Source organism: Mycobacterium avium subsp. avium, assembly GCF_009741445.1.
Classification (GTDB): domain Bacteria; phylum Actinomycetota; class Actinomycetes; order Mycobacteriales; family Mycobacteriaceae; genus Mycobacterium; species Mycobacterium avium.
Genome location: NZ_CP046507.1, coordinates 1,305,162 through 1,766,534, shown reverse-complemented (window position 1 = coordinate 1,766,534; position 461,373 = coordinate 1,305,162). Strand labels below are relative to the sequence as shown.

Sequence of the window (461,373 nt, the reverse complement as noted above, 5' to 3'; positions counted from 1 at the left end):
CGGCCTGTTCGTTCGGGATTTTCTTCGACCACACCACCTTTCCGGTGTCATCGATCGCGCACGCATGATGAGTGGACTTACCGACGTCGATACCCACCCACACTCGGTCGGGTTCGGCCATACCGCTACTCCTGTCGTCGCAGTCCCCGCGGACAACCCCGCCAACAGGTCCTTAGAGCAGCGTCATCGAGTACGCGTCAGATCTCAATCAGTGGCCAGGACCGTCCAAAACGGCAGGGCGGCCATTCCTTTCAAGCAACAACCGTTGCAACAACACATTAGCCACACCCCACCGTCCTGGGCATCCAGGACATCCAATCCCAGACCCCTTCAACCCTAAGGAAGCCACCAATGAAGATCGTGCCCGCCAGCATCGAAGAACAGATCAACCGCGTGGATCGGCAGCGCAGCCTCTACATCGGGCTCGGCGCCGGCGCCGTGGCGGCGTGGAGCGTCTTTCGGCTGTTCTGGCTTCTCTACCTCGGGATGACATTCGGCTGGCTGTTCGGCGCGATGGTCTTCCAGGTGGTGTTGTGGGGGGTGATCGGCGTGGTCGCCGGGATTGCGGCAATCGGGTTCCTGAGCCGCTACACCAAGGGGTCGTAACCGACCAACCGGCGACGAGAGTCGGCGAATGTGCTTGCAGTTCACTAACTCTCGTCGCTGCGGCGACTGGTCTACAGCTGCGCCCAGACCGATTTCGTCTTCAGGTAGATCTCCAGGCCCTCTTTACCGAACTCGTGGCCCCAGCCGGACTGCTTGTATCCGCCGAAGGGCACGTCGTGGTCGAACACCAACTGGCAGTTCACCTGGACGCTGCCCGCCTGCAGCCGCTTGACGATCCGGTGGGCGCGGCCCAGGTTCTCCGTCCAGGCGGTGGCGGCCAGGCCGTAGGTGGTGTCGTTGGCCATCGCCACCGCCTCGTCCTCGTCGTCGAAGGGCAGGATGGCGACCACCGGACCGAAGATCTCCTGCTGGTAGAGCCGCATGCCGGGGTCCACGTTGGTGAGCACCGTGGGGTGCACGAAGTAACCCTTGCGGTCCAGCCGGTAGCCGCCGGTGACCACCTCGACGCCGTCGTTCTTACCTTTGTCGATGAAGCCCATCACGCGGTTCAGCTGCTTCTGGCTGATCAGCGGCCCGCTCACGCAGCCCTCCTCGCTGGGCGCGCCCAGCTTGAACGTGTTGGCCATCATCGCGATGCCCTCGACCACGCGGTCGTACACGCCGCGCTGCACGAAGATCCGCGACCCGCACACGCAGCCCTGCCCGGAGTGCACGAAGATGCCCAGCGACGCCATCAGGATGGCCTTGTCCAGGTCGGCGTCGTCAAAAATCAGCACCGGCGACTTGCCGCCGAGCTCGAGCGTGACCTTCTTCAGGTTGCCGGCCGACGCCCGCACGATCTCCTTGCCGACCTCGGTCGACCCGGTGAAGGCGACCTTTTCGACGTCGGGATGCGCGGTGATCGCCGCGCCCGCGGTGTGGCCGTAGCCGGTCAGCAGGTTGACCACACCCTCGGGAACCCCGGCCTCGTGCACCAGCCGGTCCAGCAGCAGCGCCGACAGCGGCGTCTCCTCGGCGGGCTTGACCAGCAGGCTGCATCCGGCGGCCAGCGCCGGCGCGAGTTTGGCGCTGGCGTTGAAGATCGGGCCGTTCCACGGGAAGATCAGCCCCACCACGCTGTAGGGCTCCTTGAGCGTGTAGGCGTGCATGTTGACGAACGTGTCGGTCGCGATGCCGTCGGTCTTCACGTCGTAGGCGGTGCCGTTGATCTTCGAACACCAGCCGGCGTAGTAGCGGAAGAACTCCGAACACGTCGACATCTGCAGCTGCGCCTGCAGCAACGGCATACCGGTGTTCAGCGAATCCAGCTGGGCGAACTCCTCGGCGTGTTCGTCGATCAAATCCCCGATCCGCCACAGGATCTTGGCCCGCTCCCGGCCCGGCAGCTGCGACCAGACGCCCGACTCGAAGGACGCCTTCGCCCGGGCGGCGGCTTCGTCGACCGCTTCGGCGCCGCAGTCGGTGAATTCGGTGATCTTCTCCTCCGTCGCGGGATCGATGACCGCGATGACGTCACCCGTTCCGGGGCGCTTGCGAATGTCGTCCAATACCGCCTGCACCGTCATCTGATCCCTTTCCTCTGGCGAGTCCTCTGGCGAGCCGTCGCGCCCAGCGCCCGCTGCGCTCGGTGCTGAGCACTTGCTTAGCATTGTGCGCGCTGCGTGGTCAAGCATCCGCCGGGGGTGGCCGGGCTCAGACGCCGACGAGCTCCGGGTGGAACTTGGCCGCCATCCGGCGCATGCCGTCGCGCCAGTCGACCGTGGTGCCGCCGATGAGCTCGTGCATCCGGTCGACGGTGGTCGGGTTGCCGCGCAGCGCGCGCTCGCTCGGCTCGAAGACCGGTTCCCTGCCCACCAGCGAGCCGAGGTAGCCGCACCACTCCTGCAGGCTGACGGTCTGGTCGCCGCACCAGTTGACGGTGGTCGCCGGAACCGACGCCACGTCGAGCAGCTTGGGGATGGTGGCGATGATGTCGTCCTCGTGAATGGGGTTGTAGCGGGCGGGTTCTCCGGGTGGCACCGGGATCGGGATGCCGCTCAGCATCATCTCCATGTGGTAGAACGGCCAGCCGCCGTTGTCGCCGTAGGGGACGTTGAGCCGGGCGATCGTGGTGGGCAGCCCGACGATGCGCGCCACCGACCGGGCGACCACCTCCCCGGCGATCTTGGAGATGGAATAGGTGGGAAACAGCGGCTTGTGGTTGTCGCCCAGGGCGGAGCGCTCGCTGCGCGGCTCGTCGCCGGGCGGGTCGTAGACCGCGGCCGACGAGCAATGCAGGAAGGCTTTGGCGTTGCGGCAGTGGGCCATCAGCACACCCACCGACTCGGCGTTGGCCGCCAGGTCCTTGTCCCAGCTTCCGCTCTTGGCCACCGCGAGGTTGAGGACGAAATCGAAATCGCTTGGCAGACCGGTGAAGTCGCCGGCGGCCAGATTCACCGTCTGGCACCGGATCCCGGCCTGCTCGAGCCTTTCTCGCGCGGCGGCATCGGTGAAGCGGGCGATGCCCCACACCTCGTTGTCGGCCGCCAGCGCCCGGGCGACGGGGGTGGCGATTTGACCGGTCGGGCCGGTGATCAGGATTTTCGAGCCACGCATCCGCTGATGGTAGCGGGACACGACGTCACCGCAGGGGCGAAAGGCGGGGACTCACAAGCCGGGCTGGTCCTCGATGATGCCCAGCCAGATCTGCGCGACGTCGATGGCCACCTTCTCGCTGATGAAGGCGTGCTGGGTTCCGGTGTAGATGTCGCGGAAGGCCCGCTCCAGCCGGCTGCCCTCGCGGATCGAGCTCGTGCCGGCGACCAGATGCGCCCACTCGGCACAGCCGCGGGCCGTGTCGGTGGCGTAGACGGCGGCCACCCGCATGTCGGCGCGCAGCGCCGGTGTCAGCTCCTGCCCGGCCGCCACCGCCGCCTCGGCGGTCGTGAACGCATCCAGCACCAACAGCCGGGCCGCGCGCCAGGCCGCGCGGTGATGCGCCAGCCCCTTCTGGAAGGTGGGGCGGCTGGCCAGCGACGCCATGTCGCTCATCCGGAACTTGGTCGCCGCCAGCTCCTGCACGTCGTCGAGCATGCTCTTGGCCACCCCCAGCGCCCACGACGCGTGCCCGGCGGCGGTGACGGGCATCAGCCCCATCCGGGTGGCCGGCGAGGCGCCGCGGAACGGCGCCCGGGTGAACAGCTCGAAGGTGCGGGCGGCGGGCACGAACACGTCCCGGGCGCTGTAGTCGTAGGAGCCGGTGCCCTTGAGGCCCTGCACGTACCAGCCGTCGTCGAAGCTGATCTGCTCGCGGGGAATGACGGCAACCCGCATCTCCGGGAAACCCTCACTGATCCAACGCATCTCGCCGTCGTCCATCGGCAGGAACCCGGCGGCGACGTACTGGGAGTGCCCGATCCCCGAGCCGAAGTTCCACGCCCCGCTCACCAGGTAACCGCCGTCGACGGCGGCGCCCTGCCCGTTGGGGAAGAACTGGCCGCCCATGGTGACGTGGTTGTCGTGCGCGGTGAACACCTCGGCGAAGCCGTCGTCGGGCAGATAGGCCGCCGCGGCGAACGACGACGGCAGGTTGGCGATGCCCACCCAGCCGAATGAGCCGTCCTGCCAAGCCATTTCGATCCACGTCTCGATCATCTCGGTGAACGACGGCTCCACCCCGCCGGCTTCGATCGTGTTGAACGCCGACATCAGCCCGCTCGCCCACATCGCGTCGACGATCGCCGGGGTCAGCGTGCGCATCCGCTCCGATTCGGCAGCTTGGTCTTGCACCAGGTCCCGCATCCCGCGGGCCAGGGCGACCACCCGGTCATCGGTGTCGGCGATCGATGTCATGTGGCCCTTCCCATCGTGGCCTCATCGCTGGGTGCGACGGCAGCAGCAGCCTTACGGTAAGCGTTGTGCGGTGGATAGTCGACGGAATGAATGTGATTGGCAGCCGCCCGGACGGTTGGTGGAAGGACCGCGACGGCGCCATGGTCGCATTGGTACAGCGCCTGGACCGCTGGGCGTCGGGCCGCGACGACGACGTCACCGTGGTCTTCGAGCGGCCACCGGCGGCCGTCGTCACCTCGTCGGTGATCGGCATCGCCCACGCACCCCGGGCGGCGGCGAATTCGGCCGACGACGAGATCGTCCGGCTGGTCACGGCCGACCCCGACCCGCCCGGCATCTGCGTGGTGACCTCCGACCGCTCCGACCGCACCCTGGCCGAACGGGTGCGGAATCTGGGCGCCCGCGTGCAGGGGTCGGACAGCTTCCGTGACCTGATCGAGCCGCGGCACCGATGAGTACCGACGCCCCAGTCCCCGCTGCCAACCGGGTCTGCCGCCTGGCACACATCGACATCCCGATCCTCGGCGCCCCGATGACCTACATCGCCGGCGCTCAGCTGGCGGCCGCGGTCTCCAACGCCGGCGCGCTGGGCATCATCGAGACCACGTCTGATCAGGGCCGGGCCGACCTGCGACGGGTGCGCGAGCTGACCGCCGGCGCGGTGGGCGCCAACATCGCGCTGCTGTTCAACCGTGACCCGGCGATGCTGGATTTGCTTGTCGCCAACGACATTCGGTTCGTCACCACCTCGGCCGGGGATCCGGCGCTGTTCACCGATCGGCTGCACGACGCGGGCATCACCGTGTTCCACGTGGTGGGCACGCTGGCGGCGGCAAAGAAGGCCGTCGACGCCGGGGTGGACGGCCTGGTGGTCGAGGGCGTCGAGGGCGGCGGATTCAAGAACCGGTTCGGCGCCTCCACCATGGTGCTGCTGCCGTTGGTGGCCGCCCACGTCGACGTCCCCATCGTGGCCGCCGGCGGGATCTGCGACGCCCGATCGATGGCGGCCGCGTTCGTGCTCGGCGCCGAAGCCGTGCAGATGGGCACCCGGCTGCTCGCCTCCGCGGACTCGCCGGTGCACGTCAACCTCAAGCAGGCGGTCGTCGCGGCCGACGAGACGGCGACCGTCCTGCTCCCCCTCGACGGCAAACGCATGATGCGCGTCATTCGCACGCCCGCCGCGGAGCGGCTGGAGGCCGCGGGCGCCGCCGGCGAGGGCGCCGCGGCGCTGCAACGCGTGCAGCGGCTCTACTTCGAGGGCGACCTGGACGCCAGCGTGGCCAACACCGGCCAGGTGGCCGGGCGTATCCGCGACCTCCCGCCGGCCGCCGACATCATCAAGCAGATGTGGAAAGGCTGCCGCGAGGTGCTGGCGGCCACCTCGGCGCGACTGGACTGGGCCGACGACGCCTAGGTAGCCGTGCCGCTAGCCCGCCGCGGCCAGCGCCGCGTCGTAGTTGGGCTCCTGGGCGATCTCGGGCACCAGCTCGGTGTAGGCGACGTTGCCGTCGGCGCCGACCACCACGATGGCCCGGGCCAGCAGCCCGGCCATCGGCCCGTCGGCGATGGTGACCCCGTAGTCGTCGCCGAAGCTGTCCCGGAAGGCCGACGCGGTCTTGACGTTCTCGATGCCCTCGGCGCCGCAGAATCGCGCCTGCGCGAACGGCAGGTCCTTGGACACGTTCAGCACGGTGGCGCCGGCGCCGGCGGCCCGCTCGTTGAAGGTGCGCACGCTGGTCGCGCACACCGGCGTGTCGATGGACGGAAAGATGTTGAGCACCAACGGCTTACCGCTGAATTGATCACTGGTGACCGGGCTCAGGTCGCCGCCCGTCAGGCTGAAGGCCGGGGCCTTGGAGCCGACGGAGGGCAGCTCGCCGACGGTGTTGATCGGGTTTCCACGCAACGTTATCTGTGCCATGGGGCACAGTCTGCCAAGCCCGCCGCGGCCGTCGTGGGGCAGGTCCCCGTGTCCTGATTCATGGGGTGCATGGCGTAGACGACGCGGCCCGGGTGCCCAACACTGAGTTCATGCCGGAGTTGGTGCCGCGCCAGGTGGTGATCGCCGGGTTTCCCGGAGTGCAGGCGCTCGATGTGGTGGGACCGCACGACGTCTTCTCCGGCGCATCGTTGTTGACCGGCGGCGGGTATCAGGTGGTGCTGGCCTCGGTCGACGGGCAGCCGGTCACGACGCCTGCCGGGCTGGGGTTCGTCGCCACCGCGCTGCCGGACCCGGGCCGACCGATCGACACCGTCGTGCTGCCCGGCGGTGCCGGCGTCGACGCCGCACGCGGCGATGCCGAGCTGATCGCCTGGATCAAGGCTGTCGCCGGGCGTGCCCGGCGGATGGTGACGGTGTGCACCGGCGCGTTCCTTGCGGCCGAGGCGGGACTGCTGGACGGGCACCGGGTGACCACCCACTGGGCCTTCGCCGATCGGTTGGCGAGCGAGTTCCCCGCCGTCGACGTCGACGCCGACCCGATCTTCGTCCGAAGCTCGGACACCTTGTGGACCGCGGCCGGGGTCACCGCGGGCATCGACCTGGCGCTGGCGCTGGTCGAGGACGACCACGGCACCGAGGTCGCACAGACGGTTGCCCGCTGGCTGGTGCTGTATCTGCGCCGGCCGGGCGGGCAGACGCAGTTCGCGGCGCCGGTGTGGATGCCGCGCGCCCGGCGGGACTCGATCCGCGAGGTGCAGGAGATCATCGAGGCCGAGCCCGGGCGCCCGCACACCGTCGACGAGCTGGCCCGCCGGGCGGCGATGAGCCCGCGCCATTTCACCCGGGTGTTCACCGCCGAAATCGGTGAGGCGCCCGGCCAGTACGTGGAACGCATTCGCACCGAGGCGGCGCGGCGTCAATTGCAGGAGACCGACGACACCGTCGTCACCATCGCCGCCCGGTGCGGTTTCGGCACCGCGGAAACGATGCGGCGCAATTTCATTCGCCGCGTTGGCATTTCACCCGACCAATACCGCAAGGCATTCGCGTGATGCCCCGGGCTTGATGGAGAAAGGACCACCCCGATGACTCAGATCGCGTTCCTGGCCTATCCGGGATTCACCGCGCTGGACATGATCGGCCCGTACGAGGTGCTGCGCAACCTGCCCGGCGCCGAGGTCCGGTTCGTCTGGCACGAAACCGGACCGATCACCGCCGATTCCGGTGTGCTGGTCATCGGTGCTACGCATTCGCTGGCCGAAACACCTTCTCCCGACGTGATTCTGGTGCCGGGCGGCCCGGGCACCGCGGTCCATGCCCGTGACGACGCGCTGCTCGACTGGCTGCGCGCGGCGCACCGCACCGCCACCTGGACGACGTCGGTGTGCACGGGTTCGCTGATCCTGGCGGCCGCGGGCCTGCTGGACGGGCGGCGCGCGACGTCGCACTGGCTGACCATCCCCGCGCTCAAGGCGTTCGGCGTCACCGCGGTGCCCGACGAACGCATCGTGCACGAGGACGGCATCGTCACCAGTGCCGGTGTGTCCGCCGGGCTCGACCTGGCGCTGTGGCTGGCGGCGCAGATCGGCGGCGACGGCCGCGCCAAGGCCATCCAGCTCGCCCTGGAGTACGACCCGCAGCCGCCGTTCGACTCGGGTCATTTGTCCAAGGCGTCGGCGAGCACGAAAGCCGCTGCGACGGCGCTGCTTTCGCGGGACAGCCTGTCCCCCACCTACCTCAAGGCCACCGCCCTGCTGGCCTGGGATCAGGCGCTGGACAGGGTCAGGTCCCGGCGGCGCAGGCGGCAACCGGATCTGTCGCCGGCCTGATCACGGGTTGGGCTGCAGGATCTCGCTGGAGGTGAGCCGGCCGCCGGCCTGCAACCAGGCCGCGATCACCCCGGGCGCATCACGGTTCGGGTTGTAGATGTCCTCCTCGCTGCTGAACAGCCCGTCGCCGGCGTAGACCAGCCGGGTCCAGTTGGGGAACCAGAACGGCTCGCCCTGCGGGTCGGTCGGGTGATCCAGCAGGTTCTTGATCATCACCACGACCGCGTCGTTGTCCTCGTCGTAGGCGGTCCAGCCGGACGGAAATCGCATGTGCGGAAACGGCGCCATCACCGCGACGATCCAGTCCCGCACCGCCTCACGGCCGCGGAAGACCCCGTAGTGATGCTCGGTGTAGACGACGTCCTCGGTGAACAGGTCCGCGAAGGGGCGCCAGTCGCCGGACGCGCTGCATCCTTCGACCACCCGCGTGTAATTGTCGACGGCGTTCTCGATTTCTGCCCTGGTGAATCGGCCCATAGCGGACACACTAGAACGTGTTCTCCCGTTTTTCGGGTCAGTTCATCGGGTCGGTCGTGGCGAATGGGGATGGCGAATGAGCGTGTTGGATCTGTTCGACCTGCGCGGCAGGCGGGCGCTGGTCACCGGGGCGTCCAGCGGGATCGGCAAGCAGGTGGCGCAGGCGTATCTGCAAGCCGGCGCTCGGGTGGCCATCGCGGCGCGCGACTTCGAGGCGCTGCAACGCACCGCGGACGAGCTCACCGCCGGCGGTACCGGCGGCGTGGTCGCGATCCGCTGCGACGTGACCCAACCCGATGAGGTGAGCGGCATGGTGGACCGGATGATCGCCGAACTCGGCGGCATCGACATCGCGGTCTGCAATGCCGGCATCATCTCGGTCTCCCCGATGCTCGAGATGCCGGCCGCGGAATTCCAGCGCATCCAGGACACCAACGTGACCGGGGTGTTTCTCACCGCCCAGGCGGCGGCCCGGGCGATGGTGCGGCAGGGCCGCGGCGGCGCCATCATCACCACCGCCTCGATGTCCGGGCACATCATCAACGTCCCGCAGCAGGTCGGCCACTACTGCGCCAGCAAGGCGGCCGTGATCCAGCTGACCAAGGCCATGGCCGTCGAATTCGCGCCGCACGACATCCGGGTCAACAGCGTCAGCCCCGGCTACATCCGCACCGAGCTCGTCGAACCGCTGCACGAATACCATCGGCAGTGGCAGCCCAAGATCCCGCTCGGCCGGATGGGCCGGCCGGACGAACTCGCCGGGATCTACCTTTATCTGGCCAGCGCGGCGTCCAGCTACATGACCGGTTCGGACATCGTCATCGACGGCGGATACAGCTGCCCGTAGCCCGGAACGAAAAGCGGTGGCGCACTCGGGTTTTCAACCCTCGATCTCCCCGGAGATCGCGCGCTCGATGTTCGCCCGGGTCGCCGGCGGCAACACCAGCAGACCCTCGAGTTCGTGACGGGCCACATCGTAGGCGCGCTGGCGTTCGTGCGCCGCCGCCGCGGGGTCCGCCGCCACCCGGAACAGGCTCTGCGCCCGGGCAATTCGTTGCTGGTCGGTGCGGGAGAAGTCGGTGCGGCGCCGGCGGGTCGCCTCGGCCTCGGCGGCGTTGAACGCCGTTACGTAGTCCTCGACCGCGGCCAGGTAGTGCGCGGCCGCGTCCGGATCGTCCAGGAGATCTTCGGCCTTGGCGGGTCGCAGGAAGTCGGCGCGCAGCTTGGCCTTGTGGAACGCGATGGTCAGCGGATCGCGCATGTCGGTCATCAGCGGGAAGTCCAGCAGCTTGGCGACGTCGAGTTCGTAGTCCAGCCACCGCTCGTCGGTGCGGCTGTGCTCGTCGAGGACCCGCCGGATCGAGCGCCACCGGGCCGCTTGATTGTCGGCGCCGGCGCGGGCCTCGGGCGGCCGGGCCCCGTCGACTTCCCGCGCCGGCTCGTCGGTGCGCCGCCGCTGCGCGCCGAACGCCCGCACCACGGCGACGGTCGCGCCGACCAGCGGCAGCACCAGGATCAACAGCTCGGCCACTCTGATCAGCAACCCCACCTGGCCAGGATGCCACCGGCGCCGGGCCGGTGCGGTGCCGTCGACCCGCCCGATTAGCGGGCGCCTAGGCTGCCGTCGAGGTATTGGGCGCGGCAGGCCCGCCGGGCCAGCTTGCCGCTGGTGGTCCGCGGGATGGCGCCGGCGGGCAGCAACCGCACGTCGGCGACGGCCAGCTCGTGTCGCTGCGCGACGGCGGCGCGGATGGCCTCGATCGCCGGCCGCGGATCCTGACGGCTGGTGCCCGCGGCGCGCTCGGCGACCACGACCAGCCGGCCCGCTTCGGGATCGTCCACGGCCGGCACCGAGAACGCCGTCACATAACCACGCCGAACCATCGGCGACGCCTCGGCGACGGTGGCCTCGATGTCCTGCGGATAGTGGTTGCGGCCATCGATGCGCACCAGGTCCGCGATCCGGCCCGTCACGTACAGCTCGCCGTCGAGATACACACCCAAATCGCCGGTGCGCAGCCAGCTGCCGTCGGGATCGGCCCCCGCGGCGTGGCTGCCGTCCGGCAGCCGCGACCGCAGCGTGGCGCCGAACACCCGCCGGGTCTCCTCCGGCATACCCCAGTAGCCGCGGCCAATGTTGTTGCCCTGCAACCAGATTTCGCCCACCTGGCCGTCCGGCAACTCGGCCCCGTCGGCGACGATCACCGCCCATTCACTCCGCGCCACCTGGCCACAGGACACCGCGGCGACGGCATCGGGGGCGTTGGCCGGCACCCGCACCGCATGCCCGGCGCCCAACTGCCGGCGGTCCAAATACACCGCCGTCGCCTCGGCCCGCGGCGCGATGGTCGCCACGAACAGCGTCGCCTCCGCGATGCCGTAGGACGGCTTGAACGCCGTCCGCGGCAACCCGTACGGAGCGAACGCCTTGTTGAACGTCCGGATCGCATCCATGCTGACCGGTTCGGAGCCGATGATCATCACCACGTTGCGCAGGTCGATGTCCTCGCCGCCGGGCAGCCCGCGCTGCGCGGCCCACTCGTAGGCGAAGTTGGGCGCCGCGGTGACGACGTTGCCGTGCCGCGACCCGTCGGACAGGGCCTTGATCCAGCGCTGCGGCCGGCGGACGAACGCCGCGGGTGACATCAGCGTGGAGTGGCCGCCGTACACCGCGGGGAAGCCGATCATCGACAACCCCATGTCGTGGTAGAGCGGTAACCAGCTGACGCCGTGGGTGTTTCGGTCCAGCAGGTCGATGGACAGGATCATCTGCACCAGGTTGGTGCCGACCGCGCGGTGGGTGATCTCCACGCCGACCGGTGGCCGGGTGGAGCCCGACGTGTACTGCAGATGCGAGACGTCGTCCATGCCGAGTTCGGTCGGCGCGAACGACTCGGCGGCCGAGTCGGGTATCTCGTCGATGGCGATCACCCGCGGCCGGTGCAGGTGCGGGTGGACGGCCAGGAACTGCTCGACCGCATCCCGCGCGACGGTGGTGGTGAGCAGGACGCTGGGCTGCGAATCGCGCAGCGCCGTGTCCAGCCGCTCGGTATGCCCGGACAGTTCCGGGGCGAACAACGGGACCGCGATGGTGCCCGCCTTGACCGCCGCGTAGAACCCGGCGACGTAGTCGATGCCCTGCGGCGCCAGCACCGCAACGCGCTCACCGCGACTGGCCACCTGCTGGATGCGCGCGCCGATGGCTTCCAGCCGGACACCGAACTGGCTCCAGGTCACCTCGTGCGCGGTGCCGTCGTCCGAACCGCTGTAGTCGAGGTAGCGATACGCGACGGTGTCCCCCACGTTGGCGATGTTGCGGTCGATGAGCGAAATCAGGTTGACGCCGGGCGGCAGTGCGACCCCGCCGTCGGCGTCCAGGCAGTCCTCGATCCGCAGCAGGCCGGGCACACCATCGTCGCGCCGAAGGGCGTCATCCATACCGTGCAGTCTAGGCACGCGATGCGGCCGGCCGGGGTCGGTGACGTTCGGGCAAACCGCAAGAGCGACGGCCGTATTCGCTCATTCCGGCGGTAGCGCGGTATCTTCGTGGACAGGTCTTCGTGGGCGAGCGATCCACCCGATCCGCCGGCCGCGCGGGTTGGGCGGTAGCCTACCGTCAGTGTCAGGGTGAGGTGCCGCAGGAGGTTGCGGTGGTTGGATCCTGATCACCTGGTGTCTGGCTCATAGCCTGCCTGCCGCCTTCGGGTTGGCGTTCATGCGTTTTGTCGGCACCGGGTGTGAAGGACCGGCCGGCGTGACTTGATAGGAGCGTGGTACCGCCCCCACTGAGGTTTGTCCGCCGACCGGCCCAACCGTCACCTCACAGTGAAGGAGGCAACCACCATGGTTGTTGTTGGAGCCGATGTCCACAAGCACACCCATACCTTTGTTGCTGTCGACGAGGTGGGGCGCAAGCTTGGCGAGAAGACCGTCAAAGCGCTGACGAGTGGCCACGCCGAGGCGGTGATGTGGGCGCGGGAGCGCTTTGGAGCCCAGGTGGTGTGGGCGATTGAGGACTGCCGGCATCTGTCGGCGCGGTTGGAACGTGATCTGCTCACGGCCGGCCAGCAGGTGGTGCGGGTACCACCGAAGTTGATGGCCCAGGCCCGGGCCAGTGCGCGCACGCGGGGCAAGTCTGATCCGATCGATGCGCTAGCGGTTGCGCGGGGATTCCTTCGAGAACCCGACCTGCCGGTAGCTTCCCATGACAAAGTGTCTCGCGAACTTAAGCTGCTGGTGGATCGGCGGGAAGTGCTTGTGGCACAACGGACTGCGATGATCAATCGGCTGCGTTGGCGAGTTCACGAACTTGATCCCGAACGTGCCCCCGGTCCGGCCTCATTGGATCGTGGCAAACACCGTCACCTGTTGGGCGCCTGGTTGGCGACCGTTCCCGGTCTGGTCGCCGAGCTGGCCCGCGATGAGCTCGCCGACATCACCCGGCTAACTGAAGCGATCAACGCACTGGCCAAGCGGATCGGTTCGCGAGTGCGCACGGTTGCCCCTGCGTTGTTGGCGATGCCCGGGTGCGCCGAGCTGACCGCAGCCAAGCTCGTCGGGGAAACCGCCGGAGTGACCCGATTCAAAAGCGAGGCCGCCTTCGCCCGGCATGCCGGCGTAGCGCCTGTCCCAGTGTGGTCGGGCAACACCGCCGGCCGGGTCCGAATGACCCGCTCGGGCAACCGACAACTCAACGCCGCCCTGCACCGCATCGCGATCACCCAGATCCGCCTCGAGGGCCTCGGACAGACCTATTACCGTCACCGGCTAGCAGCCGGTGACTCCAATCCCGAAGCCCTGCGCTGCCTCAAACGCCGCCTGGCCCGCATCATCTTCGGCCACCTCCACACCGACCATCAACACCGAACTCAGCCTTGCCAAACGGCAGCGGCTTGACATAGGAGAAACGCATGCCGGGCCGGAAGTTCTCCTTCGAAGTCACCCGCACCAGCAGCGCGCCCGCCGCGACCCTGTTCCGGCTCGTGGCGGACGGCGCGAATTGGTCACGGTGGGCAAAGCCGATCGTGCTGCATTCGAGCTGGGCCGGCCAGGGCGATCCCGCGCCGGGCGGGGTGGGGGCGATCCGCAAGGTCGGCCTGTGGCCGGTGCTGGTTCAGGAGGAGACCACGGAGTACGAGCCCGATCGCCGTCACGCCTACAAGCTGGTGGGGCCGCCCAGCCCGGCCAAGGACTACACCGGCGAGGTGGTCTTCACGCCGAATCCGGCCGGCGGCACCGACATCCGCTGGACCGGCTCGTTCACCGAGGGCGTGCGCGGGACGGGCCCGCTGATGCGGGCGGCCATGGGCGGCGCGGTGAAGTTTTTCGCGGGCCGGCTGGTGAAGGCCGCCGAGCGGGAAGCCGGCCAGGCGCGCTGACCCGGTCTCGTTCAGCCCCAAGCTAATTCGTGTACCGGCGGCTACTTGGACTCGACCTCGTCTTGATACTTCTTCGTCATGTGCGCGACGGCGTCCAACTGCGACTGCGCGAGGCTGTCGCGGGCCTGGCCGGCGCGCGCGGCCGCGTCCAGCGTCGGCTGCGCCTGGCCCTGGAAATGCGGCATCACTTCGGCGGCGAACAGTTCGGCGGAGCGCTTGGTCGCGGCCGGGTTGGCCCACTCGTGACCCATCTGCAGCATGCAGCCGAACCCGCCGGATTGATCCCAGCACCGCTGCACCTGTTCGCGCGCCCGCTCGGGCGTGCCGATCACGCCCGCCCCGTTCTCGTTGATGACGTCGATCATCTCGTCGAGCTGATCGCCCGGCATCGTCATCTGCGGGAAGGCGGCCACCTTCTGGAAGTACCGGAACCACGGCTCGATGCCGAACTTGACCTCTTCGCGGGCCTGCTTCTCGGTTTCGGCCAGATGAAACAAACCGACCAGGCTCCAATTCGTGCGGTCGACCTGGGTGCCGAAGGCCGCCGCCCGCTCCTCGACGATGCCCCAGTGGTAGGACAGCGCATTGAAACCCTCGACGGTCAGCGTCGCCCCGATGGACAGCAGCCCGATGCCGTGCTTGCCCGCCAGCCGGGCGCCGGTCGGCGACGCGACGGCGGCCACCGCCAGCGGGATGCCACCGTCGGAGTACGGGGCCAGCTGCAACTTGGCGTCGAACAATTGGTGGGTGGCCGTCTTGGCGCTGACCGTCTCCCCCGCCAACAGCCGGACCACGATGTCGAGATTGGTCTCCAGCAGCTCGCGGGTGTCGGTGGGAGTCAGCCCGATCATGGACGAGTCGCTGGGCAGCGAGCCCGGACCCACCCCGCCGACGATGCGGCCGTGCGTGAGGTGGTCCAGCAGCATCAGCCGGTCCGCCACCCACAGCGGGTTGTGATACGACAGCGAGATGACGCCGGTGCCGAACCGGATGCGCTTCGCGCGCTCGGCCGCGGCGGCGATGAAGATCTCCGGGGAGCTGATGATTTCGCTGCCCGCCGAGTGGTGTTCGCCCAGCCAGACCTCGTCGAAACCGAGGGCATCGAGATGCTCGATGAATTCCAGGTCGCGTTGCAGGGCCAGCGTCGGATTGGTGCCCGCACGGTGGAACGGGGCGATGAAGTAACCAAACCTGAGCTTGCCCATGGGGTTCCCCTTGCAGTCGAGTCCCCCGAACCATAGCCGTGCCCGACGCCGAGCCGGAAGAAAAACCCGAAAAGGTATCAGCCGGTGGGGCCAGATGAACATGGCCCCACCGGCTAGCGAAACAAGCGAGGGAGCTACAGAAAGCGCGGGGTCAACCGCGCCGACTCAACGGCGGTGGGCGATCACGGGTAGCCGCCGCAGACGTTGCCCACGCAACCGCCGCCGCCGCCCGGTCCGCCGCCGCCCCCGCCGACACCGGGGATGCTGCCGCCACCGCCGCCGGGGCCGCCGCCACCGGTCGGGCCACCGGGGATGCTGCCGCCACCGCCGCCGGGGCCGCCGCCACCGGTCGGGCCACCGGGGATGCTGCCGCCACCGCCGCCGGGGCCGCCGCCACCGGTCGGGCCGCCGGGCACGGTGCCACCGCCGCCGGGTGTGGTGGACGGCACGACGCTCGTCGACGGCGTCGTCGTCGGGGTGGTGGTGCTGGTGGTGCTCGGGCCGCCCTTATGGCCGCCGCCGCAGCCGACCGCCAGCACGAGCATGGCCGCGCCGCCGAACACGGCGATCGTCGTCCTCGGTCCAGATCTCATCGCAACCCCAATCTCGAAGGGGCGCCGCGCCGCGACGCCCTCTGTTTCTTACCCGGGGGCGCGGGCGTGCAAACTCCGGTCCGGGCCGGCGGCTAACCCTCTTTGGTGATCAGCTTGCGCAGCGCTACCCGGTCGGGCTGCAGCAGTTCGGCGATACGGGGCCGGTTCACCTCGGCGACGATGATCTCGCCGACCTCCTGGTACACCTCGCTGAAGATGCCGTGCGACTTCATCTTCGAGGTCTGGTACAGGTTGTCCTCGGTCGGAGTCACGTAGATCACCGCGTCGGCCTTGAAGCGGTGCACCAGCCACAGGTGGATCAACGTCATCAGCCGCTTCTGCCGGAGCTTTTCGGCGAAGGTGTTCTGGTCGCGCACCTGAAGGATGCTGCGGCCGTGCCGGTCCTTGATCGGGTCGACGACGACATTGGCCAGTTGCTCGTCGCCGTCGCCGTAGATGCCGAGTTCCAGCACGTCCGAACCCGCCCGGCGGGGCCGCAACTGCACGCGGAGCTTCTCGCCGAGGTGGTAGTTCTCGCTCCACATCGCCAGCCACTCCTCGAGCAGCTTCTTGGGCACCTCGGTCTGCACCAGATGCTGATGCTGGGTCGAGCCCTCGCCCATCGCCTTGGTGGTCGCGGTGCGGCCCGACGAGGCGGCCAGTGCGGCATCGCTGCGGGGCCCACCGACGAGCGTTTGCGGTGTGCGGTAAGGGGATTCGACCAGACGCATCTTGCGCTGCAAGCGGGCCAGCGCCAGCATGCCGTCCTGTTGCAGCGAGGTGGCGAACTCCTCGGCGGCCACGCCGTCGATCTGGTGTCCGCCGTAGGTGATGAAGTTGAAGACGAAGCCCATCTTGCCGAGTTCCTCGGGGAACTGCTTCATCTGCTCGTCGGTCATGCCGGTGGTGTCCCAGTTGAAGGACGGCGACAGGTTGTAGGCCAGCATCTGGTCGGGGAACTCGGCGTGGATGGCGTCGGCGAACTGCTTGGCGTCGGCCAGGTCGGCGGTCTTGGTCTCCATCCACAGGATGTCGGCGAACGGCGCGGCGGCCAGCGACTTGGCGATGGCGTACGGGATGCCGCCCCGGATCTGGTAGTAGCCCTCGGGGGTCTTGGCCAGCTCGCAGTCCCAGCCCGGGTCGAAGCCCAGCTCCTTCGCCTTGGCCTTGGCGGAGTAGAGCGAGGCGCGCGCCGCGAAGGCCCGCCACTCGTCGGCGCTCATGTCGGCCGGCTCGCCCTCGCTCGCGGCGAACTCCAGCACCTCGGCGACGGCCTCGCCGTAGGTCATCAGCCCGGCGTCGTCCTCCCAGGCCGCCACGAACCGCGACTCCACCTGGTCGAACAGGTCGTCGATGGACTGTTGCCCGTTCTCGCGCCAGGTGTTGACGGCGTCGGAGATCACGCCCTGGATGCCCTGGCGCTCGAGCCAGGCGGTGGCCTCGGCGTACTCCGCCTCCGGCAGCGCGTAGAGCAGGTGGCCGTTGAGGTCCTTGACACCCAGCTCGTAGAAGCGGCGCACCATCGCCAGGAAGCACGCCTTGTACGACGGGATGTCGAGGTTGGTGGCACCCAGCAGGAACGGCTGGTCGCGCTCGTCGGCGCGGCTGTCCAGCAGGTTGGCGGCCTCGGCGTCGGTGCGGGCGACGATGATCCCGGGCACCCGCATGATGTCGAGCTGGAAGCGCGCGGCGTTGAGCCGCTTGATCTGCTCGTCGGAGGGCACCAAGACCTTGCCGCCCTGGTGGCCGCACTTCTTGGTGCCGGGCCGCTGGTCCTCGATGTGGTAGCCGGGCACCCCGACCTCGACGAAACGGCGGATCAGGTTCCGCACGTGCGGGTCTCCCCCGTGGCCGGTGTCGGCGTCGGCGATGATGAACGGCCGGTAGTCGTACTCCTTGGTGGCGGCGCGCTGCTGTTCGCTCATCTGCAGCCGCAGGTACTGCTGGTTGCGGTCGGCGGTGAGCAGCGCGCGCACCAACACCGCGGCGTCGTCGGGCACCTGGCTCAGCGGGTAGCTGGCGAGGTCGGGCCCCGGGTCCTCGGTGGTGGAGCCCTTGGCCGAGGTGGCCCACCCGCCGAGGTAGATGCCCTCGATGCCCATCCGCTTCATGGTGACCGCCTGGCCGGGCGAGTACGGGCCGAAGGTGGTGATGCTCTTCTTCTGGGCGAACAGCTCGCGCAGCCGCTCGTAGAACGCGGCCGCCGCGTCGCGTGCCACGGTGTAGTCGGTGCGGATGGTGCCGCGCTGCTCGGCCACCTGCCGAGCGGTGTAGAGGCGCGTGATGCGGGCGAAGCGGGGGTCGTCGAAGTAGCGCTGCGTGGCGGCTACCTCGTCGTCGAACGATGGCCGGACTTGCGTCTCTTTGTCGATGATCGCCATGGTCTTACGCTCCTCTCGGCACGATTCCCCTGACCGCGAGTCTATCCCCGGAAAGGGCCGTTCAATCAGGAGTCGCAGGAGTTGAACCAAAACTGTTGCCGCATCCGGTACTTGCGGCCGTCGGTGCGGTCGGGTTCGACGGCGGGTCGGTCGTTGGCGTCAACCCTTGGGACACAACACTTTTCGCCACGCCTTTCGGCATTGAACGCGGGCGCCGTTCACCGGGTGGCCGCGCGGGCGCGCAACCAGTCGCGCTGACGACGGACGAACGCGGCGTCGACGACCCTGCCGTGCCCGGGCACGTAACGGGCCCCGGGCCCGCCGAGCGCCAGCAGCCGGTCCAGGGTGGCCGGCCAGGCCGTCACATCGGAGTCGGCGTCGATCGCGGGGTCGCCGGATTCCTCGACCAGATCACCGGTGAACACCACCGTGGGTTCGCCGTCGCGCGCCGCGGGCACGATCAGCGCCAGGTCCGACGCGGTATGGCCGGCGCCCAGGTGGGTGATCGTCACCGTGCGGTCCCCCAGGTCGATCCGGGCGTCGCGGATCCCGTGCTGCACGGGCCGCAGGGCCGCGATGGCGGCATCCACCTCGACGGCGTCGGCGCCATGGCGCAGCGCGTCGTCGCGGATTTGATCCGTCGCCGCCCCGAGATACTCGACCACCTCCGGCGCGCAGTAGACCTCGGCGCCGGTGAACAACGACGAACCTAGCACGTGGTCGAAGTGCTTGTGCGTCAAGGCAATATGGCTCACCGGCCGTCGGGCGAGCCGGTGGACGTCGGCGTCGATCGCGGCCGCTTCGGTCAGCGTGGTTCCGGTGTCGACGAGGAGGGTTCCGCTGCGGCCGCAGATCAGCCCGACGGTGACGTCGCAGAACGGGAGCCGGCAGCGATGCACACTGCCGGTCAGCCGTTCCCACGCGAAATGCACACCAGCAAGGTAGCCGCAGCAGGGCCGCCCGCGCCGGGTCCGCACCCCGCCGATGCGCCGGGTTCGCGCCCGGCCGATGTGTCGGAAAAAGTTTACATGTCGGAAATGTCCGACGTATCTTGGTGGTCGTGACCGGCGTCGATCGCGTCTTTCTCGCCCTGGCCAACCCGGTGCGCCGCGAACTGCTGCAGCTCCTCGCCCGCCATCCGCTCTCGGCTGGGGAACTCAGCGAACGGTTCGAGCTCAGCCGGCCCGCGGTCGCCGAGCACCTCAAGGTGTTGCGCGAGGCCGACCTGGTGGCCGACGAGCGGCGCGGCCGCCAGCGCATCTACCACCTGACCGCGGAGCCGCTGGCCGAGCTCGGCGAGTGGCTGCATCCATTCGAGAAGTTCTGGCGCACACGACTGCGCCGGCTCGCCGAGGTAGCAGAGGAGCTGGAATGACGGACACGTCCAGGTTCGCGACGATCCGGGTGGACCAATTCGTGGCGGCGCCACCGGCGAAGGTGTGGCGGATGCTGACCGAACCCGAGCTGATGAAACTGTGGTGGGCCGAGGGGCAGGTCGCCGCGGTGGTGGGACATCGATTCACGCTCGACATGCCTGGCTACGGCAAGCAGCCGTGCCAGGTGCTCGAGGTTGACCCGCCGCGCCGCTTCGTCTACACCTTCACCGCGGCCTGGACATTGACCTGGCGGCTGGAAGCCGAAGGCGAGGGAACCCGAGTCTTCTTGGAACACAGCGGATTTGACCTTGACGACGCCCGCATGGCCCGGGCCTTCGAACAGATGGGCCCGGGCTGGCGCGACACCGTGCTCCCCCGTCTCGCCCGGGTCGCCGTCGACTAGCTGCCGATGCCACGGGTTTCGGGCGGCACCGCACCGGCTATCTCCCGGGCATGGCTATCACCGATTCCCGCGAAGTCGTCATCGAAGCGACACCGGAGGAGATCCTGGACGTGCTGTTCGACCTCGAGTCGCTGACCGAGTGGTCGCCGGCACACCAGAAGGTCGAGGTGCTCGAGCGCGACGAGGAGAACCACCCCATCAGGTCCAGGCAGGTGGTCAAGCTCGTCGGCATCAGCGACGAACAGGAACTCGCGTACACCATTTACGACGACGGTGTGGGCTGGACGCTGGTCAGCTCCAAACAGCAACGCGCTCAACAGGGTCGCTACACCCTGACGCCCGAAGGCGACGCCACGCGCGTGCACTTCGAGCTCACCGTCGACCTGGTGATGCCGGTGCCGGGATTCCTCATCAAGAAGGGGTCCAAGAGCCTGATGGACACCGCCACCGAAGGCCTGCGCAAGCGGGTGGCGGAGGTCAAGAAGCGCGCGGCCTCATAACCGTTGCTCTTCGCTGTGGCCCGGCGCCATCGCCCGGCCGGGAAGGGATGCTTCCGCGGCGCCCACCGGCGCGTCAGACTGTGCGGTATGGAAGCGACGCTGGTGGACACCTCTCGCCGGATCGGCACGATCATCTGCGCGCTGGCGCTGCCGGCGGGCGCGGTCGGTTGCGGCGGCCACGGTCATGGCCCGACGACGACTCCGTCGACACCCAGGGTGACCACCCTGGGCCGCACGGCGCCGAACGCCCCGGCCGGCGGGCCGTTGACAATCACCAGCCCGGCATTCACCGACGGCGCCCCGATCCCGCCGCGGTACACCTGCAAGGGCGAGGGCATCGCACCGCCGCTGGCGTGGTCGGCGCCGACGGGTGCGGCCCTGGTCGTCGACGACCCCGACGCCCCGGCGGGGCCGTACGTGCACTGGGTGGTGACCGGCATCGCCCCGGGCTCCGGCAGCACGTCCGCGGGCCAAACGCCGCCCGGCACAACGACTTTGCCGAACACCGCCGGACAGGCCGGCTACCAGGGGCCGTGTCCGCCCGCCGGAACGGGCACCCACCACTACCGGTTCACCCTCTATCAGCTGCCCAACGACTATCAGCTGCCCGGTGGGCTGGCCGGTGCGCAGGCCGCGCAGGCCATTGCCGGCGCCGCGACCGCGCAGGCGCAGCTCACCGGGGTGTTCGGCGGCTGATCGGCTGGCGGCCCTTCAGGTCCCCAGCGGCGTTGTACTCGGGGTGAAGGTGATGCCGCGCCTGCCGCGGCATCAGGCGCCGGCGAGATAGCGACCGTCGATCGGAATGACAAGTCCTGGAACCCCTTCGGGCCGGGCCGGTCACGCTGCACGGGACCAGGCCTGTCTAGCTCTAGCGATCTAAATTTCAGATGGCTGATAGCTGAACTAGCTATTAGACATATGGATTTTGGGCGGCCATGGTTAGTAGCGAGCTTGAATTCCGATTCGCCGAGAGAGGACAGGGGTGAGGGATTGTGGCTGTATTTCGCGATTTGCGGGATTACATCCAAACGCTGACCGATAAGTTGGGCGGCGAGGAGGTCAAAACCATCCGCGGCGCGCATTGGGACCTCGAAATTGGTTGTCTGACCGAGCTTTTAGCCGAAAAAGAGGGGCCGGCGCTGCTCTTCGACAACATCGAGGGATACCCGAGCGGCTACCGGGTCTTCACCAACTTCATGGGGACTGTGCCACGCTGCGCGGTGGCGTTAGGGTTGCCCCCTTGGACCCCGGCCATGGATATCGTCAAAGCTTGGAAGGACCTGAGCAAGAGCATCGATCCCGTTGCGCCAGTGCTGCTTTCGACGGGATCGGTACTTGAAAACGTACTGGACGGCGATGACGTCGACCTGAACATATTTCCGACGCCACGCTGGCACGATGGTGACGGCGGGCGCTACATCGGAACGGCGTGCATGGTCATCACCAAAGATCCCGATACCGGTTGGGTCAACGTAGGCACCTATCGCGGGTGTGTGCAGGGCAAAGACAGGCTGTCGTTGTGGATGCTGGGCAATCGGCATGCACTTGCGATCGCGCAGAAGTACTGGCACCGCGGTCAAGCCTGCCCCATCGCTGTGGTGGTGGGCTGCGATCCCATCCTGACGACCGCCGCCGCGATCGCCGCACCCTCCGGGGTCTGCGAGTATGACGTGGCCGGAGGCCTACGAGGTAGCGGTGTCGAGGTACTGGCCGCGCCGGGTACTGGCCTTCCCGTTCCAGCGCACGCCGAGATTGTTCTCGAGGGCGAGATGCCCCCGGTGGAGGAGGAGTCGGTTCCCGAGGGGCCGTTCGGTGAATGGACGGGGTATTTCACCCATGCCGGCAATGAAACCGTGGTCCGAGTGCAACGCATCTTGCATCGCGATTCACCGATCATTTTGGGCGCGCCGCCGATGATTCCAACCGTCCCTGCGGGGGACCAAGCGGTTCCGCTGTATTCCGCCTCGGTGACCTGGGATCACCTTGAAGCCTCTGGGGTGCAAAACATCAAGGGCGTGTGGGCATATGCGCGCCAGTTGATGATGGTGATATCGATCGAGCAGACCGGCACCGGCGACGCCATGCATGCGTTGTTGGCGGCAGCGGGACGAAAGAGAACGGGCGGCATGGACCGCTACTTTGTCGTCGTCGACGAAGACATCGATATCACCGACATCAATCATGTGCTCTGGGCGCTGTTCACTCGCGTCGACCCGACCGAATCCATCCACATCCTGCGCACACCGACAACGGCGATCGATCCGCGACTGTCGCCTGCGAAACGCGATGCGGGTGACCTGTCGATGGGGATCGTGCTCATCGACGCGTGTAAGCCCTTCGCCTGGAAGGATTCTTACCCGCGAGCTAACCGGTTCGACGACAACTATCGGGCCGCGATTCGCGATCGCTGGCAGGCCGCGTTGCCGTTGTAGACACGATGACGACACAGACGGCCTTGATCAGACCAGTCAGGAGGTGACGATGATGGCGGGGATGCCGGAGGAGGTCGCTGCGCTTCTGCGCGGTTTCCCACGCATCGGCGCGCGCGAGCAGGCGTTTGCGTTCTTGACCGTTGACACTGGCGGGTTTCCACATGCGGCGTTGCTGTCGCGCTGCGAGCTCGAGCCTGGGCGGGACCCCCAAACACTGATGGCCGCCATAGCTAGCCGACAGACCCGCGCCAACTTGCGGCGTAGCGGCACCGCGGGGCTGCTCGCAATCAAGGGCACTAGTTGCCACCACCTCAAGCTGCGAGTGGTCGCCTCGCTCGTCGGTCGCGGAATACTCGGATGTGTGTTTGCCGTGACCGAACATAAGCGCGATGACATGGGAATACCCTTGCAGCCTACGCTATTTCGGACCTCGGCCGAGATCTCGGTGCTTGAGGACTGGCCGCGTAGTCGGGCCATGTTCGACCGTCTCGCAGCGCTGCGCAGCGCAGCGCGGGAGGTCCTATGAGCACGCAACCGATACGAATCATCGTAGGGGTCACCGGTGCCAGCGGCGCGCCGTTTGCCGTGCGGTTAATGCAGACGCTGCAGGGGATGGACGACGTGGAGACCCACTTGGTGATGAGCGGGTGGGCTCGGTCGAGTATTGGAATCGAAACATCCTATAGCGTTCAACAGGTTTCAGCGATGGCGGATGTCACCTACAAACTCGAAGAACAGGGCGCCGCGATCTCATCGGGTTCATTTCAGACCGCCGGAATGATTGTAGTGCCGTGCAGTATGCGGACGTTGGCAGCGATTCGCTACGGGCTGGCGGACAACCTGGTGTGCCGCGCCGCTGACGTTGTTCTTAAGGAGGGACGACGGTTAGTCCTAGTGCCCCGTGAGACACCATTGAATACAATCCATTTGGAGAACATGCTGGCACTCAGCCGGATGGGCGCGCGGATTGTGCCGCCGATGCCCGCCTTTTACAACCGGCCGGAATCGGTCGACGACATTGTTGACCACGTGGTGGTCCGTGTTCTCGATCAGTTCGGTATCAATGCCCCGCAGGCAAAGCGCTGGCAGGGAATGAAGTCGGCGAGGACCACCGGCTTCGGCAAGAACTCAGCGATCCTGGCGTAGCTCGGCCCGTCGCCGAAGTTTGGTTGTCGCCGTGGTGGCGTGTTCAACGAAGGCACGAGCCGCTGGGCTGGCGGCTTGCCCTTCTGGCCAGATGATGCCTAGGCGCCCGGGCGGATGATCGCTGACTGGCACTCCTATTACGTGATCGCTTTGCGCGAGGGCTGATTGAGGAACGAGACCCACGCCCAGCCCCTTCGCAACGAGCGCAACGAGTACGTCGGGATCGCCGGCTTCGAAGGCGATGTGGGCTTGAACGCCGGCCCGCCGCAGCGCGCGGTTGAGTTGCCAGCGCAGGCCTGATCCCTCCGGGAGCGTGATGAGCGGTCTATCCGCCACGTCGGCCAATGTGAGCTTCCGGCAAGGAGATAACGGATCGGACGGTAGAAAGATCGCGATCACCGGCTCCCGATGCAACTCGCGCACACGCACGCCGGCTACTGCCTCATCCGTCAGGCTGGTGAAAGCTACGTCTAAAGCGCCATTGGATATGCGGCGGTTGAGCATCGCTGCAGTGTCCTCAACCAGCGACAGGTCTACCCCCGGGTGCTCATGGTGAAACGATGCTAGAAGCTCGGGGAGGTCGATGCTGCGCGGTGAGATTGAGGTGATGGTGCCGATGGCAAGGCGACCATGTAGTAGACCGGTGAGTCCGTCGATCGAGGCGCGACCTGCGGCCAGCGCATCGAGTGCTGCGCGGGCGTATGGCAGAAGCGCGTTTCCAGCCGCGGTAAGCCGTACCGTGCGTGGCCGCCGTTCGAATAGCTGCTGCCCGATTTCGCGTTCGAGCGCCGTGATGTGTGCACTGACACCAGATTGCGCCAGATGTATCCGCTGTGCCGCGGCGGTGAAGGTGCCTTCCTCGGCGACCGCGATAAAGCACTCCAGCTGATGAAGATCCATGCTGACCGAAAATCTATTACAGAGCGTCGTCTCGTCGCGCAGGGCATCTTATAAGCCGAGTAGCCGCAATCGCGCTCCACTGCGGTCGCTCCGCGTCGAAATCGGTGATCGGTACCACCAAGGGTCACCTTTGCGAGGCGTAAAACGTCGGGATGGATGAGACGGCCTACGTACCGTCTCGACAGAAAACGCGTCAGAGAAAGTAAATTGCCATGAGCGTACAGACAGTCCGATTCCGCATCTCACCGGAACACATCGCACTGGTAACGCAGAAGATCGAAGCGATCTTTAGCGCATTGCGCGAGGCGGATCCCCCTCCTTCCATGCGGTATGTCGCGCTGCGCGATGACGTCGACCCGGTATTCACACTGATCCTCGAACTGCCCGAGGGTGCTGCCAACCCGTTGTTGTCGATTCCCGAAGCGCTGGCCTTCCGCGAGTCGCTAGCGGGATGGGCGCATGACGATGTTGCTCCTCGGCCCACCACCGTTGTCGGGAGATACTGCGCATGACCAAGGTGCTGTTCGCAGCCACGGTGTTATGCATCGTGGCTAACACATTGATCGCGATTGCCGACTACGTTCCCGCAGGCTTCGTGCTGAAGAACTCTGCTGAAGTTCACGTTCCTGCCGCCGCATTGCCCTACCTTGCGACATTGAAGTTAGCGGGCGCGGTGGGTCTCACCCTGGGGCTGGTCGCCCTGCCGCGGCTAGGCGTGGCAGCGGGAATCGGCCTGGTGTTGTTCTTCATTGGCGCGGTTGGTGCGCATGTCAGGGCCCGCGTGTTCCACAACATCGCGTTTCCAGGCGCATTTCTGCTTCTCGCACTCGCCGCGACCGGCTACCTCGTCCATCTTGCGAGCGGCGCATGAAATAACGCGTTGGACCCTGAGGGTGGGGGAACCTGCTGGTTCCCCCACTGACCTCGGAAACGGCGGGCAGTCGCTCGCTCTTGCTCTGAGGTCCACGGGCACGTAGAAACTCTTCAGCGAGAATCTGGTTGTACCGTTCCCCTTTTCCGTTATGACGCGGAATGTAGGGCTTGACTTTCTGGTGGCGCTCGAACGCGATGCGCACTACTAACCTTTTTCGCGTGCGCCACAATAGTTCGATACGGGCGAAGCGCCAACGGCGACGCACGCGGGCGCAGTCTCAGGAGGGCTTCGGCGTTTCGCCCCGCGCTTGGAGATTCGGTTCGAGTGAGCTAGATAGCTTGGTGCATAGTCGATTTCGTGCCGTCTGGACCTAACCTTCCGCCAACGTGACGTCCTACAACCCCCACTTCGGAGGGCCGATTGTCTAACCTACATACTAGTATGTATGCTGATCTCGACACCGCGATAGGGGTAGGGATGACTGTTGACGACGAAACGACCCAGGCCAACCGCAGCGCTGGTCCTCCGGGCGAAGCCGGCGCGGGTTCTGCCTCGATGCCACAGCGACTCGGACTGGCCGGCCTGTGCCTGGGCACCGCTCTGATCATCATGGAAGCCAACGTGCTCAACGTGGCCATTCCCTCGATCCGACAGGCCTTTCACGCCAGCCCAGCGCAGAGCTTGTGGATCATCGACGCCTACACCCTCGTGCTGGCCGCATTACTACTGTCGGCCGGTCGTTTAGGCGACCGCATCGGCGCACGGCGTTGCTATCTATTGGGTCTGGCAGTGTTCAGCATCGCCTCAGTGCTGTGCGCCCTCGCCGCATCGTCGGCCGAGCTGATTGCCGCACGCACCATTCAGGGAGTCGGTGCCGCCGTGCTGATCCCGGCCCCTCTCGGGCTGATCTCGGCAATGTTTAGCGATCTCACCGCGCGCACGAAGGCGGTCGCTGTGTGGGTCACAATCGGTGGGGTCGGTTTTGCGGCGGGACCCTTGATCGGCGGTCTGCTGGTCAGCACGTTCGGTTGGCGCTCGATCTTCCTTATCAACATTCCCGCCGCGGCGATCATTGCGGTCATGGTGCGCCTCACAGTCGCTGAAGCCTCTCGGTCCCCCTTGCCGTTTGACTATGTCGGGCAGGCCCTGGCAATTGTCGGTCTGTCGGCAGTCGTCTTCGCCTGCGTGGAATCGAGTGCCCTGGCGTGGATGTCGCCATTCGTGTTATTGCCTGCTGTGGCGGCCGCGCTGATCCTCGGGCTGTTTGTGATCGATCAACGCCATCGAGGCCGTGCCGGCGCCTGGGTGCTACTGCCGGTCGAGCTGTTGAATAACCCGCCGGTGAACGCCGGACTGATGTCAGGATTTGTTTACAACTTCACCCTGTACGGTCTGGTCCTCGTCTATAGCTATGTCTTCCAATCCGCCCGCGGCTACAGCCCCGTGCAGTCCGGTCTGGCCTTCGCGCCGTTGACTGTGGCAGCGCTGGTTACCTCGCTGCCCGCGGGACGCTTTGTCGCCGCGCACGGTGCGCGAAGAGGCATCATGATCGGAATGGCGCTGTCTGCCATCGGATTATGCGCACTGGCATTCGATGCCCAGCGGATGCCGTTCGTGGTCCTATCGATCGCCTTCGGCATCTTCGCGACCGGTCTCTCGTTTTCGGCGACCGGACAAACCATGGCGGTGATGGCCAACGCCAGCGACGAGTACAAAAACACGGCGTCCAGCATGCTCAACACCGCGCGCCAGACCGGCGGTGTCATCGGCGTGGCGGCGCTGGGTGCGATCACGTCGCGCGACCTGCTGGCCAGCGCGCCGGTGGCGTTGACCATCGCTGCCGCAGCATGTCTGGTCGCCGCTCTGGGAGGTGCAACGTTGATTGCGCGTCACGCCCGCACACATGATTCGGACCAACACTGATACCGGCATACATACCGCTAGGTATGCTTGCCTTATGGCGGACGAACAGGCCGATTCACGCGAGCGATTGATTAGTGGAACCCGAGAACTGCTGTGGGATCGCGGCTACGTTGGCACCAGTCCCACCGCGATCCTGCAGCAGTCCGGTGTTGGCCAAGGCAGCCTCTATCACCATTTTCGTGGCAAGCACGACCTGGTGCTGGCCGCCGAGCAGCAGGCCGCAGCCGATATGCAGCGCAGCATCAAAGAGGCGTTTGCGGGCAACAGATCCGCCCACGACAAAATCGCCGACTACCTTACTCGTCAACGAGAAGTGCTGCGCGGCTGCAGCGTCGGTCGCCTGACAGCAGATCCGGTGATTGTCGGCGACGATCAACTGCGTGCCCCTGTCGCACAGACCTTTGAGGTACTGCATACCTGTCTGACACGAACGATCCGAGAAGGGCAGCGGTCGGGTGAGATCTCGGTCGAGCTTGAGCCGCACAAAGTCGCGGCAGCGATTTCTGCAACCATCCAGGGCGGTTACGCCCTGGCTAGGGCAGCCAACTCGGTCGAACCCTTCAATCGCGCGATTACCGGCATCCTGCAACTGATAGAAGCCTCCACCGCCCACCGTCGACGCACAAACCCAGCGGCTCACGATGCCGTGCCAGCCCAACGACGCCGAACGTCCCGGTCAAAAAACCCAAGCAGTCACAAACCAGCCCGATAAGCGAACCGGTGGCACGGCCACGAGGACGAGCTGTCGGCGCGGCTGCCCGAATCGGTTGCGGCCTACCAGAATGCCGTTGCCGCAGGGGATTTCGACACCGCAGCGATCCTCATCGGCGAAGCGGTGGGGGTCATCCGAGAGGTTCGTCCCGCCGCGGAGATCGTCGCCGAGATGGTCGGTGCAGTACAGCGCATCCTGCACCGCCACGGCGCGCCCTAGACAGCACCTTCCACGAGACCTACCACGCCTACAACCCGGCGCTGCGGTTCCTGCTCGAGCGCCCCGTGCACGCGAAGATCTCCCGCGACAACCTCGAAACCTATCAGCGTGCGCTCGGCCATGCGGGGCGCGTGCGGCGCCTCGATTAGGCGCCTCGATTAGCCGGCCCCATTAGGCGCGTCGACTCGGCGGCCGCCGGCCGGCGGGCGATTTCACAGGGACATGAATTAGCTCGTCGGCCCCGGTACCCTCGACTCTATGCGTGCAGTAGCCATCGCGGCGAGGACGGCCGCCGCCAGTCTGATGGCGGCCGGCTGGGCCGCGTCGACGGTCGTTGCCGGCGCCGACCCGGACGAGACGCACGGACCGGCGCCCGGCCCCGCCGCGACACCGTCACCAGCGCCTTCGGCCTCCCCGTCCCCCGCCGCCTCCCCGTCACCGAGTGCCTCCCCCGCACCCGCGCCGGCGGCACCGAAGACCACCATCGACAAGGACGGCATCTACGCGGTGGGAACCGACATCGCGCCGGGCGTCTACAGTTCCGGCGGACCCGTCGGCAACGGCACCTGCTACTGGAAGCGGATGGGCAACCCGGACGGCGCCGTGATCGACAACGCGATGACCAAAAAGCCGCAGGTCGTCCAGATCGATCCGGGCGACAAATCGTTCAAGACGTCGGGTTGTCAGCCCTGGCAGCTGACCCCGGACGCGGTTCCGCCGCCCAGCGCCCCGCCCGCCGGGGTGCAGGGCACGCTCGGCATTCTCAACGGCCTGCTGGGGGGAGCCGGACAGCAGGCCCCGTCGGCCCCATCGGCGCCCGCCGCTCCGCCGTCCGGCGCGCAGCCGCCCGCGGCCGCACCGGCCCCGCAAGCCGCTCATCCCTGACCGGCCCGTCGCGACCCGGTGAGCCCCGCAATGGCCCGTAACCAGCAGATCGTCGTGATCGGGGCCGGCGTGAGCGGACTGACGTCGGCCATCTGTCTGGCCGAGGCGGGATGGCCGGTCCGCGTGTGGGCGGACACGATGCCGGCGGACACGACCTCGGCGGTGGCCGGCGCCGTCTGGGCACCGCCGCGGCCCGCCGAACGCGCGGCCGAGACGCTGCGCTGGACCGAGCACTCGTTGCGGGTGTTCACCGAACTCGCCCGCGACCCCGATTCGGGTGTGCAGCTGGCGCCGGCGCTGGCCGTCGGCGAGCTGACCGCCTCCGAGGCGATGTCGACGGCGGCCTCGCTGATCCCCGAGCTGCGCCCGGCCGACCCGGCCGACCTCCCGCCGGGCTATCGAACCGGATTTCACGCCACCGTGCCGATGATCGACATGCCGCACTATCTCGGCTATCTGACGCGGCGGCTGACGGCGGCCGGAAGCGAGATCGAGGAGCACCGGGTTGGCTCGCTGGACGAGGTCGCCGACCACGCCGACATCGTCGTCAACTGCGCGGGCCTGCGCGCGGGCGCGCTCACCGGAGACGACACCGTCCGGCCGCTGTTCGGTCAGCACGTCGTGCTCACCAATCCCGGTGTGCGCCGACTGTTTATGGAACTCAACGACGGCCCCGAGTGGACCTGCTACTTTCCGCACCCGCAGCGGGTGGTGTGCGGCGGCATCAGCATTGCCGGCCGCTGGGACACCACCGCGGACCCCGCCGTGACCGAACGGATTCTGCAGCGCTGCCGCCGAATCGAGCCACGACTGGGCGAAGCCGAGGTGATCGAGGTGATCACCGGGCTGCGGCCGGACCGTCCGTCGGTGCGCCTGCAGGCCGAACCGCTCCGACGGGCACGCTGCATCCACAATTACGGGCACAGCAGCAACGGCGTCACCCTGTCCTGGGGTTGCGCGCGTGACGTGCTGGCCCTGGTGGACGACGCTCGCTGACCTCAGCCGGCGGTGCGTCGAATCACAAGGGACAGTAGCCAACTCACTATCGACAACACGATGGCGGCCCAGATCGCGGTCCACCAGAAGTGGTCGATCTGCAGGCCCCAGTGGGTGGTGTGCTCGGTGATCCACGCGGTGATCCAGAGCATCAGGGCGTTGATCACGATATGGATCAGACCCAGCGTCAGGATGTAGAGCGGGATGGACAGGATCTGGACGATCGGCTTGATGAACGCGTTGACCAGACCGAAGATCACGGCGACGACGAAAATGATGCCGACCCGCTGCAGCTTCGTGTCACCGCCCACGAACGTCAGGCCGTGCACGAACAGGGTGACGATCCACAGCGCGAATCCGGTCAATGCCGCGCGAAGCACAAAAGGGCCCATGCCGCCATCCTGTCACCCGTCGCCCGCGTGGGCACCCCGATCAGGTCAGTTCAGGTTGTAGAAGCGTTGCGCGTTCAAGCCGCCGATCTTCTCCCGGGCTTCCTCGCTGATGTCGGCGCGGGTGCGCAGATGCTTGGTGCTCTCCGGCCATTCGCCGTCCCAGTGCGGGTAGTCGCTGGCGAACATGATGAAATCGGCGCCCAGCACGTCGATCACGCCGGGCAGGATCGGTTCCTCCGGCTCGCACGTCACAAAGATGTTGCCCGCCTTGAGGTATTCGTGCGGATCGCGGCGCCAGCCGCGCTCGACCCAGTCGCCGCGCTTCTCGTAGTGCTCGTGCAGGCGATCGATGAAGAACGGCACCCAGCCCGCGCCCGCCTCCAAGAAGGCGACCCGCAACTTCGGGTGCCGCTCGAAGACACCGCCGGACACCATCGCGGTCATCGCGGTCATCTGGTCGAACGGGAAGCTGATGCAGTGCACCTGAATGTAATTGGTGAAGCGGTCCACGCCGATCTTGGGCAGATGGATGCCGGGCGCGCCGTGCACGCCCAGCGGCATTCCGAGTTCGACGGCGGCGGCGTAGAACGGGTCGAGATCGGGGTGGTCGAGGTTGCGGCTCTGCAGCGCCGGCGGCACCAACGTTGCCACCAGCCCAAGGTCTTTGGCTTCCCTCATGACGTCGATCGCCAGTTGGCCGTGTTCGATCGGCGTGACCGCGACGCCGCGCAGCCGTCCGCCCGACTGGGCGCAGTAGTCGGCGATCCACCGGTTGTACAGCCGGGCGAACCCGGCGGCGAACTCGGGGTCGCGCAGGCTCGGTGCGCACAAGCCCAGGCTGGGATAGAGCACCATGGTGTCGATGTGATCGCGGTCGGCGTCGCCCAGCACGCCTTCGGCGGACCGGCAGTTGATGTCGGGGGCGTCGCTGATGCCGTGCTCGGGCGGACACCCGGCGCCCGGGCCGCGGTCCTCGGGGTAGTTGCGGCCCTCGATCATCAGGCCGAGCCGCCCGTGCCGGCCGGGCTTGACGTGCTCCGGCCACCGCTGGATCGCCTCGATCGCCAGCGAGGAATTCTCGGCGACGTGACCGTCGGCGTCGATGATCCGCATGTCTGGCGAACTTACTCCCGCGCCGCGCCCGGCGGAACGGGTCGCGCCGACGGCCCGGGTAGGCCACGATGCTGACGTGACCAAACCAAGTCCCGGCCGGAAGTTGACCGCCGACCAGCGTAATTCCTTCATCGCCGCGTTGTTGGGCTGGACGATGGACGCCTTCGACTACTTCATCGTCGTGCTCGTCTACGCCGACATCGCAAAGACGTTCCACCACAGCAAGGCCGAGGTCGCCTTCGTCACCACGGCCACGCTGATCATGCGGCCGGTCGGTGCCCTGTTGTTCGGGCTGTGGGCGGACCGGGTAGGACGGCGGCTGCCGTTGATGGTCGACGTGATGTTCTACTCCGTCGTCGGGTTCCTGTGCGCGTTCGCGCCCAACTTCACCGTGCTGGTGATTCTGCGGCTGCTGTACGGCATCGGCATGGGCGGCGAGTGGGGGCTGGGCGCCGCGCTGGCCATGGAGAAAGTGCCGGTCGAGCGGCGCGGGTTCTTCTCCGGACTGCTGCAGGAGGGCTACGCGTTCGGTTACCTGTTGGCCAGCGTCGCCTCGCTGGTGGTGATGGACTGGCTGGAGTTGTCGTGGCGCTGGCTGTTCGGTCTGAGCATCGTGCCCGCGCTGATCAGCCTGATCATCCGCTACCGGGTGGAAGAGTCCGAGGTGTGGGAGGCCGCGCAGGATCAGCTGCGGCTCACCAGCACCCGGATCCGCGACGTGCTGCGCAACGGCGCGATCATCCGCCGATTCGTCTACCTGGTCCTGCTGATGACGGCCTTCAACTGGATGAGCCACGGGACGCAGGACGTCTACCCGACGTTCCTGGGGGCGCACGCCAATCACGGCGCCGGTCTGTCCAGCACGACGGTCAAGTGGATCGTGGTGGTGTACAACGTCGGCGCCATCATCGGCGGACTCGTCTTCGGCACGCTGTCCCAGCGCTTCAGCCGCCGCTACACCGTGGTGTTCTGCGCCATGTTGGCGCTGCCGATCGTGCCGCTGTTCGCCTACTCGCGCACCGCGGCGATGCTGTGTCTGGGATCGTTTTTGATGCAGTTGTTCGTGCAGGGCGCCTGGGGCGTGATTCCCGCCCACCTCACCGAGATGTCGCCCGATGCGATCCGCGGCCTCTACCCCGGCGTGACCTATCAACTCGGAAACCTGTTGGCGGCGTTCAATTTACCGATTCAGGAGCGTCTCGCCGAGACCCATGGCTACCCGTTCGCGTTGGCGGCGACGATCGTGCCGGTGTTGATCACCGTCGCGGTGCTGACGCTGATCGGCAAGGACGCCACCGGCATACGCTTCGCGACCAGCGAAAGCGCTTTCCTGCCAACCGAAATGACGTGACGGCGCACCAACCGGCCCCGAGCGTCACGCCAGCGTGACGCCGGGCCGCCGCGGCCACACTGGCGTGACGCTCGGCCTCAGGCGTCGGTCAGCAGGCGCCGCAGCAGGTGCCGCAGCAGGTGCATCGCCACCGTCGTCGAGCGCTCGCGGATGTCCGACCGGTTGCCCGGAAGCCGCAGGGTGCGGGTGTCCGAGCGGGCCGTGGCACCGGGTGGGCCGACCTGCACGCTGAAGCACACCGTTCCCACCGGCTTCTCCTCGGTACCCCCGCCGGGGCCGGCGATGCCCGTGATCGCCACGGCGGTGTCGGCGGCAAAGCGTTGCCGCGCGCCCGCGGCCATCGCCTGAGCAACTGGTTCGGACACGGCGCCGTGCGCCTCGATCAACGCCGGGTCGACGCCGAGTAACTCGGCCTTCGCCTCGTTCGAGTAGGCGACCACACCGCCGGCCACGTAGTCCGACGATCCGGGCCGGTCGGTCAGTCGCGCCGCCAGCAACCCCGCGGTGCACGACTCCGCCGTCGCGATCCGGCGGCCGGCCAGCAGCCGCGCCACCAGATCGTCGACCCGGGAACCGTCCTCGGAGTACAGCTGGTCACCATGCTTGTCCCGCAGCAGCTTGGTCAGCTGCGCGTAGGCCGTCGCGGCGGTCGGCTCGTAGCGGGTGACCATTTCGATCTCGCCACGCCGCAGGCAGGTGGTGATCTCGAGTTGCCCGAACCCCGGGACGGCCGCCTCGGCCTCGCGCAGCGTTTCGGCAAGCCCGGACTCCGGCAGCCCGAAGATGCGCAGCATCTCCTGCCGATACACCGTCCGGCCGGCGATCGCCTGCTGCGCCGCCGGCGTCTGGATGGCCGTGTGCCACATCGGCTGCAGCTCCCGGGGCGGCCCAGGGAGCACGATCACCGCCGGCTTGCCGGGCACCACGACGCCGGGCGCGGTGCCGACCGGGTCGAGCACCTGCGCTCCGGCCGGAACCATCGCCTGCTTGCGGTTGGCGGCCCGCAGCGACTCGAATGTGCCGGGATCCAAGGCGGATTGGAACGCGGGGTTGCGCGCCATGAGCTTCTTGAGGATGTTCGCGATCTTCTCTTCGACCTCGGCGTCCAGCACCAGCTCGCGGCCGCAGAAACGCGCCACCACTTCGACCGTCATATCGTCGGCCGTGGGCCCCAGTCCGCCGCTGGTGACGATCAGATCCACGCCTTGGTCGGCGAGGAAGCGCAGCTGGGCTTCGATGTCGTGCGGGCGGTCGCCGCAGATGGTGATGTGCGCCAGCTCGACGCCGAGCTCCAAAAGCCGATCGGCGATCCAGGGGCCGTTGGCGTCCTGGACACGGCCGGTGAGGACCTCGGTTCCGGTGACAACGATGCCTGCGCGTGCGCTCACCGGCACGAGCCTACTGATGGGTGTGCCGACGCGGCCGAGCAGCCGTTTCGCGCGGCGGTGTCAGGCTAGCCGTCGGACAGGTAGCGCTCGACTGAGGCGACCTTGTGCGTCATCGCGTCGCTGACCCCGGCGCGCCAGTCGGCCTTGATCACCGTGCTGACCCGCGGCGCCCGGGCGGCCACCGCCTCCACCGCGCGCTGAACGACCGCCATGACCTCTTCCCACGTCTCGCCCTCGATCACGGTGAACATGGAGTCGGTCTTGTTGGGCAGACCGGAATCGCGAACCACCCGAACCGCTTCGGCGACGATCTCGCCGACACCCTCACCCACGCCCAGCGGGGTGACGGAGAACGCGACGAGCACGGACACCCGACCGAGCGTACCCAACGACGGGAGGTCTGGGTCGCCGCCAAGGGTCTGGGGGTGGTGGCCCGGTCTGGCACCATCGAAGCCCATGCGGGTGTTGGTGCAACGGGTCTCGTCGGCGGCGGTGACGGTCGAGGGCGCGGTGGTCGGCGCCATCCGGCCCGATGCCCAGGGTTTGTTGGCGTTCGTCGGCGTCACCCATTCCGACGACCGCGACAAGGCGCGAAGGCTCGCCGAAAAGCTCTGGAAGCTGCGGATTCTCGCCGATGAGCGATCCGCGTCCGACGTCGGTGCGCCGATTCTGGTGGTCAGTCAGTTCACCCTGTACGCCGACACCGCCAAGGGCCGCCGCCCGTCCTGGAATGCGGCCGCGCCCGCGGCGATCGCCGAGCCGCTGGTGACCGAGTTCGCGGCGGCCCTGCAGGGACTGGGCGCCGACGTGCAGACCGGGGTGTTCGGGGCGAACATGCAGGTCGAGCTGGTGAACGACGGTCCGGTCACCGTGCTTCTCGAGCTGTGAGCGCCCCGGCCGCGGGGTAGGTTTGACTGCTATGACCACACCGCAGTTCGGCTCCCAACGTTCCGACGATGACAACTGGGACATCGTGAGCAGCGTCGGATACACCGCGCTGCTCGTGGCGGGATGGCGCGCCCTGCACGCGGTGAGCCCGCGGCCGTTGGTGCGCGACGACTACGCGAAGACCTTCATCGCGGCGTCAGGGGATCCGTATTTGACTGGGGTGCTTGCCAATCCGGGGACGTCCGAGGACGAGCTGGCCTTCCCGCGCCTGTACGGCGTGCAGACCCGGTTCTTCGACGACTTCTTCGACGCCGCGGGCGCGGCGGGCATACGACAGGCGGTGATCATCGCCGCCGGACTGGATTCGCGGGCCTACCGTCTCGAATGGCCACCAGCGACAACGGTTTTCGAAGTCGATTTAGCCAAGGTCCTCGAGTTCAAGGCGCGGGTGCTCGGCGAGCAGGGCGCCGTGCCGAAGGCGCGCAGGGTCGAGGTCGCCGCCGACCTGCGCGCCGACTGGTCGCGGCCGCTGGAAGCGGCCGGGTTCGACGTGGAGAGCCCGAGCGCCTGGTCGGTGGAGGGGCTGCTGCCCTACCTGACCGACGAAGCCCAACACGCGCTGTTCACCCGAATCAGCGGGCTCAGCGCGCCGGGCAGCCGAATCGCCATCGGCGCGCTGGGGTCGCGCCTGGACCACGACCAGTTGCACGCCCTGGAGGAAAGTCACCCCGGGGTTGACGTGTCCGGGAATGTCGATTTCTCGGCGTTGACGTACGAACCGCAGTCCGACCCCGCAGAATGGCTGGCCGCGCACGGCTGGGTGGTCGACGCCGTCCGCAACACGCTTGATCTGCAAGCCGGTTACGGCATGACGCCGCCGGAGGTGGACGTCAAGATCGACGGCTTCATGCGGTCGCAGTACATCACCGCGGCCCGGTGAACACCGCTACGGTTTCAGCAGGATCTTGACGTCGTCGCCCGACCGCGACCCCGCGGTCGCGTACCCGGTGGCCGCCTCGTCCAAAGGCATTGTCGTGGTGAAGATTCCGTCGACGTCCAGCCGGCCCGACTGCAACAGCGGAATCAATTCCGGCCAGGTGCGCTGCACCGGCGCCGTGGTCATCCGCAGGGTGATGCTGCGAATCAGGCAGCCCAGCGCGTTGAGTGGGAACGGGTTCATGTCGTGCACGCCGACCACCGAGACCGTGCCCCCCGGCCGCACCGCGTTGAGCGCCTCGGTCAGGGAGGCGTCCGTGGCGACGGCGTCGATCACCGCGTCGGCGCCGCGGCCGCCGGTGGCCGCGAGGATCGCCTCGAGCGCCGGCGCCTTGAGGGGCGCCGCCCCCCACCGGGCGGCACGCGCCAGCCGGCCGTCAACCTGATCGACCGCGAAAACCGTTGCCGCGCCCTGGAACAGCGCGCTGCGCAGTGCGCACAAGCCGACCGCACCCAGCCCGATGACCGCCACCGTGCCACCGAAGGGAATGTCGGCCCGCTGCGCGGCGGCCCAGCCGGTGGCCAGATTGTCGGTGAGCAGCAGCGCCTGCTCGGTGCTGATGCCCTCGGGGATCTTCAGCAGCTGGAAGTCGGCCGCGGGCACCGCCAGCAGATCGGCCTGCGCGCCGCCGAGCACACCACCCCCGAAGATCTGGAAACCGGAGTGGCACAGCACCGGATCCCGGGTGGCGCAGCCAGCGCAGCTGCCGCAGCCGGCGACCGAGGACACCATGACCTGATCGCCGACCTTGACGTTGCGCACCTGCGGCCCGGCCTCCACCACGGTGCCGATCGCCTCGTGGCCCAGCGCAATCGGGTCCGGCATCGGGAAGTCGGCCTCGTAGAAGTGCAGGTCGGATCCGCAGATGCCGGCCGCGCTCACCTCGACGATCGCCCCGTCGGGCCCGGGAAGCACGGGATCGGGGCGGGTATCCACCCGGATGCTGCGGGGCCCGTCGACGACTACGGTGCGCATAGTGTCGTGCTCACTTTCCTTGTTGCTGTCCCTGTCGATTTCCTTGTGGCACAGCATTTTTCATCCGAACCACGAACTGCGACCAATCGGGCTCGCGCACCGCGGACCAGTACTCGTTGAGACGCCATGGGCTCACCGTGTGAATCTCGCCGTCGGCGTTCTTGAAATAGGAGTGCTTGACCGCCGGGTGCGACCACACCATCTTCTTGATCTGGGACTGGGTGCGCCGGTGCCAATCGATGGCGGCGTCGGGTTTCGGTTCGATGGAATGCACACCGGGCTCGCACAGCCGCGCCAGGCATTGGTCGATGTAGCGCATCTGCAGCTCGGACTGGAAGATCAGGCTGCCGCCGTGGGCGAGGTGAGTTCCCGGGCCGTAGATGATGAAGAAGTTCGGGAATTCCGGCACGGTGATGCCCAAGTAGGCATACGGCCGGCTCCCCCACATTTGGTGCAGGTCGACCCCGTTGCGGCCGGTCACCTTCAGGGGCCACAGCACATCGGTGTGCCGGAATCCGGTGGCGTACACGATGACATCGGCGTCGTACGCCGCGCCGTCGACGGTGACGATGCCGTGCGGCGTGATCTTGTCGATGGGCGTGCGCACCAGTTCGACGTTGTCGCGCTGCAGGGTGCGCAGCCAACTGCCGTTGTCCTGCAGGGTCCTTTTACCGCAGGCGGGATAGTCGGGCATCACCTTGGCCAGCAACTCCGAATCCTCGCCGACCTGGCTGGTGATCCATTGCGAGAACATCATGTGGGCGGCCGCGTTGACGTCGCTGACGGCGTGCTCCTGGTCGGCGTAGTTCGGGTCGGCCTCGGCCGCGTCCAGGCCCTTGTCGGAGCCGGGCCACAACACCAGGAAGCGATACCACCGGCCGTAGAACGGCAGATGGCGCATCGCCCAGCGCACTCCCTCGCCGACCTCGTCGTGATACATCGGGTTGGGGAACATCCACTGCGCGGTGCGCTGGAACACGGTGAGCCGCTTGACATCCGCGGCGATCGCCGGTGCGATCTGAAATCCGCTGGCGCCGGCGCCGACGAGAGCAACCCGCTTGCCCTTCAGCTCCACCGAGTGATCCCAGGCCGCCGAATGGAACGACGGGCCCCGGAAGGTCTGCGCGCCGTCGAAGGCCGGGATGTTGGGCCGGTTCAGCTGTCCCACCGCGGTGATGAGCGCCCGCGCCCGCATTGTTTCGGTGTGGCCGTCGGCCGAGCGCAGCGACACTGTCCAGGTGCCGTCGCCGTCGTCCCATTCGGCCGCGAGCACCTCGGTCTGCCAGCGCACCTGGCCGGCCAGGTCGTGTTGGTCGATGACCTTGGTGAAATAGGCCTGCAGCTCGTATTGCTCGGCGAAGAAATGGGTCCAGTCGTTGTTGGGTTCGAAGCTGTAGCAATAGAAATGGTTGGCCACGTCCACCCGGGCGCCGGGATAGCTGTTCTCCCACCATGTTCCGCCCGGGCCGGCGTTCTTCTCGACGATGGTGAACGGAATGTTGGCCTGCTTGAGGCGGACGCCGGCCAGGATGCCGGACTCGCCGCAGCCGACGACGAGCACCGGGAGCCCGGCCGCGCGTTCGGCCGGCAAGGCGGCGGGGCGGCGCGGGTCGACGCCGTCGAGGTCCAGCTCTTCGCAGATCAGCGGTAGGTAGTCGTCGGGCACGTGTTCGCAGGCGGCCCAGTCCATCATTTCCCGGATGAGCCCGGGGCTGAGCGGCTCGGGTTCGGGGCAACTGCGGTCGCGGTAGTCGGTGATGACCGAGAGCGCCTCGGCGCGGGCCCGAGCCTTGTCCTCCTCGGACATGAACCCCTGGACCTCGTTGAGGAAGATGCCCATCTGCTTGAAGTCGCGGATGAAGCGTGGGTCGCCGGTGATGTGGACGAGCGAGAGCAACAGCGTCGGGATGCTGACATCCTCGAGGGCGGCGGCGATCTCGGCCGTGGAGGTGGTGAACGGTTCGCCGGCGTAGCGGCTGCGCATCAAGCCGATGTCCTCTCGATGGTCGGATAGGTAATGGTCGGATAGGTGATGGTCTCGTAGCCCCAATTACGCTACGCATCGTTTCGTAATTGCAGCACTACGCTACCCGGTCGCTCGGCGCCGGATCAAGGGATCGGCGGCTGCGGGTCGTCGGGGGCGTCGGACGTGTCGTCGGCGGTGTCGTTATCGCTGTCCGCGACCAGCTTCTCGGGGTGATGGAAGGCGTTGGTCCGCGGCCGGCCGTGGTCGAGATGCGGTGGTGGGATCCATTCGGTCTCGCCTCGGCCGTTCTTGCGGGTGATCCAGCCCTGCTCGGCCAGCGGGTGATGGCCGCCGCAGGCGAAGGTCAGTTGGTCGATGTCGGTGCGGCCGCATTTGGCGTAACCGGTGACATGATGGACTTCGCAGTAATAGCCCGAAACGTCGCAGCCCGGGTGCGAACAGCCACGGTCCTTGGCGTACAAGACGATTCGTTGCCCCGGCGAGGCCAGGCGTTTCGTGTGGTACAGCGCCAGCGGTTTGCCGTTGTCGAAGACGGCGAGGTAGTGGTGGGCGTGGCGGGCCAGGCGGATCACATCGGACATCGGCAACAGGGTGCCGCCACCCGTGAGGCCCTGTCCGGCCGCGGACTCGAGGTCCCGGAGGGTGGTGGTGACGATGATCGATGCTGGTAACCCGTTGTGCTGGCCCAGCTTTCCGCTGGCGAGCACGGCCCGCAACGCGGCGTTGAGGCCGTCGTGGTTGCGCTGGGCCGCGCTGCGGCTGTCGCGCTGGATCGCCTCCTGGCCGGGCGGGCCGTCGACGACGGGTGCTGGATCGTCGGGGTTGCACATGCCCGGCGCGGCCAGTTTGGCCAGCACGGCCTCGATGGTCGCCCGGGCCTCGGGCGTCAACCAGCCGCGCAGTTGCGACATGCCGTCGGGTTGTTGGGCGCCCAGGGTCAGTCCGCGGTGACGCAACCGATCCTCGTCGTGGAACACGCCGTCGGGATTGAGGTAGCAGGCGATCCGGTCGGCCACCTTGCGCAGGCTTTCGGGGCGGTGCTCGCCGGCCCAGCGGGCCAGGTCGGCCTCGGCGGCGTCCCGGGTGGGAGCGTCCACCCAGCATGGCAACTGGTCGAAGAAGCGGCGGATGACCGCGACGTGCGAGGCGCCGATGCGCCCGTCCCGCTGGGCGGCGGCGGTGGCCGCATACCGTGGCGGCAACGGCTCGCCGGTCAGGGTGCGCCGGACGCCGAGATCTCGGGCGTCGTCGATGCGGCGGGCAGCCTCGGCGCGGGTGATGAGCAATCGGTCGGCCAGCAGGTGGGCGAGTTTGCCGCCGATCTCGGCCGGCGTGGCGTCCTGCTCGATCTGGTTGATCAGTTGGTGACCGGGAACTTGAAGTCGGCGCGTCTGGTGTTCGAGGACCTCGAGCAGCCGGATGCGTTCCGGGTTGGTCAGCGCATCGTAGGAATGCCGCTGGATGCGTGCGACCACGGCGCGCAGGACGTCATAGTCGTCCTGGATGTCCTCGCGGCCGATGATCGAACGCATGTGCGAATGGTAGCTCGACCGGCCGACAAGCCAGCCGATGGCGACGGGCCGTAGTACCAAAACGCAGGTCAGGACCCGCTGGCCACGTCAGTGCGCTCCGTACTAAACTAGAACACGTTTCAATTCCGCCACCGCCCAGGGAGTAGGCATGCACACCGCTATCTGCGATGAGCTTGGTATCGAGTTTCCGATCTTCGCGTTCACCCACTGCCGCGACGTCGTGGTGGCGGTGAGCAAGGCCGGCGGGTTCGGCGTGCTCGGCGCCGTCGGTTTCACCCCCGAGCAGCTGGAGATCGAGCTGAAGTGGATCGACGAGAACATCGGCGACCACCCGTACGGGGTCGACATCGTGATCCCGAACAAATACGAGGGCATGGACTCCCACCTGTCCGCCGAAGAGTTGGCCGAGACGCTGCGCAAGATGGTGCCCCAGGAGCACCTGGACTTCGGGAAGAAGATCCTAGCCGACCACGGTGTGCCGATCGAGGACAGCGACAGCGACAGCCTGCAGCTGCTCGGCTGGACGGAGGCGACGGCCACGCCCCAGGTGGAGGTGGCGCTCAAGCACCCCAAGGTCAAGATGATCGCCAACGCGCTCGGCACCCCGCCGGCCAACATGATCAAGCACATCCACGACGCCGGGCTCAAGGTGGCGGCGCTGTGCGGCTCCCCCTCGCAGGCGCGCAAGCACGCCGACGCCGGCGTGGACATCATCATCGCGCAGGGCGGCGAGGCCGGCGGGCACTGCGGCGAGGTGGGCTCGATCGTGCTGTGGCCGCAGGTGGTCAAGGAGGTCGCCCCGCTGCCGGTGCTGGCTGCCGGCGGCATCGGCAGCGGCCAGCAGATCGCCGCGGCCCTGGCATTGGGCGCGCAGGGCGCGTGGACCGGCTCGCAGTGGTTGATGGTCGAGGAGTCCTCGAACACCCCGGTCCAGCAGGCGGCCTACGCCAAGGCGGGCAGCCGCGACACCGTGCGCAGCCGTTCGTTCACGGGCAAGCCGGCCCGCATGCTGCGCAACGACTGGACCGAGGCCTGGGAGGCGCCGGGCAACCCCAAGCCGCTCGGGATGCCGTTGCAGTACATGGTTTCCGGCATGGCAGTGCGGGCCACCAACAAGTACCCGAACGAATCGGTCGACGTGGCGTTCAACCCGGTCGGTCAGGTGGTCGGGCAGTTCACCAAGGTGGAGAAGACGGCGACCGTCATCGAGCGCTGGGTGCAGGAGTACCTGGAAGCGACCAACCGGCTGGACGAGCTGAACGAGGCCGCGTCCGTCTGACCGACGGGCTAGACCTCGTCGACGTCGTCGACGTCGTGCCGGCCGGTGAAGACTTCCTTCGTCCGGTCCACCGCGTAGGTGCCGATGTCGATGGAGTTCTGCACGATGCCGCTGGCGCCGCCGGCGATGTCGCCGCGGATGATGTCGCTGGCGTGCTCGACGATGTCGGAGGCTTTCTCCACCGCGTTGGTCGCGATGTCCCGCGCCGCGTCGACCGCATCCTTGGGGTTGAAGGCCATCTCGAGTCTCCTTTTGTCACAGGACTTATCGCAGGGCCGTTGCCCTGACCCTAGACGGAACTCTAGACGGGTCGGGGGGCCATTTCTCGCCGGCGCCGGAGGGCCCGTCGGTAAGGGCAACGGGCCGACAGTGGGCCTAGTAGTGCACCAGGGAGCGCCAGTAGTCCTCGGGGATTTCGGCCCCGGAGCGCATTATCCGGGCCAGCCCGACGGCCATCGCGATGCCCAGCAGTCCCAGCCACAGCCCGGCCAGGGCGATGACACCCCACAGCACGGCGGTGACGACGGGCCAGGGCGAGAGCACGGCCAGCACCGGCGCGAAGAAGAACCCGGTGCCGATGTACCAGGCCGACCCGGCGCGATCCGAGGCCAGCACGAACCGCAGCCAGCGAGGCACCAGCGGTTTGCCGGACTCGGTGGTCCGACTGCGCTCACGGGGGGCCGGGCTCATGGCGGCGCGATCATCCGCTGGGCGGGAAGAACCCTGCCCCGGTGAACCATCCTTCCTGCCACCCGCGATCACCCAGGCACAGCATGGGCAGCCCGGCCTCCGATTGCGCGGCGGCCTGCGGACCGGGGCACTTCGCGCCGGCCTGCTGGACGCCGTACAGCGGGTAGGACATGACCCAGTATCCGGTGGTGGCCGCCGGGAACTGGTTGGGCGGCGGGAAGTGGCACGCCTCGGCCTGCCCGCTGGGCCCTCGACCGAAGATGAACCGCTCGTAGTTGTCGCACGGCGCGCCCAGGGACGCCTGATAATTCATGCCCGGCACGTCGCCGTCGTATCCGGCTGCCGCAACCGGCGCCACGCCGACCGCGATGCCCGCTACCGAAGCCGCAGTGAGCAGTTCCCGAATCATCTTCCACCCCGCCTGTGCTCGCCGGTGACCTGCACCAAAGCATATCCGCCGAACCCCGCGCCACAAGGGCCGATCGGCCGGATCCGCCCGGGACAGAGAACACGTTCCAATTCGCGCCCGGCGATCTTGCGCCAATGCTTCCCAACGGTGGCGTGGCAGTGGTTTCCTTGCACAAAGACGACTAGACCACTTCGTCCTCGAGGAGCGGGCCCATGGCAACCGTCGAGCCAACCACCAAGCCGGTCCCCAATCTGCCGCCTGGATTCGACTTCACCGATCCCGACATCTACGCCGAGCGGCTGCCGGTGGAAGAACTGGCCGAAATGCGTCGCGTCGCGCCGATCTGGTGGAACGAGCAGCCGATCGGCGCGGGCGGGTTCGACGACGGCGGCTTCTGGGTGGTGACCAAGCACAAGGATGTCAAGGAGGTCTCGCTGCGCAGCGACGTCTTCTCCAGCCTGCAGAAGACCGCCCTGCCCCGCTACAAGGACGGCACCGTCGCCGAGCAGGTCGAACGGGGCAAGTTCGTGCTGCTGAACATGGATGCGCCGCAACACACCCGGCTGCGCAAGATCATCTCCCGGGCCTTCACGCCGCGCGCGGTCGAGCGCCTGCGCGACGACCTGCGCGAGCGCGCTCGCCGCATCGTCGAGGCCGCGGCCGCCGAGGGTTCCGGCGACTTCGTCGAACAGGTGTCCTGCGAGCTGCCGCTGCAGGCCATCGCGGGTCTGATGGGTGTGCCGCAGGAGGACCGCAAGAAACTGTTCCACTGGTCCAACGAGATGGTCGGTGACCAGGACCCCGAGTTCGCGAGCAACGACGCCATCACCGCTTCCGTCGAGCTGATCATGTACGGCATGCAGATGGCCGCCGACCGGGCCAAGAACCCGGGCGAGGACCTGGTCACCAAGCTGGTTCAGGCCGACATCGACGGCCACAAGCTCTCCGACGACGAGTTCGGGTTCTTCGTCATCCTGCTGGCCGTGGCCGGCAACGAGACCACCCGCAATTCCATCACTCAAGGCATGATGGCCTTCACCGACTTCCCCGACCAGTGGGAGCTTTTCAAAAGGGAGCGGCCCGCCACCGCGGCCGACGAAATCGTGCGGTGGGCCACGCCGGTGACGTCGTTCCAGCGGACGGCGCTGCAAGACTACGAACTGTCCGGGGTGAAGATCAAAAAAGGTCAGCGCGTCGTAATGTTCTACCGCTCAGCCAATTTCGACGAGGACGTGTTCGACGACCCGTTCACCTTCAACATCCTGCGTGACCCCAACCCGCACGTCGGGTTCGGCGGCACCGGCGCACACTACTGCATCGGGGCCAACCTGGCGCGAATGACGATCGATCTGATGTTCAACGCGATCGCCGACGCCATGCCCGATCTCGAATCGATCGGCAAACCCGAACGCCTCCGGTCGGGCTGGCTCAACGGAATCAAGCACTGGCAGGTCGACTATCACACCAACGGGTCGTCGAAATGCCCTGTCGCGCATTAGGCAAAGGCCATCTAGGCTGGACCGATGCCAACACATCAAGCCGTCCAGATTCAATCCGCCGGCGCAGCGTTGGAACTGGTCGACACCGAAACCCGGCCGCCGGGCCGGGACGAGGTACGGCTGACGGTCGGTGCCTGCGGCATCTGCGGCACCGACGCCCACTTCGTCAACGGTGCATTCCCCGGCCTGTCGTGGCCGTTGACGCCGGGGCATGAAATCGCCGGCCGGATCGCCGAGTTGGGCGAGGGTGTCGAAGGGTTCGCGGTCGGCCAGCGGGTCGCGGTCGGCTGGTTCGGCGGGTGCTGCTACCGGTGCGACCCTTGCCGCGCAGGCCTTTTCATCCACTGCGTGAACGGGAAGGTACCCAGCTGGCACTATCCCGGCGGATACGCGGAATCGGTGACGGTCCCGACCAGCGCGCTGGCCCGCATCCCCGAGGAACTCACCGACGCCGAAGCCGCCCCGATGGGCTGCGCCGGGGTCACCACCTACAACGCTCTGCGGCACACCAAGGCGCTGCCCGGCGATCGGGTGGCGATCCTGGGGGTCGGCGGCCTGGGGCATCTCGGCGTGCAATTCGCCGCCGCAATGGGTTTCGAGACCATCGCGATCAACCGCGGTACCGGTAAAGCCGATGACGCCCGGAAACTCGGCGCCCATCACTACATCGACTCCACGGCCGAAGACCCCGCCGAAGCGCTGCGGGCGTTGGGCGGCGCGGCGGTGGTGCTGGCCACCGCCGGCAATTCGCAGGCCATGGCCGCCACGGTCGGCGGTCTTGCGCCGCAGGGCGAGCTGGTCACCATCGGCGTCACGCCCGAGCCGCTGCCGATCAGTCCCCTGCAGCTGATAACGCCGGGCCTCAGCATCGTCGGTTATCCCTCCGGCACCGCCAAGGACGTCGAGGACACCATGCAGTTCGCGGTCCTGTCCGGGGTGCGCGCCTGGATCGAGGAGCTGCCGTTGTCCCGGGCGGCCGACGGCTACGCCGCACTGGAAGGCGGGCGAGCGCATTACCGCACCGTTTTGACCATGTGACTTTGACGTGTGACTTTGACGTGTGACTTTGACACAGTCGATCCGTGGCATCCGACAACGCGTGGACCATCGGCCCTGCCGACGGTGAACTGCTGCTGCACACCGGTGTCACCGGTCGGGCGGCGCGCATGGGGCATCGCCTCACCATCGCGATGACCCGGTGGCGCGGCGGCGTCAGCTGGGCCGGCTCCCGGCCCGTGCGGGCCGAGCTGGCCGTCGAGGTGGACTCGGTCGAGGTGCTGCGCGGTGAGGGCGGCGTGAAGGGGCTGTCCACGGCCGAGAAAGCGCTGGTGCGGTCGAACGCTTTGAAGTCCTTGAACGCCAGTCGTTTTCCCGAGATTCGTTACACGTCTGACGTCATCGAGCACGCCGGCGACGGGTACCGGCTGACCGGCACGCTACAGATCCGGGGCGCTGCCCGAAACCATGTAATCAACCTGCGCACAGAGGATCTCGGCGAGGCCTGGCGGTTGTCGGTGGAAACGACCGTCCGGCAATCCGATTACGGCATCAAGCCCTTCTCGCTGCTGATGGGGTCGGTCCAGGTCGCCGACGACGTGTCACTGTCGTTCACCGCGGTGCACGCCAAGGATCGGGCGGAGGACCGGTGAGCCGCTGGGGGTGGAATCAGGGCTGCGGGTCCAGCGTGGGACGCGGCGCCGAATCGGCCGCCGGCTCACCGGTGTCACCGGGGATGTGTTCGAGCACCCGGGTCAGATACGGCTGCCGGTTGCCGGACTCCATTTGCCGGTCGTCGCCGATGCCGGGCTGTTCATCGGGAGCGGCCGGTTCGCCGGCGGGCGCGGGGGCCGGCCCGCTCGGCGGCTTGGTCTGCGGCTTGGTCTGCGGTACCGCCGGCAGCGGTGTGACGGCCTTGACCGCCTCGGCGACCTGCGGCGCGGGCGGATGGGTGGCGTGCTTGGCGGCCGCGGTCGCACTCGCCGGACCGACGTGAATGCCCACCGCGAGCGACACCGAGCCGACGAAGGAGATCGCCCCGGCGGTCAGCGCGGTCATGGCTCCGGCGTAGGACAACCGCCGGTGCCGGACGGGTGCCGGGGTCACCGGCTCGCTGCGGCGCGCCACGAGTTGTTCGTCGGTGAACTCGGTGCTGCGCGCCGCCGAGAGGGCCGCGCCCCGCGCGATCGTCACCTGGGCCATCGATTGCACGAAAACCGGTACCGGCAAAGCCTTTTCGAGTTGCCAGGACAAGCCGTCGATGTCGCTGTGGGCGCCGACGACGACGATGCCGCCCGGCTGCCAGCCGTCGCGCTCGAACATGCCGGTCAGCCAGCGGGTCAGGCCGTCGAAACCGCCGCGCACCTGCTTGGTGGCGGTTTGGGTCTGCCCGTCGTGGGAGTCGACCATGACGACCGTCGTCCAGTCGTGCTCGAGAACGCAGACGGCGGTCTGCTCGTACCCGATGACCGGGGCGATGGCCTGGGCCAGGGTCTCGACGGCTTGCAGGAACCGGACCGGCACCACGTTGTGCAAGCCCGCGTCGGTCAGCGCCTCGAGCACCAGCGCGGCCGGTACGGACGCCTCGTCGTTCCAGGTCACGCCGATGACACGCAGCCGCCGATCGCTGCCGGCCGCCGCCGCCTCGACCCGCAACACCTCGTCGACCACCTGCTCCGCGGCACTGGCGGCACGCACAGCGCCGCCCGAGTGCAACGCCAATTCCTGGTGATCCAGGATGGTGCCGTCCGCGCCATGTCCTTCAGCGAGAACCCACCCAACGGTGGTCGGTGTCACCGACAGGCCAAGTACCGTGTCCAAATCTGTGCCCCAATCGGTCCCGCGCTCCGCTCCCAGACACGCTGACGCGCACCATGAAACCGCTGGTACACGGGTTCGTGAGAGCCGGAACAGACGCGGGATAGCGTGGTCTTCATCGGCTTGCTCCGAGAGAGCCTACGCGGTCCGCGAAAGGCCGGCAGCGCCCGGTCAGCCGTCGGGAACAAACCGGTGTCCGAATCACCTGATAACCCACCGGAAAACGGGTCGCGTGGCAGGGCGGAGTGCATCGATTCCCCGATCGCGAAATGCACGCGAAAGGAAAGCGGCGACCGGTTGGCGCGCTCGCCAACACGCCGAAATCCGCGCCGACCCGGATGTTTTGCCGCACGCCGGTTGGACAACTGGTTGGACTGCTGGTTGGACCGGCGCCGACCGGGTATCCCCGCACCCGTCGCCGCCCGGCGCTGCGGGCGGCGAAATTGCGAGGTGAAAACCTGCGAGACGAAAAGAGATGCGAAACCGAGACTCGTTCGCGTCCCAATCGACATTTGACGGACTCACACGGTAAATTCCTGTGAGACCACGATCACATGCGACCACATCCGACAAGGGGCAGGTATGACAGATCTGAGCGAGAAGGTCCGGGCCTGGGGGCGCCGGCTTTTGGTCGGCGCAGCGGCGGCTGTAACCCTGCCGGGCCTGATCGGTCTTGCCGGCGGCGCGGCGACCGCGAATGCGTTTTCGCGTCCGGGCCTGCCCGTCGAGTACCTGCAGGTGCCCTCCGCCGGAATGGGCCGCGACATCAAGGTCCAGTTCCAGAGCGGCGGCAACGGCTCCCCCGCGGTGTATCTGCTGGACGGCCTGCGGGCTCAGGACGACTACAACGGCTGGGACATCAACACCCCGGCCTTCGAGTGGTACTACCAGTCCGGCCTGTCGGTGATCATGCCCGTCGGCGGACAGTCCAGCTTCTACGCGGACTGGTACCAGCCCGCGTGCGGCAAGGCCGGTTGCTCCACCTATAAGTGGGAGACCTTCCTGACCAGCGAGCTGCCGTCGTACCTGGCCTCCAACAAGGGTGTGAAGCGCACCGGCAGCGCCGCAGTCGGCATCTCGATGTCCGGATCCTCGGCGATGATCCTGGCCGTCAACCATCCCGACCAATTCATCTATGCCGGATCGCTCTCGGCCCTGCTCGACCCGTCCCAGGGCATGGGGCCGTCGCTGATCGGTCTGGCGATGGGTGACGCCGGCGGCTACAAGGCCGACGCCATGTGGGGCCCGTCCAGCGACCCGGCCTGGCAGCGCAACGACCCGAGCCTGCACATCCCCGAGCTGGTCGGCCACAACACCCGGCTGTGGGTGTACTGCGGTAACGGGACACCGTCGGAGCTGGGTGGCGCCAACATGCCCGCCGAGTTCCTGGAGAACTTCGTGCGCAGCAGCAACCTGAAGTTCCAGGACGCCTACAACGGCGCCGGCGGCCACAACGCCGTGTTCAACTTCAACGCCAACGGAACGCACAGCTGGGAGTACTGGGGAGCCCAGCTCAACGCCATGAAGCCCGACCTGCAGGGCACCCTGGGCGCGTCCCCGGGCGGCGGCGGATAACCCCTCGACCGCTCGCGGCCACTACTGCGCTCGACGATGACACCGTCGGGCGCAGTAGTGCTGTTGCGGCCCCGACCGGGCGCCGCTGCGCCAGAGGTCGGGCCGCCCGTGTGGTCGTGGCGGGCTGTCTGGTGACCGGGGCCCTCGCCGGGGCCTTCGCGGTGCCGGCGGCGAAGGCCCGAGCCGACACCGCCGATCCGCTGACCGAGCTGGTCGACACCGCCGTCCAGCGGCTGCAGCTCGCCGAGCCGGTGGCCGCCTACAAATGGAACAGCCACGGTGCCGTCGAAGACCCGGCACGCGTCGCCCAACAGCTGGCCCTACTCGGCGACCAGGCCGCCGCCGAGAACATCGACCGCGACTACGTCACCCGGGTTTTCGGCGACCAGATCCGCGCCACCGAGGCCATCGAATACAGCCGGTTCGCGAGCTGGAAGCTGAATCCGGGCGAGGCCCCGGCCGACGCGCCCGACCTGACGGCCTCGCGGGCGGCGATCGACGACCTCAGCCGGACCATGCTGACTGCGCTGGCGGCCGATTGGCCGCTGCTGCATTCGCCGGCATGCGCGGCGCTGCTGGCCGACGCGCGGCGCGCCGTCGTCGGCGACCGTAGGCTCGACACCCTTTACCAACGGGCCCTGACCTCGGCCACGCAGTCGTATTGCCAGCAATAATTTAATTTTTCCTCACCAATTTCTAACGCCTTGTTTTCGCCTGCCGAAATGGCGGTTTTCGCAGATAGAAGGCATATCTCGCGGCATTTTCGAATAGGTAACGCTTTGGCCACACGGGCCGAAATCCTGGACATGACAAATCTCTGCAAGCTTCTCGTCAAGTCCGTAGTGGTCGGCGGGTTCGTTGCAGCGTCGATGGCTTCGTCCACGGGTGTGGTGAGCGCCGAGCCCACGCCCAACTGGGACGCGATCGCTCAATGCGAATCCGGTGGCAACTGGCACGCCAACACCGGAAACGGCGAATACGGTGGACTGCAATTCAAACCGGCCACCTGGGCCCGCTACGGCGGCGTCGGCAACCCCGCGGCCGCCTCCCGCGAACAGCAGATCGCCGTGGCCAACCGGGTTTTCGCCGAAGAGGGCGTGGAGCCGTGGCCGAAGTGCGGCGCCCAGTCCGGCCTGCCGATCGGCTGGTACTCGCACCCCGCGCAGGGCATCAAGCAGATCATCAACGGCCTGATCCAGGCGGCGGTCCCGCGCTGATCAAACGCCGCCGCGGTCTATGAGCCGGCCGCAAGCTGTGTTTGGATCAGCCCATGGAAGGTTCGGCGACGGTGCACATGGCGGCGCCCGCGGCCAAGATCTGGGACCTCATCGCGGACGTGCGCAACATGGGGCGGTTCTCCCCCGAGGTGTTCGAGGCCGAGTGGCTGGGCGGCACGACCGGCCCGGCCCTCGGCGCGAAATTCCGCGGTCACGTCCGGCGCAACGAGATCGGACCGGTGTATTGGACGACGTGCAAGGTGACCGCCTGCGAACCGGGTCGCGAGTTCGGCTTCACCGTGCTGCTGGGTGACCGCGAGGTCAACAACTGGCACTACCGCTTGGCGCCCAGCGGCGGCGGCACCGACGTGACCGAGTCGTTTCGGCTCAATCCGGCGCCCTGGCTCCCGGTGTACTGGGTGTTCGGCGGCTTTCTGCGCAAGCGCCGCAACATCCGCGACATGACCAAGACGCTGAACAGGATCAAAGACGTGGTCGAGGCCGACGCGCCGTGAAATCGATCTTCATCACCGGCGCGGGCAGCGGCATGGGTCGCGAGGGCGCAAAGCTGTTCCACGCCAAGGGTTGGTGGGTCGGCGCCGTGGACCGCAACGACGACGGCCTGGCCACGCTGCAGCAGCAGCTGGGTGACGATCGGCTGTGGACCCGCGCCGTCGATGTGACGGACAAGGCGGCGCTGGACGGCGCCCTGGCCGATTTCTGCGCCGGCAACACCGGCGGCGGGCTCGACATGATGTGGAACAACGCCGGCATCGGGGAATCCGGCTGGTTCGAGGACGTGCCGTACGACGCCGCGATGCGCGTGGTCGACGTCAACTACAAGGCGGTACTGACCGGGGCGTACGGCGCGCTGCCCTACCTCAAGAAGTCGGCCGGCAGCCTGATGTTCTCCACGCCGTCGTCCTCGGCCACCTACGGGATGCCGCGGCTGGCCGTCTATTCGTCGACCAAGCACGCCGTCAAGGGGTTGACGGAGGCGCTGAGCGTGGAGTGGCAGCGGCACGGGGTGCGGGTGGCCGACGTGCTGCCCGGTCTGATCGACACCGCCATCCTCACCACCACGACCAACCATTCCAACGACGGCGCCGCGCCGATGACCGCCGAGGAGCTTCGCGCCACCGCGCCCAAGAAGGGCATGCTGCGGTTGATGCCGGCCAGCAGCGTGGCCGAGGTGGCGTGGCGGGCCTACCACCATCCGCGGCGGCTGCATTGGTACGTGCCCAGGAGCATTCGCCTGATCGACGTGTTCAAGGGTCTGAGTCCGGAATTCGTGCGGCGTAGCATCGTCAAGTCGTTGCCCGCGCTGATGCCGAAGCGGCAGTAAGGAGTTCGGCTGGTGCAAAAACGCTTGCCCACAGTCGTTTTGGTGCTGACGGCCGTTGTCGCCGGCATCGCCGGGTGCAGCGCGGCACAGACCGTGCCGCGCAAGGCCGCCCGGCTGACCATCGACGGCGCCACCCACACGACCCGCCCGCCGTCCTGCCGGCAGGACCAGATGTATCGGACCATCAACATCCCCGACCACGACGGTGGAGTCGAAGCGGTGGTGCTGCTCAGCGGTTACCGGGTGATGCCGCAGTGGGTGAAGATCCGCAACGTCGACGGCTTCACCGGCAGCTACTGGCAGGGCGGAGTGGGCGACGCGCACGTCGATCTCACCAACGACGCATACACCATCACCGGCAGCGCATACGGCATCAACAGCGCCAACCCCAACAAAGTGGTGACCACCGACTTCAAAATCGTTGCCGAGTGCTGATTCTCGTGTCGGCCGGGGCATACGCTGGTGACGACGGCTGAACGAGGGAGGGGCCGGTGAAGGAACGCTTGCACTGGTTCGCGATGCACGGCTTCATCCGCGGCGCCGCCGCGCAGGGCGCCCGCCGCGGTGACGTGCACGCCCGGTTGATCGCCGATCCGGCGGTGGCCGCCGATCCGGCGCGCTTCTACGACGAAGCTCGGGCCCGCGGCACGCTGGTGAAGGGTCGCGTCGCCTATCTGACGGCCGACCACGCGCTCGCCCACGAGCTGCTGCGCTCCGAGGACTTCCGGGTGCTGGTCTTCGGATCGAACCTGCCGGCGCCGTTGCGGTGGCTGGAGCGTCGCACCCGCGACGACCTGCTGCACCCGCTGCGCGCCCCGTCGTTGCTGGCCGTCGAGCCGCCCGAGCACACCCGCTACCGCAAGACCGTGTCGGCGGTGTTCACGCCCCGCGCGGTCGCCGCGCTGCGCGACCGGGTGGAGCGCACCGCGGCCGAGCTGTTGGACCAGCTGACCGGCGGGCCGGGCGTCGTCGACATCGTGGGACGGTACTGTTCGCAACTCCCGGTCGCGATCATCAGCGAGATCCTCGGCGTCCCCGAGCAGGACCGCAGCCGGGTGCTCGAATTCGGCGAACTGGCCGCCCCGAGCCTGGACATCGGATTGCCGTGGCGCCAATACCGCAGCGTGCAGCGTGGCATCGCCGGCTTCAGCTCCTGGCTGGCCGGGCATCTGCAGCAGCTGCGCAGCAACCCCAGCGACAATTTGATGAGCCAGCTGATCCAGACCGCCGAAAGCGGTTCGGCCGAAACCTATCTCGACGAGACCGAGCTTGCGGCGATCGCCGGGCTGGTGCTGGCCGCCGGCTTCGAGACCACGGTGAACCTGCTCGGCAACGGCATCCGCATGCTGCTGGACGCGCCGGAGCACCTCGACACGCTGCGCCGCCGGCCCGAGTTGTGGCCCAACGCCGTCGAGGAGATCCTGCGGCTGGAATCGCCGGTGCAGCTGACCGCGCGGATGGCGCTCGACGACGTCGAAGTGGCGGGCCGGCAGCTGCACCGCGGCGATCTGGTACTGGTGTATCTGGCGGCCGCCAATCGCGATCCGGCGGTATTCGGCGATCCGCACCGCTTCGACATCGAAAGGCCAAACGCCGGAAGGCATCTCGCGTTCTCCGGCGGACGGCATTTCTGCCTGGGCGCGGCCCTGGCCCGCGCCGAGGGCGAGGTAGGGCTGCGCACCTTTTTCGAGCGCTTCCCCGAGGCGCGTGCCGCGGGGGCGGGGAGCCGGCGCGAGACCCGGGTGCTGCGGGGGTGGTCGTCGCTGCCGGTGCGGCTGGGCCCGGCCCGCTCGCTGGCCGCCGCGGAAGCCGGCGGCCGCCCGGATGAGCCGACCGCCGGGTGAACCGGGCGGTTGACACCGCCGCGCCGACGGAGTTTCATTTGCCGCTATGACAGAGGTTTCTATGATCGCGGTGGAGGATGTCGTGCGCGGGCTGTGGCAGGCCCTGTCGCGGCGTGATTGGGATGCGGTCAAGACCTTCCTGTCCGACGACTGCCTGTATGTCGACATGCCCGTTCCGGCGTTGTCGGCCCGTGGCCCCGAGGACATCGTCAAGCGGCTCAAGATGGGGCTCGAGCAGTTGGCCGGCTACCAGAACCACCCCGGCGTGCTGGTGTCCAACGGCTCCGACGTGCTCTACGAGCACTCCGAGACATGGACGTTCGCCACCGGCGAGCAGGGCGTGCTGCGATTCGTCACCGTCCACAAGGTGATCGATGGCAAAGTGACCGTCTGGAAAGACTATTGGGACATGCAAAGCCTCGTCGCCTTCGCTCCCCCGAACCACTTCGAGGGCTTGGCAAATGGGGACACTAGCTGGGTCTTTGACGCTTCAGCATTGGTCTGACCGAGACGTCAGAGCGCCGAAAGGATCTGCGATCTCGACGGCGTCATCAGCTGGTCGAGCACCTTGCCCCGCTGCTCGGGCTTGAGGTCGGGCGCCAGCCCCTGGGTCACCTTGAGCAGGTCGACCTGGCGGTCCTTGCGCAGGTTCAACCAGGCGTAGTTGAATGCGCCGGCTTCGGCCCCGCCCCTCAGCCACTGCTGTTGCATGAACAATGTGGTGAAGAACTCCTTGCTGCGCCTGGGTTCGTTGTCGAAGAAGCCCGCGAAGGCGTCCTCGTAATGGGTTTCGGTCGAGTTGTGCCGGATGAACCGCGTCGTCCCCAGCGGTGTCGCGGCCGTGACGACCAGCTGCGGGCGACCGTGCAACGCAAACAGGCGGCCCCGCAACGGCTTTCGTTTCAGCCACTTCGCCACGTTGGCGCGTTCGTTCGACGGCCAATCCTTACACAGCGTGCTGGGTTCGAAAATCGCCGCCCACGCCAGGTTCCGGAAGTCCAGCACCGGCTGGGCGAGGATTTGGAAGTCGGCCAGCGGGCGCTTCGGCCTGAACGGCGACCTCAGCCGATGAAACTGGTAGTGCCAGGTGGCAATTCGCAGAATCCGCTCCAGGCCGGTGGCCACCAGCGAGATCTGGGCTCGCGGCATGTTCCAGTAACCGAGCAGCGTGAAGATCTCCATCTGATTCAGGATCGCTTTCAGCGCACGCTCGTACAGCGTCCAGTGATTCTCGTTGGCGCACCGATTCGCCCGGAATCCGAACTCGCGCGGCACCAGCCAGGCGAGCGCGGTCGCGGTGACCGCGGCCAGGGCGTCGGCCTGGTAGTCCACGTCCAGCAGCACCCGCGGGGCATGGCGGCTGAGCTCGGAGTGGTTGCCGCCGGACATCCCCTGGGAGTTGTGCAGCAGCTCGTGGATGAAGTAATTGTCGATCATCCAATCGGTGTCCTGGTTGTCGAGCCCCAGATTCGATTGCACCCGGGCCATGGCTTCCCGGGTCCGCCGGCTGATGCGATATACCGGCTGCCGCAGCGACGTGTCGATTTCCATCGACTGCTCGCGCGGGCCGGAGGCCGTCGGGTCGGTGTTCCGGTCGAACTTGAGGTTGCGCAGGTCCCCGTCGGAAACCAGCGCGGACAGGAATTTGATCGGCGCGAGCCGAAGCTTCTTGACCGAATCCTTCGTCAGCACCTTGCGCAGGGTTTCCAGGCGCCCTTCGATGCGGTCGTCGAAAGCCGATTGCGTGGCCGCCGCCGGTTGCGTGGTCGCTGCCGTTTGTATGGTCGCCAACATGGTCTGACCCCCAGCTCGGGCGTGGGACGGGCCGTCCGTGCGGTAGAACGTTACGCGCGCGCGGCCAGCGGCGACCGGTTTTGAGCGATTACGAGTGTGCCCGCGCGAATTGCCGGTGATCGCGACCAGTCCGGCCGTCGGCCGGGCGGGGCCGGACTGGTCGAGCGATCTCTTGCCGGGACTCGGGAAAATGGCCACCCCTCATTGGCCATTCCGGCGATGCCCCGGCGCAGACTGGGGCAGGGCGTGACTAGCTGGCCCGGGCGGGTGACGAGTCGGCCGGCGGCGCGACGGTGGCCGGGCCGGCGAGAACTGCGGTGACGGCCGCCGTGAAGAAGGCAGCACGGGACAACATCTGCCCAAACCTCCTTGCTTCCTCGTGAGTTGGGTGACGTTGCCCGATTCGTCGATGGCAGCCTAGCTGACGGCGTTGTCAATAACAGGCGGAATCGGGAAAATTCGCGCGCGGCGGCGCACGGCGCGGCCCCGGCCCATCGGGGCCCGGCGGGCTGTTACGGCGCCAGGCCGTAGAGGCGCGCGGCGTTCTCGCGGGCGATCAGATTAACCACCCGGATGGCGTCGGCGCGGCTCCAGTCACCGGCTTCCACGAACTCGCGCAGCACGCGGTGAATACCCCTGCGCCACAGCACCGCTCCCAAAAAATGCAGTTCGGCGGGACCGAATCCGTCGGAGGAATAGAGGATCTTGGAAAACGGCGCCAGCTCCAGCAGGCGCGCCAAGAACGCCGGCGACCGCGCCCCCAAGTGGTTCACGCTCAACCCGCCGTCGACGTAGACGTTGTTGAAGGCCTGCGCCAGGTAGCCGGCCTGCCGCTCGTAGGGATAGCAGTGCAGCAACACGATCGGCACATCTCCGCTGTGGTGCAGGAAGTCAAGCAGCAGCAGCGGATTGGCCTTGTGCAGATCGCAATCACGATCGCCGAACCCGACGTGCAATTGCAGCGGCTTGCCCAACCGCAGCGCCCGGTGCAGCCCGAACCGCAGCAGCACCCGATCGCGCAACCGGGTGCCGCCGAGCTCGCGCCACCGGGCCGCCGCCCGGGCGACCTCGGTCGCCGACGGCTCGCTCAGGTCTCCGTCGAACCCGCCCCGGTAGGCCAGGATCGATTTGGTGCCGACCGCGCCGGCCGCCCGCGCGGCCAGGATCTCGTCGAAGGCCGCCGCGTAGTCGCCCGGCGCTTGCGCCGCCTGCTCGGCGACCTCCTCGAGACGCACCAGCTCGGCCGCGGGGGCGGCCGCCAGCTCGGCCATCTCGGCGACACCGGCGACCACGCCGTGCCCGATTCCGGTGTCCACCAACCAGTTGCTGACCCCAGCGGCCGGCAGGAACAGCCGCGCCAGTTCGTGTTCGCTGAGTTGGCAACGGCGCTCCCAATAGGATTGCGGGTCGGCGTGTCTGGGCAGCCCCAGGATGGGAGCGCAGTGGGCGCGCACGGAAAACCCGAGCTGCGAGTCGAAACCCGAACCGGTGATCGGCTCGGTGTTGGCCTCGTTCAGCGCGTTCTCGAATCGTCGCCGCCCGCCGGTCGTCAGCCAGCAGCCGTGGACGTGCTGGTCGATCAGCGACACGGCGCCGATGTGTTCGGCCAGGGCATCGGTGTCGGAGACCATGGCGGCGTCGTCACAGGCTCCAGGCCATGCGGAACCGGTCCGCCAGTTGCGTGGGGTCCAGGTCGCCGTAGCGTTCCTGCTCCAGGCGGCGCACCGCCACCACCATGTCGACCACCGGGTCGCCCAGGATGTGCCGCATCAGCTCCGAATCATCAAGGGTCGCAATCGCTTCTGCGGCTGAATCGGTCAGCAGCACCACACCGTCGCGGTCACGATCGGCGTCGGACAGCGCCGCCGGGTCGACCGTGACCTCGGGAGGCAGCGCCGCCTGCGACTTGATACCGTCCAGGGCGAGCCCGAGGATGGCCGCCGACGCCAGGTAGGGGTTCGCCGACGGATCGACGATCTTCACCTCGACGTTCCCGCCGCGCGGGCTGCCGGGGCCGTCGACGATGAATCGCACTGCGGCTTCCCGGTTCTCGGTCCCCCAGCAGGCGTAGGCGCCGGCCCAATTGCCCGGGCGCATCCGCAGGCCGGAGACGATCGACCCGCACAGCACACCCTGCGCCTCGGGCAGCCCGCGGATCACGCCCGCCACCGCGTTCTCCCCCGCCGGGGTCATGCCCGCCGTGCCTGCGCCGCCGGAGAACAGCGGCCCTTCCGCCATGGACAGCGAAAAGTGTTGGTGGGCACCGGATCCCACATCACCGGCGAACGGTGCGGGTGACAGGCTGATGCGGAACCCGTGCCGGCGGGCCGCGCGGCCGATGATCAGCCGCATCAAGATCAGCTGGTCGGCGGCGGCCACCGGGGGTTGCGGCGCCAGCGAGAGCTCGAACTGGTTGGCGCCGTACTCGGGATGCAGCTGTTCGATCGCGATGCCGGCCCGGGTCGCCGAACCGATCACATCGCGGACGAACGCCTCGTGCTCCAGCACCCCGGCAAGGCCGTACTGCGCCCACAACGTCGACGGCAACCGCTGCCCGTCCGGGGCGACCAGAACGAATTCGACCTCATGCCCGATGGCCGCGTCGATGCCGGCGTCGGCGAGCGCGGCCTCGACCCGCTTCAGCGTTCCGCGGGCGCAGCTGGGTATGGGCGTGCCGTCCTGGGCGAAAAACGCGGCCGGCGCCCAGGCCAGGCCGTCGCCGACGATGCGCAACGCGGACAGGTCGATCCGAAGACGTTGGTCCCCCACCACGCCGACCTCGGCGGTGAAGGCGATGCCGGTTTGGTCGACGGCGAAGGCATGCCAGGACGGGCTGGCGCCCAGACCCGGATCGGCGAAGGTGTTCGTCCGCCGGATCGGAACCGTCTTGGCCAGGGTGAGCCCGGCGGGATTGACGACCGTCCCGATCACGGTGTCGACGCCCTCGGCCTCCAGCTGAGCGATCGCCGCGGCGGCAAGCGGTGTGCCGGTCATGGCAGTCATTGTGCAGGGTCGCGGGCGCGGCGCCCGCGATTTCAGTTCTGGCGGCCGACCAACTCGGTGACGAACCGATCGAGAAAGCCGTCCCACGGCGCCGTGCCCGCCGGCCGGATCACGAATTTCGTCAGCCCCGCATCGAGGTAGGCGTCGAGTTTGCGGTGCAGCTGATCCCATCCGCTCGCGATCAGTTCGTCGGGGTCCAGGTCGGGGCGGCGGCGCCGCACCGCCGTGATCGCCGGCGGCGGCAGTTCGCCGTCGGCGACGGCCAGCGAGATCCCGAAGTGGTCGGGTTCGATGTGCCGTCCGGCGGCCGCCGCGGCCCGCTCGATCGCCTCGCGCCCGGCCCGGGCCTCCGCCGGGGTGAGGAAGCTGCCCAGCCAGCCGTCGGCCAGCGCAAGGATCCGCCGAAACGCCGCGGGCGCCGAACCGCCCAGCCAAATATCCAGTGGCGGTGCGGGTTTGGGTGTGACCGCCGCACCGGTCACGCTGAAATACCGCCCGGTGAACGTCGCCGAATCCTCCACCAGCGCCGCGCGCAGCAGCCGCAGCGACTCGTCGAACACCGCCGCCCGCTCGCCGTCGGGAACCACGAACACCTCGCGTTCGGCCGGAATCGCCGAGCGCAGCCCGAACACCGGTAGGACCCGCTTGGGCGCGAGCGCCGCCAGCGACGCCAACTGCTTGGCCACCAGCACCGGGTGCCGCCCCGGCAGCACGGCGACCGACGTGCCCACCTTCAACCGGTGCGTCCGCGCCAGCGCAAACGCCATCCCGACCACCGGATCGACCGCTGGGGAGTACACCAGCTCGGAGAACCACAGCGAATCCACCCCGTTGGACTCGAGATGGTCGACGATGGCACCCAGCTCGGCGGGGGCGTTGTCGGCGCCCAGCCCGACGCCGAAGCGGATCTTCATCGGCGCCTCCCCCGTCGGCGTCGCACGCCGGGCTATCCGCGGCTGGGGATGGTCAGCTTGCAGGCCTGCCCGATGTCGAGGGTCCGCAGCACCCGGCCCATGCCGACCCACAGCGCGCAGGACAGGGCCAGATCGGCGAGCAACTCGTCGGAGAAGTGCTCGGCGCAGCGGCTCCAGAAGTCTTCGTCGTCGCGCAGACCGGTGTGATCGGTCGCGAAGCGGTCCGCGAATTCGGCTGCCAGCCGCTCCTGTTCGCTGTAGCCGGGCCAGGTGCGCCACTCATGGACGTGGTCGTACAGCTCCTCATCGACGCCCGCCGCCGGGCCGTCCTCGTCGCGGGTGTTGACGCACACGACGCACTCGTTGCGGTGGGCGATCACGGCGCGGGCCAGCTCCCGGGTGCGCAACGGCAACCGGTTCTTGGTGTAGACCGCCTGGCTGAACGCGCCCAGCGCGGCGCCGATGTCCGGAGATTTCACGAACCAGCCGGCCAGGTCGTCGTCAGCAAATGTTCCGATTCGGCTCATGGCGTGATGGTACGCCCGGGTTCGCCGGCCGCCGGCGACGAGTGCTCGGCCCGGCTAGCGGGCCGCCGCCGTGATCGCCGCGGTCGGCTGCTCGTCATGCCAATCACGTTGGGCGAGAACGCGATACGCGACGCGTTCCAGGGCGGCCTGCACCGCTTGGCGGTCCGGGCGCCCCTCGAAGCCGGGCGACCGCCCGAGTTTGTCGACTAGCCAGGCCAACAGCAGCGAATGCACGTAGCCGACCTGCTGGGCCCCGGCCGGGGTGAGCCACAGCCGGTCGCCGTCGCTGCCCGCGTAACCGGCGGTGACCAGGCGCGAGAAGGTCGGCTCGAGCACCTCGAACGGAATCCGCAGATACTCCGCCATGTCGGTGAGTCGCGCGGTCCCGTACATCTGGGTGTAGCGGTTGATGCGCAACACTCCCCACAACCCGGCGACGTCGAGCCGGCAATCGGGTCGCATCGCGATGCTGCGCAACCGCATCCCGGTCTCGCCGCGCAACATCCGGGCGATCGCGTTCTCCAGCATCTGGTCGGGTGTTTCGGTGGTCGGCATGCCGAATGCGTCACCGAGATCGACTGTGCTGTCGTGGATGTCGCGCAGCGGGATTTCGCGCAGGAACAGCGCCAGCACGAAACCCACCAGTGCGACCGGGGCCGCCCAGAAGAACACCTCGGTGAGCGATTCCGCATAGGCCGCCACGATGGGCGCGGCCACCTCATGAGGCTGGCGGTGTAGGGCGCCCGGCGAGCTGACCGCGCCGGGCGGCGCGCCGCTGGCCGCCAGCGCCGGACCGATCCGGCGGTTCAGGAAGTTCACGAATAACGAGCCGAATATCGCTGCGCCGAAGGAACTTCCGATGGTCCGAAAGAACGTCACCCCGGACGTGGCGACGCCGAGATCTTCGAAGTCCGACGTGTTCTGCACGATCAGGATCAGCACCTGCATGGACAGCCCGATGCCGGCGCCCAGGATGAACAGATACAGCGACTGGATCACCGCCGGGGTCGACGGCTGCATCCGCGACATCAGCAGGAAGGCCAACGCCATCAACGCGGTGCCGGCCACGGGGAACATCTTGTACCGGCCGGTGCGCCCGACGATGGTGCCGCTGCCGGTCGAGGTGAACAGCATGCCCACCACCATGGGCAGGGTGCGCAACCCCGACGTGGTGGCCGAGACCCCGTCGACGTATTGCATGTAGGTGGGCAGGAACGTCATCGCGCCCAACATGGCGAAACCCACCACGAAGGACAGCACGCAGCACACGGTGAACACCGGGCTGGCGAACAAGCGGACCGGCAGAATGGGCTCGGCGGCGCGGCGTTCCACCACCACGAAAACGCCGAGCGCCACCGCGGCGGCGGCGAACAGGCCGATGATCGTCGGCGAGCCCCACGGATAGCGGCTGCCGCCCCAGCTGGTGGCCAGCGTCAGGCCGGCGGCGCCCAGGCCGACGAAAACGATTCCGGCGTAGTCGATCACCGGTTTGGCCGACGCGGCCAGCGCGGGAATCGCCGCGGCGGCAACGAAAATGACGATCACCGAGACCGGCACGTTCACCCAGAACGCCCAGCGCCAGCTCAGGTAATCGGTGAAATAGCCGCCCAACAGCGGGCCGATGACCGTGGTGACGCCGAACACCGCCCCGAGGATGCCCTGGTACCGGCCCCGCTCCCGCAGCGGAACGACCTCACCGATCAGCGCGCTGGCGGTGACGGTGATCCCGCCGCCGCCGATGCCCTGCAGCGCACGCGCTCCCACCAACATGGCCATCGACTGGGCCAGTCCGCACAGGACCGAGCCGGCCACGAAGAACAGGACGGCGGCCTGGAAGACGCGCTTGCGGCCGTACAGATCGCCGAGCTTGCCCACCAGCGCGGTGACAATGGTCGAGGCGAGCAAATAGCTGGTCACGACCCAGGACTGATGGCCGGCATCGCCCAGGTTGGCGACGATGGTCGGCAGCGCGGTCGCCACGATGGTCTGGTCCAACGCCGCGAGCAGCATGCCGAGCACGATCGCGACGAAGATCAGGTTGCGCCGCTGCGGGCTGATCCGCTCGCCGCCGGATCCGGTATCGGCGCGGGCCGGTGCATTCACTGCTGCTCTCGGGGTCGTCATGGCTGCCTTCCGTCGCGTCGGCGTCGGCTATGAGTACCCAGCTGTCGGCGTGGACCTGTCAGCCCGCTGACCCCGAGGGCGCGCCGTGCCGCCCCGGCATCAGCTCGGTGGCCGCGACACGCACTGCGCCGAGTAGAGCTCCACGCCCAGCTTGTCCATCAACTCCAGCTGCGTCTCCAGGTAGTCGATGTGCTTTTCCTCGTCGGCGACGATCTGCTCGAAAAGCGTGGCGGTGGTGGAGTCCTGCTTCTCCCGGCACAGGATGATGGCCGGCTTGAGCCGGTCCATCACCTCGTATTCGATGGCTAGGTCGGCCTCGAACTGCTCGCGCAGCGTCTGGCCGATGCGCAGCGAGAACAGGCGCTGATAGTTCGGCAACCCGTCGAGCAGCAGGATGCGGTCGGTGATCGCCTCGGCGTGGCGCATCTCGTCGAAGGACTCGGCCCGGGTGTGCTCAGCTAACTCGGTGAACCCCCAGTTGTCCTGCATCTTGGAGTGCAGGAAGTACTGGTTGATCGCGGTGAGTTCGCTGGTCAGCTGCTCGTTGAGCAGACGCAAAACTTCCGGATCCCCTTGCATTTTCACTCCTACGGTGTGAGCGGCTGGCTGTTCGGCCGCGGTCGGTGCGCCGGGCTGGAGCGCACGAACCTGGGCTGTAGCAGTACTTTGCCACGGCCACAGCGAATCTTCCAGCAAGGTTTGGCTGCGCTCAGTGCGTGTTACGGGTGAGCTAGATCGCTTCTTGTTAGGTTAGACTCCACTAACTGACTTAGGTTAGACTCCATTAATATGCGGCGGGATATGCGGCAGCTGTGTCCGGTGGTTTCGCGTGGGCGATCGACGCCCCCGGCGGCCACCGGCCGAGGCGGCGCGGCGTCGCCCGTCCGAGCGTTCGACGAAGGGGATGCCTACGTGCGAGGGGTGCGCTGATGTACGTGTGCCTTTGTGTCGGGGCCACCAACCAGACCGTGTCCGAGGTCGTGGCGCGGGGCGCCACCACCTCCAAGGAGATCGCCGCGGCGTGCGGGGCCGGCGGCGACTGCGGCCGGTGCCGGCGCACGCTGCGGGCGATTCTGGCCGCTTCGGCGAAGCTGGAGACCGCCCCGTCGGTCTGAGGCCGCTCCCCCGCCTCAGCTGGGCCGCTTAGTGCTGTTTGCTTGGTGCCTGCCGCTCAGCGCTTGTTGAAGTCGGCCAGCGCGGCCGCGTTGGCCTGGGCGCCCATCAGCTCCGCGAAGTGCGCGTTCTCCCGCGCGGTGGCCGCCGCGATCTGCGGCCGGACCGGTTCCATCATCGTGTGCTTAACCGCCATCAAACTCGAAATCGGGCGGGAGGCAAGGATTTCCGCGTGATGACGGGCCTGCGGCAGCAGCTCGTCGGGCGCGCAGACCCGCCAGACCAGGCCCATCCGCAGCGCCTCGTCGGCGTCGACCCATTCCGAGGACATCAACAGCCAGGCGGCGTTCTGCCGGCCGACCAGTTGTGGCAGCAGGTAGGACGAGGCCGCCTCGGGGGCCACCCCCAGGCTGGTGAACGGGCACTTCAGCCGGGCCGTCGACGACATGAACGCCAGATCGGCGTAGCCCAGGATGGTGGCACCGATCCCCACGCCGACGCCGTTCACCGCGCAGATCAGCGGCTTGGGAAATGCGCTGAGCGCGTTGATGAGTCCGATGAAGCCATGCTTGCCCGGGGTGAAGTCCGGGTCGGTGATGCGGGCCTGCATCTCGGCCAGGTCGGTGCCGGCGCTGAACCCGCGTCCCGCCCCGGTCAGCAGCACGACCGCCACCTCGGGATCCTCGGCCGCGGCCAGCAACGCCTCGGCGGTGGCGTCGTAGAGGGCTTCGTTGAACGCGTTCAGCGCCTCCGGGCGGTTCAGCGTGAGGGTGCGTACCCGCTTGTCGTCGTCGATCTGCAGCGTCACGCCAGCAGCTTAGGTCAGCCGTTGCTGTAGACGCGGGTCGGGGCGATCAGCACGACGGCCCGCCGCTCCCGGGCCATCACCCGGTCGTACTCGTCCCAGTCGTCGTGACTGCCGCCGGCGGCGGTGAACACTTCGCGCAGCAGCATTCGCAACCGGTCGGCGTCGGTCAGCCACGGCTGGGCGTCGTCCGGGCCGACCAATTCCGCGCGGCCCTCGACGGTCGCCCACTGCCAGCCGTTGCGGAAGGTGACGGCCAGCTGCGGCCGGGCCCGCAGGTTGGCCAGTTTGACCTTGCCGTAGGTGGTAAAGCCCAGCACCGGTTGACCGTTCGCCGGGTGCGCCAACCGGCCGACGTTGACCAGCGAGGCCTGCACGGTCTGGTCGGCGCGGACGGTGGATATCACCGCCAGACCGTTTTCCGCGGCGGCCAGGGCGACGGCGTCGTCGAGTGTGGTCATCTCCGGTACCTCATTGCGCGAACGGTGTCTTGACGAGGTAGCGGCTGGTCGGCACCGTGTCGATGTTCTCGTTGGCGCCAAAAGCCGTGGTGCTGGCCACCATTCGGCCCAGCCGGTGCTGCAGGTCCTGTTCGTCGGCCGCCCCGAAGAACGCCTGCAGATCGATGATCGCCTCGGCGGGGAACAACTCCTCGACGATGCCGGCGATCTCCGGTGCGCCCGGGGTGAGGGTGCGCACCACCCAGTTCTGGGTGTAGCCGAACGTCGATTGGGTCTCGATGGCCACCGGGGTGTGGTCGCGCTGCCAGCGGGTCAGCCAGGTCTCCTGGTCCATGCCGGCCGGCCCGCGCAGTAACGCGATGTTGGCCAAACCCGGTGTGCGAGAGGCTGGTTCGGTTTGCGGCGCCGGCAGCGGCACCGACTCGGTCACCAGATAGGCGGCCAGCTGCTCGCACTCGGCGGCGAGCAGGCGCAGCGCGGCCGCCACTTGCTCGCCGTAGCACTGCTGGGTCCACATGCTGACCACCGCGGCCACCGGCGGGTCCAGCGTGGTCAACGTCATCAACGACCGGCGCACCGCATCGTCGCGGACATTGACCGCCAGCCCGGGCAGGCCCAACTCGAGCAGCGCATCGGCGACCGCGCCGCGCTGGCGGGCGCACCAGTCCTCCTCCGAATCGGCACGCATAAGCACGGCGATCACTTTTTCCATGAGCCGAAACCTACCCGCGCCGGGCCGCCGGCAGGGTTACTTCACCAGCCGTACCTGGTGCTGGCTGCTGATCAGCTCGCCGATCAGCCCGGCCAGCTCGCGGTAGGAGTCGTCGCGCCCGCTCGACGAGCGGAACACCAGGCCGATGCGCCGGCCCGGGCGCGGCGCGGCGAACTGGGCCAGGCCCAGCCGGCTGCGCGACGCCTCCACCGGGACCGCGCTCTGCGGGATGAGCGTCACCCCCAGGCCGCCGGTCACGCACTGCACCGCGGTGGCCAGCGAGGCGGCCCGGGTATTGGCCAGCTCCGCCCGCACACCCGCCTTGTGGCAGACGTCCAGCGCCTGGTCGCGCAGGCAGTGCCCCTCGTCCAGCAGCAGCAGCGGCAGGTCGGCCAGCGCCGTCGCCGGCACCCGGCGCTTGCCCGCCAGCGGGTGGCCCGGCGGAAGCGCGAGCACGAAATCCTCGTCGTAGATCGGGATCGCGGTGACGCCCGCCGTCTCGGCGGGCAGCGCGATCAGCGCCGCGTCGAGGGCGCCCTCGCGCAGCACCGCCAGCAGCCGTTCGGTCTGGTCCTCGGTGACCCGCAGGGTCAGGCCGGGCCGCCGTTCGGCGATTCCGGCCAGCACGGTCGGCAGCACGTAGGGCACCACCGTGGGGATCAGCCCCAGCCGCATGCCGGCCCGCAACGGGTCCGTCGAACCCGCCGCCGCCGCGGTGAAGGCGTCGGCCGCCTCGACCACGGCCTGGGCGTGCGGCAGCAGCTCGGCGCCCTGGGGTGTCAAGAAGACACGCCGGGTGGAGCGCTCCACCAACTGCGTGCCCAGCCCCGCCTCCAGCGCCGCCAACACCTGCGACAGCGTCGACTGGCTGACTCCCAAAGCCGTTGCGGCACCGCTGAATTGGCGCTTCTCGGCGACCGCGACGAAGGCGCGCAGGCCGGCGATCGTGGGCTGATAAGTCTTATCGGGCATACCTATAAGTGTAGTGGGAAATATCACCTTTACTTCATTGAGGGTACGCGGCACCATGGTGGACGAAAGCTAATTTTGAGTTGATCCAGATTAAGTAGATCCAGATAGGAGCGACATGCCTCTGCTGACCATCGGCGACCAGTTCCCCGCCTACGAGCTGACCGCGTTGATCGCGGGCGACCTGTCCAAGGTCGACGCCAAGCAGCCCGGTGACTACTTCACCACCATCACCAGCGAGGACCACGCCGGCAAGTGGCGCGTGGTGTTCTTCTGGCCCAAGGACTTCACCTTCGTCTGCCCCACCGAGATCGCCACCTTCGGCAAGCTCAACGACGAGTTCGAGGACCGCGACGCGCAGGTGCTCGGCGTCTCGATCGACAGCGAGTTCGTCCACTTCAACTGGCGCGCCCAGCATGAGGACCTGAAGAACCTGCCGTTCCCGATGCTCTCGGACATCAAGCGCGAACTGAGCCTGGCCACCGGTGTTCTCAATGCCGACGGCGTGGCCGACCGGGCCACCTTCATCGTCGACCCGAACAACGAGATCCAGTTCGTCTCGGTCACCGCGGGTTCGGTGGGCCGCAACGTCGAGGAAGTGCTGCGGGTGCTGGACGCGCTGCAGTCCGACGAGCTGTGCGCGTGCAACTGGCGCAAGGGTGACCCGACGCTGAACGCCACCGAACTGCTCAAGGCCTCTGCTTAATTCGGGCCCGGCTGGGTACAAGCCTGATCAGGAGGCGAGATGAGCGTCGAGAATCTCAAGGAAGCACTGCCGGAGTACGCCAAGGATCTCAAGCTGAACCTGGGCTCGATCACGCGCACCACCGAGCTCAACGAGGAGCAGCTCTGGGGCACGCTGTTGGCCAGCGCCGCGGCGACCCGAAACACGCAGGTGCTCACCGAGATTGGCGCCGAGGCGGCCGACACCCTGTCCGCCGAGGCGTACCACGCGGCGCTGGGCGCCGCATCGGTGATGGCGATGAACAACGTGTTCTACCGGGGCCGCGGCTTCTTGGACGGCAAGTACGACGACCTGCGTGCGGGATTGCGGATGAACATCATCGGCAATCCCGGCGTGGAGAAGGCGAACTTCGAGCTGTGGTGCTTCGCCGTTTCGGCCATCAACGGATGCCCGGACTGCGTGGCTTCGCACGAGCACACGCTGCGCGAGGCGGGCGTCAGCCGGGAGACCATCCAGGAGGCGCTCAAGGCCGCCGCGATCATTTCCGGTGTCGCCCAAGCGATCGTCGCCTCCCAGACGCTGGCGACCGCCGGCTGACCGTGCCGTCGTGGCCAGTGTCGTGACCGGACCCGACTGGGTCCAGCACGTCATCTGGTGGCAGGTCTATCCGCTGGGGTTCGTCGGCGCGTACCCGCTACCGCAGTCCAGCGAGCCGCCGCAACCGGAACAACACCGGTTGCGGCGGCTCGTCGACTGGTTCGACCACGCGATCGAACTCGGCGCCTCCGGCATCGCGCTGGGCCCGATCTTCGCCTCCCGGACCCATGGCTACGACACCACCGACCACTACCGCATCGATCCCCGGCTCGGCGACGACGCCGACTTCGACCACCTCATCGCGCAAGCGCACCGGCGCGGCCTGCGGGTGCTGCTCGACGGCGTGTTCAACCACGTCGGTGTGGATTTCCCGCGGTATCGCGCCGCCATCGACTCTGACGATCACGCCGCCGCCCGCTGGTTTCGCGGTAGTCGCGGGCGTTTTCACACCTTCGAGGGCCACGACGGCCTGATCACCCTCAACCACGACAATCCCGAGGTCGTCGACTACACCGTCGACGTCATGGCGCACTGGCTGGGACGCGGCGCCGACGGCTGGCGGCTGGACGCGGCTTACGCTGTGCCGGAATCGTTTTGGGCGGCCACCCTGCCCCGGGTGCGCGACCGCTACCCGCAGGCCTGGTTTGTCGGCGAATTGATCCACGGCGACTACGCCGCGGTGGTGCGGGCCGCCGGCTTCGACTCGGCCACCCAGTACGAGCTGTGGAAGGCGATCTGGAGCAGCCTCAACGACGGCAACTTCTATGAACTGGACTGGGCGCTGCAGCGGCACAACGCATTTCTGGGCCGGTTCTCGCCGCTGACCTTCATCGGCAACCACGACGTCACCCGGATCGCCAGCCAGCTGAACAACCCCGCGCACCTGGCGCACGCCCTGGTGCTGCTGCTGACGGTCGGCGGGGCGCCCAGCGTGTACGCCGGCGACGAGCTCGGCTTTCGCGGAATCAAGGAGGAACGGTTCGGCGGCGACGACGCGGTACGGCCCGAGTTCGACTCTCCCCCAATACCATTGGATGACTTCGGCACGAAGGTGTGGAGGCTGCACCAGTACCTGATCGGGCTGCGCCGCCGCCATCCCTGGCTGCACGCGGCCACCACCACCGCGCTGCTGCTGCAAAACCGGCACTACGTGTACGAGACCCGCAGCGGCGATGAGGCCCTGCTGATCGTGCTCAACATCGGCGATGAGCCGCTGCGGGTTTCGCTCGACGAGCTGGGCGGCCGGCGCGGGCGGGTGATCGGCGGCTCGGCGGCCCCACCGCCGGAGGTGCTCGACACGGTGGTCGTCGAGCCGCAGGGCTGGCGGATCCTGAGCCCGATCTAGGAGTCCGCCAGGCGGGCCAGCGTCACCGGGTCCTGCCGGCCGTCGTAGTACTTCTGCAGGACCGCCAGGAAGTCAGCGTTGTCGTCGGTCGCGTGCGCGAACAGCGTCATCGACGAGCACAGCTTCAGGTCGTCGGGCGAGCCGAAGATCTGCCCGACGGATCGGCCCTGCACCCGCTCGACCAGTCGGGCGCATTCGTGCAGACGCGGCCCGAGCAGCTCGTGGCGCAGGTAGGCGCGGGCCTCCGGCAGCGACGAGATGCCGTACCGGTCCGCCATCGCGCTGCCACCCAGGCCGCGCAGCTGCGGAAAGACGAACCACATCCAATGGCTGCGTTTTCGCCCAGCACGCAACTCGTCGACGACGTCGGCGTAGACCGGCTCCTGGGCGTCCACGAAGCGTTTGAGATCGAACGGGTCGGCGGCCGAGTCCATATGACTACGGTGGCACATGTGGGAGTCCAACGGCGAGTGCCCAGGGTGCGCGACCTCGCGCCACTGATGCAGTTCAAGCGGCCCGAGTTCAACGCGACCAAACGCCGCCTGCGATCCGCCCACACCATCGAGGACCTGCGCCGCATCGCCAAACGCCGCACCCCGAAGGCGGCCTTCGACTACACCGACGGCGCCGCCGAGGACGAGCTGTCCATCCAGCGCGCCCGACAAGCCTTCCGCGACATCGAGTTTCACCCGACGATCCTGCGTGACGTCAGCACCGTGACCGCGGGATGGGATGTGCTGGGCGGGCCGGTGGCGCTGCCGTTCGGGATCGCCCCGACCGGCTTCACCCGGCTGATGCACACCGAGGGCGAGATCGCCGGTGCGCGGGCGGCGGCGCGGGCGGGCATCCCGTTCTCGCTGTCCACCCTGGGCACCTGCGCGATCGAGGACCTGGCGGCCGCAGTTCCCCAGTCGCGCAAGTGGTTTCAGCTGTACATGTGGAAAGACCGGGAACGCTCGATGGCGCTGGTGCGCCGGGCCGCCGACGCAGGTTTCGACACCCTGCTGGCCACCGTCGACGTCCCGGTGTCCGGGGCGCGGCTGCGGGACAACCGCAACGGCATGACGATCCCGCCGACGCTGACGCTGCGCACCGTGCTGGACGCGGTGCCGCACCCGAAATGGTGGTTCGACCTGTTGACCACCGAGCCGCTGGCGTTCGCGTCGCTGGATCGCTGGCCCGGCACCGTCGCGCAGTATCTGAGCACCATGTTCGACCCCAGCCTCACCTTCGACGACCTGGAGTGGATCAAGGCGCGGTGGCCGGGAAAGCTGGTGGTGAAGGGGATTCAGACGCTGGACGATGCCCGCGCCGTCGTCGACCGCGGCGCCGACGGCATCGTGTTGTCGAATCATGGTGGGCGCCAACTGGATCGGGCCCCGGTGCCGTTCCACCTGCTGCCCACCGTGGCGCGCGAGCTGGGCAAGCACACCGAGATCCTGCTGGACACCGGGATCATGTCGGGCGCCGACATCGTCGCGGCGATCGCGCTGGGGGCCCGCTGCACCCTGGTCGGGAGGGCCTATCTGTACGGGCTGATGGCCGGGGGTGAGGCCGGCGTGACCCGGGCGATCGAGATCCTGGCCGAAGGCGTGATCCGGACGATGCGGCTGCTGGGCGTCACCTGTCTCGAGGAGCTGTCGCCGCGGCATGTGACGCCGCTGCGGCGGCTGGCGCCGCTGCCGCCCGTCGAGCCGCCAGTGACGCCGGCGTGACGCTCGCCGGCCGACGGTGCGCGGGCGTGACGCTCGTAGCGAAACCGTCCTCGGGAACAAACCGGCGCCGGGCTGGGTTAAGCGCATCAGACTCAACTTTTGGAGGATTTGATGGCTGAGGCCTACTCGGTGCCGGTGCTGTTCGTCACCGACACCATCGTGTTGCCCGGGATGGTGGTGCCGATCGCGCTGGACGACGCGGCCCGCGCGGCGATCGACGCCGCTCAGGCGAGCGAATCCGGTCAGCTGCTGATCGCCCCCCGGCTCGAGGACCGCTACCCGTCTCACGGCGTGATCGCCAAGATCGTGCAGGTCGGGCGCATCGCCGGGGGCGGCACCGCCGCGGTGGTGCGCGGCGAGCGCCGGGCCCAGATCGGGGCCGGCACGTCCGGGCCCGGCGCGGTGCTGTGGGTGCAGGCGACCCCGGTCCCCGACGCCGCGATCACCGACGAGATCAAGACGCTGGCCGCGGAGTACAAGAAGCTGCTGCTGGCCATGCTGCAACGCCGCGAGGCCTGGGAGATCATCGACTACGTCAACCGGCTGACCGACCCGTCGGCGCTGGCCGACACCTCCGGCTACGCGTCCTACCTGACCAGCGCGCAGAAGCGCCAGCTGCTGGAAACGGTCGATGTGGCCGAGCGGCTGCGGGTGCTGATCGACTGGACCAGCTCGCATCTGGCCGAGGTCGAGGTCAGCGACAAGATCGCCGAGGACGTGCGCGAGGGCATGGAGAAGACGCAGAAGGAATTCCTGCTGCGCCAGCAGCTGGCCGCGATCCGCAAGGAGCTGGGCGAGGGCGAACCGGACGGGTCCGATGAGTACCGGGCCCGCGTCGAGGCCGCCGACCTGCCCGAGAAGGTCCGCGAGGCCGCGCTGCGCGAGGTCGGCAAGCTGGAACGCGCCAGCGACCAGAGCCCGGAATCCGGCTGGATCCGCACCTGGCTGGACACCGTGCTGGAGCTGCCGTGGAACGTGCGCACCGACGACTCCACCGACCTGAAGGCGGCCCGGGACATCCTGGACGCCGACCACCACGGCCTCGACGACGTCAAGGACCGCATCGTCGAGTACCTGGCCGTGCGCACCCGCCGCGCCCAGCGTGGGCTGCAGGTGGTCGGCGGCCGCGGCTCGGGTGCGGTGATGGTGCTGGCCGGCCCGCCCGGCGTCGGCAAGACGTCGCTGGGCGAGAGCGTGGCGCGGGCGCTGGGCCGCAAGTTCGTGCGCGTCGCCCTGGGCGGGGTGCGCGACGAGGCCGAGATCCGTGGCCACCGGCGCACCTACGTGGGCGCGCTGCCGGGCCGAATCGTGCGTGCGATCGGCGAGGCGGGATCGATGAATCCCGTTGTGCTGCTGGACGAAATCGACAAGGTCGGCTCCGACTACCGGGGCGACCCGAGCGCGGCGCTGCTCGAGGTGCTCGACCCGGCGCAGAACCACACGTTCCGCGACCACTACCTGGATCTGGACCTCGACCTGTCCGACGTGGTGTTCCTGGCCACCGCCAACGTCGTCGAGAACATCCCGTCGGCCCTGCTGGACCGGATGGAGCTGGTGACCATCGACGGCTACACCGAGGACGACAAGGTCGCCATCGCCCGGGACTACCTGCTACCCCGGCAGCGGGAGCGGGCGGCGCTGACCGAGGACGAGGTGACGGTGACCGATGCGGCGCTGCGCAAGATCGCCGCCGACTACACCCGCGAGCCGGGCGTGCGACAGTTCGAACGGCTGCTGGCCAGGGCGCTGCGCAAGGTGACGACCAAGCTGGCAGAGCAGCCTGGGCCGGTCACCATCGACGAGCCCGATCTCGTCGACTACCTGGGCCGGCCCCGGTTCACGCCCGAGTCGGCCGAACGCACCGCGGTGCCCGGGGTGGCGACCGGCCTGGCCGTCACCGGCCTGGGCGGCGATGTGCTCTACATCGAGGCCGGGGCGACCGACGGGGAGCCGGGGTTGCAGCTGACCGGTCAGCTGGGTGACGTGATGAAGGAGTCGGCGCAGATCGCGCTGTCCTACGTGCGCTCCCACGCCGCCGCGCTCGGGGTCGACCCGAAGGCGCTGGACCGGCGCATCCACGTGCACGTGCCCGCCGGGGCGGTGCCCAAGGACGGCCCGTCGGCCGGTGTCACGATGGTGACCGCGCTGGTGTCGATGGCCACCGGGCGCCAGGTGCGCTCCGACGTCGGCATGACCGGCGAGGTCACGCTGAACGGTCGGGTGTTACCGATCGGCGGCGTGAAGCAAAAGCTGCTGGCGGCCCAACGTGCCGGGCTGTCAACGGTTTTCATCCCGGCGCGCAACGAGCCGGATCTCGATGACGTGCCTGCCGAGGTGCTCGAGGCGCTGACGGTCACGCCCATGACCGACGTGGCCGACATCGTCGCGCAGGCGCTGGAACCCGTCACCGCGCCGGCCGTCGCCGCGGCATGACCGCGCCTCCAGCGTCACGCCGGCGTGGCTCTCGGCGCCGAACGCCACGCTGGCGTGACGCCGGGTGTCGCGGTTGAATGACCGCGTGAGTCTCAAACGGCGAGTGGTACACCGAGTTCAACGCCTGCTGGTCAACCCGGTGGGCCGGCAATTGCCGATGACCATGCTCGAAACCACCGGACGCAAGAGCGGCAAGCCGCGGCGGACCGCGGTGGGAGGACGCGTGGTGGACAACCAGTTCTGGATGGTTTCCGAACACGGCGAACACTCCGACTATGTGCGCAACATCAAGGCCAATCCGGCCGTCCGCGTGCGGGTCGGCGGCCGCTGGCGCACCGGCACCGCGCACTTGTTGCCGGACGACGACCCCGTGCAGCGGAAGGGCAACCTGCCCCGCCTCAACAGCGCGATGGTGCGCCTGATGGGCAGTGACCTGCTGACCATCCGGGTGGACCTGGACTGACCTCGACGCCCGTGTCGGCGGCCGGCATTAAGGTCGTCGCATGCCCTACGACGAGGACCTGGCCAACCGGATCCGCGAGCTGCTCGGCGGTCAACCGGGCATCGAGGAGAAGCGCATGTTCGGCGGGCTGGCGTTTCTGCTCAACGGCAACATGTCGGTGGCGGCCAGCGGCCAGGGCGGGCTGCTGGTGCGGGTGCCGCCCGAGGACACCGACAAGCTCGTCGCGCGCGCCCATGTCGGCCCGGTGGTGATGGCCGGGCGGGAGACCCGTGGCTGGTTACGAGTCGACGCCGCCGGGGTGCGGACCAAACGCCAGCTTGCGGGTTGGGTCGCCCGCGGCGTCGGATACGCCGAAAGCCTGCCGCCCAAGTAGCGGCGCCGTTTGCCCGCGCACGCCGGGGGTACGCGAACCGGTATGAGCAACCGCGACCAGCGAGTGCGACGACTGCTCGACGTCGCCGGCCAGACGTACGCCGCGCAGGCGCGCATCAAGCTGAGCGACAAGCCGATGCCGCTGTTTCAGCTTCTGGTGCTGTGCATGCTGGCCAGCAAGCCGATCGACGCGGCCATCGCCGTGGGCGCGGCGGCCGAACTGTTCAAGGCGGGTCTGCGAACCCCCAAGGCCGTGCTGGATGCGGATCGGCAGACCATGATCGATGCGTTCGGGCGCGCCCACTACGTGCGTTACGACGAGAGCTCGGCCACCCGGCTCACCGACATGGCCGAGCGCGTGCGCGACGACTACTCCGGTGATCTGCGCGAACTGGCCGCTCGCAGCGAGCACGACACGGCGTCGGCGAAACGGATGCTGAAGAAATTCAAGGGCATCGGCGACACCGGCGCCGACATCTTTCTGCGCGAAGTCCAGGACGTGTGGACCTGGGTGCAGCCCTACTTCGATGACCGGGCCACCGGAGCCGCCAAGAAACTGGGGCTGCCCGCCGAGCCGGACAAGCTGGGAAGCCTTGCGCCGCAAGCCAATGCGCGGCTGGCCGCCGCCCTGGTGCGCGCGTCGCTGGACGACGACGTGCGCCGGCAGGTCAGCGGCTGACCGCCCCGTGACCGTGCGCATCGGTACCTCCGGGTGGTCGTATGACCACTGGGCGGATGTGCTGTACCCGCCGGGAACGCCGTCGGCGCGCCGGCTGTCCCGCTACATCGAGGTGTTCGACACCGTCGAGTTGAACGCCAGTTTCTACCGCTGGCCCAAGGATTCGACGTTCGCGGGGTGGCGCGAGCAGTTGCCGGACGGCTTCACCATGTCGGTCAAGGCGCACCGCGGACTCACCCACTACCGCCGGCTGGCCTCCCCCGAACCGTGGATCGAACGGTTCGAGCGGTGCTGGGAGTTGCTGGGCGATCGGCGCGGCGTGCTGCTGGTGCAGTTGCATCCCGAGCAGCAGCGCGACGACGCCCGCCTGGATTCCTTCTTGGAGCGCATGCCCGCGTCCATCCGCGTCGCCGTCGAACTGCGCCACCCGTCGTGGAACGACCCCGCGGTGTATGCGCTGCTGGAGCGCCGCCGTGCGGCGTACGTGGTGACGAGCGGCCTTGGACTGGCGTGCATCCCGCGTGCGACGACCGACCTGGTCTACATCCGGATGCACGGACCGGACCCAGCCGCCAACTATGCCGGCTCGTACTCCGACGAGGACTTGCGGTGCTGGGCCGAGCGGATCACCGCCTGGGACGGTGACGGAAAGGACGTGTGGATGTATTTCAACAACGACCTGGGCGGCCACGCGGTACGCAACGCGCTCGCGCTGCGCGAGCTGGTGGGTTGAGCGCCCGCGAGTAGGCTGAAACTTCGACAGAACGGAGCAACCCATCATGGCCAGCGCGACCGGCTTCGTCATCATCGGCGGCGGACTTGCGGCGGCAAAAGCCGTGGAAGCATTGCGGGACAACAACTTCGACGGGCGCATCATCGTGTTCGCCGACGAGGAGCACCTGCCCTACGAACGGCCGCCGCTGTCCAAGGAGTTTCTGGCCGGCAAGAAGTCACTGACCGACTTCACCGTGCAGAACTCGGACTGGTACCGGGACAACGACGTCGACCTGCGGCTCAACACCCGGGTGTGCGCGCTGGACGCCGCCGGCCACACCGTCGGGCTCGCCGACGGCACCACCGTGGCCTACGACAAGCTGCTGCTGGCCACCGGATCGGCCGCGCGGCGCCCGCCGATACCGGGATCGGATTGCGCCGGCGTGCATTACCTGCGCACGTATGAAGACGCGGTGGCGTTGAATTCCTTTCTGGGCGAAGGGAAGTCGCTGGCCGTGGTGGGTGCGGGGTGGATCGGGCTGGAAGTGGCCGCGGCCGCGCGCCAGCGCGGTGTCGAGGTCACGGTGGTGGAGGCGGCCCGACAACCCCTGACCGCGGCGCTGGGGGAAACCGTCGGCGAGGTGTTCGCCACGCTGCATCGCGAGCACGGCGTGGATCTGCGGCTCGAGACGCAGGTGCGAGAGATCACCCGGGCCGACGGCTCGGCGACCGGCCTGCGCACCACGGACGGGTCGGCGATCCCCGCGGACGCGGTGCTGGTGGCCGTCGGCGCCCGACCCAACATCGAACTCGCCGAGGCGGCCGGGCTGTCCCTGGCCGATGGTGGTGTGCTGGTCGACGCGTCGTTGCGCACCAGCGATCCCGACATCTACGCCGTCGGCGACATCGCCGCCGCCGAACATCCGCTGCTGCGCACCCGGATCCGCACCGAGCACTGGGCCAACGCGCTCAAACAGCCCGCGATCGCCGTGGCCGGGATGCTGGGCAGGCCGGGCGAATACGACGAACTGCCCTACTTCTTCACCGATCAGTACGACCTGGGCATGGAGTACGTCGGGCATGCTCCCCGGTTCGAGCGGGTGGTGTTCCGCGGCGACGTCGCAGCCCGCGAATTCGTCGCGTTCTGGCTCGACGCCGACGACCGGGTGCTGGCCGGGATGAACGTCAACATCTGGGATGTGCTCGACGACGTCAAGGCCCTGATCCGGTCCCGGGCGCCCATCGACGCCGACCGGCTCGGTGATCCCGGCGCACCGCTGGGCGAGCTGCTCGGTTGACGGGTCAGCCCGCGGGGCGCTGGGCCGGCGATCCCTCGGCGCAGTGCTGCGGCGGCGTCCACCGGCCGTCGATGACCTCGGGTGGGCATTGCACCTGCAACCGCTCCCGCTCGGTGCGGCGGCGCTTGATCCGCAGCCGGGCATCGCCGGGCATGGTCACCAGCTCGTTGCAGGTCAGGTAGTACACGTCGTCGACGGCGTCGATCAGATCCGCCTCCACCCGCAGAGATCCCAAGGCGCGCAACGTCATTCGGAGCTCGTGGGTGAACCGCATGGTGGCGTCGTGGGCCAGCTCCTTAGAGCCGCGGGCGTTGGCCGCCAGCCGCTCGGCCAGCGTCGCCGGCGCGGCGGGCTCGGCGGGCGCCGCGGCGGCAGCGGCGGCGGCGCTCAGCAGCATCGCCGGGTCGTCGGCGAACGTCTGGCTGGCCAGCTCGGCGTCCCCGGGCCCGCGGTGTCCAATCCGCGCCACCGCGGCGTCCACGGCGGCGGCGGTCTTCGGCGCCAGCGCGCGGATGCTGGCGAGGTTGCCGTCGGCGGCCAGCGCACACAACGGCGGGTCGGCCGCCAACATCGCCGCCAGCTCGGCGGTTTCGGCTGCCACTAGGCCGCTTTCGGTGATCATGCCGAGGCCGGGCGCACTCTGCCCGGCCTGGCTGCGCACCAGCGCCGCCGCCGTGATCCCGGTGTCGAGCAGCCACAGCGCGTTGAGGATCCAGCCCTGGTGGATGCGGTCGCGCAACAGCCGCAGCCGCACCTCCAGCGCGGCCTGCGGCAGCAATGCCAGTTGGGCGGCGTCCACCTGCTCGGCGACGGCGGCGGCGCAGTAGTCGCGGGTGTTCGCCCGCAAGTGCCGCAGCAGCGCCACCGACCGTCCCGCGGCCACCGCCTTGGCGATCGAGCCGAGCGCCCCGCCCGCCAACGCCGGCTCACCGAGCGGCAGCGGATCGCCGACCTGGGGCCGGCCCACCAGGGCGTCGCGGGCGACGGCGTCCTGGTCCCAGCCGGGCAGCTGGGTGGCGGCGACCATGTTGACCGACACCCCGACATAGGGCCGGTGGCCGAACACCGCGATGGCCCTGCTGTCCCATTCCTCGCCGACCGCGCCGCCCAGCGCGAGCACCCGGCCCAACACCCGGCTCGCGGTGCGCAGCCCGCTCAGTTGGACGTCGAGCGTGATCGGGGTGAGCGGTCCGGGCAGCGCATCGGTGAGCGCGGTGGCCGAAAACACCGGGAACCGCGGATCGATCCGGTCGTCGAATTCGCCTTCCACGCCTTCGGGCGCCGCGCTGTGCGCGCCGTTGCCCGCCCGCTGCGGCAGCACCTCGACGGGCAGCGCGAGCTGGGCGCCGTGATTGATCGCGCCCGCGGTGTCCAGCCGGCGCCCGACCAGCCCACGCGCGGTGTCGGCGACCGCGTCCAGCGCGTGCCAGCCGAACTCGAACAGCCAATCCTCTTGCGCGGCAGCAACATTGAGATCCGGAATCAGCTGCGACCAGCTGCGCACCCGGTGCAGCCGGGAACGGGGGTCGGTGGCGCGCAGCATCCGCCAGGCGGTGACCAGGTTGACGGTGTCCGGGCTGGCCAGGTCCACCACGCCGGTGCGGTCGGTGTCGAGGGCCGTCACCAAAAAGCGCATCAGGTCGTCGAGGTGCAGCACCCGCATCGGCTGCGCCGACACCTTGGTGCGCAGCACGGTGGCCACCGTGCGGCACACCATCCAGTCGAGCTGACGACCGACCGGCGGCGCGATCCGGACCACCACGCTGGGCCCCCAGCTCGAGGCCACCAGGTCCTCGGCCGGTCGATACAGCTCGGGCCGGCCGGCGGCCTGCGACACGAACAACAGCCGGGACCCGGCCCGGGCGGCGGCGTCGGTGACGCGCGCCAGCCCGTCCATGGCGGCGTTGCCGGGGGCGGTGGGGTCGATCGGGGCCAGGTGGATGACCGCGTCGGCCTCGTCGGTCAGCTCGCGCAACACCCGGTCGCGCAGCGGCGCGCAAACGAATTCGACGTTGCGGTCCAGGCAGGGGTGCGGCAGCTCAGCAATTCCGGTGACGGTGTGCCCGGCCGCGATCAGCTGCCCAGCGACCAGCCGCCCGAGTGCGCCGGTGGCGTCGGTAACCAGGATGTGCACCTGGGCTCACCTCCCCCAACCCTCAGCACTCAACAATAGCCAAATAGGCACTGGCTACGCGACCGTCGGTCCGGTAACGGTTCGATGACCGGCGGTGACGCCGGCGCCGGGGCCCGGGCCACTGCCCCGGGCTACTGCAGCGTCGCGCTGCCGTCGACGGCGACGGCGACCTTGGCGCCACCGATGTCCTCGCGCACGGTTGCCTGCGCGGCGGCGCGATCGGTGACGACGGCCAGGGCGCGCGACCCGTCCGGGGTGCGCACCGCCAGGAACGCCTTCTCCGGCTCACCCTCGCGGTCGTGGGGCGTCGTCCAGGCCTCAACGGTGCCGACGCCCTCCCACTCGACCGCCGCATCGGTCGTCGGCTCCCGGTCGACGGCCGATTGGGTGTCCTCCCAACGGAATTCGGCCGGCGGTTCGGTGCCGTAGACGCCGAAGCTGTGCTTGGTCAGGTAGCCGCCGTTGGCGGTGATCAAACCGCGCCGCCCGGGATTGGCCACCAGCAACTCGGCCATGGTGGCGATGGAGTGCATGACGTAGTTGCTCCACGGCCCGCCCGCAAACGTCAGCCCGCCGGTCACCGTGAGCGGTCGGGCGGGGTCGTCGAGGCCCAGCCCGAGTTCGGCCGCCGCCACCTGCACCGCGGAGGGAAAGCACGAGTACAGGTCCACGTTGTCGACGTCGTCGATGCCCAGCCCGGCCAGTTGCAGCGCCCGGGCGCCGGCGATCCGGATGGCCGCCGAGCGGTGCAGCTCGTGGCGTTCGGCGATGGACGCGGTGTCATGCGCATCCGTGCCCGCCAGCGGGTAGACCCACCGCTCGGGCGGGACCTTCAGCCGTCGCGCCTGCTCCACGGAGGTCAGTACGAGCGCCGCACCCTGGTCGACCATGTTGTTGGAGTTCATCAACTTGGTGTACGGCCAGCTGATCATCCGGTTGTGCGGCCCCGCCCGGCAGATGTCGTCGGCGCTGTGCGGGGTGCGGATCCAGGCGTGCGGGTTGTCCACCGCCACCGCGTTGAACCGCGCCCACAGCCGCCCGATGCGGGTGAGGTGGTCCTCGACCGACTCGCCGGTGGCCACCCGCAGCGCCTGCTCGAACAGGGGGTAGACGTAGGCCGGCCGGTCCAGGGAGATCCTGATCTCGGCCTCGCCGGCCATCGCCACGTCTTCGCCGCTGACCTCGGCCATCGGCACTGAGCGGTCCTGCTCGGTCCAGACCAGTTTGCCGCCCTTGGCCCGCAATCCCCGTCGGGTGCGCCAGGTTTCGGCGCCGGCCAGCAGCACCACGTTGGCGCGGCCCCGCTGGATGTCCAGGCATGCCTGGTTGACCAGCGATTGCGGCACGTTGCCGCCGACCGGGGTGTACAGCGTGCCGAAGTCGCGGGCGCCGATGCGCTGGCCGAGCAGCAGCCCGGGATCGCGATACTGCGCCGAGAGGATGTTGACCACCCGGATGGAATCCACCGCCTCGATCACCGCGGCGTCGGCGGCCCGCTCGACGGCGGCGGCCATCAGGTCGACGGGCTCGACGGAGCGGACCGCCGGGTCGATGTCGTCGCGGTGGTTGACCTGGCCGTAGCCGATCAGCACCGGGGTGCGGGGGTCGACGGTCATGCAACGAATTTAGCGTGGCTATGAATCCGGCCGGGCCGTCGGCCCCGGCGCCGGACCGGCCGGGTCGGCGGGCCCGAACAGCACCCGCTCGTCGATCAGCCGCCGAATGTCGGCGGTGTTCATGCCCAGCAGGTCGCGGCAGATCGCCACGGTGTCCTGGCCGGGCAGCGGCGCCGGGGCCTGGCGGGCCGGCGGGATGTGGCGAAACGGCGCCGGGCCGGTCTCGGCCGGCAGCGGGTTGTCGATCAGCGGATGCCGCATCGGGCGGTAGAGGTTGCGGGCGATCAGCTGCGGGTCCTCCAGGATCTCCGGCGGGCGGTTCATCGGGCCGGCCGGCACCGCGGCCGCCTGCAGCAGCTCGGCGGCCCGCACCGGGGTGCGGGTGCGGGTCCATGCCGAGACCAGCTCCACCAGCTCGCGGCGATGGGCCAGCCGCGCCTCCGCGGTGCCGAAGCGGGGGTCGTCCGCCCATTCGGCGTGGTCGAAAACCGAAGCGGCGCGCCGCCATTCGTCATCCGACCGGATCGAGATGACGCACCACTCGTCGTCCCCGGCGCAAGGGTAGACCGCGTGCAGGCCGGTGTCCGGGCGGATCTGGGCCACACCGGCGGCCAGCGCGGCCTGCGTGACATACAGCGTGTCGAGCTGGTTGACCACCACCTCGGCCTGCGAGATGTGCACGTGGGCTCCGGCGCCGGCCCGGTCGCGGTGGATCAGGGCGGCCAGCGCCGCGATCGCGGTGACCCGCCCTACCACGTGATCGGGGAAGATCGTCGTCGCGTCGTAGAACGCGTGCCGGCCGTCGTCGTCGTGTTCCCGCGCATCGTCGGACGTCCACAACCGGGTCACCCCGGTGGTGGCGCGCACCAGGGGGCCGTAGCCCATCCGGGTGCTCCACGGCCCGGTGTCGCCGAAGGCGCTGCTTTCGGCCAGCACGATCCGCGGGTTGATCGCGCGCAGCTGTTCGTAGGAAAAACCCAGTGCGGCAAGGGTTCCCGGTTTGAAGTTGGCGAACACCGCGTCGGCCTCGGCCACCAGCCGGGCGAAGATCGTCTTGCCCTGCGCGCTGCGCAGGTCCAGTCCCAGCGCCCGGTTGTTGCGGTGCGTCCAGGCGAACGACTCGCCCATGGCCTCGCCGGCGCGGGCCTGGCGCAGCCCGTCGGGGTAGTCCGCGCTCTCGACCTTGATGACGTCGGCGCCCAGGTCACCGAACAGCCGGCTCAGCTCGCCGCCGGCGACGATGATGCCCAGGTCCAGGATGCGCAGGCCGGCGAAGGGATGGTCGCCGAGCCGGCCCGCCGGCGACGGCACCACCGACGGGGCGCCGCGCCAGTACGGTTCGTCCTGGCCGGCGGCGGGCACCGGCGCGCGAAAGCCCGCGCGCCGGCCGTCGACGACGAAATATCCGCTCGGCACGGCGGTGTGCACGCCGGGGACGAGTTCGGCGTCGGTGATGGCGCCCACCGCCTGAAAGTGGTCGGATCCCAGGATCTGCGACGGCGTCAGCACCGCGGCGATCGGAACCCCGTGCGCCTGGCCGGCGGCCACCAGATCCTTCATGGTCTGCCCGGCGAACAGCTTCTGCAGCAGCTCGCTGATCTGCGGCCACACCGCGAACCGCGCGCCGATCACGTCGTACTTGGGATCCTGGAAGTCCTCCGGCTCCCCCAGCCAGCGGCGCAGCCCGTGCCATTGCCGCGGCGCCATCACGCACAGCCGGACGTAGCCGTCCTGGCACGGATAGATCGGGTAGGCATCCTGGTTCTTCGGCCGGCCCCGCCACCGCCCGCTGCGCCGGATGCCGGCGGCGGCCTGCCCGTGCGCGCCGAACGCCGGGTCGAGCGCCATCACGACGGCGTCGAACCACGAGAAGTCGATGTAATCGCCTGTGCCGCAACGTAATCGGTTGTAGTATGCAGCGAGTGCGGCCCATGCAGCCTGAACGGCCGCGGTTGCCGACGCGATGCCGTCCGGCGGCAACACCGGAGTGCCGGTGGTGGGGCCGGATCGCGACAGCGCTCCGCACATCGCATACAGCACCGGATCGGTGGCGCGCCACGACGAGCGCGGGCCGGTGGCGCCGAAATCGGTGATCGACAGCACCACCAGGTGCGGGTAGCGGGCGGCCAGCTCCTCGGCGGAGGTGCCGAACATGGCGCCGCGCTCGTCGACGCCGGTGTCCACGACGATGTCGGCGTCGGCGGCCAGGTCCAGGAAGCGGGCGCAGTCCTCGTCGTCGAACGGGTCCAGCACGGTGCTGCGCTTGTTGGCGTTGTGCACGGCGAACGGAATGCTGGCGCCGCGCAGCGTGGGCAGCGCGTCACGCCCCAGGCAGCCGCCCGGCGGCTCGACCTTGAGGACGTCGGCGCCGAGGTCGGCGAACAGCCGGGTGACCGCGTCGGCGACGCCGTTCGACAAGTCCAGGACGCGCACGGCGTCGAGCAACCGGTCGGCCATCTGCACACCGTACCCGCCTGGTCAGGCCGCCGCGCGGCGGGCGTTGAGCGCGCCATCGGGATACCGCGCCGGCCCAAAATACCGGGCGGGCAAGCTGTTTCGGCGCGCATCGGCCCTGCGCCGCTCGCCGCGGCGGGCGGTCGGCTATCGTCACAGGCCGATCCGCGACCTGTCGTCCGATGGAGGCATCCCCTTATGACCGCGCACCTGAGCTACGTCGAGGCCGTGGTGGTCGGCGCCTTCCAGGGCGTCACAGAGCTGTTCCCCGTCTCCAGCCTCGGCCACGCGGTGCTGGTGCCGGCGCTGGTCGGCGGGCGCTGGGCGCAGGACCTGAGCGTGTCGGCCCACCGATCGCCCTACCTGGCGTTCATCGTCGGCCTGCACGTGGCCACCGCGGCCGCGCTGCTGGTCTTCTTCTGGCGCGACTGGGTGCGCATCCTGGCCGGCTTCTTCTCCTCGCTGCGGCATCGCCGCATCCGCACCCACGACGAGCGGCTGGCCTGGCTGATCGTGGTGGGCACCATCCCGGTGGGGTTGGCCGGGCTGGCGCTGGAGCAGCTGTTCCGCACCACCCTCGGCAAGCCCGTCCCGGCGGCGGCCTTCCTGCTGCTCAACGGCGTCGCGCTGTATGCCGGTGAGGTGCTGCGCCGACGCGTCGCGCCGGTGGCGGATGAGCCCGCGGTGCCCGACGCGGAGCAGCAGCACGGCGACGAGGCCTCCGACAACCGCCTCGCCCAACTTCCGCTGCGCCGCGGCGTGCTGATCGGCGCTGCGCAGATCCTCGCCCTGCTGCCCGGCATCAGCCGCTCCGGCATCACCATCGTGGCCGGGTTGTGGCGCGGCCTGTCGCACGAGGACGCCGCCCGCTTCTCGTTCCTGCTGGCGACGCCGATCATCCTGGCCGCCGGGGTGTACAAGATCCCGGAGCTGTTCGGGCCGCTCGGCGCCGGGATCGGTGGGCAGGTGCTGGCCGGCAGCGTCGCCTCGTTCGTGTGCGCCTACCTGGCGGTGCGCTATCTCACCCGGTACTTCCAGACCCGCACGCTGACGCCGTTCGCGATCTATTGCGCCGTGGCCGGCGGCGCCAGCCTGGTGTGGCTCGCGCTGCGCTAACCGAGGGCCACCGACCGGCCGCTTGTTGCGCGGGCCGACGCCGAGTGCTGTGCTTAGCCCGTCGATGTTGACACCCGTCAAGAATCTGGAGGGCAGATGGCAGACACCGCTTCGATCGGGGTGAAGGTGCGGGACAAGGTCGTCGTCATCACCGGCGGGGCCCGCGGGATCGGGCTGGCCACCGCGACCGCGCTGCACAAGCTGGGCGCCAAGGTGGCCATCGGCGACATCGACGAGGTGCGGGTGAAGGAGTCCGGCGCCGCGCTGGACCTGGACGTCTACGGGAAGCTCGACGTCACCGACCCGCACTCGTTCTCCGATTTCCTCGACGAGGTCGAGCGCCAGCTCGGCCCGATCGACGTGCTGGTCAACAACGCCGGCATCATGCCGCTCGGCCGGGTCGTCGACGAGTCCGACGCCGTCACCCGACGGATCCTGGACATCAACGTCTACGGCGTGATCCTGGGCAGCAAGCTGGCGCTGGCGCGGATGATTCCGCGCGGGCGGGGACACGTCATCAACGTCGCCTCGCTGGCCGGCGAGACCTACCTGGCCGGGGCGGCCACCTACTGCGCCAGCAAGCACGCCGTCGTCGGCTTCACCGATGCCGCCCGCATCGAATACCGCCGGTCCGGGGTGAAGTTCTCGGTGGTCAAGCCGACGTTCGTGAACACCGAACTGATCGCGGGCACGTCGGGCGCCAAGGGCGTCAGAAACGCCGAACCGTCCGACATCGCCGACGCGATCGTCAAGCTGGTGGCCCACCCGCGGCCACGAGTGCGGGTCACCAGAACCGCGGGCGCGATCATCGCCTCGCAGAAGTTCATGCCGCGCGCGCTGTCGGAGGGCCTGAACCGGCTGCTCGGCGGCGAACACGTCTTCACCGACGCCGTCGACGTGGAAAAACGGCAGGCGTACGAGGCGCGGGCCCGCGGCGAACAGTAGCCGGGGACGAGCATTCTTCACCGAAGGCGCGCAGAATCGGCTCGGTGAGCCTAGAAACCTCAACCACCACGCCCGCCGGATCTCCGCTCTCCGACCGCGAACTGGACCTCATCGACAAGTATTGGCGCGCCGCCAACTACCTGTCGGTGGGGCAGATCTACCTGCTGGACAACCCGCTGCTCAAAGAGCCGCTGAGCGCCGAGCACGTCAAGCCGCGGCTGCTGGGGCACTGGGGCACCACGCCCGGGCTGAACCTCGTCTACGCGCACCTGAACCGGATCATCCGCAACCGCGACGCCGACGTCATCTACGTGACCGGACCGGGGCACGGCGGGCCGGGCCTGGTCGCCAACGCCTATCTGGAAGGCACCTACAGCGAGGTGTACACCGGCATCGAAGAGGACGCCGAGGGATTGCGAAAACTGTTCCGGCAGTTCTCTTTTCCCGGCGGCATTCCTAGCCACGTCGCGGCCCAGACGCCGGGATCGATCCACGAGGGCGGCGAGCTGGGCTACGCACTGGTGCACGCCTACGGCGCCGCCTTCGACAACCCGTACCTGGTGGTGGCCTGCGTCATCGGCGACGGCGAGGCGGAGACCGGGCCGCTGGCCGCCGGCTGGCACTCCAACAAATTCCTCAACCCCGTGACCGACGGCGCCGTGCTGCCCATCCTGGCGCTCAACGGCTACAAGATCGCCAACCCGACCGTGCTGGCCCGCATCCCGCACACCGAGCTGGAAGCGCTGTTGCGCGGCTACGGCTACCGGCCGATCACCGTCGCCGGTGACGATCCGACCGACGTGCACCGTCAGCTGGCCGCCGCCCTCGACGAGGCGTTCGACGGCATCGCCGCCATCCAGGGCGCGGCGCGCGGCGGCGGTGAGGTGCAGCGGCCGGTGTGGCCGATGATCGTGCTGCGCACCCCCAAGGGCTGGACCGGGCCGAAGGTGGTGGACGGCAAGAGGGTTGAGGGCACCTGGCGGTCGCACCAAGTGCCGCTCGCCGAGACGCACGACAACCCCGAACACCGCGCCCAGCTCGAGGAGTGGCTGCGCAGCTACGGTCCCGAGCAGCTGTTCGACGACGACGGGCGGCTGCGGGCCGAGCTGCGGGCGCTGGCGCCCACCGGTGATCGCCGGATGAGCGCCAACCCGCACGCCAACGGCGGGCTGCTGCTGCACGACCTCGACCTGCCCGACTTCCGCGACTACGCGGTGCCGGTGACCCGGCCGGGGTCGGTCACCCACGAGGCCACCCGGGTGCTGGGCACCTTCCTGCGCGACGTGATCGCCCGCAACAAAGACCGGTTCCGGATGATGGGGCCCGACGAGACGGCCTCCAACCGGCTCGACGCCGTCTACGGCGCCACCGAGAAGGTGTGGTTGTCGGCGACCGAGCCCGACGACGAGCACCTGGCGCCCGACGGCCGGGTGATGGAGGTGCTCTCCGAGCACCTGTGCCAGGGCTGGCTGGAGGGCTACCTGCTGACCGGGCGGCACGGCCTGTTCAACTGCTACGAGGCGTTCGTGCACATCGTCGACTCCATGCTGAACCAGCACGCGAAATGGCTTGCGACCAGCCGGGAATTGCCGTGGCGGCGGCCGATCGCGTCGCTGAACTACCTGCTGACGTCGCACGTGTGGCGCCAGGACCACAACGGCGCCTCGCATCAGGACCCCGGGTTCATCGACCTGGTCGCCAACAAGCGCGCCGAGCTGACCCGGGTGTACCTGCCGCCGGACGGCAACACGCTGCTGTCGGTGGCCGATCACTGCCTGCGCAGCCGCGATTACATCAACGTGATCGTCGCCGGCAAGCAGCCCGCGCTGGCCTACCTGGACATGGACGCCGCGATCGCGCACTGCACCCGCGGGCTGGGCATCTGGGACTGGGCCAGCACCGCCCGATCGATTGGCGCCGAACCCGATGTGGTGCTGGCCTGCGCGGGCGACATCCCGACGCTGGAGACGCTGGCCGCCGCCGACATCCTGCGCCGGGAGCTGCCCGACCTGGCGGTGCGGGTGGTCAACGTCGTCGACCTGATGCGGCTGCAGCCCGACTCCGAGCACCCGCACGGGCTGCCGGACCGCGAATTCGACGCGCTGTTCACCAGGGACCGGCCGGTCATCTTCGCCTACCACGGCTACCCCTGGCTGATCCACCGGCTCACCTATCGCCGCGCCAATCACGCGCAGCTGCACGTGCGCGGCTTCAAGGAACGCGGCACCACCACAACGCCTTTCGACATGGTGATGCTCAACGACCTGGACCGCTTCCACCTCGTCATCGACGTGCTCGACCGGGTGGAGGGGCTGGCCAGTCGCGCCGCGATGCTGCGCCAGCGCATGGTCGACGCCCGGCTCGCCGCGCGGATGTACACCCGCGAGCACGGCGAGGACGACCCGGCGATCGCCAATTGGACCTGGGAGCCGAGCGAGCGGAACTCACGTAGTGAGTGACGGGAGCGAGACGACCCATTGAACTTGGGAGCCGAGCGGCTGAGATTCGCGTGACGGCAATCGCATGCCCCCTCGCGCCGTTGGCCGCCGGTAAACTGGCCGGATGCGTGACGCCACCGCGACAGCCGACCTGCAGGCGTCCCAGCCCCCCGGGTTGCACCGGTTCCGGATCCATCTCGACATCGCCGTCGTCGTGGTGGTGCTGGTCCTGACCAACCTGGTCGCGCACTTCACCACGCCGTGGGCGAGCATCGGCACCGTCCCCGCCGCCGCCGTCGGGCTGGTCATCCTGATGCGCTATCGCGGGCTGGGCTGGACCGACCTCGGGCTGGGCCGTGACCATTGGAAATCCGGAGTGGGCTATGCGCTGGCCGCCGTGGCGGTGGTGGCCGCGGTGATCGCGATCGGGGTGCTGCTGCCGGCGACCCGGCCGATGTTCATGAACAACCGCTACGCCACCATCTCCGGGGCGATGATCGCCTCGATGGTTGTCATCCCGGTGCAGACCGTCATCCCCGAGGAGCTGGCCTTCCGCGGCGTGCTGCACGGCGCCCTCAACCGGGCCTGGGGCTTCCGCGGCGTCGCCCTGGCGGGTTCGCTGCTGTTCGGCCTGTGGCACGTTGCCACGTCGTTCGGCCTGACCAGCGGCAACGTCGGGTTCACCCGACTGTTCGGCGGCGGGATGGTGGGCATGATGGCCGGGGTGACCGGGGCGGTGCTGGCCACCGGGGCCGCCGGGTTCGTGTTCAGCTGGCTGCGCCGGCGCAGCGGCAGCCTGATCGCGCCCATCGCCCTGCACTGGTCACTGAACGGGCTCGGTGCGCTGGCGGCCGCGTTCGTCTGGCATCTGTCCACCTGAGGGCCGAGGCCGCTCAGACCAGCAGCACCGCCGCACCGGCGATGCGCCCGGCGCTCAGATCCGCCAGCGCCCGATCCGCTTGTCCGAGGGGATATTCCGGCGTGGTGACGCTGATGTGATGCGTGCCCGCGAAGTCGAGGAAGGCCCGCGCGTCGGCCCGGGTGTTGGAGGTGACCGAGCGCACCTGGCGCTCCTGGAACAGGTGGCGCTGGTAGTTCAGCGACGGGATGTCGGACAGGTGAATGCCGGCGATCGCCAGGGTGCCGCCGCGGTCCAGCGCCGCCAGCGCGGGCAGTACCAGATCGCCGACGGGGGCGAACAAGATGGCGGCGTCCAGCGGGACGGGCGGCGGGTCGGCGGCGCCCTGCGCGGAGGCGGCGCCGAGTTCGATCGCCAGCTCGCGGGCCCGCTCGCCGCGGGTCATCACGTGCACCTCGGCGCCCTGCGCCAGGGCGACCTGCGCGGTGATGTGCGCGCTGCCGCCGAAACCGTACAGGCCCAGCCGTCCGCCCGGCGGTAGCTGGGCGCGCAGCAGCGCCCGGTAGCCGATGATGCCGGCGCACAACAATGGGGCGAGCTCGCTGTCGCTGTAACCGCCGGGCAGTGGGTGCGCGAACGCCGCTGGCACGGTCGCGAATTCGGCGTACCCACCGTCGGCGTCCCAACCGGTGTAGCGGGACTCGGGGCACAGGTTCTCGTCGCCCCGCCGGCAGTATTTGCACACCCCGCAGGTGTGGCGCAGCCAGGCGATGCCCACCCGGTCCCCGACGCCGAACTCGTCGCCGGCCTCGGCGCCGACTTCGATGACCTCGCCGACCACCTCATGACCGGGCGTGACCCGGTCGCGGTGCACGGGTAGGTCGCCCTCGGTGACATGCAGATCGGTGCGGCACACGCCGCACGCACGCACCGCGACCAGCAGGTCGGACGGCCCGGGGCGCGGCACCTCGGTGGTCACTTCCTCGAGCGGATGAGTGTCCATCGGACCGGGCCGACGCACCCGCCAGGCGCGCATCGCCGTGGTGGTCACCGAAGAAGACATCACCCCATCATGCCGCTAACCACCACGGCCGCAACGGGTTAAGGCGATTACGTCCTGCGCACCATGCCGACGATCCAGAGCAGGATCACCGAACCGAGCAGCGCGGTGAAGAAGGTGAAGATGAGCCCGCCGCCCGCGGTGTTGACGAAGAAGCTCAGGATGAAGCCGCCGATCAGCGCGCCGACGATGCCGATCACGATGTCCATCCACGATGTCCATCAGGATGCCGGCGCCGCTACCCCGGACGATCTTGCTGGCCAGGGCACCGGCCAGGCCGCCGATGATGATGTAGCCGATGATGCCGACGCTGGTCAGCGTGGTGGAGCGGGCCAGGTATTCGGTGGCAGCAGTGACGTCCATGAGGATCTCCTCGCAATCGCTGGCAAAGCCCAGCTGTTTGCTGGGCCGTCACTTCGGTATACCCAGTTTGGGTCACGAATCGAGTGACGAATCGGCGACGGTTGATCAACCGGTTGCCGACGCGACGGCCCGGACTCGTCGGTCGCTCAGGCCGAGAGGGTCTGCTGCGGTGTCGGTGTGGGGGTGGGGCTAACCTCGACGGCCGGCGCCTGGCCCGGTGCCGGCGCGGGCGCGCCGGGTGCTGCCGGGGCCCCCGGGGCTGCTGGAGCCGGAGCCGCCGGTGCGGGCGCGCCAGGAGCCGCCGGGGCGCCCGGTGCCGGCGCGCCTGGAGCCCCTGGAGCCGGTGCCCCTGGTCCGCCCGGAGCCGCCGGCGGGGCGGGCGGCGGCGTCCACGCCTGGATCGACTCGGCGAGCGCCTTGGCCGCGACCTTGTCCACCGGGTCGTTCGAGGTGCCCAGCCAGACGACGAACCAGCGTTGCGCGTTGCCGCCGTTGGCCGAACCGATGACGCCGGTCCAGATCTGACCGTTCGGCTTGGACGCGTCGCTGAATTTCACCTCGTAGTACGACGCGCTGCCGGTGCTTCCGTTGGCGCCGTTGAGCGGGGTGCTGTCCTGGTTGATGCGGGTGCCGGGATAGGGCATGAAGAACTCGCCCATGTCCGAGCCCAGCCGCACCGCGGCCTTGGCGTTGTTGGCTTCCGCACTGGCGTAAAGCTTTTGGTCGAGACGGCCCATCACGATGCGGGTGTCGTTGGCAACCGGGGGCGGCTGGTCGGGCATCGGCGGCGGGCCGGTGACCTTGCTCAGCAGCGCCGAGCCGTAGTCGAGGTGAGACGCGTCGGACTCCACCCAGCCGGCGGGCAGCACGTAGCTGAACCCGCCGACGGCGTTGGGGATCCGCCCGGCGTTCGGGTCGGCCGGCGGGGGCGGCGGCGCGTTCGGGTCGACGGGCGGCGGTGGTGCCCCGTTCGGCGGCGCCGGTGGTGCCCCGTTCGGCGGTGCCCCCGCCGGTGGTGGGGCCGCGTTGGGATCATTCGGCGCCGGCGCGGCGGGCGCCGGTTGCCCGTTGGGCGCCGGGGCGGCGGGTGCCGGTTGCGCGTTGGGTGCCGGTTGCCCGTTGGGCGCCGGCGCGGCGGGCGGGGCGGTCGCCGTGCTCGGGGGGACCGGGGTCGGGACCTCGGGATCGGCATGCGAGGTCGCCGGCAACGCGATGGCGACGGCGCTGGCGCCGCTCACCGTGGTGATCGCCAGCGTCGTCCACAGTCCTTTGCGGCGTGTCGAGGTCGCTTCCACCTGATCCATGGCGACGAACCTACCGTGTTACCGCTGTGACGCAAGGAGCATTGCGGACTAATGCAGTGCGGTTTCACTGATGTTGGCAATGTGCAATCTGCGGAGCGCGGCCGCGCCGGGCGGGCACCGTTCAGCGTTCCGCCGCGGCCGTTGCCGGATACAGCACCACTTCATGGGCTTTGACCGAGAACCACACCCGGTCCCCCGGCGTCAACCGCAATTCCGAAGCGGCGTCCACGGTGATCTCGGCCGCCAGCCCCGGCGCGCCGTCGGGTTGCTGAGCGCCGCGCACCAACACCGCCGCCCCGCGGACGTCCATCTCGGCGACCGTCACCTCGACAGTGTTGCGGGGACTGCCGTGCGGCTGCTCGCGATAGACGGCCACCGCCGTCGGCGGGAAAACCGCGACGGCGCGCTGGCCGGACGCGAGCGGGCCGGCGGGCGCCGCCGGGGCGGCATACCAGCGGGCACCGGAGCGCGCGAGCAGGGCACCGTCGCCCTCGGCGGTCCCGTTGACCAGGTTCACCCCCGCGACCCGTGCCGCGAAATGACTGCGCGGCGCGGTCAAAACGTCAGCCACCGGGCCGATTTCGGCGATCCTGCCGGATTCGAGCACCAGCACCCGATCGGCCAACGTGAACACGTCCAGCAGGTCGTGGGTGACCAGCATCGCCGCGCAGCCGATGCGGGTGACGACCCTGCGCAGCACCGCCCGGATCGCCGCGGCCGCCGCGACGTCGAGACCGGCCAACGGCTCGTCGAGCAGCAACACGTCGGGTTCGGCGGCCAGCGCCCGCGCGATCGCGACCCGCTGCGCCTGCCCGCCGGAGAGTTGTCGCGGTTTTCGGTCCGCGAGCGGCTCGGCGTCCACCTCCCGCAGCCAGCGCAAGGCGGTGGCCTTCTCCGCCCGGCGGCCCCGGCGCCACATCGGCCGGCGACTGTGCGGCCCGAACGCGACGTTGGCGGCGACGCTCATATGCGGGAACAGCAAGGCGTCCTGCAGCAGCAGTCCGACCCGGCGGTCGTGCGTCGGCACGTCGATCCCGGCCGCGGTGTCGGTCAACACCCGGTCCCCCACCCGCACCAGCCCACGGTCGGGGCGCAACAGCCCGGCGATGACGTGTAGGGCCGTCGACTTGCCCGCGCCGTTGGGACCCAGCACCGCCAGCACCTCCCCGGCGGCCACCGAGAACTCCACCTCGAAGCGCCGTTGCGAGACGACCGCGCGCAGCTGCAATTCGCTCATGGCCGGCGGCTACCTGGCGTCGGTCCCGGTCAGCCGGCGAGCGCCCAGCCCGAGCACCACCACGGCCGCCACCGCCACCAACAGGATGGACAGCGCCACGGCCGCGTCGGCGTCGGTCACCCGCTGCAGGTAGATCTCCAGCGGCAGGGTGCGGGTGACGCCCTGCCGTGATCCGGCGAAGGTCAGCGTCGCGCCGAACTCACCCAGCGAGCGGGCGAACGCCAGCACCGCCCCGGACACGACACCGGGCAACAGCAGCGGCAGGGTGACGCGCCACCAGACCGTGGTGGGTCGCGCGCCCAGTGTCGCGGCCACCACCTCGAAATCGGCGCCCGCGGTGCGCGCCGCGCCCTCGAGCGAGATCACCAGAAACGGCAGCGACACGAAGGTCTGCGCCAGCACCACGGCGGTGGTGCTGAACGCAACGCTGATACCCGCGGCTTCCAGGTAGTGCCCCAGCAGCCCGAGCCGGCCGAACGCATACAACAACGCGATCCCGCCCACCACGGGCGGCAGCACCAACGGCAGCAGGATCAGGGGCCGCAGCGACCGGACCAGCCGCGTCCCGCCGCGGGCCAGCACCAGCGCCATCGGCACCCCCAGCGCCACGCACAGCGCGGTGCTGGCGGCGGCGGTCCTCAGGCTCAGCAGCAGCGCCGTGCGCGACGACGGGCTCGTGATCAGCGACCAGAAGTGCGGCCAGTCCACCTTGACCGCGATCGCCAACAACGGCAGCACCACGAACATGGTCCCGGCCGCCGCGGGAAGGTACACCCAGCGGGGCAGCGCCGTGCCGCGTCTGCTAATGCCTACCCCTTTGCCTTGTCTGCCTCGTTCGGCCCGCCGACGAATAGGTGGGGCCGCCGGTTATTCGCTGCACAGCATGTCAGGTACGGCCGAGACGGGCGAAAGAGGACCCCCGGCGGTCCGACGCGGACCGGCGCCTTATTAGCCGGACGCGAGCACCCCATTGGTCTCGTCTGCTGACGCATTTTCCCGCGCGGCGCGGCGAGCGCGATTTTCCCGGAGTGCTTGCTGTGCGGACTCCAGGGTGATCTTGCGCGGATCGACCCCTTCCCGCTTGAAGCCTTCGACGGCAATCGGCAAGTACAGGAACTTCAGCGGGACAACACGCTCGAGAATCGCGTACAGCCGTCGATACATCCGCATGAAGCGGCGCGCGATCTCCTCGTCCTCGGGGGTCCACTCCAAATTGAACAGCTCCTGCACGTGGGGCGGGAAACTGTTGACGACGACTTGCCGCCGACCCGCCACCCAGGGCCACACGAACTTCTTCATGACCGGAGGCCACCACCGCGGCGGCACGCGGCGCTCCATGAATTGCTCCAGCATGACCTGGGTCACCTGAGAGTTCACCAAATGATTGCGCTCGATGTTGTCCAGATAGCGCTCGAAATCGTCGTAGGTGGCCGGCTGGGGACTGTCGTCCACCCCCCACATGCTGTACCACTCCTTGGATTCCTCGAATATCTGCTCCTTCATCGCACGCGGCATGGCCCCGTCGAAATACAGCTGTTCAACCACCTTGAGCAACAGATGATAGAAAAAGGTGACATGCCCAAAATAGAAGGTGTCGGCGTTCAACGCATGAAAGGTGCCGTCCTGCAGGGTGCCCTTGATGGACTTGTGCATGTTCCGAGTCTTCAGGCCGTATTTCTTCGCATCCTCCGGCGCGTCGTACACCGTGCCATAGATGTACTCACGAGATCTCTGACGCCGTACCTTATATATCTTGGAGCGTGCACCGAACGAACTGTCACCGGTAAAAAGAACGGAACTCGACGTCGCTTTCGCCATCTGCGGCCACGCCCCGGCAATGGTGCCCACGACTCCACTGCCGAAAAAGATCACATCAAGCCGTCCCCAATACTTCCATGTCAGGGAACCAGGGGGAATTGGATGCTGAGAAAGGTCTTTCCGCGACAAGCTGTTGTCGCCGGTGAATTCCGTAACCCTGGCTTCGTCCGGAACGACCAGCTCCGGATCGAATGTTGTCTGCATGATTTTCTTGAGTGCCCTGATGCCACGGACCGCCATGCCGAACTCCCTTGCGTTGCCGATACCCGCTACTTGGTTAACCCAGCGGCGCAGGAAGTTTGACCGCGCGACAATGCGGTGATCGAAGGTCCTCCCCTGCCACGGTCAGGATGCTAGCGATTCGGCTAAGCCCGCGCGGTCGATTCGCGAGGTCGTCCGCAAATATGCAACGCGAAGAGGGATCGCGTGGGAAATATGAGGTGCCGCCGGCGGCGCGCAATCGCAGGAATTTCGGCTTTGCCCTTGGCGCCGTGCGCGGTCAGGGTTTGGCGAAGCCGGCCTGGGCCAGGATCTGCTGCCCGGGCGGGGAGGTCACCAGGTCGACGAAATTCCGCGCCTGGGTGGCAAGCGGCGCCTGCTTCAGCACACCGATCGGGTACACGTTCACCGCGCCGGCGGCCTCCGGGAAGTTCACCGTCGCCACCTTGCTCCCCGCGGTCCTGGCGTCGGTGACGTAGACCAGCGCGGCGTCGGCCTGGCCGCTGGTGACCTTGGTGAGGGCGTCGGTGACGCTGGGCTCCTCGCTGACGGGGTTGAGGTGCACGCCGGTGCTGTCCTCCACGCGGTGGGCCGCCGCCCCGCAGGGCACCGGCCGCTGGCAGGTCACCACGGTCAGCCCGGGCCTCGCCAGGTCGGCGAACGACCCGATCCGCTTCGGGTTGCCCGGCGCGGTGACGATGACCAGGGTGTTGGAGGCGAAGTTCGTCGGGTCGGCGGCGAGCAGGCCCGCCTTGGCGACGACGTCCATCTGCGCGGTGTCGGCCGAGGCGAACACGTCGGCCGTCGCTCCCTGGGTCAGCTGGGTGGCCAGCTCGGAGGAGCCGGCGAACTCGAATTCGATTCCGGTACCGGGGTTTTGGGCCTTGAACCGCTCGGCGATCTGGGTGAACGCCGGTCGCAGTGACGCGGCCGCGAACACCATCAGTTTGCCCGCGGTCGGCGGCGGCTGAGATTTGGAGCCACACCCGGTCATACCGGCAATCAGCACCACCGACAGCAACCCGGTCAGGATCCCGATCCGCCGCATGGAAGCACCCTAGCCCGCCGCTGATGCGGGCCGCGTGGCGGTGCTGCCTCCGCAACCAAGGCGCAAGACAGCGGTGCCCGGGCCGTCCCGAAATAGTTATCCAAATGTTCCGCGCGTCGCGGCGGTCGGAATTTCCCCGACTAGCTACCGTCCAGTAACATATCTGGAACTGATGCCATCACGCGCTGGGATCTCAGGCCGTTGACGGGGGCCGCGGTGTTGCTACCGCGCCGAACCGCCAGCGCCCGGGTTCCCGGTTGAGGACGAGGAGGTCATGGCGGTGGAGGTGCTGGTTACCGGCGGAGACACCGAGCTGGGACGCGCGGTGGCCGAGGGCTTCCGCGACGACGGCCACAAAGTGACCCTGGTGGGTGCGCGCAAGAGCGATCTGGAGATCGCCGCCAAGGAGCTCGAGGCCGAGGCGATCGTCTGCGACACCACCGACCCGGCCGCCCTGGAACAGGCCCGCCCGCTGTTCCCGCATCACCTGGACACCGTCGTCCACGTGCCGGCACCCAGCTGGGAGGCCGGCGATCCGCGCACCTACTCGATCGCCGACACGGCCAGCGCATGGCGCAATGCCCTTGACGCGACGGTGCTTTCGGCCGTGCTGACGGTTCAGACCGTGGGCGACCACCTGCGCTCGGGCGGCTCGATCATCAGCGTGGTGCCGGAAAACCCGCCCGCGGGCAGCGCCCAGGCCGCGGTCAAAGCGGCGTTGTCGAATTGGACGACGGGACAGGCAAGCGTGTTCGGCACCCGCGGCATCACCGTCAACGCGGTGGCCAGCGGCCGTGGCGCCCAGCCGGGCTACGACGGGCTCTCCCGCAGCCCCGCGCCGGTGGCCGCGGAGGTCGCGCGCCTGGCGCTGTTTTTGACCAGTCCGGCCGCACGGCACATCACCGGCCAGACCCTGCATGTGAGCCACGGCGCGCTGGCGCATTTCGCCTGAGGCGTAACGCCGCACCCTTCTCGCCGACCGGGCCGATCGTTACGGTGATGACCGTGGCTATCCGACTTGGTCTGCAGATTCCCAACTTCTCCTACGGCACCGGGGCCGAGCAGCTCTTCCCCACTGTCATTGCCCAGGCCCGCGAGGCCGAATCCGCGGGATTCGATTCGGTTTTCGTGATGGACCACTTCTACCAACTGCCGATGCTGGGGTCGCCCGATCAGCCGATGCTGGAGGCCTACACCGCCTTGGGGGCGCTGGCCACGGCCACCGAGCGGGTCCAGCTGGGCACCCTGGTCACCGGCAACACCTACCGCAACCCCACCCTGCTGGCCAAGATCATCACCACGCTGGACGTGGTGAGCCAGGGCCGCGCGATCCTGGGCATCGGCACCGGCTGGTTCCAGCTCGAGCACGACCAGTTGGGCTTCGAATTCGGCACCTTCACCGACCGGTTCAACCGGCTGGACGAGGCACTGGAGATCATCCTGCCGATGATCAGAGGCGAGCGGGCAACCTTCGAAGGCAAGTGGTACCGCGCCAGCGATGCGTTCGCGAATCCCCGCTACCGGGACCGCATTCCGCTGATGATCGGCGGCAGCGGCGAGAAGAAGACGATCCCGCTTGCCGCAAGGCATTTCGACCACCTCAACGTGATCGCCGGGTTCGACGAGCTGCCCCGCAAGCTGGACGCCGTGCGGCGGGCCTGCGAGCAGGTGGGCCGCGATCCCGCGACCCTGGAAACCAGCACTCTGACCACGGTGATGATCGACGACAACGCGAGCCTCGATCAGATCCCCGCCGAGATGACCCAGCGCATGGTGGTCGGCAACCCGGATTCGGTCGCCGACCAGATCAAGACCAAGGTGATCGACGCCGGAATCGACAGCGTGATCATCAACCTGCCCTTCTACACCCCCGGCATCGTCCAGGCCGCCGGCGAAGCGCTGCGCCCCCTCGTCGGCGCATAGGCGTTGAGGCCGGAGCACCCCCGAGTCGCGGATCCCTCGCGGCGCGGCGATACTTCCGTTAGCAGCGTTCACCTGCGCCACAACCGCGCAGCGCGGGAGTAAAGCCGGGAAGGCCATGACCAAACGAGCATCGGCGGCGGCGATCGCCGTCGGGGTGGCGTTCGCCCCGACGGCCGTCGCGCATGCCGACAACAACGGGATCGCGATGGCCATCTCCGATTCCACCGGGCACATCAGCATTGCCGACGGCGCCGCGAGCCAGGGCGCGGCGGAGAAGGCGGCGATGGACACCTGCCGCAAGAGCATCAGCGACTGCCGCCTGTTGGCCAGCGGCCAGGGTGGCTGCATGGCGCTGGTGCTGAACGCGTCGAAATCCAAATACTTCGGGGCCTGGGGGCCGACCCGGGAGGAGGCCGAGGCGGCGGCGCTGGCGCGGGTGCCCGGCGGAACGGTTCAAGAGGGCCACGACCATTGCGCGGGAGAAGGTTCGCCGCAATGACGGCGGGGTGATTCGTCGGCTGATAACTTCGCCACACCGTGCGCTGCCGACCTGGAGTGATACTGCTGGTGTGGTTGATTACACATGTTGTGAGTTAGGTTTCGGGGTATCCGCCTGACTAGCGTGGTGGCTGAGTGCAGTCGCGCGTCCAGAAGCCCCCGTCAGGAGCAGCGGAAACATGAGCCCCCATTCAGGAAGCACAGCTGGACCCGAGCGTCGGCATCAAGTCGTCATCATCGGGTCAGGGTTCGGCGGCCTGAACGCGGCGAAAAAGCTCAAGCACGCCAATGTCGACATCAAACTGATCGCCCGCACCACCCACCACCTCTTCCAGCCACTGCTGTACCAGGTGGCCACCGGCATCGTGTCCGAGGGCGACATCGCCCCACCCACCCGGGTGGTGCTGCGCCGGCAACGCAACGTGCAGGTGCTGCTCGGTGACGTCACCCACATCGACCTGGCCGGCAAGTTCGTCGTCTCCGACCTGCTCGGCCACACCTACGAAACTCCTTACGACACTTTGATTGTCGCCGCCGGCGCGGGCCAGTCGTATTTCGGCAACGACCATTTCGCCGAGTTCGCGCCGGGCATGAAGTCCATCGACGACGCGCTCGAGGTGCGCGGGCGGATCCTGAGCGCGTTCGAACAGGCCGAGCGGTCCCGCGATCCGGAACGACGGGCCAAGCTGCTGACCTTCACCGTGATCGGAGCGGGCCCCACCGGCGTCGAAATGGCCGGCCAGATCGCGGAATTGGCGACCTACACGCTCAAGGGCTCTTTCCGGCACATAGATCCGACCAAGGCGCGGGTGATCCTGCTCGACGCCGCGCCCGCCGTGCTGCCGCCGTTCGGCGACAAGCTGGGCAAGCGCGCCGCCGATCGGCTGGAGAAGATGGGGGTGGAGATCCAGCTGGGCGCGATGGTCACCGACGTCGACCGCAACGGCATCACCGTCAAGGACTCCGACGGCACCGTCCGACGCATCGAATCGGCCTGCAAGGTGTGGTCCGCCGGCGTATCGGCCAGCCCGCTGGGCCGCGACCTGGCCGAGCAGTCGACGGTCGAGCTCGATCGGGCCGGGCGGGTCAAGGTGCTGCCCGACCTGTCCATCCCCGGCCACCCCAACGTCTTCGTGATCGGCGACCTGGCCGCCGTCGAGGGCGTGCCCGGCGTGGCGCAGGGCGCCATCCAGGGCGCCAAGTACGTCGCCAACACGATCAAGGCCGAACTTGGCGGCGCCGATCCGGCCGAGCGGGAGCCGTTCCAGTACTTCGACAAGGGCTCGATGGCAACGGTGTCGCGCTTCTCGGCGGCCGCCAAGATCGGCCCCCTGGAATTCAGCGGCCTGTTCGCCTGGTTCGCGTGGCTGGTGCTGCACCTGGTGTATCTGGTCGGCTTCAAGACCAAGGTCAGCACCCTGCTGTCCTGGACGGTGACCTTCCTGAGCACCCGGCGCGGCCAGCTGACCATCACCGAGCAGCAGGCGTTCGCCCGCACCCGCCTCGAACAGCTGGCGGTGTTGGCCGCCGAGACCAAGCGGCCCGCGGCCCGGCGAGCCAGCTAGCCGCCCGGCCGTATCGGCCAAACCCGTTGCGGCACAACGGCCTTCAGTGAACCCGGGCGAAGGCGTTGCTCGCCAGCATGATTCGTGGGGTTTTCGGCGTGCGCCGATCAGGCATTGCGAACCTCGAGATTCTGCAGCCGCACCTGACCCCGGGCGACGACGCGGTCGTCGTCGTCGGTGATGGTGACCAACCACAGCTGCTGGCTGCGGCCCCGGTGGATGGGCTCGACCACGCCGTACACCGTGCCCGAGCCGATGGAACGCAAGAAGTCGGTGTTGTTGTTGACCCCCACCACATTCCCGCCGCCGCGGGTGGCCAGCCAGGTGTAGGCGGCCACACTGGCCATGCTTTCGATCATCGAGCAGTAGACGCCGCCGTGGACGAGTCCCATGGGCTGCAACAACTTCGGGGTGACTTCGAGCCGGGCGCGGGCGCCGTCGGGGCTGAGTTCGGTGAACTGCAGCCCGATCTCGCGGTCGAAGGGTGCGGAAAAGTCGGGCGGGATGATCGCTTCCTGCGGCTCTGACACGCTCCCGTGTCTACACCATCGCCCAGGCGGGCCGGCGCGGCGGGACGGCGATGTCGCCGATACCGGCCCCAGAAACGGCTGAGCCCCGTGCACAGGGCACGGGGCTCGCCGATCGAGTAGACCGGGGGTCACTGCAGCCCTCAGGACTCTCACGCGGTCCGTTATCGCTCGACGGGATTTAGAATAGGCAAGGCTGCCCTAACTTCGCAAGGGGTATTGTTCAACTTGTCCCGGAAAGTCCGGGAAAGTCCCGGAAAGTCCCGGGACGCACCGGAAAGCCCCGGAAAACCCCCCGGGATCCGGTGCGGGCCGGTGCGGGCGGGTGCCGCCCACGGTGCCGGCACAGGCATTTGTCAGCGTTCCGTACGACCGCCGGTAGTAAGCCGGAGTACGCTGGTTTCGACGCTCAGGAGATGGAACGAACTATGGCCAAACTGACACGGCTGGGGGATCTGGAACGGGCCGTCATGGACCACCTGTGGTCCACCCCCGAACCTCAGACCGTTCGCCAGGTCCATGAGGCGTTGTCGGCCCAGCGTGACCTCGCTTACACCACGATCATGACCGTGCTGCAACGGTTGGCCAAGAAGAACCTGGTCTCCCAGATCCGCGACGACCGGGCACACCGGTACGCCCCGGTGCACGGCCGCGACGAGCTGGTGGCCGGCCTGATGGTGGACGCGCTGGCCCAAGCCGAGGACTCCGGCAGCCGGCAGGCCGCCCTGGTGCACTTCGTCGAGCGCGTCGGCGCCGACGAGGCCGAGGCGCTGCGCCGCGCACTCGCCGAACTGGAAGCCAATCAACGCAATAACTCGGCATCTGCTGGCGCCGGCCCGGAGGGCTGAGGGACACTAACAGGGTGTCCGCCCTGGCCTTCACCATTCTCGCGGTGCTGCTAACCGGCCCGGTGCCGGCGATGCTGGCCCGCGCGCGCTGGCCGCTGCGCGCTCCCCGCGCCGCGATGGTGTTGTGGCAGGCCGTCGCGCTGGCCGCGGTCCTCTCGGCGTTCAGCGCCGGGATCGCCATCGCCACCCGGGTGCTGGTGCCCGGTCCCGACGGGCGGCCCACCACCAGCATCCTCGGCGCCGAGGGCCGCCTCGGGTGGCCGCTGTGGACGGCATACATCGGCGTCTTCGCGCTGACCGTGCTGGTCGGCGCCCGATTGATGGTCACGGTGGTGCGGGTGGCCATCGCCAATCGCCGCCGGCGGGCCCATCACCGGATGGTCGTCGATCTGGTCGGGATGGGCCACGGCGCCGCGCTGTCCCAGCCCTGCAGCCGCACCCGCGATCTGCGGGTGCTGGACGTCCCGCAACCCCTGGCCTACTGCCTGCCGGGAGTGCGCAGCCGGGTGGTGGTCAGCGAGGGCACCCTGAGCACCCTGGCCGACGCCGAGGTGTCCGCCATCCTCACCCACGAGCGGGCGCACCTGCGGGCCCGCCACGACCTGGTGCTCGAGGCATTCACCGCGGTGCACGCCGCGTTCCCCCGGCTGGTGCGCAGCGCCAACGCGCTGGGCGCGGTGCAGCTGCTGGTCGAGCTGCTCGCCGACGACGCCGCCGTGCGCGCCGCCGGCCGCGCTCCCCTGGCCCGGGCGCTGGTCGCCTGCGCATCCGGGCGGGCGCCATCGGGCGCGCTGGCCGCCGGCGGCCCCAGCACCGTGGTCCGGGTGCGCCGGCTCGGCGGGCGCGGCAACAGCCCCCTGCTCTCGGCGGCCGCCTACCTGGCCGCCGCGGCGGTGTTCGTGGTGCCCACCGTCGCCCTAGCGGTGCCGTGGCTGACCGAGCTGGAACGCCTGCTCAACCTCTGACGCCGCCGGGACCGGTCACCCGGTGATCGGGCGCTGTGCCACAGTGTCACCGAAAGCTTTTTGCCGAGACCCCAATTGAGAGGCGAAGACATGAGTTCGTCGGTTACCCCGTCGCGTCCCACCACCGGCACCGCCCAGATCGGCGTCACCGGGCTGGCCGTGATGGGTTCGAACATCGCCCGCAATTTCGCCAGGCACGGCTACACCGTGGCGCTGCACAACCGGTCGATCGCCAAAACCGACGCGCTGCTGAAAGAGCACGGCGACGAGGGCGAGTTCGTGCGCTGCGAAACCATCGCCGAATTCCTCGACGCGCTGGAAAAACCGCGCCGCGTGATCATGGTCAAGGCCGGCGACCCCACCGACGCGGTGATCAACGAGCTCGCCGACGCCATGGAGCCCGGCGACATCATCATCGACGGCGGCAACGCCCTCTACACCGACACCATCCGCCGGGAGCAGGCGATGCGCGAACGCGGCCTGCACTTCGTGGGCGCCGGCATCTCCGGCGGCGAGGAGGGCGCGCTCAACGGCCCGTCGATCATGCCCGGCGGCCCGGCCGAGTCCTACCGGTCGCTGGGCCCGCTGCTCGAGGAGATCTCCGCGCACGTCGACGGGGTGCCGTGCTGCACGCACATCGGCCCCGACGGGGCCGGGCACTTCGTCAAGATGGTGCACAACGGCATCGAGTACTCCGACATGCAGCTGATCGGTGAGGCCTACCAGCTGCTGCGCGACGCGCTGGGCAAGACCGCCGAGCAGATCGCCGACGTGTTCGACGAATGGAACTCCGGCGACCTGGACAGCTTCCTGGTCGAGATCACCGCGCAGGTGCTGCGCCAGACCGACGCCAAGACCGGAAAGCCGCTCGTCGACCTCATCCTCGACGAGGCCGAACAGAAGGGCACCGGCCGCTGGACGGTCAAATCGGCGCTGGACCTCGGCGTGCCGGTGACCGGCATCGCCGAGGCGGTGTTCGCCCGCGTGCTGTCGGGCTCGGTGGCCCAGCGCAGGGCCACCACCGGGCTGGCGTCGGGCCGACTCGGCGAAAAGCCAAGCGATGCAGCACAGTTCACCGAGGACATCCGCCAGGCTTTGTACGCGTCCAAGATCATCGCCTACGCGCAGGGCTTCAACCAGATCCAGGCCGGCAGCGCCGAATACGGCTGGGACATCACCCCCGGCGACCTGGCCACCATCTGGCGCGGCGGCTGCATCATCCGGGCCAAGTTCCTCAACCGGATCAAGGACGCCTTCGACGAGAACCCCGACCTGCCGACCCTGATCGTCGCGCCGTATTTCCGCAGCGCGATCGAGGCCGCCATCGACGGCTGGCGCCGGGTCGTGGTCACGGCCACCCGGTTGGGCATCCCGATCCCCGGCTTCTCCTCGGCGCTGTCCTACTACGACGCGCTGCGCACCGAGCGGCTGCCCGCCGCGCTCACCCAGGGTCTGCGGGACTTCTTCGGCGCGCACACCTACGGGCGCATCGACGAGGACCCCGACAAGCGCTTCCACACGCTGTGGAGCGCCGACCGCCGCGAAGTGCCGGCGTAACGGGGCCACACTGGAGGCCGTAAGGGGGCTGGACCTGCGATGAGGTTTCTCGACGGGCATCGACCCGGATACGACCTGACCTACAACGACGTCTTCATCATGCCGAACCGTTCGGAGGTGCCGTCGCGCTTCGACGTCGACCTGTCCACCGGCGACGGCTCGGGCACCACGATCCCTGTCGTGGTCGCCAACATGACCGCGGTGGCCGGGCGGCGGATGGCCGAGACGGTGGCCCGGCGCGGTGGCCTGGTGATCCTGCCGCAGGACCTGCCGATCACCGCGGTGCAGCAGACGGTGCAGTTCGTCAAGAGCCGCGACCTGGTGCTCGACACTCCGGTGCTGCTCGAGCCCGACGACTCGGTGTCCGACGCGATGGCGCTGATCCACAAGCGTGCGCACGGCGTGGCGGTGGTGGCCTTCGAGGGCCGCCCGCTGGGACTGGTGAGCGAATCGTCGTGCCTGGGCGTGGACCGCTTCACCCGGGTGCGCGACGTCGCGATGACCGACTTCGTGGTGGCCCCGGTGGGCACCGAGCCGCGCAAGATCTTCGACCTGCTCGAGCAGGCGCCCATCGGCGTCGCGGTCGTCACCAACGCCGACGGCACGCTGGCCGGCGTGCTGACCCGCACCGGAGCCGTGCGCGCCGGCCTGTACACCCCGGCCGTCGATGCGCAGGGCCGGTTGCGGGTGGGCGCGGCGATCGGCATCAACGGCGACGTGGGGGCCAAGGCGCGGTCACTGGTCGAGGCCGGAATCGACCTGCTGGTGATCGACACGGCGCACGGGCATCAGGTCAAGACGCTGGAGGCGATCCGGACCGTCGCCTCGCTCGAGCTGGGGGTGCCGCTGGTGGCGGGCAACGTGGTTTCGGCCGACAGCACCCGCGACCTGCTGGGCGCCGGGGCGAACATCGTCAAGGTGGGCGTGGGGCCGGGCGCGATGTGCACCACCCGGATGATGACCGGCGTGGGCCGCCCGCAGTTCTCCGCTGTTGTCGAATGTGCTTCGGCGGCAAGGGAACTGGGTGGACATGTATGGGCCGACGGCGGCATCCGGCACCCGCGTGACGTGGCGCTGGCGCTGGCCGCCGGGGCGTCGAACGTGATGATCGGATCGTGGTTCGCCGGCACCTACGAGTCGCCCGGCGACCTGATGCGCGACCGCGAGGACCAGCCCTACAAGGAGAGCTACGGCATGGCGTCCAAGCGGGCGGTGGTCGCCCGCAGCGGCGCGGAGACGGCCTTCGACCGGGCCCGCAAATCGCTGTTCGAGGAAGGCATTTCGACGTCGCGGATGGGTCTCGACCCGGCCCGCGGCGGCGTCGAGGATCTGATCGACCACATCACCTCGGGCGTGCGCAGCACCTGCACCTACGTCGGGGCCGCCACCCTGGCGCAGCTGTACGAACGGGTCGTGGTCGGGGTGCAGTCGACCGCGGGCTTCGCCGAGGGGCATCCGCTTCCGCTGGGCTGGTGACACGCCGGCGCGTGCGGCGCGACGCGCCGGGGGTCGGCTAGTAAGGCTAGCCTTGCCTAATGCGGCCTGCTAACCTACTGCGCCATGACCTCCTCCGCCTCCCCCGCTCCGACCGGGGCCACGCCCGCGGGCTCACCCGAAAACCACGTCAGCGCCGAGCTTCTCGGCATCCTGCGCGACGACCTCAACGTCGACGTGTCCCGGGTGACTCCGGACGCCCGGCTGGTCGACGACGTCGGGCTGGACTCGGTGGCGTTCGCGGTGGGCATGGTGGCCATCGAGGAACGGCTCGGGGTCACGCTGACCGAAGAGGAACTGCTGAGCTGCGAGACCGTCGGCGACCTGCAGGCCGCGATCGCCGCGGAACCCCGCGAAACCCGCGATGAGTGAGCTGGCCGCGGCGCTGACGGCCGCGATGCGCACCGGCGGCAGCGATCTGGTGGTCTTCGACCGCGAGTCGGCGGCCTGGCGCCGCCATCGGTGGCCGGAGGTGCACGGACTGGCCGAGGGCATCGCCGCGTGGCTGCTCGACCGGGACCGACCCGCCGCCCTGGGGCTGGTCGGCGAGCCGACCCTCGAGTTCGTCGCCGCCATCATGGGCGCCTGGCTGGCCGGCGCCGGCGTCTCGATCCTGCCCGGGCCGGTCCGCGGGGCCGAGGGTCGGCGTTGGGCCGACACCACGCTGACCCGCTTCGCCGGGATCGGCGTGCGCACCGTCCTGAGCCACCGCTCCCACCTGGACGCATTGCAAGCCCTGGACCCGTCCCGCCCGGACGAGATGGTCGTCGAAGACCTTGGCGTCGCGGCCAATACCGGCCGCCGCTGCCCCGACCCGCCGGCCCCGCACGCGAATCCGGCGATCCTGCAGGGCACCGCCGGGTCCACCGGCACGCCCAAAACCGCGGCGCTGTCCCCCGACGCGGTACTGGCCAACCTGCGCGGCCTCAACGCCCGGCTCGGGGTGACTCCCGCCGACGTCGGCTGCTCGTGGCTGCCGCTCTACCACGACATGGGGCTGTCCTTCCTGCTCGCGTCCGCGCTGGGCGGAATGTCGTTGTGGCTCGCGCCCACCTCGGCTTTCACCGCCTCGCCGTTTCGCTGGCTCGCGTGGTTGTCGGAGAGCCGGGCCACCATCACCGCGGCGCCGAACTTCGCCTACAACCTGGTCGGCAAATATGCCCGCCGGGTCTCCGGCGTCGACCTGGGCGCCCTGCGGGTGGCGATCAACGGCGGGGAGCCGGTCGACTGCGCCGGCTTCGAGCGCTTCGCAACCGCCATGGCCCCGTTCGGTTTCGACGCCGGTGCCGCCACCCCGTCCTACGGCCTGGCGGAGTCGACGTGTGCGGTCAGCGTGCCGGCGCCCGGCACCGGGCTGCGGTTCGCCGACGTCAGCGACGAGACCGGGACGCGCCGGCACGCGGTGCTGGGCGAGCCGATCCCCGGCACCGAGATCCGGATCTCGCCGCGCCACGACGCACCGGACGGCATCGGCGAGATCGAGATCCGGGGCGCGTCGATGATGGACGGCTACCTGGGTCACGCGCCGATCGACCACCAAAATTGGTTTCCCACCGGCGATCTCGGCTTCTTCTCCGACGGCGGGCTGGTGGTGTGCGGCCGGGCCAAGGAGCTGATCACCCTGGCCGGCCGCAACATCTTCCCGACCGAGATCGAGACGGTCGCCGCCCAGGTGCCCGGCGTGCGGGAAGGCGCCGTGGTGGCGCTGGGCACCGGCGAGAATTCCGCGCGCCCCGGCCTGATCATCGCCGCCGAATTCGCTGGCCGCGATCGGGCGGGCGCGCGCGCCGAGGTGATCCAGCGGGTCGCATCGGTGTGCGGCGTCGTTCCCTCCGATGTGATCTTCATGGCACCGGGGTCGCTGCCCCGAACCTCGTCGGGCAAACTACGCCGCCTGGACGTGCGGCGCTCATTGGAGGCGGTGGACTAAGTGACGACCCTGTCCGCGGCAACAACGGCCGACATCGACCACTACCGGACCGTTCTCGCCGGCGCCTTCGACGATCAGGTGCTGGAGTGGACGCGCGAAGCCGAAGCGCGGCAACGGTTTCCGCGCGAGCTGATCGAACACCTGGGCGCCCGCGGTGTGTTCAGCGAAAAGTGGTGCGGCGGAATGCTTCCCGACGTCGGCAAGCTCGTCGAACTTGCCCGAGCGCTCGGCCGGCTGTCGTCGGCGGGCATCGGGGTGGGGGTCAGCCTGCACGACTCGGCGATCGCCGTCCTGCGCCGGTTCGGCAAGTCGGACTACCTGCGCGACATCTGCGAGCGGGCAATCGCGGGGCAGGCCGTGCTGTGCATCGGGGCCTCCGAGGAGTCCGGCGGCTCCGATCTGCAGATCGTGCGCACCGAGATGTCTTCCCGCGACGGCGGTTTCGACGTCCGCGGGGTCAAGAAATTCGTCTCCCTGTCCCCCATCGCCGATCACATCATGGTGGTGGCGCGCAGCATCGACCACGACTCGGCCAGCACACACGGCAACGTCGCGCTGATCGCGGTCCCGACCTCCCAGGCCAGCGTTCAGCGACCCTATGCCAAGGTCGGCGCCGGACCGCTGGACACCGCCGCGGTGCACATCGACACCTGGGTACCCGCTGACGCGCTGGTCGCCCGGGCGGGCACCGGGCTGGCGGCCATCAGCTGGGGGCTGGCGCACGAGCGGATGTCGATCGCGGGGCAGATCGCCGCGTCGTGCCAGCGGGCCATCGGGATCACGTTGGCCCGCATGATGACTCGCCGGCAATTCGGCCGCACGCTGTTCGAGCACCAGGCGCTGCGGCTGCGGATGGCCGACCTGCAGGCCCGCGTCGACCTGCTGCAGCACGGGCTGAACGGCATCGCCGCACAGGGACGGCTGGACCTGCGCGCCGCAGCCGGCGTCAAGGTGACCGCGGCCCGGCTCGGCGAGGAGGTGATGTCGGAGTGCATGCACATCTTCGGCGGGGCAGGCTATCTGGTCGAGGAGACACCGCTCGGGCGGTGGTGGCGCGACATGAAGCTGGCCCGGGTCGGCGGCGGCACCGACGAGGTGTTGTGGGAGTTGGTCGCCGCCGGCATGGCGGCCGACCATGGCGGCTATCGGTCCGTGGTGGGGGCGTCCAGCGCGTAGAGCGCCATCCGCCGGTTCGTCGTGTCGTGTTCGCCGAGGAACCGGCAGCCGGCGTACTCGCACAGCCGGCGCGCGGTGGTGTTGCGGTGGTCGGGGTCGAACATCACCCGGCGGCACCGCGGCTCGGTCGCGAAGACGCTGGCCACGATCCGGGGCAGCAGCATCGGTCCCAGTCCCCGGTTCACCAGTTTCACGTCGGCGATGGCGGCGTGCAGTCCCAGATCGTAGGGCTCGGCGTCGTAGTAACGCGAGATGAGATCCTTTGCGCCCCAATACAGTTCAAGGTAGGCGAGATCCACACCGCGCATGCTTCCGATCAACGGCAGCGAGTAGCTGCCCTGAAGCTGGGCGCCCAGATGCCGCCGCCACCGCGGGGTCGGCCAGTCGTACTCCCAGGCCGCGGCCAAGTGCGGTCGGTTCATCCACTCGGCCACCATGTCGGCGTCGCCGAGCCGCGCCACGCGCAGGGCGAACGGCGGATCCAGGTGGGGCACGGGCGGACGGGGAATGCGCGCGACCGCGTCGGGGATGTCGGACCGCTCGCGCGGCAGGATCTGGACGGGCTGCTCGGCCGGGTCAGTCTGGGCTGGGTCAATCTGGGCTGGCGCGCTCTCGGCTGGGGCGTCGGACATAGTGCGCCGAGCCTACCCGAGTAAGGGTAGGCATACCGAAGTCGCCTCCGGGGTGTCGGTCGGAGCGTCAGGCGTCGGCGTGGCCCCGGTGGTCGGCGCCCCGGCGCCGGAGCGCGGGCTAGCATAAGGCAGCAAAGACGGGCGCGTCCGCGCCCTCCGCCACCGGGCAGCGAAAGGATCGACGTGCCGCAGGCACCCGCGCAAGCCACCGGCGTGCGGGCGCATGGCCCGTCCGACCAGCCGCCCGATGCGGAGCCTCCCCCGGCCACCGGGCCCTTCCCGTCCGGCGGGTGGCGTAGGTCATGAACGTCACCGTCACCGTGGTCAGCATTGTGGCGATCGCGGTGCTCATCTTCGGCAACGCCGTCTTCGTCGCCGCCGAATTCTCGCTCACCACGCTGGACCGCAGCACCGTGGAGGCCAACGCCCGCACCGGGGGACGCCGCGACCGCTGGATCCGCCGCGCCCATCACCGGCTGTCGTTTCAGCTGTCCGGCGCCCAGTTGGGCATCTCGGCCACCACGCTGGCGGCCGGCTACCTGACCGATCCGATGGTCGAGGACCTGCCGCATCCCTGGCTGGACGCGGTCGGCATCCCCGATCGGGTCGGCGACGCGATCATGGCGTTTCTGGCGTTGCTGATCGTGACCTCGGTGTCGATGGTGTTCGGCGAGCTGGTCCCCAAATACCTGGCGGTGGCGCGGCCGATGTCGACGGCCCGCGCCGTGGTGGCCGCGCAGCTGCTGTTCTCGGCGTTGCTGACCCCGGCGATCAGGCTGACCAACGGCGCGGCCAACTGGATCGTGCGCCGGCTGGGCGTGGAGCCCGCCGAGGAGCTGCGGTCGGCCCGCTCCCCCCAGGAGCTGCTGTCGCTGGTGCGCTCGTCGGCGCGCAGCGGCGCGCTGGACGCCGCGACCGCGGCCCTGGTGCGGCGCTCGCTGCAGTTCGGGACGCTCAGCGCCGAGGAGTTGATGACGCCGCGGTCCAAGATCGTGGCCCTGCAGACCGACGACACCGTGGCCGACCTGGTGACCGCGGCCGCCGAATCCGGGTTCTCCCGGTTCCCCATCGTCGACGGCGACCTGGACGAAACCGTCGGCATCGTGCACGTCAAGCAGGTGTTCGCGATCCCGCGGGCCGCCCGCGCGCACACACTGCTGACCACGGTGGCCCAGCCGGTGCCGGTGGTGCCCTCCACGCTGGACGGCGACGCGGTGATGGCCGAGATCCGGGCCAACAGCCTGCAGACCGCGCTGGTCGTCGACGAATACGGCGGCACCGCGGGCATGGTGACGGTCGAGGACCTGATCGAGGAGATCGTCGGCGACGTCCGCGACGAGCACGACGACGCCACCCCCGACGTGGTGCCGGCCGGCACCGGCTGGCGGGTATCGGGCCTGCTGCGCATCGACGAGGTGGCCGCGGCCACCGGCTTCCGGGCGCCCGAGGGCCCCTACGAGACGATCGGCGGGCTGGTGCTGCGCGAGATCGGTCACATCCCGGCGGCCGGTGAGACGGTGAAGCTGCCGGCCCTGGATCCCGACGGGTTGCTGGATCCGGTGCTGCGCTGGCAGGCGCGGGTGATCCGGATGGACGGTCGCCGCATCGACGTGCTGGAGCTGACCGAGATCGACGCGCACGCCGAAGCCCCGGGCGGGCGCCGATGAGCGACACCATGGGCGTGCTGCTGGCGTGCCTGCTGATCGGGGTGAACGCGTTCTTCGTCGGCGCGGAGTTCTCGCTCATCTCGGCGCGCCGCGACCGGCTGGAAGCGCTGGCCGAGCAGGGCCGCGCGGCCGCCGTCACGGTGATCCGGGCCTCCGAGCAGCTGCCGTCCATGCTGGCCGGCGCCCAGCTCGGCGTCACCGCCGCCTCGCTGCTGCTGGGCCGCATCGGCGAGTCGGCGGTGTCCAATCTGCTGCGAACGGTGTTGGGGCTGACCAGGATTCACCCCGCGCTGCTGCACAGCCTGTCGTTGGCGATCGCGCTGGCGATCGTGGTGACGCTGCACGTGCTGCTCGGGGAGATGGTGCCCAAGAACATCGCGCTGGCCGGCCCGGAGCGCACCGCGATGCTGCTGGTGCCGCCGTATCTGGCCTACGTGCGCGCTGCCCGGCCGTTCATCGCGTTCTACAACCGGTGCGCCAGCGTGATGGTCCGCGCGCTGGGCGTGGAGCCCAAGGAGGAGCTGGAGATCACCGTCTCCCCGGTCGAGCTGAGCGAGATGATCGCCGAGTCGGAGTCGGAGGGTTTGCTGGACCGCGAGGAACACACCCGGCTGACCCGGGCGCTGCAGCTGCGGCACCGGGTGGTGGGCGACGTGGCGGTGCCGCTGGCCCGGGTGCATGCGGTGCCGGTGGCCGCGCCCGGCTCGGGCCCGACGGTGGGAGCGGTCGAGCAGGCCCTGGCCCAGACCGGGTACTCCCGGTTCCCGGTGACCAACCCCACCGGCGATTTCATCGGCTACCTGCACATCAAGGACGTGCTGACGCTCGACGACGACCCGGCGACGGTGATCAACCTGGCGAAGGTGCGGCCGCTGCCCCGGCTGCCGCGGTCGCTGCCGCTGGCCGACGGCCTGTCCCGGATGCGGCGCAGCAACAGCCACCTGGCGCTGGTGACCGACCAGGGCGGCGCCGTGGTGGCCATGGTGGCGATGGAAGACCTGGTCGAGGACCTGGTCGGGACGATGCGCGAGGCCTAGCGGGACCGGCCCGACCGGCCGCGCCGCGCGGAGCCCGTATGATCTTTCACGACTACCAGTTAAGAAAGTGCTGGGGGCAGTGGATCGCTTGCGCGTACAGCGTCGTTGCTGGAGTGCGATCCCGGTGCCCGCCGCCGCGTCGATCTTGGGGCTGTCAGGGTGGCCTGACCTGCGCATGTCGGGTCAGGCAGCTCACGCTCGCCAGGATGTGCTCGGTAGGCTGATGACATTGCCAATCTGGGCCCGGTCTGGTGGTCCAGGGCGGCCCGTGACGGAGGAGAATCATGACTGATCGCGTGTCGGCGGGGAACCTGCGCGTCGCCCGAGTGCTTTACGACTTCGTGAACGACGAGGCCTTGCCCGGCACCGACATCGACCCGGACAGCTTCTGGGCGGGCGTCGACAAGGTGGTCACCGACCTCACCCCCAGGAACCAGGAGCTGCTGCGCCGCCGCGACGAGCTGCAGGCCCAGATCGACAAGTGGCACCGCCAGCGCGTCATCGAGCCGCTCGACATCGATGCCTACCGCGACTTCCTCATCGAAATCGGTTACCTGCTGCCCGAACCCGAGGACTTCACCATCACCACCTCCGGGGTGGACGACGAGATCACCACCACCGCGGGCCCGCAGCTGGTGGTGCCCGTGCTCAACGCCCGGTTCGCGCTGAACGCCGCCAACGCCCGGTGGGGTTCGCTGTACGACGCGCTGTACGGCACCGACGTGATCCCCGAAACCGACGGCGCCGAAAAGGGATCGAGCTACAACAAGGTTCGCGGCGACAAGGTGATCGCCTACGCCCGCAACTTCCTCGACCAGGCGGTGCCGTTGGAATCGGGTTCCTGGGCCGACGCGACCGGGTTGTCCGTCGAGGACGGCCGCCTGCAGGTGGCGACCGCCGACGGTTCCGTCGGCCTGGCCGAGCCGGAGAAGTTCGCCGGCTACACCGGGCAGCTCGGGTCGCCGGACTGGTCGGTGCTGCTGGTCAATCACGGCCTGCACATCGAGATCCTCATCGACCCGCAGTCACCGGTCGGCAAGACCGACCGCGCCGGCATCAAGGACGTGGTGCTGGAATCGGCCGTCACCACGATCATGGACTTCGAGGACTCGGTGGCCGCCGTCGACGCCGACGACAAGGTGCTCGGCTACCGCAACTGGCTCGGCCTGAACAAGGGCGACTTGTCCGAAGAGGTCAGCAAGGACGGCAAGACCTTCACCCGGGTGCTCAACGCCGACCGCACCTACACCACCCCCGACGGCCAGGGCGAGCTGACCCTGCCGGGCCGCAGCCTGCTGTTCGTCCGCAACGTCGGGCACCTGATGACCAACGACGCCATCGTGTGGAGCGACGGCGACGAGGAGAAAGAGGTGTTCGAGGGCATCATGGATGCGCTGTTCACCGGCCTGACGGCGATCCACGGGCTCAAGACCGGCGAGGCCAACGGGCCGCTGCAGAACAGCCGCGCCGGCTCCATCTACATCGTCAAGCCCAAGATGCACGGGCCCGACGAGGTCGCGTTCACCTGCGAGCTGTTCAGCCGGGTGGAGGACGTCCTGGGCCTGCCGCAGGGCACCCTCAAGATCGGCATCATGGACGAGGAACGGCGCACCACCGTCAACCTCAAGGCCTGCATCAAGGCCGCGGCCGACCGAGTGGTGTTCATCAACACCGGCTTTTTGGACCGCACCGGCGACGAGATCCACACCTCGATGGAGGCCGGGCCGATGATCCGCAAGGGTGCGATGAAGAACACCACCTGGATCAAGGCCTACGAGGACGCCAACGTCGACATCGGGCTGGCCGCCGGCTTCAAGGGCAAGGCCCAGATCGGCAAGGGCATGTGGGCGATGACCGAACTGATGGCCGACATGGTCGAGCAGAAGATCGGCCAGCCCAAGGCGGGCGCCACCACCGCGTGGGTGCCCTCGCCGACGGCGGCCACCCTGCACGCCATGCACTACCACTACGTCGACGTGGGAGCGGTGCAGGAGGAGCTCGCCGGCAAGAAGCGCACCACCATCGAACAGCTGCTCACCATCCCGCTGGCCAAGGAGCTGGCCTGGGCTCCCGAGGAGATCCGCGAGGAGGTGGACAACAACTGCCAGTCCATCCTCGGCTACGTGGTGCGCTGGGTCGCCCAGGGGGTCGGCTGCTCGAAGGTGCCCGACATCCACGACGTGGCGCTCATGGAAGACCGTGCCACACTGCGGATTTCGAGCCAGCTGCTGGCCAACTGGCTGCGCCACGGGGTGATCACCGAGGAGGACGTGCGGGCCAGCCTGGAGCGGATGGCGCCGCTGGTGGACGCCCAGAACGCCAAGGACGCCGCCTATCAGCCGATGGCGCCCAACTTCGACGACAGCCTGGCGTTCCTGGCCGCTCAGGATCTGATCCTGACCGGCACGCAGCAGCCCAACGGCTACACCGAGCCGATCCTGCACCGCCGCCGGCGCGAGGTTAAGGCCCGCGCCGCGCAGTCGAATTGAGCCTGCGCCCGAATCGCGCTCGGTCATGTCATAGTTCCGCTGATGACTAAAATCGGCGCCGGATTATCGCTGGATCGACGGAAAGGCCGCGGGCACCACGATGGGTAGGCACAGTGCGCCCGACCCCGACGACTTCCTCGACGAGCCATCGCCCGACCACCCGGTCGACGAGCGCGACGACGCCTACGCCTTCGACGCGCAAGGCGCGCCGGACGAGGGCTACTACCCGGACGAACGGCGCTACCCCGACGCGGACTTCGTCGCCGACGACGACTACGCGCCCGAGGAGTTCGCGCCCGGCGAGGATCTCGTCGACGAGGACCCCGACGACTACCCCGAGTTCCCGTCGCGCCGGCCGGCCCCGTCCGGTTCGCAGGAATCGCCGGCGTCGGCGCCGTCACTGCGCGCACGCCGGCTCGATTGGCGCGGCGGGCATCGCAGCGAGGGTGGTCGCCGCGGGGTCAGCATCGGCGTGATCGTGGCGCTGGTCGCCGTCGTCGTGGTGGTCGGGTCGGTGATCCTGTGGCGCTTCTTCGGTGACGCGCTGTCCAAGCGTTCGCACACCGCGGCCGGGCGCTGCGTCGGCGGCCAGGAGCAGGTCCCGGTCGTCGCCGACCCGTCGATCGCCGACGCCATCGGGCAATTCGCCGAGAGCTTCAACAAGTCGGCCGGCCCGATCGGCGATCACTGCATGGTGGTCAGCGTCAAGCCGGCCGGCTCCGACGCCGTGCTCAACGGCTTCATCGGCAAGTGGCCCGCGGAACTCGGTGGGCAACCGGCACTGTGGATTCCGGGCAGCTCGGTCTCCGCGGCGCGGCTGGCCGGCGCCACCGCCCAGAAGACCATCACCGAGAGCCATTCGCTGGCCAGCTCGCCGGTGGTGCTGGCCGTCCGCCCGGAACTGCTGCCGGCCCTGTCGGGTCAGAACTGGGCGGCACTGCCCGGGTTGCAGACCAACCCGAATGCGTTGGCGGGATTGAACTTACCCGCGTGGGGGTCGCTGCGGTTGGCGCTGCCGATGACCGGCAACGGGGATGCGGCGTTCCTGGCCGGCGAGGCGGTGGCGGCCGCGTCGGTGCCCCCGGGCGCGCCGGTGACGCAGGGCACCGGCGCGGTGCGCACGCTGCTGAGCGCGCAACCCAAGCTGGCCGACAACTCGCTGACCGAGGCGATGAACACGTTGCTCAAGCCCGGGGACCCGGCGAGCGCGCCGGTGCACGCGGTGGTCACCACCGAACAGCAGCTGTTCCAGCGCGGGCAATCGCTGCCGGATACCAAGGGCGCCTTGGCTTCCTGGCTGCCGCCGGGTGCCGCGGCGGTGGCCGACTACCCCACCGTGCTGCTCAGCGGGTCGTGGCTGACCCGCGAACAGGCCTCGGCCGCCAGCGAGTTCTCCCGGTTCATGCACAAGTCCGACCAGCTGGCCAAGCTGGCGAAGGCGGGCTTCCGCGTCAACGGGGTCAAACCGCCGAGCAGCCCGGTGACCACCTTCCCGGCGCTGCCGTCGACCCTGTCGGTCGGCGACGACGCGATGCGCGCGACGCTGGCCGAGGCGATGGCCAGCCCGTCGACCGGGCAGGCCACCACGATCATGCTCGACCAGTCGATGCCCGGCCAGGAAGGCGGGAAATCCCGGCTGGCCAATGTCATTGGAGCGCTTCAGGACAAGATCAAGGCGCTGCCGGCCAGCGCCGTGGTCGGCCTGTGGACGTTCGACGGTCACGAGGGACGCTCGGAGGTCACCAGCGGCCCGCTGGCCGACCCGGTCAACGGGCAGCCGCGTTCGGCGGCGCTGTCGGCCGCGCTGGACAAGCAGTACTCGTCGAGCGGCGGCGCGGTGTCGTTCACCACGCTGCGCATGATCTACCAGGACATGCAGTCCAATTATCATGCGGGGCAGACGAATTCGATTCTGGTCATCACCGCCGGCCCGCACACCGACCAGACCCTGGACGGGCCCGGGCTGCAGGACTTCATCCGCAAGAGCGCCGATCCGGCCAAGCCGATCGCGGTGAACATCATCGATTTCGGCGCCGACCCGGACCGCACCACCTGGGAGGCGGTCGCCCAGCTCAGCGGCGGCAGCTATCAGAACCTCGCGACGTCGGCCTCCCCGGACCTGGCGACCGCGGTCAACGCCTTCCTGAGCTGAGCGGCCGGGCGCCGTCCCCCATTGGCCGGTGATAGATCCGCGCCTTAGGGACTACCGCGCCCGCGGGGGCCGCGGGCGACCCGCCGCCGGGATCGCGCGCAATCATGGACAAATCGCGCCGAGCCTCTGTCGCACGGGCGCCGTCTGTGCCACACTCAGCGATAGAACAAAATTGGATTTCTATCAACGCTGACCCGGGCAGGCGCGACAGGCCGGCCGGGCCAACCGTCGCGGGCCACCACCCACCCACCCACTCAAGGAGAAGCGGTATGGCGACGACAAGCCGAATCAGCCGGCGCGGCAACGATTCCGCGGCGACGGCCCTGGCCGAACCCGATCAGCCGGACGCGCACCGGGCGTTGGCCGAGGACGTCCGGTGGTTCGCGGGCTCGCCGTTGGCGGCGGCCTTCGGCCGGCTGGCCCTCGACCAGGTGGCGCATCGGGAGATCGCGGCGGCGGTGGACCGCAGCGGGCGGTTCGCCGACAATTTCACCGACCGCGGCATCCGCAGCGCCGCGTTCACCGCCCTTGCGGCCTTCGGTGACAGCTCCGACGTCGAGGCGTCGCGGGCCGACCTCAAACGACTGCATCGCGACGTGCGCGGCACCGGCAAGGGGGCGTTCAGCGACACCCGCTACAGCGCCCTGGACCCCGAGTTGTGGACCTGGGTGGCGGTCAGCGGCCTCAACCTGCTGTATCAGGCTTACCTGCGGGTGTGCGGGCGCCGGCTGAGCACCGACGAGAAGGAAGTCGTGTATCAGACGCTGCGCCGCGAACTGCAATTCCTCGAGCTGCCCAGCAAGCAGGGCAAGCTGCCGGCCACCCTGGACGAGATGCTCGACTACTACGACACCGTCGCCGCAAAACACTTGGCGGACAACGAGTTTCTGCAATTCGCCAGCCGCAGCTTCGTGGCGCCACCGGTCCCGGGGCTGTTGCCTCGCCAGCTGCGGCCGGTGCTGCGACTGGTCTGGCCGGTGCTGACCTCGCTGGCCGCGCGGCCGGTGGTGGTGTGCTCGGCCGCGGTCGCCCACCCCACCATGCGCCGGCTGCTCGGGGTGCGCTGGGGCGCGCGGGAGCAGGCCGAGTTCGCCGTCTACGTCGCTGCGCTGCAGCTGGGCTGGCGATGGCTGCCGCGCCGGCTCACCCTGGAGCCCTTGGCGTACAACCGGTACCAGTACGAGCGGCTGCGCGACCGCTATCGTTCGGTGTTGCTGGATTCGTTCGCCGCGCCGGGCCGCGGTTAGATTCGGCAGGATGAGTCCCGATACCGCGTCGAGACCCCGATCGGCTGGAGGCCAGATGGTTGACCCCGCGATGCTGCTCGGCTTGCTGCCCGACGGCCTGGCCACCCTCGATCCGACCGCCCGCACCATCGTCACCGCGGCGCGCACCTGTTTCACCGAGCGCGGCTTCTCCAACACCACCATGCAGGACATCGCCGACGCGGCCGGCGTCGGCGTGGCCACCGTCTACCGCCGCTTCCGGCACAAGCGAAACCTGGTGCGCCTGACCATCATCGACGAATCCGTGCGGCTGAGCACCCTGATCTCCGACGTCGCGGGCCGCGCGGCGAGCGCCGAGGAAGGCATCGCCGAGGTGTTCGCCGCGTTCGTCCACGAAGCGTCGGCCCCCAAGCTGCTGACCCGCAGCATCCGGGAATCGCCCGCGGCCGGCGAGCTGTCCGCGTTCCTGACCGACGAGCATCTGATCGCCATCTCGCGCACCTACATCGCGAGTTGGTTGCGCCGCTGGCAGGAGCGCGGTGAACTGGCCGACGACCTCGACACCGAGGTGGTCGGTGAGATGATCGGGCGGCTGATCATCTCGCTCATCGAGACGCCCAAGTCCGTCATCCCGGTCTACAACCTCGCCGAGGCCCGCGATTTCGCCCGCCGGTACCTGGTGCCGCTGGTGCTGCCGGCCCCGGCGGCGCTACCCGGCTGATCGGGCAACGGGCACAAGACGAACGGGTCAGGCGAACGCCTCGACCGGCGGGCACGAGCACACCAGGTTGCGGTCGCCGTAGGCGCCGTCGATGCGTCGCACCGGCGGCCATACCTTGGGTCGGAAGTCCTTGCCCAGCGGATAGGCCGCCTGTTCGCGGCTGTACGGGTGGTCCCAGTCGGTGGTCACCAGGCACTCGGCGGTGTGCGGGGCGCCGCGCAGCGGATTGTCCTCCACCGGCCACTCCCCCGCACCCACCCGGTCGATCTCGCCGCGGATGGCGATCATGGCGTCGCAGAAGGCGTCCACCTCGGTGAGGGTTTCGCTCTCGGTGGGCTCCACCATCAGCGTGCCGGCCACCGGGAAGCTCATGGTGGGAGCGTGAAAACCGTAGTCCGCCAACCGTTTTGCGACATCGTCGACGGTCACGCCGGTGGCCTTGGTGATGGGACGCAGGTCCAGGATGCACTCGTGGGCCACCATGCCGTTCTCGCCGGTGTAGAGCACCGGAAAGTATTCGTCGAGCCGCCGGGCGATGTAGTTGGCCGAGGTGATCGCGGTCAGCGACGCCGCGCGCAGGCCGTCGGCGCCCATCATCCTGATGTAGGCCCAGCTGATCGGCAGGATCGACGCCGAGCCGTAGGGCGCCGAGGACACCGGATGCCCCTGCGGCAGCTCCGGGGCGTGCGGATGCCCGGGCAAGAACGGCGCCAGGTGCGAGCGCACCGCCACCGGCCCCACCCCCGGCCCGCCGCCGCCGTGCGGGATGCAGAACGTCTTGTGCAGGTTCAGGTGGCTGACGTCGCCGCCGAACTTGCCCGGCCGGGCCAACCCGACCAGCGCGTTGAGGTTGGCGCCGTCGATGTACACCTGGCCGCCCGCGTCGTGGACGGCCGCGCAGATCTCGGCGATGTCGTGCTCGTAGACGCCGTGCGTGGACGGGTAGGTGATCATCAGCGTCGACAGCCGGTCGCGGTGGTCGGTGACCTTCGCGCGCAGGTCGTCGAGGTCGACGTCGCCGTTGTCGTGGCAGCCCACGACCACCACCCGCATCCCGGCCAGGGCCGCCGACGCGGCATTCGTGCCGTGCGCGCTGGACGGGATGAGGCAGATGTCGCGGTGCGGTTCCCCGCGGCTGGCGTGGTAGTCGTGGATGGCCAGCAGGCCGGCGTACTCGCCCTGCGACCCGGCGTTGGGTTGCAGCGAGACGGCGTCGTAGCCGGTGATGGCCACCAGCCAGTTCTCCAGGTCGCCGATGAGCCGGCGCAGCCCCGGCGTGTCGGACGCCGGGGCGAAGGGGTGCTGACGGGCGAACTCCGGCCAGGTGATCGGCTCCATCTCGGCGGCGGCGTTGAGTTTCATGGTGCACGAGCCGAGCGGAATCATGCTGCGGTCCAACGCAATATCCTTGTCGGCCAGGGTGCGCAGGTAGCGCATCATCGCCGTCTCGGTGCGGTACTGGGTGAAGGCGGGATGGGTAAGGAATTCCGAAGTGCGGGTAGCGATTTCGCTGGCGACGGGCTCGGCGGGTGCGACGCCGAACGCCTCGAGCACCGCGGCGACGTGTTCGTCGGTGGTGGCCTCGTCGCAGGCCACCGAGACGTGGTCGTCGTCGACCCGCCACAGGTTGATGCCCCTGGCCTTGGCCGCGGCGATCACCTCGTGGGCCCGGCCCGGCACCCGCGCCAGCACGGTGTCGAAGTACCTGTCGTGCACCACCGCGGTGCCCAGCGCGGCGGCGATCGCCTCGGCGTGCCCGTGCACGCGGCGCGCGATCGCGGTCAGCCCCTCAGCGCCGTGGTAGCTGGCGTACATGGCGGCCATCACCGCCAGCAGCACCTGCGCGGTGCAGATGTTGCTGGTCGCCTTGTCGCGGCGGATGTGCTGCTCGCGGGTCTGCAGCGCCAACCGGTAGGCCGGCGAACCGTCGGCGTCCAGCGAGACACCGACCAGCCGGCCCGGCAGCTGCCGGGCGTGGTTGGCGTGCACGGCCAGGTATCCCGCGTGCGGGCCGCCGAATCCCATTGGCACACCGAATCTTTGGGTGGTGCCGAAGGCCACGTCGGCGCCGATCTCGCCGGGCGGGGTGATCAGGGTCAAGGCCAGCAGGTCGGCGCCGAGCGCCACCAGCGCGCCGCGCTCGTGCGCCTGCGCCACCAGGGCGGCCCAGTCGGTGATCGCGCCGCTGGCGCCGGGCAGCTGGGCGATGACGCCGAAGAAGTCGCCGTCGGGCAGTCCGTCGCGCAGGTCGGCGGTGACGATCTCGATACCCAGCGGCCGGGCCCGGGTGGCCACGATGGCCGCGGTCTGGGCGAACACGTCGACGTCCACCGCCAGCCGGTTGGACTTGCCGCGAGATGCGCGGTGCATCAGGGTCATCGCCTCGGCGGCCGCTGTGCCCTCGTCGAGCATCGAGGCGTTGGCGATCTCGAGGCCGGTCAAATCGGCCACCATGGTCTGGAAGTTCAGCAGCGCCTCCAGCCGGCCCTGGCTGATCTCCGGCTGATACGGCGTGTAGGCGGTGTACCAGGCGGGGTTCTCCAGGATGTTGCGCAGCAACACCGGCGGGGTCAGCGTGTCGTAGTAGCCCTGCCCGATCATGGACACGGCGACGGTGTTGGCCTCGGCCAGGCCGCGCAGCTCGGCCAGCGCCTCGGTTTCGCTGGCCGGCGGCGGCAGCCGGTCCAGGCCCGGCGCGATCCCGTCGGCCGAGAGCCGGTCGCGGATGCCGGCCGGAACGGCCTTGGCGGCCAGCTCGTCCAACGAGCCGACACCGATGACGTCGAGCATGGCCGCGACGGCCTGAGGGTCCGGGCCGATGTGCCGGGCGGCGAAAGTGGTGTGGTCGGGCACGGGAAACTCCTGACGAAGACGCTCGGGGCGAGGACGGCGGTGCTGCGGTGGTCCTCTCCCTCTGTCTTCACCCGTTCGCCGGGCGCCTGAGAGATTCGGCGGCCGATGCTGTCGCGGCCGCCTTTCCCCATCGGCGGGTGCGGGCCCGAAGGCCGGCACCGCTTTCCAGAGGCATCATGTTTCGTGCGGTCCGGGTGCCTGAGAGGTTGACGGAGAGGTGTTGCTCCTTCGGCGTCCGTGACTGGCCGTCACGGAACTCTCCCGCTCGAATGCGATGCGCCGCCCAGTTTACCCGCCCGCGCCGGCCGCCCACGCGCGCGGCGCCGGGCGTGATCAGCCGATCTTGCGGTCGCGGTGCTTGCGCCGGGACGCCAGCTCGTCCTCCGGCTCGGCGATCGACTCGCCGCCGTCGGCCCGCTCGCCGGGGAAGTCCGCGATGACGCCGGTCAGCTCGCGCATGGCGCCGGAGACCGCGATGCCGAACACGCCCTGCCCGCCCTGCAGCAGGTCGACGACCTCCTCGGCCGACGTGCACTCGTACACGGTGGTGCCGTCGGAGAACAGGGTGATGTTGGCCAGATCCTCCACCCCGCGCTGGCGCAGGTGGTCGACGGCCACCCGGATGTTGTGCAGCGAGATGCCGGTGTCGAGCAGCCGCTTGACGATCTTGAGCACGAGGATGTCTTTGAAGGAGTAGAGCCGCTGGCTGCCGGAGCCCGCCGCGCTGCGGATCGACGGCACCACCAGCGAGGTGCGGGCCCAGTAATCCAGCTGCCGGTAGGTGATGCCGGCGATCTGGCAGGCGCTCGGGCCGCGGTAGCCGACGAGTTCGTCGGGCACCGAGTCGTCGGGGAACAATCCGGGCTGGACCGGCGCGGCGGCCGCGGTGACGCTGCGCTCACCGGTGCCCGCATTCCCGTCCTCGGCCAAATTGAGCTGCTCTTGGCGTGGCTGCTCGCTCACGGTGGTTCCTTCCCGCGATCGCGCTCTCGTCGGTGGCTGCGTCTCCAAGGCTGCATCGCAGCCACGTCTGCTCAGGCCCGAGTGCTAGTGAGCTTACGCTTGTCGATAGCCGCCGCGCCTGAAGTCGTCCTCAAAGTATGGCCGTCGCGGGCCCAAGTGGGCGAGCTATCCGCCAGCGTGTCGACATCACGCCGCCAGTTGAGACGCATCCGTGATATCGCCCTCCAGGCTAATCCAGCCGCCGCGTCGTTCCCAAAGCGCTGGTCGCGGGCGCGCCGGATGTCTAGGTGGCCTTGAAATCGTCGGGCGAGACGCTGTCGAGGAATTCCTTGAACTTCTCCACCTCGTCCTCGCGGACGGCGGTGCCGCCCTCCTCGTCGCTCTCGTCCGGAATCAGCAGCCCGGCCTGGGCCAGCACCGCCTCCTCGACGTAGATGGGGACACCGACGCGCAGCGCGATCGCCACCGAATCCGAGGGGCGCGCCGACACCGTGATGTTGCGGTCGAACACCAGGTCGGCGTAGAAAGTCCCCTCCTGCAGATCGACGATCCGCACCTCTTTCAGCGAATGTCCAAGCGCGGCAATGACATCCCTGATCAAATCGTGCGTCAACGGGCGAGGCGGCTCAACGCCTTGCTGCTCGAGGGCGATCGCGGCAGCCTCTGACTGACCGATCCAGATCGGCAGGTAACGGTCACCGTTGGTTTCGCGCAGTAACAACACCGGCTGGTTTTGCGGCTGCTCTACGCGAATGCCGACAACACGAACTTCACCCATTTGTGTCTGCCCTCCGCATTAGTGGCGCCGGTTGAATTGGTACTCGCCAGCGACGGCGAGGTCAAAAATCCGCCCCACTGCCGAAACCAAGCTGTCGACCGAAGTCTAGTCCTCAGCGATCGAGAACGTCGCGAACGGCGGATTTGATCAACGACGTGTGCAACGTAATGGCCAGCGCCGCAACCTCACGCGCCAAGTCGTCGGCGCGATCGCGGGCGCCCGCCTTGCCGGCTTTGCCTACCGGCCCGGCGATTTGGGCGATCAGGTCCGACTGCCGGTCGGCTGCCGAGCGGAACGCGCGCAGATGCCGCGGCTCGACGCCGTAGTCCGACAGCGCCCGCGCGCACTGCAGGATGACGACGGCGTGCTCGTCGAAGAACCCGGCGGGCCCGGTGGTGATGATCCCGGCCTTGAGCAACGCCGTCAGCAGTTCGTCGTCGACGCCCGCGCGCCGCAGCAGCTCTTCGCGGCTGAGCCGGACGTGGGCCGGGGCCACCGCCGAGGTGTCCGAGCCGAGGCCCGCGTTGGCGCCGGCGTCGGTTCCGGCCACCGACACCAGCCGGGGGGCGGTGTAGGGGGTGTTGAAGGCCGGCAGCTCGCCGTCGGGTTGGGCGTCCAGCTGCGCCCGGATGACCTTGAGCGGCAGGTAGTGATCGCGCTGCGCCGTAAGGATGAAACGCAACCGCGCGCAGTCGTACGCGGTGAACCTTCGATACCCCGACGCGGCCCGTTGCGGCGTCACCAGCCCTTCGGCCTCCAAGAAGCGAATCTTGGAGATGGTGACATCGGGGAAGTCCGGCCTCAACAATTCCAGGACCGCCCCGATCGACATCCCGGCCAGCGCCGAGCTATCGGGTGCGCTCACTAGCCTGAAGATCCTCCGTCCTCACCTTGCTTGGGCCCGGTCAAAAACACCAAGCGGAACTTGCCGATCTGCACTTCGTCGCCGTTGGCCAGCACCGCGGAGTCCACGGGTTCCCGGTTGACGTAAGTGCCGTTGAGACTACCAACGTCGACCACGCTGAATTCGTTGTTTTCCAACCTGAATTCGGCATGCCGGCGGCTGACGGTGACGTCGTCGAGGAAAATGTCGCTGTCCGGGTGCCGGCCCGCCGAGGTGGTGGCCTGGTCGAGCAGAAACCGCGATCCGGCATTGGGTCCGCGCTTGACGACCAGCAACGCCGAGCCCGCCGGCAACCCCTCCACCCCGGAGACCGCGCTCTCGGTGCCCGCCTGGGCGGGCGCGTCCAGCTCGTTGAGGAAGTCGGCACGGAAGACGGAAGTCGTCTCTACCGTGACTTCGTCCCCGTTCTGGTCCTGACTTCCAGAGTCCATGTCCGTCACGCGCTGCTCCTCACTGGCCGCTGTGGCGTTGTCTGTCCGGGCCGCTCGGCCGGCCGTCGCACCGGGCTCGTCCGCCCGGTATGCCGATTACTGCCGTCTCGTAGTTTCAGTGTCTTACACGTGTCATTCAACGGTCTTCAATGGTCCTTCACGGATCGCTGCACGGATCCCTTCACCGATCGATGTGTCGACGGTACCGCGCACGTCGCCGCAATGCGCCCACCACCTGACGATCCGAAACGTTGATTTCCCCCGTGTGCCGGCCGCACCGCTCGCTTGGCCGGGCGGGCTGCAGGGACATTAGCAACCGTCATTCGGTCAGCGTTCCGCGGTAGGCCTCGGCGTCGAGCAGTGCGGTGATGGCCGACTCCAAGGCGGCGGCGTCGGACACCTGGACATCCAGCAACCAGCCGGCCCCGTACGGGTCGGAGTTGACCAGCTGCGGGCTGCCTTCCAGGTCGGTGTTGACCGCCGTCACCGTGCCCGACACCGGGGCGTAGAGGTCCGACACCGATTTCGTGGATTCGACCTCGCCGAAGGATTCCCCGGCGGTCAGCTGCGCGCCCACCTCGGGCAGCTGAACGAAAACGACGTCACCCAACGCCGACTGGGCGAAGTCGGTGATGCCCACCCGCACGGTGTCATCACCGCTTCGGCAAACCCATTCGTGTTCGGCGGTGTAGTGCAGGTCGGGCGGGATGTCGCTCACGGTGATCCTGTCTGTTCGGGAGTTGCTCACTTGACGGGCTGAGCGTATTGGTGCGGTTTTGGTTGCCGCAAGGTGGTCACGTCCACCCGGTCGGCCTGCTGGACGGACATCCGTCCGCCCACCCGCTTGACGGTGTCCTGGGCGCCACCGGGAATGTTCATGGCCGCGGCCAGGGTGGGCGGATCGCCAATCGCCAGAATCGAATACGACGGCGACAGCGTTTTCGAGTCGATGGTCAACGACCCCGGCGTACCCGCCACCCAGGTGTCCACACCCACCCGCACCGACTGGTGCGCGTCGTTGACTTCGAGCGCCTCGGCGCCGGCGGCGCGCAGCTCGTTGACCACGTCGAGCAGCGCCTCGGGGGACACTCCCGGCGCGGGGTCGTCGATCGTGACGGTGACACCGGGCCCGGTGGCGCCCACCGCGCCGACCAGGATGGACAGCGCCGCCAGCCGGGATTGCGCGGACTGGATGGCGGCCTGGTCGTTATTGCCGGACGCCTGAAGTGAATTCAGCGTGTTCTGCAGTTCGCTCACCTCGGCGCTGAGCGTGCCCTCGCGCTGCCGCAACGAGTCCAACAACACCAACAGGTCCGCGGGCCGCGCCGTCTCCAGCGAGTCCCCCGATTCGGTCTGGCGGACCTGGGTGACGATCGCGATGCCCAGCAGCAGACACAACAGCACGGCCAGGGTGCCGAAACCGAACCGGGAACGGCCCCCGCGCAGCATCCCGGACAACCCGGTGCGGCGCAGCGGCCCGATCGCCGGGCGGGGCTGCTTTCCCGGCAGTTCGTGGCGCCCGTGCGCCGCACCCTGATCCGGCGGGTCGGCCGGGCGATCCGGCGGGTCGTGACTCATGTTCACCTCATGCGCCGAACAGCCTGCGGCGCAGCGCCGCGGCGTTGCCGAAGATGCGGATACCCAGCACCACGATGATGGCCGTCGACAACTGGGTGCCCACCCCCAGCTGGTCGCCGACGTAGACGATCAGCGCGGCGACGAAGACGTTGAACACGAACGAGATCACGAACACCTTCGGATCGAAGATGCGTTCCAGATACGCACGCAGACCGCCGAACACCGCGTCCAGCGCCGCGACCACCGCGATCGGCAGGTAGGGCTGCACGACCTCGGGCACCGACGGATGGAACACCAGGCCCAGCACGATGCCGATCGCCAGTGCCGCGATACCGATCATGCGCGGCTTCCCGTGTCGCGCCGGAAGGGAAACCGGAATGGGAAGCTGTTCGGGATTCTTCTCACTGTGGCCCAATCTGCTTGGCGAACTTGACATCCCGGACCGATCCGGCAGGCAGCGTTAGTCCGTCGGCGACATCCACGGTAACCACCACGCCGTAGGAGATCTGCAGCAGCCTCAGCCGCTGCATCCCCGGGCTGGTGTCGAAGGCGTCGCGCAGCGCGTGCGGCGGCCCGATCGCCAGGATCGTGTAGGGGCTGCTGGTCGGGTTGTTGTCCACCAGGATCGCGCCGCCGGCCTGCCGGATGGTCACGGTCGGGCCGATCCGCACGCCGCCGACCGAGACGGCCTCGGCGCCGCCGGCCCACAACGAGTTGACCACCAGCTGCAGGTCGCGGTCCAAGATGATCTGCCTGCTGCCGCTGACCCGCTGCTTGGACACGTCCGAAAGGTTCGGGCCGGCGCCCGGATCGGTCACCGTGACCTTCAGGCCGGGGCCGATCACCGCCGTGCTGGCCGCCGCCAGGCCGAGCGCGTCGAGGCGTTTGAGCAGCCGCTGCCCCTCGGCGTCGTCGGCCAGGGCGTGCCGCTGCACGTCGTCGACCTTCGCCGACAGCTCGTTGCGCCGCTGCGCCAACTTCGCCGCCGAGCCTTCCGTGGCCCGCACATTGCCCAGCAGCAGCTGCTGCGCGCTGCGCACCCCGGGGGCCACCGAGCGGGCCTGGGCGACCGCGGCCGCGAAGACGGTGGCGATCAGCAGCGCCGCCAGCGCCTGCCACAGCCAGCCGGACACCCGCGGGCGCCGGTTGCGCGTTTCGTCGACGGCGCCGCGTTTGGCCGCCGCCGCGGCGTAGCCGGGATCGAGATGCTCGGAGAGCAGGGCGCGCAGCAGCGAGGGCACCGGAATCCGCTGCGGGCGCGCCGCCAGGTGCGCGCTGTGACCGGCGTTGGGGTCATAGCCGCCGAGCGCGCGGTCCACGTCAGCCATGGTCGACGACCTTCGCCATGGTCGACGGGCGCGACGCGCGGTCGACCTTGGGCATCCGGCGCACCACCAGCGTCATCTGCACCGCGTACTGCGCGAACGCCCACAGGTACGCGTACAGGCCCCAGATCAGGAAGGCCCAGCCGCAGGCGCCCACCACGCGGCTCCACAACGCGTCCCAGGTGCCCAACAGCACCAGCGGGAACCCGCACATCAACGCGAACGTCGCCGCCTTGCCGATGTAGGTCACCGGCAGTGCCGACAGGCCGCGGCTCCACAGCAGCGGCAGCGTGGCGGCCAACAGGCCGTCGCGGACGAGCAGGACGACGACGAACCACCACGGCACGATGCCGCTCAACGCCAGCACGACAGGCACGACCACCATGTAGAGGCGGTCCACCGCGGGGTCGAGCAGCACACCCAGCCGCGAGGACTGGTTGAGCAGCCGGGCGATTTTGCCGTCGGCCCAGTCCGAGGCGCCGCTGAACATCAGGATCGCCACCGCCCACCCATTGGCGTGGGCGACCAGCAACGCGTAGACGAACACGGGGACGAGCGCCAGGCGGACCGCGCTGAGCGCGTTGGGCACCGTCAGCACCCGGTTGGGTGGAAGCACCGGCTCCATGTGCCGTGACATTAGCCAAGCGCGGCGCTCCGTGCGCGGCTGGCCGCGCACCGGCTAGCGGAACACCCCGGGCAGGCTCAGGGTGGACAGCGTGTCGTCCGACAGCGGGTTGTCGTTGACCATGTACGTCCACGTCGACGTCGGCCGGGCCAGCTTCGACAGATCCAGGCCCGGCTCGTCCTCGAGCACGTTGGCGGTTTCGAACGTCTGCTGGGCCGCCTCGATCGCGTCGGCGGCCAGCGACGCGAACGCGTCGACCGCCAACCGGTGGAATTCGTCCAGCGGATTCTGCCGGCCCAGCGCCCGCAGGTGGATGCTCTCGCGGATGTCGGCCAGGTACGCCAGATGGTCGGCCCAGCCGCGGTCGAGGTGGTAGAGCATGATGTGCCGGCAGATGGTTTCCAGGCGTTCCTCGGGGATCTCCTCGGCCAGCTCCCGGTAGCGCTTCGGCGCCAGCTCGGCCAGCTCCTCACGCGCGGTTGCGGTGCGCAGCAACGTGTTACGGCGGTCCACGATGATCGCGCGCTGCTGGGCAATCAGCTGGTTGTAGCGCCAGGTGTTCGCGTGCACGTCCAGCATGCGGCCCTCGGCGACGCGCTGGGCGTGATCGAGCAGCCCGGCGGCCTTGGGGCTGACGATCCGGCCGTCGCCCGTTTCCGGGTCGGTTTCCATCGGCAGCTTGTTGCGGTCGAGGTTGGCCGCCACGACGTCGTCCTCCCAGCTGGAGAAGAACACCGACGACCCCGGGTCGCCCTGCCGGCCGGCGCGCCCGCGCAGCTGGTTGTCCAGCCGCTCGGTGTGGTGCCGGCCGGTGCCCACCACGTGCAGCCCGCCCAGCTCGGCGACCCGGTCGTGGTCGGCCTCGTCGGAGCCGCCGAGCCGGATGTCGGTGCCGCGCCCGGCCATCTGGGTGGACACCGTCACCACCCCGAACTTGCCGGCCTCGGCGATCACCTGGGCCTCCTCGGCGTCGTTCTTGGCGTTGAGCACCACCGCCGGCACGCCGCGGCGCAGCAGCCGCTCGTGCAGCTCCTCGGATTCGGCCACGTCGCGGGTGCCCACCAGCACCGGCTGCCCGGTTTCGTGGACCTCGATGATGTGCTCGACGATGGCGTCGTTCTTGGCGGCCGCCGTGATGTAGACGCGGTCGGCCTCGTCTTCGCGGATGTTGGGTTTGTTCGGCGGAATCGGCGACACACCGAGCTTGTAGAACTGGCGCAGCTGCTCACCGGCGGCCAGCGCGGTGCCGGTCATGCCGCACACCGTGGCGTACCGGTTGATCAACGCCTGCACGGTGATGGTGTCGAGCACCTCCCCGGTTTCGGTGGTCTCGATGCCCTCCTTGGCCTCGACGGCGGCCTGCAGGCCGTCCGGCCAGCGCTGCAGCTGCGCGATCCGCCCGCGCGAGGCGTTGATCAGGTGCACCGCGTCGTCGCGGACGATGTAGTGCACGTCGCGCTGCAACAGCACGTGCGCGTGCAGCGCGACGTTGACCTCGGTCAGGGTGGTGCCGACGTGCTCCTCGGAGTACAGGTCGATGCCGCCGAGCGCCTTCTCCACCTTGCGCGCGCCGACGTCGGTGAGATGCACGTTGCGGCTGTCGGCGTCGGTGTCGTAGTCGGTGCCGGCCTCCAGCTCGCCGACCAGCTTGATGATCTCCAGCCGCGGCGTCTCGCGGTGCGTCGTGCCGGCCAGCACCAGCGGCACCAGCGCCTCGTCGACCAGCACCGAGTCGGCCTCGTCGATCAGCGCCACGTCGGGGTTGGGCGAGACCAGGTCCGCGACGTCGGTCACCAGCTGATCGCGCAGCACGTCGAAGCCGATCTCGTTGACCGAGGCGTAGGTGACGTCGCAGCCGTAGGCGGCCCGGCGCTCCTCGCTGGACGACTCGGCGGTGATCCAGCCGACCGTGAGCCCCATCGCCTCGATCAGCGGGCCCATCCATTCCGCGTCGCGGCGGGCCAGGTAGTCGTTGATGGTCACCACGTGCACGTGCCGGCCGGCCAGCGCGTAGCCGGCCGCCGCGATCGCCCCGGCCAGGGTCTTGCCCTCGCCGGTGGCCATCTCGATCACGTCGCCGGCCAGCATGCGCAAGGCCCCAAGCAGCTGCACATCAAATGGGCGCAAGCCCGTTGCCCGCTCGGCGGCCTCCCGGGCGATGGCCAGGAACTGTGGGATGTCCTCGGACTCGGCGAGATCCTCCAGGTTGAGCAGCCCGGCGGCCTTGCGCAGCTGCTCGTCGGTCAGCCCGGCGGCCTCGTCGTCGTATTCCGACGAGTCGGTCACCAGGGTGAGCGAACGGCTGCGGTTCTTTTCCGTGCTGGCGCCGAGCAGGCGCCAGAATCGGCTGCTCAGCCGGCCGGGTTGAGCGCGGTTCGTCTTAGGCACAGGTCAACGGTACCGGTGGGGCGAGCCCGCGTGTTCGCACCCGACACGCCCGTCAGGCCAGGTTCGACCGCCGCGGGTAGGCGACCGTGGGGTCGGTGAGCACGTTGACGACGGCGGGCAGGCCGCTGGCGAAGGCGCGTTCCAGCGCCGGTCGCAGCTCGCCCGGCGCGGCGACCAACTCGCCGTGGCCGCCCAGCGCGCGCGCCACCTCGTCGTAGCGGGTGCCCGGGCGCAGCTCGGCCACCACCGAATAGCCGTACAGCTGCTCCATTGGATGCTTTTCCAGCGCCCAGATCCCGTTGTTGCCGATCACCGAGACCACCGGCACCCGGTGGCGGACCAGGGTGTCCCATTCCATGCCGCTGAAGCCGAACGCGCCGTCGCCCTGCAGCAGCACCACCTGGCGCTCCGGCCGGGCCAGCTTGGCGGCCAGCGCGTAGCCGGGTCCCGACCCCAGGCAGCCGAAGGGGCCGCTGTCCAGCCAGCAGCCCGGCCGGTAGCTGTCGATCACCCGCCCGGCGTAGGAGCCGAAGTCGCCAGCGTCGATGACGACGATGGCGTCGCGGTCCAGCATCGGCGCCAGCTCCGCGTACACCCGCATCGGATGCAGCGGGACGCGGTCGTCGGCCAGCTCGGCCTGCTCGGCGGCGCGCGCCGCCGTCTCGGCCGTGCGCAGTTCGTCGATCCAGTCCCGGTGGTCGCCCCCACCCGCGGTGGCCAACGCGGCCAGGATCGTCATCAGGTCGCCGTACAGCTGCGCCTCGACGGGCCGGGGATGCTTGCGCTCGGGCGCCACCCGGTCGGCCACGATCAGCCGGGTGTGCGGCCCGAACACCGCGCCGAAACCGAGCCGGAAATCCATGGGCACCCCGACGATCAGCGCGACATCGGCCTCCCCCAACGCTTTTCCGCGAACGCGGGAGAAGGCCAGCGGATGGTCGGCGGGCACCGCCCCGCGCGCCATCCCGTTCATCAGCACCGGGGTGGCCAGTTCCTCGGCCAGCCGCAGCAGGGCCGCTTCCCCGTGCCCCCACCAGACGTTGGTGCCCGCCATGATCACCGGCCGCTTCGCGCCGGACAGCAGGCCGGCGGCCCGGCCCAGCGCGGCGCCGTCGGGTTCGGGTTCGCGCGGCAGGTCGACGAGCGCCCCGGGGCGGCCGTCGTCCTCGGCCATGGAGAAGACGTGGTCCATCGGGAAGTCCACGAAGCCCACGCCGGACGGGGCACCGACGGCCGCGCGCAAGGCGTCGTCGACCAGCCGGCCGGCGTCGGCGGCCGATTGCGCGGTGGCGGCGAAACGGGCCAGCGGCGCCACGAACGGCACGTGGTCGATCTCCTGCAGCGAGCCCATGCCCCACCGCTGCGCCGGCGCTCGGCCCCCCAGCACCACCAGCGGCGAGGAGTTCTGTTGCGCGGCGGCCATCGCGCTCATCCCGTTGGTGACGCCGGGTCCGGCGGTCAGCGCGGCCACCCCGGGCAGCCGGGTCACCTTCGACCAGCCCTCGGCGGCGAACGTCGCGGTCTGTTCGTGCCGGGTGTCGATCAGCCGAATGCCTTCGTCGCGGCAGCCGTCGTAGATGGAGAACAGGTGGCCGCCGGACAGCGTGAAGACGGTGTCGACACCGCTGGCCCGCAGCCGGCGCGCGACCAGCCGGCCGGCGTGCAGGGTCGGTGCGGGGGTGGCGTCACTGGTCATCACCGCAGCCTATCCAGATCCGTCCGGTACCTTCGCCGAAGGATTTCAAGTTGAGGAGAGTCCGACCACCTCGACCGTAAGGAGACGCCGACGATGGGTGCCAAGCCGTTCAAGCCGTCGATCGACTGGTCGGCGGCGTTTGTCGATTCCTTGCGGTGGCTGGCCATAGCGTGGGTGATCAGCGCCGTCTGCCTGTTCGGGGTGCTGCTGGCGTTCCGGTTCCTCACGCCCTGGGGCCGGCAGTTCTGGCGGATCACCCGCGGTTACTTCGTCGGCGCCCACAGCGTGCGGGTGTGGCTGATGCTCGGCGTGCTGCTGCTGTCGGTGCTGCTGTCGGTGCGGCTGAGCGTGCTGCTCAGCTTCCAAAGCAATGACCTGTACACGGCGCTGCAGAAGGCGTTCGAAGGCATCGCGTCGGGCAATGACGCGGTCAAACATTCGGGGATACATGGCTTTTGGGTATCGCTCGGCATCTTCTGCCTGCTGGCGGCGCTGTGGGTGACCCGCTTCATGGCCGACGTCTATCTGACGCAGCGGTTCATCATCGCGTGGCGCATGTGGCTCACCGCGAACCTCACCGACGACTGGCTGGCGGGCCGGGCGTATTACCGGGACCTGTTCATCGACAACACGATCGACAACCCGGATCAGCGCATCCAGCAGGACATCGACATCTTCACCGCCAACGCCGGCGGGACGCCGAACGTCCCGTCCAACGGCACGGGCAGCACGTTGCTGTTCGGGGCCGTCAACGCGGTGGCCTCGGTCATCTCGTTCACCGCGATCCTGTGGAAGCTGTCCGGGGACCTGAACCTGTTCGGCTTGGTGTTGCCGCGCGCGATGTTCTGGACGGTGCTGGTGTACGTGTTCATCGCGACGGTCGTCGCGGTTTGGCTTGGGCGCCCGCTGATTTGGCTTAGCTTCAACAACGAGAAGTTGAACGCCGCCTTCCGTTATGCGCTGGTGCGGTTGCGGGACGCCGCGGAGGCGGTCGGGTTCTACCGCGGCGAGCGCGTCGAGCGGGCCCAGCTGTGGCAGCGTTTCACGCCGATCATCGCCAACTACCGCCGGTACGTGCGCCGGACCATCATCTTCAACGGCTGGAACTGGTCGGTGACGCAGATCATCGTTCCGCTGCCGCTGGCCATCCAGGCGCCGCGACTGTTCGCCGGCGAGATCGCTTTCGGCGATGTGACCCAGACGGCCACGGCGTTCAACAACATTCACGACTCGCTGTCGTTCTTCCGGAACAACTACGACGCCTTCGCCGCCTTCCGGGCCGCGATCATCCGTCTGCACGGCCTGGTGGACGCCAACAGCAAGGGCCGGGCGCTGCCCGCCATCCTCGTCAAACCCAGCGAAGAGACGGCGGTCGAGCTGCGCGGTATCGAGGTGCGCACCCCCGAGGGAGATCAGCTGGTCGACTCGCTGGACATCCAGCTCGACGAGGGCGACACGCTGGTGATCACCGGACGCTCGGGGGCCGGCAAGACGACGCTGCTGCGCAGCCTGGCCGAATTGTGGCCGTACGCCTCGGGAACCCTGTGCCGGCCCGACGGCGACAACGCGACGATGTTCCTGTCGCAGTTGCCCTACGTGCCGCTGGGCACGCTGCGCACCGTGGTGTGCTACCCGAATTCGCCGGATAGCATCGCCGATTCGCAGCTGCACGAGGTGCTCACCAAAGTGGCTCTGGCGCCGCTCATCTCCCGGCTGGACGAAGACCAGGACTGGGCCAAGGTGCTCTCCCCCGGCGAGCAGCAGCGCGTCGCGTTCGCGCGCGTCCTGCTCACCAGGCCCAAGGCGGTCTTCCTCGACGAGGCCACCTCGGCGCTGGACGAGGGGCTGGAATACGCGCTGTACCAATTGGTTCGGGCCGAGCTGCCGGGGTGCGTGATGGTCAGCGTGAGCCATCGGCCCACCGTCGAGCAGCACCACGACCAGCAGCTGCACCTGCTCGGCGGCGGCCCCTGGCAGCTGAGCCCGGTGGAAAAGGAGCCCGCGCGGGTTTGATGCGCGCCTATGCTTTCGCGGCGCGCCGCGCCGTGTGCGCTCCGGCGCCGGGTTTGATGCGCGCCTACGCTTTCGCGGCGCGCCGCGCCGCGTGCGCTCCGGCGCGGCGCCCGAAGAACGAACCCTCACCCAGCTGCGTCCCGCTGGCGTACCCCTTGCCGTCCTGAGCCAGGTTCGGCGCGCACGCGCCGGCGGCATACAACCCGGGCACCACCGAGCCGTCGGCCCGTTGCACCTCGCCGTCGACGCTCACCGCCAGGCCGCCGATGGTGAACCCCGAGTACATCGCCCGCCCGAGCGACAGGTCGAACACCGCCCACGGTCCATTGTCTTGTGCGGCAAGGTATTCCGGCTGCTTGTGGAAATCCGGGTCTTCGCCCGCGGTGGCGAACTTGTTGTAGCGCTCCAGCGTCGCGGCCAGGTTGCCGGCCGGAATGCCCAGCGCGGCTTCCATTTCCGCGATCGTCTCGTAGCCGTCGAGGAACCGGATCAGCGGCATCTCCGGCATCTCGGTGTGCGCCTCGTCCACGATCAGGTATGCGGTTTGCTCCGGCTGCTCCAACACGAAAGCCGAAGTGCGCGAATGATAGGAGTCCTCGGCGACGAAGCGCTTACCCTCCTTGTTGACGATGATCCCGGTCAGCAGCACCTCCGGCGGGTAGGCGGCCGCGGTGATGAACAGCTCGTCCATGTGCTTGGTCGCCCCGCCCGCCGACACCCCCATCCGGATGGCCAGCCCGTCGTCGTGCGGATTGCCCAGAATGTACGGCGCCACCAGGCCGTGGTGCTTGGTGCGCCGCGGCTGGCCCAACGCCGGCGTGTGCTCGGCCACCATCTGCGGATTCATCGCGAAGCCGCCGGCCGCGAGGATCACCGCGTCGGCCTTGACCGCGCCGGTCTCGGTGAAATGCTTCCAGGCCACACCGACCACGGCGCCGTCGTCGTCCACGATCAGGTTGGTCGCCCCGGTCTCGTAACGGATCTGCACGCCCAGCGCCTCGGCGCGTTTGACCAGCAGGTCGATCACCATCGCGGCCCCGCCGAGCTCCCCGGGCACCGGCACGGAATGCCCGCGCGGCGCCGGCTTGGCCTGCTCGCAGAACGGCCACACCTTCTCGTTGCCGGTGTAGCTCAGGCCCTCGGTGCCCGGCGGGACGACCACCTTGCCCGGGTAGTAGCTGCGTTCGAACTGAAAACCCAAGTCTTCCAACCAGTTGAAGTGTTCGACGCTGCCCTCGCAGTAGGCGCGGATCTTGTCCAGCTCGGGCTCCCGCGACACCGCCACCAGGTACTTGTACATCTCCTCGGCGGAGTCGTCGTGACCGGTCGCCTGCTGCACCGCGGTGCCACCGCCGAGGTAAAAGTGGCCCCCGGCAAGCGAAGTGGTGCCGCCGGCCGCGGCCGCGCGTTCCAGCACCAACACCCGCGCGCCATCGGCCGCCGCGCTGACCGCGGCGCAGCCGCCGGCAATGCCGAAGCCGATCACCACCACGTCGACGTCGTCGGACCACGACGTCACGTCATGGGCACTGACAGTTGCCGGTATCTCGGTGCTCATTGGCGCCATTCCTCCTCATCGCCGTGCCGCGTGTCCGCGCGGGCGCGGCTCACCGCTGCTGCTGTTTGATGTAGTCGTAGAACGCCCGCATCTCGGGCGCGATGTAGGCGAACTCCACGAACGGAACTCCCGCCTGCGGCGCCGAGACATAGGCGAAGTGGATTCCGCCGGGCATCACACCCTGCTGCACCACCGGGGCGCCCCGCTCGCCGGCCCGCGCCAGCGCTTCGGCCAACTGCTCGGGGCTGTCGGCCTCGACGCAGATGTGGTGCAACCCCGGCCCGCCATCGGACAGAAAGTCACTATAGATGTTCTCGCCACGTACCGGTTGGATCAGCTCCAATTGCATGTCGCCGAGATAGCTCAGCGAGATGCTCGCGACGAAATCGGCGGGCTTACCCCGGTAGCTGCAGGCATCCGCAGCAAAGTGCACGTCCGGTATCCGCACCCACTTGCGCACACCTAACAGGCCGGTGAGGGCCGTTTCGGTGGCATCCAGGTCGCCGGTGACCCAGGCGATCTGCGTCGGCGACTGCACGGGAAGCGTCATCGTCTCGCACAATAGTCGAGCCGCCGGGCGGCCAGAAAGGGCCCGAAAGAATTTGCCATGCCGATCCGGTCCGAACCGGGAAACCGCGGGTGAACACGTTCTAGTTCCGTGCTCCGCGGTCCGTGACCGGCCGTGGCCGGATCAGTGCCGGGTCAGCACGTCGACCAGCAGCCGCAGCTGGGCGTCGAAGACGGCTTCCACATCGGTTAGCGTGTCCGCCCCGTACTGTCCGAACACCTCGAGGCTGATCGCGCCCAGCACCCCCGCCCACAGCAAAAAGCACTTGGCGATCACCAGGTCATCGCCCGGGAAGCCGAATTCGTGCCGGATCCGTTCAAAGTCGGATGACATCGGTTGCGGCGCAGGGTCATTGGTCAGCCGGATATCGCCGGTGGTGATCCCCGCCGCCACGGCGTCGAACAACGCCGCGACCACCCGGGTGCCGGCGGCAACGGTGCGTTCGGGGGGCGCGTGGTACCCGGGAACCGGGCTGCCGTAGAGCAGGGCCCAGCATGCCGGGTGCTCGACGGCCCAGCGCCGGGTGGCGCGCGCGATGGCGATGACGTCGTCGCTCCACTGTTCGCCCGCGGCTTCGCGGGCCCGGTCCACGGTGTCGGCCAGGTCGGAATAGGCGTCCACCAGCAGCAGGGTCAGCAACTCGTCGCGGCTGGACACGTAGCGGTACACCGCCGAGGACACCATGCCCAGGTCGCGGGCGATGGCGCGGACCGACAGCCCGGCCGCGCCCCGGTCCACCAGTTGGCGGCGACCGAGTTCGATGATGCGCGCCTCGACCTGCTCCCGGGACTGCTGGCGTTTGCCCACCCGGTCAGTCTGACACAACCGAGAACACCGCTCTTGCTTTCCCGACCGCGGTGTGGCAGCGTGTTCGAAATGGAGAGCACCGCTCTCTAGCATTGCCCCGGGATTCGCTGAGAGGACGGCGCCCATGTCCACCCGATACGAAGAACCGAACCGGGCCGCCCGCGCGGCCAACGTGGTGGTCCGCTGGCTCGCCGACGCGGGTGTCAGCATCGCGGGCACCCGGGCGCTGCGGGTCCGCGGGCGCAAGACCGGGAAGCTGCGCGCGGTGGTGGTCAACCTGCTCACGGTGGACGGGACGGACTATCTGGTCTCGCCGCGCGGCGACACCCAGTGGGCCCGCAACGTGCGGGCCGCGTCCGTCGTCGAGCTGGGTCCGCGCTGGCGCCGGCGACGCATGCGGGTCAGCGAGGTCGACGACGCGGCCAAGCCGCAGCTGCTGCGGCGTTACCTCGACCGGTGGTACTGGCAGGTCAAGGACTACGTCGCCGGTTGACCCCGGACAGCAGCGACGAGCAGTTCCGCGCCGCGGCGCCCACCATTCCGATGTTCGCGCTGACGAAGGCGGACTGAACGGGCCTATCCGGCACTCAGCGCGCGTTGTCGCGCACCCCGAGGTCTTCGCGCACTTCCTCCGACGTCGCCTGCCACGACACCGCGGCCGGATACTCCCCCCACACGCTGTTGAAGATCCCGACGATCTGTCCCGGGCCGCCGCTGGGGGCCAGATACACCGGCCCGCCGGAGTCGCCGTTGTGGCTCTGCACCCCGTGCGACATGGTGAACCAGCCGTTGTTCACGCTCTCCACCGTGCCGCACGTCTCCCCGGTGATCACCCCGAAATGGCAGACCGGCTGCCCGGGCGTCAGCGCCAGCCCGGGGTCGGAGACGAGCGGCCGCCCGCCCGGCAGGATGTTGTTCGCGGTGACGCCGTTGTCCAGCACGATCGCCTCGTAGTCGTTGATCACCTGACTGGTCGACACCGTCGTTCCGCTGGGGGTGTTGTCCCGGAAGGCCGCCATCCGCCCGATCACCGTGCCGCCGCGGTCGGTCACCACTCCGCCGCCGCCCCGGCAGTGTCCGGCGGTGAACGCGATCTTCAGGCCGGGGTCGACGTAGCCCAGCGTGCAGACCCGGTTGTCCTGCCGTATCTCCATGCCCGGATACACCATGACGTCGGCTTTTGCCGCCGACGCCGGCAGCGTGCCGGCCAGCGCTGTGACAGTGATCGATGCGGCGAAGGCGCGTGTTGCCAGGCGATGCACCATGAACTCCGATCCATCGGGCCAACTACCGACGGGAGGTCGAGGTTACGGCGTAACCGTCCTCCACGCTCAGCTTTTCGCGCCGGCCAGCGCCGATGTTACAGAGAGGTCACGACCGGCGCGCCGGCCGCGGTTCGGCCGGCGCTGTGCGGCGCCCAGCCGGGCGGCCCGAACACGTAGCCCAACCGGTCCCGCAACCGGCTCGCCGACCGTCAGTCGCGGGCGATGGCGACGTATTCGCGGGTCTGCAGCTTCCAGACGTTGAAGGTGTCGACCTGCTTGGTCAGGCCGTAGTGCGGGCGGAACAGCTCGGCCTGGAAGGTGCCGAACAGCCGGTCCCACACGATGAGGATGCCGCCGTAGTTCTTGTCCAGGTACACCTTGTCCATGCCGTGGTGCACCCGGTGGTGCGACGGCGTGTTGAACACGAACTCGAACGGGCGGGGCAGCTTGTCGATCCGCTCGGTGTGGATCCAGAACTGGTAAATCAGGTTCAGCGAGAAGCTGAAGAACACCATCCACGGCGGAATCCCCAACAGCGGCAACGGAAGCCACATCAAGATCTCGCCGCTGTTGTTCCACTTCTGGCGCAGTGCGGTGGCGAAGTTGTAGTACTCGCTGGAGTGGTGGGCCTGGTGCGTCGCCCAGATCAGCCGCACCCGGTGCGCGATCCGGTGATAGGCGTAGTAGAGCAGGTCGACGCCGAGAATCGCGATCGCCCAGGTGTACCAGCGGGTCGCCGGAAGGTGCCACGGTGCCAGGTAGGCGTAGATCGCGGCGTAGCCGAACAGGGCCAGCGTCTTCCAGCCCGCGGTGGTGGCCACCGACACCAAGCCCATCGAAATGCTGGTCAGCGAGTCGCGGGTCTGGTGCGCCCCCGGGGCCGGACGGGCGGTGAGGTGTTCCAGCTTGCGGGCCGCGGTCCATTCGAGCGTCAGCAACAACAGGAAGAACGGAATGGCCACCAGCACCGGGTCGCGCAGCTGCGGCGGCAGCGCGGTCAGGTAGCCGGACAGGGCGCTCACACCGGTAAGCGTACGACGAACGCCGCGGCGCTCAGCGCCGATCGTCGGACGCCTGCGCCTCGTCGCCGGCGTACCACTGGACCGCCCGCACACCCGGTTGCAGGGACAGTTCGGCCACCAGCCGCTCCAGCCGGGCCGGGGCGTCGCCGTTCATCAGCAGGTGCGCGGTCAGGGTGAGCTCGTCGTCGGCGGGATGGCCGGTGTGGATGCCGCGCAGCGTGATGTCGTTGCCGCCGGCGTGCTGGACGATCTGGGCGCGGGCGTACTTCTCGTGTTTGGGCCGGCACACCACCTGCACCAGAAACGGCAGCAGGCTTTCGTCTTCGTCGGCGCTGCTGTCCCGGTCGATTAGCCGGCCGAGCGGGCGTCCCAGCAGATGAATCCCGATCACCGTGCCGGTGCCGATCGCGGCGAACACCAGATGTCCGGACGCGGCCAGCACGCCGATCGCCGCCGAACACCACAGGGTGGCGGCGGTGTTGAGGCCGCGGACGTTGACGCCTTCCCGCAGGATCACCCCACCGCCCAGGAACCCGATGCCGGAGACCACGTAGGACGCCACCCGGGTGGGGCTGGTGTCCGAGGTGGCGGCGGCGTAGAGGACGAACAGTGTGGCGCCCGCGGCGACCAGCGCGTTGGTGCGCAATCCCGCGCGACGGGCGCGCCATTGCCGTTCCAGCCCGATCAGGGCGCCGCAGCCCACGCCGACGCCCAGCCGGAGCAGGAAATCGACGGCGCTCAACGTCTCCACGACACTCTCCTTCCCGGGTGCAAGGCGGCGAAGAAGGGAGCTAACCAAATCCGGGTTAACCGCAAGTGGAGCCCAACCCAACCGCCGACGTCGGGAGCGATCCCCGGCGCGCGGCGAATCTCAGGCTAACCGCCTTTGGGCGCGAGATGGTGGGGGCAGTAGGCGTTCGAGGCGAGCGCCGCGAATTGGGCGGCGCCGTCCATCGTCATGCCGGGATTCTGGTCCTTGATGTCGGTGACGACCTGCAGCCCCGTTTCGCCCCGGCCCATCAACCCGCACACGGCCTTGGCGGACGCGATGACCTGGACCGGGCTGCTGTAGGTGATGCCGGACTGGTCGAGGCTGGCCAGGAACGCGGCGTCGTCGCCCTGCGGCTCGGCGCGCGCGGGCGCGGCGTATCCGAGTGCGGCGGCGCCGATTCCGAGCAGCGCGAGCACGCGTTTCATGCGCTTCCCGCCGGCCCGGCGTCGGGCAGGGTCACGGTCGGTTTGCCGCCGCTGGACACGTGCACCGCATGGATGCCGGGCTTTTTCGACAATCGGTCGAGCAGGTCGTCGAGTCCGGCCTTGTCGACGTTCCAGTGCTGCACGGCTTCCGGTTGCCGTTGCAGCTTGGCGATGACGTCGTCGAGTTTGACGGGTTCGGCGGGCTTCGCCGCGCGGACCCGGACGCCCCGGCCGCTGCCGACGTGCGGCGCCACGGCGCCGAGGGCGCCCCCGGTGACGCTTCCCAACGCCATCTGGCCGAGCAGGCCGGCCGGGATCCCGGCGGCCGGGGCCGCGGCCGCTGCAGTGGCCGGCGCCAGGCCGCTGGCCAACCGGATGGCCGGGGTCGCCGACGCCCAGGTCGGCGGCACCGACAGCCTGCCCACGCTGTTCGCCTCGCCGACGCCCACCGAGACGGCGCCGGTCAGACCGGCGCCGGCCGACCGCAGGCCCAGCCCGGCGCCCAACGCGGACTTCGGGATGTCCAGGCCCTCGACGGGGAGCTTGTAGAACATCTTGAACTCGGTCATGGCGAGGTTGATCGGGCTCATGCTGTCGTTGGCGACCGTGCTGAACCGGCCGATGTCGGCGAGGATCCCGAAGGTGTTCTGCCATGTCGTGCCCGCCAGCGGGGATCCCGTGAGGGTGTTGAGCACCTGGTCCCAGAAGTCCATGTATCCGCGCGACGCGTTGCCGAGCGCCTCGAGCAGCTGGCTGATGATGCCGGACGGCGGGGCTGTGGCGTCCGCGGCGGCGGTACCGGCCCCCAAGCCGGTGGCCTCGCCCAGCGCGGCCGCCTGCGCGGCGATTCCCGCGTCATTGGTGGTCTTGGGCGGCTCGGTGAAGGGCGCCAGGCGGGTGGCGGCCGCCGACGCGCTGGCATAACCGAACATCGCGGCGGCGTCCTGGGCCCACATCTGCCCGTACTCGGCCTCGGCGGCGGCGATCGCGGCCGAGTTTTGCCCGAAAACGTTGCTGGCCAACAACATCGTGAGCCGGGCGCGGTTGGTCGCGATCTCGGCGGGCGGAACAACCGCCGCGAACGCGCTCTCGTAAACGCTCGCGGCCGCCGTCGCCTGCTCGGCCGCCGTCCTGGCCTGCGCCGAGGCCGCCGACAGCCATGCGACGTAGGGCGCCGCCGCGGCGGCCATGGCGGCCGCCGACGGGCCGGCCCAGGCCTCGTCGGCCAGACCGTTGACGACGGCTGCGTACGACGACGCGGCGGACTGCAGTTCGGCCGCCAGCGCGTCCCACGCCGCGGCGGCCGTCAACATCGGTCCGGCCCCCGGACCCGTGTACAGCTGGGCGGAGGTGATTTCGGGTGGCTGCAGCGCGAAGTTCATTGGATCGACCCCGCTCGAGATGTCATGGTCTGCCCCGTCAATCCGCCGGCACCACGATGATCGTGGCGGTCGTCGCGGCACCGTCGGCGGCCGCAGCGGTCGCGGCGCCGGTGGTGCCGTTGCCGACGGTGCGCACCCCCGCGCCCGCCAGGGCACGTCCGGCCACACTCGCCGCGGCCATTTCGCCGAACACGGCCCCGCCCGACGCGGGCATCGCCGCGGCGGTTGCCGAGCTCGCGGCCGGCAGCACCGACGCGACCGTCCTCAGGACGGGGGCGGCGGTGGTCCAGCCCGGCGGCACCGACAGGGATCCGACCAGGGTCGAGCGGCCCATCGACCCGGCCACGCCGCCGGCGTCGGGGGCCACCGCCGAGACGTAGCCGCCCCGCAGCGGCGCCAGCGGCGACAGCCCACCCGCGATGGCTTTGCCGCCGCCCAGCAGTTCGGCGACGCCCGGCGCGTTTTGGGCCAGACCCAGCGCCTGCAGGGACAGCAGCCACCACCCGCCGGGCAGGATGATCGCCCCGATCGGGCTGTAGGCGCCGGTGACGGCGGCGAAAAAGGGCCGCAGCGCGGCCGTGATCGGATAGATGGCCTCGATGATCGACGCCGCCGGCGTCGCCGCCGCCGCCGAAGGGGTCGTCGCCAGGCCTTGCAGCATGGTGGGCGTCACGTCGATCAGGGTCGACAGCTGGGCCGGGAGGTCCGACGCGGCGCTCTGCGCGACTGCGGCGGATTGCCTTGCCGCCGCGGACGATTCGGTGGTCCGCGGCGGTTCGGTGAAGGGCGTCAGCTCGGCGGCTGCCGCCGACGCGGCGGCGTAGGCGTACATCGCCGCCGCATCCTGGGCCCACATCTCGGCGTACTCCGCCTCGGCCGCCGCGATGGCCGCGGTGTTCTGGCCCAGGATGTTGGTGGCGATCAGGGTCATCAGCAGGCTGCGGTTGGCGGCGATCACCGGCGGCGGCACCGTCGCCGCGAACGCGGTCTCGTAGGCCGCGGCGGCGAGCCTGGCCTGGGTCGCGACCTGCTCGGCCCGGCCGGCGGTTGTCGTCGCCCAGGCGATGAAGGGCGCGGCCGCGGCGCTCATCGACGTGGCCGCCGGCCCCAGCCAGGAGCCGACCGTCAGGCCGGCGATCGTCGACGTGTAGGCCGCCGCAAAGGAATACAGTTCGGCCCCCAGCGCATCCCATGCCGCGGCGGCGGCCAGCAGCGGCCCCGATCCCGCACCCCCGTACATCCGTCCTGAATTGACCTCTGGTGGCAGCGCCCCGAAGTCCACCCGTTGCCTCCCGTCCTGCTCTGGGCGCCAGGGTAGGAGCGGAGATGCGGGCGTCCCGCCAACGAGCCGCGGCTCAAATGGAATTCATCAGATCGGCAGTGAAGGATATGGATTTTCCATGGATTCACCCGCCGCACCCAGCCGTCGGTTGACCGCCGGCGTGCCCCGCCTGGCGCCGAGCGTGAAACTAGGCGCACGTTCGGCGGCGAGCGTGAAACTAGGCGCACGTTCGGCGGCGAGCGTGAAACTAACTTCACGCTCGCGCGGCGTTCACGCTCGCCGCGGCGCTCGCGCTAGCTTCGGTTAAGTTGCTGCGGGCAATAGTATTTCGCCGCGATCGCGAGGAACGACGTGGCGTGATCGTTGGTGAGTCCGGGGTTTTGGCTCTTGAGCTCGTCGAGCAGCTGCGGACCCGATTCGCCGTTGCCCATGGACACGCACACCGCTTGGGCGAACTTGATCGCGCCCTGCGGCGTCGCGTAACCGATGCCGGCGCTGCGCAGCGACGCGAGGAACCCGGCCTCGTCGACGCCCGGATCGGCCTGTGCCGGCGGGGCCAGCGCGATCGCCGCCGCGACGCCCACACCCAGCAGCAGCCTCATGACCCGGGATCGTCGCACGCCGCAACGACGGACCCGCCAACGGCAGAGTTGTTGGAGGGCAACCACATTCGCCCTTCTCGCGGCGCCGGTCAGGCCTTGGAGAGCTGGTGGGGGCAGTAGTATTTCGCGGACAGCAGGGCGAAGTTCGATGCCATCTCCATGTCCATTCCGGGATTGTGGGTTTTCACGTCGTGCACCACCTCGAGCCCCGGCTCGCCGTTGTTCAGGCACGAGCACACGGCGCGTCCGGCGGCGACGGCCGAGCCGGGACTGCTGAAGCTGAAGCCGGCTTGCTGCAGCGCGGCGACGAAACCCCCGTCGTCACCGTCGGGCACCGGTGGCGGATCGGCATGTGCCGGCGCGGCCAGCCCGATCGTGGCGCCGATCATGGCGGACGCACCCAGTGCCGCGAGCAGTCGTTTCATCACGTGTCACCCTCCTGAACTCTGATTGCCTTGCCGCTCAACCCAACTGGGCATCGGCCGGCAGGACCTTGGACTTGTCGCCCTTTTTCAGGTGCACCGCGTGGATCCCCGGTTTCTTGGCCAGCTGCTCCAGCAGCGCATCCAGGTTCTCCTGGTCCACGTTGTGGTGCTGCACGCTCTCCGGCTGCTCGGAGATCTGTGCGACAAGGCGTTTCAGCTGTTCCGGCGATTGCTTGTCTTTGAGGTCCTTGATCGCGGTCATCCGGTTGCGGACGCCGCCCCGCACCATGGTGGGCCCGCCGGAGCCGACCGCGCTGCCCAGCATCCCGGCCAGCCCCATCGAACTGAACAGGCTGCCCTCGCCCAGCGCGGCCGCAGGCACTGCCTCGGTCCCGGCGGCCGACAGCGCGGCGGCGACGGTCCGGATCGACGGCGTGGCCGTGGCCCAGCTGGGCGGGATGGACAGCTTGCCCACCAGGGTGCCGGCGTTGCCCATCCCGGCGACCGGGCTGATCGCGCTGTACAGCGTGCCGCGGCCGAAGCCCAGGGCGCCCAGCCCGGCCCCGAGCGCGTCCTTGGGCAACGCGCCGTAGCCGATCGGCGGGGCGAACTTCAGCCACTGCGACAACGGGAAGTTGACCAGCAACCCGACGTCGTTGAACTGGGTGGTCAGCCCCAGCGGCACCTTCACGGCGTTGTACATGCTGGTGTAGAAGCTGGCCCCGCCCGGGACGGTGTTGAACAGATTCGTCATGAAGGTCTGGTACAGATACGCCAGGTTCGCCGGGCCGGAGAACGGGCCGCTGTAGGGCAGCGTGGTGCTGGCCGCGCTGGCCGCGGTCTGGGCGACATTGGCGGCCGGGGTGCTCGCCGCCGACGACACCGCGGCGGCCTGCATCGGTTGGGCCGCCTCGTTTGTCGTCTTGGGCGCCGGGCCGAACTCCGTCAACTTGTTGGCGGCGGTCGCCGACGCCGCGAAGTAGGTGTCCATCGCGGTGGCGTCCTGCGCCCAGAACTCGCCGTACTGGGCTTCGTTCGCGGCGATGGCGGCGGTGTTCTGCCCGAAGATGTTCGTCGCCACCAATTGCGCCAGCAGGGCGCGGTTTTCGGCGATCACGGCGGGCGGGACGTGCGCGGCGAACGCGGCCTCGTAGGCGGTGGCCGCCGCGGTGGCCTGGGCCGCGGTTTCGGCGGCCTGCGCGGCGGTCTGCTGCATCCAGGCCACGTACGGCGCGGCCGCCGACGCCATGGCCAGCGACGACGGCCCCACCCAGGGCCCGGCCGTCAGGCCGGACAGCACCGACGAATACGACGCCGCGGCGGACTGCAATTCGGCGGCCAGGTTCTGCCACGCCGTCGCCGCGGCGACGAACGACCCCGCGCCCGGACCGCTGTACATCCGGCCCGAGTTGAACTCCGGCGGAAAGGCCCCATAGAACATCTCTGCTGCCCCCTACCTGGCCGCGCGACGGGAAAGCGATTGGCGGCCAATCGGTTTGGTCTCGATAATCATGGTGATCATTCCTCGATGCACGGGATCACGATGATGGTGGCGGCGGCCGGGTCGGCCTCGGCGGCCACCCCACCCAGGGAGCTGGCCGCCGAGGCAGCCCCGCCGACCGGGCGGGTGGCGGCCGCGGCGACGGCGCGACCGGCCAGGCTGGACAGGGCCATCTGGCTGAACACGCCCTCTTCGCCGGCCATCGCGGCGGGTGCCGCCGCCATGTTGCCGGGCAGCACCTGGGCGAGGGTCCGGATCGCCGGGGCGGCTTCCGTCCAGCCCTGCGGCACCGACATGCTGCCGACCAGGGCGGCCTTGCCCATCGACCCCGACACCTGCCCCGCCCCGACCGCGGAGCTGAGCATGGGCTTGACGGCGTTGCCGCCACTGGCCAGCGGTGCCAACGCCCCCGAAATCGCTTTCGGCCCGGCCAAATACGCGGCGGCACCCTGCCCGTTCTGGCCCCAGGCGTAGGCCTGGCCGAACGACAGGAACGGGCCGCCGGGGATGGTGGTCCATGACTGCGGCGAGTACACCCCGGTCACCACCGACCAGAACTCGTTCCAGTTGGTGATGAAGCTCGGCGTCGTCAGCTGGGTCGACGCGGCCGTCGTCGAGGCGGCATTGCCGGCCGCCTGGGCCGCCGGCTGCGCGGTCGCGCTCAGCTGGGACAGGTGGGCCGCGGTGTTGGAGCCGGGCTGCGCAGCGCTCTGGGCGACCGCGGCCGACTGCAGCGGCCCGGCCGACTCGTTGGTGGTGCGCGGGGGTTCGGTGAACGGTGTCAGCTGGGCGGCGCTGGCCGAGGACGCCGCATAGGCGTACATCGCGGCCGCATCCTGGGCCCACATCTCCATGTAGTGCGCCTCGGTGGCGGCGATTGCCGGGGTGTTCTGCCCCAGGATGTTGGTGGCCACCAGCGTGGCGAGCAGGGCCCGGTTGGCCGCGATCACCGGCGGCGGCACCGTGGCGGCGAAGGCTGTCTCATAGGCGGCGGCGGCGAGCTTGGCCTGGGCGCCGGCCTGCTCGGCCTGCGCGCCGGTGGCCTGCAGCCACGCCACATACGGTGCCGCCGCGGCCGCCATCGCGATGGACGAGGGCCCGGTCCACGGGCCGGTGGTCAGCGTCTCGACGGTCGAGCCGTACGACGCCCCGACGCTCTGCAACTCCGCGGCCAGCTCGTCCCACGCCGCCGCGGCGGCCAGCAGCGGGCCCGAACCCGCGCCGACATACATCCGCCCCGAGTTGTATTCCGGCGGATAGGCACCGAAATCCAGCATTTAGGACCTCCCCCACCCCGCGCCACGCCGAGCACCCCGCCCCTCGCCCCGCAGCGACGAATTCGCGACGCCGAGTGAATTCATCGAAAGCGCTTTCAAATACATGCGCGCATTCCGCGCGTTGAAGACAGCAAGCCCCTACTCTCCTAGCTGTGCACCGGCGTCACCCCGCCGGACGAAGGACCAGTCAGCCACGCTGCTAATGCACAGACAATGCTGCACAAAAGTTATTCAGCGGGCGTTCCCGTCAGGTAAACCCATGTAAAACATCGATGTCGCGGCCCGCCGTCGCGTGTGAGAACACGCGGACTGAAGGCCCAGCTCAGTGGCGCAAGTCACTCGATCAACGTGCTGTGGGCAGCATCCGACCACGGGCCGATCCCGGTGAACAATCGGTTATCGGTTCGACGGGAAATGCTCGCGATTCGGCGTCATCGCCGATTTATACAATTGGCCGGAAAGCCATCCTTATTGCGCCCGAAATGCGTAACCTTGTAAACCTCCCGTCTCGCTTATCTCAGCGACGGAGTTCTGGCATTGCGGTTGCCTCGCACACCCCTGAGCGACCCGGCATCACCGGGGTGTGTCGCGCATCTTCAGTCGATGCTCGTCACCATTTCGGTGAAATGCGATCGACCGAAAATCGAGCCGACAGCGCTGTCGGTGACGTCCGCGCTCGTGCGGCCGCACGAGCGCGGCGACGTCCTCTCATACGAGTATACGCGGCCAATCTGCCCTGGCACTGATTAGCTACTGACAGTTTCCTGTATGGCAATAACGACGTGGTCAGATCGATTTTCGGGCAGCGGGAACGCGTCGGTTCGGGTGTCTCGCGACATTGCCGGTGTGACGGAATTTACTGAATTGCCGTTGGAGAAAACCGGCGTCGTGTAGCGCCCTGCGGGCCGGGCCGGGGTGGCGGTACGTACCGCCCTAGCTATTGCTGTGCGGGTTCGTGCCGCCGTCGCTGATCGACAGCCGGTCGGGACAGTAGGCGCCGGCGGCGGCCTGAACGAACAGGGCCGCCTTTGCCGTACTGAATGCGGGGTTGAGCTCGTGGACATCCCGGATGATGTCCAGCTCCGTGGTGCCCGAGCCGGCCAGGTCGCACACCTTCTGGCCGGCCCTTATCGCGCGGGTGGGGTCGGGATAGGTGATGCCGGCCTTGTTGAGGGCGGCGAGGAACGCATCGTCATCGGAATCGGCGTGCGCCGGTATCGCCATGCCGACCAGGGCGGCCGCGCCGGCCAGCAGCGCTAGGGCTCTCATGTCGCGACCTCCCGTCCTCACCCGGCGGCCGGCGGGCGGCCGATGATGCGCGGGCGGAACCCGTACATCGGCTCGGAGAACTCGTCCTCATGCGCACCGGGGAGGCCCGCCAGCGGCACTCCCGGCATGCCCACTGCCCCAGCCTCTTCCATCACCATCGGGGTGGCCGAGCCGAAGCCGTGGTAGGCGCCCAGGCCGACCTGAGTCGTCGCCGCCAGCGGCGTGATGGCCGCTCCGGTTGCACCCCAGGTCGGCGGAACCGACAGGGCCCCAACCAGACTCGCCTGCCCCACCTCCGCCGCCGCTGCCGCACCGGGCGCGGCCGCCGACGCCAGGTTCGCCGTGCCGCCGAGCCCGGCCGCCAGCACGCCCAGTCCCGACGTGGTGGAGTCGACGGCGTTCAGCGAGTTGATGGAGTTCAAGTTGACCGCCGCGTCGACGAACGAGGTCGGGTTCAGCAGCCCGCTGGTGGTGAAGGCGTTGGAGAGGTTGGCGACCGAGGCGTTGTTGAGGAAGCTTCCCAACACATTCCCGTCGGATCCATCCAAAAAGTTCATCAGTCCCGCGAGCCCGGGCTGGCCGGGTCCGTTGGTGTTGGGCGCCAGGCCGAGCCAGGCGAGCAAGCCGCCGGAGGGATCCCCGCTGCCGGCGTCGTTGGCGGCTTGGGCGACCGTGTTGGCCTGGGCGGCAATGCCGTTGGCGGTGGTGTCCGGGCGCGGCGGGGTGAACGGCGTCAGCTGCTGGGTGGCCGCGTTCGAGGCGCTGGCATAGCCGGTCATGGCGGCGGCGTCCTGCGCCCACATGTCGCCGTATTGGGCCTCGTTGGCCGCGATCAATCCGGCGTTCTGCCCGAAGATGTTGCCGGCCACCAGGTTCGCCAGCTGGGTGCGGTTGGCCGCGACGACGGCCGGGGGCACGGTCGCGGCGAACGCGGCCTGGTAGGCGGCGGCGGCCGCGTTGGCTTGGGCCCCGGCCTGCTCGGCCTGCGTGGCGGTGCTGTGCAGCCACTCGAGATACGGCGTGACCGCCGCCGACATCTTCGCCGCGGACGGTCCGAACCAGCCTTCGCCGGTGAGCGTCGCGATCGCCGACTCGTAATCTGTTGCGGCGGAGCGTAATTCAGCAGAAAGGGCGTTCCAGGCGGCCGCGGCGGCCAGCATGGATTCCGAACCCGGGCCGGAATACATTCTCGCCGAGTTGACTTCCGGCGGCAGTCCCGCGTAGATCGACATGACATCTTCTCCCGAGTTCTCAGCCGGCGGCCGGCGGACGTGGCATGACGACGGGCCGGAAACCGTATTTGGGGATGGCGCGGCGAAGTCGCCTGCCGGTGCCGCCCACCGGCCCCGCGACGCCCCCGGGCCCGCCCGCCGCCGACGCCGCGTCGGTGAGACCGGTGACGCCGGTGGCGGGCACGGCGGCTTGACCGGGGTTGATCGTCGCGGCGTTGGCCCAGCCCTGCGGCACCGACAGCGACCCCACCAGCTGCGCGCGACCCATCCCGGCGGCTACCGGGGCCGATCCCCCCGTGCTGGCCGCCAGGTCGGCGGTCGCGGCGCCTTCGGCGTCGGCGGCGAAGTCCCCCAGCCCGCCCAGTGTGGTGGCGTGCTGCGCGGCCAGGACGCCCTGCACCGAGGAGATGATGAATTGCGGGTTGAACGGGCCGCCGGCGAGGGATCCGTTGACCACGGCGGTGCTGAAGAAGTTGCCGTTGGTGAAGGTTCCGAAGGCCGAGTTGTCCGAACCGCTCAACAGGCCGGCCAGCCCGGACGACGACACCGTCGACTGCACCGTTCCCGCCGGCGCCTGGGCGGCGTTGGTCACCGACGTAGCCTGGGCCGCAACACCTTCCGGGCTGGTGTTAGACCGTGGCGCCGTCATCGGTGTCAACCGTGTCGCCGCGGTCGAGGCGACGGCATACCCGTTCATCGCCGCGGCGTCCTGGGCCCACATCTGTCCGTACTCGGCCTCGGTGGCCGCGATGGCCGGGGTGTTCTGGCCGAAGACGTTGGTGGCCACCAACGTTGCCAGCTGCGCGCGGTTGGCCGCCACCACCGCCGGGGGCACCGTCATGGCGAATGCCGCCTCGTACGCGGTCGCCGCGGAGTTGGCCTGCGCGGCCGCCTCTTCGGCCCGGGTGGCGGTGTCGGTCAGCCAGGTCAGATACGGCGTGACCGCCGCGAGCATCGACATCGACGACGGACCGAACCAGTCGGCACTGGTCAGCTCCGAAATTACCGCGCCGTAAGAGGCCGCGGCGGAACGCATTTCGGCAGCCATGGTGTTCCACGCGGCGGCGGCCGACATCATCGGCGCCGATCCGGGTCCGGCGTAGATTCTGGCCGAATTGATCTCTGGCGGCAACGCCGCGAAGTCGATCACGGGTCCCCCCTTGAAGGTTCAGCGGGCCGCCGCCGCGTTCGCGGCCTCGGTGCCCGCGTACGATCCGGCGCTGGTCTGCAAGGTGGTCACGAACATCTCGTGGACCGCGGCCGCTTCGGCGCTGACCGCCTGAAAAGCCTGCCCGTGCTGGGCGAATCGCGCCGCGGCCAGCAGCGAGACCGGGTCGGCGGCGGCCGGGACGACGCCGGTCATCGGCGCGGAGTTGGCCCCGGTCTGGGCTGCCAGTGCGGTGCCGATCTGCTGCAAGCGGTCGGCGGCGGCATTCATGGCTTCCGGCTGTGCGGTGACATACATCATCGGAGTGCTCCTGTTCAGGCGCGAGCGAGCCCGAGGGCTCGGGAAGGTTCCGCGCGCGCGTCAGCGCCACCGATCGGCGCGCAGGCGCTCGGAGTAAAGTTGGCTATTTACAAGCCAATTCAGGCAAAAACGATGCCGAGGACGGATCGAAGCGACGTCGTCGTCGATCTGGAGTAAGGACTGTCATCGGGACTCAATCGCTCTCACCTCCTCAAGGCCGCGGCACGCGCGGGTGCCATAGGTTCGCACATGGGGAGGAGCGACCAGCCGAAATAGCCGGGCGCGGCACCCCTCTCGTCAGAGCTTCGGCACCACACGGCGTATCCGGCCGTCAAAAGCCGGAAGCCACTTGGGCTCAACCCTTAATCCGGGAGGAGCTGTCCTGACCCTGGGCGTCTTTCGACGTTCGAGGTCAGTGGCCTGTGTCCGTGCAGACGCCTCACCTAGCGAGGTGCTTGCATTGGCAATGGTGGCACTCGGGGGTCGGCGAGTCAAGCTGATCCACAACGCGATACCAACGGTTCACGCCCACGTCACCTCGGGGGAAGGCTAGGTGGTCTTCTTCTCTGCCACCGCCGCACTGAGGCCCTCGGCGAGGTCCTCGCGGGTCAGCTCCTTGAAACGCAGCAGCTGGCGCTCGCTGAACTCGGTCACGTCGCTGGCCAGCATGGCATCCAGGTCCTCGTCGTCCAGCCGGAAGCTGCGGTGATCGCGCGCCTTCTCCACCACGTTGCGCACGAAGCCGGCGTTGCCCAGCGTGTCGATGCCGCGGATGAGATCGCCGTCCTCCGAATAGCTTTCGTCGAGATAGAACTTGGTGTACGACGGCAGCAGCGCCTGCGCCGCTTCGTCGGTGATGACGTCCTCGTTCTCCTGGCCCATCAACCGGGTCAGCGCGACCAGTTCGTCCGGGGTGTAGCTGAAAAACTCGATCACGGTCGAAAAGCGCCGTCGCAGACCCTGATTCACCTCGAGCATCTTGTCCATGGCCTTGGCGTAGCCGGCGCCGAACACCACCAGCTCGTCGCGATGGTTCTCCATGTACAGCAGCAAGGTGTTGATGATCGCGTTCCCGTACGGGTCACCCTGCTGGTAGCCCTTCTCGTGCAGGGTGTGCATCTCGTCGAAGAACACCGCGCCGCCCAGGGCGCCCTCGAGCATCTCCTCGGTATTCTTCTCGGCGTCGGCCATGTATCGGCCCAACAGCTTGGTGCGGCTGGTCTCCACCACCAGCGGCTTGCGCAGCACCGTCAACCCGCACAGCTGCTTGGTGAAAGCCCTTGCCACCGAGGTCTTTCCGGTTCCCGGCGGGCCCAGCAGCAGGGTGTGGCGCGACGTCACCGGCACCGGGAGTCCCATCTTGGCGCGGGCCAGGTTCACCTTCGTCGTCGACTTGATCAGCTTGATCTCGCGCTTGGCCCGCTCCATGCCCAGCATGGCGTTGAGTTCGGCGTCGCCTTCGGCCAGGTACTTGGCCGCCTCCTCGGCGTGGCGGGCGGCTTCGGCCTCGGCGCGGGTGGGCGCGCTGTCGGGGTCCCACGGGTCGGTGCGGGCCTCGATCGTTTCCGGGTCGGTCAACACCAGCCGGTAGGTGGGGTTGTCCAGCGCTTCGCGGGCCGGGGTGAACTTGGGGTCGCGCGAATACACCCGCCGCAGCAGTTCGACGGCCTCGTCCTCGCGGCCCAGGTGCCGCAGGCACATGCCCTGGGTGTACAGGGCGATGTTGGCCGCGCCCGGCACCCGGTCGCCCTCGATGGCCTCCTGGCCGCGGCGCAGCGCCTCCTCGAACACCCCGAGCGAGGCCAGCGCCGTGGTGGCCATGGCCGCCCCGGCGGCCTTCAGCTCGGGCTGGCGCCAGCCCTTGCCCTCGGGGAACTGGTTGAGCACGTCCGGCCACCGGCCGGTGCGGAAGTACAGCACGCCGCGCACGTAGGAGAGCAGCTCTTCGTCCACCGGCTGGCGCGGTTCGACGCCGTCGATCAGTTTGGCCGCCTCGGCGTAGTGCTTCGCCTCGGCGAGCACCACGGCGTAGGCGCACGCTAGCGATTCCACGCTGGTGACGGCCAGCCGCAGGAACAGGCCGTCGGAAACCTCTGGGCGGAACTGCAATTCGGTGACGCCCAGGCGGCGGGTCTCCCAGCCGAACGTGCGGATGGAGGACCAGGCACCGGCCAGCACGTCGAGGCTCTGCTCCCCCGCCAGGATCCGCGCCAGCCAGGCGTCACACATGGTGGGATCCAGGTTGGTGGCGGTGGTGAACATCTGCGCCGCGACCTGTGGATTGTGGCTGGGCTGTAATCCGTTGACCGACACCCCCGATGCCAGCAGGCCGGCGACCATGGCGTTGCGGGCGCCCTCAGCGGTGGACTGCGGCCGCGTCATTGCGCCACGGGTACGCCCGCCGCGCTCTCCCGGGGTGCAGCGAGCGACAGCGACAGCTCGTCATCGTCGGCGCGCAGCGGACGGCTCGGCACCTCCAGCAGCGGCCGGGCGGTCGGGACGGGCAGGCTGGCCCGCACCGCGGCCAGCTGGCGCCCGGTGAGACGGTTCAGCCCCGACGAGATGTTCCGGCGCAGCCGCTTCTCGGTGTGGTAGCGCACCCACGCCGACACGTGCGGCCGGCCGGCGCGGGCGGTCAGCCGGATGGTCAGCACGGTGGCGAAGGTGTCGTCGTCCCACAGCTCCTCGAGCTTGTCGGTGGTGATGTCGGACGGCGACAGCCACAGGCTCGTCACGAACCCGTTGAAGTGCTTGAGGCGGCGCCACCCGGGGCGGCTCCAGGTCGGTTCCAGGTCGGCCAGCACCGCCCGGTCCACCTCGGCGATCTCCTCGGCGGTCAGCGGGCGGGCCGCGCAGGTCAGCCCGTCGAGATCCTGGGCCAGCCGTTCGGTGGCCGCCACCAGCGTCGAGGCCAGCGAATCGCGGGCCGCCACCGCTGCGACGTTGCGCTGCGGGTTCATCCGCAACACCAGCCAGGTCCGGCGAATGTAGGAGGCGGGTTCGTCGCCGACCACGTCCCACTCCTCGGGGCCGAAGTCGTCGAGCTTCGACAGCTCGGCGGACCTGGCGTCGGGACCGCCCCGCCGGACCTTGACCGACACGATGTCGATGTCGTCGAGGTGGATGTCGAATTGGCGCAGCCCCGAGGCGACGGCCGCCACCAGCAGGGTCGGGGACGCGGCGCGGTGCCGATGCCGCGACCCCGTCTCGTCGTCGCCGCCGTTGACGGCGATCACCGAGACGAGTTGGCCTTTGTACTCGCGCACCCCGACCTTGTCGCGGCCGAACCGGCGCTGGTGGTCCAGGGCCGGCGTGCAGCCCGCGGCCAGCGCGGAGCCGGGATCGGCGGACCAGTCCCACAGCCAGGTGGCCAGCCCCGACGCCACCGTGATGCCGTGGTAGGTCACCAGCGACAGCAGCGTCACCAGCACGGCCAGCCCGACGCCGACCCAGAACGCGATGCGATAGGTGCCCTGCCAGGATTCCGGGCAGTGGCTGGCCACCACCATGATCACGATGTCGACCAGAAACACCGTGGTCAGCCGGGGCCACGTCAAGGACAACCCCAATCTGCGCTGAGCCTTCATCTGTCTTGCTGCTCCGCCCCTATTGCTGCCTGCGCGATCGCTTCATCAGCATCGCCGTACCGAACACTGCGCCGCCGATCAGGAGCGCCCCGAACAATCCTCCGGCCGCCACCCATATTGGCACCATATCCCGGCGCGGGACCGGTTTCGGAATGGTCAGCGGCGCCGAGAGCTGCTGCGGCGGCTTGACCGGCCCGTCGGGCACGTCCCAGGTCAGCGCCGCGACCGGGTCGACGATCCCGTGACCGACCTGGTTGTCCACCCCGCGCGCGGGCGCCCGGGCGGTCCGCGTCAGCCGGTTGATCACCTGGTACGCCGACAGCTGCGGGTATTTGGCGCGAACCAGCGCCGCCACCCCGGACACGATCGCCGCGGAGAAGCTGGTGCCGGACGGGACCAGCAGGGTGTTGTCCGGCCCGTCGATGGCGTTGATCAGCCCGTCGTCGCGGGGTGAGAGTCCGACGACGTCGGTGCCGGGCGCGGCGATTCCCACCCACGGGCCGGCCACGCTGGTCGACGCCTGCCCCTGGTTGCCCTGGCTGAGCGGGTGGCCTTCGGTGTCGACCGCGCCGACCGTGAGCACGTAGTCGCTGAACCAGGACGGCGTCACGACGGTGGTGACGGAGTTCCAGTTGCGAGGATCGTTGGGCTGCAACGGATCATGCGGCGGGTTCTGTTTGCAGTCCTTCTTGCTGGTGTCCCCGGCCGCGGCGACGATGACGGCGTTCTTGTCGACCGCCGCGTAGCGCACCGCGGCGCCCAGCGCCCGCTGGTCGATGATGTTGCGGGCGCTCATGCAGGTCACGTCGGAGATGTTGATCACCGACGCGCCCATGTTGGCGGCGTGCACGATCGCGCGCGCCATCGTCTGCACGTTGTCGATCTTGGCCTGCGTCTGGGGATCCTCGTCGCCGGTGTAGGCGTCCTTGAGGCCGAACGCCTGGCTGGATTGCCGGATCGCGATGATGTCGACGTCCGGGGCCACCCCGCTGAACGCGTCGGGGCCCGGCTTGGGCGGCGCCGGCGGCGGCGGGTCGAGCGGGCGCGGGCCGCGCAAGTTGTCGACGTTGGTCACCCGGGCGGCGCCCGCGTGGCCCGGGATGGTCACCGTGCCGCCGCCGTGGTTGCCGGCCGGGGCCTGCCCGCCCTGCGGCGGCCCGGGCGGTGGTCCGGCCGGAGCGGGTCCTGCCGCCGGCGGCGGGGGCGGCGCCCCGAACGGTCCCGGTGGTGGCTGTTGCTGTTCCTGCGACGGCGGGGGCGGGACCATCGTCACGGTCTGCGGCAGCGGCGAGAGCGTCACCGTCTGCGGCGGCGGCGCTTTGGGCGGCGGCTCGGTGGTGGGGATGGTGACCGGTTTGCGCGGCGCCGCCGGCGGGACGCCCGCGCCGTCGGCCGACGCCGCCCCGATCATCGAGGCCACCAGGGTGCCGTGCGCGTCGCAGTCGGACAGGCCGTCGCCGGACATGATGTAGTCGCCGCCCGGGATCAGGTGCGGAAACCGCGGGTGCGGGGTGACGCCGGTGTCGATGACGGCCACCTTCTGGCCGGCCCCGCGACCGAACTGCCAGGCCTCCTGCAGGTTCAGCATGTCCATGTACTTGGGCTGCAACCGAAAATCGGTGCCCGGCAGCACGCCGACCTCGGTGCAGTACGAGTTCTGCTTCATCGGCGCGCCCGGACCGGGCGGTCCGTCCGGCGGCACCGCCGCGGGGTCGATCGTCGGCGGCGAAATCGCGGCGGCCGGCGGCAGTCCGGCCAGCGCGCCCGACGCGAGCAACAGGGCGGCCAGGGCCGCGGCGGACGCGCGGCCGCGCCACACGTTGGCCTCAGCGGTAGCGGATCGCTGCATAGACATTCATCAACCACAATGCCAGCGGGAAGATCGGCATCAGGCAGAGGTATTCGATCCATTCCACGAACTTGCGGAACAGCGGGCTGTAGACGGTGTTCGGCACCACGGCCGCCGACGTCAGGCCCGCCACCGGCACCAGCACCAGGATCGCGGCGCTGATCGAGACCGCGAGCGGCGACTGCAGCACCAGCGCGTAGCGCACCACCACCGCGCCGACGATCAGCACCGCCGTCCCGGCCAGGGTGATGGCCTGCCAGCGGTCGACGTAGGAGCGGCCGCGCAGCAGCAGGAAGCCCGCGCAGAAACCGGCCAGCAGCACCGGCAGCCAGCGTTGCCCGGTGCGCGGGTCCGACAGCGCGGTCAGCGAGACGACCATCAGCACGCCGAGCCCGATCAGCAGGCCCGACAGGAAGGAACGGGCACGCTCGGCCTGGGTCAGCACGTCGCGCACCGAGGCGGGACCCTCCAGCACCGGCGGGCCGCCGTCGGACCGCACCACGGTGGTGGGCAGGTCGGGCCGGGCCTCGAACACCCAGCGGCTGGTGGCCGACGGGAAGACGGGCAGCCGGATGCCGGCCAGCCGCCGCGAGATCGCCGGCGCGCTCTGGTAGATCAGCACCGACACCAGCACCACGCAGGTCAACAGCGTCACCGCGCCGGTCATCGCGACCATGCGGGCCAGGGCGGCCACCGCCGCGATGGCGCTGACGGTGACGATCGCGGTGTAGATCGCCAGCCGACGCCCGGTGAACCGCAACGCCAGCACCGCGGCAATGGTCAGCACGCCGAAGCCCAGTACGGCCTGGGGCGAGCCCACGCCCCCGGGTGGCGCGGCCGCGGCGGCGACCGACACCGGCGCCAGGCTGCTCAGCAGCAGGGTGTCGCCCACCCGCCGCTCCTGCTGGGTGGTGGCGCGCATGAGCAGCAGCACCGACACGCCGAGCATCAGCACGCCGATCACGCCGGCGTAAACGGTCGGCAACCAGGAGTTGTGGTGCCAGCGCCACCAGCCGAGCAGGCCGGACGCGGCGGTCACGCCGACGGCCACCATGGTGGCACCGACCTGCACGGCGACCACCGGGTCGATGGCGGCGAAGCGCTTGCTGAGGTTGGCCGCGACGGCGGTGGAGATGTGCTCGATGACCTGTGAGCGGTGTTCGGTGTCCGGGATGAACCGGATCCACAGCCGGTCGCCGTCGTAGACGTCCTGCTCGCTGAGCGACTGGGTGGCCCGCAGCGGCGAGCCGTCCACCAGGCACAGCGCCCAGCGGCCCCGGCCCGTGGCCTCCAGCGGGGTCTCGCCGAGCTCGCGCAGCCGACTGTTGACCACCTTGAGCAGCGGCTCGGTCATCACCGAGACCGGGGCGTTGGCGTCCAGCAGGACGCCGATCTGCACACCCGCGCCGGCCATCACGCCGACGACGACCGCCTGGGGCTGCGAGATGCCCTCTACGTCAGGCTGTGGTACTTCAACAACCGCAGTCATCGCCTTGCACTCCCTACCGTGATGAATGTGTGGGCCCACGCCGCCAATCGGGCGCGGGCCGGTTCCGGCCTCCTCGAGGCGTCGCGGACCCCCGCACAGTGCATTCCGATCAACTGGAATTCCATCTGCCTCGCCTTGCGATCAAGAGTTCTGGTGGACACCGGTTCAAAATTTGCTGATGTCTGAGAGAAGTATGCCGTGTCCGCAGCTCAACCGCATGTTGAGCGCAAGACATTGACGAAATCCGTATTTGGTGTGGGTCACACCCTGCTGTGGGTTTTCCACTCCCCGTAGGGAAGTGTGTCCAGCACGGTTTTGACGCCCACCTGGACCAGCTGCGGGGTGGCCGGGCAGATGGCCAGCCACGCCTCGCCGGAGCCCGCGGTCCGGGCTTGCTGGTAGAGCGCGATGCGGCCGCCGGAGCCGTCTTTGAGCGACAGCACCGAGGCGCTCGGGCCTTTGGCGTCGTCCTGGTACTGGCGGGCGTACACCGCGACCTCGGCGGCGGGATCGGACAGCGCCTGGCCCAGCGCGGCCACCGTGGCGGCGCTGATGCCCATCCGGCGCAGGTCGCCGCCGGAGAACACGTTGAAGCCGGACTCCTGCCACGACTTGGTCGCTTCCAGCATCTCCTCCAGCGGCACGTTGACCGCGTTGATGGCGGCGGGCTCGGCGTGGTGGATGGATTCCAGCGCGTCGATCACCAGGGACGCGATCGAGGCGCTGTCGGCGACGGCGACGTCGTCGACGGTGATCTCACCGCCCACCCGGACCGCCGACACCCAGTGCTGGCCGCGGCGGGCCAGCACCACCCGGAACTCGTTGTCCGGGATGTCGCGGGACCCGGGCGGCTGGTTCTGGTCGTCGATGACGCCGTAGGCCAGCTTGCCGCGGGACAGCAGCGCGATCACCTCGAGGTCGGGCGCCGCGAGCACCCGCATCCGCGCGGCGACCTGCTCGTTGACCTGGTCGCCCTCGACGATGCCCTGCTCGCGCATCACCGCCATCCCGGGATGGTCGTTGAGCCAGTCGTTGGAGTCGGTGGAGACGTACGGCCGGCACCGCAGCTCCGGCGCGACGTGCCGGATGTCCAGCAACGCCTGGAGCATCCAGAAACCGTCGACGTTGACCGTGATGTCGGTGCGGGTGCTCTGTTGGTCCATCAATTCCTCAATTGGTCGCTGACCGGCTCAAGCGTCAAATTGCACGATAACCGCAGGACGCGGCAGCACACCGACGGGTGGTGTGCTGCCGCGCCTGAAGTGAAGGCGTCAGGCCCAGCTGGACCCGACGGCGCTGTCGGTGCTGGCCATGTTGCTGCCCGCGGTCTGGACCTTCTGGCCGTGGGCGTTGGCCTGCTCGTAGATCACCTGGAAGTTGCGACCCAACTGGGTGATGAACTCCTGGCAGGCCACCGAACCGGCACCGCCCCAGAAGTCACCGGCAGCCAGCACATCACGAATGATGGCCTGGTGCTCGGCCTCCAGGGACGCGGCCTGGGCGCGGATGAGCGCACCGTGGGCGTCGACATCGCCGAACTGGTAGTTGATGCTCATAGCGATTGCTCCTTAAAAGTGTTGGACGGCAGCAGTTCTGGGCTAGCTGCTGAGGATCTGCTGCGAAGCCTGCTCTTGCTGCTCGTAGTTGTTGGCGTCGCGGATCAGCCCGTCACGCACCCCGTGCAGCATGTTGACGATGTTGCGGAAGGCCTGGTTGACCTGACCCATCGTGTCGTACGAGGTCGCCTGGGCCTGACCACTCCAGCCCGCACCGGCGATGTTCATCGACGACGCCCACATCTTGCGGGCCTCGTCCTCCACGGTCTGGGCGTGCACCTCGAAGCGGCCCGCCATCGCCCGCATTTCGTGCGGGTCGGTCATAAAACGTGTTGCCATCTCGGCTGTCTCCTTATTACGTGATTACTGGATGTGATTACGACGGTGGCCGGATCGATTACGTGTTAGGCAACCGCCGAGCCGAATATGTAGAAATGACCCCCCCTTCCCGTCAGCCGGCGGCCACCGGGTGTTGTCACGGTGCGACGGACGTCAAACCCGAACCGCGGCGTTTGAGTTGACGGTGTGCGCTGGGCGGCTGCGTTGGAACCCACGTCGGTGACGACCTGCCCCAAGCCCCGAACCGGCGATCCGGATCAGAGGGCCGCTGCGGCGTTGGCTGCTTCGGTTGCCGCGTAGGAACCGGAGCTGGTCGACAGGGTGTTGACGAACGCCTCGTGGATGGCGGCGGCCTGGGCGCTCACTGCCTGGTACATCTGCGCGTGCGCGGCGAACTGGGCTGCGGTCAGCGCCGAGACCTCGTCGGCAGCGGCGGGTACCACCCCCGTCGTTGGGGCTGCAGCGGCCGCGTTCTGGGCGCTCAAGGTCGACCCGATAGCCTGCAGGTTCCCGGCCGCCGCGGCCAGAGCCTCCGGCTGTGTGGTCACGAACGACATATTTTCCCTCCTAGTTGGATCCCCGACTCTGCGAGATTAGATGACAGCGAGCCGCGAAGTCGCCGCGGAAACGGCGTGTTTGCAATTGTTCACTTGGCGGTACGGCGAATTCACTTTTGGTAACGACACAGTAACAGCGCCTGACCTCGACCGCTGCCCTTCGCGCGACGGTCATGGCAAACGCTACCAGCCCCCGGTCGAAAACGTTGCTGGTAATTCGTCACACCGGCTGCGCGGCCACGTCGGCCGGCGTAAAAATCCGGCGGCCGATTAACTCGCGGCTCGAGTCGATGTGTGGGTGTTTCCCGCTGGCGTGTCGCTGGTACCTCCTTTCGCCCGTTTCGGACCGCTGAGTGCAGCGGTGCTCGGCCAATTCCGGATGACACTGGGTGTGGGTTATCCGGCGAAGGGTGGTCGGGCCATGACGGTGGGGCGGAAGCCGTATTTGGGTCCGGCGGCACCGTGGCCACCCGCCCCGGCACCCGCCAGGGGCATGCCGCCGAGCAGGTTGCCCGGTCCCCCGGCCGCCTCGGGCGCCGCGCTGATGCTGCTGACCGGAATGGCATGCCCCAACGCCGGTGTGGCCGGGGCACCCGACCAGGCCACCGGCACCGACAACTTGCCCCCGATCGAACCCGCACCGCCCAACGCCGCCACCGGATGCGCCGCGGCCGCACCACCACCGAGCATGCCGCCCAACCCCCCCAGGCCGGGCAACGCCTTGGCCGCCGCCGGAGCCGCCCCACCAATGGCCCCCACCGACTTGGCGATCTGGGTGAACGTGTTGGCCATACCAGTACTGAAGTACGGCAACCCCTCCGTGTTGTAGAACAGGCTGGCGAACGGGCTGTAGCCGTTGACGGCACTACCCAGGCTGGTCGGCAACGTCGTCTGGCCGGTGAGCAGGAACCAGATCTCCGAGAGCGGATCGGTGCTGGTGGTCGAGGCCGCCGTGGTGGCCGCCTTGGTCGCCGTGGTCGAACTCGACGCCGGCTGGGCCAGCGACTGCAACGCCTTGGTGGTGTTGGTCGAGGTGGAATTGGCCGTCGCAGTGCTGACCGCCGCACTCTGGGCAGCCTGCCCCGACGGATTGGTCACCTGCGGCGCCTTCTGAAACGGCGTCACCTTACTCGCCGACGCCGACTGCCCCGCATAGCTATACATCGCCGCCGCATCCTGGGCCCAATACTCCCCATACTGCGCCTCCAACTGCGCAATCAACGGCGTGTTCTGCCCCAACACATTCGTCGCCTGCAACTGCGAGACCTGCATCCGATTCGCCGCAATCAACGGCGGCGGCACCGACGCCGCCAACGCCGCCTCATACGCCGCCGCCGCCGCCCGCGCCTGGCTGGCCGCCTCCTCAGCCTGCGCCGCCGTCGTACTCATCCACCCCACATACGGCGCCACCGCCGACGCCATCGACGCCGACGCCGACCCCAACCACTCCTCACTGGCCAGCGCCGTGACCACCTTGTCATAACTCAACGCCGCCGCATTCAACTCCGCCGCCAACGAACTCCACGCCGACGCCGCAGCCACCAACGAACCCGACCCCGGACCCGAATAAATCCGCGCCGAATTGAACTCCGGCGGAAACGTTCCGTAATCCAACATCATTGACTCCTTAACCAGCCGCGGCCGCGTTGGCCGCTTCAGTCATCGCGTAGGACCCGGAGCTGGTGCTCAGGGTATGGACGAACACTTCGTGGACCGCCGCGGCGGCCAGCGCCTCGGGCGCTGTGGTGACGAATGACATTGAGGTTCCTGCCTTTCGATGCGGCCCGGCGCCCGTGCCGGAGTGGTGTGCGGGTGGACTCGGTCGTGTTGAGGTGGGCATGGGCGTCATCCGGCCGAGGGTGGGCGGGTCAGGACGCTGTAGCGGAAGCCGTATTTGTTGACATAGCCCGCGGCCGCGCCGCGCCGGCCCAGCGCCCCCACCGGCATGCCGCGCAACAACCCGTTGGCCGCACCCCCCGGGGCCCCGCCGGCCGCTGCCTGCACCGCGCTGCCCTCCTCGGAGACCGCCGGGCTGACCGCCGAGGTCAACGTCGCCCACTGCTGAGGCACCGACAACGCCCCCGCCCGGCCCGCGCCGGCCGAGACCGCGCTGACATGGCTCGCCCCGCCCACACTGCCCAGATTGCCCAACCCCAAGCTGGCGAACTGCGGCGTCGGATACCACGCACCCCCGGCACCCGCCGTGCTACCACCGGGACCGGACACCAGCTGCTGGGCCAGCTGCGACCAGAACGCCGTGATGCCGTTCGAGAAGTAACCCAGCCCGGAGGTCTGTTTGAGCATCACCGTGTAGAAGGTCGGACTCAGTCCGAGGTAGTTGTTGGTGGGGGTGGGCAGCCCGGACTGCTGCAGGTTCTGCAACGCACTGGTCAGCCAGGTGAACGGCCCGGTCTGCGAGGCACTGCTGCTCGAGGCCTGCGTCGCCGCCTGCGACGTGCCCGCCGACAACGCCTGCGGCGTGGCCAGCTGCGAGGACGTGTTGGCCGCGGTCTGCGCGGTGCTACCCGCGGGCTGGGCCATCGCCTGGCTCACCGCGGCGGCCTGGTCGGATTCGCCCTCGGGTGCGGTCGTATTCGGCGGTGCCGCAAAGGGACTCAACGTCGACGCAGTCTGCGACGCCGCCGCATACCCATACATCGCCGCAGCATCTTGAGCCCACATCTCCATGTACTGCGCCTCAGTGGCCGCGATCGCCGGCGTGTTCTGCCCAAAGAAATTCGTCGCCACCAACGTCGCCAACAACACCCGATTCGCCGCAATCACCGGCGGCGGCACCGTCATCGCAAACGCCGCCTCAAACGCCGCCGCCGCCGCCCGACCCTGACTAGCCGTCTCCTCAGCCTGGGCCGCCACCGCACTCAACCACCCCACATACGGAGTAATCGCCGACACCATCGACAACGACGCCGGACCCACCCACGGCCCACTGGTCAACTCCGCAATCACCGAGTGATAACCACTGGCCGCAATCCCCAACTCCGCGGCAACCTCATCCCACGCCGCCGCCGCAGCCATCAACGGCCCCGACCCCGGACCCGCATACATACGACCAGAATTGATTTCGGGCGGTAACGCTCCGAAGTCAAACACCGTGTCGTCCTCCTCAGTCGGCCGTGATCGCAGGCAATCTCGGCTGGCGCATGGGAATCAGTGGTGGCCGTGGTCACGGCTCTGTAAGCGACGCCACCGGTCGGTCGCTGCCCCCGGAACCAGCCCGTGGCAGGAGCGGTCCGCCCCCCATCGGTCGAGCCGGCCGGCGCATGCTGACCAAGTGGCTGCGTCCGCAAAGGTGGTGGGCCACCACGCTTCTGCGACGTCTGGTCAGGAACGACATGCACCTTCTGCCTCGGCCAATCCCGTCATCAGCAACCGAGCGACAGCCCGTTTGTGTGCCCGAACTGCCGCTCGGCACTGAGATTAGTTCGTTATGCGGCGAACTCCGACACGCAAAGGCATCTGTTCATCAATGGCCAGCCACTGTTCATTCCCGGTCGGCAGGAGTTCATGCGGGGCAACGGATTGTTCATTTTCCGTTTGCCTTCGACGGGTCTCGCGACCGGCGTTGTGGTCAGTCTTCTTCGAGAATCAGCGCCATTTCCGGGCAGGAGGCGACGCCGTCCCGGGTCGCTTGCTCGTCTTCGGGTTTGACCTCGTGCTCAGCCAGAATCGAGTAGCCGGACTCGTCGATGGGAAAAAGGTCCGGGTCGACGGCGTAGCACTGCGCGTGGCCCACACATTTGGACTGCTCCAGACGAACCCTCACGGGCCTTCCTCCTTTGGCGAGCTTCGGCGAGCTTTGGCGAGCCGATCGGGACTTTGCGAACGACTGACAATGCGCTTGGCGCTCCGATATCGGCGCCCGATATCGATGTCCGATATCAAGGTTAGTCGGCCGGTAAAGTGGCGAAGGTGTTTGGCCGACCCGGACCGGGTGCGCGAATGCCTCGAATTGGTTCGGGCAGGCGAATTCGTGTTGGGTTGCCGCGCAGGCAATATGGACATGCACCCCGACAGATGACCGGAGATCCGAGCGCATGAGCGAAGGCCAATACGGCACCTTCCACCTACCCCGGCTGGATTTTGCCACGTTGCCGATGAGCGTCGATCGCGGTCTGGGGTGGAAGACGTTGCGCGACGCCGGACCGGTGGTGTTCATGAACGGCCACTACTACCTCACCCGCCGGGAGGATGTGCTGGCGGCGCTGCGCAACCCGAAGGTGTTCTCGTCGACGGTGCTGCAACCTCCCGGACATCCGCTGCCAGTGCTGCCGTTGGCATTTGACCCGCCGCAGCACACCCGCTATCGCAAAATCCTGCAGCCGTACTTCAGCCCGCACGCGCTGGGCAAGTCCCGGCCGGTGCTGGAGCGCCATGCCGCAGAGATGATCGCCGCGCTGGCCGACCGTGGCGAGTGCGAAGTGATGGCGGATTTCGCGCACCTGTATCCGTTCCAGGTGTTCATGGACCTCTACGGCCTGCCGCTGCAGGATCGCGACCGCCTGCTCGACTGGAAAAACGCCGTCGTCGGCGAGAAGCCGTTCGTCACCGAGTCCGACGTCGAGAAGTCCGAGCAACTGCTGGCCTATCTCGCGGACGCGATCGCCCAGCGCCGGCAGCACCCCGGCACCGACATGCTGTCGCAGGTGATGACCGGCGAGGGCAACTTCACCGACATCGAATTGCTGGGAATGAGCCACCTGCTGATCCTGGCCGGGCTGGACACCGTGACCGCGGCGATCGGTTTTTCGCTGTTCGAGCTGGCGCGCCGGCCGCAGCTGCGCAAGGAACTTCGCGACAACCCAAAGCAGACAAGGGTTTTCATCGAAGAGATCGTCCGCTTGGAGCCGTCGGCGCCGGTGGCCCCGCGGATCACCACCGAATACGTCGAAGTGGGCGGCATGACGTTGCCGCCGGGCACCTCGGTGCGGTTGTGCATGGCCGCGGTCAACCGCGACGACAGCGACTCGATGTCCACCAATGAACTGAACATGGACGGAAAAGTGCACCGGCACTGGGGTTTCGGTGGCGGCCCGCATCGCTGCCTGGGATCGCACCTGGCCCGCATCGAGCTGACCGTGGTGGTCGCCGAGTGGCTCACCCAGATCCCGGATTTCGAGCTGCCCGACGGTTACGAGCCGGTGATCAATTACCCCTCAAAGAGTTTCGCGCTCAAGGAGTTGCCGCTGCACTGGGGCTGAAAGACCCGCCCCGGTGCAGCGGCACCGTCCCTGCTTGCCGAACTACTTGCGGAATTCGGTCGCGGCGACCTGAACGAACACGCCGGTGTCCTCGGCCATCAGCAGGCCACGGCCGCGGGGCAGCGGACCGCCCTTCATCTTGCCGCGGATGAATCCCTCGTCGGGGTCGGCGTCCATCACCAGCAGCGGCGCGTTGGCCTGGGCCAGCGCCCGCAGCATCGGGTCGCTGCCGGCCGACGACCACCCACCGAAGGTGCGAGTGACGATGACGTGCAGGCCGACGTCGGCGGCTCGGGTCACCCAGGGCGCGGCCTTGTGCAGCGGCGAGTCGAATCCCGCCGGCAGCTGTTGGATGTCGTCGACGATCAGGAAGATCTCCGGGCCGCTCCACCAGTTGCGCGACAGCAGCTCCTCGGCGGACAACCCCGGCGGCGGCTCGCGGCCGGCCAGCGCCGCGGCGAGTTCGCCCATCATGGCCTGCACACCGTCCAGGTTGTAGGCGAACTTCTCGACGTAGTCCGAGCCGAGCGTGGTCAGCAGCTGGCGGCGCGGGTCCACCAGCCATACCTGCGCCGACGGCTGGCCCGCGGGCGGCGTGGGCGCGCTGCTCGCTCCGGGCGCGTACAGCCGGCCGATTTCCTTCATGATGGTGGCCAGCGTCGTGGTGCGCCCACATTCGCGGCGGCCGGTCACCATCAGGTGCGCGTTCTCGTCGAAGTTGAGGTACACCGGCGACAGGTCCAATTCCGAGATGGCCCAAGCGATTCCGCCCGCACCGACGCCCTGGCGGGTGTCCTGGGCGGCCAGCTCGCGCAGCTGGTCCAGGCCGAACGTGGCCGGCAACCGGCGCACCGGCGGCGCCTGGCCGGTGGCGAGCCGGCTCACGGCTTCCACCACGCTGTCGGACTCGAACCGGTTGTCCGGCGTGCTGGCCAGCGCGGGCCGGGCCACCAGGGTGTGCAGACCCGACTGCGGGTCGGCGTCCAGGCGGACGTAGTTGACCGCCACCATGCCGCGACCCGGCTTGACCGGAACGTCCTTGGCGAACCGGGACCGCACCAGCTTTGCGTCCTCCACGGCGGCCAGCCGCAGCTCGACCCGGGAGCCGAAGCCGCTGCGCACCGGCGGCCGCAGCTCGGATTCGCGATCGGCGGTGACCACCACGTGCACCCCGAACGAGGGGCCCTGGTTGATGATCACGTTGACCTGCTCGATCAACACCTCGTTCTCTTCGGCCAGCGCCCGGTAGTTGTCGACCACCAGGTAGACGTCGCCGAACCCGTCGTTGGGGACCGGGCCGGGTTCGCCGCCGAACTTGCGCCGCCGGAACACCTCCATCGAGGGGATCCCGTACTCGAGGAAGCTGCGTTTGCGCTCCCGCACCAACGCGAGCAGTTCGGCCACCGTGCGGCGGACGCCGTACGGGTCGGTCGGACCGACCACCTCGCCGACATGGGGCAGCCGGGCCACCGTGGTCAGCGCGGTGCTGCTGTAGGCCAGGCAGTAGAACTGGACCTGCTCGGGGGTGTGGGTCAGCGCCGCCGAACAGATCAGCGTCTGCAGCGCGGTCGTCTTCCCCGAGCCGCCGGCGCCCAGGATCAGCACGTTGGCGCCGGGCCCCGACGTGTCGACCGTCCACGGCGGCTGGTCGTGCTTGAACGGGCGGTCGATGATGCCGATCGGGAACACCAGGTCCCGCGCGGTGCCGTAGTCCTGCTGCCAGGGGTGGCCGAGGAACCGGTTCACCAGCTCGTCGATGGCGATCGGCTGGTCCAGCGGCGGCTGCCAGAGCCGGTACGGCTGGAAGTCGATCTTGCGCAGCTGGTCGATGATCACCGTGCCGACCTTGGGCGTGCGGATGCCTTCCACGTCGTCGTCGTCCGGCCCCTCGATCTCGGGCATGTCGGCGCCGGCGGCCGGGATGGCCGGGACGGTGACGTCGGGTCCCCCGACGCTGACTTCCAGCGGGGTGAACGAGTTGGTGAACAGCTGCGGGCGGACGTAGTCGATGCTGTGCACCAGCGCCGGCGCCTCTTCCCCGTCGTCGCTGATGCCGCGGGGGAAGTAGTCGCGCCACAGGAATTCGGCCTGGAACCGGACGATGTCCTCCAGGCTGCGGCGGAAGTATCCCAGGCCGGCCTGGGCGGGCAGGTTGACCGCGTTCGGCACCCCGGCCGCCTGGGCGGCACCGGCGGTGCGCGCCTTGAGCACCAACCGGTAACCCATGTTCTCCATGAGCTTTTCGGCGCGGCTTTCGATGGTCTGCGAGGCCATCATCAGATGGATCCAGTAGGCGCGGCCCTGCCGGCCGATCGAGTCGAGCACGTCCACGGCGGTCGGCATGATGCGGAACCACTCGTAGAACTCGTCGATGACCACCACCAGCATCGGCAGCGGCGGCATGTCCTGGCCGCGGGCCCGCATCCGGGCCCGGACGGCGTTGTACTCCTTGGCGTCGTCGACGCCGGCGCTGTCGCAGATGGCCTTGCGCCGGGCGATCTCGCCCCACAGCGCGTCCAGGAAGCGTTCCATCAGCGCCTGGTCCTCTTCCAGGTCGGTGATGATCCGCGAGACGTGCGGCACCCCGGCGAACGGCTTAACCGCCGACCCACCCTTGAGGTCGGCCAGCACGAACTGCAGCTCCTCGGGCGGGTGGCTGAGCATCAGCGATTCGATCACCGTGCGCACCAGGGTCGACTTACCCGAACCGGTGGTTCCGGACATGACGCCGTGCGGGCCGTCGCCGCCCTCGTCCAGTGACTTCATGTCCAAGAACAGCAGCTCGCCGTTGTCGGAGCGCACCCCGAACGGGGCGCGCAGCCGCGACCGGCCCATGGTGTCGGTGCGGCCGCCCCACAGCGCATCGAAGTCGATGTTGCCGGGGTCTTCAATCCCGTAGTAGGACAAGATGTCTCGGGCGCCGATGTGCGCCACCCGCTGGCCGATCTCCTCGTAGGCCTCGGCGAGCCGCCAGCGGGCCAGCTTCTGCGCGAACTCCTCCGCCTCGGCGACGCTGAGGTGGTCGGTCAGGGCGAAGAACCACGGCTTCTCGTCGATCACCATCCAGGTGTCGCGGTCGCGGGGCAGCGCCTCGATGACGCCCTTGTCGTCGAACCGCAGCGTGCGCTCCGGGACGCTGCTCCACATGGACGAACCGGTCAGGTCGAAGAATGTCACCCCGTCGACACCTTCGGCGCTGATCACGTATTCCCATTGCGGGTCGACGGCGTCGGCGATGATCACGGTGTGCGGTGTCGGGGTCTGGGCCGACGAGCTGGCGTGCCGGGGCGTGAATGATCCACGGCCGGCGAACAATTCGGCCTGCTCGGCGGCGAACTCGCGCACCGAGCTGTACACCATGCGGGCGTTGCCCGCGGCGTCCTGGCGGCGCGGATCACCGAAGTGGGGCAGCCATTTCACCCAGTCCCACTCGTCGAGGTCGGAGCTGACCACGATCATCCGCACATGGTCGGGCCCGTGCGAGAAGGTCAGCTGGCAGATGATGGCCCGCATCAATTCCAGCACCTGCTCGCGGTCTCCGGCCAGCGAGTACCAGGGCTCGACCAGCAGCGAGATCATCTTGGGCAGGTTGTAGACGACGCTCTGGTAGCGGCCGAACTCCTGCAGCGCCTTACCGGTCACCGGCTCCAGCTCGATATCGGTGGGCATGTTCTGCGGCTCACCCCAGGTCACCTCGGGGCGGGTCATGCCGACGCCCACCCGGACCACGCCGAAGTTGAGGTCCTTGCCGTCGGGCTTGCGTTCCCACATCCGCGGCGACCCGACCGCGGCGGCCAGCGTGGTGGGCGCGGGGTGGAACCAGCGGTAGTTGGCGTCCATGCTGTCGGCCGACTCGTGCGCGGTCTCGCGCAGCATGTCCAGCATCAGCATGAACTGGGCGCGCATCGAGTCCAGCTTGGGCCGGCTCATCTGCTGCTGGCCGCCGAACCGGCCGCCGAACATCATCATCGCGACGCCGCCGATCATGAAGATCGGGAAGATGGCGCCGGCGCCTCCGAACACGTGCGAGCCGCTGGCGAAGGTCATGCCGACCATGCCGATCAGCAGGCCGACCACCAGGACGCCGACCACCACGAGCCACCACGGCTTGCCCTCCGGCGGCGGGATGCTCAGCGGGGTGGGTAGGACGATGTTCTCCGGCTTGATCACCGGGGGCTTTTCCGGTGTGGGCCGGGCAAATCCACGTTTCACTTGGGTACCGCCAACTCTGCAGGGGACATGTCCATCGGTAGCGTGTCGTGCTGCACCAGCGCATCCGCGCGCGACAGGGTCGGACCCTGCGGCAGCAGCCGCAGCGCCACCCACGGCGCCACGCTGGGTTTGGTCTTCAAGCCCAGCGCCTCTCGCACGTCGCGGGTGTCGTCGACCCCGAACCGGGCGCCGGCATCGGTGAGCCACCACAGCGATTCGGTCGTCTTGGCGCCGGGATCGTTCCCGGTGACCGCCACGAAGTTCGCATAGTCGGGCCCGAAGAAGACCTGATCGGCCTCGCGGCCCGTGGTGTCGGCCTTGACCAGCGACACCACCTTATTGACGTCCTTCTGCGCGACCGGGATGGTCGCGCCGGACACCACCTGGACCCGGGCCCGGTTCTCACCGGAGGTCTTCTGCCACCACCAGCACGTCGCCGGGTTCTCCCGGATGTCCATCACGTTCAGCGGCGCGTCCGGGTAGGAGGACAGGTCCAGCTTGTTGACCACCGGCATCTTCGCCAGGGCCGACGGTTCCACGGTCACCGGTTTGGTGTTGCCCGGCCCGGCGTTCTGCAGGATCTGGGCCACCAGCGGCGGAAGTGTCTGCACACCGTCGGCCAGCACCAGCGAATACTGTTGCGGCCCACTGATTTGCGGGGTGACCAGCACGGTGCCGATGGGTCCGGGCGCACCGGGGAAGGAGGCCGCACCACCGGCGTTCTGGATCTGCGGCACCGTCAGTTCGGGGCCCACCGGCAGCGCGTCGTACAGCGCGCGGCTCATCGGCTTGGCCATGCTGACCTGTTCGGGCGTCAGCCCCAGCGGCAGCAGCACCGAACGGTTGGTGGCATCGATCCGGGAACGGCGGCCGTCGCGGATCACCCAGGCGTCCCCGCCGTAGTTCAGCACCACCGCGTCGGACCCGGTCAGCACCTTGCGGTGATTGCTCAGGTCCGGGGCGCCGTCGATCACCGTCACCGTCACCCCGGACGGCGCGCCGGCGCCGGTCGAGTTGGACACGGTGTCGCAGACCAGCCACGACGAGGTGGACGGGCCGGTGGGATGGAAGTTGGACGGTGCGCCCGGGATACCCACCATCGGGCCGCGGGGCAGGCTGGCGATCTGGTTCGACTTGACCAGGTGCGGGTTGTCGGGACGGCCGGTGATCAGGCGCGCCGACGCCAGGTTCAGCGCCGGATACAGCCGGTCCCCGACCCGCACATACAGGGCGCCCGAGTCGCGGTCGGCGATGATCGGCGAGTCCCCGACCTGACCGGCCGGGCTGATGAACGACCACAGCAGCGCGCCCAGGCAGATCACGAGCGCCGCCGACACCGAGGCCACCACGGCGAGGTTCTGCCGCCTCCCCGGCTCGACCTCCATCCGCACCCGCCAGCGAGTCAGCGCCATCGCGGTCCGGCGGGCAAGGAACTGATAGCCGGTCACCTGCGTCCGCGTCGACAGCCCGAGGCCGTAACCCGACCCGCGCTGCCCGCGACTCTCTTCCGCCACTAATTCACCATCCGGTTTGCTAACACGCCTGGATATTGTCCATCTCGCGAATTACTTCCGACCACCCGTGACAACGGTAAGGCACCTGCACGGACCTCGCCACGCGGCGCCGAAGCGCACTCAGTTCCACATCTGTTCATGCACCCGAATCCGGTGCCGGTCACCGTGCCCGATCCACCGCCGCACCACCGGCCGACGGTGCGGTTGCGCTGGCGGTATTCCCTCCCCCACGGATCGGCCGACCGGATTCTCGTCAGTCTCCTCCACCGCATCGTAATGGGCCGCGGGCGTCTCGTCCTGTCGAACGACGACGGGCCCGCCCGCGGCCCGGCCGGGTGAACGGTCGGCGGCCGTTCAGCAAACACGACGCGAACGGGTGCCGCAGCCAGGTCGCCGGTGGACGAATCCGGGCAGCAAGATGGCGGTATGACAGAACTCGCGCCGTCGCTGATCGAACTCGCCCGCAGATACGGCATCGCGACGGATTACGAGGACTGGACCGGCCGCCGGGTGCGGGTGCCCGAGGCCACCCTCACGGCGGTGCTGGCCGCGCTCGGCGTGGCCGCCGGCACCGAGCAGGAACGCAACGACGCGCTGACCGCCAAGCTGCGCGCGTACTGGGCGCGCCGGTTGCCCGCGACCATCGTCGGGCGGACCGGTGAGCAGATCCGGTTCTGGGCGCACGTCACCCACGGCGACCCCGCCGAGGTGTGGGTGCGGCTGGAGGACGGCACCGTGCGCGACGGCGTCGAACAGGTCGACAACTTCACCCCGCCGTTCGACCTGGACGGCCGCTGGGTCGGCGAGGCGAGCTTCGTGCTGCCCACCGACCTGCCGCTCGGCTATCACCGGGTGTGGCTGCGCTCGGGCGGATCGGAGGCCAGCGCCGCGCTGATCGTCACGCCGGATTGGCTCGGCCTGCCGGAACGCCTGGGCGCCCGGCGCGCCTGGGGCCTGGCCGTTCAGCTCTACAGCGTGCGGTCCCGGCAGTCCTGGGGCGTCGGCGATCTCACCGATCTCACCGACCTCGCGGTGTGGTCGGCCTTCCGTCACGGCGCCGACTATCTGTTGGTCAATCCCCTGCAAGCGGCCGGGTTCTCCGGTCCCGCCAACCGGATGGAACCCTCGCCCTACCTGCCGACCTCGCGGCGCTTCGTCAATCCGATTTATCTTCACGTCGAGGCGATCCCGGAGTTCGCCGAACTGACCAAGCGCAGCCGGGTCCGGCGGCTGCGCGCGGACGTGCAAACCCACGCTGCCGGCCTGGACGCCGTCGACCGGGACAGCTCCTGGGCGGCCAAGCGCACGGCGCTGCAGTGGCTGCACCAACAGCCCCGCTCGGCGGGCCGGCAACTGTGTTACGCCGCCTTCCGCGACCGCGAGGGCCGGGCGCTCGACGACTTCGCCACCTGGTGCGCGCTGGCCGAGGAATACGGCCCGGACTGGCATTCCTGGCCCGAGACGCTCCAGCACCCGGACGCCCCCGGGGTCGCCGATTTCGTCGAAAAGCATTCGGAGGCAGTCGATTTCCATCGCTGGCTGCAGTGGCAGCTGGACGAGCAGCTGGCCGCCGCGCAGTCCCAGGCGATCCGGGCCGGGATGTCGCTGGGCATCATGCACGACCTGGCCGTCGGTGTGCATCCCAACGGCGCCGACGCCTGGGCGCTGCAGGATGTGATGGCGCTGGGGGTGACCGCCGGCGCGCCGCCGGACGAGTTCAACCAGCTCGGCCAGGACTGGTCGCAGCCGCCGTGGCGACCGGACCGGCTCGACGAGCACGAGTACCGACCCTTCCGCTCCCTGATCCGCGCGGTGCTGCGACATGCCGGCGGGGTGCGCATCGACCACATCATCGGGCTGTTCCGGCTGTGGTGGATCCCGCGCGGCAGCGCCCCGACCGAGGGCACCTACGTGCGCTACGACCACGAGGCCATGATCGGCATCGTCGCGCTGGAGGCGCATCGGGCCGGGGCGGTGGTGGTCGGCGAGGACCTGGGCACGGTCGAGCCGTGGGTGCGCGACTACCTGTTGTTGCGCGGCCTGCTGGGGACCTCGATCCTGTGGTTCGAGTTGGACCGCGACGGTAACGGCGGCCCGCTGCCGGCCGAGCGGTGGCGGGAGTACTGCCTGTCCTCGGTCACCACCCACGACCTGCCGCCGACCGCCGGCTATCTGGCCGCCGACCATGTCCGGCTGCGCGATTCGCTGGGCCTGCTGAGCCGGCCGGTGGCCGACGAGCTGGAGTCCGACCGCGCCGACCTGGCGGCGTGGATGGCCGAGCTGCGCCGGGTGGGGCTGCTCGCGGACGGCGAAACCGACTCGGAGCAAGTCATTTTGGCGCTCTACCGCTATCTGGGCCGGACGCCGTCGCGGCTGCTGGGTGTGGCGCTGACCGACGCCGTGGGCGACCGCCGCACCCAGAACCAGCCCGGCACCACCGACGAGTACCCCAACTGGCGCGTTCCGCTGACCGGTCCGGACGGGCGGCCGGTGCTGCTGGAAGACGTGTTCACCGATCGTCGGGCCGCCGCCCTGGCCGAGGCGGTGCGCGCCGCCATCGCGCCGTGACCGCCACCTGTTAGCTTCGGGTGCCATGAAGGTCTCAGTCGTGGCCCCGGTTGCCGACGGCGTCACCGCGGACCCGGACTGGATGGTGGCCTTCGCCCGTCACCTCGAGGCGTGCGGGTTCGAATCGATCGTGGCCGTCGAGCACACCGTCCTGCTCACCCGGTACGACAGCGTCTACCCCTACGACAGCTCCGGGCGCGTCGGGCTGGCGCCGGACTGCCCGATCCCCGACCCGCTGGATCTGCTGGCGTTCCTGGCCGGGCACACCACCCGCCTCGGCTTGGCGACGGGGGTGCTGGTGCTGCCCAACCACCATCCGGTGGTGCTGGCCAAGCGGGTCGGCACGCTCGACGCGCTGTCGGGCGGCAGGCTGCGGCTGTGCGTGGGGGTGGGCTGGCTGCAGGAAGAGCTGCGGGCCTGCGGCGCCGATTTCGACAACCGCGGCCGGCGGGCCGACGAGCAGCTGGCCGTGCTGTGGGCGTTGTGGGCGCACCGGCCCGACGGGGCGTCGTTCCACGGCGAATTCTTCACCTTCGGCAACGTCATGTGTTATCCGAAACCCGTTGCCGCCGAGCGTTTTCCGGTGCATATCGGCGGCCACAGCCGGGCGGCCGCGCGCCGGGCGGGCCGGTTCGGGGACGGCTTCCAGCCGCTCGGCGTCACCGGCACACGGCTGGCGTCGCTGATCGGGTTGATGCGTGACGAGGCGGTCGCGGCGGGCCGCGATCCCGCCGCCCTGGAAGTGTCTCTGGGCCATAGTGTTTCCAAGATCGACGCCGAGCGCGCGGCCCGCTTGGCCGACCAGGGCGCCGACCGGCTGGTGCTGGCCATGCCGCCGACCTCCGATATCGAGCAGGCCAAGGACATGTTGTCGGCGTGCGCGCAGCGGCTGTCGCTGCGCCCGGTGAGCGGGCCGTGACGCTTTCGGCCGACGACCGCGGCGCGCTCAGCGATCTGGTGCACCGCTACGCGGCAGGCGTCGACGATCGCCGATTCGATGCTGTCGCAAAGCTTTTCACCGTCGACGCCGAGCTGGTGGTGCCCGCGCCGCCGGCCGAGCTGCGGCCCGTGCACACCCATCGCGGCCGGGCGGCCATCGCCGCCGCCGTCGCGGCCGTCGCCACGGTGGCGCGCACCGAGCACGCCATCGTCGGCGAGGTATACGACGCGACGGCGCCCCCCGGCGCCGCGCGGGGCCGCATCGCGTGCGTCGCGCACCACTGGAGCGAGCGCGGTGACGAGCTGGTCGACGTGGTGTGGCACCTGCGCTACGACGACAGCTACCAGCCGACCGGTGACGGCTGGCGGATCAGCCGCCGGGCGCTGACGGTCACCGCGATCGAGACGCACCCGGCGCGCCGGCTGCTGCCGCACGACCCCGCCTAGCGCCGCCCGGCCGCGCGCGACCCTCCGAACCCCGCCGGAAGCACGCTGGCAGCAGATTATGCGCTGACTCACAGCTAGCACCGGGGTGACGCAGTTGCGGCGGCATGACCGGCTTTCGTCTGGCAGGTGCGGCTAACCTCGCCGGCGCCGGCGCGAATTTTGCGCGCCCCCGCGCCGCCCGCCGAACGCCGCGCCCGGCCGCCCCGCGAGCCGCCCGGTCCTTTCCCGATCCGATCCAATTTATCCAAGTGCGTTCGTGTATTTTCGGGCGCGTGACGAACACCGTTGATTCCGCGGGCACCGGCGGAGGGCGGGCGGCACCGGGCGGCTCCGCATCGGCACTGGCAGTGGGCACGCCGCTGACCTCCATTCCAGACTACCGCAACGAAATACACACCGCCGAAGACATCATCGACGTGGAGGCATACGGCGGCGGCTTCGATCTCACCCGGCGGGCGACCGCCCCCCAAGCTGCGGGTCGGCCGCGACCGGTGGTTCAACCTGTTGTGGTTGATCCCCATCGGCTTTGCCCTGCTGATCGCGGGGGTGGCGGTGGGCAAAGGCCTGCACAACATGCCGGCGGTGCAGTCGTTCATCCAGCGCTACCCGGGCACCGACAGCGCCGGTGTCCCGCCCGGCCTGCCGGCGTGGATCGGCTGGACGCATTTCTTCAACCTGTTCATGATGATGTTCATCATCAGGACCGGCATCCAGATCCTGTGCGACCATCCCCGGCTCTACTTCAGCCGCAACGCCACCCCCGGTAAGGACGAGTGGCTGCGGGTCGGGCCGCCGGTTCCCGACGACGAGCTGTGGACCGCCAACGCCGACACCGTCGCCCTGCCACCGCAATTCGGGCTTCCCGGGTTCCGCCACTCGATCGGGTTGGCCCGCTGGTGGCACCTCGGCGTCGACGTGTTGTGGTTGCTCAACGGGGCCGTCTTCTACGTGCTGTTGTTCGCCACCGGGCAGTGGCGCCACATCGTGCCGACCAGCTGGGACGTCTTCCCCAACGCCGCGTCGGTGGCCGTGCAGTACCTGTCGCTGGACTGGCCCACCGACAACGGCTGGGTGGCCTACAACGGCTTGCAGCTGCTGTCGTATTTCACGACGGTGTTCATCGCCGCCCCGGCCGCGTTGATCACCGGGCTGGGCATGTCACCGGCGCTGTCGCAGCGGGTGCACTGGCTGAGCAAGCGGCTGAGCATCCAGCACGCGCGGTCGCTGCATTTCCTGGTGCTGGTCTACTTCCTGTTCTTCATCCTGGTGCACGTCACCATGGTGCTGACCACCAGTGCGCTGCGAAACCTCAACCACATGTTCGCCGCCCGCGACGACAACAGCTGGATAGGTTTCGGCATCTTCTCCGCGGCCATGGTGCTGACCGCGATCGCGTGGGTTTGGGCCACTCCCTTCACCATTCGCCATCCGCGGGTGGTGCAGCGGGTCGGCTACGCGCTGGTCGGCCCGTTCCAGCGGATGCTCGAGCAGCTGGATCCCAAGCCGGGCGCCTTCACCGAAAAGGACATCTCGCCGCACCACTGGCGCAACGGCCGGCTGCCCGAGACGGTCGAGTACAAGGAGCTGGAGGCCAACGACTTCAAGGACTGGCGGCTCAAGGTCTACGGGCTGGTCGAGCACCCGATGGAGTTCTCGCTCGAGGACCTGATGGCGCTGCCCTACCACGAGCAGATCAGCCAGCACTTCTGCATTCAGGCCTGGTCGGGTGTCGCCAAATGGGGTGGCGTGCAGATGAAAACGATCATGGACATCGTCAAGCCGCTGCCCGAGGCCAAATGGGCGGTGTTCTACTCGATGGGTCTCGGCGCCACGGGCGGCATCTACTACAACGCCCACCACATCGGCCAGATGGACCATCACATGACGATGCTGGCCTACAAGATGAACGACCAGCAGCTGCCCTACATGCACGGCCGGCCGCTGCGGCTGCGCAATGAGCTGCAGCACGGCTTCAAATTGGTGAAGTGGATCAAGGGCATCGAGTTCGTCGCCGACTACCGCGACATCGGAAGCGGTTACGGCGGCTACAGCGAAGACCACAAGTATTTCGGGCGCCACCAAACGCTCTGAGGCGCTCCCGGCCGCACACGCGGGCCGCGCCGCCCGAAGTCGTTTGTCCGACCGGCTTTTTGGGTAGCACCCAAGAATCGGCGCGAGCCAAGCGACAGCAGAGGAGACGCCCATGAGGCACAGCCCTGTGCAGCATGACCGGACCGTCGGGCGAGGCCAACCGGTCCGGTACCCGTCGGCGCGGGATGCGGCGCCCACGTCGGGCCTCGCCGCGGTCGGGATCGCGGCGGTGGCGTTCGTGGTGTGCGTGGCCAACTTCGCGTTGGGGCATGCCGGGGCCGGGGTGACGGCGGCGATCGTGGCGATGCTCGCGTTCGGCGCCGGGCTGGCGTGGCTTGCCATGGACCGCAGGCGGATTCGCCAGGAACAGCGCGACTGGACGATCAGCCGCCCGGCGCGCTAGGCCCGCTCGGCTGCAGCGCCGCGAGGTTGTGCACCGACTTGTGCACGTCCGAGCGCAGCACCCGGGCGACCAGTCCCCCGATCGGGCCGCTGAGCACGCCGCCGTCGATGTCGGCGGTGAGGTGAAAGACCGATCCCGGGTGGTCGTCGGTGACGGTCATCGCCACGGTGAGCCGGATCCCGCCCCGGCCGCGGCCTTGCAGCTCAATCGATTTCGGTTGGTCGTAGCGGGTGACGGTCCAATGGATGACGTTGCGGAATCCCTTGACCTTGACGCACGAGGCGACGCGGGTGCCCTCGCCGATGGTGTCGGGGACCGGGCCGCGCCAGCCGGCGAAGATCGTCATCCACTCGCCGAACCGATCCAGGTCCGAGGCCAGTTTCCAGGCGGTTTCGGGCTCCAACTCCGACGACACCGACACATCTACTCGAGCCAACGTGATCCTCCGCTTCTCCCCGGGTTCCCGGCTGGATACCCGCAGCGCCGCGGAGCTATTCGTGGCCCCGGGCTCAGCCGGGCCAGGCCTGTTCCAGCTGCTGGGCCACGTCGATCACCTGGGCGGCCTGCGAGTGCGGGGCGTCGATCTCGTCGGCGACGTACTGGGCGATGAAGCGGCGGATCTCGCCGTCCACCCCGGCCAGGATGCGCAGCACCTCGCCGCGGATGGACTTTGACGAGACGTTGACGGTGATGTCCGACGGCCGCGGCTTGGCGACGTCGACGATCAGCAGCAGCGGTTCGGCCGCCCGCGCCGTCGCGCGCAGGGCGATGTCGCCGGAGACCACGAAGCGCTGCTTGTCCAGCCACAGGTCGACCAGCAGGTCGATCGACAGCGGGATGTGGATGACGAAGGTGATGGTGTCACCGAGGCGCCGGGTGACGTGCGGTTCGTGGATCTTGACGTTCGCGCTGACCTTGGCGATCTTGCCGGGCCCCTGGGCGATCGGCTCCATGGCGAACTCGCTGCCGGCGATGTCGGCGAACGCGGCGGCGACCCGTTCGGGGGTGACCGCAACCTCGAAGAATCTGCGGCCGAACTCTTCGTAGGTGACATAATCGTGGTTCGACATAGGCTTATACCGTCTCACGTCACCTGCCCGAACGGCCGCTGATCCGCTCGCGTCGCAGGAATTGCGCATCGGATCCCGACCGTGGCCCCGGCCCACCCGCACCGGACGGTGATGAGCTGCGCCGATCACGCGGTGCTGTGAAGCACACCACAGGCGGTGGCTTGGATTCGATGTGTCGGGCGGTGGCCTGGGAGGCTGGACGGTGCTCGACGGTGGAGGTGTTTTCGGTTCATGCCCCAAGACGTAACTGAGCCCCGCCCGGGTCCGGCCCGGGTGGCGGGGGTGCTCATCTGGCTGGGCGGCGGGGAAGCCGGCGAGCCCGGGGAACGCCACGAGCGGTCCGCGCACGCCGTGGCCGGCGCGGTGGTGCTGCTGGGTTCCGCGCTGGCCTGGCTGGTCGCCGGGCTGGCGGCGGCGGGCCGTTGGCCGCTGCCGGCGCTGGTGCCGGCGACGCTGGTCTTCGGCTTGCTGGTGGGCGCGATCGTCCGCGGCACCGCCGCGCCGGCCGCCGGCGGGAACCGTCCGGTGGCACGCGGCGCGGTCGCGGCGGCGGTCGGTGTCGTCGTCGGTGAACTCGCCGCCCTGGTCATCCTTTCCGGCCCCATCGACCAGCGTCTGGACGAACGGGCATCGCGCAACCGCGGATTCCGCCCCGGCCGTCGTCACGGCGTCGGCGACGCTGCGGCAGGCCGAGGAGGCGCGGGCGGCACTCGACGGCGCGGTGGCGCAGGCGCGCGACCGCCAGGACAGGGCGCTGGTCGTGGCCCGCTGCGAATATCACCCCACTCCGGGCTGTCCGCAGACCCGGATCACCGGTGTCCCCGGCCCGGGCCCCGAAACCAGCACGGCCAACGAGCTTCTCGCCGACGCCCAGCGCGAGCTGGACGAGGCGCTGGCGGCCCGCGACAGCCGCGCACCCGAATTGGACGCCGCGGTCTCGCGGGCCCAGCGGGCCGTGGCCGACGCCCGCCGCGCCGCGATGGCGGACGCCGGCCGGGGCCCGGGCGCGCGCTGGATCGCGATGAACGACGTCACCGCTGGCAACGCCGGAGCATTGACCTTGCGGCTGTTGACGATCGGGGGCTGCGTGCTGCTGTACCTGACGCCCCTGATCCTGGGGCTGTGGCGCGGGGAGACGAGTCACGATCGCCGCGCCGCGGCGCGCGCGCGGCGCGAGCGCGCCGAACTCGACGCCGACACCGCGATCGCGATCAAGCGGGCCGAGGTTCGCCGCGAAGCCGAAATCATGTGGGCCGAGCACCAATTGACGCAGGCGCGGCTGGCCATCGAGGCGCAGACCGAGATCGACCGGGAACACCAGCGCCGCCGCGTGTTGGACGCCGTCGCCGATCCGCCGCCGCCGCGGGCCTTTGAACCGACATCCGAACTCACATCCGAACTGACATCCGAGCCGGCCCGGGATGACGTCTATCTGCCGATCGCCGCCGAGGCCGAGGCGGCCAGCCGGGCCATCACCCAGGCGCCGCAACCGCGCGTGGAATGCGACCCCGGCCCGCAGCAGCTGCCCTCTTCCCCACCGCCGAACGACGCGGTCGAGCAGGATTGGAGCACGCCGTTGATCCCGTCGATCCCGGACGCGACCAAGGCCGCGGCCCGCTGGATTCGCCCATTGGTGCCGCCGCTGGTGGCGCGGATGATGGACACGACGACCCATCGGCTGACCCATCCGCTGCGCACCGCGCGCCAGGTGTTCGAAGGCGTCGTCGAGGAGACCGAAGAGATCACCTTCGCGCTGCGCCGCACCCGCAAGGTCACGGTCAATTCGCAGGCCACCCAGACCGCGTCAGCGGACCCGACCGAAGACACCGAAAGCCGCACCGAAAGCCGCACCGCCGGGCCGGATTTCGTCACCTCCACGCGGCAGCAACCGGGACCGCGGGCGCACCGGCGGATGACCGGCCGCGACGCGCGCTCGTCGTTGCCGCGCTCGTCGGCACCGGATGCGGGCAAGTTGTCGGTGCCCTCGGCCGCGGATGACCGCGCCGAATTGACCCAGCGGGACGGGCCGGCGGAACTGGAGCCGCCCGACGGCCCGCGCCAGCTGCCGCCTGCGCCTCCGCACTAGCCGCGCGCCAGCGCGCAATTCAGCGCAGCGATCAGCGGACCAGGTTGATGCCGAAGTCGGTCTCGGGTCCGGGCGGGGTGCCCGCACGCCGGCGCCGGCGTGCACCCCGCCTCCGGGTCGGCCAGCGCAATTCGAGCCCTAACGCCTGGGGACCCGCCGGGGTCTCGAGGTGGTTGGAGACGGCCGGGTTACCCCGCGAGAACTCGGCCGTCCCAACGTCTTGATGCCCGCTCAACAGGGCACTGCGGCGGACTCGAACAGCGGTCCCCATTCGCGCCGGGCCGCCGATTGCGCATCGACGAAGCTCGGTGTCTGCTGCCCGGCACCGGCCAGGTGCACCAGAGCCCATGCCATCGCGAACACCGGCACCTTGTGACGCAATGCCGCGCTGTGCAATTCGTCCAGGGCGGCCTCGGAGGGGCAACGGCGAAGGCCGATCAAAATGCCCCGCGCGGTGTCGAGGATGCGGCCGGAGTGCGGCCCACACGAAGTCTGGGTGGGGACCCAGTTCGATGTCATGACGTGGATACCTCCTGCGGCGCCCTACCGAATCCGCCGCCGGAGGCAGCGGGCGAGGAATTCCTGCGCTACGCATCGTCGCGGCCGCAAACCTCAAAAGCGCCCTGTGCCATGATTTGTCGATCGGTGGCGATCTGCCAGACCGCTACCGGGATTGATATGCGCCTGTGACCGTTTCGGGATCGGCTGCTCACCAAGCAATCCGCGACGCGTGGTATCGAATCAGGTTGCGGTGAAACGCAATCAGGCACGCATCGGCGATAGCTGTGCAACCCGATCCCGGGTCGTTACAGAATTGCCTTGAGCGCCTTGGCCTCGGCGATGTCGTCCCAATCGACATCGAGCTCCAGCAGGATCTCCTCGGTGTGCTGACCGTGTTCGGGCGCACGCGCCGGTGCCGGTGGTGTCTCGTCGAATTGCACTGGCGCGGCGACGATCCGGTACTTCTCACCGTGGTCGTCGACATTGGTCACCACGTACCCGTTGGGCTCGACCTGCGGATCGTTGAGGGTCTCCCGCGGTGTCGCGAGCGCGCCCCATACCCCCGGTTCGTCCGCCAGCACGGTTTGCCAGTGCGAAAGGTCGTGGCGGGCGAACGTGTTCGCCAGCAGCTCGGTCGCCGCGGCCGCATTGGCGATCAGGTTGCTCGACGGGACGAAACGCGCGTCGTCGGCCAGTTCGGCCAGGCCGATGCGCCGGCAGAAGCCCGCCCAGTACTTGTCCGGCTGCAGGAACACCAGCTGGATCCACCGGCCGTCTTTGGTTCGGTACCGGTTGACCAGCGGGTTGATGGCCAGGCCCGGCGGCGCCCCCGGGATGCCGTCGATGTCGAAGAAGTCGGCCGCCGAGATCGACGGTGCTATCGACCACATCGCCTGGGCCAGCAGCGAGGAGTCGACGATCGTCGGCTCACCGGTGCGTCCGCGATGGAACAGGGCGGCGCACACGCCGCCGGCGAGGGTGGCGCCGGCTTGCAGGTCACCGAAACCGGGGCCCTGTACGGCGGGTGTCTCGCTGCCGAACGGCGTCAGGGTGTATGCGACCCCGCCCCGCGCGAGGTAGGTGGCGGCGTCGAACCCGCCCCGATCCCGGTCCGGGCCCCGCACGCCCAGACCGGTGCCCCGGGCGACGATGATGCGCGGGTTGAAGGCACGAATGTCGGCGACGGTCAGCCGGGCCCGCTCCAGGGCGCCCGGCAGCCAATTGGTCAGGAACACGTCGGCGCTGGCCAGCAGCCGGCCGAACAGCTCACGGCCGGTCTCCGACTTGATGTCGATGGCGATGCTGCGCTTGCCCCGATTGCCCAATTCGAGGATGAAGTCGGCGTCGGGCCGCGCCGCCTCCCGGGTGAACCCGCCGACCACCAGCGCCCGCCCCGGGTCACCGGAGCTCACGCCTTCCACCTTGATGACGTCGGCGCCCCAGTCCGCCAGGGCCGCACCGGCGGAGGGGACGTAGGTCCAGGACGCCAATTCGACCACCCGCACGCCCCGCAGGACACCACCGTGTACGCCTGACATCGCCAATCCCCTCGGTCTCGGCCATTCCTTGCTATTTTAGATATTCTAGTTAGTCTTGGGCGTAGTGATAGCCCATCTGCAGGTCAGCGCAGTTTCTCCGGGAAGAGACGCGATGGAGCCGACTGTTGGTCTGAGTCCGGCGCCCGCTGCGGTGGCCGGGCGCCCCGTCACAGCGCGGCCTGGTGTCCGGCCGACCCGTCACCGCGACCGCGGGACGCCCGAATGGCATTGGGCCCCATTAGGAGTCGCGAGGTAACGGGCGATGGGCAGGGTGACGGGCAAGGTGGCGGTGATCAGCGGGGCCGCCCGCGGTCAGGGCCGGTCCCACGCCCGGATGCTGGCCGCCGAGGGCGCCGACATCATCGCGGTCGATCTGTGCGCGGACATCGAGACCAATGAGTATCCGCTGGCCCGTCCGGAGGATCTGGACGAGACGGCGCGGCTGGTCGAGAAGGAGGGGCAGCGCGCCATCACCGCGGTCGCCGACGTCCGCGATCGGGTGGTCCTGTCGGCGGCCATCGACGCCGGTGTCGCCGAGTTCGGGCATCTGGACATCGTGGTCGCCAACGCCGGCATCTGCCCGCTGACCGCCGGCCTGCCACCGCAGGCGTTCGCCGACGCCGTGGACGTCGACCTGGGTGGGGTGCTGAATCTGGTGCACGCCAGCCTCAAACACCTCCGGGCCGGCGCGTCGATCATCGTCATCGGTTCCAACGCGGCCTTCATGTCGTCGCTGAACACCTCCGGCGCCGGGAGCGGGATCGGCGGACCCGGCGGCGCCGGATACGCGTTCGCGAAACTGGCTGCCGCGCACTACGTCAACGACTTCGCCCTGGCGCTCGCCCCGTTCTCGATCCGGATGAACGCGGTGCATCCGACCAACGTCAACACCGACATGCTGCACAGCCCGCCGATGTACCGCGCCTTCCGGCCGGACCTGCCGGCCTCCACCCGCGAGGACGCCGAACCGGTGTTCCCGCTGGTGCAGGCGATGCCGGTGCCCTACGTCGAACCCGAGGACATCAGCGAGGCGGTGCTGTTCCTGGCCTCGGATGCGGCCCGCTACATCACCGGGCAGCAGTTGCGCGTCGACGCCGGCGGCTTCCTCAAGGTCAAACCCTGGTCGGGCGGGTAGCCGAATGACGCCGTCCGCCAAGCCTTCCCCCGACATCCAGCGTCGCCTCTACGCGCTGATGGTGTTGATGAAGACGGCCGACGACCGGCTGTCGCGGGGCATCGGCACCGGCGAGTTCCTCTGCGTCTACTGGCCGTCGCGGGGCCAGGAGGCGATCGCCGCCGCGATGGGGGTGACGCTACGGCCCGACGACCAGCTGGTGACCACCTATCGCGGCCTGCACGACCTGATCGGCAAGGGGGTCGGGCTCGAGGAGATCTACGGCGAGATGATGGGCCGCACCATCGGCGCCGGGCGGGGCAAGGGCGGCACCATGCACATCGCCAAACCCGAAGTCGGCGTGATGCTTTCGACCGGCATCGTGGGCGCCGGGCCACCGGTGGCGGTCGGGCTGGCGATGGCCGCCCGACGCAAGGGGCTCGATCGGGTCACGGTGGTCAGCTTCGGCGACGGCGCCACCAACACCGGGTCGTTCCACGAGGCGGCCAACATGGCCGCGCTGTGGGACCTGCCGATCGTGTTCGTGTGCCAGAACAATCGGTACGCCGAGATGACGCCGACCACCGACACCATGAAGCTCGAGCACGTCGCCGACCGGGCCGCGGGCTACGGCATGCCCGGGGTCCGGGTCGACGGCAACGACCCGCTCGCGGTGACGGCCGCGCTCGACGACGCGCTGCGGCGCGCCCGCGCCGGCAGCGGCCCCACGTTTCTGGAATGCGAGACGTTCCGCTTCCGCGGCCACTATTTCGCGGACCGGATGCCCTACATACCCGCCGATCAACTGCAAGCCGCGCTGGCGGCCGACCCCGTGCCCCGGTTCCGGCGGCGGCTCGCCGAGACGGGGGTGTGCGGCGAAGCGGAACTCGCCCGCATCGACGACGACGCGGCGGCCGCCGTGGAGGCGGCGCTGCGGACTGTGCTCGGCGCGGATTCGCCGGCGGCGGACGAACTCGACCGGGACGTGTACGCGGCGCCGATCCCCTTCCCGACCTGAGGACGCGTGCGATGGCCGACCAAGAGATGACGATGCGCGAGGCGCTCAACCTCGCGCTGGATCAGGCGCTCGCCGCCGACGAGCGAGTCTTCCTGCTGGGCGAGGACATTGCCGATCCCGGCGCTTCCGGACCGACCGCGGGTCTGTCGACGAAATACGGCCGCGACCGGGTGCTGGACACACCGATCTCGGAGGCGGCGATCGTGGGGGCGGCGATCGGCGCCGCCATCGACGGCCTGCTGCCGGTCGCCGAGATCATGATCATGGATTTCATCGGCATCGCCGCCGACCAGCTGATCAACAACGCCGCCAAGCTGAGGTTCATGACGGCCGGACGCACGTCGGCGCCGCTGACCGTACGCACCCAGGTGTATGCCGGATTATCCACCGGCGCAACGCATTCGCAGAGCCTGGAGGCATGGTTCATGCACATTCCGGGATTGAAGGTGATCGTGCCGGCCACCCCGCGCGACGGCAAGGGGTTGCTGAGCTCGGCGATCTTCGACCCCGACCCGTGCCTGTTCATCGAGACGATTCGGCTGCAGGGCAAGAAGGGCCGGGTCCCCGTCGACCCCGGCTTCCGCATTCCGCTGGGCCAGGCCGACATCAAGCGGCCCGGCGCCGACGTCAGCCTGATCGGTTACGGGCGCCCGGTGCACGACGCGCTGGCTGCCGCGGCGATGCTGGGCGACCAGGGCGTCAGCGCCGAGGTGGTCGACCTGCGCACCCTGGTACCGCTGGACGTCGACACCGTCGTGGCGTCCGTGCGGCGCACCCGCCGGGCCGTGATCGTGCACGACGCGGTGCAATTCGCCGGTCCCGGAGCCGAAGTCGCGGCGATCCTGCACTCGCGGCTGTTTTCGGAGCTGGCCGCGCCCGTCGAACGGGTCGCCGCCCGGTTCGTCCCCAATCCGGCCGCGGCCGCGCTGGAGGCGCAGGTGTACCCGTCCCCGGAGCGCATCGCGGCGGCGGCGCTGAAGACGTTGGGCAGGACGCTGACGGGGGCCACGGCGCACGGCTGACTTCATCATTCGCATTCCCCGGGTGTCGGTGGCGGTATCGGAGGCCGAGCTCACCGGGCTGCTGGTCGGCGCCGGTGAGCACGTCGAGGCGGGCACCCCGATCTACGTGATCGCCACCGAGAAGGTCGAGCAGGAGATCGAGGCGGGAGCATCCGGCACGGTGCGGTGGACCGGGCAGGTCGGGACCACCTACCAGATCGGCGCCGAAATCGGGGTCATCACTGGTTGAACCGACATGAACCAAGGTGAACCAACGTATACCAGGAAAGGTTGAACGCGTATGGATCTCAACGAGACCCGCGAGAGAATCATCTACCAGAAGGAAGGCCCGATCGCCCGCGTCACCCTGAACTGGCCGGAGAAGGCCAACGCCCAGGACCAGAAGCTGGCCGAAGAGGTCGACGCGGCGCTGGCCGACGCCGACCGCGACTACGACATCAAAGTGCTGATCATGAAGGCCAACGGCAAGGGCTTCTGCTCGGGTCACGCCATCGGCAACAACGCGGTCGACTACCCGGCGTTCGTCGAGGGCGCGAAGGTGATGGGCACCCCGTGGAAGCCGCAGACCGATCTGTTCGTCAAGCCGATCCTGAACCTGTGGGAGTTCTCCAAACCGACGATCGCCCAGGTGCACGGCTACTGCGTTGGCGGCGGCACCCATTACGGGCTGACCACCGACATCGTCACCGCCGCCGAGGACGCCTATTTCTCCTACCCGCCGCTGCAGGGCTTCGGCATGCCGTCGGGCGAATGTTCCATCGAGCCTTGGATTTTCATGAACTGGCGCCGCGCCGCCTACTACCTGTACCTGGCCGAGGTGATCGACGCCCGCAAGGCGCTCGAGGTGGGGCTGGTCAACGAGGTGGTGCCGCGCGACCAGCTCGACGAGCGGGTCGAGGCCATCGCCCGCCACATCGCTCAGGCGCCCATGACGACCCTGCTGGCGACCAAGGCGAACCTGAAACGGGCCTGGGAGTTGATGGGCATGCGGGTGCACTGGCAGAGCTCCAACGACCTCGTCGCGCTCGCCTCGATCAGCAAGGACGTCCAAGAGCTGATTCAGACCGTGTTCAAGGACAAGGTGCTGCCGTCCGAGCAGGCCCGCCGCCAGGCCGCCGCCGCTGCCCAGACCGACGGCGCCGCAACGACTTAGGCCGGCCGGGTGAACATCGCCGAGCACGCGCTCGCGGCCGCACAGTCGCCGGCCCTGATCACCGACGGCGGCACGATCTCGTACGGCGAACTGCACGACCGCAGCCGGCGGGTGGCCGCGGCGCTGCACGAGCTGGGGCTGCGCCGCGGCGACGGTGTGGCCGTGGTCTTGCCCAACCGGCCGGAGTTCCTCGAAATCACTTGGGGCTGCCAGCTTTCCGGCCTGTACTACACGCCGGTCAACACCCACTTCACCGCGGACGAGGTCGTTTACGTCATCGACGACTCGGATGCCAAGGCGGTGTTCGTCGACGCGTCGCTGCCCGGAATCGCCGCCCGGCTGCGCTCCGCCAACCCGGCGGTGCACATCGGGGTCGGGGGCAAGCTGCCCGGCTGGCGCGACTACGAGGGGGTACTCGGCGTCGCCGGCGATGCCCCACCGGTGTCGGACGGATCGGAGATGCTGTATTCGTCCGGCACCACCGGCCGGCCCAAGGCGGTCCGGCGGCCACTTCCCCAGGACGGCAACGGGTCCTGGGCGCAGTCGGTGCTGGAGCTGGCGCTGATCCACAAGTACGGCATGACGCAGCGCAGCGTCTACCTGTCCCCCGCACCGCTCTACCACGCCGCGGGCGTGAACTACACGATGGCCGTCAACCGGGTCGGTGCCGCGTCGATCATCATGAGGAAGTTCGACGCCGAGACGGTCTTGCGGCTGATCGAGACGCACCGGGTGACGCACGCCCAGTTCGTGCCGACGATGTTCGTGCGCATGCTCAAGCTTCCGGAAGCGGTGCGGGACCGCTACGACGTGTCGAGCCTGCGCTGCGTCATCCACGCCGCCGCACCCTGCCCGGTCGACGTCAAGCACCGGATGATGCGCTGGTTCGGCCCGATCATCCACGAATACTACGGCGGCACCGAGGGTTTCGCGGGCACCACCATCGGCCCGCAGGAATGGCTCGCCCACCCCGGTTCGGTCGGCATCCCGCTCGCACCGGTGCACGTGCTCGACGAGGACGGGCGGGAAGTCCCGGTCGGCCAGACCGGTGAGCTGTATTTCGAAGGCGGGCCCGACTTCGAGTACTTCAAGGACCCCGTCAAGACCGCGTCGGTGTACAACGAGCGCGGCTGGCGCTCGCTGGGCGACATGGGCCATCTCGATGAGGACGGCTACCTCTACCTCACCGACCGCTCGACGTTCACGATCGTGTCCGGCGGGGTCAACATCTATCCGCAGGAAGTCGAGAACCTGCTCGTGATGCACCCGAAACTTCTCGACGCGGCGGTATTCGGGGTTCCCAACGACGAATTCGGCGAGGAAGTCAAGGCCGTCGTGCAGCCCGCCGACGGCGTGCCGCCCGGACCCGACCTGGCCGCCGAGCTCATCGCATACTGCCGGGCCCACCTGGCCGGCTACAAGTGCCCGCGCACCGTCGAGTTCGACACCCTGCCCCGCGACCCGAACGGAAAGCTCTACAAGCGGCGTATCCGCGAACGTTACTGGCAGGGACGGGAATCCCGGATCGTGTGACCTGACGAGGATGGCGAGATGGCTGTAGAGACGAGCAAGCCGCACACCGGCGTGAACGCGACGCCGGTGCCGGTGCCGTGGGCGGTGCAGACCCCCGACCGGATCCCCAAGCAGCGCTACTACGACCCGGAGTTCTACGCGCTGGAGAAGGAGATGTTCTGGCCGCGGGTCTGGCAGATGGCGTGCCGGCTCGAGGAGATCCCCAAGCCCGGCGATTTCGTCGAATACGAGATTCTCGACGAGTCCGTCATCGTGGTGCGGCTGGACAGCCAGACCGTGCGCGCCTACCACAACGCCTGCCGGCATCGGGGCGTGAAACTGGTGGAAGGCAACGGGAATCGGCGCACCTTCGTGTGCCCGTTCCACGGATGGTGCTGGAGCCTGGACGGGCGCAACACGTTCGTGCTGCGGCCCGAGACCTTCGCGCAGGAGAATCTGGCGGCCGCCGACCTGCGACTGGTGTCGGTGCGCTGCGAACTGTGGGGCGGCTGCGCGTGGATCAACCTCGACGACGACGCGCCGGCGCTGCGCGACTGGATGGAGCCGTTCGCGTCGACCTACGACGCCTGGTGGGTCGAGTCGCTGCGGGTCGAGTGGTGGCAATCGTGCCGGCTGCCGGTGAACTGGAAACTGGCGACGGCGGCGTTCATGGAGGGCTACCACGTGCCGCAGACCCATCCTCAGCTGCTGCCGGGCGCCCAGACCGGCGAGCCTTCGGCCGCAGTACATCCCGTCGTCGCGAGCAGCCTGTACTTCATGCGCACGCTGGGCGAGGGCATGGCCGGCATGACGCACCAGAACGACATCCGCATCGCCGAGGGCCTGCAGACCATGCGGCTGCCGTCCGACCCGGCCGCCGCGATGGCGGCGTGGCGCAGCGCCCTCAACGACGCCGTCGTCGACTGGCATCGCGCCCGGGGCAGCGGCATGCCCGATCTCAACGAACTGGACCGCCGCGGGATCACCGATGCGATCGGATTCGCCTTCCCGCACCACTTCATCCTGCCGACCTACAGCAGCGCATCGTCGTATCGCATCCGGCCGCTGGGACCCGAGGAAACCCTGTTCGAGATCTGGTCGCTGACCCGGCTGCCCGGCGACGCCTCGGCCGGCAAACCGACACCGCCGGAACCGATGGCGCCCGACGACCCGCGCTGGCCGCCGATCCCCGCCCAGGACTTCTCCAACCTGCCGCGCCAGCAGAAAGGCCTGCACTCCAAGAGCTTCGAGTTCATGCGATTATCCGACCGGATCGAAGGCCTGATCTCCAACTTCGAGCGGGTCATCGACGGCTTCCTGGCCGGGCTGCGCTACGACGCGCTGCTGCCGGCCATCCACAAGACCAACACCACCATCGACGTGCCGGTCGTCGACCTCGGCTTCGGCGCCGTGGAGGCGCGATGAGCGTGACGTGGGACCGCTCGGTGGATATGCTCATCGCGGGCAGCGGCGGGGGCGGCATGGTGGCCGGGCTGGCCGCGCTGGACAGCGGGCTCGAGCCGCTGATCGTCGAGAAGCAGTCGCTGGTCGGCGGTTCGACGGGACTTTCGGGCGGCATCGTCTGGTTGCCGAACAACCCGTTGATGCGAGCCGAGGGCGTCGCCGACTCGCACCAGGACGGGCTGGCCTACCTGGCCGACGTGGTCGGCGACATCGGTGCGGCGTCCTCCCCCGAGCGACGTGAAATGTTCCTCACCGCGGGCCACGAAATGATCAATTTCCTCACCCGCAGGGGCGTCGCGCTGATCCGCTGCGCCGGCTGGAGCGACTACTACCCGAATCACAAGGGCGGCAACGCGTCCGGCCGCGCCGTCGAGGCCGTCCCGTTCGATGCCGCGAAGCTGGGCAGCTGGAGCGGGCGGGTGCAGCCGCCGCTGGCCCGCAACTACGGATACGTGGTGGTGACCAACGAATTGCGTTCGGTGCAGTACCTCAACCGCTCGGCGCGCACGTTCGCCGTGGCGGCCCGGGTGTTCGCCCGCACCGCGGCGGCGCGGATGCGGCGCCGGCAGCTGCTCACCAACGGCGCTTCGCTGATCGCGCACATGCTCAAGGCGCTGCTGGACCTCAGCGACGGGCAACCACCGTTGTGGACGGATGCCGCGCTGACCGAGCTCGTCGTCGAGGACGGCCGAGTGGTCGGCGCGTGCATCGTGCGCGACGGCCGGGCATGCGCCGTCGAGGCGCGCAAGCGAGTCTTGCTGGCGGCGGGCGGTTTCGGCCACAACAAGCAGATGCGCCGGCGCTACAGCGGTGACCAGCCCAATGAGGGGCAATGGTCGATCGCCAACGCCGGCGACACCGGTGAGGTGCTCGAAGCGGCGATGCGGCTGGGCGCCAAGACCGACCTGATGGACGAAGCCTGGTGGCTGCCTTCGGTTTTCATCGCCAACGGCGGGGCGGTCGCTGCCTCGCTCGGCTCGGGGCGGCAGCGGCCGGGCGCGATCTATGTCGACTCGACCGGGCGGAGGTTCTGCAACGAGTCGAACTCCTACGTCGAGGTCGGCAAGGCCATGTACGCCAACAAGGCAGTGCCGTGCTGGATGATCTTCGACGACGGTTACGTGCGCCGGTACGTCACGAGCGCGAACCCGCTGAAAACCCTGCGGCGCCACCAGCCGCTGCCGGCGGAGCTGATCGAGTCCGGCGCCGTCAAGCGTGCCGCGACCATCGCCGGGCTGGCCGGCGAAACCGACCTTCCCGCAGATGAACTCGCGCGCACCGTCGAACGCTTCAACCGGTTCGCGGCCAAGGGCCTGGACCCGGACTTCGGCCGCGGCCAGTCGGCCTACAACGACTGCCTGGGCGACCCGGGGTATCGGCCCAACGCCGCGATCGGACCGCTCGACACCGCGCCGTATTACGCCACCCGGGTGTTCCCCGCCGATGTGGGCACGTGCGGCGGCGTGATCACCAACGAGTACGCGCAGGTGCTCGACCAACACGACCGGGTGATCGAGGGCCTGTATGCCACCGGCAACACCACCGCGACCGTGATGGGCCGCACCTATCCGGGTGCGGGGGCGAGCATCGCCAACTCGATGGTGTTCGGGTACGTCGCCGCCCGGCACGCGGCCGGCCGCAGGATCGCCGGCACGCCTCCGCGCGCCATCGCCGGCGTGCCTCCGCGCCGAGTGTGCGACTAGTTTCACGCTCGGTCGCGAGCGTGAAACTAACTTCACGTTGGCGGAGAACCCTTTTCGTCCGGCTTGTCGACGAATTCGCGCGGCTTCATGCCCGACCGCATCAGCTCGGCCCGGCGCGCCTGCACGTCGGAGGCGGCGCCGACCATGTTGGTCAGGATGTGGCTGACCTGCAGGTGCACCCGCATGCCCATCAACTCCCACGCCCGCTTCACGTTGTTCTTGACCGCCATCAGTGTGGTCAACGGGATCTGGGCGATCTTGCGGGCCATCTCCTCGACGGTGTCCTCGAGGTCGTCGCGCGCCACCACCTTGTTGAGCAGCCCCCAGTCGAGGGCCTGTTGCGCGGAAAGCGTCGGCGCCAGCAGCAACCAGTCCATGGTGCGGTGCCAGTTCATCATCAGCCAGGGCTCGATCATGGTGTGCCCGCCGGGCTCGCCGAGGCTCTGGGCAAGGGGCATCTGGAAATACGCGTCCTCGGAGGCGACGCAGAAGTCGGTCAGCAAGCCGAGATAGATTCCACCGCCCATGCAGTAGCCGTGGATTTGGGAGATGGTCGGCTTGGGAAACTCCCACAGATACAGCGTCGGCCACAAGAACAGGTCGGCGGTGCCCTTGTAGAGGTCTTCGAAGGTCTCCCCGAAATCGGGATACGGATTTTCGTCCGGGCCCCACCGGGCCACGTGGCCGCCGCAGAATCCCTTGCCGTTGGCCTTGATGATGACGACCTTGATGTCCTTGTCCCGGTCGGCCTCGTGCAGGCAGTCGTCGACCTCGGTGACCAGCACCGCGTCCTTGGTGTTGGCCTTGTCGACCCGATTGAGCACGATCCGCGCGATCGGCGGTTCCCGCTCGTAGATGACCGCTTCCAGGACGCGCCGCTCCATCAGGCAGACATTACCGGAGACCGGCCCGGCCGAAATCGGCTTTGCGCTGCTCACCGTGCTCGGGCTGCGGCCGCTGTGCGGCCGTTTAGCGGTCCGGGGCGGCGATAGGCTAGGCTGGTCGCAACGTTGGCGTCACTGTCACGAGCACAGTCATGAACACTGACATGAACCGCCAACCCGTCGTGGAAAGTTTCTCATCCCACCGGTGCCGGCGCCGTAGACCGCGCCCGGCACCCGGATGATCCGTGCATCCCGCACTGGCTTGTCTCGCGGCGATCGATTTTGCCAGCCGGCAATCTCGCCACCTCGCGCCGGTCCGCGGGACGTCCTCGTCTCCCACCCGGTGCTGCCTGAAAGGCACCGAAAAGTGACCACCCCCAAGACTTTTGCCGATCTCGGCGTGCCCGCCCGGATCGTGGATGCGCTGACGGCGCGCGGCATCACGAGCCCGTTCCCCATCCAGGCCGAAACCCTGCCCGACACCCTTGCCGGGCGAGATGTGCTGGGCCGCGGGAAAACCGGCAGCGGCAAGACACTCGCCTTCTCGATTCCGCTCGTCGGCCGGCTGTCCACCGGAAACCGCCGTCCCGCCCGGCCAACGGGTTTGGTGCTGGCACCCACCCGGGAGCTGGCGACGCAGATCACCGCGACGCTCGAGCCGTTGGCGGCGGCGGCTGGCCTGCGGGTCAGCACGATCTTCGGCGGCGTCTCGCAACACCGCCAGGTCACCGCGCTGAAGGCCGGAGTGGACATCGTGGTGGCCTGCCCCGGCCGGCTCGAGGATCTGATGCGGCAGCGTTTGATCACCCTGGAGGCGGTGCGGGTCACCGTGATCGACGAGGCAGACCACATGGCCGATCTCGGCTTTCTGCCCGGCGTCACCCGGATTCTGGCCGCCACGCCCAATGATGGCCAGCGGCTGCTGTTTTCGGCGACGCTGGACAACGGGGTGGACAAGCTGGTCACCCGGTTCCTCCGCGACGCGGTGCTGCACTCCGTCGACGAGGCCAATTCGCCCGTGTCCGAGATGACCCATCATGTGTTCCACGTCGACAGCGCGCAGGCGAAGAAGGAGTTGGTGCACCGGCTCGCTTCGGGCACCGGGCGCCGAATCCTGTTCCTGCGCACCAAACATCAAGCGCGCAAGCTCGCCAGGCAACTCACCGAATCGGGGGTTCCCTCGGTCGACCTACACGGCAACCTGTCCCAGCCCGCGCGGGAGCGCAACCTGGCCATGTTCGCCGCCGGCAGCGCCCGGGTGCTGGTCGCGACGGACATCGCGGCGCGCGGCGTGCACGTCGACGAGGTCGAGCTCGTCGTGCACATCGACCCGCCCAGCGAGCACAAGTCCTATCTGCACCGGTCCGGGCGCACCGCGCGGGCCGGCAGCGCCGGCGACGTCGTCACGGTGGTGCTGCCCGAGCAGCGCGAACACACCCGGGCGCTGATGCGCAAGGCCGGTATCGACGTCGCACCCCAGCGGGTGACCGCCGGCTCGGAGGCGGTGCGCGCACTCGTCGGCCCGATCGCGCCCCCGAAGCCGCCCGCGGCCGCCGGTGTGCCGTCGCACCCGGCCGGGCCGCATCGGCCGGCTGCCGCGGGACAACGGCGCCGGCGCAGCGGCCGGTCGGCGAGGACGACCGCGGCCCACGCCGCCGTCCCGCACCGGCCCGCCGCACCGGCCCGGCGACCCGACCGTCGCCGCGCCAGCCGCGCCCAGGGCAGCGCGGGATAGGCTGCGGCTCAACGCCTCTCAACCATCGGCTCGGATTGTGAGGCCCGGGCCAGCAGCCACGCCTGGCCGTCCGCCTCTCCGGCGGCGATCGGCTGCAGATCGGCGAACGCGGCGGTCAGTTCGCCGGGCGCCGCGCGGAACGGGCCCGGGCCGGCTCCCACCTCGCTGAGCACGGCGATGGCCAGCAGCCCGCCCGGCGCCAGCCGTTCGACGATGGCCCGGTCGAGGCGGCGGTCGCGGAACTTGCAGCAGACGATGACGTCGGCGAGTGGCCCTACCGGCAGCCCGCGGTCGAGATCGGCGACGTCGAAGCGGCACCGCTCGCCCACCCCGGCGCGCCGGGCCAGGTCCCGCGCCTGGCCGATCGCCACCGGCGAGACGTCCAGGCCCAGCACGCGCAGCCCGCGCAACGCCAACCACACCGCCGCGGTCCCCTGCCCGCAGGCCAGGTCCAGCGCCCGCCCTGCAGCCGGGAACACGTCCGCGTGGCGCGCGAAAACACCGGGCGGCGCAACCGAACTCAGCGGCGGCGGGCCGTTCGCCGCGTACCGCTCGTCCCAGCGATGCCGGTCGGCTTCGCCCATCCGCATCTCCTCCGCCCAGCCACTCTAGGCCCGGCCGCCGTGTGCTGACCGGGCGGCACTCGCTGTCGGCGGCGGGCTCATTCCTACACTCGACGGGTGCCCGAAGATGCGTCATCGCCGGTCATCGCCGGCGGCGCCCCCACCGGACCGGCGCGTCGATCCGACCGCCGGCCCGGACAGACGATCCGCAAAGTGCTCGACGCCGGGTTGCAGGAGTTGCGGGAATCGTCCTACGCCGGCTTGACGATGCGCGCCGTCGCGACCCGCGCCGGGGTATCACCGGCCAGCGCCTACACCTACTTTCCGTCGAAGAGCGCCCTGGTGGCGGCGGTGTACCTGCGCTTTCTGCGCGACCTGCCGGTGCACACCGACGTCAACGAGACGGCCCAGCGCAGGGTCAGCGCGACGCTGCGGGACATGGCGGTGGTGGTCGCCGATGAGCCGGAGTTGACCGCCGCCTGCGGTGCGGCGCTGATGGCCGACGATCCGGCGGTCAAGCCGCTGCGGGAGCAGATCGGCGAGGAGGTGTCCCGGCGGATCGCGGCCGCGTTGGGGCCGGGCTGGCCGCGCGCCGTCAAGTCCACCCTGCAGATGACCTTCTCGGGTGCGCTGATGACCGCCCGGTTCGTCAGCTTCGCCGAGATCTCCGGACAGCTCGACGAGGCCGTCGACCTCATCCTGGGCGCCGCGCGGGCGTCATGAACACACGAAATCGACTGTGCTGCAGGCTGGTTCGCGCTAGCCGGTGCTGACCAGGGTGCGCGACGGCCGGCCGGCGCGAAGGAACTGACCGTATCGCTGCTTGCCCAGCTGCGGCGCGGCCCGACCGGAGCCGAACGCGAGCTTCCCGGCCACCAGCACCGCGGTGACCGTGTCGTCGTTGCGGTTCACCATCCGCGACAACCCGCCGTAGGACGCAACCGGATGCTCGGCATAGCGGTCGAGCGACTCGTCGAGCCTGGCGGGATCGATGACGACGATGTCGGCGCGGTCGCCCACGCGCAGGGTGCCGGCGTCGATGCCGTACCACCGCCCGAGTTCGCCGGTGAGCCGGTGCACGGCGTGCTCCATGGAGATGAAGGGCTTACCGGCTTTCTGGGCGTCGTGCGCGTGCCGCAGCAGCCGCAGCCCGGAGTTGTAGAACGCCATGTTGCGCAGATGCGCCCCGGCGTCGGAGAACCCCATCTGAACGGTGGGACTCTGGGCCATCTTCCGCAGCACCTCGGGACGATGGTTGGAGATCGTGGTGCGCCAGCGCAGCCGCTCGCCGTGCTCGACGACCAGGTCCAAGAACGCGTCGACCGGGTGCAGGCCGCCGCGCTCCAGGCCGACCTGCCCGAACGACTTGCCGACGACGGCCTGCTCTGGGCAGGCCACGATCTCGGCGTCGAAGAAGTCGCGGTGCCACACCCGGGGCCCGAATCTGCTGTCGTAGTCCTTGCGGAACCGGCGCCGGTACCCTTCGTCCCGCATCAGCCGATTGCGCTCGATCTCGGTCTGCAGGTGCAGGGCCGCGGCGCCGGAACCGAACTCCTCGAACACCACCAGCGAAATCCCGTCCGCGTACACCTCGAACGGCACCGGCAGGTGCTGCCAGCGGAAGTCGCCGCCAAGGGCATTGACGACCCGGGCGAGCCGGTCCATCACGTGGATCACGAACGGTATGGCCTTGATGTCGGCCGCCGACAGCAGGCTGGTCTTCAGCCGCGGCCGGCCGATCCCGAGGGACGTCATCAGCTGCGACAGCACCGACAGCGGATTCGTGATGTCCGGCCCCGACTGCAGGATCTTGTCGCGCCGCCGCAGGATCGCGTTCAGCCGGCGCAGCTCTCGCGGCGCGGCGTAGGTCGACGGCAGGGTGCGCGACCGGCACACCTCGCCGTCGAGCTTGTCGAACAACAGCTGCTGCGAGGACATCCCGACGAACCCCTCGTCGAGTGCCTCGTTGAGCATCGTCTCCATCCGGGCCAGTTCGGCCGCGGACGGCCGGACGTCCTTGCGGGTCGCCCGGTCCAGTCCCATGGTGGCGGCGCGCATGTCCGAATGCCCGATGAACGCCGCGACGTTCGGGCCCAGGTTGCGCCGTTCGAGTTCGGCCACGTACTCCTTGGGGTTGGTCCAGGACCGGGCCGCCTTTAGGTGCTCGATGACGTAGCGCCGCGGGATCGCCTCCACCCGGCCGAAGATGTCACCCGCGTCGACGTTGTCCAGGTAGACCGTCGACAGCGAGCACGAGCCCACCAGTACCGTGGTCACACCGTGCCGCAACGACTCGGAAAGCTCCGGCTCGCAAAGTATTTCGACGTCGTAGTGGGTGTGGATGTCGATGATGCCGGGGATCACCCACTGGCCGGAGGCGTCGATGACGGTCGCGCCGGCGGTGTCCAGCGGCCCCGCGGCGATCGTGACGACGCGGCCGTCGCGCACGCCGATGTCCCGCATTGCCGACGGTCCGCCCGTCCCGTCGAACCAGCGCCCGTTGGTGATCACGGTGTCGTAGCCCATCGGTCGGCCTTTCTGTCCAGCCGGCACGCCGGAAGAGATTCGCAGTGATCATACACAATGGGAATAGTGTCTTGCCGGGTTGCGGGCGCCCCGACGCGTGGGTTAGCCAGCGACGATCCGGCGGTGATGGAGGCTAAGATCCAGCTGTGGGGATCACCTGCTACGAGTTTGCCATCGGGTAATCATGCGCAGTCATGGCTGGGCGGGAAACACGCCGGCATCCGATGCGGAGGCGATCGAGCGCATCCTCGACGCCGCCGACCGGATCATCGCCGAACGCGGGTCGGCGTTGCGGATCGCCGACGTGGCGCGGGCACTGGGCGTGACCCGGCAGACGGTCTACCGCTACTTCCCGGGGACGCAGGCGTTGTTGGTGGCCTCGGCGATGCGGTCGGCCGACGGCTTCCTGGACCGGATGGCGGCCCATCTCGACGGCGTGACCGACCCGGTGGTGGCGATCACCGAGGGGATGGCGTTCGCCGTCGAGGAGCTGGCCTCCGACCACCAGGTCGAGTTCGTCCTCAACCAGCGCCACCGCGGCGGCCAGAAGGTGTCGATCATCTCCGACACCGCGTTGGCGTTCGGCCGATCCATGCTGCACCGTTACGACATCGACTGGGAGAGTTACGGTTTCGACGAAGCCGGGCTGGAAGAGCTGAACGAGTTCTCGTTGCGGGTGCTGCATTCCTTCCTCACCGACCCGGGCCGTCCGCCGCGCACCGGCGCGGATCTGCGGCGCTACCTGACCCGCTGGATCGGGCCGGCGATCGCCTACCCGCAGTTGCTCCGCGCGATGGACGCGCTGGGCGCCGCCGAGCCGCAGCAACGCCCCCGCCGGCGGGCGTCGAAAGCGTCCTGAGCACCCACGCCGGCATTCCAGGCCCAGGCCCCAAGGCCCCGGCGCGGTGACCATACATGTGCACCGACATGTCCGGCGCGGGTGCCCGCGAGGCCGGCCGGTGGTTGTCTTCGTCACAGCACGATCGCCCGGCGCGCGCCGGCGGCCGTGCTGTGGCAGGATCGCGATGTGAAGGCGCGTCTCCTCGCTGGCTTGAGTTGTGCTGTGCTGTCGCCGTTTTGGGCGCTGCTCCTCGGTCCGGCGCTCGTCGGCACGGCCGCGCCGGCAGCCGCGGATTCGTGCCCTGACGTCGAGGTGGTGTTTGCTCGCGGCACCTCCGAACCTCCCGGCGTCGGACGGATCGGCCAGAGCTTCGTCGACACGCTGCGGTCGCGCCTCGGCACGAAGTCCGTGGGCGTCTACCCGGTCAACTACCCCGCCACCACCGACTTCCCCACCGCCGCCGACGGCATCAGCGATGCCGGCGCCCACGTGCAGCAGATGGCCGCGAATTGCCCCCGGACCAAGATGGTGCTGGGCGGCTACTCCCAGGGCGCCGCGGTGATGGGCTTCGTCATCGAAAGTGCGGTGCCGGACGGGGTCCAGCTGGTGCAGTCGCTGCAGCCGATGCCGGCGGCCGTCGCCAACCACGTGGCGGCCGTTGCCCTGTTCGGCAAGCCGTCGGCGCAGTTCATGAGCATCATCAACGAGCCGCCGGTCACCATCGGGCCGCTGTATGCCGCCAAGACCATCGAATTGTGCGTGCCGGGCGACCCGATCTGTTCCGGGGCGGTGAACCCGGCCGCGCATCGGCAGTACGTCGAGGCGGGGATGGTCGATCAGGCGGTCGACTTCACCACCGACCGGGTGTAGGCCGCAATCGCCGGCGCGGTCGGATCCGGCGGGTCATGGCGTCGCCGCCGCGCCGATCATCGTGTGCACCTCCTCGATCGACCACGGCCCGGCCCGATGATGATCGCGGTAGCCTAGCAGGCGCGGTGTTTGACGGTCGAAGCTGCCCACGAAACCGCCTGCGGCGACAAGGATCTGGCCCGTCACGTCGCGCGCCAAGTCGCTGACGAGGTAACCGTAGACCGGCGCCACGAAGACGGGCGGGGCGCTGTCCAGCGAGGCCCGCCTGGTCATGTCGTCGAGCAGCCCGCGACGGTGCAGGTCCTCGATGTGTCGTTCGTAGTCGGCGCCGGTGGACAGCCGTGTCCGGGCGCCGGGACACACCACGTTGGCCCGGACGCCGTAGGCCTTCAATTCGGCGGCGATGGCCATGGTCAGAGCGTTGACGGCACCCTTGCCCGCCGGGTAGCCGGTCCCGCCGTAGTCGCCCAGGAACGCCACCGAGCTGGTGTTGACGATGGACCCGTGCCGCTGCTCGACCATGACCGGGGCGGCCGCCCGGCAGGTGTGGAAAGCGGTGCCCAGGTGGGCGCCGATGAGGTGGTCGAATTCGTCGGCGGTGATGTTCAGGATCGACGAGCCCGCGGGTTCGGCGATGCCGGCGCAGTTGATCAAGGCGTCCAGCCGCCCGAACGCGCCAATGCACTCGTCGACGAGGCTTCGGGCGATGCGCTCGTCGTCGGCGGCTCCCACCACCGCGGTGGCCCGCCCCCCGGCCGCGGTGATCGCCGCAACCGTCTCCCGCACGGCCTGCGGGTCGCGGCCGCTGACGACCACCCCGGCGCCCAGGCCGGCCAGCAGTTCGGCGACCGCGCGCCCGATGCCGCGGCTGCCGCCCGACACCACCGCGCCGCGCCCGGACAGTAACGCGGCGGCGCCGCTCACCGCGGCCACCGCCCAGCGCCGGCTTGCGGGCGAGGTAAAACCTTGCGCGCGAACGGTTTTCGCGATCGGATGCCGGCGAGCCGCCCGGCAGGGATGTCGAACATTAGCCGAACAGTACCCAGCCGTCGCGAAAATGAGAACCGGCGCTCCCGGCCAACCGGATGGTCGGGCACCTACGCTACCGCCGGGTGTGCGGCCGCGCCGAAATCCCGAACGGATACGCCCCGCGGACACCGGGGTGAAACGGGTCACCGCGGGCCGTCGGGACCCCACACCAGGCTGCGACGCTGTTTGCTCACGGCCAATCCGGACCACACGGAGCACTGGTGACGCGGCCGCCGGGCCATCCCCAAGCCTTGCTGGGCCAGCGCTGATACACGTCGGAAACTGTTAAGAAAAGCCCGCAATCTGCTGCCGTAAGCGATCGCCGGGTGCGGCGATGGGGCGTATAGTCGCCACTGAAGTCCGATATGGACGCGTCGCCGTTTAGCTAAAAGCGGCCCAGTCAGCCGCACGGCTACTGAGCTTGGTATGGCTCCGGCGATCCACGATCCGAGTCACCTTCCTGCTAGTCCGTGCGACGGGTAATCGACCGTCCGGCGGATAAGGATGCAGTGGAGGCGACCGTGCGCATCGCTGCGAGGTCCCGCTGCACGACTCGAGGAGTGAGTCAGCAATGGAAACTTGTTCCCGCGCAGTTGTTTACCCGATTCGTCGAGTGAAGAGGTGCGCCAGCCTATGACCAACGCAATCGCTCCGACACCTACAGCTGCCCGGCCCACCACCCAATCCGACGATTCGTACGAAGACGTCGTCGAGATGTTCCTGGAACTGCGCCGGATGCCCGCGGAATCGCACGAGTACCGCCGTCAGCGTGAGCGCATCGTGGCCCGATGCCTGCCCCTGGCCGATCACGTGGCCAGCCATTTCGCCCGCCGCGGCGAGGGTCTCGACGACTTGGTCCAGGTCGCGCGGCTGGGGCTGATGAACGCCGTCAACCGCTTCGATCCGGCGAAGGGTCCCAGCTTCATCGGGTTCGCCGTGCCCACCATGATGGGCGAGGTCCGCCGCTATTTCCGCGACTACAGCTGGGGGATGCGGGTGCCCCGGCGGCTGCGCGAGTTGCACGTGCAGATCAGCAGGACGACCGCCGACCTCGCCCAGCAGCTCGGCCGGGCGCCGAACGCCGGCGAGCTCTCGCAGGTGCTCGAGGTTCCGCGGGAAGAGATCGTCGAATGCCTGGTCGCCGGCGACGCCTATCGCCTCGACTCGTTGGATGCGCCGCAGGGTGCGGACAGTTCCGGGACGCCGCGCTCGGTGGCCGACTCGGTGGGCGACATCGACCCGCAGATCGAGCACATCACCAACCGGGAAGCGCTGCGGGTCCTGGTCGCCACCCTGCCGCACCGCGAACGCGAGGTGTTGCGGATGCGGTTCTTCGAATCCATGACGCAGAGCCAGATAGCCGAGCGGATCGGCGTCTCGCAGATGCAGGTCTCGCGCATCCTGGCAAACACCCTGCGCTGCCTGCGCGACCAACTCGAGTAAACCGTTCATACCAGGAGTGCTCCGCGGCATTCGCTGCCGCGGAGCACTGTACTGTGCGATGCGGAAGACGAACCCGACTGTGTCGCCGGGAAGGTCGCCAGGAAGCCTGGAAGGGAGCTCGATGCGATGAGGACTTCACGTGCGGTGATCGCGGGGGTGGCGGCGACGACGGCGCTGGCCGTGTCGGTCGCCGGGTGCGGCAGCAACAACAAGTCGCAGCCTTCGACGTCGAAGACCGGATCCGCCACCTCGTCGACCTCGGCCACCAGCCCCGCCGCGGCACCGCCCTCGTCGCCGGCGCCGGCGACGCCCAACGAGTACGCCAAGCTGCTCATCCAGGCGAGCGACATCAACGCGCCGGTCCCCTTCACCGGCGCTCCACCGACCGACAACCCCAACGGCCAGCCCGGCGTGTCCACCACCTTCAAAGACGAGGACGGCAGCCACGCCATCAAGATCACCATCGGCATCTACGACGACCCCGGCGCCGCGACCAACGCGTTGAACGCGGCGAAGGGCCAGCAGGGCGCCGTGGTCAAAGACCCCAGCACGCAGCCGTCCAACATCGGCAGCGGCGGCACGATGCTGATGGGTAACGCACCCGACCGCAGCAAGGGTGTGGTGGTACTGCTGTTCACCGAGGGCAAGGCGCTGGCGACGCTGGAGTTCGACGGTCCCACCGACACGCTGGCCCCGCCCGAATTCGCCAACGACGTCGGCCAGAAGCAGGACGCGGCCATCAAGAAGGGGCTGGGCGGCTAGCTAGCTAGCGGGCTGCGGAGGGGGCGCGACTTGAACGTCATCAACGGGATGCCGGCCCATGCGCTGCTGGTGCATTTCGTGCTGGTGCTGGTGCCGCTGACGGCGCTGCTGGACATCGTGTGCGGGCTCTGGCCGGCGGCGCGGCGCGGGCAACTGATGTTGCTGACGCTGATCCTGGCCGTGGTCACGATGGCGCTGACGCCGATCACCATCGACGCCGGCGGATGGCTGTACGACCAGCGGGCCAACCCCAGCCCCATCCTGCAGGAGCACGCCACCCTGGGCAGTGCGATGACCTACTTTTCCGCCGCCCTGCTGGCGGTCGCGATCGTGCTGGCACTGCTGGGCCTGATCGAACGCCGGTCGGACAAGCGGCGTCTGCTGACCCGCGGCGTCGTCGCGGTCCTGGCGCTGGGCATCGGCATCGCCTCGATGGTCCAGATCTACCGGGTGGGTGACGCTGGGGCCCAATCGGTTTGGGGCGGCGAGATAGCGCACCTGAAAAAGGCGCACCCAGGATAACGGTCCCCGGATCAGCCGGTCGGGGTGAGCAGAAACAGCCGAAATCGCCGCGCACCCGCGAGTTCTTGGGCCAGACCGTAATTCGGCCAGTGCGCCAGCGCGGCGGCCCAGGCCGCGTCGCGCTCTTGCCCACCGAGCAGCTGCACCGCCGCGACGAAACGATGCCCCCGACTGCGCACCGTGACCCGTTGTGCCGCTTTGAGATTCGCCGACCACGACGGGTGCCGCCGGCGTCCCCAGTTCGAACCGACCAACAACAGACCGTCACGAAAAGGGACGTACTGCACCGTCGCGCTTCGGGCGAGGCCGGTCTTGCGTCCCGAGACGGTGATCCGCACATTCGGCAGACCGGCGAGGTCGAGCACTCCCAGCCGCCCCTTCGTGGCGAACCGCAGCAGCGCCTCCACGCCCTCGACGATCGGCCGCCCGCGGCCCATCAGCAGGCGGTAGACCGCCCGGCTGCGGCCCAACCGCTGCAGCGAATTCATGCCACGACTGTATTCGCCGTGAGCCGCCTGCAGGCGTCAGCGCGATGAAATGCCGTCGACGCGCCCACCTTTGACCGAGGCAGCCCGGCCCCACCCGGGTCCGCCTGGCGTCGCCCGGGGTGCGACGCCTGCCCTCGCCCGCGGTGCGACGGTAAATAAATTGCTTGATTTAACACCACGGTGGGTGTTCACTGAGGCGATGACCGCCGAGCGCATCGCTCGTTCCGACAGATCGACGGGCACCCGAGAGGCCATCCTGTCGGCCGCCGAGGTGTTGTTCGCCGAGCGCGGGATGTACGCCGTGTCGAACCGGCAGATCAGCGAAGCCGCCGGGCAGGGCAACAACGCCGCCGCCTGCTACCACTTCGGCACCCGGGTCGATCTGCTCCGGGCCATCGAGGGCAAGCACCGCGAGCCGATCGAGAAGCTGCGCGCGCAGATGTTGGCCGCCGTCGGCGATTCCACCGAGCTGCGCGACTGGGTGGGCGCGCTGGTGCGCCCGCTGACCGACCACCTGTCCGCGCTGGGCACCCCCAGCTGGTATGCCCGGTTCGCCGCCCAGGCCATGGCCGATCCCAGCTACCGCCACGTGGTCACCAAGGACGCGCTGAGTTCGCCGTTGCTGGTGCGCACCCTCGACGGCATCAACCGCTGCCTTCCCGAGCTGCCCCGGCGGGTGCGGGCCGAGCGCACTGTCATGGTGCGCAACCTGCTCATGCACACCTGCGCCGAGCACGAGGGCGCGCTGGCCGAACACGGGCCGCGGTCCCGGTCGGCGTGGCCGGTCGCCGCGGAAGGGCTGATCGACGCCATCGTCGGGCTGTGGCGAGCGCCGGTGCACGTGGCGGCCGCGGCCGGTCCCACGGCGCAGACCACGGCACCGGCCACCGGACAGACCGATCACCGAGGAGCACCATGACGCAGCCGTCGACCGACGCCGACACCGACATTCCGGACTTCCCGATGACGCGGGCCCCGGGCTGCCCGTTCGCCCCGCCACCGAAGGTGTTGCAGCTCAACGCCGACAAGCAGCTGAGCAGGGTGCGGATCTGGGACGGCAGCACCCCGTGGCTGGTCCACGGCTACCAGGCGATCCGCGCGTTGTTCGCCGATGCGCGCACCAGTGTGGACGACCGCCTGCCCGGTTATCCGCACTGGAACGAGGGCATGCTCGCCACGGTGCACAAGCGGCCGCGTTCGGTGTTCACCTCCGACGCCGAGGAGCACACCAGGTTTCGCCGGATGCTGTCCAAACCGTTCACCTTCAAGCGGGTGGAGGCGCTGCGGCCGGCGGTGCAGAAAATCACCGATGACCACATCGACGCGCTGCTGAGGGGTCCGAACCCGGGCGACATCGTCAGCACCGTCTCGCTGCCGGTCCCCTCGCTGGTCATCAGCGAACTGCTGGGGGTGCCGTACGAGGACGCGGAGTTCTTCCAGACCCAAGCCCAGCGCGGCATGGGCCGGTACGCGACCGAGGAGGACACCGCTCAGGGCGCGGCCTCGTTGGCGAAGTATCTGGCCAACCTGGTCCGGGCCAAAATGCAAAGTCCCTCAGAAGATTTGGTGTCCGACCTGGCGGAGCGTGTCAACGCCGAAGAGATCAGCGTGCGCGAGGCCGCGCAGCTGGCCACCGGCGTGCTGATCACGGGCCATGAGACCACCGCGAACATGATCAGCCTCAGTGTGGCCGCGTTGCTCGAGCATCCCGACCAGCGTGCGCTGTTGTGCGACACCGACGACCCCAAGGTCATCGCCACCGCGGTCGAAGAGCTGATGCGCTACCTGAGCATCATCCAGACCGGGCAGCGGCGCATCGCCATCGAGGACATCGAGATCGGCGGTGAGACGATCCGGGCCGGCGAGGGCATCATCCTCGACGTCGCTCCCGCGAATTGGGATGCCCGCCAATTCCCCAACCCGGACCGGCTGGACCTGCGCCGCGAAGACGGGCCCCACGTCGGGTTCGGCTACGGTCGCCACCAATGCGTGGGTCAGCAGCTGGCCCGGATGGAACTGCAGATCGTCCTGCCCACGTTGCTACGCCGCGTCCCCACGCTGCGCCTCGCCGCGCCGCTTTACGAACTGCCGTTCAAACACGACGCACTGGCCTACGGCCTCTACGAGCTGCCCGTGACATGGTGAAGCCCAACCTGACCCTCGAAATCCCCGATCTGCGAGGCAAATTCGCCGTCGTGACGGGGGCCAACAGCGGCTTGGGGTTCGGGCTGGCCAAGCGGCTTGCGGCGGCGGGCGCCGAGGTGGTGCTGGCGGTCCGCGACCCGGCCAAGGGCGACCAGGCGGTCGCCGCGATCCGGCGGGAGGTCCCCCAGGCCAAGCTCACGATCCGCCAGCTGGACCTGTCGTCGCTGCGCAGCGTGGCCGCGCTGGGTGAACAGCTGACCGCCGAGGGGCGTCCGATCGACATCTTGATCAACAACGCCGGCGTGATGGCCCCGCCCCGGCGGCAGCAGACCAGCGACGGATTCGAATTACAGTTCGGCACAAACCATCTCGGGCACTTCGCGTTGACGGGACTCCTGCTGGCGCTGCTGCGCGCCGCGGACTCCGCCCGGGTGGTCACCGTCAGCAGTATCGCCGCCACCCAGCGCAAACTCGACTTCGCCGACGTGAACGCCGAACACGGCTACCAACCCATGTACAGCTACGGTGTGGCCAAACTGGCACAGCTGATGTTCGCCGTGGAGCTGGACTGGCGCAGCCGGCTCGGCGGTTGGGGTCTGATGTCCAACGCCGCGCACCCCGGACTGGCCAAGACCAACCTGCTCAGCGGCGCCTCCTACGGCAGCAGCGCGCCGACATTGCAGGCCCGGCTCACCCGGCTGACGTGGCGGCTGCTGCCGTTCATGTGGCTCGACATCGACGAGGCCGTCAAGCCGACGCTGTATGCCGCGGTGTCACCGGATGCGCAGGGCGCTCGCTACTATGGCCCGCGCGGGTTCTACGAAACCGCCAGGGGCGGCGTGACTTTCGCGCGCGTACCGCCGCTGGCGCGCAGCGAGCCCGAGATGGCGCGGTTGTGGCGGCTCTCCGAACAGCTCAGCGGCGTCGACTATCCCGGCTGAACCGCAGCAACGACCACGAAGGGACGATGGTGCTGATGCCGGGGCGAAAGCAATTCCTGGGGATTTCAGCGTGACGGCCTCAGCGCGCGGATCGGTGATCGACATCCCCGACGAGCCGGACTGGGCGCGGATGCGCGCCGAGACCGGGGCCCGGTTGCGCGGCGCAATGGCCGACCACGGCGTCGACGCGTTGATCCTGCTGATGAACGGCTACGTGGGATATGCGACGGGAGCCAGCTGGCCGTTGCTGGACGCGGGCCTGTCCCACGTGGAGCGCCCGGTCGCCGTCGTGCTCGCCGACGACGAGCATCCGCACCTGTTCATGCCGTTCCGCAGCGGCGCATCCGCGGAATCACCGGTACCCGACGACCACCTGCACGGACCCGCCTACCTCGAATTCGACCACGGCGTCCAGGATTTCGCGCGGACGCTGGCCGATCTCGTCCCGCCACGGGGGCGCATCGCCGTCGACGAACTCACCGGGGCGATGCGCCGGGCCGCGGTCACCCTGTTTCCGTCCGGCCCGCCGACGGATGCGGCGACGGTGCTCGGCGCCGCGCAACTGGTGAAGACCCGCGACGAGTTGTCGTGTCTGCGCCGGGCCGCCCGGATCACCGAAGAGGCCATTGTCGACGTGCAGCGGGCGCTGCGGCCGGGGGTACGGCAGATCGACCTTTCGCCCACCTTCGTCCGCCGCGCATTCGAACTGGGCGCCACCACCAACATGCTGGAGGCGATCTGGCAGGTGATGCCGAGTTCGCGGGAAGCCGGGGTATGGACGACGCATGGCGACCTGGCGCTTCCGCTGCTGCCCACCGAGCGGGAACTGGCCGCCGGCGATGTGTTGTGGACCGACATCAGCATCACCTACGCCGGATACTGTTCAGACTTCGGCCGGACCTGGGTGGTCGGCCGGGAGCCCACGCCGCGGCAACAGGACCAGTTCCACCGCTGGCGCGACATCCTGGACGCCGTGCTGGCGGTGACCAAAGCCGGTGTCACGTCGGGTGATCTGGCGCGTGCGGCGATCGCCGCGAACGGCGGGCGCAAACCGTGGCTGCCGCATTTCTATCTGGGCCACGGCATCGGCACCTATCCCGCCGAAGCCCCGATGATCGGCACGGATCTCGGTGAGGAGTTCGACGACAACTTCGTCTTTCCCCCGGGCATGGTTCTGGTGCTGGAACCCGTGGTGTGGGAGGACGGGACCGGAGGCTATCGCAGTGAGGAGATCGTGGTGATCACCGAGGACGGCTACCTGCCGATCACCGACTACCCCTATGCGCCCTATGGCGACTGAGGTTCTGCCCGATGCCCCGGCGCTGCGGTTGGCACGCCGGCAACGGGCGCTGGCGGCGATGGATGAGCACGGCCTCGACATGCTGGTGCTCGGCCGGCAGGCCAACATCCGCTACGTCACCGGCGCGCCGCAGCTCTGGATAGCCGGAACGCGACCGTTCGGCCCGATGTGCGTGCTTGTGCGCGCCACCGGCGACATCTATCTGAACAGCACCGACGACGAGGGTGTCCCGGAGGAGATCGACCACGATCACCTGTACGGCCTGGCCTGGAATCCGGTGACGCTGATCGACGTGCTCAGGAAGGTCGAGGGCGCCGAATCGGCGCGGCGGGTCGGAACCGACGCGCTCACACCGACTTTCGCCGCCTTGCTGCCCGAGGCCTTCCCCAATGCCGAACTCGTGGACGCCGAGCCGGCGATGCGTGCGGCGCGGCGCATCAAGACGCCCGACGAAATCACCGCGATGGGTGCGGCGCTGCGCGTCGCCGAGCACGGATTGGCTGCTGCGCTGGCCGAATTGGTGCCGGGCGCGGCGGAGCGGACGCTGGCCGGGGCCATGATGGAGGCGATGGCCGCGGGTGGGGTCAGCACACCGGCCACCCAGGATGCCGCCTGGGTGACGTCGCGGGAACGGCCGTGGCGGCGGGCCGGTTCGGGCGAGGTGCGCCCGGGTGACCTGGTGGCGTTCGCCGCCGGGGCGCTGGCCGACGGTTATGTGGCCGAGGTGGGCCGCACCTGGCCGGCCGGTGATACGGTCGGCGGTCAGGTTCGCGCGCTGTTCGGCCGGTCGAATGCGTTGTACGACAGGATGCTTGCCGCCTGCCGCCCCGGTGCGTCCACCGGCGATCTGCTCGCCGCCTATCGCGCTGTCGATGAGCCGGTACCGCCGATGCCGGTGGCGCACGGGCTGGGCCTCGGTTTCGATCCGCCGGTAGTGTCCGAAACACTGGCGGCCGCAGGAGAACGGGATCGCATGGAGGCCGGCATGGTGTTGGCCATCACCGGCTACGTGTGGCAGCGCGGGATCGGCGCGGTGTTCCGCCGCGACACCGTCCACATCACCGAGGGTGGTGTGCAGGTGTTGACGGCCAGCCCGACGTGGACTGGTCCACTCCCCTAAATCCCTTGTGTCACTTGGGTTTCTGTGGTCACATGGCGGCGATTCTTGTCGGTGCCCCTTCATACACTTCGAGGCATGGGCTGCAGCAGTCGTGAAGAGATCGTCAAGGTCTTCGATGCGCTGGATGCTGCGCTCGACCGCCTGGGCGAGTTGAGTTTTGACGCATTGACGACCCGCGAGTGTCTATCGTTGTTACAGCGCTGCGAGATGGTGCGCCGGCGCCTGCCGGTCCCCGAGCATCCGCTGATCAATCACGTTGCCCGGCAAGCCAGCCCGGCGGAGTTGGGTGGCCGGCTTTCGCATGCGATCGCCGAGGCGACGCTGATCAGCCGCGCCGAGGCCGCCCGGCGGGTGCACACCGCCGCTGATCTGGGCCCCCGCGTCGGGCTGACCGGCGAGCCGTTGCCTCCGGTGCTGGCCGCCACCGCCGCGCGGCAACGGGAGGGGTTGTTGGGTCTCGAGCAAGTGGCGGTGATCCGTAAGTTCTGCCACCAGTTGCCCGGTTGGATCGACCAGGCAACCCGGGAGCGCGCCGAAGCTGACCTCGCCAACCAGGGCACCCGGTATCGGCCCGAACACCTCGCCGCGTTGGCCGGCACGCTGGCCGATTGCCTCAACCCCGACGGCCTCTACCGCGACGAAGACCGCGCCCGCCGCCGCAGCCTCACCCTGGACAACCAACACGCCGACGGCATGTCCGAACTCCGCGGACTACTGACCCCCGAACTACGTGCCACCCTCGAAGCCGTGCTGGCCAAACTCGCCGCCCCCGGCATGTGCAACCCCCTCGACGAAAACCCGTGCGTGGAGGGCACTCCGAGTCAAGACGCCATCGACGGTGATGCCCGCTCGGCGGCCCAGCGCAACCACGATGGGCTGCTGGCCGGCCTGCGCGCCCTGCTGGCCTCAGGAAACCTCGGCCAACACAACGGGCTCCCGGCCTCCATCATCGTCACCACCACCCTGGCCGACCTCGAAACCGCCGCCGGGCGGGGCCTCACCGGCGGGGGGCACCCTGCTGCCCATGTCCGATGTGATCCGGCTATCCCGGCATGCCCACCACTACCTCGCGATCTTCGACCACGGCAAAGCCCTGGCCCTGTATCACACCAAACGCCTGGCCTCCCCCGCACAGCGCATCGTGTTATACGCCAAAGACCGCGGCTGCACCGTCCCCGGCTACTACAGCGAAGTGCACCACTGCACCGACTACGCCACCTGCCACACCACCAACATCAACGACCTGACCTTCGCCTGCGGACCCCACCACCGCCTCCTGCAACCCGGCGCCTGGACCACCCACAAAAACACACGCGGCGAAACCCAATGGATCCCACCACCCCACCTAGACCGAAACCAACCCCGCACCAACACCTTCCACCACCCCGAAAAACTCCTACGCGGGGAGAACGAGGACGAAGACGAGGACAGCGACGGCGATGACGACGCGGCAGCGTAGCGTCACTGCCGGGCGATCACGGAAGCTGCAGGGCCGTCGGCATTTTCACCCGCCACGGCGTACCGGGTGCCCCGCGGCGCACGCGACCACAACACGCCGTCGTGCGCGGTGACGCCCGCGGAGATCAGTGCCCGCTTGAGGATCTTGTTGGTGGCGGTGGTGGGCAGCCGGTCGTTGATGCGCACGTAGCGCGGCCACGCCTTGGGTGACAAGTCGGGCTGCGACGCAAGGAATCGCCCGAATTCTTCCGGGCTCAGCTGCGCCCCGGCGCGCAGCACCAGCGCGGCCATCACCTGGTCACCGACCCGCTCGTCGGGGACCGCGTAGACGGCGACCTGGCTGATGTCGGGCAACCGCGCCAGGATCCGTTCGATCGGCGCGGCCGCCAGGTTCTCCCCGTCCACCCGCATCCAATCCGCGGTCCGGCCGGCCAGATAGATCCACCCGTCGGCGTCGCGGTAGGCCAGATCGCCCGACCAGTACATGCCGTGCCGCATCCGCTCGGCCGTCGCCTCCGGATCGTTGTAGTAGCCGACGAACGGGCCGGCGCCCTGGGTGTTGACCAGCTCGCCGACCGCCTCCTCGAAGTTGGTCAGCGCGCCGTGCTCATCGAACTGCGCGACGGCGCATTCCTTCAGGGTGGTCGGGTTGTAGATGCTGACCCCGGGATACGGCCTGCCGATGGAGCCGGGCGGGGTGCCGTCTTCGCGCACCACGATCACCGCGAACTCGCTGGAGCCGAAGCTGTCCACCACCCGGCATCCGAAACGCCGTGCGAATTCAGCGATGTCGCGATCGGTCGCCTCGTTGCCGAAGGCCACCCGCAGCGTGTTGTCGGCGTCGTCGGGTCGCTCGGGAGTGGACAGGATCAGCGCCAGCGGCTTGCCGACATAGTTCAGATAGGTCACCCGGTAGCGGCGCACGTCGTCGAGGAACCGCGACGGCGAGAACTTGGCGGGAACCATCAACGCGCCGCTGCCGACCGCGACGGCCCACCCGGCGGCGACGCCGTTGGAATGAAACAGCGGCATCGCCAGATAGCAGACGTCGTCCGCGGTGACGTCGTATTGAAAGATGAGGCTGGCGCCGCACATGATCGCCATCCCATGCGCGAACCGCACCGCCTTGGGATTGCCGCTGGTGCCGGAGGTGAAGATCATCATGAACGGGTCGGCCGCCGTCACCTCGCGGTGCGGAATCAGCGGCGGCGCCGCGGCGACCGCATCGGCATAGGCCGGCGACCCGACCTCGAGAACCTGAATTCCGTTGAAGTCCAACCCGTCCAGCAACGGCAGGTGCTCGTCGTCGACAAGGAGGATCTGGCAGTCGGAGCGGTGGATGTCGGAGAGCAGCGCTGATCCCCGGCGGGTGGTGTTCAGCCCGCACAGGACGTAACCGCCGAGCCCCGCGGCGGCCATGGCGCGCAGCATCGCCGGTGAATTGCCCAGCGCCGCACCGACATGCAGCGGGCGGGCGGGGTCGGCGCGGGCGATCAGCGCCGACGCCTCGGCCTCGGCCTCGGCCAGGTGCTCGCGCCACGTCCAGGTCTTGTCTCCGTATGCGACCGCCGGGGTGTCGTCGTGTCGGCGCTGCCGCAACAGCTGCTGGACCGTCTCAATCATCGTGTCGTCAGCACCAGCCCGGCATAGCCGCGGTCGGCCACCTGCTCGCAGTGCCGCCGATACGTGCCGAACCCTCCGATGTAGGGCATGAACACTCGTTTCTTGCCTTCGATGTTGGCGCCCAGGTACCACGACGAGGCCGCCTTGGGGAACAGCGTCCGCTCGGCCACCTCGGCCACGTGCCGGGTCCACGCCACGGCCGCGTCCCGCCGCGGCTCGACCTCGGTCACCCCCAGTCGGCGCGCCGCACACAGCAAATCGATGACCCAGTCGACTTGGACTTCGGCATGCAGCACCATGTTGGCCAGCACCGAGGGGCTGCCGGGCCCGCTGATGCTGAACAGGTTCGGCAGGCCAGGCACCATCATGCCGAGAAAGGTCAGTGGCCCGTCGGCCCAGATGTCGCGCAGTCGGTCGCCGCGGGGCCCCGTGGGGTTGATGCGGGTCAACGCTCCGGTCAGCGCGTCGAAGCCGGTCGCGAAGATCAGCACATCGCAGGGATATGTCGTTGTGCTGGTTCGTATTCCGTCTGCGGTGATTGCTTCGATGGGCTCGCGGCGCAGGTTCACCAGCCGCACATTGTCGCGGTTGAAGGTGGCGTAGTAGCCGTCGTCGGTGCAGATCCGTTTGGTGCCGATCGGGTGATCCACTGGAATGAGGTCCGCCGCGACGTCGGGATCGGTGACGATTTCCCGGATCCGCTCCTCAGCGAACGTCCTGGCGATGTCGTTGGCGGCCGGATCGCTGGTTTGGTCGGGGAACGTCTTCGCGAACAGCACGCCACCCTCGCGCCACCGCTTCCACAGCGCTTCGGCCCGTTCGGCCGGGTCGGTGTCGACGGCGTTCTTGTGGTACGTGCCGTGCGGGGTGCCCGACGTTGCGTAGGCGGAGCGGCGGCGGCGCTCGGGATACTGCTCTTGAATCCGTTGCTGTTCCTCGGCCGAAAACGGCCGGTTGGGCATGGGAATGGTGTAGTTCGCGGATCGCTGAAAGACGACCAGGCTTTCGGCTTGCGCGGCGATGATGGGGGTCGCCTGGATTCCCGACGATCCGGTGCCGATCAGGCCGACCCGCTTGCCGCGCAGGTCGGGATCCTCGCGCGGCCAGGCGGCGGTGAAGTACACCTCGCCCGAGAAGTCCTGCGCCCCAGGGATATCGGGCCGGTTGACCGCCGACAGGCAGCCGGTGGCGCAGATCAGGAACCGTGCGGCAAAGGTCTGCCCGTTGCTGGTGCCGACGCGCCAGCGGCCGTGTTCGAACGCGGCGTCGACGACGTCCGCACCGAAGCGATAGTGGCGGCGCAGGTCGAAGCGGTCGGCGACGTGCCGCAGATAGGCGAGGATCTCCGGCTGTGCGGCGAAGCGTTCGGTCCACTGCCAGCTGCGCTGCAGCTCTTCGTCGAAAGAATAGGAGTAGTCCACACTTTCGACGTCGCAACGCGCACCCGGGTAGCGGTTCCAGTACCAGGTGCCGCCGACGTCCGGGGCCGCCTCGAGCGCGGTCACCGACAGGCCGGATGAGGCGGCACGGTGCACGGCGTAGAGCCCGCCGAATCCGGCGCCGATGACGAGGACATCGCTGACGTCGGTCATGCCGGGGCCTCTCCGTGCGCCGGATGCAACAACCCGTCGCCGGCCGGGGCGCCGCGCGGGCAGTAGATGCGGACGCGCAGGAATCCGGCGTTCAGCTGCTCCGGCATGGCCCGCACCATGCCGTCCAGCGGGTCGTCCATGTGCACCTCCGACCGCATCGTCGCGCTCATGCGGGCCGGTACTTCAACAGCGTGATCCCGTCCTGCAGATCGTAGAACACCGGGCTGACCCGCATCCCGATCCTGATGTCGCCGGGGTCGACGTCGACCAGCTCGGTGCTGAACTTCGGCCCGGCATCCCAGTGCACCACCGCGGGCAGCTGCGGCACCGCGTCGGCCCACGGCGGGCCGGTGGGCCGGCGTGCGACGGTGAACGTGTACAGCGTTGCGGCGCCGTCGATTTCCCGCCATTCCAGGTCGTCGGCCAGCGTTCCCGGTGACAGGGTGCGCGGATAGAACACGTAGCGCCGCAGCGACGGCGAGTACTGCACCAGGATCCGATGCTGCGCCAGGCCGTCCCAGAACGGCCGCGAGACGGGGGTGGGCTCGGGAATCGGGCGCGGTGTCATCGCTACTCCCCCTGCAGCAGCAGGGCGACCTGCTCGCTCATGATGCCGCCGTTGCCGGTCACGAAGGCGGTGTGGCAGCCGGGCACCTGGGCGTCGCCGGCCCGGCCCATGATCTGGCGGGCGCCGTCGACCACATGGTGCATGCCACCGGCCATGCCGGCCTGGCCGAAGGACAGTTGGCCGCCGGCGGTGTTCAGCGGGAAGTCGCCCCGATGGGTCAGGTCGTGTCCGCCGATCCATTGCATGCCTTGGCCTTTCGCACAGAATCCGGCGTCTTCCAGGCTCATCAGCACCGTGATCGTGTAGCAGTCGTAGATGGAGGCGACGTCCACATCCGGCCGGTCCAGCCCGGCCATCGCGAAGGCCCGTTCGGCGGCGCGCGCGATCGGGGTGGACAGCAGGTCCTCGGCGTACGTCGGTGTCTTGAAGGCGATGTGTTCGCCGAAGCCCTTGATCCACACCGGGCGGTGACGGCCGCGGCGGGCGAGGTCGGCGTTGGCGATCAACACCGCGGCTCCCCCGTGCACGCGCATCACCGTCTCCAGCATGTGGATGGGGTCGGCGATCATCGGGCTGTCCAGCACGTCGGCCGCCGTGATCGGGGTGCCGAAGAAGACGGCGCCGGGATGGGCACACGCGTTGGTGCGCTGGTCGACAGCGATCTTGGCGAGCGCGGCGGGGTCGTAGCCGAATTCCGCGGCGTACCGCTGGGCGATCTGCGCGTAGGGCGCGTTCTGGCCGACGTTGCCGTACGGGATCTCGAATTCGGCCTGCGGCGAGCCGTAGTTGTTGGATGACGCCCCATACCAATTGGGTTCGGGCGGGGGTCGGCGCGCGGAGTGCGGCACCGATGCGGACCCGGGGACCACGGCCAGCGCCGCCTCGCAGATGCCGAGTTCGACGGCAGCCGCGGCCCGCCACACCATGCCCGCGGAGCTGGCCCCGCCCAGATCGACGCGCTCACCGAAATCGCATGCCAGGCCCAGGTATTCGCACAGGGTGGCCGGTGCGAACATGGCCGACTCGGCGACGCCGTGGGTCAGCAGCCCGTTGACCCGGCCGGGGTCGACGCCGGCGTCCTCGATCACCAGCTTTGCCAGCAACGCGTACTGGTCGAGGGTGAACCGCGGCGGACCGGTCGGCCGTCGCTCGGCCGGCAGCTCCGCGATGCCGACGATCGCCGCTTCGCCGCGCAGCCCGGTCACGACCGGGCTTCCCGCCGCGGCAGCTGCACGGTGGCCGCGCCGGGCATCAGCACGGTGTCGTCGCGCCGGCCGGCGATGTCCAAATCGACCAGGCCGGAGCCGCTTTCGTCCAGCCGCTTGCCGGTGACCCGGCCGCCGAAACTGAGCGGTTCGCCCGGATAGGCGACCGCCCGGTTCTGCACCGAGAACGACACCAGTCGTCCGCGTCCGCCGATCCAGTCCCCCAGCGCGCGGGCCAGCAGCGCCGCCTGAAGCGGGCCGTGCACCAGCACATCGTCGTATCCCTCGGCGCGGGCCCACTCTTTGTCGTAGTGGATGCGGTGACCGTTGTAAGTGGCGGCGCTGAAGAAGAACATCTGGGTTTCGTCGACGGTGACGGTCAAGGTGGGGATGTGATCGCCCACGCTGACGTCGTCGTAGAACAGCTCGGTCATGGCGGCCTTTTCTCGGTCGGCTCTTGCTAGGGTCGGGCGATCATCGACGTCGACGCCTCGGCCAGCAGCTCGTCGTGCTGGTTGCGGTACACCGTGTGCCACGTGACGAGCACGAATCTGCCGGAGCGGCCCTGCTTTTCGACGATCGAGGCGATGGTGCGGACCATGTCGACCCGGTCGCGGTGATAGGCGGGCAGGTGGAAAGTGAAGCTTTCCCCGCCGGCCATCCGCTTGGGTGCGCGCGGAAACGCGAGGCTGCCCGAGACCGCGCCGGAGGATCCGTCGGGGCGCAGCGAGTCCAGCCGCGAGACGCCGAGGATCGCGTATTGCAAAAACAACGGCGGGCAGATGATGTCGCGAAAGCCGTTGGCGCGCGCGTAATCCGGGTCGAAATACAACGGGTTGTGGTCGCCGACCGCCGCGGCCCAGCGCTGCCAATCCCGTTGGTTCACTTCGCCGGTCGCCGACGCGGCGACCGTACCCACCCGCGCCGCCGACTCGGCGTCGACCAAGCTGTCCTCACTCACCGATCTCCTCCCAGGTTTGTTCGAGCCACGATGCGGCGACATCGGCGCCGCCGCCCAGCGTCGAACCGAGCCGGGCCCGTTCGCTCCACAGATGCAGGTCGGTCTCGGTGACATAGCCCATGCCGCCGTGCAGCTGGTGCGCGTCGAGCGTGATCAGCCGGGCGGCGGTGGCCGCATGCATGCGCGCGACGGCCGTCTCCCGGCTCGCGGTGCGGCCGCGTCCCAGCCAGAACACCGCCGCGTGCGCGGCCAAGCGCGCCGCCGTCAGCGCGATGTGCATGTTGGCGACCACGTGCTGGGCGGCCTGAAACGAGGCGATGGACCGGCCGAATTGGTGACGCAGCTTGGTGTAGTCGACGGTGCGGTCCAGCACGGCCTGCCCGACGCCGACCATGTCGAGCGAACCCAACGCCACCGCGGTGTTGGCCAGCCGGCGCAGGTCGGCCGGGGTGACGCCCGCGGCCACGGCGTCGAGCACCGCGTCGTCGCCGATCGCCACGTCGTCGAAGCGGACCGCGAAGGCCCGGTGCCCGCCGGCCATGTCCAGCGGCGCCAGGCTCACGCCCTCGGTGTGCGGGTCGACCAGGAACACCAGTGTCCGCCCGGCCGCGGCGGCCGATGCCACGACGAGGTCGGCGACGTCGGCGTCGGCGACGTAGTCGACGGTTCCGTTCACCCGCCACTGGGAGGCCGGTGCACCGGCCCGATCGGCGCGCAGCACCGGGGACACCAGCGCGGCGTCGCGGGCGCTCCACAGCGCGGTGGTGGCGCGCATGCTGCCCGACACCAGCGGCGGCAACCACCGGGCCTTGGCGTCCCGGGAGCCGAGCCGGTCGACGGCCAGGGCCGCCTGCACGCTGTTATGCACCGTCGTCGGGCACAGCGCCCGGCCGGCTTCGGTGTAGAAGACCGCCAGGTCGTCCAGCGAGCCGCCGGAGCCGCCGTACTCCTCGGCGATGGCCAGGCCGAAGACGCCCGCGCCGCTCAGCGCCTTCCACAACGCGGGGGTGCGGCGGTCGGTGTCCGGTTCGTTCAGCGCTCGCACCAGGTGCAGCGGGTTCTCGGCAGCCAGCAGCGCGCGCAGCGACGCCGCGAAGTCGCGCTGTTCGGCGGTGGGTGTCAGTTTCATCTGGGTGGTCGGGTCCGGGTCAGCGTCCGTAGCTCGGCATGGCGTGCCCGCGCTGGGCGATGATGTCGCGCAGCACCTCGTTGGTGCCCCCGCCGAAGCGCATCAGCGGGGCCGCCCGGTAGAGCCGCTCGAATTTGCCTGCCAGCGGGGCGTTTTCGCTGCGATGCGCCAGCAGCCCGTCCACTCCGAGCAGGTCGAGCGCCAGATCCGCGATGCGCTGACGCAGCTCGCTGGTGAAGATCTTTTCGACGCTGACCTCGACGGTCGGGATGACGCCGCTGTCCAGGATCGACGCCGCCTCGTAGCCCATCAGGGTGGCCACCGCCACGTCGGCTTCGGCCTGCGCCAGCCGGCGGCGCAGCCACGGGTCGTCGGCGGGCACCGTCCGGTCGCGGCGCGGCCGCCGCGCCAGCTCGTGCAGTTCCTCGACGGCGCGGCGCAGGTCACCCGCGTTGGTCAGGGCTCCCCGTTCGAGATCGAGCGCGCCGGTGATGTAGGTCCAGCCGTGGTTGACTTCGCCGATCAGATTGGTGACCGGCACCCGCACGTCATGGAAGTGCACCTCGTTGGTGCGGTAGCCCGACCACGCGTACAGCGGGCGGATGTCGATCCCGGGGCTGTCGATGGGGACGATGACGACCGAGATGCCGCGATGCCGGGTGCCGGTGGGATCGGTGCGCACACAGAGCCATTCGTGCGTCGCCCGCTGCGCCCCGCTGTTCCAGATCTTGGTGCCGTTGATCACCCACTCCTCGCCGTCACGCACGGCGCTGGTGCGCAGGTTGGCCAGGTCGGTTCCCGCGTCGGGCTCGGAATAGCCGACCGCACAGATCATTTCGCCCTTGGCGATCAGCGGCAGCCATTCGGTTTTGTTGCGTTCGGTGCCGTGCCGCATGATCATCGGCGCCACCGACGTCACGGTCAGGTCGGGGCCCGGCACGCCCCAGTATTCGAATTCGCTCATCAGCAGGTGCAGGTGCACGGCGCCCAGCCCCAGGCCGCCATACTCGCGGGGCCAGTTCAGCCCGAACCAGCCCTTGGCGCCGATCTTGCGCCGGAACCGGGCCACTTCGCCGTCGGGAAACTCGAGATCGTGTTGGGCGAGCTCGGCCCGCAACTCCTCGGTGACGTTGTCGCGCAGGAATTCGCGAATCTCGGCCAGCCAGGCGCGCTGCCCCGCGTCGAGTTCGAAATCCATTCCGGCGCCTGTGCCTTTCTGCGGGTGCCTTTCCGTCGGCCTCACACCGAGCCTTACACCGAGCAGCGCCAGCGTAACGCCACGGCGAGAATGCGCCCGGGATTTCGCCGTGGCGTTACGCCCGGCGTACCGCGAAGGGCCGGGAAGGGTCCCGAAGGATTGACGCCGCGCCTGTTAATGCGCTGTCAAGCTCCCGTTAAAACCCCTCGACATGCTCGCGGTTTCGGGCGGGGGCTGGGAGGATCTTCAGATCGGTTGGTCGGCGCGGACCAGACACCGCCGGGTCGAGGGACTCGAAGGACTCGAGGAGAAGTCATGCCCACCGTTGAGATGCGGCTCCGCGAAGACTTGCGCAACTACGCCGTCGAATTGCGGCAACTGGCTTACACCTTGCCGCTGGGCGTCGGCGAGCACGACCTGTTGCAGTTGTCCGACCGGATGCGCGCCGCGGCCGACCAGCTGGTGCGCAAGGGGGCGTAACCGCTCAGCCGCCTTTGAGGCGGATCTTCCAGCGCACGAACCCCAGGTAGACGGTGCTGATCAGGATCAGCATGCCCACGTCGAACCACCAGGTGCCCGGGGCGTGGCGCCAGTGCGAGTCCTTGGGTGTGAGCGGCCCGGGCACCAGCTTGGTCAGGTCGGCGGTGGACGCCGACGCGGCGAATCCCCAGCGCGCCGGGGTGGCCCAGGCCATCTGATCGAGCCCGACCCGCCCGGTCACCGGGATCATCCCGCCGGAGAACACCAGCTGCGACATCACCGCCACCACCAGCAGCGGCATGATCTGCTCGTTGGACTTGGCGACGGCCGACAGGGCCAGCCCCAGCATGGCGGAGGCGACGCAGGTCAGCGCGACGTCGGCGAACAGCTCCAGCGCGGGCTTGCCCAGGGCCACGGCGCCCTGGGTGGGCGCGCCCTTGCCGAGCACAGCGATCGTGGTGACGATCGCCGACTGGACGATCGCGAACACGGTGTAGACGCAGACCTTGGCCAACAGATACGCCGACGTGGACAGCCCGACCGCCTGCTCGCGCAGGAAGATGGCGCGCTCCCCGATGAGGTCGCGGATGGTCAGCGCGGTGCCCATGAAGACGGCGCCGACGTTCAGCAGCACCAGGATCTGGCCCGGCTCGTTGGGCGCGGCGCCCATCGGGTTGGGGATGCCGAAGCCGACGTCGCCGGGCACCGACATCGACAGCGAACCCATGATGAACGGCAGCAACGCCAGGAATACGAAGTAGCCGCGGTCGAAGACGATCAACCGCATCTGGCGGCGGGCGATCGTGGAGAACTGCCGGACCAGACTGGTGTGCGCGGGGTCGCCGAGTTCGGCGGGCTGCTCCGCCGGTGGCGGCGGCGGTTGCGGGCCGGTGCGGGCCAGGTAGCGCGCCCGGGAACCGTCCGGGTCGCCCGCGACGGTGCTGAAGATGTCGGCCCAGTTGGTGGTGCCCATGGCCGGGCCGATCTGGCCGGGTGGCCCGCAGAACGCCGTCTTCCCGCCGGGGGCGAGCAGCAGCACCTGGTCGCAGACGTCGAGGTAGGTCAGCGAGTGGGTGACCACCAGCACCACGCGGCCGGCGTCGGCGAGCTGGCGCAGCATGGTCATCACCTGCCGGTCCAGCGCCGGGTCCAGACCGGACGTCGGCTCGTCGAGGATCAGCAGCGACGGCCCGGTGAGCAGCTCCAGCGCCACCGACGCACGCTTGCGCTGACCGCCGGACAGCTTGTCCACCCGGGTGTGCAGATGCTGGGTCATCTCGAGTTCCTCGAGCACCCGGGCCACCACCTGGGCGCGGTCTTCCTTGGTGGTGTCGGGTGGCAACCGCAGTTCGGCGGCGTACATCAACGCCTGCTGCACGGTCAGCTGGCCGTGCACCACGTCGTCCTGCGGCACCATCCCGATCCGGCTGCGCAGCGACGCGTACTCGGCGTGCACGTTGTGTCCCTCGAACGCCACCGTGCCGGTGGTCGGGTGGGTGTATCCGGCGACCAGCCGCGCGAACGTGGACTTGCCCGCGCCGGACGGCCCGATGATCGCGGTCAGCGTGCCGGGCAGCGCGGTCAGCGAGATGTTGTCCAGCAGCGTCTTGTTGTTCTCGATCGTCCACGTCACGCCGCGCACGTCGAGGCCGCCGGTGCGGGTCGCGGCCGCGGTCTGATCGCGGCGGGCCAGGGTGCCGCCGTGGAAGACCAGGTCGATGTTGCCGATGGTGACGACGTCGCCGTCGCGCAGCACGGCCGAATCGACCCGGACGCCGTTGACGAAGGTGCCGTTGATGCTGCGGTTGTCGTGGATCTCGGTGCCGGCGGGCGTCGGGATCAGGGTGGCGTGGTGACGCGACGCCAGCACCTCGGGGATGACGATGTCGTTGTCGTTGGCGCGGCCGATCTTGACCGCGCCCGGCGTCGATTCCAGCCCCGCGCGGCCCGGCCGCAGGATCTTCATCATCGACGTGGCGAGGTTCGACGAGTCGCCGCCGATGCGCCCGGTCTGGGCGGGGGCGGGCTGCGCGGTGGTCGGCGGCGCGGCGTGCCCCGACGGCGCCCGGTAGATCTGCGGCGCGTGCTGCAGCCCGCTGGACGGATACCGGGTCGGTCCGCTGGGCGGATGGCTCGGCTGCGCGCCGGTGGGCGACTGCACCGGCTGGCGGAACGAGGACGACGCCGGCTGCTGTGGCTGGCTGATCCGCTGGGTGCCGGGCGGCTGGCCCTGCGCTGCGCCCGTCATCGGCCCGCTGGGCGTGCTGACGATCGGTATCGACGTGGTGAGCGGAGGTCGGCCGGCCGACCCCTGGTGGCGGCCGACCTCGAAGGACAGGGCCGGACCGTCCGGGTTGCCCATGTTGACCCGGGTTCCGTCGTTGATGTCGACCATCGGGACGCGACGGTTGTTCACGTACAGCCCGTTCAGGCTGCCATTGTCGATGGCGACCCATCGCCCCTGCTCGTAGCGCACGATCAGGTGGGTGCGGGAGATCAGTGGGTGTGCGACGCGCAGGTCGGCGCGAAGGTCACGCCCGATCACGACATCGTTGCCTGCCGCGAAGGTGCGCTCGGCTCCGTCGTAGCGCACGGTCAACGCAGGCGTGGCTGGTGGGCTCATCAGGACCAACTCTAACGGCAGCGGCGCCGGTTAGGCGCTATGCGTTTCCCGGCCCGGACGACGTCGAGAGGCTTTGGGCGGCTGCTTCGGGTTCCGCCGATTCCTTCGCCTGCGGCGGGGGACGCCCGGGCGACGAATCACGGTGCAGCGCAGCTACTTTCGTGCTCTTCAACCGGCCGCCGCGGTGCGCAGTCTGCGCACGTTCGAGAATCGGGTCCCGGCGGCGGTGACGTCCTTGACGAAATCGCCGAGGTACTTGATCGCGCGCCTGCCCTCGGGCAACACGTCGGCGGCCAGCGGGAAGTCGTGGATCTGTCCGTCCCAAAGATGGAGATCGCAGTGGATTCCGCTGGCTTCCAGGCGTTTCGCCATCAGCTCGGCGTCGGCGACCAACAACTCGTCCGAGCTGGCATGGATGGTGACCGGCGGCAGCGATGACAGGTCGGCGTCCACCGGCGAGGCGACCGTGGAATCGCCGTGGCCCTCCAGCACCTGGGCGTTGCTCAGATACTCGGCGAACCGCGAAAACGCCCGGCAGGTGAACATCGAGCATTTGCGGGCGTTGCGGTGCTTGAGTTTTCGGGCCGGGTCCGTGTCGGTGAAGGGTGACACGGTCGCGATGCCGGCCGGCTCCATGACCTCGTTCTGAATCGCCAGCAGGGTGGTCATGAACGCCAGGTATCCCCCGGCCGAGTCGCCGGCCACGACCACGCGGTCGCCGTCGAAGCCGCGGTCCTGCAGCCAGCGCAGTCCGTCGAGGCCGTCGTCGATGGCATCGGTGATCTGGTGCGCCGGCAGTTTGCGGTACGCCACGGCGAGCACGGCGGCGTCCGCCGCCTTCGACAAGCGGGTCACCATCGGGCGGTGGGTGTTGAGGCCGCAGGTCAAAAAGGCGCCGCCGTGCAGGTACAGAATCGCCCGCTCCCCCGATACCCCGGGTGCGCGCACCCATTCGGCGGCGCAGTGCTCGAGCCGCACGGGGTGCGTGGTGCCCGCCGATCCCAGCCGCGGCACCAATCCGGCGAAGCTGTCGACATATTCGAGGGGCCAGTGCAGATTCGGCGTCAGCGCCCATGCGCGCACCGCGTTCTTCACGATCAAGCGGCTGGCGAGCGACACCGCTACCGACTGCGGACTATGGCGATGATGCACCCGCCGGGTCGTTGCCACGCTGGGCAATACCCGACGGGGCGACATATGACTCGGATCGGCTGTACTCACCATCTGCATCAACCTCCTAAGTCGACACCGGGTACCCGTCACGGCGACGGGCTAACGGGAGAAGTACGTGCGGCGAATGTCGGGTTCATCACCGTTTGCCGCGGGCTGAGATGGGTATCACTGGCTTGTCTTCCGGCCTGGTTGTCTTCCGGCCTGGTTGTCGCCGTTCTCGGGCAATGGCCGAAGATATGAGCGATGACGCAGCCCAAACACTTTGATCCGCTGCTGAGCGACCGAGTGGCGGTGGTGACCGGTGGTGGCGGCGGTATCGGCGCGGCCACCGCGCGGCTTTTCGCCGAACACGGTGCGCATGTCGTCATCGCCGACATCGACGCCGAACTCGCCGACGAAACCGCCTCGGCGATCGCGGCGTCCGGCGGATCCGCGCATCCCATCACCGCCGACGTGCGAAACGCGGCCGAGGTCACCCACTTTGCGCGGACCGTGCTGGACCGCTATGGCCGGATCGATGTTTTGGTCAACAACGTGGGCCACTGGCTGCGCCACCCCGGGGGTTTCGCCGACACCGACCCGCAGCTGTGGGACGAGCTTTACCGGATCAACCTGCATCACGTTTTCCTTGTCACCCACGCGTTCCTGCCGACCATGATCGACCGGAATGCCGGTGCGATCGTGAACGTCTCGTCGGTGGAGGGGCTGCGCGGTTATCCCGAGGACCCGGTGTACGCGGCCTTCAAAGCCGCCGTCATCGGATTCACCCGCAGCCTCGCGGTCCAGGTGGGCAATCATGGGGTGCGGGTGAACGCGGTCGCTCCCGACGTCACGGAATCGCTGCAAGTGCCCTACTCGCAATGGCTTTCGGCCGAGGAGCAGAGCCAGTGGCCGCGCTGGGTTCCGGTCGGGCGGATGGGCCTGCCCGAGGATCAGGCCCGGGTGATCCTATTCTTGGTCTCCGACTGTTCGTCGTTCATCACCGGACACACCATCCCCACCGACGGCGGCACCATCGCGGCCGGCGGCTGGTTCCGCTCCTCACGCCGGGCCGGCCGGGAGTGGACGAATCGGCCCGCCGACCCCTGATCGACGTGCGGAGTGCCTGTGCGCCAATCACTTTGAGTTCTTGCCAGACGAGATGGCCCGGCCACAGGAGTGGCCGGGCCATCGACGGGTACGGTTACTGTTCGGCCTTCTGGCGAGCCTCGTTGATCTCGGCGGCCTTTCGGGCACTTTCGGCCTCGGCCTCCTTCTGGGCGGCCTCGCGCTGCGCCTCGGCCTTGTCCTGCTGGGCCTGACCCTCACGCATCAGGTCGTCGCGTCCGGCGACCGCGCCGGCCACTTCCTTGACCTTGCCCTTGACGCCCTCGACGACGCCCTCGATGGCCTCCTCGGGACCGCTCTTGTCCGACATGCGTCCTCCCTCCGTGTCGTACGTGTCGACCCCAGTTATTGCCAACCGGCGCCGTCGCAAAACGTCGGCGAGCAGTAGCCTGCACCACAGCTGCACCCCGATCCCGCCCGGTTTACCTCCAATTCACTTGCTGTGCAACAGAATTGAAGTCATCGCGTCGCGATCGAGCGCGCCGCCCCGCCTCACCGCACCGGGCACCGGCACGGGCGCTTAGGCTGTTCGGGATCGACAGCGAGGAGTCGCGACGATGGAGATGTGGGAGCTGGTCGCCCGCGAGCAGATCCGGGACACCCTGGCGCGCTACAACTGGTCCGGCGACGCGGGCCGGGTCGACAACCTCGCGGAGACCTTCTGCCGCGACGGGGTCCTCGAAATCCGGGGCTTCGAGCCGTTGCGCGGCCGAGCGGCGATCGCGGCCTTCCTGCGCGGTGTCACCGGCGGCATCGCCGTCGACGTCGGCGTCAAACCGATTGTGCGCCACAACGTCTCCAACGTGTTGTTCACCGAGCTGCGGCCCGGCGAGGCGCGGGTCCGGTCCTACTTCACCGTCGTCACCCACATCGGGCTGGACCATTGCGGCCGCTACCGCGACCTGCTGGTGCCCGACGGCGGGGGCTGGCTGATCCAACACCGCGCGGTGTCCACCGACTGGGCGGCGCCCGGCTCGGTCATGGCCCGGTAGCACCGGCCAGCCGGCGATTCCGGTCAATGCCGGGGCGAATGTTTGCCGAACGCCCCGCAACGGCTACAGACATCACGGCGCACCAGCGGATCGCGGCCACCCCGATGGCCCCATCCGCGCGACGGCTCCGGAATGACCGCCGGTCATGTGACCACAGGTCACGGCCGCGAAACACAAAGACAGGCAGACATGCAACGACTCAGCGGGCTAGACGCGTTCTTCTTGTACCTGGAATCACCGACGCAGCTGCTGAACATTTGCTGTGTGATGGAGCTGGACCCCGCCACGATGCCGGGCGGCTACACCTTCGAGCGGTTTAGGGCCGCGCTGTCGAGGCAGTTGGAAGCCGTGCCCGAATTCCGGCTCAAGCTGGCCGACACCCCACTCAACCTCGACCACCCGGTGTGGGTGGACGACGACCGGTTCGATCTGGGCCGGCACCTGCACCGCATCGCGCTGCCGTCACCCGGCGGACCGAAAGAACTGGCGGAGATCTGCGGCCACGTCGCCGGGCTGCCGCTCGATCGCGACCATCCGCTGTGGGAGATGTGGGTGGTCGAAGGCCGGCACGGCAACGACACGCTATCCGTCGTCCTCAAAGCCCATCACGCCGTGGTGGACGGCGTGGGCGGCGCCAACCTGCTCGCGCAGTTGTGCGGTACGGCGCCCGACGCGCCGCCGCCCGAGCCGGCCCCCCGCACCGGCACGGTGAACCGGCTGCAGATCGCCGCCGGCGGATTGATCGGGGCGGCGCTGCGGCCCTGGCGGCTGGCCAGGGTGCTGCCGGCAACCGCGCTGACGCTGGCCGAAACGGTGCTGCGCGCCCGCGGCGGGGGGCAGACCATGGCGGCTCCGTTCGCGGCGCCGGCAACGCCGTTCAACGGAACTTTCACCCGGCGCCGCAACGTCGCCCTGGCCGGCGTCGACCTCGAGGACGTCAAAGCGGTCAAGCGGCACTTCGGGGTGACGGTCAACGACGTGGTGACGGCGATCTGCGCGGGCGCGCTGCGCCAGTTCCTGGCCGACCGCGACGCACTGCCCGAGGTGCCGCTGGTGGCCAGCGTGCCGGTGTCGGTGCACGGCAAGTCCTCTCGACCCGGCCGCAACCAGACCACCTGGATGCTGTGCCGGCTGGAAACCCACATCGACGACCCGGTGCACCGGCTGACCACGATCGCGGAGAAGAACGCGGCGGCCAAGGAGCACGCCGCCGCGATGGGGCCGACCCTGCTGCAGGACTGGACGCAGGTGGCCGGGCAGACCGTGTTCGGCGTGGCGCGCAAACTGCTGCCCCGCATCCCGCTGCCGGACAAACCGCCGCACAATTTGGTGCTGTCCAACGTGGCCGGGCCACGACACCAGCTCTACTTCCTGGGCTGCCGGCTGGACGGCATGTACCCGCTGGGGCCGATCATCGCCGGCGCGGCGCTCAACATCACCGTGATGTCTCTGGGCGGGCGGCTCGGCGTCGGCATCCTCTCCTGTCCCGACCTGGTGCCCGACCTGTGGGATCTCGCCGACGCGTTTCCCGCCGCGCTCAAAGAGCTGACGAACTGCGTCCGGTCCGGCCGCGCCCGGACCTGAGCGCATCCGCGCCCGTTCAGCGGAACCGCGTCCGCCGTCGCCGGCACGGCATGGCAGGGTGATACCCGTGGCAGACACTCCTGGACGAACCGGCATCACCGAGCAAGACCTGCGTGAAATCAGCACGGAGAAGGGCGCTTTGCGCTACTACGACACCGGCGGCGACACCGGCGGCGACACCGGCGGCCCGGATTCGGCGGCCGTGCTGCTCTTCCTACACGGCTCCGGCCCCGGCGTCACCGGGTGGCGCAACTTCCGCGGGATACTGCCCGCCTTTGCGCCCCACTATCGCTGCCTGGTGCTGGAATTCCCCGGGTTCGGGGTCAGCGACGACTTCGGTGGCCACCCGATGGTCACCGCGTTCGGCACCGTCGCGCCGTTTCTCGACGCGCTGGGCGTCGAGAAGGTGCACATCATCGGGAACTCGATGGGCGGGGGCGTCGGCATCAACTTCGCCACCCACAATCCGGACCGCGTCGGGCGGCTGGTGACCATCGGCGGCATCGGCACCAACATCTTCAGTCCCAGCCCCAGCGAGGGCATCCGGCTGTTGCAGGAGTTCGTCGAAGACCCGACCCGGCAACGGCTGGTCGACTGGCTCAAATCGATGGTGTACAACCAGGCGCTGATCACCGAGCAGCTGATCGAGGAGCGCTGGGCGCTGGCCACCGATCCGGACACGCTGGCCGCGGCGCGGCGCATGTACGGCAAGGCGGCGTTCTCGGCCATGAATGCCGCGCTGAACGCATCCGATCGGCCGCTGCCGTGGGCCGTGATGCACAAGCTCACCGCGCCCACCCTGCTCACCTGGGGCCGCGACGACAGGGTGAGCCCGCCGGACATGGCACTGATCCCGATGCGCACCATCCCCAACGCGGAGCTGCACATCTTCCCCAACTCGGGGCACTGGGCGATGATCGAGGCCAAGGCGGCGTTCGAAAGCACCGTGCTGGCCTTCCTTTCGCGCGGCTGATTCGGTGCCAGGCAGGCACCCCGTACTCCGCAACGCCGGTCACGAATCCTCCTATCGCTGAGTGGCGCCCGCGTCGACCGGCAGGGTCACGGCGGTGATGTAACGCGCCTCGTCGGAGGCCAGGAACAGCGCGGCGTTGGCGACGTCGACCGGATCGACCCACGGCACCTGAAGCAGGTTCATCGCTCGCGCCGCTTCGGCGAACTCGGCTCGCGTCGGCGGCCGATCCAGGTCGGGCCGAAACGCGCTTCGTACGGTGTCGTTTTGGATCAACGGCGTGTCGACGTTGGTCGGGTGCACGCAGTTAACGCGCACCCGGTGCGGCGCGAGTTCGTGGGCCAGGCTCTGCATCAGGCCGACCACGCCGTGCTTGGCGGCGGTGTAGTGCGCGACGCCGACCAGACCACGCAGTCCCGCAATGGAATTCGTCAAGATCATCGAACCGGCGCCGCGTGCGATCAGATGCGGCGCGGCGGCGCGGCACGTGTGCCATACGCCGGTGAGGTTCACGTCGAGCATGGTGCGCCAGACGCTCTCGTTCATCTCGACCGTCATCGCGCGCGACGTGATGCCGGCGGTCGCGCAGACCACGTCCAACCCGCCGAACCGTCGCGCACCGCGCTCGGTGGCGGCCTGAACGCCATCGAGGTCACGAACGTCGACCAGTTCCGCGTGCATTCGCCCGCCCACCTCGCCGACCAGCGAGGCCGTGTGGTCGAGATCGTCGGGTGTGCTGGGCGGAACCATCACCGTGTCCACCGGTCCGCACAGGTCGAGGGCCACGATGTCGGCGCCCTCCTGCGCGAACCGCACGGCTTGGGCGCGCCCGATTCCCCGCGCCGCGCCCGTGATCAACGCGACCTTCCCCGCCAGCCGCCCCGCGGCACTGACTTGTGGCATCCGGCGATTCTGCCGGCGCGAGCGGCACCGGGGTCGGTGTGTGTCCGATGGCCGGGAGACGATCATGCCGGCGTACCGGTCACCGGGATATCCCGGCCGAGGGCGACCGCCGGGACCTAACGTAGGCATCCGTGACCAGTGGCAGTGACCGGCGCGCAACCCCGGACGTCGATGTGGTGGTCGTCGGCGCGGGCTTCGCCGGCCTGTACGCGCTGCACAAACTGCGATCGAACGGCCTGCGGGTCAGGGTGTTCGAGGCCGGGCCGGACGTCGGCGGAACCTGGTACTTCAACCGCTACCCCGGGGCCCGATGCGACGTCGAGAGCGTGGACTACTGCTACTCGTTCTCCGACGCGCTGCAGCGGGAGTGGGATTGGTCGGAGAAGTACGCCACCCAACCCGAGATTCTGGCCTACATCAATTGGGTCGCCGACCGGCTGGATCTGCGCCGCGACATCACCCTGAACGCCCGCGTGAATTCCGCCGTGCTCGACGAAGCGCAGTTGCGCTGGACGGTGACCACCGAGACGGGCGAGCGCGTCACCGCCCGGTTCTGCGTGATGGCCACCGGCCCGTTGTCGGCGGCGATGACTCCGCCGTTCCCCGGTTTGGATACCTTCGCCGGGCAGGTCTACCACACCGCGGCCTGGCCGCACGAACCGGTGGACTTCACCGGCAAGCGCGTCGCCGTCATTGGCACGGGATCCTCTGGCATCCAATCGATTCCGATCATCGCCGAGGCCGCATCGCAGCTGTACGTGTTCCAGCGCACCCCGAATTACAGTGTGCCGGCGGGTAACCGGCCGTTGAGTGACTCCGACCGTGCCGAGGTGAAGGCCCATTACGCGGAACGACGACGGATATCGTGGCGCAGCGGGGGCGGCTCGCCCCACGTCGCCCACCCGAAGTTGACGATGGAGGCAACCCCCGAGGAACGGCGTGAGGCATTCGAAAAGCGCTGGGAGCTCGGCGGAGTGCTGTTCTCCAAGACATTCGCCGACCAGATGATCGACCCGGTCGCCAACGAGGAGGCCCGCAAGTTCTACGAGGAGAAGGTGCGCGCGGTCATCGACGACCCGGTGCTGGCCGACCTGCTCATCCCGAATGACCATCCGATCGGCACCAAGCGAATCTGCACCGACAGCAACTACTTTCAGACCTTCAACCGCCCGAACGTGAAGCTGATCAGCGTCCGCAAGACGCCGATCATGTCCATCGATGCGACCGGCATTAACACCACCGACGCCCATTACGACCTCGACGCGATCGTGCTGGCGACCGGATTCGACGCGATGACCGGCGCGCTGGCCAAGATCGACATCGTGGGCCGCGACGGAAGGCGGCTGAGCGACGACTGGTCCGGCGGGCCCCGCACGTACCTGGGCCTCGGCGTCGACGGATTCCCCAACCTGTTCCTGGTTTCGGGTCCCGGCGCGCCCGCCGTGCTGGCCAACATGGTGTTGCATGCCGAGGCGAACGTGAACTGGATCGCCGACTGCATCGCATATCTCGACGCCCATGACTACACCGCTGTCGAGGCGACGACGGATGCGGTCGACGACTGGGGCGCCGAGTGCGCGCGCCGCGCCGACGCCACCCTGTTCACCAAAGCCGACTCGTGGTATTTGGGTGCCAACGTGCCCGGAAAGCCGCGCGTCTTCATGCTTTTCGTCGGCGGGTTCGGCGTCTATCTCGACATCTGCGCCGAGGTCGCCAATGCCGGCTACAAGGGGTTTTCCTTGGTCAAGGCCCGCTGATGTCGGGTCTGCGCGGACGAGTAGTGCTGGTTACCGGCGCCGGTCGCGGGATCGGTCGCAGCCATTGCCAGCGGTTCGCCGAGGAGGGCGCCGACGTGATCGCGGTGGATGTGCCCGCGGCGGCTCCCGACCTCGCGCAGACCGCCGCCGCGGTGCAACAGCGCGGCGTGCGCGCGGCGACCGCTCTGGCTGACGTCAGCGACTTCGCCGCGTTGGCGGCCGCGGTGGACGAGGCCGTCGGCCGACTCGGTCGCCTGGACGTGCTCGTCGGCAACGCGGGAATCCACCCGGCCGCCGCGCCCGCGTGGGAGATCACCCCGCAGAACTGGCAGCAGACGTTGGATGTCAACCTCACCGGCGTGTGGCACACCGTCAAGGCGGGCGTCCCCCACATGAGCCGGACCGCCCGAGGCGGATCGATCGTGATCATCAGCTCCACCAGTGGTATTCGCGGAACGCCCGGCGCCGCCCCGTACTCCGCGAGCAAGCACGCCGTCGTGGGGTTGGCGCGCACCCTCGCCAACGAGCTGGGACCGCAAGGCATCCGCGTCAACACCGTTCACCCCGGAGCGGTGGCGACCGCGATGGTGCTCAACGAGGCCACCTTCCGGCGGCTGCGGCCCGACCTGGACAACCCGACGGCAGACGACGCCGCCGAGGCGCTCAGCGCCCGGCACCTGCTGCCGGTTCCGTGGGTGGAGCCGGTCGACGTGAGCAATGCCGTGGTGTTTCTGGCCTCCGACCAGGCGCGCTACATCACCGGCACCCAGATCGTGGTCGACGCCGGATTGCTGGCCAAGGCTTAGGACCCAAGCCTTGCAACGACGACGCCTGCCGCGGCGCCCAATTTCGTCCGCTCATCGGGATTTCCTTTGGGACGGGCCACGACTGCGGTAGACCATTACTAAGCACCCACAGGTAAGGAATCTCAATGAGCGTGTCAAGCGGTGAGGACGCCCGGTGAGTGCGTCAGGCAGCTGCCACGGTTGGTTGCTGGGGTTGCCAGGTTCTGTTGTCGCGCAGCAGTGCCCACAGGACGTCGACGTGGCGGCGTGCCAGGGCAAGCAGGGCCTGGGTGTGGATATGGTTCTCGGATCGTTTGCGGTCGTAGAAAGCCCGCGAGGGACCTTCGATCTTGAGGCTGGACAGGGCGGCGAGGTAGAACACGCGGCGCAGGCGCCGGTTGTAGCGCTTGGGCCGATGCAGATTGCCGGTGATACGGCCGGAATCGCGTGGGACGGGTACCAATCCGGCGAACGATGCCAGTCGGCCGGGGTTGGTGAAGGCGGCCATGTTGCCGCCGGTGATTACGAGGAACTCAGCGCCCAGGTGTGGCCCCATGCCGGGCATCGACTCGATGATGGCGGCGCTGGGATGCTCACGAAATTTGTTGGTGATTTGCTTATCGATGTCCTTGATCTGCCGATCCAAGTCCAGCAGCCGTGCTGCGAGTTGCTTGATGAGCGCGGCGGTTCCGGCTTCGCCGGGAAGGGTGATTATCTGGCCTGCTGCCGCGGCGAGCGCCTTGTCGGCGATCGTGTCGATGTTGTTGGGCCATGCCCGGTTTTTCCGAAGGTGCTTGATCACGCCAGCTCTTTTTGCCGACCGGATTTCGCCCGGAGTGCACATAGCGGATACCAGGATCAACGGCGCGCGGGTGGAGTAGTCGAACGCAGCTTCCAGAGCAGGGAAGATGGCGGTGAGCATCGAGCGCAGCCGGTTCACGCCTCGCACCCAGTCAGCCATCAGATCCGACCGGTATGCGGTCAGCGACCGCAATTCGGCAACCAGGTCTTCGCCGGGTACGACCGGGGACAGATCTCGTCGGTGCCGAGCGGTTTCGGCGATTACCCGCGCGTCTTTGGCGTCGGTCTTGCCTTCGCCGCGGAACGCATGACTCATCGTGTTAACCGTGCGGCCCGGCACATACACCACCTCGGCTTTCGCGCTCAGCAGTACGGCGATCAGCAGCGCCGCCGGCGGCGAGGTCAAATCGATCGCCCACACCACGTGGTTAGCAATCCGGCCGCCCTGGGCGATCAGGTCTTCGATCGCGGCCTGTTCGTTCGGGATTTTCTTCGACCACACCACCTTTCCGGTGTCATCGATCGCGCACGCATGATGAGTGGACTTACCGACGTCGATACCCACCCACACTCGGTCGGGTTCGGCCATACCGCTACTCCTGTCGTCGCAGTCCCCGCGGACAACCCCGCCAACAGGTCCTTAGAGCAGCGTCATCGAGTACGCGTCAGATCTCAATCAGTGGCCAGGACCGTCCAAAACGGCAGGGCGGCCATTCCTTTCAAGCAACAACCGTTGCAACAACACATTAGCCACACCCCACCGTCCTGGGCATCCAGGACATCCAATCCCAGACCCCTTCAACCCTAAGGACAACAACATGAGTGAGCGGGTAATCGACCGGGTCATGGCCATGGCCGACCAGCTGCGCGACCAGGCCGCCGAAGCCGAACAACTCGGCCGGCTCACCGACGACACCGTCAAGCTGATGAAGGGCGCCGGCCTGATCCGGCTGCTGCAAACCAAGCAGTACCAGGGTTTCGAGGTCCACCCCCGCGAGTTCGCCGAGACCGTGATGGCCACCGCGGCGCTGGACCCGGCCGCCGGCTGGATCGTCGGCGTGGTGGGTGTGCACCCCTACCAGTTGGCCTACGCGGACCCGAAGGTCGCGGCCGAAGTCTGGGCCGACGACGTCGACACCTGGATGGCCTCGCCGTACGCGCCGCAGGGCGTGGCCAAGCCGGTCAACGGCGGGTACATCTTCAACGGGCGCTGGCAGTTCAGCTCGGGCACCGACCACTGCGACTGGATCATCCTGGGCGCCATGCTCGGTGACGAGCAGGGTGTGCCGTTGATGCCGCCGCAGATGCTGCACATGATCCTGCCCCGCAAGGACTACGAGATCGTCGAGGACTCGTGGAATGTGGTGGGGCTGCGCGGAACCGGCTCCAAGGACGTCATCGTCAAGGATGCGTTCGTGCCCAGCTACCGGACCATGGACGCGACCAAGGTGATGGACGGCACCGCCCAGCGCGAAGCCGGCATGACCGAGCCGCTGTATCTGATGCCGTGGTCGACGATGTTCCCGCTGGGCATCTCGGCGGCCACCATCGGCATCGCCGAGGGCGCGCTGGCCGCACACCTGGACTACCAGCGCTCCCGGGTGGGCGCCACCGGAACGGCGATCAAGGACGACCCCTACGTCATGTACGCCATCGGCGAGGCCGCGGCCGACATCAACGCCGCCCGCCAGGAACTGCTGGCCAACGCCGACCGGATCTACGACATCGTCGCCTCCGGCAAGGAGGTGTCCTTCGCCGACCGCGCGGCCGGCCGGCGCACCCAGGTCCGCGCGGTGTGGCGGGCGGTGTCGGCGGTCGACGAGATCTTCGCCCGCTCCGGCGGCAACGCGGCGCGAATGGACAAGCCGCTGCAACGGTATTGGCGCGACGTGCACGTCGGCCAGATGCACGCCATCCACGTCCCCGGGACCACCTATCACGCGTCGGCGCTGAGTTCGATCGGCATCGACCCGCCCGAAGGCCCGCTGCGAGCCTTGATCTGAGAGGTTTTCCATGTCTGACCTGAAAAGCCTTGGCTACATCACAGTTTCGACGGCCGACATCGAGCGCTGGCGCCATTTCGCGTTCGGTGTGCTGGGGTTCGCGGAGGGTAAAGGACCCGACGAGTCGGCCCTGTACCTGCGGATGGACGAACGCGCGGCCCGGATCATCGTCGTGCCCGGCGACGTTGACCGGGTGGTCACGGTCGGCTGGGAGGTGCGTGACCACCAGGCACTGCAGCGGGTCAAGGCCACGCTGGACGGCGCCGGGGTGGCCTTCAAGGAATTGTCGCTCCAAGAGGCCGACGCCCGCCGCGTCGAAGAGGTGATCACCTTCGAGGATCCGGCCGGCACGACGCTGGAGGTGTTCCACGGCGCGGTGCTCGACCACAGCCCGGTCATCACCCCGTTCGGCGCGAAGTTCGTGACGGGCGACCAGGGTCTGGGCCACGTGGTGGTGCCCGCCACCGACCCGAACGGTCTGTTCGACTTCTACACCGAGGTACTGGGATTCCGGTCTCGTGGCGCGTTCCGGGTGCCGCTGCCCGCGGAGTTCGGCCCGATCCGGGTGCGGTTCCTGGGCATCAACGCACGCCACCACAGCCTGGCGATCTGCCCGGCCGCCCAACAGCGCGACCCGGGGCTGGTCCACGTCATGGTGGAGGTGGACAGCCTCGACGCCGTCGGGCAGGCGCTTGACCGGGTCAATGCCGACGGCTTCACCGTCGCGTCCACCCTGGGACGGCACACCAACGACAAGATGGTGTCCTTCTACGTCCGCGCGCCCGGCGACTGGGACATCGAATTCGGCACCGACGGGATGCGGGTCGACGAAACCTATTACACCGCAGAGGAAATCACCGCCGACAGCTACTGGGGCCACGAGTGGATTCCGGAACCACCCGCGGCGATGCGCATGTGAATACCGACGTCACACCGATACCCGCGTCGTCGATCACCTCGTGGGACCACGAGGCCGACGTCGTCATCGCCGGCTACGGCGTGGCCGGTGCGGCCGCGGCGGTGGAAGCGGCCCGCGCCGGGGCCGACGTCCTGGTGCTGGAGCGCACCGGATCCTGGGGCGGCGCGGCGGCGATGGCCGGCGGTTTCATCTACCTGGGCGGCGGCACGCCCATCCAGAAGGCTTGTGGTTTCACCGATTCCGTCGACAACATGGCGGCGTTCCTCAACGTTGCGAGGGCCCGGGTGCCGACGCCGACCGGATCGCCGACTACTGCGCGGGCAGCCTCGCCCACTTCGAGTGGCTGGTCGGCTGCGGAGTGCCGTTCAAGGCGGAGTTCTTCGGCGAGCCCGGCTGGGAGCCGATGGGCGATCAGGGGTTGATGTACAGCGGCGGGGAGAACTCGTATCCGTTCAACACCATCGCCTCCCCCGCTCCGCGCGGGCACGTCCCGCAGATGCAGAACAAGAAGCAGGGCGAAGCCAGCGCCGGCTACATGTTGATGAAGCCGCTCGTCGAGAGCGCCACCGCCGCCGGCGCCCGCGCGCTCTACGACGTGCGGGTGCAGCGGCTGATCACCGAGTCCGACGGCCGGGTCGTCGGCATGCGCGCGCGAAGGTACGGCACCGAGATGAACATCCGGGCGCGTACCGGCGTGGTGCTGGCGACCGGCAGCTTCGCCTACAACGACTCCATGGTGGCCCGCTACGCGCCGCGCATCGCTGGACGCCCGGCCGCCTCGATCGAGCAGCACGACGGGCAGGCGATCCGGATGGCCCAGGCGCTGGGCGCCGACCTCGCGCACATGGACGCCACCGAGGTGGCGATCTTCATCGATCCCCAGCAGTTGGTGCGCGGCATCCTGGTCAACGGCCGCGGCCAGCGCTACGTCGCCGAGGACACCTACCCGGGCCGGATCGGGCAGCTCACCCTCTACCAGCAGGACAACACCGCCTACCTGATCATCGACGGCGACGCCCAGGACGAGGCGATGGCCTCGTGGTCGCCCAAGCTGATGCTGCGCCCGGCGACCTGGGTGGCCGACACGGTGGCCGACCTGGAACGCGACATGGCCCTGCCGCCCGGTTCGCTGCAGGACACCGTGGCCGCCTACAACGCGGGCGCCGCCCGCGGCGAGGATCCGCTGCTGCACAAGAAGCCCGAGTGGATCAGGCCGATCGGCTCCCCCGTCGGCGCGGTCGACCTGCGGGAAAGCACCGGCGGCTTCACCCTGGGCGGGCTGGCCACCACGCTGGACGCCGAGGTGCTGCACGTCAGCGGGCAGCCCATCCCGGGCCTCTTCGCGGCCGGCCGGTGCACCGCCGGGCTGGCCGCCTGGGGCTACGCCAGCGGCATCTCGCTCGGCGACGGCAGCTTCTACGGCCGCCGCGCCGGCGCCTCGGCCGCCGGTTGTCGCTTGCCGCGCGTGTAACGCCACGGCGGAGAAATCACCCCGGAACCCGCCGTGGCGTTACACGCGCGAATGTCGCCCCGGGGCGTGTCCTGTGTGACAACGAACACAGCGGTGTGGTAGGAAGATATTCCTAATAGGAATATGCCATCCAGGAGGACATATGCCCGCGCCCGCCGAAACCCCCACCGCGGTCATCGACCGCATCTCGCTGGTGCTGGACGCATTCGACGGGCCGGGACGCCTGACGCTGGCCCAGATCGTGCGCCGCACCGGCCTGCCGCGCTCGTCGGCGCACCGGATGCTGGAGCGGTTGGTCCAGTTGCGCTGGCTGCGCCGCAGCGGCCGTGACTACGAACTCGGCATGCGCCTCGTCGAGCTGGGCTCGCTGGCCGTGCACCAGGATCGTCTGGTGCGCGCAGCCACCCCCTTGTTGGTCGAATTGCACCGTGCCACCGGGCTTGTCGTGCACCTGGCGGTGCTGGACGGCCCCGACGTCGTTTATCTGGAGAAGGTCGGTGACCGGCTGAACAGTGTGATCCCGAGCCGGGTCGGGGGCCGTCAGCCGGCGCACTGTACGGCCGTCGGCAAGGCGATCCTGGCTTACCGCGACGAGGCGACCGACCTCGACCTGGGGGCTCGCCCGACCAAATACTCGATTTCCAGCGCCCCGCAACTGGCGGCCGAACTCGCCAAGGTCAGGGCGCACGGCGTCGCTTTCGAACGCGAAGAATCCTTGCTCGGGTTTGGCTGTGTCGCAGCTCCAATCGGCGGTCCCGGCGAAGCTGCCGCAGCCGTGTCGGTGTGCGGTCCGCTGCAGCGCATGGCGCTCGACCAGCGGCTGGCAGCGCCGGTACGGATGACCGCGATGGGCGTGTGGCGCAACGTGGAGGGAGGCCCGCAACGGGTCGCGCCGACCCTGCAGCGCCTGCGGCCGTTGCCGCCGATGCGGCCGCAGCATCCGGTGCCCAAGCCGCGCCCCGCCCTGCAGTACGCGTGAGCCTCGAGCCGCAGATCGCGGCGATCATCGAGCAATTGGACAGCGGGTTTCCACCCGTGCAGCAGATGAGCGGCGCCGAGGCCCGAGCGCTGATCCGATCCAGGCTGGTGCCGCCGGCCCAGCCCGAGCCCGTCGCCGAGGTGGCCGATCGGTTGGTCGAGGGTCCGGGCGGCCCCCTCCGCATACGCGTATACCGACCCGAAGCGGCGGCGCCGCTCCCCGCCCTCGTGTACGCCCACGGCGGTGGCTTCGTGTTCTGCGACCTTGACAGTCACGACGGCCTGTGCCGCAATCTTGCCAATCTTGTTCCCGCCGTTGTCGTTTCGGTCGACTACCGGTTGGCCCCGGAGAACGCGTGGCCGGCGGCCGCCGAAGACGTGTACGCGGCGACGTGCTGGGCCCGCGACCACGCCGACGCGCTCGGGGCCGACCCCGCACGACTGGTCGTGGGCGGCGACAGCGCGGGCGGCAACCTGGCCGCGGTGACCACGGTCATGTGTCGCGACCGCGGCGGCCCGGCGCCGGCGGCCCAACTGCTGATCTATCCGGTGATCGCGGCCGATTTCGACACCGAGTCGTACCGCCTCTTCGGCCAGGGCTACTACAACCCGGCGCCGGCGCTGCGGTGGTACTGGGATTGCTACGTGCCCTCGACCCGAGACCGCGCGCACCCCTACGCCACGCCGCTGAACGCCGACCTACGCGGACTCCCGCCCGCGGTCGTGGTGGTCGCCGGCCACGATCCGCTGCGCGACGAAGGATTGGCCTTCGGCGCCGCGCTCGAAGCGGCGGGCGTGCCGACCGTGCAATTGCGTTATGAGGGCGGCATCCACGGGTTCATGACGATGCCGATGCTCGACATCGCGCACCGGGCGCGCAACGAGGCGGCGGCCGCCCTGGCCGATCTGCTGCGGCGGTAACGCGACGGCTTCGACGGTTGACCGGAGGTTCCCGGTGGTCGGGAGCCGGCCCCGCTGCGTCCCCCGGGTGTCATACGGTCGGCTCATGGCCGACGGTGCAGTCTTCGTCATCGACCGGGTGGTGACCCGGCCCGGATGCGCCCGGCGATTCGTCGACACCTATCTGGCCGAGTACGCCCCCGGCGCGCGCGAACGCGGCATGACGCTGCACGACGTCCTGGTGAGTCCACCCATCTGGTTCGACGCATCCGAGGGCCAGGTGAACACCGTCACCATCACCTGGACACTGCCCAACGTCCGGGCGTGGTGGGAGATGACGTGGCAAGGCCGGCCCGATCCGGCCGTGGGCGAATGGTGGTCGCGGATCGGGGAATTGGTGGCCGAGCGGTCCCGGTCCTTCGCCGCGCGCGCCGCGGACGTCGACGTACTCTGCGATGTATAGCGTCACCCGGCTGATCGATATCGCCGAGCAGGACCGCGACCGGATGGCTGCCGCACTGCGTCGGGCGGCGTCCGACGCCGGCGCGCTGCACTGGGTGGCGGGGCCGACACTGCCCGGCTCCCGCAATGGGGGCGACCTCCTGGTGCACCTTCGCTTCGCCTCCAAACGCCAATGGGATTGCACGGCCGCATGTTTCGCGGCCATCCTGGACGACCCCGCCGTCGGCCGGGTGAACGGTACGACCTACTCCGGAACGCCCGTTCACGCCGGCCAAAATACCCGGCACCGTGTACCGGACGCTGCTGTTGGCGGTGTCGCCCGACACCGCCGAGGACACCGTCGCCCGGTTCGAGGCGGACCTGCGGCTGATGCCGCGATACGTGCGCACCATCACCGGCTGGCAGCTGAGCCGGGTGGAGGAGGCGACCGGAGCTTCGGCGTGGACCCATGTGTTCGAACAGCTCTTCACCGACGTGGACGGGTTGATGGGGCCCTACCTGATGCACCCGATCCATTGGGCGGTGGTGGACCGTTGGTTCGACCCGGAGTGTCCCGACGTCATCGTGCGCGACCGCGTCTGCCACAGCTTCTGCATCAGCACCGATCCGGTTCTGACCTAGACCCCCGCGGGAAGAATGTTCGGATTGGCATTTGCCGGGGGACGCAACGGCGGCAACAGGTTCGCGCCGTCCAGGCTGTGCACGGGTAGCTGCTGTGACCACGGATAATGCAGGCTGAACGCGACCAGCCCTGTTCGCTCCGCGGCGGGCAGATGGCACATCGCCAGCACGGTCTCGGCCAGATACTCCACCGGTTCGGTAGGGAAAGACTCCGGGATCAGTTGCGCGGCACCGGGTGTCCGGACCGCCGTCGACGGGCCGACGCAGTTCACGGCGATGTTGGCGTCGAGCAACTCGGCGGCCACTCCCTGGGTGAACCGGTGCAGGGCGGCTTTCATGGCCGCGTAGACCACGTCGCCGGAGGCCTTGTTGTACTCCCGGTACGGCCTGACCGGGGCCACGCCCGTGACCGATCCGATGTTGACGATCCACCCCGCCCCTTGCTTGCGCATATGCGGCACAGCGCATTTCGTCAGGACGAACGGGACGCGAAGGTAGTGCTCCACGGTGCGATCGAACGTTTCCAAACTCATGTCTTCGACCAACGAGTAGTCGGCGAAACCGGCGTTGTTGACCAGAATGTCGATGCGGCCCGTGCGGTCGAGGACCGCATCGACCAAACCGTCCCGCTGGTCGGCGTCTTCGAGGTCGGCCGCGATCCCGAACGCCGAACCACCGGCGGCTTCGATCAGTTCGATCGTTTCGCCGATGGTGCCGGGCAGCGCGGTGGCCGTACCGGCCCGCGTCGATGGGGACGACGAGTGCGAGCGTGCGGTCACCGCGACCGTGGCCCCTGCGGCGGCCAGGCGCTGCGCGACCGCGCGACCTATGCCGCGGCTGCTACCGGTGACCAACGCCGTTTTGCCGGACAGTAAGCGGCTCATCGCAACTCGAGATCTTCCTCGCTCGGCGCACGATGGTCGCGCCAGAAATCGACGAGCCGATAGGGGAACGCGGTCACGATCCGGCCTCCGCCCGAGCGGTAATAGGTGTGCGCCGAGGGCGTGTGGCACCACACGGTGCCCGCCATGAGGGCATCGATGTCCGCGACGTATTCCTCGTAGGCGCGCTGCGTCACCTCCACGGTGGTGGCCCGGCGCAGCGCCATCAACTGCAGGCATTCCATCACGTAGTGCACCATCACCTCGACCCCGAAGTTGTGCCCGGCCCCGTGACCCGGGCTGTAGTTGGGGGCCGAGGAGATGAACATGTTCGGGAACCCGGGCACCATTCCGCCCCGGTAGGCCCGGGGGGCGTCGCCCCACTCGTCGGTCAGCTTCTTGCCGTCGCGGCCCCGGATGTCCACGGTGGAAAGGAAATCCAGATAGTAACCGGTCGCGTAGATGATGACGTCGAGGTCGATTTGGCGGCCGTCGGCCGTGACGATTCCGGCCTGATTGACGCGGGCCGGTTCGCTGGCCTCGACGTCCACGTGCTCGCGGGCCAGCGCCGCGTAATAGCCGCCCGGATCGCGGATGATCCGTTTGCCGTAGGGCGCAAAGTCGGGGGTGACCTTGCGGGCCAGCTCGCTGCCCGCGCCGAACACGCGATCGATGTAATCCAGACACATGCGCAGCAACACGTCGTTGGCCGGCGAAACCGACAGGTGCTCGGCCGCCCATTGCGGGTCATGCAGGATTACCGGATAGTTGGTGTCCGCCGTCCCCCAATATGACTTGAGCCGAATCCAGTTGGCGTAGTACGGAAGTCGGGTGCCCAACCAGCGCTGATAGGCGGGGACGTCGTCGGATGCCCGTCGGCGCGGTGCGACCCAGTGCGGTTGGCGTTGGAAGACCGTCAGGTGCGCAACCTGGTCCACGCAGGCGTCGACGATCTGGACCGCGGTGCACCCGGCTCCGATGATCGCGACCCTCTTACCGGTGAGATCCAGCTCGAGGTCCCAGTGCGCGGAATGGATCGAAATCCCCGAGAACGTCTCGCGGCCGGCCAGTTCCGGCCACCGCGGCCGATTCAGGTAGCCGGCGGCCGGAATCACCACGTTCGCGTAACTGACGTCGCGGGTTCCGTCCGGGCCGACCGAATGGATCTGCCACTGCCGACGCCGCTCCTGCCACCACAACGCTTCCACCTCGGTGCCGAACCGGGTGTGCTTGCGCAGGTCGTTTTTGTCCGCCACCGATACCAGATAGGCCTGATACTCCGCACCCTGCGGGTAGTAGCTCGACCAGTCACCGTTGATGTCGCGGGACAGTGAGTAATACGCCGAGGGGGTGTCCACCCCGATGCCGGGGTACCTGGTGGTGTACCAGGTTCCGCCCACCTCGTCGTTGCGCTCGATGATCTGATACTCGATGCCGGCGTCCGCGCAGGCGAGCGCGGCGGTGATGCCGGCGATCCCGGCGCCGATGATGACCACCCGGAATCCCGCGGGAAGCTTTGCGGTGCGCGGAAGTACCGGTTGGGAAGGCTGGAAACCGCCCTGCTCGAGGAGCAGTCCGAGATACTCGGGGCCGACTTCTCCGCCCAGCGCGACGGGCGCCACACGAGCGAAGAGGTCGAGGTCGTCGGCGGGTACCGCGTCCGCTCGCCGCGGCGTCCTCAACGCCGTGACGATCTCGTCGACGAGCTGGGCGGCCGTCTCCGGGTCGGTGACGCCCGCCTGCTCCGGCGGGTCGGGCACATGGGTGATTTTCGGCGCGAACCGATCGGCGACGGCCGGGTCCCCGGTCAGCTGGGCGAGCACCGCGACGAGCACCCCGGGATCCGCCTGCCGCAGGTTGGCCCGCAGTTCGCCGACGTCGTAGGGGTCCGGACCCGCCGCTCTTGCGCTTTCAGTCGTGACGGGCATGCCAGTGCTCATGCCTACGAGTATCGAAGCGGTCCGCCGCCTTCAGCAGGCCCGTGCCTACTCAGCGGGACGCGGCCGACCCACGCGCGCACGGGCACCTACCGTAATCCAGAAAAATAGTCTCGCCGCGCAGGCTGATCACCAACTGAGCCCCGACGGTGTTCCACTGACCGGGCATCCGAGGTGCTAGCAACTGCACGCTCGGAGTTGACTGACGGGATGAGCGACGACATCACGCTGCCCGAATTACAGGAATTCATCGGGGCCTTCTGGTACCACTACGATGAGGCGCACTACGACGAGCTCGCGGCCAGCTACGCCGAGGATGTGCACTACCTGACCCGAAGCGATTCCGGTGCAAGCCCTTTCGAGGAGCTCATGTCACCGAAACTCAGCGGTCGCGACGCGGTAATGGAATGGCTGTCGGAGCACCGCAAGCAGAGTCCGTACCCATTGCGGCATCACGCCACCAACGTGCACCGCATCGGGTCCGACGGCGACATCACCCGGGCGCGGTTCTACCTCTTTGTCAACCAGATCGCCAACTTCGTGCCGTTCGCGGTGTCCAGCGCCGTCGTCAACGTCGGCGTTCGGCGCGGTGCCCACGGACTGGAGTTCAGCCAGATGGACGTAATTCTCGACACCACCAGCTCGGTGCTCCTGTCCGAACTGCACGCCGAAAGCGGTGTGGGCTCATAAGGATGGACGCTCGCAGCACCTTCGCGGGTGGAGTCGCGGTGATCACCGGCGCCGGGTCCGGCCTCGGCGCCGGCCTGGCCCGCTACGCCTGTGGGTTGGGCATGACGGTCGTGCTGGCCGACATCGACCGCGACGCCGTCGCGGCGTTGCGCGACGAGTTGGCCGCGGGAGGCGGCGCGGCGCACGACGCCGCCTGCGACGTCCGCGATCCCGCCGCCGTGCAGGACCTCGCCGACCGCGCCTATGACATCGGGCCGGTGCGCCTGCTGGTGAACAATGCGGGCATCGAACAGTTCGGCTATTTGTGGGACACACCGGTGGTCAACTGGCAGCGCGTCATGGACGTCAACGTCAGCGGCGTGTTCTACGGCGTACGCGCGTTTCTGCCGAAGATGATGGCCGCCGGACAGCAGGCGTGGGTGTGGAACATCGCATCGGTGGGTGCGGTGGTGGCGATGCCGTTGCAGGCGCCCTACATCGTGAGTAAGCACGCGGTGCTGTCGCTGACCGAATGCCTGCACCTCGAGGTGCAGGCCACCGGGCACGACGATCACGTTCACGTCCAGGCCGTGCTGCCGGGGCCGGTGCGCTCCAACATCTTCGAGTCGGCGGGCGGCGTCGACCCCGATGCAGCCACCGATGCGGCCGCGGCCGAAGCCCACCGCTCGGCCATGCTCGGCATCAAGGCCGCGTCCATGGATGCGCTGGAAGCCGCCGAGATGATCTTCAGGCAATCGACCGAGGGTCACTTCTACCTGCACACTCATCCGGAAAGCGTCGGCGCGGCGATGCGCGAACGGGCCAAAGTGCTTGCCGCGCAACAGGCCCCACGACTGCGGACCGAGACACGGTTCGACTCCGCGCCAGACTGACAAGACATGACTTCTCCCCCACTGGATCCCGACGCGACCGCCCGCATCGCCTCGTTCGGCGAGACCGCTCCGATGCGGCAACGGGGTCTGCCCGCGGTGCGCGCCGGGCTGGAGTCCGCACCGCGGCCGGCGACCATGCCCGAGATGGCCAGCGTCACCGAGGCGCTCGTGCCCAGCGCCGCCGGCGGCATCCCCGTCAGGATCTACCGGCCCACAACGGATTCCGGTGTGGCGGTGCTGGTGTATCTGCACGGCGGCGGACTGGTGATGGGATCCAACCGCTCATTCGAACCACTGGCCCGCGAGCTCGCCTCCGCGTCAGCGGCCACGGTCGTCGCCGTGGACTACCGGCTGGCCCCGGAGTCACCGCCGCCCGCCCAGTTCGACGACGCCTACGCCGCCACCGAATGGGTATCGCGGAAGGCCGGGGAATTAGGCGTCGATGCCGATCGGCTCGCGGTCATCGGCGACAGCGCCGGCGGCTCGCTGGCCGCGGCCGTCGCCCTGGCCGCGCGCGATCGCCGCGGACCGCCGATCTGCGCGCAGGTGCTGCTGTATCCCGGGTTGGACCGCGACATGTCCGTTGCCTCGATCGCGGCAATGCCCGACGCTCCGCTGCTCATTCGCGACGACATCGACTACATGCACGCGCTGGTCGACGGCGATGCCGGTCCTCCGACCGACCCGTATCTGGTCCCGGCGTATGCGGCCGACCTGTCGGGTCTGCCGCCGGCGATCGTGGTCACCGCGGGCTGCGACCCCATCCGGGACTGGGGCGAGCGCTACGCGGACCGCCTGCGTGACGCCGGCGTCCAGACCACCGTCACCCGATATCCCGGCATGTACCACGGCTTCCTGATGCGCTCCGATGCCACAGCACGCGGCCGGCTGGCCATCGCGGAGATCGGTGGGTTGCTGCGGGCCAAGTTTACTCATCCGCTCCGGTTTGACGTCCCGATCACCGGACAGCATTCCACCCCAACGCGGTAACGCTGCGCACAATCGACCGATCGTGACCGCAAAGGAGGCAGGTGATGCTCAGCGACGAGCGCCGGATGGAGCTTTCCGACGTACTGCGGCCGGTCGCGCCGCCCCGCGAAATCGACAATGTGTACACCGACGATCAGCGTGAGCGCCTATTGAATGTGGTGCACACGCGCGGTCCGTGGCGCCTCATCATCGCGCAGCACTTCGCGTCGGCCGACGAACTGATGGCGACGATGAGCGGTGCGTTTCCCGAGGGGTTCACGCCCTCGCTGGACCTGTTTCTCACGCCGACGTTCCGCGGCTACCTCGCCAACTATGGCACCGTGCTGTACCCGGAACTACACGACTGCTTCTACAACGCCGCCTTCCTTGAACATGCCAAGCGCTACTGGAACGCTGAGTACGCCAAGCCGGAGATGATGCTGTTCAACATCAATGGGCCTTGCGCCAACCGCGATCCCGGCCACTTGGATTCGCCGAGTTTTCGCGGCGTGCGCCACGAGAACGCACCCACCTGGCTGTGCAGCGTCATGGGCAAGTCGGGATTGTTCTCCGACTACCTGATCAAAATGGCCCAGGTGATCACGTGGTTCTGCCTGGACACCGGAAGTGGCTTCACCTACTGGCCCGACGGTCCGTTGAAAGCCCCGGCGCGAGTGCTGCCGCCGATCAACAACCGCGGCGTGGTGGTGCAAAACGAGATGATGGTTCACCGCGGCGAAGCCAACGGGCCACTGGAACAACAGATTCCGTCCGGTTTGGCGTTCGACACCGTGTTCACGGGTGACCCGTCCGATCGCAACCACTGGTTGCTCAAGAACGGCGAGGACGTGATCGCCCGCCACCACACTGACGAGTTGCGATTCCTGGTCCACTGGTCGGCCGAGGTTTTCTCCGACTATGACGAGCTCAAGAAAAATATGGAAGGCTCCGACGACATCACCATCGACCGCGCGATCGACATGATGCTGGACGACCTCCATGCCAAGGGCATCAAACTCGACGCCCCGAGCGCGCCACTGCATGACCCAGAATTCATCGCTGCCCTCAACGCCGCCTATGACGTGGGGGGTCCGACCAGCTATCCCGACCAAGCGCCGCTGAGCGCGTTTCAGCCGGCCTGATCACCGAGAGGCATTGCGTCATGGACCGTTTCGCAGGCCGCCGCGCAATCGTGACCGGGGCCGGCTCCGGGATCGGTGCGGCCACCGCAGCCCGGCTGCTCGACGAGGGCGCCACCATCGTGGCCTACGACATCTCCGCGGAGGGGTTGGCGCGCACGAGGGCCGCCGCCGACGACGCCGGCACCGGCAAACGCCTGACCACCGCCGTCCTGGATATCTCGGTCGAAGGGGATGTCATTGCCGCCGTCGATGCCGCGGTAGCCGACCTCGGCGGCCTTGAGGTGCTGGTGAATGTTGCGGCCATACAGACGTGTTCGCACACTCACCAGACCACGCTGGCCGACTGGAACAGGACGTTGGCCGTCAATCTGACCGGCACCTTCCTGATGACCCGCCAGGCGCTGCCGGCGCTGCTGGACTCCGGGCGCGGTGTGGTGGTGAACTTCACCTCCACCGCCGCATCGTTCGCACATCCCTACATGGCCGCGTATGCCGCCAGCAAGGGCGGCATCTTGAGCTTCACCCATTCGCTGGCGCTGGAGTACGCGAAGCAAGGGCTGCGCGCGGTCAACATCCAACCCGGCGGAGTCTCGACGGCACTGGCCAACAGCACGTTGGACAAAATGCCCGACGGGTATGACGTCGGCCTGTGGGCCAAGCAAACCCCGCTCCTGCACGGCAAAGACAGTGAAATACTGGGCGACCCGAGCGCAGTCGCCTCGGTGATCGCGATGGTGGCCTCCGACGACGGCGCGTTCATCACCGGGACGGAGATTCGCGTCGACGGCGGCGCACACGCCTGACACGACTGCCGACCGACGGATCGTGGTGCCTGACCGAGCGGGCCATGGGCGACCGCGCGTACGTCGGAGCGCTCGGCGTCTTTGAGGGTTGACCGGCGCTAGCGCACTAGCGCACCACGACGCTGCTCGGCGTCCGGGGCGAGCCGAGCATGTCCCGATGGGACGGTGGGCGGCGGCCGCCCTCGTCGGTGATGCCGTAGCGCTGCGCGAGTTCCGCCCCGATCAGCGTCTGCCCGCTGAGCTCCGCCAGACCCGGGTCGTCGAACAGCGCATCGATCACATAGCCTGTGAATTCCGGGGTTTCGGCATGCTCGGCGGTCGCGGCCAGCGCGGCCGGATCCGCACCGAAAGCGGCGCGCAGCTTTTCGGTCAGCAGGATGCCCATCCATATCGACACCGTCGCAACCCCGGTGCCCCGGAAGTCCACCGCCATGTCTGCGGCCATCTTGTCGGCTCCGGCCTTCTGCGCGCCGTACGCGGGACCGTGCATGTAGCACACCGACCCCGGCGACGACGTGAACGCAATCAGCCCGCGTCCGCCCGCAACCAACAGCGGCGCGGCGTACCAGGACGCCACATAAGACGACCGCAATCCCACATCGAGCACATCGGCCAAGTCGAGTGGCTTCTCCCAGAAGGGCTTTGGCCTGACCAAATTGTCGGAGATCGTCGCGGCGTTGTTGACCAGAAGGTCGAGCCGCCCGCTCTCCCGCCGCACACGGTCGAACAGGTCCGACACGGCCGCGTCGTCGCGGTGATCGACGCGGACGGGCACCACACCGGACGGGGTGTCGCCGATGGTGCGGCTCGTCGCGTACACCCGCCAGCCGCGATCTGCCAGCGCGGCCGAGATGCCGCGTCCCGCGCCGCGGCTCGCGCCGGTCACCACGGCCACCCGCCTCACACCACTCATGCGGTCAGACTACGTCAGCCGAGGGGGTCGACGATCGCCAATTCTCCTCTGGCGACGGCGGCCTGGATCGACTCCCGCAGCGCGGTACATCCCAGGAACGGCCCCCGGTGATGGCCGGCCAGGCATTCGGCGTCGCGGCGCTCGATGCAGCGAGCCGAAGCGTCGGCATCCCATTGCACGCTGGTTTGGTTCCAGCTGCTTTTGCGGGCCATGACCCGCGCTCCGCAGTCTTGGCACATCACCGGCGCCATGGGCATGTCGACGAGCCGAACATCCTCGCGCACAGGCATTTTCAGCACCTTCAGGTCCTGGCCGCCAAGTTGGCCTCGACCTCTTTCATCCATGCGGCGTAGGGTCGGGTGGTGTCCAGCTCGAATTCGAAGCGGTCGACCATGTCGAGTTGCACGTCGGCGACGTCGACGTAGAACTGCTGATACCAGCGGCGCAGCTGATACACCGGCCCGTCTTCCTCGACCAGCAGCGGGTTGTCGATGCGCGCCTTGTGCCGCCAGATCTCGACGTCCTGCTCGAAGCCGAGCTTGACGAAGTCGCCGAGCGCGATCGCGGTCTGCATGGCCAGGTCGTCGGGCAGCGCATCCGATTTCTTGACGATGATGCCGTATTGCAGCACAAAAGAATTCGCGTCGATCGGGTAGTGACAATTGATCAGCACCGTTTGGTGGTCGGCGTCCTCGTAGTGATAGGTCAGGTCGTCGATCATGAACGACGGTCCCCAATAGGAGGCCACCGAAGTGGTGCCGAGCATCCTCGCGCCCTCACCGCCGATATCGGGGCGCCCGGCGCTGTTCATGTATTGGGTGGCCACGTGGCCTTCGAAGATGTTCTTGAACTGCTTGGGAAGCGACCCGTGGATGTAGAAGAAGTGCGCCATGTCCACGACGTTGTCGATGATCTCGCGGCAATTGCTTTGCACGACAGTGCTATACCAATGCCAGTCGGTCCATTCGTCGCTGCCGGCACCCTCGATGCGCGGGATCGTTACCTCCGGCGGCGGCGGATTGCCCTCCGGGTCGTTCCACACGAACAACATGCCGTCCTGCTGCAGGGTGGTCCAGGCCCGGGTGCGGGCCAGTCGGGGCGTGCGCCGGCTGTAGGGCACCTGCTTGCACCGGCCGTCGCCGCCCCAGCGCCAATCGTGGAAGGGGCAGGCGATCTCGTTGCCCTTCACCTCACCCCTGGACAGGTCGCCGCCCATGTGCCGGCAATAGCCGTCGAGCACGTTGATGGCGCCGTCGCCGCCGCGGAAGACGACCAGTTTCTGCCCGAAGGCGTTGATCGGGTGCGGCTTGCCGTCACCGAAATCCCGGATCAGGCCCAGGCAATGCCAGCCGCGGGCAAACCGGGTCGGGACGGCCTGGGCCTCGATGAGCCGGATTTCGTCGGTGTCATGCATGCGCACGATTCAACGCAGCCGGACCCGCCCGTGGGGGTGTCTGTTCCACTCATCAGGACGGCTATTCCGGTATCACGGTGCCGCGACATACCGTTTTCGCTGTGACGACGCACAGCGCGACGATTCCTGCCGGACTTCCCGTGGCCGACACCGCCGTCGACCTGCTCGTCGTCGGCTCCGGCACCGGCATGGCCGCGGCGCTGGCCGCCCACGAACTGGGGTTGTCGGTGCTGATCGTGGAGAAATCATCGTACGTGGGCGGCTCCACCGCCCGCTCCGGCGGCGCGCTGTGGCTGCCGGCCAGCCCGGTGCTGGACGAGGCGAACGCCGGCGACACCGCGGAACGCGCCGGCACCTACCTGGATTCGGTGGTCGCGGGTTCGGCGCCGCCGCAGCGGTCGGCGGCGTTCGTCGCGCAGGTGTCCGCGACGGTGGAGATGCTGCGCCGGACCACGCCGCTGCGGCTGTTCTGGGCCCGCGATTACTCCGACTATCACCCGGAGGAGCCGGGCGGCAGTGCGGCCGGGCGCACCTGTGAATGCCGCCCCTTCGACACTTCGCTGCTCGGCGAGTACCGCACCCGGTTGGAGCCCGGCCTGATGGAGGTGACGGTTCCGATGCCGACGACGGGCGCCGATTACCGGTGGATGAACCTGGTGGCCCGGTTGCCGCGCAAGGGGATTCCCGTCTACGCCAAGCGCCTGGTGCAGGGCGTGGGCGGACGCATGCTGGGCCGGCGCTACGCGGCCGGCGGTCAGGGTTTGATGGCCGGGCTGTTCACCGGGGTGCTGCGCGCCGGGATCCCGATCTGGACCGGCACCACCCTGACGCGTCTGACGCGCCGGGGTGAGCGGGTGAGCGGGGCCGTCGTCGAGCACGGCGGGCGCGAGGTGACGATCAGCGCGCGCCGCGGCGTTGTGCTGGCCACCGGCGGCTTCGACCATCGGATGGAGATGCGGTGGAAGTTTCAGTCGGAATCGTTGGGCGCCGACCTGAGTCTAGGCGCCGCCGGCAACACCGGCGACGGGATCCGCGCCGGCCAGGAGATCGGCGCCGCGATCGACCTGATGGATCAGGCGTGGTGGTTCCCCGCGGTGGCGCCGCTGCCCGGCAAGGCGCCCGCGGTGATGCTCGCGGAACGCTCGCTGCCGGGCTGCCTGATCGTGGACCAGCACGGGCGCCGGTTCGTCAACGAGGCAACCGATTACATGTCGTTCGGGCAGCGGCTGCTCGAGTTGGAGCGGTCCGGCAGCCCGGTCGAGTCGATGTGGATCGTCTTCGATCAGCAGTACCGCAACAGTTATGTCTTTGGGGCCGAACTGTTTCCGCGGATGCGTATCCCGCAGGCGTGGTATGACGCCGGCATCGCCGTGCGGGCCGACAACCTCGCCGAGCTGGGCGCGGGCATCGGCGTGCCGGTGCCGGAGTTCGTCGAGACGATGACCCGGTTCAACCAAAACGCCGCCGCCGGAGAGGATCCCGACTTCGGCCGCGGCCGCAGCGCCTACGACCGCTACTACGGCGACCCGACGGTCAAGCCGAACCCCAACCTGCGGCCGTTGTTCGACGGACCGTTCTACGCGGTGCGGATGGTGCTGTCGGATCTGGGCACCTGCGGCGGGCTGAAGACCGACGAGCGCGCGCGGGTGCTGCGCGAGGACGGCGGGCCGATCGCCGGGCTGTACGCCATCGGCAACACCGCCGCCAATGCGTTCGGCACGACGTATCCGGGCGCCGGGGCGACGATCGCGCAGGGGCTGGTGTACGGCTACATCGCCGCCCAAGAGGCGGCGCGCCCGAGCGCCGTGGAGGGGTCGGCGCGCCCGAGCGCCTCGCAGCCCGACTAACCGTCGTCGTCGCCTTCGCTGTCTTCGTCTTCGTCCCCGTCGTCCTCGCCCCCGTCCTCACCCTGTAGGAGTTTTTCGGGGTGGTGGAAGGTGTTGGTGCGGGGTTGGGCGTGAACTTCCGAAATACCTTTTAAATGGCAAACGGTTAGGGCACTCGCCGGCTGCTAGCCACACACAGCGCCCGCAGCCCGTTGCATGGCCGACGGCTATAGCTTGTAGGCGGATCCACGCTCAGTGATGCGCATCGATCAGATCGGCAACCGCCTTCCGGGCATCCTCTGCGGATAGCGGACGAGCGGCGAACATCTCCGCGATCATCATCGCTACCGGTGTGGTCCACAGCAGCATGCCCAGGGCGACGGCGTGTTTGCCATCGGTCGCGGCATTTAACCGCGCCATCATGTTCGCCAGCGCCGCGCCCAGACGTTGCATGGGCTGGCCCTCAAGCGCGCCGCGCAACCGTTTGGTGGAGATGAGAATTTCAAGGCCTGCCATTGCTTTTGGATTGGCGAACGCTTCCCACGTCGCTCGCACCAGTTCTTCGGTGTCTGTGACGTGAGCCGGATCGGCTATCAGATCAAGTGCTGTGCAGAGCTTGTCAACCGCGTCTTCGATTACCGCAGTCAGCAGACCATCGCGGTCGCCGAAGTGATGTTGGATGACACCCCAACTGAGGCCGGCTCGTTCGATGATGTGCCGTGTACTAGCCGCGGAGAAGCCTTCCTCGCGAATGCACCGGACCGTCTCGTCGATGAGTAATTCGCGGGTCCGATCGCCGCGCTCCTGTCGCCCGTCACTGGGACGGCGTGGGGCGGTTCGTACTCGTTCAGTCATCGGCGCAATCCGCCCTGCCAGCGCGTTGCCACATGCACAGCACCTTAAGTCAGGGTTCTTGCCAGGAAAACATTGCATGTGCCATGCTTCGGACGTGCAGCTTCCCGGCCAGCGAACGGTAGGGCCATGACGGAGACGATTAACGCCGACGAACGCCAGAGGTCGCAGCAGAGGCGCGGACTTTCGTCACTGCAAAAGTCGCTGTTCGGAGTTCTGGCTTTCTTCTTCGCTATCCATGTCGTGTTCTGGTTCCTCGAATTTCACGGCGGGGTTTCGCATGTCGTCGCGTCCACCGGATTGGTAGTTGTCGTCGTTGGGTGTTTCTTGACGGCGCTTGCGCTGCCGTGGCTACCGGTGGCGGGCCGACGCGACTGGACGAAGGCGGAGCGACTGAGCGCGATGGTGATTGTGTGGGTGTTCATCGCTCTGATTCCACGGTTCATCTGGGAGCTGCCGTGGCTTCTGCTGTTCGACCAGATCAGGGCCGGCGTCCAGAAAGGCGCTCTGTGGACGTACATGTGGGCGCCCATCCTGCTCGGAGGCGACGCACGCTACTTGAACGGTGACCCGCTCATCGTTGTCCTTGAGTGGGTTGCCTTCTTCGTACATCATCTACACCTCGGGCACCACCGGTGTGCCCAAAGGCGTTGCGGTCAGCCACCACAACGTGACCCGGCTGTTCGACGCGCAGGCCGTCGGCGTCGAGTTGTCCGCCGATCAGGTGTGGACGCAGTTCCATTCGTACGCGTTCGACTACTCGGTGTGGGAGATCTGGGGCGCGCTGCTGCACGGCGGCCGGCTGGTGGTGGTGTCCGACGCGGTGGCCCGCTCACCGATGGACTTCCACGCCCTGCTGGTGGCCGAGAACGTCACCGTGTTGAGCCAAACCCCGTCGGCGGTGCGGATGCTCTCCCCGCAGGGCCTGGAATCCGCGGCGCTGGTGATCGGCGCCGAGCCCTGCCCACCCGAGCTGCTGGACCGCTGGGCGCCCGGGCGCACCATGGTCAACGTCTACGGCCCGACCGAAGCCACCATCTTCTCGACGGCCAGCACACCGCTGGCGGCCGGTTCGGGGGCGCCGCCGATCGGCTCGCCGGTGCCCGGGACGGCGCTGTTGGTGCTGGACGGCTGGCTGCGCCCGGTGCCGGCCGGCGTGGTCGGCGAGCTGTACGTGGCCGGCCGCGGCGTGGGCTACGGCTACCTGCGCCGGGCCGGGCTGACCGCGTCGCGGTTCGTGGCGTGTCCGTTCGGGGCGCCCGGGGCGCGGATGTATCGCACGGGCGATCTGGTGCGCTGGCGCGCCGACGGGCAGCTGGACTACCTGGGCCGCGCCGACGAGCAGGTCAAGATCCGCGGCTACCGCATCGAGGTCGGCGAGATCCGCTCCGCCCTGGCCGCGCTCGACGGCGTCGACGAGGCGGTCGTGATCGCCCGCGAGGACCGGCCCGGGGACAAGCGGCTGGTCGGCTACATCACCGGGGACGCCGACCCGGCCGAGGCCCGCGCCCGGCTGGCCGAGCGGCTGCCGGCCTACATGGTCCCCGTCGCGGTGGTGGTGCTGGACGCGCTGCCGATGACCGTCAACGGCAAACTCGACCTGCGCGCCCTGCCGGCGCCCGAATACGCCGCGGCCGGCTACCGGTCGCCGACCACCCCCGCCGAGGAGATCCTGGCCGGCATCTACGCCCACGTGCTCGGCGTGCAGCGGGTCGGGGTCGACGACTCCTTCTTCGACCTGGGCGGCGACAGCATCTCGGCGATGCGGGTGATCGCGGCCATCAACAGCGCCCTGGACGTCGGTGTCCCGGTGCGGGCCATCTTCGAGGCGCCCACGGTCGCCCAGCTGGCGCCGCGCATCGGTGAGGACGCCGGCCGGCTGGACCCGCTGACGGCGGGCGAACGTCCCGCGGTGGTGCCGCTGTCGTTCGCGCAGAGCCGGCTGTGGTTCCTCGACCAGCTGCAGGGGCCGTCCCCGGTGTACAACATGGCGGCCGCGCTGCGGATGCACGGCCGGCTCGATGACCGGGCGCTGGGCGCGGCGCTGGCCGACGTGGTGGCCCGGCACGAGAGCCTGCGCACGGTGTTCGCCGCGCCCGACGGAACGCCGCAACAGGTGGTGCTGCCGGCCGAGCGCGCCGACCTCGGCTGGCGGGTGGTGAACGCCCGCGACTGGTCGGCGAGCCGGCTGCGCGAGGCCATCGACGCCGCGGCCCGCGAAACCTTCGACCTGGCAACCCAAATCCCGTTGCGCGCAACACTTTTCCGCATCGGCGAGGACGAACACGTGCTGGTGGCCGTGGTGCATCACATCGCCGCCGACGGCTGGTCGTTGCGGCCGCTGGTGCGTGACCTGGGGGTGGCCTACGCCAGCCGGTGCGCCGGTCACGCCCCGGGCTGGGAGCCGCTGCCGGTGCAATACGTCGACTACACGCTGTGGCAGCGCGCCCAGTTCGGCGAGCTGGCCGACAGTGGCAGCCGCATCGCCGCCCAGCTGGCCTACTGGCAGCAGGCGCTGGCCGGCATGCCCGAGCGGCTGGCGCTGCCCACCGACCGGCCCTACCCGCAGCTCGCCGATCAGCGCGGCGCGGCCGTCGACGTGGACTGGCCGGCCGATCTGCAGCAGCAGGTCGCGGGGCTGGCCCGCGAGTACAACTCCACCAGCTTCATGGTGGTGCAGGCCGCGCTGGCGGTGCTGCTGGCCAAGCTCAGCGCCAGCACCGACGTCGCCGTCGGCTTCCCGATCGCCGGGCGGCGCGACCCGGCCCTCGACGACCTGGTCGGGTTCTTCGTGAACACCCTGGTACTGCGGGTCGACCTGTCCGGCGATCCCAGCTTCACCGAGCTGCTGGCCCGGGTCCGCACCCGCAGCCTGGAGGCCTTCGAGCACCAGGATGTGCCGTTCGAGGTGCTGGTGGAGCGGCTCAACCCGACCCGCAGCCTCACCCATCACCCGCTGGTGCAGGTGATGCTGGCCTGGCAGAACTTCGCCGGCCAGGACGCCGACCCCGGCGCCGGGCTGGCCCTGGGCGACGACGTGCGGGTCACCTCGATGCCGCTGGACACCCAGGTCGCCCGCATGGACCTGACGTTCTCGTTGGCCGAACGCTGGACCGAGGACGACGAGCCCGCCGGGATCGGCGGACGGGTGGAATTCCGCACCGACGTGTTCGACGCGGACACCATCGAGACGCTGATCCGGCGGCTGCAGCGGGTGCTGGAGGCGATGACCGCCGACCCGACACAATCCGTGTCGTCGGTGGACCTGCTGGACGCCGGCGAGCACGCGCACCTCGACCGCATCGGCAACCGGGCCGCGCTCAGCGGGCCGGCAGCCCAATTCCACTCCATCCCAACGGTTTTCGCCGAGCAGGCCGCCCGCACCCCGGACGCCGTCGCGCTGGTCTACGAAGACCGCTCATGGACCTACCGCGAGCTCGACGAGGCCGCCAACCGGTTGGCGCACCGGCTGGCCGGCTTCGGGGTGGGCGCCGGCGAGCGGGTGGCCCTGCTATTTTCCAGGTCGGCCGAGGCCATCGTCGCGATCCTGGCCGTGCTCAAGGCTGGCGCCGCCTACCTGCCGATCGACCCGGCGCTGCCGGACGAGCGGATCGGGTTCATGCTGGCCGACGCCGCGCCGATGGTCGCGATCAGCACCGCCGAGCTGGCACCGCGGCTGCACGGCCACCACGTCGTCGTCCTCGACGTGCACGACCCGGCCGTCGACACTCAGCCGTCGACCCCGCTGCCGCCGCCGGGTGCGGACGACATCGCCTACCTGATCTACACCTCGGGCACCACCGGTGTGCCCAAAGGCGTTGCGGTGAGCCACCGCAACGTGACGCAGCTGCTCACCGCCGATTCCGGGCTGCCGCGCGAGGGCGTGTGGTCGCAGTGGCATTCGCTGGCCTTCGACGTGTCGGTGTGGGAGATCTTCGGCGCCCTGCTGCACGGCGGCCGGCTGGTGGTGATCCCCGACTCGGTGGTGCGCTCGCCGGACGACTTCCACGCCCTGCTGGTCGACGAACAGGTCAGCGTGCTCAGCCAGACCCCGTCGGCCGCCGGCACCCTCTCACCCGAGGGCCTCGAATCGACCGCCCTGGTGGTCGCCGGCGAGGCGTGCCCGGCCGAGCTGGTCGACCGGTGGGCCCCGGGCCGGACGATGATCAACGCCTACGGCCCCACCGAGGCCACCGTCTACACCGCGATCAGCGCGCCGCTGCAGCCCGGGTCACCGGCCGGGGTGCCGATCGGCTTCCCGGTCCCCGGCACCGGCCTGTTCGTGCTCGACGAATCGCTGCGGCCGGTGCCGCCGGGCGTGGTGGGCGAGCTCTATGTCGCCGGCGCCGGGGTGGCCTGCGGCTACTGGCGGCGCGGCGGGCTGACCGCATCGCGGTTCGTGGCGTGTCCGTTCGGGCGGCCGGGGGCGCGGATGTATCGCACGGGCGATCTGGTGCGCTGGCGCGGCGACGGGCAGCTGGACTACCTGGGTCGGGCCGACGAGCAGGTCAAGGTCCGCGGCTACCGCATCGAACTCGGCGAGGTGCGCTCGGCGCTGGCCGCGCTGGACGGGGTGGACCAGGCCGCCGTCGTCGCCCGCGAGGACCGGCCGGGGGACAAGCGGCTGGTCGGCTACATCACCGGGGACGCCGACCCGGCCGAGGCCCGCGCCCGGCTGGGCGAGCGGCTGCCGGCCTACATGGTGCCGGCGGCCATCGTCGCGCTCGACGCAATCCCGTTGACGCCCAACGGAAAACTCGACACCCGCGCCCTGCCCGCACCCGAATACTCCGACGCCGGCCAATACCGCGCCCCCGAAACCCCCGTCGAGCAGACCCTGGCCGCCATCTACGCCCAGGTGCTGGGCGTGCAGCGGGTCGGGGTCGACGACTCCTTCTTCGACCTGGGCGGCGACAGCATCTCCTCGATGCAGGTGGTGACCCGGGCCAAGGCCGCCGGCCTGGCGGTGCGCACCCGCGACATCTTCACCGAGCAGACCGTGGCCCGGCTGGCCCGGGTGGCAGGCGTGGCCGACGAGGACGGCGGGCCGGCCGACGAGGGCACCGGCGAGGTGACGGCCACGCCGATCATCGAATGGTTGCGCGGCGTGAACGGCCCGGTCGATGAGTTCAACCAGACGATGGTGCTGCAGGCGCCCGCCGGCGTCACCGAGGCCGACGTGGTGGCGGTGCTGCAGGCCCTGCTGGACCGGCACGCCATGCTGCGGCTGCGCGTCGACACCGCGGCGGACACCGGCGAGTGGTCGCTGCAGGTGCCCGAGCCCGGGTCGGTGGACGCCGCGCAGCGGGTGCACACCGTGGACGAGCTGTCCGACGCGGCGATCATCGAGGCGCGGTCGCGGCTGAACCCGGCCGCCGGCGTGATGCTCAGCGCCCTGTGGGTGGGCTCCACCGGCCGGCTGGTGCTGATCATTCATCACCTGGCCGTCGACGGGGTGTCCTGGCGGGTGCTGCTGGAAGACCTCAACATCGCCTGGGGCCAGCATCACAACGGCCAGCCGATCGTGCTGCCCGCGGGCGGCACGTCATTCGCCCGGTGGGCGTCGCTGCTGGCCGAGCACGCCTCCTCGCCGGCGGTGGTCGAGCAGGCCGACGCCTGGCGGCGGGTCGCCGCGACGCCGCCCGCGCTCCCGCCGGTGCGCCCCGAGGCGGACACCTACCAGAGCGCCGAGAACCTGGCGGCCACGCTGGACACCGAAACCACCCGCACGCTGCTCGGCGAGGCGCCCGCGGCGTTCCACGCCGGGGTCAACGACATCCTGCTCATCGCGTTCGCGCTGGCCTGGGCCGAGTTCCTGGACAGCGCGGACGCCCCGATCGGCATCGACGTCGAGGGCCACGGCCGGCACGAGGAACTGGCCGCCGGCGTGGACCTGTCGCGCACCGTCGGCTGGTTCACCACCAAATACCCGGTCGCCCTGACCGTCGGCGCCCTGGAGTGGGAGCAGGTGACCTCCGGCGCGCCGGGGCTGGGCGCACTGGTCAAAGACGCCAAGGAGCAACTGCGCGCCCTGCCCGACCCGCTGAGCTACGGGCTGCTGCGCTACGTCAACACCGACGTCGACCTGGACGGCGCCGACCCGCCGATCGGGTTCAACTACCTGGGCCGGCTGGGCGGCGCGGCCGCCGAGCTCTCCGACGAGCTATGGCGGATCAGCCGCGACGGCTCCTCGGCGACCGCCACCAGCACCGCGGTGCCCATGCCGTTGATGCACACCGTGGACCTCAACGCCGGCACCATGGACACCGAGCACGGCCCGCAGCTACACGCCAACTGGACCTGGGCGCCCTCGGCGCTGAACCGCGACCAGGTGACCCGGTTGAGCCGGCTGTGGTTCGACGCCCTGGCCGGCATCTGCGCGCACGTGCGCGCCGGCGGCGGCGGACTGACCCCGTCCGACATCGCGCCCGCGCGGCTGACTCCGCCGCAGATCGACCAGCTCGAGCGCCAACACCGGATCGCCGACGTGCTGCCGCTGACCCCGCTGCAGCAGGGCCTGCTGTTCCACGCCAACACCACCCGCGGCGGCGACGACCATCTCTACGTGGTGCAGCTGGATCTGACATTGACCGGCCCGCTCGACCGGGACCGGCTGCGCGAGGCCATGCACACCGTGATCAGCCGGCACCCGCACCTGGGGGCCCGCTTCTGCGATCAGTTCGACGAGCCGGTTCAGGTCATCCCGGCGGATCCGACGATGGCGTGGCGGTACCTCGAGCTGCATGCCAACGGCAGCGAGTCCGACGCCCAGATCCGGCGGCTGTGCGCCGGCGAACGTGCCGCGGTCTACGACCTGGCCGAGGCGCCCGCGGTCCGGGCCGTGTTGATCCGCACCGGGCCCGACCGGCACCGGCTGGTGCTCACCATCCACCACATCGTGCTCGACGGCTGGTCGGTGCCGATCCTGCTCAACGAGACGTTCGCCTGCTACACCGGGCAGCGGCTGCCCGCGCCCGCGCCCTACCGCAGGTTCGTGACCTGGCTGGCCGAGCGCGACCTCGACGCCGCCCGCGCGGCGTGGGGCGAGGCGCTCGCCGGTTTCGACACCCCGACACTGGTCGGGCCGCCGCATTCGCTGGAGCCGGGCGCCCGAGGCGTCCAAGCGTTCGCGGTGTCCGCGGAGATCACCCGGGCGCTCGGCGAGCTGGCCCGCGCCCACCACACCACGGTCAGCACCGTGCTGCAGGCCGCGTGGGCGCAGCTGCTGCTGTGGCAGACCGGCCAGCACGACGTCGCGTTCGGCACCACCGTGTCGGGCCGGCCCGCCGAGGTGCCCGGCGCCGACTCGATGGTGGGCCTGATGATCAACACCGTCCCGGTGCGCGCCCGCATCTCCGCGGCCACCACCACGACCGATCTGCTCGCCCAGCTGCAACGCGGTCACGCCGACACGCTGGACCACCAGCACCTGGCATTGAGCGAGATTCACCGAATCGCCGGCCAGGACAAGCTGTTTGACACGCTGTTCGGCTACGAGAACTACCCGCTGGACACCTCGGCGCTGGCCGTCGACCACGAGCTGACCATCAGCGACGTCAACCTGTTCGAGCGCAACCACTACCCGCTGACCATGCAGGCCGCCCTGTCCGGCGACCGGCTGGGGCTGCGGGTGGAATACGACGCCGGCATCTTCGACGCGGCCACCATCGAGACGCTGAGCCGCCGGTTGGAGCGGGTGCTGATCGCGATGACCGCCGACCCGGCCCGGCCGCTGTCGTCGGTCGACCTGCTCGACCCGTCCGAGCGTCAGCGCTTGGACGACATCGGTAACCGGGCGGCACTGGCCGGGCCGCCGCCCGCGCCGCCGTCGATCCCGGTGTTGTTCGCCGCGCGGGCGGCGCAGACCCCGGATGCGGTGGCGATCAGCTGGGATGGCCTGTCGATGACGTACCGGGAACTCGACGAGGCCGCCAACCGGCTGGCGCACCTGCTGGCCGATCACGGTGCCGGCCCGGGACAGTCTGTGGCGCTGCTGTTTTCGCGGTCCGCCGAGGCGGTTGCGTCGATTCTGGCGGTGCTCAAGACCGGCGCGGCCTATCTGCCGATCGATGCGGCGGCGCCGGCCGCCCGGGTCAGGTTCATGCTCGCCGACTCCGCGGCGGTCGCCGCGGTCACCACCGCGGGTCTGCGGTCGCGGCTGGACGGCTGCGACGTGGCGGCCATCGACATCGAGGACCCCCGGATCCAGACCCGGCCGAGCACGCCGTTGCCGGTGGCCGCGGCCGACGGTGTCGCCTATGTCATCTACACGTCGGGTACGACGGGTGTGCCCAAAGGTGTTGCGGTCACGCATCGCAACGTGACGCAGTTGTTGGGGTCGCTGGATGCGGGACTGCCGTCGCCCGGCGTGTGGACGCAAAGCCACTCGTATGCGTTCGATGTGTCGGTGTGGGAGATCTTCGGCGCGCTGCTGCGGGGCGGGCGTCTGGTGGTGGTGCCCGAGGCGGTGACCCGCGCGCCCGAAGAGCTGCACGACGTGCTGGTCAATGAGCAGGTCTCGGTGTTGACGCAGACGCCGTCGGCGGTGGCGATGCTCTCGCCGCAGGGGTTGGAGTCGGTGTCGTTGGTGGTGGTGGGGGAGGCCTGCCCGGCTGAGGTGGTGGATCGCTGGTCGGGCGGGCGGGTGATGGTCAACGCCTACGGCCCGACGGAGACGACGATGTGCGTGGCCATTAGCGCGCCGCTGGCCCCGGGTATGGGGTCACCGCCGATCGGTGTGCCGGTGGACGGTGCTGCGTTGTTTGTGCTGGACGCGTGGTTGCGGCCGGTGCCGGCGGGGGTGGTCGGCGAGTTGTATGTTGCCGGCGCCGGGGTGGCCGCGGGGTATGTGGGCCGGTCGGGGCTGACGGCGTCGCGGTTTGTGGCGTGTCCGTTCGGGGCGCCCGGTGCGCGCATGTATCGCACCGGGGATCTGGTGTGTTGGCGTTCCGATGGGCAGTTGGACTATCGGGGTCGCGCCGACGAGCAGGTCAAGGTTCGCGGGTATCGGATCGAGCTCGGTGAGGTGCAGGCGGCGCTGGCCGGGCTGGATGATGTCGAGCAGGCGGTGGTGATCGCCCGTGAGGACCGGCCCGGCGGCAAGCGGCTGGTCGGCTACATCACCGGTACCGCCGACCCGGCCGAGGCGCGCACCGCGCTGGCCCAACGGCTGCCGGTGTACATGGTGCCGACCGCGGTGGTGGCGCTGGACGCCATCCCGTTGACGCCCAACGGAAAAATCGACACCCGCGCCCTACCCACACCCGAATACATGGGCAGCCGCTACCGGGCCCCGTCCAACGCGGTCGAGGAGACCGTGGCCGGCATCTACGCCCATGTGCTCGGCGTGGAGCGGGTCGGCGCCGACGACTCCTTCTTCGACCTCGGCGGCGACAGCATCTCGGCGATGCGGGTGATCACGGCGATCAACGCCAGCCTGGGCGTCGAGCTCGCGGTCCGCACCTTGTTCGAGGCGCCCACCGTCGCAAGCCTGAGCCGGCGGGCGCAGACGGATACCGCTCGCGGCGGACAAGCCGAAGAGATCGTGCCCGTCCAGACCCTGAAAGAGGGGACCGGCGCACCGCTGTTCTGCATCCATGCCGCCGGCGGGCTCAGTTGGTCATATCAGGTGCTCGGCAATCATCTGGATTGCCCGATCATCGGAATTCAACAAGCCGAACCGCAGCACGCCGCGCCGCGGTCGATTCGCGAGATGGCGCAAAGCTACGCCGACAGAATCCAGGAAACCTATCCCGACGGCCCCTACCATCTCGTCGGCTGGTCGTTCGGCGGCGTCGTCGCCCACGAACTCGCGATCGAGCTGCAGCGGCGCGGGTGCGCAATCGCGCGCGTTGTCCTCCTCGACGCTCAACCCGGTCTCGACGGCAGCGTCACCGCACCCGACGCTGCCCTGGCCGAGCAGCACATGATGGAAGAAGCCCTGCGGTCGCACCTGGCCGCCGCCGATCACGACCAACCGCACGCGCATCGGCAGTTCAATCAACTCGTCCGTGAAGCCGGAGCCGAAGGCATGTCTCGACACAAACGCCTTTTCGATGTGCTTTTCGGGAATGCCCGAAACAATATCGAGCGCAGCAAGATTCACGAGCCCGGTGTTTTCCTCGGCGATGTGACCATCTTCTCCGCGGCGCGTGATCACGAGGATCGCAGTGCGTTCCTCGCCGAGAATTGGCGTCCGTACGTTGCCGGCGACATCGTCATCCACGAGATCGACTGCACGCATGACGAGATCCTCAATGCCGATGTGGTGGATTCGTACGGGCAGCGCCTCGGGCAACTGCTGGGCGCGCAACGTCGCCGGGAACTGACCCCACCGCAACGATTCGGGGCGGACCCCGGCGACGACGAGCCGCCCGTCCGGTGATGAGCGATTTCACCGGCCCGTCGCGACGGTGCGATTCATTTCACACCGGCGTCGATCGCGGTGATCACCGCGCACGGATCGCGGCCGTAGCTGGGCCGTTGCAGCGCTTTTGGCGGAGGTCACGCGCGCTGGGAATCGGGCAACGGTAGGGTCGAAGAGGTGTGCGGAGTCACCGGGGAGGTACGACTCGACGGGCGGGCGCCCGATGTAGCCGCGGTCTCGGCGATGGCCGCCGTGCTGACACCACGCGGCCCCGACGCCGGCGGCGCCTGGTCGCAGGGCCGCGTCGCGCTGGGGCATCGTCGCCTCAAGATCATCGACCTGACCGAAGCCGGCGCCCAGCCGATGGTCGACTCCGAGCTGGGCCTGTCCATCGCTTGGAACGGCTGCATCTACAACTACAAGGAACTGCGCAGCGAGCTGTCCGGCTACGGCTACCGGTTCTTCTCGCACAGCGACACCGAGGTCCTGATCAAGGCCTACCACCGGTGGGGCGACGACTTCGTCAGCCATCTGTTCGGCATGTTCGCCTTCGCCATCGTCGAACGCGACAGCGGTCGGGTGCTGCTCGGCCGCGACCGCCTCGGCATCAAACCCCTCTACCTGACCGAGGACAGTCACCGGGTCCGGTTCGCCTCGACGCTGCCCGCGCTGCTGGCCGGCGGCGGCGTGGACACCCGCATCGACCCGGTCGCCCTGCACCACTACATGAGCTTCCACTCGGTGGTGCCCGCCCCGGCCACCATCCTGCGCGGGGTCCGCAAGGTGCCGCCCGCCTCGCTGGTCGCCATCGAACCCGACGGCAAACGCACCGTCACCACCTACTGGGCGCCCGATTTCACCCGGCACGCCGACCGCGCCGACTGGTCCGAACGCGACTGGGAGGACGCCGTGCTGTCCACCCTGCGACTGGCCGTCAAGCGCCGGCTGGTGGCCGACGTCCCGGTGGGCTGCCTGCTGTCCGGTGGTGTCGACTCCAGCCTGATCGTGGGTCTGCTCGCCGAAGCCGGCCAGCACGGGCTGTCCACCTTCTCCATCGGCTTCGAGTCGGCGGGCGGGGTGAAGGGCGACGAGTTCCAGTACTCCGACATCGTGGCCCAGCGCTTCGAGACCAACCACCACCAGATCCGCATCGACTCCGCCCGGATGCTGCCCGCGCTGGACGGCGCCATCGGCGCGATGAGCGAACCGATGGTCAGCCACGACTGCGTCGCCTTCTACCTGCTCAGCCAGGAAGTGGCCCGGCACGTCAAGGTGGTGCAGTCCGGGCAGGGCGCCGACGAGGTGTTCGCCGGCTACCACTGGTACCCGCCGATGGGCGATCCGGCCGCCGCCACCCTGGACGGGGCCGTCGCCCAGTACCGGCGGGCCTTCTTCGACCGAGACACCGCCGGCGTCGCGCAGCTGGTCGGACCCGGCATCCTCGCCCCGGGCGACCCCAGCCTGCGGTTCGTCACCGAACACTTCGCCCAGGCCGGCGCCGAGACCGGCATCGACCGCGCGTTGCGGCTCGACACCACGGTGATGCTGATCGACGACCCGGTGAAGCGGGTCGACAACATGACGATGGCCTGGGGGCTGGAGGGCCGGGTGCCCTTCCTCGACCACGAGCTGGTCGAGCTGGCCGCCACCTGCCCGCCGGAGTACAAGATCGCCCACGAAGGCAAGGGTGTGCTCAAACAGGCTGCGCGACGGGTCATTCCGTCCGAGGTGATCGACCGGCCCAAGGGCTACTTCCCGGTCCCGGCGCTGACCCACCTGGAAGGCCCCTACCTGGACATGGTCCGTGACGCGCTGTACGCGCCGACCGCCAAGGAACGCGGTCTGTTCAACACCGACGCGGTCGACGCGCTGCTGGCCAACCCCAACGGCAAGCTGACCCCGCTGCGCGGCAACGAGCTGTGGCAGATCGCCCTGCTCGAGCTGTGGCTGCAGCGGCACGGTGTGACGGGCCCGGTTGCATGACCATGACCGATCCGGCAGAGGATCACCCCTCCGAGGCGATCACCCTCGGGCTGCACGACGCGTCGCCGCCCGAGATGGTGGACGCGATGGCCAAGGACGTCGAGCTCGAATTGGGTTGGGGCCGACTGATTTTCGGGCAAACCTTCGCCAATTCCCAAGAGCTGGTCGAGGCGCTGCGGCGGGAAGGGCCCGGCCGGCGCGACATCTGCATCTACGCCCGCGAATCCCATGTCGTGGTCGCCGAGGCGCCCACCGAGCTCTTCATCGACCCCAGCCACACCTACCGGCTGCGGTTCACCGGTAAGGAGAAGAGCCTGGCGCCCACACCGCTGGGCGTCACGGTCCGCACGCTCAACGACCCGATCGACGCCGACGCGATGAACCGGGTGTACGTGCGCTGCGGCATGGTCCCGGCCGGGGTGGACGTGATCTGGGAGAACCATCAGCACGTGCCCGCGGTGAAATACCTGCTCGCGGTGCGCGACGAGGACGGCGCCGTGGTCGGCACCGTCACCGGCGTCGACCACGAGTTGCTGTTCAACGACCCCGAGCACGGGTCGAGCCTGTGGACGCTGGCCGTCGACCCGGCCGCCGGGCTGCCCGGGGTGGGCGGCGCCCTGACCCGGGCGCTGGCCGAGCACTTCCGCAGCGCCGGCCGCGCCTACATGGATCTGTCGGTGGCGCACGACAATGCCGCCGCCATCAGCCTGTACGAGAAGCTGGGCTTCCGCCGCGTGCCGGTGCTGGCCATCAAGCGCAAGAACGCGATCAACGAGCCGCTGTTCAGCCCGCCGCCGGAGACGGTCGACGACCTCAATCCCTACGCCCGGATCATCGCCGACGAGGCGCTGCGCCGCGGGATCTGGGTCGAGGTGCTCGACGCCGAGACCGGCGAGATGCGGCTAACCCACGGCGGCCGCAGCGTCATCACCCGGGAATCGCTGTCCGAGTACACCTCGGCGGTGGCCATGTGCCGGTGCGACGACAAGCGGTTGACCCGCCGCCTGGTCTCCGAGGCGGGCATCACCGTGCCGCGCGCCCGGCTGGCCACCTTCGACGAGGGCGACTTCGCGTTCCTCAAGGAGGTCGGCGAGGTCGTCGTCAAACCCACCCGCGGCGAGCAGGGCAAGGGCATCACGGTCGGGGTCACCGCCGAGAACGGGCCCGACGACCTGTCCGCCGCCCTGGCCCGGGCCCGGGCGCAATACCCGGACGTGCTGATCGAGCAGCGGGTGCCCGGCGACGACCTTCGGCTGGTGGTGATCGACGGCCGTGTCGTCGCCGCCGCGCTGCGGCTGCCGCCGGAGGTCATCGGCACCGGCGAGCACAGCGTGCGGGACCTGATCGCCGCCGAGAGCCGGCGCCGCTCGGCGGCCACCGGCGGCGAATCGCGCATCCCGCTCGACGAACTCACCGAGGCCACCGTCGCCGAAGCCGGCTGGAAGCTCGACGACGTGCTGCCCCAGGGCACCCGGCTGCGGGTGCGCCGGACCGCCAACCTGCATCAGGGCGGCACCATCCACGACGTCACCGCGCAGGTCAACAGCGAACTGTGCCGGGTCGCGGTGACCGCGGCCGAAGCGATCGGCATCCCGGTGACCGGCATCGACCTGCTGGTGCCGGACGTGACCGGCGCCGACTACGCCTTCATCGAAGCCAACGAGCGGCCCGGGCTGGCCAACCACGAACCGCAGCCCACCGCCGCGGCCTTCATCGACTTCCTGTTCCCCGGTCACCCCGGCCAGCCGCAGGCCTGGACTCCCGAGGAATCCCGCTTTGCCCGGGGCTGACGCATGAGCGCCGGCGCGCAGACCAACACCATCACCACACACGTGCCGGCGCGGCTGGACCGGCTGCCGTGGTCGCGGTTCCACTGGCGGGTGGTGATCGGCCTGGGCGGGGTGTGGGTGCTCGACGGGCTCGAGGTCACCATGGTGGGCAACGTCTCGGCGCGGCTGATGGAGCCGGGCAGCGGCATCGCGCTCAACCCGGCACAGATCGGCATGGCGGCCGCGATCTACATCGCCGGAGCATGTTCCGGTGCGCTGTTCTTCGGTCACCTGACCGACCGGTTCGGGCGGCGGAACCTGTTCATCCTCACCCTGGCCCTCTACCTGATCGCCACCGTGGCGACCGCGTTCGCGTTCGCCCCCTGGTATTTCTTCCTGACCCGGTTCTTCACCGGCGCCGGCATCGGCGGTGAATACGCCGCCATCAACTCGGCCATCGACGAGCTGATCCCGACGCGGGTGCGCGGCCGCGTCGACCTGGTGATCAACGGAACCTATTGGCTGGGTTCGGCGGCCGGCGCCGGCGGCGCCCTGATCCTGCTGGACACCTCGAACTTCGCGGCCGACCTCGGCTGGCGCCTGGCCTTCGGCATCGGCGCCATCCTCGGCATCTTCGTGCTGCTGGTCCGACGCAACGTCCCGGAAAGCCCGCGCTGGCTGTTCATCCACGGCCGCGAGGAGGAAGCCGAGCACATCGTCGGCGAGATCGAGGAGGCGGTCCAGCAGCAGACCGGCCGGCCCCTGCCCGAGCCGCAGGGCAAGGCGCTGCGCATCCGTCAGCGCACCGCGATCTCGTTCCGGGAGATCGCCGCGGTGGCCTTCAAGCTCTACCCGCGGCGCGCGGTGCTCGGCCTGGCGTTGTTCATCGGGCAGGCGTTCCTCTACAACGGCGTCACGTTCAACCTCGGCACCCTGCTCAGCCAGTTCTATGCGGTGCCCTCCGGCATGGTGCCGGTGTTCTTCGTGCTGTGGGCGTTGAGCAACTTCGCCGGGCCGCTGCTGCTGGGGCACCTGTTCGACACGGTGGGCCGCAAACAGATGATCACGCTGACCTACATCGGTTCCGCCGTCGTCGTGGTGGCGCTGGCGCTGGTGTTCCTCACCCAGGCCGGCGGGGTGTGGGCCTTCATCGGCGTGCTGATCGTGGCGTTCTTCCTGGCGTCGGCGGGCGCGAGCGCGGCGTACCTGACGGTCAGCGAGATCTTCCCGATGGAGACCCGGGCGCTGGCTATCGCGTTCTTCTACGCGATGGGCACGGCGATCGGCGGCATCACCGGCCCGCTGCTGTTCGGTCAGCTGATCGACTCGGGCCAGCGCGACCATGTGGTGTGGTCGTTCTTGATCGGGGCGGTGGTGATGGCGGCAGCCGGGCTGGTCGAGCTGTGGCTCGGCATCGCCGCCGAACAACGCCCGCTGGAGGACCTGGCCCTGCCGTTGACGGTGGACGACGCCGAAGACACTGAGCCCCAAGGGGATTCAGCGCCCGTCGACTGATCAGCCGGTGAGTTTGGTCAGCCAGCTGGGGTCCTGATAGTTCACCGCCACAGGCGATACGGCCCGAATTGCGAGCCCTCCCGCGAATCCGCGCTCGTGTCATGCATCGGCGACTCCTCGTCCGCCAGCCGTGCGCCGCAAACCGGCTGCCGGCGCCCGGGCAGTGGCGTGCAGGCATAAGGCCAAGGTCTCGGCGACCGCGGGGCACGGCGAATAGCGAAAGCCAGCTAATTCGGTGGGGCGCTCAACGCGGGTCGTCGTCGCCGATGGCGCGGTCGGTGAGCCCTTCCCGGGAAAGCGCCCGCACGAATCCGTAGGCCTGCATCCCGGACGGGCCGGGATTGTCCAGAATCCACTCGCTGATCTTGTCCAGCGCGTTGGCCAGGTCGTCGCGCTTGACCCGGATCAGGTAGGTCTTGCGGTCGTCACCGGGATCCTCGGTGGCCTCGGCGACGGCGACGGGATTCTTGAACGCATACGCGATGCCGTGCACGGCGTCGTGGTTGAGCGCCCATTGGATTTCGCTGGGGCGCAGCCGGTTCACCGCCAGGTTGCGGTAATCGCGGTCGTGGTCTGAACTGCTCACCTGGCCGGCGATCCTTTTCTGTGGGCACGGGTTGCGTGGGCGCTGGGCAGCGGTCAACTGAATCAACTGAAAGGTGATGTCGCGGGACGCGATTCGATCACGTTTCGAGCCGGGCATTTTCATCATAGGAAGAGGCGTGGCCGGCTGCATGCCGAGCGCGGCGGCTCAGCGGCGGTACCGCAGGAACAGATAGTCGTCGCAGACCAGTGCGTGCGCCAGATGCAGGCCGACCGGGGCGGTCAGCCGCGCCGGGTGCACCCGGTAGCCCAACGGTTGGCTGGCGGCCAGCTTGGGGGCCAGCGTCACGCACAATTCGGTGAGCGCGTCGGCCTCCACCAGCTCGTCGAGCAAGGTGGGGCCACCCTCGCACAGGATGCGATGCATGCCCTCCTCGCGCAGCATCGCGACGGCGCGGGCCACATCCACCGTCTCCTCGCCGGCTACCAGCACGTGCTGTGCGTCGAGGTCGGGCCGGGCCGCGGTGCGTGCGCAGGTCACCAGGATGGGCGGCTGCTCGGGATCGCTGAACAGCCGGGCGGGCAGCTCGCCGCTGCGGCTCACCACGGCGATCGGGGGCGGCGCGGCGCGCCCTTCGTGCAGCCGGCGGGCCCGCGCCGCGTCGGTCAGCCGCACCGGGCCGTAGTTCTCGGCCCGGGCGGTGCCGGCGCCGACCAGCACGACGTCGGCCAGACCGCGCAGGATGCGCAGCAGCCGTTGATCGGTGCCGCAGGACAGCGGGCCGGTGCGGCCGCCGAACGCGGCGGCGCCGTCGGCGCTGAAGATCATGTTGGCGCGCACCCCATCCGGGGGATCGGCATAAAAGGGCGCGAGCTCGATGATGCCGGGCACGGCGCTGATCCGGGGCGGCGAGTTCACCCTTACGCCTCGTGTCCCGGTTCCAGGTGGCGCACGTCGCCGAAGGACACCCAGCTTTCCAGCTGCCGCGGCGGGCTCCCGTCGACGGGGGCGAGCAGGTGCCCGACGTGATCGCCCAGCGAGAAACGATCCAGGATCTCGCCGGCGAACCATGCGGCGGCGTCGTCGAGGATGGGCAGCCGGTGCGGGCCGGGATGCCAGGAACAGCGGTCGAACTTGTCGACCTTGTCGCTGGTCTGGCTGCCGAACAGCTCAGCCACGTCCAGGTGGTCGTGGTCGAACACGTGCACGGCCAGGTGGGTGGCGTCGCGCGCGGTGCGGAAGGTGTGGTTGCGCCGCGACAGGCCGACCAGGAACCGGGGCGGGTGGATGCTGGCCTGGCTGGCGAACCCCACCAGGCAGCCGGCCGGGGTGCCGTCGGACTGGGTGGTGACGACGAACATGGGGTAGTTCAGCAGCGCCACCAGCTTTTCGAACGGGTCGGTTCGGGGATCGGCCATTTGCTCAGTCTTCCCCGTCGGCCCGTCGCGGAACCATCCCCAGCGCCCGGCAGTCGCACCGCGCCGCGGCCGGCCCGCGTGACGTATCGTTTGACAGCATGGCGACAGCCAGCCGAGCCGCCGTTGCGTCGCTGCCATCCGCCGCACCGGGCGGCGTCGCCCGGCAATTCCGTGCTGCGCCAAGCGAATCGAGCCACGTGTTGCCGCCGGCCACCGGCGGCCTTGGGCGGTGATGGTGGCGGTCACCCGGCGCGACTTCTGCAAATGGGGCGGCATCGCGGCGCTGGCCGCATGCGCTGGGCCGCCGGACGGTAAGGCCGATTACACGCTGCGGATCGCCACGGGGACAGTCGAATTGGCGCCCGGGCGGGTGGTGTCCACCCTCACCTACAACGGCCAGTTTCCCGGCCCGCTGCTGCGCTTCATGCAGGGTCGGCGCACCTGGGTGGACGTGTACAACGACACCGACGCCCCCGAGCAACTGCATTGGCACGGCCAGCACATCGGTGCCGACGTGGACGGCGCCGCCGAGGAGGGCACGCCGTACGTGCCCGCGCACGGCATGCGCAGGATTTCGTTCGTTCCCGGCCCGGCCGGCTTCCGCTTCTATCACACCCATGTGGTGCCGCGCGCCGATCTGTCCCGCGGCCAGTACAGCGGATTGGTCGGGCCGGTGCACATCGCGTCCAAGGACGATGACGCCGGTGCCTTCGACCAGGAAATCTTCTTGACGCTCAAGGAATTCGAGCCGTCGTTGAGCCGGGGCGGCGACATGGCCGTCGACTTCCTCGCCGGCGCGCAGGAGCCGGATCTGAGGGAGCGGGGCGAGTCGTCGATGGCGGCCTCGCGCGGCCGCGGCGAGCAACCCGGCTACGAGGTCGGCTACCGGGCCTTCGCGATCAATGGACGCATGCTGGGCCACGGCGATCCCATCCGGGTGCGCACCGGCCAGCTGGTGCTGCTGCACGTCCTCAACGCCAGCGCCACCGAAACCCGCAGTTTGGCCCTGCCCGGTCACGCCTTCACCGTCGTCGCGCTGGACGGCAACCCGGTGCCCAACCGGGCGCCGGTGCCGGTGCTGTGGCTCGGCGCGGGGGAACGCGTCTCGGCGCTGGTCAGCATGACCAATCCGGGCGTGTGGGTGCTGGGCGACCTGTCCGACGACGACCGCGAGCACGGGCTGGGCGTGGTCGTCGAATACGCCGGCCGCGCCGGGGAACCGCAATGGGTGCCCCCGCCGCCGTTCACCTGGGATTACCGGCTGTTCGCCGGCCCGCACCCGGCGCCGGTCGCGCCGCCCGATCACACCATCGACCTGCTGATCGAAAAGCGCAACGCCGCCGACAACGGTTTCAACGTCTGGACGGTCAACGGCACACCGTTTGCGATGGACAGCAACCAACCCGTGCTGGACGTCGAACGCGGCAGGCGTTACCGGCTGCGGTTGCGCAACGCCAGCGACGACCTGCACCCGATGCACCTGCACCGGCACACCTTCGAAATCACCCGGTTCGCCGGGACGCCCACCGCCGGCGTGCGCAAGGACGTCGCGATGCTCGGCGGCTACCAGAGCATGGAGATCGACTTCGTGGCCGACCAACCGGGCCTGTCGCTGCTGCACTGCCATCAACAGATCCACATGGATTACGGGCTGATGCTGCTGCTCAACGGCGTCTGATCGGCGAAACTCTTTGTGTACCAACGTCATAGCGTTGGGGGAGTGGCCGTTTCCCGCCCCAGCGGGTCGTTGCGGCGCACCCCGCCGTACATGCCCCACCGCACGATCAGGGGCATCACCACGCGTTGCACCGACCAGGACGGGAAGCGCACGGTATGACCGCTGGGCAAGAAGACTTCCAGCCCGTCGGGCTGGATCCCCACCAGCGAACCCCAGCGCCGCCTCGGCGCCCGGAAGCAGCGCAGCGGCCGGCCGGTGAACTCGGCGACGACGTTGCGCGCCACCAGCGCGTCGCCGCGGTTGCGCGCCGAGCTGCGCAGCGGATCGGTGGCCGCGACGTCGCCGACCGCGAACACTCCGGGGTGCCCGGGCACCCGCAACTGCGGGGTGACCCGGACAAAGCCGCGCTCGTCGAGCAGCTCGGCGGGCAGCCACCCGGTGTTGGGCCGCACCCTCCCGATCGCCCACAGCACGGCGTCGGCCGCGGCCGGCGGTTGCCCGGTGCTCCACTGCACGGGCCGGCTGGTGAGCTCGTCGCAGGCGAAGCCCTCGGGCAGCACGGCGCGATGTCCCGGGTGGACGCCGACCCCCAGCCGGGTCAGCCGGGCGTGCAGCCGCCGCCAGGCGCGGGGATGATGCCCGCGCAGGGCGGTCTCGCCCGGGAAGTACAGGTCGATCCGCTTGTCCTGCCAGGTCCTCGCCATGTTCAGGGCGCTGCTGACCGCGGCCGCGCCGCCGCCCACCACGATCACCGACCCGGCGGCGGCCAGCCGTTCGTGCGCGTCGCGCAGGTCCGCGCCGATCTCGGCGGCCGACTGCAGGGTGGGGCGTCGCCAGAAGCCGTTGCTGACCCCGGTGCAGATGACCAGCGCGTCGTACGGCTCGGCGACGGGTGCGCCGTCGTCGCCGCGCCCGAATACGGTGCGGGCGGCCAGGTCCACCCCGGTGAGCGTCGCCTGCACCGTGCGGACGCCGTCCAGGCGCCGGAACCGGTCGAACGGAATCCAGTAATCGCGGGCCCAGTCGTGCGGGCGGGACAGCCGGACCCCGAGTTCCTGGCCGCTCACCAGGGCGGGTTTGGCGGAGATCCCGACGACGTCGGCGTGCCGGGACAACCGGATCGCCGCCAGGACGCCGACGTCCCCGAGGCCGGCGACGACGACACGCTTGCGGTTCATGCGGTTATCCTGCCCTGCGTAGCTGGCCGCCGTTGACCGATCCGAGGAGGGAGGAGGCCACGCCAGTTGATCGTTTCGCGCCGATCCGTTCGTCCGCCGGCCGCGGCGCCGGCACCTCCCCGGGTGGGCGCCCTGCTGCGCGCCGCGGTGCGCGCCTCGGCTCCCCGTCCCGCCGCGGCGCGGCGCGCCGCCAAGGACTTCGAGAAGGATCTCCTTTCCGCGGTCCGCGCCGAGATCCGCTGGGCGTTCACCCCGCCGCGCACCTGGCTGATGGGTGTGGTGGCCAACGTGATCGCCGCCGCCGCCTGGCTGCTGGTGCAGCCGCTGACTCTGGGCCGCCATCACGACTGGGTGATCCTGGTGGGCACCTACTTCTCGTCGTGGGTGCTCGCCGATGTCACCACCACCAACTTCCTGGGCGCCGATCACTACCGCATCCTGCGCGGGTTGGCCGACGGGGTGCCGTTCGGGCGGATCCTGCTGGTCAAGAACCTGGCCCTGCTCACGATCGTCGGGCTGCCCACCCTGGCCGCCGCGATGGCGTTGACGCTGTGGCTGGAAACGCCTGCGCGGCTTGCCATTACGGTGCCCACCGTCGCGGTTCCGATCGTGTCGTGGCTAGGCGTCGGCAACCTGATCTCGGTGCTGCACCCGGTCAGCGTCGAGCCGCTGATGCGGCGCTGGCGCCAGCGCGCCGATCTGCGCCGCACCCGCAGCTGGCTGCTGGCCCTGGCGCTGCCGTATGCGCTGTATTACGTGGCCGACCCGATGAACGGTGTGGAGCACCGGGTGTTGTGGCAACAGCTGCCCGCGCTGATCTGGCCGGTGTTCGGGCGCGACACCAAGAGCGTGGTCCATTTGGCCATCGCCGTCAGCGTCTGGATCGTCGGCAGCCTCGCGGCCGTGTCCTGGGTGCGCCGGCGCGGACTGCAGATCCGCTGACCTAGGCCAGCTGGGGCTTGATCTCTTCGATGACCCACTGCGCGTAATCAAGGTATTCGTCCACGCCGCCGACGGCGGGCACGGGCACCGCGGTCACCGTCACGCCCTGCTCGGCCAGCCAGCCCAGCCGGTCGACGATCTGGCCCGCGCTCATGCCCGGCCGGTCCCTCACGTCGCGGCGGGCGACGTGTCCCTCGCCGACCCGGTTGGTGCCCAGCCCGTGCATCACCTCGAAAGGCCGGCCGTCGTAACAGGGTTGGGACTTGATGTAGTCGAGTTTTTCCGCGATCTGCTCGGGTGGTGTCAGAAACGGCCACCACCCGGAGCCGAACCTGGCCGCCCGGCGCAACGCGGCGTCGGCGTCACCGCCGATCCAGACCGGAAGGTGGGGTTTTTGAACGGGTTTCGGTTCGAAGGCGATGTCGGCGAACGACACATAGCGGCCGTCGAAGCGGGGTGTGTCGCTGGTCCACAGCTCGACGGTGGCGGCCAGATACTCGTCGGCGATGCGGCCGCGTTCCCCGAACGGCACGCCGAGCAGCTCGAATTCGCGGGCCAGCCATCCCACGCCGAAGGTGACCATCATCCGGCCGCCGCTCATCCAGTCCGCGGTGGCCAGCGCTTTGGCCAGCACGATGGGATGCTGCAGCGGCAGGATGGTGACGCAGGAGTTGACGGCCACCCGCTCGGTGGCCCCGGCGATGAACGCCTGCGCGGTGGTCGAGTGCAGATAATGCGACCCGGACAGCTCGACCTGGTCGACGGGGATGACGAGGTGTTCGGGCACCGCGATCATGTCGTAGCCCCACCGGTCGGCGCATTGCATCATGCGCCGCTGTTCGGGCCCGGTGACCGCCGCTTCCCAGGGCTGCGCAATCGCCTTGAGGCGCATCAGGTGCGGAACGGGAAAGGCGAATTTCACGGGCGTCCCAGCCAGCGGTCCATGACCCCCAATCTAGGGGCGGTGTTGTTAACCTGGCGACATGGCCTCCGAAACGGACCCTGCCAGCCAGAAGCCGGCGCTGGCCGCCACCAGCTGGGCGCTGCTGGGCATGATGTCCTACGAGGAGGAGGTCTCGGGCTACGACCTCAAGAAGTGGATCGACTGGAGTGTCGACCTGTACTACTGGAGCCCGTCCTACAGCCAGGTCTACACCGAGCTGAAGAAGCTGGAGGCGCTCGGGCTGGTGACGTCGCGCGTCGAACGCGACGAGGGCACCCGCAGCCGCCGGCTCTACAAGATCACCCCGGCCGGCATGGACGCTGTCACGCAGTGGACCAACCATGCACCCGTCGACCCGCCGGTGCTCAAACACAGTGTGCTGCTTCGGGTTACGTTCGGGCACCTGAGTAATCCCGGCCGGCTCAAGGAATTGCTGCAGGAGCACGTGGCCTACGCCGAGGCCCGGCATCGCAAGGCCATGGAGGACGCCGAGGGAGCCGAGGCGGAGCCCGCCTGGGCGTATTCAGTGCTCGCATTGCGCTGGGCGGCAAAGTATTACGCTGCCGAGCGGGAGTTCGCGCTGGAGATGATCAAGGAGATCGACGAGGCCGACGCCATCCTGCAGCGCGCCGCAAAAGGTGGGTACGGTAAGCCCCGGCCCACGCCGGGTTACTGGCGTGAGGTCGAGAAGCAGGTCCAGGCGAAGCGCGAGGCGGAGTAGTACTCGGCTTTCCGGATAACTAAAACGCATAGCGAAATTCCTTGTGTCACTTTGGTTTCTGTGGTCACATTGCGGGGTTTTCTGAGTTCCTAAGGGGAGTCAAGCTACTTCGGTGGGTTTTATGCTGGGGTGGACGGGCCGGTGAATTGGAGCGCGTAGCGACTCCTGTTGTTCCCGGCCCGTCCTGCCTTTTTGGCGCTGGGAGTAGCGCTTGGAGGCAGCGTTGATGCGAGTCTTCTTGTCGACGGTGTGGTGGGCGCGGACGATGCGGCGTCCTTCTTCGAAGGTGATGGGTCGTCCGTCGGTGTCGCGCAGCACGTAGTGCGCTCCGGCGCGCCAGCAGGTGGCGATGCGGGTGAGCAGGATGGTGGCAATGTGGCAGATCGCCGAATCGTGGTGGCGCTCGGTGCTCATCAGGCGTTTGTATTTCGCGGCCAGTTGCGGGTCGCTCTTGCGGGCTTGGTCAGCGGCGGCGAAGAGGGCTTCGCGCAGCAGCGGGTCACCGGCTTTGGTGAGTCCGTGGCGCTGTTCTGCTTGTCCGGACTGGTTGACCTTGGGGACGAGGCCGGAGTAGGCGCGGATGGCGGCTAGGGAGTGGAACCGGTGCGGGTCGCCGATGCGGCCGGCGATGACCGCACAGGTGACGGGCCCGACGCCGGGTGCTGAGGCGATGATGCCGCGCGGGTCGGCCTCGGCGTAGAGGTTGGCGGCGCGCTCGTCGAGGTCGTCGATCTGCTCGGTGAGCATCTGGGCTTGCTCGGCTTCGGTAGCGATGTCGGCGGCCAGTTCGGCGAAGTCGATGCGGGCATTAGCGCCAGATCCCCATAGCTGCAGCGATTCTTGGGCGGCGGTCAACAGCAGGGTGGCGTGTGGTTCGCGCCAGGCGCCGCGGGAGTGGCGGATCAGGAAGCGGGTCAGGCGGGCATGGCCGAGACGGATCAGGCTGTGCGGGTCGGCGTAGCGGGCCAGCAGTGCCAGCGCGGCCTTGCCATAGTTGGATCCCAGCGCGTCGTACCAGGCTGGACCGAGGAGCTCGAGCTGGGCGTCAAGGCGCTGGAAGACTGCGGTGCGGCGCTTGACGATCGAGGAGCGGATCTTGACCAGGCGCCGCAGCGGTTCGCCGGGCCCGTCGCCGCTGTGGTCACGCAGCCCCTCTGGATGCAGCAAGGGCAACCGGGCCAACAGCTTGGAGTCCAGATGGTCATTTTTGGTGTGCTTGGAGTAGTAGGCGCGCAGGTCTGCTGACTGGGTGGTGGGCACCATCGAGATCCGGGCGCCGTGATGACGAAACCAGGATGCCAGCGGAACCCATGCGTTGCGGGTGGGCTCCATCACCACCCGCACGGTGTCTTGCTCGCTGAGTCCGATTACTTTCCAGAGCTTTTCGAGGTCGGCGGGCCGGGTGAAGAACTTTCGTCCGGTCCACACATACGTCCCATCGGGACGGGCCAGCGATGCTTGATGAGCAGCCCGGCACGCCACGTCGATACCCAAAATCAGTTCCACGCACATCCTTTCGACGGATCCAGGTCAGTCCCCGGCTCCGACGGGCATGGCCCAGACATTCCGCAAGCAGAAGTCCGCTCCCGAGCGGCTCCAAGTTCCCGAACAGGGACACCGGTCGGCACCTGAGACGCGCCGCGGACGACCACTCAAAAATCAGGAATCACCAGGTGTTCCGGTCGGTGGCCTCGGCCGTCCGCGGACGCCCACTAAACCTAAATGTCGGTGGGCTCGCCTAGTTTGCGAGGTATGAGTAGTGATCGGGAGGCGGTGTCGGCGGCGTTCGACGCCATCGATGCCGCCTTGGACGATCTGCTCGACTGCGACTACGCCGCGTTGGCCACGCGCGAGAAGTTGGCGTTGCTGACCCGCTGCGAGGAACTGCGCCGGCGGCTGCCGGCGGTCGAGCATCCACTGATCAACGCGCTGGCCCGCGACGCCAGCCCGGCGGAGTTGGGTGGCCGGCTTTCGCACGCGATCGCCGAGGCCACCCTGATCAGCCGCGCCGAGGCCGCCCGGCGGGTACACACCGCCGCCGACCTGAGCCCCCGCGTCGGGCTGACCGGGGAACCGTTGCCGCCGCTGCTGGCGGCCACCGCCGCGCGGCAACGAGAGGGGTCGTTGGGTCCCGAGCAGGTGGCCGTGATCCGTAAGTTCTGCCACCAGCTGCCCGGCTGGATCGACCAGGCAACCCGCGAGCGCGCCGAAACCGACCTGGCCAGGGAAGGCACCCGGTATCGGCCCGAACACCTCGCCGCGTTGGCCGGCACGCTGGCCGATTGCCTCAACCCCGACGGCCTCTACCGCGACGAAGACCGCGCCCGCCGCCGCAGCCTCACCCTCGGCAACCAACACGCCGACGGCATGTCCGAACTCCGCGGACTACTGACCCCCGAACTACGTGCCACCCTCGAAGCCGTGCTGGCCAAACTCGCCGCCCCCGGCATGTGCAACCCCCTCGACGAAAACCCGTGCGTGGACGGCACGCCTACCGAGCAGGCCATCGACGGGGACACCCGCTCGGCGGCTCAACGCAACCACGATGGGCTGCTGGCCGGCCTGCGCGCCCTGCTGGCCTCAGGAAACCTCGGCCAACACAACGGGCTACCGGCCTCCATCATCGTCACCACCACCCTGGCCGACCTCGAAACCGCCGCCGGGCGGGGCCTCACCGGCGGCGGGACCCTGCTGCCCATGTCCGATGTGATCCGGCTATCCCGGCACGCCCACCACTACCTCGCGATCTTCGACCACGGCAAAGCCCTGGCCCTGTATCACACCAAACGCCTGGCCTCCCCCGCACAGCGCATCGTGTTATACGCCAAAGACCGCGGCTGCACCGCCCCCGGCTGCACCGTCCCCGGCTACTACAGCGAAGTGCACCACTGCACCGACTACGCCACCTGCCACACCACCAACATCAACGACCTGACCTTCGCCTGCGGACCCCACCACCGCCTGCTCCAACCCGGCGCCTGGACCACCCACAAAAACACACGCGGCGAAACCCAATGGCTCCCACCACCCCACCTAGACCGAAACCAACCCCGCACCAACACCTTCCACCACCCCGAAAAACTCCTACAGGGTGAGGACGACGACGACGGGCCGTAGCGGGCCTGCGCGCTTCCTTCGAGTCAGCTGTTCGGATCGCCGCTCAGTTGCTGCGCACCTCGGTCTTCGAACTTGAGTCCTGACCGATCATCGTGGTCGCGCATCGTCCTCCGCCCCACGTCCATCGCGGGCGATTCGCACCGTCAAGCAAGCTAAAACTTGACCGCAAGATCCTGCCGAGCCAACCTGTGCACGCCCCAGAAATAGGTGACAAATGGCATGGTGCACCACAACAGGTTCAGCACCACGAACTTGATCCACATCTCAACCGGACTGCTCATGCTTTGCAGATTGTTCGCAATCTCCACCCCAAAATAGACCGCTGGCAAAGTGACCTCCACGATCATCCCGCCCATAATGAAGGAGAGCTGAGTGCTGGTGAACCGCTTGCCATTCCGGAAAAACTGCACCATCGCGTAAGTCTCGAAGAGGCCGGCGCGACGTGGTCGGGGTCCGGCGCCGGCAGCGCGGTGTGCGGCTGGCGGGACAGCGCGCGGTCGCCGATGTCGACGACGGTCAGGTCGCGGCCGCGCAGCGGGCCGGCCAGCGCGGCGGTGGTGACCGCGGCGGTCGGCGCGGTGTCGTCGAGCATGAACTCGATGCGGGCCGCCGGCAGCGCGGGGTCGATCGGCAGGTAGGCCGCCCCGGTCTTGAGCACCGCCAGGATCGCCACGATCGCGTCGGCGGACCGCGGCAACAGCAGCGCCACCGCTTGCCCCGGGCCCACCCCGCGGCCGATCAGCAAGTGCGCCAACCGGTTCGACGCCTCGTCGAGCTCCCGGTAGGTCGTGGTGCGGCCCTCGAAGGTCACCGCCGGCGCTTGCGGGCTGCGCTGTGCCTGCGCGGTGAACAGCGCCGGGATCGACGTCCGGGTGGCGGGCCGGTCCAGGACCGCCCGGGCGCCCCAGTCGTGCAGCCGCTCGTGTTCGGCCGGGTCGAGCACGTCGATCGACGACAGCGGCCGTGCCGGGTCGGCGGTCATGGCGACCAGTACCCGCCGCATCCGCTCGATCACCGTCGCGATGTCCTCGTCGTCGAAAACCCGTGTGGCGTATTCGATTTGGAGGCGCAGCTGCGACCCGGGCTGGGCTTGCACGGTCAGCGGGTAGTGGGTGGATTCGCGGCTGGTGATGTCGGTGACGGCCAGCTCCTGGTCGCCGGACAGCGCGCCGGCGTCGATCGGGTAGTTCTCGTAGGCGAACAGCGTGTCGAAAAGCTTGTCCTGGCCGGTGATTCGGTGGATCTCGTTGAGGGCCAGGTGCTGGTGGTCGAGGGTGTGGTTGTAGGCGCCTTGCAGCTGGTGCAGCAGGTCGACAGTGCTGGTGGTCGCGGTGATGTTCGCCCGCACCGGCACGGTGTTGATCAGCAGGCCCACCATCGTGTCGGCGCCGGGCACCTCCGCGGGCCGGCCCGACACCGTGGTGCCGAAGACGACGTCGCGTTGCCCGGTGAGGGCGCACAGCAGGCGCGCGAACGCCGCCTGCAGCACGGTGTTGACGGTGGTGTGGCAGGACCGGGCCAGGTCGGTGACGGCCCGGGTCAGGTCGGCGGGCAGGGTGAACGTCTCGACCTGTTGCGGCCCGAGCTCGACCGGGTCCTGGGGCCCGACCAGGGTCGGGGTGTCGAAGCCGGCGAACACCTCGGCCCACGCCGCGCGGGCGGCGTCGAGGTCCCGTTCGGCCAGCCAGTCGACGAAGCCGCGGTAGGGCGCCGGCGCCGGAAGCCGCTGACCGTAGTAGGCGGCGAAGATCTCGCCCAACAGGATCGGCATCGACCAGCCGTCCAGCACGATGTGGTGGTTGGTCAGCAGCAGCCGGTGCCGGTCGGTCGCGGTGCGCACCAGCGCCACCCGGAAGGCCGGCGACTCGGTGAGACCGGCGCACACGGCGGCGCGCTCGTCGGCGCCCAGCTGGCGGATCTGCTCCTCGCCGTGCAGCTCGACGACCTGCCAGGCCGGTGCCGGGTCGGCCGGGATGATCTGGACCGCCTGGTCGTAGCGGTCGCAGAACCGGGCCACCAGGTTGGGGTGCCGGTGAACCACGGCGTGCACCGCGTCGCGCAGCCGCGCGGCGTCGAGCGGGCCGGCGATGGCGATGTCGAGCTGCCCGGCATAGAGGTCGTCGCTGCCCGACGCGGTATTGGCGTGGAACAGCAGACCCTGCTGCACCGGGGTCAGCGCCAGCACGTCGGCGATACGGTGTTGCCGCGCAAGCTGATCGAGCTGCTGCTGGGTGAGCCGGGCCGGCGCGATGTCGGACGGCGTCAGCCCGCCGCCGCCGGCGCGCACGTGCGCGCAGATGCCGGTCAGCGCCTGCGACCACAGCCGGCTCAGCCGGGCGACCTGCTGATCGTCGAGCGCCGAAGGCGCCCAGGTCCAGTTGGCGTGCAGCCGCGGGCCGGACGCGGAGTCGACGGTGACCGCGTTGAGCTCCAGGGTGTGCATCAGCGGCATGGGGATGGCGGCGGCCGCGCGGGTGGCCGTCCAGCCGTCCGGCTCGGGCCGCCACATGTCGGCGGTCAACTCGGTGGCCCCGCCCTGGCGGCCCAGGTAGTTGAACCCGATCGGCGGATCGTCCCCGTCCAGGTCCGCGCCGGGATTCAGGTAGCGCAGCAGCCCGTAGCTCAGCGGGTCGGGCAGCGAGCGGAGTTGTTCCTTGGCGGCCTTGAGGATGTCGCCCAGCCCCGGCGCGCCGGCGACGACCTGCGCCCAATCCAGGGCGCCGACGGTCAGGGCGACCGGGTATTTGGTGGTGAACCAGCCCACGGTGTGGGACAGGTCGATGTCGCGGCCCAGTTCCTCGTGCCGGCCGTGGCCCTCGACGTCGATGCCGATCGGCGTGCCGCGGGTGCCGCAAAACTCCGCGCACGCCAGCGCGAACGCGATCAGCAGGATGTCCTGCACGCCGGCGTGGAATGCCGCCGGCACCTCACCGAGCAGCATGGCGGTGGTCTCGTCGTCCAGCTCGGTCGAGAGGTGGCCGGCGGTGGCGAAGGTGTCCACGTCGGGACGCACCGCGGGCAGCGCCGGCGGGGTCGCCGCCACCGCCTGCCAGGCGCCGGCCCGGTCCGCCACGTCCGGGTGGTGGGCGTGCCCGGCCAGCCGTGACGCCCACCGCGCGAACGAGGTGCCCGCCGCGGGCAACGCCACCGGCTGCCCGCCGTGATGCTGCGCCCAGGCGATGTTCAAGTCCTGCAGCAGGATTCGCCATGAGACACCGTCGACGGCCAGGTGATGGATGATCACCACCAGCTGCCCGGTGGCGTTCGCCCACACCGCGCTGAGCATCACGCCGGCGGCGGGGTTCAGCCGCGACCGCGCCTCGATGACGGCCGCGTCGGACAGCTCGTCCACCGCATGCAGGCAGGCGCCGGCGTCCACCGACCCGGGCTCGGGCACCTGCAGCGACCACTCGCCGGTGGCGTCGTCGCGCTCGACGCGCAGCCGCAGCATGGCGTGCCGGTCCAGCAGGGCCTGCAACACCGTGACCACGTCGGCCTCGGTGACGCCGGCGGGCGCCCGCACCAGCATCGCCTGGTTGAACTGATCGACTTGGCCGCCGGCGCTTTCCACGTCCTGCAGCCAGCGGATGATCGGGGTGGCGGTGATCTCGCCGACACCCTCGTCGGCCGCGGCGTCGGCGTCGGCCACCTCGGCGACCCGGGCCAGCCGGGCGACCGTCTGCTCGACGAAGATGTCGCGGGTGCGCACCGCCAGGCCGGCGGCGCGGGCCCGGGTCACCACCTGCATCGAGGAGATGCTGTCGCCGCCCAGGTCGAAGAAGGAATCGTCGACCCCGACCCGCTGCACGCCCAGCACCTGGGCGTAGATGCCGGCCAGGATCTCCTCGACGGCGTTGTCGGGGGCGCGATACCGGTCGGCGTCGGAATATTCGGGTGCGGGCAGGGCGCGGGTGTCGAGTTTTCCGTTGGGCGTCAACGGGATTGCGTCGAGCGCGACGACGGCCGCCGGCACCATGTAGGCCGGCAGCCGCTCGCCCAGCGCGGCGCGCACCGCGGCCGGGTCGGCGTCCCCGGTGATGTAGCCGACCAGCCGCTTGTCCCCCGGCCGGTCCTCGCGGGCGACGACGACCGCCTGGTCGACACCGTCCACCCAGGCCAGGGCGGCGCGCACCTCGCCGAGTTCGATGCGGTAGCCGCGGACCTTGACCTGCTCGTCGACCCGGCCCAGATAGTCCAGTTGGCCGTCGCCGCGCCAGCGCACCAGATCGCCCGTGCGATACATCCGCGCCCCCGGCCGCCCGAACGGACACGCCACGAACCGCGACGCGGTCAGCCCGCCGCGCCGCCAATAGCCGCAGGCCACCCCGGCGCCGGCGACGTACAGCTCGCCCACCACACCCGGCGGCACCGGGCGCAGCCACTCGTCCAGCACGAACACCGCCCCGCCCGGCACCGGGGAGCCGATCGGCACACCACCCAGCGCTCCGGGCCGCAGCGGCGCGCTGATCGCCGCGTACACCGTGGCCTCGGTGGGGCCGTAGGCGTTGATCATCGTCCGCCCCGGCGCCCAGCGGTCGACCAGCTCGCTCGGGCAGGCCTCGCCTGCCACCACCAGGGTGACGTCCTCGAGGCCCTCGGGTGACAGGGCGCCGGCCGCCGACGGGGTCTGGCTGAGCACGCTGACCTGTTCGTCGACCAGCAGGGCGTGGAAGTCGTCCGGCGAGCGCACCACCGAGTCGGGGATCACCACCAGCCGGCCGCCGTGCAGCAGGGCGCCGAAGATCTCCCACACCGACACGTCGAAGGCCAGCGAATGCCACTGCGACCACACGCCCTCGCGCGGCAGCCCGGAATCGGCGGTGAGCAGCTGCGTCACGTTGCGGTGGCTCACCGCAACGCCTTTGGGCACACCGGTGGTGCCCGAGGTGTAGATCAGGTAGGCGATGTCGTCCGCACCCGGCGGCGGCAGCGCGCTTGAGGGCGCGGCCTCGATCGCGGGGTCGTGCACGTCGACGACTGGCACGTCGTGCTGGCCGTGCAGCCGCGGCGCCAGCTCGGCGGTGCTGATCGCGACCAGCGGCGCGGCGTCGGCCAGCATGAACCCGATCCGCTCGCCCGGCAGCGCCGGGTCGATCGGCAGGTAGGCGGCGCCGGCCTTGAGCACCCCCAGGATCGCGACGATCGCCTCGGCCGACCGCGAAAACAGCAGTGCCACGGTGTGTCCCGGGCCGGCCCCCCGCACGCGCAGCAGGTGCGCCACCCGGTTGGCGGCCTCGTCCAGCTCCCGGTAGGTCATCCGGCGGCCGCCGCAGACCAGCGCGACGGCGTCCGGGGTGCGGGCGGCCTGCTCGGCGAAAAGTGTTGGGAGGGAATCGAACCGGGGCGGAGGTCCGGTCAGCGCCGCCCGGTTGCCCAGGGTGTCGAGGCGGGCGTGCTCCCGCTCGTCGAGCAGGTCCACCGACGACACGGATTGTGTCGGGTCGGCGGTCATCGCCTCCAGCACCCGCCGCAGCCGCCCGATCAGCGTCTGGATGCTGTCCGGGTCGAACACGTCGGTGCGGAATTCCACTGTGCCGCCGATCCCGCCCGGTTCGCCGCTCTCGCTCCAGCGTTCGCCGACGGAGAAGGTCAGGTCCATCCGCGCGGTGTGGGTGTCCACCGGTATCGGCGTGATTTCGACATCGCCGAGGGACAGCCCCGCGGCCGGGCCGGTGTCCTGCCCGGCGAAGTTCTGCCAGGCCAGCATCACCTGCACCAGCGGGTGATGGGTGAGGCTGCGGGTCGGGTTGAGCCGCTCCACCAGCACCTCGAACGGCACATCCTGGTGTTCGAAGGCCTCCAGGCTGCGGGTGCGGACCCGGGCCAGCAGCTCGGTGAAGCTGGGATCGCCGGCCGCGTCCACCCGCAGTACCAGGGTGTTCACGAAGAACCCGACCAGGTCGTCCAGCGCCGGGTCGCGCCGCCCCGCGATCGGGAAGCCCACCGCCACATCGGGATTGGCGCCGAGCTTGGCCAGCAGCACGGTCAGGGCGGTCTGGATCACCATGAAGCTGGTGGCGTTGTGCCGGCGGGCCATGTCGCCGATTCGCTGCTGCAGCTCGGCCGGCCAGTCGATTTCCACCGTGGCGCCGCGCTGGTCGGCCACCAGCGGATAGGGCCGGTCGGTGGGCAGCGCCAGCCGCTCGGGCATGCCGGCCAGCGCGTCCTGCCAGTAGGCCAGCTGGGCGGCGATGCGGCTGCCGGGATCGTCGAGATCACCGAATTGCGCGCGCTGCCACAGCGTGTAGTCGACGTACTGCACCGGCAGCGGCGTCCAGTCGGGGCCGCGCCCGTCGCACCGCCGGGCATAGGCCGCACCGAGATCACGCACCAGCGGGGCGATGGACATGCCGTCGGCGGCGATGTGGTGCACCACGGCCACCAGCACGTGCCGGTCGTCGCGGAGACGGAAAAGCTCTGCGCGCAGCGGGATTTGGGCTGCAAGGTCGAAGGTGTAGCGGGCGGTGGCGCCGATCGCCTCGTCCAGTTGGTCTGCCGACCAGCCGCTGGCGTCGACGACCTCCCACCCGAAGTCGGCCCGCTCGGCGGGCAGCACCACCTGCTGGGGTCGCCCCTCGGGGGCGGCGAACAGGGTGCGCAGGCTCTCGTGCCGGGCCACCACGTCGCCCAGCGCCGCGCCCAGCGCCTCGGTGTCCAGTGGGCCGTCCAGCCGCAGCGCGGCCGCCATGTTGTAAACCGGTGAGGGGCCCTGCAATTGATCCAGGAACCACAGCCGGTTCTGCGCGAACGACAGCGGCACCACCGCGGGCCGCTCACCGGCCGTCAACGGCTCGAGTCCGCTGCCGCCCTCCCCGATCCGGGGCGCCAGCGCGGCGACCGTGGGCGCCTCGAACACGGTGCGCACCGGCAGGTCGGCGTTCAGTGCGGCGTTGACGGCCGCGATCAGGCGCATCGCCGAGATGCTGTCGCCGCCCAGGTCGAAGAAGGAGTCGTCGACCCCGACCCGCTGCACGCCCAGCACCTCGGCGTAGATGCCGGCCAGGATCTCCTCGGTCGGTGATTCGGGGGCGCGGTACTCGCCGGCGGCGTAGTCGGGGGCGGGCAGGGCGCGGGCGTCGAGTTTTCCGTTGGGGGTCAACGGGATTGCGTCGATTCCCAGCACGGCGGCGGGGACCATGTAGGCGGGCAGCCGCTCGCCCAGGCGCGCGCGGGCCTCGGCCGGGTCGGCGGTGCCGGTGATGTAGCCGACCAGCCGCTTGTCCCCGGGATTGTCCTCGCGGGCGACGACGACGGCCTGCTCAACCCCGTCCAGCGCCGACAGCGCCGCCTGGATCTCGCCCAGCTCGATGCGGTAGCCGCGGACCTTGACCTGCTCGTCGGCCCGGCCCAGGTAGTCCAGCTGCCCGTCGGCACGCCAGCGCACCAGGTCCCCGGTGCGATACATCCGCGCACCCGGCGCCCCGAACGGGCACGCGACGAAGCGGGCCGCGGTCAGGGACGGCCGCCCAAGATACCCTGCGGCCACACCGGATCCGGCGACGTAGAGTTCGCCCACCACGCCGGGCGGCACCGGCCGCAGCGATTCGTCGAGCACGAACAGCGCCGCCCCATCGACCGGCGACCCGATCGGCGGTATGCCGGATCCCGCGGTCAGCGGGGCGCTGATGCTCACGCACATGCTGGTTTCGGTCGGGCCGTAGCCGTTGACCATCACCCGTCCGGGCGCCCATTGGTCCACCACCTCGGGCGGGCAGGCCTCGCCGGCCAGCACCAGCGACACCGACTCCAACCCCTGCGGGGAGAGCATCGCCACCGCGGACGGGGTTTGGGTCAGCACGGTGACGTGCCGGGCGATCAGGGCGTCGTGCAGGTCGTGCGGCGAGCGGGTCACCGCCCCGGGCATCACCACCACGCGTCCGCCGCGCAGCAGCGCGCCGAAGATCTCCCACACCGACACGTCGAAGGCCAGCGAGTGACATTGCGACCACACCCCCGGCGACGGCAGGCCGGCGTCCAGCGAGCCGAGCAGCTGGGTCACGTTGTGGTGAGTGACCGCAACACCTTTGGGCGCACCGGTGGTGCCGGAGGTGTAGATCAGGTACGCGATGCCGTCCGGGTCGGGCAGCGGCAGCGCGGTGTCCGGCAGGGTGTCGATGCCCGGATCGTCGACGTCGACGACGGTCACGGGGCGGCCGGCGAGCCGCTGCGCCGGCTCGGTGGTGGTGACGGCGGCGATCGGTTCGGCGTCGCCGAGCATGAACTCGACGCGGGTCTGCGGGGCCGACGGGTCGATGGGCAGGTAGGCCGCCCCCGTCTTGAGCACCGCGAGGATGGCGGCGACCGCCTCGGCGGATCGCGAAAACAGCAGTGCCACAGTCTGTCCCGGGCCGGCGCCGGCCGCGGCCAGGCGATGCGCCAGCCGGTTGGACGCCTCGTCGAGCTGCCGGTAGGTCACCGACAGGTCGTCGCAGACCAGCGCCACCGTCTCCGACACCCGGGCCACCTGGGTGGCGAACAGTTCGGGCACCGACACCCGGCCCCTCGCCGGCCGGGTCAAAATCGCCGTGTTGCCAACCTCTTCCAGGTAGGCGCGCTCGGCATCGTCGAGCAGATCCACCGCGGACAGCGGCCGGCCCGGATCGCCCGTCATCGCCTCCAGCACCCGCCGCAGCCGTTCGATCAGCGTCTCGATGGTGGCCGCGTCGAACACGTCAATGCGGAATTCCACCCGCCCGCCGATGCCGGCGAATTCGCCGTCGGGGTTCCAGCGTTCGGCCAGCGAGAACACCAGGTCCATCCGGGCGGACTGGTCGTGCACCGGCACCGACGTCACGTCGAGGTCACCCAATGCCAAAGCGGCCGCGGGGTCGTCGTGCCCGGCGAAGTTCTGCCAGGCCAACATTACCTGCACCAGCGGGTGATGCGTCAGGCTGCGGGTCGGGTTGAGCCGCTCCACCAGCACCTCGAACGGAACGTCCTGATGCTCGAAGGCGGCCAGGCTGCGGGCCTGAACCCGGGCCAGCAGCTCGGCGAAGCTGGGGTCGCCGGTCAGGTCGATCCGCAGCACCAGCGTGTTGACGAAGAAGCCGACCAGCCGGTCGAGCGCGGGGTCGCGCCGCCCGGCGATCGGGAAGCCCACCGCCACATCGGAACTCGCGCCGATCTTAGACAGCAGCACCGCCAGGGCGGCCTGCACCACCATGAAGCTGGTGGCGTTGTGTTCACGCGCGACCCGGCGCACCTGCTGCTGCAGCTCGGCGGGCCAGTCGACCGCCACGCTGTCGCCGCGCTGGTCGGCCACCGCCGGGTAGGGCCGGTCGGTGGGCAGCGCCAGCCGCTCGGGCATGCCGGCCAGCGCGTCCTGCCAGTAGGTCAGCTGGGTGCCGATGCGGCTGTCGGGGTCGTCGAGATCACCGAACTGGGCGCGCTGCCACAGCGTGTAATCGCAGTACTGCACCGGCAAGTCGGCCCATCCCGGGGCATGCCCGGCGCACCGGCTGGCGTACGCCTGACTCAGGTCGACGCCCAGCGGCGTCAGCGACATGCCGTCGGCGGCGATGTGGTGGACCACGATCACCAGCACGTGCTCGTCCTCGGATACCGCGAAAAGCTTTGCGCGGATTGGTATTTCGGCGGCCAGGTCGAAGGTGTGGCGGGTGACGTCCTGGACGGCGTCATCCAGCCGGTCGGCCGGCCAATCGGTGGCATCGATGACGTCCCAACCGAATTCGGCGCGCTCGGCGGGCACCACCAGCTGGCGGGGCGTCCCCTGGTGCGACGGGAACACGGTGCGCAGGCTCTCGTGCCGGGCTACCACGTCGCCCAGCGCCGCGCCCAGCGCCCCGGCGTCGAGCCTACCGCGCAGCCGCAGCGCCGCGGCCATGTTGTACAGCGGTGAGGGGCCCTGGAATTGGTCGATGAACCACAACCGGTTCTGCGCGAAGGACAGCGGGACCACGTCCGGCCGCTCGGCGGCCACCAGGGGCGCCAGCCCGCCGGCGCTCTGCGCGATGCGCGGCGCCAGCTGGGCGATGGTGGGCGCCTCGAAGACGGTGCGCACCGGCAGGTCGGTGTCCAGCGCGGAGTTGATCGCGGTGATCAGCCGCATCGTGGTCAGCGAGTCGCCGCCCAGGTCGAAGAACGAGTCGTCGACGCCGACCCGCTGCACGCCGAGCACCTCGGCGTAGATGCCGGCCAGGATCTCCTCGGTCGGTGATTCGGGGGCGCGGTACCCGCCGGTGTGCCGGTAGTCGGGCGCGGGAAGGGCGCGGGTGTCGAGCTTGCCGTTGACGGTCATCGGCAGCGAATCCAGCACCACCACCGCGGCCGGGACCATGTAGGCGGGCAGCCGTTCGGCCAGCGCGGCGCGCGCCTTGGCCGGGGCCACCGACCCGGTGACGTAGCCGACCAGGCGCTTGTCCCCGGGATTGTCCTCGCGCGCGACGACGACGGCCTGCTCCACCCCGTCCAGCGCCGACAGCGCCGCCTGGATCTCGCCCAGCTCGATGCGGTAACCGCGGACCTTGACCTGCTCGTCGGCCCGGCCCAGATAGTCCAGCTGCCCGTCCGCGCGCCAGCGCACCAGGTCGCCGGTGCGATACATCCGGGTTCCGGGTTCGCCGAACGGGCAGGCCAGGAAGCGCGCGGCGGTCAATCCCGGTCGGCGCCAATAGCCGACGCCGACGCCGTCGCCGGCCAGGTACAGCTCGCCGACCACCCCGGGCGGCACCGGGCGCAGCCAATCGTCGAGCACGAAGAACGCCGCCCGGGTCACCGGGGCGCCGATCGGCGGGAAGCCCGACCCGGCCGTCAGTGGTGCGCTCTTGCAGGCCCACATGGTGGTTTCGGTGGGGCCGTAGACGTTGACCATGGTGCGGCCCGGCGCCCAGCGGTCCACCAGCTCGGGCGGGCAGGGTTCGGCGCCGATCACCAGCGCGGTGCCGTCCAGCCCGTCGGTGCGCAGCAGTCCGACGGCCGACGGGGTTTGGGTCAGGACGGTGACGTGTTCGCGAACGAGCAGGTCGTGGAACTCGTTCGGGGAGCGCGACACCGTTTCGGGCACCACCACCAGGCGGCCGCCATGCAGCAGCGCGCCCCAGATCTCCCACACCGAGAAGTCGAAGGCGTAGGAGTGGAACTGGGTCCACACCTGCCGCGGCGACAACTCGATGCCGATCCGCAGGTCGTCGAAGAGCTGGGCGACGTTGTATTGCGTCACCGCAACGCCTTTGGGCACACCGGTGGTGCCGGAGGTGTAGATGATGTGGGCGACGTCGTCGGGGTCGGGCACCGGTGGCGCCGTCGCGGGCTGGGTGGCGACGGCGGAGTCGGCGACGTCGATGACGGTGAGGTCGAAACCGTGCAGCCGCTCAGCCAGCGCGGCGGTGGTGACCGCGACGATCGGGGCGGCGTCGGTGAGCATGAACTCGACGCGGGCCGCCGGCAGCGCAGGGTCGATCGGCAGATAGGCCGCCCCCGACTTGAGCGCGGCCAGGATGGCCACGATCGCCTCGGCCGACCGGGGGAACAGCAGCGCCACCCGCTCACCCGGGCCGGCGCCGTGGTGAATCATGAAGTGCGCCAAGCGGTTAGCCGCTTCGTCGAGTTCGCGGTAGGTCACGGACCGGCCGTCGCAGGTCAGCGCGACCGCGTCGGGGGTGCGCGCCGCCTGCGCGGCGAACCGGGCGGGCACCGACACCGGGGTGGCCGGCCGGGCCAACACCGCGGTGTTGCCCCACTTTTCGAGCCGGGCGTGCTCGTTGGCGTCGAGCAGGTCGACCGCCGACAGGCGGCGCTGCGGATCGGCCGTGACCGCCGTCAGCAACCGCTGCAACCGCTCGATCAGGCCCTCGACGGTTCTGCCGTCGAACACGTCGGTGCGATATTCGGCGGTCACCGCGATGCCGGCGCGCTGACCCGACTCGGTGAAGCGTTCGGCCAGCGAGAAGGTCAGGTCCATGCGGGCGGTGTTGGTGTGCAACGGCATCGGGGTGACCTGCAGGTCGCCCAGGGCCAGCCCGGCGGCCGGGGCGGTGACCTCGCCGGGGAAGTTCTCCCAGCCGAGCAGCACCTGCACCAGCGGGTGGTGGGACATGCTGCGGGTCGGGTTGAGCCGCTCCACCAGCAACTCGAACGGCACGTCCTGGTGCTCGAACGCGGCCAGGCTGCGCCGGCGCACCTGGGCCAGCAGCTCGGCGAACGTCGGGTCGCCGCCCAGTTCGTTGAGGTCGACCCGCAGCACCAGCGTGTTGACGAAGAAACCGATCAGCTCGTCGAGCACGGGTTCGGGGCGGCCCGCGATCGGAAAGCCCACGGCCACATCGGAACTGGCGCTGACCTTGGCGAGCAGGGCGGCGAACGCGGCCTGGACCACCATGAAGCTGGTCGCGTTGTGCTCGCGGGCCACCCGGCGAAGCTGTTGCTGCAATTCGGCCGGCCAGTCCACCGCCAGCCGCGCGCCGCGGTGGTCGGCCACCGCCGGGTAGGGCCGATCGGTGGGCAGCTGCAGCCGCTCCGGCAGCCCGGCCAGCGCGTCGGCCCAGAACTCCAGCTGGGCGGCGATCCGGCTGCCCGGATCGTCCACGTCACCCAGATGCGCGCGCTGCCACAGCGTGTAGTCGGCGTACTGCACCGGCAACGGCGCCCAGTCGGGGTCTCGGCCGGCGCACCGGCTCGCATAGGCGACCCCGAGGTCCCGGGCGAACGGGGTGATCGACCAGCCGTCGGCGGCGATGTGGTGCACCGCGACGACCAGCACGTGCTCGTCGTCGCCGCGGGCGAAAAGCTCAGTGTGCAGCGGACTTTCGGCCGACAGGTCGAAGGTGTAGCGGGCCGCGGCCGACATCGCCTCGCGCAGCCGGTCTTCCGGCCAGCCGCGGGCCTCGACGACGTCGCAGGCGAAGCCGATCCGATCGGCAGGAATGACCACCTGCTGCGGGGTTCCGTCGGCGGTCGCGAAGACCGTGCGCAGGCTTTCGTGCCGGGCCACCACGTCGGCCAGCGCCGCGCGCAGCGCGTCGGCGTCCAGCCGCCCGGACAGCCGCAACGCCACGGTGATGTTGTACATCGGTGACGGGCCCTGGAACTGGTCGATGAACCACAGCCGGGTTTGGGCGAACGACAGCGGGATCACCGCCGGGCGCTCCCCCGCCACCAGCGGCTCGGGCCGGTCGGCCTCGCTGCCGACGCGCAGCGCCAACTCTGCGGCGGTGGGCGCCTCGAAAACGGTCCGCACCCCGAGATCGGTGTTCAGGCTGGCGTTGACGGCGGCGATCAGCCGCATCGCCGACAGGGAATCCCCGCCGAGATCGAAGAACGAGTCGTCGACGCCGACCCGCTCCAGCCCGAGCACCTGGCCGTAGATGCCGACCAGGATCTCCTCGACGGCGGTGGACGGGGCGCGGTAGCGGTCGGCGTCCTGGTCGTCCGGCGCCGGCAGGGCCTTGCGGTCGAGCTTGCCCGAGGTGGTCATCGGGAATTCGTCGAGCGCCACGATGTGCGTCGGCACCATGTATTCGGGCAGCCAGGCGTTCAGCCGCTCCCGCACCTGCGCGATCTTGGTGTTGGCGCGCGGGTCGTTGGCGTGCCGGGCGCGCTGTCGGGCCCCGGCGGGCGGCACGTAGAGATCCGTCAGCGGCTCGGCGGCCTGGTCGCCGTCCTGCACGAAAACCGCGCTGAGAGTGCCGGGTTGGGCGCCCCAGGTGACGGCGGCACGATAACCGGTGGCCTCACCGACGCGATGCAGTTCCTCGGCGACGGCGGCGGCGGTGTCGGATCCGGCCGCGGCGAGCGCGTCGGCGACGGGCAGCCCCGCGGCCAGCGCGGCTTCGACCCGGACGTCGTCGATCACCCCGGCCTGCGGAATGTCGGTGACGCGGACAACGGCGGGGCGCCGCGCCGCCAGTTGGTCGCGCAGTCCGGCGCAGTCGGTGCAGTCGGTCCACGACCAGGTGGGCGCGGCGGCCACCGACCGCACCGGCGCGGGCGCCTTGTGGATGACGACGTCGTAGCGGTAGCGGTTCAGCTCGTTGTCGGACAGTCCGCGCTTGAGCTGGATGTCGAGTCCGGCCGCCGCGGGACGGGAGTCGGCCCAGTTGGTGAAAAACTCAGGCGCCAAAAGCAATTCGGTTTCGCCGAGCATGGCGTGGCGGACGCGCTGGCGGATCTCGGCCGCATCGGCGCCGCCGCCGCGGGCCAGGGCGATGCCGGTTTGGAAGGCGCCCTGCAGGGCGTGGTTGCGGACGTCGCCGATGAACAGCGACCCGCCGGGGGCCAGCAGCTCCAGGGCGTTGTCGATGACGTCGGCGAGATACCCGGCGTTGGGGAAGTACTGGACGACCGAGTTGATGACGATGGTGTCGAAGCGGCCCGGCGGCAGCCCGTCGGTGACGTGGGCGGGCTGGGTCAGCAGCTCGACCCGGTCACGCCAGGGCAGCTGCAGCTGTTCCATCGATCGGGCCAGGTTGTCGATCGCCACCGCGGAGAAGTCGGTGGCGACATAGCGGTCGCACCGCGGGGCGATCTGCGACAACAGCAGCCCCGAGCCCGCGCCGATCTCCAGCACGCGTCGCGGCCGCAGCGACATGATGCGATCGACTGTGGCGGAACGCCATTCGGCCATCTCCTGCAGCGGGATCGGCTCGCCGGTGTAGCTGCTGTTCCAGCCGCGGAAGTCCTCGCCGAACGTCGCGGCGAGGTCGGCGCCGTACAGGTCGTCATAGAGGTGCTGCCACTGCGCGACGTCATCGCCGTCGTCGGTGTCGTGGCGGACGTCCGCGTCGCTCGGCCCGTGATCGAGTGTCACGTAGGCGACCAGTTGGGAGCCGGCGGCGCTGTCCTGCACGGTGACGGCCGCCTGGGTGACCTGCGGGCAGGCCAGCAGGGTGTTCTCGATTTCGCCCAACTCGATGCGTTGCCCGCGCAGCTTGATCTGATTGTCGGCGCGGCCGAGGTAGTCCAGCGTCCCCTCGGGCGTCCAGCGCACCAGGTCGCCGGTGCGGTACATGCGCTCACCCGGGCCGCCAAAGGGGTTGGCCACGAACCGTTCCGCGGTCAGGTCCACCCGGCCGAGATAGCCGTGGCCCAGCGCCGGCCCGCTCAGATACAGCTCGCCCACCACGCCGACCGGGACGGGCTTCAGCCAGCCGTCCAGCACCCGGGCGCACACGCCCGGGATCGGGGCGCCGATGCGCACCGGCTGGCCCGCCGTCAGCCGTGCGCAGGTGACCCAGATGGTGGTCTCGCTGGGGCCGTAGCCGTTGAACATCTGCCGGCCCGGCGCCCAGCCGTCGACCAGCTCGGGCAGGCAGGCCTCCCCGACGGCGACCAGGGTGTGCAGCCCGTCGAGCCGGCCACGGTCCAGCGTCGAGATCACGGTGGGGGTCAGGATGGCCGTGCCGACCCGCTGGTTGTGCAGCAACGCGGTCAGCGCCTCACCGGCGTACACCTGCGGCGGCGCCACGATCAGCGCCGCCCCGGATCCCGCGGCCAGCAACAATTCCCCGACGGATGCGTCGAAGGTCGGGGAGGCGACCATCAGCACCCGCGCGTCCGCGCCCAGGCCGAACAGCTCGCGCTGGGCCGCGGCCCAGCCCAGCAGGCCGGTGTGGCTGACCGCGACGCCCTTGGGGACACCGGTGGAACCCGACGTGAAGATCAGATACGCGGTGTCGTCGGCGCGCAGCGGGGAGCGCCGGTCGGCGTCGGTGATCGGCTCGGTGGAGTGGCCGGACAGGTCGAGACCGTCGATCCGCAGGATCGGCCGCGGCCCCGCGCCGGCGACTTCGTCGGTGCCGCAGGTCAATACGCACACCGCGTCCACCGTGTGCAGCACCGAGGCGACCCGCTCGACCGGGTGGTCCAGATTCACCGGCGCGTACACGCCGCCGGCCTTGGTCACCGCCCACCAGGCGACCACCAGCTCGGCGCACCGCTCGATCGCCACCCCGACCGCGCGCTCGGGGCCCACCCCGTGCTGGATCAGCTTGCGCGCCAGGCGTGTTGACCATTCGTCGAGTTCGCGGTAGGACAGCTCCCGCGCCCCGTCGACGATCGCCGGCGCGTCCGGGTCGGCGGCCACCGCCGCGGCCAGCAGCTGCGGGGCCACCCCGATCGGTGCGCTCACCCCGGCGCCGGACATCGTCGACAGCACCAGCTCCCGCTCGCCGCGATCGAGCAGGTCGAGCGACGACAGCCGTCGGGCCGGATCGGTGCTCATCGCGACCAGCACCCGCTGCAGTCGCTGCACCAGGGATTCGATGCTCGCCGTGTCGAACACGTCGGTGTCGAACTCGATGTGCAGGCCGAGTTCGGGGCCGGGCAGGGCTTCCACCGTCAGCGGGTAGTGGTTGTACTCGCGGTTGGTGAACTCGGCGATGGCCAGCCCGTCCGCGCCCAACGTCATGCCGCTGTCGATCGGGTAGTTCTCGTAGACGAAAAGGGTGTCGAAGAGTTGGTCGTGCCCGGTGACGCGGTGAATCTCGCTGAGCGCCAGGTGCTGGTGCTCGAGCGTGTCGTTGTGGCTGTTCTGCAGCTGCGCCAGCAGCTGCGCGGTGGTGGTGGTCGCGGTGATCTCGGCGCGCACCGGCACCGTGTTGATCAGCAGGCCCACCATCTGTTCGGCGTCGTCGACCTCGAGCTGGCCGACCCGCGAGCGCGGGGTGCCGAAGACGACGTCGTGCCGGCCGGTCAGCGAGGTCAGCACCACCGCCCAGGCCGCCTGCAGCACGGTGCTCAGCGTGGTGTGGCAGGAGCGTGCCAGCTCGCCCAGCGCCCGGGTGGTTTGCTCAGGGACACAAGACTTTTCGAAGCCGCGGCGGCCCTGCCCCAACCGGCCCTCCGGCGCGACCAGGGTGGGCGTGTCGAAACCGGACAGCACCTCGCCCCAGGCCCGGCGGGCGGCGTCGAGGTCGCGCTCGGCCAGCCAGGTGAGGAAGGCCCGGTAGGAGCCGGCGGCGGGCAGCCGCTGCCCGTAGTAGCCGGCGAAGATCTCGCGCAGCAGGATCGGCAGCGACCAGCCGTCGAGCAGGATGTGGTGGCTGGTCAGCACGAACCGGTGCCGGTCGCCTCCGGTGCGCACCAGCGCGGTGCGGAATACCGGCTGGCCGGCCAGATCGCCCACCGCGGCGCGTTCGGCGGCGCACAGCTGCTCGATCGGGTCGTCGGCATCGGCCGCGCCCGTGCGGTCGAGCTCGACGTAGCGCCACTCGACGGCGGGGTCGGCGGGGATGATCTGCACCGGTTCGTCGTACTGGTCGCAGAACAGGGCCGCCAGGTGGGGATGGCGGTGGACGACGGTGCGCACCGCCTCGCGCAGCCGGTCGGCGTCGAGGGGGCCGGTGAGGGTGAAATCCAGTTGCACCGCGTACATGTCGTCCATGCCGTCGTTGCCCTGCGCGGTGCTGGAGTGGAAGAGCAGTCCCTGCTGCAGCGGGGTCAGCGGCAGGATGTCGGCGATGCGGTGCCGGCTTTGCAGCTCGTCGATCTGCTGCTGGGTCAGCCGGGCCGGGGCGATGTCCGACGGGGTGAGACCGCCGCCGCCGGAGCGCACGTGCGCGCAGACACCGGCCAGCGCCTCGAACCACAGCCGGCTCACCCGGGTGATCTGCTCCGCGCCGAGAACCGAAGGCGCCCAAGTCCATTCGGCGTGCAGGTGCGGGCCGGCGCCGGTGTCGATGGTGCCGGCGTTGAGCTCGACGGCGTGCATCAGCGGCATGGGCACCGCCGCGGCGGCGCCGAGCACCGACATGTCGTGGCTGATCCGCCACCCGTCGGCCGCCGAATCAGACGCGGCGCCTTGGCGTCCCAGGTAGTTGAACGCGATCGACGGGTCGGCCCCGGCCAGGTCGACGTCGGTGTTGAGATAACGCAGCAGCCCGTAGGTCAGCGGTTCCGGCAGGGTGCGCAGCTGCTCCTTGGCCCGTTTGAGGACGGGGCCCAGCGCCGGGTCGCCGGCGGCCACCTGCGGCCAGCGCAACCCGGCGACGTCCAGCGACACCGGGTATTTGGTGGTGAACCAGCCGACGGTGCGGGACAGGTCGATGCCCGCGCCGAGTTCCTCGTGGCGGCCGTGGCCCTCCACGTCGATGCCGATCGGAGCGCCGGGCTCGCCCAGGAATTCCGTCCAAGCCAGGCCGAACGCGATCAGCAGGATGTCGTGGATGCCGGCGTGGAACGCCGCCGGCACCTCACCGAGCAGCATCGCGGTCGTCTCGGCGTCCAGCTCCACCGACAGGCGACCGGCGCTGGCGTAGGTGTCCACGTCGGGTCGCGGTGCCGGCAGCGCGGCCGGTGTGGAGGTGACCGTCTTCCAGCGGTCGAGCTGGCCTACTACCTCGGGGTCGCGTGCGTGCTCGTCGAGCAGTCGGGCCCACCGGGCGAACGACGTGCCCGCCGGCGCCAGCTCCACCGGCTGGCCGGCGCGGTGCAGCGCCCAGGCAATGTTGAGGTCCTCCAACAGGATCCACCACGACACTGCGTCCACGGCCAGGTGGTGGATGATCACCGCCAGCTGGCCGGTGGCCTCGACCCACAACGCGGCGAGCATCGTCCCGGCGGCCGGGTTCAGCCGGGCCCGGGCCGCCAGCAGCGCCTCGTCGGACAGCGCGTCCACCGACCGCAGGCAGTCGCGGGCTTGCACCGACCCGGCCTCGGGCACCTCGAACGACCAGCCGTCGGCGCCGTCGTCGGTGACCCGCAACCGCAGCATGGCGTGCCGATCTACCAACGCCTGCAACACGATTGCGACCTCGGTCTCGGTCACACCCGCGGGCGCTTGCACCAGGACGGTCTGGTTGAACTGGTCAGTGGCCCCGCCGGCCCGTTCGGCGGCCTGCAGCCACCGCATGATCGGGGTGGGCGGCACCGGGCCGACGCCCTCGTCGGCCACCTCGGCCGCCCCGTCGCCGGAGCCGACCACCCGGGCCAGCCGGGCGACGGTCTGCTCGACGAAAACGTCTCGAGGCCGGCACGTCAGCCCGGCGGCACGGGCGCGGGCCACCACCTGCAGCGACAATATGCTGTCGCCGCCGAGTTCGAAGAACGACTCGTCGACGCCGACCCGGTCGACACCGAGCACCTCGGCGTAGATGCCGGCCAGGATCTCCTCGGTGGGCGATTCGGGGGCGCGGTATTCACCGGTGCTGTATTCGGGTGTGGGTAGGGCGCGGGTGTCGAGTTTTCCGTTGGGCGTCAACGGGATGGCGTCCAGCGCCACCACCGCGGCCGGCACCATGTACACCGGCAGCCGTTGGGCCAGCGCGGTGCGCGCCTCGGCCGGGTCGGCGGTACCGGTGATGTAGCCGACCAGCCGCTTGCCGCCGGGCCGGTCCTCACGGGCGATCACCACCGCCTGCTCGACATCATCCAGCCCGGCCAGCGCCGCCTGCACCTCACCGAGCTCGATCCGATACCCGCGAACCTTGACCTGCTCGTCGGCGCGACCCCGATAGTCCAACTGCCCATCGGAACGCCAACACACCAGATCCCCGGTGCGATACATGCGCGCACCGGGCGCCCCGAACGGACACGCCACAAACCGCGACGCCGTCAGCCCCGACCGGCCCACATACCCCGCGGCCACCCCGGCGCCGCCGACATACAACTCGCCGACCACCCCCGCCGGCACCGGCCGCAACCACGCGTCCAGCACAAACAACGCAGCACCATCGACCGGCACACCGATCGGCGGTGACCCCATACCCGGGGCCAGCGGCGCGCTAATGGCCACGCACATCGTCGTCTCCGTCGGGCCGTAGGCGTTGACCATCACCCGCCCGCCCGACCAGCGATCCACCACCTCAGCCGGGCAGGCCTCCCCCACCACCACCAACGACACCGACTCCAACCCCTGCGGCGAGAGCATCGCCACCGCCGACGGCGTCTGCGTCAACACCGAGACCTGCTCATTGACCAGCACGTCGTGCAGCTCTTCGGGCGCGCGGGTCACCGCCTCGGGCACCACCACCAGACGCCCGCCCCGCAGCAGCGCGCCGAAGATCTCCCACACCGACACATCGAACGCATACGAGTGGCACTGCGACCAGACCCCGGCCGACGGCAAGCCCGCATCCAGCGACCCCAACAACTGCGTCACGTTGCGATGCGTGACCGCAACACCTTTGGGCACACCCGTCGTACCCGACGTGTAGATGACATAGGCGACACCGTCGGCCGCGGCCACCGGCAACGCGGTGGCGGGCCGGTCCTGGATACGGGGATCGTTGACGTCGATCACCGTCATGCCGTGGGCCTCGAGCCGGCCGGCCAGCTCCGCGGTGCTCAGCGCCGCAACGGGTTTGGCGTCGGCGAGCATGAACCCGATCCGGGTCTCCGGCGCGGCCGGGTCGATCGGCAGATAGGCCGCGCCGGTCTTGAGCACCGCCAGAATCGACGCAACCGCCTCGGCGGACCGCGAAAACAGCAGCGCCACAGACTGTCCCGGGCCCGCGCCCAGGCCGGCCAGCAAATGCGCCAACCTGTTCGACGCCTCATCCAGCTGCCGGTACGTCAGCGAACGGCCTTCGCCCACCAGCGCCACGTCCTGCGGCGCCCGGGCCACTTGTGTCGCGAAGAGCTCCGGCACCGACACCGCCGGGCCCGGCGTCCGGGTCAGGACCGCCGTGTTGCCGAGCGCTTCCAGCTGCGCGTGCTCGGGGTCGCGCAGCACGTCCAACGACGACAGCAGCCGGGCCGGGTCGGCGGCCATGGCCGCCAGGATGCGTTGCAATCGCTCCGCCAGGTCAGTCGCGTCGAAGTTCGCCAACGGCTGCCCGGTGCCGACCGTGCTCAGGAATTGCTGGTCACCGAATCCCAGGAAGAACAGCCCGAAGTGGCCCACCGGGCCGAAGCTGGTGTACGTCGCGGTGGCGGGCACGTCGGCCAGGCTGAGGGTGAGACGCGCCGGGACGAAGTTGACGACGACCCGGTTCGGCGCCTGCCTCGGCCCGCTGAAGTCGCCTTCCCCGTCCAGCGTGCGGGTGGGGAATTGCTGATGCCGCAACGCTTCTCGCGAGCGCTGATCGACATGCCGACAGAAGTCGGCGAACGTGGCGGTCGCCGGGGCGTGCAGCACCAGCGGCACCACCCCGGCCAGCATGCCGGGATGCGTCTTCGACTTGGGATCGACCCGCCGGCTGACCGGGAAGTCGAGCACCACCTCGTCGGAGCCGTCGGCGCACCATCCGCGCACCAACAACGCGCAGGCGGCGGCGAGCACCGATGACCGACGGACGCCCAACGCCTTGGACAACTCCTTGACGCTGCCGATCACCGACTCGTCCAACTGCACCGGCGGGGAGGGCGAATACGGGTCTCGCCCGTCGTCGGCCGGCCGCGGCGGATGGCCGGCCGTGCCGTCGCCGGGACGGTGCGCAAGCCAATAATCCTTGTCCTCAAGGAATTTCGCGGATGCCTCGTATTCCAGCTCGCCGCCGACCAGGTCCTGCAGCGAACCGAAGAAGGCGGGCGGAATCGGTTTGGCGGACGCAAGCGCCGTGTAGACCGCCGCGATCCGCCGGCCCACCAGCGCGATGCCCATCCCGTCGATGGCGATGTGATGGCAGGTGGTGAACCAGTAGTACTCGGCGGAACCGGTTCGGAACAAAGCGAATTTGATCATCGGACCGGTCAGCGGCATCGGGGTGCGCTGGATCGACGCCGCCATCTCGCGGACTTCCCGCTCCGGATCGGGCGAGCCGCTCAGGTCGTAGAAGGTCAGGTCGACGTCGGAGTATTCGACCGCCTTCTGGAAGACCTGGCCGTCGGCCTCGAAGAAGCTGGCGCGCAGGCTCTCGGCCTCGCCGACCACGTGTCGCATGGCCTGGTGCAGCAGCGCGGGGTCGATGGCGCCGTCGATGCGCACCAGCACGCCCAGCTGCCATGCCACATCGAAGTGGCCGGTCTGCTGCGCCAGCCAGATATCCAGCTGGCCTCGCGTCACCGGATATGCCCGGTCACCGCGTTTCACTAATTGACCCCCAGAGCTCGACCCCGCAACCCTTCATACCGACAGCCGTCGGCGCATCACAAACCGGCGCTCAGCGTGTCGCGCAGACTTTTCGCCCGGATATCGGGCCAGCTCTCTTCGATGTACTGCAGGCATGCGGTGCGGTCGGCTTCCCCGAAAACTACCCGCCAACCCGGGGGAATGTCGGCAAACGTTGGCCAAAGACTGTGTTGTTCTTCGTTATTGACCAAGACGAAAAATCGGCCGCCGTCGTCGTCGAACGGATTGAGCTGCATGGTGATGGACCCCCCTTTGCACCGAGACCTGATTCCAGATTTACCACCGTCGCACCGCGTGTGGCATGAACGCCGTTGCGGCGCATAAGGATTCAGTCCGTCGGGCCGGGCCGCCACGTCAACCAGCTCACCGGCTGGACACCGGCGAAGGTGAGCCTGGTCGCCAGGATCCGGCACCGTGACGCGGCGGCGCCGATTCCGGCCCTGCGTCGACACCCGCCGTTCGCCGGGCGGTGCATCCCCGTTGAACCGGCATTACGACTGTCGACGCCGCGATCCTTGGCCGGCGGATACCCAACCGATGCTGTGCAAAACATATGAATTCCGTTCCTACATAACCGATCCGCGGCGATTCTACTGTTCGACTCGTGTGCGGCACTGAGCAAAACGCCTTTTTGCCCGGCCGCTCCCGCCGCCACCGGCTTTTGCGGCCGGGTCGCCGGCGGTCGCCGACGCGGTTTGCCCGCGCTCAGATGCGCCACCTCGCCGGCCGCGGCGGCGGGGTTTGCCCGCCGGCGCCCGTCTCAGCCGGTCATCGGCCCGACACGCTGCGGGGCCGGCGAATTGGCGACCGCGCCTGCGGCATGAACGCGACCTTAACAGCCCTTTAAGCCGGCGCCGTCCGGTGGGCGCCGCATGCCGCCCGTCGCGCCGAATCCCTGCCGTACCATGGGAAAACGTACGGATGTTGCTGTGTCGCCGGCGAGATCATCGTTGCCCGGCGCCGGCGCGCCCGGTCGGTCGTAGCTGACGGGGCCGTGGGCGCAGCGGGAGCCCGCCTGGACCCGCCGATGTCCGCCGTGGCCGCCCGCCCCGGGAATCACACCGATTGTTTGTGATTGATCTCACGGACCTCGGACTCATCGGGCGTTCGCCGGCCGGTCACCGGCGCGCGTGGTCCAACCGCTTCACGGCGCCCCCGTGACCGACTGGGTCGTCGGCCCCGGATCCGGCGCCTCACCTGCCCGGGCGCCGATCGGAGGCGGTGTCTGAAACCGTTGCACGCAAGCACAATTCGTCGTTCACAGGCGGTGCATAGGTTCGCTTTGCTCGACCATCACCGCGGCACCCCGGCGCGCGAAGGCCGGCGTTTAGAGCCCGACACCCGCGGGTAGAGCTGCGCCCATGTGGGGGTCGGTGCTGGGCTTGGGGATGCTGGCTGCGCTCAATCCGGTTCGTCTGGGTCTGGCTCTGCTGATGATTTCGCGGCCGCGGCCCGGGCCGAGCCTGCTGGCGTATTGGATCGGCGGGCTGACCGTGTGCGTGCCCGAGCTGCTGATCCCGGTGCTGCTGCTGAACTTCACGCCGATGTTCGGCCATCCCTCGCACGCGTCCCCGTCCACGGGCTCGGCCCTGGGGAAGATTCAGATCGGCCTCGGCGTGGTGGGGCTGTCGATCGCCGCGGTGCTGACCGTGCGCTTCGCGGCCCGCCAGCGCGCCGCCGCGCCGCCGCCCGACGAGCGGGCCTCGGAACTGTCAGCGGCCCCGGGCGCCACCATCGCGATGCCGCGGCTGCTGACCCGGGCGCAGGACGTGTCCCCCGGCGACCGGTCGGTGCTGCGGCGGATGCTCGCGCGGATGCACAGCGCGTGGGAAAGCGGGGCGTCGTGGGTGGCCTGGGTGATCGGCGTCATCTCCGTGCCCGTCGACGGTGTGCTGTTCATCGTCGCGATCATCGCGGCCTCGGGAGCCTCCGTCACCGCGCAGGTCAGCGCGTCGGTGGCGTTCGTCGTGCTGATGTACGCCGTGGTGGAGGTCATCCTGGTCGGATACCTGGCCACGCCGGGGAAGACGCAGTCGCTGCTGCTGGTGCTGCACGACTGGGTGCGCACCTACCACCGGCAGATCCTGGTCGCGCTGTTCACCGTGGTCGGGGTGTCCCAACTGGCCCAGGGGCTGCACCTGGTCTGAGCGTTACGAAGCGCTCCGTGGCCGTGTCGCCCCGAACAGACCCCGAAAACCATTGTGGCGGTCTACTACGAAACGTAGTATTCGAGGTGGTTCCCCGGTGCACAAGGAGGTGCAGTGTGAGGTGGAGTGTCGCCCAGGTCGGTCTGCTGGTCATCTGCGTGGTCCACGTGATCCAGGCCGTGGTCGGTCTGGTCATGAATCCCAGTTTCGCCACCGGGCCGAACGCCCCGACCGTCCAGCTGCTCGGGATGGACTACAACGGCTGGCATGCGGTCGCCGGTCTGGCGCTGTTCGCTCCCGGCCTGGTGTTCGCCGCCCGCAAGTCCTGGTCCGTGCTCTATCTGCTGCTGGCCGCGATAGCCGGTGCGTTGCCGGGCATTTGGGCGTTCTTCTCCCACCAGGTCGCGTTCCTGTTCACCTTTCCCAACAACATCACCGACGCGGTCGTGCACTTGGTGACCGCCGCGGTGATGGTGGCGGTGGCGGCCGTTCAGGTCCGGATGGACGGTGGGCTGAGAAACTCACTGGCCGACCTGCGCAGAGCGCGGTAGCCGTCGGCCGGGTGGCCGGGACGTCGGCGTCACGATGAAAATGGACGGATGCCTTCCGAACCTGCGCCGCCCCCTCCCAAATCGGCGCCCGGCTGGTACCCCGATCCCGCGGTCGGCCATGGGCTGAAACGCTACTTCGACGGCACCAGCTGGACGGGCGAGTGGGCGTTCTTCACCGAGCAACGCAAGAACGGCACCTCCGGCAAGGCGGCCCTGGCCCTGGCGGCCCTGGGCGTCGTCGTCCTGCTGCTCATCTTCGCCAAGAGCTGGGCCTTCGACCCGGAGAAGGCCGCCCGCGCCACCGCGACTTCGGCCGCGACGGGATCCACCGAGCCGGCACCCCCGACGCCGGCCGGTCCCAAGAAGCCGGACGGCGTCACCTTCACCACCGCCGCGGCCCCCGACGGCGACGTGGTGGACGCCCGGTTCGCCATCCGCGACAACTACAGCGAAGAGATGATCAGGGACGGTGCGCGCTCGGACACCATTCAGATTCTCAAGTACGCCCACGCGACCTACCCGAACGCGTCCGCGGTGAATGTGCAGGGCACCTTCCCGATGACCGATCCGTACGGCAACACCTCGACGCAGGTCGCCATCGACCTGACATATTCGCGGGCCACGTTGAACAAGATCAACTTCGATGGGGTGCGGGCGAACACCATCTGGGAGATTCGCGATTCCGGGACTGTCCTCCCGGCCTTTCAGCCGTAGCCGGTTGGTCGGGCTGACAGGATTTGAACCTGCGACCACTTGACCCCCAGTCAAGTGCGCTACCAAACTGCGCCACAGCCCGCGCGCCGGCGGTTGCACCGGCAGCAGGTCGAAAGCCTACCGTAAAGGATTGGCCTGCCGGGCAAGCGACCTCCGGTCAGTCACCAGTGAAGGACGCCGGCACGCCCAGGCTCAGGCGCGGACCATGAGATGGCCCGCAGACACGCGAGCACCGGCGCTAGCGGATTTCGCACAACGCGATAGCTCCAGACACAGCCGACGCCACTCAGCGCCGCCGGGCCCCGCGCTTCTCCCGCACCCGCACGTTGATCCGGATCGGCGTCCCCTCGAACCCGAACGCCTCGCGCAGCCGCCGCTCCAGGAAACGCCGGTATCCGGCCTCGAGAAAGCCGGTGGTGAACAGCACGAAAGTCGGCGGCCGGGCGGCGGCCTGGGTGGCGAACAAGATGCGCGGCTGCTTACCGCCCCGCACCGGCGGCGGGGTGGCCGCCACCACCTCCTTCAGCCAGGAGTTCAGCGGGCCGGTGGCGATCCGGGTGTCCCACGACGCCAGGGCGGTCTCCATCGCCGGCACCAGCTTGGCCACCGCGCGACCGGTTTTCGCGGAGATGTTGACCCGCGGCGCCCACCGCAGCTGCACCAGCTCGCGGTCGATCTCGCGCTCCAGCAGCTCGCGGCGGTCCTCGTCGACCAGATCCCATTTGTTGAACGCCAACACCAGGGCCCGGCCGGCTTCGATCACCATGGACAGCACCCGCTGGTCCTGCTCGGTGAGCGGGGCCGACGCGTCGATCAGCACGATCACCACCTCGGCCGCGTCGATGGCCGAGTGCGTGCGCACCGACGCATAGAACTCGTGGCCGCTGGCCTGCCCCACCTTGCGCCGCAGACCCGCGGTGTCGACGAACCGCCACACCCGATCGCCCAGCTCGATCAGCGAGTCCACCGGGTCCACCGTCGTCCCGGCCACATCGTGCACCACCGAGCGCTGATCGCCGGCCAGCTTGTTCAGCAGCGAGCTCTTGCCCACGTTCGGCTTGCCCACCAGCGCCACCCGCCGCGGCCCGCCGGGCCTGGGCGCCACCTCGGACACCTCGGGCAGCGCGGCCAGCACCTCGTCGAGCAGGTCGGCCACCCCGCGCCCGTGCATCGCGCTGATCGGGTGCGGCTCGCCGAGGCCCAGCGACCACAGCATCGCCGCGTCGGCCTCGGCCTTGTCGCTGTCAACCTTGTTGGCGGCCAAGAAAACCGGCTTCCCCGACCGCAGCAGGATCCGGGCGGCGGCCTCGTCGGCGGTGGTGGCGCCGACGAGCGCGTCGACCACCAGGATCACCGCGTCGGCGGTGCGCATGGCCACCGACGCCTGTTCGGCGACCAGCTGCTGCAGCCCCTTGGCGTCGGGCTCCCATCCCCCGGTGTCCTGCACGACGAATCGGCGCCCGGTCCACAGCGCGTCGTAGGACACCCGGTCGCGGGTGACGCCCGGCACGTCCTGCACCACCGCCTCCCGGCGGCCCAGGATCCGGTTCACCAGCGTCGACTTGCCGACGTTGGGCCGCCCCACCACCGCCACCACCGGCGCGGGAGGCGCTTGCGCCGCCTCGTCGAGCTCGAATTCGACCGCTTCCCAGTCGCTTTCGTCGCTCCATGTTCCGTCGTGAGTCACCGCGCCACTTCGCTTCGCTGCCTGACCAGATCCCGCAGGTGGTCGATCACCTGCGCCTCGGTCATGTCACTGGTGTCGACCACCACCGCGTCGGGAGCCGCCCGCAACGGCGACACCCGCCGGGTGGAATCCAGATGGTCGCGCCGGCGGACCTCGGCGAGCACCGCCTCGTAGTCGTCGGCCAGCCCCCCCGCCACGTTCTGGTCGTTGCGCCGCCGGGCCCGGGTCTCGGCCGAGGCGGTCAGGAAGATCTTCACCGGCGCGTCGGGCAGCACCACGGTGCCGATGTCGCGGCCCTCGACGACGATACTGCCGGGGCCGGAAGCCATTTCGCGCTGCAAGCCGACCAGGCGGGTGCGCACGGCGGGAATCGACGACACCGCGGACACCGCCGCGGTGACCTTGTCGCCCCGGATCTCGGTGGAAACGTCTTCTCCGCCAAGGAAATAACGGTCACCGTCGGGGTGATAGTCCACCGACATCCGCACCGCCTGCGCGGCGCGCCCGACGGCGTCGGCGTCGGCCGGGTCGATGCCGGCGCGCAACACCGCCAGCGTCACCATCCGGTACATTCCGCCGGTGTCCAGATAGCGCGCACCCAGCGCGCGCGCCAATCCCTTTGAGACGGAGGACTTTCCGGTCCCCGCGGGGCCGTCGATGGCCACCACGACGTCGGCGCTCACAGCCCGACCGCCTGGTAGAGCCGGCCCACCTCGTCGCGTCCCAGCGCCCGAATGCTGCCCGGCCGCTGCTTGCCCAGGGAAATCGGCCCGATGTCGGTGCGCACCAACGACTCGACCGGGAAGCCCGCGGCCGCCAGCAGCCGGCGCACAATGCGATTCCGCCCCTCGTGCAACGTCACCCGCACCAGCGTCTTGCCCGGGGTGGCGTCCACCACCGCGAACTCGTCGACCCGCGCCATCCCGTCGTCCAGCTCGATGCCCGCGCGCAGCGTCTTGCCCAGCCCGCGCGGTATCGATCCGGTGACCGTCGCCAGATACGTCTTGGGCACCTCGTGGGAGGGATGCATCAACCGGTGCGCGAGTTCGCCGTCGTTGGTCAGCAGGATCAGCCCTTCGGTCTCGGCGTCCAACCGCCCGACGTGAAACAGGTTCTTGTTGCCGCGAACTCGGCGTTCGATCAGGTCGCCGATGCACGGCCGGCCGCGGTCGTCCGACATCGTCGAGTGCACCCCGCGCGGCTTGTTCAGCGCCAGATAGACCTGCGACTCGTCGAGGACCACCCGGGCCCCGTCGACTCGGATCACCGCGGCATCCGGGTCGACGCGGGTGCCCAGCTCGGTCACCACCTGCCCGTCCACCTCGACGCGGCCGTCGACGATCAACTTCTCGGCGGCCCGCCGCGACGCGATTCCGGCCTGCGACAACACCTTTTGCAGCCGGATGCCCTGAGCTTCGACCATCAATCCTGGTCCACGTCGAACGACAGCGCCGCATCGGAGGCCTGACCGCCGGAGAGTTTGACGAAACGTGGCTCGCTGTCCAGGGATTCGCTCAAGTCCTCGATCGTGTCGACGTCGGGAAGCAGCGGCGCGATGTCGGGCAGGTCGGCCAACGACGTCAGCCCCAGCCGCTCCAGGAACAGGTCGGTGGTGGCGAACGTGGTCGCGCCGGTGTCCTCGTCGACCCCGGCCTCGGTGATCAGGCCGCGGGCCAACAGCGTGCGCATCACGGCGTCCACGTTCACCCCGCGCACCGCGCTCACCCGCGCCCGGGTCACCGGCTGGCGGTAGGCGACGACGGCCAGCGTCTCCAGCGCGGCCCGGGTCAGCTTGGACCGCGCCCCGTCCAGCAGCAGCTTCTCCACATAGGGCGCGAACCGGGCCCGGGTGTACATCCGCCAGCCCTCGCTGGTTTTGCGCAAGTCGATGCCGCTGTCGCGGGCGGTGAGCTCGTCGGCCATCTCCTGCAGCTTGGTGGCGATCCGGTACACCGGCTGCTGGGTCGCGGCGGCCAGCGCCTCCGCGGTGACCGGGGTGTCCACCACCAGCAGCAGCGCCTCCAGCACCGACCCGAGTTCCCCGGACTCCATGGGGGCGGCCTCGGCGATCTCCGGGATGCCCGCCTCGAGCTCGGAGTCGAGATCGACGTCCGGCGCGTTCTCGCTCACAATTCGTCCCGCACCTCTACCAAGGTTTCACCGACCGGACGTTCCCCGGTCCACGAGATTTGGAGCACGCCAAGCGGCTCTGACTGCTCGAATGCTACCGCCCGGGACCGATACAGTTCGAGCAGCGCCAGGAACCGGCCCACCACCTCCATCGATCCCTCGCAGTCGGCGACCAGCTCGGAGAACGTCGCCCACTGCCCGCTGCCCCGCGCTTCCAGGATGGCCAGCAACTTGCGCGCCTGCTCGGGAACCGAGACCTTCACCTCGTGCAGGTGCCCCACCGACACCGTCGGAACGGGCCGCGGGCTGAACGCGACCGCCGCGATCTGGGCGAACCGTTCGGCGTCGACGCCCAGCGTCACCTCGGGCAGCAGTTGGGTGAACCGGTCCTCCAGCGACACCGCGCGCGGATAGCTGCGCAGGGCGCTGGCCTCCAGCTCGGCGAACATCTCGGCGACGTGCTTGAACGCCCGGTACTGCAGCAGCCGGGCGAACAGCAGGTCGCGCACCTCCAGCAGGGCGAGGTCTTCGTCGTCGTCCACCTGTCCGGCCGGCAGCAGCCGGGCGGCCTTCAGGTCGAGCAGGGTGGCGGCGACGACCAGGAACGCGGTGGTCTCCTCCAGCTCCAGCTTGGGGCCGATCTCGCGGGTGTAGGCGATGAAGTCGTCGGTGACCTGGTGCAGCGCCACCTCGGTCACGTCCAGGCGGTGCACGAAGATCAGCTGCAGCAGCAGATCGAACGGCCCCTCGAAATTGGTCAGGCGGACCTGAAAACCGGTCTGGGGTTGCGCCTCACCGTTTGCGGTCGCGTTCACGCGCCGAATCGGTCGATGAACTCGCGGGCCAGCGCGCGGTAGGCGATGGCCCCGGTGGAGCGCGGGGCCCAGGTGGTGATGGGCTCGCCGGCCACGCTGGTCTCCGGGAACCGGACGGTGCGGGTGATGACGGTGTCGAAGACCAGGTCGCCGAAGCGTTCGACGACGCGGGCCATCACCTCGCGCGCGTTGACGGTCCGCGGGTCGTACCGGGTGAGCAGGATCCCGCTGATTTCCAGCTTCGGGTTGAGCCGGTCGCGCACCTTGTCCACGGTGTCGGTGAGCAACGCCAGGCCGCGCAGCGAGAAGTACTCGCACTCGGTGGGGATCACCACACCGTCGGAGCAGGCCAGCCCGTTCACGGTGAGCAGGCCCAGCGACGGCTGGCAGTCGATCAGCACGTAGTCGTAACGGTCCAGCACCGGGTGCAGCGCCCGGCCCAGCGTCTGCTCGCGGCCGACCTCGTTGACCAGCTGGATCTCGGCCGCCGACAGGTCGATGTTGCTGGGCACCAGGTCCATGTGCTTGACCCGGGTCTGCAGCAGCACGTCGTCGATCGACACGCGCGGCTCGACCAGCACGTTGTGGATGGTCTTCTCCAGCTCGTAGTGCGGCACACCCAGGCCCGCTGACAGCGCGCCCTGCGGGTCCATGTCCACCAGCAGCACCCGGCGACCGTACTCGGCGAGCGCCGCACCCAGGTTGATGGTGGACGTGGTCTTCCCGACGCCGCCCTTCTGGTTGCACATGGCGACGACTTTGGCCGGGCCGTGCGAGGTGCGCGGCTGTGGCTCCGGGATCGCCCGCGGCGGCCGCCCGGTCAGGCCGAGCTCGACGCCGTTGTCCGGCCGCTCGGTCATGGCGGGGGTGTTCGGGAGGTGAACATCGTCGGAAAGTCTAACGGGTTCGTCGCGCGAAACCCGGCGACCCGCAGGCAATCAACCAGCCAATATGGGCGGAAATCGGTGGTAGGACGCACATTCCGACAGCCTATTCACTTCCGTCACACCAGCACCAGTTGGCGGGTGGGGACACCGGGCGAAAAAACCGCCGTCGCGGGCACCGGCACGGTCGCCGACGCGCCTATGGTGGCGGCTATGGACCTCAAGCGACGGATACCCCTGCTGCGGTGGTCGGTCTGGCGCATGGCGGCCGGGGTGCAGAACATCACCACCACCGGCCAGATCGGTGACGGACGGGAAGCGGCCGCCGTCGAGTACGTGCTGCGCAACGCGCGGGCCGGCGACATCGACGACGTGCTGGCCACCATCGACAGGTTCGCCTACCAGAAATCGATGCTGATAAATGTCGGCGACGAGAAGGGGCTGATCCTCGACGCCGCGGTGCGCCGCGCCGACCCGGACGTGGCGCTGGAGCTGGGCACCTACTGCGGCTACGGCGCGTTGCGGATCGCCCGGGCCGCCCCGGGCGCCCGGGTGTTCTCGGTCGAACTGGCCGAGGCCAACGCCGCCAACGCCCGCCGGATCTGGGCGCACGCCGGCGTCGCCGACCGGGTGACCTGCGTGGTGGGCACCATCGGCGACGGCGGGCGCACCCTGGACGTCCTGGCCAACGAGCACGGATTCGCTGCCGGCACACTGGATTTCGTGTTTCTCGATCACGACAAGGACGCCTACCTGGCCGACCTGAAGAGCATCATGGACCGGGGCTGGCTACATCCGGGCTCGATCGTGGTCGCCGACAACATCCGCTGGCCGGGCTCGCCGAAGTACCGCGAGTACATGCATGTCCAGCAGGGCAAGCGGTTCGACACCGTCGAGCACAAGACGCATGCCGAGTACCAGACCATGCTCTCCGACCTGATGCTGGAGTCCGAATACCTGGGCTGAGACGCGGCGCGCGGCGGCGAGATGGTCAGCGCGCCCGCGGGTGCGCCTCGGCCCACACCTCGCGCAGCGCGTGCACGGTGACCATGGTGTAGATCTGCGTCGTCGTGACCGAGGCGTGGCCGAGCAACTCCTGCACCACCCGCACGTCGGCGCCGCCCTCGAGCAGGTGGGTGGCGAACGAATGCCGCAGCATGTGCGGCGACACCCCCGAGGTGATCCCGGCGCGCTCGGCCGCGTCCTGCAGCACCTGCCAGGCGCTTTGCCGCGACAACCGGCCGCCGCGCACGTTGAGGAAGATGGCCGGCGTGCCGCGCCCGCGGCGCGCCAGCTCCGAGCGGCCGCGCACCAGATAGGCATCCAGCGCGGCCACGGCGGGACGCCCGATGGGCACCAACCGCTGCTTGCCGCCCTTGCCGCGCAGCAGCACCGACCGGGCCTGGGTGTCGACGTCGTCGACGTCGAGGCCGACGGCCTCGGAGATGCGCGCGCCGGTGGAGTACAGCAGTTCCAGCAACGCCCGGTTCCGCAGGGTCAGCGGGCCGTCGGCGGGGCTCTCGCCGCCCGCCGCCTCCAGCAGCGCCAGCACCTGGTCGATGGTCAGGCTCTTGGGCAGCCGGCGGCCCGGCGTCGGCGGGCGCACGGCGCGGGCGACGTCGAGTTCGGCCAACCCCTCGGCCGCCAGGAACCGGTGCAAGCCGCGCACCGCGATCAGCGCGCGGGCCGCCGACACCGCCGACAGCGCGGCGGCGCCGGTGTCGGGATCGCCGCGGCGCAGCGCCACCAGGAAATCGCTCACGTCGTCCTCGCCCACCTTGGCCAGGTCCGAAATCCCGCGGTCCGACAGGTGTTTGGTGTAGCGGCGCAGGTCGCGCCGATACGAGCTGAGCGTGTTCGCCGCGACGCCCCGCTCGATCGTGAGGTGGTCGAGGTAGCCCTGCAGTTGGGTCTCCAACGCCACCGTCGTCATCGCCCGGCCTTCCGCGCGGGAAACGCCGTGGGCCGGTCCTGCCACGGGCTGTCCACCGGACGCGGTCGCTCAAATCCCGTCGTGACGGCGTGGGCGGCCAAAATCCCTGCCACGGCAATGGCATTGACGATTTCACCGCTGAGCACCTTGCGGGCGGCGTCGGCCAGCGGATACCACTCCAGGGTCATGTCGGCTTCTTCGTCGTGCGCCTCGGGTCGGTCGACCCGGGTCAGGCCGGTGGCCAGATACACCCGCACCGACTCGTCGCTGAAGCCCGGCGTGGAGTTCAGATCGACGAGCACCGCCCAGGTCTCGGCCTTCAGCCCCGCCTCTTCCATCAACTCGCGCGCCGCGGTCAGATGCGCGGCCTCGCCGTGGACGTCGAGCAGCCCGGCGGGCAGCTCCCACAGCCGCCGGCCGAACGCGTGCCGGTATTGGTAGACCATCGGGATGTTGCCGTCGTCGTCCATTGCGACCACGGCGACCGCGCCGAAATGTTCGACGATCTCCCGGGTGACGACCTTGCCGCCCGGCATCCGGACCTGGTCGCGGCGTAGCGCGAAAATCTTTCCGGTGTACAGCGTTTCGGATGACGCCGTCTCGAAGACGTGTTCAGCCACGGGCCGCGGGCTCAGGTATGGGCCGCGCAGCGCTGTCCCGGTGCTGGATGCCGTTGGAGGACTGCTCGGGGATTTCCACCGGAAGCAGTTCTCCCGCTTTGTAATCCATGGCCGCCCCGACGAATGCGACGAACAACGGGTGCGGACGGGTGGGCCGGCTCTTCAGCTCCGGGTGGGCCTGGGTGCCCACGATGAACGGGTGCACGTCGGGCGGGTATTCGACGAACTCCACCAGATGGCCGTCGGGCGATGTTCCGGAGAACCTCAGGCCGCTTTCGGCGATCTTGTCGCGGTAGGCGTTGTTGACCTCGTAGCGGTGCCGGTGCCGCTCCGACACCTGCGTCGTCCCGTAGGCCCGGGCCACGATCGAATCCTCTTCCAGCACAGCGGGATAGGCGCCCAGTCGCATGGTGCCGCCCAGGTCGGCCGCGCCGGCGACGATGTCCACCTGGTCGGCCATCGTGGAGATGACGGGATCCGGTGTGTCCGGGTCGAATTCGGCCGAGTTGGCGCCGGCCAGGCCGGCCGCGCGGGCGGCCTCGATCACAATGCATTGCAGGCCCAGGCACAGCCCCAGCACCGGCAGCCCGCGGGTGCGGGCGTAGTGGATGGCCCCGATCTTGCCCTCGATGCCGCGGATGCCGAACCCGCCGGGGATCAGCACGCCGTGCACCTCCCCCAGCGCCGCCGCGGCACCGGACGCGCTCTCGCAGTCGTCGGAGGCCACCCACACCATCTCGACCTTGGCGTGGTGGAAGAACCCGCCGGCACGCAATGCCTCGGTGACCGACAGGTAGGCGTCGGAAAGCTCAACGTACTTGCCCACCAAGGCGATTCGCACCGTCTCGTGCGGCTCGTGCACCCGGCGCAGCAGGTCGTCCCATTCGGTCCAGTCGACATCGCGGAACGGCAGGTTGAGCCGGCGCACCACGTAGGCGTCGAGCTCCTCGCGGTGCAGCACCTTGGGAATGTCGTAGATGGACGGCGCGTCCGGGGTGGAGATGACGCCGTCGATGTCCACGTCGCACATCAGCGCGATCTTGTTCTTCAGCGCCTCGGGCACGTCGCGGTCGCAGCGCAAGATCAGCGCGTCGGGGGTGATACCGATGCTGCGCAGCGCGGCCACCGAGTGCTGGGTGGGTTTGGTCTTGAGCTCACCGGACGGTGCCAGGTAGGGCACCAGCGACACGTGCAGGAAGAAGACGTTCTCCCGGCCCAGGTCGTGGCGCACCTGCCGGGCCGCCTCCAGGAAGGGCTGCGACTCGATGTCGCCGACGGTGCCGCCGATTTCGGTGATGACGACGTCGGGGCGGTTGCCCTGCGCGTCCGGCTGGGCCATCGCCAGGATGCGGCCCTTGATCTCGTCGGCGATGTGCGGGATCACCTGGACGGTGTCGCCCAGGTATTCACCGCGCCGTTCCTTGGCGATGACGGTCGAATACACCTGTCCCGTAGTGACATTCGCCGAACCGGACAGATCGCGATCCAGGAACCGCTCGTAATGGCCGACGTCGAGGTCGGTTTCGGCGCCGTCCTCGGTGACGAAGACCTCGCCGTGCTGGAACGGGTTCATGGTGCCGGGGTCGACGTTGAGGTACGGATCGAGCTTTTGCATCGTCACGTACAACCCGCGCGCCGTCAGTAGCTGACCGAGGCTGCTGGCGGTCAATCCCTTGCCCAACGAGGATGCGACGCCCCCGCTGACGAAGAGGTGCTTGGTGGCGGTTTGCGGGTGCTTTCGCACAGGCGACCTCCGTGAAGACGGGCAGGGCGTCAAAATTGTTCTAGCGAATCACTAGCTGGGCCTGCCGACCCACGGAAACCCACCCTAACATCCACGGCGCCGCGCCGCGGGGAACACGCCCGCTACTGAGCGACCGTGATCGACGTGGCGCCGTGACCGGTGCCGTACTGCCCGGGGTGGCCGCCGTTCATCAGGTCGTGCAAGCCGAGGACGGCGGTGATGCGGCCCGGCGCGGCGTCGACGTTGTCGACGGTGCTGACCGCGGAGTTCATCCCGGCGTCGGCGCGGGTCACGGCGACGGCGGCGCTTCCGGTCGCCGATCCGTCGCGCCCGGCCAGCAACGTGGCCGAGCCGTGCGGGGCCAGCGCGGCCGAGAACCGGGCCACGCTGACGCCCTGGTTGCCGGCGTCCTGGGGTAGCGCTCCGCCGGTGACGACCAGCGCGGCGTTGGCCGCGCCCAGGTGGTCGCCGCCCTGGTAGGTGATGAAGCCGGTGTCGCGCAGCGCGGCCAGCACGGTGTTGCGCTGGGTCTCGGAAACCTCCGGCGGCGGCGGGCCGGCCGGGGTTGCGTTGGTCAACAACGCGATTCCCATCAGGTCGCCCGCCTGCGAGCCCTGGTCGACGAGCTTGGTGCTCAGCTGCTGGCCGGCGGGCAGCACCGAAGAGTTGACCACCGTCTGCAGCTTCTCCGCGGAATTGGCCTCGACGAATTCCTGGGTCAGCGCCACCGTCGTGGTCACCGTCCCGCCGGCCTGGCCGATGAACTTCGACACCGCGGCCACGTCGTCGTCCTTGGCGTCCGGGGTGCGAAACACCACCACCGACTTGCCGCCCAGCGCGTCGTGCAGCATCCGACCGGCCAGTTGGGTGTCGAAATTGTTTGCCGCGCTGAGCTTTTCGTTCAGCACATTCTTCTGGTCGTTGAGCCCGTTGATCTGGGTGTGCAGGTCGCGCTTCTCGTCACGCAGGCTGGACAGCAAGGTGTCGGACAGGAAGCCGGAGCCCAGTACCACTCCCACGGCCAGCGCCAGGAAGACGGCGGCCAGCGACAGGGCGTGTTGGCGTAGCGAGATCATCTAGGTGACCCACTTCTGCACCATCAGCGAGAAGTGGTTCCAGTAGTCGGTGACCCAGTGCAGCACCACACCGTCTGTCCGCGACACCCACAGCGCGACGATGACGGCGATCAGCATGGTCAGCGCCAGCAGCGCGATGGCGCCCGCCGAGATGTGGTTGCGGTACAGGGTGGCGACGGCCTTGGCGTCCACCACCTTCTCCCCCACCCGCAGCCGGGTCAGGAAGGTGGACGGGTTGCTGTGCGCGCGGGTGCGGTCGAAGAACGTCTCGATGTTGGCGGTGTGGCCCGCCGTCACCAGCAGGGCGGCGCCGTGGTGATCGGCCAGCAGCAGGGCCAGGTCGATGGCCGAGCCGGCGGCCGGGAACGTCATCGCCCCCACGCCCAGGTCCTGGATGCGTTCCAGCCCGGGGGCGTGCCCGTCGGCGTCGGCGGGCAGCACCACCTGGGCGCCGCACTTGAGCGCGTCGGCGCTGATCTGGTCGGGATCGCCGACGATGATCTGCGGCCGATACCCCGCCTTGCGCAACACATCCGCGCCGGTGCCGACCCCGATCAGCGCCGGCTGGTACTCCTTGATGAAGGGCTTGAGCGACTTGAGGTCCTCTTCGGCGCTGGGCTCGTCGGCGACGATCACCACGTGCCTGCGGCGCAGGTCGACGTCGATGTCGGGGATGCCGATGCCGTCGATCAGCAGCGGGCTCTCGCTCTTGATGAACTCGATGGTGTTGCCGGCGAACGCCTCGAGGTGGGCGGCCAGCCCGCTCTTGGCCTCGCGCATCAGGTCGGCGATGTCGTGCTCGGTGCGTTCGGTGCCGCGCACCAGCCGGCGGTCGCCGGCGTACACCCCGCCGTCGTACAGGCGGATCTTGGCGCCGTCTTTGACCTTCTTGAAGATGTCCGGCCCGGCCTCGTCGATCAGCGTCACCCCGTTGTTGACCAGCACCTCCGGCCCCAGGTTGGGGTAGCGGCCCGAGACCGACGGGGAGGCGTTGACTACGGCGGCGATGTCGGCTTCCACCAGGGCGTCGGCGGTGATGCGGTCCAGGTCCAGGACGTCGAGCACGACGATGTCGCCGGGGCAGACCCGGCGCAGCAGTCGGTCGATGTTCCGGTCGACGCGGGCGGTGCCGACGATTCCGGGCCGGTCGGTGTTTCGGGAAAGCAGGCCTGACATCTTCATGGGGGCGATTCTGTCGGTGAAGCGTCGGCGAGGTCGGGAGGCGCGCCGTAACATCAGCCTCACAAGTTATCTAGAGTCCCATTAGTCACAGGTGGGTGCCGAACCGGTCACGAACGTCGACTCGATGCGGGACATTGGGCCCGAGGACGTCAACAAGTCGACGCTCGCCGGGGAAAGGCGCCGGGGAGGTGCCGGAGAGGCGCCGGGGAGGCGCACCTTTTAGATCTCTTCCTTCTGGGCGGCGTCGAGCAGCTCGCGGGCGTGCGCGCGGCCGCTGTCGGACTCGCCGAGCCCGGCCAGCATCCGCGCCAGCTCGGCCACCCGCTCGTCGCCGGTGACCCGGCGCACCACGCTGGTCCCGCGCGGCCCGGCGCCGTGCACCACCAGGTGGACGTCGGCGTAGGCCGCGACCTGCGGCAGATGCGTGACGACGATGACCTGGTGGGTGCGGGCCAGCCGGGCCAGCCGCCGCCCGATCTGGACCGCTGCCCGACCGCCCACGCCGGCGTCCACCTCGTCGAACACCATGGTGGTGCCGACGGTCTCCTTGCGGGAGGCGGCCAGCACCACTTCGAGCGCCAGCATCACCCGGGACAGCTCGCCGCCGGAGGCGCTCTTGGCCAGCGGCAGCCGATCCATCCCGCGGTGTGCGGCGAAGCCGAACTCGACCTGGTCGATGCCGTCGGCGCCGGCCCGCACCCGCTCGCCCGACGGCAGCGTCAGCACCGCCGCATCGTCGGAGCCGGAGCCGGCGGGCACGACGTCGGTGCTCACGTCGATGCTGAACTGCGCGTCGGCCATCGCCAGCCCGGACAGCTCGGCGGTGACCTCCTTGGCCAGCCGCTTGGCGGCCTTGCGCCGGATGGTGCTGAGATCGGCTGCGGCCCCGGCCAATTCGCGGCCGAGCTCCTCGACGCGGGCGGCCAGCGCGCTCAGACCCTCCTCGGAGACGTCGAGTTGGGCGAGTCGCTCCCGCGACTCCCGCGCCCAGGCCAGCACGCCGTCGATGTCGGCGGCGTACTTGCGGGTGAGGCCGCGCAGCTCGGACTGCCGGGCCAGCTTGGCTTCCAGCGCGCTGGCGTCGACCGGTAGTTCCTCCAGGAAACCGGCCAGCTCGCCGGCGGCGTCGACCACCACGGTCAACACCTCGCCGATCTGGCCGGCCAGCGCCAGCAGCTTGGGATCGTCGGTGGATTCCAGTGCGGCCCTTGCCTTTCCGAGCGTGTCGACGGCGGACAGACCGGAGCCGTCGGCGTCGTCGGCGGACAGCGCCGCGCGGGCCGCGGCGGCGGCCTCGCGCAGGGTGTCCAGTTCCGAGAGCCGCATGATCTCGGCGACCAGGGCGTCGTCCTCGCCGGGTTGCGGGCCGACGGCGTCGATCTCGCCCAGCGCGAAGGTCAGCCGGTCGGCCTCCAGCGCGAGTTCGCGCATCCGGTTGCGGCGGTCGGCGAGGTCGCGTCGCGCCGACAGCCAGGCGTCGCGCAGTTTGGTGTAGCGCTCCAGCGCGGGGCCGGCCTTGGCGAACCGGTCCAGCGCGCCGCACTGCTCCTCGGGCCGCATCAGTCGCAACTGGTCGTTCTGCCCGTGCAGGGTCAGCAGTTCGGCGGTGAAGTCGCCCAGCGATTTGGCGGGCACGCTGCGCCCGCCCAGGTACGCGCGCGACGGCCCGTCGCGGTTGACCGAGCGCAGCGCGATCACGCTGCCGTCCTCGTCGCGTTCCGCCCCGGAGGCGTCCAGCATCTCGTCCAGCCTGACCACCAGGGCTTCGTCGAGATCCGTTGTGGTGAAACGGCCTTCGACGATCGCCCGGTTGGCGCCGGAGCGCACCCGGGTGGCGTCGGCGCGGGCCCCGCCCAGCAGGTGCAGGCCGGTGACCACCATGGTCTTGCCGGTGCCGGTCTCGCCGGTCAACACCGTCAGGCCGCGGTCGAACTCCCCGACCGCGGCGCTGATCGCCCCCAGTGACTCGATGCGGATTTCGGTCAGCATGGCAGTCGCAATCCCGTTCGCGCCGTCAGTTGCCGCGCCACCCGGTCACCGGAAGCCGGAACTTGCGCACCAGCCGGTCGGTGAACGGGGCGCTGTCCAGCCGGGCCCACTTCACCGCGGTGTCACACCGTTTGACCTCGATCCGGCTGCCGGCCGGTATCAGCATCTCGCGGCGACCGTCGCAGAACACCAGGGCGTCGTGGCCGTCGGCCTCGATCTCGATCGCGATGGTGGCGGCCGGGCTGGTGACCATGGGCCGACCGAACAGCGCGTGAGCGTTGTTGGGCACCACCAGGATTGCCTCCAGGTCGGGCCAGAGCACCGGGCCGCCCGCGGAGAACGCGTACGCGGTGGATCCGGTGGGCGTCGACACCAGCACGCCGTCGCAGCCGAAGGCCGACACCGGCCGGCCGTCGATCTCGACCACCACCCCGAGCACCCCGAGCCGCGGGCCTTTTTCCAGGCTGACTTCGTTGAGCGCCCAGCCGTGGTCGGACACCGTGCCCTGATGGCGCACCACGACGTCGAGCGTCATCCGGTTCTCCACCCGATAGTCGCGCGCCACAACGTGTTCCAGCACCTTGTCGATGGCCTCGGCTTCGGCCTCGGCCAGAAAACCGATCCGGCCGAGGTTGACGCCGAGCACCGGGATGTCGGCGTTGCGCGCCAATTCCGCGGCCCGCAGAAACGTGCCGTCGCCGCCGAGCACCAGCACCAGCTCGCAGCCGCGGGCGGCCAGCGGGTCGGCGTCGACCACCTCGATCTCGACGCCCATGGCCCGCATGTCGTCGGGCGCCAGGTGCAGCGGCCCCCGGTCGACCGCCTCGGCGGACAGCACGCGCAGCGCAATCCCGTTGTCGCCCAGCACCTTCTGCACCCGGCGTGCCGTCTCGGTTGCTTCTTCGCGGCCGGTGTGGACCACCATCAGGACGGTGCGCTCGGCCGGGGTCACTGCGGTCCGCTTTCCACCGCGCGCCGCACCGCGCGGCACAGCGCGTCGCCGGCCAGCGGGCGGTCGGTGCGGGCGCGCAGCCGCAGGAAGTATTCGACGTTTCCCGACGGTCCGGGCAGCGGGCTGGCGGTGACGTCGACGGGGTGCCAGCCCAGCTCGTCGGCGCGCCGGGCGACCGACAGCACGGCCTGCGCGCGCAATTCGGGGTCGTTCACCACACCCCCGGGCCCGACCTGGCCCTTCCCCACCTCAAACTGCGGCTTCACCATGGGAACGATATCCGCGTGCGGCGCGGCGCAGCCAGCCAGCGCCGGCAACACCGTGCACAGCGAGATGAACGACAGGTCCGCCACCACCAGGTCGGCCGGCCCGCCGATCGCCTCCGGTGTCAGGTCGCGCACGTTGGTCCGTTCCACCACGACCACCCGCGCATCGCTGCGCAGCGACCAGGCCAGCTGGCCGTAGCCCACGTCCACCGCGACCACCTCGGCCGCCCCGCGGTCCAGCAGCACCTCGGTGAACCCACCCGTCGACGCGCCGGCGTCCAGGCAGCGGCGGCCCGCCACCGCGATCTCGAAGGCGTCCAGGGCGCCCAGCAGTTTGTGCGCCCCGCGGGACACCCAGCCGCGTTCGCCGTCCGCGGCGACGGTCAGGGCGGCGGTGACGGCGACGGCGGTGCCCGGTTTGCGGGCCGGCATCCCGTCGATGCTCACCTTGCCGGCGCCGATCAGCTCCGCGGCCTGCTGGCGCGACCGGGCCAGGCCGCGCCGGACCAGCTCGGCGTCAACGCGGGCGCGTCGAGACATCCGCGCACTCAGCCCTTCTCCGCCGACTCCAGCGCAGCCAGCAGCACGTCGTGCGCCTCGGAGAGCCGGCGTGCGATCTCTTCGAGTTCGTCGAGCGAGGGGGCCTTGTCGGGGTCTTCGGTGTCCCCCGGCTGGGGCAGCCTGGCCAGCAAGGCGTCGATTTCAGCGCGAATCTGATCGGGATCGATACTCATCGCGTTACCACGCTAGTCACCCGCTAGTCGGTGCGCACCAAAGACCAGCGCGCCAACGCGGCGCGGGCCCGGTCGTCGCCGGCCCGGATGGGCAGCGTGCCGGCGTCCGGCAAGCCCCAGACCGCGCTGGCGACCGCGCGGACCACCGACAGCCCGTCGCCCGACCTGTCGTCGCGTCCGTCGCCGCTGACCGTGATGGCCGTGTCGCCGACCTCGACCCGCCAGCCCGGCTGCGGCGCCACCGCCAGCGCCGCGGCGTCCTGGTGCAGGGCGCGCAGGTCGTGGCCGACGTAGGTGGGGCGCCGGGCGGGCTTGGCGTACACCGCGTCTCGCGCCGAGTTGACCCCGGTGAGCACCAGCAGGCTGGGCAGCCCGGCGGCGTTGGCGCCCTCGATGTCGGTGTCGAGGCGGTCGCCGATCACCAGCGGCGCGCGGAAGTCGCCGCGGGCCGCCGCGTCGCGCAGCAGCGCCGGCGCCGGTTTGCCCGCGACCTGCGGGGTGGCGCCGGTGGCCGCGGCCACCGCGGCCACCAGGGATCCGTTGCCGGGCAGCAGTCCCCGCTCGGTGGGCAGGGTGAGGTCGATGTTGGCGGCCACCCACACCGCGCCGGCCCGGATGGCCAGCGCCGCCTCGGCGAGGTCCGGCCAGCCGATGGTCATGGACAGGCCCTGCACGACGGCGACGGGGCCGTCGTCGTAGCGGCGCACCGGGCGCAGCCCGACGGCCGCGATCTCGCCGGCCAGTGCCTCAGTGCCCACGATCAGCACCGGCGCGCCGGCCGGCAGCTGGCCGGCCAGCAGGTGGGCGGCGCTCTGGGCGCTGGTGGCCACGTCGTCGGCGGTGGCGGTGAAGCCGAGCTCGGTCAGGTGCGCGGCGACCTCGCCGGCGCTGCGGGATGCGTTGTTGGTGACGAACAACGCGCGCCCGGGCAGCCTCGCCAACGCCTGCACCGCGCCCTCGGTGGGCGAACGCCCGCGAAACGCCGTCCCGTCCAGGTCGATCAGCAGGCAATCATGTTGCTGCGCAAGGGTTTTCACGCCGGACACGTCAGGCGAGTTCACTGACCCGGTCTTCGGCGTCGGTGACGCCGTCAAGGTCGGCGGCCGCGGAATGCAGAAACCATTGCAGCGCCTCGTCGTTGCGGCCGAGCGCCAGCAGCGTGTCGGCGTAGGCGTAGAACAGCCGCGCCGCCGTGGAGCCGGTGCGGGTCGAATCCAGTTGCGGCGTGGACAAAATCGTCAGCGCCTGCTCCAGCTGGCCGAGGTCGGCGCGGGCCCCGGCGGCGACGATGCGCAACTCGTCGGCGTCGTCGCCGGACAGCTCGGCGGCCTCCGGCCCGCGGGCCAGCTCGATCGCGCGCTCCGGACGGCCGAGTCCGCGTTCGCAATCGGCGATCAGGGCCAGCAGCGCGGACTTGCTGCCCATCCGGCGGGCGGCGCGCAACTCCGCCAGCGCCTGGGCCCAATCGCCGCAGTGGTAGGCGGCGATGCCGACCGCCTCGCGGATGGCGGCGATCCGCGACGACCGGGCCCGCGCGGCCCGGGCGTGGCGCAACGCCGCCTCGGGGTCCTCGTCCAGCAGCTCGCCCGCGGCGACCAGGTGCCGCGCCACCGCGTCGGCGGTGGCGCGGTCCAGGGTGCTCAGCTCGCGGCGGATGTCGGGGGCCAGCTGCTTGGCCTCCACCCCCGGCGGTATCGGCGGCCCGTCGGCCGCCGCGCGGTCGGGCGGGGCACCCCGGCGCGCCGGGGTCTGCGGCTGGGCGGGGCGGGCACGACCCGGGCCGGACCACGACGCCGGTCGGCTCCGCCGTTCGCCGCGCTGCGGGTGCCTGTCGTCGACCACGCTGCCGAGAATACGGGCCGCCCCGCGCTCAGGATGCCAGCCGGTTACCGAGCAGCGGCGCGATCACCGCCGGGCAGTAGGTCGCGATCGCCACGATGGTGAACCTGCCCGCGGTCTCGTACGACATTCCGGCGCGCTGCGCCATGTCGGCGGCGACCGCGTCGAACGAGCCGCCGGGCTCAAAAAGCCTCGGGCACACCGACTGTCCCATCGCCATGGTGCTGGTCGGTTGAGTGTAGGCGATCCCGGCGTTGGTCAGCGCCGACAGGAACGCGTTGCCCAGCATGTCGGCGCGGATCGGCGCCGACAGCGTCCCGGCCAGCGCCGCCAGCCCGGCGAGCACCCCCACGGTCAGTCCGGTCAACCGCACCCGCCTCGCGAAAATCACCGTGACCACAGTGCTCGGCCACGGTCACGTCGACGACACGGTGAGGTAAAGATTGTGCACACGTACGCGTTTTGCGCGGCCGTCGGGCCGGCGGCGGTCTATAGCTTTTCCACCCCGGCGATGGTGCGCTTGCCGCGGCGCAGCACCAGCCATTTGCCGTGCAGGAAGTCGGACGGTTGCGGCGCCCAGTCCTCGCGGTCGATGCGCACGTTGTTGACCGAGACGCCGCCCTCGCCGAGGGTGCGCCGGGCGGCCTTGCGGCTCTCGGACAGGCCGCTGGCCACCAACAGGTCGACGATCCCGTCGGGCGCACCGGGTTTGAGCTCGGCGACCGACGTCTCGCGCAGCGCCGCCGCCAGCGTGGCCGCGTCGAGGCGCTCCAGCTCTCCCTGACCGAACAGCGCCCGGCTGGCGTGCTCGACCGCCTCGGTGGCCGCCTCGCCGTGCACCAGCACGGTCAGCTCGCGGGCCAGCCGCCGCTGCGCGGCGCGCTGCTGCGGGCGCTCGGCGGTGGCCCGCTCCAGCTCGCCCAGCTCGTCGGCGCTCAGGAAGGTGAACCAGCGCAGGTAGCGGATCACGTCGGCGTCGGCGGTGTTGAAGAAGTACTGGTACCACGCGTACGGGGTGGTCAGCGCGGGGTCCAGCCACAGGCTGCCGCCGCCGGTGGACTTGCCGAACTTGGTGCCGTCGGCGGCGGTCACCAGCGGCACCGTCAGCGCGTGCACCGTCGCGCCCAGCTTCTGCCGGACCAGCCGCACCCCGGCGATGATGTTGCCCCACTGGTCGGACCCGCCGATCTGCAGCACGCACCCGTAGCGCCGGTGCAACTCGACGTAGTCGTTGGCCTGCAACAGCATGTAGCTGAACTCGGTGTAGGAGATGCCGTCGCCCTCCAGCCGGCGCCGGACGGTGTCGCGGTCCAGCATGACGTTGACCGAGAAGTGCTTGCCGAGGTCGCGCAGGAACTCGATGGCCGACAGGCGGCGGGTCCAGTCCAGGTTGTTGACGACGACGGCGCCGGTGGCGGATTCGTCGAAGTCGACGAAGCGCTCCAGCTGGCCGCGGATCCGCTCGGTCCACTCGGCGACGGTGTCGGCCTCGTTGAGGGTGCGCTCGCCGACGTCGCGCGGGTCGCCGATCATGCCGGTGGCGCCGCCGGCCAGCACGATCGGGCGGTGGCCGGCGCGCTGGAACCGGCGCAGCGCCAGCAGCGGCACCAGGTGTCCGGCGTGCAGGCTCGGCGCGGTGGGGTCGAAGCCGGCGTACACGGTCATCGGCCGGGCTTCGGCGGCCAGCGCGTCGAGGTCGGTGGACTGCGCGATCAGGCCGCGCCAGCCCAGCTCGTCGAGGATCCCGGAAGACATCGCCGCCGACTTTAGTCGCTGGTCCCGGGGGCAGGCGCCCGCGGACTTCGCCGGTAGGCCGACACCTCCGGGCGCCCGGGCAGCCACAGCCGCCACGGCCGGTCGGCGGCCTGGCTGACCCCGACCCGCGGCCCGCACACCGCGGTCAGCGGCTCGTGCAGCCGCACGGTCACCGGCGAGTCCGGGTCGAAAAGGTCGATTCCGTTGTCCGCCATGGTGATTCCCATGGCGGCGCACAGGTTGCCCGGGCCGCGGGCCAGCGCCGCGGTGTGCACCAACTCGCCGCGGCGGCCGCGCGCGACGTCGGTGCCGTCCTCGAGGGCGGCGGCCCTCAGCAGCACGGCGGCGGCGGTCCCGTCGGGCCCGCAGGACACGTTGGCGCAGACGTGGATGCCGTGGCTGCGGTAGGTGTAGAGCCGCCCGGGCGGGCCGAACATGACGAAGTTGCGGGCCCGCAGCCCCTTGTAGGAGTGCGCCGCGGCGTCGGGCCAGGGCCCGTCGGGGACTCCCCCGTACGCCTCGACCTCGACGATGACCCCGCTCACGCCCCGTCCGGTCAGGGTGGCGCCCAGCAGCCGGCGGGCAGCCCCGACCGGGTCGACCAGCAGCTGCTCGGCAGCGTCGCGCAATCGTCGTCCCGCCTCGACCACGTCAGATCCCTTTCAGCAACCCAACGAACCTACCGGCAGCCCGAACATGGCAATATCCCGGTGTCCCGGGACCCCAAGGAGCCCACATGCACGGAATCGATCCGGCCGCCACGGCCTGGCTGCTGGCCAGCACCGCGCTGGTGTTGCTGATGACCCCCGGCCTGGCGATCTTCTACGGCGGCATGGTCCGCACCACCGGTGTGCTCAACATGATCATGATGAGCTTCATCTCCATCCCCCTGGTGACCGTGGCCTGGTTGCTGGTCGGCTACACGATGGCGTTCTCCCAGGACGGGATGAGCGGGCTGGTGGGCAATCTGCGGCACTTCGGGATGCTCGGCATCACTCCCGACACCACCCACGGCGCGGTCCCCGAATTGCTGTACGCCACTTTCCAATTGACGTTCGCGATCATCACCGCGGCGCTGGTCAGCGGCGCGATCGCCGACCGCGCCAAGTTCGCCGCCTGGATGGTTTTCGTCCCGGTGTGGACGGTTGCGGTGTATTCGGTTGTGGCGCACTGGGTCTGGGGGCCGGGCGGCTGGCTGGCCCGGCTGGGCGTGCTGGACTATGCGGGTGGGCTGGTGGTCGAGATCGTCTCCGGCAGCTCCGCGCTGGCCCTGGCGCTGGTGCTCGGGCCGCGGATCGGCTTCAAGAAGGACGCCATGCGGCCGCACAATCTGCCGCTGCTGTTCGTCGGCGTCGGGCTGCTGTGGTTCGGCTGGTTCGGGTTCAACGCCGGATCGGCGTTGGCGGCCAACGGAACCGCCGCGGCCATCTTCCTCAACACCCTGGTGGCCGGCTGCCTGGGCATGCTGGGCTGGCTGTCGGTCGAGCAGATCCGCGACGGGCGGCCCACCACGTTCGGCGCCGCCTCGGGCGTGGTGGCCGGGCTGGTCGCCATCACCCCGTCCTGCGGCACCGTCAACACGCTGGGGGCGACGGTGGTCGGGCTGGCGGCCGGCGTCGTGTGCTCGTTTGCGGTGGGCGCGAAACTGCGCTTCAACTATGACGATTCGCTCGACGTGGTCGGTGTGCACTTCGTCGGCGGGGTGGTCGGGGTGTCGCTGATCGGGCTGTTCGCCACGGCGGTCATGACGGCGGGCCCGCAGGGACTGTTCTACGGCGGCGGCGTGGCCCAGCTGGGCAAGCAGGCGCTGGCGATCGCGGTGGTGGCGCTCTACGCGTTCACCGTTTCGTTCCTGCTGGCCAAGGTCATCGACCGGGTGATGGGCTTCCGGGTCAGCGCCGAGGACGAGACCACCGGCGTCGACCTGACCCAGCACGCCGAGACCGCCTACGCCGAGGGCGTGCACGGTCATCTGCCGCAGCGCCGCCCGGGCCCCGGCGACCGGTTGAAGTAGCCCCGCGCGACGGTCGTCGGCGCCCGCATAACCCCGTCCGCAGTAGCACGTTTCGCGGGGCCTGGACCAAAGTCCTTGACAACCACGCCCGGTGGGACGAATATTCATCACATGATGAGTTCATCCGGTGATGAATTAATCGGCGGGGCCGAACCAGCGGTGCGCATCGAGCACCTGCGGGTGGTCCGCGGCAAACGCCCGGCCCTGCACGACTTCTCCGTGCAGATCGCCAAGGGCAGCATCACCGGGCTGCTCGGGCCGTCCGGTTGCGGCAAGACCACCCTGATCCGCTGCATCGTGGGCACCCAGATCCTCACCAAGGGCAGCGTCACGGTGCTCGGAAAACGCGCCGGCAGCGCCGAGCTGCGCCACCGGGTCGGCTACCTGCCGCAGGACCCGACCATCTACAACGACCTGCGGGTGGTGGACAACGTCCGCTACTTCGCGGCGCTGTACGGGTTCGACGGCCAGGCCGCCGACGCCGCCATCGATCGGGTGGGGCTGACCGATCATCGAATTGCCTTGTGCAGCAACCTTTCCGGTGGTCAGCGCACCCGGGTGTCGCTGGCCTGCGCGCTGGTGTGCCGGCCCGACCTGCTGGTGCTGGACGAACCCACCGTGGGCCTGGACCCGGTGCTGCGCGCCGACCTGTGGGATCAGTTCGCCGCGCTGGCCCGCGGCGGGACCACGCTGCCGGTGTCCAGCCATGTGATGGACGAGGCCGACCACTGCGGCAACCTGCTGCTGATGCGGGAAGGGCGGCTGGTCGCCCACACCACCCCGAACCGACTGCGAGAGGACACCGGATGCACGTCACTGGAGGACGCGTTTCTGTCCATCATCAAGCGCAGCACCATGCGCGAAGCCGGCTGACGCTGCGCGGATACACCGCGACCACGACGCGGATCCTGCGCCAGCTGGCCGGCGACCACCGCAGCGTGGCGATGATCCTGCTGGTGCCCGTGCTGGTGATCACCCTGATGTATTTCATGTTCGAGAACGCCCCGCACCGCCCGGGCGGGCCGACCCCGTTCAACAACGCCTGCCTGGTGCTGCTGGGCCTGTTCCCGCTGTTCGTGATGTTCATCATCACGGCGATCACCATGCAGCGGGAACGGGCGTCGGGAACGCTGGAGCGGATCCTGACCACCCCGCTGCGCCGGCTCGACCTGCTCATCGCCTACGGCACCGCGTTCTCCATAGCCGCTGCGGCGCAAGCGATCCTGGCGTGCATCGTGTCGTTCTGGTTGCTGGGCTTCGACACCGCGGGCAGCCCGGTGTGGGTGTTCGTGATCGCGATCGTCAACGCGGTGCTGGGTGTGGGGTTGGGGCTGTTGTGTAGCGCCTTCGCCCGCACCGAGTTTCAGGCCGTGCAGTTCATTCCGCTGGTGATGGTGCCGCAGCTGCTGCTGGCCGGCATCATCGTGCCGCGGGCGCTGATGCCACACTGGCTGCAATGGATCAGCAATGTGTTGCCGGCCAGCTACGCGCTGGAGGCCCTGCAACAGGTGGGGACGCACCCGGAGTTGACCTTCATCGCGGTGCGGGACATCGTCGTGGTGCTGGGCTTCGCCCTGGCGGCGCTGTGCCTGGCCGCGGCGACACTGCGGCGACGGACGCCCTAGCGTGACGGACGGCCCCGCGTGACGACCACCGGCACGCCGCGACGCCGCCGCGGCCGGCCGGCCGGGTCCTCCGGCAGCCGGGAGCGCATCCTGGCCAGTGCCCGGGAGTTGTTCGCCCGCAACGGTATTCGCAACACCTCGATCCGTGCGGTGGCCGCGGCGGCCGGGGTGGACTCGGCGCTGGTGCACCACTACTTCGGCACCAAGGAGAAGCTGTTCGCCGCGGCCGTGCAGATCCCCATCGACCCGATGCAGGTGATCGGCCCGCTGCGGGAGGTACCGGTCGACGACCTCGGCTACGCCCTGCCGTCGATGTTGTTGCCGCTGTGGGATTCCGAGGTCGGCGCGGCGTTCATCGCCACGCTGCGCTCGATCCTGGCCGGCGAGGAGATCAGCCTGTTCCGCACCTTCATCCAGGACGTGATCGGCGTCGAAGTCGGCCCCCGCGTGGACAACCCGGCGGGCAGCGGGGTGATCCGCATCCAGTTCGTGGCCTCGCAGCTGGTGGGTGTGGTGATGGCGCGCTACATCCTGGAACTGGAGCCGTTCGCGTCGCTGCCGCCCGAGCAGATCGCGGCGACCATCGCGCCGAACCTGCAGCGCTACCTCACCGGGGATCTGCCGGACGGCCTTGCGCCATGAGCCGGGCGTGCTCCTCGTCGTCGACGTCGCGGGCCTCGTCGATGAGCAACACCGGGATGCCGTCCTCGATGCGGTAGGCGCGCCGCAGCCGCGGGTTGTACAGCAGCTCCTGGCCCACCAGCACGAGCGGCCCCCGGTCGGCCGGGCACACCAGGATGTTCAGCAGCGCCTCGTCGATCATGACCGGCCGCCGCTCAGCTCGGCGCGCGCGGCGGGCGTCAGCCGGCGGTACTGCCCGGATTCGGCGTCGAAATACCAGACCTGGCGTCCCGCCTTCGGGATCCCGGCGGCCCGCAGCGCGCTGACGGTCGGGCGGTACGTCGCGCTGAGGTTCATTTCCGGCACCACGCACACGATGTCGGGGCCCAGACCGATCGGGATCTTGGCGCAGGCCTCGGTCAGGTCGGCCGCGGTGATGGAGGCGCCCGGCAGCAGCGTCACCGCCGACACCGCCACCTCGTGCCCGCCCACCGGCACGTTGTAGGTCACCGCCAGGTCGACGCCGTTGATGCACCCGAGCGCGTCGGTGACCGGCTCGGCGTAGACCACGCCGCGCGGGGTGTGCACCACCGACCCGCGCCGACCGGCCAGCCAGTAGTCGCCGTCGTCGTCGCGGTAGAACAGGTACTCGGTCGATATCCAGGTGTCGCCGGCGGCGAACACGCCGCGTTTGACCGAGGCGCTGGGGTCGATCGGGCCGTTGGAGGCGGCCAGCAGCACCCCCACCTGGTGGGGTTCGGCGATCTGCACGAAGCCCCGGTCGTTCTCCAGGATCAGGTCGTGTTCGGTGTCGTAGGCGCCCAGCTCGATGCGCCCGGCGCCGGGCAGCGGCCGGCCCTTGCTGCCCACCTTGGCGCCGGAGACGTTGGCCAGCACCGCCTGCCCGTCGGTGGTGGCGAAGAACTCGACGACGTGGGCCGGCGCGAACGCCTCGACCACGCGCCCCCACAGCCCGGTCGGCATGCCGGAGCCGATGAACAGCCGCACCGGGTGGTTGCCGTGCAACACGAACGCGGGATCGTCGACGATCTCGCGGAGCATGGCCCAGGTGTAGGACACCACGGTGACGCCGTACTGGCGCACCTCCTGCACGAAGCGGTCCCGGTCCAGGCCGCGCGACAGCGCGATGCGGGTGCCGCCGACCACCGCGCCGCCCAGGCTGACCAGCAGCGCCGACTCGTGGTGCAGCGGCGTCAGGCAGTACACGGTGTCGCGGCGGTCCAGCGCGGCCGTCGACGCGGTGCCGAACGCCGACACCGCCCAGCGGTAGTTGGTGATCTGCTTGGCCACCAGCTCGCCGCCGGCGGCGCTGAACGCGATGAACGCCAGATCCCGAGCCAGCCCCGGGTTGGGCCGGTACCAGCCGGGCAGCTCGACCGCGTCCGGGTCGATCTTCTCCATGTCGATGACGTACGGCTGCTCGGCGGAGTCCTCGGGCAGGTGCAGGTCCCGCGCCTCGCCGCCGCCGAGCACCAGCACCTGCCGCAGCAGCTGCCGGTCCGAGGCCAGCACCGACTCGAGGTTGGTGGGGTCGGTCAGGATCTCGGTGGCGCCCCCGAGCCGGACCGAGGCGGCCAGGTCGGCGTCGGGCCGCATCACCACCGCGATGGCGCCGAGCCGGGACAGCGCGGCGATGGCCACCAGCGCGCTGGGCCGCGTCTCCATCAGCACACCGACCCGGTCGCCCTGGCGCACCCCCACCTCGATCAGGCCACGCACGACGTTGTTGATGCGCCGGTTGACGGCCTCGTAGGTGTGCACCCGCCCGTCGAACAGCAGGAATTCGCCCTGCGGGGCGTCGTGGGCCTGCTCCTCGATGATGCGGCCCAGCGAGATCCGGGTGTGGTCGTTGATCTGGCCCAACCGGACCAGCCGGGGCAGGGTGCGGGCGGTCTCGACGGCCAGGGTGCGCACCGACTTGTTGGCGGTGACGACCGCGTTGGCCGCGCCGCGCACCAGCCCGATCGCCGCCTCAGAGGCCTCCCCCAGCTCGTGCGCGATTCGCGAGCTCAGGGCCACCCCGCTGTCGGTGTGCTCGGCCGGCTGGTCCGCCATCGGGTCGATGCCGGTCGGTTTGTCACCGCCGGTGGACAGCCATTTCACCCACGCGGCCACGGTCGGCCAGCTGTGCTGGGCGGCCTTGGAGCCGACCACCAGGCCGAAGTGGCCGGTGCGGATGGTGCATTCGTAGACCTCGGCGTCCGGAGCCGCGCGCCGGATGCCGCGCACCGAGGCCGGCTGCCCGATGTCGTCGACCTCGCCGACGAAGGCCAGCACCGGACAGGTGATGTCGGTGAGGGTGACCATCTGGCCGTTGACGGCGAACCCGCCGGTCATCATCCGGTTGTGGGCGATGAACTGCTTGAGCAGCTCGGAGATCGCGGGGCCGGACCAGGCGATCCATCCCTCGCGCTCGAGGAACCGGCGCTGCTGCTCGCGCGGCAGCAGCGCCTCCCGGTCGTGCAGCTGGCGCAGGAAGTCCACCCGCGCCTTGGCGGTTTTGAGCGGGTCGAGCATCTGAAAGCCCGTGCGCGCCATCCAGCTGGGGATGGCCAGCCGGCTGAACACGTGGTCGGCCATGAAGTTGGCCGCGGGCGCGGCGAAGTTGGCCGGGATGCCCATCGGCAGGGCGGCCAGGGTGTCCACCGGCGAACCGAACGTGACGATGCTGGCCAGGCTCTTCGACCGCCGGTAGGCGGCCACCTGGTAGCACCACATGCCGCCCTGCGAGTAGCCGACCAGGTGGATGTCGGCGCCGGTGACGTCCTTGACGGTGTCGATGGCCTGGCTGAGCGCGACGATGTGGTCGGTGAGGGTGCGGCGCATCCCGCCCTCCACCTTGTCCGGTTCGCCGAAGTCGATCACCCAGGGATCGAGCCCGTGCGCGTGCAGGATCCCCACCGCCCCCTCGTCGCGGGTGACGTCCCACATGTCGGCCGACATCATCATCGGGTGCACCATCAGCACCGGCGGGCCGACCGGCGGCTGGCCGGGCCGGCTGTCCGGCGGGAAGTAGCGCCGAAGCTTGTACATCGGCACGCTCTCGACGATCTGCGACGGCGACGCGACCGTGCCGGTTTCCAATCCCCCCAGTCGCAAGACCTCCAGCCCGTTCTGCGCCGTGGCGATCAGCCGCCCGACCGGTCGCGTGACCATCGACAAATTGAGATCCACCGCCGCTCCCTGAGTCTTGACAGCTTGCACATCATGGCACATCGGGCCAGCTAGAAGGGCGGTGGTCGGCCCGCATCGGCGACCCGGGCGAATCGCCTTCCGGCGGCGCGGTCGGCGACCGTGCGGTGCTGCGCGGAAAGCTCATCGTGGTGCCGGCGCGGTGGTTCGCCGTCCGGCAACCGGCACTCAGCCGTGGAAGCCGGGATCCTGGCCCCCGGGGTTGGGGCACCACATCAGGCCGCACTGGACGTTGCCCGGATTGTCGCCCGGCGGGTTGTCGCCGTCCCACGCGTTCGAGCTCTGCAGCGTCTGCTGACCGTTGAGCGCGATGCGCGGGACGTTGCCCCAGCCGTCGGGGACGACGTACCAGGTGTGGCACACGTTCATGTCCCAGACGTAGTTCAGGTGACCGCGCGAGGAGTTCGGGCCGCTCGGCCACTCCATGGACTGCCCTGGGCACCAGGTGAACGGGCCCTTGGTGGCGTGGGCGGCCCCGGCGCCCAGTCCCAGCCCGGCGGAGGCGACGCCACCGGACAGCAGCGCCCCGGCGATCATCGCGTTGACGATCCGAAATCCTGACATGGCCCCACGCCCTTTCCCGGACGGGATTACCGGTGCCGACCAGTATTCGTCGGCGCCGCATCCCCCGCATGGCTAATCGGCTAACTCGAATCAGTACAGACGGGCCGGGCTGCTACCGATCCCAACGACAACCGATGACACGGGCGGCCGGCGGGCCCCGTTTGCACCCCCGGGGAGGCGGGTACACAGCCGACGCGCTTCGGTCACGACGCGTCGTCGAGACCACCTCGGTTGAAACTCACAGCTGGGCGCTCACCAGTTCTCTGGGCGGCTTCCGCGGCCGTTACCGACGGTGCCGGGGCCGGAGGCTGCGTGCGGTCCATTCCGGCGGAGGCGAGGCGGCGTCATGACGACACCGGTTTTTCCCGGCCACCATCCCCACGGCATCACCCACGCGGCCGCGCGGTCATCGCGGCACACCGGCGGGTGACCGGCCGGCATCACGCGAGCGAGAAAGGAATCTCCATGAGCGTGTCAAGCGGTGAGGACGCCCGGTGAGTGCGTCAGGCAGCTGCCACGGTTGGTTGCTGGGGTTGCCAGGTTCTGTTGTCGCGCAGCAGTGCCCACAGGACGTCGACGTGGCGGCGTGCCAGGGCAAGCAGGGCCTGGGTGTGGATATGGTTCTCGGATCGTTTGCGGTCGTAGAAAGCCCGCGAGGGACCTTCGATCTTGAGGCTGGACAGGGCGGCGAGGTAGAACACGCGGCGCAGGCGCCGGTTGTAGCGCTTGGGCCGATGCAGATTGCCGGTGATACGGCCGGAATCGCGTGGGACGGGTACCAATCCGGCGAACGATGCCAGTCGGCCGGGGTTGGTGAAGGCGGCCATGTTGCCGCCGGTGATTACGAGGAACTCAGCGCCCAGGTGTGGCCCCATGCCGGGCATCGACTCGATGATGGCGGCGCTGGGATGCTCACGAAATTTGTTGGTGATTTGCTTATCGATGTCCTTGATCTGCCGATCCAAGTCCAGCAGCCGTGCTGCGAGTTGCTTGATGAGCGCGGCGGTTCCGGCTTCGCCGGGAAGGGTGATTATCTGGCCTGCTGCCGCGGCGAGCGCCTTGTCGGCGATCGTGTCGATGTTGTTGGGCCATGCCCGGTTTTTCCGAAGGTGCTTGATCACGCCAGCTCTTTTTGCCGACCGGATTTCGCCCGGAGTGCACATAGCGGATACCAGGATCAACGGCGCGCGGGTGGAGTAGTCGAACGCAGCTTCCAGAGCAGGGAAGATGGCGGTGAGCATCGAGCGCAGCCGGTTCACGCCTCGCACCCAGTCAGCCATCAGATCCGACCGGTATGCGGTCAGCGACCGCAATTCGGCAACCAGGTCTTCGCCGGGTACGACCGGGGACAGATCTCGTCGGTGCCGAGCGGTTTCGGCGATTACCCGCGCGTCTTTGGCGTCGGTCTTGCCTTCGCCGCGGAACGCATGACTCATCGTGTTAACCGTGCGGCCCGGCACATACACCACCTCGGCTTTCGCGCTCAGCAGTACGGCGATCAGCAGCGCCGCCGGCGGCGAGGTCAAATCGATCGCCCACACCACGTGGTTAGCAATCCGGCCGCCCTGGGCGATCAGGTCTTCGATCGCGGCCTGTTCGTTCGGGATTTTCTTCGACCACACCACCTTTCCGGTGTCATCGATCGCGCACGCATGATGAGTGGACTTACCGACGTCGATACCCACCCACACTCGGTCGGGTTCGGCCATACCGCTACTCCTGTCGTCGCAGTCCCCGCGGACAACCCCGCCAACAGGTCCTTAGAGCAGCGTCATCGAGTACGCGTCAGATCTCAATCAGTGGCCAGGACCGTCCAAAACGGCAGGGCGGCCATTCCTTTCAAGCAACAACCGTTGCAACAACACATTAGCCACACCCCACCGTCCTGGGCATCCAGGACATCCAATCCCAGACCCCTTCAACCCTAAGGGAGACACATGTTGTTGCTGGGCAACGGCGGACGGCGCAGGGCCGCCGGCGGCGACGGCCTCGGCGAGGTACAGCAGCTGGCCGAGCGGGCGCTCTACGACGTCGCGCACGGCCGGTTCGAACGCTCGCTGTCCGGGCTGACCGCGATGGCGGCGCTGGTCACGACGGCCGAGATCTACTTCGAGCACTACAAGGCCAGCTTCGGCAACAAATGGATGTGGAGCCCGATCGTGGTGACCCCGCCGGTCGTGGTGGCCGGGATCGGCGGGGTGTTCTCCCGGCGCTGGGCCAAGGTCTGGCTGCCCATCACCGCCGCCGTCTACACCGCCAACGGCCTGATGGGCGAATACCTGCACGCCCGCGGGGTGGCGCGCAAGCCGGGCGGTTGGAAGCACGCGTCCTACAACGTGCCGATGGGCCCGCCCATCGCCGCCCCCGGGTTGATGTGCATGGTCGGCGGGATGGGCTGCTGGCCTCGATCCTGCGCCGCGAACGGTTCCGGCGATAGGCAGCCGATGGCCGACACCTCTCGCCCCGACCACCTGCCCAACCTGCGCGACGACGGCAAGCCACCGCACCCGTCCTGGCTGCCCCGGCAGCGCCGCGGCACCACACCGCAGATGATCGGGCGCTACCCCGATTTCGACGTGCTCGAGACCGCCGGCCACTGGGACGAGGCCACCCGCAACGTGGTGCTGGCCCGGCTGGAACCGCCGGGGCCGCTGCGGTTTTTCGGCCCCGAGGAGGAGCCGTGCCTGCGCGCGTTCTGCGACACGGTGCTGGCCCAGGACGTCGAGCCGCGGGTGCCGGTCGCCGAGTCGGTCGACGCCAAGCTCGCCGACGGCCGCCTGGACGGCTACCAATACGCCGACATGCCCGACGACCGCGACACCTGGCGGCTTGTGCTGCGCGGGCTGGACGAGACCGCGTCGCGCCGATACGGCGCCGACTCGTTCGCCGCCGCCGAGCCGCCGACCCGGGAGGCGATCATCGAGGAATTCTCCCGGGGCGAGCTGCACGGCGGCAGCTGGGACAACCTGAACGTCAAGCGCGCATGGTCGGTGTGCATGCGAATGACGTTGTCCGGCTTCTATTCTCACCCGTGGGCGTGGAACGAGATCGGTTTCGGCGGCCCGGCCTACCCGCGCGGGTTCATGCGCCTCGGCGGTGCCTCCGGGCCGGCGGCCGCGCGGGAGCCGTACGAGACCCGCGGCGCCACCGACGAAGACCCGGTGCAGGTCGTGCAGAACGGCGAGCTGTGATGGGCGACTTCTGGCGCGGCCTGCTCAAGGGGGCCGTCGGACCCCGGGACAACGACTCCCGCTTCCTGCTCGACGTGCATTCGCGCGACCTGCCCGGCGAACGGACCATGCGCCGCTACGCCGACGACGACGAGGTCGACCTGATCGTGGTCGGCGCCGGCGCCGGCGGCTCGGTGCTGGCGCAGCGGCTGGCCCGGGCCGGCTGGCGGGTGGTGATCCTGGAAGCCGGCCCGTTCTGGCACCCCGACGAGGACTGGGTGTCCGACGAGGCCGGCTCCCATCCGCTGTACTGGACCCAGAAGCGCATCATCGGTGGCGCCGACCCGATCGAGTTGGGCAAGAACAACTCCGGGCGTGGGGTGGGCGGCTCCATGATCCACTACGCCGGCTACACCCCGCGGTTCCATCCCAGCGACTTCGCCACCTACACCCTGGACGGGGTGGGGGCCGACTGGCCGATCCGGTACGAGGACCTGCGCCACCACTACGAGCAGGTCGAACTGGAGCTGCCGGTGGCCGGGCAGAACTGGCCGTGGGGCGATCCGCATCGCTATTCCTTTGCCCCCCACCCTATTTCGGGTGCGGCCGCCAAACTGTGGGAGGGCGCGCTCAAGCTCGGCATCGAGATGCGGGTGGGGCCGGTGGGCATCGTCAACGGCACCTTCGGCAATCGCCCGCACTGCATCTATCGCGGCTACTGCCTGCAGGGCTGCAAGGTCAACGCCAAGGCCAGCCCGTACGTCACGCACCTGCCCGACGCGCTGGCGCACGACGTGGAGATCCGCGCCAACTGCATGGCCGCCCGCGTCGAACTCGACGGTAGCGGCGCCGCCCGCGGCGTGGTCTACTACGACGAGGCGGGCGGCACCGAACGGCTGCAGCGCGCCAAAGTGGTTGCCATCGCGGGGTATTCGATCGAAACGCCCCGCCTGCTGTTGAACTCGGTCAGCGACCGCTTCCCGAACGGCTTGGGCAACAACGACTACCAGGTCGGCCGTTATGTGATGGTCCAGGGCGCCACCCAGTCGGCGGGCCGGTGGTCGGAGGAGGTTCGGATGTACAAGGCGCCTCCGCCGGAGGTGACCTCCGAGCAGTTCTACGAGACCGACTCCTCGCGTGGGTTCGCCCGCGGCTTCTCCATCCAGACGGTGTCGCCGATGCCGATCGGCTGGGCCGAACATGTGCTGGCCGACGGGCACTGGGGCCGGGCGTTGCGGGAGTACATGCGCGACTACAACCACTGGGCGACCATCGGCGTGCTCAACGAGCTGTTGCCCCAGCCGGACAACCGGGTGACGCTGGCGGACGAGAAGGACGCCTACGGCATCCCGGTGGCCCGGTTCGACTACACGCTGTGCGACAACGACAAGGCCAACATGGCCTACTCCACCAACGTGATCGGCGACATCCTGCGCGCCGCCGACGCCCAGGATGTGCTCACCATCGAGCGGTTCGCCCACCTGATCGGCGGCGCCCGGATGGGTACCCGGCCGGACAACTCGGTGGTCGACTCCGATCACCGGGTGTGGGGCGTGCCGAACCTGTTTGTGGCCGACGGGTCGGTGTGCCCGACCCAGGGCTCGGCCAATCCCGCGCTGACCATCATGGCGTTGGCCTCCCGGCTGGCCGAGCGGTTGGCCGCCGGCAAGATCGACACCGCCGCCGGACGGAGGTCGAAGGCGGCGGCCCGTGGCTGAGCAGACCGTCGATGCCGGGACCGTCTTCGCGCCCCGGGTGCTGCGCGAGTACGCGCTGCTCGCCGACGGCGAACGGGGCGCGCTGATCGGCCCGCAGGGCGACGTGGCGTGGATGTGCGCGCCGCGCTGGGAATCCGACGCCCTGTTCTCCAATCTCGTTGGGGGCGGCGGGGTTTACGCGATCACCCCGACCGACGTGCGGCACGTGTGGGGCGGCTACTACGAGCCGGGCACGCTGATCTGGCGCAACCGCTGGATCACACGCGACGGCATCGTGGAATGCCGTGAGGCGCTGGCCTTTCCGGGCGACCCGGAGCGGGTGGTGCTGCTGCGGCGCCTGGTGGCCTGCCGCGGCACGGTGCGGGTACGGGTGCTGCTGGCCCCGGCTGCCGAGTTCGGAAAGCACGGCCCCGGCCGGCCCCGGCTCGACGACGACGGGGTGTGGAGCGGACGGTCGGGCCGGTTGCGCTGGCGCTGGCTGGCCGGCTGCGACGCCCGCCCAGTCGATTCGGCCGGCCACGGCGCCGGCGAACTGCTCGGCTGCGAGATCACCCTCGACGAGGGCGGCCGGCACGACCTGGTGCTGGAGCTGTCCGAACGCACCCTGCCCAAGCGGCTCCCCGACGCCGGCCTGGCCTGGGACGCCACCGCGGCCGCCTGGCAGCGCAGCGTGCCCGCGCTGAACTGCACCATCGCGCCCCGGGACGGCCGGCACGCGTATGCGGTGCTGCGCGGGCTGACCAGCTGCGGCGGCGGCATGGTCGCCGCGGCGACGCTCGGCCTGCCCGAACGCGCGCACACCAACCAGAACTACGACTACCGCTACGCCTGGATCCGCGACCAGGTGTACGCCGGCATGGCCGCCGCCGCGGTCGGCACCACCGAATTGCTGGACCGGGCAGTGGGATTCATCGGCGCCCGGCTGCTCGAGGACGGCGCCAACCTCAAACCCGCCTACACCGTCACCGGCGGCGCCGTGCCCGGCGAAGAGACCCTCGACCTGCCCGGCTACCCCGGCGGCACCGACAAGGTCGGCAACTGGGTCAACCAGCAGTTCCAGCTCGACGTGTTCGGCGAGGCGCTGCAGCTGCTGGCGGTGGCCGGGGCCGCCGACCGGCTCGACGCCGAGGGCTGGCGCGCCGCCCAGGCCGCCATCCGGGCCATCGAAAAGCGCTGGCGCGAACCGGATTACGGGGTTTGGGAGATCCAGGACGAGCGGTGGACACAGTCCCGGCTGGCCTGCGTGGCCGGGCTGCGCGCCGTCGCAAAGCTTGCCGGCGCCGGCCCGGAGCTGACCGCGTGCGCGTCGCTGGCCGACGCGATCCTGGCCGACACCGCATCGGAAAGCCTGCACCCGCACGGCTATTGGCAGCGCAGCCCGCGGCTGCCCGGCGTCGACGCCTCGCTGCTGTTGCCGCCGGTGCGCGGCGCGGTGCCCGCCGACGACCCCCGCACCCGGGCTACCCTGGACGCCGTGCGCCGCGACCTCACCGACGACGGTTTCGTCTACCGCTTCCGGCACGACGAGCGCGACCTGGGCGAGGCGGAGGGCGCGTTCCTGCTCTGCGGGTTCATGATGGCGTTGGCCGAACATCAACTGGGCCATACCCATTGCGCGATGCGCTGGTTCGAACGCAACCGGGCGGCGTGCGGGCCGCCGGGGCTGTTCTGCGAGGAATACGACGTGCGGCAACGCCAGCTGCGCGGCAACCTGCCGCAGGCGTTCGCGCACGCGCTGATGCTGGAATGCACCGCCACCCTCGCCAGGGACGCCGTCCACCATGACTGACACCGGACCGCAGCGAAAGGCAGTTCTGCGATGACACAGTCCACCCAGACGGTGGTGATCACCGGGGCCAGCGCCGGGATCGGGCGGGCCACCGCGAAGGAGTTCGGCCGGCGCGGCGCGAACGTCGCCCTGCTGGCCCGCGGCGCCGCCGGGCTGCAGGGCGCGGCCCGCGACGTGGAGGCCGGCGGCGGCAAGGCGCTGGCCCTGCCGACCGATGTTGCCGACCACGCGGCCGTCGTCGCCGCCGCCGACGAGACCGAGGCCGCCTTCGGCCCCATCGACGTGTGGGTCAACGTCGCCTTCACCTCGGTGTTCGCCCCGTTCAGCGAGATCAGCGCCGAGGAGTTCAAGCGGGTGACCGAGGTGACCTACCTCGGTTATGTGCACGGCACCATGGCGGCGCTGGCCAAGATGCGGCCCCGCGACCGCGGCACCATCGTGCAGGTCGGCTCCGCGCTCAGCCAGCGGTCGATCCCGCTGCAGTCGGCCTACTGCGGCGCCAAACACGCCGTCAACGGGTTCACCGAATCGGTGCGCTGCGAACTGCTGCACGAGGGCTCGCGGGTGCGGATCACCCTGGTGCAGATGCCCGCCGTCAACACCCCGCAGTTCTCCTGGGTGCTGTCCCGGCTGCCCCGTCATCCGCAACCGGTGCCGCCGATCTACCAGCCCGAGGTCGCCGCCCGCGGCGTGCTGTACGCCGCCGATCATCCAGGGCGCAAACAGTATTGGGTCGGGGATTCCACCATGGTGACGCTGCTCGCGCAGAAGTTCGCGGCGCCGTTGCTGGACCGCTACCTCGGCCGCACCGGGTACGACTCGCAGCAGACCGAGCAGCCCGTCGGCGGCGACCGGCCGCACAACCTCTGGCAGCCGCTGGATCAGGAGCCGGGCAGCGATCACGGCGCCCACGGCGAATTCGACGACACGTCGCACGCCCACAGCCCGCAGCTGTGGGCCTCCCAACATCCGGTAATCAGCGGCACCGGCGCGCTCGGCGCCGCCGGGCTGGGCGCCTGGCTGGCGGCGCGGGCCCGCCGGTGGACGCGATGACGCCCGACCCGGCCATCGACGAGGTGACCGCGCGGGTTTACCAAATCCCCACCGACGCACCGGAAGCCGACGGCACCCTGTCCTGGTCGTCGACCACGCTGGTGCTGGCCGAGGTGGCCGCCGGCGGGCGGCGCGGCATCGGCTACACCTACGCCGACGGCGCCTGCGCCGCGCTGATCACCGGGGCGCTCGCCGGCTCGGTCACCGGACACAGCGCGCTGGACGTCCCGGCGCGCTGGCAGGCGATGGTCCGCGCGATGCGCAACAACGGGCGGCCCGGCCTGGTGTCCTGCGCGATCTCCGCGGTGGACACCGCGCTGTGGGACCTCAAGGGAAAGCTGTTGGGCCTGCCGGTGTGCCGGCTGCTCGGCATGGCGCACGACTCGGTGCCGATCTACGGCAGCGGCGGTTTCACCAGCTACGACGACAACGCCACCCGCGCCCAGCTGGAACGCTGGGTGCACGAGTGGCGGATCCCGCGCGTCAAGATCAAGATCGGCGAGTCCTGGGGGTCGCACGAGCGCCGCGATCTCGATCGAATTGCCCTGGCCCGCACCGTGATCGGGCCCGACACCGAACTGTATGTGGACGCCAACGGCGGCTACCGGCGCAAGCAGGCGATCCGGATGGCCCACGCCATGGCCGGGCACGACGTCACCTGGTTCGAGGAGCCGGTCTCCTCCGACGACCTGGCCGGGCTGCGGGAGGTGCGCGACCAGGTGAGCGCCGACGTCACCGCCGGCGAGTACGGGTACGACCTGGCCTACTTTCACCGGATGCTCGCCGCCGACGCGGTCGACTGCCTGCAGATCGACGTCACCCGGTGCGGCGGCATCACCGACTGGCTGCGGGCGGCGGCCGTGGCGGCCGCCCACAACGTCGACGTCTCCGGTCACTGCGCGCCCAACCTGCACGCCCACGTCGCCACCGCCGTCGCCAGCCTGCGGCACCTGGAGTACTTCCACGACCACCACCGCATCGAGCAGATGTTCTTCGACGGCGCGCTGTCGCCGCAAGGCGGCGTGCTGCGGCCCGATCAACACCGGCCCGGATTCGGGCTGGAGTTCAAACACCGCGACGCCGACCGGTACCGGGTGCGCTGAGCGCCTCCCCAGCACGAGCAGGTATGGAAGCGCGCCAAACGGGGAATCGATATGTCAACTTCTCCCAGCGGTTGCATGGAAGGGATCTGGCGGCCATGACAGTGAATTCCAACGACGAAACCGTCCCGTGTGCGGAGCCGCTCGGCTCGGACGTCGTCGAGGGCGACGGCGACCTCAGCGCGGTCGAGCGGGTGCTGGGCCTGGGTGAGCCGCAGCGCGTCGGCAGGTTCCGGTTCTTCCTGGACGGCCACCGCTGGGAGTGGTCGGACGCGGTGGCGCGCATGCACGGCTACCGGCCCGGGCAGGTGCAGCCCAGCACGGAGCTGCTGCTGCAGCACAAGCACCCCGACGACCGCGAGCGGGTGGCGGCCGTGCTGGACCAGGTGATGCGGGGCAAGCCGTTCAGCAGCCGGCACCGCATCGTCGACACCGCCGGACGCACCCACTGGGTCGTCGTCGCGGGCGATCGGATGCTCGACGACTCCGGCGCGCTGGCCGGCACCTCCGGCTTCTACGTCGACGTCACCGACTCGCTGCACTCCGACATCACCAACGTGCTCTCGGCGGTGGCCGACTCCCGGGCCCGCATCGAGCAGGCCAAGGGGGTGCTGATGGCCGCCTATGGCATCTCCGCCGAGCGGGCGTTCGACATCCTGGTGTGGCGCTCGCAGGAAACCAACCTCAAGCTGCGCGACGTCGCCGGCCGGTTCCTGGACGCGGTGGCCAGCAAGGCGTCCCCGGGAATGCAGCGCCAGGTCGACCACGCCCTGCTGACCCTGGAATGACCGCGCAGGGCCGGATTGCGCGACTCCTCCTCCGGCCGTCACCGGCCGGCATCGTCGCCGCGCTAGGGTCGGGCCGGTGGCGCACCTACTGGGAGCTGAGGCCGTACACCTGGAATACCCGACACAGGTGGTCTTCGAGTCGATCACGCTCGGGGTCAACGACGGCGCCCGCATCGGCATCGTCGGGCGCAACGGCGACGGCAAATCGAGCCTGCTGCGGCTGCTGACCGGCGAACAACAACCCGACGCCGGCCGGGTCACCCGGCGCAGCAGGCTGCGGGTCGGCGCGCTCAGCCAGGCCGACACGTTGGACCCGGACCACAGCGTGGGCTGGACACTGGTCGGCGACGCGGCCGAACACCAGTGGGCCGGCGACCCGCGAGTGCGCGACGTAGTGGCCGGCCTGGTCTCCGACATCGATTGGCGGGCAAGCGTTTCCACGCTGTCGGGTGGTCAGCGCCGCCGGGTGCAGCTGGCCCGGTTGCTGATCGGCGAGTGGGACGTCATCGCGCTCGACGAGCCGACCAACCACCTGGACATCGAGGGCATCACCTGGCTGGCCGGGCATCTGCGGCAGCGGTGGGCCCGCAACACCGGCGGGCTGCTGCTGGTCACCCACGACCGCTGGTTCCTCGACGAGGTCGCCACCACCACCTGGGAGGTGCACGACGGGATCGTCGAACCGTTCGACGGCGGCTACGCGGCCTACGTCCTGCAACGCGTCGAGCGCGACCGGATGGCCGCGGCCGCCGAGGCCAAGCGGCAGAACCTGATGCGCAAGGAGCTGGCCTGGTTGCGCCGCGGCGCGCCGGCGCGCACCTCCAAGCCCAAGTTCCGGATCGAGGCGGCCAACCAGCTGATCGCCGACGTCCCGCCGCTGCGCAACAGCGTCGAGCTGGCCAAGCTGGCCACCGCCCGGCTCGGCAAGGACGTGGTGGACCTGCTCGACGTGTCGGTCTCCTTTGACGGGCGCCCGGTGCTGCGCGACGTCGAATGGCGGATCGCCCCCGGCGAGCGCACCGGCATCGTCGGGGCCAACGGCGCCGGCAAGTCGACCCTGCTGGGCTTGATCGACGGCACCGTGCGGCCCGACAGCGGGCGGGTCAAGCGCGGCAAGACCGTCCAGCTCGGCGTGCTCGACCAGCGGGGAGCGGAGCTGGCCGCGATCGCCGACGACCGGATCAGCGACGTGCTGGGCCGGCTGCGCGCCGGCTATCGGGTGGACGGCCGTGAGGTGACGCCGGCCCAACTGCTGGAGCGGCTCGGTTTCGGCCGGGGCCAGCTCGCGGCGCGGGTCGGCGACCTGTCTGGCGGCCAGCGGCGGCGGCTGCAGCTGATGCTGACGCTGCTGTCCGAGCCCAACGTGTTGCTGCTGGACGAGCCGACCAACGACGTCGACACCGATACGCTCGCCGCCATGGAGGATCTGCTCGACTCCTGGCCGGGCACGCTGATCGTCGTCTCGCACGACCGCTACCTGCTGGAGCGGGTCACCGATCAGCAGTACGCGGTGCTCGATGGCCGGTTGCGGCATCTGCCCGGCGGCATCGACGAGTATCTGCGGCTGGCCGCCCAGCGGCGCGACGCGGCACCGCCCGCCGGGCCGACTGCCGTTGCGCCGCAAGCGATGTCGGGCGCGCAGCGGCGCGCCGCGGAGAAGGAGCTGGCCGCGGCCGACCGCCGGCTGGCGCGGCTGGCCGAACAAATCAAGGACAAGCACGAGGAGCTCGCCGCGCACGACCAGTCCGATCACGTCGGCATCACCCGGCTCACCCGTGAGCTGCGCGCGCTGGAGGACGAGGTCGCCGCGGCCGAGAGCCGCTGGCTGGAACTGTCGGAGCTGCTCGAATGAGACCCGTGCGCTACCGGCCCGGTGAGGCATTGCTCGCGCTGTACCGGCGCCGGGGCCCGGTGATCGACGCCGGGGCGGGCCGGCGCGGCTACACCCTGCTGCTCGGGGCCGAGGCAAACAAGTTTGTGTTCGCCAACGCCGACGCCTTCAGCTGGCGGGCGACGTTCGAGAACCTGGCCCTGGTCGACGGGCCCACCGCGCTGATCGTCAGCGACGGCGACGACCACCGGCGCCGCCGCAGCGTGGTGGCGCCCGGGCTGCGGCACCGGCAGATCCAGGACTATGTGACCACCATGGTGTCGTGCATCGACCGGGTCATCGACGGCTGGCGGCCCGGGCAGCGGCTGGACGTCTACCAGCACTGCCGCGCGGCGGTGCGGCGCAGCACCGCCGAGAGTCTGTTCGGCCGGCGCTTGGCCGTGCACTCCGACGCCCTCGGCGAATACCTGCAGCCGCTGCTCGACCTGACCCACCAGCCGCCGCAACTGGTGGGCCTGCAGCGGCGGATCAACGCCCCGGCGTGGCGGCGGGCGATGGCCGCGCGACAGCGCATCAACAACCTTGTCGACACTCTGATCGCCGAGGCCCGCGCTGCGCCCAACCCGGACGGCCACATGTTGACCATGTTAGTCGACGGCCGCGGCGACGAGGGTTATACGTTGAGCGACAACGAGATTCGCGATGCCATCGTGTCGCTCGTCACGGCCGGCTACGAGACCACCAGCGGCGCGCTGGCCTGGGCGGTCTACCTGCTGCTGTCGCAGCCCGGCGCGTGGGCCGCGGCGGCCGGCGACGTGCGGCGGGTACTCGCCGGACGGCCGCCGGCCGCGGCCGACCTGAGCGGGTTGACCTACCTGAACGGCGTCGTTCACGAAACCCTGCGGCTGTACCCGCCCGGGGTGATCTCCGCGCGCCGGGTGATGCGCGATCTGCGCTTCGAGGGCAGGCGGATCCGATCGGGGCGGCTGTTGATCTTCAGCCCGTACGTCACCCACCGGCTTCCCGAAATATGGCCCGAGCCAAGGCGATTCGCACCCGAACGGTGGGACCCCGATGCTCCCGGGTATCGCCGGCCGGCGCCGCACGAGTTCATCCCGTTCAGCGCGGGGCTGCACCGCTGCGTGGGGGCCGCGATGGCCACCACCGAGATGACGGTGATGCTCGCGCGGCTGCTGGCCCGCACCCGGCTGCGGTTACCCGCTCAGCGCCTGCGCGCGGCCAATGTCGCCGCGCTGCGGCCCACGCCGGGCCTCACGGTCGAGGTGATCGACTCAGTGCCAGCGCAGTAGCACCAGCTCGGAACCGAAGCCGGGACCCACGGCCAGCATCAGCGCCGGGCTGCCGGCCGGGGGCGGCTTGGCGATGGTGTCGCGCAGGATGTGCAGCACCGACGCCGAGGACAGGTTGGCGACCTCGCCGAGCGAACGCCAGGTCAGTTCGTGCGCCTCCGCGGGCAGGTCGAGCGTCGCGGCGATCGCCGTGATGACCTTGGGGCCGGCCGGGTGGGTGATCCACGCGCCGACGTCGCCGGTGGTCAGGCCGTGGGCGGCGAGGAAGCCCGTCACGTCGTCGGCCAGGTGCTTCTCGACGACGGCCGGCAGTTCCGGGGACATCACCAGCTGCATTCCGGCCGAGCCGATGTTCCAACCCATGATGTGCAGCGTTTCGGGATAGAGCCGGCTGCGCGAGTCCAGGATGTCGGGGCCAGTGGCGCCGAGCCGCTCGGCGCGCCGGTCCCCCATGGCGACCACCGCGGCGGCGCCGTCCCCGAACATCGCCGTCCCGACCAGTCCCGACACCGTCGGCTTGACCGTCGGGAAGGTGAGCGAACACAGCTCGACCGACACCAGGGCGGCGACGCCGTCGGGAGCGCCACGCAGGTAATCGTGCAACCGGCCCACCCCCGCGGCCCCGGCCGCGCAGCCCAGCCCGAACAGCGGCACTCGGCGCACGTCGGGGCGCAGGCCCAGCCGCCCGGCGATCCGGGCGTCCAGCGACGGCACCGCCACCCCGGTGACCGTGGTGGTGGCGATCATGTCGATGTCCTGCGGCCGCAGGCCCGCCTCGTCGAGGGCGCCGAGTAATGCGTCGCAGCCGATTTGGACGGCCTTGTCGATGAAGATCTCGTTGACCTCGCCGAAATCGGTCAGCGAGTGGTACTGCTGCAGCGGCAGCACGAAGTGGCGGCTGTTGACCTTGGCGGCGGCGTGCAGGCGCCGGACGACCTCTTCGTGTTCCCGCAGCGCGGGGAACTTCACGATGTCGTCGGTGATTTCGCGTTGGCTGTAACGATGCGGCGGCACGGCGCCGAACACACCCGCGATGACGCTCATGCTTTACTCTCTTGATTGCCAACCGACTTGAATACGATTCCCGCTAAACCCCGAAGTTTATGCGTTCGGATGGGGTCGCGCAAAAGTTCGATGTATTGAACACATGTGTTATTGTGCCGATTTTCGGTGCGTGTAATCGGGTCGGCCAGCGGGGATTTCGTCATTCGGCCTCGTCGTCATCCGCCGAGTTCAGCGCCATCGCGATCAGCGCGTCGGGGCTTAACGAGTCGATATCCGCGTCGCTGATTTTCGGGTCGGTGGTCGCGGTTTCCGGGATGCCGGCGAGCAATAGGAGTTTGTCGAGCAATCCGGTCCGCCGCAGCTCGCGCAGCGGAATTCTGCGCAGCGCCGACCAGATTCTCTCGTCGTCGGATTCCGGGTCCTCGTCGTGCAGCAGTTGCCGGCGAAGATGATCGGCCAGCGCGGTCGGCGTCGGGTAGTCGAAGATCAGGGTGCGCGACAACGCCGTCCCGGTATGCGTGGTGAGGCGGTTGCGCAATTCGACCCCGATCAGTGAGTCGAACCCGAGATCGGCGAAGGCGCGGTGGGGGTCGATGGCGTCACCGTCGGGGTGCCCGAGCACCGCGGCCGCGTGCTCGCAGACCAATTCGCGCAGCACCCGTTGCTGTTCGTCGCGGGGCAGTGCGTGCAGGCGGTGCGCCAGCTCGGGGGCACGCGTGCCGCCCCCCACCGGTGCCGCTCCCGCCGGCGCGCCGGCCAACGATGCGCCGCCCAGCCAAAAGCGTTCGCGCGCAAAGGCATACGTCGGCAGCTCGACGCGACGGGCGGGCAGGCCGGCGAACACGCCCGCCCAGTCGAGGCGGTGGCCGCGGGTGAACAGGTGCCCGGCCGCGTGCAGCGCCGATTCGGTCTCGGGGCGGTCCTTGGGCAGGGTGGCGATCGCGGTGGCGCCCTCGGTGCTCAGCGATTGGTCCACCGCGGCCGTCAGCGCCGCGCCGGGGCCCAGTTCCAGGAAGGTTCCGGCGCCGGCCTGCTCGGCGGCGCGCACCCCCGCGAGGAATTGCACCGGCGCGCGCACGTGCTCGACCCAGTACTGTGGCGTGCCGTAGCCGGGGCCGGCGAGTTGTCCGGTCAGGTTGGACACCAAAGGGATTCGCGGGGGCCGCGGCTCGATACCGGCCGCCGCGGCGGCAAAGCCGCCCAGCATCGGCTCCATCAGGGCCGAGTGAAACGCATGCGAGACCGCCAACCGGTGCACCCGCGCGCCGGAGCCGGCCAACCGCTCCGCCACCGCCGCCACGGCTTCCTGCTCACCCGAGAGCACCACCGCGTCGGGGCCGTTGACCGCCGCGATGCTCACCCCACCACCCAGCAGCGGCCCCACCTGCGCCTCGCCCGCGGTCACCGCCACCATCACACCGCCGGCCGGCAGCGCCGCCATCAACGCACCCCGGGCCGCCACCAACCGCGCCGCATCCCGCAGCGACAACACCCCCGCCACACACGCCGCGGCGATCTCACCCACCGAATGCCCCATCACCACATCCGGTGTCACACCCAAGGATTCCCACAACGCCGCCAACGCCACCTCGAACACGAACAACGCCGGCTGGGCAAACTCCGTGCTCTGCAACAACTCCGGATCGGCGCCCCACATCACCTCACGCACCGGCAGCCGGGAATGCTCGTCCACCACCGCAACGGCCTCATCGAACGCCCGAGCGAACACCTCGAACCTCTCGTACAGCTGCCGGCCCATCCCCAGCGTCTGCGAGCCCTGACCGGGAAACACCAACACCGTCTTGCCCGTCGACCGGGCCCGCCCCACCACGGTGGCCGCATCCGGCCGCCCCGACGCCAGACCCGCCAAACCCGTTGCCAGCACGCCACGCTCGCGGCCCACCACCACCGCGCGATGCTCGAACACCGCCCGGGTGCTGACCAACGACCACCCCACGTCCAGTGGACTCGCCTGCGCGTCGGCGGTCACATGGTCCAGCAACCGGCGGGCCTGCCCGGCCAACGCCTCGGCCGAACGGGCCGAAACCACCCACGGCAGTGCGACGTCGCCCGGCGCGGACGCTGGAGTTGGATTCGGTTGCGCCGCATCCTGTTCCACGATGACGTGTGCGTTGGTGCCGCCCATCCCGAAGGACGAGACGCCGGCGCGGCGCGGCCCCTCGCGTTCCGGCCACGGCGCCAGCGCGGTATTGACGCGCAGGCCGAGACGGTTCAGGTCGATGTCGGGGTCGGGGCGCTCGAAGTGCAGGCTCGGCGGGATCGCGGCGTGTTCGATGGACAGGACCGCCTTGAGCAGGCCCGCGATCCCGGCGGCGCTGGCGGCGTGGCCGATGTTGGTCTTCACCGATCCCACCGACACCGGGTGGTGGGATCGTTCGGCGAAAATCCGGCCCAGCGCTTGGGTTTCGACGGCGTCGCCGACCCTGGTGCCGGTGCCGTGCGCTTCGACGTAGTCGATGTCGGCGCTGCCCAGTCCGGCCTCGGCCAGCGCGCGGCCGATCACGTCGGCCTCGGCTGCCGCCGATGGCAGGGTCTGGGCGGGCGCGCCGTGCCCGGCGTTGCCCACCGCGGTGGCGCGGATGACGGCGTGGATGCGGTCGCCGTCCCGCCGGGCCGCCGCCAACGGTTTGAGCAGCACCAGCCCGCCGCCCTCGCCGCGCACGTAGCCGTCGGCGCGCCGGTCGAAGGCATACGTGTGACCCGACACCGACACCGCGCCGAATTCGCGTTCCAGCAGGGCGATTTCGTCGGCCAGGTTGAGGTGGACGCCGCCCGCGATGGCCAGCGGCGCCTGCCCGCTGCGAACGCTCTCGCAGCCCAGGTGCACCGCGACCAGCGAGGACGACTGGCCGGAGTCGACGGTCATGCTGGCGCCGCGCAGCCCGAGCAGGTACGAGATCCGGTTGGCGATCATGCCCCGGCTGACGCCGGTGAAGGTGTGGTGGTCCACGTTGTCGGGGACGTCACGCAGCGTCAGCGCGGCGTAATCGTCGGTCATCGCACCCAGGTACACCGAAACCGCTTCTCCGCGTAGCGTTTCGGCGACGATGAAGGCGTCTTCGAGCAGTTCCCAGGCCAGCTCGAGGGCCAGGCGCTGCCGCGGGTCCATCGCGGCCGCCTCGCGCGGCGACAGGTTGAAGAAGTCGGCGTCGAATTCCGCGGCCTCCCCGGCGAATCGGGTAACTTCGCGCCCGTCGCGCAGCAGACGCCAGAAGGAGCCGGGGTCCGGCGCGCCGGGGAACCGGCACGCCATCCCGATGATCGCTACGTCGGTCGGGGGCACGGTCAGGGACCGGCTTCGTCGTCGAGGATCGCGAAGAGCTGGCTGTCGGTGGCGGTGGCGATGTCGTCGTCGAAGGCGTCCTCGGGGAATTCCGGGTGCCCGCTGGGCTGGGGCGGCGTCGACAGCAGGCTTTGCAGCCGGGTGACCAGCTGTGCCCGGTCCCCCGGGCTCAACCCCGGCTGGGTGAGCAGTGTCTGCAGTTCGCTCATGACCTCGTCGATGCGGGACGACCGATCGGGCGCCGCGGCGGTCTCGGCCGCCGCCGCGGGGGTCGGGCCGGCGCTGGTCAGCTGGCCGCCGAGGTGTTCGGCGAGCGCGGCCGGCGTGGGGTGGTCGAAGATCAGCGTGGGCGAAAGCGTAAGCCCGGTCGCGATTTTGAGCCGGTTGCGCAGCTCGACCGCGGTGAGCGAATCGAATCCGAGATCGCTGAAGGCATCGCCGGGGTCGACGTCGGCGGTGCTGTGTCCCAGCACCGCGGCCGCGTTGCCGCACACCAGCTCCACCAGTTCGGCCTGGCGCTGTTCGGGATTCATGCCGGCCAGCCGGGCTCGCAGGCCCGTCAGCGACACCATGTCGGTGTGCTCGAGCATCCGGCGGGCCGGGCGGCCGGCCAGCTCGCTCAGCAGCGGCGGCAGCGCTGCGCGGTGCTGGGCCAGCGCGGCCCGGTCCAGCCGGGTGCCGACCACCAGCGGCTGCTCCCCGAGCAGGGCGTCGTCCAGCAGGTCCAGCGCCTGCCGGGTGGACAGCGCGCTCAGCCCGGCCCGGCTCATCCTGGCCTTGTCACGCTCCTCGAGGTGGGCGGTCATCGCCGACGGCTCTTCCCACATCCCCCAGGCCACCGACAGGGCCGGCAGCCCGTGCGCGTGCCGGTGGATTGCCAGCGCGTCCAGGAAGCTGTTGGCCGCCGCGTAGTTCCCCTGCCCCGGCGCACCGACGATCCCGGCCATCGACGAAAACACCACGAACGCCGACAAATCCAGGTCCTTGGTCAGCTCGTGCAGGTTCCAGGCGCCGTCCACCTTGGCCCGCAGCACCGTGTCGATGCGCGCCGGGGTCAGCGAGGCGATCACCGCGTCGTCGAGCACCCCCGCGGCATGGAACACCGACCGCAACGGGTAGCGCGCCGGCACCTGAGCCAGCATCGCGGCCACCGCATCGCGGTCGCCGACGTCGCAGGACAGCACCGACACCGACGCGCCGGCGCCCCGCAATTCGGCGGCCAGCTCGGCCATTCCGGGTGCGGCTTCGCCGCGGCGGCCGACCAGCATCAGGTGCGGCACCCGGTGCCGGGCGACCAGGTGACGAGCCAGCGCCGCGCCCGCCATGCCGGTGGCGCCGGTGATCAGCGCGGTGCCGCCGGAGAGCCCGGCCGGCCCGTCCGGCATGGTCAGCACCACCTTGCCGATGTGCCGGGCCGCACTGACGAACCGGTAGGCGTCGGCCGCGCAGCGCGCGTCAAAAGCCTTGACGGGCAACGGCGTCAACGCCCCGGCGGCGAATAACTCCATCACTTCGGCCAGCATCGCCGCGATGCGGTCCGGGCCGGCCTCCATCAGGTCGAACGCCCGGTAGCGCACCCCGGGATGGGCCCGCGCGACGACGTCGGGATCCCGCAGGTCCGTCTTACCCATTTCGATGAACCGCCCGCCGGGGCCCAGCAGCCGCAACGACGCATCGTTGAACTCGCCGGCCAGCGAGTTGAGCACCACGTCCATGCCGCCGGGGGCGGCACCGAACTTCTGCTCGAAATCCAGGGTCCGGGAATCCGCGATGTGCGCATCGTCGAAACCCATGGCGCGCAACGTGTCCCACTTGCCGCGACTGGCCGTGGCGAACACCTCCGCACCCCAATGCCGGGCCAGCTGCACGGCGGCCATGCCCACCCCGCCGGTGGCGGCGTGCACCAGCACCCGCTGCCCGGCCCGCAGCCCGGCCAGCACCGACAGCCCGTAATACGCCGTCAGGAACACCACCGGGATGCCGGCGGCCTGAGCCATCGACCAGCCGGGCGGCACCCGGGTCACCAACCGGCGGTCGACGGCGGCTTCGGAGCCCACCAGCCCGAAGATGCCCATCACCGCATCACCGACGGCCACATCGGTGACACCGGCGCCGACCTCGGTCACGACCCCGGCGCCCTCGGCGCCCAACTGGGCCGCACCCGGATACATCCCCAACGCGACCAACACATCCCGGAAGTTCACCCCGGCCGCGGCCACCCGCACCCGCACCTGCCCGGGGGCCAACTCCGCGGCGGGGTGTTCCTGCACCGCCAGGTCTTCGAGCGTCCCGGCGTCGCCGGCGGCCAGCCGCCACACCGCCGGCGGCCCGGGCAGTTCCAGCAGCGCCCGCCGCCCGGCGGGTCTCAACCGGGCGCGGTAGGCCACGCCGTCGCGCACCACCAGTTGCGGTTCGCCGCAACCGATCACCGTGGCGAGGTCCAGCGAGCCGTCGGTGTCGACGAGCACCACCCGGCCCGGGTGCTCGGCCTGCGCCGAGCGCACCAATCCCCACACCGCCGCGCCGGCCAGATCCGCGACGTCCTCCCCCGGCAGACCCACCGCGCCGCGGGTCGACACCACCAGCACGCCGCCCGCCTCGCCGGTGAGCCGGGACTGCAGCACGCCCAGCGCCTCATGCGTGGCCGCATGGACCGCGGCCGGTCCGGCGCCATCGACAGCGGCGGGCTCCCAGACCGTGAGGCCTTCGCTGATTGGGTTGTCGGGCAACGAGTTCCGCGGCTCGATCACCGACCACGCCACGTTCAGCAGCTCACCGCTGCCGGAGCGGGCCGCCACGGCCGCGGCCAGCTGCTCCGCCGACACGGCGCGGGTCACCAGCTCCCGCACCGACAGCACGGGGACCCCCGACGCGTCGGCCAGTTCGACCGACACGGCGCCGGCGCCGGCCGGCGCCAACCTGACCCGGACCCGCGACGCGCCGGCCGCGTGCAGGCTCACGCCCTGCCAGGAGAACGGCAACACCGTCTCCAGCCGCTTGTCGGCCACCCCTAACGCGTGCAACGCCGCGTCCAGCAGCACCGGATGGATGCCGAAGCGGCCCGTCGAAACGCCGGCCTGCTCCGGCAATTCCACCTCGGCGAACGTCTCGGCCCCGCGCCGCCACACGGCCCGCAACCCCCGGAAGGCCGGGCCGTACCCGTAGCCCCGCCCCGCCAAGTCGTCGTAGCCGCCGGCCACGTCGACCGCCTCGGCATCCGCCGGCGGCCACACCGATAGCTCCGCCGCCGGGGCCGGCGCCGCTTCGCTCAGCACACCTTCGGCGTGCAGAGTCCACTCCGATTGCGCGACACGCGAATACACCGCAACCGACCGCGAGCCCGGCTGCCCGGCCGCGTCGGCCACCACCACCTGAAGCTGCACGGTGCCGCCCGCGGGCAGCGACAGCGGCGCCGACAGCGTCAGCTCCTCGACCACCCGGCAGCCGACCTCGTCGCCGGCGCGCAACGCCAGTTCCACGAAACCCGCGCCGGGGAACAGCACCGTGCCGGCCACCGCGTGGTCGGCCAGCCACGGCTGGGCGGCCGTCGAGAGCCGGCCGGTCAACACCACGCCACCGGAATCCGGCCGGTCCAGCACCGCGCCCAGCAGCGGGTGCTCGGCCTCGGCCAACCCCAGGCTGGCGATGTTCGCCGAGCCCACCGCGTCGCCGGACAGCCAAAACCGGCGCCGCGCAAAGGCATACGTCGGCAGGTCGACCCGGCGGGCGTGCAGGCCGGTGAACGCCGCGGACCATCGCACGTCGGCGCCGGCCGTGAACAGCCGCGCGGCCGCGGTCAGCAGCGAGTCGACTTCGGGGCGGCCCTTGGGCATGGTCACCACCGACATCGCCCGGTCGGACGTCAGCGATTGTTCGACCGCGGACGTCAGGGCCGCGCCCGGGCCGACTTCCAGGAACACGCCGGCACCCTGGGATTCGGCCAGCCGCACACCGTCGACGAACCGGACCGGCCGGCGGACGTGCTCGACCCAGTACTGTGGCGTGCCGTAGCCGGGGCCGGCGAGTTGTCCGGTCAGGTTGGACACCAAAGGGATTCGCGGGGGCCGCGGCTCGATACCGGCCGCCGCGGCGGCGAAACCGTCCAGCATCGGCTCCATCAGGGCCGAGTGAAACGCATGCGAGACCGCCAACCGGTGCACCCGCGCGCCGGAGCCGGCCAACCGCTCCGCCACCGCCGCCACGGCTTCCTGCTCACCCGAGAGCACCACCGCGTCGGGGCCGTTGACCGCCGCGATGCTCACCCCACCACCCAGCAGCGGCCCCACCTGCGCCTCGCCCGCGGTCACCGCCACCATCACACCGCCGGGCGGCAGCGCCGCCATCAACGCACCCCGGGCCGCCACCAACCGCGCCGCATCCCGCAGCGACAACACCCCCGCCACACACGCCGCGGCGATCTCACCCACCGAATGCCCCATCACCACATCCGGTGTCACACCCAAGGATTCCCACAACGCCGCCAACGCCACCTCGAACACGAACAACGCCGGCTGGGCAAACTCCGTGCTCTGCAACAACTCCGGATCGGCGCCCCACATCACCTCACGCACCGGCAGCCGGGAATGCTCGTCCACCACCGCGACAGCCTCATCGAACGCCCGAGCGAACACCTCGAACCTCTCGTACAGCTGCCGGCCCATCCCCAGCGTCTGCGAGCCCTGACCGGGAAACACCAACACCGTCTTGCCCGTCGACCGGGCCCGCCCCACCACGGTGGCCGCATCCGGCCGCCCCGACGCCAGACCCGCCAAACCCGTTGCCAGCACGCCACGCTCGCGGCCCACCACCACCGCGCGATGCTCGAACACCGCCCGGGTGCTGACCAACGACCACCCCACGTCCAGTGGACTCGCCTGCGCGTCGGCGGTCACATGGTCCAGCAACCGGCGGGCCTGCCCGGCCAACGCCTCGGCCGAACGGGCCGAAACCACCCACGGCACAACAGCATCGGGCATAACAGACGATGCGGGTGCGGCCTCGGTCTCGTCGGCCGCGGGGGCCTGCTCGACGATCACATGCGCGTTGGTGCCGCTGATCCCGAACGACGACACCCCGGCGCGGCGCGGCCCGCCGTGCTCCGGCCAGGGCCGCGGGTCGGTCAGCAGCGACACCGCCCCGGCCGACCAATCCACATGCGGCGACGGGACGTCCACGTGCAGCGTCTTGGGCATCACCCCGTGCCGGATCGCCTGCACCATCTTGATCACCCCGGCCACCCCGGCCGCCGCCGAGGTGTGACCGATGTTGGATTTGATCGAGCCCAGCCACAGCGGCCGGTCCGCCGGGCGGTCCTGGCCGTAGGTCGCCAAAAGCGCTTGGGCCTCAATGGGATCGCCGAGCACCGTGCCGGTGCCGTGGCCCTCGACCACGTCCACGTCCACGGCCGACAGGCCGGCGTTGGCCAGCGCCGCCCGGATCACCCGCTGCTGCGAAGGCCCGTTGGGGGCGGTCAGGCCGTTGGACGCGCCGTCCTGGTTGACCGCGCTGCCCCGCAGCACCGCCCACACCGGGTGTCCCAGCCGACGGGCGTCGGCCAACCGCTCCAGCACCAGCACACCGGCGCCTTCCGACCACGAAGTGCCGTCGGCCGCACCGGCATACACCTTGCAGCGGCCGTCGGGCGCCAGCGCCCGCTGCCGGCTGAACTCGACGAACGCCGCGGGCGTGGCCATCACGGTGACACCGCCGGCCAGCGCCAGGTCGCACTCGCCGGACCGCAGCGACTGCGCGGCCAGGTGCATGGCGACCAGCGACGACGAGCACGCGGTGTCCACCGACACCGCCGGCCCCTCCAGGCCCAGCACGTAGGACACTCGGCCCGAGGTCACGCTCAACGTCGAGCCGGTGAGGCCGTAGCCCTCCAGCTCGCCCTTCACCTCGCCGCCGTAGCCGGCGTGGATGACGCCGGCGAAAACCCCGGTCGCCGTGCCGCGCAACGCCGAGGGATCAATACCGGCCCGCTCCAAGGCTTCCCAGCAAATCTCCAGCATGATCCGTTGCTGGGGATCCATGGCCAGCGCCTCGCTGGGTCCGATGCCGAAGAACCCGGCGTCGAAGTCGCCCGCGTGCTGCAGAAAACTGCCCTGCCGGGTGTACATCTTGCCCTTGGCGTCCGGATCGGGGTCGTACAACCCCTCGACATCCCAGCCGCGGTCGACCGGAAAGTCCGACACCGTGTCGCGGCCCTCGATCACGAGGTCCCACAACGCTTCCGGCGAGTCCACACCGCCGGCGTAGCGGCACGCCATGCCCACCACCGCCACCGGTTCGGACAGCCGGCCTTCCAGCTCCGCGACCCGCCGCCGGGTCCGCCTGAGATCGGCCGTGAGGCGCTTCAGGTAGTCGAGGTGCTGCTCGGTGCCCGGCATCGGCGCTCCTTGCGGGGTGTCAGCGGCCGAGTTCTTCATCGAGGATCGCAAAGAGTTGGCTCTCGGTGGCGGCTTCCAGGTCTTCATCGAGCGGTGCGGAATCGGGCCCGTCACCGGCCGGAAGCGCGCCCAGCAGGCCGTGGATGCGGGCCCGCAGCACCGCCTTGTCGTCGGAATTCCAGTGGGGCGCGCCCAGCAGCGCCTGCAGCTCGCGGGTGATGTCGTTGAAGCGACCCATCAGGTCGGGCTGGTCGTCGCCGCCGGAGCCGGCCAGCCGGGAGTCGAGGTGCTCGGCCAGCACCACCGGTGTCGGATAGTCGAAGATCAGTGTTGGCGAAAGGGTAAGCCCGGTAGCGTTTTTCAGCCTGTTGCGCAGTTCGACCGCGGTCAGCGAGTCGAACCCGAGGTCCTGGAACGCCCGGCCGGCGTTGATGTCCGCCGGGTTGGGCACCCCGAGCACCATCGCCGCGTTGCCGCACACCAGGTCGACCAGCTCGCGCCGGCGCGCCTCGGGACTCAGGCCGTGCAGCCGCGCGGCAAGCCCGCTCATCGACGCGGTGACGTCCGCGTCGTCGATGACGCGGCGGGTGGGGCCGGCGGCCAGCTCGCGCAACAGCGGGGGCAGCGCGGCGATGTTCTCCGACAGCGCGGCACGGTCCAGCCGGGCCGCCACCAGCACCGGCGTCTCGACCAGCATGGCGGCGTCGAACGCCGCCAGCGCCTGTTCGGTGGACAACGGCGCCAGCCCGATCCGGCTCATCCGGGCCTTGTCCCGATCGCCGAGGTGGGCGGTCATCGCCGAGGCCTGTTCCCACAGCCCCCACGCCAGCGACAGGCCGGCGAGCCCGTCGGCGCGCCGGTGGGCGACCAGCCCGTCCAGGAAGCTGTTGGCCGCCGCGTAGTTGGCCTGACCGGGCGTGCCCACGATCCCGGCCATCGACGAAAACACCACGAACGCCGACAAATCCAGGTCCTTGGTCAGCTCGTGCAGGTTCCAGGCGCCGTCCACCTTGGCCCGCAGCACCGCATCCACCCGGTCCGGGGTCAGCGAGGACAGCAGCCCGTCGTCGAGGATCCCGGCGGCGTGCACGATCCCGCGCAGCGGATAGCCCGCGGGTAGCCCGGCCAGCATGGTGGCCACCGCGTCGCGATCGGCGACGTCACAGGCCAGCACCGACGCCGACGCGCCCGCCCGCTTCAGCTCGTCCACCAACTCGGCGGCTCCGGCGGCCTGCGCGCCGGTGCGGCTGACCAGCGCCACATGGCCCACCCGGTAGCGGTCGACGAGATGGCGGGCCAGCGCCGAACCGGCCATCCCGGTGCCGCCGGTGATCAGCACGGTGGACTGCGCCAGCCCGCCCCCGCACCCGCTGAGCACCTCGCCGGGCCCGGACGGCACGGTCAGTACCACCTTGCCGATGTGGCGGGCCTGGCTGACATACCGGTAGGCCGCCGACGCGCAGCGCACGTCGAATGTCTTGAGCGGCAACGGTGTCAGCACACCCGCTCGCAGCAGTCCCACGATTTCGGCCAGCATCGCCGCGGTGCGGTCGGGGCAGGCCTCCATCAGATCGAACGCCCGATAGCGCGCCCCGCGATACCGCTGCGCGACGACGTCCGGGTCACGCACGTCGGTCTTGCCCATCTCGATGAACCGCCCGCCGGGGGCCAGCAGCCGCAGCGACGCGTCGGTGAACTCGCCGGCCAGCGAGTTGAGCACGACGTCGACCCCGGCCCCGCCGGTGGCCGCGAGGAACTTCTGCTCGAAGTCCGGGCTCCGCGAATCGCCGATGTGGTCGTCGTCGAATCCCATCGCGCGCAAGGTGTCCCACTTGCCGCGGCTGGCGGTAGCGAAGACTTCGGCGCCGTAGTGGCGGGCCAGTTGCACCGCGGCCATGCCCACTCCGCCGGTGGCGGTGTGCACCAGCACCCGCTCGCCGGGCCGCAGCCCGGCCAGCACCGACAACCCGTAAAGCGCCGTCAGGAACACCACCGGCACGCCCGCCGCCGCCACCAGCGACAGACCCGGCGGCACGGCAGTCAGCAATCGCTGATCCACCACCGCTTCGGACCCGACCACCCCCAGCAGCCCCATCACCGGGTCACCGACGGCCAGGCCGGTCACCGCGGGCCCCACCTCCACGACCACGCCGGCGCCTTCGGCGCCCAGCCGGCCGCCGCCGGGATACATGCCCAGGGCCACCAGCACATCCCGGAAGTTGACCCCGACCGCGGCCACCGCGACCCGCACCTGCCCGTCCGCCAATTCCGTTCGCGGGCACCGGCTGACCACCAGGTCCCCCAGCGTGCCCTCGCCGCCGGCGTCCAACCGCCACGCCCCGGACGGCAGCCCGAGCGTCGCGCCGGCCCGCGCCGGCCGCAGCCGGGCCGCATGGGCCACACCCTGGCGAACCACCACTTGTGGCTCGCCGCAAGGGATTACCGCCCTGGCGTCCAGGGATCCGTCGGAGTCGATCAGCACCAGGCGGCCCGGATGCTCGGCCTGCGCCGACCGCACCAGGCCCCACACCGCCGCACCGGCCAGGTCCGAAACGTCCTCCCCGGCCAGGGCCACGGCCCCGTGGGTCTGCACGGCCAGCACCCCGGCGCCCTCACCGTCCAACCAGGATTGCAGCACCGCCAGCGTCTCGGTGACCGCCGCGTGCACCGACTTCACCACGTCGCCGCCGTGTTCGCCCGGCTCCCACAGCGTGACCTCGTCACCAAGATCGTTGCCGCCCAGTGCGATCGGCGACCAGATCACGTCGAGCAGCCCGGAGGGCTGCGCGGTGCCCATCGCCGCGCTCAGCTGCCCCGGCGAGACCGGGCGCATCGTCACCGACCGCACCGACAGCACCGGCAGGCCCGCGCCGTCGGCCAATTCCACCGACACCGCGCCGGCCCCGGCCGGGGCGATCCGGACCCGCGCCCGCGCCGCGCCCGAGGCGTGCAACGCCACCCCCTGCCAGGCGAACGGCAACACGGTCTGGTCCTTCTCGCCCGCCACACCGAGCGCGTGCAGCGCGGCGTCCAGCAACACCGGATGGACGCCGAAATCGTCACCGGCGGCGGCGTCGTCGGGCAGGGAGACCTCGGCGAAGATCTCGTCGCCGCGCTGCCACATCGCCCGCAAACCCCGGAAGGCCCGACCGTATTCGTAGCCCCGCTGCGCGAGCCGGGCGTACCCGCCGGTGACGTCGACCGCGGTCGCCCCGATCGGCGGCCAGATCGACAGGTCGCCGGCCGGTGTCACCGTCCCGGCCCGCAGCACACCCTCCGCGTGCAGCATCCACTCCGAATCCTGGTGTGCAGCAGCCGAATACACCGACAGCGGGCGGCGTCCCGCCTCGTCGGGCGCGCCGACCACCAGCTGCAGCCGCACACCACCGGACGCGGGCAGCGGCAACGGGGCCGACAACGTCAGCTCGTCGATCACGCCGCAGCCAACCTCGTCGCCGGCCCGGATGGCCAACTCGACGAACCCCGCCCCGGGAAACAACACCGTGTCGCCCACCGCATGATCGGCCAGCCACGCCTGCGCGGACGTCGACAGCCGGCCGGTCAGCACCACACCCCCGGAATCGGGCCGCGGCAGCACCGCGCCGAGCAGCCCGTGCTCGGCGCCGCGCAGCCCCAGGGCGGCGACGTCGGAGGATCCCGTCGACCCGCCGGGAAGCCAAAAGTGTTGCCGCACAAACCCGTACGTCGGCAGGTCGACGCGGCGGCCGCCCAGCCCGTCCAGCGTCGCGCACCAGTCCACGACCACGCCCGACACGAACGCCTGGCCGGCCGAGAGCCAGAACCGGTCCGGTGCGCCGTCGTCGCGGCCCAGCGACGGGATGACGCAGCCCTGACCGCCGTCGGGCATGGTTTCTTCGATGGCGGCCGTCAGCACCGGATGCGGGCTGCACTCGATGAACGCCCGATAGCCCGCTTCGGCGGCGCCGCGCACCGCCCGCTCGAATTGCACCGTCTGCCGGATGCTGCGGAACCAGTAGTCGCCGTCCAGCGCGGCGGTGTCCATCAGCTCGCCGGTGACCGTGGAGAAGAACGCCACCGCCGACGACCGCGGCGCGATACCGCGCAGCGCCTCGGCGAGCGAATCGCGAATTTCCTCCACCTGAACCGAATGCGAGGCGTAGTCCACGTCGATCCGGCGGGCACGGATGTCGTCGGCCGCGCACCGGTCCAGCAGTTCCGTCAGGGCATCCACCTCGCCGGACACCACCACCGCCGAAATCCCGTTGACAGTGGCGATATTCAATCGCTCACCCCAGGGGGCGATCAGCTGCTCGGCGCGCGAGCGTCCGCAGGCCAGCGAGACCATGCCGCCGCGGCCCGACAGCCGCACCAGCAGCCGGCTGCGCAGCGCCACCACCCGCGCGGCGTCCTGCAGCGACAGCGCCCCGGCCACACAGGCCGCCGCGATCTCGCCCTGGGAGTGACCGATCACGGCGTCGGGAACCACGCCCACCGAACGCCACAACTCGGCCAGCGACACCATCACCGCCCACAGCGCCGGCTGCACCACGTCCACCCGGTCCAGCCCGGGCGCGCCCGGTGCCCCGCGGATGACGTCGATCAGCGACCAGTCGACGTGCTCGGCCAGCGCCCGCGCGCACCGATGCATGTGTTCGGCGAATACCGTTGAGCGGTCCAGCAATTGAGCGCCCATGCCGGGCCATTGCGAGCCCTGGCCGGGGAACACGAACACCGTCTTGCCCACCGGCTGGGCCCGGCCGGTCACCACGCCCGCCCCCGGCTGCCCGCCCGCCAGGTCGGCCAGCCGGCGCAGCAGCTGCGCGCCGTCGGCGCCGACGATCACCGCCCGGTGCTCGAACCGCGACCGCGTCGACACCAGCGACCAGCCCACGTCCAGCACCCGCACGCCGGGATCGGCCTTCACCCGCGCCAGCAGCCGCGCCGCCTGGTTCGTCAACGCCTCGGCCGAGCGCGCCGAGAGCACCCACGGCACCACCACGTCACCCCCTTGGGGCGCAACGGTTTCCGGCTCATACTGCTCGACGATGACGTGCGCGTTGGTGCCGCTGATGCCGAACGACGAGACGCCCGCGCGGCGCGGCCGATCCCGCGCCGGCCAGGGCCGCGCCTCGGTGAGCAGCGACACCGCCCCGGCCGACCAATCCACCTGCGGCGTCGGCTCGTCCACGTGCAGGGTCTTGGGCATCACCCCGTGCCGAATCGCCTGGACCATCTTGATCACCCCGCCGGCGCCGGCCGCGGCCGAGGTGTGACCCATGTTGGATTTGATCGACCCCAACCACAGCGGTTCGTCGACCGGGCGGTCCTGGCCGTAGGTCGCCAACAGCGCTTGGGCCTCAATGGGATCGCCCAGCATGGTGCCCGTCCCATGCCCTTCGACCAGGTCCACGTCGGCCGCGCCGAGCCGGGCGTTGGCCAGCGCCGCCCGGATCACCCGCTGCTGCGACGGACCGTTGGGGGTGGCCAGGCCGTTGGACGCGCCGTCCTGGTTGACCGCGGAGCCGCGCAGCACCGCGAGCACCGAATGTCCCAGTCGCCGTGCATCGCTCAGCCGCTCCAGCACCAGCACCCCGACGCCTTCGGAGAAGCCGGTGCCGTCCGCGGCGCCCGCGTAGGCCTTGCAGCGGCCGTCGGCGGCCAGCGCCCGCTGCCGGCTGAACTCGATGAACATCGCCGGGGTGGCCATCACCGTCACCCCGCCGGCCAGCGCCAGGTCGCATTCGCCGGAGCGCAGCGACTGCGCCGCCAGGTGCAGCGCCACCAACGACGACGAACACGCGGTGTCGACCGACACCGCCGGGCCTTCCAGGCCCAGCGCGTAGGCCACCCGCCCCGAGGCCACGCTCAGCGTCGAGCCGCGCAGGCCGTATCGCTCCAGGTTTCCGGGCACCCGACCCTGGCCGCCGTAGGAGCCGTGGAATATCCCGGCGAACACCCCGGTCGCCGATCCGCGCAGCGTGGCGGGGTCAATTCCGGCCCGCTCCAACGCTTCCCAGCACACCTCGAGCAGCAGCCGCTGCTGGGGGTCCATCGCCAGCGCCTCACTGGGTGCGATCCCGAAGAACGCGGCATCGAAATCGCCCACGCCGGTGAGGAATCCGCCGCACCGGCAGTACGACTTGCCGACCGCGTCGGGATCGGCGTCGAACAGCCCGGCCAGGTCCCAGCCGCGATCGGCGGGAAACTCCGAGACGACGTCGCGGCCCTCGACCACCATCTCCCACAACGCCTCGGGGGAATCCACGCCGCCCGGGTAGCGGCAACCCATGCCCACCACGGCCACGGGTTCGGTCGCCGCGACCAGGTACCGGCGGTTCTCGCGCTTGAGCCGCTCGTTCTCCTTCAGCGACTGGCGCAGCGCCCGGACCAGTTCCTCGGTGTCGCCGCTCATCGGAGGCGGCCTCGGGTGTCACTCACAGCGATACTTCCGCATTCGTGCACGGGCGAGGGTCAGTGCCAACGCAACAACACCAGTTCGGAGCAGAAACCCGGACCCATCGCGAGCATCAGGCCGGGGCTGTCGCTCGGCGGCGGCTTGGCGAGGGTGTCGCGCAGCACGTGCAGCACCGACGCCGACGACAGGTTGCCGATCTCGCCGAGTGACCGCCAGGTCAGTTCCAGCGCCTCCGGCGGCAGGCCCAGGGCGGCGTTGATCGCCTCGATCACCTTGGGCCCGCCCGGATGGCTGACGAAGGCGCCGATGTCGTTGGTGGTCAGGCCGTGCGCCCCGAGGAATCCGGTGACGTCGTCCTCGATGTACTGCTCGACGACGGCCGCGACGTCCTTGGACAGCACCAGCTCGAATCCCGTCGCGCCCACGTCGTAGCCCATGGTGCGCAGCGAATCCGGATACAGGTGGCTGCGCGAATCCAGGACGCTGGGGCCGGCGGCGTCGAGCTGCTCGGCGCGCCGCTCGCCCACCGCCACCACGGCCCCGGCGCCGTCGGCGAACAGGGCGCTGCCGACCAGCCCGGCCAGCGACGGCTTGTAGCCGGGGTAGGTCAGCGAGCACAGCTCGACCGAGACCAGGGCGGCGACGGCGTCCGGTGCGCCGCGCAGGTAGTCGTGCATGCGGGCCACCCCGGCGGCGCCGGCCACGCAGCCGAGCCCGAACAGCGGCACCCGGCGCACGTCGTCGCGCAGACCGAGCCGCGCGGCGATCCGGGCGTCCACCGAGGGCACCGCCAGACCGGTGACCGTGGTGGTGATCAGCACGTCGAGGTCTTCGGGTTTCAGGCCGGCCTCGTCGAGTGCGCCGGACAGCGCCGCGCAGCCCAGGGTCACCGCGTGTTCGATGAAGATCCGGTTGGCCACGCCGAAGTCGGTCAGCGTGGGGTATTGCTCGAGCGGCAGCACCAGATGGCGGCTGCCGACCTTGGCGCTGGCATGCAGCTGCCGAACGATGTCCTCGTAGCCTTCGAATTCGGGGATGCTGACGAAGAAGTCGGTGAGCTCACGCTGCGGATAGCGGTGCGGCGGCAGCGCACCGAACACGCCGGCGATGACGCTCATTGCACCCACCCCTTGATCACGACCGGTCGGGCTGACAGGTTCAGCCGCATCGCTCGAGCGGGAAGTCTAGTCCGGTTGCAATTTACCGGCAGGTAAATCGAAGCCATCTCAGGCCGGGCCGCCGAGCCGCTCGCGCAGCCGCGCGGCGGTGGCCGCCACGGTGTCGATCTGCTCGGCGACCCGCGCCGGCGCGGTGCCGCCCCGCGCGTCCCGGGAGGACACCGAGCCCTCGATCGTCAAAACCTCCCGTACCTGCGGCGTCAGGGCCGGGCTGATGGCGGCCAGTTCGTCGTCGGTCAGCTCGTCGAGCCCGACCGCCCGCTGCTCGGCGGCGCGCACCGCGGCCCCGGCGGCCTCGTGCGCGGACCGGAACGGCACGCCCTGGCGCACCAGCCATTCGGCGATGTCGGTGGCCAGCGTGTAGCCGGCGGGGGCCAGCGCGGCCATCCGCTGCACGTCGAAGGTCAGGCTGCCGACCAGGCCGGCCATCGCGGGCAGCACCAGCTCCAGCTGGGCCACCGCGTCGAACACCGGTTCCTTGTCCTCCTGCAGGTCGCGGTTGTAGGCCAGCGGTTGGGCCTTCAGCGTGGCCAGCAGCCCGGCCAGGTTGCCGATCAGCCGCCCCGACTTGCCGCGGGCCAGCTCGGCGATGTCCGGGTTCTTCTTCTGCGGCATGATCGAGCTGCCGGTGGACCAGGCGTCGTGCAGCTTGACGTAGCCGAACTCCGTCGAGCTCCACAGGATGACGTCCTCGGCCAGCCGGGACAGGTCGACGCCGATCATGGCGAAGACGAACGCGGCCTCGGCGGCGAAGTCCCGGGACGCGGTGGCGTCGATCGAGTTGTCGGCGGCGCTGGCAAACCCCAGCTCCGCGGCGATCGCGTCCGGGTCCAGGCCCAGCGACGAGCCGGCCAGCGCCCCCGAGCCGTACGGGGACACCGCGGCGCGCTTGTCGAAGTCGACGATGCGGTCGACGTCGCGCAGCAGCGGGTGGGCGTGCGCGAGCAGATGGTGGGCCAGCAGCACCGGCTGCGCCGACTGCAGGTGCGTCTTGCCCGGCATGATGGCCTCGGGGTGGGCGGCGGCCTGGGCGACCAGCGCCCCCACCACGTCCAGCGCCCCGGCCGCGACGCGGCGCACGGCGTCGCGCAGCCACATCCGGAACAGGGTGGCCACCTGGTCGTTGCGCGACCGGCCGGCCCGCAGCCGCCCGCCCAGGTCGGGCCCGACGCGGTCGATCAGGCCGCGCTCCAGCGCCGCGTGCACGTCCTCGTCGGTGACCAGCGGGGTGAAGCTGCCGTCGGCCACGTCTTCCGCCAGGCTGTCCAGCCCGGCCAGCAGCCCGTCGCGCTGCTCCTCGGACAGCAGCCCGGCCCGGTACAGGATCACGGTGTGCGCCCGGGAGGCGACGATGTCGTAGGGGGCCAGCACCCAGTCGAAGTGGGTGGACTTGCTCAGGGCGGCCAGCGCGTCGGACGGGCCGTCGGCGAACCGCCCGCCCCACAGCGACCCCTCGCGGGTGCTCACGCGCGCCCCTCCGCGCGCCCTCTTGCGGGAAAGCTCACCGCTGGTCCCGGCGGGAGGCGATCTTCGACGACAGCCCGTGCACGTAGACGAAACCCTTCGCCGCCGACTGGTCGAAGCTGTCGCCCTCGTCGTAGGTGGCCAGGTTGAAGTCGTAGAGCGATTCGGCGCTGCGCCGGCCGTTGACCGCAATGTGGCCGCCGTGCAACACCATTCGGATCTCGCCGGTGACGTGCTCCTGGGTCTTGTCGACGAAGCTTTCCAGCGCAGCCTTCAGCGGCGAATACCACAACCCGTCGTACACCAGCTCGGCCCAGCGCTGATCGGTGTGCCGCTTGAACCGGCCCAGCTCCCGCTCCAGCGTGACGTGCTCGAGCTCGGTGTGCGCGGTGATGAGCACCATGGCGCCGGGCGCCTCGTAGATCTCGCGGCTCTTGATGCCCACCAGCCGGTCCTCCACGACGTCCAGGCGCCCCACCCCCTGGGCGCCGGCGCGGGCGTTGAGTTCCTCGATGGCGCCCAGCACCGACACCGGCTTGCCGTCGATGGACACCGGAACCCCGCGCTCGAACCCGACGATCACCTCGTCGGGGGTGCTCCAGTTCAGCGTGGGGTCCTCGGTGTAGGCGTAGACGTCCTTGGTGGGCGCGTTCCAAAGGTGTTCCAGGAAACCGGTTTCCACCGCGCGACCCCACACGTTCTGGTCGATGGAGAACGGCGAGCGTTTGGTCACGTTGATCGGGATGGCGTTCTCCTCGGCGAACGCGATCGCCTTCTCCCGCGTCCACGCGTAATCGCGCACCGGGGCCAGCACCTCGAGATCCGGTGCCAGCGAAGCGAATCCGACCTCGAAGCGGACCTGGTCGTTGCCCTTGCCGGTGCAGCCGTGCGCGACGATGCTGCCGCCGTGCTCGCGGGCCGCGGCCACCAGGTGCTTGACGATCAGCGGCCGGCTGATCGCCGACACCAGCGGGTAGCGGTCCATGTAGAGGGCGTTGTTGCGGATGGTGGGCAGGCAATAGCCCTCGGCGAATTCGTCGCGGGCGTCCACGACGACGGCCTCCACCGCGCCGCAGTCCAGGGCGCGCTGGCGGATGACCTCCATGTCTTCGCCGCCCTGGCCGAGGTCGATCGCCACCGCTACGACCTCACGGCCGGTCTCCTTGCCGATCCAGCTGATGGCCACCGAGGTGTCCAGACCGCCGGAATACGCCAGGATGACGCGTTCTGACATGAACCAATCTCCTTAAGTTGAACCGCTTTAGGTGAGTTTTTCCAATGTGTCGGCCAACTCCGCGCCCGTCATCGGATCGCGGGCGGCGACGAACACGGTGTCGTCGCCGGCGATGGTGCCGACGACGTACGGTAGCGCCGCCCGGTCGATGGCGCTGGCCAGGTAGTCGGCGGCGCCCGGCGGAGTGCGCAGCACCGCGAGGTTCGCGCTGGCGTCGGCCGAGACCAGCAGCTCGCTCAGCAACCGGGAAAGCCGTGCGGTGCCGCCCGATACGCCGCGCACCGGGCTGCCGTCCTCGGGGACCATGTAGACGCCGACCCCGCCGTCGGCGCCGCGCAGTTTGACCGCGCCCAGCTCCTCGAGGTCGCGCGACAGGGTGGCCTGGGTGACCTCGATGCCCTCGTCGGCCAGCAGCGCCGCCAGCTCGCTCTGGCTGCGCACCTGCGCCGACGACAGGATCGCCACGATGCGGGCCTGCCGGGCGGCCCGGGTGGTTTCGGTGGTGCTCTTCGAGCGGGTCATGACTGCCGCTCCAAAAGCCAGGTGAGCAGCGCCTTTTGCGCGTGCAACCGGTTTTCGGCCTCGTCCCAGACGACGCTGGACGGCCCGTCCATCACCTCGTCGGTGATCTCCTCGCCGCGGTGGGCCGGAAGGCAGTGCAGCACAATGGCTTCCGGATCCGCGAGGGACACCAGGTCGGCGTTGAGCTGATACGGCCAAAACGGTGTGCGGCGGTCCAGGCCGTCGTCCTCCTGCCCCATCGACGTCCAGGTGTCGGTGACCAGGACGTCGACACCGCGCGCGGCCGCCCGCGCGTCGGTGGTGAGAGTGACCGTGGCGCCGGTGCTTTCGGCGCGCCGCCGCGCCGCCGCCACGAATTCCGGTGCGGGGGTGAAGCCGTCCGGGGCGGCGATGGTGACGTGGATGCCGGCCGTGACCCCGCCCAGCATCAGCGAGTGGGCCATGTTGTTGGCGCCGTCACCGAGGTAGCACATCCGCAGGCCGCTCAGCGACCCCTTGTGCTCGGCGATGGCCTGTAGGTCGGCGAGCACCTGGCAGGGATGGAACTCGTCGGAGAGCGCGTTGATCACCGGCACGGTCGCGGCGCCGGCCATCGCCTCGAGGCGCTGCTGCTCGAACGTCCGCCACACGATGGCCTCGACGTAGCGGGACAGCACCCGGGCGGTGTCCTCCAGCGTCTCGTCGCGGCCCAGCTGGGTGCTGCGGGCGTCGACGACCACGGCGTGCCCGCCGAGCTGGGCGATGCCCACCTCGAACGAGAACCGGGTGCGGGTGGAGTTCTTGTCGAAGAGCACCGCGACCCCGCGCGGGCCCTCCAGCGGGCGCGCGCTGAACGGGTCCTTCTTCAGCTCGGCGGCCAGCGCCAAAACCTCGGCCTGCTCGGCCGGCGACAGGTCGTCGTCGCGCAGGAAATGCCGGGGGGTCATGCCGCGGCCCTGTCGAGAATGCCGGGCAGCGCGGCGATGAAGCCGTCGATCTGGGCCTCGGTGACGATCAGCGGCGGCGCCAGCCGGATGACGCCGGGGGCGGCGGCGTTCACCAGGAATCCGGCCTCGCGGGCGGCCGCCTCGGCGTCCTTGGCGCGCGGCGCGGTCAGCACCACCCCGCACAGCAGTCCGCGCCCGCGCACGTGGTCGACCAGCGGATGGCCGAGCCCCTCGATGCCCTGGTGCAGCGACTTGCCCAGCACCTCGGCGTGCCGGACCAGGTTCTCCGAAGCCAGCACCCGCAACACCGCGAGCGCCGCGGCCGCGCACACCGGGTTGCCGCCGAAGGTGCTGCCGTGCAGGCCCGGGGTCAGCAGGTCGGCGGCCGGACCGACGGCCAGGCAGGCGCCGATCGGCAGGCCGCCGCCGAGCCCCTTGGCCAGCGTCACCACGTCGGGGGTGATGCCGTCGTGCTGATGGGCGAAAAACGTTCCGGTGCGGCCCATTCCGGTCTGCACCTCGTCGAGCACCAGCAGCGCGCCGTGCCGTGCGGTGATGTCGCGGGCGGCGGCCAGGTATCCCTCGGGTGGGACGACGACGCCGCTCTCCCCCATGATCGGTTCCAAAAACACCGCGGCGGTGCCGTCGTCGACCGTGGCGGCCAGCGCCTCGGCGTCGCCGTAGGGCACGTGCGTGACGTCGCCGGGCAGCGGCGCGAACGGCGCCTGCTTGCTGGGCTGACCGGTCAGCGCGAGCGAACCCATGGTCCGGCCGTGGAAGGCCTCTTGTGCCGCAACGAGTTTGGTGCGGCCGGTGAGCCGCGACAGCTTGAACGCGACCTCGTTGGCCTCGGTTCCGGAGTTGCAGAAGAACACCCGCGTCGTGCACGCGGATTCGGTGCCGCCGGATTCGTGGCCGGCTGGTTCGTGGCCGGCGCCCAGCAGGGCCACCAGTTCCTCGGCCAGCGCCAGACTCGGTTCGGTGGCATACAGATTCGAGGTGTGGCCCAGCGTCGACAGCTGCTTCGTGACGGCCTCGATGATCGCGGGGTGGCGATGGCCCAGCACGTTGACCGCGATGCCGCCGAGCAGATCGAGGTAGGTGTTGCCGTCGACGTCGGTGACCACGGCGCCGTCGCCGCTGGCCAGCGCGACCGGCGGGGTGCCGTAGTTGTGCATCATCACGGCCTCCCAGCGCCGCCGCAGCGCGTCCGTGTTTGTCACCATCGCCGATCCCCCTTCCCGAGCGTCACGCTGGGGTGGTTCTCGGCGCCCAACGCCACGCTGGCGTGACGCTCGGCGGCTGGCAAGGCACCCTTCGTCACGAGCTCACCACCTTGGTGCCGGTGCCCGCGTCGGTGAAAAGCTCCACCAGCACACAGTGTTCGACCCGCCCGTCGATGACGTGCGCGCTGGGCACGCCCGCGGACACCGCCCGCAGACACGCCTCGACCTTGGGGATCATGCCCGCCTCCAGCGTGGGTAGCAGTTGGGACAGTGTGGCCGTGTCGATCTCGCTGACCAGCGAATCACGGTTGGGCCAGCTGGTGTACAGGCCCTCGACATCGGTGAGCATCAGCAGCTTCTCGGCGCCCAGGGCTTCGGCCAGCGCCGCCGCCGCGGTGTCGGCGTTGATGTTGTGCACCACCCCTTCGGCGTCCGGGGCCAGCGTCGACACCACCGGAATGCGCCGCGCCGCAATCAAATCCAGCACCGCAGCGGCGTTGACCCGCTCCACGTCGCCCACCAGGCCGATGTCGGTGGTCACGCCGTCCACGGTGACGCTGCGCCGCACGGCGGTGAACAGCTGGGCGTCCTCGCCGGTGATGCCGACCGCGTACGGGCCGTGCGCGTTGATCAGGTTGACCAGTTCGCGGCCGACCTGGCCGAACAGCACCATCCGCGCCACGTCGAGCACTTCCGGTGTGGTGACCCGGAATCCGCCCTTGAAGTCGCCAGGGATGCCTAGCCGGCGCAGCATCGCGGTGATCTGCGGCCCGCCGCCGTGCACGACGACGGGGTGGATGCCGCAGTTGCGCAGGAACGCCATGTCGGCGGCGAAGGCGCGCCGCAGGGTGTCGTCGGTCATGGCGTTGCCGCCGTACTTGACCACCACAATCTTGCCGTGCAGCTGCTTGAGCCAGGGCAGCGCTTCGGCCAGCACCTGCGCCTTGACCGCGGTGGGCAGCGCTTCGGTCGAGGGCGTCATGAGCTGTAGGCCGAATTCTCTTCGACGTAGCCGTGCGACAGGTCGGTGGTGCGGATGGTGGCCCGCCCGTCGCCGAGCCGCAGGTCGACGGTGATGTCGATGTCGGGCCCGGACAGGTCCACCTCCCGCGCGCCGGGTGTGCCGACGCCGTCGGCGAAGACCGCGGAACCGTTGAACGACACCGTCATCCGGTCGGGATCCAGCGCGATCGGCGCGATGCCGACGGCGGCGACCACCCGGCCCCAGTTGGGGTCGGAGCCGAACACCGCCGTCTTGACCAGGCTGTCGCGGGCGATGGTCCGGGCGGCGACGACGGCGTCGTCGTCACTGGCCGCGCCGGTGACGGTGACGTTGACACGTTTGGTGACGCCCTCGGCGTCGGCCTGCAGCTGAGCGCACAGGTCATCGCAGACCCGCAGCACCGCGTCGTCGAGATCGGCCTGCGCCGGCGTGATCGCGCTGGCTCCGGAGGCCAGCAGCAGCACCGTGTCGTTGGTCGAACACGCGCCGTCGATGTCGAGCCGGTCGAAGGTGGCGGCGGTGGCGCGGCGCAGCGCGGTGTCCAGCGCCACCGGGTCGACGGCCGCGTCGGTGGTGAGCACGCACAGCATGGTGGCCAGCGACGGCGCGATCATGCCCGCGCCCTTGGCCATCCCGCCGACGGTCCAGTTGCCGGGATGGTGCAGCGCAACCTGTTTGGGCACGGTGTCGGTGGTCATGATGGCCTGCGCGGCGTCGTCGCCGCCGGACAGGCCGCCAGCCATGTCCTGCACGATGGTGCGCACCCCGGCGAGCAGCTTGTCCATCGGCAGCCGGTCGCCGATCAGCCCGGTGGAGCACACCGCGACCTCGATGGCGCCGGTCTCGGTGCCCCAGTCCGACAGCGCGGCGGCGACGGCTTCGGCGGTGGCGTGGGCGTCCTGGAAGCCGCCCGGCCCGGTGCAGGCGTTGGCGCCGCCCGAGTTCAGGATGACGGCGCGCAACGCGCCGGTGGTCACCACCTGCTGGCTCCACAGCACCGGCGCGGCCTTGACCTTGTTGCGGGTGAACACGCCGGCGGCGCCGTAGTCGGGTCCCTCGTTGAAGACCAGGGCCAGGTCGCGCTTGCCCGACGCCTTGATCCCCGCGGCGATGCCGGCGGCCCGGAAGCCGGCCGGCGCGGTGACGCCCTGTTCGCGCAGCAGCCGCGCCGCGTTCACCGTCTCGGTCACGGCGCCACCCCGATCACCGAAAGTCCTTGTGTCTCCGGCCAACCCAGCGCCAGGTTCATCGACTGCACGGCCGCCCCGGCGGTTCCCTTGACCAGGTTGTCGATCGCGGCGATCGCCACCAGCACGCCCGCCGCCTCGTCCACCGCCACCGCGATGTGCGCCGCGTTGCTGCCGATCACCGCCCCGGTCCGCGGCAGCTGTCCCTCGGGCATCAGGTAGATGAAAGGCTCTGCGTCATAAGTCTTTTCGTATGCGGCCCGAAGCGCCGACAACGGCGCGGTGGTGCGGGCGGTGCAGGTGGCCAGGATGCCGCGCGAGGTCGGGATCAGCACCGGGGTGAACGACACCGTGACGTCGCGTCCGGACACGGCCGCCAGGCCCTGGGCGATCTCGGGGGTGTGCCGGTGCGCCCCGGCGATGTTGTAGGCCCGCGCCGACCCGATGACCTCCGAGCCCAGTAGGTCGGTCTTGGCGGCGCGACCGGCTCCGGAGGTGCCGCTGACGGCGACCACGGTGACGGCGGGCTCGATCAGGTCCTCGGCCATCGCGGGCAGCAGGGCCAGCAGCGCCGCGGTCGGGTAGCAGCCCGGCACCGCGATCCGGCGGGCGCCGCGCAGCCGCTCGCGCGCCCCGGGCAGCTCCGGGAGCCCGTAGGGCCAACTGCCGGCGTGCGGCGCGCCGTAGAACCGTTCCCAGGCGGCGGCGTCGGTCAGCCGGAAGTCCGCGCCGCAGTCGACGATCAGCGTGTCGGCGCCGAGCTGGTCGGCCAGCGCCGCCGAATGTCCGTGCGGCAACGCCAGAAACACCACGTCGTGGCCGGCCAGCACGGCGGCGTCGGTGGGCTCCAGCACGCGCTGGGCCAACGGCGTCAGGTGCGGGTGATGCTCGCCGAGCGGGCTGCCGGCGCTGGCCGCGGCGGTCACCGCGCCGATCGTCAGCCGCCCCTGGGCGTAAGCCGGGTGCCCGAGCAGCAGGCGTAGGATTTCACCGCCCGCATAGCCGCTGGCACCGGCTACCGCCACCCTCATCACGTCGGCCATTTCGACGATTCTGCATGGTTATGCAGTACTTTGCAAATCCATTCCATCTAGGTGCGCAGCTCGGCGCCGACCGCCTCGGCGGCCCGGCGCACCGCGGCGTCGCGGGCCGCGGTGGCGTCATCCTCGGTCAGGGTCCGGTCCGGCGCACGGAACCGCAGTGCGAAGGTCAGCGACTTGCGGTGCTCGCCGAGCTGCGGCCCGGTGAAAACATCGAACAACTGCAGGTCTTCCAGCAGGTCCCCGGCGCCCTCGCGGACGGCGTCGGCCACCGCCTGGGCCGGCACGTCGGCGGCCACCACCAGGCTGACGTCCTGAAACACCGCCGGGAACGGCGAGACGCGGGGGGCGGGCAGCGTCGCGACGAGGGGTATCGCGTCCAGGTCGAGTTCCAGCGCGCAGGTGCCCCTGGGCAGGCCGGCGCGTTCGACCACCGCCGGATGCAGCTGGCCGGCGTACCCCACCGGGGTGTCGCCGACGAGCACCTCGGCGCATCGGCCCGGATGCCACGGCAGCTGCTGCGCGGCGCGCAACCGCACGTCCACGCCGGCGGCCCGGGCGATGACGCGCACCGCCTCGAACGCGTCGGCGGCCTCGGCGCGACGGCCCGGCCCCCACGGGCCGCGTTGTTCGCGCAGGCCGGTCAGCACCGCGGCGACGTGCTGGGGTTGCCGCGGCAACGACGCGTCCAGGACCGCGATCTCGGCGTCGGTGGGCCGGCGGTCGACCGGAATGAACTGCACCGCACGGGTTTCCGCTGTCGGCTGCACCACCTGCGCCAGCGCGTAGAGGGAGACGTCGACCAGGCCGCGAGACACGTTGCGCACCAAGGCTTCCAGCAGTGCGGGCAGCAGCGTGGTGGCCAGATGCGGGCGGTCGGACTCCAGCGGGTTGAGTACCTGGGTGGTGACGCGCCGCGGGTCGTCGTCCGGCAGTCCCCACACGTCGAACACGCCCGCCGGCAGGAACGGGGTGGGCAGGATCTCGACGTAACCGGACTGGGCCAGCGACCGCCCGATGGCGCGGCGGCGGCGCTGCGCGGCGGACAGGCCGCGGCCGCCCGGCGCCGACGGCAGCACCGATCCGATCACCTCGAGGCCCTCCAGCCGCAGCACCTCCTCGACCAGGTCGGCCGGCTGCAGCAGGTCGGGCCGCCAGCTGGGCGGGACCACCGTCAACGTGCCGCCGTCGGCGGTGACCGCGGCGCCGATCTGGGCGAGCCGCTTGGCCGCGGTGCCCGGCGGGTAGGTGACCCCGGCGAGGCGGTCGGGCAGGTCGGCGGGCATCTGGATGGCCGGCGGTGACCAGCCGTCGCACGCCGGCTCGCCGCGCCAATCGGTCAACGCCTCCGACACCGTGCCGCCGGCGATGCCGGCGAGCAGCGCGGCGCACCGGTCCAGCGCGGCCACCGAGATCGCCGGATCCACCCCGCGCTCGTAGCGGCGGGCGGCTTCGCTGGGCAGGTGCAACCTGCGCTGGGTGCGCGACACCGCGGCCGGGTCCCACACCGCGGCCTCGAGCAGCACGTCGGTGGAATCGGCGCGCACCTCGGTGCTGGCCGCGCCCATCACGCCGCCGATCGCCGCGGTCGCCGCGTCGTCGACGATCAGGACGTCGACGGGTTCGAGCTTGCGCTCGATGTCGTCGAGGGTGACGACGGTCTCGCCGGGCCGGGCGAAGCGCACGCCGAGCCCGCCGCTGATCCGGTTGCGGTCGTGGGCGTGCATGGGGTGGCCGAGCTCGAGCATCACGTAGTTGGTCACATCGACCGCCGGCGAGGTGGCGCGGATGCCCGACAGCAACAGCCGGCGCTGCAGCCACCACGGCGATACCGCCGCCGGGTCGATGCCGGTGACCGGGCGCAGCGCGAACCGCCGCACCCCGGTGTCGGGCTGCACCGTCAGCGGCCAGGCCTCGCCGTCGACCGGCAGCGGCTTGACATCCGCGGGGTCGACGAATTCCAGGTCGTAGGCGCAGGCGATCTCGCGCGCCAGGCCGCGCAACGACATGCAGTAGCCGCGGTCGGGGGTGATCGCCAGGTGGAAGATCACGTCGTCGAGTCCCAGCACCGCGGCGCCGTCGGCGCCCGGTTCGGCGGTGCCCGGCGGCAGCACCAGGATCCCGGAATGGTCGGCGCCCAGGCCGAGTTCGGCCGCCGAGCAGATCATTCCGTCCGAATTGCGGCCGTAGGTTTTGCGCGCGGTGATGGCGAACCCGCCCGGCAGCGTGGTGCCGGGCAACGCCACCACCACCAGGTCCCCTGCTACGAAATTTGTTGCGCCGCAGACGATTTCACGGTCAACGTCGTCGCCGACGTCGACATGGCAGAACTGGATCGGCTTCTTGAAGCCGGTCAGCTCTTCGATGTCGGTGACCCGGCCGACGGTCAGCGGGCCGTCCACCGGCCCCAGCTCGATGACCTCTTCGACCTCGTGGCCGATGCGGATCAGGGTCTGTTCCAGCTCGGCGGGGGCGACGTCCCAGTCCGGCGCCCCGGCGGCCACGACCTCGCGCAACCAGCTGTACGGAACGCGCATCAGGCGCCCACCCCGAACGGCAGCGAGAACCGCATGTCGCCCTCGACCATGTCACGCATGTCCGGAATCCCGTTGCGGAACTGCAGGGTTCGCTCCAGGCCCATTCCGAATGCGAACCCGGAGTAGACGTCCGGGTCGATTCCGGCGGCCCGCAACACATTTGGATGCACCATTCCGCAGCCGCCCCACTCCACCCAGCCGGCGCCGCCCTTCTTGCCGACGAACCACACGTCCACCTCGGCGGAGGGTTCGGTGAACGGGAAGAAGTGCGGCCGGATCCGGGTCCGCGCCTGCGGGCCGAATTCGGCTCGCGCGAACGCGTCCAGCGTTCCGCGCAGGTGCGCCATGGACAGGCCGCGGTCCACGGCCAGGCCCTCGACCTGGTGGAAGACCGGGGTGTGGGTGGCATCGAGTTCGTCGGTGCGGAAGGTGCGCCCGATCGAGATGACGTAGACCGGCAGCTCGCGGGCGAGCAGCGTGCGCACCTGCACCGGCGAGGTGTGGGTGCGCAACAGCTGCCGGGAACCCTCCGGCGCGATGTAGAAGGTGTCCTGTTCGCTGCGCGCCGGGTGGTCGGCGGGGAAGTTGAGCGCGTCGAAGTTGAACTGCTCGGCTTCCACCTCGGGCCCCTCGGCCAGTTCCCAGCCCATCGCGATGAAGGTGTCGGCGATGTGTTCGGCCAGGATCGTGATGGGATGCCGGGCGCCGACCGGCTGCCGGGTCGACGGCAGGGTGACGTCGATGCGTTCGGCGACCAGCACCGCGGCGTCGCGTTCGGCGCGCAACTCGGCCAGGCGTTCGTCGTAGGCCTGCTGGGCCTGCGCGCGTGCGGCGTTGACCCGCTTGCCCGCGTCGGCGCGCTGGTCCTTGGGGACGCCGCCGAGCGCCTGGCGGGCCAGGGCCAGCGGCGCCCGGTCACCGAGGTGCTCGGTCTTTAGGCGCGCCAACGCGTCGAGGTCGCCGGCCCGGGCGAAGGCCTGCCGGGCGGCGCCGACCGCCTCGGCCAACGCTGTTTCCGACAGGTCCACGGGTTGATCACCCACGCGGCGACACTCTCCTTGCTGACGAGGCTCTACGGGCTGCCCGCATCGGCGCCGCGCTGGGTTCGATTCGCCCGGCTCCTCCTCGGTCGCTACGCGAACCGCATCGTCGCCGGGCTGGGCACGATGGTGATTCCGCGCGGCACGGGTCGAGTGCTGATCATAGTGATGCGCTGCGTGCCGCCGCGGCGACGGTCGTCAGCCGGCTACGGCCGGCTGCGGGCCGGTCAGCGGGTCGTCGCCGTCGAGCGGGGTGACCGCCAGGCCGCGGCCGGTGTACGCCTTGGCCGCCGCGTAGGCCACGGCGGCGCCCAGCAGACCGAACACCGGCGTGGCCGCCATGGTTCCCCAATGGTGGGCCAGCATCAAAAAGCCGAAGCCCGAGGACGCCGCCAGCATCAGGTAGCGCGCCGGCGTCCAGTGGATCGGCTGGCGGAACCGCGCCGACACCAGCACGCCCAGGATCACCGCGACGGTGTGACCGGCATCGGTGAAGTCGCCGCCGACGATCGCCGAGGCGATGCCCGCCGCCACCCACCAGCCGACCCAGGCGGCCCGCCAGCGCGCCGGGATCACCGCCGTCATCGCGCCCAGCACCGCCAGCGCGCCGTAGCTCATCCCCACGTCACTGGCCCGGGTGATCGACACGGGCAGCCAGCCGAACTCGACCGACGCTGCCAGCGCGGCGGCCACCAGCAGCGTCGCGCCGATGTGGCCGACCAGAAACGCCACCACCAGCCGGATGGTGCGCAGGTGCAGCTCCGCCAGCGCCAGCAGACAGGTCAGAAAGGGCAGCCAGAAGTAGAGCGGTCCGGCGTCGACGACCAGCGCGCTGCCCAGCAGCGTGCCCAGGTGGCCGTGCGACAGGTTGTGCAGGTTGGTGCTGGCGCGCTGCACGATGACGTCATGCGCCTGCGGGCCGAGCACCAAGATGGCGCAGCTGATGGCCAGCAGCAGCGCCGCATACCCCACGGTGAATTGGACCCGGGCCAGCCGGGACACGATGCCCCCAATCATTGGCACCCATTATGGCTGCGGTTTCGTCTCGTCCGTGTCATCGGAGGCTGACAACTCCTTAAGAGTCTTGAGGCGATATATCGCCAAGTCGGCGGGCATGCCGGCGGGCTTGGGTCCGAAAACCGGTTTGCGGGTGCGTTTGGCCTCGACGCCCAACGCGTCCAACTCGCTTTGCGGTATGTGGTCCAACGTGGAACTCGACACCATGATTCCACCCTTGGTGGCCCGTTCCATAACCCGTGCGGCGATGTTCACATCCACACCCAGCCAATCCGAGGCCAGCCGCTGCGGGCGGCCGGTGTGGATGCCGACCCGCATCCGCGGTGTGTAGCCGGCCACCTCGACCGATCTCAGCGCCTCCTTGGCGGCCAGCACGGCCCGCACGGCGACGGTCGGATCGCCGAACACGGCCATCAGCCCGTCGCCCATCCGCTTGACGATGTGCCCGCCGGCGTCCAGCAGCGGTGGTTCGACGGCGCGGGCCACCTGGCGCAGCAGCGCCAGGGCGGCGTCGTCGCCCGCCTGCAACGACCAGGTGGAGAACCCGACCAGGTCGGTGAAGACCAACGTCACCTCCGGATTGGCCGGACGACGCGAGATGCCCTCGGTCAGCGCCTGCCACACCTGCAGCACCCCGAGGCTGACCTCACGCGACACCGCGTCGCGGTCCCCCAGTAGCCGGTCGGCCGCGCGGGCCGCGGCGCGCGGGCCGCCGTCGCCGGCGGTGGACAGCGGATCGCCGAAGTCGGGGTCGCCCGGCAGCAACCGGCGCGCACGCCGGACCAGGGCCACCGCCCCGGGGCTGTGGTTTCGGTTGTGCAGCCACTGGGTCGCGTTGTGCACCGACAGTGCGGTGCGTCGCGAAGCCGACTGCGCCGCCGCGGATTCCTCGGGCTCGCCCGGATCCAGATCGCGACGCGCGAGTTCCACCTGGCCAGGTTATTTGCTTTCGTCGACGCCAGGCAACGACGGCCGCGTCGCATGTGTCGCAGCTCGCATTCGCACGGGGTGGGGCACGGGCGTCGATCACGGGAGCGGCACACCGGCGTGGAACCCCGATAACACTCCCCGGACACGGCACCGAAATCATAGACAACACGCGTTGTCAAAAGTTATCGTGAGCGCAACTGGCGCAGGAGGCCGCGATGACTGGCAGATCGACCACAGCCGCTGATCCGCTCGGACCAGATTCCCTGACCTGGAAGTACTTTGGCGATCTGCGCACCGGAATGATGGGCGTGTGGATCGGCGCCATCCAGAACATGTATCCCGAACTCGGCGCCGGCGTGCAAGAGCATTCGATCCTGCTGCGCGAGCCGCTGCAGCGGGTGGCCCGGTCGGTCTACCCGATCATGGGTGTGGTCTACGACGGCGACCGGGCGCCGCAGACCGGCCGGCAGATCACCAGCTACCACCACACCATCAAGGGGACCGACGCCTCGGGGCGCCGGTACCACGCGCTCAACCCGGACACCTTCTACTGGGCGCACGCCACGTTTTTCATGCTCATCATCAAGGTGGCCGAGTACTTCTGCGGCGGCCTGACCGAGGCCGAGAAGCGGCAGCTGTTCGACGAGCACGTGCAGTGGTACCGGATGTACGGGATGAGCATGCGCCCGGTGCCCAAGTCGTGGGAGGAATTCCAGGAGTACTGGGAGCGCACCGGCCGCGAGGTCCTCGAGATCAACCAGGCGACGCTGGACATCTTCCGGATGCGCATCCCCAAACCGAAGTTCGTGTTGATGCCGACCCCGCTGTGGGACCAGCTGTTCCGGCCGCTGGTGGCCGGCCAGCGCTGGATCGCGGCCGGGTTGTTCGAGCCCGCGGTGCGCGAGAAGGCCGGCATGCACTGGACGCCGGGCGACGAAGTGCTGTTGCGCCTGTTCGGCAAGATCGTCGAACTGGCCTTCCTGGCGGTGCCCGACGAGATCCGGCTGCACCCGCGGGCGCTGGCCGCCTACCGGCGCGAACAGGGACGGCTGCCCAGCGACGCGCCGCTGGTGGAGGCCCCGCCGTTCATGGCGCCGCCGCGGGACCGGCGCGGACTGCCGATGCACTACTTCCCGCCGCCACCCAGGTTGCCGTTCGACCCGGCCTTGCAGCCCGCGCGGGCGCTGATGGAACGCGCCGGATCGCTGGTGCACACCACGTTGTCGCTGGCCGGCCTGCGCGCCGGGCGAGGCCGGCCGAAACGACCGGTCAGGGCCGCATGAACAGCTCCAGCGCCCGCGCGCTCTGGTAGAGGCAGATCGCCGCGGCCGAGGCCACGTTCAGGCTCTCCGCGCCGCCGGCCATCGGGATGCGCACCCGGTGATCGGCCGCCGCCGCGACTTCGCTTGGCAGACCGTGTGATTCGGGGCCGAACAGCCAGGCCGTCGGCTTGGCCAGCAGTTCACCCGCCCGATCCAGGCGCACCTCGCCGTCCACGGTGGTGGCCAGCAGCTGCAGGCCGGCCTCGCGCACCGCGGCGACGGCCTCGCGCAGGTCCGGCGCGGCGACCACCGGGACGGAGAAGATGCTGCCGGCCGATGCGCGCAGGCATTTGCCGTTGTACGGGTCGACGCTGTGGCCGGCCAGCAGCACGCCGGCCGCGCCCATGGCGTCGGACAGCCGAATCAGGGTGCCGGCGTTGCCCGGCTCGCTGATCTGGACCGCGACCGCGATGAGCCGCGGCGACCCGGCCAGCACGTCGCGCAGGCCGGTGGCCGGCAGGTCGCACACCGCGACCAGCCCGGCCGGGGTGACGGTGTCGGAGAGCGCCTTGGCGGCGCGCTCGGTGATCAGATGGACCGGGCAGTCCAGCGCCGCCAGCAGCGGCGCATACCGCTGCTGCGCGGCTTCGGTGACGAAGACGTCGCGGACCAGGCCGCGGCCCGCGGCCGCCTCGACCAGGTTGGGGCCCTCGGCCAGGAACCGGGCGGCCCGGCGCCGGCCGACGTGGCGGTGCAGTTTGGCCGCCGCGGCGACCCTGCCCGAACGTTCGGTCAGCACCCTGCGGCGTCCCCGTCGTCGCCGGGTCGGTTAGGCCGCTTCTCCGGAGTCCGACGGGGCGTTGACGTCCTCGGGCAGCGCCGCCCGGGCGACGTCGACCAGCGCGGTGAAGGCGGCCGGGTCGGCGATCGCGATGTCGGCGAGGTTCTTGCGGTCCACCTCCACGCCGGCGGCCTTGAGGCCCTGGATCAGCCGGTTGTAGGTGATGTCGTTGGCGCGCGCCGCGGCGTTGATCCGCGAGATCCACAGCTTGCGGAACTCGCCCTTGCGCGCGCGACGGTCGCGGTAGGCGTAGTTCAGCGAATGCAGTTGCTGCTCTTTGGCTTTGCGGTAGAGCCGGGATCGCTGGCCGCGATAGCCCTTCGAGGCCTTCAGGATGCTGCGCCTCTTCTTGTGGGCGTTGACCGCCCGCTTCACGCGTGCCATGGGGTGTTCCTACTCTCGTTCAAACGTCATTCGGTCGGAGGTGCCGTGCCAGCTCACGGACGGGTCTGGCCGGCGCGGGGGTCAGCCGTTCAGCAGGCTGTTGACCCGCTTGGTGTCGTTGGCCGACACCGTGGTGCGGCCTTCCAGCCGCCGGGTGCGGGTGGTCGGCTTGTGTTCGAGCAGATGCCGGCGGTTGGTCTTCTGCCGGACGATCTTGCCGGTTCCGGTGCGCCGGAACCGCTTTGAAGCCCCGCTGTGGGTCTTGGCTTTGGGCATGTTTCCTCTGTTCGGTAAGGACTGTCGTGGTCGGGCGGTGGGTCAGCTCGACGAGGGTTCGGCGTCCGCGGCCGCATCGGAGTCCGATGCCGCGCCGCCGGGGCCCTCGGGATGCCGCGCCCTGGCGCGAGTCTTCGCGCCGCGATGCGGTGCCAGCACCATCGTCATGTTGCGGCCGTCCTGCTTGGCGGACGTCTCGACGAAACCGTATTCGGCGACGTCGGCGCCCAGCCGCTGCAGCAATCGGTAGCCCAGCTCGGGCCGCGACTGCTCACGTCCGCGGAACATGATGGTCACCTTCACCTTCGATCCCGCTTCCAGGAAGCGGATGACGTGACCCTTTTTGGTCTCGTAGTCGTGATCGTCGATCTTGGGTCGCAGCTTTTGTTCCTTGACGACGGTCTGCTGCTGGTTCCGGCGGGATTCGCGCGCCTTTTGCGCCGCTTCGTATTTGAACTTGCCGTAGTCCATGATCTTGCAGACCGGTGGTCTGGCGTTCGGGGCGACTTCGACAAGGTCGAGATCGGCGTCCGCGGCGACGCGCAGTGCGTCTTCGATGCGCACTATGCCTACCTGCTCTCCCCCTGGGCCGATCAACCGGACTTCAGGTACGCGGATGCGCTCGTTGACGCGGGTCTCAGTGCTGATGGGGCCTCCCTTGTTGGGCTTCTATATGTCCTGGCGAATATCCTGCGTGACGACCGGTGACCGGGTGGTCCGGGAAGCAGCGGCGGAGACACCACACCACTAGCAAAAAGGCCCTGCACAAGCAGGGCCCAATGCCGACCGATCCCGGCTGAGCGGTGCTCGAGCCGCCCGCGGTAGCCGCGGAACAGGCATTCGCGATGCCTGTGACCGGACCGCCGGACCTGGGAGAATCCGCTCAGGATCTCGTCGGCCCGCGGTGGGAGTGGGACTCCACTTACTGTTCCCGGCTTGCGCCGGGCTGGTCGCAGCCGTCAGTTTAGCAGTGTTGAGGAGGCTTTTAGCACTTCGGCCGCCCGACCGGGCCGGCGCGGGCGTCGATCCGGCCGGGAAAACACCGCGAAATTCGTGCCGGCCACTCTTAGCGCTTCGACAAGCTTTTCACGGATAGAGGGCATATCCTCGCGGTCTGTGACACTCGCATCTCCTGGTTCGAGGTCTGGTTCGGGTCCTCGTTCGGGGCCGCGGTTGGGGCCTGCAAACCGGTCGACCTCGCGGTATCGCTGGGTGCCGGCGGCCGCCGGGTGGACCGTGGGTGTGATCGCCACGGTGTCGCTGCTGGGCAGCGTGTCCCCGCTGATCCGGTACCTGATCAAGGTCCCGCGCGAGTTCATCAACGACTACCTGTTCAACTTCCCCGACACCAGCATCGCCTGGTCGTTCGTGCTGGCCCTGCTGGCGGCGGCGCTGACGGCACGCAAGCGGATCGCCTGGCTGCTGTTGCTGGGCAACATGATCCTGGCCGCCGCCCTCAACGTCGCCGACATCGCCGCCGGTGACAACACCGCGGCCGAGATCTTCGGCGAGAACCTGGGTTTCGCCGTCCACATCGTCGCGATCGTCCTGCTGGTGCTGGCGTATCGGGAGTTCTGGGCCAAGGTCCGCAAGGGCGCGTTGGTCAAGGCGGCCGCGGTGCTGGTCGCCGGGGACGTGGTGGGCATCCTGGTGTCGTGGGGCCTGGTCGAGTTGTTCCCCGGCACCCTGGCCCGCCAGGACCGGCTGCCCTACGTGGTCAACCGGGTGGTCGGCTTCGCGCTGGCCGACCCGGACCTGTTCACCGGCCGCCCGCACGTGTTCCTCAACGCGATCTTCGGGTTGTTCGGCGCGCTCGCGCTGATCATGGCGACCATCGTGCTCTTTCAATCCCAGCGCGCGGAGAACGCGCTGACCGGTGAGGACGAGTCGGCCATCCGCGGACTGCTGGAGTTGTACGGCAAGAACGACTCGCTGGGCTACTTCGCCACCCGCCGCGACAAGTCGGTGGTCTTCGCCCAGAGCGGACGCGCCGCCATCACCTACCGGGTCGAGATCGGGGTCTGTTTGGCCAGCGGCGACCCGATCGGCGATCCCCGCGCCTGGCCGCAGGCGGTCGACGCCTGGCTGGGCCTGTGCCAGACCTACGGCTGGGCGCCCGGCGTGATGGGCGCCAGCACGCAGGGGGCTCGGACCTATCGCGAGGCCGGCCTCAACGCGCTCGAGCTGGGTGACGAGGCCATCCTGCGCACCTCCGAGTTCAAGCTGTCCGGCCCGGACATGCGCGGCGTCCGCCAGGCGGTGACCCGGGCCCGCCGCGCCGGGTTGACGGTGCGGATCCGCCGGCACCGCGACATCTCCCCCGAGGCGATGGCCGACACCATCGCCCGCGCCGACGCCTGGCGTGACACCCAGACCGAGCGCGGCTTCTCCATGGCGCTGGGCCGACTCGGTGACCCGGCCGACGGGGACTGCCTGCTGGTGGAGGCCATCGACCGGGACGGCAGCGTGGTCGCGATGCTGTCGCTGGTCCCGTGGGGCACCACCGGTGTGTCGCTGGACTTGATGCGCCGGTCGCCGAGTTCACCCAACGGCACCATCGAGCTGATGGTCAGCGAGCTGGCGTTGAATGCTGAAAGCCTTGGTATCACCCGCATTTCGCTGAACTTCGCGATGTTTCGGTCGGCGTTCGAACAGGGCGCCCAGCTGGGCGCCGGCCCGGTCGCGCGGCTGTGGCGGGGGTTGCTGCTGTTCTTCTCCCGGTGGTGGCAGCTGGAGACCCTGTACCGCTCGAACATGAAGTACCAACCCGATTGGGTTCCGCGCTACGCCTGCTACGAGGATGCCCGGCTGATCCCCCGGGTCGGCGTCGCGTCGGTGATCGCCGAGGGCTTCCTGGTGTTGCCGTTCAGCCGGCGCGACAAGGTGCACACCGGCCACCACCCCGCCGTGCCGGCCCGGCTGGCGCAGTCGGGCCTGCTGCACCACGACGGCTCGGCACCGGACGTGAGCGGGCTGCGCCCGGAGCGCACCGACGCCGAGGAGGCGCGCTCGCGGCTGCCCGAGCAGGTTAGGGTGCGCCTGGCCAAGCTGAAGGTGTTGCAGCGCAACGGTGTTGACGCCTATCCGGTGGGCTGTCCGCCCAGCCACACCGTCGCGCAGGCGCTGGACGCCGACGACCAGCAGGACATCACCGTCGCCGGCCGGATCCTGCGGATCCGCGACTTCGGTGGGGTGCTGTTCGCCCAGCTGCGGGACTGGTCGGGGGAAATGCAAGTGCTGCTAGACAATTCGCGTCTGGAGCGGGGCCGCACGGCCGACTTCACCGCGGCCATCGATCTCGGCGACCTGGTCGAGGTGTCCGGTCAGATGGGGTTCTCCAAGAAAGGCACCCGGTCGCTGATCGTCACCGACTGGCGGATGATCGGTAAGTGCTTGCGGCCATTGCCCAATAAGTGGAAGGGGCTCACCGATCCGGAGGCCCGGGTGCGAACCCGCTACGTCGACCTGGCGGTCAACCCCGAGTCGCGGGAGTTGATCGCGGCGCGCAGCGAGGTGCTGCGCTCGGTCCGGCAGACCCTGTTCGCCAAGGGATTCATCGAGGTCGAGACCCCGATCCTGCAGCAGATCCACGGCGGCGCCACCGCCCGACCGTTCGTCACGCACATCAACACCTACGACATGGACCTGTTCCTGCGCATCGCGCCGGAGCTGTATCTGAAGCGGCTGTGCGTCGGCGGCGTGGAGCGCGTCTTCGAGTTGGGCCGGGCGTTCCGCAACGAGGGGGTCGACTTCAGCCACAACCCGGAATTCACCCTGCTGGAGGCCTACCAGGCGCACGCCGACTATCGGGTGTGGATCGACGGGTGCCGCGAGCTGATCCAGAACGCCGCCCAGGCCGCGCACGGCGAGCAGACCGTGCTGCGGCCCGGCGCCGACGGCCGGCTGCAACCGGTCGACATCTCCGGGATCTGGGCGGTCAAGACCGTGCACGACGCGGTGTCCGAGGCGCTCGGCGAGCAGGTCGACCCCGGCACGTCGCTGTCCACCCTGCGCAAACTGTCCGACGCGGCGCGCATCCCCTACCGCGCGCACTGGGACGCCGGCGCGGTGGTGCTCGAGCTCTACGAGCACCTGGTCGAGGACCCGACCGAGGAGCCGACGTTCTACGTCGACTTCCCCACCTCTGTGTCACCGCTGACCCGGCCGCACCGCAGCCGGCCCGGGGTCGCGGAGCGGTGGGACCTGGTGGCCTGGGGTGTCGAACTGGCCACCGCCTACAGCGAGCTGACCGATCCGGTGGAGCAGCGCCGCCGCCTGCAGGAGCAGTCGCTGTTAGCTGCCGGCGGGGATCCCGAGGCGATGGAACTCGACGAGGACTTCCTGCAGGCGATGGAGTACGCGATGCCGCCGACGGGCGGGCTGGGCATGGGCGTCGATCGCCTCGTCATGCTCATAACGGGCCGCAGCATCCGCGAAACCTTGCCGTTTCCGCTGGCCAAGCCGCATTAGCGGAGGCCATCCGACACTCGGCCAATCCGGGGCGAACATTCGGTGAATACGTTCCAGGCCGGTTAACAATAGATCACAATGACTCACGTGACAGACTCCCCGAACGGTGCACCCGCACAGTTCCTGGCGTTTAGCCACACCTCGCTGATGCATGGCTGGGTGCCGATGACGGTCCAGGTGCTGGCCGGTGTCGTGCTGACGTTGGCGGTCGGCTGGCGGTCGCGCCGCTGGCGGACGGTGTGGGTGCCGGTGGCCGCGCTGGCCGGCGCCGCCGTGGCCTACCTGACGCACTGGTACATCGTCGACCGCGGGCTGTCCGACGAGCCCGCCCCGGCGGCGCTGTGGCTCTGGGTCATGCTGACCGGGACTGCGGTGGCGGTGCTGGTGCTGGGCTGGCGAACCGCGCGCCGCTGGCGGCGCGGCGCCGCGGTGCTGGCTGTTCCGCTGTGCTTGCTCAGCGCGGCCCTGGTGCTCAACCTGTGGGTCGGCTACTTCCCCACCGTGCAGTCCGCGTGGAGTCAGCTGACGTCGGGCCCGCTGCCCGACCAGACCGACCAGGCCACCGTTACCGCCATGGCCGCCAGTCGAATCCGGCCGCCGCACGGCACCGTGGTGCCGGTGGCGATCCCGTCGGACGGCTCGCACTTCAAACACCGCGGCGAGCTGGTCTACCTGCCGCCCGAATGGTTCGCCACCACCCCGCCCCCGGCGTTGCCGACGGTGATGATGATCGGCGGTCAGTTCAACACCCCGGCGGACTGGACCCGGGCGGGCAACGCGGTCAAGACCATCGACGACTTCGCGGCCGCCCACCACGGCCAGGCGCCGGTGTTGGTGTTCGTGGACTCCGGCGGCGCCTTCAACAACGACACCGAGTGCGTCAACGGGGTCCGCGGCAACGCCGCCGACCACCTCACCAAAGATGTTGTGCCGTTCATGATCTCGGCGTTCGGGGTCAGCCCGCACCGGTCCAACTGGGGCGTCGCGGGATGGTCGATGGGCGGCACCTGCGCGGTGGATCTGACCGTCATGCACCCGGAGCTGTTCAGCGCGTTCGTCGACGTCGCCGGCGACTTCTTCCCCAATGCGGGCAACAAGGCGCAGACCATCGCCCGGCTGTTCGGCGGAAACGCCGACGCCTGGGCGGCATTCGATCCGACCACGGTGATCAACCGGCACGGACCGTACCGCGACGTGGCCGGCTGGTTCGCGATCTCCTCGGACGGCCCGCCCGCGCCCCGGCGTGACATCCAGCTCAGCGACAGCGGCGCCATCCGGCTCGCGGCACGCGAAGCCGCGGCTAACCCCGGCAACCAGACCGCCGCCGCCTATTCGCTGTGCGCGCTGGGCCGCGCCAACGGCATCGACTGCGCCGTGGTGCCGCAGCCCGGTCGGCACGACTGGCCGTTCGCGGACCGCGCGTTCGCGGCCGCGCTGCCCTGGCTGGCCGGGGCGTTGGGCACTCCCGGAATTCCGCGAACCCCGTTGCCCGCCACGTCGTCCCCGGCCGTCGGCGCTCCGCTGGTGGTCCCGGCCGAGCGGTCCAACACCGGCAAGCGATAGCGCCGGTGGCGTCGGAGAAACTTCCCGGCAGAATCGCGCGCCGATACGCGCATATCGTCGGTCGATACGACGATATCGTCGGACCGTGGAACCCACGCGAATGTTTCCGTACGAGCCTCCCCCTCCTCCACAACCGTCGCCCAAGGAACGGATTCGGGACGCGGCACTGAGTTGTTTTGCCGTGCGCGGCATCGCCGCCACGCCGCTGCGTGCGGTCGCCGAGGCCGCAGACGTGTCAATTGGGCTGGTGCAGCACCACTTCCGCACCAAGGCCGCGCTCACGGCCGCGGTCGATCAGTACGTGCTCCAGGTGTTGGACGAGGCATTGAAGCCGACCATGCTGCCCGAGCCTCCCGAGGACGGGCTCAACGAGGCCGGTCACCGGCTGACCACGCTGATGGCCGAACGCCCCGACGTCGTGATGTATCTCGGGCGCGCGCTCGCCGAGGGCGGTGCACTCGGGTCCGTCATCTTCGACGGGCTGCTGAGAATCTGTGCGACCCAGGGCGAACAATTCGTGGCGCAGGGCAACACCCAGCTCGACCTCGACCCGGATTGGGCGGCGATCAACATCCTCGTCCTGCGCGTCGGCGCCATAATTCTGCATCCGTACATCGAGCTCCACCTGGGCAAACCGTTCTTCACCGAGCAGCAGCTGCGGCGCTGGGACGCCTCGGTCACCAGCCTCATCCGGCACGGCATGTTCCTCGAGGACACTCAGCACCCGTACGGAGACGCGAACGCACGGTGAGCGATCGACAGTCGCCACACCGCAGTTGGCGCAGGCCGCTCACTACCCGACCGACGTCACATTTTCGGCCGGGCGTTTGCGTTTGAGCCGCTGGCCCACCGGCCAGGTGCTATACACGAAGCACCATGGATGCGCCCGCCGTGACCGCCTATGCCGCGCAACTTCTCGAGATCGGTGAGCCGAACGACGAGTTGACGTTACAGCGGCTGCGAGCCGAACCGTGCGTTGAGTTCATCGACCGCCTCGATGCACAGTTGGCCAACCTCGGCAGCCTTCGTCCCGCCCCGCCGCCTGAGCTTCTTACGGAGCCGGGCCGATGGGCTTACTACCCCTGGCGGCGCACGGCCGTGGCGGTCCTGGGCCCGCGCGGATACCGCGCGGTCCGGTTGGACCGCAACCGCCACAACATCACGCCGCAAGAGCAGGAAAAGCTTGGCGCGCTGAGTATCGGCGTGGCGGGACTGAGCGTCGGGCACGTGATCGCACACACCCTGGCCGCCCAGGGACTGGGTGGTCGCCTCCGCCTGGCCGACTTCGATCACATCGAACTTTCGAACCTGAATCGGGTGCCGGCAACGGTGTTCGACCTCGGCCTCAACAAGGCACGGGTGGCCGCGCGGAGAATCGCCGAGCTCGATCCCTATATCGACGTCGAAATATTCGACGCGGGACTCGCTCTGGACAACGTCGACGCATTCCTTGACGGGCTGGACATCGTCATCGAGGAGTGCGATTCGCTGGACATCAAGGCCGCCCTTCGGGAAGCCGCGCGCGTCCGCCGGATTCCGGTGTTGATGGCCACCAGCGATCGCGGGTTGGTCGACGTGGAACGCTTCGATCAAGAACCTGCGCGCCCGATCCTGCATGGCTTGATGGGCGATCTCGACATTGAGTTACTTCCCAGCATGACCAGCCGCGAAAAGGTGCGACACATCCTCGGTTACCTTGAAGCTGAACAATTATCGTCGCGCGGCGCGGCGTCGCTGATCGAGGTCGACCGCACGCTGTCGACCTGGCCGCAGTTGGCCTCGGATGTGGTACTGGGAGCGGCGGCGCTGGCCGAAGCCGTGCGTCGAATCGGACTCGGCGAGAAGCTGCACTCGGGCCGCACTCGCATCGATATCGGCTCGGCGTTCGATCACCTCGACGAGCCCCACGTAGCGCGGCACGGTCCCGTACTGGTGGACGATCACGACCCGCTGGAACTGCCCGGGATGACGGGGATCATCGCCGCCGCGGCGATTCGTGCACCGTCCGGCGGAAACGTACAGCCGTGGCATGTCCAAGCCGGACCCGCCGACGTCACCATCGACATTGCCCCCCAACACACTTCGACCATGGACGTCGGCTTCCGTGGCAGTGCGGTCGCGGTGGGCGCTGCCCTGCTCAACGCAAAAATCGCCGCGGCCGCCCACCACATTCTCGGACCGGTCAAACTCGAGGAGCAGGTCGATGGCTCACTGTTGCGCGCCACCCTGGAAATGGCCGACGGCACCGACCCCGGCCTGGCGCGGCTCTATCAACCGATGCTGCAACGCGAAACCAACCGGCACCATGGAAAGCCAGAAGCGATCGACCCCGCCCTCGTCGAGGCCCTCAGCACCGCAGCGCAACGGGAAGGCGCGCAACTGCGTCTGCTCACACAGAAAGACCAAATATGGCGTGCAGCAATACTTTTGGGTGAATCCGACCGCATTCGCTACCTGACACCGCAACTGCACCAAGAGATGATCTCCGAACTGCGCTGGCCCGGCGATGCCGATCCCGACACCGGTATCGATGTGCGCAGCCTCGAACTCGATGCGGGCGACTTGGCCATGCTGGATATTCTGCGACGCACGGACATCATGGCGCACCTCGCCGAGTGGAACGCGGGCAGCGCACTGGGCGACGACATCCGCAACCGGCTACTAGCCAGTTCTGCACTGGCCGCGATCACCGTGCCGGGCCAGGACCTCCGAGACTACGCACGTGGCGGAGCGGCCGTCGAACTGGTCTGGATCATCGCGCAGCGGGCGGGGCTCGCGGTGCAGCCGGTTTCGCCGGTATTCCTGTACGCCCACACCCGAACCGAGTTCGAGGAACTTTCGCTCCAGTTCGCTGATGAGCTAATGCAATTGGAACGCGATTTTCGCAGTTTGGTCGACATTCCAGCAGACGAGTCAGCCGTGCTCCTACTCCGGTTCACCGCGGGACCACCGACATCGGTGGCGAGCCGGCGAAGCATCGATCGAGCCCGGGTGCTCAGTTGAACCGTTGTATAAGGCACCGCTTTGGGATCCCAAGGCTGTCACGCACCCATCCCCGTGATGCGGCGCACAATGCCTGCCTTGCCCGTCGTAGGAGGCTACGGTAAGGGCAATGTCGGGCACCTTGGACCACCTGGTCACCGCTGCCGCCGCGGAACTGATGGCGGCCACCGCGGCAGACGCCGCCCAGATCAGCGAACGGGTGCTCGCCGACCTCGTCAGCCACTTCGGCGTTAATTTCGGGTTTCTGCGGCACAACGATCACAGCATCCGCGCGACAGTGCTCGTTGCTGAATGGCCCCCGCGCAACGTGGACCCCGACCCTCTCGGGGTGATCTATTTCGCCGACGCCGACTCTGTCTTCGCGCGGGTCGAGACGATGAAAGAACCCGATGTTCTACGTCCCGAACCGGCGAATGCCGACTATCAACGCAATATCGAAGACGGCACCGGAATCCCCGAGGTCTCCCTGGCCGCCGTTCCGCTGCTGTCCGGAGATGTCACCACCGGGACCCTGGGATTCGTCAAGTTCGGCGATCGCGAATGGCTATCCGAGGAACTCAATGCGTTACAGGCGATCGCGGCACTCTTTGCGCAGCTGCAAGCCCGTGTCGTCGCCGAAGAGCAAATTCACTACCTTGCCGAGCATGACGAACTTACCGGGTTGCTGAACCGCAGAGCGCTCATCGCGCACCTCGACAAGCGGCTGGCGCCGGGACAGCCCGGCCCGGTTCCAGTCGTGTTCCTCGCGATCGACCGCTTCAAAGTCATCAACGGCCGCCTCGGCCAAGACGCCGGCGACCGATTCATCGACGCCTTCGCCGCGCTACTCCGCGAAGCCACCGAAATACCGTCCGTCATCGCCCGTTTCGGGGGCGACGAGTTCGGCGTCGTGCCGGCTGCGCCGATGGATGTCGAAGCGGCCGAAAGTTTTGCGCACTCATTGCACGAGCGGCTTCACCATCCGATCGCAATCGACGATGAAATGCTCAGCCGCACCGTCAGTATCGGCGTCGCGGCCGGCATACCGGGGGACGAGAGCACGTCGGATTTGCTCCGCCGGGTGGACCAGGCCACCCGATCGGCCAAGGCCGCCGGCGGCAACAACGTCGCGACCTTCCGCCCGGAGATGTCGACAATAGACACGATCCGCAACGACATCGAGCTGTACCTGGAAGGGATGATCGACGGCGGCAGCGGTGCGCTGGTCTTGCACTACCTGCCGGAATTCGACATGCGTACCGGCGAGATCCTCGGCATCGAGGCGCTAACGCGTTGGCAACACCCCACTCTGGGCTTGTTGATGCCTGACTCGTTCATCCAGGTCGCTGAATCAATCAACCTGGGTGCCAAATTGGGCCGCCTGGTCATGCGGTCAGCGTGTGCGCAATTCGGACAGTGGCGGTCACGCGGCGTCGGACAGGGAACCGTGCTGCGAATCAACGTCTCGCCCGTCCAGCTGGTCACGGCCGGCATAGTTGACACCGTCGCGGCCACCCTCGACGAGTTCGGCCTCGATCCGAGCACCGTGTGCCTCGAGATCACCGAAAGCGTTGTGGTCCAAGACATCGACGCGACGCGTCAGACGTTGTTCGGGCTGAAGGACATCGGAGTGCAGATCGCCATCGATGACTTCGGCACCGGTTACAGTGTGCTGACATACCTCAAATCGCTGCCCGTCGACTCGCTCAAGATCGACAAGGGTTTCGTCCAGAGTCTCGATACCAATCCCGGTGACCTGGCAATCGTGCGTTCCACGCTGGCCCTCGCCGACGCGTTCGGGCTCGACGTTGTGGCCGAGGGTGTGGAAACGGTGGCAGCGGCCGAGACGCTGCTCAGCCTGGGCTGCCATCGCGCACAAGGCTTCCTGCTGTCACGCCCACTCGACAGCGCGGGTATGGAAGCGCTTCTGATCAAAGGCGCTATACCGATGAGGTTCTCGGACGGGGGCGCTCCCGAAAACCAGCACGTGGTCTAGCAGCAGGCCATCAGAAACCTATGCCGATAGGCGGCTGAGGATTTCGGTGTTCTCGGCGCACATCAACTTGAATTGCGCCGGATCGGCATGGGCGGCGAGGGTGCGGCGGTCCCACCACATCACCTTGGTTCGGTAGTTCTCGTTGGGATAGGCCGCCGCCGGCACCCGAGACGCCACCACACCGCCGGAGGACTGCCACTGCTCGAGCACGTGCGCCGCCGCGGTGGCCATGACGAACTGGGCACCGAGCAGCGTCATCGTCGGCAACGCGGTGCGGGCCAGCACGGTGGAAAGGGCCCGATTGCCGTATTCGCGGGAATTCGTCCATGCGCTTTTCACTTCCACGACGCCAAAGGGAATCCGGTTGGCAATCATGTAGCGCAGCAGCGGAAGCCCCGGGTTTCCTTTCCACTCCTGCAGGGCGTGCGAGTCCTCCGGTGTCCATGGCCATGAGAAAGTCCCCATCTGTGGCCAGTAGGAAGTCCCCACTGGTGGCCAGGTAGAAGTCCCCACTCCTTTGCGGGCTCGTCGTGTCTTTTCCGGGAGCTGAGGGCCTGGGCGGTGACGGTGATAGCGCCAACTGTCACTTGATCACCGCCCAGGGAGCTCTATTGAAGTCTGCAAGGGAGCGTATGAACATCATTTCGGCGTATCACCAGGTCGGGTCGTATCGCGGCGCGGCCGAGCTGTGCGGTACTACGCACAAGACGGTCAAGCGGGTCATCGAGCGGGCCGAGGCCGGTGGCGCGCCCCCGCGGGAACCACGGCCACGCAACCTCGACGCGTTCACCGATCTAGTCGCCACCCGAGTCGAGAAATCACACGGCAAGATGTCGGCGAAGCGGATGCTGCCGATCGCCCGAGCTGCCGGGTATCAGGGCTCGGCCCGTAACTTCCGCCGCCTGGTAGCCGAGCAGAAAGTATTGTGGCGCAACGCTAACCGGCATCAACGCCGTCCGGCGGTCTGGTCACCCGGTGACTATCTGGTGATGGATTGGGCCGAAGCTGCACCGGGGTTGATGGTGTTCTGCGCGGTGCTGGCCTATTCGCGGTGGCGGTTTGTGCGGTTCGCCGCCGACGAGAAAGCCTCGACCACGCTGGCGATGATCGCCGAAGCCCTCGAGGCGATCGGTGGGGTTCCGGCCAAGATCCTGGCCGACCGGATGGGCTGCCTCAAAGGTGGTGTCGTCGCCAATGTTGTTGTTCCAACACCGGATTATGTGCGATTCGCGTCCCACTATGGCTTCGTTCCGGACTTCTGCCACGGTGCGGATCCGCAATCGAAGGGCATCGTGGAGAACCTCTGTGGCTACGCTCAGGACGACCTTGCGGTGCCGCTGCTGACCGAAGCTGCGTTAGCCGGTGAGCAGGTCGACCTACGTGCCCTCAACGCCCAGGCGCAACTATGGTGCGCCGAGGTCAATGCCACGGTCCACTCGGAGATCTGCGCCGTGCCCAACGATCGCTTGGTTGACGAGCGCACCGTCTTGAGGGAGCTGCCCTCGCTGCGGCCGACGATCGGCTCGGGGTCGGTGCGCCGTAAGGTCGACGGCCTCTCGTGCATCCGTTACGGCTCAGCTCGTTACTCGGTGCCTCAGCGGCTCGTCGGTGCCACCGTGGCGGTGGTGGTCGATCATGGCGCCCTGATCCTGTTGGAACCTGCGACCGGTGTGATCGTGGCCGAGCACGAGCTCGTCAGCCCAGGTGAGGTGTCCATCCTCGATGAACACTACGACGGACCCAGACCCGCACCCTCGCGTGGTCCTCGCCCGAAAAACCCAAGCAGAGAAACGATTCTGCGCATTGGGAACCGAAGCGCAGCAGTTCCTCGTCGGTGCTGCTGCGATCGGCAACACCCGACTGAAATCCGAACTCGACATTCTGCTCGGCCTTGGCGCCGCCCACGGCGAACAGGCTTTGATTGACGCGCTGCGCCGGGCGGTTGCGTTTCGCCGGTTCCGCGCTGCCGACGTGCGCTCGATCCTGGCCGCCGGCGCCGGCACCCCACAACCCCGCCCCGCCGGCGACGCACTCGTGCTCGATCTGCCCACCGTCGAGACCCGCTCGTTGGAGGCCTACAAGATCAACACCACCGACGGGACGGCCTCATGACCACCGCTGCCAAGCCGGTGGCACCGTCCTCGGCGGCACCGCTGGCTGCTGACCTTGACGCGGCGCTGCGGCGGTTGAAGCTGGCCACGGTGCGCCGCAACGCCGCCGAGGTGTTGCAAGTCGCCAAGACGCAACGCTGGACACCGGAGGAGATCCTGCGGACGTTGGTTGAGGCCGAGATCGCTGCCCGCGATGCCTCCAACACCGCCAACCGTCTCAAGGCCGCAGCCTTCCCGGTCACCAAGACCCTCGACGGGTTCGACGTCACCGGATCGTCGATCACCGCAGCCACGTTCGACTACCTGTCGAGCCTGGAATGGATTCGGGCACAACAGAACCTGGCGGTCATTGGCCCACCTGGTACGGGCAAAAGTCACCTGCTCATCGGCTGCGGGCACGCTGCCGTCCACGCCGGATTCAAAGTCCGCTACTTCACCGCCGCCGACCTGATCGAGGTCCTCTACCGCGGCCTGGCCGACAACACCGTCGGCAAGATCATCGACACCCTGCTCCGCGCGGATCTGGTCATCTTGGACGAGATCGGCTTCGCCCCGCTCGACGACACCGGGACTCAACTGTTGTTCCGGCTCGTGGCTGCCGGCTACGAGCGCCGCTCCCTGGCCATCGCCTCGCATTGGCCCTTCGAACAATGGGGGCGATTCCTGCCCGAGCACACCACCGCCGCCAGCATCCTCGATCGGCTGCTGCACCACGCCAGCATCGTCGTCACCTCCGGCGAGTCCTACCGGATGCGCCACGCCGACCACAAGAAGGGAGCCGCCAAGAATTAGCCAACCACCCGCAGCGGAGTGGGGACTTCTGCTGGCCACCAGCGGGGACTTCTACTTGGCCATTGACATCCGGAGACCGCAACGGCCCCACCACCCGCGTCCCCCCGACGACCCGACCTTGGGGGTCAAGCGCGGCAAAGAACAGGGTCGTGTCGGCGCCATCCCTGATCCGCTCCAGGTCGAGCACCCAGTCCAGGCCGTGCTTGCGATAACTCTCGAGTGCGCCATCCAGATATTGATTCCACAATTCGGGCTCCGCTTCCGGCGTCGACGCGGTGACCCGACAACCCGTCGCCTGGTCGTACCAGCCGAATCCGGTCTCCGGCCACGGGCCGTCGTTAATCTCCCTTGCCGCGAGCTGAGCCGCTTCCATGTTTACCTCCACTCATTTGCCGTGCGATCCGAGCCATTTTTGACCGAGCCTTCGACACCAATTTGTTCGTTAATAAGACTCGTGACAAATAACCAAGGTGATTGTGGCACAAGCAGCTAATTACGTCCCTTCGGCTCGGGCAAGAAGTTGCACGGCGCGCTTGCTCAGCGGCGCATGGGATTTGGCGAATAGAACAGCTACTATTCAGTAACCGCGGTCGCGGCCGATTTATGGTTAACGCCGGTCCCGGCCAGAGCATGGAAAATGTGGCGTGCAGCGACGAATCTTCCCCAATCGTCTGTGCCGATGATTTGACGCCCAACGGTGACAACAGGCGTTGCCTATTTCGATCGCCGCCGCAGTAGCGTAACCGCATGCCCGACGAATCAGCTACGCCGGCCGACGCCGGCTACGACAACGCCGGCGTGCCCACCTTCGATTCCGTCCGAGACAAGATCGAGGCGCGCTACGCGACGGCGCAGGGCGCCGCCGACCTCGACGCGGAATCGCCCGAAGGCCGATCGGTCGCCGAGCAGTACGACGAGCGGAAACGCGCCGCCGCACGGCGGCTGGCCCAGATCCGCGAGTCCATGCGGCCGCAGCAGGATTGACTCAGGCGGTGGCCTTGCGGCGCCGGCTCGACCGGCGCGGGGCGCCGGCCGCCGCCCCGCCACGGCCGATCACCTCGGCGAGGAACTTGCCGGTGTAGCTCTCCGGCACCGCGGCGACGTCTTCCGGAGTGCCTTGCGCGACAACGGTTCCGCCCTCGGCCCCGCCCTCCGGGCCCATGTCGACGATCCAGTCCGAGGTCTTTATCACGTCCAGGTTGTGTTCGATGACGATCACCGTGTTGCCTTTGTCGACAAGGCCGTTGATGACCTTCAGCAGCTTGCGGATGTCGTCGAAATGCAGCCCCGTGGTGGGCTCGTCGAGGATGTAGATGGTGCGGCCGGTGGAGCGCTTCTGCAGTTCGGCGGCCAGTTTGACGCGCTGCGCCTCGCCGCCGGACAGGGTGGGCGCCGGCTGGCCGAGCCGCACATAACCGAGGCCGACGTCGACCAGGGTGCGCAGGTAGCGGTGGATGCCGGTGATCGGCTCGAAGAACTCCGCCGCCTCCTCGATGGACATGTCCAGCACCTCGGAGATGGTCTCGCCCTTGTAGTGCACCTCCAGGGTCTCCCGGTTGTAGCGGGCACCGTGGCACACCTCGCACGGCACGTACACGTCGGGCAGGAAGTTCATCTCGATCTTGATGGTGCCGTCGCCCGTGCACGCCTCGCACCGGCCGCCCTTGACGTTGAACGAGAACCGGCCCGGTTGATAGCCACGAACTTTGGCCTCGGTGGTGGCGGCGAACAGGGTGCGGATCTTGTCGAACACGCCGGTGTAGGTGGCCGGGTTGGACCGCGGTGTGCGCCCGATCGGCGACTGGTCCACCCGCACCAGCTTGTCCAGGTGGTCCAGCCCGGTGACCCGGGTGTGCCGGCCCGGCACCAGCCGGGCGCCGTTGAGCCGGTTGGCCAGCACCGTCGCCAGGATGTCGTTCACCAGAGTCGATTTGCCCGAGCCCGACACGCCCGTCACCGACGTCAGCACACCGAGCGGGAACGACACGTCGATGCCGCGCAGGTTGTGCTCGCGCGCCCCCACCACGGTGAGCTGGCGGCGGCGGTCGACCGGGCGCCGGATCGCCGGCATCTCGATGCTTTCCTTGCCGGACAGGTAGGCCCCGGTGATCGAGTCCTGGTTGGCCAGCAGCTCGGCATAGGTTCCGCTGTGCACGATCTGGCCGCCGTGCTCACCGGCCCGCGGGCCGATGTCCACGATCCAGTCGGCATGGGCGATGGTGTCCTCGTCGTGCTCCACGACGATCAGCGTGTTACCCAAATCCCTTAATCGCGTGAGGGTTTCGATAAGCCGGCGGTTGTCGCGCTGGTGCAGGCCGATGGACGGCTCGTCGAGCACATAGAGCACCCCCACCAGCCCGGACCCGATCTGGGTGGCCAGCCGGATGCGTTGCGCCTCACCGCCGGACAGGGTGGCCGCCGCGCGCGACAGCGACAGATATTCCAGCCCGACGTCGAGCAGGAACCCCAGCCGGGACTGGATCTCCTTGAGCACCTGCCCGGCGATCGCCTGCTCGCGGGGCCCCAGGGTGAGCGTGTTGAGGAACTCCGCGCAATCCGAGATGGACAGCTCGCACACCTCGGCGATGGATTTCTTCCCGTGCCGCCCCGCCGCCAGCGTGACGGCCAGGATCTCCGGCTTCAGCCGGGTGCCCTCGCAGACCGGGCAGGGCACGTCGCGCATGAAGCCCTCGTAGCGCTCCTTCATCTGCTCCGACTCGGTCTGGGCCATCTTGCGCTGCAGGAACGCCAGCACGCCCTCGAAATCGGCGTAGTACGAGCGGGTCCGGCCGTACCGGTTGCGGTAGCGCACATGCACCTGGTGGTCGGAACCCTCGAGAATCGCCTTGCGGGCCTTGGCCGGCAGCTTGCGCCAGGGGGTGTCGACGTCGAAGCCCAGCTCGTCGCCGAGCCCGGCCATCATCCGGGTGAAGTACTCCGCGGTGTGGCCCGTCGACCACGGCGCCACCGCCCCCTCGGCCAGGGTGCGCTCCGGGTCGGGCACCACCAGGTCCGGGTCGACCTCCTTGCGGATGCCCAGCCCGCTGCACTCGGGGCAGGCGCCGTAGGGCGAGTTGAACGAGAACGACCGCGGTTCCAGGTCGTCGACCGCCAGCGCGTGCCCGTTCGGGCAGGCCAGCTTCTCGGAGAACCGCTGCTCGCGGTTGTGCGCGTCGTGTTCGTGGTCGACGAATTCCAGCACCACGATGCCGTCGGCCAGGTTCAGCGCGGTCTCCACCGAGTCGGTGAGCCGCTGCTTGGCGGACGCCTTGACGGTGAGGCGGTCCACCACCACCTCGATGTCGTGCTTTTCCTGCTTCTTCAGCTTCGGCGGATCGGTCAGCGGATGCACCACGCCGTCCACCCGGACCCGGCTGTAGCCCTGGGCGTTGAGCTTCTCGAAGAGGTCGGCGAACTCGCCCTTGCGGGTGCGCACCACCGGGGCCAGCACCAAAAACCGGGTGCCCTCGGGCATCGCCAGCACCTGGTCGACGATTTGCTGGGGCGTCTGCCGGGCGATCCGCTCGCCGCACACCGGGCAGTGCGGGGTGCCCGCGCGGGCGTAGAGCAGCCGCAGGTAGTCGTAGACCTCGGTGATGGTGCCGACGGTCGAGCGCGGGTTGCGGTTGGTGGACTTCTGGTCGATGGACACCGCCGGCGACAGCCCCTCGATGAAGTCCACGTCCGGCTTGTCCATCTGCCCCAGGAACTGGCGGGCGTAGGCCGACAGCGACTCCACGTAGCGCCGCTGCCCCTCGGCGAAGATCGTGTCGAAGGCCAGCGACGATTTGCCCGATCCCGACAGCCCGGTGAACACGATCAGCGCATCCCGGGCCAGGTCGAGGTCGACGCCGCGCAGGTTGTGCTCGCGGGCGCCCTTGACGATCAGACGGTCAGCCACGCTGCCCTCTCTCAATGAATCCGCTCCGTACAGCCGGTGTGCGCACGGCGCATTCCATGCTAGGTGCCCATACCGACAAGCAACGTTTGACCAGTAACGTGGCCGCTATGACTGCCTCGGTTGTTCCCAGCGACAACTACACCGGACACGTCGATCCGGGCACCGCGGCCCGCCGGACCCTACCCGGCGCCACGATCATAAAGGCGTCGGTGGGCCCGATGGACAACAACGCATACCTGGTGACGTGTTCCGCGACCGGCGAAACACTGCTGATCGACGCCGCCAACGACGCCGACGTGCTGATCGGCCTGATCCGCGACTACGCCCCCAAGCTGTCGCTGATCGTGACCAGCCACCAGCACTTCGATCACTGGCAGGCGCTGGCCGACGTCGCCGCCGCCACCGGGGCGCCCACCGCCGCCAACGAGATCGACGCCGGCCCGCTGCCGGTCAAACCGGATCGTTTGCTGGCGGGCGGGGACACCGTGCGCATCGGCGAGCTGGCGTTCGACGTCATCCACCTGCGCGGGCACACTCCCGGCTCGATCGCGCTGGCCCTGGACGGGGCGGCGACCGGCGGGGTCACCCAGTTGTTCACCGGCGACTGCCTGTTCCCGGGCGGGGTGGGCAAGACGTGGCAGCCCGGCGACTTCGACCAGCTGATCGACGACGTCACCACCCGGGTGTTCGACGTGTACGACGACTCCACCGTCGTCTACCCCGGGCACGGCGACGACACCGTGTTGGGCAACGAACGCCCCCACCTCAGCGAATGGCGCGAGCGGGGCTGGTAACGGTCAACCGGTAGCGGTCATGAGGTGGTGTGCACGATCAGCACGTCGGTCTTGGCCCGCCGCGACACGTTGGCGGGCACCGAGCCCAGCAACCGTCCGGCGATGGTGCTCAGACCGACGTTGCCGACCACCAGCAGGTCCGCCTGCTCCTCCTCGGCGAGGTGCACGAGCGCATCCACCGGGGCCCCCACGATGGGGCGCTCGTCGACGTTCTTCGCTCCGGCCTGGTGGGCGCGCTCCTTGGCGTCGCGCAGAATCGCATAGATCGGGGCGGTGCCCGACACCTTGTAGCTTTCTTCCCGCAGGGCGTCGGCGGCCCGGGCGTCCTCATGCTGGGGCAAGTACGCCGAGGCCACGATCAGCTTGGCATCCGGTCCGGCGATCTGCGCCGCCCGCTCTACCGCACGCATCGACGAGTCCGAGCCATCGGTTCCTACCACGACAGTCCGATAGGCGCCCATTTACCCTCCCAGTGTCGGTTGGTCAGCCAACCCAAGACAGTATCGCGTTTGCTCGATGCTGAGGAGGTAGATCAGCGACACGGTGTGGCGCGGCGGGTTTGCCAATTTGGCGGGCCCGGCTGCGGCAATGGACAATTTCGCCGATGCCAAAACAATCCCATCCCCGAGGGCAGCGCGGAAAGCATTGCATTGCGCCGCTTTTCGCCGATTGCGGGGCCGACGGCGAATACCCCGGGCGGCTGTTTGTGAGCCGCCGCACCGGGCGCGCCCTAAAGTAACAAGCATCATGTCCATGCCCACCCTCGAGCCGACTTTCGAGTCGGGCGCCGGGGATATCGTCGCCGAACCTGCGCCTCGCCGTCCGCGGGGAAGGTTGCTCGATCCGTGGGCGATCGCGGTGCTCGCCACCGCGCTCAGCGCCGCCTGGGCGTGCCGGCCGTCGCTGTGGTTCGACGAGGGGGCGACGATCTCGGCCGCGGCCAGCCGGACATTGCCCGAGTTTTGGCGGCTGCTCGGACATATCGACGCCGTCCACGGGGCCTATTACCTGCTGATGCACGGCTGGTTCGCGCTGTTCCCGCCCACCGAGTTCTTCTCCCGGTTACCCAGCGCCCTGGCGGTCGGGGCCGCGGCCGCCGGTGTCACGGTGTTCACCAGGCAGTTCGCCCCCCGGCGGACAACGGTATGCGCGGGCGCCGTGTTCGCCCTGCTGCCCCGCATGACGTGGGCGGGCATGGAGGCGCGCCCGTACGCGTTCGTGGCCGCCGCCGCCGTCTGGCTGACCGTGTTGTTCGTCGCCGCCGTCCGGCGCGGCGCGCCCCGCCCGTGGATCGGGTACGCGCTGGCGTTGATGCTGGCGATCCTGCTCAACCTCAACATGGTGCTGATGGTGCCGGTGTACGGCGTGATGCTGCCGCTGCTCACGGCCCGCGGCGCGCGCAGGTCGGCGGCGCTGTGGTGGGCCGGCAGCTCGGCCGTCGCCGTCGGGGCGATGACGCCGTTCCTGCTGTTCGCGCACAACCAGGTCTGGCAGGTCAACTGGATCTACCCGGTGAGCTGGCATTACGCGTTCGACATCATCTTGCGCCAGTATTTCGACCACAGCGTCGCGCTGGCCGTGCTGAGCGCCGTGCTGATCGTGGCGGCGGCGGTGGCCCGGCTGGCCGGGGTGCCGGCGCCGCCGGGCGACCTGCGCCGGTTGTTGATCCTCTGCGCGGCCTGGATGGTGATTCCCACCGCGCTGGTGGTCGTTTACTCGGCCGTCGGCGAACCGATCTACTACCCGCGCTACCTGATCTTCACCGCGCCCGCGATGGCCATCGTGCTGGCCGTCTGCATCGTCACGCTGGCCCGCCGCCCCTGGTCCATCGCCGGCGCGGTGCTGCTGTGCGCCGTTGCCGCGCTGCCGAATTACCTGTTCGTGCAACGCTGGCCGTACGCCAAGGAGGGCTGGGACTACAGCCAGGTCGCCGACCTGATCGGCTCGCACGCCGCACCCGGCGACTGTCTGCTGGTGGACAACACCGTGCCGTGGCGGCCCGGCCCGATCCGCGCGCTGTTGGCCACCCGGCCCGCGGCGTTCCGGTCGCTGATCGACGTCGAACGCGGCGCATACGGCCCCAAGGTCGGGACGCTGTGGGACGGCCACGTCGCCATCTGGCTGACCACGGCCAAAATCAACAAATGCTCGACCATCTGGACGATCACCAATAAGGACAACTCGCTGCCCGACCATCAGTCCGGGCAATCGCTGCCACCGGGCAGCGCATTCGGGCAGGCCCCCGCATATCGATTCCCCGGCTATCTCGGCTTCCACATCGTCGAGCGGTGGCAATTCCACTACTCGCAGGTTGTCAAGTCCACCCGCTGACGACGACGGCCGCCGGCCGCGTGAAGTTCCGGATGCTGGGTAGCTTGACGGCATGCAGATCTGGCTGACCGGGGCGCCGCTGCTGGGCGGCAGCGTGCAGGGCGCGCGGCATGCCGTCGAACTGTTCGCCGCGTTCGGGTTGACGGCGCTCATCGGGCTGGAGCGCACCATCCAGGGCAAGAGCGCCGGTTTGCGGACGCAGACGATCGTGGGCACCTCCTCGGCGCTGATCATGTTGGTCAGCAAGTACGGCTTCAGCGACGTGCTGTCGGCGGGCAGCATCGTGCTGGACCCGTCTCGCGTTGCGGCCCAAGTGGTTTCGGGGATCGGATTCCTCGGTGCCGGCATCATCATCACCCGGCGCGGTGCGGTGCACGGTCTTACCACGGCGGCCGCGGTGTGGGAATCGGCGGCCATCGGTTTGGCCACCGGAGCGGGCCTGCTGCTGCTGGCGATCGCGGTCGTCGGGCTGCACTTCGTGAGCGCGCTGGCGTTCAATGCGGTGGAACGCCAACTCAATGCGCGGCTGCGCGGCACGGTCCGGTTGCGCATCATCTACGCCAACGGCCGCGGCGTGCTGCGCGAGCTGCTGCGTCTTTCCGGGCAGCGCGACTGGCAGCTCACCGAACTCGACGCCGACCCGCACGACATCGACGACGGCGAAGTCGCGGTGTCAATGACGTTGTCGGGAGCCAAGATCGCCGATGCGGCGCACGTCTTCGCCGAGGTGGACGGGGTCGCCGCGGTGCTGTCGGCCGATGATGCGACGGACTGAATTCAGCTGACGTTGCCGACCGGCTGCGCCTGGCGGGTGGCCCGGGTGGCGGCGTAAGAGACGGCCACCCCCGCCGCACTGAGCGCGGTGAAGACGGTGAACAGCAGGTGGGCGGCCATCTCGTCACCCCCGGTGGCGGTGTTGACGACGACGCCGGCCAACCCGGCGCCGATCGCGGCGGAGGTCAGCTGGACGGTGTTGATCGCCGCCGAAGCGGCGCCGCCCTCGGCCGGGTCGTTGACCGACGCCATGGCCCGCGCCGACAGATGCGGCCAGGCCATCCCGATGCCCGTGCCGGCGACCAGCAGCGCCACCGCCCACAGCGCGGCGGTCCAGGCCGACCCGTCGCCGTGCCGGGCCACCGCCCCCAGCGCCAGCCCGGACGCCGCCACGAGCGGCGCCACCATGACCACCCGTCCCACGGTGCGCGGGTTCTCCAGGGAGGCGCTGACGATCTCGCTGACCGTCCAGCCCAGCGCGAGCGCCGCTCCCAGGAAGCCGGCCGCGATCGGGGTGAGGTGGGCCAGCCGCTGACCGAACAGCGGCACATAGGTGTTCACCATCGCGGCGGCCATCAGCACGCCCATGGTCAGGTAGATCCACTTCAGCGGCCCCGGCGAGAACACGCTGGGCGGCAGGATGGCGGCGTGCATGCGCCAGTCGACGATCACGAACAGCCCGACCAGCATGATTCCGGCCGCCAGTAGCCCGAAGGTCGCCGCGGTGTTGTGCGGGATCTGCGCCACGCTGACCGCCAGCGCGGCGACACCGATGATCAGCAGCGACCACACCGGCACCTTCATCCGGGGTATGGCGGGGGCCGGGTCGACGCAGGCCAGCGCGACCGGCACCAGCAGCGCCATCAGCGCGGTCAGGACGGCCATCACCACGAAGGCCCAGCGCCAGATCCCGAGCTGCGCGAACAGCCCGCCCGTCGCGGGCCCGACCACGGTCGCGACGCCCCACATCGCCGACACCAGCGCCGAGCCGCGGGTCCACAACCAGCGTGGCAGCGCCGAGTTGATCACCGCGTAGCCCAGGCCGGCCAGCAAGCCGCCGGCCACCCCCTGCATGGCGCGCCCAGCAATCAAAACATGCATATCGGGTGCCGCACCGCAAACCAGGCTGGCGACGCCGAACACGGCCAGCCCCAGCAGATACGACGCCCGCGCGCCGACGCGCAGCAGCATCGGATTGACCATGGTGGCCGCGACCACCGAGCCGACCAGATACAGCGTCGTCACCCACGCGTAGAGCCGACTGCCGCCGATCTCGGCGATGGTGTTGGGCAACAAGCTGGTGGTCAGGAACTCATTCGTGGCGTAGAGCGCCACCCCGCCGGCGAGCAGGATCGAGGTCCTCAGATACCTGGCGCCCAGCAGCTCTCGCCAGCCGCCGGTGATGGTCGCCGCATCCGTCACCCCTCTACCGTATGGCGTGCCGCGGCGATGCGAGCTGGAGATCGGTTGCCAGCAAACTCATTTCAGGCCGGCGGCGTCCATCCCGCGCAGCTCCTTCTTCAGGTCGGCGATCTCGTCGCGGAACCGCGCGGCCAGCTCGAACTGCAGGTCGCGGGCCGCGGCCATCATCTGCGCGGTGAGGTCCTTGATCAGGTCGGCCAGCTCGGCGCGGGGCATGTTGGTGGTGTCGCGGCCCTCGACGATGCCGGCGCTGACGGCCCGGCCGGGCTCGCCCTGGGCGCGCCGCCCGCGGGACATGCTGCGCCCGGAGCCGATCTCGACGGTGTCGGTGTCGTCGGCCTCCCGGTAGACCTGGTCGAGGATGTCGGCGATCTTCTTGCGCAGCGGCTGCGGATCGATGCCGTGGGCCTCGTTGTAGGCGATCTGCTTGGCCCGGCGCCGCTCGGTCTCGTCGATGGCCTCCTTCATCGACTCGGTGATGGTGTCGGCGTACATGTGCACCTCGCCGGAGACGTTGCGGGCGGCGCGGCCGATGGTTTGAATCAGGCTGCGCGCGGACCGCAGGAAGCCTTCCTTGTCGGCGTCCAGGATCGCCACCAGCGACACCTCGGGCAGGTCGAGGCCCTCCCGCAGCAGGTTGATGCCGACCAGCACGTCGTACTCGCCCAGCCGCAGCTGGCGCAGCAGCTCCACCCGGCGCAACGTGTCGACCTCGGAGTGCAGGTAGCGCACCCGGATACCCATCTCCAGCAGGTAGTCGGTGAGGTCTTCGGCCATCTTCTTGGTCAGCGTCGTGACCAGCACCCGTTCGTCGGCCTCGGTGCGCTTGCGGATTTCGCCGATCAGGTCGTCGATCTGCCCCTTGGTCGGCTTGACCACCACCTTGGGATCGACCAGCCCGGTGGGGCGGATCACCTGCTCGACGAACTCGCCGCCGGTCTGGCTGAGTTCGTACGGGCCCGGGGTGGCCGACAGGTAGACCGTCTGGCCGATGCGGTCGGCGAACTCCTCCCAGGTGAGCGGGCGGTTGTCGCAGGCCGACGGCAGCCGGAACCCGTACTCGACCAGGTTGCGTTTGCGCGACATGTCGCCCTCGTACATGCCGCCGATCTGCGGGACGGTGACGTGGGACTCGTCGATGACCAGCAGGAAGTCTTCCGGGAAGTAGTCGAGCAGGGTGGCCGGCGGCGAGCCCGGGCCGCGGCCGTCGATGTGGCGCGAGTAGTTCTCGATGCCCGAGCAGAATCCGACCTGGCGCATCATCTCGATGTCGTAGTTGGTGCGCATCCGCAGCCGTTGGGCCTCCAGCAGCTTGCCCTGGCCCTCCAGTTCGGCCAGCCGCTCAGCCAGTTCCTGCTCGATCGTGGAGATGGCGTGGGCCATTCTTTCCGGGCCGGCCACGTAGTGGGTGGCCGGGAAGATCCGCAGCGAGTCGACTTGGCGGATCACGTCGCCGGTCAGCGGGTGCAGGTAGTACAACGCCTCGATCTCGTCGCCGAAGAACTCGATGCGCACGGCCAGCTCTTCGTAGGACGGGATGATCTCGACGGTGTCGCCGCGGACCCGGAACGAGCCGCGGGTGAAGGACAGGTCGTTGCGGGTGTATTGGACGTCGACCAGCAGCCGCAGCAGGGCGTCGCGGGGCACCTCGGTGCCGACCCGCAGCTCCACCGAGCGGTCCAGGTAGGACTGCGGCGTGCCCAGGCCGTAGATGCACGACACCGAGGCCACCACCACCACGTCGCGGCGCGACAGCAGGCTCGAGGTCGCCGAGTGCCTGAGGCGCTCGACGTCGTCGTTAATGGAGCTGTCCTTTTCGATGTAGGTGTCGGTCTGCGCGATGTACGCCTCGGGCTGGTAGTAGTCGTAGTACGACACGAAGTATTCAACCGCGTTGTGCGGCAACATCTCTCGCAGTTCGTTGGCCAGCTGGGCGGCCAGCGTCTTGTTGGGCGCCATCACCAGCGTGGGCCGTTGCAGCCGCTCGATGAGCCAGGCGGTGGTGGCCGACTTGCCGGTGCCGGTGGCCCCGAGCAGCACCACGTCGCGCTCCCCCGCCCTGATGCGGCGTTCGAGCTCGTCGATGGCGGCCGGCTGGTCACCGGCCGGCGCGTGCGGGCTGACCACCTCGAAGCGGCCGCCGGCCCGCACCAGCCCTTCGACGGCCTCCTCGGCCGGGCGGTACTCCGAATGCGCGACTACCGGATGTTCCGTGGCAAATGCCATGTCACCAGGGTAGAGGCGATCACCGACATTTAGGTTTAGTGGGCGTCCGCGGACGGCCGAGGCCACCGACCGGAACACCTGGTGATTCCTGATTTTTGAGTGGTCGTCCGCGGCGCGTCTCAGGTGCCGACCGGTGTCCCTGTTCGGGAACTTGGAGCCGCTCGGGAGCGGACTTCTGCTTGCGGAATGTCTGGGCCATGCCCGTCGGAGCCGGGGACTGACCTGGATCCGTCGAAAGGATGTGCGTGGAACTGATTTTGGGTATCGACGTGGCGTGCCGGGCTGCTCATCAAGCATCGCTGGCCCGTCCCGATGGGACGTATGTGTGGACCGGACGAAAGTTCTTCACCCGGCCCGCCGACCTCGAAAAGCTCTGGAAAGTAATCGGACTCAGCGAGCAAGACACCGTGCGGGTGGTGATGGAGCCCACCCGCAACGCATGGGTTCCGCTGGCATCCTGGTTTCGTCATCACGGCGCCCGGATCTCGATGGTGCCCACCACCCAGTCAGCAGACCTGCGCGCCTACTACTCCAAGCACACCAAAAATGACCATCTGGACTCCAAGCTGTTGGCCCGGTTGCCCTTGCTGCATCCAGAGGGGCTGCGTGACCACAGCGGCGACGGGCCCGGCGAACCGCTGCGGCGCCTGGTCAAGATCCGCTCCTCGATCGTCAAGCGCCGCACCGCAGTCTTCCAGCGCCTTGACGCCCAGCTCGAGCTCCTCGGTCCAGCCTGGTACGACGCGCTGGGATCCAACTATGGCAAGGCCGCGCTGGCACTGCTGGCCCGCTACGCCGACCCGCACAGCCTGATCCGTCTCGGCCATGCCCGCCTGACCCGCTTCCTGATCCGCCACTCCCGCGGCGCCTGGCGCGAACCACACGCCACCCTGCTGTTGACCGCCGCCCAAGAATCGCTGCAGCTATGGGGATCTGGCGCTAATGCCCGCATCGACTTCGCCGAACTGGCCGCCGACATCGCTACCGAAGCCGAGCAAGCCCAGATGCTCACCGAGCAGATCGACGACCTCGACGAGCGCGCCGCCAACCTCTACGCCGAGGCCGACCCGCGCGGCATCATCGCCTCAGCACCCGGCGTCGGGCCCGTCACCTGTGCGGTCATCGCCGGCCGCATCGGCGACCCGCACCGGTTCCACTCCCTAGCCGCCATCCGCGCCTACTCCGGCCTCGTCCCCAAGGTCAACCAGTCCGGACAAGCAGAACAGCGCCACGGACTCACCAAAGCCGGTGACCCGCTGCTGCGCGAAGCCCTCTTCGCCGCCGCTGACCAAGCCCGCAAGAGCGACCCGCAACTGGCCGCGAAATACAAACGCCTGATGAGCACCGAGCGCCACCACGATTCGGCGATCTGCCACATTGCCACCATCCTGCTCACCCGCATCGCCACCTGCTGGCGCGCCGGAGCGCACTACGTGCTGCGCGACACCGACGGACGACCCATCACCTTCGAAGAAGGACGCCGCATCGTCCGCGCCCACCACACCGTCGACAAGAAGACTCGCATCAACGCTGCCTCCAAGCGCTACTCCCAGCGCCAAAAAGGCAGGACGGGCCGGGAACAACAGGAGTCGCTACGCGCTCCAATTCACCGGCCCGTCCACCCCAGCATAAAACCCACCGAAGTAGCTTGACTCCCCTTAGGAACTCAAGTGCGGCGGGGCGGGTTCGCGAAGGTGGCTCACGCTGGTCGCGCGGTGACCGGATCGATCACGGTGGGTCGGCGTACAAGCGCGGTTCGTTGACCACCGGATGCGCTTGCTCTGGGCGGTGCTGCGCCAACGACGGTGCCGTCGGCGTGTAGCGATGCTCATCGTCGATGTCTGATGGGTGTTCTGGAAGGCCTGGGTGTCGATCGCCTCTCCAGCAGATCGTGTCGGTTTCCCCGGGCTGACGGGAAAAGTGCCCGGGCCAATTCTCCTCGAGATCTAGCAAGTAGTAGTACAGCACTGCCTCATCTACGTCCGGCCAGGGACTCGGGTCGAGGATCGATTCTCTGGTGTCGCGGACCAAGCCCCAACTGATGTCGGATGGCGGAGCCTGGTACACCAGGTACATCATCGGCCCTTCTGTCCATGCGTGCGACACCAGAAACGTGTAATGCCCTTCTGCCGCGTTGGCAAACTGGTTCTGGTTCACTATGTGTTGCAAGAGCTTTCGCAGAACGTCGGCTGCGAATGCGCGTTGCTCGTCCGTGTGTTCAGTTGATGGGCACATTGTTATTCACCCATGGCGGCGTCAAAGTCCACCCCGGACGGATCTCCACCACTCCACTTCCTCCCGGGAGGGGGAACATGGTGATCACCCCTTTCTGTCCCCCATCTGACACATCTGCGCGCCCAGAACGCGGATCGACGACGATCCTCATCGTCAGACTCTCGCCGGTGTCCTGGCAGCTCGCGATCCCCAGGGGACCTCTCGTGCAGTGAGCGCGATCGACCGAAACGTCATACCGAAGCGTACCGTCCGGCTGGCGCACGGGACGGCTGTGGGAAATCAGGTCTTTGAACACGTTGGGATTGACTATTCCGTGCTTCCAGTACGCCTTGTCCCACCCGAACCCCCTGTCCGTCTTAGCGTTGTAGTAGCCCCGCCGCAGCACGACATGGTTGCCGTCGAGATCGGTTGCCTCGGCCACCACCTCGTTGACTGGATAGGATCCGTTGGGCGGTGGATCTTCTTTGAAGGTGTGGTGGTCGACCGCTTGGAATTTCGGTTTGCGCTGAGGCGCATCGGAATCCGGGGTTTGCGGAAACGTGTCGCGGATTCCGGCCGTGGCCGCGGTGACTCTGCCGGCGACCTGCTGGTCCAGGGCGACCAATTCAGCGGCGCGCCGGCGTATGTCACCGGCGAAGGCTTGCGCCTGAGCCTGCCGGGCCGCTCGCTGCGCAGCCGAACCACCCGTCGAACGATCTGCGACCGACATGTCTTCGTACACATCGAAGCCCGACCGCATGGCGTCCTCGACGGCGTAGCGGACTCGCGAGCGGGCCGCGACCAACTCGGAGGCGCCGCTTCGGGCGACTCCGGCCGCTGCCCGCAGTTGGTCGGCGACCCCGCTGGTCTTCCCCGCGTCGTCGTGCGTCGCAGCGTGCAACGCGTCAGCCGCGCGGCCTCGCCAATCACATGCGCCTGCACCCGGTCGGCGAGCCTGGCCGTGAAGGCCGTGACGTCGGCATGAGCGACGTTGACCGCGGCCACGCTGGCCTGGCTCGGCAATCCCGAGGCCGTCGGCGCCGCTGGAACGTGCAATTCGCCCGCTGCCGTCGCCCAGCGACCAGCCATCGCTGCCAATCCAGCGGGGTCCACCCGCACTGCCTGCATAGGTGGGGATTTTATTGGGAATGCGACGCGGCGAAAGTCAGTCAGCGCCAGGCCCACCCGTGCCACATGCGTCACGTGCGTACCTGTCCGGAAGGACAACGTGTCTCCCAAACTCCCTAGCGCATCCGCTAGCGAGTTTGAAACTCACCTCATGGTGTCCGGAGACCCGGCACCCCGAGGCGCCAGAAGGTGAGGCGCCCGGAGACGGCACCCGGAGTCGAGGCGCCAAAAGACAACTACCCAGCGGGACGCGTCCACGTGCGGGTGACCGGATCGCACTGCAGCAGGTAGCCGTCACTGGAGGTGCTCATGGCGAACACCGAGGTGCCCGGCCGGTCACACGAGCTGCCGGCCGCGTGCACGCCCATGGTGATCGGCGCCTTGGCCCAGCTGCTGCCCTCGCAGACGATCTGCTCGTTGTTGGTCGGGTCGTAGGCGACCTTGCCGACATCGCTGCACAGCCCGCCCAGCACCGGCGGCGCCGGCGCGGCCGCGGTGGGCGAGGCGTTGATCACCGAAGCGGGATCGGCCACGGTCACTCCCGGCGGCACGTCGCCGACCCGGGTAGCCACCACCGGCACCCGCACCACCGCCCCCTGAGCGCCACACTCGTTGCTGAGCACCGTCTCGGTCTCGGTGCCGCGCAGCGTCCCGTCGCTCTGCGGCGCCAGCGACCAGGCGATCGTCTCCTGCTGAGTCGCCCCGGCGGGCCCGCCGGGCCGGGTGCAGCCCACCCGCTGCTGTTCGGGCGCCCCCTGCCAGTAACCGCCCACGAAGCGCAGCGTGTCCGTCTGGCCCCCGTCGGGACCGCCGGCCGTTTGATGGGTGGCGTCGTCCAACCGCGTCCCGGTGGCCGCACACCCGCTGCTGGTGCACGCCGACCGGAAGGCCCACCAGTTGGTACCGGCTCCGTCGTGGCGGATCCCGATGCCGTTGGTGGTGCGCTTGGTCTGGTCGTAGTCCAGCTTGTAGGTCCCGTTGAGCACCGGTCCGCCCGCGATGGGCGCGGCGACGGCGGCGGGCGGCGACGGTTTCGACGCGAGCGCGGGGTTGGCCGGCGGGGCGCCGGGCTGAAACGAGTAGAGCACCGACCAGGTCGCCGCGACGGCGACGAGCACCGCGCACACCAACGCGGCGGCCCACCGGGTTTGCGGCGAGAACCGGTGCGTCACGGCGGCGATGACACGGTCCGGCCCGCGCCGGCGGTGCGCCGGCGACGCGACGGTGCGCGACCGGGCATCAGGGCCGATCGCGGCGGCGCCGTCGCACTCCCGGCTGACGGCGGCGGCGAACGCGCGACACCGGTCGAACCTGTCCTCGGGCGCCTTGGCCAGGGCCTGGCAGAACACCTCGTCCAGCGCGGCCAGCTCGGGCCGGAAATCGCTGAGCCGGGGCGGGTCCTCGTGCAGATGCTGACCGATCACCGCGATCGGGTTGGAGTGCTGGAATGGCGGCGCACCGGTGAGCAGATGGAAAGCCGTTGCGGCCAAGGCATATTGGTCTGCCCGGCCGTCGATGGGCGAACCCGTCAGCTGCTCGGGCGCGGCATACGCCACCGTCCCCACCGCGACGTTGGTTTCGGTGATCCCGCTGATGTCGCCCAGATGCCGCGCAACCCCGAAGTCCGCCAACAAGATTCGCCGCTCCCCCGCTTCGGGATGGGTGAGCAGGATGTTGGCCGGCTTCACATCACGGTGCAGTAGGCCGCGGGCGTGCGCGTAGTCCAGCGCGCCCGCCACCGCCTGCACGATGGCCGACACCTCGTCCAACGGCATGCCGTCGGGGTAGCTCTCTTTGACCAGCCGCGAGGCGTCGGTGCCCTCGACGTAGTCCATCGAGATCCACAGGTGGCCGTTGAATTCACCGCGGTCGTGGACGCCGACGATGTGCGGATGCCACAGCGTCGCGGCCAGATCGGCCTCCCGGTTGAATCTTTCGCGAAACTCGGGATCGACCGTCACCGCCTCGGCGAGCACCTTGATCACGTCGCGGCGCGGCAGCCGGGGATGCAGAGCCAGGTACACCTCGGCCATACCGCCGGCGCCCAGCTGCCGCAAAATGGTGTACCCGGCGAACGACGCTCCGTTGCCTATCGTCAGTCGCGGCCCGCCGGGCTCGCTATGCCCTTGCGCCGCTGCGGGTTCCGGGTGTGGGCGGGAATCGACCGGCGGGATCCGGCGAAACAGCTGCCCGATGGGCATGCCGGGCAGCGACTGAAAGCCCGCGCGCAGCGCCGCGCGGGCCTGTCGCGGGTTGCTCAACAGTCGCCGCCCGGCCCTGATGCGCCGGGTAGTTCCCTTGTGCTCGTTCACGTCTGCCTCACCCCCTCGTCACCGGTCGCCTCCACTGTGATGCGGATCGCACCGCGGCTGGTCCGGACGCAGTCTGCGTGCTCCCCTCCCGTTCGAATAATGCCGCACGCCAGTGGGCGATTCGCCTCGGCAGGTTATGAAAGCGCTGTGAGTGACCGAACCGAAACAAAGGGAAGTCACAGCCGCTACTCATGGAGGCACTGTCGACGCGGGCCGATACTTGAGTGGTGACTCGACCCGCCCCGCCCATCCTGACAATTCGGCACGACGGGTCCCAACGATCCTTCGCGGCCGGCCACGAGGTGGTCGTCGGACGCCACGTGCAGGCCGATGTGCGCATCCCGGATCCGCGGATCTCGCGTGCGCATCTGATCCTGCGTTTCGAGCAGGGCCGCTGGCTGGCGATCGACAACGGCTCGCTCAACGGCACGTACCTCAACGGCTACCGGATGCCGGTCGTCGACATCCACGACGGCCAGAGCATCCACGTGGGAAACCCGCACGGCCCGCGGCTGACCTTCGCGCTGGGGCCGCAGCAGGGTCACGCGGGCCACCCGGGCCGGCCCCGGCCGAGTCATGACTCCGGGCCGCCGACCCTGACCTGGACCGCGATCACCGAGCAGACCAACCCGACGCGCCCGCCGCGGCGCCCGGTGCCGCCCCGCCGGCCGGCCCGACCGCCGAGCACACCGCCGGAGGAACGCACCGTCATCGTCCCCGGCTCGCCGGCCCGATCGCGCGTCGCCCCGGCGAGCGCTCCGGCCGGGCCACCGCGGACATCGCCCACGCCGGCAACGGAATTCACCGTGATCGACGCCAAGACGGCCGACGTGTCGAACCTGGCGACGCGGTTCGTGAAACTGCTGTCCCCGCGCGCCTCCTCGGCCGCGGGCACGGCTGGCGCCATGACGATCGGCCGTGCCGTCGACAACGACATCGTCGTCGCCGACGTCCTGGCGTCGCGCCACCACGCGACGCTGGTGCCCACGGCGCTGGGCACCGAGATCCGCGACAACAGCGTCAACGGAACCTTCGTCAACGGCACCCGGGTGGGTTCGGCGATCCTGTCCGACGACGACGTCGTCACCATCGGCAACGTCGACCTGGTGTTCCGCGACGGCACGCTGACCGAACGCGGCCAAACCGCAACGCGCAGCGGCGGTCTCGAGGTGCGCAACGTCACCTACGTCGTCGACGACGGCAAGCAGCTGCTCGACGACATCTCGCTGACCGCGCGGCCGGGAACGCTGACCGCGGTGATCGGCGGGTCGGGCGCCGGAAAGAGCACCCTGGCCCGGCTCATCGCCGGCTACACGACGCCGAGTTCGGGCTCGGTGACGTTCGAGGGGCACAACATTCACGGCGAGTACGCCTCCCTGCGCAGCCGGATCGGCATGGTGCCGCAGGACGACGTGGTGCATCGCCAGCTGACCGTCAACCAGGCGCTCGGCTACGCCGCCGAACTGCGGCTGCCGCCCGACACCGGCAAGGCCGACCGCGCCCGGGTGGTCGCCCAGGTCCTCGAGGAACTCGACCTGACCAAGCACGCCGACACCCGCGTCGACAAACTGTCCGGTGGGCAGCGCAAACGCGCCTCGGTGGCCCTCGAACTGCTGACCGGGCCGTCGCTGCTGATCCTCGACGAACCGACCTCGGGCCTGGATCCCGCGCTGGACCTTCAAGTCATGACGATGCTGCGCCAGTTGGCCGACGCCGGCCGGGTGGTGCTGGTGGTCACCCACTCGCTGTCCTACCTCGACGTGTGCGACCAGGTGCTGCTGATGGCTCCGGGCGGCAAGACGGCCTACTGCGGCGCCCCCGACCGAATCGGCCCGGCGATGGGAACTACCAACTGGGCCAAGATCTTCACTCAGGTCGGCGCCGATCCCGAGGAGGCCAACCGCCGCTTCCGGGAACAGCGCGAGGCCCAGCAACGGTCCCACAAATCCGACCGCGCCGACGAGCCCGAAGATCTGGGCGAGCCGGTGCATACCAGTCTGCGGCACCAGATTTCGACGATCGCGCGCCGGCAGGTCCGGCTGGTGGTGGCCGACCGCGCCTACTTCGTCTTCCTGGCGCTGCTGCCGTTCATCCTGGGTTCGCTGTCATTGACCGTGCCGGGCCACAACGGATTTCGCGTTCCGGCGCCCGCGGCCGGGACACCCGACGAGGCCGCGCAGATCCTGGCCCTGCTGCTGCCGGCCGCGGCATTCATGGGAACCGCGTTGACGATTCGCGATCTGGTCGGCGAACGCGCCATCTTCCAGCGCGAGCAGGCGGTGGGCCTGTCGACCACCGCCTACCTGCTCGCCAAGACCGCGGTGTTCTGCGGCTTCGCCGTGCTGCAGTCGGCGATCGTGACGGCGATCGTGGTGATCGGCAAGGGCGCCCCGACGCGGGGCGCGGTGCTGTTCGGCCATTCCACCGCCGGCGCCGTCGCCGAACTGTTCGCCACGGTCGCGGCGACGTGTGTCGCCTCGGCCGTTCTGGGCCTGGCCATCTCGTCGCTGGTCCGCTCCAGCGAGCAGATCATGCCGCTGTTCGTCGTCACCGTGATGGCGCAGCTGGTGCTGTGCGGCGGCATGGTGCCGGTGACCGGCCGGCTGGGCCTGAACCAGTTGTCGTGGGCGATGCCGGCGCGCTGGGGCTACGCCGCGGCGTCGGCCACGGTGGACCTGCGCCATCTGGTGCCCGATTCGCTGCTGTCGCAGGATCGGTTCTGGCTGCACACGCCGGGGACCTGGCTGCTCGACATGGGCATGCTGGCCGCGCTGGCGCTGTGTTACGCCGTCTTCGTGCGGTGGAAGATCCGGTTGCGCCGGTGAGGAATCGGTGAACGGCCGGTAGGGTGACATCATCCACCCTCCCAAGCATGAGACGTTCGACCTGCGGGCCCGCACCAACACCGATCCGAAGGGCATCGTGCGGACCGTCGACGAGTATGCGGTGCGGCCGTGGGGCCTGTACCTTGCCCGCCCCACCCCCGGCCGCGTCCAGTTCCATTACCTCGAGTCGTGGCTGCTACCGTCGTTGGGCTTGCGCGCCACGGTTTTTCACTTCAATCCAGGGCACGAACGCGATCACGACTACTACCTGGACGTGGGCGACTACCTGCCCGGGCCCACGGTGTGGCGTTCGGAGGACCACTACCTGGACATCGAGGTCCGCACCGGCATCCGCGCCGAGCTGACCGATGTCGACGAGTTGCTCGATGCCCTCCGGCACGGCCTGCTCACCCCGGAGGTCGCCGAACGGGCGATCCAACGCGCGGTGGCCGCCGTCGACGGGCTGGCCCGCAACGGCTATGACCTGACCCGATGGCTGAGCGAGATCGGCATGGAACTGACCTGGCGGGGACGCGCCGCGGCGCCGGGGCCGGCGCCGTGACCGACTTCGCCGCGCTGCCCGATTCCGTGCGTGCCGCGCTGCGCGACGAGCCCGTGCCCCAGTGGTGCTCGCCCACGCTGGCCACCCTCACCGAGCAGCGATTCTCCGACCCGCACTGGATCTTCGAGCGCAAGTTCGACGGCATGCGCTGCCTGGCCTTCCGCGACGGCGACCGGGTCCGGCTGCTGTCGCGAAACCGCAAGCCGCTCAACGGGACCTACCCGGAATTGGTCGAGGCGCTGGCCGCGCAGCGCGAGACGCGCTTCGTGCTGGACGGCGAGGTGGTGGCGTTCGAGGGCCGCCGCACCAGCTTCGCCCGGCTGCAGGGCCGGCTGGGCATCACCGACCCCGACGTGGCCCGGGCATCGTCGGTGCGTATCTACTACTACGTGTTCGACCTGCTGCATCTCGACGGCAAGTCGACCGTCGCGGTGCCGCTGATCTGGCGTAAGAGATTGCTGCGCAAGGCAATCGACTTCACCGATCCGCTGCGCTATGCACCGCACCGGGTCGGGGACGGGATGGCCGCGTACCGGGCGGCGTGCGGTCGTGGTGACGAGGGTGTGATCGCCAAGCGGGCCGAATCGGCCTATGACGGCCGCCGCTCGGAGAACTGGTTGAAGTTCAAATGCGTGCGCGACCAGGAATTCGTGGTCGGCGGCTACACCAGCCCCAAGGGCAAGCGGCTCGAGTTGGGCGCCCTGCTGCTGGGCTACTACCAGGGGGACCAGTTGCACTACGCCGGCAAGGTGGGCACCAGTTTCGACGAGGCGACGCTACACCGCTTGCACCAGCTGCTGTCCGGGATCGCCTGCGACACAACGCCATTCACCCGGGGTTTGGTGCCCGAGGCCGGCGCGCACTGGGTGCGCCCGGAGCTGGTGGTCCAGATCGGGTTCACCGAGTGGACCCGCGACGGAAAGCTACGTCACCCCCGCTATCTCGGCATCCGCACCGACAAGGATCCCACCGAGGTGATCCGGGAGACGCGCTGATGCCGGAACTGCCCGACGTGGAGGGATTCCGGCGGCAACTGGCCGACGCGTTGCCGGGGCGACGCGTCCGGCGGGTGAAGGTGCACGATCCCGGGATCCTGCGCAACACCACCGCGACGACGCTGGCCCGCCGGCTGACCGGGCGGCGGTTCGCCGGCCCGCGACGACACGGCAAGTGGCTGGTGCTTCCCACCGACGGCCCGACGCTGCTGATCCACAGCGGAATGACCGGCCGCCCCTACTATTGCGCCGACGGTGCCGCCGAGGACCGCCACCAGCGCCTCGTGGTGTCGCTGGACCAGGGCGAACTGCGCTACACCGATCTTCGTAAATTGCGGGGAGTCTGGCTGGCCGACGATCCCGACGATCTGGTGCCCATCACCGGCCGGCAAGGCCCCGACGCGCTGGGTCTTGGCCTGCTCGATTTCCGCGACGCGCTGACGGCGCGCTCGGCCCGGAGGCGGCAGCTCAAATCCGCGCTGATGGACCAGTCGGTGCTCGCCGGGCTGGGCAACCTGCTGGTCGACGAGATCTGCTGGCGGGCCCGGATCCGCCCCACCCGCGCGGTCGCAGACCTGGACGACGACGAGGTGAAGGCGCTGCACCGCGCGATGACGCAGGTGCTGCGCACCGCGGTGCGGCATGGCCGGGTGCCGGGCCTGCCGCGCTGGCTCACCGGCGCCCGCGACGCGCCCAACCCGCACTGCCCCCGCTGCGGCGCCCGCCTGGACCACGCCCGGGTGGGCGGCCGGACCACCCTGTGGTGCCCGCGCTGTCAGCCCGGGTAATCTCGGCGCATGAGCGCCAGCAACCACAGGTTGATGCCGATCGCCGCCCTGATCATCATCGCGGCCGGCTCCCAGCTAAGTCCGGCACCGGCACGGGCGGATCTGCACAACATCACCTACCGGGCCAGGATCGACGCCGTCACCACCGGCAGTCAGGCCACCTTCGTGACCAACGGCGGCCAGACCAACACCGCCGCGCTGAGTTCGATGCCCGGCAACGCCTTCGAGGCCGACACGGTGCTGCCCGACCCGCAGCAGGCCGGGATGCGCATCGTGCTGCACTTCCCCTACGCGGCGAACGTGCACTGCGAAATCGACGTGGACGACGACGTTTTCGTGCAGACCGATCAGATGGTCAGGCCGGCGCCGGGCAACACCGACCCCATGAACGGGGCCCTGCAGTGCGGCGCACCGCTGCCCTGAGGCCCCGCGGCTAGGGTTTCCAGCCCGTCGAGTCGGCCCAATCCCAGGCCCGCCGGTAGGCGTCGCGAAACCACGGCTCCTTGACGGCGACGTAGGCGTCGATGTCACCGTCGGCCCGCTGTTCGGCGCTGCGCTTGACGGCCAGATAGTCGGCCCGAGCATCGGGGTCGGCGGTCAACCAGTCCACGAACAGCAGGGCGAACTGCTGGCCGGGCCAGCCGTCCACCCGGATGTGCACGTTGGTGGGCCGGCCCGGGTCCGCCGAGGCGTGAATCCGCTTGTGCCACAAGGCCGGATCGTCGGTGTGATCGTAGCGCTCGACGGTGCTGCGGGCGTCGGGCTTGGCGACGTCGGCGGTGATGTGTTCGAGGCGAGGGTATCCGGCGGCCAGCAACGGTTCGACGAGTTCGTCGGCGGCGGCCAGGGATTCCACGGTGATCTGGATGTCGATGACGTCCTTGGCCGCGAAATCCGAATCCCCGGGCAACGCCGTGGAGCCGACGTGGTCGACGCGCAGCGCCCGATGGCCGGATGCGGTCTTGAGCCGGTTGACGATTCGCTGCGCCTGGGCCGGCCACTCGGGATCGGGCGGCACCAACCGCACCGGCGCCCGGGCGATCTGACGCGTGCTCAGGTTGTGGGCGAACGGCACGATGCGCTCGTTCCACACCTGCTGGGCCCGTTGCACCAACTCCGCCGGGCTGCCCGAGTTGTCCAGCCAGATGTCGGCGACGGCGCGGCGCTGCTCGTCGCTGGCCTGAGCGGCGATCCGGGCGCGGGCGTCGGCTTCGGCCATGCCGCGCTGCTCGACCAGCCGCCGCAGCCGCACCTCGACATCGGCGTACACGATGACGACGAGCGGGAACAGCGGCGCCATCCCGGATTCCACCAGCAGCGGAATGTCCTCGACCACAACGGAATCCGCGGGCACCGACGCGATTATCTCAGCGCGGCGCGCACCCACCAGCGGATGCACGATCCCGTTGAGCGTCTGACGAGCGGCGTCGTCGGCGAAAGCCTTGGCCGCCAACGCCGGCCGGTCCAGCGATCCGTCCGCGAGCAGGATGTCGCGTCCGAACGCCTCGACCAGCGCCGCCAGGCCCTCGGTACCGGGCCGGACCACCTCACGGGCGATGACGTCACCGTCGACGATGACCGCACCGCACTGCGCGAACGCGGAAGACAGCGCCGACTTGCCGGCGCCGATGCCGCCGGTCAACCCGATGCGCAGCATCAGCGAGCTGAATCAGGCGTTGCCGGCGAGCTTTTCCCGCAGCGCGGCCAGTTGGGCGTCGCTGGCCAGCGAACCGCCCGCCTTCTCCGCCGGTGCGCCGTTGCCGGGCGACTGCTCGCCGCCGGCGTGCCCGGCCGCCTCGGCCGCGGCGAACTTCTCCATCTGCGCGGTGTGCATCTTGTGCCGGCGCTCGGCCTCGGCGTAGCGGGCCTCCCACTCGGCGCGCTGCTTCTCGAATCCCTCGAGCCATTCGTTGGTTTCGGGGTCGAATCCCTCGGGGAAGATGTAGTTGCCCTGCTCGTCGTAGGAGTCGGCCATGCCGTACTTGGCGGGGTCGAACTCCTCGGTGTAGTCCTCGTTGGCCTGCTTGAGGCTCAACGAGATCCGGCGCCGCTCCAGGTCGATGTCGATGACCTTGACCATCGCGTCGTCGCCGACCGCGACCACCTGGTCGGGCACCTCGACGTGCCGCTCGGCCAGCTCCGAGATGTGCACCAGACCCTCGATGCCCTCCTCGACGCGCACGAACGCGCCGAACGGAACCAGCTTGGTGACCTTGCCGGGCACGATCTGGCCGATGGCGTGGGTGCGGGCGAAGTGGCGCCACGGGTCTTCCTGAGTTGCCTTGAGCGACAACGAAACCCGCTCGCGGTCCATGTCGACGTCGAGCACCTCGACGGTGACCTCGTCGCCCACCTGCACCACCTCGGACGGGTGGTCGATGTGCTTCCAGGAGAGCTCGGAGACGTGCACCAGGCCGTCCACGCCGCCCAGGTCGACGAACGCGCCGAAGTTGACGATGGAGGAGACCACACCCTTGCGGATGGCGCCCTTCTGCAGCTGGTTGAGGAACTCGCTGCGCACCTCGGACTGGGTCTGCTCCAGCCAGGCGCGGCGGCTCAGCACCACGTTGTTGCGGTTCTTGTCCAGCTCGATGATCTTGGCCTCGATCTCCTTGCCGATGTAGGGCTGCAGATCGCGGACCCGGCGCATCTCGACCAGCGAGGCGGGCAGGAAGCCGCGCAGGCCGATGTCGAGGATCAGGCCACCCTTGACCACCTCGATGACGGTGCCCTTGACGGCCTCGTCCTTCTCCTTGAGCGCCTCGATGGTGCCCCAGGCGCGCTCGTACTGAGCGCGCTTCTTGGACAGGATCAGGCGGCCCTCTTTGTCCTCCTTGGTGAGGACCAGGGCTTCCACCTCATCTCCCACGGAAACGACCTCGTTGGGGTCGACGTCGTGCTTGATGGAGAGCTCGCGGGCGGGGATGACCCCTTCGGTCTTGTAGCCGATGTCGAGGAGCACCTCGTCCCGGTCCACTTTGACGATCGTGCCCTCGACGATGTCGCCATCGTTGAAGTACTTGATCGTTTTGTCGATTGCGGCGAGAAAGTCCTCGCTGGAGCCAATGTCGTTGACGGCTACTTGGGGCGAGGTGACGGCGGGACTCGGCATGTTGTTGGGTTGCTCCGGACAGGTTTGGTCGTAGGGACAATTGGGATTTACCTGTCGAGGCTACTCGACTGTGCGCAAGCTGGCCAAACCCGGACCCGCCGCGTCACCCGGTCCGCTGCGCCACCCGGGTGGTGAAGGTGCCGTGATAGCTCATTGGGACGTGAAACGGCAGCCACGCCTCCGCGACCGGCCCGTCGGCCACGTGCGCCGCGTCCACCACCATCAACCTGCTGAGATGCCGCGATTCGTCATAGCCGACGGTGAGCAGCCACCCGTCGTCCTCGGCGGTGCCGCCGGGCCGCGGCACGAAGATCGGCTCCACCAACACCTGCCCGGGTGGGCAGTACGTTTGCGCCTCGCCGGTGCGGTGGTCGACGCGGGCTATCCCTTGTCCGGGGAACTTGGCCGGGTCCTGGACGGTCAGGTAGGAGACGTGGTGGCGCATGGTGCCGCGGCGGGGGTCGATCTGGGGGAATTCGCAGCCGAAATCGGCCAGTGGCTCGCGGGTCACCCGGCCCGACGCCGCGATCCGGAACCGGGTGAGCACCACGGCGTCCTCGATGGCTCCGTAGTCGTCGACCTGCGCGATGTCCGAGCGGATGTGCGCGGTGTAGTTCTTCATGCCGGCGTAGGTCTGCGGCGCGAACCGCGGCAGTTCGACGACGACGTCGTCGCCGTCGTCGTAGGCGTTGGTGAAATGCCAGTGATAGAACGGGTCGGTCTCGACCACCCGGACCGCCCCGCCGTCGCGTGGGGCGAGCACGAAATACGACGGCGCGTCCGGCTTGAAACATATGGATTCCCAATAAGATTGGCGGCCGGTCAACGCCCACGGGTTGATCCGCAGCGGGGACAGCACGAAGACGGCGTAGCGCGTGGTCAACGCCATGTCGTGCACCACGCCCATGCCCGGCAACGGCACCGCGTGCAGGTATCGCGTCACCCCGTCGGCGCCGGTCTCATACAGGCGCAGCCGCACCCGGGGCACCGCCTCGGCGGCCAGCTCCCGCAGCCGCCGCAGCCGCCGGGGACCGCGCAGCGCATGGCCGGGGTCGATGCGCGGGACGTACGGGTCGAAGCCGAAGTTGACCTTGGTGTTGGTCATCGGGTCGTAGCGGTAGTGCGCCGAATAGGCGCGCACCGGACCCCGCAGCGCCCCGCGCAGGTTGCACCGGCCGATGGTGTCCAGCGTGTCGAGGTCGAGTTCGTGCGGTGGCCCGCCCTCCCACAGCGCCAGCAGCTGGTTGCGGTTGACCATGACGCTGGTGTTGGCGGTGTTGGCCGGCAGCCGCAGCGCATTGGCCGGCGGGCCGCCGGGTCGCTGGTAGGCGAACCCGCGGTCGACCAGCCGCCCGGCCGCGGTCGACCTCAGGTAGTGGCGGGTGCGGACGAACCGGTTGCGGAACCGCACCCCGGACCCGTCGAGCACGAACGCGCTGACCATCCCGTCGGCGTCGAAAATGCTCTCGACTTGCGTCGATCCCACCGTCCAGCGGCCCGAACCGTTGCGGTACAGGGTGCCCACGAGGCCGTCGGGCAAGGTGCCGGTGATGTCGGTGACGTCGAGGTCGGTTTCGCCGACGATGTTTTCCCAGTAGCGCGACGGCGCTTGCACGTCTGCCAGAACCATAAAAGACAGTGTGTTTATTAATGGGGTCCGCTGTCAATGGTTCTGATGTCGTCGGCGTTGAACGGCAGCGCCGCGCCGCCGTCCCAGCACAGCGCGGTCAGGTGTTCGACGAGCTCGGCGCGGGGCATGGTGCCGGCGCGGCACCACCATTCGGCGGCCGACACCGCCGACCCGACGATGGCCCGCGACCACGGCGCGGCCGCCCGGCGGGCCTGCTCCGACCCCGAGGAGGTCGTGAGCATCTGTTCGACCGCCCCGGCCAGTTGTTCGAAGACGCTGGTGGACGGGTCGCCGGTCAGCGCCCGGTACAGGTTGGGCTCGGCCTGCATCCACGCGCTGATCACGTCGAAGAACAGCGCCATCCGCTGCCGTAGATCGGTGGAACCCGCTGCGCGCGTGGTGATTTCGCCGAGCAGCCGCTGCGCGGTGCGCCGGCTCAGCTCGGCCAGCAGCGCGTCCCGCCCGGGATACATGGCGTAGACCGCCGACCGGACGAAGCCCGCCTCACCGGCGATGTCGACCAGCCCGGCGGACGGCCCCTTGGCCCGGATGGCCCGCTCGGCGGCGTCGAGAAGCGCGGTGCGCCGCTCGTCGGGATCGACCCGGGAACCGGCCGGGCGACCGCGACGGCGTCTCGCCGCAGGCATGGGCGGTGGTCCTCAGTGCGCCGCAGCGTCCCAGCTGCGGCCGTAGCCCACGGACACCTCCAGCGGGACGTCGAGCGGGTAGGCGCCGCCCATCTTGTCGCGGGCCAGCGCTTCCAGCTGCTCCCGCTCGCCGGCCGCGACCTCGAAGAGCAGCTCGTCGTGCACCTGCAACAGGATCCGCGACTGCAGGCCCGCCTCCTTGATCGCCTTGTCGACCTCGATCATGGCCACCTTGATGATGTCGGCGGCGCTGCCCTGGATGGGCGCATTCAGCGCCGCCCGCTCGGCGGCTTCGCGCACCTGCCGGTTGCTGCTGTCGAGCTCGGGCAGGTACCGGCGGCGGCCCAGCACCGTCGAGGTGTAGCCGTCCTTGCGGGCCTGTTCGACGACGGCGTGCAGGTAGTCGCGCACCCCGCCGAACCGGGCGAAGTAGGCGTCCATCTGCTCCTTGGCCTCCTCGGTGGAGATCTTGAGCTGTTGCGACAGCCCGTAGGCGCTCAGCCCGTAGGCCAGCCCGTAGGACATGGCCTTGACCCGGCGGCGCAGCTCGCCGGTGACCTCCTCGATGGGCACCCCGAAGGCGCGGGAGGCCACGAACGAGTGCAGGTCCTCCCCCGTGTTGAAGGCTTCGATCAGCCCGGCGTCCTGGGACAGGTGGGCCATGATCCGCATCTCGATCTGGCTGTAGTCGGCGGTCATCAGCTCGGCATAACCGTCGCCGACCACGAACGCGTCGCGGGTCCGCCGGCCCGCCTCGGTGCGGATCGGAATGTTCTGCAGGTTCGGCTCGGTCGACGACAATCGGCCCGTCGCCGCGATGGTTTGGTTGAAGGTGGTGTGGATGCGCCCGTCGGAGGCCACCGAGTTCAGCAGCCCGTCGACGGTGACCTTGAGCCGGGTGGCGTCCCGGTGGGCCAAAAGGTGCTGTAGGAACGGGTGGCCGGTCTTGTCGAACAGCGACTGCAGGGCATCCGCGTCGGTGGTGTAGCCGGTCTTGGTGCGTTTGGTCTTCGGCATCTGAAGCTCGTCGAAGAGCACCGCCTGCAACTGTTTTGGCGAGCCGAGGTTGATCTGCTTGCCGATCACCGCGTACGCCGCCTCGGCCGCGTCGCGGATCTGGTGGGCGAAATCGCTCTGCAACTCGCTGAGCAAGTCCAAATCGACTGCGATACCGGCGTTTTCCATTCCGGCGAGCACCCGCTGCACCGGCAGCTCCATGCCGCTCAACAGCGAGGTCGAGTTGATGCGGGCCAGTTCCTCGTCGAGCGCGTCGGCCAGATCCAGCACCGCCACCGCCCGCAGGATCAGCGTCTGCACCGCCTGGTCGTCGGTGCCGTCGGTGTCATCCAGCAGCGAAAGCTGTTGCTGCTGAGGGTTTTCCGCGCGCAGCTCGCGGCGCAGATAGCGCAGCGCGAGATCGTCGAGGGAGAAGCTGCGCTGACCGGGCCGCACCAGGTAGGCGGCCAGCGCGGTGTCGGAGGTGACGCCGGCCAGCGTCCAGCCCCGCCCGGCCAGGTCGTGCATCGCCAGCTTGGCCTCGTGCAGCGCCTTGGGCGGACCGGGGTCGGCCAGCCAGGACGCCAGCGCGGCTTCGTCGTCGGGATCCAGCGCCGAGGTGTCGATGTAGCGGCCCTCGCCGTCGGCGGAGACGATGGCCAGCGCGGTGCAGTCGGCGTCGTAGGCCAGGTGGGTGCCGGCGACGGCCAGCCCGAAGCGCTTGCCGGAGCTGTGCTCGGCCAACCACACCGCCAGTTCGCCGGCTTCCAGCGCGCCGCCGCGCACGTCGAAACCCTCGTCGACCTCGGGCTCCACCGCGGCCAGGGTTTCGAACAGCCGGTCGCGCAGCACCCGGAACTCCAGGTCGTCGAAGAGCCGGTGGATCTGGTCGCGGTCCCAGGGCTGCAGCCGCAGCGTGTCGGGCGTCTGGGCCAGCGGCACGTCCTTGATCAGATCGGTCAGCTCGCGGTTGCGGATCACGCTGGCCAGGTGTTCGCGCAGCGCGTCGCCGACCTTGCCGCGTACCGAGTCGACGTTGTCGACCAGCGCCTGCAGCGACCCGTATTCGGCGATCCACTTGGAGGCGGTCTTCTCCCCCACACCGGGAATGCCGGGCAGGTTGTCGCTGGGGTCGCCGCGCAGGGCGGCGAAGTCGGGGTACTGCTGGGGGGTCAGCCCATATTTTTCGACGACCGCCTCGGGGGTGAAGCGGGTCAGCTCGCTGACGCCCTTGCGCGGGTAGAGCACCGTCACGTTGTCGCTGACCAACTGCAGCGAGTCGCGGTCGCCGGTGACCACCAGCACCCGGTAGCCCTCGTTCTCGGCCTGGGTGGCCAAGGTGGCGATCAAGTCGTCGGCCTCGAATCCCGGCTCGGCGAGCACCGTGATGCCCAGCGCCGCCAGGACTTCCTTGGTGATGTCGATCTGGCCGTGGAACTCGTCTGGGGTCGCCGAGCGGTTGGCCTTGTATTCCGGGTAGCGATCGGAGCGGAAGGTCTGCCGGGACACGTCGAAGGCCGCGGCGATGTGGGTCGGGGCCTCGTCGCGCAGCAGGTTGATCAGCATCGCGGTGAAGCCGTAGACCGCGTTGGTGGTCAGCCCGCCGCGGGTCTTGAAGTTCTCGGCGGGCAGCGCATAGAACGCCCGGAACGCCAGCGAGTTGCCGTCCAGCAGCATCAGTGTCGGCCGGTTTTGTTCCTCGCCGGCCCCGGCGGCGGTTTTGGTGGCGGTTTTCGTCGCGGCTTTCGTGGCGGGCACGGCTCTCACTTTAGGCACCCGCTACGACGAGTTCCGCCCCGCGACCGCGCCGCCGGCAGAACTGCAACACGTTTCAGTTTTGTGCTGCCGCTGGGTACGCTGACCCGGTGCCCGAAGTCATCCGACAACAACCGGCGGTCGAGGGATGGTTCGCCACCGACGAGGCCGGCGCCCCGCACCTGATCGGCAGCAAATGCCCCCAGTGCGGCACCTACGTCTTCCCGCCCCGGGAGAACAACTGCCCCAATCCGGGTTGCGACGGCGACGCGCTGGAATCGACTCCGCTGTCCAGGCGGGGAACGCTGTGGAGCTACACCGAGAACCGCTATGCCCCGCCCCCGCCCTACCCGTCCCCGGACCCGTTCGAGCCGTTCGCCGTCGCCGCCGTGGAGTTGGCGAAGGAGGGTCTGATCGTGCTGGGCAAGGTGGTCGAGGGCACGCTGGCCGCCGACTTGAAGGTCGGCATGGAGATGGAGCTGACCACGATGCCGCTGTACACCGACGACGACGGCGTGCAGCGCATGGTGCACGCGTGGAGGCGCGCATGACAACCCCGAGCACCCCGCCCGAACCGCTCTACATCCTCGGGGCGGGCATGCACCCCTGGGGCAAGTGGGGCAACGATTTCACCGAGTACGGCGTGGCGGCGGCGCGAGCGGCTCTGGCCGAAGCCGGCCTGGACTGGCGTCAGATCCAGTTGGTGGCCGGCGCCGACACCATCCGCAACGGCTACCCGGGATTCGTCGCGGGCGCGACGTTCGCCCAGAAGCTGGGATGGAACGGCGTGCCGGTCAGCTCCAGCTACGCCGCGTGCGCCAGCGGGTCGCAGGCGCTGCAGAGCGCCCGGGCACAAATCCTCGCGGGCTTCTGCGATGTGGCCCTGGTGATCGGCGCCGACACCACGCCCAAGGGCTTCTTCGCCCCGGTCGGCGGTGAGCGCAAGAACGATCCCGACTGGCAGCGGTTCCACCTGATCGGCGCCACCAACCCGGTCTACTTCGCGCTGCTGGCGCGGCGGCGGATGGACCTCTACGGCGCCACACTCGAGGACTTCGCCCAGGTGAAGGTGAAGAACTCGCGCCACGGCCTGCAGAACCCGAATGCCCGCTACCGCAAGGAGGTGTCCGTCGAGGACGTGCTGGCCAGCGCGGTGGTGGCCGACCCGCTGCGGCTGCTGGACATCTGCGCCACCTCCGACGGCGCGGCCGCGCTGGTCGTGGCCAGCGCGAAGTTCGCCCGCGAACACCTCGGCTCGCTGGCCGGTGTGCCGTCGGTGCGCGCGGTCAGCACGGTGACTCCGCGCTACCCGCAGCATCTGCCCGAATTACCGGATATCGCAACGGATTCCACGGCCGCGGTGCCCGCGCCGGATCGGGTGTTCAAGGACCAGATCATCGACGCGGCCTACGCCGAGGCCGGTGTCGCGCCCGAGGACCTGAGCCTGGCCGAGGTGTACGACCTGTCCACCGCGCTGGAGCTCGACTGGTACGAGCACCTGGGCCTGTGCCCCAAAGGTGAGGCCGAGGCGCTGCTGCGCAGCGGCGCCACCACCCTCGGCGGCCGGGTGCCGGTCAACCCGTCCGGCGGGCTGGCCTGTTTCGGCGAGGCCATTCCCGCGCAGGCGATCGCTCAGGTCTGCGAGCTGACCTGGCAACTGCGGGGTCAGGCCACCGGCCGGCAGGTGGAGAACGCCACGGTCGGCATCACCGCCAACCAGGGCCTGTTCGGCCACGGCTCGTCGGTGATCGTCGCGCGATAGGGAGTGCCGGCGGCGCGGGCTTCGAGTGTGAAGCCTGGGCGAGCCCCCTCGGCGTGTCGTCGCCAACGATGCACACTCAAAGCCAACGATTCACACTCGACGGCCTCCGGCTACTCCTTGGGCGTGCCGAGCGTCTCCAGCACCACCTCGGCCACCCGCTTCATCGTGGTCCGCCGGTCCATCGCGGCACGCTGGATCCACTTGAACGCCTCGGGTTCGGTCATGCCCTGCTCGGTCTGCAGCAGGCCCTTGGCCCGCTCCACCAGCTTGCGGGTCTCCAGCCGCTCGGACAGCGTGGCGACCTCGCGTTCCAGCTCGGCGATCTCGCTGAACCGGCTGACGGCCAATTCGATCGCCGGGATCAGGTCGCTGATGGTGAAGGGCTTGACCAGGTAGGCCATCGCCCCGGCGTCGCGGGCGCGCTCCACCAGATCGCGCTGACTGAACGCGGTCAGCACGACGATCGGCGCGATGCGCTTGCTGGCGATCTCGGAGGCCGCGTCGATCCCGTCGCGGCGCGGCATCTTGACGTCCATGATCACCAGGTCCGGGCGATGGCGCTCGGCCAGCTCGACGGCTTCCTGCCCGTCGCCGGCCTCCCCGACGATCTCGTATCCCTCCTCCCGGAGCATCTCGGCGAGATCCAGTCGAATGAGCGCTTCGTCTTCAGCGATCAGGACCCGGCGCGGCACAGCAGCGTCGGTGTCGGTCGTGGGGCCTGTCATGACGGACATTGTGTCGTGAACGCCTCAGACCAGCGAGCGCGGGGGCGGTGTGACGGGTGAGGACACCAAATCCTCTAAGGTGGTAGGCCGGTAAGCCCTCGTATCCCAACTGGCAGAGGAAACGGATTCAAAACCCGTACAGTGTGAGTTCGAATCTCACCGAGGGCACCACCGCTACCCGCCGCACGCCGCCGGTCCGCCGCGTCCCGAATTTGCATTCATCCGATCCCACGGTCTGCGAAATCGGCCAAATACCGACCATCGGTATGAAATATGCGCAATTTTTAAACCTGGCGCCACCAAAAGCTCGAATTTGTCGCATTCCGGCGAAATAGCTGAGGCGCGACAAATGAATTCATCAAATCCTTTCGCCGGGACCCTCGAAAACACCGGCCGGGCTCGCGCGCAGACCCCTCGACAGCGCGGTCGCAGCCCAGTGGTGGGCACCGATCGAGACGGGCGGCCGAGTCAGCCGCCGATAGAACCGGTGACGCAAACCTGGTTTGCCGCAGACACATTCAGCCCCGGCGTATCGTTGCCGATCGAATCGCCGGCCACCCGAAGCAGCCAACTCGGCTGACCGCACGCGGCGCTGCAGCCGCCCATCAGCACCGCGGTGAGAACAAGGATTAACGCAAAAACGAATCTTTTTAGACCCGCCATCAGGCACCCCTTGGTCGAGGCGAACGCACGTCCGACACAGCCGTCGAACATGTGTCAGATAACCCAAACGAATGACGCGCAAACCCGATTACAACCCGATAACGAAAGTCGTATCAGACTTGGGAAACTTACGGGGGCGAAAACGGCGATATTCGTCCGACAGTCGACAAGATTGCCTGCTCAGCGGTTAGGCTTGCTGCGTGGCGGCCAAGAGTTGTGGTGCCGCACCGCTATGGCCAAACGGCTCGTCGAAGCGCCCGGACTGTGTGGCCGCGGCGCGGGCCCAGTCGCGTGCCCGCAACCAGCACTACGCCGACAGCGCCGCGCGCCAGTCCCGGGTGCTTGCCATTGCCGCGTGGCTGGCCGTGCTGGTCTGCGCCGACTTCATCCTTCTGCAAGTGGTCACCGGGGCGTGGACCTGGCAGATCGTTTCGCTCAACGTCGTCGCCGCGTTGATTTTCGCGATCGTCCCGTGGCTGCACCGGTTCGGTGACCTGGTCGCCCCGCTGACCTTCCTCGGCGCGGCCTACGTCACCGTCTTCGTCAGCTGCTGGGACGTCGGCACGGCATCGGGCGGGCAGTACTTCTTCCTGGTGGGCGCCTGCCTGGTGCTGCTGGTGATGGGCATCGAACACACCGTGCTCGCGGCCGTCCTGGCCGCGATCGGTGCCGGGCTGGTGATCGCCGTCGAGTTCGCCTTTCCCCGCGACACCGGGCTGCAGCCGGCCTGGGCGCAGTCGATGTCCTTCGTGGTGACCATCGTCTCGGCCTGCATCATGGTCTTCGTCGCGGTGTGGTTCGCGCTGCGCGACACCCAGCGCGCCGAGGCGGTGATGGAGTCGGAGTACCAACGCTCAGAAGCGCTGCTGGCCAACATGTTGCCGGGCAGCATCGCCGAGCGGCTGAAGCACTCCGACGGCGACATCATCGCCGACAAATACGACGACGCCTCGGTGTTGTTCGCCGATATCGTCGGGTTCACCGAACGCGCCAGCGGCACCGCCCCGGCCGACCTGGTGCGGTTCCTGAACCGGCTCTACATCGCCTTCGACGAGTTGGTGGACAAACACGGCCTGGAGAAGATCAAGGTCAGCGGCGACTCCTACATGGTGGTCAGCGGCGTGCCGCGGGTCCGGCCGGACCACGCCGCCGCTCTCGCCGACTTCGCCCTCGACATGGTCAAAGTTGCTGCGGCACTGAAGGATCCGTACGGCCGACCGGTGCCGCTGCGGGTGGGGATGGCCTGTGGACCGGTGGTCGCGGGTGTGGTGGGCTCGCGCCGGTTCTTCTACGACGTGTGGGGCGACGCGGTCAACGTGGCGTCACGGATGGAATCCACCGACTCGGTGGGCCGCATCCAGGTACCCGAGACGATGTACGAGCGGCTCGCGCCCGAATTCGTGCTGCAGGAACGCGGCCGCATCGAGGTCAAGGGCAAGGGTGTGATGCGCACCTGGTATCTGATCGGCCGCAAGCCGGCCGAAGCGCCCACCGATCTGGTTGCCGAGCAACCGCACACCGCGCACGTCTGACCAAAGTCCCTGTACCACGGCCAGCGTTTGTGCCAGACTGCGGCCATGACTATGTCCCCTGGCTCCCCTGTTCCAAGCTTGCTGCCGCATCTGTGGAAATCCGCTCTGCTGTCGGGAATTCTGTCGCTTGCCCTCGGTGTCCTGGTGCTGGTGTGGCCGGGAATCTCCATCCTGGTCGCCGCAGTCGCCTTCGGCGTCTATCTGCTCATCACCGGTATCGCGCAGGTGGTATTCGCCTTCTCGCTGCATGTTTCGGCGGGAAGCCGGGTGCTGTTGTTCATCAGCGGCGCCGCCTCGCTGATTCTGGCGCTGCTGGCGTTCCGCCATTTCGGCCAGGGCTACGCAATTCTGCTGCTGGCCATCTGGATTGGTATCGGGTTCATCTTCCGCGGCGTGGCCACTACGATCTCGGCGGTCAGCGACCCGAACCTGCCGGGCCGGGGCTGGAACATCTTCCTCGGGGTGATCAGCCTGCTGGCCGGCATCGTCGTGCTGGCCTCGCCGTTCGAATCCATTGTCACGCTAGCGATTGTGGTGGGCGCGTGGTTCGTGGTCATCGGGGTGTTCGAGATCATCTCCTCGTTCGGCATCCGCAAGGCGTCCAAGACCCTCGCCGGCTGAGGCCGGCCGGTAGCGGAGGCCCGGGCCTATCTACTACACTCTGTCGTAGCCGTTGGTTCGGGCCTCCGCAGTTCGGGAGATGACGGATGAATGTCGTCGATATTTCGCGCTGGCAGTTCGGTATTGTCACCGTCTACCACTTCATCTTCGTGCCGCTCACCATCGGTTTGGCCCCGCTGCTGGCCATCATGCAGACGGCGTGGGTGGCCACCGGGAACACCGCCTGGTACCGGTTGACCAAATTCTTCGGCAAGCTGTTTCTGATCAACTTCGCCATCGGCGTGGCCACCGGGATCGTCCAGGAATTCCAGTTCGGCATGAACTGGAGCGAGTACTCGCGGTTCGTCGGTGACATCTTCGGTGCGCCACTGGCGATGGAGGGACTGTTCGCGTTCTTTTTCGAATCCACCTTCATCGGCCTGTGGATCTTCGGCTGGGGCCGACTGCCCAAGCTGATTCACTTGGCGTGCATCTGGATCGTGGCCATCGGCGTCAACGCGTCGGCCTTCTTCATCATCGCCGCGAACTCCTTCATGCAGCATCCGGTCGGCGCGCACTACAACCCGGCGACGCGGCGTGCCGAGTTGGACGACATCTTCGCGCTGCTGTCGAACAACACTGCGCAGGCGGCGTTTTCACACACCGTGACCGGAGCGTTGCTGACGGCGGGCACCTTCGTCGCCGCCGTCAGCGCCTGGTGGATGGTGCGCTCCCGCGCCGGCGGATCCACCACGCCGGCCGCGGAAACCGAGGCCCGCACCATGTTTCGTCCGGCGGCCATCCTGGGCTGCGGGGTCGTGTTACTGGCCACCGTCGCCCTGTTCTTCACCGGTGACCGCCAGGGCAAGCTGATGTTCGTCCAGCAGCCGATGAAGATGGCGTCGGCAGAATCGTTGTGCCACACCCAAACCGACCCCGACTTCTCGGTGCTGACCATCGGCACCCACAACAACTGCGGCAGCGTCACCGAAGTGATCAAGGTGCACTACGTGCTGCCGTGGCTGGCCGAGGGCCGGTTCAGCGGCGTGACGCTGCGCGGAGTGAACGAGCTGCAGCAGCAGTACCAGCAGCGCTTCGGCCCCGACGACTACCGGCCGAATCTGTTCGTCACCTATTGGTCGTTCCGGCTGATGATCGGATTCCTAGCGATCCCGGTGTTGTTCGCGTTGACCGTGCTGTGGGTGACCCGCCGCGGGCGCACACCGCGGCAACGCTGGATGTCGCGGTTCGCGCTGCTGACCATTCCCACCCCCTTCCTGGCCAACATCGCGGGGTGGGTATTCACCGAAATAGGGCGCCAGCCCTGGGTAGTGGTGCCCAACCCGACCGGCGACCAGGCGGTCCGGATGACGGTCCGCGAGGGCGTGTCCAACCATGTGCCCGGCATGGTGATCACGTCGCTGGCGACCTTCACCCTCGTCTACGCGGTGCTGGCGGTGGTCTGGTTCTTTCTGCTGAAGCGCTACACCGTCGAGGGTCCGTTGGAACACGACGCGGAACCCGCTCCGCCGCGGGCACCCAGCGATGACGAGGTGGCGCCGCTGTCCTTCGCCTACTGACGGGGCACACCTACCACGTAAGGAGCTGAACCGATGGGACTGCAAGAGGTGTGGTTCGGCATCATCGGGATGCTGTTCCTGGGTTTCTTCATCCTGGAGGGCTTCGACTTCGGCGTGGGCATGTTGATGGAACCGTTCGCCCGGGTCGGAATCGGTGAGCCAGAACCGTTGCGCCGCACCGCACTCAACACCATCGGCCCGGTGTGGGACGGCAACGAGGTGTGGTTGATCGTCGGCGGCGCGGCCATGTTCGCGGCCTTTCCCGGCTGGTACGCCACCGTATTCTCCACGCTGTACCTGCCACTGTTGGCGATCCTGTTCGGGATGATCCTGCGCGCCGTGGCGATCGAGTGGCGCGGCAAGATCGACGACACCAAGTGGCGCGGCTGGGCCGATTTCGGCATCGCCGCCGGGTCGTGGCTGCCGGCGGTGCTGTGGGGGGTGGCGTTCGCCGTCCTGGTCCGCGGGCTGCCGGTGGACGCCGACGGCCACATCCACCTCTCCGTCACCGACGTGCTCAACCCCTACACGCTGTTGGGTGGCCTGGCCACCGCCGGGCTGTTCCTGTTGTACGGGGCGGTGTTCGTGGCGTTGAAGACGTCCGGTGCGATCCGCGACGACGCCTACCGCTTCGCCGTCTGGCTTTCGCTTCCGGTGACGGGACTGGTTGCGGGCTTTGGGCTTTGGACCCAGCTCGGCTACGGCAAGGACTGGACCTGGCTGGTGCTCGCGGTGGCGGTGGTGGCGCAAGTGGCGGCGGTGCTGTTGGTGTGGCGGCGCGCGTCCGACGGCTGGGCGTTCACCTGCCTCGCGCTGGTGGTCGCCGCCGTGGTGATCCTGCTCTTCGGCGCGCTGTATCCGAACCTGGTGCCGTCCACACTGGACAGCCGGTGGAGCCTGACCATCTACAACGCGTCCTCGACGCATTACACCCTCAAGGTCATGACGTGGGTGACGGCGATCATGGCCCCGGTGACGGTGGTGTACCAGGCGTGGACGTATTGGGTGTTCCGGCAACGGCTTTCGGCCGACCGGATCCCGGCGCCCGTCGGGCTGACAAGGCGCCCGTCCTGAGCGGTGAACACGGCACCAGCCGGGCGCCGCTGGACCCGAGACTGTGGCGGTCCTCGAGGCCGGTGCGCCGCTACCTGGTGGCGGCGGTGGGCTGCGGGGTGCTGATCTCGGGCTGCGCGATCGGCTCGGCCGTTGTGCTGGCCGGCATCGTCGCGCGCGTCGTCGGCGATACCTCCGCCGGCGAGATGCGCTCCTGGCCGGCGCCGCTGTCAATCCTGTTGGCGCTGTGGGCCGTCCGGGCGGTGGCGCATTGGCTGCAGGCCCGGCTGGGGCAGCGGGGAGCCAGCGCGGTGATCGCCGACCTGTCCGGGCAGGTGCTCGCCGCGGTCACCGCCCGCCCGCCCGCCGAGCTGGCCGCGCAACGCGACGAAGCGGCGGTGGTGGTCACCCGCGGCCTGGACGGGCTGCGGCCCTACTTCACCGGATACCTGCCGACGCTGATGCTGGCCGCCATCCTGACCCCGGCCACCGTGGCGGTGATCGCGGCCTACGACGTGAAATCCACGGTGATCGTGGCGATCACGCTGCCACTGATCCCGATCTTCATGGTCCTGATCGGGCTGGCGACCCGTGACCGCTCCGCGGCGGCGCTGGCCGCGATGACCACCCTGCAGGCCCGGCTGCTCGACCTGATCGCCGGCATCCCCACCCTGCGCGCGCTGGGACGAAGCTCGGGTCCCGACCGGAGCATCGCCGAACTCGCTGCCGCGCACCGCCGCTCGGCGATGGCGACGCTGCGGATCGCCTTCCTGTCGGCGCTGGTGCTGGAATTGCTGGCCACGCTGGGGGTGGCGCTGATCGCCGTCGGCATCGGCCTGCGCCTGGTGTTCGGCGAGATGACACTGACCGCCGGTTTGACGGTGTTGCTGCTGGCGCCGGACGTGTACTGGCCGCTGCGCCGCATCGGTGTGGAATTCCATGCCGCTCAAGACGGAAGAACCGCCGCCGGCGCGGCGTTCGCCCTCATCGGCGAGCCGGGCGGGCCGAGCGCCGCGAAGGTTCGCACCCGCACCGTCACCGCCCGCGGCGCGCCGATCCGTCTGGAACACCTCAGCGTGGCGGCTCGCGACGGCCAGGCGCCCTGCGACCTGAGCGCGGTGATCGAACCTGGCGCGGTGACCGTGCTGACCGGGCGCAACGGCGCCGGCAAGAGCACCACGCTGCAGGCGATCGCCGGCATCACGGCGCCGTCGTCGGGCCGGGTCACCGTGCGCGGTGTCGACGTCGCCGACCTGGAGCCGCGCGGGTGGTGGGCGCAGTTGTCCTGGCTGCCGCAGCGCCCGGTGCTGGTGCCGGGCACCGTCGACGACAACCTGCGGCTGTTCGGCGAACTCGACGACATCGAAACCGCCTGTGCTATCGCGGGTTTCGACGCCGTGCTGGCCGAGCTGCCCGATGCGGGCGCCACCCCGCTGGGCCGCGGCGGAGTCGGCCTGTCCCTGGGGCAGCGGCAGCGGCTGGGCCTTGCCCGCGCGCTCGGATCGCGGGCCGCCGTGCTGCTGCTCGACGAGCCGACCGCGCACCTGGACGCGCGCACCGAAGAACGCGTGTTGCGGGCTGTCGTCGAACGGGCCCGCGCCGGCGCCACCGTCGTCGTGGTGGGGCACCGCGAGCCGGTCCTGGCCATCGGCGACCGGGTGGTCGCGGTGTCCGCCGACCGTGGAGCACGTTGTGCCGCGGCCTGATTCGTTCGCGTCCGCCTCTAGCCGCAGGCCGCTGCTGGCGGCCGCGGGCCTGCTGTCGCCCCGGCTGCCTCGCCTCGCCGCGGCGATCACGCTGGGGGTGCTGTCGCTGGGCAGCGCGCTGGCGTTGGCCGGGGTGTCCGCGTGGCTGATCACCCGCGCCTGGCAGATGCCGCCGGTGCTGGACCTGTCCGTCGCCGCGGTCGCGGTGCGGATGTTCGCGATCTCCCGCGGCGTGCTGCACTACTGCGAGCGACTGGTCACCCACGACACGGCCCTGCGGGCGGCCGGCGCCGCGCGGGTGGCGGTATACCAGCGGCTGACGCGCGGCGGCGCGGCGGCCGCCGTCCGGCTGCACAGCGGCGAGCTGGTGGCCCGGGTGGCCGCCGATGTCGACGAACTGGCCAACGTGCTGGTGCGCGCACTGGTGCCGATGGGTGTGGCGGCGGTGCTGGCGGTGGCGGCGACCGCGGTCGTCGCCGCGATCTCACCGGCGGCGGGCGGGGCATTGGCGATCTGCCTGCTGGTCGCCGGCTTCGTCGCGCCCCGCCTGGCGGGCCGGGCCGCCGCGACCCAGGAAGACATTGCGCGCCAACAGCATTCGCAGCGCGACAGCGCGGCGATGCTGGCGCTCGAACACGCCCCCGAGCTGCGCATCGCCGGTCTGCTGCCCGAGGTCATCGCCGAATCGCAACGCCGCCAACGGGCGTGGGGCGTCGCCCTGGACGCGGCGGGCAAGCCGGCCGCCGTGGCCGAGGCGATGCCCACCGCGGCCATCGGGGCCAGCGTGCTGGGCGCGGTGGTGGCCGCCATCGGCATGGCGCACGCCGTCGCGCCCACCACCCTGGCGGTCCTGATGTTGCTGCCGCTGTCCGCCTTCGAGGCGATGACGCCGCTGCCTGCCGCCGCCGTCCAGTTGACCCGGTCACGGATCGCCGCGCGCCGCCTGCTCGAGCTCACCGCGACCGAACCCCCGCGCCCGGCCGGCTCCGCACCCCGGCCGACGGGCCCGGGCCGGCTGACCGCCGACATCCATTCCGGTCACGACGGCGCGGCCCGCGCTTGCCGCGTGACGCTGGACCTGCCGCCGGGCGCGCGGCTGGCCGTCACCGGCGCCAGCGGCTGCGGAAAGACGACGCTGCTGATGACGCTGGCCGGTCTGCTGCCGCCGCTGCAGGGACAGGTGGTGCTGGACGGCGTCGCGTTGAGCGAGCTCGATGAATGCGAGTTAGCAAGGGCCATCGTCTTTTTCGCCGAGGACGCACATGTCTTCGCCACCACCGTCCGGGACAACCTGCTGGTGGCCCGCGGCGACTGCCCCGACGACGAACTGACCGACGCGCTGGGGGCGGTCGGGCTGGGCGACTGGCTGGCCGGGTTGCCCGACGGACTGTCCACGGTGTTGACCGGTGGCGCGCAGGCGATTTCGGCGGGCCAGCGGCGCAGGCTGTTGCTGGCCCGCGCGGTGATCTCCCCCGCCCGCATCGTGCTGCTCGACGAGCCCACCGAGCACCTCGACGCCGGCGACGCCGAGCGGCTGCTGCGCGACCTGCTGGCGCCGGATTCGCGGCTGCTGTCCCCGCCGCGCACCGTGGTGGTGGCCACCCATCACCTGCCGGAGAGAATCGGCTGTCGCGAACTTCACGTCGATCGGGGGCCGGCAGACGCCGGCTAGCGATGCCTACAGGTGCCGGCGGCGCGGCAGGAATTCCAGCGACAACAGCACGAACAGCAGCGGGACGATCTGGGTCATGGAGATCACCGCGTAGCGCCGCCCGTCCAACGCATGCCACTTGCGCACGTACCGGTACAGCGACTCCAGCGCGATCAACGGGTCGAGCACGTGGGTCAACCGGTAGAAGATGCGCCGGGTCCAGCCGCGGTTCTTGTCCTCGAAGATCTCCGGGAACGCGGCGAAGGCCAGCGATACCCGTTGCGCCCCACGGTCTTTGTCGACCATGACCATGTCGACGCTGAGCCGCTCGTCGAGTCCGTTGGGGGCGCCGCGGCGCCGCCACGGCACGTCGAGGGTGATGTCGCTGCCGCCGCCGGCGGTGGCGTAGCGGTGAAACGCCTGCACCTTGCCCGTCGCGTCCCTGGCGATGATCAACAGGATTCCGGGGAACCGCCCTTCCAGCACCCCGTCGAGGTTCATGTGGAAGCCGCGATCGGCGTGCGCCCCCTTGGACGACTCCCGCACCACCTCGGTCAGCTCGGCCAGCAGCTCGTCGCTGAGTTCCTGCTCGGCCACGATTTCGGTTGTGACGCCGCAGTTGTGGGTGCGTTTGACGGCCTGACGCAGGTTGCGGAACTTGCGGCCGACCATGTCGAAGCTGCTCACGTCGACGACCACGTCGCGCCCGATCGGTATGGGCCGCAACGTTTGTCCCAGGACCGCCGAGTCCTTCCACAACTCGAGGCGCCGCTCGCTGCAGCCCACCACGGCGATGCGCCATCCGTGGGCGTGGCAGGCGGCGGCGAAATCGGCGACCAGTTCCGGGAAGTGGGCCTCGTCGCCGATCGGGTCCCCGCTGACCACCGCGATCCCCAGCCGCGTCCGGTAGGCCAGCGCGGCGCTGCCGTCGGCGCTGAAGTGGTAGCTCTTGCCGGTCTGCATGGTGAACGGCGCCAGCGCATCGTCGCGGGTGGCGTTGATCAGCTCCCATATTCGCGGCAGGTCGGCGGGCCGCGGGTGCGAGGACGTCGGCCACATCAACACCATTCCCGAGCCGGCGATCAGCACGTCGCCCAGCAGGTCGAAGGACAACACGTGCAGCCCCAGCCCCGCCAGCACGAAAAAGGCGGCGACGGCGGCGTGCATCGTCGTCACCGGCCGGCCCAGGAAGATCCCGCGCGCGATCCAGGCCACGGCGACCAGGACGGTCAGCGACCAGGCCAGCCGATCGGCGTAGTGCCAACTCGGATTGCTGTGGTGGTGCACGAGGATCTGGATCAACCAGCACGCCGCGCAGAACAGTGCCAGGGCTCCGATCAGCCGGGCCGCCCGTGAATCGGCGGAAACCACAACGCGTTCCCCCGCGCGCGGTTTCGTTGCGACGTCCACCACCGGCCCGTTCACCCTCACCTCCCGATGCGCTGACAACAGCCGGGCGGCTGTGCGCCGCCTCTGCACCGAATACCCGGCACCGTCAAAATTACGCCCGATCCCGCTCGTATCGGCCGGTTTCGGGCCGATATCCTGCAGCTTTTGCGTAACGGTTTACCGGCGGGCGGAGGGAAAGTATTTCAGCACACCCTCCTGCACGACGGTGGCCAGCGGTTGCCCGGACCGGTCGAAGAAATGCCCGGTGCCCAGCCCGCGCGAATCCGCGGCCACCGGCGACGACGTGGAGTACAGCACCCAGTCGTTGAAGTCGACCTGACGGTGAAACCAGATGGAATGGTTGGCCGAGGCGGCGAAAATGCGGTCGAATCCCCAGGAAAGACCGTGCGTGGTGATGACGGAGTCCAGCACCGTGGTGTCCGAGGAGTACACCATGGTCGCGGTGTGCAGGACCGGGTCGTCGGGAAGCTTGCCCAGCGCCTTGACCCAGACCCGATTGTGGGGCAGCCTCTCCCCTTTCGTCCGCATCACCCACGCCGGGTCGTTGGTGTAGCGCCATTCGATCGGCTGCAGCGCGTTGACGAAGTGCGGCACGGTCTCTTCGTAGCCGCGCAGCAGTTCGCCGATCGTGGGTTGGGTCTCCGGGTCGGCCACCCGTGGCGGGTCGACGCCGTGCTCGAGTCCGCGGCCACCGGCCATGTAGGAGATCAGTGCCGAGCACAGCAGCGTGCCGTCCTGCACCGCGTCGACGCGGCGGTTGGCGAACCGCCGCTCGTCGCGCAGCCGGGTGACGCGGTATTCGATGTCCTTGCCGGTGTCGCCGCCGTTGATGAAATGCACCGAGAGCGCGCTGGGGGGCAGGTCGTCGCGAATCAGGCTGCGGCTGCTGGCCACAAACGACTGCGACATGAGCTGTCCGCCGAACGTTCGCATCGGATTCTTGCTGGGATGCGATCCGACGAACAGATCTTCGGCGACGCGCCGGAGGTCCAGCGTCGCCAGCAGCTCCTCGAAGTCGGCCGTGGTGTTCGGCTCCTGGGATTCAGCGCCGGCTGGCACGAGCTCTCCTCTGGTTCGATGCGCCCGCCCGTTTCTCAGGCCGCGCAGCGGCCCGTGTCGTCGCCGGGCGGGCTAGACGTCGTCCTCGCCGATCCGGTGCACGTGGATCAGGTTGGTTGACCCTACTGTGCCAGGTGGCGCACCGGCGACGATCACCACCAGGTCACCACGCCGGTACCGACCGAGTTCCAGCAGCGACTTGTCCACCTGGCGGATCATGCCGTCGGTGGAGGTCATCATCGGCACGATGAACGTCTCGGTACCCCAGGTCATGGCCAGCTGGCTGCGCACCTCCGGCCATGCCGTGAAGGCCAGCAGCGGCAGCGGGGTGTGCAACCGCGCCAGCCGCTTGACGGTGTCGCCGGACTGGGTGAACGCGACCAGCGCCTTGGCGTCCAGGCGTTCGCCGATGTCGCGGGCCGCATACGAGATCACCCCGCGTTTGGTGCGGGGCACGTGGGTGAGCGGCGGGGCGGCCGTGGAGTTGTCCTCGACCGCGCAGATGATGCGCGCCATGGTCCGCACGGCCGCCAGCGGGTACTTGCCCACCGAGGTCTCCCCGGACAGCATCACGGCGTCGGCGCCGTCCAGCACGGCGTTGGCGACGTCGGAGGCCTCGGCCCGGGTCGGCCGTGAGTTCTCGATCATCGAATCGAGCATCTGGGTTGCCACGATGACGGGTTTGGCGTTCTCCCGGGCCATCTGGATGGCCCGCTTCTGCACCAGCGGAACCTCTTCCAGGGGAAGTTCCACACCGAGGTCGCCGCGGGCCACCATGATGGCGTCGAAGGCCAGCACGATGGCTTCCAGGTTGTCGACGGCCTCCGGCTTTTCCAGTTTGGCGATCACGGGCACCCGCCGGCCGACGCGGTCCATCACCTCGTGCACCAGCTCGACGTCGGAGGGCGAACGCACGAAGGACAGCGCGACCAGGTCGACGCCCAGCTCGAGCGCGAAGGTGAGGTCCTCGATGTCCTTGTCGGACAAGGCCGGTGCGGAGACGTTCATGCCCGGCAGCGAGATGCCCTTGTTGTTGCTGACCGGGCCGCCCTCGACCACGGTGCAGATGACGTCGTCGCCCTCGATGCCGTCGACCACCAGGCCGACCTTGCCGTCGTCGACCAGGACCCGGTCCCCGACCGCGGCGTCCTGGGCCAGTTGTTTGTAGGTGGTCGACACCCGGTCGTGGCTGCCTTCGCAGTCGGCGACGGTGATGCGGACCGTTTCGCCGTCGGCCCAGTAGGTGGGCCCGGTGGCAAAGCGCCCCAGGCGGATCTTGGGGCCCTGCAGATCGGCGAGCACGCCGACGGCGCGGCCGGTGGCGTCGGAGGCCACCCGCACCCGTTCGTAGGCGGCTTTGTGGTCGGCGTAGTCGCCGTGGCTGAAGTTCAGTCGGGCGACGTCCATTCCGGCCTCGACCAGCGCCAAAATCAACTCGTCCGAATTGGTCGCCGGGCCAAGGGTGCAGACGATCTTCCCGCGTCTACTCACGCCGACCCAGCATAGTCGCGTGCCCGCGTCCCGGCCCGCACATAACGCACGGCGCGCAGTGTGCTGTTACCCACCGAGAACAGTCGGAAACAGGGGGAAGGCGGGCAGGTTACGCAGCACTGTCCACACCAGGGTGGCGACGACGACCGCCGGCACCGCCGCCGCGGGCAGCGATCGCCGGCCACGGGCGCGCCGAACCAGCAGGAACGCGGCCAGCGTCGGGACGGCGGCCAGCAGGAAGACGTTGTCGTGGACGGCGGCCCACAGCTCGCCGTGCAGCAGGTCGTGTGTCATACGCAGGCCGCCGCAGAACGGGCAATTCCAGCCGGTGAGCCATTTGAACGGACACGGCGGGTAGATCGACGCCGGATCGTGCGGGTCGGCCAGCCCGATGTAGCCGAGCGCTCCGCTGAGTGCCACGGCCATACCGGCCGCGACGTGGCGGCGATGACGGCCACCGCGCGCGAGCGGCTGGGATGGCATCACCTGCCCAGCATGCCAGATCGACGCCGGGTCGTTGCCTGCCGCTAGCGGCCCGAGAGCCGGTCGCGCAGTCGCGCACCCCAGCGCCGTTTCGTTTCCGGCTGCTGCGGGGCGGGTTCGGGTTCCTCGGCGACGGGTTGCTCGGGCGCTTCGCCGGATTCCTCTTCGGGCTCTTCGGTTTCCGGCTCTTCGGGCTCTTCGGTTTCCGACTCTTCGGGCTCTTCAGCTTCTGGCGCTTCAGGTTCCTCGGCTTCCGGCTCGCCCGCCTCTTCGGCCGCTTCCGTTTCTTCGGCTTCCGGCTCGCCCGCCTCTTCGGCCGCTTCCGTTTCTTCGGATTCCGGCTCTTCGGCCTCTTCGGCCGCTTCCGTTTCTTCGGATTCCGGCTTCTCGACGTCCGGCTCCGCCGATTCTTCGGGCCGCTGCGCCGTCGCGTCGGCTCCAGCGGCTTCGGCGCCGTCCGCCGGCGCCGCCACACCCTCGGTCGCCGCCTCGGTCGTCGCCGCCACCGTCGCCGGCTCGGGCTCGGCGGGTTCCTCCTCGACGTATTGGTTGCCGCGCAAGCTCTCCGGATCCTCGCGGCCCTTCGGCGCCGCCATCAGATACACCACGGCCCCGATGAACACGAACGTCGAGGTGAACGAATTGATCCGGATGCCGGCGATGTGGGTGGCGGTGTCGTCACGCAACAGCTCCACACAGAAGCGGCCCACGCAGTAGCCGGCCACATACAGCGCGAACAGCCGGCCGTGGCCCAGCGTCAGCCGTCGATCCGCGTACAGCAGGGCGACGAAAATCAAAAGATTCCACAGCAATTCGTACAGGAACGTCGGCTGCACCACCAGCGCGACCTGGCCCGTCGAGACGCCGTCCAGCGAATGCGGGTCGATGTATCCCGACGGGTCACGCCGGTAGAAGATCTCCAGGCCCCAGGGCAGGGTGGTTTCGCGGCCGTAGAGCTCCTGATTGAAGTAGTTGCCGAGCCGGCCGATGGCCTGCGCCAGAATGATGCCCGGCGCCAACGCGTCCGCGAACGCCGGCAGCGGAATGCCATGTCGCCGGCACCCGATCCAGGCGCCGACCGCGCCGAGCGCCACCGCGCCCCAAATGCCCAGGCCGCCGTCCCAGATCCGCACCGCCGCACCGAATCCGGCGCCGCCGGGGCCCCAGTAGGTTCGCCAGTCGGTGGCCAGGTGATAGAGCCGCCCGCCGACCAACCCGAACGGCACCGTCCACAACGCGATGTCATAGATGACGCCGCGTTCGCCGCCGCGCGCCTCCCAGCGGCGGTCACCGATCAGCAGCGCCGCCACGATCCCGGCGATGATGAACAACGCGTAGGCCCGAATCGGCACCGGGCCCAGATGCCAGACGCCCTGCGGCGGGCTGGGGAAATAGGCGAGCAGCTTGGTCACGAGGCGGCCGCCCTCTGCCGAACACCAGCGGCGAGTTCTTCAGTCAGCGCACGCAATGCGGTCAAACCTCCGTCCCCCAGCGCCGACACCAGCGCCGACCCGACGATGACACCGTCGGCGTAGCCGCCGATCTGGGCGGCTTGCTCGCGCGAGCGCACGCCGAGCCCGACCCCGACGGGTATGTCCGAGATCTCCCTGACCCTGCTCACCAACTCCGGCGCGGCATGCGACACCGCGTCGCGCGCCCCGGTGACGCCCATCGTCGAAGCCGCATAGACGAATCCGCGCGACGCCTCGACCGTCAGCGCCAACCGCTGCGGCGTCGACGACGGCGCCACCAGGAAAATCCGGTCCAGCCCGTGCCGCTCGGAGGCCGCCAGCCACTGCCCGGCTTCGTCGGGGATGAGGTCGGGCGTGATCAGGCCGTAGCCGCCGGCCGCGGCCAGGTCGCGGGCGAACGCGTCGACCCCGTAGCGCAGCACCGGGTTCCAGTAGGTCATCACCACCGCGCGCCCGCCCGCCGCGCTGATCGCCTCGACCGCGGCCAGTGTGTCGCGCACCCGCACGCCGCCGTGCAGCGCGGCCTCAGTGGCCCGGGCGATGGTCGGGCCGTCCATCCCCGGATCCGAGTACGGCACCCCGACTTCGACGATGTCGCAACCCGATTCGACCAGCGCCACCATCGCCTGCACCGAGGTCGGCACGTCCGGGTAACCGGTGGGCAGGTAGCCGATCAGCGCCGCCCGATCGTCGTCGCGGCACGCCTCGAAGATCGGCGACAGCCGGCTCGCCTGGCTCTGCTTGACGGTCATCGGTCGCTGGACCCCAACAGCCCGAACCACTTTGCCGCCGTCTCGACGTCCTTGTCCCCGCGCCCGGACAGGTTCACCACGATGATCGCGCCGCGGCCCAGCTCGGGCCCCAACTTCAGCGCACCCGCCACGGCGTGCGCGGACTCGATGGCCGGGATGATCCCCTCGGTGCGGCACAGCACCCGAAACGCGTCCATCGCCTCGGCGTCGGTGATCGGACGGTATTCGGCACGGCCGGTCTCGCGCAGATACGCATGTTCTGGACCGACTCCGGGATAGTCGAGACCCGCTGAGATGGAATGGGATTCGATGGTCTGCCCGTCTTCGTCCTGCAGCAGGTAGGAGAACGACCCCTGGAACGCCCCGGGCGAGCCGCCGCTGAAAGTCGCGGCGTGCCTTCCGGTTTCGACGCCGTCACCGGCCGCCTCGAATCCCACCAGCCGCACGCCGGGGTCGTCGATGAACGGATGGAAGATCCCGATGGCGTTGGAGCCGCCGCCGATGCAGGCCACCACCGCGTCGGGCAGCCGGCCCGCCTGCGCCTGGATCTGGGCGCGGGCCTCCAGCCCGATGATGCGCTGGAAATCGCGGACCATGGCCGGAAAGGGATGCGGCCCGGCCGCGGTGCCGAAGCAGTAGAACGTGTTGTCGGCGTTGGTGACCCAGTCCCGGAAGGCTTCGTTGATGGCGTCCTTGAGCGTTTTCGAACCGCTCTGCACCGAGACGACCGTCGCACCCAGCAGGCGCATCCGCGCCACGTTGAGCGCCTGGCGCTCGGTGTCCACCGCGCCCATGTAGATCACGCATTCCAGGCCCAGCAGGGCGCAGGCCGTGGCGGTGGCCACGCCGTGCTGGCCGGCCCCGGTCTCGGCGATCACCCGCTTCTTGCCCATCCGCTGGGCCAGCAACGCCTGACCGAGCACGTTGTTGATCTTGTGAGAACCGGTGTGGTTCAAGTCTTCTCGCTTGAGGAAGATCCGCGCGCCGGCCTGCTCGGACAGCCGCGGGGCCTCGTACAACGGCGACGGCCGCCCCGCGTAGTTCGCCTGCAGATAGTCCAGCGTGTCCAGGAAGTCCTGGTTGACGCGCTCCTTCTCGTAGGCGGTGGTGACCTCTTCGATGACGGCCATCAGCGCCTCCGCGACGTAACGGCCGCCGTACACGCCGAAATGCCCACCGGCGTCGGGTTCATGACGGGTGGGTTCGGCGATCGCTGCGCTCGGAAGCGGAAGGTCCGGACGGGTCCGGGGGGAGATGTCCACCGTCACCAGGGCTCTACGCGGGGATGGCTCATCGGGTTCAACGTTTCGGCGGGGCGGCTCTTCACTGACGTGAGCGGTTAGCGAGCCGGTTTCGGACAGGACGGATGGGTGCCCGCGGTAACCAGGTCGGCGACCGCGGCGCGCGGGTCACCGCTTTTCACCAGGCCCTCGCCCACCAGGACGGCGTCGGCGCCCGCGCCGGCATACGCCAGCAGGTCGCCGGTGCCGCGCACGCCGGACTCGGCGATCCGGATCACGTTGCTGGGCAAGCCGGGAGCGATGCGGGCGAAGCAATCCCGGTCCACCTCCAGCGTCGCCAGATCGCGGGCGTTGACGCCGATCACCTTGGCGCCGGCCCGCAGCGCCCGGTCGGCTTCTTCCTCGGTGTGCACCTCGACGAGCGCGGTCATGCCCAGCGATTCGGTGCGGTCCAGCATCGACACCAGCGCCGACTGCTCCAGCGCGGCCACGATGAGCAGCAGCATGTCGGCGCCGTGCGCACGCGCCTCGTGGATCTGATACGGCTGCACCACAAAGTCTTTGCGCAGCACCGGGATGGAGACCGCGGCCCGGACCGCGTCCAGGTCGTCGAGCGAGCCGTGAAAACGCCGCTCCTCGGTCAACACGCTGATGATGCGGGCGCCGCCGTCTTCGTAGGCGCGGGCCAGTTTGGCCGGATCGGCGATGGTCGCCAGGGAACCCGCCGACGGGCTGGCGCGCTTGACTTCGGCGATGACGCCGATTCCGGGCTCGCGCAACGCGGCCATCACGTCGAGTGGCGGTGGCGCGGCGGCCGCGGCGGCTTTGATCTCCGACAGGCTGATCAGGGCTTCGCGCGCGGCAACGTCGGCCCGGACTCCTTCGAGGATGGAGTCAAGCACGGTAGCCGGACTCATGCCTGTCGTTTCCCTTCGCCCTGTCGCCCGCCGTCATCCCACGGCCACTTCGTTGTTCCCCAGCCGATTGCGACGACGTCAATGAAGGGTAGCGGCCCGCGGCTCGCGTCCCGTCACCGACCCTCGGTGTCGGACCCGCTGGGTCGATCGGTCGGGTCGCGCCCCTCGTCAAGGGCGTCCCAGATCATCCGCTCCGACATTTCCGGCGTCTCCGGCTGCTCCAGCATCGCTCCGTCGGCCGCGTTACGTCGCGTAATCGAGCGGCGCGTCGCCGGTGTCGCGTACTTCAGTGCGCTCGACCGGGCGGACTTCGGGTCCGACGCGGAACGCATCAGCAGCACGGCGGCGATCAGCGTGAGCGCGGCGGCGGCCACCGTGATCCCGGCGCCCAGGTACCGCCGCTCGCTGCCGACCAGCGAGATCACCGACAGGTGCGCCAGCTCGGTGCCGCGCACCGCGACGTCGGGCAGCACCCATAGGCTGACGCCCAGGTAGCCGACCGCCAGGCTGGCCACCGCCAGCAGGCCGGCCAGCGCGCGCAGCAGCCACCCGCGCACCGCGATCGCGGCGACCGCGGCGGCCAGCAGCAGCAACGCCAGCGGCAGCAACGCCGTCGACCACGTCCCGCCGGACAGGGTCACCGCCTTGGGCGGCCCCAGCCCGTCGAACGAGCGGATCACCACCCACGGCAGGCGCGCGGCCACCCACAACCCCACGGCCGCGATCACCAGCAGCAGCTGGGCGATCCGGATCAACCAGCGGCCGTCCAGCCTCCGCGCGCGGGCCTCGGTCATCGCCGCGCGCCCGGTTCGGTCAGCGTCTCGGCGGCCGCGATCGCGCCGAGCACCGCGCGCGCCTTGTTGGTGGCCTCGGTGTATTCGTAGGGGCCGTTGGAGTCCGCCACCACCCCGCCACCCGATTGCACGTAGGCGGTGCCGCCGCGCATCAGCGCGGTGCGGATGGCGATGGCGAAGTCGGCGTTGCCGGCGAAGTCCAGGTAGCCGACCACGCCGCCGTAGAGGCCGCGGCGCGTCTTCTCCACCTCTTCGATCAGCTCCATCGCCCGGACCTTCGGCGCACCCGACAGGGTGCCGGCCGGGAAGCAGGCCGTCACCGCGTCCAGGGCGGTCCTGCCCTCGTCGAGCACGCCGGTCACCGTCGAGACCAGATGCATGACGTGGCTGTAGCGCTCGATGTGGCTGTAGTCGTCGACCCGGACGGTGCCCGGCGCGCACACCCGGCCCAGATCGTTGCGGCCCAGATCGACCAGCATCAGATGCTCGGCGCGTTCCTTCTCGTCGGCCAGCAGCTCCTTTTCCAGCAGCTGGTCCTCTTCGTCGGTCTGCCCGCGCCACCGGGTCCCGGCGATCGGGTGGGTGGTCGCGACGCCGTCGGCCACCGTGACCAGAGCCTCCGGGCTGGACCCGACGATCGAAAAGTCCGTTCCCCCAGCATCATTCGGTACATGCAGCAGATACATGTAGGGGCTGGGGTTGGTGACCCGCAACATCCGGTACACGTCGATCGGGTCGACGTCGGTGTCCATTTCGAACCGCTGCGAGGGCACCACCTGAAACGCCTCACCGGCGGCGATCTGCTCGACGAGGTAGTCGACGATCTTGCCGTACTCCTCGACGCTGCGCTGCGCGCGGTAGCGCGGCTCGGGCCGCTCGAAGGTGGCCACGGTGGAGGCCAGCGGCTGGCCCAGCGCCGCGGTCATCACGTCCAGCCGGGCGACGGCGTCGTCGTAGGCCTCGTCGACCCGTTCGTCGGTCCCGTTCCAGTTCACCGCGTTGGCGATCAGCGTGATGGTGCCCTCGTGGTGGTCGACGGCCACCAGATCGGTGGCCAGCAGCAGCAGCATGTCCGGCAGGCCCAGGTCGTCGACGGCCAGCTCGGGCAGCCGCTCCAGGCGCCGCACCAGGTCGTAGGCGAAGAAGCCGACCATGCCGCCCGACAACGGCGGCAGCCCGCTCAGCGGCCCGGTGGCCAGCAGGTCCAGGGTGGCGCGCAGCGCCTGCAGCGGATCGCCGCCGGTCGGTGCGTCCTGCGGCACCACCCCCAGCCAGCCGGCTTCCCCGTCGCGCACGGTCAGCGCCGACGGCGACCCGGCGCCGATGAACGACCACCGCGACCAGGACCGGCCGTGCTCGGCCGACTCCAGCAGGAAGGTGCCCGGGCGGTTGGCGGCGAGTTTGCGGTAGGCCGACAGCGGCGTCTCGCTGTCGGCCAGCACCTTGCGGGTCACCGGGACCACGCGGTGCTCGGCCGCCAGCTGGCGGAAATCCTCTCGTGAGGTCGTCGCGGCGAGGTGGGCGTGCACCGACCCATCCTCCCAGACGCGGCCCGGTGGCTCGGCCCGCCCGCGCCCGCTGGCTCGGCCCGCCCGCGGCCCGGTGGCCCGGCCCGTCCGCGGATGTAACGCCACGGCGAATTCGCGGCCCATTTTCCGCCGTGGCGTTACGACCGGCGGCGGCGCGCGTAGCGTGTCGCCCATGAAACCTGGTGACACCGTCGCGGACTTCGAACTGCCCGACCAGACGGGAACGCCGCGCAAGCTCAGCGACCTGCTCGCCGCGGGGCCCGTCGTCCTGTTCTTCTACCCGGCGGCGATGACGCCCGGGTGCACCAAGGAGGCGTGTCACTTCCGCGACCTGGCCGCCGAGTTCGCCGCCGTCGGCGCCAACCGGGTGGGCATCAGCGCCGACCCGGTGGACAAGCAGGCCAAGTTCGCCGAGCTGCAGAAGTTCGACTATCCGCTGCTGTCGGATACCGATGGCGCGGTGGCCGCCCAGTTCGGCGTCAAGCGTGGACTGCTGAGCAAGCTGCTGCCGGTCAAGCGCACCACGTTCGTCATCGACACCGACCGCACCGTGCTCGACGTGATCTCCAGCGAGTTCAACATGGACACCCACGCCGACAAGGCGCTGGCCACGCTGCGCGCCCGGGCCTGACCGTCACGGGCTGACCGCCAGGAAGACGTAGGCGGCCAGCAGCACCAGATGCACCTCGCCCTGCAGCCGGGTGGCCCGCCCGGGCACGACGGTCAGCACGCTGATCACCACGGTCAGGGCCAGCAATACCAGCTGGATGGCGCCCAGCCCGAGCACCAGCGGACCCTTCAGCCAGATCGAGGCCAGCGCGATCGCCGGGATGGTGAGCCCGATGCTGGCCATCGCCGAGCCGTAGGCCAGGTTCAGGCTGATCTGGATGCGGCCCTGGCGGGCGGCCCGCACGGCCGCCAGGGTCTCGGGCAGCAGCACCAGCGCCGCGATGATCACACCCACGAACGTCTGCGGGAAGCCCACCGCGGTGACCGCCCGCTCGACGGCCGGTGACTCCTCCTCGGCCAGCCCCACCACCGCCACCAGCGCACACAGCAGCAGCACCAGGCTGACCAGCGCCTCGCGGGTGCTGGGCGGATCCGCGTGGCTCTCGTCCTCGAACAGGCTCTTCTGCCCCTTCTGCGCGATCGGCAGGAAGAAGTCGCGGTGCCGCACCGTCTGCGTGAACACGAACAGCAGGTAGACCAGCAGCGAGGCGACCGCGGCGAAGGTGAGCTGGCCGGGCGAGAACTCCTTGCCCACCTGGGTGGTGGTGAACGCCGGCAGCACCAGGCTGAGCGTCGCCAGGGTGGTCAGCGTGGCCAGCGCGGCGCCGCTGCCCTCGGCGTTGAACAACGTGACGCCGTAGCGGCGCGACCCGAGCAGCAGCGACAGCCCGGCGATGCCGTTGGTGGTGATCATCAGCGCGGCGAACGCCGTGTCCCGGGCCAGGGTCGCCGTCTCGTTGCCGCCGGACGCCATCAGCTCGACGATCAGCGCCACTTCGATGATGGTCACCGCGGCCGCGAGCACCAGCGACCCGAACGGCTCGCCGATCCGGTGCGCGACCACCTCGGCGTGATGCACCGCGGCCACCACCGCGCCGATCAGGAACAGCGCGGCCAGCGCGACCAGCACCGGCCCCAGTCGCTCGCCCCAGATCAATGCCAGCACGACGACGGCGAGCACCGGCACCACCACGGTCCAGGACAACACGTTCCGGGACAACCATTTCGACATTGCGTGCCATTCTCGTCCAAGTGATGCGCCGACGCCCCCGGAAGTGACTCCCGACACGCTGGTCAGGCGCCGGGCTCGACCTGCCGCCGGCCTGACCCCGCCCTAGTCCTGCGGGTGCAGCAGCACGTCGGCGTCGAAGCAGCTGTGGTCGCCGGTGTGGCAGGCGCCGCCGACCTGATCGACGGTCAACAACACGGTGTCGCCGTCGCAGTCCAGCCGCACCGAGTGGACGTACTGGGTGTGCCCCGACGTCTCCCCCTTGACCCACTGCTGGCCGCGTGAGCGCGAATAATAGGTTGCCTCACGGGTTTCCAGCGTGCGGGCCAATGCCGCGTCGTCCATCCAGGCGACCATCAGCACGTCCCTGCTGCCGCGCTCCTGCACCACCGCCGTGACCAGGCCGTCGGCGTTGCGCTTCAGCCGAGCGGCGATCTGCGGGTCGAGCATCATCGCACCATCCTCACCGGTATGCCCGCCTCGGCCATGGCGGCCTTGACCTGTCCGATGGTCAGCTCCCGGAAGTGGAAAACGCTGGCCGCCAACACCGCGTCAGCCCCGGCCTCGATCGCGGGCGCGAAGTGTTCGGCCGCCCCGGCGCCGCCGCTGGCGATCACCGGCACGGTGACCGCGGACCGCACCGCCTGCAGCATCTCCAGGTCGAACCCGGCCTTGGTGCCGTCGGCGTCCATCGAGTTCAGCAGGATCTCCCCCACGCCCAAATCGGCTCCGCGGGAAGCCCATTCGACGGCATCGATGCCGGTGCCGCGCCGTCCGCCGTGGGTGGTGACCTCCCAGCCCGACGGGGTGGGCACCGCGCCCGGCGGCACCGTGCGGGCGTCCACGGACAGCACGATGCACTGGGAGCCGAACTGCCGCGCCATCTCCTCGAGCAGCTCGGGGCGCGCGATCGCGGCGGTGTTGACCGAGACCTTGTCGGCTCCGGCCCGCAGCAGCACGTCGACGTCGGCCACCGTGCGCACCCCGCCGCCGACGGTGAGCGGAATGAAGACCTGTTCGGCGGTGCGGCGCACCACGTCCAGCATGGTGGCGCGGCCCGACGACGACGCGGTCACGTCGAGGAAGGTGAGCTCGTCGGCGCCCTCGGCGTCGTAGACGGCGGCAAGTTCGACGGGATCGCCTGCGTCCCTGAGGTTTTCGAAGTTGACGCCCTTGACCACCCGCCCGTCGTCGACGTCCAGGCAGGGGATCACGCGTACCGCCAGGCCGCTGGAGTTCGGGCTCATCTCAGTAGTCCTCCGGTCGCCCGATATTGCCCAGGATGTCCAGGATCTCGGCGTGCGCGCCGGGTCCGGCGGCCAGCGCCGAATCCGAGGCCGGGGTCCACGGCCGCCCGGCCAGGTCGGTCACCACGCCGCCGGCGGCCCGCACCAGCGCCACCCCGGCGGCGTGGTCCCACACGTGTCCGCCGAAACTGACCGCCGCGCCCAATATCCCGTCGGCGACATAGGCCAGATCCAGGCCGGTGGAGCCGTGCATGCGCAACCGGGACGAGACCCGGCTGAGGTTTTCCAGCACCGCCATCCGGTAGCGCCCCGGGAACCGGCCGCGGGCGTCCGCGCTGAACGATCCGGCCCCGACCAGGGCGTCGGCCAGGTCGATGGAAGTCAGTGGCGGACGCGGGATTTCGTTCTTGCGCAGCGGGCCGCCGGTCACCGCGGTGTAGCGCTGGTCGAGGAACGGCAACCAGGTCAGCCCGGCCACCGGGTCGCCGTGGTGCAGCAGGGCCAGCAGGATCCCGGCCATCGGGGACCCGGCCGCGTAGTTGAACGTGCCGTCCACCGGGTCGAGCACCCACACCCATTCCGAGTCGACGGCCGAACCGCCGAACTCCTCGCCGTGCACCCCGATCCCGGTGGCGTCCACCAGCGCGGCGACCACCTGCCGCTCGATGGCGAGGTCGACGTCCGTGGCAAAGTCGTTGCCCTTCTTGCGGACCGCGGAGTCGGCGCGGTGACCGGCGAGGAAGGGCTTCGAGGCGTCGTCGAGGATCGCCGACGCCCGCGCCACCAACGCGTCCAGGTCCATGCGGCGTTACTCCGCGACCGCGGCCAGCGCCTGGGGCAGGGTGAATCGCCCGGCGTAGAGGGCCTTGCCGACGATGGCGCCCTCGACCCCGCGGCCGGTGAGCGTGGCTATGGCACGCAGGTCGTCCAGGCTGGACACCCCGCCGGAGGCGATCACCGGTGCGTCGGTGCGGTCGGCCACCGCGCCCAGCAGGTCCAGGTTCGGGCCGCCCAGCGTGCCGTCCTTGGTGACGTCGGTAACCACGTACCGCGAACAGCCTTGCCGCTCAAGGCGTTCCAGCACCTCCCACAGGTCGCCACCGTCGGTTTCCCAGCCGCGGCCGCGCAGCCGGTGCTGCCCGTCGATGGTCTGGACGTCCAGCCCGACGGCGACCTTGTCGCCGTGCTCGCCGATCGCCCGGGCGCACCACTGCGGGTTCTCCAGCGCCGCGGTGCCCAGGTTCACCCGGGCGCAGCCGGTGGCCAGCGCCGCGGCCAGCGAATCGTCGTCGCGAATCCCGCCGGACAGCTCCACCTGCACGTCCAGCTTGCCGACCACCTCGGCGAGCAGCTCGCGGTTGGACCCGCGTCCGAACGCCGCGTCTAGGTCCACCAGATGGATCCATTCCGCGCCGTCGCGCTGCCAGCCCAGCGCGGCGTCCAGCGCCGAGCCGTATTCGGTTTCACTGCCCGCCTTGCCCTGCACCAAACGCACGGCGCGGCCGTCGACCACGTCGACCGCGGGCAACAAGATCAACACATTCCCTCCTGAGCTGCTTTTCACAGGCGCTCAATCCAATTGCGCAGCACGGCCGCGCCGGCATCCCCGCTCTTCTCCGGGTGAAACTGCGTGGCCGACAGCGGGCCGTCCTCGACCGCGGCCAGAAACGGCCCCTCGTGGCGCGACCAGGTCAGCACCGCCTCGGGCGAACCCTCCCACTGTTGGGCGGCGTAGGAGTGCACGAAGTAGAACCGGGTGTCGGCGTCGAGGCCGCGGAACAGCACGCTGCCCGGCCCGGATTCGACCACGTTCCAGCCCATGTGCGGGATCACCGGCGCCTGCAGGCGTGTCACCGATCCCGGCCACTGCCCGCATCCGGAGGTCTCCACCGAGAATTCGACGCCGCGGGCGAACAGGATCTGCATCCCGACGCACACGCCCAGCACCGGACGCCCCGCCGCGACCCGCTCGGCGATGATGCGGTCCCCGCCGATCTTGCGCAGCCCGGTCATGCATGCCTCGTAAGCGCCGACGCCGGGCACCACCAGTCCGTCGGCGGCCGCGGCGGCGTCGGCGTCGGCGGTCACCTGCACCGAGGCGCCGACCCGCTCCAGCGCGCGCTGCGCCGACCGCAGGTTGCCCGAGCCGTAGTCGAGGACAACAACCGATTTACTTGTCACAGAACACCTTTGGTGGACGGCACGTCCGACACCCGCGGGTCGGGCTCGACGGCCTGACGCAGCGCACGGGCCACCGCCTTGTACTGCGCTTCGGTGATGTGGTGCGGGTCGCGCCCGTAGAGCACCCGCACGTGCAGCGCGATGCGGGCGTTCATCGCCAGCGACTCGAACACGTGCCGGTTGATGACGGTGTGGTAGGGCACCGAGCTGCCGGCGATCGTGGTGTGCTGCAGGTGATCCGGCTCGCCGCTGTGCACGCAGTAGGGCCGGCCGGACACGTCGACGGCAGCGTGGGCCAGCGTCTCGTCCATCGGGATGAAGGCGTCACCGAAGCGGCGGATGCCCCGCTTGTCGCCGAGCGCCTGGCCCAGCGCGGCGCCCAGCGCGATGGCGGTGTCCTCGATGGTGTGGTGTGCCTCGATCTCGACGTCGCCCGTGGTGCGCACGGTCAGATCGAAGCTGGCGTGGCTGCCCAGTGCGGTGAGCATGTGGTCGTAGAACGGCACACCGGTCTCCACGTCGACCCGGCCGGTGCCGTCCAAGTCGAGTTCGATGACGATGTCGGATTCCTTGGTGCGGCGCTCGATTCGCGCGCGACGGGCGGCTTGGACGGCGGTCATGGGGCTCCTAACACATGGTCGCGATCCGCTGCGCGCGGCTCGGCTGCGCTTGCGATCGCCCCTACGTTGACGGGGGCCAGCTCGGTGGCGGCGAGTTGGGCGCTGGCCCGCAGGAAGGCGTCGTTCTCCTCGGCCAGGCCGGTGGTGGCCCGCAGGAAGCCGGGGATGCCGACGTCGCGGATCAGCACGCCGGCATCCAGGTAGCGCTGCCAGCTGGCCGGCGCATCGGTGAACTCGCCGAACAGCACGAAGTTGGCGTCGCTGGGAATGACTCGAAAACCCATGCCGGTCAAGGCGGTTGACACGCGTTCGCGTTCGGCGATCAGCGCGGCGACGCTGCCCAGCGTGTCGTCGGCGTGCCGCAGCGCGGCCCGCGCGGCGGCCTGGGTCACCGACGACAGGTGGTAGGGCAACCGCACCAGCAGCATCGCCTCGATCACCGCCGGTGTGGCGATCAGGTAGCCGAGCCGGCCGCCGGCGAAGGCGAACGCCTTGCTCATGGTGCGGGTGACGACGAGCTTGGTCGGATACTCGCCCACCAGCTGCACCGCGCTGGGCTGTGACGAGAACTCGCCGTACGCCTCGTCCACGATCACGATGCCCGGCGCCGCGTCGAGCAGCCGGCGCAGGCCGGACAGCGAAACGCTCTGCCCGGACGGGTTGTTCGGGCTGGCGACGAACACCACGTCGGGCGTGCGCTCGGTCACGGCGGCCACCGCGGCGTCGACGTCCAGGCTGAAGTCGTCGGCGCGGGCGGCCTGCAGCCATTCGGTGCGGGTGCCGTCGGAGATGATGGGGTGCATCGAGTAGGACGGAACGAACCCGATGGCGCTGCGTCCGGGGCCGCCGAACGCCTGCAGCAGCTGCTGCAGGATCTCGTTGGAACCGTTTGCCGCCCAGAGGTTTTCGACTCCCAGTTGGACGCCGGTCTGGGCGGTGAGGTAGCGGGCCAGGTCGCTGCGCAGCTGCACCGCGTCCCGGTCGGGGTAGCGGTGCAGGTCCGCGGCGGCCCGCGCCACCGAGCGCACCACGTCGTCCACCAGCGCCCGGCTGGGCGGGTGCGGGTTCTCGTTGGTGTTCAGCCGCACCGGGACCGCCAATTGCGGTGCGCCGTAAGGCGATTTGCCGCGCAGGTCATCGCGCAGCGGCAGGTCGTCCAGCGTGGGTTGGGGGGTGGCCCGCTGGCCGGTCACCGCTCGAACCTCCGCCGTATCGCCTCGCCGTGCGCCGGCAGGTCTTCGGCCTGCGCCAGGGTGATCACGTGCCCGGACACGTCTTTCAGCGCCGCCTCGGTGTAGTCGACGACGTGGATGCCGCGCAAGAAGGTCTGCACCGACAGGCCGCTGGAATGGCGGGCGCTGCCCGCGGTGGGCAGGACGTGATTGGAGCCGGCGCAGTAGTCGCCCAGGCTGACCGGCGAGTATGGGCCGACGAAAACGGCTCCGGCCGCGCGGATCCGGCCGGCCACGGCCGCCGCGTCGGCGGTCTGGATCTCCAGGTGCTCGGCGGCGTAGGCGTTGACGACCGCGATCCCGGCGTCCAGGTCGTCGACCAGGATGATCGCCGACTGGTGTCCGCCCAGCGCGGCGGTCACCCGCTCGCGGTGCACGGTGGTCGGCAGCTGGGCGGCCAGTTCCGCGTCGGTGGCCGTGGCCAGCTCCTCGCTGGGGGTGACCAGCACGCTGCCGGCCATCTCGTCGTGCTCGGCCTGGCTGATCAGGTCGGCGGCCACGTGCGCGGGGTCGGCGGTGTGGTCGGCCAGGATCGCGATCTCGGTCGGCCCGGCCTCGGCGTCGATGCCGACCCGCGACCGGCACAGCCGCTTGGCGGCGGTGACGTAGATGTTGCCCGGCCCGGTGATCATGTCGACCGGCACCAGCTCGGCGTCTGCCCCCGGCGACGATGCGGATCGTGCGCGATCCGAGGAGAAGCCGGGCCATTCGGCCCCGGTATCGGTCCCGCCGTAGGCCAGCAACGCCACCGCCTGCGCGCCGCCCACCGCCCACACCTCGTCGACGCCCAGCAGCCGGGCCGCGGCAAGGATGGTCGGATGCGGCAGCCCGTCGAACTGGGCCTGCGGCGGGCTGGCCACCACCAGCGACGCGACGCCGGCGGCCTGGGCGGGCACCACGTTCATCACCACGCTGGACGGGTAGACGGCGTTGCCGCCGGGCACGTACAGGCCCACCCGCTCGACCGGCACCCAGCGCTCGGTCACCGTCGCGCCCGGTCCCAGCGTGGTGGTGACGTCGGTGCGGCGCTGGTCGGCGTGCACGGCGCGGGCGCGGTCGATCATCACCCGCAGGGCGTCGGCGACGGCCGCGTCCAGGTCGGCCAGGGCCTTGTCCAGCGCCGCCTCCGGCACCCGGACCGCCGCCGGGCGGACACCGTCGAAGGAGGCCCCGAACTCCAGCGCGGCGTCGGCGCCGCGCTCGGCCACCGCCTGCACGATGGGTCGCACCTTGGGCAGCACCGTCTCCACGTCGGCGCCGCCGCGCGGCAGCGCCGACCGCAATCGGGCAGCGGTCAGCTCGGCGCCCCGCAGGTCGATGCGGGCCATCGGTGACGCTGGGGTGGGACTCACGGTGTCCATTGTCCCAGAGGAACTCAAGTCGATATCCGGCCGGTACAGCGCCTGGATCGCGGCCGGTACAGTGCCCGTATCGAGGCCGGGATCGAGGCCCTACCCCGCGCCGACAGCACGAGCCGACCCCACGGAGCCGCCATGTCCGCCAAGGATCATCCCAACAACGCCCCGGGCGTCCCGATGGTCTTTCCAGTCTGGTTTGAGAACCTTCAGGTCAAGTACCTGAATTCGGCGATCAAGCCGCTCGCGCGTTTTCTTCCCGGGACCGCGACCATCAAGCATCGTGGCCGCACGTCCGGCAAGCAGTACGAGACCGTCATCACGCCCTATCGCAAGGGCAACACCCTGGCGATCGCGCTGGGCCACGGCAAGACGAACTGGGTCAAGAACGTGCTGGCCGCCGGCGAGGCGGACGTGGTGTTCGGCCGCGACCGCTCGGTGCACCTGATCAACCCGCGGATCCTGCCGGCCGGTTCCGACGGCGCAGGCCTGCCGTTCATGGCCCGCGTCCAGCTGCGCTGGATGGGGGTTTTCGTCGCCGACATCGCCTGAGCCGATCGGCGTCGAGTGTGCGCTGGCGGCGCCGACACGCCGAGAAGTCGCTACCTGGTGCTACACCGAACGCCCAGGATGCCCACTCGGGCGCCCAAGGCGCCCAACCCGCTACATGTCCAGGCCGATGTCGAGCACCCGCACCGAATGGGTCAGCGCGCCGACGGCCAGGTAATCCACCCCGGTCGCGGCGTAGTCGGCGGCGTTCTCCAGGCTGAGGCCGCCGGAGGACTCGAGCAGGACCGCGGGGGCGCGCGCGTCGCGCCGCTGCACGGCCATCTGCGTCTGCCACACCGGGAAGTTGTCCAGCAGCACCAGTTCGGGCTTTTCCGGCAGCACCTCGTCGAGCTGCTCAAGCGAGTCGACCTCCACCTCGCAGGGCAGCTCCGGCGCCGCGTCCCGCACCGCCCGCAGCGCGTCGACCACCGACCCGGCCGCCACCACGTGGTTGTCCTTGATCAGCGCGGCGTCGCCGAGACCGAGCCGGTGGTTGACGCCGCCGCCGACCCGGACCGCGTATTTCTGCAACGCCCGCAGGCCGGGCAGGGTCTTGCGGGTGTCGCGCACCTGGGCCTTGGTGCCTTGCACGGCGGCCACCCAGTGCGCCGTCGTGGTGGCGATCCCGGACAGGTGGCAGATCAGGTTCAGCATGGTGCGCTCCGCGGTCAGCAGACCGCGGGTTTCGGCCCGCACGGTCAGCAGCGACTGGCCCGGCTGCAGGTGGGCGCCGTCCTCGACGCGGTCGAGCACCTGGTAGCCGCGGGCGCCGAGCACCTCGTCCAGCACCAGCAGCGCGATGTCCACCCCGGCGATCACGCCGGGCTGCCGGGGCACCATCGACGCGGTGGCCACCGCCTCGGCGGGCACCGTCGCCAACGTGGTGACGTCGGGCCCGTAGCGCAGGTCCTCGACCAGGCCGCGCCGGATGATCTCGCGCGCCGCAGTGAGCTCGCAGTCCGAGATCATCGTCACACCACCGCCGCCAGCGCCTGCACCAGCACCGAGGTCTGGTCGTCGGCCAGTCGCAGCAGGTTGCTGCGCGCCTGCTCGGGCGCGGCCTGCGGATGCTCCTCGCGGTGGTGGCAGCCGCGGCTCTCGGTGCGGGCCAGGGCCGCGGCCGCGACCGCGCGGGCGGCGACGGCCAACGCCACGTCCTCGAAGTCGCGGCGGCCGCCGATGCTGCGGGCCGGCGCCTGCGACAGGGTGGCCGACAACCGGGTCAGCCCGGCCGCGTCGCGCACCACCGACGCGTCGCGGCTCATCGCGGCCTGCAGCTCCGCGCGCGGCGGCGCGGTGTGCGCGACGGGCTCGGGCGCCAGCGCGCGGGGGCGGCCGGCCTCCGCCGCATGCGCGGCCGCCGCCCTGCCGGCCCGGCCCCCGACCACCAGGCCTTCCAGCAGGCTGTTGGACGCCAGCCGGTTGGCGCCGTGCAGCCCGGTGCGGGCCACCTCGCCGGCGGCGAACAGGCCGGGCAGCTCGGTCCGGCCGTACACGTCGGTGACGACGCCGCCGCAGCTGTAGTGCGCCCCGGGCACCACCGGGATGGGTTGGCGCACCGGGTCGATGCCGGCGGCCCGGCAGGCCGCCGTCACGGTCGGGAACCGGTCGGCGAAGTCGAAGATGTGCCGCGCGTCCAGGTAGACGCAGGCGTCGCCGGTGGCTTTCAGCCGCGCGTCGATGGCGGCGGCGACCACGTCGCGCGGCGCCAGGTCGCCCATCGGGTGCACCCCGGCGGTCACCGAATCACCTTGGGAATCAATCAGTTTCGCTCCCTCGCCGCGGATGGCCTCGGTGACCAGCGGGCGCCGACCGCCGCCGGCGCCGGGGGCGAAGAGCATGGTGGGATGGAACTGGATGAACTCCAGGTCGCTGACCGCGACGCCGGCCCACAGGCCCAGCGCGATGCCGTCGCCGGTGGAGCCCTCCGGGTTGGTGGTCGCGCCGTAGAGGTGCCCGAGACCGCCGGAGGCCAGGATCACCGACGGCGCGCTGATGATCCCGTAGCCGTGCGGGTTGCCGACCAGCACGCCGGTGACGGCTTCGTCGCCCATGGAGCCGTCGTGCAGCACCCGCAGCGCCACGTGCCCGGTGCGGATGTCCAGCATCCGTGCGGCGTGGTCGAGCGCGCGCTGCACCTCGGCGCCGGTGGCGTCGCCGCCGGCGTGCACGATGCGGCGCCGGGAGTGCCCGCCCTCGCGGGTCAGCGCCCACTGGCCGGGGGCCGATTCGTCGAATCGCGCTCCGTCACCGACCAATTCGGAGACCGCCGCGTACCCGTCGGCCACGATCGAGTAGACCGCCTGCGGGTCGCACAGGCCCGCGCCCGCGACGACGGTGTCGGCGACATGGGCCTCGACCGAATCGTCGTTGTGCGGCAACACCACCGCGATGCCGCCCTGCGCGTAGTGGGTGGCGGTGGCCCCGCGCGCCTGGTCGGCCTTGCTCAGCACGACGACGCTGCGGCCGGCGCGGTGGGCGGCCAGCGCGGCGGCCAATCCGGCGACGCCGGTGCCGATCACGACGACGTCGGCGCTGTGTGTCCACTGGGGACGGGCGATCATTCGCCACCGCCCGGCTGGCCGATCTCGATCATGCGCTGCACGCTGCGCCGGCCGGCAGCCGCGATGCCGGGATCGACGTGCACCTCGTCGGCGCCCTCGACCAGGCAGCGCAGCAGAGCCGCCGGGGTGATCATCTTCATGTACCGGCAGGAGGCGCGGTCGTTGACGGCCTGGAAATCGACTTGCGGTGCGGCCCGGCGCAATTGGTAGAGCATGCCGACCTCGGTGGCCACCAGCACCTTGCGCGCGCTGGTGGTGTTCGCGGCGTCCAGCATGCCGCCGGTGGACAGGATCTTGACCCGGTCCGCGGGGAAGTCTCCCTCCCCCGCAAGGTACAAAGCCGAAGTGGCACAACCACATTCGGGATGGACGAACAGCTCGGCATCGGGGTTGGCGCGCGCCCGCTCACCCAGTTCGTCGCCGTTGATGCCGGCGTGCACGTGGCATTCGCCGGCCCACACGTGCAGGTTTTCCCGGCCCGTCATCCGGCGCACGTGCGCGCCCAGGAACTGGTCGGGGCAGAACAGCACCTCGCGGTCGGGGTCGATGGACGCCACCACGTCGACCGCATTGGACGAGGTGCAGCAGATGTCGGTGAGCGCCTTGACCGCCGCGGTGGTGTTGACGTAGGAGACGACGACCGCGCCGGGGTGTTCGTCCTTCCAGGCGCGCAGGTCCTCGGGCGTGATGGAGTCGGCCAGCGAGCAGCCGGCGCGCTGGTCGGGGATCAGCACCGTCTTGTCGGGGCTGAGGATCTTGGCGGTCTCGGCCATGAAGTGCACCCCGCAGAACACGATGATGTCCTCGGGTGCCTCGGCGGCGATCCGCGACAACGCCAGCGAGTCGCCCACGTGGTCGGCCACGTCTTGGATCTCGGGCAGCTGGTAGTTGTGCGCCAGGATGGTGGCGCCGCGCAACTTCGCCAGGCGGCGAACCTCGGCGGCCCACTGCGCATCGCCGTCCACACCGGTGTAACCGGTGGGCGAGTCGGTGATGTCGGCAACCATGTCTTCAGCGAGCGTGTCCATGCGATTGAGCACCGTCATGGCGGCTCCTTTCCGGCCAGGAGGTTTTCGACTTATAATCGAAAACATGGCCCATGGTAGCACCGCGCACGAAGTGCTCGCGGTCGTGTTCCAGGTTCGCGAAGCAAGCGAACCGGTTACGAAGGGGCGCCATCGGGCGAAACCGCAGCTGAACGTGCTGTTATGGCAGCGGGCCAAGGACCCGCAGCGCGGGGCGTGGTCGCTGCCGGGCGGGCGGCTGCGCAACGACGAGGACATGACCACCTCGGTGCGGCGCCAGCTGGCCGAGAAGGTCGACCTCAAGGAACTGGCGCACCTGGAACAGCTCGCGGTGTTCTCCGACCCGCACCGGGTGCCGGGCACCCGGATGATCGCGTCCACGTTCCTGGGCCTGGTGCCCTCCCCCGCCAGTCCGGAGCTGCCGCCGGACACCCGCTGGCACCCGGTGAACTGCCTGCCGCCGATGGCCTTCGACCACGGTCAGATGGTGGACAACGCACGGGCCCGGCTGATCGCCAAGCTCTCCTACACGAACATCGGATTCGCTTTGGCGCCAAGGGAATTCGCCCTGTCCACGCTGCGCGACATCTACGGCGCCGCGCTGGGCTATCAGGTCGACGCGACGAACCTGCAGCGGGTGCTGGCCCGGCGCGGGGTCATCACCGCGACCGGCACCATCGCCCAGTCCGGGCGCAGCGGCGGGCGTCCGGCCGCCCTGTACCGGTTCACCGACGCGGCGCTGCGGGTCACCGACGAATTCGCCGCACTCAGGCCGCCCGGCCTGCCAGGCTAGGCTGGCACAACAGCGTCGTCAGGCGACGCGGTGCTCGACCACACCGGTGGCGCAGGCGACCACGGCCGTAGTGTCGAGAAGTCGCTCACAATGCGGCGATTACGTTTTGGCCACCCGCTGTTCGTACGCGACAATGCCGGGTGGCCACGAAGGGAGCCTCAATGGCGGAGCTCGGCAACCTGGCAGGCACGCACGGCGCGGAATGGATCGCCCGGCCGCCGCACGAGGAACTGCAGCGCAAAGTGCGTCCGCTGCTGCCCTCCGACGACCCGTTCTACCAGCCGCCCCTGGGCTTCCAGCATGCCGAACCCGGCACGGTGCTGCGTTCGCGCGACGTCGAGCTGGCGTTCCTCGGCCTGATTTCCCAGCCGATCAAGGCCGTCCAGCTGCTCTACCGGACCATGGACATGAACGGCGAGCCGGAGGCGACCGTCACGACGGTGATCGTCCCGGCCGACGCCGTGCCGGGCCGGCCCTGCCCCCTGCTGTCCTACCAGTGCGCGATCGACGCCGTGTCGTCGCGCTGCTTCCCGTCCTACGCGCTGCGGCGTCGGGCCAAGGCCCTCGGGTCGATCGGCCAGTTCGAACTCTTCCTGATCACCGCCGCGGTCGCCGAGGGCTGGGCGGTCTCGGTGCCCGACCACGAGGGCCTGCGCGGCCTGTGGGGCGCGCCGTACGAACCGGGTTACCGGGTCCTGGACGGCATCCGGGCCGCCCTGGGCTCCGAACGTCTCGGGCTGTCTCCGTCCGCCCCGATCGGGCTGTGGGGCTATTCCGGCGGCGGGCTGGCCAGCGCCTGGGCCGCCGAGACGTGCGCCGAGTACGCGCCCGAAGTCAACGTGGTGGGCGCGGTGCTGGGCTCGCCCGTCGGCGACCTGGGCAACACCTTCCGCCGGCTCAACGGCAGCTTCCTGTCCGGGCTGCCGGCGCTGGTGGTGGCCGCGCTGGCGCACATCTATCCCGACCTGGACCGGGTGATCAAGGAGCACGCCAACGAGGAGGGGCGCGCCCTGCTGGACTCGCTGGAGAAGATGACGACCGTGGAGGCCGTCATCCGGATGGCCGGCAAGAACATGGGTGACTACCTCGACGCGCCGCTGGAGCAGATCCTGTCCACGCCGGAGGTCACCTACGTCTTCGACCACATCAGGCTGGGCGCCGCCGTCCCGACGCCGCCGGTGCTGATCGTGCAGGCCGTGCACGACTACCTGATCGACGTGCACGACATCGACGTGCTGGCCGACGCCTATTCCGCCGGCGGCGCGCAGGTCACCTACCACCGTGACGCCTTCAACGAGCACATGATGCTGCACCCGCTGTCGGCGCCGATGACGCTGCGCTGGCTGACCGATCGCTTCGAGGGCCGCCCGGTGACCGAGCACCTGATCCGGACCACCTGGCCGACGATGTTCAACCCGATGACCTACGTGGGCATGGCCCGGCTGCTCAAGATCGCCACTAAGGTGGTCACCGGCCGAAAGATTCACCGCCGCCCGCTGTGACGGCCGCTTCCGCGGCGCGCGCATCGGTCGGCGCGGTCGGCGGCAGCGCACCCAGGTCGTCGCGGGCGTCGGCGGCCGCCCGCACGGCGTACACCAGGGCGGCGATCCCGGCCGGCCACATCAGGCTGACCGCGATCTGCAGCGGACCGTCCGAGAAGAACACCGGCGGCGCCTGGATCACGTAGGCGACCGACGGGCTCTTGCCCAGCGGCACCGCGTCGAAGTCCAGGGCGCCGTAGCGCAGCCGCACCAGCCCGGCCCCCACCGCGGCGGCGACGAGGGCGGCCGTCACCATCGCGACCGACAGGGCCACCACCATGGCGGGCCCCCGGTGCCGGCGCGACTGCCAGGCCGCCACCGAGGCCACCACCGCCAACACGGTCAGCAGGCCCAGCAGCAGGGTGGGTGCGACGAAGAAGTGCTCGGACTCGTTGCCCAGGTAGTCGTGCACCCGCTCGCCGGAGCGGGTCAGCGCCACCACCGCGCGGATCGGCGGGGCGATCCACGCCCACAGCGCTCCGAGCGACGCGCCGACGACCGCCGACCGGGCCACCACGACCAGCAGCGCGCGCAGCTCGGCCCGGCCGGGCAGCCCGACGGCGGCGACGTCGCCGGTCGGCGCGGCATCGGGTTGCCCGCTCACCGCCGCGTCTCCAGCTCGGCGGAGTCGACCTGACCGTGCCTCGAGCAGCGCGCCCGCCAGCCGTCGGGGCGAACCTGGACCACCATCCGGCGCCCGCACGCCGCGCAGAACCGGGGAGGCTCCAGACCCAACTGGGCCGCCGTCGGCACCGCGGTGCCCCCTAGTTCCCCGGTGTAGACGTTGTAGACGCCGGCGCCGACGACTTCGCCCAGGGCGCCCAGATCACCAACCACAAGTTTCCAACCCTAGCCGCGCGGGCGACAAACCGGCGTGCGGGCCGGCTCAGAGGCTGGCATTGAGCCCCTTGAGGGGCATTTGCAGATCGTCCAGCAATTCCAGGTCGGATTCGGCCGGACGCCCCAGCGTGGTCAGGTAGTTGCCGACGATCACGGCGTTGATGCCGCCGAGGATGCCCTTCTTGGCGCCCAGGTCGCCGAGGGTGATCTCGCGGCCGCCGGCGAACCGCAGCATGGTGCGCGGCAACGCCAGCCGGAAGGCGGCCACCGACTTCAGCGCCTCGGTCGCCGGCATCACCTCCAGGTCGCCGAACGGGGTGCCCGGGCGCGGGTTGAGGAAGTTCAGCGGCACCTCGTCGGGACCGAGCTCGGCCAGTTCGGCGGCGAATTCCGCACGCTGCTCGAGGGTTTCGCCCATGCCGAGGATGCCGCCGCAGCAGACCTCCATGCCGGCGTCGCGCACCATCGACAACGTGTCCCAGCGCTCTTCCCAGGTGTGGGTGGTCACCACGTTGGGGAAGAACGACCGGGCCGTCTCCAGGTTGTGGTTATAGCGGTGCACGCCCATCTCGGCGAGCTGCTCCACCTGCTCGGCGGTCAGCATGCCCAGCGAGCAGGCGATGTTGATCTCGACCTCGTTGCGGATGGCCTCGATGCCGGCCGCGACCTGGGCCAGCAACCGCTCGTCGGGGCCGCGCACGGCGGCCACGATGCAGAACTCGGTGGCGCCGGACTTGGCGGTCTGCTTGGCCGCCTCGACCAGGCTGGGGATGTCGAGCCGGGCGCTGCGCACCGGGGACGCGAACAGCCCCGACTGCGAGCAGAAGTGGCAGTCCTCGGGGCAGCCGCCGGTCTTGAGGCTGATGATGCCCTCGACCTCGACCTCCGGGCCGCACCAGCGCATCCGCACCTCGTGGGCCAGCGCCAGCAGGTCGTCGAGCCGGTCGTCGGGCAGCCGCAGCACCTGCAGCACCTGGTCGCGGCTCAATCCCTGGCCGCCCTCCAGTACCTGGCGCCGCGCCACCGCCAGGATGTCCTCGTCGTTGCCGGTCTCGGCCGTCGGTCGCGTCGCCGCTTGCGTCACCAGGTACTCCCCTGCCTCTTGCGGGTGCCCGCGCGTGCGGGCACGTCT

369 protein-coding genes, 2 tRNA genes, 23 pseudogenes and 2 riboswitches (1 of these 396 cut by a window edge) are annotated in these 461,373 nt (G+C 69.5%); of the genes and pseudogenes, 176 read left to right on the top strand and 218 right to left on the bottom strand.

Annotated features, from left to right (window positions below):
• Positions 1 to 121: the beginning of an IS110-like element IS901 family transposase gene (locus tag MAA44156_RS08185; RefSeq protein WP_009974923.1), read on the bottom strand. Its footprint begins 1,085 nt before the window's first position; only the first 121 of its 1,206 coding nucleotides appear in the window; it begins with the start codon at positions 119 to 121; the stop codon falls past the left edge of the window.
• 230 nt (positions 122 to 351) lie between these two features.
• Between MAA44156_RS08185 and MAA44156_RS08180 the strand changes: the two genes are divergently transcribed.
• Positions 352 to 606, top strand: coding sequence for a hypothetical protein (locus MAA44156_RS08180; RefSeq protein WP_009976871.1), 255 nt, complete (start codon positions 352 to 354; stop codon positions 604 to 606).
• A gap of 71 nt (positions 607 to 677) precedes the next feature.
• On the opposite strand, the gene MAA44156_RS08175 is transcribed toward MAA44156_RS08180, so the two are convergent.
• The 3 genes from MAA44156_RS08175 to MAA44156_RS08165 all read right to left on the bottom strand — a co-directional run bounded on the left by MAA44156_RS08175 (position 678) and on the right by MAA44156_RS08165 (position 4,398).
• The gene (locus MAA44156_RS08175) at positions 678 to 2,132 is read right to left on the bottom strand and encodes an aldehyde dehydrogenase family protein (protein WP_009976873.1); all 1,455 of its coding nucleotides are present in this window, start codon (positions 2,130 to 2,132) and stop codon (positions 678 to 680) included.
• Between the two features lie 127 nt (positions 2,133 to 2,259).
• Positions 2,260 to 3,162 (bottom strand): NAD-dependent epimerase/dehydratase family protein, encoded by a 903-nt coding sequence (locus MAA44156_RS08170; protein ID WP_009976874.1) that lies wholly within the window; start codon positions 3,160 to 3,162, stop codon positions 2,260 to 2,262.
• A gap of 51 nt (positions 3,163 to 3,213) precedes the next feature.
• Entirely contained in the window at positions 3,214 to 4,398 is a 1,185-nt protein-coding gene (locus MAA44156_RS08165; protein WP_009976876.1) for an acyl-CoA dehydrogenase family protein, read from the bottom strand.
• 65 nt (positions 4,399 to 4,463) lie between these two features.
• On the opposite strand from MAA44156_RS08165, the gene MAA44156_RS08160 reads away from it, so the two are divergent.
• Together MAA44156_RS08160 and MAA44156_RS08155 are read left to right on the top strand one after the other, a co-directional pair.
• The gene (locus MAA44156_RS08160) at positions 4,464 to 4,853 is read left to right on the top strand and encodes an NYN domain-containing protein (protein ID WP_023880045.1); all 390 of its coding nucleotides are present in this window, start codon (positions 4,464 to 4,466) and stop codon (positions 4,851 to 4,853) included.
• Positions 4,850 to 5,812, top strand: coding sequence for an NAD(P)H-dependent flavin oxidoreductase (locus MAA44156_RS08155; RefSeq protein WP_003876634.1), 963 nt, complete (start codon positions 4,850 to 4,852; stop codon positions 5,810 to 5,812). Before MAA44156_RS08160 ends, MAA44156_RS08155 begins: the two co-directional genes overlap by 4 nt.
• 12 nt (positions 5,813 to 5,824) lie before the next feature.
• Here MAA44156_RS08155 and tpx read toward each other — a convergent pair whose 3' ends face one another.
• Positions 5,825 to 6,319, bottom strand: coding sequence for a thiol peroxidase (tpx, locus tag MAA44156_RS08150; RefSeq protein ID WP_009976879.1), 495 nt, complete (start codon positions 6,317 to 6,319; stop codon positions 5,825 to 5,827).
• Between the two features lie 122 nt (positions 6,320 to 6,441).
• Between tpx and MAA44156_RS08145 the strand changes: the two genes are divergently transcribed.
• Both MAA44156_RS08145 and MAA44156_RS08140 read left to right on the top strand, forming a co-directional pair.
• Positions 6,442 to 7,392 carry a GlxA family transcriptional regulator gene (locus MAA44156_RS08145; RefSeq protein WP_033713188.1) on the top strand — a complete coding sequence of 317 codons (951 nt, stop codon included), beginning with the start codon at positions 6,442 to 6,444 and terminating at the stop codon, positions 7,390 to 7,392.
• A gap of 33 nt (positions 7,393 to 7,425) precedes the next feature.
• Complete coding sequence (locus MAA44156_RS08140; protein ID WP_003876631.1) at positions 7,426 to 8,169, top strand: DJ-1/PfpI family protein; 744 nt, start codon at positions 7,426 to 7,428, stop codon at positions 8,167 to 8,169.
• Here the strand turns inward: MAA44156_RS08140 and MAA44156_RS08135 are convergent, their stop codons facing one another.
• The gene (locus MAA44156_RS08135) at positions 8,170 to 8,646 is read right to left on the bottom strand and encodes a nuclear transport factor 2 family protein (protein WP_009976881.1); all 477 of its coding nucleotides are present in this window, start codon (positions 8,644 to 8,646) and stop codon (positions 8,170 to 8,172) included.
• Between the two features lie 76 nt (positions 8,647 to 8,722).
• Here MAA44156_RS08135 and MAA44156_RS08130 point away from each other — a divergent pair, with 76 nt between their 5' ends.
• Positions 8,723 to 9,493 (top strand): SDR family oxidoreductase, encoded by a 771-nt coding sequence (locus MAA44156_RS08130; protein WP_009976882.1) that lies wholly within the window; start codon positions 8,723 to 8,725, stop codon positions 9,491 to 9,493.
• A gap of 33 nt (positions 9,494 to 9,526) precedes the next feature.
• Here MAA44156_RS08130 and MAA44156_RS08125 read toward each other — a convergent pair whose 3' ends face one another.
• Positions 9,527 to 10,195 (bottom strand): hypothetical protein, encoded by a 669-nt coding sequence (locus MAA44156_RS08125; protein ID WP_029248485.1) that lies wholly within the window; start codon positions 10,193 to 10,195, stop codon positions 9,527 to 9,529.
• 53 nt (positions 10,196 to 10,248) lie between these two features.
• Positions 10,249 to 12,084: a fatty acyl-AMP ligase gene (locus tag MAA44156_RS08120; RefSeq protein WP_029248486.1), complete on the bottom strand. Its 1,836-nt coding sequence runs from the start codon at positions 12,082 to 12,084 to the stop codon at positions 10,249 to 10,251.
• 387 nt (positions 12,085 to 12,471) lie between these two features.
• Between MAA44156_RS08120 and MAA44156_RS08115 the strand changes: the two genes are divergently transcribed.
• The gene (locus tag MAA44156_RS08115; RefSeq protein ID WP_023863965.1) at positions 12,472 to 13,542 is read left to right on the top strand and encodes an IS110 family RNA-guided transposase; all 1,071 of its coding nucleotides are present in this window, start codon (positions 12,472 to 12,474) and stop codon (positions 13,540 to 13,542) included.
• 14 nt (positions 13,543 to 13,556) lie between these two features.
• Positions 13,557 to 14,024 carry an SRPBCC family protein gene (locus tag MAA44156_RS08110; RefSeq protein WP_009976888.1) on the top strand — a complete coding sequence of 156 codons (468 nt, stop codon included), beginning with the start codon at positions 13,557 to 13,559 and terminating at the stop codon, positions 14,022 to 14,024.
• Positions 14,025 to 14,065: 41 nt separating this feature from the next.
• Here MAA44156_RS08110 and MAA44156_RS08105 read toward each other — a convergent pair whose 3' ends face one another.
• The 4 genes from MAA44156_RS08105 to MAA44156_RS08090 form a co-directional block, all read right to left on the bottom strand.
• On the bottom strand, positions 14,066 to 15,229 hold the full coding sequence (locus MAA44156_RS08105; protein ID WP_009976890.1) for an LLM class flavin-dependent oxidoreductase: 1,164 nt from the start codon (positions 15,227 to 15,229) through the stop codon (positions 14,066 to 14,068).
• Positions 15,230 to 15,411: 182 nt separating this feature from the next.
• Positions 15,412 to 15,822, bottom strand: a complete 411-nt coding sequence (locus MAA44156_RS08100; protein ID WP_033729738.1) for a hypothetical protein — start codon at positions 15,820 to 15,822, stop codon at positions 15,412 to 15,414.
• A 92-nt stretch (positions 15,823 to 15,914) separates the two neighbouring features.
• Complete coding sequence (gene aceA / locus MAA44156_RS08095; RefSeq protein ID WP_009976895.1) at positions 15,915 to 18,203, bottom strand: isocitrate lyase ICL2; 2,289 nt, start codon at positions 18,201 to 18,203, stop codon at positions 15,915 to 15,917.
• A gap of 218 nt (positions 18,204 to 18,421) precedes the next feature.
• Complete coding sequence (locus MAA44156_RS08090) at positions 18,422 to 19,135, bottom strand: MBL fold metallo-hydrolase (RefSeq protein ID WP_009976896.1); 714 nt, start codon at positions 19,133 to 19,135, stop codon at positions 18,422 to 18,424.
• A gap of 119 nt (positions 19,136 to 19,254) precedes the next feature.
• On the opposite strand from MAA44156_RS08090, the gene MAA44156_RS08085 reads away from it, so the two are divergent.
• The 7 genes from MAA44156_RS08085 to MAA44156_RS08055 all read left to right on the top strand — a co-directional run bounded on the left by MAA44156_RS08085 (position 19,255) and on the right by MAA44156_RS08055 (position 24,060).
• Positions 19,255 to 19,578: a metalloregulator ArsR/SmtB family transcription factor gene (locus MAA44156_RS08085; RefSeq protein WP_009976897.1), complete on the top strand. Its 324-nt coding sequence runs from the start codon at positions 19,255 to 19,257 to the stop codon at positions 19,576 to 19,578.
• A complete protein-coding gene (locus MAA44156_RS08080) occupies positions 19,575 to 19,982 on the top strand; it encodes an SRPBCC family protein (RefSeq protein WP_003876621.1) in 408 nt (135 codons plus the stop codon). Before MAA44156_RS08085 ends, MAA44156_RS08080 begins: the two co-directional genes overlap by 4 nt.
• 50 nt (positions 19,983 to 20,032) lie before the next feature.
• Positions 20,033 to 20,482, top strand: coding sequence for an SRPBCC family protein (locus MAA44156_RS08075; RefSeq protein WP_003876620.1), 450 nt, complete (start codon positions 20,033 to 20,035; stop codon positions 20,480 to 20,482).
• A gap of 87 nt (positions 20,483 to 20,569) precedes the next feature.
• Positions 20,570 to 21,178, top strand: a complete 609-nt coding sequence (locus MAA44156_RS08070; protein WP_009976900.1) for a YbhB/YbcL family Raf kinase inhibitor-like protein — start codon at positions 20,570 to 20,572, stop codon at positions 21,176 to 21,178.
• A 314-nt stretch (positions 21,179 to 21,492) separates the two neighbouring features.
• Positions 21,493 to 22,914 carry a UbiD family decarboxylase gene (locus MAA44156_RS08065; protein ID WP_009976902.1) on the top strand — a complete coding sequence of 474 codons (1,422 nt, stop codon included), beginning with the start codon at positions 21,493 to 21,495 and terminating at the stop codon, positions 22,912 to 22,914.
• A 43-nt stretch (positions 22,915 to 22,957) separates the two neighbouring features.
• On the top strand, positions 22,958 to 23,440 hold the full coding sequence (locus tag MAA44156_RS08060; RefSeq protein ID WP_009976903.1) for a hypothetical protein: 483 nt from the start codon (positions 22,958 to 22,960) through the stop codon (positions 23,438 to 23,440).
• The gene (locus MAA44156_RS08055) at positions 23,437 to 24,060 is read left to right on the top strand and encodes a non-oxidative hydroxyarylic acid decarboxylases subunit B (RefSeq protein ID WP_023880053.1); all 624 of its coding nucleotides are present in this window, start codon (positions 23,437 to 23,439) and stop codon (positions 24,058 to 24,060) included. Before MAA44156_RS08060 ends, MAA44156_RS08055 begins: the two co-directional genes overlap by 4 nt.
• On the opposite strand, the gene MAA44156_RS08050 is transcribed toward MAA44156_RS08055, so the two are convergent.
• The gene (locus MAA44156_RS08050) at positions 24,043 to 24,960 is read right to left on the bottom strand and encodes a LysR family transcriptional regulator (protein ID WP_009976905.1); all 918 of its coding nucleotides are present in this window, start codon (positions 24,958 to 24,960) and stop codon (positions 24,043 to 24,045) included. The two genes, MAA44156_RS08055 and MAA44156_RS08050, sit on opposite strands and share 18 nt — an antisense overlap.
• Positions 24,961 to 25,172: 212 nt before the next feature.
• Here MAA44156_RS08050 and MAA44156_RS08045 point away from each other — a divergent pair, with 212 nt between their 5' ends.
• Together MAA44156_RS08045 and MAA44156_RS08040 are read left to right on the top strand one after the other, a co-directional pair.
• Positions 25,173 to 25,472 (top strand): hypothetical protein, encoded by a 300-nt coding sequence (locus tag MAA44156_RS08045; RefSeq protein ID WP_080555744.1) that lies wholly within the window; start codon positions 25,173 to 25,175, stop codon positions 25,470 to 25,472.
• Positions 25,469 to 25,831: a DoxX family protein gene (locus MAA44156_RS08040; protein WP_009976906.1), complete on the top strand. Its 363-nt coding sequence runs from the start codon at positions 25,469 to 25,471 to the stop codon at positions 25,829 to 25,831. Before MAA44156_RS08045 ends, MAA44156_RS08040 begins: the two co-directional genes overlap by 4 nt.
• Before the next feature lie 58 nt (positions 25,832 to 25,889).
• Here MAA44156_RS08040 and MAA44156_RS23770 read toward each other — a convergent pair.
• Positions 25,890 to 26,018, bottom strand: a pseudogene (locus MAA44156_RS23770) (IS481 family transposase); the annotation flags it as partial.
• A 257-nt stretch (positions 26,019 to 26,275) separates the two neighbouring features.
• On the opposite strand from MAA44156_RS23770, the gene MAA44156_RS08035 reads away from it, so the two are divergent.
• Entirely contained in the window at positions 26,276 to 27,757 is a 1,482-nt protein-coding gene (locus tag MAA44156_RS08035; protein ID WP_029248488.1) for an MFS transporter, read from the top strand.
• A 34-nt stretch (positions 27,758 to 27,791) separates the two neighbouring features.
• Positions 27,792 to 28,469: a TetR/AcrR family transcriptional regulator gene (locus MAA44156_RS08030; RefSeq protein WP_009976908.1), complete on the top strand. Its 678-nt coding sequence runs from the start codon at positions 27,792 to 27,794 to the stop codon at positions 28,467 to 28,469.
• Here the strand turns inward: MAA44156_RS08030 and MAA44156_RS23280 are convergent.
• Positions 28,434 to 28,676, bottom strand: coding sequence for a hypothetical protein (locus tag MAA44156_RS23280; protein ID WP_162291306.1), 243 nt, complete (start codon positions 28,674 to 28,676; stop codon positions 28,434 to 28,436). The genes MAA44156_RS08030 and MAA44156_RS23280 overlap by 36 nt on opposite strands.
• Positions 28,677 to 28,693: 17 nt before the next feature.
• On the opposite strand from MAA44156_RS23280, the pseudogene MAA44156_RS23725 reads away from it, so the two are divergent.
• The 3 genes and pseudogenes from MAA44156_RS23725 to MAA44156_RS08015 all read left to right on the top strand — a co-directional run.
• Positions 28,694 to 28,837, top strand: a pseudogene (locus MAA44156_RS23725) (SRPBCC family protein); the annotation flags it as partial.
• A gap of 109 nt (positions 28,838 to 28,946) precedes the next feature.
• A complete protein-coding gene (locus MAA44156_RS23515; protein WP_162990979.1) occupies positions 28,947 to 29,573 on the top strand; it encodes an Rv1352/Rv1906c domain-containing protein in 627 nt (208 codons plus the stop codon).
• Positions 29,574 to 29,603: 30 nt separating this feature from the next.
• Positions 29,604 to 30,569: an FAD-dependent oxidoreductase gene (locus MAA44156_RS08015; RefSeq protein WP_009976911.1), complete on the top strand. Its 966-nt coding sequence runs from the start codon at positions 29,604 to 29,606 to the stop codon at positions 30,567 to 30,569.
• A gap of 2 nt (positions 30,570 to 30,571) precedes the next feature.
• On the opposite strand, the gene MAA44156_RS08010 is transcribed toward MAA44156_RS08015, so the two are convergent.
• Both MAA44156_RS08010 and MAA44156_RS08005 read right to left on the bottom strand, forming a co-directional pair.
• Entirely contained in the window at positions 30,572 to 30,961 is a 390-nt protein-coding gene (locus MAA44156_RS08010) for a phage holin family protein (RefSeq protein ID WP_003876608.1), read from the bottom strand.
• Positions 30,962 to 31,006: 45 nt separating this feature from the next.
• Positions 31,007 to 32,074 carry an amidohydrolase family protein gene (locus MAA44156_RS08005; protein ID WP_009976913.1) on the bottom strand — a complete coding sequence of 356 codons (1,068 nt, stop codon included), beginning with the start codon at positions 32,072 to 32,074 and terminating at the stop codon, positions 31,007 to 31,009.
• Between MAA44156_RS08005 and MAA44156_RS08000 the strand changes: the two genes are divergently transcribed.
• Complete coding sequence (locus MAA44156_RS08000; protein ID WP_023880057.1) at positions 32,073 to 33,425, top strand: sialate:H+ symport family MFS transporter; 1,353 nt, start codon at positions 32,073 to 32,075, stop codon at positions 33,423 to 33,425. The genes MAA44156_RS08005 and MAA44156_RS08000 overlap by 2 nt on opposite strands.
• Positions 33,426 to 33,502: 77 nt before the next feature.
• Here the strand turns inward: MAA44156_RS08000 and MAA44156_RS07995 are convergent, their stop codons facing one another.
• Together MAA44156_RS07995 and MAA44156_RS07990 are read right to left on the bottom strand one after the other, a co-directional pair.
• Positions 33,503 to 34,813, bottom strand: coding sequence for a competence/damage-inducible protein A (locus MAA44156_RS07995; RefSeq protein ID WP_457769278.1), 1,311 nt, complete (start codon positions 34,811 to 34,813; stop codon positions 33,503 to 33,505).
• Positions 34,814 to 34,878: 65 nt separating this feature from the next.
• Positions 34,879 to 35,184: an MTH1187 family thiamine-binding protein gene (locus tag MAA44156_RS07990; RefSeq protein WP_003876604.1), complete on the bottom strand. Its 306-nt coding sequence runs from the start codon at positions 35,182 to 35,184 to the stop codon at positions 34,879 to 34,881.
• Between the two features lie 85 nt (positions 35,185 to 35,269).
• Between MAA44156_RS07990 and dtd the strand changes: the two genes are divergently transcribed.
• A complete protein-coding gene (gene dtd / locus MAA44156_RS07985; RefSeq protein WP_009976920.1) occupies positions 35,270 to 35,701 on the top strand; it encodes a D-aminoacyl-tRNA deacylase in 432 nt (143 codons plus the stop codon).
• A 31-nt stretch (positions 35,702 to 35,732) separates the two neighbouring features.
• A pseudogene (locus MAA44156_RS07980) lies at positions 35,733 to 36,509 on the top strand (SAM-dependent methyltransferase); the annotation flags it as partial.
• Positions 36,510 to 36,515: 6 nt separating this feature from the next.
• Here MAA44156_RS07980 and MAA44156_RS07975 read toward each other — a convergent pair.
• The 3 genes and pseudogenes from MAA44156_RS07975 to MAA44156_RS07965 form a co-directional block, all read right to left on the bottom strand.
• Positions 36,516 to 37,673: pseudogene (locus MAA44156_RS07975) on the bottom strand (alcohol dehydrogenase catalytic domain-containing protein); the annotation flags it as partial.
• Between the two features lie 10 nt (positions 37,674 to 37,683).
• Positions 37,684 to 39,657 (bottom strand): flavin-containing monooxygenase, encoded by a 1,974-nt coding sequence (locus MAA44156_RS07970; protein ID WP_009976924.1) that lies wholly within the window; start codon positions 39,655 to 39,657, stop codon positions 37,684 to 37,686.
• Positions 39,658 to 39,782: 125 nt separating this feature from the next.
• Complete coding sequence (locus MAA44156_RS07965) at positions 39,783 to 41,192, bottom strand: HNH endonuclease signature motif containing protein (protein ID WP_009976926.1); 1,410 nt, start codon at positions 41,190 to 41,192, stop codon at positions 39,783 to 39,785.
• Between the two features lie 148 nt (positions 41,193 to 41,340).
• Between MAA44156_RS07965 and MAA44156_RS07960 the strand changes: the two genes are divergently transcribed.
• Positions 41,341 to 42,471 (top strand): nitronate monooxygenase, encoded by a 1,131-nt coding sequence (locus MAA44156_RS07960; protein ID WP_009976927.1) that lies wholly within the window; start codon positions 41,341 to 41,343, stop codon positions 42,469 to 42,471.
• A gap of 8 nt (positions 42,472 to 42,479) precedes the next feature.
• On the opposite strand, the gene MAA44156_RS07955 is transcribed toward MAA44156_RS07960, so the two are convergent.
• The 3 genes from MAA44156_RS07955 to MAA44156_RS07945 form a co-directional block, all read right to left on the bottom strand.
• The gene (locus MAA44156_RS07955) at positions 42,480 to 42,710 is read right to left on the bottom strand and encodes an Rv1893 family protein (RefSeq protein ID WP_003876583.1); all 231 of its coding nucleotides are present in this window, start codon (positions 42,708 to 42,710) and stop codon (positions 42,480 to 42,482) included.
• Between the two features lie 136 nt (positions 42,711 to 42,846).
• On the bottom strand, positions 42,847 to 43,161 hold the full coding sequence (locus tag MAA44156_RS07950; protein ID WP_009976928.1) for a hypothetical protein: 315 nt from the start codon (positions 43,159 to 43,161) through the stop codon (positions 42,847 to 42,849).
• 10 nt (positions 43,162 to 43,171) lie between these two features.
• Positions 43,172 to 43,570, bottom strand: a complete 399-nt coding sequence (locus MAA44156_RS07945) for a hypothetical protein (protein WP_003876581.1) — start codon at positions 43,568 to 43,570, stop codon at positions 43,172 to 43,174.
• Positions 43,571 to 43,782: 212 nt separating this feature from the next.
• On the opposite strand from MAA44156_RS07945, the gene MAA44156_RS07940 reads away from it, so the two are divergent.
• The 3 genes from MAA44156_RS07940 to MAA44156_RS07930 are packed head-to-tail and all read left to right on the top strand — an operon-like array spanning position 43,783 to position 46,718.
• Positions 43,783 to 45,069, top strand: a complete 1,287-nt coding sequence (locus MAA44156_RS07940) for a cytochrome P450 (RefSeq protein WP_009976929.1) — start codon at positions 43,783 to 43,785, stop codon at positions 45,067 to 45,069.
• A 24-nt stretch (positions 45,070 to 45,093) separates the two neighbouring features.
• Complete coding sequence (locus tag MAA44156_RS07935) at positions 45,094 to 46,107, top strand: alcohol dehydrogenase (protein ID WP_029248489.1); 1,014 nt, start codon at positions 45,094 to 45,096, stop codon at positions 46,105 to 46,107.
• A gap of 44 nt (positions 46,108 to 46,151) precedes the next feature.
• Positions 46,152 to 46,718 (top strand): YceI family protein, encoded by a 567-nt coding sequence (locus tag MAA44156_RS07930; RefSeq protein ID WP_009976932.1) that lies wholly within the window; start codon positions 46,152 to 46,154, stop codon positions 46,716 to 46,718.
• Positions 46,719 to 46,734: 16 nt separating this feature from the next.
• Here MAA44156_RS07930 and MAA44156_RS07925 read toward each other — a convergent pair whose 3' ends face one another.
• Complete coding sequence (locus MAA44156_RS07925) at positions 46,735 to 47,886, bottom strand: DUF7159 family protein (protein ID WP_019684555.1); 1,152 nt, start codon at positions 47,884 to 47,886, stop codon at positions 46,735 to 46,737.
• Between the two features lie 579 nt (positions 47,887 to 48,465).
• On the opposite strand from MAA44156_RS07925, the gene ag85B reads away from it, so the two are divergent.
• The 8 genes from ag85B to MAA44156_RS07885 all read left to right on the top strand — a co-directional run bounded on the left by ag85B (position 48,466) and on the right by MAA44156_RS07885 (position 54,369).
• Positions 48,466 to 49,458, top strand: a complete 993-nt coding sequence (gene ag85B / locus MAA44156_RS07920; protein WP_003876576.1) for a diacylglycerol acyltransferase/mycolyltransferase Ag85B — start codon at positions 48,466 to 48,468, stop codon at positions 49,456 to 49,458.
• A gap of 110 nt (positions 49,459 to 49,568) precedes the next feature.
• Positions 49,569 to 50,132, top strand: a complete 564-nt coding sequence (locus MAA44156_RS07915) for a chorismate mutase (RefSeq protein WP_009976935.1) — start codon at positions 49,569 to 49,571, stop codon at positions 50,130 to 50,132.
• A gap of 132 nt (positions 50,133 to 50,264) precedes the next feature.
• Positions 50,265 to 50,675, top strand: a complete 411-nt coding sequence (rpfC, locus tag MAA44156_RS07910; RefSeq protein WP_003876574.1) for a resuscitation-promoting factor RpfC — start codon at positions 50,265 to 50,267, stop codon at positions 50,673 to 50,675.
• Positions 50,676 to 50,710: 35 nt separating this feature from the next.
• On the top strand, positions 50,711 to 51,190 hold the full coding sequence (locus MAA44156_RS07905; protein WP_196770398.1) for an SRPBCC family protein: 480 nt from the start codon (positions 50,711 to 50,713) through the stop codon (positions 51,188 to 51,190).
• Positions 51,187 to 52,020: an SDR family oxidoreductase gene (locus MAA44156_RS07900; RefSeq protein WP_009976938.1), complete on the top strand. Its 834-nt coding sequence runs from the start codon at positions 51,187 to 51,189 to the stop codon at positions 52,018 to 52,020. Before MAA44156_RS07905 ends, MAA44156_RS07900 begins: the two co-directional genes overlap by 4 nt.
• A gap of 12 nt (positions 52,021 to 52,032) precedes the next feature.
• Positions 52,033 to 52,455, top strand: a complete 423-nt coding sequence (locus MAA44156_RS07895) for a lipoprotein LpqH (protein ID WP_003876571.1) — start codon at positions 52,033 to 52,035, stop codon at positions 52,453 to 52,455.
• A 56-nt stretch (positions 52,456 to 52,511) separates the two neighbouring features.
• Positions 52,512 to 53,864 (top strand): cytochrome P450, encoded by a 1,353-nt coding sequence (locus MAA44156_RS07890; protein WP_009976939.1) that lies wholly within the window; start codon positions 52,512 to 52,514, stop codon positions 53,862 to 53,864.
• Between the two features lie 61 nt (positions 53,865 to 53,925).
• Positions 53,926 to 54,369: a nuclear transport factor 2 family protein gene (locus MAA44156_RS07885; RefSeq protein ID WP_019731776.1), complete on the top strand. Its 444-nt coding sequence runs from the start codon at positions 53,926 to 53,928 to the stop codon at positions 54,367 to 54,369.
• Positions 54,370 to 54,377: 8 nt separating this feature from the next.
• On the opposite strand, the gene MAA44156_RS07880 is transcribed toward MAA44156_RS07885, so the two are convergent.
• The 7 genes from MAA44156_RS07880 to bfr form a co-directional block, all read right to left on the bottom strand.
• Positions 54,378 to 55,658: a hypothetical protein gene (locus MAA44156_RS07880; RefSeq protein ID WP_009976942.1), complete on the bottom strand. Its 1,281-nt coding sequence runs from the start codon at positions 55,656 to 55,658 to the stop codon at positions 54,378 to 54,380.
• Between the two features lie 512 nt (positions 55,659 to 56,170).
• The gene (locus MAA44156_RS07875; RefSeq protein ID WP_009976944.1) at positions 56,171 to 57,289 is read right to left on the bottom strand and encodes an amidohydrolase family protein; all 1,119 of its coding nucleotides are present in this window, start codon (positions 57,287 to 57,289) and stop codon (positions 56,171 to 56,173) included.
• A gap of 10 nt (positions 57,290 to 57,299) precedes the next feature.
• Complete coding sequence (locus MAA44156_RS07870) at positions 57,300 to 58,652, bottom strand: type I glutamate--ammonia ligase (protein ID WP_009976945.1); 1,353 nt, start codon at positions 58,650 to 58,652, stop codon at positions 57,300 to 57,302.
• Between the two features lie 41 nt (positions 58,653 to 58,693).
• Positions 58,694 to 59,575, bottom strand: a complete 882-nt coding sequence (locus MAA44156_RS07865; RefSeq protein ID WP_009976946.1) for a TIGR03854 family LLM class F420-dependent oxidoreductase — start codon at positions 59,573 to 59,575, stop codon at positions 58,694 to 58,696.
• Positions 59,576 to 59,607: 32 nt separating this feature from the next.
• Entirely contained in the window at positions 59,608 to 60,102 is a 495-nt protein-coding gene (locus MAA44156_RS07860) for a carboxymuconolactone decarboxylase family protein (RefSeq protein WP_003876563.1), read from the bottom strand.
• A gap of 54 nt (positions 60,103 to 60,156) precedes the next feature.
• The gene (locus MAA44156_RS07855; RefSeq protein ID WP_009976947.1) at positions 60,157 to 62,205 is read right to left on the bottom strand and encodes an MDR family MFS transporter; all 2,049 of its coding nucleotides are present in this window, start codon (positions 62,203 to 62,205) and stop codon (positions 60,157 to 60,159) included.
• Between the two features lie 120 nt (positions 62,206 to 62,325).
• Entirely contained in the window at positions 62,326 to 62,805 is a 480-nt protein-coding gene (gene bfr, locus MAA44156_RS07850) for a bacterioferritin (RefSeq protein ID WP_003876561.1), read from the bottom strand.
• Positions 62,806 to 63,155: 350 nt separating this feature from the next.
• Between bfr and MAA44156_RS07845 the strand changes: the two genes are divergently transcribed.
• Positions 63,156 to 63,341 carry a (2Fe-2S)-binding protein gene (locus MAA44156_RS07845; RefSeq protein WP_003876560.1) on the top strand — a complete coding sequence of 62 codons (186 nt, stop codon included), beginning with the start codon at positions 63,156 to 63,158 and terminating at the stop codon, positions 63,339 to 63,341.
• Between the two features lie 56 nt (positions 63,342 to 63,397).
• Here the strand turns inward: MAA44156_RS07845 and MAA44156_RS07840 are convergent, their stop codons facing one another.
• Genes MAA44156_RS07840 through MAA44156_RS07825 form a run of 4 tightly spaced genes read right to left on the bottom strand, consistent with a single transcriptional unit; the run spans position 63,398 to position 66,289 of the window.
• Positions 63,398 to 64,147 carry an enoyl-CoA hydratase/isomerase family protein gene (locus MAA44156_RS07840; RefSeq protein ID WP_003876559.1) on the bottom strand — a complete coding sequence of 250 codons (750 nt, stop codon included), beginning with the start codon at positions 64,145 to 64,147 and terminating at the stop codon, positions 63,398 to 63,400.
• A gap of 14 nt (positions 64,148 to 64,161) precedes the next feature.
• On the bottom strand, positions 64,162 to 64,605 hold the full coding sequence (locus MAA44156_RS07835) for a TIGR03618 family F420-dependent PPOX class oxidoreductase (protein ID WP_003876558.1): 444 nt from the start codon (positions 64,603 to 64,605) through the stop codon (positions 64,162 to 64,164).
• Positions 64,606 to 64,615: 10 nt separating this feature from the next.
• On the bottom strand, positions 64,616 to 65,317 hold the full coding sequence (locus tag MAA44156_RS07830; RefSeq protein ID WP_009976950.1) for an EthD domain-containing protein: 702 nt from the start codon (positions 65,315 to 65,317) through the stop codon (positions 64,616 to 64,618).
• A gap of 36 nt (positions 65,318 to 65,353) precedes the next feature.
• Positions 65,354 to 66,289: a hydrogen peroxide-inducible genes activator gene (locus tag MAA44156_RS07825; RefSeq protein WP_009976952.1), complete on the bottom strand. Its 936-nt coding sequence runs from the start codon at positions 66,287 to 66,289 to the stop codon at positions 65,354 to 65,356.
• A gap of 115 nt (positions 66,290 to 66,404) precedes the next feature.
• Between MAA44156_RS07825 and MAA44156_RS07820 the strand changes: the two genes are divergently transcribed.
• From MAA44156_RS07820 to MAA44156_RS07810, 3 genes are read left to right on the top strand one after another with little or no spacing between them, the layout of a single operon-like run.
• A complete protein-coding gene (locus tag MAA44156_RS07820) occupies positions 66,405 to 66,992 on the top strand; it encodes a peroxiredoxin (protein WP_009976955.1) in 588 nt (195 codons plus the stop codon).
• Positions 66,993 to 67,031: 39 nt separating this feature from the next.
• The gene (locus MAA44156_RS07815) at positions 67,032 to 67,568 is read left to right on the top strand and encodes an alkyl hydroperoxide reductase (RefSeq protein ID WP_003876554.1); all 537 of its coding nucleotides are present in this window, start codon (positions 67,032 to 67,034) and stop codon (positions 67,566 to 67,568) included.
• A gap of 10 nt (positions 67,569 to 67,578) precedes the next feature.
• Entirely contained in the window at positions 67,579 to 68,913 is a 1,335-nt protein-coding gene (locus MAA44156_RS07810; protein ID WP_009976958.1) for an alpha-amylase family protein, read from the top strand.
• Here the strand turns inward: MAA44156_RS07810 and MAA44156_RS07805 are convergent.
• Positions 68,910 to 69,347 carry a DUF1810 domain-containing protein gene (locus MAA44156_RS07805; RefSeq protein ID WP_009976960.1) on the bottom strand — a complete coding sequence of 146 codons (438 nt, stop codon included), beginning with the start codon at positions 69,345 to 69,347 and terminating at the stop codon, positions 68,910 to 68,912. The genes MAA44156_RS07810 and MAA44156_RS07805 overlap by 4 nt on opposite strands.
• A gap of 18 nt (positions 69,348 to 69,365) precedes the next feature.
• Here MAA44156_RS07805 and MAA44156_RS07800 point away from each other — a divergent pair, with 18 nt between their 5' ends.
• The 7 genes from MAA44156_RS07800 to MAA44156_RS07770 all read left to right on the top strand — a co-directional run bounded on the left by MAA44156_RS07800 (position 69,366) and on the right by MAA44156_RS07770 (position 76,587).
• On the top strand, positions 69,366 to 70,628 hold the full coding sequence (locus tag MAA44156_RS07800; protein ID WP_023880068.1) for an alpha-hydroxy acid oxidase: 1,263 nt from the start codon (positions 69,366 to 69,368) through the stop codon (positions 70,626 to 70,628).
• A gap of 111 nt (positions 70,629 to 70,739) precedes the next feature.
• Positions 70,740 to 73,061 (top strand): endopeptidase La, encoded by a 2,322-nt coding sequence (gene lon, locus MAA44156_RS07795; protein ID WP_205590189.1) that lies wholly within the window; start codon positions 70,740 to 70,742, stop codon positions 73,059 to 73,061.
• A gap of 85 nt (positions 73,062 to 73,146) precedes the next feature.
• Positions 73,147 to 73,524, top strand: a complete 378-nt coding sequence (locus MAA44156_RS07790; protein WP_033715540.1) for a nitroreductase family deazaflavin-dependent oxidoreductase — start codon at positions 73,147 to 73,149, stop codon at positions 73,522 to 73,524.
• A 40-nt stretch (positions 73,525 to 73,564) separates the two neighbouring features.
• On the top strand, positions 73,565 to 73,897 hold the full coding sequence (locus MAA44156_RS07785) for a TfoX/Sxy family protein (protein ID WP_009976968.1): 333 nt from the start codon (positions 73,565 to 73,567) through the stop codon (positions 73,895 to 73,897).
• Between the two features lie 42 nt (positions 73,898 to 73,939).
• The gene (locus MAA44156_RS07780) at positions 73,940 to 74,575 is read left to right on the top strand and encodes an HhH-GDP family DNA glycosylase (protein ID WP_009976969.1); all 636 of its coding nucleotides are present in this window, start codon (positions 73,940 to 73,942) and stop codon (positions 74,573 to 74,575) included.
• Between the two features lie 7 nt (positions 74,576 to 74,582).
• Complete coding sequence (locus MAA44156_RS07775; protein ID WP_009976970.1) at positions 74,583 to 75,308, top strand: DUF72 domain-containing protein; 726 nt, start codon at positions 74,583 to 74,585, stop codon at positions 75,306 to 75,308.
• A 46-nt stretch (positions 75,309 to 75,354) separates the two neighbouring features.
• Entirely contained in the window at positions 75,355 to 76,587 is a 1,233-nt protein-coding gene (locus tag MAA44156_RS07770; RefSeq protein ID WP_009976971.1) for an NAD(P)/FAD-dependent oxidoreductase, read from the top strand.
• A gap of 4 nt (positions 76,588 to 76,591) precedes the next feature.
• Here the strand turns inward: MAA44156_RS07770 and MAA44156_RS07765 are convergent, their stop codons facing one another.
• From MAA44156_RS07765 to MAA44156_RS07755, 3 genes are all read right to left on the bottom strand, one after another.
• Positions 76,592 to 78,721: an NAD-dependent epimerase/dehydratase family protein gene (locus tag MAA44156_RS07765; protein ID WP_121035627.1), complete on the bottom strand. Its 2,130-nt coding sequence runs from the start codon at positions 78,719 to 78,721 to the stop codon at positions 76,592 to 76,594.
• A 131-nt stretch (positions 78,722 to 78,852) separates the two neighbouring features.
• Positions 78,853 to 80,337 carry an acetyl-CoA acetyltransferase gene (locus MAA44156_RS07760; RefSeq protein WP_009976976.1) on the bottom strand — a complete coding sequence of 495 codons (1,485 nt, stop codon included), beginning with the start codon at positions 80,335 to 80,337 and terminating at the stop codon, positions 78,853 to 78,855.
• Positions 80,338 to 80,355: 18 nt separating this feature from the next.
• Positions 80,356 to 82,800, bottom strand: a complete 2,445-nt coding sequence (locus tag MAA44156_RS07755; RefSeq protein WP_009976977.1) for a CaiB/BaiF CoA-transferase family protein — start codon at positions 82,798 to 82,800, stop codon at positions 80,356 to 80,358.
• A gap of 189 nt (positions 82,801 to 82,989) precedes the next feature.
• On the opposite strand from MAA44156_RS07755, the gene MAA44156_RS07750 reads away from it, so the two are divergent.
• The 4 genes from MAA44156_RS07750 (at position 82,990) to MAA44156_RS07735 (ending at position 88,170) form a co-directional block, all read left to right on the top strand.
• On the top strand, positions 82,990 to 83,907 hold the full coding sequence (locus tag MAA44156_RS07750; RefSeq protein ID WP_009976979.1) for an undecaprenyl-diphosphate phosphatase: 918 nt from the start codon (positions 82,990 to 82,992) through the stop codon (positions 83,905 to 83,907).
• Positions 83,908 to 84,003: 96 nt separating this feature from the next.
• Positions 84,004 to 84,852, top strand: coding sequence for an SDR family oxidoreductase (locus MAA44156_RS07745; protein WP_023880074.1), 849 nt, complete (start codon positions 84,004 to 84,006; stop codon positions 84,850 to 84,852).
• A 44-nt stretch (positions 84,853 to 84,896) separates the two neighbouring features.
• Positions 84,897 to 87,311 carry a phosphoketolase family protein gene (locus MAA44156_RS07740; protein WP_009976983.1) on the top strand — a complete coding sequence of 805 codons (2,415 nt, stop codon included), beginning with the start codon at positions 84,897 to 84,899 and terminating at the stop codon, positions 87,309 to 87,311.
• Between the two features lie 103 nt (positions 87,312 to 87,414).
• Positions 87,415 to 88,170 carry a CPBP family intramembrane glutamic endopeptidase gene (locus tag MAA44156_RS07735; protein WP_009976984.1) on the top strand — a complete coding sequence of 252 codons (756 nt, stop codon included), beginning with the start codon at positions 87,415 to 87,417 and terminating at the stop codon, positions 88,168 to 88,170.
• 13 nt (positions 88,171 to 88,183) lie between these two features.
• On the opposite strand, the gene MAA44156_RS07730 is transcribed toward MAA44156_RS07735, so the two are convergent.
• From MAA44156_RS07730 to modA, 7 genes and pseudogenes are all read right to left on the bottom strand, one after another.
• A complete protein-coding gene (locus MAA44156_RS07730) occupies positions 88,184 to 89,212 on the bottom strand; it encodes a zinc-binding alcohol dehydrogenase family protein (protein WP_033716489.1) in 1,029 nt (342 codons plus the stop codon).
• A gap of 47 nt (positions 89,213 to 89,259) precedes the next feature.
• Positions 89,260 to 89,572, bottom strand: a pseudogene (locus tag MAA44156_RS07725) (GlsB/YeaQ/YmgE family stress response membrane protein).
• A 146-nt stretch (positions 89,573 to 89,718) separates the two neighbouring features.
• Complete coding sequence (locus MAA44156_RS07720) at positions 89,719 to 90,876, bottom strand: alanine and proline-rich secreted protein Apa (protein WP_011725101.1); 1,158 nt, start codon at positions 90,874 to 90,876, stop codon at positions 89,719 to 89,721.
• Positions 90,877 to 90,997: 121 nt separating this feature from the next.
• Positions 90,998 to 92,113: a sulfate/molybdate ABC transporter ATP-binding protein gene (locus MAA44156_RS07715; RefSeq protein ID WP_009976991.1), complete on the bottom strand. Its 1,116-nt coding sequence runs from the start codon at positions 92,111 to 92,113 to the stop codon at positions 90,998 to 91,000.
• Positions 92,114 to 92,122: 9 nt separating this feature from the next.
• Positions 92,123 to 92,860 carry an ABC transporter permease gene (locus MAA44156_RS07710; RefSeq protein WP_085988255.1) on the bottom strand — a complete coding sequence of 246 codons (738 nt, stop codon included), beginning with the start codon at positions 92,858 to 92,860 and terminating at the stop codon, positions 92,123 to 92,125.
• 201 nt (positions 92,861 to 93,061) lie between these two features.
• On the bottom strand, positions 93,062 to 94,171 hold the full coding sequence (locus MAA44156_RS07705) for an oxygenase MpaB family protein (RefSeq protein ID WP_003876531.1): 1,110 nt from the start codon (positions 94,169 to 94,171) through the stop codon (positions 93,062 to 93,064).
• Between the two features lie 259 nt (positions 94,172 to 94,430).
• Positions 94,431 to 95,198 (bottom strand): molybdate ABC transporter substrate-binding protein, encoded by a 768-nt coding sequence (gene modA / locus MAA44156_RS07700; protein WP_009976993.1) that lies wholly within the window; start codon positions 95,196 to 95,198, stop codon positions 94,431 to 94,433.
• A gap of 274 nt (positions 95,199 to 95,472) precedes the next feature.
• Between modA and MAA44156_RS07695 the strand changes: the two genes are divergently transcribed.
• The 4 genes from MAA44156_RS07695 (at position 95,473) to MAA44156_RS07680 (ending at position 99,184) form a co-directional block, all read left to right on the top strand.
• Complete coding sequence (locus MAA44156_RS07695; protein WP_009976994.1) at positions 95,473 to 96,150, top strand: SDR family oxidoreductase; 678 nt, start codon at positions 95,473 to 95,475, stop codon at positions 96,148 to 96,150.
• Between the two features lie 47 nt (positions 96,151 to 96,197).
• Positions 96,198 to 97,121 (top strand): LLM class F420-dependent oxidoreductase, encoded by a 924-nt coding sequence (locus tag MAA44156_RS07690; protein WP_023880082.1) that lies wholly within the window; start codon positions 96,198 to 96,200, stop codon positions 97,119 to 97,121.
• Between the two features lie 115 nt (positions 97,122 to 97,236).
• Complete coding sequence (locus MAA44156_RS07685; RefSeq protein WP_003876527.1) at positions 97,237 to 97,620, top strand: DUF4189 domain-containing protein; 384 nt, start codon at positions 97,237 to 97,239, stop codon at positions 97,618 to 97,620.
• Between the two features lie 178 nt (positions 97,621 to 97,798).
• Positions 97,799 to 99,184 (top strand): NAD(P)/FAD-dependent oxidoreductase, encoded by a 1,386-nt coding sequence (locus MAA44156_RS07680; protein ID WP_009976996.1) that lies wholly within the window; start codon positions 97,799 to 97,801, stop codon positions 99,182 to 99,184.
• Between the two features lie 107 nt (positions 99,185 to 99,291).
• Here MAA44156_RS07680 and MAA44156_RS07675 read toward each other — a convergent pair whose 3' ends face one another.
• Positions 99,292 to 99,714: a PaaI family thioesterase gene (locus MAA44156_RS07675; RefSeq protein ID WP_009976997.1), complete on the bottom strand. Its 423-nt coding sequence runs from the start codon at positions 99,712 to 99,714 to the stop codon at positions 99,292 to 99,294.
• Between the two features lie 425 nt (positions 99,715 to 100,139).
• On the opposite strand from MAA44156_RS07675, the gene MAA44156_RS07670 reads away from it, so the two are divergent.
• The 7 genes from MAA44156_RS07670 to mbtN all read left to right on the top strand — a co-directional run bounded on the left by MAA44156_RS07670 (position 100,140) and on the right by mbtN (position 107,681).
• Positions 100,140 to 100,559, top strand: a complete 420-nt coding sequence (locus tag MAA44156_RS07670) for a BlaI/MecI/CopY family transcriptional regulator (RefSeq protein WP_009976998.1) — start codon at positions 100,140 to 100,142, stop codon at positions 100,557 to 100,559.
• Positions 100,560 to 100,573: 14 nt separating this feature from the next.
• Positions 100,574 to 101,524 carry a M56 family metallopeptidase gene (locus MAA44156_RS07665; protein ID WP_156649244.1) on the top strand — a complete coding sequence of 317 codons (951 nt, stop codon included), beginning with the start codon at positions 100,574 to 100,576 and terminating at the stop codon, positions 101,522 to 101,524.
• Positions 101,525 to 101,614: 90 nt separating this feature from the next.
• Positions 101,615 to 103,081, top strand: a complete 1,467-nt coding sequence (gndA, locus tag MAA44156_RS07660; protein ID WP_009977004.1) for an NADP-dependent phosphogluconate dehydrogenase — start codon at positions 101,615 to 101,617, stop codon at positions 103,079 to 103,081.
• Positions 103,082 to 103,120: 39 nt separating this feature from the next.
• Positions 103,121 to 104,557: a GuaB1 family IMP dehydrogenase-related protein gene (locus MAA44156_RS07655; protein WP_009977005.1), complete on the top strand. Its 1,437-nt coding sequence runs from the start codon at positions 103,121 to 103,123 to the stop codon at positions 104,555 to 104,557.
• A gap of 84 nt (positions 104,558 to 104,641) precedes the next feature.
• Positions 104,642 to 104,947, top strand: a complete 306-nt coding sequence (locus tag MAA44156_RS07650; protein WP_009977006.1) for an acyl carrier protein — start codon at positions 104,642 to 104,644, stop codon at positions 104,945 to 104,947.
• Positions 104,940 to 106,505, top strand: a complete 1,566-nt coding sequence (mbtM, locus tag MAA44156_RS07645; protein WP_009977007.1) for a long-chain-fatty acid--ACP ligase MbtM — start codon at positions 104,940 to 104,942, stop codon at positions 106,503 to 106,505. Before MAA44156_RS07650 ends, mbtM begins: the two co-directional genes overlap by 8 nt.
• Positions 106,506 to 107,681: a mycobactin biosynthesis acyl-ACP dehydrogenase MbtN gene (mbtN, locus tag MAA44156_RS07640; RefSeq protein WP_009977008.1), complete on the top strand. Its 1,176-nt coding sequence runs from the start codon at positions 106,506 to 106,508 to the stop codon at positions 107,679 to 107,681.
• On the opposite strand, the gene MAA44156_RS07635 is transcribed toward mbtN, so the two are convergent.
• Entirely contained in the window at positions 107,648 to 108,313 is a 666-nt protein-coding gene (locus MAA44156_RS07635) for a GNAT family N-acetyltransferase (protein WP_003876518.1), read from the bottom strand. The genes mbtN and MAA44156_RS07635 overlap by 34 nt on opposite strands.
• A gap of 302 nt (positions 108,314 to 108,615) precedes the next feature.
• Here MAA44156_RS07635 and MAA44156_RS07630 point away from each other — a divergent pair, with 302 nt between their 5' ends.
• From MAA44156_RS07630 to MAA44156_RS07605, 6 genes are all read left to right on the top strand, one after another.
• Positions 108,616 to 109,980: a hemolysin family protein gene (locus MAA44156_RS07630; protein ID WP_003876517.1), complete on the top strand. Its 1,365-nt coding sequence runs from the start codon at positions 108,616 to 108,618 to the stop codon at positions 109,978 to 109,980.
• Positions 109,977 to 111,017 (top strand): hemolysin family protein, encoded by a 1,041-nt coding sequence (locus MAA44156_RS07625; protein WP_009977010.1) that lies wholly within the window; start codon positions 109,977 to 109,979, stop codon positions 111,015 to 111,017. Before MAA44156_RS07630 ends, MAA44156_RS07625 begins: the two co-directional genes overlap by 4 nt.
• 284 nt (positions 111,018 to 111,301) lie before the next feature.
• Positions 111,302 to 113,506 carry a malate synthase G gene (locus MAA44156_RS07620; protein ID WP_009977011.1) on the top strand — a complete coding sequence of 735 codons (2,205 nt, stop codon included), beginning with the start codon at positions 111,302 to 111,304 and terminating at the stop codon, positions 113,504 to 113,506.
• Between the two features lie 100 nt (positions 113,507 to 113,606).
• Positions 113,607 to 115,658: a substrate-binding domain-containing protein gene (locus MAA44156_RS07615; RefSeq protein ID WP_009977012.1), complete on the top strand. Its 2,052-nt coding sequence runs from the start codon at positions 113,607 to 113,609 to the stop codon at positions 115,656 to 115,658.
• 269 nt (positions 115,659 to 115,927) lie between these two features.
• Positions 115,928 to 116,905 (top strand): oxygenase MpaB family protein, encoded by a 978-nt coding sequence (locus MAA44156_RS07610; protein ID WP_009977014.1) that lies wholly within the window; start codon positions 115,928 to 115,930, stop codon positions 116,903 to 116,905.
• Between the two features lie 55 nt (positions 116,906 to 116,960).
• The gene (locus MAA44156_RS07605) at positions 116,961 to 117,605 is read left to right on the top strand and encodes a TetR/AcrR family transcriptional regulator (protein WP_009977016.1); all 645 of its coding nucleotides are present in this window, start codon (positions 116,961 to 116,963) and stop codon (positions 117,603 to 117,605) included.
• 27 nt (positions 117,606 to 117,632) lie between these two features.
• Here the strand turns inward: MAA44156_RS07605 and gcvP are convergent, their stop codons facing one another.
• The 12 genes from gcvP to MAA44156_RS07545 form a co-directional block, all read right to left on the bottom strand.
• Positions 117,633 to 120,458, bottom strand: a complete 2,826-nt coding sequence (gene gcvP / locus MAA44156_RS07600; protein ID WP_009977018.1) for an aminomethyl-transferring glycine dehydrogenase — start codon at positions 120,456 to 120,458, stop codon at positions 117,633 to 117,635.
• A gap of 176 nt (positions 120,459 to 120,634) precedes the next feature.
• Positions 120,635 to 120,732, bottom strand: a riboswitch (glycine riboswitch).
• 59 nt (positions 120,733 to 120,791) lie between these two features.
• Positions 120,792 to 121,421, bottom strand: a complete 630-nt coding sequence (locus tag MAA44156_RS07595) for a MerR family transcriptional regulator (protein WP_003876510.1) — start codon at positions 121,419 to 121,421, stop codon at positions 120,792 to 120,794.
• Positions 121,422 to 121,704: 283 nt separating this feature from the next.
• Positions 121,705 to 122,199, bottom strand: coding sequence for a bifunctional nuclease family protein (locus MAA44156_RS07590; protein WP_003876509.1), 495 nt, complete (start codon positions 122,197 to 122,199; stop codon positions 121,705 to 121,707).
• 112 nt (positions 122,200 to 122,311) lie between these two features.
• On the bottom strand, positions 122,312 to 123,064 hold the full coding sequence (gene ftsR / locus MAA44156_RS07585) for a transcriptional regulator FtsR (protein WP_009977019.1): 753 nt from the start codon (positions 123,062 to 123,064) through the stop codon (positions 122,312 to 122,314).
• Entirely contained in the window at positions 123,064 to 123,534 is a 471-nt protein-coding gene (gene garA / locus MAA44156_RS07580; RefSeq protein ID WP_009977020.1) for a glycogen accumulation regulator GarA, read from the bottom strand. Before garA ends, ftsR begins: the two co-directional genes overlap by 1 nt.
• Positions 123,535 to 123,853: 319 nt before the next feature.
• A complete protein-coding gene (gene gcvH, locus MAA44156_RS07575) occupies positions 123,854 to 124,252 on the bottom strand; it encodes a glycine cleavage system protein GcvH (protein ID WP_009977021.1) in 399 nt (132 codons plus the stop codon).
• A gap of 26 nt (positions 124,253 to 124,278) precedes the next feature.
• The gene (locus MAA44156_RS07570) at positions 124,279 to 125,112 is read right to left on the bottom strand and encodes a DUF881 domain-containing protein (RefSeq protein WP_009977022.1); all 834 of its coding nucleotides are present in this window, start codon (positions 125,110 to 125,112) and stop codon (positions 124,279 to 124,281) included.
• Positions 125,113 to 125,119: 7 nt separating this feature from the next.
• The gene (locus tag MAA44156_RS07565; protein WP_003876504.1) at positions 125,120 to 125,452 is read right to left on the bottom strand and encodes a small basic family protein; all 333 of its coding nucleotides are present in this window, start codon (positions 125,450 to 125,452) and stop codon (positions 125,120 to 125,122) included.
• Between the two features lie 61 nt (positions 125,453 to 125,513).
• The gene (locus MAA44156_RS07560) at positions 125,514 to 126,440 is read right to left on the bottom strand and encodes a DUF881 domain-containing protein (RefSeq protein ID WP_003876503.1); all 927 of its coding nucleotides are present in this window, start codon (positions 126,438 to 126,440) and stop codon (positions 125,514 to 125,516) included.
• Complete coding sequence (locus tag MAA44156_RS07555) at positions 126,433 to 127,062, bottom strand: CDP-alcohol phosphatidyltransferase family protein (protein ID WP_009977024.1); 630 nt, start codon at positions 127,060 to 127,062, stop codon at positions 126,433 to 126,435. Before MAA44156_RS07555 ends, MAA44156_RS07560 begins: the two co-directional genes overlap by 8 nt.
• Before the next feature lie 54 nt (positions 127,063 to 127,116).
• A complete protein-coding gene (gene secA2, locus MAA44156_RS07550) occupies positions 127,117 to 129,450 on the bottom strand; it encodes an accessory Sec system translocase SecA2 (protein WP_009977026.1) in 2,334 nt (777 codons plus the stop codon).
• 52 nt (positions 129,451 to 129,502) lie between these two features.
• Positions 129,503 to 131,146 (bottom strand): acetolactate synthase, encoded by a 1,644-nt coding sequence (locus MAA44156_RS07545; RefSeq protein WP_009977027.1) that lies wholly within the window; start codon positions 131,144 to 131,146, stop codon positions 129,503 to 129,505.
• Positions 131,147 to 131,239: 93 nt separating this feature from the next.
• On the opposite strand from MAA44156_RS07545, the gene bacA reads away from it, so the two are divergent.
• Positions 131,240 to 133,159, top strand: a complete 1,920-nt coding sequence (gene bacA, locus MAA44156_RS07540) for a vitamin B12 ABC transporter pemease/ATP-binding protein BacA (RefSeq protein ID WP_003876498.1) — start codon at positions 131,240 to 131,242, stop codon at positions 133,157 to 133,159.
• 64 nt (positions 133,160 to 133,223) lie between these two features.
• On the opposite strand, the gene MAA44156_RS07535 is transcribed toward bacA, so the two are convergent.
• The 3 genes from MAA44156_RS07535 to MAA44156_RS07525 all read right to left on the bottom strand — a co-directional run bounded on the left by MAA44156_RS07535 (position 133,224) and on the right by MAA44156_RS07525 (position 136,092).
• Positions 133,224 to 134,717 carry an FAD-binding protein gene (locus MAA44156_RS07535; protein ID WP_031351664.1) on the bottom strand — a complete coding sequence of 498 codons (1,494 nt, stop codon included), beginning with the start codon at positions 134,715 to 134,717 and terminating at the stop codon, positions 133,224 to 133,226.
• A 49-nt stretch (positions 134,718 to 134,766) separates the two neighbouring features.
• Positions 134,767 to 135,267, bottom strand: coding sequence for a VOC family protein (locus MAA44156_RS07530; RefSeq protein WP_009977032.1), 501 nt, complete (start codon positions 135,265 to 135,267; stop codon positions 134,767 to 134,769).
• Between the two features lie 141 nt (positions 135,268 to 135,408).
• Positions 135,409 to 136,092 (bottom strand): TetR/AcrR family transcriptional regulator, encoded by a 684-nt coding sequence (locus MAA44156_RS07525; RefSeq protein WP_205590188.1) that lies wholly within the window; start codon positions 136,090 to 136,092, stop codon positions 135,409 to 135,411.
• Between the two features lie 124 nt (positions 136,093 to 136,216).
• Here MAA44156_RS07525 and MAA44156_RS07520 point away from each other — a divergent pair.
• Positions 136,217 to 136,662: pseudogene (locus MAA44156_RS07520) on the top strand (nitroreductase/quinone reductase family protein).
• A gap of 17 nt (positions 136,663 to 136,679) precedes the next feature.
• Here the strand turns inward: MAA44156_RS07520 and MAA44156_RS07515 are convergent.
• The 26 genes and pseudogenes from MAA44156_RS07515 to MAA44156_RS07390 all read right to left on the bottom strand — a co-directional run bounded on the left by MAA44156_RS07515 (position 136,680) and on the right by MAA44156_RS07390 (position 163,175).
• Positions 136,680 to 137,357, bottom strand: a complete 678-nt coding sequence (locus tag MAA44156_RS07515) for an Rv1815 family serine proteinase (RefSeq protein ID WP_009977038.1) — start codon at positions 137,355 to 137,357, stop codon at positions 136,680 to 136,682.
• A gap of 95 nt (positions 137,358 to 137,452) precedes the next feature.
• A pseudogene (locus tag MAA44156_RS07510) lies at positions 137,453 to 138,379 on the bottom strand (sterol desaturase family protein).
• Between the two features lie 31 nt (positions 138,380 to 138,410).
• Positions 138,411 to 139,130, bottom strand: a complete 720-nt coding sequence (locus MAA44156_RS07505) for an MgtC/SapB family protein (RefSeq protein WP_003876491.1) — start codon at positions 139,128 to 139,130, stop codon at positions 138,411 to 138,413.
• A 125-nt stretch (positions 139,131 to 139,255) separates the two neighbouring features.
• A complete protein-coding gene (locus MAA44156_RS07500) occupies positions 139,256 to 139,576 on the bottom strand; it encodes a DUF732 domain-containing protein (RefSeq protein ID WP_009977039.1) in 321 nt (106 codons plus the stop codon).
• Entirely contained in the window at positions 139,573 to 140,958 is a 1,386-nt protein-coding gene (locus MAA44156_RS07495; RefSeq protein ID WP_121035622.1) for a PPE family protein, read from the bottom strand. Before MAA44156_RS07495 ends, MAA44156_RS07500 begins: the two co-directional genes overlap by 4 nt.
• A 37-nt stretch (positions 140,959 to 140,995) precedes the next feature.
• Positions 140,996 to 142,240 (bottom strand): PPE family protein, encoded by a 1,245-nt coding sequence (locus tag MAA44156_RS07490; protein WP_023884397.1) that lies wholly within the window; start codon positions 142,238 to 142,240, stop codon positions 140,996 to 140,998.
• A gap of 293 nt (positions 142,241 to 142,533) precedes the next feature.
• A complete protein-coding gene (locus tag MAA44156_RS07485) occupies positions 142,534 to 142,842 on the bottom strand; it encodes a DUF732 domain-containing protein (protein ID WP_003876487.1) in 309 nt (102 codons plus the stop codon).
• 89 nt (positions 142,843 to 142,931) lie between these two features.
• Positions 142,932 to 143,270 (bottom strand): DUF732 domain-containing protein, encoded by a 339-nt coding sequence (locus tag MAA44156_RS07480; RefSeq protein WP_010949249.1) that lies wholly within the window; start codon positions 143,268 to 143,270, stop codon positions 142,932 to 142,934.
• A 34-nt stretch (positions 143,271 to 143,304) separates the two neighbouring features.
• Complete coding sequence (locus MAA44156_RS07475; protein WP_009977043.1) at positions 143,305 to 144,708, bottom strand: PPE family protein; 1,404 nt, start codon at positions 144,706 to 144,708, stop codon at positions 143,305 to 143,307.
• A gap of 77 nt (positions 144,709 to 144,785) precedes the next feature.
• Complete coding sequence (locus MAA44156_RS07470) at positions 144,786 to 146,045, bottom strand: PPE family protein (protein ID WP_009977044.1); 1,260 nt, start codon at positions 146,043 to 146,045, stop codon at positions 144,786 to 144,788.
• Positions 146,046 to 146,978: 933 nt separating this feature from the next.
• Positions 146,979 to 147,314 (bottom strand): DUF732 domain-containing protein, encoded by a 336-nt coding sequence (locus tag MAA44156_RS07465; RefSeq protein WP_009977046.1) that lies wholly within the window; start codon positions 147,312 to 147,314, stop codon positions 146,979 to 146,981.
• Positions 147,315 to 147,331: 17 nt separating this feature from the next.
• Positions 147,332 to 148,546 carry a PPE family protein gene (locus tag MAA44156_RS07460; RefSeq protein WP_009977047.1) on the bottom strand — a complete coding sequence of 405 codons (1,215 nt, stop codon included), beginning with the start codon at positions 148,544 to 148,546 and terminating at the stop codon, positions 147,332 to 147,334.
• Between the two features lie 19 nt (positions 148,547 to 148,565).
• Positions 148,566 to 149,696, bottom strand: coding sequence for a PPE family protein (locus tag MAA44156_RS07455; protein ID WP_009977049.1), 1,131 nt, complete (start codon positions 149,694 to 149,696; stop codon positions 148,566 to 148,568).
• 18 nt (positions 149,697 to 149,714) lie between these two features.
• Entirely contained in the window at positions 149,715 to 150,014 is a 300-nt protein-coding gene (locus tag MAA44156_RS07450; protein ID WP_011725130.1) for a PE family protein, read from the bottom strand.
• A 282-nt stretch (positions 150,015 to 150,296) separates the two neighbouring features.
• Positions 150,297 to 150,472: riboswitch (M-box (ykoK) riboswitch) on the bottom strand.
• A gap of 91 nt (positions 150,473 to 150,563) precedes the next feature.
• Positions 150,564 to 152,396, bottom strand: a complete 1,833-nt coding sequence (gene eccA5, locus MAA44156_RS07445) for a type VII secretion system ESX-5 AAA family ATPase EccA5 (RefSeq protein WP_009977054.1) — start codon at positions 152,394 to 152,396, stop codon at positions 150,564 to 150,566.
• Positions 152,393 to 153,601: a type VII secretion protein EccE gene (gene eccE / locus MAA44156_RS07440; protein ID WP_023880096.1), complete on the bottom strand. Its 1,209-nt coding sequence runs from the start codon at positions 153,599 to 153,601 to the stop codon at positions 152,393 to 152,395. The genes eccA5 and eccE overlap by 4 nt, the downstream gene beginning before the upstream one ends.
• Before the next feature lie 19 nt (positions 153,602 to 153,620).
• A complete protein-coding gene (gene mycP5 / locus MAA44156_RS07435; protein ID WP_033726327.1) occupies positions 153,621 to 155,450 on the bottom strand; it encodes a type VII secretion system ESX-5 serine protease mycosin MycP5 in 1,830 nt (609 codons plus the stop codon).
• Complete coding sequence (eccD, locus tag MAA44156_RS07430; protein WP_023866051.1) at positions 155,428 to 156,939, bottom strand: type VII secretion integral membrane protein EccD; 1,512 nt, start codon at positions 156,937 to 156,939, stop codon at positions 155,428 to 155,430. The genes mycP5 and eccD overlap by 23 nt, the downstream gene beginning before the upstream one ends.
• A 260-nt stretch (positions 156,940 to 157,199) precedes the next feature.
• The gene (locus MAA44156_RS07425; protein WP_003877890.1) at positions 157,200 to 158,102 is read right to left on the bottom strand and encodes an ESX secretion-associated protein EspG; all 903 of its coding nucleotides are present in this window, start codon (positions 158,100 to 158,102) and stop codon (positions 157,200 to 157,202) included.
• 108 nt (positions 158,103 to 158,210) lie between these two features.
• Positions 158,211 to 158,495, bottom strand: coding sequence for a WXG100 family type VII secretion target (locus MAA44156_RS07420; protein WP_003874405.1), 285 nt, complete (start codon positions 158,493 to 158,495; stop codon positions 158,211 to 158,213).
• A 42-nt stretch (positions 158,496 to 158,537) separates the two neighbouring features.
• Positions 158,538 to 158,834: a WXG100 family type VII secretion target gene (locus tag MAA44156_RS07415; protein ID WP_003874404.1), complete on the bottom strand. Its 297-nt coding sequence runs from the start codon at positions 158,832 to 158,834 to the stop codon at positions 158,538 to 158,540.
• Positions 158,835 to 159,091: 257 nt separating this feature from the next.
• Positions 159,092 to 159,391, bottom strand: a complete 300-nt coding sequence (locus MAA44156_RS07410; protein WP_003876474.1) for a PE family protein — start codon at positions 159,389 to 159,391, stop codon at positions 159,092 to 159,094.
• A gap of 396 nt (positions 159,392 to 159,787) precedes the next feature.
• Positions 159,788 to 161,011, bottom strand: coding sequence for a PPE family protein (locus MAA44156_RS07405; protein ID WP_011725138.1), 1,224 nt, complete (start codon positions 161,009 to 161,011; stop codon positions 159,788 to 159,790).
• A gap of 7 nt (positions 161,012 to 161,018) precedes the next feature.
• Positions 161,019 to 161,114 (bottom strand): annotated as a pseudogene (locus MAA44156_RS07400) (PE domain-containing protein); the annotation flags it as partial.
• 122 nt (positions 161,115 to 161,236) lie between these two features.
• Positions 161,237 to 162,502: a PPE family protein gene (locus MAA44156_RS07395; protein ID WP_029248492.1), complete on the bottom strand. Its 1,266-nt coding sequence runs from the start codon at positions 162,500 to 162,502 to the stop codon at positions 161,237 to 161,239.
• Between the two features lie 478 nt (positions 162,503 to 162,980).
• Positions 162,981 to 163,175 (bottom strand): ferredoxin FdxE, encoded by a 195-nt coding sequence (locus MAA44156_RS07390; protein ID WP_003876470.1) that lies wholly within the window; start codon positions 163,173 to 163,175, stop codon positions 162,981 to 162,983.
• A gap of 271 nt (positions 163,176 to 163,446) precedes the next feature.
• On the opposite strand from MAA44156_RS07390, the gene MAA44156_RS07385 reads away from it, so the two are divergent.
• Positions 163,447 to 164,610, top strand: a complete 1,164-nt coding sequence (locus MAA44156_RS07385; RefSeq protein WP_003876469.1) for a cytochrome P450 — start codon at positions 163,447 to 163,449, stop codon at positions 164,608 to 164,610.
• A gap of 42 nt (positions 164,611 to 164,652) precedes the next feature.
• Here the strand turns inward: MAA44156_RS07385 and MAA44156_RS07380 are convergent, their stop codons facing one another.
• On the bottom strand, positions 164,653 to 168,822 hold the full coding sequence (locus tag MAA44156_RS07380; protein ID WP_009977069.1) for a type VII secretion protein EccC: 4,170 nt from the start codon (positions 168,820 to 168,822) through the stop codon (positions 164,653 to 164,655).
• The gene (gene eccB, locus MAA44156_RS07375; protein ID WP_003876467.1) at positions 168,819 to 170,336 is read right to left on the bottom strand and encodes a type VII secretion protein EccB; all 1,518 of its coding nucleotides are present in this window, start codon (positions 170,334 to 170,336) and stop codon (positions 168,819 to 168,821) included. Before eccB ends, MAA44156_RS07380 begins: the two co-directional genes overlap by 4 nt.
• Before the next feature lie 426 nt (positions 170,337 to 170,762).
• Between eccB and malQ the strand changes: the two genes are divergently transcribed.
• The 5 genes and pseudogenes from malQ to MAA44156_RS07350 all read left to right on the top strand — a co-directional run bounded on the left by malQ (position 170,763) and on the right by MAA44156_RS07350 (position 176,784).
• Positions 170,763 to 172,904, top strand: a complete 2,142-nt coding sequence (gene malQ, locus MAA44156_RS07370) for a 4-alpha-glucanotransferase (protein ID WP_009977071.1) — start codon at positions 170,763 to 170,765, stop codon at positions 172,902 to 172,904.
• A 25-nt stretch (positions 172,905 to 172,929) separates the two neighbouring features.
• On the top strand, positions 172,930 to 173,823 hold the full coding sequence (locus MAA44156_RS07365; RefSeq protein ID WP_009977072.1) for an LLM class F420-dependent oxidoreductase: 894 nt from the start codon (positions 172,930 to 172,932) through the stop codon (positions 173,821 to 173,823).
• Positions 173,820 to 174,290, top strand: a complete 471-nt coding sequence (locus tag MAA44156_RS07360; protein WP_031355237.1) for a nuclear transport factor 2 family protein — start codon at positions 173,820 to 173,822, stop codon at positions 174,288 to 174,290. Before MAA44156_RS07365 ends, MAA44156_RS07360 begins: the two co-directional genes overlap by 4 nt.
• 347 nt (positions 174,291 to 174,637) lie before the next feature.
• A pseudogene (locus MAA44156_RS07355) lies at positions 174,638 to 176,381 on the top strand (molybdopterin-dependent oxidoreductase).
• Between the two features lie 112 nt (positions 176,382 to 176,493).
• Positions 176,494 to 176,784 (top strand): hypothetical protein, encoded by a 291-nt coding sequence (locus tag MAA44156_RS07350; RefSeq protein ID WP_009977078.1) that lies wholly within the window; start codon positions 176,494 to 176,496, stop codon positions 176,782 to 176,784.
• On the opposite strand, the gene MAA44156_RS07345 is transcribed toward MAA44156_RS07350, so the two are convergent.
• On the bottom strand, positions 176,765 to 177,220 hold the full coding sequence (locus MAA44156_RS07345; protein WP_023861693.1) for a type II toxin-antitoxin system Rv0910 family toxin: 456 nt from the start codon (positions 177,218 to 177,220) through the stop codon (positions 176,765 to 176,767). The genes MAA44156_RS07350 and MAA44156_RS07345 overlap by 20 nt on opposite strands.
• A 73-nt stretch (positions 177,221 to 177,293) precedes the next feature.
• A complete protein-coding gene (locus MAA44156_RS07340; RefSeq protein WP_009977081.1) occupies positions 177,294 to 177,854 on the bottom strand; it encodes a hypothetical protein in 561 nt (186 codons plus the stop codon).
• A gap of 231 nt (positions 177,855 to 178,085) precedes the next feature.
• Between MAA44156_RS07340 and MAA44156_RS07335 the strand changes: the two are divergent.
• Positions 178,086 to 179,940: pseudogene (locus MAA44156_RS07335) on the top strand (DUF4407 domain-containing protein).
• A gap of 231 nt (positions 179,941 to 180,171) precedes the next feature.
• Here the strand turns inward: MAA44156_RS07335 and MAA44156_RS07330 are convergent.
• Positions 180,172 to 180,459 (bottom strand): ANTAR domain-containing protein, encoded by a 288-nt coding sequence (locus tag MAA44156_RS07330; protein ID WP_003876458.1) that lies wholly within the window; start codon positions 180,457 to 180,459, stop codon positions 180,172 to 180,174.
• A 287-nt stretch (positions 180,460 to 180,746) separates the two neighbouring features.
• The gene (locus MAA44156_RS07325; protein ID WP_031351666.1) at positions 180,747 to 181,979 is read right to left on the bottom strand and encodes a CaiB/BaiF CoA transferase family protein; all 1,233 of its coding nucleotides are present in this window, start codon (positions 181,977 to 181,979) and stop codon (positions 180,747 to 180,749) included.
• A gap of 262 nt (positions 181,980 to 182,241) precedes the next feature.
• Between MAA44156_RS07325 and MAA44156_RS07320 the strand changes: the two genes are divergently transcribed.
• Genes MAA44156_RS07320 through MAA44156_RS07285 form a run of 8 tightly spaced genes read left to right on the top strand, consistent with a single transcriptional unit; the run spans position 182,242 to position 190,965 of the window.
• Positions 182,242 to 183,114, top strand: a complete 873-nt coding sequence (locus tag MAA44156_RS07320) for a mycofactocin-coupled SDR family oxidoreductase (RefSeq protein ID WP_023880103.1) — start codon at positions 182,242 to 182,244, stop codon at positions 183,112 to 183,114.
• 4 nt (positions 183,115 to 183,118) lie between these two features.
• Positions 183,119 to 184,111 carry a thiamine pyrophosphate-dependent dehydrogenase E1 component subunit alpha gene (locus MAA44156_RS07315; RefSeq protein ID WP_009977088.1) on the top strand — a complete coding sequence of 331 codons (993 nt, stop codon included), beginning with the start codon at positions 183,119 to 183,121 and terminating at the stop codon, positions 184,109 to 184,111.
• An 11-nt stretch (positions 184,112 to 184,122) separates the two neighbouring features.
• On the top strand, positions 184,123 to 185,133 hold the full coding sequence (locus MAA44156_RS07310) for an alpha-ketoacid dehydrogenase subunit beta (RefSeq protein WP_009977089.1): 1,011 nt from the start codon (positions 184,123 to 184,125) through the stop codon (positions 185,131 to 185,133).
• Between the two features lie 4 nt (positions 185,134 to 185,137).
• Positions 185,138 to 185,362, top strand: a complete 225-nt coding sequence (locus MAA44156_RS07305; RefSeq protein WP_031351667.1) for a lipoyl domain-containing protein — start codon at positions 185,138 to 185,140, stop codon at positions 185,360 to 185,362.
• 51 nt (positions 185,363 to 185,413) lie between these two features.
• Positions 185,414 to 186,286 carry an enoyl-CoA hydratase-related protein gene (locus tag MAA44156_RS07300; RefSeq protein WP_023880104.1) on the top strand — a complete coding sequence of 291 codons (873 nt, stop codon included), beginning with the start codon at positions 185,414 to 185,416 and terminating at the stop codon, positions 186,284 to 186,286.
• 9 nt (positions 186,287 to 186,295) lie between these two features.
• Positions 186,296 to 187,819: an acyl-CoA synthetase gene (locus tag MAA44156_RS07295; protein WP_009977091.1), complete on the top strand. Its 1,524-nt coding sequence runs from the start codon at positions 186,296 to 186,298 to the stop codon at positions 187,817 to 187,819.
• An 18-nt stretch (positions 187,820 to 187,837) separates the two neighbouring features.
• Entirely contained in the window at positions 187,838 to 189,223 is a 1,386-nt protein-coding gene (locus MAA44156_RS07290) for an aromatic ring-hydroxylating oxygenase subunit alpha (RefSeq protein ID WP_023880105.1), read from the top strand.
• Positions 189,220 to 190,965, top strand: a complete 1,746-nt coding sequence (locus tag MAA44156_RS07285) for an FAD-binding protein (protein WP_009977093.1) — start codon at positions 189,220 to 189,222, stop codon at positions 190,963 to 190,965. Before MAA44156_RS07290 ends, MAA44156_RS07285 begins: the two co-directional genes overlap by 4 nt.
• 32 nt (positions 190,966 to 190,997) lie before the next feature.
• Here the strand turns inward: MAA44156_RS07285 and MAA44156_RS07280 are convergent, their stop codons facing one another.
• Positions 190,998 to 191,849 carry an enoyl-CoA hydratase-related protein gene (locus MAA44156_RS07280; protein WP_009977095.1) on the bottom strand — a complete coding sequence of 284 codons (852 nt, stop codon included), beginning with the start codon at positions 191,847 to 191,849 and terminating at the stop codon, positions 190,998 to 191,000.
• Between the two features lie 367 nt (positions 191,850 to 192,216).
• Here MAA44156_RS07280 and MAA44156_RS07275 point away from each other — a divergent pair, with 367 nt between their 5' ends.
• Entirely contained in the window at positions 192,217 to 193,584 is a 1,368-nt protein-coding gene (locus MAA44156_RS07275) for a DEAD/DEAH box helicase (RefSeq protein ID WP_065371167.1), read from the top strand.
• Between the two features lie 8 nt (positions 193,585 to 193,592).
• On the opposite strand, the gene MAA44156_RS07270 is transcribed toward MAA44156_RS07275, so the two are convergent.
• Positions 193,593 to 194,168: an SAM-dependent methyltransferase gene (locus MAA44156_RS07270; RefSeq protein ID WP_009977100.1), complete on the bottom strand. Its 576-nt coding sequence runs from the start codon at positions 194,166 to 194,168 to the stop codon at positions 193,593 to 193,595.
• A gap of 96 nt (positions 194,169 to 194,264) precedes the next feature.
• Between MAA44156_RS07270 and MAA44156_RS07265 the strand changes: the two genes are divergently transcribed.
• Complete coding sequence (locus tag MAA44156_RS07265) at positions 194,265 to 194,870, top strand: TetR/AcrR family transcriptional regulator (protein WP_009977103.1); 606 nt, start codon at positions 194,265 to 194,267, stop codon at positions 194,868 to 194,870.
• Positions 194,871 to 194,906: 36 nt separating this feature from the next.
• Here the strand turns inward: MAA44156_RS07265 and MAA44156_RS07260 are convergent, their stop codons facing one another.
• Positions 194,907 to 196,673 carry an N-acyl-D-amino-acid deacylase family protein gene (locus MAA44156_RS07260; RefSeq protein ID WP_009977105.1) on the bottom strand — a complete coding sequence of 589 codons (1,767 nt, stop codon included), beginning with the start codon at positions 196,671 to 196,673 and terminating at the stop codon, positions 194,907 to 194,909.
• Between the two features lie 184 nt (positions 196,674 to 196,857).
• Between MAA44156_RS07260 and MAA44156_RS07255 the strand changes: the two genes are divergently transcribed.
• Together MAA44156_RS07255 and MAA44156_RS07250 are read left to right on the top strand one after the other, a co-directional pair.
• A complete protein-coding gene (locus tag MAA44156_RS07255; RefSeq protein WP_009977106.1) occupies positions 196,858 to 197,532 on the top strand; it encodes a TetR/AcrR family transcriptional regulator in 675 nt (224 codons plus the stop codon).
• Between the two features lie 204 nt (positions 197,533 to 197,736).
• Complete coding sequence (locus MAA44156_RS07250; protein WP_009977107.1) at positions 197,737 to 198,384, top strand: cutinase family protein; 648 nt, start codon at positions 197,737 to 197,739, stop codon at positions 198,382 to 198,384.
• Positions 198,385 to 198,417: 33 nt separating this feature from the next.
• Here MAA44156_RS07250 and MAA44156_RS07245 read toward each other — a convergent pair whose 3' ends face one another.
• Entirely contained in the window at positions 198,418 to 199,317 is a 900-nt protein-coding gene (locus tag MAA44156_RS07245) for an SDR family NAD(P)-dependent oxidoreductase (RefSeq protein ID WP_009977108.1), read from the bottom strand.
• A gap of 729 nt (positions 199,318 to 200,046) precedes the next feature.
• Here MAA44156_RS07245 and MAA44156_RS07240 point away from each other — a divergent pair.
• From MAA44156_RS07240 to MAA44156_RS07230, 3 genes are all read left to right on the top strand, one after another.
• Entirely contained in the window at positions 200,047 to 200,856 is an 810-nt protein-coding gene (locus MAA44156_RS07240; protein WP_011725162.1) for an RNA polymerase sigma factor SigF, read from the top strand.
• A gap of 126 nt (positions 200,857 to 200,982) precedes the next feature.
• Positions 200,983 to 201,618, top strand: coding sequence for a hypothetical protein (locus MAA44156_RS07235; RefSeq protein ID WP_031351668.1), 636 nt, complete (start codon positions 200,983 to 200,985; stop codon positions 201,616 to 201,618).
• A 30-nt stretch (positions 201,619 to 201,648) separates the two neighbouring features.
• Positions 201,649 to 202,140 carry a DUF2231 domain-containing protein gene (locus MAA44156_RS07230; protein ID WP_019733501.1) on the top strand — a complete coding sequence of 164 codons (492 nt, stop codon included), beginning with the start codon at positions 201,649 to 201,651 and terminating at the stop codon, positions 202,138 to 202,140.
• An 11-nt stretch (positions 202,141 to 202,151) separates the two neighbouring features.
• On the opposite strand, the gene MAA44156_RS07225 is transcribed toward MAA44156_RS07230, so the two are convergent.
• Entirely contained in the window at positions 202,152 to 202,628 is a 477-nt protein-coding gene (locus MAA44156_RS07225; RefSeq protein ID WP_009977113.1) for a nitroreductase family deazaflavin-dependent oxidoreductase, read from the bottom strand.
• A 184-nt stretch (positions 202,629 to 202,812) separates the two neighbouring features.
• On the opposite strand from MAA44156_RS07225, the gene MAA44156_RS07220 reads away from it, so the two are divergent.
• From MAA44156_RS07220 to MAA44156_RS07195, 6 genes and pseudogenes are all read left to right on the top strand, one after another.
• Positions 202,813 to 203,547 carry a TetR/AcrR family transcriptional regulator gene (locus MAA44156_RS07220; RefSeq protein WP_009977115.1) on the top strand — a complete coding sequence of 245 codons (735 nt, stop codon included), beginning with the start codon at positions 202,813 to 202,815 and terminating at the stop codon, positions 203,545 to 203,547.
• The gene (locus tag MAA44156_RS07215) at positions 203,544 to 204,773 is read left to right on the top strand and encodes a cytochrome P450 (RefSeq protein WP_009977117.1); all 1,230 of its coding nucleotides are present in this window, start codon (positions 203,544 to 203,546) and stop codon (positions 204,771 to 204,773) included. The genes MAA44156_RS07220 and MAA44156_RS07215 overlap by 4 nt, the downstream gene beginning before the upstream one ends.
• Positions 204,767 to 205,714: an SDR family oxidoreductase gene (locus tag MAA44156_RS07210; RefSeq protein WP_009977118.1), complete on the top strand. Its 948-nt coding sequence runs from the start codon at positions 204,767 to 204,769 to the stop codon at positions 205,712 to 205,714. The genes MAA44156_RS07215 and MAA44156_RS07210 overlap by 7 nt, the downstream gene beginning before the upstream one ends.
• Before the next feature lie 70 nt (positions 205,715 to 205,784).
• Positions 205,785 to 207,014: a M24 family metallopeptidase gene (locus MAA44156_RS07205; protein ID WP_029248494.1), complete on the top strand. Its 1,230-nt coding sequence runs from the start codon at positions 205,785 to 205,787 to the stop codon at positions 207,012 to 207,014.
• Positions 207,004 to 208,134 carry a M24 family metallopeptidase gene (locus MAA44156_RS07200; RefSeq protein WP_009977120.1) on the top strand — a complete coding sequence of 377 codons (1,131 nt, stop codon included), beginning with the start codon at positions 207,004 to 207,006 and terminating at the stop codon, positions 208,132 to 208,134. The genes MAA44156_RS07205 and MAA44156_RS07200 overlap by 11 nt, the downstream gene beginning before the upstream one ends.
• A 75-nt stretch (positions 208,135 to 208,209) precedes the next feature.
• A pseudogene (locus MAA44156_RS07195) lies at positions 208,210 to 209,593 on the top strand (HNH endonuclease signature motif containing protein).
• Between the two features lie 2 nt (positions 209,594 to 209,595).
• Here the strand turns inward: MAA44156_RS07195 and fadD1 are convergent.
• The 9 genes from fadD1 to MAA44156_RS07155 are packed head-to-tail and all read right to left on the bottom strand — an operon-like array spanning position 209,596 to position 217,868.
• The gene (fadD1, locus tag MAA44156_RS07190; RefSeq protein ID WP_009977128.1) at positions 209,596 to 211,215 is read right to left on the bottom strand and encodes a fatty-acid--CoA ligase FadD1; all 1,620 of its coding nucleotides are present in this window, start codon (positions 211,213 to 211,215) and stop codon (positions 209,596 to 209,598) included.
• Positions 211,212 to 212,807 carry a flavin-containing monooxygenase gene (locus MAA44156_RS07185; RefSeq protein WP_009977129.1) on the bottom strand — a complete coding sequence of 532 codons (1,596 nt, stop codon included), beginning with the start codon at positions 212,805 to 212,807 and terminating at the stop codon, positions 211,212 to 211,214. The genes fadD1 and MAA44156_RS07185 overlap by 4 nt, the downstream gene beginning before the upstream one ends.
• The gene (locus tag MAA44156_RS23275) at positions 212,804 to 212,977 is read right to left on the bottom strand and encodes a hypothetical protein (protein WP_009977132.1); all 174 of its coding nucleotides are present in this window, start codon (positions 212,975 to 212,977) and stop codon (positions 212,804 to 212,806) included. The genes MAA44156_RS07185 and MAA44156_RS23275 overlap by 4 nt, the downstream gene beginning before the upstream one ends.
• Positions 212,974 to 213,375 (bottom strand): Zn-ribbon domain-containing OB-fold protein, encoded by a 402-nt coding sequence (locus MAA44156_RS07180; RefSeq protein WP_003876412.1) that lies wholly within the window; start codon positions 213,373 to 213,375, stop codon positions 212,974 to 212,976. The genes MAA44156_RS23275 and MAA44156_RS07180 overlap by 4 nt, the downstream gene beginning before the upstream one ends.
• A gap of 2 nt (positions 213,376 to 213,377) precedes the next feature.
• Positions 213,378 to 214,580, bottom strand: a complete 1,203-nt coding sequence (locus tag MAA44156_RS07175; protein WP_009977133.1) for a thiolase family protein — start codon at positions 214,578 to 214,580, stop codon at positions 213,378 to 213,380.
• Positions 214,577 to 215,014, bottom strand: a complete 438-nt coding sequence (locus MAA44156_RS07170) for a MaoC/PaaZ C-terminal domain-containing protein (RefSeq protein ID WP_009977135.1) — start codon at positions 215,012 to 215,014, stop codon at positions 214,577 to 214,579. The genes MAA44156_RS07175 and MAA44156_RS07170 overlap by 4 nt, the downstream gene beginning before the upstream one ends.
• A gap of 26 nt (positions 215,015 to 215,040) precedes the next feature.
• Entirely contained in the window at positions 215,041 to 215,541 is a 501-nt protein-coding gene (locus tag MAA44156_RS07165; RefSeq protein WP_009977136.1) for a MaoC family dehydratase, read from the bottom strand.
• Positions 215,534 to 216,670, bottom strand: a complete 1,137-nt coding sequence (locus MAA44156_RS07160) for an acyl-CoA dehydrogenase family protein (RefSeq protein ID WP_009977137.1) — start codon at positions 216,668 to 216,670, stop codon at positions 215,534 to 215,536. The genes MAA44156_RS07165 and MAA44156_RS07160 overlap by 8 nt, the downstream gene beginning before the upstream one ends.
• Before the next feature lie 19 nt (positions 216,671 to 216,689).
• Complete coding sequence (locus MAA44156_RS07155; protein ID WP_009977138.1) at positions 216,690 to 217,868, bottom strand: acyl-CoA dehydrogenase family protein; 1,179 nt, start codon at positions 217,866 to 217,868, stop codon at positions 216,690 to 216,692.
• A 315-nt stretch (positions 217,869 to 218,183) separates the two neighbouring features.
• Between MAA44156_RS07155 and MAA44156_RS23270 the strand changes: the two genes are divergently transcribed.
• A complete protein-coding gene (locus tag MAA44156_RS23270; RefSeq protein WP_003876406.1) occupies positions 218,184 to 218,348 on the top strand; it encodes a hypothetical protein in 165 nt (54 codons plus the stop codon).
• Between the two features lie 4 nt (positions 218,349 to 218,352).
• On the opposite strand, the gene MAA44156_RS07150 is transcribed toward MAA44156_RS23270, so the two are convergent.
• On the bottom strand, positions 218,353 to 220,971 hold the full coding sequence (locus tag MAA44156_RS07150; RefSeq protein WP_009977140.1) for an FHA domain-containing protein: 2,619 nt from the start codon (positions 220,969 to 220,971) through the stop codon (positions 218,353 to 218,355).
• A 168-nt stretch (positions 220,972 to 221,139) separates the two neighbouring features.
• On the bottom strand, positions 221,140 to 222,195 hold the full coding sequence (locus tag MAA44156_RS07145; protein ID WP_015632660.1) for an alpha/beta hydrolase: 1,056 nt from the start codon (positions 222,193 to 222,195) through the stop codon (positions 221,140 to 221,142).
• Between the two features lie 192 nt (positions 222,196 to 222,387).
• Here MAA44156_RS07145 and MAA44156_RS07140 point away from each other — a divergent pair, with 192 nt between their 5' ends.
• Entirely contained in the window at positions 222,388 to 223,233 is an 846-nt protein-coding gene (locus MAA44156_RS07140; RefSeq protein WP_009977143.1) for an SDR family NAD(P)-dependent oxidoreductase, read from the top strand.
• A 94-nt stretch (positions 223,234 to 223,327) separates the two neighbouring features.
• Here the strand turns inward: MAA44156_RS07140 and mbp1 are convergent, their stop codons facing one another.
• Positions 223,328 to 223,561 carry a microaggregate-binding protein 1 gene (mbp1, locus tag MAA44156_RS07135; RefSeq protein WP_003876401.1) on the bottom strand — a complete coding sequence of 78 codons (234 nt, stop codon included), beginning with the start codon at positions 223,559 to 223,561 and terminating at the stop codon, positions 223,328 to 223,330.
• A gap of 247 nt (positions 223,562 to 223,808) precedes the next feature.
• On the opposite strand from mbp1, the gene MAA44156_RS07130 reads away from it, so the two are divergent.
• From MAA44156_RS07130 to MAA44156_RS07120, 3 genes are all read left to right on the top strand, one after another.
• Entirely contained in the window at positions 223,809 to 224,243 is a 435-nt protein-coding gene (locus tag MAA44156_RS07130; RefSeq protein ID WP_009977145.1) for a nuclear transport factor 2 family protein, read from the top strand.
• 189 nt (positions 224,244 to 224,432) lie between these two features.
• Positions 224,433 to 225,827 (top strand): WS/DGAT/MGAT family O-acyltransferase, encoded by a 1,395-nt coding sequence (locus MAA44156_RS07125; RefSeq protein WP_009977147.1) that lies wholly within the window; start codon positions 224,433 to 224,435, stop codon positions 225,825 to 225,827.
• A gap of 67 nt (positions 225,828 to 225,894) precedes the next feature.
• A complete protein-coding gene (locus MAA44156_RS07120) occupies positions 225,895 to 226,800 on the top strand; it encodes an alpha/beta fold hydrolase (protein ID WP_023880116.1) in 906 nt (301 codons plus the stop codon).
• 51 nt (positions 226,801 to 226,851) lie between these two features.
• Here MAA44156_RS07120 and MAA44156_RS07115 read toward each other — a convergent pair whose 3' ends face one another.
• Entirely contained in the window at positions 226,852 to 227,700 is an 849-nt protein-coding gene (locus tag MAA44156_RS07115; protein ID WP_009977149.1) for a mycofactocin-coupled SDR family oxidoreductase, read from the bottom strand.
• A gap of 131 nt (positions 227,701 to 227,831) precedes the next feature.
• Here MAA44156_RS07115 and MAA44156_RS07110 point away from each other — a divergent pair, with 131 nt between their 5' ends.
• Both MAA44156_RS07110 and MAA44156_RS07105 read left to right on the top strand, forming a co-directional pair.
• Positions 227,832 to 229,457: a flavin-containing monooxygenase gene (locus MAA44156_RS07110; RefSeq protein WP_023863910.1), complete on the top strand. Its 1,626-nt coding sequence runs from the start codon at positions 227,832 to 227,834 to the stop codon at positions 229,455 to 229,457.
• On the top strand, positions 229,457 to 230,263 hold the full coding sequence (locus tag MAA44156_RS07105; protein WP_011725204.1) for a mycofactocin-coupled SDR family oxidoreductase: 807 nt from the start codon (positions 229,457 to 229,459) through the stop codon (positions 230,261 to 230,263). Before MAA44156_RS07110 ends, MAA44156_RS07105 begins: the two co-directional genes overlap by 1 nt.
• Before the next feature lie 163 nt (positions 230,264 to 230,426).
• Here the strand turns inward: MAA44156_RS07105 and MAA44156_RS07100 are convergent, their stop codons facing one another.
• A complete protein-coding gene (locus MAA44156_RS07100; protein ID WP_009974923.1) occupies positions 230,427 to 231,632 on the bottom strand; it encodes an IS110-like element IS901 family transposase in 1,206 nt (401 codons plus the stop codon).
• A 229-nt stretch (positions 231,633 to 231,861) separates the two neighbouring features.
• On the opposite strand from MAA44156_RS07100, the gene MAA44156_RS07095 reads away from it, so the two are divergent.
• From MAA44156_RS07095 to MAA44156_RS07065, 7 genes and pseudogenes are all read left to right on the top strand, one after another.
• Entirely contained in the window at positions 231,862 to 233,046 is a 1,185-nt protein-coding gene (locus MAA44156_RS07095; protein ID WP_009977154.1) for an acyl-CoA dehydrogenase family protein, read from the top strand.
• A gap of 10 nt (positions 233,047 to 233,056) precedes the next feature.
• Complete coding sequence (gene bphC / locus MAA44156_RS07090) at positions 233,057 to 233,965, top strand: biphenyl-2,3-diol 1,2-dioxygenase (protein ID WP_009977156.1); 909 nt, start codon at positions 233,057 to 233,059, stop codon at positions 233,963 to 233,965.
• Positions 233,929 to 235,436: pseudogene (locus MAA44156_RS07085) on the top strand (FAD-dependent oxidoreductase). The gene bphC and the pseudogene MAA44156_RS07085 overlap by 37 nt, the downstream one beginning before the upstream one ends.
• A 142-nt stretch (positions 235,437 to 235,578) precedes the next feature.
• A complete protein-coding gene (locus MAA44156_RS07080) occupies positions 235,579 to 236,415 on the top strand; it encodes an IclR family transcriptional regulator (protein WP_009977157.1) in 837 nt (278 codons plus the stop codon).
• Entirely contained in the window at positions 236,412 to 237,335 is a 924-nt protein-coding gene (locus MAA44156_RS07075) for a LipP1 family hormone-sensitive lipase (RefSeq protein ID WP_009977158.1), read from the top strand. Before MAA44156_RS07080 ends, MAA44156_RS07075 begins: the two co-directional genes overlap by 4 nt.
• A gap of 85 nt (positions 237,336 to 237,420) precedes the next feature.
• On the top strand, positions 237,421 to 237,777 hold the full coding sequence (locus tag MAA44156_RS07070) for a hypothetical protein (protein WP_009977159.1): 357 nt from the start codon (positions 237,421 to 237,423) through the stop codon (positions 237,775 to 237,777).
• Positions 237,770 to 238,397 (top strand): annotated as a pseudogene (locus tag MAA44156_RS07065) (Dabb family protein). Before MAA44156_RS07070 ends, MAA44156_RS07065 begins: the two are co-directional and overlap by 8 nt.
• Here MAA44156_RS07065 and MAA44156_RS07060 read toward each other — a convergent pair.
• Both MAA44156_RS07060 and MAA44156_RS07055 read right to left on the bottom strand, forming a co-directional pair.
• Entirely contained in the window at positions 238,394 to 239,281 is an 888-nt protein-coding gene (locus tag MAA44156_RS07060; protein WP_009977161.1) for an SDR family oxidoreductase, read from the bottom strand. The pseudogene MAA44156_RS07065 and the gene MAA44156_RS07060 sit on opposite strands and share 4 nt — an antisense overlap.
• Entirely contained in the window at positions 239,278 to 241,218 is a 1,941-nt protein-coding gene (locus MAA44156_RS07055; RefSeq protein ID WP_009977162.1) for a flavin-containing monooxygenase, read from the bottom strand. The genes MAA44156_RS07060 and MAA44156_RS07055 overlap by 4 nt, the downstream gene beginning before the upstream one ends.
• A 207-nt stretch (positions 241,219 to 241,425) precedes the next feature.
• On the opposite strand from MAA44156_RS07055, the gene MAA44156_RS07050 reads away from it, so the two are divergent.
• From MAA44156_RS07050 to MAA44156_RS07030, 5 genes are read left to right on the top strand one after another with little or no spacing between them, the layout of a single operon-like run.
• Positions 241,426 to 241,905: a nuclear transport factor 2 family protein gene (locus tag MAA44156_RS07050; protein WP_009977164.1), complete on the top strand. Its 480-nt coding sequence runs from the start codon at positions 241,426 to 241,428 to the stop codon at positions 241,903 to 241,905.
• Between the two features lie 2 nt (positions 241,906 to 241,907).
• Positions 241,908 to 242,777, top strand: a complete 870-nt coding sequence (locus MAA44156_RS07045) for an SDR family NAD(P)-dependent oxidoreductase (RefSeq protein WP_009977166.1) — start codon at positions 241,908 to 241,910, stop codon at positions 242,775 to 242,777.
• Between the two features lie 6 nt (positions 242,778 to 242,783).
• On the top strand, positions 242,784 to 243,767 hold the full coding sequence (locus MAA44156_RS07040; RefSeq protein ID WP_009977167.1) for an alpha/beta hydrolase: 984 nt from the start codon (positions 242,784 to 242,786) through the stop codon (positions 243,765 to 243,767).
• A gap of 44 nt (positions 243,768 to 243,811) precedes the next feature.
• Positions 243,812 to 244,888, top strand: coding sequence for a hypothetical protein (locus tag MAA44156_RS07035; protein WP_009977168.1), 1,077 nt, complete (start codon positions 243,812 to 243,814; stop codon positions 244,886 to 244,888).
• Between the two features lie 20 nt (positions 244,889 to 244,908).
• Positions 244,909 to 245,691: an SDR family NAD(P)-dependent oxidoreductase gene (locus MAA44156_RS07030; protein WP_009977170.1), complete on the top strand. Its 783-nt coding sequence runs from the start codon at positions 244,909 to 244,911 to the stop codon at positions 245,689 to 245,691.
• Positions 245,692 to 245,797: 106 nt separating this feature from the next.
• Here MAA44156_RS07030 and MAA44156_RS07025 read toward each other — a convergent pair whose 3' ends face one another.
• From MAA44156_RS07025 to MAA44156_RS07015, 3 genes are read right to left on the bottom strand one after another with little or no spacing between them, the layout of a single operon-like run.
• Positions 245,798 to 246,604 carry an SDR family NAD(P)-dependent oxidoreductase gene (locus tag MAA44156_RS07025; protein WP_031351670.1) on the bottom strand — a complete coding sequence of 269 codons (807 nt, stop codon included), beginning with the start codon at positions 246,602 to 246,604 and terminating at the stop codon, positions 245,798 to 245,800.
• 14 nt (positions 246,605 to 246,618) lie between these two features.
• The gene (locus MAA44156_RS07020) at positions 246,619 to 246,903 is read right to left on the bottom strand and encodes a hypothetical protein (protein ID WP_024637064.1); all 285 of its coding nucleotides are present in this window, start codon (positions 246,901 to 246,903) and stop codon (positions 246,619 to 246,621) included.
• 2 nt (positions 246,904 to 246,905) lie between these two features.
• The gene (locus tag MAA44156_RS07015; RefSeq protein ID WP_009977174.1) at positions 246,906 to 248,018 is read right to left on the bottom strand and encodes a 3-ketosteroid-9-alpha-monooxygenase, oxygenase component; all 1,113 of its coding nucleotides are present in this window, start codon (positions 248,016 to 248,018) and stop codon (positions 246,906 to 246,908) included.
• Between the two features lie 101 nt (positions 248,019 to 248,119).
• Between MAA44156_RS07015 and MAA44156_RS07010 the strand changes: the two genes are divergently transcribed.
• Positions 248,120 to 249,865 (top strand): 3-ketosteroid-delta-1-dehydrogenase, encoded by a 1,746-nt coding sequence (locus MAA44156_RS07010; RefSeq protein WP_023880118.1) that lies wholly within the window; start codon positions 248,120 to 248,122, stop codon positions 249,863 to 249,865.
• Positions 249,866 to 250,096: 231 nt separating this feature from the next.
• Here MAA44156_RS07010 and MAA44156_RS07005 read toward each other — a convergent pair whose 3' ends face one another.
• Complete coding sequence (locus tag MAA44156_RS07005; RefSeq protein WP_080516360.1) at positions 250,097 to 250,699, bottom strand: TetR/AcrR family transcriptional regulator; 603 nt, start codon at positions 250,697 to 250,699, stop codon at positions 250,097 to 250,099.
• 126 nt (positions 250,700 to 250,825) lie between these two features.
• Between MAA44156_RS07005 and MAA44156_RS23510 the strand changes: the two are divergent.
• The 5 genes and pseudogenes from MAA44156_RS23510 to MAA44156_RS06985 form a co-directional block, all read left to right on the top strand.
• Positions 250,826 to 251,305 (top strand): annotated as a pseudogene (locus MAA44156_RS23510) (hypothetical protein); the annotation flags it as partial.
• Positions 251,301 to 261,080, top strand: a pseudogene (locus tag MAA44156_RS07000) (amino acid adenylation domain-containing protein); the annotation flags it as partial. The pseudogenes MAA44156_RS23510 and MAA44156_RS07000, both read left to right, overlap by 5 nt.
• A gap of 159 nt (positions 261,081 to 261,239) precedes the next feature.
• Positions 261,240 to 263,045, top strand: a complete 1,806-nt coding sequence (locus MAA44156_RS06995; protein ID WP_009977201.1) for an N-acetylglutaminylglutamine amidotransferase — start codon at positions 261,240 to 261,242, stop codon at positions 263,043 to 263,045.
• A complete protein-coding gene (gene ngg, locus MAA44156_RS06990; protein ID WP_009977198.1) occupies positions 263,042 to 264,835 on the top strand; it encodes an N-acetylglutaminylglutamine synthetase in 1,794 nt (597 codons plus the stop codon). The genes MAA44156_RS06995 and ngg overlap by 4 nt, the downstream gene beginning before the upstream one ends.
• Before the next feature lie 3 nt (positions 264,836 to 264,838).
• On the top strand, positions 264,839 to 266,329 hold the full coding sequence (locus MAA44156_RS06985; protein WP_009977195.1) for an MFS transporter: 1,491 nt from the start codon (positions 264,839 to 264,841) through the stop codon (positions 266,327 to 266,329).
• A gap of 244 nt (positions 266,330 to 266,573) precedes the next feature.
• On the opposite strand, the gene MAA44156_RS06980 is transcribed toward MAA44156_RS06985, so the two are convergent.
• From MAA44156_RS06980 to MAA44156_RS06970, 3 genes are all read right to left on the bottom strand, one after another.
• Positions 266,574 to 266,915: a hypothetical protein gene (locus MAA44156_RS06980; protein ID WP_050427677.1), complete on the bottom strand. Its 342-nt coding sequence runs from the start codon at positions 266,913 to 266,915 to the stop codon at positions 266,574 to 266,576.
• 165 nt (positions 266,916 to 267,080) lie between these two features.
• Positions 267,081 to 267,791, bottom strand: coding sequence for a pyrimidine reductase family protein (locus MAA44156_RS06975; protein WP_065371170.1), 711 nt, complete (start codon positions 267,789 to 267,791; stop codon positions 267,081 to 267,083).
• 2 nt (positions 267,792 to 267,793) lie between these two features.
• Positions 267,794 to 268,291 (bottom strand): flavin reductase family protein, encoded by a 498-nt coding sequence (locus MAA44156_RS06970; protein WP_009977188.1) that lies wholly within the window; start codon positions 268,289 to 268,291, stop codon positions 267,794 to 267,796.
• 229 nt (positions 268,292 to 268,520) lie between these two features.
• On the opposite strand from MAA44156_RS06970, the gene MAA44156_RS06965 reads away from it, so the two are divergent.
• A complete protein-coding gene (locus MAA44156_RS06965) occupies positions 268,521 to 269,969 on the top strand; it encodes a multicopper oxidase family protein (protein WP_029248496.1) in 1,449 nt (482 codons plus the stop codon).
• 26 nt (positions 269,970 to 269,995) lie between these two features.
• On the opposite strand, the gene MAA44156_RS06960 is transcribed toward MAA44156_RS06965, so the two are convergent.
• Complete coding sequence (locus MAA44156_RS06960; RefSeq protein WP_009977186.1) at positions 269,996 to 271,147, bottom strand: NAD(P)/FAD-dependent oxidoreductase; 1,152 nt, start codon at positions 271,145 to 271,147, stop codon at positions 269,996 to 269,998.
• A gap of 66 nt (positions 271,148 to 271,213) precedes the next feature.
• Here MAA44156_RS06960 and MAA44156_RS06955 point away from each other — a divergent pair, with 66 nt between their 5' ends.
• Positions 271,214 to 272,089, top strand: coding sequence for a hypothetical protein (locus MAA44156_RS06955; protein ID WP_023884417.1), 876 nt, complete (start codon positions 271,214 to 271,216; stop codon positions 272,087 to 272,089).
• Between the two features lies 1 nt (position 272,090).
• Here MAA44156_RS06955 and MAA44156_RS06950 read toward each other — a convergent pair whose 3' ends face one another.
• On the bottom strand, positions 272,091 to 273,011 hold the full coding sequence (locus tag MAA44156_RS06950) for a TIGR03619 family F420-dependent LLM class oxidoreductase (protein ID WP_009977184.1): 921 nt from the start codon (positions 273,009 to 273,011) through the stop codon (positions 272,091 to 272,093).
• Positions 273,012 to 273,072: 61 nt separating this feature from the next.
• On the opposite strand from MAA44156_RS06950, the gene MAA44156_RS06945 reads away from it, so the two are divergent.
• Positions 273,073 to 273,753 carry a PadR family transcriptional regulator gene (locus MAA44156_RS06945; RefSeq protein WP_009977182.1) on the top strand — a complete coding sequence of 227 codons (681 nt, stop codon included), beginning with the start codon at positions 273,073 to 273,075 and terminating at the stop codon, positions 273,751 to 273,753.
• Positions 273,754 to 273,852: 99 nt separating this feature from the next.
• Here MAA44156_RS06945 and MAA44156_RS06940 read toward each other — a convergent pair whose 3' ends face one another.
• Complete coding sequence (locus MAA44156_RS06940; RefSeq protein WP_080555769.1) at positions 273,853 to 275,265, bottom strand: IS110 family RNA-guided transposase; 1,413 nt, start codon at positions 275,263 to 275,265, stop codon at positions 273,853 to 273,855.
• A 240-nt stretch (positions 275,266 to 275,505) separates the two neighbouring features.
• On the opposite strand from MAA44156_RS06940, the gene MAA44156_RS06935 reads away from it, so the two are divergent.
• On the top strand, positions 275,506 to 276,870 hold the full coding sequence (locus MAA44156_RS06935) for an HNH endonuclease signature motif containing protein (RefSeq protein WP_121035618.1): 1,365 nt from the start codon (positions 275,506 to 275,508) through the stop codon (positions 276,868 to 276,870).
• A gap of 152 nt (positions 276,871 to 277,022) precedes the next feature.
• Here MAA44156_RS06935 and MAA44156_RS06930 read toward each other — a convergent pair.
• From MAA44156_RS06930 to MAA44156_RS06920, 3 genes and pseudogenes are all read right to left on the bottom strand, one after another.
• A pseudogene (locus MAA44156_RS06930) lies at positions 277,023 to 277,304 on the bottom strand (hypothetical protein); the annotation flags it as partial.
• 2 nt (positions 277,305 to 277,306) lie between these two features.
• A pseudogene (locus MAA44156_RS06925) lies at positions 277,307 to 298,795 on the bottom strand (non-ribosomal peptide synthase/polyketide synthase); the annotation flags it as partial.
• 56 nt (positions 298,796 to 298,851) lie between these two features.
• Positions 298,852 to 299,070: an MbtH family protein gene (locus MAA44156_RS06920; protein ID WP_003877808.1), complete on the bottom strand. Its 219-nt coding sequence runs from the start codon at positions 299,068 to 299,070 to the stop codon at positions 298,852 to 298,854.
• Between the two features lie 1,125 nt (positions 299,071 to 300,195).
• Here MAA44156_RS06920 and MAA44156_RS06915 point away from each other — a divergent pair.
• From MAA44156_RS06915 to MAA44156_RS06905, 3 genes are all read left to right on the top strand, one after another.
• Positions 300,196 to 300,981, top strand: a complete 786-nt coding sequence (locus tag MAA44156_RS06915; protein ID WP_023861733.1) for a GAP family protein — start codon at positions 300,196 to 300,198, stop codon at positions 300,979 to 300,981.
• A 116-nt stretch (positions 300,982 to 301,097) separates the two neighbouring features.
• Complete coding sequence (locus MAA44156_RS06910) at positions 301,098 to 301,532, top strand: DUF4383 domain-containing protein (RefSeq protein WP_003877806.1); 435 nt, start codon at positions 301,098 to 301,100, stop codon at positions 301,530 to 301,532.
• Positions 301,533 to 301,580: 48 nt separating this feature from the next.
• Positions 301,581 to 302,246 carry a DUF2510 domain-containing protein gene (locus MAA44156_RS06905; RefSeq protein WP_003876330.1) on the top strand — a complete coding sequence of 222 codons (666 nt, stop codon included), beginning with the start codon at positions 301,581 to 301,583 and terminating at the stop codon, positions 302,244 to 302,246.
• Positions 302,247 to 302,251: 5 nt separating this feature from the next.
• On the opposite strand, the gene MAA44156_RS06900 is transcribed toward MAA44156_RS06905, so the two are convergent.
• The 7 genes from MAA44156_RS06900 to MAA44156_RS06870 all read right to left on the bottom strand — a co-directional run bounded on the left by MAA44156_RS06900 (position 302,252) and on the right by MAA44156_RS06870 (position 307,738).
• A tRNA-Pro gene (locus tag MAA44156_RS06900) sits at positions 302,252 to 302,328 on the bottom strand.
• 204 nt (positions 302,329 to 302,532) lie between these two features.
• Complete coding sequence (gene der / locus MAA44156_RS06895) at positions 302,533 to 303,933, bottom strand: ribosome biogenesis GTPase Der (RefSeq protein ID WP_009977234.1); 1,401 nt, start codon at positions 303,931 to 303,933, stop codon at positions 302,533 to 302,535.
• Complete coding sequence (gene cmk, locus MAA44156_RS06890; RefSeq protein WP_009977235.1) at positions 303,930 to 304,616, bottom strand: (d)CMP kinase; 687 nt, start codon at positions 304,614 to 304,616, stop codon at positions 303,930 to 303,932. Before cmk ends, der begins: the two co-directional genes overlap by 4 nt.
• On the bottom strand, positions 304,613 to 305,356 hold the full coding sequence (locus tag MAA44156_RS06885; RefSeq protein WP_009977236.1) for a pseudouridine synthase: 744 nt from the start codon (positions 305,354 to 305,356) through the stop codon (positions 304,613 to 304,615). Before MAA44156_RS06885 ends, cmk begins: the two co-directional genes overlap by 4 nt.
• Positions 305,356 to 305,985, bottom strand: a complete 630-nt coding sequence (gene scpB, locus MAA44156_RS06880; protein WP_224112162.1) for an SMC-Scp complex subunit ScpB — start codon at positions 305,983 to 305,985, stop codon at positions 305,356 to 305,358. The genes MAA44156_RS06885 and scpB overlap by 1 nt, the downstream gene beginning before the upstream one ends.
• 74 nt (positions 305,986 to 306,059) lie before the next feature.
• On the bottom strand, positions 306,060 to 306,878 hold the full coding sequence (locus MAA44156_RS06875; RefSeq protein WP_009977239.1) for a segregation/condensation protein A: 819 nt from the start codon (positions 306,876 to 306,878) through the stop codon (positions 306,060 to 306,062).
• Complete coding sequence (locus tag MAA44156_RS06870; protein ID WP_009977240.1) at positions 306,875 to 307,738, bottom strand: ParA family protein; 864 nt, start codon at positions 307,736 to 307,738, stop codon at positions 306,875 to 306,877. Before MAA44156_RS06870 ends, MAA44156_RS06875 begins: the two co-directional genes overlap by 4 nt.
• A gap of 237 nt (positions 307,739 to 307,975) precedes the next feature.
• On the opposite strand from MAA44156_RS06870, the gene MAA44156_RS06865 reads away from it, so the two are divergent.
• Positions 307,976 to 308,728: an O-methyltransferase gene (locus MAA44156_RS06865; RefSeq protein WP_011725231.1), complete on the top strand. Its 753-nt coding sequence runs from the start codon at positions 307,976 to 307,978 to the stop codon at positions 308,726 to 308,728.
• Positions 308,729 to 308,753: 25 nt separating this feature from the next.
• On the opposite strand, the gene xerD is transcribed toward MAA44156_RS06865, so the two are convergent.
• The 14 genes from xerD to MAA44156_RS06795 all read right to left on the bottom strand — a co-directional run bounded on the left by xerD (position 308,754) and on the right by MAA44156_RS06795 (position 322,481).
• Entirely contained in the window at positions 308,754 to 309,695 is a 942-nt protein-coding gene (gene xerD, locus MAA44156_RS06860; protein WP_009977243.1) for a site-specific tyrosine recombinase XerD, read from the bottom strand.
• Positions 309,692 to 310,315 carry an NUDIX domain-containing protein gene (locus MAA44156_RS06855; RefSeq protein ID WP_003876321.1) on the bottom strand — a complete coding sequence of 208 codons (624 nt, stop codon included), beginning with the start codon at positions 310,313 to 310,315 and terminating at the stop codon, positions 309,692 to 309,694. Before MAA44156_RS06855 ends, xerD begins: the two co-directional genes overlap by 4 nt.
• Entirely contained in the window at positions 310,308 to 312,059 is a 1,752-nt protein-coding gene (gene pyrG, locus MAA44156_RS06850) for a CTP synthase (RefSeq protein ID WP_009977245.1), read from the bottom strand. Before pyrG ends, MAA44156_RS06855 begins: the two co-directional genes overlap by 8 nt.
• A 122-nt stretch (positions 312,060 to 312,181) precedes the next feature.
• The gene (locus MAA44156_RS06845) at positions 312,182 to 313,135 is read right to left on the bottom strand and encodes a copper transporter (protein ID WP_009977247.1); all 954 of its coding nucleotides are present in this window, start codon (positions 313,133 to 313,135) and stop codon (positions 312,182 to 312,184) included.
• The gene (steA, locus tag MAA44156_RS06840) at positions 313,136 to 314,317 is read right to left on the bottom strand and encodes a putative cytokinetic ring protein SteA (protein WP_009977248.1); all 1,182 of its coding nucleotides are present in this window, start codon (positions 314,315 to 314,317) and stop codon (positions 313,136 to 313,138) included.
• 219 nt (positions 314,318 to 314,536) lie between these two features.
• Positions 314,537 to 316,306 carry a DNA repair protein RecN gene (gene recN / locus MAA44156_RS06835; RefSeq protein ID WP_009977250.1) on the bottom strand — a complete coding sequence of 590 codons (1,770 nt, stop codon included), beginning with the start codon at positions 316,304 to 316,306 and terminating at the stop codon, positions 314,537 to 314,539.
• Positions 316,307 to 316,331: 25 nt separating this feature from the next.
• The gene (locus tag MAA44156_RS06830) at positions 316,332 to 317,258 is read right to left on the bottom strand and encodes an NAD kinase (RefSeq protein ID WP_003876316.1); all 927 of its coding nucleotides are present in this window, start codon (positions 317,256 to 317,258) and stop codon (positions 316,332 to 316,334) included.
• Positions 317,255 to 318,064, bottom strand: coding sequence for a TlyA family RNA methyltransferase (locus tag MAA44156_RS06825; protein ID WP_003876315.1), 810 nt, complete (start codon positions 318,062 to 318,064; stop codon positions 317,255 to 317,257). The genes MAA44156_RS06830 and MAA44156_RS06825 overlap by 4 nt, the downstream gene beginning before the upstream one ends.
• Before the next feature lie 8 nt (positions 318,065 to 318,072).
• The gene (locus MAA44156_RS06820) at positions 318,073 to 318,258 is read right to left on the bottom strand and encodes a hypothetical protein (protein WP_003876314.1); all 186 of its coding nucleotides are present in this window, start codon (positions 318,256 to 318,258) and stop codon (positions 318,073 to 318,075) included.
• A 23-nt stretch (positions 318,259 to 318,281) separates the two neighbouring features.
• Positions 318,282 to 319,295: an HAD-IIA family hydrolase gene (locus MAA44156_RS06815; protein ID WP_029248498.1), complete on the bottom strand. Its 1,014-nt coding sequence runs from the start codon at positions 319,293 to 319,295 to the stop codon at positions 318,282 to 318,284.
• 10 nt (positions 319,296 to 319,305) lie between these two features.
• Positions 319,306 to 320,100 (bottom strand): tetratricopeptide repeat protein, encoded by a 795-nt coding sequence (locus MAA44156_RS06810; protein WP_121035616.1) that lies wholly within the window; start codon positions 320,098 to 320,100, stop codon positions 319,306 to 319,308.
• Positions 320,101 to 320,128: 28 nt separating this feature from the next.
• Complete coding sequence (locus MAA44156_RS06805; protein ID WP_009977258.1) at positions 320,129 to 320,497, bottom strand: DUF732 domain-containing protein; 369 nt, start codon at positions 320,495 to 320,497, stop codon at positions 320,129 to 320,131.
• 89 nt (positions 320,498 to 320,586) lie between these two features.
• Complete coding sequence (gene tyrS, locus MAA44156_RS06800; RefSeq protein ID WP_009977259.1) at positions 320,587 to 321,852, bottom strand: tyrosine--tRNA ligase; 1,266 nt, start codon at positions 321,850 to 321,852, stop codon at positions 320,587 to 320,589.
• Positions 321,853 to 321,863: 11 nt separating this feature from the next.
• Positions 321,864 to 322,481 carry a DNA-3-methyladenine glycosylase gene (locus tag MAA44156_RS06795; RefSeq protein WP_009977260.1) on the bottom strand — a complete coding sequence of 206 codons (618 nt, stop codon included), beginning with the start codon at positions 322,479 to 322,481 and terminating at the stop codon, positions 321,864 to 321,866.
• 107 nt (positions 322,482 to 322,588) lie between these two features.
• On the opposite strand from MAA44156_RS06795, the gene MAA44156_RS06790 reads away from it, so the two are divergent.
• From MAA44156_RS06790 to MAA44156_RS06775, 4 genes are all read left to right on the top strand, one after another.
• Entirely contained in the window at positions 322,589 to 323,866 is a 1,278-nt protein-coding gene (locus tag MAA44156_RS06790) for an ammonium transporter (RefSeq protein WP_009977261.1), read from the top strand.
• 111 nt (positions 323,867 to 323,977) lie between these two features.
• Positions 323,978 to 324,739: an ABC transporter ATP-binding protein gene (locus MAA44156_RS06785; RefSeq protein WP_023880135.1), complete on the top strand. Its 762-nt coding sequence runs from the start codon at positions 323,978 to 323,980 to the stop codon at positions 324,737 to 324,739.
• Positions 324,673 to 325,491 carry an ABC transporter permease gene (locus MAA44156_RS06780; RefSeq protein WP_196244547.1) on the top strand — a complete coding sequence of 273 codons (819 nt, stop codon included), beginning with the start codon at positions 324,673 to 324,675 and terminating at the stop codon, positions 325,489 to 325,491. The genes MAA44156_RS06785 and MAA44156_RS06780 overlap by 67 nt, the downstream gene beginning before the upstream one ends.
• An 18-nt stretch (positions 325,492 to 325,509) precedes the next feature.
• A complete protein-coding gene (locus tag MAA44156_RS06775) occupies positions 325,510 to 326,133 on the top strand; it encodes a TetR/AcrR family transcriptional regulator (protein WP_003876305.1) in 624 nt (207 codons plus the stop codon).
• On the opposite strand, the gene MAA44156_RS06770 is transcribed toward MAA44156_RS06775, so the two are convergent.
• The 4 genes from MAA44156_RS06770 to MAA44156_RS06755 form a co-directional block, all read right to left on the bottom strand.
• Positions 326,099 to 326,314 carry a Trm112 family protein gene (locus MAA44156_RS06770; protein WP_009977265.1) on the bottom strand — a complete coding sequence of 72 codons (216 nt, stop codon included), beginning with the start codon at positions 326,312 to 326,314 and terminating at the stop codon, positions 326,099 to 326,101. The two genes, MAA44156_RS06775 and MAA44156_RS06770, sit on opposite strands and share 35 nt — an antisense overlap.
• Positions 326,311 to 329,349, bottom strand: a complete 3,039-nt coding sequence (locus MAA44156_RS06765) for an acyl-CoA synthetase (RefSeq protein ID WP_085988256.1) — start codon at positions 329,347 to 329,349, stop codon at positions 326,311 to 326,313. Before MAA44156_RS06765 ends, MAA44156_RS06770 begins: the two co-directional genes overlap by 4 nt.
• Before the next feature lie 144 nt (positions 329,350 to 329,493).
• Positions 329,494 to 329,862: a hypothetical protein gene (locus MAA44156_RS06760; protein ID WP_009977269.1), complete on the bottom strand. Its 369-nt coding sequence runs from the start codon at positions 329,860 to 329,862 to the stop codon at positions 329,494 to 329,496.
• A gap of 530 nt (positions 329,863 to 330,392) precedes the next feature.
• A complete protein-coding gene (locus tag MAA44156_RS06755) occupies positions 330,393 to 331,598 on the bottom strand; it encodes an IS110-like element IS901 family transposase (protein ID WP_009974923.1) in 1,206 nt (401 codons plus the stop codon).
• Between the two features lie 228 nt (positions 331,599 to 331,826).
• Here MAA44156_RS06755 and MAA44156_RS06750 point away from each other — a divergent pair.
• The 9 genes and pseudogenes from MAA44156_RS06750 (at position 331,827) to MAA44156_RS06710 (ending at position 342,648) form a co-directional block, all read left to right on the top strand.
• A pseudogene (locus MAA44156_RS06750) lies at positions 331,827 to 332,326 on the top strand (hypothetical protein).
• Positions 332,327 to 332,333: 7 nt separating this feature from the next.
• A complete protein-coding gene (locus MAA44156_RS06745; protein WP_023880140.1) occupies positions 332,334 to 333,080 on the top strand; it encodes a gluconate 2-dehydrogenase subunit 3 family protein in 747 nt (248 codons plus the stop codon).
• A complete protein-coding gene (locus MAA44156_RS06740; protein WP_009977272.1) occupies positions 333,080 to 334,777 on the top strand; it encodes a GMC family oxidoreductase in 1,698 nt (565 codons plus the stop codon). The genes MAA44156_RS06745 and MAA44156_RS06740 overlap by 1 nt, the downstream gene beginning before the upstream one ends.
• Entirely contained in the window at positions 334,770 to 336,566 is a 1,797-nt protein-coding gene (locus MAA44156_RS06735) for a glycoside hydrolase family 15 protein (RefSeq protein ID WP_009977273.1), read from the top strand. The genes MAA44156_RS06740 and MAA44156_RS06735 overlap by 8 nt, the downstream gene beginning before the upstream one ends.
• 30 nt (positions 336,567 to 336,596) lie before the next feature.
• Positions 336,597 to 337,619 carry an SDR family oxidoreductase gene (locus MAA44156_RS06730; RefSeq protein WP_009977275.1) on the top strand — a complete coding sequence of 341 codons (1,023 nt, stop codon included), beginning with the start codon at positions 336,597 to 336,599 and terminating at the stop codon, positions 337,617 to 337,619.
• Entirely contained in the window at positions 337,616 to 338,722 is a 1,107-nt protein-coding gene (locus MAA44156_RS06725) for an enolase C-terminal domain-like protein (RefSeq protein ID WP_033716509.1), read from the top strand. The genes MAA44156_RS06730 and MAA44156_RS06725 overlap by 4 nt, the downstream gene beginning before the upstream one ends.
• A gap of 95 nt (positions 338,723 to 338,817) precedes the next feature.
• Entirely contained in the window at positions 338,818 to 339,507 is a 690-nt protein-coding gene (locus MAA44156_RS06720) for a PAS and ANTAR domain-containing protein (protein ID WP_011725256.1), read from the top strand.
• 76 nt (positions 339,508 to 339,583) lie between these two features.
• Positions 339,584 to 341,359 (top strand): ABC-F family ATP-binding cassette domain-containing protein, encoded by a 1,776-nt coding sequence (locus tag MAA44156_RS06715; RefSeq protein ID WP_029248501.1) that lies wholly within the window; start codon positions 339,584 to 339,586, stop codon positions 341,357 to 341,359.
• Positions 341,360 to 341,364: 5 nt separating this feature from the next.
• Positions 341,365 to 342,648 (top strand): cytochrome P450, encoded by a 1,284-nt coding sequence (locus tag MAA44156_RS06710; protein ID WP_009977280.1) that lies wholly within the window; start codon positions 341,365 to 341,367, stop codon positions 342,646 to 342,648.
• Here the strand turns inward: MAA44156_RS06710 and MAA44156_RS06705 are convergent.
• From MAA44156_RS06705 to MAA44156_RS06625, 17 genes and pseudogenes are all read right to left on the bottom strand, one after another.
• Positions 342,631 to 343,692 carry a type III polyketide synthase gene (locus tag MAA44156_RS06705; protein WP_009977281.1) on the bottom strand — a complete coding sequence of 354 codons (1,062 nt, stop codon included), beginning with the start codon at positions 343,690 to 343,692 and terminating at the stop codon, positions 342,631 to 342,633. The genes MAA44156_RS06710 and MAA44156_RS06705 overlap by 18 nt on opposite strands.
• A 160-nt stretch (positions 343,693 to 343,852) precedes the next feature.
• Positions 343,853 to 346,957 carry a type I polyketide synthase gene (locus tag MAA44156_RS06700; protein ID WP_121035614.1) on the bottom strand — a complete coding sequence of 1,035 codons (3,105 nt, stop codon included), beginning with the start codon at positions 346,955 to 346,957 and terminating at the stop codon, positions 343,853 to 343,855.
• A 2-nt stretch (positions 346,958 to 346,959) separates the two neighbouring features.
• Positions 346,960 to 353,346 (bottom strand): SDR family NAD(P)-dependent oxidoreductase, encoded by a 6,387-nt coding sequence (locus tag MAA44156_RS06695; RefSeq protein WP_409231153.1) that lies wholly within the window; start codon positions 353,344 to 353,346, stop codon positions 346,960 to 346,962.
• Positions 353,347 to 353,365: 19 nt separating this feature from the next.
• Positions 353,366 to 359,740, bottom strand: coding sequence for a type I polyketide synthase (locus tag MAA44156_RS06690; protein ID WP_009977296.1), 6,375 nt, complete (start codon positions 359,738 to 359,740; stop codon positions 353,366 to 353,368).
• Positions 359,741 to 359,799: 59 nt separating this feature from the next.
• A complete protein-coding gene (locus MAA44156_RS06685; RefSeq protein WP_003876283.1) occupies positions 359,800 to 360,861 on the bottom strand; it encodes a type III polyketide synthase in 1,062 nt (353 codons plus the stop codon).
• 108 nt (positions 360,862 to 360,969) lie between these two features.
• Positions 360,970 to 362,388, bottom strand: coding sequence for an argininosuccinate lyase (argH, locus tag MAA44156_RS06680; protein ID WP_003876282.1), 1,419 nt, complete (start codon positions 362,386 to 362,388; stop codon positions 360,970 to 360,972).
• A 34-nt stretch (positions 362,389 to 362,422) separates the two neighbouring features.
• Positions 362,423 to 363,619, bottom strand: a complete 1,197-nt coding sequence (locus tag MAA44156_RS06675) for an argininosuccinate synthase (protein WP_009977300.1) — start codon at positions 363,617 to 363,619, stop codon at positions 362,423 to 362,425.
• Positions 363,620 to 363,646: 27 nt separating this feature from the next.
• The gene (locus tag MAA44156_RS06670) at positions 363,647 to 364,141 is read right to left on the bottom strand and encodes an arginine repressor (RefSeq protein ID WP_003876280.1); all 495 of its coding nucleotides are present in this window, start codon (positions 364,139 to 364,141) and stop codon (positions 363,647 to 363,649) included.
• Positions 364,138 to 365,067: an ornithine carbamoyltransferase gene (gene argF, locus MAA44156_RS06665; RefSeq protein WP_003876279.1), complete on the bottom strand. Its 930-nt coding sequence runs from the start codon at positions 365,065 to 365,067 to the stop codon at positions 364,138 to 364,140. Before argF ends, MAA44156_RS06670 begins: the two co-directional genes overlap by 4 nt.
• Positions 365,064 to 366,293: an acetylornithine transaminase gene (locus tag MAA44156_RS06660; protein WP_009977301.1), complete on the bottom strand. Its 1,230-nt coding sequence runs from the start codon at positions 366,291 to 366,293 to the stop codon at positions 365,064 to 365,066. The genes argF and MAA44156_RS06660 overlap by 4 nt, the downstream gene beginning before the upstream one ends.
• A gap of 94 nt (positions 366,294 to 366,387) precedes the next feature.
• Positions 366,388 to 367,275: an acetylglutamate kinase gene (gene argB, locus MAA44156_RS06655; protein WP_009977302.1), complete on the bottom strand. Its 888-nt coding sequence runs from the start codon at positions 367,273 to 367,275 to the stop codon at positions 366,388 to 366,390.
• Positions 367,272 to 368,486 carry a bifunctional glutamate N-acetyltransferase/amino-acid acetyltransferase ArgJ gene (argJ, locus tag MAA44156_RS06650; protein ID WP_009977303.1) on the bottom strand — a complete coding sequence of 405 codons (1,215 nt, stop codon included), beginning with the start codon at positions 368,484 to 368,486 and terminating at the stop codon, positions 367,272 to 367,274. The genes argB and argJ overlap by 4 nt, the downstream gene beginning before the upstream one ends.
• Positions 368,483 to 369,542, bottom strand: a pseudogene (gene argC / locus MAA44156_RS06645) (N-acetyl-gamma-glutamyl-phosphate reductase). Before argC ends, argJ begins: the two are co-directional and overlap by 4 nt.
• A gap of 31 nt (positions 369,543 to 369,573) precedes the next feature.
• Entirely contained in the window at positions 369,574 to 372,060 is a 2,487-nt protein-coding gene (gene pheT, locus MAA44156_RS06640; protein ID WP_121035610.1) for a phenylalanine--tRNA ligase subunit beta, read from the bottom strand.
• Positions 372,060 to 373,103 carry a phenylalanine--tRNA ligase subunit alpha gene (gene pheS, locus MAA44156_RS06635; RefSeq protein ID WP_009977305.1) on the bottom strand — a complete coding sequence of 348 codons (1,044 nt, stop codon included), beginning with the start codon at positions 373,101 to 373,103 and terminating at the stop codon, positions 372,060 to 372,062. The genes pheT and pheS overlap by 1 nt, the downstream gene beginning before the upstream one ends.
• Before the next feature lie 195 nt (positions 373,104 to 373,298).
• Positions 373,299 to 374,117: a rhomboid-like protein gene (locus MAA44156_RS06630; protein WP_009977306.1), complete on the bottom strand. Its 819-nt coding sequence runs from the start codon at positions 374,115 to 374,117 to the stop codon at positions 373,299 to 373,301.
• A 9-nt stretch (positions 374,118 to 374,126) separates the two neighbouring features.
• Positions 374,127 to 375,047 carry an adenylate/guanylate cyclase domain-containing protein gene (locus MAA44156_RS06625; protein ID WP_003876271.1) on the bottom strand — a complete coding sequence of 307 codons (921 nt, stop codon included), beginning with the start codon at positions 375,045 to 375,047 and terminating at the stop codon, positions 374,127 to 374,129.
• A gap of 215 nt (positions 375,048 to 375,262) precedes the next feature.
• On the opposite strand from MAA44156_RS06625, the gene MAA44156_RS06620 reads away from it, so the two are divergent.
• On the top strand, positions 375,263 to 376,330 hold the full coding sequence (locus MAA44156_RS06620; protein WP_009977310.1) for an oxygenase MpaB family protein: 1,068 nt from the start codon (positions 375,263 to 375,265) through the stop codon (positions 376,328 to 376,330).
• On the opposite strand, the gene MAA44156_RS06615 is transcribed toward MAA44156_RS06620, so the two are convergent.
• The 4 genes from MAA44156_RS06615 to infC all read right to left on the bottom strand — a co-directional run bounded on the left by MAA44156_RS06615 (position 376,317) and on the right by infC (position 378,458).
• Positions 376,317 to 377,108, bottom strand: coding sequence for a TrmH family RNA methyltransferase (locus MAA44156_RS06615; RefSeq protein WP_009977312.1), 792 nt, complete (start codon positions 377,106 to 377,108; stop codon positions 376,317 to 376,319). The genes MAA44156_RS06620 and MAA44156_RS06615 overlap by 14 nt on opposite strands.
• 30 nt (positions 377,109 to 377,138) lie before the next feature.
• A complete protein-coding gene (gene rplT / locus MAA44156_RS06610) occupies positions 377,139 to 377,534 on the bottom strand; it encodes a 50S ribosomal protein L20 (RefSeq protein WP_003876268.1) in 396 nt (131 codons plus the stop codon).
• An 81-nt stretch (positions 377,535 to 377,615) separates the two neighbouring features.
• A complete protein-coding gene (gene rpmI, locus MAA44156_RS06605) occupies positions 377,616 to 377,810 on the bottom strand; it encodes a 50S ribosomal protein L35 (RefSeq protein WP_003876267.1) in 195 nt (64 codons plus the stop codon).
• A gap of 42 nt (positions 377,811 to 377,852) precedes the next feature.
• Positions 377,853 to 378,458 carry a translation initiation factor IF-3 gene (gene infC, locus MAA44156_RS06600; RefSeq protein ID WP_075362228.1) on the bottom strand — a complete coding sequence of 202 codons (606 nt, stop codon included), beginning with the start codon at positions 378,456 to 378,458 and terminating at the stop codon, positions 377,853 to 377,855.
• 453 nt (positions 378,459 to 378,911) lie between these two features.
• Here infC and lysX point away from each other — a divergent pair, with 453 nt between their 5' ends.
• From lysX to MAA44156_RS06575, 5 genes are all read left to right on the top strand, one after another.
• Entirely contained in the window at positions 378,912 to 382,280 is a 3,369-nt protein-coding gene (gene lysX, locus MAA44156_RS06595) for a bifunctional lysylphosphatidylglycerol synthetase/lysine--tRNA ligase LysX (protein WP_409231161.1), read from the top strand.
• A 78-nt stretch (positions 382,281 to 382,358) separates the two neighbouring features.
• A complete protein-coding gene (locus MAA44156_RS06590) occupies positions 382,359 to 383,843 on the top strand; it encodes an alpha/beta hydrolase (protein ID WP_023861755.1) in 1,485 nt (494 codons plus the stop codon).
• 85 nt (positions 383,844 to 383,928) lie between these two features.
• Entirely contained in the window at positions 383,929 to 384,594 is a 666-nt protein-coding gene (locus MAA44156_RS06585) for a TetR/AcrR family transcriptional regulator (protein WP_024637283.1), read from the top strand.
• Positions 384,595 to 384,719: 125 nt separating this feature from the next.
• Entirely contained in the window at positions 384,720 to 386,846 is a 2,127-nt protein-coding gene (locus MAA44156_RS06580) for an Rv1355c family protein (RefSeq protein ID WP_023880156.1), read from the top strand.
• 109 nt (positions 386,847 to 386,955) lie between these two features.
• A complete protein-coding gene (locus tag MAA44156_RS06575) occupies positions 386,956 to 388,821 on the top strand; it encodes a putative bifunctional diguanylate cyclase/phosphodiesterase (protein ID WP_009977321.1) in 1,866 nt (621 codons plus the stop codon).
• 18 nt (positions 388,822 to 388,839) lie between these two features.
• On the opposite strand, the pseudogene MAA44156_RS06570 reads toward MAA44156_RS06575, so the two are convergent.
• Positions 388,840 to 389,262 (bottom strand): annotated as a pseudogene (locus MAA44156_RS06570) (hypothetical protein); the annotation flags it as partial.
• Positions 389,263 to 389,432: 170 nt separating this feature from the next.
• On the opposite strand from MAA44156_RS06570, the pseudogene istA reads away from it, so the two are divergent.
• Together istA and istB are read left to right on the top strand one after the other, a co-directional pair.
• Positions 389,433 to 390,933: pseudogene (gene istA, locus MAA44156_RS06565) on the top strand (IS21-like element ISMav1 family transposase).
• Positions 390,930 to 391,724, top strand: a complete 795-nt coding sequence (gene istB / locus MAA44156_RS06560; RefSeq protein WP_009979999.1) for an IS21-like element IS1612/ISMav1 family helper ATPase IstB — start codon at positions 390,930 to 390,932, stop codon at positions 391,722 to 391,724. Before istA ends, istB begins: the two are co-directional and overlap by 4 nt.
• 67 nt (positions 391,725 to 391,791) lie before the next feature.
• Here the strand turns inward: istB and MAA44156_RS06555 are convergent.
• Positions 391,792 to 392,097 (bottom strand): annotated as a pseudogene (locus tag MAA44156_RS06555) (hypothetical protein); the annotation flags it as partial.
• A 374-nt stretch (positions 392,098 to 392,471) separates the two neighbouring features.
• Between MAA44156_RS06555 and MAA44156_RS06550 the strand changes: the two are divergent.
• Complete coding sequence (locus tag MAA44156_RS06550; RefSeq protein WP_009977332.1) at positions 392,472 to 392,708, top strand: hypothetical protein; 237 nt, start codon at positions 392,472 to 392,474, stop codon at positions 392,706 to 392,708.
• A gap of 1 nt (position 392,709) precedes the next feature.
• On the opposite strand, the gene uvrA is transcribed toward MAA44156_RS06550, so the two are convergent.
• The gene (gene uvrA, locus MAA44156_RS06545) at positions 392,710 to 395,625 is read right to left on the bottom strand and encodes an excinuclease ABC subunit UvrA (protein WP_009977334.1); all 2,916 of its coding nucleotides are present in this window, start codon (positions 395,623 to 395,625) and stop codon (positions 392,710 to 392,712) included.
• 107 nt (positions 395,626 to 395,732) lie between these two features.
• Between uvrA and MAA44156_RS06540 the strand changes: the two genes are divergently transcribed.
• Entirely contained in the window at positions 395,733 to 396,419 is a 687-nt protein-coding gene (locus tag MAA44156_RS06540; protein WP_009977335.1) for an MBL fold metallo-hydrolase, read from the top strand.
• A gap of 17 nt (positions 396,420 to 396,436) precedes the next feature.
• Here the strand turns inward: MAA44156_RS06540 and MAA44156_RS06535 are convergent, their stop codons facing one another.
• Positions 396,437 to 396,880, bottom strand: a complete 444-nt coding sequence (locus MAA44156_RS06535) for a universal stress protein (RefSeq protein ID WP_009977337.1) — start codon at positions 396,878 to 396,880, stop codon at positions 396,437 to 396,439.
• Positions 396,881 to 397,166: 286 nt separating this feature from the next.
• Here MAA44156_RS06535 and MAA44156_RS06530 point away from each other — a divergent pair, with 286 nt between their 5' ends.
• Both MAA44156_RS06530 and MAA44156_RS06525 read left to right on the top strand, forming a co-directional pair.
• Positions 397,167 to 398,750: a mannosyltransferase gene (locus MAA44156_RS06530; RefSeq protein ID WP_033716515.1), complete on the top strand. Its 1,584-nt coding sequence runs from the start codon at positions 397,167 to 397,169 to the stop codon at positions 398,748 to 398,750.
• Positions 398,751 to 398,802: 52 nt separating this feature from the next.
• Positions 398,803 to 399,525, top strand: a complete 723-nt coding sequence (locus MAA44156_RS06525) for an MgtC/SapB family protein (protein ID WP_003876250.1) — start codon at positions 398,803 to 398,805, stop codon at positions 399,523 to 399,525.
• Positions 399,526 to 399,527: 2 nt separating this feature from the next.
• On the opposite strand, the gene MAA44156_RS06520 is transcribed toward MAA44156_RS06525, so the two are convergent.
• Together MAA44156_RS06520 and uvrB are read right to left on the bottom strand one after the other, a co-directional pair.
• Positions 399,528 to 400,946: an MFS transporter gene (locus MAA44156_RS06520; protein ID WP_009977340.1), complete on the bottom strand. Its 1,419-nt coding sequence runs from the start codon at positions 400,944 to 400,946 to the stop codon at positions 399,528 to 399,530.
• Between the two features lie 57 nt (positions 400,947 to 401,003).
• Positions 401,004 to 403,172 (bottom strand): excinuclease ABC subunit UvrB, encoded by a 2,169-nt coding sequence (gene uvrB / locus MAA44156_RS06515; protein ID WP_003876248.1) that lies wholly within the window; start codon positions 403,170 to 403,172, stop codon positions 401,004 to 401,006.
• A 239-nt stretch (positions 403,173 to 403,411) separates the two neighbouring features.
• Here uvrB and MAA44156_RS06510 point away from each other — a divergent pair, with 239 nt between their 5' ends.
• Entirely contained in the window at positions 403,412 to 404,824 is a 1,413-nt protein-coding gene (locus tag MAA44156_RS06510; protein ID WP_080555769.1) for an IS110 family RNA-guided transposase, read from the top strand.
• 76 nt (positions 404,825 to 404,900) lie between these two features.
• On the opposite strand, the gene MAA44156_RS06505 is transcribed toward MAA44156_RS06510, so the two are convergent.
• The 3 genes from MAA44156_RS06505 to MAA44156_RS06490 all read right to left on the bottom strand — a co-directional run bounded on the left by MAA44156_RS06505 (position 404,901) and on the right by MAA44156_RS06490 (position 408,826).
• Positions 404,901 to 405,329 carry a hypothetical protein gene (locus MAA44156_RS06505; RefSeq protein WP_224119133.1) on the bottom strand — a complete coding sequence of 143 codons (429 nt, stop codon included), beginning with the start codon at positions 405,327 to 405,329 and terminating at the stop codon, positions 404,901 to 404,903.
• A gap of 61 nt (positions 405,330 to 405,390) precedes the next feature.
• Entirely contained in the window at positions 405,391 to 406,146 is a 756-nt protein-coding gene (locus MAA44156_RS06500; protein WP_371304201.1) for a hypothetical protein, read from the bottom strand.
• Positions 406,147 to 406,750: 604 nt separating this feature from the next.
• Complete coding sequence (locus MAA44156_RS06490) at positions 406,751 to 408,826, bottom strand: serine/threonine-protein kinase (protein WP_023880164.1); 2,076 nt, start codon at positions 408,824 to 408,826, stop codon at positions 406,751 to 406,753.
• A gap of 224 nt (positions 408,827 to 409,050) precedes the next feature.
• Between MAA44156_RS06490 and MAA44156_RS06485 the strand changes: the two genes are divergently transcribed.
• The 5 genes from MAA44156_RS06485 to MAA44156_RS06465 all read left to right on the top strand — a co-directional run bounded on the left by MAA44156_RS06485 (position 409,051) and on the right by MAA44156_RS06465 (position 414,419).
• Entirely contained in the window at positions 409,051 to 411,651 is a 2,601-nt protein-coding gene (locus MAA44156_RS06485) for an ATP-binding cassette domain-containing protein (protein WP_205590186.1), read from the top strand.
• 97 nt (positions 411,652 to 411,748) lie between these two features.
• A complete protein-coding gene (locus tag MAA44156_RS06480; RefSeq protein WP_009977345.1) occupies positions 411,749 to 412,213 on the top strand; it encodes a ribonuclease FAU-1 family protein in 465 nt (154 codons plus the stop codon).
• Complete coding sequence (ligD, locus tag MAA44156_RS06475) at positions 412,210 to 413,208, top strand: non-homologous end-joining DNA ligase (RefSeq protein ID WP_009977347.1); 999 nt, start codon at positions 412,210 to 412,212, stop codon at positions 413,206 to 413,208. Before MAA44156_RS06480 ends, ligD begins: the two co-directional genes overlap by 4 nt.
• On the top strand, positions 413,208 to 413,996 hold the full coding sequence (locus MAA44156_RS06470; protein ID WP_009977348.1) for an Fpg/Nei family DNA glycosylase: 789 nt from the start codon (positions 413,208 to 413,210) through the stop codon (positions 413,994 to 413,996). The genes ligD and MAA44156_RS06470 overlap by 1 nt, the downstream gene beginning before the upstream one ends.
• Before the next feature lie 9 nt (positions 413,997 to 414,005).
• Entirely contained in the window at positions 414,006 to 414,419 is a 414-nt protein-coding gene (locus tag MAA44156_RS06465; protein ID WP_003876239.1) for a hypothetical protein, read from the top strand.
• Positions 414,420 to 414,429: 10 nt separating this feature from the next.
• Here MAA44156_RS06465 and coaE read toward each other — a convergent pair whose 3' ends face one another.
• From coaE to polA, 5 genes are all read right to left on the bottom strand, one after another.
• The gene (gene coaE / locus MAA44156_RS06460) at positions 414,430 to 415,653 is read right to left on the bottom strand and encodes a dephospho-CoA kinase (protein ID WP_009977350.1); all 1,224 of its coding nucleotides are present in this window, start codon (positions 415,651 to 415,653) and stop codon (positions 414,430 to 414,432) included.
• 12 nt (positions 415,654 to 415,665) lie between these two features.
• Positions 415,666 to 417,108, bottom strand: coding sequence for a 30S ribosomal protein S1 (gene rpsA / locus MAA44156_RS06455; protein ID WP_003876237.1), 1,443 nt, complete (start codon positions 417,106 to 417,108; stop codon positions 415,666 to 415,668).
• A gap of 103 nt (positions 417,109 to 417,211) precedes the next feature.
• Entirely contained in the window at positions 417,212 to 418,738 is a 1,527-nt protein-coding gene (locus MAA44156_RS06450; RefSeq protein ID WP_009977351.1) for a carotenoid oxygenase family protein, read from the bottom strand.
• A 17-nt stretch (positions 418,739 to 418,755) separates the two neighbouring features.
• Entirely contained in the window at positions 418,756 to 419,385 is a 630-nt protein-coding gene (locus MAA44156_RS06445; protein ID WP_009977352.1) for a TetR family transcriptional regulator, read from the bottom strand.
• Positions 419,386 to 419,397: 12 nt separating this feature from the next.
• Entirely contained in the window at positions 419,398 to 422,058 is a 2,661-nt protein-coding gene (gene polA / locus MAA44156_RS06440) for a DNA polymerase I (RefSeq protein ID WP_162990992.1), read from the bottom strand.
• A gap of 188 nt (positions 422,059 to 422,246) precedes the next feature.
• Between polA and MAA44156_RS06435 the strand changes: the two genes are divergently transcribed.
• Both MAA44156_RS06435 and MAA44156_RS06430 read left to right on the top strand, forming a co-directional pair.
• Positions 422,247 to 422,687 (top strand): Zn-ribbon domain-containing OB-fold protein, encoded by a 441-nt coding sequence (locus MAA44156_RS06435; protein ID WP_003876233.1) that lies wholly within the window; start codon positions 422,247 to 422,249, stop codon positions 422,685 to 422,687.
• Positions 422,684 to 423,898, top strand: coding sequence for a lipid-transfer protein (locus MAA44156_RS06430; protein ID WP_003876232.1), 1,215 nt, complete (start codon positions 422,684 to 422,686; stop codon positions 423,896 to 423,898). Before MAA44156_RS06435 ends, MAA44156_RS06430 begins: the two co-directional genes overlap by 4 nt.
• A gap of 110 nt (positions 423,899 to 424,008) precedes the next feature.
• On the opposite strand, the gene MAA44156_RS06425 is transcribed toward MAA44156_RS06430, so the two are convergent.
• Positions 424,009 to 424,623, bottom strand: a complete 615-nt coding sequence (locus MAA44156_RS06425) for an ANTAR domain-containing response regulator (RefSeq protein WP_009977356.1) — start codon at positions 424,621 to 424,623, stop codon at positions 424,009 to 424,011.
• Between the two features lie 94 nt (positions 424,624 to 424,717).
• On the opposite strand from MAA44156_RS06425, the gene MAA44156_RS06420 reads away from it, so the two are divergent.
• Positions 424,718 to 424,794 (top strand) — tRNA-Leu (locus MAA44156_RS06420).
• A 297-nt stretch (positions 424,795 to 425,091) separates the two neighbouring features.
• Here MAA44156_RS06420 and MAA44156_RS06415 read toward each other — a convergent pair.
• Positions 425,092 to 425,337: a hypothetical protein gene (locus MAA44156_RS06415; RefSeq protein ID WP_080555747.1), complete on the bottom strand. Its 246-nt coding sequence runs from the start codon at positions 425,335 to 425,337 to the stop codon at positions 425,092 to 425,094.
• A gap of 149 nt (positions 425,338 to 425,486) precedes the next feature.
• Between MAA44156_RS06415 and MAA44156_RS06410 the strand changes: the two genes are divergently transcribed.
• From MAA44156_RS06410 to cydC, 6 genes and pseudogenes are all read left to right on the top strand, one after another.
• On the top strand, positions 425,487 to 426,818 hold the full coding sequence (locus MAA44156_RS06410) for an adenylate/guanylate cyclase domain-containing protein (RefSeq protein ID WP_003876230.1): 1,332 nt from the start codon (positions 425,487 to 425,489) through the stop codon (positions 426,816 to 426,818).
• A gap of 27 nt (positions 426,819 to 426,845) precedes the next feature.
• Positions 426,846 to 427,439 (top strand): HdeD family acid-resistance protein, encoded by a 594-nt coding sequence (locus MAA44156_RS06405; RefSeq protein WP_010949157.1) that lies wholly within the window; start codon positions 426,846 to 426,848, stop codon positions 427,437 to 427,439.
• Positions 427,440 to 427,525: 86 nt separating this feature from the next.
• A complete protein-coding gene (locus tag MAA44156_RS06400) occupies positions 427,526 to 428,998 on the top strand; it encodes a cytochrome ubiquinol oxidase subunit I (protein WP_009977359.1) in 1,473 nt (490 codons plus the stop codon).
• Positions 428,999 to 429,031: 33 nt separating this feature from the next.
• A complete protein-coding gene (cydB, locus tag MAA44156_RS06395; RefSeq protein WP_009977361.1) occupies positions 429,032 to 430,072 on the top strand; it encodes a cytochrome d ubiquinol oxidase subunit II in 1,041 nt (346 codons plus the stop codon).
• Between the two features lie 86 nt (positions 430,073 to 430,158).
• Entirely contained in the window at positions 430,159 to 431,757 is a 1,599-nt protein-coding gene (gene cydD, locus MAA44156_RS06390) for a thiol reductant ABC exporter subunit CydD (RefSeq protein WP_029248505.1), read from the top strand.
• A pseudogene (gene cydC, locus MAA44156_RS06385) lies at positions 431,744 to 433,523 on the top strand (thiol reductant ABC exporter subunit CydC). The gene cydD and the pseudogene cydC overlap by 14 nt, the downstream one beginning before the upstream one ends.
• Here cydC and MAA44156_RS06380 read toward each other — a convergent pair.
• From MAA44156_RS06380 to MAA44156_RS06335, 10 genes are all read right to left on the bottom strand, one after another.
• Positions 433,436 to 434,833 carry a bifunctional lysylphosphatidylglycerol flippase/synthetase MprF gene (locus tag MAA44156_RS06380; protein WP_009977365.1) on the bottom strand — a complete coding sequence of 466 codons (1,398 nt, stop codon included), beginning with the start codon at positions 434,831 to 434,833 and terminating at the stop codon, positions 433,436 to 433,438. The pseudogene cydC and the gene MAA44156_RS06380 sit on opposite strands and share 88 nt — an antisense overlap.
• A gap of 141 nt (positions 434,834 to 434,974) precedes the next feature.
• The gene (locus MAA44156_RS06375; protein ID WP_009977366.1) at positions 434,975 to 435,877 is read right to left on the bottom strand and encodes an acyl-CoA thioesterase II; all 903 of its coding nucleotides are present in this window, start codon (positions 435,875 to 435,877) and stop codon (positions 434,975 to 434,977) included.
• A 72-nt stretch (positions 435,878 to 435,949) separates the two neighbouring features.
• Complete coding sequence (pyk, locus tag MAA44156_RS06370) at positions 435,950 to 437,368, bottom strand: pyruvate kinase (RefSeq protein WP_003877740.1); 1,419 nt, start codon at positions 437,366 to 437,368, stop codon at positions 435,950 to 435,952.
• A gap of 66 nt (positions 437,369 to 437,434) precedes the next feature.
• Positions 437,435 to 437,788 carry a DUF2752 domain-containing protein gene (locus MAA44156_RS06365; RefSeq protein ID WP_029248507.1) on the bottom strand — a complete coding sequence of 118 codons (354 nt, stop codon included), beginning with the start codon at positions 437,786 to 437,788 and terminating at the stop codon, positions 437,435 to 437,437.
• Positions 437,789 to 437,895: 107 nt separating this feature from the next.
• Complete coding sequence (locus MAA44156_RS06360; RefSeq protein WP_023880175.1) at positions 437,896 to 439,263, bottom strand: prolipoprotein diacylglyceryl transferase; 1,368 nt, start codon at positions 439,261 to 439,263, stop codon at positions 437,896 to 437,898.
• Positions 439,260 to 440,075 carry a tryptophan synthase subunit alpha gene (gene trpA, locus MAA44156_RS06355; RefSeq protein WP_003876219.1) on the bottom strand — a complete coding sequence of 272 codons (816 nt, stop codon included), beginning with the start codon at positions 440,073 to 440,075 and terminating at the stop codon, positions 439,260 to 439,262. The genes MAA44156_RS06360 and trpA overlap by 4 nt, the downstream gene beginning before the upstream one ends.
• Positions 440,072 to 441,343 carry a tryptophan synthase subunit beta gene (trpB, locus tag MAA44156_RS06350; RefSeq protein WP_011725306.1) on the bottom strand — a complete coding sequence of 424 codons (1,272 nt, stop codon included), beginning with the start codon at positions 441,341 to 441,343 and terminating at the stop codon, positions 440,072 to 440,074. Before trpB ends, trpA begins: the two co-directional genes overlap by 4 nt.
• Before the next feature lie 71 nt (positions 441,344 to 441,414).
• Positions 441,415 to 442,233 carry an indole-3-glycerol phosphate synthase TrpC gene (gene trpC / locus MAA44156_RS06345; RefSeq protein ID WP_003877736.1) on the bottom strand — a complete coding sequence of 273 codons (819 nt, stop codon included), beginning with the start codon at positions 442,231 to 442,233 and terminating at the stop codon, positions 441,415 to 441,417.
• A gap of 113 nt (positions 442,234 to 442,346) precedes the next feature.
• Positions 442,347 to 443,027, bottom strand: coding sequence for a TIGR02234 family membrane protein (locus MAA44156_RS06340; protein WP_009977372.1), 681 nt, complete (start codon positions 443,025 to 443,027; stop codon positions 442,347 to 442,349).
• A complete protein-coding gene (locus tag MAA44156_RS06335; RefSeq protein ID WP_009977374.1) occupies positions 443,024 to 444,556 on the bottom strand; it encodes an anthranilate synthase component I in 1,533 nt (510 codons plus the stop codon). The genes MAA44156_RS06340 and MAA44156_RS06335 overlap by 4 nt, the downstream gene beginning before the upstream one ends.
• A gap of 172 nt (positions 444,557 to 444,728) precedes the next feature.
• Here MAA44156_RS06335 and MAA44156_RS06330 point away from each other — a divergent pair, with 172 nt between their 5' ends.
• Positions 444,729 to 445,187, top strand: coding sequence for a peroxiredoxin (locus MAA44156_RS06330; RefSeq protein WP_009977375.1), 459 nt, complete (start codon positions 444,729 to 444,731; stop codon positions 445,185 to 445,187).
• 3 nt (positions 445,188 to 445,190) lie between these two features.
• Here MAA44156_RS06330 and MAA44156_RS06325 read toward each other — a convergent pair whose 3' ends face one another.
• The 9 genes from MAA44156_RS06325 to hisD all read right to left on the bottom strand — a co-directional run bounded on the left by MAA44156_RS06325 (position 445,191) and on the right by hisD (position 452,935).
• Positions 445,191 to 446,297, bottom strand: a complete 1,107-nt coding sequence (locus MAA44156_RS06325) for a calcium:cation antiporter (protein ID WP_003877734.1) — start codon at positions 446,295 to 446,297, stop codon at positions 445,191 to 445,193.
• A gap of 102 nt (positions 446,298 to 446,399) precedes the next feature.
• On the bottom strand, positions 446,400 to 446,747 hold the full coding sequence (gene hisI, locus MAA44156_RS06320; protein WP_011725309.1) for a phosphoribosyl-AMP cyclohydrolase: 348 nt from the start codon (positions 446,745 to 446,747) through the stop codon (positions 446,400 to 446,402).
• Positions 446,744 to 447,541, bottom strand: a complete 798-nt coding sequence (hisF, locus tag MAA44156_RS06315; RefSeq protein WP_009977378.1) for an imidazole glycerol phosphate synthase subunit HisF — start codon at positions 447,539 to 447,541, stop codon at positions 446,744 to 446,746. The genes hisI and hisF overlap by 4 nt, the downstream gene beginning before the upstream one ends.
• Position 447,542: 1 nt before the next feature.
• Positions 447,543 to 448,343 carry an inositol monophosphatase family protein gene (locus tag MAA44156_RS06310; RefSeq protein ID WP_009977379.1) on the bottom strand — a complete coding sequence of 267 codons (801 nt, stop codon included), beginning with the start codon at positions 448,341 to 448,343 and terminating at the stop codon, positions 447,543 to 447,545.
• Between the two features lie 6 nt (positions 448,344 to 448,349).
• Positions 448,350 to 449,081: a bifunctional 1-(5-phosphoribosyl)-5-((5-phosphoribosylamino)methylideneamino)imidazole-4-carboxamide isomerase/phosphoribosylanthranilate isomerase PriA gene (gene priA, locus MAA44156_RS06305; protein ID WP_009977380.1), complete on the bottom strand. Its 732-nt coding sequence runs from the start codon at positions 449,079 to 449,081 to the stop codon at positions 448,350 to 448,352.
• A 20-nt stretch (positions 449,082 to 449,101) separates the two neighbouring features.
• On the bottom strand, positions 449,102 to 449,722 hold the full coding sequence (gene hisH, locus MAA44156_RS06300) for an imidazole glycerol phosphate synthase subunit HisH (protein ID WP_009977381.1): 621 nt from the start codon (positions 449,720 to 449,722) through the stop codon (positions 449,102 to 449,104).
• The gene (gene hisB / locus MAA44156_RS06295) at positions 449,719 to 450,342 is read right to left on the bottom strand and encodes an imidazoleglycerol-phosphate dehydratase HisB (RefSeq protein ID WP_009977382.1); all 624 of its coding nucleotides are present in this window, start codon (positions 450,340 to 450,342) and stop codon (positions 449,719 to 449,721) included. The genes hisH and hisB overlap by 4 nt, the downstream gene beginning before the upstream one ends.
• A complete protein-coding gene (locus tag MAA44156_RS06290; RefSeq protein ID WP_009977383.1) occupies positions 450,339 to 451,535 on the bottom strand; it encodes a histidinol-phosphate transaminase in 1,197 nt (398 codons plus the stop codon). Before MAA44156_RS06290 ends, hisB begins: the two co-directional genes overlap by 4 nt.
• Positions 451,532 to 452,935: a histidinol dehydrogenase gene (gene hisD / locus MAA44156_RS06285; RefSeq protein WP_029248509.1), complete on the bottom strand. Its 1,404-nt coding sequence runs from the start codon at positions 452,933 to 452,935 to the stop codon at positions 451,532 to 451,534. The genes MAA44156_RS06290 and hisD overlap by 4 nt, the downstream gene beginning before the upstream one ends.
• A 132-nt stretch (positions 452,936 to 453,067) precedes the next feature.
• On the opposite strand from hisD, the gene MAA44156_RS06280 reads away from it, so the two are divergent.
• Complete coding sequence (locus MAA44156_RS06280) at positions 453,068 to 453,481, top strand: nitroreductase family deazaflavin-dependent oxidoreductase (RefSeq protein WP_009977387.1); 414 nt, start codon at positions 453,068 to 453,070, stop codon at positions 453,479 to 453,481.
• Positions 453,482 to 453,592: 111 nt separating this feature from the next.
• On the opposite strand, the gene nadC is transcribed toward MAA44156_RS06280, so the two are convergent.
• Genes nadC through nadA form a run of 3 tightly spaced genes read right to left on the bottom strand, consistent with a single transcriptional unit; the run spans position 453,593 to position 457,088 of the window.
• Positions 453,593 to 454,447, bottom strand: a complete 855-nt coding sequence (nadC, locus tag MAA44156_RS06275; protein ID WP_003876203.1) for a carboxylating nicotinate-nucleotide diphosphorylase — start codon at positions 454,445 to 454,447, stop codon at positions 453,593 to 453,595.
• Positions 454,448 to 454,449: 2 nt separating this feature from the next.
• The gene (locus tag MAA44156_RS06270) at positions 454,450 to 456,042 is read right to left on the bottom strand and encodes an L-aspartate oxidase (protein ID WP_065371079.1); all 1,593 of its coding nucleotides are present in this window, start codon (positions 456,040 to 456,042) and stop codon (positions 454,450 to 454,452) included.
• Complete coding sequence (gene nadA, locus MAA44156_RS06265; RefSeq protein WP_009977393.1) at positions 456,039 to 457,088, bottom strand: quinolinate synthase NadA; 1,050 nt, start codon at positions 457,086 to 457,088, stop codon at positions 456,039 to 456,041. The genes MAA44156_RS06270 and nadA overlap by 4 nt, the downstream gene beginning before the upstream one ends.
• Positions 457,089 to 457,134: 46 nt before the next feature.
• Between nadA and MAA44156_RS06260 the strand changes: the two genes are divergently transcribed.
• Together MAA44156_RS06260 and MAA44156_RS06255 are read left to right on the top strand one after the other, a co-directional pair.
• Positions 457,135 to 457,860, top strand: a complete 726-nt coding sequence (locus MAA44156_RS06260; RefSeq protein WP_009977395.1) for an NUDIX hydrolase — start codon at positions 457,135 to 457,137, stop codon at positions 457,858 to 457,860.
• 161 nt (positions 457,861 to 458,021) lie between these two features.
• Positions 458,022 to 459,362, top strand: coding sequence for a lipase family protein (locus tag MAA44156_RS06255; protein ID WP_009977397.1), 1,341 nt, complete (start codon positions 458,022 to 458,024; stop codon positions 459,360 to 459,362).
• Here MAA44156_RS06255 and MAA44156_RS06250 read toward each other — a convergent pair.
• The 3 genes from MAA44156_RS06250 to bioB are packed head-to-tail and all read right to left on the bottom strand — an operon-like array spanning position 459,328 to position 461,325.
• On the bottom strand, positions 459,328 to 460,005 hold the full coding sequence (locus MAA44156_RS06250; RefSeq protein ID WP_009977398.1) for a DUF2567 domain-containing protein: 678 nt from the start codon (positions 460,003 to 460,005) through the stop codon (positions 459,328 to 459,330). The genes MAA44156_RS06255 and MAA44156_RS06250 overlap by 35 nt on opposite strands.
• Complete coding sequence (bsaP, locus tag MAA44156_RS06245) at positions 460,002 to 460,238, bottom strand: biotin synthase auxiliary protein BsaP (protein ID WP_009977400.1); 237 nt, start codon at positions 460,236 to 460,238, stop codon at positions 460,002 to 460,004. The genes MAA44156_RS06250 and bsaP overlap by 4 nt, the downstream gene beginning before the upstream one ends.
• A gap of 49 nt (positions 460,239 to 460,287) precedes the next feature.
• Positions 460,288 to 461,325 (bottom strand): biotin synthase BioB, encoded by a 1,038-nt coding sequence (bioB, locus tag MAA44156_RS06240; protein WP_009977401.1) that lies wholly within the window; start codon positions 461,323 to 461,325, stop codon positions 460,288 to 460,290.
• Positions 461,326 to 461,373: the final 48 nt, after the last annotated feature.

Bases quoted from the DNA above. Each gene is read 5' to 3' on its own strand.
- MAA44156_RS08180 (WP_009976871.1), top strand. From the start codon at position 352: ATGAAGATCGTGCCCGCCAGCATCGAAGAACAGATCAACCGCGTGGAT.
- MAA44156_RS08175 (WP_009976873.1), bottom strand. From the start codon at position 2,132: ATGACGGTGCAGGCGGTATTGGACGACATTCGCAAGCGCCCCGGAACG.
- MAA44156_RS08170 (WP_009976874.1), bottom strand. From the start codon at position 3,162: ATGCGTGGCTCGAAAATCCTGATCACCGGCCCGACCGGTCAAATCGCC.
- MAA44156_RS08165 (WP_009976876.1), bottom strand. From the start codon at position 4,398: ATGACATCGATCGCCGACACCGATGACCGGGTGGTCGCCCTGGCCCGC.
- MAA44156_RS08155 (WP_003876634.1), top strand. From the start codon at position 4,850: ATGAGTACCGACGCCCCAGTCCCCGCTGCCAACCGGGTCTGCCGCCTG.
- tpx (WP_009976879.1), bottom strand. From the start codon at position 6,319: ATGGCACAGATAACGTTGCGTGGAAACCCGATCAACACCGTCGGCGAG.
- MAA44156_RS08140 (WP_003876631.1), top strand. From the start codon at position 7,426: ATGACTCAGATCGCGTTCCTGGCCTATCCGGGATTCACCGCGCTGGAC.
- MAA44156_RS08135 (WP_009976881.1), bottom strand. From the start codon at position 8,646: ATGGGCCGATTCACCAGGGCAGAAATCGAGAACGCCGTCGACAATTAC.
- MAA44156_RS08130 (WP_009976882.1), top strand. From the start codon at position 8,723: ATGAGCGTGTTGGATCTGTTCGACCTGCGCGGCAGGCGGGCGCTGGTC.
- MAA44156_RS08120 (WP_029248486.1), bottom strand. From the start codon at position 12,084: ATGGATGACGCCCTTCGGCGCGACGATGGTGTGCCCGGCCTGCTGCGG.
- MAA44156_RS08110 (WP_009976888.1), top strand. From the start codon at position 13,557: ATGCCGGGCCGGAAGTTCTCCTTCGAAGTCACCCGCACCAGCAGCGCG.
- MAA44156_RS08105 (WP_009976890.1), bottom strand. From the start codon at position 15,229: ATGGGCAAGCTCAGGTTTGGTTACTTCATCGCCCCGTTCCACCGTGCG.
- MAA44156_RS08100 (WP_033729738.1), bottom strand. From the start codon at position 15,822: ATGAGATCTGGACCGAGGACGACGATCGCCGTGTTCGGCGGCGCGGCC.
- aceA (WP_009976895.1), bottom strand. From the start codon at position 18,203: ATGGCGATCATCGACAAAGAGACGCAAGTCCGGCCATCGTTCGACGAC.
- MAA44156_RS08080 (WP_003876621.1), top strand. From the start codon at position 19,575: ATGACGGACACGTCCAGGTTCGCGACGATCCGGGTGGACCAATTCGTG.
- MAA44156_RS08075 (WP_003876620.1), top strand. From the start codon at position 20,033: ATGGCTATCACCGATTCCCGCGAAGTCGTCATCGAAGCGACACCGGAG.
- MAA44156_RS08070 (WP_009976900.1), top strand. From the start codon at position 20,570: ATGGAAGCGACGCTGGTGGACACCTCTCGCCGGATCGGCACGATCATC.
- MAA44156_RS08055 (WP_023880053.1), top strand. From the start codon at position 23,437: ATGAGCACGCAACCGATACGAATCATCGTAGGGGTCACCGGTGCCAGC.
- MAA44156_RS08050 (WP_009976905.1), bottom strand. From the start codon at position 24,960: ATGGATCTTCATCAGCTGGAGTGCTTTATCGCGGTCGCCGAGGAAGGC.
- MAA44156_RS08045 (WP_080555744.1), top strand. From the start codon at position 25,173: ATGAGCGTACAGACAGTCCGATTCCGCATCTCACCGGAACACATCGCA.
- MAA44156_RS08040 (WP_009976906.1), top strand. From the start codon at position 25,469: ATGACCAAGGTGCTGTTCGCAGCCACGGTGTTATGCATCGTGGCTAAC.
- MAA44156_RS08035 (WP_029248488.1), top strand. From the start codon at position 26,276: ATGTATGCTGATCTCGACACCGCGATAGGGGTAGGGATGACTGTTGAC.
- MAA44156_RS08030 (WP_009976908.1), top strand. From the start codon at position 27,792: ATGGCGGACGAACAGGCCGATTCACGCGAGCGATTGATTAGTGGAACC.
- MAA44156_RS23515 (WP_162990979.1), top strand. From the start codon at position 28,947: ATGCGTGCAGTAGCCATCGCGGCGAGGACGGCCGCCGCCAGTCTGATG.
- MAA44156_RS08015 (WP_009976911.1), top strand. From the start codon at position 29,604: ATGGCCCGTAACCAGCAGATCGTCGTGATCGGGGCCGGCGTGAGCGGA.
- MAA44156_RS08010 (WP_003876608.1), bottom strand. From the start codon at position 30,961: ATGGGCCCTTTTGTGCTTCGCGCGGCATTGACCGGATTCGCGCTGTGG.
- MAA44156_RS08000 (WP_023880057.1), top strand. From the start codon at position 32,073: ATGTCTGGCGAACTTACTCCCGCGCCGCGCCCGGCGGAACGGGTCGCG.
- MAA44156_RS08005 (WP_009976913.1), bottom strand. From the start codon at position 32,074: ATGCGGATCATCGACGCCGACGGTCACGTCGCCGAGAATTCCTCGCTG.
- dtd (WP_009976920.1), top strand. From the start codon at position 35,270: ATGCGGGTGTTGGTGCAACGGGTCTCGTCGGCGGCGGTGACGGTCGAG.
- MAA44156_RS07970 (WP_009976924.1), bottom strand. From the start codon at position 39,657: ATGCGCAGCCGCTACGCCGGCGAACCGTTCACCACCTCCACGGCCGAG.
- MAA44156_RS07965 (WP_009976926.1), bottom strand. From the start codon at position 41,192: ATGCGTTCGATCATCGGCCGCGAGGACATCCAGGACGACTATGACGTC.
- MAA44156_RS07960 (WP_009976927.1), top strand. From the start codon at position 41,341: ATGCACACCGCTATCTGCGATGAGCTTGGTATCGAGTTTCCGATCTTC.
- MAA44156_RS07955 (WP_003876583.1), bottom strand. From the start codon at position 42,710: ATGGCCTTCAACCCCAAGGATGCGGTCGACGCGGCGCGGGACATCGCG.
- MAA44156_RS07950 (WP_009976928.1), bottom strand. From the start codon at position 43,161: ATGAGCCCGGCCCCCCGTGAGCGCAGTCGGACCACCGAGTCCGGCAAA.
- MAA44156_RS07945 (WP_003876581.1), bottom strand. From the start codon at position 43,570: ATGATTCGGGAACTGCTCACTGCGGCTTCGGTAGCGGGCATCGCGGTC.
- MAA44156_RS07940 (WP_009976929.1), top strand. From the start codon at position 43,783: ATGGCAACCGTCGAGCCAACCACCAAGCCGGTCCCCAATCTGCCGCCT.
- MAA44156_RS07935 (WP_029248489.1), top strand. From the start codon at position 45,094: ATGCCAACACATCAAGCCGTCCAGATTCAATCCGCCGGCGCAGCGTTG.
- ag85B (WP_003876576.1), top strand. From the start codon at position 48,466: ATGACAGATCTGAGCGAGAAGGTCCGGGCCTGGGGGCGCCGGCTTTTG.
- rpfC (WP_003876574.1), top strand. From the start codon at position 50,265: ATGACAAATCTCTGCAAGCTTCTCGTCAAGTCCGTAGTGGTCGGCGGG.
- MAA44156_RS07885 (WP_019731776.1), top strand. From the start codon at position 53,926: ATGATCGCGGTGGAGGATGTCGTGCGCGGGCTGTGGCAGGCCCTGTCG.
- MAA44156_RS07880 (WP_009976942.1), bottom strand. From the start codon at position 55,658: ATGTTGGCGACCATACAAACGGCAGCGACCACGCAACCGGCGGCGGCC.
- MAA44156_RS07875 (WP_009976944.1), bottom strand. From the start codon at position 57,289: ATGGTCTCCGACACCGATGCCCTGGCCGAACACATCGGCGCCGTGTCG.
- MAA44156_RS07870 (WP_009976945.1), bottom strand. From the start codon at position 58,652: ATGACCGGCACACCGCTTGCCGCCGCGGCGATCGCTCAGCTGGAGGCC.
- MAA44156_RS07865 (WP_009976946.1), bottom strand. From the start codon at position 59,575: ATGAAGATCCGCTTCGGCGTCGGGCTGGGCGCCGACAACGCCCCCGCC.
- MAA44156_RS07860 (WP_003876563.1), bottom strand. From the start codon at position 60,102: ATGAGCCGAATCGGAACATTTGCTGACGACGACCTGGCCGGCTGGTTC.
- bfr (WP_003876561.1), bottom strand. From the start codon at position 62,805: ATGCAAGGGGATCCGGAAGTTTTGCGTCTGCTCAACGAGCAGCTGACC.
- MAA44156_RS07845 (WP_003876560.1), top strand. From the start codon at position 63,156: ATGTACGTGTGCCTTTGTGTCGGGGCCACCAACCAGACCGTGTCCGAG.
- MAA44156_RS07835 (WP_003876558.1), bottom strand. From the start codon at position 64,605: ATGACCACACTCGACGACGCCGTCGCCCTGGCCGCCGCGGAAAACGGT.
- MAA44156_RS07830 (WP_009976950.1), bottom strand. From the start codon at position 65,317: ATGGAAAAAGTGATCGCCGTGCTTATGCGTGCCGATTCGGAGGAGGAC.
- MAA44156_RS07825 (WP_009976952.1), bottom strand. From the start codon at position 66,289: ATGCCCGATAAGACTTATCAGCCCACGATCGCCGGCCTGCGCGCCTTC.
- MAA44156_RS07820 (WP_009976955.1), top strand. From the start codon at position 66,405: ATGCCTCTGCTGACCATCGGCGACCAGTTCCCCGCCTACGAGCTGACC.
- MAA44156_RS07815 (WP_003876554.1), top strand. From the start codon at position 67,032: ATGAGCGTCGAGAATCTCAAGGAAGCACTGCCGGAGTACGCCAAGGAT.
- MAA44156_RS07805 (WP_009976960.1), bottom strand. From the start codon at position 69,347: ATGGACTCGGCCGCCGACCCGTTCGATCTCAAACGCTTCGTGGACGCC.
- lon (WP_205590189.1), top strand. From the start codon at position 70,740: ATGGCTGAGGCCTACTCGGTGCCGGTGCTGTTCGTCACCGACACCATC.
- MAA44156_RS07785 (WP_009976968.1), top strand. From the start codon at position 73,565: ATGCCCTACGACGAGGACCTGGCCAACCGGATCCGCGAGCTGCTCGGC.
- MAA44156_RS07780 (WP_009976969.1), top strand. From the start codon at position 73,940: ATGAGCAACCGCGACCAGCGAGTGCGACGACTGCTCGACGTCGCCGGC.
- MAA44156_RS07770 (WP_009976971.1), top strand. From the start codon at position 75,355: ATGGCCAGCGCGACCGGCTTCGTCATCATCGGCGGCGGACTTGCGGCG.
- MAA44156_RS07760 (WP_009976976.1), bottom strand. From the start codon at position 80,337: ATGACCGTCGACCCCCGCACCCCGGTGCTGATCGGCTACGGCCAGGTC.
- MAA44156_RS07750 (WP_009976979.1), top strand. From the start codon at position 82,990: ATGACCGCGCACCTGAGCTACGTCGAGGCCGTGGTGGTCGGCGCCTTC.
- MAA44156_RS07745 (WP_023880074.1), top strand. From the start codon at position 84,004: ATGGCAGACACCGCTTCGATCGGGGTGAAGGTGCGGGACAAGGTCGTC.
- MAA44156_RS07735 (WP_009976984.1), top strand. From the start codon at position 87,415: ATGCGTGACGCCACCGCGACAGCCGACCTGCAGGCGTCCCAGCCCCCC.
- MAA44156_RS07730 (WP_033716489.1), bottom strand. From the start codon at position 89,212: ATGTCTTCTTCGGTGACCACCACGGCGATGCGCGCCTGGCGGGTGCGT.
- MAA44156_RS07720 (WP_011725101.1), bottom strand. From the start codon at position 90,876: ATGGATCAGGTGGAAGCGACCTCGACACGCCGCAAAGGACTGTGGACG.
- MAA44156_RS07715 (WP_009976991.1), bottom strand. From the start codon at position 92,113: ATGAGCGAATTGCAGCTGCGCGCGGTCGTCTCGCAACGGCGCTTCGAG.
- MAA44156_RS07710 (WP_085988255.1), bottom strand. From the start codon at position 92,860: ATGTTCGTGGTGCTGCCGTTGTTGGCGATCGCGGTCAAGGTGGACTGG.
- MAA44156_RS07705 (WP_003876531.1), bottom strand. From the start codon at position 94,171: ATGGCGGTCCGTGGCATCAGGGCACTCAAGAAAATCATGCAGACAACA.
- modA (WP_009976993.1), bottom strand. From the start codon at position 95,198: ATGCGGCGGATCGGGATCCTGACCGGGTTGCTGTCGGTGGTGCTGATT.
- MAA44156_RS07695 (WP_009976994.1), top strand. From the start codon at position 95,473: ATGGCGGTGGAGGTGCTGGTTACCGGCGGAGACACCGAGCTGGGACGC.
- MAA44156_RS07690 (WP_023880082.1), top strand. From the start codon at position 96,198: ATGACCGTGGCTATCCGACTTGGTCTGCAGATTCCCAACTTCTCCTAC.
- MAA44156_RS07685 (WP_003876527.1), top strand. From the start codon at position 97,237: ATGACCAAACGAGCATCGGCGGCGGCGATCGCCGTCGGGGTGGCGTTC.
- MAA44156_RS07680 (WP_009976996.1), top strand. From the start codon at position 97,799: ATGAGCCCCCATTCAGGAAGCACAGCTGGACCCGAGCGTCGGCATCAA.
- MAA44156_RS07670 (WP_009976998.1), top strand. From the start codon at position 100,140: ATGGCCAAACTGACACGGCTGGGGGATCTGGAACGGGCCGTCATGGAC.
- gndA (WP_009977004.1), top strand. From the start codon at position 101,615: ATGAGTTCGTCGGTTACCCCGTCGCGTCCCACCACCGGCACCGCCCAG.
- MAA44156_RS07655 (WP_009977005.1), top strand. From the start codon at position 103,121: ATGAGGTTTCTCGACGGGCATCGACCCGGATACGACCTGACCTACAAC.
- MAA44156_RS07650 (WP_009977006.1), top strand. From the start codon at position 104,642: ATGACCTCCTCCGCCTCCCCCGCTCCGACCGGGGCCACGCCCGCGGGC.
- mbtM (WP_009977007.1), top strand. From the start codon at position 104,940: ATGAGTGAGCTGGCCGCGGCGCTGACGGCCGCGATGCGCACCGGCGGC.
- MAA44156_RS07635 (WP_003876518.1), bottom strand. From the start codon at position 108,313: ATGTCCGACGCCCCAGCCGAGAGCGCGCCAGCCCAGATTGACCCAGCC.
- MAA44156_RS07630 (WP_003876517.1), top strand. From the start codon at position 108,616: ATGAACGTCACCGTCACCGTGGTCAGCATTGTGGCGATCGCGGTGCTC.
- MAA44156_RS07625 (WP_009977010.1), top strand. From the start codon at position 109,977: ATGAGCGACACCATGGGCGTGCTGCTGGCGTGCCTGCTGATCGGGGTG.
- MAA44156_RS07620 (WP_009977011.1), top strand. From the start codon at position 111,302: ATGACTGATCGCGTGTCGGCGGGGAACCTGCGCGTCGCCCGAGTGCTT.
- MAA44156_RS07615 (WP_009977012.1), top strand. From the start codon at position 113,607: ATGGGTAGGCACAGTGCGCCCGACCCCGACGACTTCCTCGACGAGCCA.
- MAA44156_RS07610 (WP_009977014.1), top strand. From the start codon at position 115,928: ATGGCGACGACAAGCCGAATCAGCCGGCGCGGCAACGATTCCGCGGCG.
- MAA44156_RS07605 (WP_009977016.1), top strand. From the start codon at position 116,961: ATGGTTGACCCCGCGATGCTGCTCGGCTTGCTGCCCGACGGCCTGGCC.
- MAA44156_RS07590 (WP_003876509.1), bottom strand. From the start codon at position 122,199: ATGGGTGAAGTTCGTGTTGTCGGCATTCGCGTAGAGCAGCCGCAAAAC.
- garA (WP_009977020.1), bottom strand. From the start codon at position 123,534: ATGGACTCTGGAAGTCAGGACCAGAACGGGGACGAAGTCACGGTAGAG.
- MAA44156_RS07570 (WP_009977022.1), bottom strand. From the start codon at position 125,112: ATGAGTCACGACCCGCCGGATCGCCCGGCCGACCCGCCGGATCAGGGT.
- MAA44156_RS07565 (WP_003876504.1), bottom strand. From the start codon at position 125,452: ATGATCGGTATCGCGGCACTGGCGATCGGCATCGTGCTGGGCCTGGTG.
- MAA44156_RS07560 (WP_003876503.1), bottom strand. From the start codon at position 126,440: ATGGCTGACGTGGACCGCGCGCTCGGCGGCTATGACCCCAACGCCGGT.
- MAA44156_RS07555 (WP_009977024.1), bottom strand. From the start codon at position 127,062: ATGGAGCCGGTGCTTCCACCCAACCGGGTGCTGACGGTGCCCAACGCG.
- MAA44156_RS07545 (WP_009977027.1), bottom strand. From the start codon at position 131,146: ATGACCAGTGACGCCACCCCCGCACCGACCCTGCACGCCGGCCGGCTG.
- bacA (WP_003876498.1), top strand. From the start codon at position 131,240: ATGGGTGCCAAGCCGTTCAAGCCGTCGATCGACTGGTCGGCGGCGTTT.
- MAA44156_RS07535 (WP_031351664.1), bottom strand. From the start codon at position 134,717: ATGAGCACCGAGATACCGGCAACTGTCAGTGCCCATGACGTGACGTCG.
- MAA44156_RS07530 (WP_009977032.1), bottom strand. From the start codon at position 135,267: ATGACGCTTCCCGTGCAGTCGCCGACGCAGATCGCCTGGGTCACCGGC.
- MAA44156_RS07515 (WP_009977038.1), bottom strand. From the start codon at position 137,357: ATGGTGCATCGCCTGGCAACACGCGCCTTCGCCGCATCGATCACTGTC.
- MAA44156_RS07500 (WP_009977039.1), bottom strand. From the start codon at position 139,576: ATGAAACGCGTGCTCGCGCTGCTCGGAATCGGCGCCGCCGCACTCGGA.
- MAA44156_RS07495 (WP_121035622.1), bottom strand. From the start codon at position 140,958: ATGAACTTCGCGCTGCAGCCACCCGAAATCACCTCCGCCCAGCTGTAC.
- MAA44156_RS07485 (WP_003876487.1), bottom strand. From the start codon at position 142,842: ATGAGGCTGCTGCTGGGTGTGGGCGTCGCGGCGGCGATCGCGCTGGCC.
- MAA44156_RS07475 (WP_009977043.1), bottom strand. From the start codon at position 144,708: ATGTTCTATGGGGCCTTTCCGCCGGAGTTCAACTCGGGCCGGATGTAC.
- MAA44156_RS07470 (WP_009977044.1), bottom strand. From the start codon at position 146,045: ATGCTGGATTTCGGTGCCTATCCGCCGGAATACAACTCGGGGCGGATG.
- MAA44156_RS07465 (WP_009977046.1), bottom strand. From the start codon at position 147,314: ATGAGAGCCCTAGCGCTGCTGGCCGGCGCGGCCGCCCTGGTCGGCATG.
- MAA44156_RS07460 (WP_009977047.1), bottom strand. From the start codon at position 148,546: ATGTCGATCTACGCGGGACTGCCGCCGGAAGTCAACTCGGCGAGAATG.
- MAA44156_RS07450 (WP_011725130.1), bottom strand. From the start codon at position 150,014: ATGATGTATGTCACCGCACAGCCGGAAGCCATGAATGCCGCCGCCGAC.
- eccA5 (WP_009977054.1), bottom strand. From the start codon at position 152,396: ATGACGCGGCCGCAGTCCACCGCTGAGGGCGCCCGCAACGCCATGGTC.
- eccE (WP_023880096.1), bottom strand. From the start codon at position 153,601: ATGAAGGCTCAGCGCAGATTGGGGTTGTCCTTGACGTGGCCCCGGCTG.
- mycP5 (WP_033726327.1), bottom strand. From the start codon at position 155,450: ATGCAGCGATCCGCTACCGCTGAGGCCAACGTGTGGCGCGGCCGCGCG.
- eccD (WP_023866051.1), bottom strand. From the start codon at position 156,939: ATGACTGCGGTTGTTGAAGTACCACAGCCTGACGTAGAGGGCATCTCG.
- MAA44156_RS07425 (WP_003877890.1), bottom strand. From the start codon at position 158,102: ATGGACCAACAGAGCACCCGCACCGACATCACGGTCAACGTCGACGGT.
- MAA44156_RS07420 (WP_003874405.1), bottom strand. From the start codon at position 158,495: ATGAGCATCAACTACCAGTTCGGCGATGTCGACGCCCACGGTGCGCTC.
- MAA44156_RS07415 (WP_003874404.1), bottom strand. From the start codon at position 158,834: ATGGCAACACGTTTTATGACCGACCCGCACGAAATGCGGGCGATGGCG.
- MAA44156_RS07410 (WP_003876474.1), bottom strand. From the start codon at position 159,391: ATGTCGTTCGTGACCACACAGCCGGAGGCTCTGGCCGCGGCGGCCGGG.
- MAA44156_RS07405 (WP_011725138.1), bottom strand. From the start codon at position 161,011: ATGATGTTGGATTACGGAACGTTTCCGCCGGAGTTCAATTCGGCGCGG.
- MAA44156_RS07385 (WP_003876469.1), top strand. From the start codon at position 163,447: ATGAGCGAAGGCCAATACGGCACCTTCCACCTACCCCGGCTGGATTTT.
- malQ (WP_009977071.1), top strand. From the start codon at position 170,763: ATGACAGAACTCGCGCCGTCGCTGATCGAACTCGCCCGCAGATACGGC.
- MAA44156_RS07365 (WP_009977072.1), top strand. From the start codon at position 172,930: ATGAAGGTCTCAGTCGTGGCCCCGGTTGCCGACGGCGTCACCGCGGAC.
- MAA44156_RS07350 (WP_009977078.1), top strand. From the start codon at position 176,494: ATGAGGCACAGCCCTGTGCAGCATGACCGGACCGTCGGGCGAGGCCAA.
- MAA44156_RS07340 (WP_009977081.1), bottom strand. From the start codon at position 177,854: ATGTCGAACCACGATTATGTCACCTACGAAGAGTTCGGCCGCAGATTC.
- MAA44156_RS07330 (WP_003876458.1), bottom strand. From the start codon at position 180,459: ATGACATCGAACTGGGTCCCCACCCAGACTTCGTGTGGGCCGCACTCC.
- MAA44156_RS07325 (WP_031351666.1), bottom strand. From the start codon at position 181,979: ATGTCAGGCGTACACGGTGGTGTCCTGCGGGGCGTGCGGGTGGTCGAA.
- MAA44156_RS07320 (WP_023880103.1), top strand. From the start codon at position 182,242: ATGGGCAGGGTGACGGGCAAGGTGGCGGTGATCAGCGGGGCCGCCCGC.
- MAA44156_RS07315 (WP_009977088.1), top strand. From the start codon at position 183,119: ATGACGCCGTCCGCCAAGCCTTCCCCCGACATCCAGCGTCGCCTCTAC.
- MAA44156_RS07310 (WP_009977089.1), top strand. From the start codon at position 184,123: ATGGCCGACCAAGAGATGACGATGCGCGAGGCGCTCAACCTCGCGCTG.
- MAA44156_RS07300 (WP_023880104.1), top strand. From the start codon at position 185,414: ATGGATCTCAACGAGACCCGCGAGAGAATCATCTACCAGAAGGAAGGC.
- MAA44156_RS07290 (WP_023880105.1), top strand. From the start codon at position 187,838: ATGGCTGTAGAGACGAGCAAGCCGCACACCGGCGTGAACGCGACGCCG.
- MAA44156_RS07285 (WP_009977093.1), top strand. From the start codon at position 189,220: ATGAGCGTGACGTGGGACCGCTCGGTGGATATGCTCATCGCGGGCAGC.
- MAA44156_RS07280 (WP_009977095.1), bottom strand. From the start codon at position 191,849: ATGGAGCGGCGCGTCCTGGAAGCGGTCATCTACGAGCGGGAACCGCCG.
- MAA44156_RS07270 (WP_009977100.1), bottom strand. From the start codon at position 194,168: ATGGGCGAAGCCGACCGGCATCGCTGGGACGAGCGGTACGCGGCGAAC.
- MAA44156_RS07260 (WP_009977105.1), bottom strand. From the start codon at position 196,673: ATGGGCTACGACACCGTGATCACCAACGGGCGCTGGTTCGACGGGACG.
- MAA44156_RS07255 (WP_009977106.1), top strand. From the start codon at position 196,858: ATGCGCAGTCATGGCTGGGCGGGAAACACGCCGGCATCCGATGCGGAG.
- MAA44156_RS07240 (WP_011725162.1), top strand. From the start codon at position 200,047: ATGACCAACGCAATCGCTCCGACACCTACAGCTGCCCGGCCCACCACC.
- MAA44156_RS07235 (WP_031351668.1), top strand. From the start codon at position 200,983: ATGAGGACTTCACGTGCGGTGATCGCGGGGGTGGCGGCGACGACGGCG.
- MAA44156_RS07225 (WP_009977113.1), bottom strand. From the start codon at position 202,628: ATGAATTCGCTGCAGCGGTTGGGCCGCAGCCGGGCGGTCTACCGCCTG.
- MAA44156_RS07215 (WP_009977117.1), top strand. From the start codon at position 203,544: ATGACGCAGCCGTCGACCGACGCCGACACCGACATTCCGGACTTCCCG.
- MAA44156_RS07210 (WP_009977118.1), top strand. From the start codon at position 204,767: ATGGTGAAGCCCAACCTGACCCTCGAAATCCCCGATCTGCGAGGCAAA.
- MAA44156_RS07200 (WP_009977120.1), top strand. From the start codon at position 207,004: ATGGCGACTGAGGTTCTGCCCGATGCCCCGGCGCTGCGGTTGGCACGC.
- fadD1 (WP_009977128.1), bottom strand. From the start codon at position 211,215: ATGATTGAGACGGTCCAGCAGCTGTTGCGGCAGCGCCGACACGACGAC.
- MAA44156_RS07185 (WP_009977129.1), bottom strand. From the start codon at position 212,807: ATGACCGACGTCAGCGATGTCCTCGTCATCGGCGCCGGATTCGGCGGG.
- MAA44156_RS23275 (WP_009977132.1), bottom strand. From the start codon at position 212,977: ATGAGCGCGACGATGCGGTCGGAGGTGCACATGGACGACCCGCTGGAC.
- MAA44156_RS07180 (WP_003876412.1), bottom strand. From the start codon at position 213,375: ATGACACCGCGCCCGATTCCCGAGCCCACCCCCGTCTCGCGGCCGTTC.
- MAA44156_RS07170 (WP_009977135.1), bottom strand. From the start codon at position 215,014: ATGACCGAGCTGTTCTACGACGACGTCAGCGTGGGCGATCACATCCCC.
- MAA44156_RS07160 (WP_009977137.1), bottom strand. From the start codon at position 216,670: ATGAAACTGACACCCACCGCCGAACAGCGCGACTTCGCGGCGTCGCTG.
- MAA44156_RS07155 (WP_009977138.1), bottom strand. From the start codon at position 217,868: ATGGATTTCGAACTCGACGCGGGGCAGCGCGCCTGGCTGGCCGAGATT.
- MAA44156_RS23270 (WP_003876406.1), top strand. From the start codon at position 218,184: ATGCCCACCGTTGAGATGCGGCTCCGCGAAGACTTGCGCAACTACGCC.
- MAA44156_RS07150 (WP_009977140.1), bottom strand. From the start codon at position 220,971: ATGAGCCCACCAGCCACGCCTGCGTTGACCGTGCGCTACGACGGAGCC.
- MAA44156_RS07145 (WP_015632660.1), bottom strand. From the start codon at position 222,195: ATGGTGAGTACAGCCGATCCGAGTCATATGTCGCCCCGTCGGGTATTG.
- MAA44156_RS07140 (WP_009977143.1), top strand. From the start codon at position 222,388: ATGACGCAGCCCAAACACTTTGATCCGCTGCTGAGCGACCGAGTGGCG.
- mbp1 (WP_003876401.1), bottom strand. From the start codon at position 223,561: ATGTCGGACAAGAGCGGTCCCGAGGAGGCCATCGAGGGCGTCGTCGAG.
- MAA44156_RS07130 (WP_009977145.1), top strand. From the start codon at position 223,809: ATGGAGATGTGGGAGCTGGTCGCCCGCGAGCAGATCCGGGACACCCTG.
- MAA44156_RS07125 (WP_009977147.1), top strand. From the start codon at position 224,433: ATGCAACGACTCAGCGGGCTAGACGCGTTCTTCTTGTACCTGGAATCA.
- MAA44156_RS07115 (WP_009977149.1), bottom strand. From the start codon at position 227,700: ATGCCACAAGTCAGTGCCGCGGGGCGGCTGGCGGGGAAGGTCGCGTTG.
- MAA44156_RS07105 (WP_011725204.1), top strand. From the start codon at position 229,457: ATGTCGGGTCTGCGCGGACGAGTAGTGCTGGTTACCGGCGCCGGTCGC.
- MAA44156_RS07100 (WP_009974923.1), bottom strand. From the start codon at position 231,632: ATGGCCGAACCCGACCGAGTGTGGGTGGGTATCGACGTCGGTAAGTCC.
- MAA44156_RS07095 (WP_009977154.1), top strand. From the start codon at position 231,862: ATGAGTGAGCGGGTAATCGACCGGGTCATGGCCATGGCCGACCAGCTG.
- bphC (WP_009977156.1), top strand. From the start codon at position 233,057: ATGTCTGACCTGAAAAGCCTTGGCTACATCACAGTTTCGACGGCCGAC.
- MAA44156_RS07080 (WP_009977157.1), top strand. From the start codon at position 235,579: ATGCCCGCGCCCGCCGAAACCCCCACCGCGGTCATCGACCGCATCTCG.
- MAA44156_RS07070 (WP_009977159.1), top strand. From the start codon at position 237,421: ATGGCCGACGGTGCAGTCTTCGTCATCGACCGGGTGGTGACCCGGCCC.
- MAA44156_RS07060 (WP_009977161.1), bottom strand. From the start codon at position 239,281: ATGAGCCGCTTACTGTCCGGCAAAACGGCGTTGGTCACCGGTAGCAGC.
- MAA44156_RS07055 (WP_009977162.1), bottom strand. From the start codon at position 241,218: ATGAGCACTGGCATGCCCGTCACGACTGAAAGCGCAAGAGCGGCGGGT.
- MAA44156_RS07050 (WP_009977164.1), top strand. From the start codon at position 241,426: ATGAGCGACGACATCACGCTGCCCGAATTACAGGAATTCATCGGGGCC.
- MAA44156_RS07045 (WP_009977166.1), top strand. From the start codon at position 241,908: ATGGACGCTCGCAGCACCTTCGCGGGTGGAGTCGCGGTGATCACCGGC.
- MAA44156_RS07040 (WP_009977167.1), top strand. From the start codon at position 242,784: ATGACTTCTCCCCCACTGGATCCCGACGCGACCGCCCGCATCGCCTCG.
- MAA44156_RS07035 (WP_009977168.1), top strand. From the start codon at position 243,812: ATGCTCAGCGACGAGCGCCGGATGGAGCTTTCCGACGTACTGCGGCCG.
- MAA44156_RS07030 (WP_009977170.1), top strand. From the start codon at position 244,909: ATGGACCGTTTCGCAGGCCGCCGCGCAATCGTGACCGGGGCCGGCTCC.
- MAA44156_RS07025 (WP_031351670.1), bottom strand. From the start codon at position 246,604: ATGAGTGGTGTGAGGCGGGTGGCCGTGGTGACCGGCGCGAGCCGCGGC.
- MAA44156_RS07015 (WP_009977174.1), bottom strand. From the start codon at position 248,018: ATGCATGACACCGACGAAATCCGGCTCATCGAGGCCCAGGCCGTCCCG.
- MAA44156_RS07005 (WP_080516360.1), bottom strand. From the start codon at position 250,699: ATGACTGAACGAGTACGAACCGCCCCACGCCGTCCCAGTGACGGGCGA.
- ngg (WP_009977198.1), top strand. From the start codon at position 263,042: ATGACCATGACCGATCCGGCAGAGGATCACCCCTCCGAGGCGATCACC.
- MAA44156_RS06985 (WP_009977195.1), top strand. From the start codon at position 264,839: ATGAGCGCCGGCGCGCAGACCAACACCATCACCACACACGTGCCGGCG.
- MAA44156_RS06970 (WP_009977188.1), bottom strand. From the start codon at position 268,291: ATGGCCGATCCCCGAACCGACCCGTTCGAAAAGCTGGTGGCGCTGCTG.
- MAA44156_RS06960 (WP_009977186.1), bottom strand. From the start codon at position 271,147: ATGAACCGCAAGCGTGTCGTCGTCGCCGGCCTCGGGGACGTCGGCGTC.
- MAA44156_RS06945 (WP_009977182.1), top strand. From the start codon at position 273,073: ATGGCCTCCGAAACGGACCCTGCCAGCCAGAAGCCGGCGCTGGCCGCC.
- MAA44156_RS06940 (WP_080555769.1), bottom strand. From the start codon at position 275,265: ATGTGCGTGGAACTGATTTTGGGTATCGACGTGGCGTGCCGGGCTGCT.
- MAA44156_RS06935 (WP_121035618.1), top strand. From the start codon at position 275,506: ATGAGTAGTGATCGGGAGGCGGTGTCGGCGGCGTTCGACGCCATCGAT.
- MAA44156_RS06920 (WP_003877808.1), bottom strand. From the start codon at position 299,070: ATGCAGCTCAATCCGTTCGACGACGACGGCGGCCGATTTTTCGTCTTG.
- MAA44156_RS06915 (WP_023861733.1), top strand. From the start codon at position 300,196: ATGTGGGGGTCGGTGCTGGGCTTGGGGATGCTGGCTGCGCTCAATCCG.
- MAA44156_RS06905 (WP_003876330.1), top strand. From the start codon at position 301,581: ATGCCTTCCGAACCTGCGCCGCCCCCTCCCAAATCGGCGCCCGGCTGG.
- MAA44156_RS06885 (WP_009977236.1), bottom strand. From the start codon at position 305,356: ATGGTCGAAGCTCAGGGCATCCGGCTGCAAAAGGTGTTGTCGCAGGCC.
- scpB (WP_224112162.1), bottom strand. From the start codon at position 305,985: ATGGAGTCCGGGGAACTCGGGTCGGTGCTGGAGGCGCTGCTGCTGGTG.
- MAA44156_RS06870 (WP_009977240.1), bottom strand. From the start codon at position 307,738: ATGACCGAGCGGCCGGACAACGGCGTCGAGCTCGGCCTGACCGGGCGG.
- MAA44156_RS06865 (WP_011725231.1), top strand. From the start codon at position 307,976: ATGGACCTCAAGCGACGGATACCCCTGCTGCGGTGGTCGGTCTGGCGC.
- xerD (WP_009977243.1), bottom strand. From the start codon at position 309,695: ATGACGACGGTGGCGTTGGAGACCCAACTGCAGGGCTACCTCGACCAC.
- MAA44156_RS06845 (WP_009977247.1), bottom strand. From the start codon at position 313,135: ATGATCTCGCTACGCCAACACGCCCTGTCGCTGGCCGCCGTCTTCCTG.
- steA (WP_009977248.1), bottom strand. From the start codon at position 314,317: ATGAAGATGTCAGGCCTGCTTTCCCGAAACACCGACCGGCCCGGAATC.
- recN (WP_009977250.1), bottom strand. From the start codon at position 316,306: ATGCTGACCGAAATCCGCATCGAGTCACTGGGGGCGATCAGCGCCGCG.
- MAA44156_RS06825 (WP_003876315.1), bottom strand. From the start codon at position 318,064: ATGTCTCGACGCGCCCGCGTTGACGCCGAGCTGGTCCGGCGCGGCCTG.
- MAA44156_RS06820 (WP_003876314.1), bottom strand. From the start codon at position 318,258: ATGAGTATCGATCCCGATCAGATTCGCGCTGAAATCGACGCCTTGCTG.
- tyrS (WP_009977259.1), bottom strand. From the start codon at position 321,852: ATGTCTTCCGGGATCCTCGACGAGCTGGGCTGGCGCGGCCTGATCGCG.
- MAA44156_RS06790 (WP_009977261.1), top strand. From the start codon at position 322,589: ATGCACGGAATCGATCCGGCCGCCACGGCCTGGCTGCTGGCCAGCACC.
- MAA44156_RS06785 (WP_023880135.1), top strand. From the start codon at position 323,978: ATGATGAGTTCATCCGGTGATGAATTAATCGGCGGGGCCGAACCAGCG.
- MAA44156_RS06780 (WP_196244547.1), top strand. From the start codon at position 324,673: ATGCACGTCACTGGAGGACGCGTTTCTGTCCATCATCAAGCGCAGCAC.
- MAA44156_RS06770 (WP_009977265.1), bottom strand. From the start codon at position 326,314: ATGATCGACGAGGCGCTGCTGAACATCCTGGTGTGCCCGGCCGACCGG.
- MAA44156_RS06765 (WP_085988256.1), bottom strand. From the start codon at position 329,349: ATGTGCCATGATGTGCAAGCTGTCAAGACTCAGGGAGCGGCGGTGGAT.
- MAA44156_RS06760 (WP_009977269.1), bottom strand. From the start codon at position 329,862: ATGATCGCCGGGGCGCTGCTGTCCGGTGGCGTCGCCTCCGCCGGGCTG.
- MAA44156_RS06755 (WP_009974923.1), bottom strand. From the start codon at position 331,598: ATGGCCGAACCCGACCGAGTGTGGGTGGGTATCGACGTCGGTAAGTCC.
- MAA44156_RS06745 (WP_023880140.1), top strand. From the start codon at position 332,334: ATGGCCGACACCTCTCGCCCCGACCACCTGCCCAACCTGCGCGACGAC.
- MAA44156_RS06740 (WP_009977272.1), top strand. From the start codon at position 333,080: ATGGGCGACTTCTGGCGCGGCCTGCTCAAGGGGGCCGTCGGACCCCGG.
- MAA44156_RS06730 (WP_009977275.1), top strand. From the start codon at position 336,597: ATGACACAGTCCACCCAGACGGTGGTGATCACCGGGGCCAGCGCCGGG.
- MAA44156_RS06725 (WP_033716509.1), top strand. From the start codon at position 337,616: ATGACGCCCGACCCGGCCATCGACGAGGTGACCGCGCGGGTTTACCAA.
- MAA44156_RS06720 (WP_011725256.1), top strand. From the start codon at position 338,818: ATGACAGTGAATTCCAACGACGAAACCGTCCCGTGTGCGGAGCCGCTC.
- MAA44156_RS06705 (WP_009977281.1), bottom strand. From the start codon at position 343,692: ATGAGCGTCATCGCGGGTGTGTTCGGCGCCGTGCCGCCGCATCGTTAC.
- MAA44156_RS06695 (WP_409231153.1), bottom strand. From the start codon at position 353,346: ATGCCGGGCACCGAGCAGCACCTCGACTACCTGAAGCGCCTCACGGCC.
- MAA44156_RS06690 (WP_009977296.1), bottom strand. From the start codon at position 359,740: ATGAGCGGCGACACCGAGGAACTGGTCCGGGCGCTGCGCCAGTCGCTG.
- MAA44156_RS06685 (WP_003876283.1), bottom strand. From the start codon at position 360,861: ATGAGCGTCATCGCCGGCGTGTTCGGTGCGCTGCCGCCGCACCGCTAT.
- MAA44156_RS06675 (WP_009977300.1), bottom strand. From the start codon at position 363,619: ATGTCAGAACGCGTCATCCTGGCGTATTCCGGCGGTCTGGACACCTCG.
- MAA44156_RS06670 (WP_003876280.1), bottom strand. From the start codon at position 364,141: ATGACCCGCTCGAAGAGCACCACCGAAACCACCCGGGCCGCCCGGCAG.
- argF (WP_003876279.1), bottom strand. From the start codon at position 365,067: ATGACCCCCCGGCATTTCCTGCGCGACGACGACCTGTCGCCGGCCGAG.
- MAA44156_RS06660 (WP_009977301.1), bottom strand. From the start codon at position 366,293: ATGGTGACAAACACGGACGCGCTGCGGCGGCGCTGGGAGGCCGTGATG.
- argB (WP_009977302.1), bottom strand. From the start codon at position 367,275: ATGACGCCCTCGACCGAAGCGCTGCCCACCGCGGTCAAGGCGCAGGTG.
- pheT (WP_121035610.1), bottom strand. From the start codon at position 372,060: ATGCGCGTTCCGTACAGCTGGTTGCGCGAGGTCGTGGCCGCCGGGGCG.
- MAA44156_RS06630 (WP_009977306.1), bottom strand. From the start codon at position 374,117: ATGATTGGGGGCATCGTGTCCCGGCTGGCCCGGGTCCAATTCACCGTG.
- MAA44156_RS06620 (WP_009977310.1), top strand. From the start codon at position 375,263: ATGACTGGCAGATCGACCACAGCCGCTGATCCGCTCGGACCAGATTCC.
- rplT (WP_003876268.1), bottom strand. From the start codon at position 377,534: ATGGCACGCGTGAAGCGGGCGGTCAACGCCCACAAGAAGAGGCGCAGC.
- rpmI (WP_003876267.1), bottom strand. From the start codon at position 377,810: ATGCCCAAAGCCAAGACCCACAGCGGGGCTTCAAAGCGGTTCCGGCGC.
- MAA44156_RS06590 (WP_023861755.1), top strand. From the start codon at position 382,359: ATGACTCACGTGACAGACTCCCCGAACGGTGCACCCGCACAGTTCCTG.
- MAA44156_RS06580 (WP_023880156.1), top strand. From the start codon at position 384,720: ATGGATGCGCCCGCCGTGACCGCCTATGCCGCGCAACTTCTCGAGATC.
- MAA44156_RS06575 (WP_009977321.1), top strand. From the start codon at position 386,956: ATGTCGGGCACCTTGGACCACCTGGTCACCGCTGCCGCCGCGGAACTG.
- istB (WP_009979999.1), top strand. From the start codon at position 390,930: ATGACCACCGCTGCCAAGCCGGTGGCACCGTCCTCGGCGGCACCGCTG.
- MAA44156_RS06550 (WP_009977332.1), top strand. From the start codon at position 392,472: ATGCCCGACGAATCAGCTACGCCGGCCGACGCCGGCTACGACAACGCC.
- MAA44156_RS06540 (WP_009977335.1), top strand. From the start codon at position 395,733: ATGACTGCCTCGGTTGTTCCCAGCGACAACTACACCGGACACGTCGAT.
- MAA44156_RS06535 (WP_009977337.1), bottom strand. From the start codon at position 396,880: ATGGGCGCCTATCGGACTGTCGTGGTAGGAACCGATGGCTCGGACTCG.
- MAA44156_RS06530 (WP_033716515.1), top strand. From the start codon at position 397,167: ATGTCCATGCCCACCCTCGAGCCGACTTTCGAGTCGGGCGCCGGGGAT.
- MAA44156_RS06525 (WP_003876250.1), top strand. From the start codon at position 398,803: ATGCAGATCTGGCTGACCGGGGCGCCGCTGCTGGGCGGCAGCGTGCAG.
- uvrB (WP_003876248.1), bottom strand. From the start codon at position 403,172: ATGGCATTTGCCACGGAACATCCGGTAGTCGCGCATTCGGAGTACCGC.
- MAA44156_RS06510 (WP_080555769.1), top strand. From the start codon at position 403,412: ATGTGCGTGGAACTGATTTTGGGTATCGACGTGGCGTGCCGGGCTGCT.
- MAA44156_RS06500 (WP_371304201.1), bottom strand. From the start codon at position 406,146: ATGCGGTCGGGCTTCGATGTGTACGAAGACATGTCGGTCGCAGATCGT.
- MAA44156_RS06470 (WP_009977348.1), top strand. From the start codon at position 413,208: ATGCCGGAACTGCCCGACGTGGAGGGATTCCGGCGGCAACTGGCCGAC.
- MAA44156_RS06465 (WP_003876239.1), top strand. From the start codon at position 414,006: ATGAGCGCCAGCAACCACAGGTTGATGCCGATCGCCGCCCTGATCATC.
- coaE (WP_009977350.1), bottom strand. From the start codon at position 415,653: ATGCTGCGCATCGGGTTGACCGGCGGCATCGGCGCCGGCAAGTCGGCG.
- rpsA (WP_003876237.1), bottom strand. From the start codon at position 417,108: ATGCCGAGTCCCGCCGTCACCTCGCCCCAAGTAGCCGTCAACGACATT.
- MAA44156_RS06450 (WP_009977351.1), bottom strand. From the start codon at position 418,738: ATGGTTCTGGCAGACGTGCAAGCGCCGTCGCGCTACTGGGAAAACATC.
- MAA44156_RS06445 (WP_009977352.1), bottom strand. From the start codon at position 419,385: ATGCCTGCGGCGAGACGCCGTCGCGGTCGCCCGGCCGGTTCCCGGGTC.
- polA (WP_162990992.1), bottom strand. From the start codon at position 422,058: ATGCTGCTGGACGGCAACTCGCTGGCGTTCCGGGCGTTCTATGCGCTG.
- MAA44156_RS06430 (WP_003876232.1), top strand. From the start codon at position 422,684: ATGACAACCCCGAGCACCCCGCCCGAACCGCTCTACATCCTCGGGGCG.
- MAA44156_RS06425 (WP_009977356.1), bottom strand. From the start codon at position 424,623: ATGACAGGCCCCACGACCGACACCGACGCTGCTGTGCCGCGCCGGGTC.
- MAA44156_RS06415 (WP_080555747.1), bottom strand. From the start codon at position 425,337: ATGTTCGACGGCTGTGTCGGACGTGCGTTCGCCTCGACCAAGGGGTGC.
- MAA44156_RS06400 (WP_009977359.1), top strand. From the start codon at position 427,526: ATGAATGTCGTCGATATTTCGCGCTGGCAGTTCGGTATTGTCACCGTC.
- cydB (WP_009977361.1), top strand. From the start codon at position 429,032: ATGGGACTGCAAGAGGTGTGGTTCGGCATCATCGGGATGCTGTTCCTG.
- trpA (WP_003876219.1), bottom strand. From the start codon at position 440,075: ATGACCGTCAAGCAGAGCCAGGCGAGCCGGCTGTCGCCGATCTTCGAG.
- trpC (WP_003877736.1), bottom strand. From the start codon at position 442,233: ATGAGTCCGGCTACCGTGCTTGACTCCATCCTCGAAGGAGTCCGGGCC.
- MAA44156_RS06340 (WP_009977372.1), bottom strand. From the start codon at position 443,027: ATGACCGAGGCCCGCGCGCGGAGGCTGGACGGCCGCTGGTTGATCCGG.
- MAA44156_RS06330 (WP_009977375.1), top strand. From the start codon at position 444,729: ATGAAACCTGGTGACACCGTCGCGGACTTCGAACTGCCCGACCAGACG.
- MAA44156_RS06325 (WP_003877734.1), bottom strand. From the start codon at position 446,297: ATGTCGAAATGGTTGTCCCGGAACGTGTTGTCCTGGACCGTGGTGGTG.
- hisI (WP_011725309.1), bottom strand. From the start codon at position 446,747: ATGATGCTCGACCCGCAGATCGCCGCTCGGCTGAAGCGCAACGCCGAC.
- hisF (WP_009977378.1), bottom strand. From the start codon at position 447,541: ATGAGCCCGAACTCCAGCGGCCTGGCGGTACGCGTGATCCCCTGCCTG.
- MAA44156_RS06310 (WP_009977379.1), bottom strand. From the start codon at position 448,343: ATGGACCTGGACGCGTTGGTGGCGCGGGCGTCGGCGATCCTCGACGAC.
- hisB (WP_009977382.1), bottom strand. From the start codon at position 450,342: ATGACCGCCGTCCAAGCCGCCCGTCGCGCGCGAATCGAGCGCCGCACC.
- hisD (WP_029248509.1), bottom strand. From the start codon at position 452,935: ATGGACACCGTGAGTCCCACCCCAGCGTCACCGATGGCCCGCATCGAC.
- MAA44156_RS06280 (WP_009977387.1), top strand. From the start codon at position 453,068: ATGTCCGCCAAGGATCATCCCAACAACGCCCCGGGCGTCCCGATGGTC.
- nadC (WP_003876203.1), bottom strand. From the start codon at position 454,447: ATGATCTCGGACTGCGAGCTCACTGCGGCGCGCGAGATCATCCGGCGC.
- MAA44156_RS06270 (WP_065371079.1), bottom strand. From the start codon at position 456,042: ATGATCGCCCGTCCCCAGTGGACACACAGCGCCGACGTCGTCGTGATC.
- nadA (WP_009977393.1), bottom strand. From the start codon at position 457,088: ATGACGGTGCTCAATCGCATGGACACGCTCGCTGAAGACATGGTTGCC.
- MAA44156_RS06260 (WP_009977395.1), top strand. From the start codon at position 457,135: ATGGCCCATGGTAGCACCGCGCACGAAGTGCTCGCGGTCGTGTTCCAG.
- MAA44156_RS06255 (WP_009977397.1), top strand. From the start codon at position 458,022: ATGGCGGAGCTCGGCAACCTGGCAGGCACGCACGGCGCGGAATGGATC.